The sequence below is a fragment of the Fulvivirga ulvae genome (genome assembly GCF_021389975.1).
Lineage (GTDB): Bacteria > Bacteroidota > Bacteroidia > Cytophagales > Cyclobacteriaceae > Fulvivirga > Fulvivirga ulvae.
This window is the reverse complement of record NZ_CP089981.1, coordinates 6,246,542-6,707,914: the sequence shown is the minus strand read 5'-3', so window position 1 is coordinate 6,707,914 and position 461,373 is coordinate 6,246,542. Positions and strand designations below refer to the sequence as shown.

Sequence of the window (461,373 nt, the reverse complement as noted above, 5' to 3'; positions counted from 1 at the left end):
ATTTGGAACGGGATAGTTTGGTAGATGATTTGTCAAATTGGCACATTTTTATTTTTAAAAAGAAATATCTTAATATTCACTCACAGTTCTTATATATCGGAATATATTTAACTGATTAGTAAATTATATATTGAAGTGTAAAAAATAAGTCGATAAATGTTATTGCTTAAGTTTTAAATGGCCACATACCTCATTTAATATGTCACAAGGATTAACATCGATGGCCAGAGCAATCAGGTAAAGTTCATCAGCTCGTAGTTTTGCCCTTTCCAAAGTTGTTAGCTCGGTTATTCGCGTTTTATTAAGTCCTGTTCTTCTAGCTATCTCAGCCTTATTTACAGACTTTTTATCGAGATACTCTCCTAGTTTGGTCATAACAATTCTGTTTTTAAGGCCATAAATATAAAGAATAAGTTTATTTGATCTTGATATAAGGTGAATTGTTTGCTTTTAATTCTTTCTTGCTTTATTATTGTTCTTAAATAAAGAACTTAAAATCTTAAATAAAGAATTTTATGCTTTGCGTAGCCAATCCAGAACACCTCACCTACAGCTACCCACCTTTGACAATCACCATCCTCGGCGGCATCAAACTCGAAGGCCTTGACCGGATGCGAGCCACCCTGAAAATAAGTGTAGAAGAAAAACCAGCCCTGCGCCATAACCTCGATCTGTACAACAACCTGCAAGTAGAAAAACTCGTGCGGAGAATAGCCGAACGTCTGGAGATCGGCAGCAGCCTCATAGCCGAAGCCCTGAGCGAACTCACCGAAGCGTTGGAAGACTACCGGATGGAAGCCATTGAAAAACAAAACCGAATAGAAGACAAACGCAAATACCTGAGTCCGGAAGAAATCAAAAAAGCCAGACAATACCTGAGTGCCCCCAACCTGATGCAACGCACCCAGGAAGACATTGGCAAAGCCGGAGTTATTGGCGAAGACACCAACCGCCTGTTGATGTACCTCATCTTTACCAGCCGCAAAAGAGACAACCCCCTGCACGTCATCAGCCTGGGCAGCTCCGGCATAGGCAAAACCCACCTACAGGAAAAAGTAAGCGCCCTGATCCCCGAAGAAGATAAACTCGAAATCACCACCCTAAGCGGCAACGCTTTCTACTACTTCGGTCAGCACGAACTCAAAAACAAACTCATCCTGATCGAAGACCTAGACGGTGCCGAAGATGTACTCTACCCCTTAAGAGAGATCCAATCCAAAAAACATATCACCAAAACCATAGTTGTAAAAAACACCAGAGGCGAAACCAAAACCGTGACCCTGAAAGTAGAAGGTCCCGTAAGCGTAGCCGGTTGCACCACCAAAGAAAGCCTCTACGAAGACAACGCCAACCGCTCCTTTTTGATCCACATCGACGAAAGCAAAACCCAGGACCAAAACATTATGAACTACCAAAGAAAACACAGCGCAGGAAAAATAGACCATGCCGAAGAACACCAGATCAGAGAACTCCTGAAAAACACCCAACGCATACTACAACCCGTACAAATCAGGAACCCCTACGCCGAAACCCTGCACATCCCCGAAGAGATACTGAAACCCCGTAGAACCAACGCCCATTATTTAGCCTTTATAGAAGCCGTTACCTTCTACCACCAATACCAGCGCGAGCCCGAAGCAGACAGCCAGACAGGAGAAGTCTATATCAACACCACCCTCGAAGACATCGAAGCTGCCAACCACCTCATGAAAGAAGTACTTTTGAGAAAATCAGACACCCTGAGTGGCGCCTGTCGCAGCTACTTCGAACACCTCAAATACTGGCTCGGGCAAGAGAACAAAACCACCTTCACCAACCGCGAGATCAGAAACCACCTGCGGATCAAAGGCACCACCCTGCGGCGCTACCATAACCAACTCCTCGACAACTTCATGATCACCATAAAATCAGGCAAACAAGCCACCGGTTACACCTACGAAATCACCAACCCCGAAGAATACCAAAACCTGAAAGCCACCATAGACCGCGTACTCGATGAAATACTCACCGTCCAAAAGACAAAGCAAGCCAGTAAACCACCCGTGAGCCACCGCCGCAATGGCTCACCTAAAACCAAGAAAACCAGCTAACTACCTAAAGCGAACCAGCCAAACAGAAAAGATCAACCGAAGCAAAAAAACAAATGAAAAAACTTACCCTTAAAACCACCGCCTACCGCTTCTTAGAACAAAGCTTTGCCGAGTGGCTCGACATCCTCGGCTACGCCCCATCCACCGTACAAGCCTTCCCCATCCACGTAAGAGAATTTTTACACTACCTCGAAACCCACAACCATACCCACATCAACCAGATCGACATTCCCATTATCAAAACCTACTACCGCCACCTGTCCCAAAGAGCCAACCAGCGCTTAGGCGGCGGCCTGTCTAACAACTACCTCAACCAACACCTGAGCGCCATAGAAAAACTCTTAGACTACCTGCGCAAACAAGGCCGCATCCTGCTGCCCCCAACCGGCATACCATTGGAAAGCCCCAACCCGCAACCCATCACCCCACTAACCACCGGACAGATCAAACAACTCTATCAGGCCACCACCACCTACGAAGACCAATATCCCGAACTCGCCTCCCGCGACAGAGCCCTGCTCGCCGTATACTACGACTGTGGCCTTCGAAGAAACGAAGGCGTCAACCTCAACCATACCGACATCCACTTCGATAACCGCCTGCTACACGTACGCCAAGCCAAAGGCGGCAAATCCCGCCTCGTACCCTTCAGCAGAACCACCGGCAAATACCTCGAACACTACCGCTACGATGCCCGCCCCCAACTGCTCAATCCCAACAAAACCCATGAAGAAGCCTTCTTCATCAGCAGGAGAGGAGACAGAGCCAACGGCAACACCCTCAACACCCGCCTGAAATACATGCAAAAACATACCGACTGCCCCATACTGCAACAAAAGCCCCTGCACCTGCACCTGTTGCGGCACAGTATCGCCACCCACCTGCTTTACCAAGGCATGACCATAGAAAAAGTAAGCCAGTTCTTAGGACACCAATCCTTAGAAAGCACCCAAGTCTACACCCACCTTGTCGACCGAAGCTTTAGCGAAGGTTGACTTAAACAGAAAAACAAATGGATAACACCTACACCAATTACCTGAAAAAACAAGGCTACGCCCGCCGTACCATAGCCGCCTACGAGCAAAGCAAAAACCGCTACCAGCAATGGTCAGCAGAGCAGCAGCTAAATCCCGAACAAGCCAGCTACAACGACCTGCTCGACTACCTTGCCCATTTGCGCCGCCACCACGTACGCACCACCACCATGCAAACCTATTTGGCCGCCATCACCCATTACTATGACTCACTGACCACCGCAGGTATCATCGATCAAAACCCCGCCAGATACATCGAACTGAAAACAAGGGACCAGCGCAAACTTTACCCCACCATGAGCAAAGACCAACTCGAAAACCTCTATACCAGCTTCGATGTCAAAGCCCTGCGCAAAACCAAAACCACCTCCCGTCAATCCGCCATCCGCAACAAGATCGCCACCGGCCTGATGGTCTACCAAGGCCTTGACGTCAACACACTGAGCAGCCTGAAAACCGAAAACATAGACGTACTGGGCGGCACCATCCAAGTGCCCGGCAGCCGCAAACACAACCCAAGAACCCTGGCACTACAAGCCCGCCAGATCATAGAACTCGACCGCTACATCAACCAGACCCGGGCAGAACTACAACACCAGTTCAGACAAGAAGAAAGCGACCAGCTATTAATTACCGGCTACACCCACTATTACGATGCCCACCGCAGACTCATGCAACGCCTGAAAAAACAAGAACCCCAACTGCAAAGCGCCCAGCACATCAGATCATCAGTAATCGTTCACTGGCTACGCCAACACAACCTGAGAGAAGTACAATACATGGCAGGCCATAAAAACATCCAAAGCACCGAAGCCTACCAGCAAGACGATACCGAAAGCCTGCAACTCGACATAGACAGATTCCACCCCATGAACGAAACAGAAGACTAAACCATGAACAGCAAAAACCGAAGTCCCTAGAAAAGAAGGATTGAATTAGATAATTTTACTCTTGGAATCACAAAGCGCACAGCAAGTCAAAATTCAAAATATACCCCTGTATGGTTTTGTAGAAGGAAACAACTACAGATGTTTTTGTGAACATCAAGAGGACCTAAGCAGGGGTTCCTTTACTCTTATAAAATCACAAAAATGAAAGAATTACACATTGAAGAGCTTCTGGCTTTAAAGGAGCACATAGAAGACAACTACGCCGGAGACTATGCGGCATTGAACTTAGAACTATCGAGAGCTATTTACCTGCTGCATTACGTTGAAAAAGAAGTAACTGGCATCTATGATGTACAAGATACCTGCTTTGCCCTACAGCGACTAAATGAATGTATCTACCACGCCCATCATAAGCGTTGGCAAAAGCAATTTGAGTAAGTAAATCAGAAGAAAAGCCCCTACAGGAATGTGGGGGCTATAATGAAACTAAAAATAAGGATGAAAATGTTATATTTACAATCACACGATAATCCAATAGCCATGAACACTGTAATCTTACGAAAAGAGCTTCAGGACTACATAAGCCAAGCAGATGAACGTTTTATTCAACTTGTATATGGAATGATGCAGGCAGATAAGTCTAGTGGCCTTTTGCTTAGTGAAGCAGAGCGTGAGGAATTGGATAAGAGAATAGCCCGCCATAAAAAAGGAGAATCCAAATCCTACAGTTGGGATGAAGTAAAGAAGCGCCTTCAGGGATAATGGAATACCATTTTGAGATTAAGGAGGAAGCATCTGATGAGATCAGTGATGCTTTTACATGGTATGAAAGCAAGAAAGAAGGTCTTGGAGCAGAGTTTGTAAGCCTGCTTGAGGGATATTTTAAAAGGATAATAGAAAACCCATTGTTATACCCGATTGGAAGTGGAGAAGAAAGAGTTGCTGTGCTTAAACGTTTTCCTTACAAAATTGTATATGGCATAGAAAAAGAGACGATAATAGTTTATGCAGTCTTTCATACCAGTAGAAACCCCGAAGATTTAGAGCGATAAACCTACCACACAAATCCACCCTCCTGCATGAAGAGTGTTTTTGGTCGGGCATTAAGCCACTCCCAAAAAGCAGCAAGGTAAATCGGTGTTCGTCCGCTGCTCTCTCAGACTGCGTTCCGTAAAAAGCAAATCCACGCGCCTTAAACCGTTACGCCAAAAAAGGCTCCACTATTTAACCACCGCACAAGGCCGATTTGCTTTTTACTCCACTTGCTTCGCTGCGCTGCTCCTCACGGCTGTTCCTATTTTTATTTTTGATTGATTAATGAGCCTCCGGCAGGTAGGCAAAAAATAAAAACCCACAGCCCGTGTTATTGCTCGCCTTCGCTCCTCAGTCAGACACAGCCAAGCCGCTGCGCTCCCTCTTGGCTGGCTTCCTTCGGGCTCGCGGCTACGTTCAGGATGTCTGCCTTCGTACCTCCGGCATCCACCTTCACTTCGCCTAAATGCTCGCAGGGCAGAAGACCTTAGCGGCGCCATGATCAGGGACACCCAGAGGAAAATACGTAGTTGGCTTGCAGCATTTTTTTGAAGACTAAAAGCCTTTAGAGTGACAAGAAACGATAAAATGTTGATTAGGCTTTTACCCTTCAAAAAAACGGGTTTTTATCACGTCCTAATTTAAGTTTAGTTGGCTTTATACCTTGGAGGGATGAAAATAATAATAAACCATTATGGTAAGATCATCGGTACCAGGTACTATGAAAACTTACCCAAAACAATTACATGTCCTCATTGTCACAATGAGCGAAGGTTACAATTTACCCGCTTCAATCAAACAATGTTATGTGATGGTACCGAACCAGGTTTTAGGTATTATCATAAAAGCTGTCTTGTATCATTCGAATTGATAGAAGAGTAGCCGTTTTTGGGGATAATTAAAAAATGCCGCTAAAAGATAAAACACTTTAGGCTGTTGAAAAACCTAGGGGTTTATATAAGGACATGTCATGTGAAGATAGCTTGGGAAAATTGTTAACTTGATTGAATGGAAGAATTAGAAAAAAAAGGACTAGAGAAATTAATGGATAAGGCGTTCGAATTTGTTGATGTAATTATAAAACCACCACTTCAGGAAGTAGGTGGAATATTAACAGATCAGGTAAGATTTTGGAGATATAAAAATCAGATAAATATTTTGCTTAAAGCAAAAGAATACCATGAGAAAAAAGGTATCTCACCAAAGAAAATACCTGTCAAAACATTATTCAATTTATTAGAAGCCAGTTCTTATGAAGAAGATGAAAACCTAAAAACTAAATGGGCGGCACTGCTTGGAAATGCTTCGGACTCAAAAAATAAGTTTGAGTTGCACAGTATTTTTATTGACATACTTAAACAACTCACACCAAAAGAGGCTGATGTATTAGATTTTATGTGGGCAGAAGGTGTTTCTCATAATGGTCGCCGACATAAGCGTAGATACCATTCTAATATTATGCAATATGAAATGTTGGTTAAAGACCGTAAAGGAGAGAATATTAACTTTGATAACTATGATCGAAAAACTGAAAAGATCGTTCTAAACAATCTAATTAGATTGAACTTAGTGGAATATCTTACCCCAAAAATAGAAAATGAAAATGATAGATATTCTTTGGATCGAGGGCCTAATTATGTAATAAAGGAAAAAGAACAAATCCAGTTTACAGAGTTGGGATTTAAGTTTATGGAAGAATGTAATTATGCATAGAATTACTATCTTGAGGGGCTTAAATGAACGGCCTGCAAATCACATATTACCTGAAAGGGGAAGATGGAGTAAAAAACGAGTTTTTTGCAGGGGAGCGGCCTGAAAATTTTGAGAGAGCGCAAAAAAAGTGCGCTAATGACTACCAATACGCCTATACCGATCATTTGGGAAATGTGAGGATGATCTACACGTCAAACCCTGACGTAACCACGTTTATGGCCAACATGGAGGCTGCGCCAAACCAGGCTGACGATGACCTTTTTGAAGGCACCAACAGCACGGCCGATGTACTGGCCACTTCGGGCAGCAGCGTAACACGACTGACCGCAGGGCAGATCTCAGGACCAGCACTGACCTTACCGGTCTACCCCGGCGACACAATCGCCATGCAGGTGCAGGGCTTTTACCGTGGCGGCTCGGGCACTTCGACCGCAGATGTAAGCACACTGATTGCGGCGGTAGCAGGAACCTTTGGGGGAATGAATGGCGGATCAACATCCGAGCAGGCGGTTTTCGATGCTTTTGACCAGGCGATCAATCCTGCTTTGGGAGGCTTCGGATTACAGCAGGCCGCCTCAGGAGAAGTTGCCGCTTACCTGAATTATATCATGTTCGACAAAAACATGCAGGTAGTGCAGCACGGCCATTGGGTAATGGATGACAACGCATTGGCTAACCCGACGCTGATGAAAATGACACCAGCACCAGTAGCTCAAAAAGAAGGGTTCATTTATGTGTATCTGACCAACGAGAGCGATAGTGAAGTATACTTCGATGACTTCGAAGTGACAGTCAAAGAGAGCCTTGTAGTACAGAACACGAACTACTATCCGTTTGGTTTGACAACATCAGATTCCTGGACACGACCAACCGATCTTAAAAATAACTTCTTATTCAATGCGGGAAGTGAGCTGAACGAGGAGACTGGGAATTATGAGACCTTCTATCGCCAGTATGATGCTGCAATCGGCAGGTTTACGGCCGTGGATATTATGGCGGGTGCTTATAGTAGCCAGACGCCTTATCAGTACGCCAACAATGATCCTGTTTACTTCAATGACCCTTTAGGTGATTATGGAAGGGGTGGTTCCATATACGATGAAATGAAGGACAGGATGGGGCATAAAAGCACCGGTCCTGCCAATGATGGGTTTAGCGGGTACTTTTATGGAGAGTCTTTTGCTCAACAGTTCAACACCAGAATGGCCTACAGAAATGAGGTGCTGAGCTGGGCGCAGGCCGGTTATGCACATGCACATCAGGAATATGCACAGATGTATGGTGAAGGTTTCTCCGGTTCGTTGGATGTATTTTCTGCCACTTCAATGAGAACTTACCATTTTGGAGATGGTAGGATGACAGGTTATACAACTTATGCTTACTCCAATCTGGGGGGGCAAGTAAATCATTATCGGTTAGACGGCTCAGATGGTGGTTATGGAAGTGGTTTGTTGGATGGTGTTGTAGGGGGCTTATCTTCTTCATGGGAATTTGTGAAAGGGCTTGCAACGGTTGATGGTTGGATAGGATTAGGGGAAGGGCTTCTGAACCTTGCACATATGGCTTCAAGTAGTCCTGATGCTATGGTTGATAAAGCGATACTTGGTGCTGAGATTGCAGTAGCAGTAAAAAATATTCCTAACATGTCTGCTTATGACTTGGGTTATGCCACTGGCTATGGAGTTGAAAAGGTGGCCGAAGCAGTGTTACTTTCGAAGGGGGCTGGAGTGGCTAAAGGAGCCATGCAGTCTACAAGAGCTGTTAAGGCTGCTGAGAGTATGGGGTCTTTAAAGAATGTAAGTGGAAGTCTTGATGAAGCAGCAGCTTTAGCAAGAAACCAACCGTATGGCCCTAATACAAATGTTTTCAGAAGGTTACCTAGAAATGCTCAAGACGTTCAAGCATTAACTGAGGCTCAAATGGGGATGGGACGTAACTTGAATTTGACGCTGAAAGACCCTAGATATATAGGGTGGGAAAAATGGCATCATAGTGTTGGGCCTAAGGGAGGTAAATCAGTTGTTCATTATTTAAGGAATCCTGAAACAGGTTTTTTAACAGATTTTAAATTTAAGTAATTAATGAAAATACGTTGTATTAGTGATTCTGTCTCACCCGAGAATAGTAGTCCAGCAATAATAAAATGGGCGAATAGCTCTGAGTTGGAGATTACAATTGGAAAGATTTATACTGTCATGGCGATATCAAAGTATTATGATGTTTTATTTTACTATATACTAAGCGATGAATCGGAGGAGTATCCTTTGGCATATCCTTTTAATTTATTTGAAATATGTGATTCTAATCTTTCAAAATATTGGGATACCTCGTTAACCCAACTTAAATCGACGAAGGATATAAATATTGAAAATGGAGATATAATTAGTTTTAATGAATGGAGTACTAAGGGGGATAGGTTTTATGAGAATTTGCTTGAAGAAGTGAATGATGAGGTAAGAATATTCAGACACTATAGAGATAAGATGTTAGTTGAATAGGAGATTCCTATCTAGGCCAAGCGTATAAGCAATGAGACCTTACTGGCTGTAGTTTTTAATCGAGTAGGGCGTCCCCTACCCCATCTGGTCCAAGGCTATAAAACGATGAAACTGGCGCAAGTGTCTCACTTGTGTCTTTCATTGTTTTACGAGAAAGCTTTCGAACTTTAGCTGGTAGTAAGTTTAGTACAGCAATCCTGCAGCCAATAATGAAAAAGGGCGTCCGCCCGGTTTGGTTTTATAGCAGAGGATTCGGAACTAGAGAAATATCAAGGTCTGGGAGTTACCGGGCTTTTTTATTGTACAAATTATTGCTGCGCATCCTTTTGAAAGAGGAAAGAATTTCTTTTCATCTGAGAAAAATAAAACTATATTCGCAGGTGCTTAAAAGCACAAAACGTTCTTTGTGATGTACGCTGCAAGTCTTTTGCATTAAAAAGGTTCGTAGACTTATAAGGTGTATTTCTATAATTTGTCAATACATCTTTCTCTACAATGCCGGAATCGAGTTGAATCAAGAGACGGGGAACTATGAGACCTTCCATCGCCAGTATGATGCCGCTATTGGCAGGTTTACGGCCGTGGATATTATGGCTAGCAGCTTTAGCAATCAGACGCCTTACCAATATGCCAACAATGATCCTGTTTACTTCAATGATCCTTTAGGTGATTATGGAAGGGGTGGTTCCATATACGATGAAATGAAGGACAGAATGGGGCATAAGAGTACCGGTCCTGCCAATGATGGGTTTAGCGGGTACTTTTATGGAGAGTCTTTTGCTGATGGGTTCAATGCGAGGATGGCCTACAGGAATGATGTGCTGGGCTGGGCGCAGGCCGGTTATGCAGATGCACATCAGGAGTATGCGCAGATGTATGGTGCTACAATTGATCCTAGAATTATTGATTATTACACAAATGGTATTGCCACCGAGGAGAATTATATTGATACTGAATACATCTATGATTTAGGTGAGGGTGACCAGAATGGAGGGACGGATCCGAAGGAGCCTATGTACTTTGAAGGTGTTAGAGTGTATGACAGTAAAATGGGTGACCTAGAACATGGGGCAGCTTTTACTTTACCGGGGCGTGGTATTTATGTCAGTTTAGACTACTATAAAGATAATCCTAAAAAGCTGAATGATCTATTGCGCCACGAATATGGGCATGTTTTACAAGCGGAGAGGTATGGGTATGTTTCTTTTTACTTAGTTATTGCCTCTGTTAGTGTAGGGAGTACTCAAGTAGCCCCAAGCCACCAACATACTTGGACAGAAATGGAAGCAAATACACTTTCATATCTACATTTTAATATGCCTGAAGATTGGAATTTTAACAGGTACCCAATTGATCAGGACTATTTGGGTGATGTAATCAAGAATAACCACTTTGATAAATATGGATACTAAGCTGTTAAGAAGGATTAAAGAGTTAAATGTTTTTCTTTTGTTTCTGTTAATTTGTTTCGGGTGTGATCCGGTTGACGATAAGTTAGCAATAGTAAATCAATCTGATGAAGAGCTATTTTTTGTAACAAGTCCGCACTCTGATTTAAGTAAACTTTATCAGGAAGGTTTAGACCAACATGGTGTCGAAGTAAAATATACCAACTACGTTGAAGAAGTTGAGCCGAACGCTACTTACAGGCCTACTCACTTTGGGAGTGGCAATGCATGGGAAAGGTATATTAATCAAGTATGTGAGGGTGGCAAGCTCCGGATCTATACTTTTGATCTGGACACCTTGAAAAAGTATAATTGGAAAGAAGTGATTGAGAATGACCTCTATTTAAAGAAGGTTGAACTAAGTGTAGATGAGCTTGAAAAAATGAACTGGAAAGTAACTCTTCCGTAGATCATTAAATATAATAAAGTGAAAGCCGTTCGAAAGAGCGGCTTTTTTTATGAATTACTTTTTGTCTTTTTTATCTCCCTTATCTCCTTTATCCTTTGAGTTGTCGGAAGTAAAATTAGGATTGGCTTTCATCTCAATCTGGTCTAAGGCTATAAAACGATGAAACTGGCGCAAGTGTCTCACTTGTGTCTTTCATTGTTTTACGGGAAAGCTTTCGAACTTTTGCTGGTAGTAAGTTTAGTACAGCGATCCTGCAGCCAATAATGAAAAAGGACGTCCGCTCGGTGTTGGTTTATTGCAGAGGATTCGGAACTAGAGAAATATCAAAGTCTGGGTTATTCCAGGGCTTTTTTATTGTGCAAGTTGCTGTTGCCTACCTTTTTGAAGAGGAAAGGATTTCTTTTCATCTGAGAAAAATTAAAACTATATTCGCAGGTGCTTAAAAGCACAAAACGTTCTTTGTGATGTACGCTGCAAGTCTTTTGCATTAAAAAGGTTCGTAGACTTATAAGGTGTATTTCTATAATTTGTCAATACATCTTTCTCTACAATGCCGGAATCGAGTTGAATCAAGAGACGAGAAACTATGAGACCTTCCATCGCCAGTATGATGCCGCTATTGGCAGGTTTACGGCAGTGGATATTATGGCTAGCAGCTTTAGCAACCAGACACCTTATCAATATGCCAACAATGATCCTGTTTACTTCAATGATCCTTTAGGTGATTATGGAAGGGGTGGTTCCATATACGATGAAATGAAGGACAGAATGGGGCATAAAAGCACTGGGCCTGCCAATGATGGGTTTAGCGGATTTTCTCATGGGGAGTCTTTTGCTCAGCAGTTCAATGCGAGAATGGCCTACAGAAATGAGGTGTGCTTAGCTGGGCGCAGGCCGGTTATGCACATGCACATCAGGAATATGCGCGGATGTATGGTGCTTCTATTGATCCTAGAATTATTGATTGTTACACAAATGGTGTTGCCGCCGAAGAGAATTATATTGATACCGAATACATCTATGATTTAGGTGATGGTGAATCGAATGGGGGAGATTGGGATTATAGTGCTTTTGCCACTACGGGAGCAACAAGTATGGTTTTAATTGCAGATGATGCGACTGGCTTCGGTGTTGTGGATGATGTATTAATACCGGTTGCCTGGGTAGGTGCCACCGCTTACTTCCTTTATGACAATAAAGAACTTGTGGCTAAGCAAGCAGCGGAAGTTGCTGGGATTATAAAGAAAGCTATGACTGCCAAGAATGGGTTTCAGTATTCTTTGAGAGCTGTTTCCCCTGGTCTATATCCAAATGTACGGGGTGAGCCAGTATGGCTTGAAGCTGGAGAGGTATGGAAATATGGTGAAACAACTAAAGGCTTTGATAGATACACAAAGGCTGAATTAAGTGTTGGAGGTAGTCTTGTAATGGTTCCTGAATTTTTTGGTAATCAAATGGAAATCAAAATAGCAGAAAAGGGTAAAATTTATGGTTATGCAATTGCCAATGGCACTTTGCCTCCTGGAAATAAAATATTTAGATAAAGATGAAGTTTAAAATAACACAGGAGTCTAACCTAGGGACTTCAAAAGTAACTGCTATACATAATTTAGCACTAGGAATTAATGAGTATTTAAGTAATAGGACGTATGGTTCTGATGTGGAAGAATTTCTAATAGGAACTATATGTTTAAAGCCTGAATTTGAACAGTTTTTTAAACCGCGGAAACCCAAATATATAAAAAGAGAAGTTTCTAATAATTTAGGGGTTGAAGTAGTGAGTCAAAATTCGTATGGCTATGATATCAAGTTAGATTATGCAATGTTAGTAGAAGCTAATGAAGAAGTTTTGAGAAGAACTGTGGCAAATGAAATAATGAAGTCATTGACACATCTTGATTCATTACCCAAGAAGATAACAGATTTTGATAAGGAAGCATTTAAGCATGATTTAAAGCAATATTTTGAAGCTCAAGGTTTGTTGTAACTCTTATTGGTAGGTTTTTCGTAGCGACCCTACAATAATAAGGTAGAGATATAGAAGCCTGGGAGTTGATTCCCCCATCTGGTCCAAGCATATAAAACGATGAAACTGGCGCAAGTATCCACTTGTGCCTTTCATTGTTTTACGGGAAAGCTTTCGAACTTTTGCTGGTAGTAAGTTCAGAGCGTCCGCCGGTGTGGTTTTATAGCAGAGGATTTGAAACTAGAGAAATATCAAAGCCTGGGAGTTGTTCCCGGGCTTTTTGTTTTAGGAGGAGTAAGCACGTTGAGTTTTGTAGTCTCTTAACAAGGCGTCTAAAACTTTAAAAACATGCCCCCATCTGGTCCAAGGCTATAAAACGATGAAACTGGCGCAAGTGTCTCACTTGTGTCTTTCATTGTTTTACGAGAAAGCTTTCGAACTTTAGCTGGTAGTAAGTTTAGTACAGCGATCCTGCAGCCAATAATGAAAAAGGACGTCCGCTCGGTGTTGGTTTATTGCAGAGGATTCGGAACTAGAGAAATATCAAAGTCTGGGTTATTCCAGGGCTTTTTTATTGTGCAAGTTGCTGTTGCCTACCTTTTTGAAGAGGAAAGGATTTCTTTTCATCTGAGAAAAATAAAACTATATTCGCAGGTGCTTAAAAGCACAAAACGTTCTTTGTGATGTACGCTGCAAGTCTTTTGCATTAAAAAGGTTCGTAGACTTATAAGGTGTATTTCTATAATTTGCCAATACATCTTTCTCTACAATGCCGGAATCGAGTTGAATCAAGAGACGGGGAACTATGAGACCTTCTATCGCCAGTATGGTGCTGCCATTGGCAGATTTACTTCGGTGGGTATTATGGCGGGTAGGTTTAGTTGTCAGACGCCTTATCAGTGCGGAAATAATAACCCTGTTTATTATAATGATCCTATGGTAGGGGTGGGTCTATCTATGATGAAATGAAGGACAGAATGGGCCATAAAAGCACCGGTCCCGCCAATGATGGGTTTAGCGGGTACTTTTATGGAGAGTCTTTTGCTCAACAGTTCAACACGAGAATGGCCTACAGAAATGAGGTGCTGAGCTGGGCGCAGGCCGGTTATGCACATGCACATCAGGAATGTGCACAGATGTATGGTGAAGGTTTCTCCGGTTCGTTGGATGTATTTTCGGCGACCTCTATGAGAACTTACCATTTTGGCGATGGTTCTTTAACAGGTTATACAACTTATTCCTATTCTGATCAGAGTGGTTATATAAATCATTATAAACTTGGCGGGACAAATAACACCTCATTGGGAGATGCCATTCGAAATTGGGCAGATGGCATTAGGAATTACGTAATAGGTAATACTCAAGGGATAAGAGATAAAACCCAGCAATGGAGTGATGCCCTAACAGAGCATGGAAAGCTAGTTACCAAATTAAGCAGAACTGCCCATGAACATTTAGCCCCTGCCAAAGAAATTATGGAGTTAGGTTTTGCTGGATCTGGTATCGCCTCTGGTATTAGATTGGGAGCAGTTCATGGATCTAAATTATTGGGCAAAACTGTTCAACAGGCAACTACTAGGATGGGGAGAGATGGAAAAGCTGTGACTATCTTATTTGAAGACGGTAGTAAAATAGATATCACAATTGCCCGAGTTGTAGAAAGAGCTGTATTGGGAACTGGAGAATACTTTGAAGTATATGGAGATGGGGCTGATTTCAATGGCAGTAGCAGTAGGATTACTGATATTGAAGCCTTACCTACGCATAAGATTATTATGAAAAATCAAGTAGAAAAGGAAGTAAGAGATGTTTTGAATGATGAATTGATCTATTTGGATAGCAACTTGATATTTGATAGACTCGTCGGTTTTAATGAAGGTTTTTATATAAATCAACCAGAATTTAATTATGTGTTATTGAACGATGAGAATATAGGTATTGAGAGGGTAGTTTGTTTGGATGATGTTGATTTTGAAACAATAAAAGTGTAGTGTGTTGACCAGAATGGAGGGTTAAATGACGGACTCAATGCGTTAGCCCAGTCATTAAGAAATTTGGCCGACCATGATGCCGAAGAAGCTTTTTACAATAAGTATTGGTCAAAGATTCCTGGTGTTAAAAAGAACCTAGTTTCAGGTGAGATATCAGGAAATAGAAAATTTGTAGGCGGAACGGATTTGAAAGATTATAATCTTCCTGTTAATCTTAATGGGTGGATACAAGATGGAAAGGATGGCGTAGCTGTATATCTTAATTTGGCTGGGTCTCCTGATGCAACAATCAGCGGCTACTGGCATACTGATAATCTAAGCTCCACTATTAGTGATATAAGATTTGAGGGTGGGCCGTCAATCATTTTGAGGGCGGGAACGGTAGATGTTTTCTTTGCGGCATTTAAGAGTGTGGCGAGTAAAGATGCGTTCAGAGATAAATACTACACACAAAGATATCATCAACGATTTGAAAGTTTTAAACGTGCATACAAAAATTACATTGGCAATTAACAGGGTACTCATATTACTTTTAGTTATTCTTTTATCTTCCTGTTTTTCAGATAAGAATAAGCCGAATATTACAGGTAAATGGTTAAATACCACACTAACAAATACTGATATGCCCCTAATTTATGAGTTTAAAGAGGGGGGTGACGTATACACGAAGTATTTAAGTAAACTCGTATCTAAGCGAAAGTGGGAATTTTTGGAAAGTGAGTTAATGATCAGTTCGGATACGAATAGTAACTATCTAGAAAAATATTTAGTAGCTACTTCTAGTAGGGATAGTCTGACCTTGTTAGATTCAAAAGGGCGAAAGGTGAAGTTAGTCCCTTTGAAGTCTATATCAGCTAAAAATATTCCTGCTGCCAATCTAAATAAAGAATTGCTAAAGGAGTATTGGCAATTATCATTTAAAGACAGCTCACAAGAGAAAAAGGGGAAAAAGGGGGGAATTGAGTTTTACCGAAACAAGAAGTATTTATTTACTTATGATTCTGGCAATTCTTTTAATAGCTCGGTTTTCGAATGGAATGTTTATAATATTGATTCATTAACAATTATTCTAATTAAAGATTTTAAGCCTAACCTTATCTTTATAGATAGCTTATCACCAGAAGGAATACATGGTAAGTTGCTTAGTATGGATGGGCAACAGCAGCATGTGCTTTTTGAAAGAAGATCACTCCGTGCCAATGTTAAGGAGGAAATGTTAGCGGGTTATTGGGAGCTAACATCAAGCCCGGAGTCAAGCATTAACATTCCGGTTGTTATGGAATATGAATTAGAAGATGGCTACATGGGATATTATATGAATACCCAAGATGGAGACGTTTTATCTATGGGATCTTGGGGTTTAAGCAAGAGCGGAAATGTTATTGTTCTGGATGAGCTTAAAGAAGGAAATAAGAGCAGGTTAAATATACTTGAATTATCGAGGGATAAACTAAAGGTGGTTTATGAAGGAGATGAATTAGAATTTTCTAGGACTCAAATGCCAATTTAGTTTTGCCCCCATCTGGTCCAAGGCTATAAAACGATGAAACTGGCGCAAGTGTCTCACGTGTGTCTTTCATTGTTTTACGGGAAAGCTTTCGATACAATTATCACGCAACTGTATGAGCATGATATTGAGATAGATAAAGAATTTTACGATTTGTTAGAAAGTGCAGCCAAAAAGATGAAAATCTTAGAAGAGGATTATTCTTTTATGAAGGAATTAATCAGAGATGAGAATATTGTTCCGAAACCTGTGAAAGATAGATTGGCTGAAATATTGATGACGTTAGATAGTAAGGATTAGTTTCCTAGCTGGCGTCAGCTTGTAGCTGGTGACCCCGAAAAGCAAGAAATGAAAAGAAGAGCCTGGGTTATTCCCGGGCTTTAGTTTTTAAGAGGAGTAAGCTTGTTTGTATTAGCATAATTATTAATACATACAATCCTCCTTTTCTACGGAGGAGAAATGAAGTATATTCGAGGGTTCATTGAGCATAAAAAGTTCCTAGGCGAGGCCCACTGCAAGTATTTTGCACTAAAAGAGACTATTAAAAAATTTGTATGTCTTGGAGATTTCCTAAACTGCCACTTAGAGAAATAATTGTACTATTAGTAATAGTAATTTTACTGGCATTGCTTTTTTTATATTTAAAATTTGAATATGGATTATTAAAAAATTTTCCATTTGGTATATAGAACCAAACGGATGTAGCCATCCCCCATCTGGTCCAAGCATATAAAACGATGAAACTGGTGCGAGTATCCACTTGTGCCTTTTATTGTTTTACGAGAAAGCTTTCGAGCTTTAGCTGGTTGGGCTTTTTCCGGGAGTTGCTTTTATTGGGAATCGGGTAACTGTAGGTGTAACCGGTAAATCTATATCCGAGCATATTCAGCAAGAAACAATGGGAAAGTGGCAAATGTTGGAAACCTTGGGACTCATGAATGATGAAGATATTTGATTATATATTTTATAGAGTTTATAATTTTTATGCCAGGAAGGATAAAAATCCTGACACCTATGCTTCTGGGATTGTATCAGTGGTTCAATTTTTCACTTTATTAAGCTTGTTGGCAGCAATAAGATTGGTACACGAGTTTCCTATTCCCGGTAAATATATTGTGATACTTGTAATACTGGTTCTTATGGTTGTTAACTGGTTCAGGTATGAGAAGAGCGAAAATTATAAGCAGTTCAGTGAAAGGTGGGAAGGAAAAGAAAGAGCCAAAAGGAGGAAAAGAGGATGGTTTATTATTCTGTACCTGATTGGAGTGATTCTGTTCCCAATCGGAATAGGGATTTTAAAACATAATTTGGGAGTGTTATAAAGATGATGGTGCCCCCCATCTGTTCCAACCCTATAAAACGATAAAACTGGTGCAAGAGTCTTCCTTCCTTTCATTAAAGCATCACCACCCTCCTAAATCCCCTGAAACAACTCAAATGATTCCAGGTATTCGGGGATGATCACATTTTGCCAGCCAAGTTCATCTTTTATAGTTTGGCAGAAAGCCATTGCGCTCTTTTCTTCCCCATGAATAATGAAAGTCATTTTTGGAGATTCTTTAAAATTATGGAGCCATTTAAGCAATTCTGCACGATCCGCATGGGCAGACAGGCCGTTGAGGTGTACTATGTTGCAGTTTACTGGTACATCAATGCCGAATATTCTTGAGGTAAGTTAACCATCCAACAGGCGCCTGCCGCGGGTGCCTTCGGCCTGGTAGCCCACAAATAGTAGGGTATCATTTCTCCTTTGAAGCCGGTGGTACAGGTGGTGAAGTATACGCCCTCCCGTACACATACCACTTGCAGAGATAATTATAGAATTTTTCTCAATATTATTAAGACTTGTAGAGGCTTCCTGACTTTGGTAATACTTTATGTAATTATAATCAAAAATAGAAGGACTGCTAAGTTCTTGGCTTGTGAGCTTGTGGTAGGATGGGTAATCCTGGTATAGCTTCGTGGCGTTGATCGCCATTGGACTATCTACATAAACAGGTACTTTGGGTATTTTGCCGGCCTCCATAAAGGTCTTTATATAGTGAAGCAGCAATTGCGTGCGACCTATAGCAAAGGCAGGTATCAGAAGGCAACCATTTCTATCCAGAGCCTGCTTAATTAATTCAGCGAACTTTTCTTCAATGCCTTTATTTTCATTAAGTCTGTCACCATATGTTGATTCTACAAAAAGCACGTCCGCATGCCCTAGTGCGGCAGGGCTATGTAGAATGGGGCCATCATACCTACCCAGGTCTCCGGAAAACACTATTGTTTTGGTTTGCGTAGTACCCTGTATTTCCAACTCTACGACACAAGACCCTAATATGTGTCCGGCATTATGAAAAGTAGCCGTTACACCAGGCATAATCTCTACTTTTTGATCATAATGATGGCCTTTTAGTAAAGCCAGTGCATTCTCTGCATCTTTTGTATTAAATAGAGGTTGTGGGTCTTCATGTTTCGAGTAGCCTTCCTTTTTGGCAAACTGTGCTTCTTCCTCCTGGAGTTTGGCGGCATCAAGCAGCATTATATCCAATAAGCCTGCTGTTGCCGTTGAGCAATGTACCCTGCCTTGAAAACCTTCTTTAACCATCTTGGGAAGGTAGCCGCTATGATCAATGTGTGCATGGGTAAGTATAATAGCATCTATGGACTTTTCATCTACAGGTAGTTTGTCCCAGTTTCTAATTCTAAGAGATTTTAAGCCCTGGAACAGTCCACAATCAATAAGAAGTTTTTTATTGTCAATTTCGATCAGGTATTTTGAGCCTGTTACTGATTTAGCACCTCCCAGGAATTTTACTCTTACATTCATGGGGTTAATTTACGAGATAATCTGTTTAAAGCAACTGCTGGTGAATGGATTAAACACTAATATAGCTTAGGGAAATTGTTGTTGATAAATTTTAAATAAGGTATTTTTGATTTTAATTGCAAACTATTATACTTATTTGTTTTTTGGCTATACTATTTTGGCTTATTTTTGTTTGGCTGAATAATATTTTTGGCTGATTGGATGTTCAATATTATGAAAAATTATCTTAATCGCATTATCGGTGGGTCAATTTTTAATTGAAATATGGACTGTAACAGCCTGATTACAAGGTTAAACATATATATTTGTATATCCCGGTCTTTTAATGTTGAAAAGACCGGGGAAGTGATAAACTATACACTGAATTTATATTTATGATTTGCCTCGTAAAAATAAATTCTAATATGAGGGAGCTTTGGAATTTAATTTTTGTTTTGGAAACGGAAGTCTTTTTTCATTATGGTCATGAGGATCATATTCTTCACTTAAACGAGAAAAACCTTGAAGGCTATTTTTTTGGTTGCTGGTGACTAATAACCATTTTAGGTCAAGTAGGTTTTGATTGGTATTGTTATTTAAGTGAAGGATTCCAGTGAAAGTGGTAAAGGAAGGTACATCGGAGTGATCCCATTCAATTGAAAAAGTGAAGTTGTATATTTTATTAGTTAGCTGATATACAAGACCATTAAATGTATGAATCAATTCCAGATCATGATTATTAGCTTTAAAACGCCCTGAAATTGAGTGTTGATTTAATGAGTCAATAAAAACAGAAAAACTACGCTTTTCGTAGAAGCAAAGGGGTAACTTCATAAGTGTTGAGTTTGTTAGGTTTAGCATTTAATAGTTTTGCAATGGATTATACCAAGTTATTGATTTAAAGTGTTTTTATCCATTAAGCAATCATAAAGTTATTGTTTTTTTTAATGTTTTATTGTCAATTTTACCATAAAAACTTACATAAGTAAAAGAGTCCAACTGAACTTATACTATGAATAGAATTAAATTTGGAGATGTGGTTGTAAAAAAAGAGCTGGAAAGTTTCATTGTGCCACTTAGCAATGAGGAATATGCTCAATTAGAAGCCAACATAATCAAAGAGGGCTGCAGAGACCCTTTAATTTTTTGGAGAACTGATGAAGGATTGGTTCTCATAGATGGTCATAACAGGCTAAGAATCTGTACAAAACATAACATCCCTTTTAAATCCAATGAACTAGCTTTTGAAAATGAAGAAGAAGCAAGGCTATGGATGCTAAACAACCAGTTAGGAAGAAGAAACCTTACTCCTGATCAATTGAGCTATTACCGGGGCCTGAAATATCACTCTTTGAAACATCAGAGAGGAGGGTATGAAAATGTGCAATCGAAGGGTCAGAAAGAACCTTCGACTTCAGAGAAGCTCGCAGCGGACTTTAAGGTTAGTGAAAGTACAATTAAGAGAGATGCCAAATTCACCCAGGGGCTTGATATCATTGGGAAATCTAATCCATCCCTGAAACTTAAGATACTTAAAGGCGAGATCAAGGTAAATAAATCTGACATTCGCTTATTAAGTGAGGGAGATGAAAACTTGATCTCCAGTATAAAAAATGAGGCAGATCTGTACAATAAGGCAAAAATTATCAAAGATAATCTACTTAATGAAGTAGAAAGTACCTTAAACCAGATTAAAGAAAAGCAGGTTGAGGAGGCGCAGGAATATTTGAAGTCAACCGAACCTATTTTTCAGGAAAAGGATGACCAGGTAAACAGGATCAAAGGAAAAATAATTTCTGCGATTAACAGAGCTATTAATAAACGTGATATTGAGGCTATAGATGAATTGAGAAAGCTGATAGAACGGCTTGAGAATTTGTTGTTTTCCTGATTTAATTCCACGTTTTAAAATTCGCAGATATCATTTTTTACGAGAATGCCCCAATGCAATTTTTGTAATTTGTTTATAAAATTTTGTAACAAAAAGCTATCTATGAGACTTTCACAATGAACCTTTGTTGACAGATGTAATATTTTGAAATACTTTGATAGGTATATCCATATTTGTCAGAAAACGCTGAATAAGTGGTAGACGGATTGCTACATACTTCATGTTGCTTTTTTTATTAATATTTTGTTGTTCTGATTATCTACAGTTATTTTACAGCTAAAATATTCATACTCAGGGCAAGTGGTTAAATATGGCTTATATTAGTGTCTTATTTAGAAGTCGTCAGGAAATGAACAGGAAAAGCAAACAAACTTTCTTGACCCATAAAAGCAGGAATTAATTTATAAAACACCTAGAATGTTATAGTCAATGCCGCATACAACGCTAATAGAAATACTAAAAAAGAGAAGTAGTCAGAAGGAAGCCGGAATTACTTTTATTGATTCAGGAGATAACGAGAGATATCTTTCATATGAAGGGCTTTATGATGCAGCATTAAAAGGTTTGTCACAACTACAAAAGATCGGGATGAAACCCAAAGACGAGCTGGTTTTTCAGGTTGATGACAACCAGACCTTTGTGGTTGTATACTGGGCTTGTTTGCTTGGAGGTATTATCCCTGTACCATTAACGATCGGGCAAAATGATGACCATAAACATAAGTTATTTAATATTTGGAAAGTCCTGAACAATCCCTTTGTGGTGTCATCAACAAGTGGGCTTGAGAGGCTGGAGAGCTTTGCCCAAAAATATGGGCTGGAAGACCTTTACTCTGATATCAAAACCCGGGCAGTAGATCAGGCAGTAATTATGGCTTCGGAAGAAAATGGGGAGGAATATGAGGTAGAAGAAAATGATGTGGCATTCATACAATTTTCGTCAGGCTCTACGGGTAGCCCCAAAGGTGTGGTACTCACCCATAAAAATTTGATCACGAATGTGGCGGCTATCAGCGCAGCCTCAGGTTATACTACCCAAGACTCCATGATCAGTTGGATGCCTTTGACCCATGATATGGGCTTGATTGGCTTTCACATCAATCCCCTATATATAGGTATGAACCATTATATCATGCCGACCAATCTTTTTGTAAGACGGCCTGCACTTTGGCTTGATAAGGCTACTCAGCATAAGGTGACCATTCTATGTTCTCCTAATTTTGGATATAAATATGTGCTGAAGCACTGTAATGTCAATGAAAATGATGGCTGGGCCCTTTCATCAGTAAGGCTTTTGTATAATGGTGCAGAGCCTATCTCAGTACAATTATGCCGTGATTTTATTGATGCATTGTCAAAATTCGGCCTGTCACGCAATGCCATGTGTCCTGTTTATGGTCTTGCAGAGGCCAGCCTTGCTGTTTCAATATCCAACCTTGAGGATGAAGTGATCTCATATAATTTTGACAGACAGCTGTTAAATTTCGGTGACCATGTTGTAGTCACCGAAAAGGATGATAATTCTGTTTCGTTTGTTAATGTTGGTAAGGCAATCAACGACTGCCTGGTCAGGGTCACCAATGACAATAATGAAGAGGTAGGGGATGAGATAATAGGGCATGTGCAGATCAAAGGGGATAATGTAACTTCCGGCTACTATAATAATGAAGAAGCTACGAAAAATGCAATTGTAGAGGATGGATGGCTTAGGACAGGAGATCTGGGCTTTGTGAAGGACGGAAACCTTTATATAACCGGCAGGGTTAAAGACATCATTTTTATTAATGGCCAGAATTTTTATCCCCATGATATTGAGAGGATAGCAGAGCAAGTAGATGGAATTGAACTCAACAAAATAGCTGTGGCCGGATATTTTAATCCTGAGAAACAAAAAGAGGAAGTTGTAGCCTTCGTATTTCACAGAGGAGGTCTGGATAAATTTATTCCCTTATTAAAAGAACTCCGGTCCCATATCAATGCGGGAGCAGGCTTTGAACCCGACCTGATAATACCAGTTAAGGATATACCCAGGACAACGAGCGGTAAGCTGCAAAGGTTTAAATTACTGCAACAGTATAAGAACGGAGAGTTTGTTGAAGTGGAGAAAGAAGTCAATAAGTTACTGGAAGAGGCAGGCTTAAACGAACCGATTGAGGAACCCGGCAATGAAAATGAACAAAAACTGTCGGAGATCTGGAAAAGAATATTAAGACTTGACCAGGTAGGGGTTACACAAAATTTCTTTGAAATAGGTGGTAATTCGCTGAAAGCCGCCGAAATGTCCATGGCTTTTGCCAAAACATTTCAGGCTGACCTGCCTCTGGAAGTCTTGTATGAAAGAACCACTATCCGAGAACTTATTGATACCATTGATGACCTTGAAAAGAAGGAGTATAAAACAATTCCGCAGACCCAGTCTCAGGGAACATATGCTTTATCAAGCCCGCAGAAGCGATTGTTTTATGCATGGCGTATGAACAAGGAGTCTATAGCCTATAACACACCTATTGCTTTTAATGTAGAAGGCAAGGTAGACAGGCAGAAACTAGAAAAGTGTGTAAACCACCTTATCAGGAGGCATGATGCGCTGAGAATAACCTTTGAAATATCTGCTGGAGAACCTGTATTTAAAGTAGCTGACCAGGTATCTTTGGCGCTAACTGCAGAGGCTTGCAGCAGCAACGAAGTTGGCAAAAAACTCAAGGGTATGGTTAAGCCTTTTGACCTTGAGAAAGGACCGCTGTTTAGAGTGGCCATTCTTGAAATTGAGGGGCATGAACCTGTTTTATTCCTGGATTTCCACCATATTATTTCTGATGGCTTGTCAGTATATAACTTTATGGAAGAGCTGGCCCGCTACTATGATGGCACAGAACTTGCCGAACCTGCTATTGGCTACAAAGACTTTGCTTTATGGGAGAAGGAATACCTGACCTCACCCAAAGTAGCAGTTCAGCGTGATTACTGGCTTAATCAGCTGGCTGGGGAATTGCCTGTACTCGACTTGCCAACCGACCATCCCAGACCATTGATGTTTGACAGTGAAGGAGCAAAAATGGAATTTGAGCTCAATGCTGATATAAGCTCCAGGCTCCGACAATTGGCAAAAGATAATAACTGTACCCTCCAAGCACTCATGTATACTATTTATTGTGTATTGCTTACAAAATATACAGGGCAGGAAGATCTGGTTATAGGCATACCTGTGGCAGGCAGGAAACACCCTGATTTACAAAAAATGCAGGGTATGTTTGTAAATAATCTGGGCATAAAGAATACCGTTTCTAAGGGGTTATCATTCAGGCAATTACTTCACATTGAGAAAGACCGTATTGCCGAGGCACTTGGCCATCAGGATTACCCTTTTGAGCAGCTTGTAAATGAAATCATTGACCAAAGGGACGTTAGTAGAAACCCTGTTTTTGATACCATGTTCATCTATCAAAATATGGGGTTCCCGAGTGCAGAAACCTCTGACTTTTCATTGACCAGGCACTTTTTTGATCCGGGGTTCTCAAAGTTTGATATTTCGATGGAAGTTTTCGATTATGAGCAATCCATCAAATACGCTATTGAATATGCCGGCAAACTCTTCGAAAAAGAGAGCATACTGAGGTTAAGAAAACACTTTGATGTTTTGGTTGAGGCCATTGTTCATAATCCTGAAGCAGATGTATCAGAAATATCAATCCTTCCGGAAAGCGAGTATGACTGGTATGTCAGGAATTATAACCAAACCGAAAAAGCCTACCCCAAAAGCAAGGTGATACACCAACTATTCGAGGAGCAGGCTAAAAACAGCCCTGAGGCCATAGCGGTGGAGTTTGAAGGAGCGACGTTAACTTATAAAGAATTAAACAATAGAGCGAACAAACTGGCTCAAATACTCAGGGAAAAGGGTATTAATACTAATGATGTAGTAGGAGTTTTGTTACCCCGAAGTCCCGAATTGATTATTACTATCCTGGGTGTTTTGAAGGCAGGGGGGAGTTATTTGCCTTTAGATACCGAATTGCCTGAGGAAAGGGTAAATTACATCCTTACCCACAGCCAGTGTAATGTGGCAGTTACTACCACACCCTACGAATCCAGGCTGTTAAACTGGCAGTTGGAGGTTGCGGATACTCAGCCGGTAATATTAAATCTTGGCAAGGAGCCTATTGATAGTGATGAGGATAACGAAATAAAGAATATTAATAAGCCGAGTGACCTGGCCTATGTTATCTATACTTCGGGCACCACAGGCAAGCCTAAAGGAGTAATGATTGAACATCATTCACTGGTCAATTATATTTGTTGGGCAGCAGGTCAATATGTTGCAGGTGAGCAGGCCACGTTTGCTCTATACACCTCAATATCTTTTGATTTGACTATAACCTCTATATTTACACCTCTTATTACAGGAAATAAACTTATTATCTACCAGGAAGTCAGCAATGACCTGCTTATAAACAGGATCATAACTGAGAACAAAGTTAATGTTGTAAAGCTTACACCCTCACACTTGAAGCTTATTACTGAGAGCAAAGTTGAGATTCCTGCTGAATGTAGTATAAAAAGGTTTATAGTAGGTGGTGAGGAACTGGAACAACGGCTGGCAGAAGCTATCCACAATAAGTTCTCCGGAAAAATAGATATATGCAATGAGTATGGTCCGACAGAGGCCACGGTGGGTTGCATGATTCATAGATTTGATCTATCGGAAACTACCAGTACGGTGCCCATTGGTATTCCAGCCAGTAACACTCAAATCTACATTCTGGATCGTTTTATGCAGCCTGTGCCCACTGGAGTAAAAGGCGAAATGTATATATCAGGAGATGGACTGGCAAGGGGATATTTATACAACGAGACACTAACCGAAGAGCGTTTTATTGCCCATCCGTTTATAGCGGGACAAAAAATGTATAAAACAGGTGATATAGCCAGAAGGCTGCTCAATGGTACTATTGAATTTATAGGCAGGGCCGACCAGCAGGTTAAAATTAATGGCTATCGCATAGAACTCGCTGAGATTGAAAATTGCCTGACAAGTTTCCCTTCCGTTACCAGGGCGCTGGTCGTTGCAAAGGTAAACCAAAAGGATAAGAAAGTTCTTTATGCTTATTTTATAGCTGATTCAGGGCAGAATATAGAAGCCGCCAGTCTGAGAAACTATCTGGCAGATCAGTTGCCGCACTATATGATTCCTGCCTCTTTTATAAGAATAGAGGCAGTGCCGTTAACCAAAAACGGAAAAGTAGACTACAGTGCATTACCTGAACCTGATCAAATGCAAGCAGTGAAAACCGAAATACTGCCAAAAAATGATATTGAAAAAATTTCGCTAAAGGTATGGTCTGAGATATTTGATGAAGAAGGGTTGTCAGTTACTGACAATTTCTTTGAATTAGGGGGAGACTCTATCAAAGCGGTACAGATTTCTTCAAGGTTAAATGAAGAGGGTATTTCATTGAATGTGAAAGATATACTTACCTATCACACCATTGAGCAGATCAGCCAGCATGCAGAAGTAGCTGGGGAAAGCCAATATGAACAAGGTTTGATTGATGGCAAAAGGGGACTGACGCCTATTGAAGGGTGGTTCTTTTCCCGGGATTTTAAACATCCTGGGTTTTACAATCAGTCTGTGCTGCTTAGGCTAAACCGTAAAGTTAGCCTGGAGAATCTTCACAAGGCATTTATTCAGGTTATCGAACATCATGATGGCCTGAGGCTAAACTACAAGGCAGGTACATTTGCTTATGGTAATAAAGACTTTGCCAGTGTATTTAGCATTTCTGAACATAGCGTGGCAGGTGCTGAGGAACTTACGGAAGTTTGCGAGTCGCTGAAACAAAAAATTGACCTTGAAAAAGGGCTTATGCTGAGAGCAGGTGTAATTCGATATGCAGGTGATGGAGAAAGATTGCTGATTACGGCTCACCATCTGGCTGTCGACGGTATTTCATGGAGGGTGTTGCTTGAAGATTTGTATAGAAGCTATAGTGCTCTGGAGAACAATAATAATATAAAATTACCTTTAAAAACAGCTTCATTGATCGATTGGCATGGTCAGTTGGTTAAATTTTCCGACTCTGAAGAGATTCAAGGTTCCGATGAGTATTGGGATGATTTGGAAGGGCTGGCCTTTACGCTTCCGGTAGATACCGATACTCAGGACTGGACTTGTATTAACCTAAAGAAAGAGACAGGCACTTTTGGTGAGGCCCAAACGTCATATTTACTGAAGGAAGCCCATCAAGCCTACAATACAGATGTTCCTATTCTGCTCAATGTAGCCCTGGCCATTACCTTAAAAGCATGGACAGGAGCCGAAACTTTAATAGTAGAACATGAAAACCATGGTCGTCACCTTTCAAAAGTAAACACTGCGAGAACAGTTGGGTGGTTTACTTCTATGTACCCTGTAAAGCTTGAGCTTTCGCAAGATGATCTTGATGACCAGATAAAATCTATAAAGGAACAGATGCGGACAGTCCCGTTTTACGGTATGGGATATGGTATTAACAGGTATATGAATGGAACTGCTGACAAGCAGCCTAAAGCAGAAGTGAGATTCAACTATCTGGGACAGTTTGACAGAGAAATGGATAATGATCTGTTCTCTCTGAGCCATGAAAGCCATGGCAGAGAAACATCTGCTGAAAATGAGATAACAGCAAAGCTTGAAATCAACCTTATGGTGGTGAACGGTGAATTGACTATGGATATCAACTACAATGGGAAGGCTCACCAAAAAACTACTATAGAATGGTTTAAAAATTGCTACTTCGAAAACCTGGAAATGGTGCTGGAGCATATTGAAGGGCAGAGTGATGTGCATTTTTCTCCTTCTGATTTTGACAGCGCGGAGCTTTCGGAGGAGGATTTGGATATGCTGTTTAGCTAAACATGAAATATAACTGAATACCGTGATTTCTTTTCCAAACGCGATACTTTTCGAGTATTGCGTTTGGACTTTTTCATAAATCCATTTATATTGATTATGATTCTGTTGAATCTAAATGTAACCACTTATTTTGATTTGACGTATCTTACAGTTAATCGAAGGTTCAGAATGAACTTTTGATTTGTGATGGGAAATTCATCTTTATTGGCTTTTATCAAAGTGCCAATTGGCACTCAGGAGGTAAATAATAAATATTATTTGCCCATAGCTATTGTGGTAACATACCAGGTTTAAAAACGCTGTAAAAGGATCTATTTTATTTCATTATAAAATAGGGCATCGATTTATTTATATCCGGCAATACATGTCTGCTTGCTGGCTCGTACTGATATTTTAAATTAAAAGTCATTAGACTGAAATAGAAACCAACTAAACATGCTCAAACATAATCTTCGCTTAATACTACGTAGTTTCAAACGCTTTAAAACTACATTCATCATTAACTTAATAGGCCTTTCCGCCGGTCTTACCAGTGTTTTCTTTATTTATATGTGGGTAAGCGATGAGCTTGCCTTTGATAGATTCCATGACAAAGGTGATAGACTTTATCAGGTCATGGAGCATCAGGAGAATGCTGATCTCATTAAAACTGTAGAAAATACGCCGGACCCTTTAGCAGAAGCTCTGAAAGATGAATTTCCGGAAGTGGAATATTCTACCCTGGCAACTCCATTGTCATGGTTCCAGGAGTTTACAATTACTACGGTGGATGAAAAAAGCGTTAAAGGGGCAGGTCAGTTTGTGGGTAAGGAGTACTTTAATGTTTTTTCTTATAACCTTTTACATGGTGATGAGAACAATGTGCTGGAAGATCAAAATTCTATTGTAATTTCTGAGTCTCTCGCCTTGAGTCTGTTTAATACTGCAGAAGAGGCAATTGGAAAAAGAGTCGAGTGGCAATTGCTGCAGTTTAAAAAAGATGCGGTGATCTCGGGTGTTTTTGAAGATGTACCCAGACACTCATCAGATCAGTTTGATTTTGTATTATCTTTTGAGCTATTCGCAAACATGTTTCATAGGGAGCCTAATTGGGGTAACAATGGCCCTCATACCTATGTAGTGCTAAAGAATAACACCGATGTTGAGCAATTTAACACAAAGATATCCGGCTTAATAAAGGAGAAATATGCTGAGTCGAATGTGACGCTTTTTGCAAGGCAATATGAAGACAGGTACCTGTACGGTAACTATGAAAATGGAGTACAGGCAGGAGGTAGAATTGAGTATGTTAAGATGTTTGCCATCATAGCCATATTTATCCTTTTGATCGCCTGTATAAACTTTATGAACCTGTCAACCGCCAAAGCATCCAGGAAGATTAAGGAAGTAGGAGTGAAAAAGGCTATTGGTGTGAGTCGTCAGTCTTTGGTTGCACAATATTTAGCAGAATCAGTTTTAATGGCATTTATTTCACTGGCCTTTGCCGTGCTGGTGATTTTTTTATTTATGCCTACATTCAACGAAATTACAGGTAAAGACCTAGCTATGCATTTTGATGCTTCCCTGATCATATCCATGGTAGGGATTACTCTGTTTACCGGACTTATTTCGGGTAGCTATCCGGCGATCTACATGTCAGGTTTCAAGCCGGCAATCATTCTCAAAGGCAAGTTCAAAAGCTCACTGGGAGAGCTATGGGCACGTAAAGGACTGGTAGTGTTTCAGTTTACACTCTCGGTGATTTTCATTGTTTCGGTTGTAGTTATTTATAATCAAATGAAATTCATACAATCGAAAAACCTTGGCTATAGTAAAGACAATGTTATTTATTTTGAAAAAGAGGGAAAGGTAGCGGAGAACCTGGAAAGCTTCCTGATAGAAGTGCAGAAAATTCCGGGAGTATCCAGTGCTTCGAGCAGGATGGGAAGTACAATGGGAAGTTTTATGACCACCGGAAGCCTGGAATGGCCGGGAAAAAACACGGAAAGCCAGGTGTCATTTGAGAACGTAGGTGTAAACTACGATTTTATAAAAACCCTGGGTATAGAAATATTAGACGGACGATCCTTTTCCAAGGACTTCATTTCAGACAATGAGGCTATTATTTTTAATGAGGCCGCTATTGAGGTGATGGGAATGGAGAATCCTGTAGGGCAGACAGTTAACCTTTGGGGTGACAACAGACAGATCATTGGCGTAGTGAAGAACTTTCACTTTGAGTCACTTCATGAGCAGGTTAAGCCTTTGTTTTTTATTCTGGCTCCCCACAAAACAAGCGTTGTATTGGCGAAACTGGATGCAGGAAGAACCGTTGAAGCTATTGACGAACTTAAAGATTTTTACATGGAGTTTGCAGGTTCACCTCTGGACTACCAGTTTCTGGATGCAGCTTATGAGGCGCAATATGCTTCCGAGCAGAGAGTTTCAGCGCTTTCTAAATACTTTGCTGCTTTAGCAATAATAATATCATGTCTTGGACTTTTCGGTCTGGCAACTTTCACTGCTGAAAGAAGACTTAAAGAAATTGGGATTAGAAAAGCTCTGGGTGCAAATAATTTTTCTATTATCTACCTCCTGTCACTGGACTTCACCAAAATGGTTATGGCATCTATTTTAGTTGCTATACCGATCAGTTATTTTATGACTAAGCAATGGTTGGACAATTTTGCCTTTAGTATTGAGCTGGAAGTCTGGTATTTTGTTGCAGCCGGAATCATGACCCTGTTAATTGCCTGGCTTACTGTAAGTATGCAAACTATTAAAGCAGCTATGGTAAGCCCCGTAAAATGTTTAAGGACGGAGTGATAGCATAAGGTTCAAAATCTTTAATTCTTATGCTACAATAGAAAAAACTTAGCCGTGAACGAGAAATTAGATAAGTCTAACGTACAGGAAATACTTGAGCTGACGACTGTTCAGCGAGGAATGCTATTTCATTATTTGAATGAAGCTGATAGCAATGTATATAATGTACAACTATCTTTTCGGGTTGAAGGTGAGTTAAATGTAAATACCTTTAGAAAGGCAATAAGTAAAGTTCAGGAGCAAAACGAAGCTTTGAGATCGGTATTCAGGTGGGAGAAACTCAGTAAACCGGTACAGATTGTTCTTAAAGAGTGTTCTGTTGATTTTACTTACAAGGATCTTACGCAGGAGGCATCAGAAACCTTGCAACGGCTGGTTGAGCAATACTCTGACGAAGATCAGCATAGAAGGCTTACACTTACAGAGGTTCCTTTTAGAGTGACCGTCATTAAAACTTCTACTCAGCAATATGTTTTGAATATTACCCACCATCACATTCTCTATGATGGTTGGAGTACCGGGATTTTGCTGGAAGAACTATTTACAGCATACAGGCAGCTGATTAATAATGAATCAGCTGCAGTAACGGTAAAGCCTGCATATAAAGAGATGCAGCTCCGTTTGATAAAGAATGCAAAAAAAGGAGCTGAGGCTTATTGGAAAAACTACCTTGGCGACTACGATACCACGACCTTCTTCTCGGGAGCATTTGACCTTGATAAGAAAAATGAAATCGCCAAGGTTATTGAGCGGGTATCCAATTTGGCCATGGATGAATTTGCCAGTGCAAATAAAGTTACCAAAGCCTCTGTGATATATGCAGCCTATGGTATGCTGCTACAGAAATATCAGGATATTTCAGATGTTGTTTTTGGTACTACCGTATCTAATCGTGATGTAGCTATCAAGGGTAATGATAAAGTGATTGGCAATTTTATCAATACCATACCGCTAAGGCTTAGGCAAGTGGAAAACGCCACCTTGCTGGATGTTGTGGCAGGTATCAGTAAGGATTTGATAGAAAGAAGCCAATACAATAACACTTCGTATTTTGAAATCAAACGCATGCTGGATATTAAGCCCAGTAATGACTTGTTTGATTCTGTTGTTATCATTGAAAATTATCCTCTTGATACCGAAAAAATAAATAGTAATGCTGAATTTAAGCTGCATCTGGAAACCGTTTATGAAAATACAGGAATTCCACTTGTGGTCACGGTCTTCTTTAATGAAGAGGTAGAGATCGAGTTTGCCTATCAAACTGCACAGCTTAGTGAACCTTTTGTGCGCTCACTGGCCACACAGTTTGCTTTGGTCATTAAGAGCATACTTCATGATAGCAGTAAAAAAGTAAAAGAAGTCAGCCTGTTATCGGATAGTGAAAGAGCTGAACTGCTTTACGATTTCAATAAAACAGCCCTGGCATACCCTGTGGAGAAAACACTTGTTCAGCTTTTTGAGGAACAGGCAGCCAGAACCCCGGAGCATACAGCGCTTGTATTTGGCGAGCAGGCATTGAGCTACAAAGAGCTTAATGAAAAAGCCAATAGCCTGGCAGCAGATATACGAGCCCGGGGAGTACGCCCTAACCAAATTGTAGCATTGTACACCAGCCGCTCACTGGAGCTATTCATTAGCCAGCTGGCCGTGCTAAAATCCGGAGGTTGTTATCTTCCCTTAGACCCCACATTCCCCAAAGAGCGTTTAGAGTATATGATGTCAGATGCTAATGCTACAGTACTTCTGACCACGCCAGACCTGGACGGAAAAGTATTTAGCGTTGAGCAGAATCTTGATATTCTGACGGTTGATTGCGAAGAATTGGCGTCAGAGCCTAAAAACTTAACCCATGTCAATAATTCTGATGACCTCGCTTATGTAATCTACACCTCAGGCTCAACAGGAAGGCCTAAGGGTGTAATGCTCCCACATAGAGCAGTACATAACTATATCGTATCGTTGTCGAAAAGCGTTCCTTTCACTGAAGAAACTACTATTGTTTCCGTAACAACTTTTTCCTTTGACATATTTGTCACGGAGTCATTGGTTCCGCTTACTCGCGGTGCCCGGGTGGTTATAGCGGATGAAGCAGCCCAAAAAGACCCCAGGCTTTTGTTTAAAACAATAGCCATGAATGGTGTTACGATGATGCAGACCACACCATCGCGCTACAAACTGCTAACCAGTGATGAAGTTGCCTTCAAAGCAGGTATGGGTGGCTTGGAATACATGCTTGTTGGGGGAGAGGCCTTCCCACCCGAACTTTTGAAGCAACTGAAAGCAGCTGCTAAGGCAAGAATAGTTAATGTATACGGACCTACCGAAACCACGGTATGGTCATCATTGACAGATCTTACTGACGAAGATAAAATAACTATTGGCAAGCCCATTGGCAATACACGGCTTTACGTGCTGAACAGACACAGGCAGTTACAGCCAAAAGGAGTTAGCGGTGAGCTTTACATAGGAGGTGATGGTCTGGCCAAAGGGTACTGGAACAATCCGGAATTAACAGATAAGGTTTTTGTACCTAACCCCTTTAACCCCGAAGAAAAACTTTATAAAACCGGTGACCTTGTTCGTTGGTTGGATAATGGTACCATAGAATACCTCGGTCGTACAGATTTTCAGGTTAAAATTCGAGGCCATAGAATTGAAACCGGTGAAATAGAAAGCCACTTATCCAACTATGGGACTATAGAGGAATGTGTGGTTATAGCTCGCGAGATCCATGGTAACAATCACTTGGTAGCCTATTATGTGTCTGCTGAACAAGAAGATTCAGATCATTTAAAAGGCTGTTTGTCAGCACACCTCCCCAGCTATATGGTACCATCTTATTTTATGAAGATGGAAACTTTGCCCATGACACCGAATGGTAAGCTGGATAAGACCAGATTACCGCAGCCGGAGATCATGCTTAACATGGATCATGTCGTAGCAACCGGTGAAGTAGAAAAACAACTATTCGGCATATGGAAAGAAGTACTGGGGCATGATAAGATCAGTGCGAACCTAAACTTTTTTGATGTAGGTGGAGACTCGCTTCATTTGATCACCGTGAGTTCAAAGATCAAAGTGGTCTTTGATGAGGATGTTTCCGTTACAGAACTTTTCAATTATACAACCATTCGCTCACTTGCTAAATATATAAGCAGCAAAAAGGGTGATACAGCCGAGGAAAAAACAGAGCGGGAAGAAGGTAAACAGAAGACAAGCCTCGAAAGCAGGAGTGGTGCCTTCGATATAGCCATTATAGGTATGGCAGCCAGGTTCCCGGAGGCAAAGAATGTAGACCAGTTCTGGCAAAACCTGCAATCAGGGAAAGAGTCTATTACAAGAAAAGAGAAAGAGGAGAACGATCCTTTGATATACGCCAAAGGCTTTCTTGAGGGATATGAATCCTTTGATGCGGCCTTCTTTAATTATATTCCTTCTGAGGCGGCTAAAATGGACCCTCAGATGCGGATATTCCACGAGTGTACCTGGGAAGCTTTAGAAAATGCAGGCTATGATCCCAGTACCTATAAAGGAGCAATAGGCCTGTACGGAGGAGCATCGGCTAATCCTTATTTCAATATTAATGTAGGGGCTAATGGTGAGGACGACTGGGTAGAAAAGTGGGAAGCCATTACTTATGCGGATAAAGATTTCCTTTGCCCCAGGATCTCATATAAGCTTAACCTGAAAGGTCCCAGTGTTAATATCGCTACAGCCTGTTCTACTTCACTCGTAGCCGTGGATACGGCATGTCAAGAGTTGCTGGCCGGTAAGTGTGATGTTGCCCTGGCCGGAGGGGTATCAGTTTCACTCCATGACAATGAAGGATACACCCATAGAAAGGGAATGATATTATCTGATGATGGAAGTTGCAGAGCATTTGATGCAACATCATCGGGAACAGTAAGTGGCAACGGTGCAGGCATAGTGGTATTGAAGAAGCTTGACGATGCGATACGTGATGGAGATACCATACATGCCGTGATCAAAGGTACAGCCACCAATAACGATGGCCACGAAAAAATTGGATTTACAGCACCAAGCATCGAAGGGCAAAGTGCTGCTATTCGCGACGCCATTAGAAATGCAAATATTGCCCCGGAAAGCATAACCTATGTAGAAGCCCATGGAACGGGAACTTCGCTGGGTGACCCTATTGAAATAGCGGGGCTTACCAAGGCCTTTAATACCGGCAAAAAGCAATTTTGCGCAATAGGTTCTGTCAAGACCAATATTGGCCACCTGGATGCAGCAGCCGGAATAGCAGGGCTGATCAAAGCAGCTCTTTCCCTGAAAAATAGACAGCTGGTCCCCAGCCTGCATTATAAAACGCCTAACGCCAGCATTGATTTTAAAAACAGTCCCTTTTATGTCAATACAAGCCTCAGGGAATGGAAGAATGGCGAATACCCAAGACGTGCCGGAGTGAGCTCGTTTGGTATTGGAGGTACAAACGCACATGTGGTTTTAGAGGAGGCACCATCGATTACCGAATCATCAGTATCCAGAGACTACCAGCTATTGACGCTTTCAGCAAAAACACCAGATGCCCTTCAAAAAAACATCCATAATCTGGCAGATTTTCTACAGGCCAATGGAAATACAAATATTGCCGATGCAGCCTATACACTTCATATTGGCAGAGCACACTTCCCGCATAGAGCAAGCCTGAGTGTCAGAAAATCCGACGATTCTGTAAAGTTCCTGAGAGACCTGGCAGGTGAAGTTGTAGATATACCTGAACTGCAAAGCAGAGAAAACATTGTGTTTATGTTCTCAGGGCAAGGCTCACAATATAGCGGCATGTGTGCAGACCTGTATGCCAGAGAAAAATATTTTAAGGAAACGGTAGACCACTGTTTGAAAATTGCAGAAGAGATATCCGGTAAAGACCTTAAATCCATACTATTTGGAGATAATTTCGAAGACGCTGATCAGGTAAACCAGACAGAATATACCCAGCCTGCACTATTTATTATCGAATATGCCCTGGCACAATTGTTAATTCAATGGGGGGTTAAACCTACTCAGATGATAGGGCATAGCATCGGAGAGTATGTAGCGGCCTGTGTAGGAGGGATATTTACCCTTCATGATGTCATAAGGCTGGTCGTCAGCAGAGGTCAGTTGATGCAGCAGGTAGCGCCGGGAGCAATGCTTAGTATCTCAGCCGGAGAAGAAGAATTACTCCCTTTAATAACTGATAACGACAACATCTCACTGGCCGCAGTAAACAGTTCTGCTCACTGCGTGGTTTCCGGAACTGTAGAGGCCATTGCAGACTTTCAAAACAAAATTCAACAAAGCGGACTAAGCAGCAAGGTAATCCATGCATCCCATGCATTCCATTCCTACATGATGGATGGTATACTGGATCAGTTTAAATCCGCATTTGAAAACATAAAATTCCATAAGCAGCAGATACCCCTGGTATCCAATTTAACCGGAGAGGTAGCCGACGATAAAACCCTCGGATCTCCTGAATATTGGGTAAGGCACCTCAGAGAAACCGTACGCTTCTCAGAAGGGATAAGCAAAATGATGGAGGCTGAGGAGTCGGTGTTTATAGAAGTCGGCCCGGGTAATGTACTGAGTACTTTTGTGCGATCTCACAAAAATCGTTTAAGCAGTCATGAAGTTGTAGGCTTGGTTAGGCACCCCAAACAACACGTTGATGATCAGCAGTATTTATTGGGAAGTTTGGGTAAGCTATGGGAAAAAGGTGTGGACGTAAATTGGGCTAAGTTTTACGAGGAAGAACAAAGAAGAAGAATTCCGCTACCGACCTATTCATTTGAAAAAGTCCAGTACTCTGTACGCATAGATGAAGGTAGTCCTAAACAAAATAGCTCGGAACCAGTAAGAAATCATATCAACGAATGGTTCTATATTCCTGGCTGGCGGAGCTCATTTGCCTTGCCCGAGAAAGTGGATAATGTTGGTAGCTATATTATTTATGGAAAGGATAACAGGCTTCAGACATCGCTGATCAGGAAATTTGATCAGGAGCACGTGCCGTATGTATCTGTAGTTAAAGGAAATGAATATAAGAAAGTATCAGATAACCAATATGTAGTAAACCCCGGTTCACTTGAAGACTTGACAAAATTCTTCAGTGAGCTGAAAGAGAAAAGCTTTAGATACGATCAGATAATTTACAACAGCACTTCAGAGGATCTGACCGACGACCTTAGTGAATACACCGATCATCATCCTGATTTTTATGACCTCATCCATGTGGTAAAATCAGCCCATCATGGGGAGTCGCTTTCGGGAGTGCATTTAACTTTGGTTACCAGTAATTTATATAATGTTTTAGGCGTTGAAAAAGTCAATGCATCAGGAGCTGCATTACCGGCAGCGATTAAAGTAATCGCACAGGAGTACCCTGTAACAACAGGTCATATTGACCTATCGATGCAGGAGATAGAAAGACATGTTGATCAGCTTGCTGGTGAATTAACAAAGCGTAAAAATGGTCTTTCGCTGGCGTTGAGAAATTCCCGACGATGGGAACAATCATTCGAACAGGTTGACTTGCAGAACGAAGGGACAATGCTAAAGAAGGAAGGCGTGTACCTGATCACTGGTGGCCTTGGAAAATTGGGATACACCCTGGCACAATACCTGACCACAAAATATCAGGCCAGTGTTGTGTTGCTGGGTAGAGCAGATCAGGCGCTTAAAGCAGACCAGATCAATCAACTGAATAACGGCCTTGGTAAAGCGAGCTATTTCAAAGCAGATATTTCAAGCCACACAGACCTTGAATTTGTTGTAGATACTGCCGAAAAGCAATACGGCAAAATAAATGGTGTTGTTCATGCCGCAGGCACCCTTCAGGGCAAAAGCATTAACCTGATAGATAACCTCACGGACGATGACTACCGTGAACAATTCAGAACAAAATGTACCGGTATACATAACCTGAAAAAGGTTATGGGTAACAGAGAACTCGATTTTTGCCTGGCCATATCTTCTATTTCATCAATACTTGGTGGACTTCAATTTGGCGCATATGCCTCGGCCAACATGGCTTTGGATCATGAGTTGAATACCATTCATGAAACAGAGTCCCCTAATTGGTTCAGCGTAAACCTGGATGGACTTGCGTTTGAGGATAACCCGGGTGAAGGAATAAGGCCTGATGAATTATTAGAGGTTTTTGAGAGAGTTACTGCGCTGACTCATCAGCCACAAGTAGTGGTTTCTGTTGGTGATCTCAATCAAAGGGTATCTCAATGGGTTAAAAACAAGGTGAATGGTCAGGAAGATAAGGCCTTGGCACCGGTTGCCTCCAGGGATAATATTGAGTTGGAGATGCTTCAGCTCTGGAAAGAATTCTTCGGCATGGAGGATATCAGACCTTTTAATGATTTCTTCGAATTGGGAGGAGATTCTTTGAAAGTTCTTACCATGATTGGCCGTATACATAAGCGGTTTAACATAGAGCTTTCGATAACTGAATTTTTCCAACATGCTTCAGTCAAAGAACTAAGCGCATACTTAAGTACATCGTTAGGAAAGAATGAAGCGAATGAACAGGCTGAATATACAGTGATATCCAGGGCGGAAAGCAGTGCGTATTACCCATTGAGCTCTGTTCAACGAAGGCTATACTTCCTCAATGAATTTGACAATGGCTCCGTAGCCTACAATATGCCCATAGCACTTAAGTTGAGTGGGGCGCTTGATTATCAAAAGATTAGAGAAGTATTTGAAACGCTAATTGATCGGCACGAGCCTCTCAGAACAAAGTTTGAGGTTGTAGATGATCAGCCTTGCCAAGCTATAACTGAGCAGTTTGATTTTGACCTGCAATTTTATACCGCGTCAGATAAAGATATACCCTCAGTAATTAACAGTTTCATTAAGCCATTTGATTTGACCCAGGCTCCTCTGATACGTGTCGGGTTAGTGAAGGTATCTGAGCTTGAACATGTGTTGATGGTAGATTTGCCACATATCATTACAGATGGAGTATCCAAGAGTGTTATGATCAAAGACTTCATGGCGCTTTACAAAGGGCAGCCGTTAGAGAATCTCGAGCTGCATTATAAAGACTATGCCGTGTGGCAGCAGGGAAGTGATTTTCAGCAGGAACTCATGGAGCAAAAAGCCTTCTGGTTAGAAGCATTTGACAGTGAGGCGACCCCACTCAACTTGCCTGCAGATTATGTCAGGCCTGCTATAAAAAGCTTTGAGGGAGACATCAGGAAATTTGAAATCAGCGCAGCTAACACAGAAAAACTAAGAAAGATAGCCGAAGGTGAAGGAACGACACTCTTTACGATACTCCTGTCAGCCTATCATATTCTTCTGAGTAAACTGAGCAATCAGGAAGATATAGTGATAGGGACACCCATTTCAGGAAGACAACATGCTGATCTGGAACAGATGATGGGGATGTTTATCAATACCCTGCCCTTACGAAACCAGGCTGACGGTACACAAAGTTTTAGAGAATTCCTGGATCAGGTGAAGAACAAAACACTTGAGAGCTTTGACCACCAGGCGTACCCTTATGAATATTTAATAGATGACCTGAAGCTGGAGCGAAACATCAGCCGAAACCCTTTGTTTGATGTACTCTTCTCGTATGAGAACTTTGAGCGTTCAGTGCTTGAAATACCCGGACTAAAGATCACACAGTACGATGATAATCATATTGTTTCCAAGTTTGACCTGACGTTGACGGCATATGAAAAGGAAGGAGCACTGGCTCTGTATTTCGAGTACTGCACCGCCTTGTTCAAAGGAGAAACCATGGAGCGATTTATAAGCTATTTTAATCAGATCATCTCTACAATACTGGCCGATGTTAACATCAGGCTGTCGGATATTGATCTGATCACCGAAGAGGAGAGAGGTCTGATATTGAGCGACTTTAACGATACAGCACTTACTTTTGATGAAAGCCGCAGTATCGTTACCGCGTTTGAAGCACAAGTAGCTAAAAATAAGGCAGCCATAGCACTAACCTACGGAGGCAAAAGCCTGACCTATGAAGAACTGAATAGCAGGAGTAACCAGCTGGCACACAAGATGCGGAAACAGAACCTTCCAGTCGAAGCCATTGTGGGGATCATGCTGCCTCGCACCGAAGCCCTTTTCATCAGCATCCTTGGTGCATTGAAAGCCGGTTGTACCTATGTGCCTATAGACCCGGACTACCCGGAAGACCGCATAGACTACATCGTGAAAGACAGCGGCCTGAGTCTGATGCTGACCGATACAGACCTGGAAAAAAGAGCAAACCAATTTGGAGAGCAACTACAAATTATAGACGTTACCTCAGCCTCAATATCAGAAGAAAATACAGCTAACCCCGGTGTATCGATATCACCATCACAACTGGCATATATGATTTACACCTCCGGCTCTACCGGACGGCCAAAAGGCGTGATGATCGAGCACCGCAATGTGATCAACTTTGTAGAGGGTATAGCTGCCCGCATACCAATGGAGCAAGGCTCACGCATGCTCTGTCTGACCACGATCTCATTTGATATTTTCGTACTGGAAAGTCTGTTGCCATTACTTCAAGGGCACGAGGTTGTGCTGGCAGGTAACAGTGACCAGAAAGATCCCGATGCACTTTGTAAACTGATAAGCACAGGTGGCATCAACAAGATGCAAATCACCCCATCGCACCTGAAGATGTTACTATCCTCCAGCCATGCGGCGGAAGCCCTGCAAAATATAGATACTCTGATGGTAGGGGGAGAAGGCTTCCCTGCGGATTTGCTTCAGACCCTGCAAGGCCAATATCAGGGTAGGATTTTTAACATGTACGGTCCCACCGAGACCACGGTATGGTCATCGGTTCAGGAACTAACCGAAGCAGAACGAATAGATATCGGTACACCGATAGCCAATACCACGATGCTGATCGTCGGCGAAGAAGGACACCTCCAGCCTGTCGGCATAGCCGGAGAACTGTACATAGGCGGCAAAGGAGTAGGCCGGGGCTACTGGCAAAATGAGACCTTAACCGAAGAGCGCTTTGTGAGCAACCCTGCCGGAGTAAGCGGGCGCTTCTATCGCACCGGAGATTTGGCAAGATGGTTGCCTAACGGCGCTATCGAATACCTGGGCAGAATGGACAACCAGATGAAGATACGAGGCTATCGTATCGAGCCGGGTGAAATAGAGAGTCAACTACTGACCCATGAAGAGATCAAAGAAGCAGTCGTTTATGCTCATGGGAACTCTGGCGAGCAGATACTGGTAGCCTACTATGTTTCAGCCTCCATGATAGAGCCGGCTGACCTTCGCGACCACCTTTCACAAAGCTTGCCCGATTACATGATCCCTTCCTACTTCATGCATTTGGACAAATTTCCACTTACTCCGAATGGGAAGATAGACCGGAAGTCTTTGCCCGCCCCGGAGCTGGTGAGCAGTACGGAGTATGTAGGGCCATCAAACGAAATAGAAGAACAGCTGGTGAACATCTGGGCAGAAGTACTGAAAGCTGATCCTGAAGCGGTAAGTGTAACTCAAAGCTTTTTCGAACTGGGAGGACATTCTCTGCTGGCGAGCCTGTTGGCCAATAAGATACACAAGCAACTTAGCATAACTATACCCTTGCGCGAGATCTTCCGCCATCAGGATGTTCGCAGTCAGGGACAATACCTCGGCAACCGGGAGCAGACTACTTACAAATCAGTAGAAAAAGCGGCCGAAAAATCGTACTACTCCCTGTCGTCGTCACAACAACGTCTGTATGTACTTCATCAAATAGACAAGAACTCTACGGCGTATAACATGCCTTACACCGTAAGGCTGAACGGCATATTGGACAAAGAAAAACTCAACCAGGCCTTCAGCAGGCTGGTCAGCCGGCACGAAAGTCTCCGAACCTCTTTCCATGTGGAGAATGACCACCCTGTTCAGAAAATAGCAGAGGACCACGATTTTGAAGTGCAGTACTATCAGTCCGATGAACAAGGAGCTGAAGCGCTGATCCGCGACTTTATAACTCCCTTTGACTTGAGCGAGTCACCCTTGATGCGTGCCGGTGTAATAGCCCTGAGTGAGACCGACCATATACTGGTAGTCGACATGCACCATATCATCACCGATGGTATATCGCAAGGCGTACTGATGAAGGACTTCACAAACCTATACAACGGAGATGCGCTGGAGCCGCTTCACCTTCAGTATAAAGACTTTGCCGAATGGCAGCAAGACCCGGTCCAGCAAGAGGCGATTAGTGAACAGAAAGCCTACTGGCTAGGCGAGTTTTCAGAAGAAGTGACCTCCCTGGAGCTTCCCACGGATAAAGCCCGTCCACTGGTAAAAAGTAGCAAAGGTGGCAGCATAGACTTCACACTGAATGAGGCCACTACCCACAAACTCCACGAGCTGTCACAGTCAGAAGGTACTACCTTATATATGCTGTTACTCTCGATCTACAATGTACTGCTGGGTAAGCTGAGTAACCAGGAAGATATTGTGATAGGAACCCCTGTCGCAGGAAGACAGCATGCAGACCTTGAGCGAGTGATCGGTATGTTTGTGAACACCCTGCCACTACGCAACTACCCCGCAGGCGATAAGACTTTCCGGGATTTTCTACATGAGGTAAAAGAGCGTGCACTGCTGAGCATGGAGAACCAAGGCTACCCTTATGAAGCACTGATCGATGAAGTGAAAGCAGACAGAGCTGTAAACAGGAATCCCTTGTTTGATGTGATGTTCGTGTTCCAGAACCAGGAAGAGGCTGAATCAAAAATATCAGGATTGGAGCTGATCCCGTACCAAAGTAGTCGTACAGTGTCGAAGTTTGACCTGACCCTGACAGCGGTTGAAGAGGAGGGTGGCATGCAACTGAGCTTTGAGTACTCATCGGACCTGTTTAACCCTGAAACAATCACCCGTTTTATAGGCTACTTCCAGAGAATAGTAGAGTCAGTAACCGCCAATGCCGATCAGCGCCTGTCAGCGCTGGAGATCATCACTTCAGAAGAGAAGCACCAACTGCTGAATGTGTTTAACAACACAAGTGTAGACTACCCGAAAGAAGAAACTATAGTCACCCTGTTTGAGAAACAGGTGAAACTCCACCCTGATAATATTGCGGTAGTTTATGGTGATCAAAGGATCAGTTTCAAGGACCTTGATGCCATGGCAAATAGTATTGCCCAGATGGCCCTGAACAAGGTGCCGGAAGGGAATAACAAAATAGGTTTGCTGTTCAACCCGTCGGTTGAAATGATCGCCAGTATGCTTGGAGTAATGAAAGCTAGGCACGCTTATGTGCCACTATCTCCAGAAGCTCCGGCAGAGAGAAATGAATATATCCTTGTCGATTGTGATGCTCAATTATTGCTTACGCACGAGGCAGTTGAATTGGAAGACTTCAGATTTGACACGGGGAAGACTGTGATTGTTGACGAAAATCTCATAGCTGACAATGCCGTGGATGCGATAGCCAAAAAAGTTGCACCTCATGATCTCATATATGTGATCTATACCTCCGGCACAACCGGTAACCCTAAAGGGGTGGAGGTAGAGCATGGCGGTATGGTCAACTATCTGTCATGGCGAATTTCAAACTTTGAGTTCACCGCCAGTGATGTTACTATGCAGGTCGTGTCGTATCATTTTGATGGTTACGGTAGTAACTTGTATTCATTGCTGCTGGCCGGAGGAACCACAGTGCTGTTGAGTAATGAGAACCGCTTAAATGCACAATATCTGGTCAATACCATTAACCATGAAAATGTGAGCTATATAGGCATGACGCCTGCCATCTTTGAGGTTATCCTTACGGAATTGAAGCAAGAGGAGGCTGCCAGCCTGAGGCTCGTGGTGCTTGCCGGAGAAAAAGCGAACCCTGAATTATTGCAAAAGAGCAAAAAGTCATTACCCCATACCCAGATCAGCAATGAATATGGGCCTACAGAAACATCCGTTGGGGCAACCTGCAATAACAACCTCATAGAAACCAATATTTCCATTATTGGAAAACCTATGGACAATACCTCCATTTACATTCTGGGGCAAAAGGGAGAGTTGCTGCCGATAGGCATGTACGGGGAGTTATGCATTGCAGGTGTTGGGGTAGCCAGAGGCTATATCAATAACAAAACCCTGACCGAGGAAAAGTTTGTAGAGAATCCATTTAGGGCAGGCGAGCAAATGTATAAAACCGGAGACCTGGCGAGATGGACGTCAGATGGAGAAGTGGAGTTCTTAGGCAGGGTCGACAATCAGGTGAAAATTAGAGGGTTCAGGATAGAGCCTGAAGAGATCGAGGTGCAGTTGAATGAGCATGATCAGATCAAAGATGCTCTGGTTATGGCTAAAGAACGGGGCGGTGATAAGTTTTTGGTAGCCTATTATGTGGCAGAGAGCGAATTGGAAGCGGCCGGCATACGTACTTATTTGTCAGATAAGCTGCCCGATTATATGATCCCTTCATATTACGTGCATATGCAGCGTATGCCCATCAGTACGAACGGAAAGATAGACAGGAAAGCGTTGCCAGAGCCGGATGTAGCTCCAAAGGAATATGTAGCACCTTCCTCTGAAACTGAGAAAAAGCTGGTAGAGATATGGGCAGAGATATTGAAGGTGGACGAAAGGCTGGTCAGTATCAATGTCAGCTTCTTTGAGCTGGGAGGACACTCGTTAAGAGCTACCGTACTTGCGAACAGGATTTTCAGAGAGCTGAATGTGGAAATACCATTACAGGAGATATTTGTCTCCAACACCATTGAAATGATGTCTGAATATATAGATAATGAAAACTGGGCTAAAAATGGAGAGCCTAGTGATGTGGTTATGAGTGACGAGATTATTCTCGATTAGGGAAGGTTAATATTTTATAATGAAAGCAATAATAACAAAACTTAGGAAGCTTAACGTTAATCTCACGCTGGTGGATGGGAAGTTAAAAATAAATGCCCCGCAGGGTGTTTTGACCGGCGACCTGGTGCAGGAGATTAAAGAAAACAAGGAGTATCTGACAAGCTATCTGGAAGAAGTAGCTCGTAAAAACAGTTTTGTGAAAATAGATAAGGTAGAAAATAAGGAACATTACAAATTGTCTTCGGCACAGCGCCGCTTATATTTCCTTTACCAATTCGATAGTACATCCACGGTTTATAATCTGCCGCAAACGGTCAGACTAACCGGGATCATTGATAAAGAAAGATTTAACAAGGCTTTTCAACAACTTTTACAACGACACGAATGCCTGAGAACCTCCTTTGAGTTGATCAATAATGAGCCCCTGCAAAAAGTGCATGACGAGGTAAATTTCGGAATCGAATACTTAGAATGTCAGGAAAGTGAATTGCAGTTAACCACAGAGAAATTTATCAGGCCATTTGATTTACAAAGCGCCCCACTGATTAGGGTGGGTATTGTAAGCACTACTCCGGAAGAACACCTGCTGATTGTCGATATACATCATATTGTAACGGATGGAGTTTCGCAAGCTGTTCTGATTCAGGATTTCATGGCCTTTTATAATCATGAAACATTGCCTCCGATAGCATTAACCTATAAAGATTACGCAGAATGGCAGCAGAGCGAAAAACAACAGGAGGAAATTGCTAAACAAAGAGATTTCTGGAAAGCACAATTCGCCAGCCAGCCGGCTTTATTGGAGTTGCCGCTGGACCATAAAAGGCCACCAGTGAGAAAGCATGGCGGGGCGGCTGTAGATTTTGAAATAAGCAAAGCCGAAGCAGCCAGGCTTCAGGCTATTGCCGATCAGGAAGGAGCCACCCTGTTTATGGTCGTGCTGGCGATTTATAACATATTGCTTGCCAAACTGTGTAACCAGGAAGACATTGTTATAGGCACACCTGTAGCAGGCAGACAACATGCCGACCTGGAGAATCTGATCGGTATGTTTGTCAATACCGTAGCCCTGAGAAACTACCCGGCTTCCAGTCATAGCTTTAAGGATTTTCTTATTTCCGTAAAGGAAAATACACATCAATGCTTTGCGCATCAAACCTATCAATACGAAGAACTGATCGATGACTTACAGGTGACAAGAGATACCAGTCGAAATCCCCTGTTTGATGTGATGTTTGTTTTTCAAAACTTCAGCCAGACTGAACTTGAGATTCCCGGGCTTACCCTAGAGCCTCAAACATGGAAGAGCCAAACCTCAAAATTTGATATTGCACTCTCAACACTGGAGTCAGATGAAGGGTTGTCGTTTAGTTTTGAGTATTCTACAGAGCTGTTTGATAGTGATACTATAGAAAGGTTTGTTACCTACTTCAAACAAATCATTAGCGCTGTTATTGAAGATGTCGATATCCGGATTTCGGATATTGATATCCTCCCAGTGTCGGAAAAACAACAACTGCTACAAGAGTTTAATGATACCAGAGCAGAATACCCGACGGAGAAGGGAATCATTTCCATGTTTGAAAGGCAGGTTGAAACTAACCCCGAAAGTATAGCTGTTCAATATGGAGAAGATCATGTTACCTACAGACAGTTAAATCATAAGGCCAATCAAATTGCCCATCAGATCAATGAGATTCTGGATAAAAATGGCTTGAAAAGGGTCGCTTTACTTTTCGGTCCCTCTGTGGAGTTGATAGCCAGTATGCTGGCGGTATTGAAGACCGGATGTGCTTATGTGCCCCTCTCACCTGATGAAGCTGATGCCCGGAATATCCTCAAATTTTCAGATTGCGAAGCCCAATTGTTGTTGACTCATGAAGCCTTTAAAAAACATCAGTCAGACTTCATATCCCAAATTGAAAAGGAGAGGGTCGTGTATGTTAACGAAGCAGTACTGGAGGTATCCGAAGAAATTAGGGCTGAGGTAAGTCCTGAAGATCCTATCTATATTATTTATACTTCCGGAACCACTGGTAAGCCTAAAGGTGTGGAAGTGCTGAACCAGGGAATATTGAATATGGTTTACCATTTTCAGCAGAAATTTGAGGTAGTGACAGGCACAAAGCTGAGTCAGGTTGCTAATGTCATTTTCGATGCTTCTGCTTTTGAAATATGGCCGGCCTTAGCCTTTGGTGGAGTCCTTAATATAGCCCCTGCTGAAATCAGGTTTGATCCCTCATTGATGAAATCCTGGTTGGCTGATAATAGTATTGAAATTACATACCAGCCTACAGCCATAGCGGAATACCTCCTGAAGGCGGATTGGCCTGACAGTACTGTTGGCTTACGCGTAATGAACATTGCAGGAGACAGACTGAATTATAAGTCTGAAAGAGATTTGCCTTTTGCAGCATTTAATCTTTACGGTCCGACCGAAGATTCTATCTGGACAACTTCATGTGAATACCCTTACCCTGGAGATCATTATAGCATTGGTAAGCCTGTTGCCAATAAAAGAATATTGATTTTGGGTGAAAACGGTGAATTGCTCCCTGTTGGGGTGGCAGGAGAAATATGCGTGTCCGGAGCAGGAGTGGCTAAAGGATATGTAAACAACCCGGATTTAACCCACGAAAAATTCGGTTTTGATCCATACAACGATCAATGGAGAATGTACAAAACCGGTGACTGGGGACGGTGGTTGAAAAATGGTCATATCGAATTCCTGGGCAGGATCGACCGGCAGGTAAAAATCCGGGGCTACAGGATTGAATTGGGTGAGATTGAAAGGCAACTGGCCGTACATCCGGCTATCAATGAAATTGCCGTTATTGATATTGACAAGCGTGGTAACAAATACCTGGTAGCCTATTATGTGGCTAAGGAAACGGTGGAGCCTAAAGTGCTTAGGGAGTACTTAGCTGATGTATTGCCAGACTATATGATCCCCTCGCTGTTTGTTCCGATAGAAGAGCTACCCCTGACCGCCAATGGTAAACTCAACAGAAGTGCCCTTCCTGAACCGGAAATTACAACTTCTGATACCTATCAGGCGGCTTCCAATGAAGTTGAAGCCAAGCTGGTAGAAATATGGTCCGAAATTCTGGGGCTCGACGCGGATAAGATAGGAGTTAACTCCAACTTCTTTGAGTTGGGGGGACATTCAATAAGAATAATAGAGTTGAAAAATAAGGTCAATGAATATTTTAACAGTGACTTTTCAGTGGCTTCCATGTTCAGGCTGACCACCATTTCGAAGATTGCCGATCACATTATCAATGGAGATACCGGAGTTAAAGAGATGGCAGAAAAGCTGGATGAGGAGCTCATGGAAGCAGAAGACAATCTGAGCATATTTAATCAAATGGATGATTATTGATAAGATCGATAGCATCTGTCAGTGAATTAGACTATAGACAATATGGGAAAGTATACAGGATTAGAGATCGCAATCATAGGCATGTCAGGAAGGTTTCCGGGCGCTAATAATATTGACGACTTTTGGGCAAACCTGAGAGATGGGGTGGAGTCTGTAACCTTTTTTACAGATGATGAACTCCGGGAGGCAGGAGAAGATATCGATAATATAAATGACCCCGCATATGTCAAGGCTAGTGCTTACTTGAAAGACAAAGAGTATTTCGATGCGCAATTCTTTAACTACAGACCCGATGAGGCCAGGATCATGGACCCTCAGACCCGGCTATTTCACGAGTGTGTTTGGGAGGCATTAGAAGATGCCGCCTGTAACCCTGAAGACACCAAAAATAAGATAGGCCTGTTTGCCGGATCTTCAGCCAATATTAATTGGCAGGTATACTCTCAGTTAATAAACCAAAAGGGGCTTGTAGATCCTTTTACAGCCACCCAACTGAGCAGTCCGCGATTCATGTCATCACGAGTCTCCTATTGTCTGAACCTGAGAGGTCCCGCCATTTATATGGACACGGCATGCTCCACATCACTGGTGGCCATTCATGAAGCATGCAAAAGTTTGCTGACGATGGATTGTAATGTGGCCGTAGCCGGGGGTATCACCATTACCAACAAATTCAAGAAAGGCTACAAGTATCAGGAGGGAATGATTTACTCCAAAGACGGTCATTGCCGCACTTTTGATGCGGAGGCTTCGGGTACTATAGGAGGAGAAGGTGCAGCGGTTGTGGTATTGAAAACCCTGAAAAATGCCCTTAGAGACAAAGACAATATCTATGCTATCATCAAAGGCAGTGGTATAAACAACGATGGCAGACAAAAGGTCGGTTATACAGCCCCTTCCGTTGACGGCCAGACCGAGGCGATCATGAGAGCACAAAAATGGGCTAAAGTAGAGCCTGAAAGCATTAGCCTGATAGAAGCTCATGGCACGGCAACCGAATTGGGAGATCCCGTTGAAATTGAAGCCTTAAACAGAACCTTCGGAAAAAGTAAAGATCAATACTGTGCCATTGGTTCGGTTAAGTCCAACTTCGGTCATTTAGATGCAGCAGCAGGAGCTTCCGGTCTGATCAAAGTGGCACTTGCTTTGAAAAACAAACAGATTCCTCCTACACTAAATTATAACAAGCCCAACCCTAAAATTGACTTTACTGGCAGCCCCTTTTATATCAACACAGGTTTAAAAGAATGGAAAAGTGAAAAGTATCCCTTAAGAGCAGGAGTGAGTTCGTTTGGGATTGGCGGCACCAATGCTCATGTGATCCTGGAAGAGGCTCCCGAAAGAGAGGAATCATCTCAGAGCAGGAGCCATCAATTGCTTTTGATTTCCGGTAAGACCCCGGAAGCGTTGAATCGTAATATTGAAAATCTGGCAGGTTATATCCGTGAAAATGGAGAAATTAAACTCGCCGACATTGCCTATACTTTACAGACAGGACGTAACTACTTCGAGCACCGGCAGGCATTTGTTTGTGATGGTGCAGAGGATGCGGTAAACCAGCTCACTTCAAATACAGGCACAACCTCATTGATAAATAAGCCTCAAAGCAACCTGGTATTCATGTTTTCAGGGCAGGGGTCACAATATGCCAACATGTGCAAAGGCTTGTATGAAGCTGAAGAGTACTTTAAGACCGAAGCAAATACCTGCTTTGATCTGATCCATAACAAATTCGGAAAAGACCTGAAAGCTATTCTTTTTGGAGCTGATACAGCACAGGAAATCAATAACACAGAATATGCTCAGCCGATACTCTTCATTACGGAATATGCATTAGCTAAATTATTGATCAGGTGGGGAATTAAACCTGATGTAATGATCGGTCATAGCATAGGTGAATATGTGGCAGCCTGCCTCAGCGGAGTATTCACCCTGGAAGATGCCTTGAGTCTGGTCGTAAAGCGAGGAGAGTTGATGCAAAAAATGCAGGCCGGCGTTATGTTGAGTATCTCCATTGATGAGAAAACATTGAAACCGCTCATTGATGAGCACAAAAATATATCACTGGCAGGCGTTAACAGCTCCGAATTATGTGTAGTGTCAGGTACTGCCGATGCTATTGAAAACTTTGCTACCAGACTAAATGCTTTAGGATATAAAAACAGGAGTATCCATACTTCTCATGCATTTCATTCCTACATGATGGACCCAATGCTCGAAGCGTATAGCGTTGAATTGGATAAAGTAGTTATCAGTGAGCCACAAATTCCATTCATATCTAACCTCACAGGAGCGAAAGCCGCACATAAAGAAATTTCGTCCGCACAGTACTGGCTGGACCACCTCAGGTATACCGTGAACTTCTCAATGGGTATCGATGGGTTATTGAAAAGAGAAGATACCTGCTTTCTTGAGATAGGTCCCGGTAACGCCTTGGGTACCTTTGTGCGGTCAAATCAGAACCGTAAGAAACACCATAAGGTGGTTAACCTTGTGCGTTCACCTAAAGAGGATTGCCATGATACGGCATACCTGTTTGAAGGCCTGGGTGAGCTGTGGAAAAATGGTATAGCTCCGGATTGGGGAGTTTTCTATGAAAAGGAATTGAGGCTGAAAGTATCATTGCCTCCTTATGCCTTTGACAAAGTCAAGTACCCGGTGGCCGTTGATGCCTATGAGATGATCACTAAACTGAATCAGGGAGGTGATTTTAGCAGTTTTGACCCTGAGCCGGTAGAAGTTAACAGTGACATTGAACACCATACACTCACACCAACAGAAAAGGAAGTGCTGACTTTGTGGTGTAACTTTTTTGGAAAATCAGATATAGACGTAGAGGATGATTTCTTTGAAATAGGAGGGGACTCGCTTAAAGCTCTGACCATGACAGGTCGCATTCATCAGGTACTGAATGTAGAGATCAGGCTAAACGATTTCTTTCAGCATCCAACCGTAGCCCGGTTGAGCCAATTAATTGATGACACAAGACGCAACCAACCGGAAGGAGGTACGCACAATTACAGACCGATACCTCGTGCCATTGAAAAGGAAGGTTACGCACTTTCCTCTGCGCAAAAACGACTGTACTTCCTTCATAAGTTTGATAGTGAATCGCTGGCGTACAATTTACCCCAGGCATTTGAAGTGCAGGGTGAAGTGGATCGGGATCAGCTCACCTATACGTTTAACAGGTTGGCCTGGAGACATGAAAGCCTGCGCACTTTCGTGGAAGTTGTCAATGGGCAGCCCGTTCAGAAGATAAGTGATAACGTAGATATTGAAGTTGAGTATTTCGAAAGCGATGAAGCAGGTGTTGCATCGATAATCGAAGCGTTTGTTCGTCCGTTTGACCTTGGTCAGGAGCCATTGTTCAGAGTGGGATTGATCAAGACAGGACAGGAGAAACATATTTTGATGGTTGATATCCATCATCTGGTTTCAGATGGTGTGTCCTTTAGCATCCTGATCGAAGATTTCATGAAGCTTTACAATGGAGCTAATCTGCCGCAACCACAGTTACAGTATAAAGACTATGCTGAGTGGCAGCAAAGTGACGAACAACAAGAACAGGCCATGCTTCACAAAGAGTTTTGGCTGAAGCAGTACCAGGAGGAAGTTCACCCTGTCAACTTACCCGAAGATTTTCAAAGGCCGGTGATAAAAAGCTTCGAAGGAGCTGTAGCCAACTTTGAACTTGACCCCCATGTTACAGGACAGTTAAAAACTATTGCCGATCAGTCAGGTACTACCATGTATATGATGTTGTTGGCAGTGTATAATGTGTTGCTGGCCAAACTAAGCAACCAGACCGATGTAGTAGTGGGTACACCAACCGCAGGCAGACAGCACAGTGATGTGGAAAGGGTTATCGGGATGTTCGTCAATACACTTCCGCTTAGGAACACCCCACAGGGAGACCTGAGTTTTAAAGAGTTCCTGACAGCGGTAAGAGATAGAACCTTGGCCAGCTTTGATCATCAGTCCTATCCATATGAGGAGCTAATAGACGAACTGCACCTGACCAGAGATACAAGTCATAACCCACTGTTCGATGTGATGTTCTCCTACCGGACAGATCAGGCCTCGGAACACGAAATATCAGGTTTAGTTCTTCGCCCCTATGATAAAGGACAAGTACTCTCCCAGTTTGACATAACCCTGTTTGCTGTAGACAAAAGAGACTCACTTTTATTAAGTTTCGAGTACTGCACGGCCTTGTTCAAAGAAGAAACCATAGAGCGATTTATAAGCTATTTTAATCAGATCATCTCTACAATTGTGGCCGATGTCAACATCAGGTTGTCGGATATCGATCTGATCACCGAAGAAGAGAGAGGTTTGATATTGACCGACTTTAACGATACTGGACTTACTTTTGATGAAAGCCGCAATATCGTTACCGCTTTTGAAGCACAGGTAGCTGAAAATAAGGAAGCCATAGCGCTGACCTATGGTGGGAAGAGCCTGACCTATGAAGAACTGAACGTCAGGAGTAACCAGCTAGCGAACAGCATATTCAAAAAGGACCTTCCGGCTGAAGCTGTCGTAGGGATTATGCTGCCTCGTACCGAAGCCCTTTTCATCAGTATCCTTGGCGCATTAAAAGCCGGGTGCACCTATGTGCCTATAGACCCGGACTACCCGGAGGACCGCATAGACTACATCGTGAAAGACAGCGGCCTGAGTCTGATGCTGACTGATGCAGATCTGGAAAAAAGAGCCAACCAATTTGGAGAGCAACGACAAACCATAGACGTTACCTCAGCCTCAATATCAGAAGAAAATACAGCTAACCCCGGTGTATCGATATCACCATCACACCTGGCATATATGATTTACACCTCCGGCTCTACCGGACGGCCAAAAGGCGTGATGATCGAGCACCGCAATGTGATCAACTTTGTAGAGGGTATAGCTGCCCGCATCCCAATGGAGGAAGGCTCACGCATGCTCTGTCTGACCACGATCTCATTTGATATTTTCGTACTGGAAAGTTTGTTGCCATTACTTCAAGGGCACGAGGTTGTGCTGGCAGGTAAAAGTGACCAGAAAGATCCCGATGCACTTTGTAAACTGATAAGCACAGGAGGCATCAACAAGATGCAAATCACCCCATCGCACCTGAAGATGTTACTATCTTCCAGCCATGCAGCGGAAGCCCTGCAAAACATAGATACTCTGATGGTAGGAGGAGAAGGCTTCCCTGCGGATTTGCTTCAGACCCTGCACGGCCTATATGAGGGCAGGATTTTTAACATGTACGGTCCCACCGAGACCACGGTATGGTCATCGGTTCAGGAACTAACCGAAGCAGAACGAATAGATATCGGTACACCGATAGCCAATACCACGATGCTGATCGTTGGAGAAGAAGGACAGCTTCAGCCTGTCGGTATTGCCGGAGAACTTTACATCGGTGGCAAAGGAGTAGGGCGGGGCTATTGGCAAAATAAGACCTTAACCGAAGAGCGTTTTGTGAGTGACCCTGCCGGAGTAAGCGGGCGCTTCTACCGCACCGGAGACTCGGCAAGATGGCTGCCCAACGGCGCCATTGAATACCTGGGCAGAATGGACAACCAGATGAAGATACGAGGCTATCGTATCGAGCCGGGTGAAATAGAGAGCCAGCTACTGACCCATGAAGAGGTACAGGAAGCAGTCGTTTACACACATGGAAACACTGGCGAGCAGATACTGGTAGCCTACTATGTTTCGGCTTCGATGATAGAGCCGGCTGATCTTCGTGCCCACCTTTCGCAAAGCCTGCCCGATTACATGATCCCTTCTTACTTCATGCATTTGGACAAATTTCCGCTTACTCCGAATGGGAAGATAGACCGGAAGTCTTTGCCCGCCCCGGAGCTGGTGAGCAGTACGGAGTATGTAGGGCCATCAAACGAAATAGAAGAACAACTGGTTGACATCTGGTCGGAAGTGTTGAAAGCCAATACTGAAACCATCAGCGTAACCCGTAGCTTCTTTGAGTTGGGAGGTAATTCATTAAAAGCAACAGAGCTGGTAGCTGAGATTCAGAAGGTGTTTGATCTGGAGATACCGCTAAAAGAGCTATTTACAAAGCAGGACATTGTAAGCCTGTCTGACTATATCATTACTGCAAAACAGATCAATATAAACACGGATACCTCCGAGGAAATTCTGGAGATGTCCATTTAAGAAAACAAGATAAAAGCTGATGAGTGTACTCATAAAACTGATTTAAGATGAAAATTGACGAATACATAACCAACCTGCGAAAAAACCATAAGATCAGCCTGGTAGTTGAGGGCGACGAGTTGAAAATTCAAGGACAAAAAAAGAACCTGACCCCTGCAATTATTGCGGAGTTGAAGGAACGCAAGACTGAGATCCTTGCTTTTTTCAAGAGCATCAACCAGAAACAGGGCTTCAGCACCATCGAAAAGGCTGTGGAAAAGAGCAGTTACCCACTTTCTCCGGCCCAGAAGCGGTTATATTTTCTTTATGAGTTAGACAGCAACTCCACGGCCTACAATATGCCGCAGGTTGTCAGGTTAGAAGGAGCCTTAGATAAAGTGCGTCTCGAGCGAGCCTTTAACCAACTCGCAGATCGTCATGAAACTCTTCGCACTACATTTGAAGTCGTCAACAAACAGCCTTTCCAGAAAATTGCTCAACACATTGACCTTTCAATGGAGCATTTCAAGGCTACAGAAGAGGAGGCTAAGTCGGTAATATCAAAGTTTATCCGCCCGTTTGATCTGAGCAAAGGACCTTTGATCAGGATCGGACTGATCGAAACAGCTCCTGAAGAACATATCCTTATGGTGGATATTCACCACATCATCACGGATGGAGTGTCGCAGGAAATATTACTCAATGACTTTATGGCTCTGTATAATGAAGAGCAGATCTCGGAGCTTCATTTGCAGTATAAAGATTATGCAGAGTGGCTTTTGGGCGAGGAGCAGCGAGTAGATACTGCCAACCAGAAAGATTTTTGGTTAAAGGAATTTGCCGAAGAAACATCTGCTTTGGACTTGCCTTATGATTTCTCAAGACCAAAGGTCAAAAGCTTTAAAGGAAGCACAGTTCAGTTTGAGCTTACCCCGGAAGAGACCCAAAAGTTAAAGGCTATCGGGGACAAAGAAGGAGCAACCATGTTTATGGTCATCTTATCCATCTTCAAGGTATTCCTCAGCAAAGTAAGCAACCAGGAAGATATCGTGATCGGTACACCCACGGCGGGCAGAAAGCATGCTGAGCTTAGAAATATGATTGGAATATTTCTGAATACCCTAACCTTAAGAAGCTTCCCTAAAGGAACATTGGCCTTCCGAGAATTTCTGAAAGAAGTTAAAGAAAAGACCCTCGAATGCTTTGAAAATCAGGATTACCAATATGAGGAACTGGTTGATGTATTAAAGGTAAAAAGAGATTCAGGGCGTAACCCGCTTTATGATATCCGGTTTGTTTTTCAAAACTATGAAAAGAACGAATTTAAAATCCCAGGCCTAACGCTAAAGCCCTTTGAATTAGAGCGCGAAGTATCGCAGTTTGATCTTACGCTGTATGTTGATGCAGGAGAGCAGGTCAGAATGAGTTTTAACTACTCAACCGATTTGTTCAAAAAAGAGACTGTAGAGCGGTTTGCCAACTACTTCCATCAGGTCGTTGCTGCCATCATTGGCAACGAGGATATCAAACTTAAGGATATAGATGTGCTTTCAGCAGCTGAAAGAGAGCAGATCCTGACAGCATTTAATGATACGGATGTTGAGTATGACCGAAGCAAAACCGTACTTGACCTGTTTGACGAGCAAGTGGCTTCACATCCCGATAAAGTGGCCGTTGCCTTTGATGGAGAGCAACTCACCTATAAGCAACTCGATGAGCGAAGCAATGATCTGGCATCACAGATAGGAGAAGGACAGGAGCTGGTGGCTTTGTATTCAGATCCTTCCTTAGAAATGATCATCGGTATTTTCGGAATACTCAAGTCCGGAGCAGGCTTCTTACCCTTGGATGCCAACCAAAACCCCAATAGACAGAGCCTCATTTTGAAGGAGAGTGGCTGTGGTAAGTTAGTTACCCGTGAGCCCCTGGAAAGTAAACTCGATTTTTCAGGAGAGAAAGTGATCGTGGATAGCAAGGCAGACATGGCAGGGGAAGCAGCAAAACCTGCTCCTCGTAAGCAGGGTCTGACTTATGTGGTTTATACATCAGGAAGTACAGGCAAGCCCAAGGGAGTAAAAATAAGCGACCAAAACCTGGTAAACTATGTCACGTGGTTTAAACAGGCAACGCAGCTGACCGCTAATGATAAATCGTTACTTACATCGTCATATGCTTTTGACTTAGGGTACACCTCAACCTTCCCCGCATTGTTATGCGGAGGCGAATTGCACCTGATACCTGAAACAACCTACCAGTCTCCGGACCAATTGCTGGATTACATTCAAAGCCACCAGATCACCTACCTGAAGGTTACACCATCATTGTTCTCAACCTTTAGCGGAGTAGTGGATAACAAACCGGGTGCCCTCAACAGCTTGAAACATATCCTGCTGGGTGGCGAGGCTATCCGCACGGAGGAGGTTCAAAAAGTGAGCAAAGCCTATGGACAAATACAATTCATTAACCATTACGGACCCACGGAGACTACCATTGGAGCAGTTGCGGAGAAGATAGTTAACTGGCAGGAATTTGCAGGGCAACCCGTAATTGGCAGACCCATTAACAATACAAAACTTTATATACTAGACCAACATGGCAGTGTACTGCCTGTAGGCGTGGCTGGTGAACTTTATATAGCAGGAGATGGAGTGAGCAACGGCTACCTGAACGCGGAAGAACTTACCCAGGAAAGATTTGTCAATAGCCCTCTGACTACTACTACTCTTTACCGCACAGGGGACAAGGCCAGGTGGCTGGCCAATGGCAAAGTTCAGTTTTTGGGAAGGATAGATGATCAGGTTAAAATCAGAGGATACAGAGTAGAGCTGGGTGAGATTGAAAAACAGCTGACATCACATGATAACATATCAGATGTGGTGGTTGTGGCAAGAACCAATAATGATGAAAAGCAATTGGTGGCCTACTATGTATCCGCTGAAACCATAGATCAGGCCACACTAAAAGACCGTTTGTCGGCGGTATTGCCTGACTATATGGTTCCGGTACATTATGTATGGCTCAGCGAATTGCCGCTGACACCTAACGGCAAGCTCAATCGCAAAGCGCTACCTGACCCTGAAGTAAGCACAGGTGGATTGGTAAGGCCTGAAAATGATCAGCAAAGAATCCTGGTTGACATATGGGCCAGCCTGTTGGCCATCGAAGAGAGTCAGATAGGCATCGATAGCGATTTCTTTGACCTGGGAGGTAACTCTATCAATGCCATTAAGCTTAACTACATCATACAGCAGAAGTTTGCTGTACAGTTGCACATGAGGCAGATCTTTGACTGCCCTACAATTGAGAAGCTCTCAGAACTGATAGAAAAAACGCAGGTCAGCCAGGCAGAAGACATCAAAAGAATTGCAGATCAGGAATATTATCCGACATCATCTGCCCAGGAAAGGCTATATATTGAACACTCCCGCGATAAGGAAGACCTGACCTATAATGTGGCCAATGTTTATCGCATCATCGGAGACATCGATGTAGACAAACTCAAGTCTGTTTTCCAGAAGCTGACGGACAGGCATGAAAGTTTAAGAACAGGTTTCTTCCAGACAGATGAAGGAAACATAGTTCAGAAAATCAATGAATCAGTGGCTTTTGAGCTGATCATGCCAGACCCTGCAAAGTACCACAGCATTGAAGAGGTGATGGATGATTTTGTCAGGCCATTTGACCTTTCAACTTGCCCATTAATGCGATGCGGGCTGTTTATGCACCCTGAGCTAGGTAACTTTTTGCTTTTGGATATCCACCATATCATCTGCGATGGTATCTCCAAAAACATATTGATGACAGACTTTAAGAGGCTTTACAAAGGAGAAGAATTATCTCCGCTGAAAATCAGATATGTTGATTATGCTTATTGGCAAAAACATGTCACCAATAGCATTGTGAAGCAAAAAGAATACTGGCTTGATAAGTTATCAGAGAAGGCCCCGGCACTGGAAATGCCTATGCTCAAAGAGCGTGATGCATCCAGCGGTAACGAAGCCACATTTGAAGAAATGTCTTTGTCAGGAGACCTCTATGCTAAAATCAAAAAGTTTACAGCATCGGCCAATACCTCTGATTTTATGTTCATGCTCTCTGTGTACTACCTTCTTTTATCCAAGATATCCGGCAATACCGATATCGTGATCGGTACAGATGTAGTGGGCAGAACACACTCCAAATTAAAGGACATCGTGGGCACTTTTGTAAACCTACTGCCTCTCAGAGTTCAGGTGGATCAGAAGTTGACCTTCAGCCAATTTTTGGACGAGGTGAGAGGCTGTGTGCTGGAGGCCTTTGACAATCAGGATTTCCAGTACGATCAAATGATAGCCGCTCTCAATGAGAAGGGCATTCAGCAGACCAACTTGTTTGATGTGCACTTTGCGCTGGTGAACTACCACGATGAAAGCGTAACGTTAGATGAACTGAAATTTGAACCCGTGGAGGTTAAATGGGCAGAGAGCTCTCATTTCGAATTTAAGATCCATGCCATCGATGAAAAAGACAGGTTCCTGGTGCATTTCATTTACAATACTGAATACTATGACAAGGATACCATTCAACTTCTCATGAAGTATTTCAACAATATACTACAGGTAGTACTCAACGATACCGATATCATGCTTGGAGATGTAGAGATGCAGGATGCACTTGACTATGCCTGAGCAGACGAAAAATATAAAACAGTAAAAAGACCCTAAAACAGAATTATGCAAGATTTGATTAAAAAATTGTTTAGCCTTATGCAGGATGGTGTCTGTCAGACAGCACTTTCCGGCGTATGTGAAGTCACTTTGGACAACAATGGTGATCGCGTTTCCGCATTTATCGAGCTTAATAACAATAAGCTGAAACTAGTAGAAGAAGCATCTCAAAAGCCAGATGTAGTTGTAAGCATGAAGCAGGAAACGCTCGCCGGAGTATTGGAAAACCTGGACAGGTTTGACCTGAGAGACCCGAAATTTTTAATGCAGGTATCAGTTGAAGGAGACCTTGCCCTTGCAGGCTATCTCTTCAATTTGATCAAAAGACCATCTGAAAAAGTTTACGAATTGATCCGTAATACTGAGGAGAAATGTCACGATTATAAAGATAGCGTGACCGAGATCAGGCGAATTCATAAACCTTCAAAAGAGGAAGTACTTAACCTGATTGATGAGTCAATGCCGTTCGTAATGACCGGGGTGCTGGATGACTGGGAGTTTTTGTCATCTACGATGGATGAAATTAAGAAGAAGTTTGGTGATACACGTCTTCGCCCGGTTCTTGAAAAAGGAAAGGAAGGCTTTGAAACTATGGGTGATTTCATCGAAAAGGTAGAGAATACCACCGGAGATATTGTGTATACCGGAGGGTGCGATCTGCCACCGGCTATGTGGTCTAAATTCAGGTTACCATTCTTTAGCCCCGAAACCTTCACCACGCCACAGATCTGGATGGGGTCAAAGTCAGGGGATAACCCTTGTACAGCACTGCACAGAGACTGCTGCAACGGCATGCTGGCCAATATTTTGGGCAGGAAGAAAATGATCCTGTTCTCACCTGAGCAAACAGAATACCTCTATGCATTGAAAGCATTCAATACCTTTCAAACCTGTGAGATCAAGAACGTGATAGGCGTCGATACCAATGAGTTTCCTGCATTTGCCAAAGCCCGTGCACTTGAAGTTATCGTTGGTCCCGGTGAGTTATTAGTCATCCCGGCTTTCTGGTGGCACTGTGTATATGCAGTAGACAATGTTTTCTCTGTCAGCGCAGGTATGCAGTGGGATGCCTGGGAGGAACTCAAGCCAGGAAATGAGACAGTCAGCCTTACTATTTGAGGCATTTGTAGATAACCGGTAAGACAAACCATGTCTTCTTAATTAGTAAACAATATCCAATTAATAACAATATATGTGCGGTATTTGCGGGTTTATTAAGTTTGATCAGAGAGCCTCAGGCGAAGATAAAATGATCGTGGACAAGATGAATGAAAAGCTTATCCACCGGGGACCCGATGCTCAGGACTCCCTGATCTTTGAAAATGTAGCCTTAGGCTTCAGCAGGCTTAGCATTATAGGGCTGGAAAATGGTATGCAGCCATTATACAACGAGGATGAATCCCTTGTGTTAATCTGCAATGGTGAAATTTTTAATTATATAGAGCTTAGAGAGCAACTGAAAAGCAGGGGACACACCTTTAAAACAAGTTCCGATGTGGAGGTGATACTTCATCTTTATGAAGAAAAAGGAACAAGTTTCCTCAATGACCTGAATGGGCAGTTCGCCTTTGCCTTGTATGACAAGCGAAGAAAAGTACTGATCTGCGCTCGTGATCAGATGGGTATCGTACCATTTTTTTATACCAAAGTCGGGCAGACCTTTATTTTCGGATCAGAGATAAAAGCCATTCTTGAACACCCGCTTGTACAACGTGAAGTTGACCTTGTAGGCCTTGATCAGGTCATGACATTTGCCGGACTGATAAGTCCGAGAACGATGTTTAAGAATATCAATAGCCTTGAAAATGGCCACTATATTGAAGTAGACGATAACGGTGAGATCTCCAAGCATGAATACTGGGACCTCATCTACCCGGAAGGAGAAATGAAGATGAATGGGAAGCCAGAGACGTACTATGTTGATAAGCTTGAAGAACTGTTCGAAAACTCTATCAAACTTCGTCTTAGAGCTGATGTACCCTCAGGATTCTATCTGAGTGGCGGACTCGATTCTTCCATGATCGCCATGAAGGTCAATAAACTGGTGCCTGATGTGGAGAAAGAAGCATTTTCGATCGACTTCATTGACTCCCAGCACTCAGAGTCTATCTACCAGAAATTAATAGCCAAAGAGAGTAACTCCAGACTGAACCAAAAAACATTTTTCTATGAAGATATCAGCGAGCGGTTACAGCTTTCAGTTTATCATAGCGAATGCCCCATAAAGGAAACTTACAATACGGCATCGCTGGCTTTATCAGAAAAAGTGAGGTCTAACGGCATCAAAGTGATCCAGTCAGGCGAGGGAGCCGATGAGTTTTTTGCAGGCTATGTGGGTTACAGGTTCGATAAGATGAGACAAATGAACTTTGTCCAAAATGAGTCCAGCCCTGAGGAAGAAAAGCTAAGGTATGACCTCTGGGGAGATGAGTCCTTCTTCTATGAAAGGAACTTTCTGGATTATGACATCACCAAAAGGAGCCTCTACTCGGCTGCCTTGAATGAGTCGTTTGATGAAATTAACTGTCTCAACCATCATGTGATCAACAAAGACCGGGTAAAAAACAGAGACATTCTGAATAAAAGAGCCTACATAGATTATAAGATCCGACTGGTCGATCACCTGGTGTCTGACCATGGCGACAGGATGGCGCTGGCCAATTCCGTAGAGGCCAGGTATCCGTTTCTTGATAAAGAACTGATTGCCTTCTCTACCCAGGTGCCTTCCGAACTTAAACTCAATGATTTTACGGAGAAATACATCTTAAAAACCATGGCCAGAAGATTTATGCCCAAAGAGGTTTTTGAGAGAGAGAAGTTTCACTTCATAGCGCCGGGAAGTCCCTATTTGTTGCAGAAGAATATTGAGTACATCAACGATGTATTGTCCTATGACACCATCAAAAGGCAAGGGTATTTCAACGCTGATGAAATAGAGAAACTTAAAAATACCTATAAACAAGAGGGCTTTACCATTAACGCCCCATACGAAACGGATCTGTTGATCACGGTGATAACCTTCGGGATTTTGCTGGAGCAATTTTTCGAATAATTAAAAAAGGCAAAAGGCCCTGAGGGGACCTCTGTCAGGCCAAATGATGAGCCGCCAGGAATATTTAATGTAAAAGAATTAAGAAAGGAATACATGATTTTTCAAACAGAGTTAATCGAGAAGCTACAAGCCGGTGCTGACCATCAACTACAAGCTATCAAATCGGCTGAGAAGGAAATTGGTTATGCAGAGCTTTTGTCCATGGCCAATAAGATCACAGCATTTTTGCTGAGCAAAGGAGTTACAGATCAAGCCATAGTAGGTGTTTACCTCAAAGACAGGTGTGATATCATTTGTACTATGGTGGGGGTGATGAATGCGCGATGTGTTTTTGTGCCAATTGATGAAAAACTGCCAGCTTCCAGGTTAGAAAAGATGAGCGAAAATCTCAACCTTAAATACCTGATCACCTCTAAAACATCGGCTTCGTTTCAAGGGAGTGATGCACTGGATCAGTACTATCTGGAAGATATATTGGAAGACACTCCTGATGATGAAATTCTGTATCCTGAGTACAATGCTGATGACAGCCTCTATGTTTACTTTACCTCAGGCTCCACCGGCACCCCTAAAGGTGTCGTCGGTAGAAACGATAGTCTGTTACAGTTCCTGAAGTGGGAAATTAGCGAATTTGAAATGCATAAACCCTTTAGGTTCAGTCAATTCGTTAGCCCGTATTTCGATGCTTTTTTACGAGATGTATTCGTGCCGTTGTTAACCGGTGGACTGATATGTATACCTCCCGATCATGATTCATTTTTCACCCCGGAAGATATGGTGCAGTGGATTGATAACAATGCCATTAACTATATCCATTGTGTGCCAAGTGTGCTTCGTGTTTTTAACACCAAAGAACTGAAAGAAGAAAACTTTAAAGATCTCCGCTATGTGCTGCTTTCCGGGGAGAAGATCATTCCATCCGAATTGCTGCACTGGTACGAAGTCTTTGGCTCTCGCATCCAGCTTGTAAACCTCTATGGAGCTACGGAAACTACCATGGTACGCTCCTTTTACAGAATTAAGCCAGAGGATGCCAAACAACAGAAGATATCTATAGGAGCACCTATAGCTGACACAGAACTTTTGGTAGCCAATAATAACCTGGAAAAGTGTAACCCGCTGGTTCCTGGTGACCTCTATATTATCACCAACTACACTGCCAAAGGCTACCTGAACGATGAAGCCCTGACGAAGGAAAAATTCATCAGGATCAGAGTAGGTACTCCTGATGAGACCACCGCTTATAGAACCGGAGACAAAGCGAGGTTGATGCCGGGTGGTAAAATTGATCTTATGGGGCGTGAAGACAGGCAGGTAAAAATGCGCGGCATAAGGGTGGAACTTGATGAGATAGAAACCATACTCTTTCAGGCTGAGCAGGTGAAAAATGCCGTAGTGGTCAAGCATGTGGATGAAAATGTACCGGCAGCGACCAGTGAATCTCTGGTGGCCTTTGTTGTAGCCAGCGATAATGCGCGTGGCAGTGCCGACCTGGATAAGCATATTAACGAACATGTCAGAAGACATTTACCGGAATACATGGTGCCTTCAAGAGTAGTGGAGGTGAAGGAGTTTCCGCTGCTCAGCAATGGGAAAGTTGACTTTAAAGCCTTGACAGAGCTTCTGCATCAGGACAAGACTGCCATTGAGACGCCAACAAATGATGTGGAGACTACTATATTGGGCATTTGGAAAGAGATATTGGGAGATAAGCAGATCTCCATCACAGATACCTTCCATAGCATAGGAGGTAACTCTCTGGGTATTATGCGTTTGATCGGACGACTTTACAAAGAGTTCGGTATCAGAATATCACTGAATGAATTATTCAACAACGCAACCATACAAAAACAGGCAGAACTGATCAATAAAGCGACTAAAGACAGCCTTTATGTGATCAACCCGTCAGAGTCCAAACCGTACTATCATACCTCTTCTGCCCAGGAAAGGATGTACTACAATTATGTTATGAACAGATCTTCCACCACTTACAACCTGCCATTGGCCTGGTGGGTAGAGGGTGCAGCGGATAAAGGAGAAATAGAAAAGGCGCTGAACACCCTGGTGGCAAGACATGAAGGTTTTAGAACAACTTTCCATCTTGAAAATGATGACCTCGTTCAGAAGGTTGAGGACGAAATTCAATTTGAAGTAGAGGAAATCGACGCAGGTGATCAGTCGGCAGACGAGGCTATTGCCAGCTTCATCAGGCCATTTGACCTGAGTAAAGCTCCATTATTGAGATGTGGGATCATTACATTGAAAGACGGGAAGCACATTCTCGTTATGGACACCCACCACATTGTTTGTGATGGTATGTCGCAGGTTATTTTGCTATCCGACTTTATCCGGGTGTACGCAGGCCAGCAGTTGGAACCCCTTAACATTCAGTACAAAGATTACGCAGAGTGGGAACATGCTTTTAAAAGAAATGAAGCCTATGTGTCGTGTCGTGAGTTTTGGCTGAAGCAGTTTGAAGGAGACATCCCGAAACTGGAGCTTCCGGTTACAGCGACCCCCGATGATATGTCTGAAGATGGCGGCAAAGCAATATTCGAGATTGAGCGCGACAAAATCATGCCACTGCTTGATGTGCTCAAGGGAGAGGAGGTCACGCACTTCTCGGTGCTGTTCTCTACATTGTACTTGTATCTATCACAGCTTACAGGTCAGGATGATATCGTTGTTGGTTGTGCAAGCTCGGGAAGAATGCAGCACGAGGTGGAAAGAGTCGTAGGGATGTTTGCTAAAACATTACCCATTCGTCAACAGATAGATATAAATACAAGCTTTAAAGACTTTGTGAGAAATACACATAAACTGCTCGTACAAGCCAACAGCCAGCAGGTTTATGATCTTGCAGACATTGCGAGAGATGTAAATGCCAACCGTACCCAGGCAGTAAGGAGCTTATTTGATGTGATGTTCATCTTCCAGAATTTTGAGAGAGATAACAATGCCACCACTAACGAAAGTTTTAAGCGATATGAAATAGAGGGGGCAACTTCAAAATATCCTCTTACACTTTATGCCAGTGAAGGTCAGGATACCTACAACTTCAGGTTTGAGTATTCTACAGCATATTTCACCCAATCCGATATTGAACTGCTCATTGCTCAGTTCCAGACATTGGTTTACAGGATTGCTGAAAATGCAGATCAGCATATACTGGAATATCTGTCTGAAGAGGATGAATCTTCCGCCATGGAAGAAGAAATATCTTTTAACCTATAGACAAGTACAAGAACGATCAGGACTGCTTAACAGAGAAAATAGATAGAGAAACCTAAAACACTATGATGAAAAACCTTAAGTATTTACTGCTGGCCGCAGTGCTGGCCAGTGGATGTTTTACCGCAAAGGCTCAAAAACGAAAGACTTTTACAGCGAATGGAAACACCATTGAAGTCAAAACTTTTAATGAAAAAATCAGCCACATGATGAGTGAGGTCGGCGTACCCGGTGCGTCGTTAGCTATCATTGACAACAATCAGGTGGTGTTTTCTCATAACTATGGCTATAAACAACTGAAGGACAAAAACAAGGTTGATGAGAACACCCTGTTTGAAGCAGCCTCGCTGTCGAAGAGCTTTCTGGTATTTGCTGCTTTTAAGATGGTAGAAGACGGACAGCTTGATCTGGATAAGCCCATGTATAAGTATATGGAGCATGAAGAGCTGGCGCATGACGAGCGATACAAGTTAATTACCCCTCGCATGATCCTGAGCCATTCATCCGGTATCGAGAACTGGAAATCGAATAATAACCCGGATACCCTTGAGATAATGAGTGATCCCGGAGAAGAGTATGTTTACTCTGGTGAAGGGTATAATTACCTTGCTAAAGTGATGGCTAAGCAGCGCAACGAGTCTATTGAAACACTTTATGATAAGGTGATCTATCAGCCCTTGCAGCTTAAAAATACATATTCTTATTTCATGAGTAGAGGCACGGAGCCTGTCAACTATGCATTAGGACATGATTCTTTCGGAGGCGAAATGGAAAAGTGGAAAAGTGATGAGTTTTTACCGTCCACCACGGTCAACACCACTGCGGCAGACTATGCCAGGCTGATTGTTTCAACATTTAACAAACAACATATAAACCCGGCGAGCTTACAAACCATGCTAGAACCCCTCGTGCCTGTAGGAAAGGATTATCCCGGATTGTATTACGCTGCCGGTTTTGAAGTGTCATATAGTGAGGGTGATACTGTGATATTCCAGGCAGGCAGTAACGATGGCTTTAAGGCCCAGTTATGCTATTCGGTGACCAAAAAGAGGGGAGTTGTACTGCTCACTAATAGCGACAGGGGGACACTGATGACCTCAAAGGTCAATGATTGGACCACAGGCCTTGACCTTGATCCATATTTTGGGCCGGATCCTTTTGTGCAATACCCCAGCAATGCCATTGAGTTACTTAAAGTGTATAACAGGACCAATGCCGATGACATGTTTGTAAGACTTGAAGATCTAAAAGCTGAGTCGAAAGGTGATATAGGGATCAATACCCTGAATGAATTGGCCTGGGTCTTTATGCGCGAGAATATGGAGATATCCAAAAAGCTGGTAGAAGAGAATGTTAAGCTCTACCCTGAGTCGTCGGTATCCTATTATGTACTGGGCAAAATCAATATGGCACAAGAAGAGTATGCTGTAGCATATGAATGCCTGAAAAAGGCCGAAGCTTTGAAATTTGATATGGCCCCACTGGAATTTGATATTAACGACTGTGCTCAAAAACTGGGCAAAAACTGATCTATATTATTTCATCTATATACCAGATTTTTGAATCTGGCTCCTAAACCAAATATTAATGCAAACTTAAAAGTCATGAAAAAACATTTTGATTACATTATTCTTGGAGCAGGCCCTGCTGGCTTACAGCTAGGGTATTATTTACAAAAGAATAATTCCGATTATCTGATACTCGAGGGTGGTGATGCCCCCGGAACTGCTTTTAAAAAATTTCCGAGACATGGCACCCTGATCTCCATTAACAAAGTGCATACCGGCTACGACGATCATGAAATAAACCTGAGATGGGATTGGAATTCTCTGCTAAGCGAGAATGAAGATCTTACCTTTAAAAACTATTCCAGCGCATATTTCCCTAAAGCTACAGCCCTTTTACAGTATCTGGCTGATTATGCCAAAGACGCTGAACTCAATATCATGTTTAAGCAAAAAGTAGATAATATAGCCAGGGAAAATGATACTGAAAAAGGAAACTTTCAGCTTACCACATCTTCAGGCGAAGCTTTCTACTGTAATAAGTTGATCATAGCTACCGGCTTTTCAAAGCCTTACTTGCCCAATATCCCAGGTATTGAGCTTACTGATAATTACGTGGATATGACCCTTGACAAAAAGGAATTTGAAAACAAGAAGGTATTGGTGCTGGGAAAAGGTAACTCAGGTTTTGAAACGGCTGATTATCTCACGGATACGGCAGCGCTTATACATGTTTCAAGCCCCAACTCCGTAAAGCTTGCCTGGCAAACGCATTATGTGGGGCATCTGAGGGCCATAAATAACAACTTCCTGGATACCTACCAGTTAAAATCACAAAATGCTTTGCTGGATGCCGATATTACCAATATTTCCATGAAGGATGGCAAGTATCACGTACATGTGGTTTATGCTCATGCGAATGGTGAGGAAGAAATATTGGAGTATGACAAGATTCTGGTTTGTACAGGATTCAAGTTGGATAGGTCTATCTTCGACGAAAACTGTATGCCGGAAGTAGTAATAAACGACCGGTTACCCGCCCTGAACATGGATTGGGAATCAAAGAACATACCTCACATGTACTTTGCAGGTACTCTTATGCAGTCTAACTCATATAAGAAAACCACTTCTGGATTTATTCATGGATTCAGATATAATGTGAAGACACTTTTTCACATCCTGCAAAACAAGTACGAACAAAAGACACTACCTTCAAAAAAGCTGGATTGCAATTTCCAATCTGTAGCGGACGCAATATTGAACAGGATCAACAGTTCTTCAGCACTTTGGCAACAGTTCGGTTACCTGGTCGACCTGGTGGATATAGGTGATGAAGACGCTACCTACTATTATGAACTGCCCAAGGGGTACAATCCTGTTGAAAATCCACGGCATTATTTTACCATTTCATTAGAGTTCGGCCCAAGCCAGGAAAATGTATTCATGGTAAACAGAAATCCTTCAGCCGAAAAAGCAGAAGAGTCATTCTTCCTACACCCGGTTATCAGACATTACTGTGGAAGTGAAATGGTTTCATGCCTGCATTTGGTAGAGGACCTGTTTGGCGAATGGAAACATGAAGAAAAGCATGTTAGCGTGCTGAAAAAATATGTGGAATCTGAAATGGCCCGGATCAATGCCGATGTTGTAATGAGCTGATCTCATACGCATAAATTCTGAAAAACTAATAACTCAGTCTGTTTAATAATTGATCTAAAAGAGAGAAGACCTATGTCTACAAAATCAATGCTTGATAAGAAGGCGCTGGAAGCCAACAATAATCTAAGAGCTAAAAATCATTGGAAGCACCGTTTTGAAAGCTTTCAGATGCAAACTTATTTTAAAGGTTACCCAAACACCCCCTCGCATCATGAAAATGAACAGACTGAGTTTACTGTAAAAGCAGAACAGGGCTTAAAGGAACTTCTGCACAAAGTTTCTGCCTCAGATAAAGGAAAGCACCTTGTACTTCTTTCTGCTTTAAGTGTTTTTATACAAAAATGCTCCTCATGCGATGATGTATGCATTTTTACTTCCCTTTACAATGACTATTCAGGTGCTCGGCACCTGAATACCATTCTTCCGGTAAGAACAAACCATTTCTCAGATCTGTCTTTTGTCGGATTTCTGATGAAGGTTAAAGACACTGTTGTTGAAGACATGAAATATTGCAACTATCCTGTAGAAAGGATGTTGGATAAATCGCTAAATGAGTTGAGCCTGGGGCCATCAGTAGCCATGGTGCTGGAGGAACTTCAGGATGCTTCCGTTCTGGACGAATTATTACCCGATTTGCTCTTCAAATTTAAGGTCAACAAGGAGTTGTCTGTAAAGATTTGCTACGAAGCAGCTAAGTTTGACAAGGAATACCTGGAAGGGATAGTTAATTTATATTTTAGTTTACTGTATAAGCTGCTCTCCGATGTCAATGCAAACCTCTCAGATGTAGAACTCATTACCCAAAAGGAGAGAGCGCTCATTCTTGGGAATTTTAATAATACCCGGCTATCTTTTGAAGAAAGTCGCAGTATTGTCTCTGCCTTTGAAATGAGGGTGGTGAAATCCGGAGAGGCTCTGGCACTGACGTATAATGGAAAAAGCCTTACCTATGCTGATCTGAACGGCAGAAGCAACCAGTTGGCCCATAATATACTGAAGCTGGATTTGCCCGCGGAAGCTGTTGTAGGTATTATGCTTCCACGTACGGAGTCTCTTTTGATCGGTATTTTGGGAGCGCTGAAAGCAGGCTGCACGTATGTGCCAATAGACCCTGACTACCCTGAAGATCGTATAGACTACATCGTGAAGGACAGCAGGCTTAGCCTGATGCTGACCAGTACTGAGCTATTGGAAAGGGCAAAGCAACATGGAGCGCAATTAAAGGCACTCGATGTCACCGCGGCATCCATATCAGAAGAAAGCACTTATAATCCTGAGGTAGTAATACCACCATCACGGTTGGCTTATATGATCTATACTTCCGGTTCAACCGGGCGCCCTAAGGGAGTGATGATTGAGCACCGGAGCGTTATCAACTTCATGGAAGGGATGGCTGAGCGTATTCCTATGGATGAAAACTCTCGTATACTCTGTCTGACCACTATTTCATTTGATATATTCGTATTGGAAAGTATAGTTCCATTTCTATTGGGACATCAGGTAGTACTGGCCGGCAATAGCGACCAGAAAGATCCGGAGGCACTTTGTGCACTTATAAAATCTGAAGGAATAAACCAGGTGCAGGTTACTCCGTCACATCTTAAGATGTTGTTATCATCCGGTAGTATTGAAGAAGCTTTACAAAGTGTAGGCACATTAATGGTGGGAGGCGAAAGTTTTCCCATGGACTTACTGAACAATCTTCGGAAAAGATACCGGGGTAGGATTTATAATATGTATGGCCCTACGGAAACTACAGTATACTCATCAGCACAGGAACTCACTACTGCAGCGCAGATCGACATAGGTACACCTATAGCGAACACTACAATGCTTATAGTAGGAGGAGATGGCCAATTACAGCCCATAGGTATAGCCGGAGAGTTGTATATCGGCGGTATGGGAGTTGGCAGAGGGTACTGGAATAAAGAGGAGCTTACCAGGGAACGTTTTATAACTGATCCTTCCGGGGTTTCGGGTCGCTTTTATCGTACCGGTGATTTGGCGCGCTGGATGCCAACAGGTGCTATCGAATACCTGGGTCGCATTGACAACCAGGTCAAGATCCGGGGTTATCGCATAGAGCCGGGAGAGATTGAGAACCAATTGCTCACCAAATCAGAAGTTAAAGAAGCTGTAGTCTATGCTCATGGCACCTCCGGTGAGCAGATGCTGGTAGCCTATTACGTATCATCAGCGATGATAGAGCCGGCAGAACTTCGCAACCACCTGTCACAGCGGCTACCCGACTACATGATTCCCTCATACTTCATGTATCTGGACAAGTTCCCGCTGACTCCTAACGGTAAAATAGACAGAAAATCTTTACCAGCTCCCGAGTTAATCAGCAGTACTGAATATGTTGAGGCATCAGATGGAACAGAAGAACAACTGGTAAGCATCTGGGCGGAAATTCTGAAAACCAATCCGGAATCTATCAGTGTAACACGCAGCTTCTTCGAGTTGGGCGGACACTCCTTGCTGGCCAGTTTGCTGGTAAATAAGATTCACCAAAAGCTGGGTATGGTTATGCCGTTGCGACAGATATTTCATCATCAGGATATCCGTAGTCAGGCACAATATCTTAACACTCAGGAACAAACCACCTACAAGGCTGTTGAGAAAGCTGCCGACCGGCCTTACTACTCATTGTCTTCATCACAGAAACGTTTGTATGTACTGCATCAACTCGATAAAGATTCAACGGCCTACAATATGCCTTATACGGTTAGGCTAAAAGGTACGCTTGACAAAGAAAAAATAGTGGATGGTTTCAGGAGTCTTATTAAAAGACATGAAAGCCTTCGCACCTCATTCCATGCTGAGCATGACCACCCGGTACAGAAAGTATCCCCTCATTGCGACTTTGAAGTACAATACTACAGGGCTGTTGAGCAGGAAGCAGAAGCATGGATCCGCAGTTTCATAGCACCCTTTGACCTGAGCCGGGCGCCACTTATGCGTGCCGGAGTGATAGAGCTGGCGGAAGCAGACCACATATTGGTGGTAGATATGCATCACATCATCACTGATGGAATATCCCAGGGCATACTGATGCAAGATTTTACGCACCTCTATAACGGTGATGCCCTTGAACCCCTTGAGCTTCAATATAAAGACTTTGCCGAATGGCAGCAAGACCCCGTCCGGCAGGCATCTTTTCAGGAGCAGAAAAATTTCTGGATCAGCGAGTTTTCTGAAGGAGTTACCTCTATGGATTTGCCAACCGATAAAGTTCGCCCTTTGGTAAAAAGCAGCAAAGGAGGTAGTGTAGATTTTGCGCTAAGTGCAGCAACTACACGCAGGCTGAATGAAATTGCGAAGACGGAGGGCACAACCCTCTTTATGCTAATGCTTTCTATCTACAATGTGATGCTAAGTAAATTAAGCAGCCAGGAAGACATTGTAGTTGGCACCCCTGTAGCAGGCCGGCAACATGCAGACCTTGAACGGGTGATCGGTATATTTGTAAACACCCTTCCTCTTCGCAACTATCCTGCGGGTGATAAGAGTTTCCGGGACTTTCTGCACGAAGTTAAAGAACGTTCTCTGACAGGCTTTGAGCACCAGGGCTATCCTTATGAAGAACTGATTGATGAAGTGAAAGCTGACAGGGCTGTTAACAGGAACCCGTTATTCGATGTGATGTTTGTGTTTCAGAACCAGGAAGACGCCGGGGCGAAGATAAGGGGCCTTGAACTCATACCATACAGTAGCACCCGAACAGTTGCCAAGTTCGATTTGACGTTGACAGCGGCTGAGAACACCTCCGGTATGAAACTGAGTTTTGAGTATTCAGCCGATCTGTTTACTCCTGAAACCATTTCAAGGTTTATCAGCTACTTCCAGCGCATAGTTGAATCAGTAACAGCCAATACTGAGCAGCAGATATCAGAAATAGAGATCATGTCTGATGAGGAGAAGCATCAGCTGCTGAACATGTTCAACCATACAGCCGTCGCCTATCCCGGAGATGAAACTATTATCACCCTGTTCGAAAAACAGGTAGAATTGAACCCTGACAACGTCGCTGTCAAATTTGAAGGCAGGAGCATCACCTATATAGAGCTGGACCAGGCCTCAACCCGTTTGGCAGCCACTTTAAGATATAACGAAGTAAAGCCTGATGATATTATCGGTCTGCTTACGGACAGGTCCATTGAAACAGTGATAGGTATGATGGGTATATTGAAAGCCGGAGGGGCCTACCTGCCTTTAGATATTGAGTATCCCAAAGATCGGCTGGCGTATATCATTGAAGACAGTGGTACAAGAGTGGTTGTATCGTCAAAAAAACTGGAGCATGACATAGAACATAACTTACCCGTTGTGTTTATAGAAGAAGCTCTGGAGAAGGAACAGACTGCAGTCGGTCATATCAACAAGCCTTCCGACCTCTGCTATGTGATTTACACTTCCGGTACAACCGGAAAACCCAAGGGTGTGATGGTGGAGCACCGCAATGTGGTCAGGTTGCTGTTTAATGATAAGTTTCAGTTTGATTTTAATTCCGCTGATGTATGGACCATGTTCCATAGCCATTGCTTTGACTTCAGTGTATGGGAAATATTTGGAGCCCTGCTCTACGGAGGTAAGGTAGTGATCATCCCTAAGCTTACGGCCATGGATACAGCCGCATATCTGGAGATATTGCAAAAGGAAAAAGTTACTGTCTTAAATCAAACCCCCAGTGCATTTTACAACCTGATCCAAAAAGATGCGGATGATGCTGACAGAGCACTTAGTTTGAGATATGTAATCTTTGGTGGAGAGGCACTTAGTCCGGTTAAGCTAAGAAGGTGGTATGCAAAATATCCGCACATTAAGCTGGTCAACATGTTTGGAATAACCGAAACTACCGTGCATGTAACGTATAAAGAAGTTGGAGAGTATGAGATAGAAAATAACATCAGCAATATAGGAAAACCTATCCCCACCTTGTCGGTCTATGTGTTGGATAAATATAAAAGACTTGTGCCCCGTGGAGTGGCAGGCGAGTTATACGTAGGAGGAGAAGGTGTTTCCAGGGGGTATCTGGGTAATAAAACCCTTACAGAGCAGCGTTTCATGGTTAACCCTTACAACCCTGAGGAGAGGCTATACTTCTCCGGGGATATGGCCAGAATACTCAACAGCGGAGATCTGGAATATATTGGCAGAAGTGATCACCAGGTGCAGCTCCGGGGCTTTAGAATAGAACTTGATGAAATAGAAGGCCAGTTGGCAAGGCACGAACTGGTCAAAGACTGCGTGGTGTTGGTCCGTGGTGAGGAGGAAGCAAAATATCTGATCGGCTATTATGTTACCGGGCAGGAAATCAATGCTGCTGAACTAAGGGATTTTCTGTCAATTTCTCTGCCTGATTATATGGTGCCAACATACTTTATGCAGTTAGAGAAGATTCCCTTAACCAATAATGGAAAAGTAGACAGAAGGGCGCTTCCGGCCCCCGAACTAAAACAAAATGAAAACTATGTGGCCCCTGAAAACGAACTGGAAATTCAGTTGGTGGATATTTGGGCCGATGTGCTTGGCATAGAAGCCAAACTTATAGGCGTTGATACCAGTTTCTTTGAACTTGGAGGCCACTCCCTGAGAGCTACCGTTTTGGTCAACAAGATCAGCAGGGAGATGGAAGTGGAAGTACCACTGCGGGAGATATTCCGATGTCAGAACGTACGTCTGCTGGCACAGTATATACATACTCAGGAGCGGGTTTTGCACTCAGCAATAACCCAGGCCCCGAAAAAGGAATACTATGCACTTTCTGCAGCCCAGCGCAGGTTATATTTCCTCTATGAGTTCAGCAAAATATCACTGGCCTATAACATGCCTCAGATCATGAGGTTTAAAGGCGGACTAAATAAAGAGCGATTGCAGGATACTTTTGATCAGCTTATACTAAGACATGAGAGCCTTCGCACTTCATTTGTAGTTGTTAACGATGAGCCTTTGCAGAAAATAAATGATTCTGTTGCCTTCCGGCTTGAGTACTTCCTCGCTTCGGAAAAAGAAGAGGCAGATATCATCAATGGATTTATCCGACCTTTTGATCTTGCCCGGGCACCATTGATCAGGGTTGGTCTGATAGAACGTAGTAGTGAGGAAGGCATTGTTGACCAGGTGCTGATGGTAGATATGCACCACATAATTACGGACGGAGTATCTCAGCAAATACTGGTTAGCGATTTTATGGCAATTTACCACGGAGATATTTTACCCCAGCCAGAACTACAATATAAAGACTATGCCGAATGGCAGCAAAGTGCTACTCAGCAAGAGCAGAAAGCCAGACAAAGGAACTTTTGGATGGAGGCTTTTGCCGATGAGGTTTATACCTTGGAGCTTCCCACCGATTATCCAAGACCGAGGGTTATGGATAACAAAGGAGATACCCTGGGTTTTGAGTTGAGCAGGGAGCAGACCCGGGCTCTGATGGCTATTGCAGAAGACCACGGTGTAACCATGTTCATGGTTGTACTTTCATTGTATAACATTTTGTTAGCTAAGCTTGGAAATCAGGAAGACATCGTTGTAGGAACTCCCGTGGCTGGCAGACAACATGCTGATCTTGAGAGGATGATTGGAATGTTCGTAAATACACTGCCTTTAAGGAACATGCCTAAGGCGGAGGTTCGCTATAATGACTTCTTGTCTGATCTGAAAACAAGAAGCCTCTCGGCTTTTGAGCATCAGGCATACCCATATGAAGAACTGGTTGATGACCTGAAGATTGAGCGGGATACGAGTCGCAATCCCCTGTTTGATGTTATGTTTTCATATCAGAATATCGATACCTCAGATCAGCAGATGCATAATATGGAAGCCGAAGCCATACATGGAGACCATAAAGTATCAAAATTTGATCTAAGTCTATTGGCAGGGGATAATGGAGAGCAAATATTCCTAACATTCGAATATGCTACCTGTCTTTTCACCAGAGAAACTATTCATAGGTTTGCAGACTATTTCGAAAGAGTTGTAAATGCAATAACTGATGATATCAGCATTAGAATTGGAGATATAGAAATTCTCGCTGATACGGAAAAGCAGGAACTTTTAACTGCGTTTAATGACACTGAAAAAAGCTATCCGCACCATGCGACTGTGGTTTCATGCTTCATAGAGCAAGTGAAAAGAACACCAGATGCCATTGCTATCAGGTATGGCGATTCGGTACAGACCTACCAGGAAGTAGAAGAACAGTCTGATAAAATAGCCCGATACCTTAGGTCAGTTCATGGAATTGACCGTGGAGATCTGGTAGGTATCATCCTGCAAAGGGATGAATACCTGATACCGTGCTTGTTTGGGATATTAAAGGCGGGGGCAGCTTATGTACCTGTAGACCCGGTTTACCCCGGCGATAGGAAAGAAGCTATCATTATGGACTCTGGAGTTAAGTTGGTTATAGCCGGAGAGGGCATGTACAAAGGCCCGTCTTTTGAAGGTACGGAAATGGTAACACCGGAGGATACATTGGTTGACATTCCTGCCATTGCCACCGAACTTTTGAATGTAGAAATAGACCCGGAAGATTTGGCTTATGTCATCTATACCTCAGGGTCTACGGGCAAACCAAAAGGAGTGATGATTGAACATGGGGCACTGATGAATATTGTGGCGTGTATGCAGGAAAAGTACCCCTTAGAGTATGAGGATAGTTATTTGATGAAAACATCGCACTCATTTGATGTTTCCTGTGCTGAGATATTTGGCTGGTTTCATCAGGGAGGATCTTTAACGCTTTTAGAGTATGGAGCTGAGGGCAACCCGGGCAAGATCATAGAAGCTATCGACAAATACAATACTACTCACCTCAATTTTGTTCCTTCCATGTTTGCAGTGTTTGTAGACGAGCTTAAAAGGGAAGGCATAGAGAAGGTCAGTAGCGTCAGGTATTTATTTCTGGCAGGCGAGGCATTGAGTACCGAGTTAGTTAAAGCGTTTAAGGCTCTGAATACGAATATAGTGCTGGAAAACATTTACGGTCCTACAGAAGCCACTATTTATAGCTGTGGATATTCCACCGGCAGTGCTGAAATCTCAGGACGTATCCCGATAGGAAAGCCACTAAGCAATGTCACATTGTATATACTGGATAACCAACTGAAACTACAGCCTGTAGGAGTACCCGGAGAGCTGTGCATTGGCGGTGCAGGTCTGGCAAGGGGTTATTTAAACAATGAGACACTTACAAAGGAGAAATTCGTAGACAATCCTTATAAACCAGGTACCCTGATGTACAAAACCGGAGACCTTGTACGGTGGGACAAAACCGGGAATGTGGATTTTTTGGGTAGAATTGATCACCAGGTCAAGATCAGGGGGTTCAGGATAGAGTTGGGCGAAATAGAACACCACCTGGCCACATATAACGGGATCAGTGAAGTATTGGTAATGGCAAGGGATAAGGGAGGCGATAAGTACCTTGTAGCCTATTATGTTTCGGGAGAAGAGATAGCGGCTGCCTTACTAAGCGATTTTCTTAGAGATCTTTTACCAGATTACATGGTGCCTTCCCATTATGTACACATGGAGACCATGCCACTCAATGCCAATGGCAAAGCCGACAGGAAGGCCTTACCCGAGCCGGAAACAGACCAAAGTGACTATGTAGCTCCGGCAACACCAACAGAAGAGTCATTGATTGGCATATGGTCTGGTATTTTAAAGCTTGAACCGGAGCAAATTAGTGTAACGAAAAGCTTCTTTGAGATGGGAGGCCATTCTCTGAAGGCAGCGAGTGTGATCAACAGGATCAGCAGGGAGATGGGAGTGGAGGTACCCCTTCGGGAAATATTCAGATACCAGGATGTCCGTTCATTGGCACAGTATATCGAAACCAGGGGTCGCGGTACACATTTGGAAATCACCAAAGCACCAAAAAAGGAATACTATGCCTTGTCTGCAGCTCAGAGCAGGCTGTATTTCCTTTATGAGTTTAATAAAGCATCATTGGCCTACAACATGCCTCATGTACTCAAAGTTGAAGGGTTAATAGATCAGGAGAAACTGGACAGGACATTCCGTAGTCTTATCGACCGTCATGAAAGCCTGCGTACTTCGTTTATTATGGTGGATGGTGAGCCTGTTCAGAAAATTGCAGAACAGTTTCAATTTGAAATAGAACATTTCAGTATCTCTGATGATGATGAACAAGATGTAATCAAAGCCTTTATACGCCCTTTTGATCTGGAAAAATCACCGTTAATACGGGTAGGATTATTACCAATAAGCCCTGGAAAACATCTTCTAATGGTGGATATGCACCATTTGATATCCGATGGTGTTTCGTTTGGCGTTTTGATCAACGACTTTATGTCGCTCTATAACGACGAAACATTACAGCCATTAGAACTTCAGTACAAAGACTACTCAGAGTGGCTGCAAAAAGATGAACACAAAGCAGCAATACTCCGGCAGCGGCAGTTTTGGCTAACCGAATATTCGGATGAAGTGAATACCCTGGATCTGCCTGCTGATAATCCACGACCATTGTCAAAATCATTTAGAGGAGAATCTGTATCTTTTGAAATAGACAGAGAAGAGACCGGCAGACTAAAACAGATCACTGATACAGAAAGTGCAACTATGTTTATGGCAGTACTTTCCATGTTCAATATCCTTCTGAGTAAGCTTGGTAATCAGGAAGATATTATTGTAGGAACACCTACTGCAGGTCGTAACCACGCAGACCTGGAAAATATGATTGGTGTTTTTGTTAATACACTGCCTCTGCGTAATCAGGTGGCTGGCAACCTGTCGTTTGTGCAATTCTTGTCCCAATTGAAAGTCAAAACGCTGGCAAGCTTTGAAAACCAGGAATACCCTTATGAAGAACTTGTTGATGAACTCAAAGTGCCTAGAGATGCAGGACGTAACCCGCTATTTGATGTTATGTTCGTTTTTCAGAATATTGAAGAATCGGTGCTGGAGCTTCCGGGGTTGTCCTTGAAGCCCTATCACAGCGGCTACTCCATATCAAAATTTGATCTTACCCTTTCCTCGGCAGAGGTTGACGGGAAACTTGTTATGAACTTTCAGTATTCGACAGACTTGTTCAAAGAAAGCACCATTAAAAAGTTCATTCAGTATTTTAAGCAAATAGTATCTGAGGTGACGTCTAATCCGGAGGTCAGGCTCTCTGAAATAGAGATACTTTCTGAAGGAGAGAAAGATCACCTCTTGCAGGCGCTTAACTACCTTAATGTAGACTTCCCGAACGACAAGCTCATACACCAGTTGTTTGAAGAGCAGGTCGCCAGATATCCCGATAACATAGCCTTGGAGTTCGGAGATGAGCAACTGACTTATAAAGAATTAAATGAGAAAAGTAACCAACTGGCGTGGTTGCTTCGAGACAAAGGAGTAGGCCCGGATGCAATAGTTGGACTGTTGACAGACCGGACTATAGAAACTGTCGTGGGTATGCTGGCAACATTAAAAGCCGGAGGAGCATATTTGCCAATAGATGTGGATTACCCCGAAGACAGAATAGAATATACCCTGGCGGATAGTGGTGTCAACATCCTCCTTACCACGGAAAAAGAAGTGAAGTACCCGGTGACCGCTTTAAACATAGCCGTGGCGGATACATTGGCTTATTCGAAAAACAACCTTCCCTGTATTAGCCGGCCTGCTGATATGTGCTACATTATTTACACTTCAGGTACCACCGGTAACCCGAAAGGTGTAATGATTGAGCACCGCAATGTAGTTCGTTTGCTGTTCAACGATGAACTTCAGTTCGATTTCAATAACCATGACGTATGGACTATGTTCCATAGCCATTGCTTTGACTTTAGTGTATGGGAGCTGTATGGAGCCTTGCTTTATGGAGGTAAGCTGATTATTATCCCCAAAGAGATATCCCGGGAGCCATCACGCTTTTTGAAGGTGATACAGGAGAAGAAAGTTACCGTACTTAACCAGACCCCTTCTGCATTTTATAACCTGATTGCTGTGGATAGCATTGATGCTCAAAACCGGCTAAACCTGAGATATGTGATATTTGGAGGTGAGGCATTAAAGCCTTATAAACTGAAGTCATGGAATGAAAAATACCCTGATACCAAGCTGATCAATATGTATGGTATTACCGAGACAACCGTACACGTTACCTATAAAGAAATAGGAGCCTATGAAATTGAGCACAACCTTAGCAATATAGGAAAACCTATACCCACGCTTTCATGCTATGTTTTTGATAATAATCTTAAACTAGTTCCATTGGGAGTGAAAGGTGAATTGTTTGTAGGTGGAGATGGTGTAGGAAGAGGCTACCTCAACAAAGAAAGCCTAACGAACCAACGATTTATTAAAAATCCTTATAACCCTGAAGAGAGGCTATACCGCTCCGGAGATGGTGTGCGGCTTACGTCCTCCGGAGAGATGGAATATTTGGGAAGACTGGACAACCAGGTAAAAATCAGAGGGTTCAGGATTGAGCTGGGGGAAATTGAAAGCCAGGTGCTTAGGTGTGATGATGTAGATGATGCTGTGGTTATAGACCGGAAAGACAGAAATGGTAACGTCGCCCTTCATGCATATATTGTTAGCGAAAAAGGCGTGGAAATTTCCGAATTAAGGTCTTACCTGGCGGGCGTGTTACCTGACTATATGATACCTGCCTATTTTGCTTTAATTGATGAAATACCACAAACCTCTAACGGTAAAGTGAACAGGAGAATGCTTCCGGAAATAGAGATATCCCAGGAAGGCCTTTTTGCCACACCGCAGAATGAGATGGAAGCGCGACTGACGGAAATATGGTCAGGTATACTCAAACTGGAGGCAGTGAGTACCACCAGTAATTTCTTCAGTCTTGGAGGCGACTCTATGGTGGCGATAAGGTTAATTGGTGAAATCAATAAGCACTTTAACACCAAAGTGAGTATTGCAGAACTGTTTACACATCCTACCATTGTAGAATTTACCAAATGCCTGGAAAAGGCCATGACCACCTCCGGTGATGCAGACCAGACAGGTAAAATAAGACAAGAGCTTGAGGAAAGAAAAAGATCAATTTTAGCTCAAAATAAGGAGTTGGATGCTTCGCAGATTGAAGACATATACCCCGCCGCAGATATCCAGAAAGGCATGCTCTTTCATTCGATGAAAGATCCCGGTACCTACCATGATCAGATGGTAAATATTGTGAAGTTTCCGGATATGGATCTTTCAGTGTTGCATCAGGCTTTGCAGTTAATGGTGGAGAAACATCCTATGCTACGAACCGGCTTTTTTCAGGATGAAGATGAGCTTTTTCAAATCCTTTATAAGACAACTGATGCCAAAATATCTCATTATGACCTTTCAGGTCTGAGTGAGACCCGGCAATACCAGTCCGTTAATGACTACCTGTATGATGACAGGGCAGATGCTTTCAAATATGAACAACGTGGCCTTTGGCGATACACAACTTTTGCACTGGGCAATGATAATTATTGTGTATGCTTTATATGCCATCATGCCATCATTGACGGCTGGAGTGATGCCTCGCTGAATACAGAGCTTAACAACCTGGTTGTTGCCCTCAAAAAGAATCCTCAATTCAGGCCTGATGCTTTAAAATTCACCTATAAAGATTTTGTTATTGAACAAATTAATGCCGTTCGCAGTAGCTCCGTTATAGACTACTGGCAAAAAGAATTAGATGGGTACAAGAGGTTTGAGTTTGATATAAACGGGGGACAGGCACCTCAACTGATCACCCGGGCAAAGAAATTTCCGGAAGATCTGAACGCCGGACTGGTCGCTAAGGCGAAAGAACAGCAGATGAGTATTAAAAATATATGCTTTGCGGCTTTTGTGTATTCTTTAAAAATGTTTGCTTACGAAGATGATATCACCATCGGGCTTATCACCCATAACCGTCCGGCCCGTGAGGATGCTGAAAAGGTAATAGGGTGCTTTCTCAATACAGTACCTGTAAGGATCATTGTGCCCCATGAAGCCACGTGGAAGCAATATGCGTTGCAGGTAGATCGCAAACTGAACAAACTGAAGCAGTACGATAAAATCTCACTTTCCAGGATTGTAGAGGTGATCAGGGAGCCGTTTAACGGAGAGAATCCGATCACTGACATTATTTTTAACTATACTGATTTTCATGTTTACAATAGCATGGAAGAGCGTGATATGGGAGAGCTAAAAGCTGAAAATTCCAGACAGAACGAGCAAGGGGTCAGTACAAATATGGGAGGAGCATTTGACAACTCGCTGTTCTCCTTTGCGGTAGATAAAACTGCTGGTGACCTCAGGTGCGTAATGGCCTATTTTACCTCATTTATGGATGAGGAGACTGCTGACAAACTATTTGACTACTTCATAAAAACACTTTCCTGTATAATAGATACACCTGATGAACGGATGGACAGTGATGACATTCTTACAGTTAAGGAGGCTCATGAACTACTTCATGATCTTAATCAAACCAAACTGGATTTCCCTAAGCGATCGCTTACTTCAGTCTTTGAAGAGCAGGTTAAAATATCGAAGCAAAGCATTGCGCTGATCCATAATAACGTTCAGATTACCTATCAGCAGTTAAACGAGAAGGCTAATCAATTAGCAAACCATTTGCGCAGGCAGGGAATAGGAGAAGGAGATATTGTAGGCATAAGCCTGGATAAAACCGTAGAGTTGTTTATAGGCATCATTGGTATCCTCAAGACAGGGGCAGCCTACTTACCTTTAGATCCTGCGCATCCGGAAAGCCGTAATTTGCATATCATTCGCGAAAGCGGGTTGGTAAATCTGATCACGAATAATGCTAATGTTGAAGTTTATCAAAAGCATATCAGTATTACAGACATTGATGGAGAGGCCATAAAACAAGAAGATGAAAAGGATTTGACGCTGTCAATTTCCGAGGAAAGCATGGTCTATACCCTTTACACTTCTGGCTCTACAGGCAACCCCAAAGGGGTAATGATCAGGCACAGTGCTGTAGTAAACCTGGTCACTTCCCAGACGCGGCGGTTTGGCATTAATAAACATGACAGGATACTGCAATTTTCTACTATTATTTTTGATGCCTCTGTTGAGCAGATGTGGTTGGCCCTGCTGAATGGTGCAGCCCTTGTATTGCCAGATAAAAACGCATTGAGTGATAATGTTCGTTTCAACAACTACCTTAACGCACACCAGGTAACACACATCCATGCCACACCATCCTTTTTGGAAACGATAGAGCTTGATAATTCCACAACAGTTAAACGTGTAGTATCGGGAGGAGAGGAATGTCGCAGGCAGATAGCTAATAAATTTTATGGACTGTGTGAATTTTACAATGAATATGGTCCCACTGAAACTACGGTTACCTCCACCATTAAACATATTACGGAGGAAAGCAAAGGCAGGATATCCATTGGAAGGCCTCTAGATAATACCAGCATTTTTATTTTAGATAAAAACAGAAAATTAGTGCCTAAAGGTGTTAAAGGAGAGCTGTACATAGGAGGAGAGGGATTGGCATCAGGTTATCTTAACAATAAAGTACTGACAAGCGCGAAATTTGTAAATAACCCATATCAGCCAGAGACACTGATATACAGTACAGGAGACCTGGTCAGGTGGAACCCGGAAGGTGATTTGGAATTCTTTGGCAGATTGGATCACCAGGTTAAAGTCCGGGGATTCAGGATCGAACTTGGAGAAATAGAACATCAACTTGCGACCCATGAACTTATCAGTGAAGCAGTGGTGATTGCTTTTGAAAAATCGGGAGACCGGCAACTTGTTGCATATTATGTAGCGGAGCAGCCATTGGAACCTGAGACAATGAAAAACTACTTGTCGCATCTGCTTCCGGAGTACATGGTTCCGGTGAAGTACATTCGTCTTGAGGCCATGCCACTTACTGCCAGTGGCAAAGCAGACAGAAAATATTTACCTGACCCCGGTATCGTTACAGAGGCATATACATCTCCGGCCAGTGACCTCGAGCGCAAACTGGTCAGCATTTGGGCAGAAGTACTTAAACTGGATAGCGACCAGATTAGCGTTACCCGCAGCTTTTTCGAATTAGGCGGGCATTCACTACGCGCAATAGCATTGGTTAACAAACTGTTTAAGGAATTGTCTGTAGAAGTGCCGCTAAGGGAAGTATTTCGTCATCAGGCGATCAGGACTCTCGCTCAGTATATTCTGTCGAAAGACCAATCCGTATTCAGCGCCATAGAGAAAGCAGAACCAAGAGCATATTATCCTTTATCAGCAGCACAGAGGCGACTATACTTCCTGTATGAGTTCGATAAAGCATCGCTCGCTTATAATATGCCCCAGGTAGTGAAATTCAAAGGAGGCCTGAACAGAGTGCAGTTGCAGTCAGCGCTTGAGCAGTTGATTGGCAGACATGAAAGCCTGCGGACCTCTTTTGTGATGATCGATGATGAACCCCGGCAAAAGATACATACAGCCGTAGATTTCAGGATAGAATATTACAGGGCTCATGATGAGGATGTGCAGGGCATAGTCCGTGAATTTATCAGGCCGTTTGATTTGGGTGAGGCTCCCCTGTTAAGGGTAGGCTTGATCACCAGTCCTGATAAGGATGTGGATGATCAGGTACTGATGGTAGATATGCACCATATTATAACTGACGGAGTGTCTCAAAACATACTGGTGAATGAGTTGATGGAACTTTACAATGGAAGTTTACTTCCGGAACCTAAATACCAGTATAAAGATTATGCCGTGTGGCAGCAAAGCGCTGATCAGCAAAAGGCAAAGGCTCGTCAAAAAGCCTTCTGGTTAAGCATGTTTGAGGATGAACTGCACCCACTTAACCTGCCATCTGATTTTGTAAGGCCACTGGTCAGGCACGACCATGGAGCATACTTTGCCTTTGAGTTGAATTCAAACGAGACCCAGGGCTTGCGGGCCCTGGCAGCTGCGCAGGGTACTACCATGTTTGTAGTTGTCCTGGGTATATACAATGTGCTTTTGAGTCGGCTGGGCAACCAGCAAGATATCGTAGTAGGCACACCGGTGGCAGGCAGGGAGCATAGTGACTTGGAAAATATGATCGGTATGTTTGTTAACACACTGCCACTTCGTTTCAGAGTCGGTGCAGAGCTTGATTTCAAAAGCTTGTTGGCAGAGATGCAGGCCGTAACCGTTGCTGCTCTTGATCATCAGGCATATCCTTATGAAGAACTTGTTGAAGCCCTTAATATCCATCGCGACACCGGCAGAAACCCGCTCTTCGATGTCATGTTTTCATTTCATCACCAGCAGGAAGCAGATAAGGGGCCGGGTGAATTAAGCGCTGAGCCATACCCTCTGGATACCACGGTTTCGCAGTTTGACCTGACCCTGACAGGCTCTGAGGGGAAAGAGAATATCCGACTTGGGTTTGAATATTCTACCACCCTGTTTCGGGAACAGACTATAAAAAGGTTTGTTGCGTGCTTTAAGTCCATCGTGGCAGCAGTGGTTGGTGATGATCAGATAAAGCTTGAAGACATCAATATCCTTTCTGAAGAAGACCTCGGGCTGATTGCCGGATTTAATGATACGGCTGTGGCTTATCCTTCAGATACCAATGTGGTAGACCTTTTTGAGAAGCAAGCCAATATTTATAGCAACAGACCTTGTATTACTTGCGGAGGACGTACCTTGACTTATCATGAGTTTAATGAACAGGTAAACCGGCTCGCAAATTACCTGATTTACACCAAAGGGGTGCAGGGCGAGGATATCATAGGCATCTATGTAAGTCGCTCACCGGAAATGTTGATAGCCATGATGGCTGTATTGAAATCCGGAGCAGCTTATGTGCCGCTGGACCCTGAATACCCGGCCGGGAGAATAAAAGCGATGATCCATAAGGCAAAGCCCAGGCTGGTTATTACAAATTTATATCAGGAACTGGCTGCTATGGAGAAAAACATAGAAGCCATTGATTTAGTCGATGGTCAGAATACACTCGATGAAATGGCAACGGATAATCCTCCCGCGGCAATAGATAGTCGCAGTGCCGCTTATGTGATCTTTACATCAGGAAGTACGGGTAAGCCCAAAGGCATCATCATCGAACACGAATCCCTGCTGGATTATGCGCTTACCTTTAAAAACTATTTTTCAGTTACAGAAGAAGACAAGGTTATTCAACAGTCCTCCATTTCTTTTGATACGGTAGTGGAAGAGGTATTTCCTGCACTCATTTCCGGGGCATGTGTGTTTATTATGCCTTCCGGCGGTCGTGATATTGACTATATGGCAGAGGCTATTGCAACCTGTAATGCCACCTTGTTAAGCACTACACCGCTTGTGCTCAATGAGCTAAACCATTACGCAGATAGGTTAAGCAGCCTGAGAGCCATCATCAGCGGTGGTGATGTTTTATTGCCGCGTCATATTGATAAGCTGTTTGAAAAATATCCGGTATACAATACCTACGGACCCTCTGAGTCAACCGTTTGTGCAACATATAACCGTATTACGGACATTACCAAAACATCACATATAGGACAGCCCATAGCCAACCGGGAGGTTTATATTATCAACAACAACGGGACCATGTGCCCGGTAATGGTTCCCGGTGAACTTTGTATTGCGGGGAAAGGCCTGGCCCGTGAATATCTGAAAAGGCCACAATTGACTCGGGAAAAGTTTATTAATAATAAACAGGTTTCGGGAAAACGACTTTATAGGACAGGAGACCTGGCCAGATGGATGCCGGATGGTAGCATAGAATTTCTCGGCAGGGCTGATGATCAGGTGAAAATACGGGGCTACAGGATTGAGCCCGGGGAAATAGAGAAGTGGCTCGTACGGCATGAGCGTGTAAGCGAAGCAGCGGTTATGGCAAAGGGAAGTGAAAGCGCCAAGTATCTCGTAGCCTATTATGCAGGCAAGAATATTGAGAGCAGTGACCTGCGCGATCACCTGGCCACAAATTTACCGGCATATATGGTGCCTGCATACTTTGTGGAGATGGAAAAACTGCCTGTTACTCCGAATGGCAAACTGAACAAAAAAGCACTTCCCGATCCTGTGGAAGAACACCAGGTAGAAATTGTGATTCCTGAGACTCCGGAGGAGGGGCGGTTGGCTGCTATCTGGGCTGAAATTCTGGAAATAGAAGTTAATAGGATAGGTGTGAACCAAAACTTCTTCGAATTGGGAGGGCAGTCGCTCAAAGCCACAAAAATGGTTCATCGTATCAATAAAACCTTTGGAAGTGAAATTTCCCTGGTAGATTTATTCACATCGCCTACAATAACAGGCATTATCCCGAAGATCCAAAAGAGCAGAAGGCCACTGGCCGTTGCAGGAGAGCTCCTGACTCTTCTGAAGCAAGGAACCCCTGCTGACCACAAACTCTTTTTTATCCATGATGGCAGTGGTGATGTACAAGGATATGTCGGTTTGAGCAGGCATATCAGTGACCATACATGCTGGGGTTTGAGAAGCCCGTCCCTGAGCAATGTTGCCCCTCTGAATCTGAGTGTTGAGGAACTGGCGTCACTATACATTAACCAGATGAAAATGGTACAGCCGGAGGGCCCATATAAAGTGGCAGGGTGGAGTACAGGTGGCACCATAGCCTACGAAATAACCCGGCAATTGGAAGCTGACGGAGAAAGGGTTGATATCCTGATCATGATAGACACCATTTTGCCATTTGAGTGCAGCGAAGAAGTGACACCATTCAATGCAAAGACAGAAAAGACACTTTTGAAAGAGGTACTTGCCGGAAGGCATGAAGTATTGGAAAGACTGGAAAGTATGCAAGAGGTGTGGGAGCAGGCCATAGAGCTGTTCTCTGGTCTGTCTGATATGGGGCCGGTGAAGGGGATGGTACCTGGAGACATAGTGCCGCTGATACCAGACTTTGACAATATCGATGTGCGACAGATGATACTATATCTCAACACCATCAGAACCCTTGATAATGCTGTATTACGCTACAAAATCAAAGGGAAGCTAAAGGCAGAACCAGTATATGTAAAGGCGGAAGATACAGACTATGGTATAGAACTGCTATCAGAAAACTTTGAAAAGGAAATAAATTATATAGAAGTAGACGGGGACCATTTTTCCATACTCCGGGAGCCCGGAGTTAAAAGGGTTGTGGAACAAATAGACTTCAGCCTTAATAATCGAAACAAGTCAATTCCGGAAGGAGTGTAAAGCAAAGTTCACTCCTTAAAGGTTCAAAATGAACCTTTGAGCATAATTGGAATTTACGGGTGGCACCGCCACATGAATAGAAATTGTATGATGAAAGTAAAAATGATGATCTCCATGTTTATCATGGCATGGAGCTCAAGCCAGCTTTTGGCCCAACATAATGATCCGGATAAGCTGCTGGACAATGCCGAAGTGGAAGCCTTGATGGAAGAGGGTGATATTCCGGGTATGAGTATTGTAATTGTACAAGACGGGCAGACCTTTATCAGGACTTACGGATACGCTGACCTCAATGCTGCAAAGAAGGTGACGCCGTTTACTCTTTTTGAATTGGGGTCGTGCAGTAAGGCTTTTACGGCGTTGGCAGTTACCCAATTGGCAGAGCAGGGAAAAATAGCGTTGGATAATAGCGTTTCCGATTATCTGCCCTGGTTTAAAGTGACCTACGAAGGAACCGCTCAAGCCATTACCATAGAGCAATTGCTGCATCATACTAGCGGCATCCCCTGGAATACTATTGCCAAAATTCCGGAAACAGACAAAGTAGATGCCCTGGAGCGCACGGTTAAATTATTGATAGGGCAGGAGCTGGACGATGTGCCAGGGACCCGCTATGAATACGCCACCATTAACTATGATGTACTGGCTTTAATCGTTCAAAAAGTTTCAGGGCAACCCTTTGAAATTTACCTTCAGTATAACATTATAGAGAAGCTGGGCCTTGGCAGTACATCCATCGGAGAGCCGGAGGATAGCAGTCAAATGGCAGTGGGATATAAAGTAGGCTTCTTTATACCTCAGGAATATGACGCTCCTGTTTACCGGGGCAATTATGCTGCGGGATATGTGATTTCAAATGCCAGCGATATGGCCAAATGGCTTACCTTCCAGATGGGGCTTGGAGACTCTGCTATGTACACCCTGGCGAAAGTGACCCACCGCAGGGACAGAACGGTTCCGCTGCATGGTATGGCCTCCTACGCACGAGGCTGGCATGTGCGGCTTGATGGTAGTGATGAAATATGGCATGAAGGAGTTAACCCCAACTTCTCCTCCTATGTAGCATTCAGGCCGGATGAGAAAACAGGTGTTGCCGTACTTGCCAACTCCAACAGCAAGTTCACGCCGTTGATTGGTCAAAGAGTAATGAAAGCCATGGCCGGAGAAGGTACACAAAGGGAGTTTGACCCGGGCGATGGAAATGATAAGGTTTATTCTTCCATTTCTCTTGCGTTGGTGCTTTACATACTTATCGTTATAGCATTTGCCATTTTGGCAATCAGGGCAATCTTTAAAGGAGAAAGGGCCTACAGTCCCCTTACCTGGAGTAAGTTGGGTAAATTTCTTCAGGCGCTGTTACTGGTCGTTCCATTTTTGTTCGCCTTCTACATATTGCCGGAAGCCATTGCAGGTTTTACCTGGCAGGCCATCCTGGTATGGTCTCCTGTAAGTTTCGCGGCATTGATAATTTTGACTTTGACAGCCATACTGGTCAGCTACATCACCTACTTCTTTACATTATGCTTTCCTCTTAAAAACCAGTATTTGGGCAAAGTCCCGGTGATATTGTTGATGAGTATTTTATCCGGCCTCTCCAACGTTATCCTGATCGTAATGGTAACCTCGGCTATAGGCGCTGACATTGAGCTCAGGTACATTGTGTTTTATTATGCCCTGATCCTGGGTGTATACCTGTTGGGGAGAAGGTTTGTACAGGTTAACCTTATCAGGTTTGCCCGGGGGTTGGTGTATGACCTGAGAATTGAGCTGATCGATAAAATATTCTCCACATCATACCAAAAATTTGAATCTATGGATCGAGGCAGAGTGTATACTGCCCTGAACGACGACGTTAACTATATAGGTGAATCTACCAATGTATTTGCCACCCTGATTACCAGCATAATCACAGCGGCCGGGGCCTTTATTTACCTGGCATCCATAGCTTTTTGGGCTACTTTGCTCACCATCTTTTTGATCATAGCCTTGTCAGGTATCTACTTTTTTGTGGGCAGGAGCACCAATGTCTACTATGAAAAAGCCCGTGATGAGCGTAATGTATTTATGCGTCTGATCAACGGAATGATCGACGGATTCAAGGAGATCAGCTTACATAGAAACAAAAAGCTGGCCTACAAAGAAGATGTGGCTATCAGTGCTGAACAGTATAAAAAGAAGATCTCCATGGCTGATGTCAGGTTTGTTAATGCCTTTCTAGTAGGGGAGTCATTGTTGGTGGTGTTGCTGGGGATGGTAGCCTTCGGCATGCCTGAAATGTTTCCGAATATAGAACTGTATGTTCTCATGAGCTTTGTGGTGATTCTTCTTTACCTGATAGGCCCCATCAATGCTATACTCGGAGCCATGCCCGCCATGATGCAGCTAAAAGTGGCTTGGAACCGCCTCAGGCAGTTCAGGGAAGAGATCCCCGCCAACCTTGACCTTAGCGTACTTCCGGTACCGACGCCCCCGCAAGTGCGTTCTGTCAAGATCAGGCAGGTGCGCTTTAGCTATAAGAAGGAGAATGTGGATGAACAATTCAGTGTTGGCCCCATTGACATGGAAGCCTATGCCGGTGAGATACTGTTCCTTATTGGTGGCAATGGCAGCGGTAAAACCACCTTTGCCAAGCTGCTGACCGGCTTGTACGAGCCCGACCAGGGCGAACTGCTGATCAATGATGAAGTGGTAGACAGTGCTGAAATGAGCGAGTATTTTTCTACCGTATTCAGCCCCGCATACCTTTTTGAAAAACTCTATAGCCATAATGTTGCAGGCCGTGAAGAAGAGGTAATGAGGTTGCTAAAACTCCTTCAACTGGACCATAAGGTGGTGATCAAAGACAACACATACAATACCATCGAACTTTCTGGAGGTCAGCGCAAAAGGCTTGCTTTGTTTCAGTGCTATCTGGAAGACTCGCCGATCTGCCTCTTTGATGAATGGGCCGCCGATCAGGACCCTGAGTACAGGAAGTTCTTCTACAGAACACTGCTCCCGGAAATGAAGAAAATGGGAAAAATAATCATAGCGATTACCCATGATGACCATTATTTCGATGTAGCAGACAGGATATATAAAATGAATCAGGGTAAGCTTGAGCCTTACCAAAAGGAGGAAACATTAACCTTATGAGCTGACTTTGAAATTTAGTAATGAATAAACCTTAAAGTATTCTTAAAGACCTAAAATAAAAGAGAGATGAATGAGACTGTTAAAAAACTGACCTTACCGATGACGGTGCAACTGGATGATATGAGTCCGGAAGAATTTATTACGTACTATAAGAGTAACCAAAGTGAAATTGAGAGGGATCTGCACGAAGTGGGTGCTGTAAAATTCCAGGGGATTCAGATAGAATCCATGGAGGTATTTCAGCACATTGTTAACTCCATAGCCAATAAATTTTTGGCATACATAGATGGTAATTCGCCCAGGACCAAACTGTCAGGCAACGTTTATACTTCTACCGAGTATGATAAAACACAGAGGATCACCATGCATAATGAACTCTCATACTCTGCCAAATGGCCTGCCAAATTATTCTTCAGTTGCATACAACCCTCAGACACCGGTGGCGAAACACTGCTGGCTGACAGCAGGGAAATATTGAACCACATGGATAAAGCCCTTGTGGATGAAATTGAAAGAAAAGGGGTAATATACATTCGTAATTTGCATGGAGGCAGAGGCATAGGGCCGTCATGGCAGGATACCTTTGAGACGGAGAGCAAAGAGCAACTGGAGGCTTATTGTGAGCAATATGATATAGAGCATCAATGGAAGGAAGATGGCAGCCTGAGATTAATCCAGAGAAGCAAAGGCATTATAGCACACCGAGGTAGCGGAGCACGCGTCTGGTTTAACCAGATAGACCAGTTCCATCCCAGCCATCTGGATAGTGAGATCTATGAAATGATGCAGCACATGTACGACTCTACGGAGGACTTTCCCATGTTCGTGAAATTTGGTGATGGCACACAGATCACCGAAGCAATGGTGAGGGAAATACTGGATACCACTGAGAAGCTGACCATAGCTCCGCCATGGGAAATAAACGAACTGCTGATCGTGGACAATGAATTGGCCAGCCATGGACGAAACTCCTTCACCGGCGAGCGGCGTGTATTGGTATCAATGACCGAATAATGGATCTGGAGCAAGATAATGTAATTGGCATCGTAGGGGGCGTTGGCCCCCAGGCCGGGCTGGCCATGTATGACTATATATTGCGCCATACAGAGGCATCTAAAGACCAGGACCATTTATCTGTGATTCTGATGTCATTTCCCCGGCATATACCTGACAGAACTGCCTTTTTGAACGACCCGTTGCACCCTAACCCTGCTTACAGCATTGCCAAGGTTATAGGTAAACTGGAGCAGGCAGGGGCCAGGGTGGTAGGTATTGCATGCAACACCTCATACTCACAGGAAATATATAGTGTGATTTTAGACGAGCTTAACAAAATGAACAGCCAGGTATCACTTTTAAACATGCCTAAAGAAACCTGCAGGTATATCAAAGCAAACCATTTGCATGTACGCAGGGTAGGGGTAATGAGTACTAACGGTACATACAAGTCAGGAGTGTACAAACACTTGCTGGAGTTGCAGGGGTTTGAAGTAGTGTTGCCTGATGAGGATTTTCAACAGAATGTGATCCATCGGATGATCTACGATGAGCATTTCGGTCTTAAAGCCAATCCCGATATGGTTAGTTTTGAAGCCCGGCAGTTGATGAGGAAGGCATTGGATTACTTTGCCGGTGAAGGCGCAGAAGCAGTTGTCCTTGGCTGTACGGAGCTGTCGCTTGTGGCCCCCTACGTGACACCGGATAAAATCATACTGGTAGATTCGTCCGAGGTATTGGCCAAGGCTCTGATCCGCGAATCCCTTGCCACCTGTATGCTGCAAGACAAAGGCAGGGCAGTCTTAACTTAGTATATTGAAGTATAGCCGCTTAAACTAATAACTTATAAAAACCAATCTGTAATATTATTTCTATGAACAACCTCGAATTATTCGTTGCTGTTACCATGGCCGTTATAGTAATTATGATGGCCGCCCAGATCTGCGGTAAGTTGATTACCGCTATTGGTCAACCTCGCGTAGTAGGAGAAATGATCTCAGGTGTACTGCTCGGACCCACCCTGTTTGGTAACTACTTTCCTGAGCTTTCCGCGAACCTTTTTAACAAAGAGGTGATGTCTGTCCTTTTTGTTTTGTGCAACCTGGGATTGTCCATCTACATGTTTCTCGTAGGTGCAGAGATCGATTATAAACTCTTTAAAAAATCTACCATAAAGCAGGCCGGAGCATTGTCGTTTACCGGTACACTTGTTCCCTTTGGACTGGGGGTAGTGGCAGCCGTCCTGTATCATGATACACTGGCTATGGAAGGTATAAGCCTCAGCACTTTTGGTATCTATATGGGTACAGCACTTGCAATCACCGCTTTCCCCATGCTGGCCAGGATACTCCATGAAAAAAAGCTCATAAACACCAAGATAGGGGCCTTATCCTTACTGGCAGCAAGCGTTCAGGATGTGATAAGCTGGATACTCCTGTCATTTGTTACCGCTATGGCTGTCAGCCAGAGCTATAGTGGCGGTTTTGTTACCCTTGGAGGGGCTTTTATATTTGTACTGGTAGTATTTGGCATAATCAAACCCATATTGAAGCAGGTGGCCAAGGCTACGGAAAAAACAGGCGAGCTAAGCCAGGCGCACTTTGCTTTTATACTTGTTTTGCTCCTGGGTGCAGCCTTGGCTACAGATGTTATAGGTCTGTATTCTGTTTTTGGCGGTTTTGTTTTAGGCCTCGCCATTCCCCGGACTTCCGGCATTATAGATACACTAACCGTTAAGCTGAAAGATATCGTTGTAGTGATGTTCCTGCCCGTTTTCTTTGCCTACTCTGGCCTGAGCACCAACCTGCTGGTATTTCAAAATCCCACGATTATAATACCAGGGCTGGTTATCCTGCTGTTTTCAGTTGTTGGGAAATACGGTATCTGCACAGTCACCATGAAAGCCACAGGATACACCTGGAGAGAATCATCAGCAATAGGAGGCCTGATCAATTCCAGGGGATTGATGGAGTTGCTGATCGCTAATATAGGTTTGCTTTACGGGGTAATAACCCAGGACCTGTTCTCGATACTTGTGCTTATGGCCATTGTGACTACCCTTGGAGCCATGCCTGTTTATAACCTGTCTATGAACACCCCGAAGCTCAGAAAACAGCACACCGGACCAAAAGTAGCACCCATGCATCTCCTTAAAAACGCTGAAAACGTAAATAAAGATGAACTTGAACCGGTACCTTGAAAAAAGTTTGTAAAAAAAATCAACGCCCCTATTGTTTTTAAATTACAGCCCATTATATTTGCACCTCCATTAACGAAATGGCCCGTTCGTCTAGGGGTTAGGACGCCAGGTTTTCATCCTGGTAACAGGGGTTCGATTCCCCTACGGGCTACAAATAAAAGGCTTGAATCTTTAGATTCAGGCCTTTTTTGTTTTGCCCCACCTTAACTTATCACGTCTTCCCGGACTTGATCCGGGATCTCCTTAACCTTAGCAGAATCTCTCTTTTACCAGTGAATTCATCCTCAATATACCCAAGGTTAGGTATTGACAAAGGCACTACAGGTTGACTAGATTTAAATTTCGCTCACAAACGTGAAAATGACTTTCGGAAAGTAGATTGTTTAGTTGGGAAAGTTTTATGTGAGATTGCTGAGCGAATTGATTAAATTGAAGTGCTTGTTATACCTGATTTTAGTCGTTTGTAAACGCTTGTGATCGGTTAAGTATTTGCTGTTCAGGTTATAGCGTGTGAATAGCTATATGTGAAATAACAAGCATACCGTTATATAGATGTTATGGGCAATTAAAGATGTACTCAATGATAGAAGAAGAAAGGCTAATTAAACTTATTGAAAAGGGAAATTCTGTTTTAAGTACTCATAGGCCTAATTCTCCTGGAGTTATTGGATTTCCTACATTAGATAGCGGCCAATTTACTGCCTGGAAAACTCAAGTATTAAGTTATCTCACTGCCAATTTGCCAGCTAACAGTCCTTATCTTGAATCATTTAAGTCAGATGTGGATAGAGGATACCAAAGTTCAGTAAAGCAAGGAATAGGCATTTTAGAATCAATCAAGGAGGATTTTAATTTAGGACTTTTGAAAACAGAATCATTTCCTGAGTTTGATCCATCGACTCCCCTTTTCAATATTTTTGACAAGTTCCATCAAGTAGTACGACAACTGCGGCATCGTTATGATTATAGAGAAACATTAAACGTCAATGATGAATATGATGCACAAAATCTATTACATTCTATTCTTCATTTATATTTTGATGACATAAGACCTGAAGAATGGACACCGAGTTATGCTGGGAAGAGTAGCAGAATGGACTTCCTATTAAAGGATTATAAAATTGTGCTTGAAGTCAAGAAAACAAGAGCCGGCTTAAAAGCAAAAGAATTAGGCACTCAATTAATTGATGATATTGCTAGATATGAATCTCATCCTGATTGTGAAACTTTGATATGCTTCACCTATGATCCAGAAGGTTTAATTGGAAATCCAAGAGGAATTGAAAATGATCTGAGTCGAGATAAAAATGGTTTAAAAGTAAAAGTAATTATTAGACCTTAAAAAAGCTCATAACACTAGCTAAAAATCATCGCCACCCTGTGGGATGGCGACGCTTTTTAGCCAAACCGTTATCCCAGATTAAATCAAAAAAAAATGGCAATTTCACAACAGAAGATAAGAAAGTTAAGTTTTACACTCCTAAAGAATCTCAGAGATTTTGAAATAGAATTTAAGGAAGTTGGCCTAACCGGTATATTGGGCCCAAATGGATGTGGAAAATCTACACTCCTTCACACCTTAGCTTGTGTGTATCAACCCAACGATGGTCAAAACTCCATCAACTATAAGTTTAGTCAGTTTTTCACTCCGACCAATCACTCTCCTTGGACAGGAAGTAAGTTTTCAATGATTCACGATTTTAGAGACAATGCTGAATTAAATACGGACGTCACAACAATCTACACTAAACAAGCTGACAGATGGGCACCAAAATATTCAAGAAGGCCCAAGAGATATGTCTCATTCATTGGGATAAGAACTTGTGTTCCTGCTATTGAACTAGAAACACAATTCTCTCGAATCACATTTAATACGACTCCACTTACTGATCAACAATCTCTTCAATTACTAAGATTAGGTGGACAGGTTATGAACAGAAACTACACTTCCATACAAAACCACTTATCAACCAAACAAAAAACCTATTTGGGATTAAGTCATGCCGGAGTGGATTACTCATCCTTGAATATGGGGGCTGGTGAACAAAGAATATTTCAAATAATTGGAGAGGTTATTAAATGTCCTAATTATGGCCTAGTTCTAATTGATGAAATTGACCTACTAATGCATGAAGGCTCGTTGAGTAGATTGTTACCTGTATTGAACGAACTAAGTATCAATAAAAATCTTCAAATCATTTTCACCACTCATAATCACAGCATTCTCGATAATTCTGATGTAGAATTCAAACATCTTCAGCAGACTCCTCCGAAAACAATATGTCACAATAACACCAATACTGAAGCGCTCTTCAGATTAACTGGCCAACAAGTTAAACCTTATGAAATATTCGCTGAAGATATTCTGGCTAGGTTCCTAATAAAACAAGTTGCACACGAGCTTGGAATAGCAAGACAAGTGAAGATTGTCGAATTTGGTGCTGCCTTCAATTGCTTCACTTCAGCAGCAGGAGCTGTGCTTAATCAAATTCCAAATTTGGATAATATGCTCTTCGTTTTAGATGGAGATATTTATAGGACTGAAGAGGAAAAAAGAACGCAAATAAATAAGGTACTAACTGGAAACATTGGGAATGTGCAAGATAGGAGAGAGCAAACTTTGAGCAAGATTAAACAATTCATACTCCCAGAAGACATCAACCCGGAAAGGTATTACAGGAATACAATAGTTGAAATCCCTAATGAAAACCTAAATCCAAAGCAATTAGAATTAAAGCAAATTTTGATTGATTTAGAAAACCCTCCCAATGATCATCTGTTTATCACGGAACTTGCAGAAAGGATAGGGCTAGAAGAAGGAGAAGTCCTGACACTTCTAGCAGATATGATCAGAATTACTCCAATTTGGAATGATTTAACTATTGAGGTGAATGATTGGCTGAGTGAAAAAATAGAAAACCAGGGATAACTAAACCTATAAGCAATAGCGTCCTGCGGGACCCTACTGCTCATAGCCGAACCGTTAAGTGAAAATTATTTAACATTTACCATGCCATTTTTTTGAAAACCTCAATTGCAGCCAAATCAGCTAGTAAAAGGTTCGATATTTGTCCCCGAGGGGCTACAAATAAAAGGCTTGAATCAAGAGGTTCAGGCCTTTTTTGTTTTATGCCCATCTTAATCATGACGTCATCCCGGACTTGATCCGGGATCTCAATCACAGTAGAATTTCTCTTTTGCCACTAAATTTTCTATTAATATACCCTAGGTTGGGTATTGACAAAGTCATTCGGTAATGATTAGTTTTAAATTTCGCTCACAGGTATAAAGATGACTTTCGAAAGGTATATTGTGCCATTGGGAAAGTTTAGAAGGAACTGTTGAGCGAAATGACTATATTAAAGCGCTGTTATATCCGATTACGGTCGTTTGTAAGCGGTTATTGTCGATTAATTGGTTAGTATACAGCTTTATGTAAAAAATATAATGTGTATATATGCAACGTTGCATATATACAATTGTTATCACCAATTTATGTCTCGACTTATTCTCATATTTTTAATTCTTTGTAGTTGTAGCAAGGAGTACAATATTCTGATTCAACGCACTTGGATACCAGTAAAAGTTGAAGATAGTGATGGTCAAAACTATGACTCTGAACTTCAATTATTTGCATTAACTTTTACTGACTCAGCTTTCCTCGTTTCACGAACGCTTGGAACGGCTCATGATAGAGTTTCAAAATACAATCTGAAAGGAGATAAACTCGAACTTACAGATTCTCAGGGTACTGGAGAAGTTGATATTCTGTCTTTAAATGAAGATAAATTAAAAGTACAGTTCGACTCTCTTAATATTGTCACTTACGTACCATTCCCTGTTCAAAAGCATGAAGATCAAACAGAAATGATCGATGATCTACTTTCAAATGAGTCATGGTATTTAGATGATCCTCAATTTGGTGCTAATGTTAAGATTTTAATCGAATTTAAAGATTCACTGGAAGATAGAATTGTACAACCAATTCTAAGAGATCAACTAAATGCCGCAGGTATTCATGCTTTTGAGCATGGTTATTCTGATTTTCATAGACGAGTAATTTGGGGAGTTAATTATTTTAATAACACCAACGTCTTATCAATATCAGAATTAGATGGTGGTGCTCTAAATAATGTGATTATTGTGACTGATATTTCAGATTCACTTATTAGGGGTTTCAAATTTGTTAATGGCGAACGCTTACCTATAAAATTGACATTAGTACAAAGCAATACTGAACAAATAATTGCTTCATTATCAAAAGACTGGACGCTAACTGGGTTTGAGGAAGTGAAAGACGAATATGGTGAATTTTGGAATTCATTCGGAGGGGTTGAAAAAGGAATCAAACTGTCTGATTTAGAAAATAGTAAGATTACATTTCATCTTGGTGAAAAGAATTTATTCGTAATTAAGGTTAATAATGATACTTTAACTCATGGATCATGGAGATTAAGTAGTTCTGGTCGATTAATTGAATTAACTAGTAGATATTTAGAAGATGGGAACAAACTGTTAAGAAATCATTTTTTATCTATCATCAAAATTGACTCGAATCAACTACAAATTTATAGAAGAGAAACTATAGAATCTTCGGAGGGTGAGTTTGCTAGATTGAGATTTATAGAAAATTATGAACCAACAGGTGGTAACATCACCTATGAATGAATGGGGTTTCATCGGTCAGGATACTTTCGTGGGAATTGAAAATCCCTGCTCCCCAGCTCTTCGACATTTGTAATGTCGAAGCTTTATCGTAGCGTTTGCAACGCGACACACAATGTGGCTCGCTAATCTGGCAGTATGGGATATGCATATGTAGTTCGAGATCGGCGGGTGGGTAGATGTATTTACACGTCCTAAGGTATGTAGAGATTTTTGTTGGCCAGTTTAAAGCATTGTCAAAAGGTAAAAGGCCTTGAAATATATGCGTGGGTTGAGTAAGGGCAGGTGTTGTGAGTTGTGAAAAAAGAAGAAGATTATTTGTTGAGTAGTGCCGGATTACAAATCCTACGATATAGTTTCGGGATTACAAATCCCGAATAGCTGGATAAATTTTTACAGTTAGTGTTAAAGTCTTGCAAAGCTGGATGCACTAAGTCTAGTTTATGAAACTACCAATTTTAAACATTCTGCACAAACCGAACATGACAGCCCCTTACTTCATTTTCTATTCCTGAATAATTTATGGGAAAGAACGAAAATGTGCCGTCTTTATTTATTCCCAATGCCATTATAACTCCAGAATCATTTTTCGATGAAGTTAAATAACAGGCTTGCTCTTCACCACTATTAAAAGGATATACACCTGATCGTGAAAATTTCAGAGACATTCCATAACTATCAATGCCATTATATTCGCTTATTAAGTGATTCCCTCTAGTGATTGAAGTATTCATATTTCTGTCAAGCAATATATTCCACTCTTCAATAGAAGGAATGTGCCATTCTGGAGGGGTGCTTTGCAAAAGTTCCTCGATCAATACAATTTTACCATCAAAATAATAGTCTTTACCATTAAATGGATTCTCTAGCAGAGGTTCATTTTCAAAAACAACGATTTTGCCGCCATAATTACCACTGTAATAGTCAGTTGCTGTCCATCTCTGATTATCAATTTTTACCCATGAATATTCTGTACCAGAAATGCTTCCTACTTCAAAAACCTCTTCATGAGGATTTACCTTATACTTTGTAATATTTAATTTAATAGATGTTTCTGGTTCCAAATTGTAATTCAGAATGTCAACTTCCTGATTTGAAATAAACCATAACACAACTTCAGTTTCGGTATCACATTGAATATAGAGATGCTTCTTTTGCATCTCGGAGTGAATCTCTGGCCATAATAATTGGGTAGATGCACTAACTAACACACTATTCATCTCAATATCTTCGTCAAACCAGCACTTACCTGATAAGGGTTTCCCAATGCTATAATCGATATTATCCAAATCAAACTGTAATCCAACTATTGACTTCAGATATTTCTCAGAGCTGGTGCTGAAGCTTACTCTGTAAATAAATGATCCTTCTGTAATTCTATTGATTTGTTTTTCCTGAACTCCATCTTCACTAATTCTATTAGTTAAACTATTATAACTGAGTGAAATTGATTCTATTGCTTTTTTATTTTCAAACTCAGTAGTCATTGGCTCAATATCATCTTTATTTTTGCATGAAACAGCTAAAAATATAAGAAGATATATGCCTTTGATAAATGTTTTCAAAAGTCCTTTTATGTTCGACATGGTAACATAAGGTTTAATTTGGTGTAAAATTAATAAGAATTAGTCGATTGCAGCCAAATCAGCCAGGAAAAAGTTCGATATTGATCCCCTTTCCACTACGAATAAAAGGCTTGAATCGTGAGGTTCAAGCCTTTTCTGTTTTGCGCACCTTAACATATTGCGTCATCCCGGACTTGATCCGGGATCTCCTCAATCTTAGCAGAATTTCTCTTTTACTACCAAATTTCCCCTTACTTCCCAGTAGAGTCTCTCGCAGAGGACGCTACGGCATTCGGAGGCACAATCTTCAATTATGGCAGGAGACCATTGCCGGGAGAGACGACGCTCAGAAAGGTAGCAACCTCTGCTTTAAGGCTATTACCTTCAGCCGGTGTTACCGAACAGTTAAGCTTTACCAAACTTTCAAAGTTTAGTAAAGCCGCAATTTAGCTTTGTAAGCTGTCATTAAATTTATCAACCAAAAAGTGCGTATTTGCCGTGCCCTACCTTCTTAACTTAATAGCATTGGAGGGGACTACAGGGGTGTTTTTAATATCTTATTTTGATCTAAATCTTCCAATATCTCATCATTAACCTCCCCCTCGCGCAAGTGTCCACTTGTGCTCACAAAGAAAATCCCTATCCGGGCAGAGCATCCGTTGGCTTAATATTTTATTAAACTTCCATAATGAATAGTTCATCATCAGCATTTCTAACATAAAGCAGACCATTATGCTCAACTATTTCAGATAAAGGGCTAGTTGGTGATTCATGAAATTCATGAATAAATTCTATCCGCTTATCAGCAATGTTCAAGAAACCCACCTTAACAGCATTTTTCTGTTCTCCTGCATACGAGTCTCGGTTATCAGCAAAATAAAAGCGATCACCAAAAAGCAGGTCTAAATGATGAGGGGTTTGCACATTGTGGAAAAATACTGTATTTGCCGGAACTCCTGATTCAATTTTCCTTTGATCCAAATTAACTATTTGGTAATTGCTCAATTGATTGTTGCTCCATATCGATACAAGAAGCCCCCTGGCCAAACTCAAGGAATAGATAGGGTGAGAAATTTCTTGCTCCCATACTTTCTCTCCAGACAAATAATTGAGAACAGTTAACAAAAACTTTCCTTCCCTGAGAAGAGTAAAGACGATCTTATCCGTCCATTTGAATATGGAAGGTAATATAGTCTCTTGTGGGAGACATTGATATTCGAAGTACGTCCCATTATCAAGAATATTGGAACAACGGAAGTAGTCGATTTCATCGAAGGCCCATGCTTTAAAATTCAATCGGCAATCAAAATCCAGAAACTTGCCCCAAAAATTATCAGTTTCAGAAATAACTCCATCTCGCTCTTCGACATTTGCAATGTCGAAGCCTTATCGTAGCGTTTGCAACGCGACACACACATACATAAAAAAGGATTAGTAGGGTTTTCAACGTGGCTCGCTAAATTAGCAGTTTAGGATATGCATATGTAGTTCGAGATCAGGGGGCTGTACATTATGTGACCTTTACAGTGCATCAGTGGGTAGATGTATTTACACGTCCTGAGTATGTAGAGATTTTTGTTGGTCAGTTTAATGCATTGTCAAAAGGTAAAAAGGCCTTGAAATATATGAGTGGGTTGTGTAAGGGCAGGTGTTGTGGCGAAAGAAGAAGATTATTTGTTGAGTAGTTCCGGAGATTTTTATGGAGTTCGTAAAGGAAGGCTGGAGTTGAGTATTTTTGGTTGAGGGGCGTCGGATTACAAATCCTACGATATAGCTTCGGGATTGCAAATCTCGAATAGCTGGAAAAAAAGGAAAATGAATAACAAAATGACACGCCATTATCGGCTATAGCAAATGTAGGCTGACTATAAAAAGAGCTGTCTATTATAGTTTAGACAGCCCTTTGCGTTTCAGGTTTAAAATATTTCTTATGTTATTCTACAATGATCTTTTTGGTCGTAGTTTTCTTGCCGGAAGTTACATTTACAAAATAAATGCCTGGTGACAGTTTATTTAGTTTTATGCTTTGGTTCACTCTGGCAGAACCTTCCGATACCTGGAGCTTCATAGTTTCTAAAACCCTTCCGTCCATGGTCATAATAGTGATTGTGTAAGACGACGATTGAGGGTTAAACACTTGTAGGTTAATAATGTCATTCGCCGGGTTAGGGAAGGCTACAAAGTTTAACTCTCCCGAAAGTTCTTCCTGGTTAAGGACACGTGAATTTATATTCGCGGTGCAGGGACCAAGATCTTTCCACCAATGTGCTGCGGTGCCTGGAGTAACATTGAAAAGATTATCAGAAAGAGACTCATAATTATGGCCGCTATAACTTACAATGTCACCGTTCATATAGTAGTTTGGATAAGGGCCATAAGCCGGAGCACATCCACCTGTACCGTCATTACAGCTTCCTGTGGAGTTGTAGGTTGCCTGATCGCAGACAATAGTAAAGCTGCTTAATTCATCACCGGAAGTTTTACGGGCTTGCCACTGGCTTCCTACGGTAGCACTTGTAGCGTAAGAACCTCCTGCATTGGCAGATCCTTTTAAATCGTTGTTCTGATAATACTCCAACGCACAATCCGTATTATTGGTAAAAGTAACATTTACAGCATCGCCATCGGAGCATCCGTTATCATCGCATTGTCCTGAAGAGCTGTAGGTGGTCTGATTACAAGCAGTTATAAAGCTGTCGATCAGGTCGCCGGAAGTTTTACGGGCTTGCCACTCGCTTCCTACCGTAGTATTTGTCGGATAAGAACCTCCTGCATTGGCAGACCCTTTTAAATCATTGTTTTGATAATACTGCAATGTGCAATCAGTATTATTAGCAAAGGTCACGTCTATAGGATCGCCGGTATTACACCCAACATCACCGGAAACGAAAATATCACTTACCGAGTAAAATGCCTCATGGCTATGGGTGTAGTCTCTTTGCCAAACGCTTACTAAGGCAGCTCTTTTACCGGCATAAGAATCAGGGATATATGACCTGATTGTAGTAAATGGTTCTGCAGGCCTTTTTCCAACATGGCCAATTTCTATCAGGTCATTCCATCGCAATGGTTTTGTGGGATCCCAGTTTAATTGAGTGATATATACCTTATAATATTGTGTCAGGTGAGGCGCTGTATTTTTCCATTTCACATCGATATAACCATAGTTAACCGTTGTTGCCGGCCAATCGGTGGTTAGCGCATCAAGACAGCTAAAGTCTGCCGGGCCACCGTTACCACCGCTGGCAATTTGGCCGTCAGGAACATAAGCCGGGTGATTTCCATAATTGGTATGGGGTTGTAAAACGCCCATCCAGTTATAAACGGCATCGCCACAGGGTTCGCAAACAGGGCTGGAGTTGGTGTAGCAATTATAGATCCTGCTTGGAGGGTAGATAACTGTACCATGTGAGTATACATATTGAGAAGTACCCAATAAGCAAAGAAATACGAGAATTTTAAGTGTTTTTTTCATGATAGTGAAGGTTTAGTCAGAACGGTTTAATAAAGGTTTTATCTGCATTTACCATTAAGATTGTAAATACAGAAGCCAACAATAGAAACAAGAGACAGATTACGGAGTATCCGTACTTAGACAGGCGTTACAGGGCAAAGGCCCTCTTTTGAGTTGTAAATTTACATGCATGGTCGGTTTAGGTTTTGGTTTTTAGAATTGACAGCCCGTTTTGGCTACCATTGGTCGGTTAATAATGTCGCTTTTTTTAAGCGTTCGTAAAAATAAATTCGCTTAATGGAGGAGTTTTAAAGCTGAAGGGAGTTAACCTATCTCTAATTAATTTTTAAGACCTGCAATAACTTTCCCTATAGACTCCCTTTTCACCTTTCCCGCCCCTCACGCAAGTATCCACTTGTGCCCACAAAGAAAGTCATGTCTGAGCAGGGCGACCGCCCGGTTCTAATCTCACCAAGCTGCTTTGAAATGCCCGAGAAACCAAGCTCAAGCTACCAACCATAAACAAGCTTGAGGAGCAGAGGCGTCTTAAATATCTCCATGCAGACAACGACCCCCGGTTCGAAGACTGGGAAAGTAATAGGTACAAGTAAAGCTACCACTGAACACTTGTCTCATTGCGCATACCTACCTCTAAAGTTATTCCTGTCCATGTTATTTTACGCTCAATATACCCAAGGTTGGGTATTGACTCTATTGTTATATTCTCATAGCTTTAGACATTACTAAGAACCTGGAAAGTCAACGTTCCCTCACCAGATATATTTTGCGTTACTAAAAACTGTGAATAAACAACCTATTCGCAGATATAAATGAATTTGGGCTTACAAATCACTATGTGCTTTGGTTGTCAATAATTTGTTCATTTAAATAGTCTTTAAATGAAATAATATCGAAAAGTAACTATCTCAACTAAATACCTAATACTATGAAAAAGTCTATTAATCACCTTGCCACTGTTTTTATGATTTCCCTGCTTTCAATCTTCATGATCTCCTGCGAGGAAGAGAATGAGGTTTTACAAGATCAACTGGTACAATTTGGTTTTAGCGTTAACGACGACGGCTCCACGAATGGGAGAGTTGAAGATCTAACGTTGACGAACATTCGCATAACCATTAAAGATGCCATGGGCACTGTTTTATATTCTAACAAGAGCATACCGCTCTATAAATTTGGCAACCGATATACTACGGACCCCATTACCTTTAAACCAGGAACCTACACTATTACCAACTATATTGTCGAAGATACTAATTCCGGGATGGTCTATGCTACTCCTTTTGAAGGAAGCAAATATGCCTATTTAGTATCAGATCCTCTACCCATAAACTTCACTGTTGTGAAAGATGAGATCAACAATGTCGCTCCGGAGGTTTTATTAGCTGATAATGCCAATCCGCTTGACTTTGGCTATGCTGCGTTCTCGGTCGAAGAGGTGGAATTTTTCAATATTTACGTCACTGCTTTTGCTTTAAACAATTACAATAAATACCAGCTCACAGATGCTACACTTCAAATATATGCAAGACCAATGTACGGGCCACTTCAGCTTCGCTCGGAATTAAATCTTCAAAAACGCACAAATGTGATTCCTATTTCATTTGCCTATAGATATTATGAACTAAAGATAATAAAACCAGGGTATCAGGATTTCACACTTACCTCCGGCGTATACAATTTAGAAGAATATTCTACAGAGCCTTTAACTGTAATTCTTGAAAAAATATAAGTCATCAAAAAATACTATCCCGATCCGATTCTAAGTTTTTAGGGGTTGAGATCGGGATAGCTTTCCTTGTAAATTCCCTCGCCTCTCGAGCAAGTGTCCACTTGTGCCTGCAAAGTTAGACTCCGTTCACATACTTTTCTGATTGATAAATCAAAATTTTAAAATGTCAGCTTACGGAGCTAAATTGTGCCTTTACTAAACTTCTGAAAGATAGCTAAAGCTTTACTGTTCCGGAGCACAGACTGAGATGATGGTCACCCGGCAAAGGGGTTTTGACTCTGCTACCGCTTCAGTCTATTAAATGCAGGGTTAATTCATTTTCAATCAATCTTAATTGTATTGGAAGGGAGCAAAGCGATAACCAAGCATTCCTGTGGTTATATTACAAATGCTTGGTTATTAAAACTGTAAAACTTCGGCTTACTTAAGGACGATGATATCCCATCAAGCCAGGGAAGGTGCCGGTGGTGGTTCTCCAGCTAAAGTCCTGTCCATTCCAGTTGGTTTCGCTTATATGAATTTGACCGGTACTGGGATCGCGCCATTCTACAAAGGCCATATGTCCCCATTGGGTTCCTGTATTAAATATGGCTACATCCCCATATCTTGGAACATGGCCACTGGAAGTATTAATCATACTCAATTTTGCCGAGTATGTTGAAGCATCAAATCCCCACTGGCTGAAACCTCCCGCAGCTAATCTACAGGATACATAAAGTGTGCAGTTGTCAGGATATGCATACCTGCATTCCCCGGGCAAAAGGCGTGCATCATTTGAGGACTCCTTGCCAGGCTGGGTATTCCGTTCACTGAGTGCAATTTCCTGATCCGGGGTTTTTACTTCAATAGTTTCCTCACTACATGCCAAAAGGGCTAAAAACAAACATGCGAAAAAAAGGTTTAAGGTTGTTTTCATTAGTTTATTTGGTTGATTTAATGTCTACTCTATTTGTAGGATTTTCGACTTACTCCTAAATAAAATTAATAATTACACTTTAATTAATTCAATAAATGATCATTAATTATGGTAAAAAGTATTATAAATATTTTTTAGATTAATTTACTTGTCTGATTGATAATGACTTACGGGCCTGGTCGGTTCTTCAGGTGTTTAATCCTGCCAATTGCCGGAATTTTTATTTTATAGCCTATTATCCCTTTCATTGGATATTCAATATTTGTATCATTCTTGCCCTTTGGACAAAACAAAGTGCAAATTGATGATCAACTTCCGTATTTTAAATGTTAAAACTACCAGGAGTAACCCATAAAAACATATGACAGTAAATATTAGACAAGAAAAAGAGAGCGATTATACTGCAGTTTTTGATCTGATAGAAGAGGCTTTCAGAACGGAACCCATGAGCGATCATGCCGAGCATTTTCTGGTAGAACGTTTAAGAAAGTCGCAGGCCTTTATTCCGGAATTGTCCATAGTGGCCGAAATGGATAAAAGGGTTATTGGACATATTTTGCTTACCAGAGTTACCATAGAAAACGAAATGGATAAATTTGATTCCCTGGCACTAGCACCCGTTTCGGTACTTCCGCAATACCAAAAACAAGGAATTGGAGGTATGCTGATTAGATATGCGCACGGAAAAGCCAGAGAATTGGGATATGGTTCCGTGGTACTTCTCGGACATGAAAAATATTATCCGAAATTTGGATACAGGCCGGCAGAAAGTTTTGGTATTCAATTGCCCTTTGATGCTCCAGGGGAAAACTGTATGATCATAGAACTTATGATAAACAGTTTGGACGGCGTGAAAGGTATAGTAGAATATCCCGAAGAGTTTTACCGGTAAAACTCAGTTTAATTAGGTCAAAGTCACTGTTGATATCCATTCTAAAAAAAACGGAAATATCTGTCACGCATAAGCCATTTTATTTGTCTCAGATATATAACATCCAAAACAAACAAAAATGATAACTGTAAAAGTAACCTACACTGTAAAAGCGGAATTTGTAAATAAGAACCAGGAAAATATCAATCGTTTTATGGTTGATTTCAAAAAAATGAATACCAGAGATTTTCGTTACATGTCTTATATATGCGGAGATGGGAAAACCTTTGTCCATATATCCCATTACAAAAACGAGGAAATACAAAAACAACTACTTCAGGTGCCTTCGTTCCTGTCTTTCCAAAAACAACGGGATGACAGTGGTCTGGAGGGCTCTCCGGAAATTGAGGTAATGAAATTAGTTGCTTGCTCCGAAGAGCTATTTAACCATTAAAATTATATTTAACAGAACTTAACAGAGGCTTTATCAACTGTTAAAAGATTGGTAAAGCCTGCCTTGGCAGGATTTTATGTATGACTAAATTTATCATGTGCTCCTCATACTACTTACTTATAAACCCTCCAAAACCATATCAAAAATTCATTAAGAAACCGAAGGTTCAAAAAGTAAAAATAACCCTGTCTTAAAGTTGACTTAATCGAAAGTTCACAATGAACCTTCGACTTGGTATTTTACTTCTGTTCCGTATTTAGTCAAAAACCGAAACCGTTACCGCAATGGTTTGAAATGAAAATGTTCAAAGGTTCAAAGTGGAAGTTTGGACACAGGTCTAAAGACACTTTTTAGTTGCCCTGAATCACTCCCGTCAAGAGGCTGAAAAAATTACATGTTTAACCATGTAATGTGGATTTTAGCCGAATTTGGGGTGTTTTTTCCCTCACAACACAGGGGTATTCGAGCCCAGGTTGGAGATTTTTCGAGCCTTAAATCCTAATTTTGAATTGATCTAAACAAAAATAAATGCCTGTTTTTCTCTGAAAATATTGCCCGGAAACGAGCCAATTCTAACTTTCAATAAATGGCGGTATCTCTCGGAAAGTCAGAGGAATAACCCTGCAGAAAGTGCTTTTGTCGTACGTCATATGTGCGCAAAACAAGTAAAACAGGCCGAAAAAAACTTAGATAATATTTGTTCTGGGAATTTGGAAAAAAAGGAAATATGATTCATCTTCAAAGCTCATATGCTTAAAGGAAATTTGAAGGAAATGACCCAATCCTGTCAAATTCATCTTCTACGATTTCAGTTTTTTTAGTCAAATGCATGCTTGCTAATTGACCAAGCGAAGCTGTATCAAGTCAACTTTAAAAATTATGCCCCATAGCCCCAAGCAACCATTTCGGATGGATGTCAGTAATGATATGTCCGAACTGAAGCAAAAAACAAGTTGGTATATCTTTTACACCGCCCCACGAGCAGAAAAAGTGGCTCAAAGGGAGTTATTGATCAAAGGCTACGATGTCTTTTTGCCAATAACCAAAACAATGCGGGTCTGGAACAACCGCCAGAAGAAAATAATAGATCAGGTGCTTTTTCCCAGCTACATTTTTGTGAACACACAGGAATGTCAACTGTATAAGATCTGCCAGACCCGTAAAATCACCACCTATATACATTGTGGAGGGAAACCTTCAAAAATCAGCCGTAAGTGCATAGAAGGCATAAAGCGGATGATCAACCTGGACCAGGAACTCTCAGTAGTACCTGATTTTAGTAAAGGTGAAACAGTGGAGATAATCAGTGGCCCGCTGGCAGGCTATGAAGGCGTGCTCCTGGAGCAGCAATCCAAAACCAAGTTTGGCATACGCCTCAATGCTATTAACCAGACAGTGTTCATTGATATCTGTAGAAATATGGTCAAAAGGAAGCACGCATTCGAAAAAGGCACTTTAACATCCTGATTGCCAGTCGCGGCATACTTCATAAATCCGTACTTCCGTACGGTATCATTCTGGTGCTATTTATATACAATATCAGTTTAGTGATAATTGAGTCTAATTAGAAAAATGACAGACAAGGAAATACTATTAGAGTCTACAGATGGCTATCTCAAAAACCTTATAGCTGAGGTTGCTCAAATATCGGTCGGGGATCATGATACGTCCACTCCATTTCAGGAGCTGGGAATAGATTCGTTTCGTGTTTTACAGGTTATCAAAAAATTGGAAGAAGAGTTTGGTACCCTGCCCAAAACCCTGCTTTTTGAAAATTTCAATATTGATGATTTAAGCAACTATTTTGTCAATAAGCATGAGGAGGCACTTGCTAAAAAGTTCGCCAATGGCAATTCTGCGCCGGCTGCCACTACCCAGGCAGCCTCTGAACCCGTGATCCGGACAAATGAAGCTACCGTGTCAAAGCCTGAGCCGGAGAGCTTTTCAGGAGGTCCTGTTCGTATACTGGAAACGGAGGCCTACAAGCATCCCGACCTTGGCAGGTTGGTTAAAACCCTCTTCGATCAGCACAAAAACGAAGGCTCATCCTCGCGAGGTACCAGAAATATCGCCCCCAACCTGTTCATTGGTAGCGAAAAACGAGGCTTTTTTAACTACAGCCGAAGCAAAAACATTATCCTCGTTTATACCTACACGGGCCCGGAAGACTACTTTGCCACACTGGCAGAGGAGATGTACAGGTATTGTACTGAGCGCAAATTCGAACTTAATATGTTCACCTCTGAAGAAATTGATGCCATAGGAGGGGCTTTGTTTACCGCTACACCATTCGGCGTCATATCCAGGGTTGGCATTGAAGGTTTTACCCTTAAAGGGAGCAAAATGAGACGGCTGCGCTACCAGGTATCCAAGTTTGAAGGTACCGGTAAATGCAGGACTGAAGAATACCAAAACGGCTCCAATAAAGAAACCGACCAGAGTATTGCAGATATTATTGATCAGTGGTGCGCACCAAGGACTATGGTGAACCCGCTGATCCATATGGTAAAAGAAGAGATCCTGACAGGCAAATTAAGCTCCGAGCACCGGCTTTTCCTGACTTACCTTGACGATGTACTGCAAAATGTCATCCTCATCTCAAAGCTGTCTTCTGAGGAAAACGGTTATTTGATGGATCTGGAGTTTTACCCTCAGGACATGCCTCTCGGAGGGCTGGAATACGCCATTGTAAACATTATTGATGTTCTTGCCGCTGAAGGATGCAGTACACTTAGCTTGGGAGGCACCTATGGTTGCAAACTTGCCGATTCATCCAACGCCGATCCCGATCTGGAAAAAACACTGGATTACCTGCGCGAACAAAACATCTTCAACGATGAAGGCAACCTGCAATTCAAGAATAAATTCAGGCCCGAACACAACACCGTTTTCCTTTGCCGGGCAGTGGGAAGCAGTGCCGATAATGTAACCGACATCATCATGATGATTGCAGACCCGATCAAAATGCAAACCTCTGATGAAGAAAACCATACTTACACCTCCGCACAGCAGCCAACAGCTACCCCGGAAGCGAAAGCCGGGGAGGCAACCTCAAAAGCTATCGAAGCACCTCAACCGCTTAAGGGAAGCCAGCCTGCTGAAAATGTGGTGATAGCAGGGGAGGAGCGGTCTGTCATGCTATCGGACTATGGCTTCAACCCATTGAATATTCCTGACAAGCAGGTTGAACTTGATTTGAAAACAGACTCCTGGGCGCAACTGGCCCTTCCGGCCATTCAAAGCCAGTTGAGCTACCTTTACACCCAGCTACAGCAACCTGTAAGCATCGAAGACAGTCTGAGGAGCATTTTCCCATTTTCCCATTTTGCACTGACCACCGCAGGCCGTACTGCAGAGCATGCGTTCTGTAAAGCATGGCCCAAAAAAGGCATAGTGCTCCAAAACCTGCTGTTCCCGACTACCATTTTTCATCAGATTGAAAATGGCTTCACCCCAAAAGAATTGCCACACCCCGAGGTTTTTAATCTGGCCTCCGAAGAACTGTATAAAGGGAACCTCAACTGGGAAGCCCTTAAACAGCAGGTAGAAAAAGACCCGAAATCCATAGCCTTTGTCCTGATCGAGACGGACAACAATGCTGCCGGAGGTACACCCGTATCCATGCAGCACCTCAGAGAAGTTAAAGCATTGCTCACGGAACATGCCATCCCTCTGGTTTTTGACAGCACCAGGATTGTAGAAAATGCACTGTTCATCATAGAGCATGAAACAGAATATGCAGGCAAAGATGTATGGGATGTAGTGCGCGAAATGGCATCACATGCCGACGCTATGGTCACTAGCCTGGCCAAGGATTTTTGTGTAGACAAAGGTGGCCTGATCGCTACTAATGATGCTGCACTTTTCCATAAAATTCAGGACCTGATCCAGGCAGAAGGTATTGGGCTTGACGTTATCGACAAAAAGGTAGTGGCTCTTTCTTTCCATAACCGCAGCAAGATTGAAACCGGCGTTAGGAACAGGGCACAAATGGTGCGCAAAATATGGAGTGAATTAAAGCAGCATGGCCTTCCGGTTGTGCAGCCGGCTTTAGGCCACTGCATATTGATTGATGTCAAGCAAATTCCGGAATTCAAAGCCTTTGAGCATCCTGTGCCCTCATTTGTATCCTGGCTGTACCTGAATACAGGTATTCGGGGAGGGGCACACAATGTAGGCATGCAGAAAGATACCACGATCAATAACCTCGTGCGCCTGGCCATTCCCGTAGGCTTAAAGCAGAAGCAGGCTGAGGAGATCATTTATAAACTGGTGCAGGCCTTTAAAAATAAGGTCAATATCCCTGAAATAATGCTGGAAGGCAGCCAGGCAGATACCTTCGGGAATATCCATGCTAGCTTCAGGCTAAAAAAATACCACAATACCTCAGCGCAGGTCACTACCAAAGCGTCTGAAGCAGGCGCTTCTCCGGCGGGTCAGAAAAGTCCGGAGAAACCTGCGGTTGCCGGTGGTGAAGCGAGGCCTTCGGAAAGCGCATCGGGTCAGGAAATGCAGCATGCCCAGCCTCGCAACGCCGGTGACATTGCCATTGTCGGAATAGCAGGCCGCTACCCCAAGGCTAAAAACATGAACGAGTTTTGGGAGAATTTGATCCAGGGGAAAGACTGTATTGAAGATATTCCCGATACCCGTTTCGAACAGCGACTTCGCAATAAATTCTCAGAGAAATATCGCGGCGGTTTCATCGATGATATCGATAAGTTCGATTCACTGTTCTTCAACATTTCCCCACGCGAAGCCGAATATCTCGACCCGCAGGAGAGGCTGTTCCTGGAAGTGGCCTGGGAAGCGCTTGAAGACGCAGGCTACTACCCTGAAACACTTACAGAAGACGATGCCCCAAGAAATATTGGGGTCTATGTTGGTGCAGTATGGACACTCTATCAGGTACTAGGCACGGAGGAGAAACTTAAGGGAACTTTTGCAAGCCCCAGCTCACACTTATGGGGTATTGCCAACAGAGTATCCTATGCATTTAACCTTTCTGGGCCTAGTTTGCCCATAGATACCGCCTGTTCATCAAGCCTTAGTGCTTTGTACCTGGCCTGTGAAGCCATCTATAAAGGAGAATGCTCAAGCGCCATTGTAGGAGGAGTTAACCTGGATGTACACCAGAGCAAAATAGATATCAATAAAAGTGGCGGAGCCCTTTCTGCAGACGGTGTATGCCGTACATTCGGAAAAGGAGCCAATGGCTATGTAGCCGGAGAAGGAGTGGGTGCAGTCCTGATCAAGCCACTGGACAAAGCTGAAAAAGATGGTGACCACATTTATGGTGTGATCAAAGGTATAGCCATTAACCACGGAGGAAAGACCAGTGGTTTCATGGTGCCGAGCCCTAAATCACAGGCACACGTGGTAAGTACGGCCCTTGAAAACGGAAAAGTCGATGCCCGCACCATTGGTTATGTAGAAGCACACGGAACAGGAACAGAACTGGGTGACCCCATCGAAATATCTGGCCTTACCACTGCTTTTCAGGATTATAATGTAGATAAACAAGGCTGCTCTATCGGCTCGGTAAAAACGAATATCGGCCACCTCGAAGCAGCCGCAGGTATTGTAGGGCTCCATAAGGTGCTTCTACAGATGAAACACCGGAAACTCGTTCCGTCGCTGCATTCAGCGGAGTTAAACCCATTCATAGATTTTGAGAATTCACCGTTTTATGTTGAACAAGGAGTAGAAGACTGGAAGCCGAAGGTAATTGATGGTATTGAGTATCCGCTTCGTGCAGGTATCAGCTCCTTTGGGGCAGGGGGTGCCAACGCCCATGTGGTGATTGAAGAGTATAAAGTCCCTGTTACCCAACAGAAGGAAACCCCTGATAAGCCTAAAGACCAGATCATACCGATTTCAGCAAGAAACGAAGACCAGTTGAAGCAGGTAGCACTTCGTTTGCGCGAGTTCCTGGAAAGGGATATCGCCAGTGTAGCACCACTTGATCTTGGAGATATAGCACACACGCTTCGTGTAGGCAGAAAATCTTTTGATCAGCGTCTGGTGATCATCGCCAAAACCAAAAAAGAACTGGTTCAAAAGCTCACCCTGTTCATAGAAGGCAGGAGGGATGACAGCATGATCACCGGTGAGGCGAAAAACAGCGAAGGCATCACCCGCTTATTGAGCAGAAAAGAGAAGGAAGAATTTATAAAAATGCTTTCCCAGAGTGGTGACTTGCGTAAACTGGCGCAACTCTGGAACGACGGTCTGCTGGCAGACTGGCAGGGCATACAGGCCCTGGAAACAGGAAAAAAGGTGCCCTTGCCCACCTATCCTTTTGCAGATAAACGCCATTGGATTTCCGATGTGTCGGAATCGCCCAAGCTGGCCCTGCAATCCACATCTGCCCTTCATCCGCTGATCGACTCCAACGAATCTACCTTCGAAAGGCAGATATTTAAGAAAACCTTCCACGACAAAGACTTCTTTATTTACGATCACCTCGTATCGGAAATTCCTACTTTGCCAGGTGTGGCCTATCTGGATTTTGCCCGTAAAGCCGGAGAGCTTGCAGCAGGCAGGAAAGTACAAAAGATCAAAAATATCCTCTGGCTGAGCCCACTTACCGTGGTCAACTCTATCCCGAGAGAAGTATTTATAGAATTAAAACCCAGTGGTGAATCCGTTCAGTTTGAAGTATTCAGCCAGGAAGAGAGTGGCAGGCAGGTGTACTCACAGGGAAAACTGATATACGCCACCAACCAAGAGATAGAAGCCGGCCCTGAATACATTGAAGGATTTTCCGAAATCAAGGCCAGGTGCTCAAAAGTTACTGATGGAAAAGAAGCCTATCCACTCTTCAAGTCACTTGGGCTCGATCTGGGGCCAAGCTTCCAGGTACTTCAGGACATCTACAAAGACAACGACGAGATACTGGGTGAGCTACAGATACCCGAAGCCCGCAACAGCGACTTCAACGATTACCTGCTGCACCCGTCACTGGTTGACGGTTCATTTCAGGCAGGTATGGCAGCACAGCTTGGGGCGCAAACCGGGGAGATGTTCGTGCCATACTCTATCGGCGAAGTGGAAGTATTGCAACCGCTCAAACCCAAATGTTACAGCTATGTAAGAAAGGTCAATGAGCCTAACTCCAAAGTTTCCAAAGTAAACGTTTTCATTGTGGATGAAGACGGCTTGATCCTCACCAGGATCAAAGAATCGATCGGAGTGCCGCTCGTCAGCGTTCATGAAAAGCCTGGTCAAAAGGGAGATGATAGCGAATATACAAAACTGTATTATGGTCACGAATGGGAGGAAACCCCATTGGAGGTGCAGGTACAGCCTGATAAACTTGGAACTGTTTTGCTTTTTGATGCAGATGACAAACTGCAAAAGGCATACAAAAACAAGTACAAAAACTCAGGAGAAATTATACGGGTACAGCCCGGAAAGGCTTATGCCAATTCAGGCGACCAGGTTTATACTATCAACCCACAAAACCCGGATGATTTCAAGCAGCTTTTTGAGTCCCTCAATAAAGACTCCATAGACAAAATATGCTTTGCATGGCCGGTTGATAACTCTGTTAAGGAAACCGAATACAGCGAAGGTTTTTTGGGTAGACAGTTGGACAAGGGTGTTTATGCATTCCTTACCCTTTGCCAAACCCTGATAGCACAAAAACTCGACAAAGTCCAGTTAGAATACGTGTACCTGGGTCAGGAGGGGACTACACAGCCACACTATGAAGCCATCAACGGGTTTGCCAAAACCTTGCAACTCGAGCAGTCTAAAATGCAATGCAAGATCCTCGAGATCAGGCAATCCAAAGTATCCTATGAAAAAATACTGGATGTTATCCTGGCGGAGTTTGACCCATCTGCTAAAAAAGCTACGACCGTTCGCTATGAGGAAGACGCCCGTTATGTGAGAAAAGTAAAGGAATTCTCTTTACAGGAAGCAGAAAATTCTGCCCCGGCACATGATCTGGGGCTTAAAGAAAAAGGCGTGTACATCATTACCGGTGGAGCCGGAGGCCTGGGGCTGATTTTTGCCCGGTACCTGGCCGGCGAGTGCAAAGCCCGCCTGGTACTTACAGGAAGGTCAAAGCTTTCAGATGAGCGCAAAGCGGAGCTTGATAAACTCACTGAAGCAGGAGCAGAAGTGCTGTATCTGTCTGCAGATGTTTCTAAATACAATGACGTCGAGCGTCTCATAAAGGAAACCAAAGCTAAATTCGGAGCCGTTAACGGTATTATCCATAGTGCGGGAGTCCTCAGGGATTCCTATCTCAGGAACAAGACACGTGAAGAAATGGAGGCGGTTTTTGCCCCGAAAGTTTACGGAACGCGCCACCTGGACGAAGCCACAAAAGCTGAAAACCTCGACTTCTTCGTTACATTCTCATCACTGGCGGCTGTTGGTGGCAATGCCGGGCAGTGCGACTACTCGTTTGCCAACCACTTTATGGACTCCTTTGCTGCCAGACGACAATTCCTCTATGAGCAGGGAGAGCGTTCGGGAGTGACCTTCAGTTTAAACTGGTCTTTATGGGCCGACGGAGGCATGCAGCTCGATGAGCAAACAGAGATATTCTTTAAGAAAAACCTGGGTATCAAGCCCCTGAGCATTGAGACAGGTTTGGAAGCTTTTGAAAAAGGTCTGCATGCAGGTAAGAGTCAGTTTGTGGTACTGGAGGGCGTGCAGGAGAAGATCGAGAAAGCCTGGGGCATCAAAGAAGTGGAAGAGCCTGAACCTGTACAGGCCGAAGATAATACAGTTGCGGCAGGAGAAGCTTCCGGAGATCAACAGTCCGACAAAGAAGTCTTCAACCTGGTACAGGATGCCTTGTCAGAGCTTGTTATGGAGCTGCTGAAGCTGGACCCTGAAGATATTGAGTTGGACAAAATATTGCTGGACCTTGGATTTGACTCCATAGGCCTGACCACCTATGCTAACAGGATCAACGAAAAATATAAGCTGGATGTAACCCCCGTACTTTTCTTCGAATACCCATCGATCAAAGAAATTGCCGGGTTTATTTCCAGAGAACATAAAGCCGAAGTGCTGAGTGTTCACAAGGTTGCAGGAGCTTCTGCCTCTTCAAATGCCGGGGCAGCGGCACCTCAAACCGCACCTAAGAGCGAGCAGCCTTCCGGTGACAACAGCATTTCATTTAGCATCAATAAAGGGTTTGACTCCCGTGCGTTTGATGATCAGACGGTAGTTTCAGGAGGCAAAGGGTTGTCCACCGAGAGCAGGTTCATAGACCAGCCTATTGCCATTGTAGGCATGAGTGGCGTTATGCCCGAGTCCAAAGACCTTGAAGAATTCTGGGACAACCTCGAGAATGAGAGAAACCTCATCACCGTAATCCCAAGAGATCGTTGGAACTGGGAAGATTACGATGGAGACCCTTTCAAAGAGAAAAACAAGACCAACTCCAAATGGGGTGGCTTCATGAAAGACGTGGATAAATTCGATCCGTTGTTTTTCGGAATTTCACCAAGGGAAGCTGAAATGATGGATCCTCAGCAAAGGATCTTTCTCGAAACCGTCTGGAAAGCTATTGAAGATTCAGGACACAAGGTCTCTGACCTTTCAGGCACAAAAACAGGACTGTTTGTGGGAGTTGCCACCCGCGATTATGCCGATTCATTGGTAGACAAGCACATTCCACTTGATGGATATACCGCTTCAGGAAACTCACACTCCGTACTGGTCAACAGGGTTTCGTTCCTGCTTAATCTGAGAGGGCCAAGTGCGCCTCTGGATACCGCCTGTTCCAGCTCCCTGATTGCTGTACACCGGGCTATCGAATCTATCCATACCGGTAGCAGTGACATGGCTATAGTGGGTGGTGTGCAGTTGATGCTCACACCTGCGGCTTATATTTCCTTTGGTATGGCAGGCATGCTGAGTGGCGATGGTAAATGTAAAACCTTCGATAAGAGTGCCAACGGATACGTAAGGGGAGAAGGCTCGGGAGCTATATTCCTGAAACCGCTGGATAAAGCCGAAGCCGATAATGACCACATCTATGCCGTGATCAAAGCCACTACCGAAAACCACGGTGGCCGGGTGACCATGCTTACCGCACCTAACCCGGTGGCACAGACAGATTTATTGGTGGAAGCCTACACCAAAGCACAGGTTGACCCGTCTACGATCGGGTTTATCGAATGCCACGGTACAGGCACCAGTCTTGGAGATCCTATAGAGATCCAGGCCATGAACAAAACCTTCTCGGAACTCTACAAAAGGAACAATAAAACTCCCGGAGATAAACCACATTGCGGGCTCACTACCGTAAAGACCAATATTGGTCACCTGGAAACCGCAGCAGGGATCGCAGGTATGCTCAAGGTATTGCTATCCCTGAAGCATAAGAAGATACCGGCCACATTGCACTTTAAAGAACTTAACCCATACATCAACCTCAAGGATAGCCCACTCTACATTGTAGACAAAACCAAAGACTGGGAGCCTTTTAAAGATGATCTGGGTAACCCAATTCCAAGAAGGGCAGGAGTTAGCTCCTTCGGTTTTGGTGGCGCCAATGCCCATGTGGTACTGGAAGAGTACGTTCCTAAACAGGAGCAGGCCGTGAGATTGGAAGGCCCACATATCATTGTACTTTCAGCAAAAAATGAAGACCGGCTCAAAGCCTATGCAGAGCTGCTGCTCGCCCATGTGGAGAAGTATGATGATGAGCTGACAGACCTTGCCTTTACCCTGCAGGTGGGCAGGGATGAAATGGCAGAGCGCTTAAGCCTGGTGGTGAACTCCCGTGATGAACTGAAAGAAAAACTGACGAGCTATCTCAACGGAGAGGAAAACGCAGAGGAAGTTTATTTCGGGCGTGTTACACAAAAAACGAGTACTGAATTTGTTGAAGGTACCAGCCATCACTCCGCCGAGGCACTTGTAAGCCAGTGTTTTACTGATAAAGACTTTGCTAAACTGGCCCAGGCCTGGGTAAAAGGTATCGAAGTAGACTGGTATCAACTGTATAAATCAGGGAAGCCACGGCGCTTAAGCCTGCCTACATATCCCTTTGCCCGTGAGCGATACTGGTTTAATCTGGAAAACAGCGAAAAACCGAAACAAGGAGAGTTCGAAAAGCTGCATCCGATGCTGCACTACAACTCTTCCGTTTTGAGCCAGCAGAGCTACACCTCAAATTTCAGTGGTAAAGAATTCTTTATTTCCGGTTACAAACTTGGAGACCAGAGCGCGATGCCGCTTACCGCTTTCCTGGAAATGGCCCGCGCGGCCGTAGAAAAGGCACTGCCGGATACCGGTGAGGCCAATACCCTGGAGATGTACAACACTTCATGGGGAGAGCAGTTGAAAATTTCTGAAGACAAACAGGTGAGCATAGCCCTTTTTGAGAATGATCAGGAGGAAATAGACTACGAGATCTACAGCATGGAAGGCGAAGAGGAAATTGTTCACTGCCATGGCCAGGTGACATTAGGAGGAGGCCAGCCCCCTGCAAAGCTGGATATTGAGCAGCTTAAAACCCATTTTGAAACAGAACCATTAGATCAGGGAGTCCTTTATCAGGCCCTGGAGCAAATGGGAATAGGATACGGCCCGGCACTTAGAGCCATCAGTGAGCTTTATCAGGGTGATAACCAGGTGCTTGCCAGCCTAAGCCTGCCCGGATCAGGGGACGATAACCTCGAAGAATATAGCCTGCATCCGGCCATGATGGAAAGCGCCTTGCAGGTGGCCACCGGATTGCTGATGGGTTTCAGTGCGCAGTCAGACAGCCCCGTGCTGCCTTTTGAAGCCGGGGCACTGAGATTGCTCGCCCCCTGCCAGAAAGAAATGTTTGCCTGGGTGCGATATGCCAAAGGAAGCAAACCCGGCGACAGAATATTGAAAGTGGATATTGACCTGACCGATGCTACGGGCAGAGTATGCATTAAAATAAAGTCCCTCGCATTCGATAATGCTTTAAACCATGCTGTTAAAGACACCTACAGAGATTTTGAAATGCTGCTGAACACTATGCATGATCAAAACCCCGAAGGAGCAGAATACGCCGAAGCAGAAGACACAGAGATCAGTTTCGATAAATTATTAAAAGATCTATACTAAAGCCATGACAGCAATTGATGACATATTAGAAAAAATTGTTTCAAAGAAGATTGAGAAGAAAGAAGCTTTAAAACTCTTTGAAGAATTACCCGAGAACGAGAAAAACTACATGGTTTCCAAGCTGAAAATGCACCTCTCCAAAGGTGACAAAGCAGCAGGGAACGGTTCTTCCGGCCAAAAGGGTAATATCATGAAGGCAATGACAGAGCTGCAACTGGAAGAGAGACATAAGCAGTTTATTGAAAAAATGGCCCTGGAGCTGGCAAAAACAGCCCCCAAATCCAAGGAGAATGCATCAAGGCACCAAACACATCTGGTAGATCAGAGGAAGACCGGTGGGCTGAAAAAGGCTTTGAAACCGCTACAGTTTCACCTGACCTACGAAAAAGGTGACGGTGCATACCTGTATGATATCGATGGCAACAAATACATCGATATTGCCAGCGACAATGGTGTCAACCTTTTTGGGCACCAGCCGGCCTTTATCAAAGAAGCCATCGTAAACCGGCTCGATAAAGGATACCCGCTGGTAGGCTATACCGAAGAGCTCACCCAGGTGACCAAACTATTCAGCGAGCTTACAGGGCATGAGCGTGTACTCCTTACACAGTCAGGCACCGAAGCAGTAATGTGGGCCGTTAGGATTGCCCGGGCAGCCACACAAAAGAAGAAAATAGTCATTTTTGAAGGAGCATTTCATGGCTTGTCCGATGCCGTGCTTGCCGCCAAAGACCAGTTTGGCAACAGCATTGCCATGGGGCTGGGTATGCTACAGGAGTTTGCTGATGAGCTGATCGTGCTCGACTATGGCAATATGGACCACCTCAACGTCATTGAAGAGCGGGCCGATGAGATAGCTGGCGTGCTGGTAGAACCCGTGCAATCACGAAACCCTGCCAACCAGCCCATAGAATTTCTGAAAGAAGTGCGCAAGCTGACCCTGGAAAGCGGTATCCTGCTGATCATGGATGAAATGATCACTGGCTTCAGGGCTTGCTGCAATGGTGTACAGGGCCTCTGGAAAATCAAAGGCGACCTGGCCACCTATGGCAAGATCCCCGCAGGAGGCATGCCCTCAGGTATGATCGCCGGCCCGGCCAAATACATGAACTTCGTAGATGGAGGCGTGTTTGATTACGACGACAACTCCATGCCGAGTGTGAAAAAAGCCCTCATGGCAGGTACACACACCAGAAACCCGATCAAGCTGGCCGCTACACTGGCCATACTTACGGAGATTAAGAAAAGGTGCTCGGCCTCAGGAAAGGATGCATGCGAGCCCAATGCCTGTTTTTTACAGGATCTGAACGAAAAGACCATGCTCATGTGCGAAGAACTGAACTCTTTCTTTGTCATGAAAAGAGTACCCATAGTGATTGAATACTTCAGCTCATTATTCAGGTTCAGATTCCTCGACGACCCCAATGGCGTAGTGAAAGAACTGCTGATGATCTTAATGAGAATGAATGGCGTGGAGACCAGTCCGTCAGGTAACTGCTTCCTTACCGTTGCCCATTCCGACAAGGATATAAAGGCCATCATAAAAGCGATTAAGCAAAGCGCAGATACCCTGCTGAAAGAAGGCTTCTTCTATGAGTCTGATACGGCAGAAGAAGACGATACGCAGGAAGAAGTACACGCGGCTACACCTGCCCGTGCAGATAAACCCAACAAACCCGTACAGGAACCGAAAAAAGATGATCAAATAGAAAAACTACGTGATTTGATCGTTTCTGATTTGAAAAATTTCCAGGAGAAAGGAGTGATGATATGACGGTAGCAACCACACACAATGTATTACAGGAGATCACCACGATCTTCGAAACCACTTTAAGGCTTCCTGCCGGTAAGCTGGATGTAAATGCCAATTTTGAAGATTTTGGCATCGACTCGATCATTTCGATGGAGTTGATCAACAAGATCTCCAAGAAATTCAACATTACACTCGCCCCTTCAAAATTCGTCAATGTCAGCAATATAACAGAGCTGGCCGAATTGCTGGAAGAGGAAATAACCGTGGAGGACGAGGACAGCCATGAGCCTGAGACTAACGAAGTGCCTGAGGTTCAGGCAGAAGCAGCGCCTCAAAGTGCTCCCGTCGAAAAGCAAAAGGAGGTCAATCCGGCTCCTTTGAGGCAGACCGGCGCCAACCGGGCATTGCGTGGTAGAAAACTGGTCAGGGAGTCACACCAGAGCCTGCTGCGCTACATTTATCAAAAATATAATGTTGACCTCTCATACAGGTCATTCCGGTCAGTGGATGAAATCGTTGAAACCCTATTGACCCATCATACCGACGATCTGCTGTTCTACTATGACACCGTTCATAAACATCACGGCAATGGCAACGGTCATGAAGTTAAAAAGCATACAATAACCCATACCCCGGCCACACAGCCACGTCAGACCTGCGATGTGGCTATTGTCGGCCTGAGCTGCAACTTTCCGGACGCACCCGATGCACAGGCCTTTTGGGACAACCTGATGAACAGAAAGAACAGCATCAGGGAAATTGAAAAATCAAGATGGAACTGGGAAGATTACTACGAGCCATCTGCCACCCCGGGCAAGACCGTGTCCAAATGGGGCGCACTGCTCAGCAATATAGACCGCTTCGACCCGGAATTCTTCAACCTTGAGCCTGAGGAAGCACTTTTGATCGACCCTCAGGAAAGGCTGCTGATGCAGGAAGTTTACAAAGCGTTTCAGGATGCCGGTATAGCGCCAAAAAGCCTGGCAGGATCAGATACCGGTGTATATGTGGCCTACGAATATTCAGAGTACGAAAACTACCTGAGAAGAAACATAGACAAGATCCCCGTAGGCAAATACGGGCCGGTCTTTACCTCATCAAGCCCGACCTATTACCTGGCCAACAGGCTCTCATTCCTGTTTGACCTTTATGGCCCCAGCGAATCCATCAATGTCAATTGTGCAGGCTCGGCTGTAGCCATCAACCGCGCCTATTACTCGCTGGCCAATCAGGAAAGCAGCGTAGCAGTAGTAGGAGGTGTTTCCTTAAACCTGTTCGCCGATGATTATATTTCATTGTCGCAATACGGCATGCTGTCGCCCACCGGTACATGCGGCGTGTTTGATGACAATGCTGATGGCTTCACCAGGGGAGAAGGCGTGGCAGCCGTGGTTTTGAAAAGGCTGGAAGATGCCGAAAGAGACAATGACAGAATCTATGGTGTGATCAAAGCCAGCCACCAGAGCAACAGAGGCAATGCCCGTTTCTTATCAGAGGTTAAACACGAAGCCATTACCGGAGCCATCACCAACTGCTACAAAAAAGCCCTCATAAACCCGCAATCCGTTAACTACATTGAAGTGGACGGTTACGCTACCAAATGGGGAGATTCATTTGAGTACGAAGGCGTTAAAAACGTATTTAAAGGACACAAAGCCAAAGAGAAAAATTGTGCATTGGGAAGCGTGAAAGGAAATATCGGCAACCTCGAAGCCGTGAGCGGACTGGCCGGTTTCATCAAGCTGGCCCTGTCGCTTTACCATAAGAAATTTCCGGTGACCATTTCAGGAGAGAAGACCAACACCTTCCTGGATATCGACAACCCGTCGCACCCTCTGTATATCGCCAATAAAGAGCTGGCTTTTGACGAACTGCGCAAAGACAATAGCACACCCATCAGGGCAGGACTTAACTCTTTTGCCGATAGCGGTGTCAACCTGCATATTGTGCTGGAAGAGTACATGAACCGCGAAGTAGCTTCGGAGAACGAAGCCACAACATCTTCGCAACTGTTTGTGCTTTCCGCAAAAGATGAACAGCGTCTCGATGAATACATCGATTCATATATCAATTACCTTTCAGGCCATGGAGCAGGCATATCATTTCAAAACATGATCTACACCCTGCAAACAGGGCGTGATGATATGGATGAAAGGCTGGCCATAGTAGCTTCGAACCACACTGAGTTGCTTGAAAAATTAAAGCTGGTTAAAGATTCCGGCAAAGGAACCTCACTCGAAAAGAAAGGGATCTTCTGCGGAAATATCAACGTCACCAAAGAAAACCGCATTGTGAATATCCTGACCAGGGACATGATCAATACCATGGTGGACCAGAGCTTACAGGCAGCACAGTGGCAGCAGCTTGCCCAGTTGTGGATCAGCGGCCTGCCGATCGACTGGAAAGTGGTCTGGGAAAATAAAAAAGCCCGGCCGGTATCCTTACCTGCCTATCCTTTTGCCAAAGAAAGGTACTGGATAGATGTGGATGGTGCAGAGAAACCGGCAGTTGCAGCAAAACAGCCCCGGCAACCTGCTAAACAGGATACAGCCAAAGCCAATGGCGTACCCGCTATGAAAGCAGAGTGGTTCTTTTTTATGTCTGATGAAGAGACCGGAGAAAGCAAAGCCATGCAACCCGTTGATAAACTGGAGCTCTTCCTAAAACATGAAATAGCGCTGCAACTGAACAAGCCCATGGCTGAAATTGCAGAAGATATCAACTTCCTGGACCTGGGCATGAACTCTATCGGCCTGATCACCATGATCGCCCAGATCAACGACCTGTTGGAAATCACCATTTCACCGGCCATTTTGTTTAATTACTCAGAGGTGAAAACACTGTCAGGATACCTGGTGGAGCACTTTGCCCCAAAAATTGAAAAGCTCAACGTCACCCGGGATAATACACGGGCAGGCCAGGCCAGTGACAGGGCGAAGGTGAAAGCAGAAGAAGGTGAAGAGGCACTAAAGCGAAGAATACTGGTACCCATGCAGGCCAAAGGCCGGAAAAGACCAGTTTTTGCCGTTCCGGGTGCTGATGGCAATGTGATCACCCTCCAACACCTGATCTCAGCCCTGGGAACCAGCCAGCCGTTCTACGGCCTGGAAACCGTGGGGGTGATTGGCCAGGTAGAATCACTGGATAGTGTGGAGGCCATAGCCAAAGCCAATATCGAAGCCATTAAGGAAGTACAACCCAAAGGCCCTTACCGTTTGCTGGGCTTCTCCAACGGTGGTACCATAGCGTATGAAATGGCCAGAATGCTGCTGGAGCAGAAAGAAAAAGTGGAGACACTGATCCTGGTTGACTGCATGTCGCCCACATTGCCCGACGGGCATATGATCGAAGACCTCGTAGAGGGGATCAAGTCAATCTTCATCAGCTCATCCGGGCAACACGTAGACCTGGATGCCGAAGCATTAAAGAAAGTGCCTGAAGGCCAGATCGTGGATTACATATACGACAACATCAAAGACCTCGGCTTCAACTTTCCCAAAGAGCAACTCGCTACAAGCATTCATACAACCATAGCCAATGATAAATTTTGCCGTGCATATCAGCCTTCAAAATTGTCAGCAGCCGTGGATGTGCTACTCTTTAAAGCTACCGAAGGTTATCTCGATACCTATAAGAATGCATCGGAAGATTATGGATGGAACGAATTGCTGAGTAAGCCGGTGCAGATTATCCCGGTTGAGGCCAATCATTTTTCGGTGATCGATAAAGACAATAGCAAAAAAATAGCTAAAAAGGTCAGCGCTTTCTTCAATAAAACCAACCCGAAGAAAGCCCCTGTAAGGAAAAAACGAGCTTCAAAAGCATAAACCGATAAAATTTAACATCTAAAACAGGTAACAAGTATTTTCATTTGTTGCCTGTACGCATTTAAAATCCATAGGATCATTAATAAGTGTAATTATGAGTAAAAACCCGAAACCGCATTTTCTGGAAAGTGTTACCGACATGGTTCGGAAAAGAAGACTGATTATCTGGTTGGCTTTTGTCGCTATTACAGTATTCACCTTTTTGGGCATACCCAAAACCAAATTTGATATGACCATTGAAGGGTGGTTTAAGGAAAACGACCCCGTACTGGTAGCCATGGACGAGTTCAAAGCACAGTTTGGCAGCAACGAAGGTGTTTACATTGTTTACAAACCTGAGGATGGTGACGTATTTTCCCCTAAATCCCTGGAAACTGTAAAGGGGATCTATGAAGACATCATTGCCGAAAAATATGCCAGTGACTCCACCCAGTTAAAGCACATTGTGAAGGTCAACACCATCCTCAATGCACAGCTATTGATGGCTGATGGCGATGTACTGGTTTCCCGGCAACTGATCGGTGAGAATATCCCAGGGACCCAGGCAGAGATCGAGGAGCTTCGCAAGCTTGCCCAGACACAAAGGTCTTTCCCGCTGCTCTTCTTCTCCAAAGACATGAAGTACGGTGGCATACTCATAGAAACGGACTTTGGTACTGAGCTTCTCGAAGACGAAGAAGGTGCATCTGATGATCCGGAAGGAGAAGTGCCGGAAGCACCTGAGGAGCTGGCTATGGATGAACTGGAAGCGCTTGATGAACTTGTAGTAGAGGATTTCAGCGAAGCAGAAGTAAAGAAAAGCGAAGAGCGAGTACGCTTCAAACATGCCGATTTGAGCGAGCTGGTTCCATTAATGGAAGAGATCAATGCCATTTTATACAAGCCGGAATACGAAGAGCACTTCGACTACTATGCCGTGGGCAACGCGCCTTTGGCCTATGAGCAGCAGACTATTGCCAGCAGCGAAGCAGGCCCGATCTACATGGGACTTTTGCTGATCATTGCCGTATTGCTATGGTTCTTCGTCCGTTCATTCAGCGCAGTGGTCTGGTCACTCCTGATCGTTATAGTCAGTGCCGTCTGGACCATCGGCCTCGCAGGCTGGATGGAAGTGGAAGTAACGGTATTCCTGATGCTGACCGTAATGCTGATCCTGACCATTGGCGTGTGCGATGCCTCACATATATTCTCCGGCTTCCTGTTTTTCCGCAATCAGGGCTATGACCGTCGCACATCCGTAGAAAAAGTATTCAAATCCACCAATAAGGCCATCACTCTTACAGCGCTGACCAGTATTATAGGTATGCTGGCATGTCTCATTATCCCCATCCCACGTATCCAGGTGTTTGGGATCATGTCCGCCGCAGGTGTTGCCTTTGCCTGTATCCTGACCATTTTCCTGTTGCCCTTGATGCTCGATGCCTGGGCTCCCGGACTACCCGATAAGGCGAAGAAAAAGAAGTTTACCTTCACCAGCGGAAAATACATCCCCAATTTCTCACTCTTCCTGCAAAGAAGGCTCGACAACGTTTTGTCAGTGGTAGGAAAAAATCCTGTTGGTATTATCTTCTTCTTTCTGATCGTATTGGGGCTCACCATCTACGGCACCACCATGCTCAAAGTAGATACTAACATTGCCAACCAGTTTGTAGAGGGCAACCCATACCGAGAGTCGGCCAGAATAATTGATGAAAAAATGATGGGCAGCCTCAACATGGAGATCTACCTGGATCTCGATAAGGCCAATGCTTTTGAAAACCCGTTTGTACTGAAAAAAATCGACGAACTGCAGCGTACCCTGGAGAAAAACTACAGCGAAGTAGTGGTAAGCACCTCATCGCTCGTAGAAGTTGTGAAGAAGGCCAATCAGACGTTGAATGAAGGCAGAGAGGACATGTACGTGATCCCCGATGAACAGAACGTGCTGGCCCAGACCCTCTTCATGTTCAACATGGCCAACCCTGAAGACCGCAGAAAACAGGTTTCGGATAACTACAGCAAATCACACATCTCCGTGCAACTGTACAATGTAGGCTCCCATAAATACATGAAAGTTTATGAGCGCATGCACAAGGACATTGACGCCACCATTGCAGAGCTTAAACAACAATACCCGGATACCAAAGTGTCCATAACCGGTGCACTGCCTATGAACATGAAGTTCGTGCAGATCATAGCAGGTAACGGACTGCAAAATATCATAGTAGTGCTGATAACCATCACCATTGTACTGATGTTCGTATTCGGTTCGCTACAGGGAGGTTTGATCGCCATTATTCCCAACCTCATTCCATCCATGCTTACATTGGGCTTGTTAGGCCTTACCGGCAACTCCGTAGATATTGACATCCTGTTGCTGCTGCCTGTTGTAGTGGGGATCTCTGTAGACGATACCGTCCATTTTATCAGCCGGTATAAAGATAAACTCAAGGCAGAAGATGGTGACATCAAATCAGCATTACACCATACCATTAAAGAAGTAGGCCAGGCCGCTACCTTTACCAGTTTGGTATTAGGGCTGGGGTTTGGCATACTATCCTTTTCAGCCATGCAGGGAACCGCCAACGTAGGTAAGTTCGGCTCCATTGCCATCTTCTCAGCCCTCATGTGCGACCTGTTTTTACTGCCGGCCCTGATCCTCGTTTTCAAACCGAAATTCCAAAAAAAGGCCAAAATGAAACTTCAGGGAGAAATGGTAGTGCAGAAGTAATATTTAATTTTTTTTAACTCTGACAGGGTTCAAAACCCTGTCAGAGTTAAAAAAAATTAGAAAAACATATTTTTTCAATCTAAAAACATAAATAATGAAAAGAAATCAGATTGTTGTGTTGGTAGTCCTGGCAGTTTTGGCATCCTCATTTTCAATAAATACCTGGTCAGGCCAGTCGGCTAAGGATATTATGAAAAAGGTACAGAAGGTTGCTAAAGGATCCTTCTCCTCTTCAATTCAGAAAATAAAGCTCTCTACCTGCAAATACACCATATCCGACAGCAGGATAGTATGCACGGAAGAGCCCAGGAACAAAGTGCTGGAAAGCATAGCTAAAAACTATGGCGACGACCACGAAGACAGCCGCTCAGTCTCCATCATCATAGAGCCTAAAAAAGAGCAGGGGGTAGGCATGCTCACCTATGAGTACGGAGAGCCCGGCAAGGACAACGATAGCTGGATCTACCTGCCTGCTTTGAGCAAAGTAAAGCGCCTGGCCTCAAGCAGCGACAGCAACGACGACAGCGGAAGCTTCTTTGGCTCCGAATTTTCCCTCGAAGACATGGAAGACCTGAAAATCAATGAATACAACTTTGAGATCCTGGGCGAAGAAAACTACAAAGGCCGCGACGTATGGGTGATCGAATACACCCCCACAGCAGAAAGGGCCAAAAAATCAAAATACAGCAAAACCACTTCATGGATAGACAAAGACAGGTTCATCAGCCTGAAAAAGAACCTGTACGTGAGAGGAGAGCTTTACAAGCAGCTAACCGTGTCAGACGTAGAAAAAGTGGATGATGTATGGGTAGCCAGAAAACTCACCATGAACAACGTAGCCACCCGAAGAATAAGCATGATGAACATGGTATCCGTGGCATTTGACCAGGAAGTAGCAGATGAATTCCTGACCACCAGGACCCTCGAAGACTTTGCCTTCAGAGAACAAAACCTGACCAAATACCGCAGCAACCTTAAATAGTAGAATAGTCAGGAGTATTGAGTCGTGAGTATCTCAATACTCAATACTCCTGACTCACGACTAAACCCATGACTCACGACTAAAATCTCAATACTAACAAATGAATTATTCAAATAAAGAAAATTACTTTGATGCCATTATCGTGGGTTCGGGAACCTGCGGCGCTACCATTGCGAAGGAGTTGAGCAGCAAGCACAAGAACGTCCTGATCCTGGAGCGTGGAGGCAATGATCCGCTGAAGGAATCACTGATGGCCTATGCCAAGATCTCTAATGAAGTGCCCGTAGCCGGTAAACTCAAAGACATGCGTGCGTTTACCACCGGAGGCAGCACGGCCATGTACCTCGCTGTAGCCGACCTGCCACCGGTTGATGCATTTAAAAACCTGGGCATCGATCTCACAGAAGATCTGGAAGAGGCACGCAAAGAACTGCCCATTTCCGAAATATCGGACAACTTCATAGGTGCCCAGGCAAAAAAGCTGGGAGAAAGCGCCAGGGCACTAGGCTACGACTGGAAGAAAAAGCTGATGCTCGTAGACCAGTCAAAATTCGACAATAAAAACTTCTACGAAGTAAAGTGGAAGGCCAGGACATTTGTAGACAGCGCCCTGAGGGACGGGGCCACACTGATCACCCAGGCCACCGTGTCAAAAGTGATACACGACAATAAAAAAGCTATTGGCGTGGAGTACACCATTGGCAAGAAAAAAGAAGTATTCAAAGCTTACGGTGAAAAGATAGTCCTCGCTGCTGGCTCCCTGGCCACGCCGGTAATCCTACGCGAAAGCGGCATAAAGAACGTAGTGAGCCACGGCTTCTATATCAACCCCAGCATCGGCCTTATTGGCTCTATCCGTGGCCTTTCGTCAGCAGAGAATTTCTGTGGCTGCATGGGCGCCAAAGTGGATGATGATATCGAACTGATGGATGCTAATTTCCATCGCTTTCTGTTCAATGTAGGTATGCTCGTTTCAGCCAAACCCTTGCGAATAGCTGCCTATCCAAGGCACGTAGGTATTACCGTGAAAGTCAAAGAACCCATAGGCGGTGAACTCACGGCAGACGGTAAGTTCAATAAAAAACTGACAGATAATGACCACCGCAAACTGGACAAAGGACTGGGTGTGGCGCGCCAGATCCTTGAAAACGCCGGGGCCGGAAAGATCTTTAAAACCGAACTCATATCAGGAGGTGCATTGGGCACATTGAAGATCAAGGAACACGTCGATGAAAAACTCCAAACCGAATACGAAGGCCTGTACGTCTGCGATGGCTCCATATTGCCTGAAAACGACAGGGTAACACCAACATTTACACTCGTATGCCTGGCCAAATACCTGTCGAGGCACCTGGCAGCCACCCTTTAAGAACAATAAATTAACCAAACCATAACCACTTGAGATCAAGACTTTTGATTTTCTAGAATAAACACTAAAAACATGGAACATTCAGGAAAAAGTAAAACCAATGGCTTTTTGTTAATGCTGACACTGCTGAGTGTCGCCGCTGCAGTGGCAGCACCTTTCTTTTGGGACCGATTCATGGAAGGGCAAACAGGGATGATCGCATTGATCGCAGTTGAAATACTGCTGGTAATATTCATCATAGCCTCGACCCACTCCCTCTGGAAAAACTCAGGCTCAGGACAATGGAAACTAAAGTCAGACAAAAAAGGTATGAAAGTCTACACCTTGAAAAATCCGGGAGAAACCTGGCTGAAAATTAAGATCATCGGCCGCTTGAAAGGCAGGTTGGCCAGCATCCTTGCCCTCATGAGAAACCCCGATGCCGCCGACGATGTAGGCATGTTCGACTCATACTACATACCCGGCTGGGACCCCGACAAAGACGGCGTAGACCCGAAACTGGTATACTACACCTTCAAGCAAAAACTGTTTCCCCCGTTCAAACACAGAGAGTTTGTGGTAAAGTCAGAATTCTCACAAGACCCCATTACCAAAGAAATGAAATTCAACTTCGTGGCCGCCCCCGAAATGCTGCCCCAGGATAAGCGCTACTTCCGCGTTACCGAAATGCACAACAAATGGAAATACACCCCCCTGGATAATGGCGAAGTACAATACGAATTCATCTACGACGCCGTAGACCCCGGAGGCAACTTCCCATACGCACTGGCCAACTGGCTGATCCCCGCCATGCTGCCATTTGCGTTCGCCAAAATGCCCAAGATCCTCGACAAAGATAAATACCGAAATGCAAGAATGGACTACGTCATGGAAGTAGACCAACCCGCAGAGGTAGTAGCATAATACCTTCTCTACCCCAGGCTGTCCCCCGACAGCCCCGCACTGCAATTAAAACTATGGCAGTAAAAAAGACACACGGCAAAGGTCTGTCAGGGGACAGACCAAGGGAGGAGGCCGAGGGAAGGAAGAAGGAGCACAACAGCAGTCAAAACTAAATAGCGGCTTTACTAAACTTCCGAAAGTTTGGTAAAGCTGGCCTGTTCAGCCGTACTGACCGCAGTAACACTGCAAAGCCGAAGAAATTTCAGCCCATGTTTGCTCTCCACCCCCTTGGCTGTCCCCCGACAGCCCCCGTACTGCAAGTAAAAACCACTGCAGTAAAAAGACACACGGCAAAGGTCTGTCGGGGGACAGACCAAGGGATTGCAAAGTCTGTCAGGGGACAGACAGGGGTAGGGGCAGGAGGCACAATTAACCAATTAATCAGTCATTAATATTTCCGGATAAATTAGATGCTAAAATTATTGAAGTTTTGCTGTCATGGCTATGTAGCTGTACCGGTTATTGAAGCGTGCCATAAGCAAGGGCTTTTTACGCTACTCGATAAAAACAAATACCGTAAACGCACATCGCTGATAAAAGAACTTAAGGCTAACGAAGGTTACTTCTCAATGGCGCTTCAGGCCCTGGAATCACTGGGTTGGCTTGAAAGCAACCCCAACGATGCCTATCGCCTGACCGATCGCGTGGACAAGTACCTGTTAAACCTTGACCTGGCATCGCTCTATACAGCCGATCCGGAAGCACTGCTAAGAAAAACGGCCTACGCCGCGGCGTTTGGTAAAAAGATTGATAAAATACTGCTGAAAGACCTGATTAAGAATACCCTGACCGCCAGCCTGGTGAGGGGTGCCATCCTGACGCCACTGGTTACAGGCCTGAAACAGGCAGGAGCCCAGGCATTGAAAAATGATGAAGACAACTTTGCCGAAGTACTCAGCGGACTCGACAAAAACCTGGCACAGTCCATCGAAAAACTGTTTGTACAGCAGGCATGGATGGATCCGGACACAAAACAGCTCACCCCTGAAGGCAGACAACTGCTGCAGGCAGAAGAGCTAAGTGAAATCGTAGCTTTCAGGCCTGTGCTTCATACCATGAGTGATTTGCTGTTTGGTGACGGCAAGCCCACCTGGGAGAACAAAGAAGCTGCACTCAGAGCAACACTTACCGGAAAACAAAACCATAGCTGTAAGCAAGATCTGCAACAGGAGATCATTAGCATTTTTGATCAGCCGGCTTTGGACCGGCAGCCGAGAGCTATTGCCGGCCTTGGCGATAGTATGTTGCTCAAAGACATTTACCGGATCATACAGGATCATACCCTCCGAGGCCGGAACCTGGAGCAGTACCCGTTACAGATAATAGCCTTTGACCGTGATGATGCCGAACTGGAAAAAGCAAGTCAGGCTTTAAAATCAGCCGGAATTGAGCATCAGGCCCTGTCAGGCGATATCAATAAACCCGAAGACATTTGCAGGGCCCTTAAAGGTGTGGGGTTGGAACCCGCAAAGGAGGTAGTCTACCTGCATACTTTTGCCCACCATGCCCTGACGGTTGATGCAAATAAAAACACTAACGGATCGCTCTCTCCGATGGCGGCCGGCCAGTTGAAGTACTACCTGGATAAGGAAGGACAGCTACTCGATGCCATGACCGTTTTAAGGCACTGGCAGCGACATTTGCAGGCCTGGGCAGACAGCATAGGCCAGTCCCGACTGCTGGTTCAGGAGGCCCATACACTGCCGGCCGACATAACTTTCGAGTATCTCGACCGGTCCGGAAATTTCTATATCGACACCATTCACGGCCTGTCGCACCAATACCTTATCGGTGCAGAAGCCTTTTTGATCCTTGCAGCAAACGCAGGCTTGTTCAACAAATACCAGGTTAAAGGATACCCGGAACTATCAAGCTATAGCCGGATTAGCCTGCACCACCTGACTAGAAGAGATTACAGCATCCGGTTTGCCACCGAAGGCGATATCAAAACCCTGCTGGAACTGGAAGAGCTATGCTGGAAAGAGCCTTTAAGGACTTCTAAGGCCCAGATACTCGCACGCATCAGGCAATACCCCGAAGGACAATTTGTACTGGAAAAAGAGGGAAACGTACTTGGAGTGATCTACAGCCAGCGCATAGCTAATGATGCTGAAATTGAAAAACATGATTCCGGCAACGTTCATGAATTACACGATCCTGCCGGAGCCATTATTCAACTCATCGCTGTAAACATACACCCGGACACACAAAACCTGGGCTACGGAGACCAACTGCTCGAATTCATGCTTCAGCGGTGCAGCCTTGTTCCCGGCGTGAACAGGGTAGTGGCAGTAAGCCTTTGCAAAAACTATAATGCCGGCGAAGACCTGCCGATTGAAAGGTACATTCAGCAAAAAGGCAGCAAGCAAGACCCTATTATGGCATTTCACGATGCACACGGGGCAAGAATTGTAAAGCCCATTGCCAACTATCGCCCGCTGGACTATGCTAACCAGGGCTATGGTGTACTCATAGAATATGATATCCTCAGCCGGGTAGCACAAAATAACAGGAACCGGTCAGCAGGTAACGACCAGCCATTGCCGGTTCAGGAAAAAACTCAGCTCAGCGAATCCCTTATCCGTCAATTTTTGAAGGACGCAGCAACCGGACTGCTGGATGTCGGTACGATCGATTTTGACCGCCCGGTAATGGAGACAGGCCTGAGTTCGGTAGACCTTATGGCACTGCAAAAGCAGATTGAAGAGAAATTTAACCAGCCATTGCAGCCAGGATTCTTCTTTGAATACAACAACCTGAACAAAGTCGTTGACTACCTCTCAACACTGGCGGCAGCTTCGGCTCCATCCGGTGTCCCGGCAAAAGAGAGCAGAGCACAGGCAGTTGATAAACAGCAAATCAGTCAATATTTACTGGAAAAAGTAAATGCCCTGCTGGACATCAGCATTACCCCGGCAGAATTTGACCGTCCGATCATGGAGATAGGCCTGAACTCTGCCGACCTGCTGTTACTTCAAAAGCAGATTGAAGAAAAATTCAATACCGAACTACAAGCCGGGTTTTTCTTCGAATACAACAACCTGAACAAAGTCATAGATTTCTTGTCAACCCAGACCAGTGCATTGACAAGCACATTACATGTGGAGGTCAAAGGACAGGAAAAATCAGACCAAACCGGAGGTGAGGATATGCTGGATACCGACATTGCCGTTGTAGGAGTTTCCTGCAAACTTCCCGGAGGCATTGAGTCTGCAGAGGAACTATGGGAAGCTTTGGCTTCTTCCAAAAGCATGATCAGCCCGTTCCCCAAAGAAAGGGGGCTGTGGCCATCCGGAGCAGAGAGACCGGGAGTAGATAAAGGTGGTTTCCTGCATCAGGGAGATACCTTTGATGCAGCATTCTTCCGCATGTCGCCCAAAGAAGCACAGGCTACCGACCCGCAGCAGCGTATATTGCTGGAGCTGGCCTGGGCATGTCTGGAAGATGCTTCCATTGTACCCGCCGCATTAAAAGGCTCAGATACCGGTGTATTCATCGGTGCCAGCAATTGTGACTATTACCGCCTCATGCAGTCTGCCAACCTGGAAACCCAGGCGCACCATGCCATAGGCAGCTCGCTGGCCGTACTGGCCAACCGGATCTCATATTTCTATGATTTTAATGGGCCAAGCCTGATCATTGATACCGCCTGTTCTGCTTCACTGGTGGCACTGCATACCGCCATCAGATCATTGCAGTCAGCGGAATGCTCGGCTGCACTGGTCGGTGGGGTCAACTTCATTTGCTACCCCGATCTGTCTGTTGCCTACCAGAGTGCAGGCATGCTGTCGCCGGATTCCAAATGTAAAGTATTTGATGCCAGCGCCAACGGCTACGTACGCTCAGAGGGAGCCGTGATGCTCATGCTCAAGCCCCTGCGCAAAGCCATAGAAGATAAAGACCAGATCCGCGCCGTCATTAAAGGCAGTGCCGTTAACCACGGAGGTCTGGGTGGAGGCCTCACGGTCCCTAACCCACAAAAGCAAAGTGAGTTGTACACTGCAGCCTGGAAAAACGCAGGCATATCACCTCAGAAACTGAGCTATATAGAAGCCCATGGTACCGGTACATCCCTGGGCGACCCTATTGAAATTCAGGGCATCAAAACAGCCTACAGCAAACTCGTTCCGGTTGAAGAAGCCAAAGCATGCAGCATTGGTTCAGTCAAAAGTAACGTCGGCCACCTCGAGTCAGCAGCAGGGATTACCGGCTTACTGAAAGTGATCCTGGCCATGCAGCACCGTCAGATACCTGCATCCATCAATTACAAAGACCTTAACCCCAAGATCCAGCTTGAAGGCACCTCTTTCCGCATTCAAAATGCCTTGCAGACCTGGGAAGCAGAAGCCCCACGTCTGGCAGGAGTGAGCAGCTTTGGATCAGGAGGAGCCAATGCCCATGTAGTGGTACAAGAATTTGCCACTGACACTAAAGAAACTATAGAGGTTGACCATAACCTGTTTGTATTGTCCGCAGCCAGTCAGGACAGGCTCAGGGAATATGCTGAAAAAGTTATTCACTGGTCAGAAAATGCAGCCGGATCAACCTCTTTTACCGATGCCATCTACAGCTGGCAGATAGGCCGCATGCCTATGAAACACAGGCTGGCCATCAGCGTAACAGGCTGGGAAGACCTGCGCCAGAAACTTCAGCAATGGCTGACAGGAGAGGAGAGTGCAGCCGTATGGACGGGACAGGTAAACCAGTCTTCCGGAGAAATACAGCAACAAGCCACATTACAGCTTACAGAAAAAGGCCTGGAGAAAATAGCACAACAGTGGATTGCCGGGGCAGATATTGACTGGACTCAATTATACACCAAAGATATTTTTGGAGAAAACCTGCCCAGGCGCATCAGCCTCCCGGGCTATCCGTTTGCCAAGAACCGCCACTGGATAGATATTACAGGTATCACACACCAGACACCTGAAAAGCGATCGGAGCAGGTGACCATAGTACAGCCGCAGGAACAGCAACAACAACCTGTTCAGCCTGTACAAATTCACATAGACAAGCCGGCGGCATCCGGCACACCTACAGCGCAAAAGTTTACACTGCCATCATTAAAAAAGCCGAGCAACGTCTCACTGGCTACACCAGAAACCCTGAAATTCAGCGATATCAAGGTGCAGGCAAAAAAAGTACCTGTCAGCCTGACCAGCACTTCAACGGGTATGGCCAAGGCAGCTCCAACCGGAGACTCCTATGTGAGCCTGTTTGACAACGGCAACGGCATCTACGAGATAAAAATAAATGACGGTAAAGAAAATAACCTCTCACAGGAAGTAGCAGCACAACTGGTGCATGCCCTCAAACATGTAAAAAAGGCATCAGCAAAAGTATTGATGCTGAGTGGCAACGGATCAGTATTCCTGCAAGGAGGGAGAGAAGCATTCAACCTGGCCATAGAAGAAAACCTGTATCACACCCTGGCATCATTTCCCTGTCCTGTTATCGCCATAATCCGGGGAGATGCCAGAGGTGCAGGTTTCATGGCAGGCGCACTATGCGATTTCATGGTTTGCAGTGAAGAAGGCACTTACACTTACCGTGTTGAAGGGTTGCTGCCCACTGTAAATGAAGAACAGTTATTAAAAGAACGGTTTGGGGAAGCCTTTGCCAGGGACTTGCTTTATCAGGCAACTGCACCATCCGGCAAAGACCTGAAAGCCAAAGGCTACAGTTTTCCCATTGTGCCCTCAGCTCAGGTGGAGGCTTATGCTTTAAAACTGGCAGAAGAACTTGCCAGGAAATCCGAAGCCTCTTTGAGCCTGCTCAGGCAGCATTTAGGCCGCCACATATTGGCCTGTACGGAGCAATTAATGGCTGCCGGCGTTTTAAAGGAGGAAAACACACAGGCCAATGGCCAAAAGAAACTTACATCCGGTTCCAAATACCTGAAAATAGAAAACCCTGCGGAGCAGATTCTCACGATAAGGATAAAGCAAGGCAGGAAGAAATACCAGTTAAAAGACCTGACCTCCGGCCTCACCAATATTCTGGGAAGGGTGGAGAAAAGCGAATATTACAAAGCCATTATCCTGACCAGTGACGACCCTGAATTTATATCAGTGGCAGATCAGGCAGGTTCGGCCAACGAGGTATTGCAACTACAGCAGTTGATCACCGGATCACCCGTGCCGGTTTTAGCCGCTATAGAATCAAATGCCAAAGATACAGGCTGGCTGATTGCCCAGTCATGTGATGTATGCATATACAACGAACAGGGCGTTTACATAGCGGCTCACCTGATGGAAGTCCCCGCTCTGGCACAAAGCGCCGCCATGATCTTTGGCCGGCGACTTGGCCACTATGTGTGCAAGGAAATATTACTGGCAGGCAAAGCATATACAGGCGCTGAATTAAAACAGCAAACCGGAGCCATAACCATAGCAGAAGATGCCCTGGCCGAAGCCATTCAACTGGCCGGGCAGTGGACAAAGCTGTCATACGAAGATGTGACAAGCTGGAAAAAGGAGAGGGCCGCAGCAACCGCCAAAGCCATAGAGCAACAGCCGGATTGGTTAGAGAGTGCGGAAGCCTTTGGCAAGCTGCCTGCGGCACCAACAGCTATTGACCTGAAATCACAGGTGATCAAAGCCACTATACATCCCGAAGGAATTGTTGAGGTGAAAATGGAAGACCGGGAAGCCAGGAACATGTTCTCCCCGGCATTTATGGAAGGGATCACTGAGGTATTCGGGCGCATAGCCCAAAAACCGGCCTGCAAAGTGGTGATCCTGACCGGATACGACAGCTACTTCATTTCCGGAGGCACCAAAGAAATGCTATTGGACATCCAGGAAGGAAAGATCAAGTTTACCGACTCCAGGATCTACCACCTGGCCATGGAGTGCAATGTCCCGGTGATTGCTGCCATGCAGGGGCACGGCATCGGAGCAGGGTGGTCCATGGGCATGTTTGCCGACTTCATTCTGTTCAGTGACGAGAGCCACTATGTAAGTCCGTACATGAATTACGGCTTTACCCCCGGAGCGGGCTCTACCATGATCTTCCCGGACAAGACAGGCTATGACCTGGCACGCGAAACCCTGCTCACAGCAGTGGAATACTCAGGCCGGGAGTTGAAAAATAAAGGACTGTTACTTCCTGTATTACCGCGCAAGGAAGTAATGGCAACCGCATTTGATCTGGCGAGACAAATTGCAGCCCACCCACGAGCTGCCCTTGTGGCGCTGAAACATCAGTTGACCGCTCATCTTCAGGCACGCCTGGAAGAAAACTATGCACTCGAACTGGCTATGCATGAGAAGACATTCGTGGGGCAGTCAGAAACACTGAAACAGATCCAAAGCAACTTCCATCAGGAAGGAAAGGTGCAGGCCACGCAACCCGTGGAAGCAGTGGCTCAGCATGCTTCCGTTCATGCCGATGTGCAGCCCGCCATCCTGGCTGCCCTAAAAGCCATGTTGGCGCAGGAGCTACACATGGAGGAAAGCGATATCGATGAAGACAGCCAGTTTGTAGATTTAGGCCTGGACTCCATCATCGGGGTAACCTGGATCCGCAAGATCAATGAAAAATACAAGATCCAGATCAACGCCACCAAAGTATACAGCTATCCGAACCTGAAGCAGTTCAGCAGCTATGTAAAAGAGCTGGCATTGCAGGCAGGTACCATTACACAGGCGCAGGCTCCGGTCGTTCCGCAAAATGCACCTGCTGTAACTGCAGACGTACAGCCCGTCATCCTGGCTACGCTAAAGGCCATGCTGGCACAGGAACTGCACATGGAGGAAAGCGATATCGATGAAGACAGCCAGTTTGTAGATTTAGGCCTGGATTCTATCATCGGGGTAACCTGGATCCGCAAGATCAATGAAAAGTACAAGGTCCAGATCAATGCCACCAAAGTATACAGCTACCCGAACCTGAAACAGTTCAGCAGCTATGTAAAAGAGGAAGCCGAAAAGAGCGGGACCTTACCCGTGGAGGTTAAACCGGCGCAGGAGAGTCAGCCTGTAATGGCACAACAGCATATCAGTGCTGAACCATTGACACAGAGCACCAAAGGTACTTCTGCAAAAGAAGAGGCTCAGGCTATTGCTATAATCGGTATGGCAGGGCAGTTCCCCGAGGCCAGGAACGTAGAGGAATTCTGGCAAAATATAGCCGGGGGCAAAAACTGCATCCGGGAAATACCCAAAAAGCGCTGGGACATTGACCAATACTATCAGGAAGGAGGGGCAACACCCGGAAAAACCTACAGCAGATGGATGGGCGCATTGGAAGAATATGACCTTTTCGATCCGTTGTTCTTCAACATTTCGCCATCAGAAGCGGAAAGCATGGACCCGCAGCAGAGACTGTTTTTACAAGCCTGCTGGCATGCGATAGAAAATGCAGGCTACAACCCCAAAGCACTGGGCAACAGCAAATGTGGTGTTTTTGTAGGTTGCGGACAGGGAGACTATCACCTGCTGTCAAGAGACCTGCAAATAAGTGCTTATGGATTTACCGGAGGTGATAACTCCATTCTGGCAGCACGCATCTCTTACTTCCTGAACTTGCAGGGCCCTTGCTTAACCATTGATACCGCCTGCTCATCATCTCTTGTAGCTATTGCCAATGCCTGCGATTCACTGGCTCTGGGCAAAAGCGATATGGTACTTGCCGGAGGTGTCTACATCGGAGCCGGACCGGATATGCACCTGAAAACATCGCAAATGGGCATGCTTTCACCAGATGGTAAATGCTACACCTTCGATCAGCGCGCCAATGGCTTTGTGCCGGGCGAAGGCGTTGGAGTAGTGATGTTGAAAAGGCTGGAAGATGCGGAAAAAGATAATGACAACATTCTTGGTGTAATTCAGGGATGGGGCGTAAATCAGGATGGTAAGACCAACGGCATTACAGCTCCGAATACAGAAGCACAATCCAGGTTACAACAGGAAGTTTACGATAAATACAAGATCGATCCGGCTTCGATCCAACTGGTAGAAGCACACGGAACAGGCACAAAACTAGGCGACCCCATTGAGGTTGAAGCCCTGGTAGAATCCTTTAAAAAATATACGCAGGAAAAAGAATATTGCGCTTTAGGTTCAGTGAAGAGTAATATCGGTCATTGCCTGATGGCGGCAGGAGTTGCCGGTATGATCAAGCTGGTCATGTCGATGAAGCACAAGCAACTGCCACCAACCATCAATTTTGAAAAGTTAAACGAGCATATCAGTCTGGACAACAGCCCGTTCTACGTGAACACTGAATTGAAAGACTGGAAAGTTGCAGATGCAGAATTGCGCAAAGCGGCTATCAGCTCCTTTGGCTTCAGTGGCACGAATGCTCACATCGTAGTGTCAGAATACCCGTCACCGGTAAGCGTGGCGGCTTCATCAACTTCTCAAAATGTTGATTGCATCATTCCGTTATCAGCCAGAACAGAAGAACAACTGAAACAAAAGGCCATTGACCTGCTGGATTATATCCGTAAGGAAGGGCAGTCGCTCAACCTCGCTGATATAGCCTACACCCTGCAAATTGGCAGAATGGATATGGGCCAGCGCCTTGGATTGGTGGCAAACAGCGTTGATCAACTGGCAGAAAAACTCCAGGCCTTTGTAGAAGGAAAGCCTGCGACCAACCTGTTTGCAGGAACAGCGAAACGCAATGAAGACACCCTTTCCCTGTTTGCCGAAGACATGGATCTTCAGGAAACCATAGACAAGTGGATACAGCAGAAAAAGCTATCAAACCTGGTTAACCTGTGGGTGAAAGGATACGAGCTGGATTGGAACAAAATGTATGGCAACACCAAGCCTAAGCGTACGCACTTACCGCTGTACCCTTTTGCCAAAGAGCGTTACTGGATTGATGCACAGGAAGCATTGTATTTTGCACCTGCTACAGCGGAGGCAGTGATCCATCCTTTGTTGCATAGAAACACCTCAACCCTGAATCAGCAGCGCTTTAGCTCCATTTTCAGCGGAGATGAGCCTTATCTGGATCAGGTGAATGGAGTGAAAGTACTGCCGGAACTGGCTACACTTGAAATGGCAAGAGCAGCCGTAGAACACTCATTGTCATCACCATCAGCAAAGATTGAATTGCGCAACATTGTCTGGGCTGAGCCGATGATTGCCGACACACAAAAGACCTTTAATATCAGCCTGTATGAGAAAGGCAACGGCCTGGTGGCTTATGAGATCAGCAGCGAGGCCGGGAATGAAGAAATCATATATAGCCAGGGAGAAGCCAGCCTGAGTCATTCGGAAACGTCTGGCCCGGTGGTGAACATAGAGCAGCTCAAAGGGCAAATGATACCGGGTGGGACTACCATCACGGATCAGGAACTTACAAACGTCCTTTTCGGAGAAACCCAATTTCTCGCCCGATTGAGTTTACCAGATCACACGGCGAACGGTCAAAGTGGATTTGGGCTCTACCCTGCTATTATGAAGCATACTTTAAGGGCAGCAGACATCTTCCGGAATGACCATCAGCAGTCGACACCGGTTAACTTAAGATCGGTACGCATCCTATCATCATGCACCTCCGCGATGTACGTCTGGGGGCGCTTTTCCCAACAGGCAGGTGAGCAAATCAGTCTGGATGTTGACCTCTGCGATAACCATGGCAATGTCTGCGTAGAGATGAGAGGATTGGCACTTAAGGTGAATGATCAGCAAAGCATACAGGCTTTTGTTGCCTCTGATAAAAGCTTAGGAGGTATCGAATCCTTCAAGGAAGAGGAAACCACACAACCCCTGTTTTTCAATGAAACCTGGGAAGCCCGGCCACATACTGCTACGGCATCTGTACCGGCAGACCAGCAAACCCTTATCTTCACGGATAAAGGTTTCCGCGAAACACTGATGGCCGAAACAAGCCATCCGTTATCCCGGGCAACGATAGTAGAGCAGAGCGGCCTTCCGGCAAATCAGCAAGAAATAGCCCGGATACTGAAACACCATGCAGAAGCAGGGAAAAACCTCCGCATCATCTACATGTGGACAAAAGGTCAGGGAGAGGCAGGCATTCACATGCTGTTTGACCTGTTCAAAGCCATTAAATCATCAGCATCAACCGTAGCACACGTGACCCTGGCCGGGCACTACGACCCTTCAAAGGCCAGCACCTGCTGGGATTATTCATGGATCGGGTTCGAAAGATCATTGAAACTGATCCTGCCCAATATTCAATTATCATTGCTGTATACCGATACCGGCACATGCACCCCGCAGCAACTGCTGGATGCCGCACAACACCAGGGTGTATTATGGTATAGGCACGGAAAAAGATACTTATTGTCGCTCCAAACATGTAAGCCCGGTAACACAACCGGAGAACCTGTACTGAAACAAAGTGGAAGTTATTTGATTACAGGCGGTTGCGGTAACCTGGGCTTGCAGTTTGCACGTTATCTGGCAGAGAATTACCATGCCAACCTCGTATTGACAGGCAGACGCCAGATGAATGCAGACATTGAAGCGCAGATCAATACATTAAAAGCGGCTGGCGCTGGGGAGGTGAGCTACCACACGGTAGACGTGAGCAGCGAAGAAGCTGTACGCACCTTGAAGGCGGAGCTGCCTTTTGAGATCACAGGCATAATCCATGCGGCCGGAGTAGAATCCTCAGAGCCATTTTACAACAGGTCAACTGAGAATATCAATGCCGTGCTGCGCCCCAAATCCATCGGCTCTATGCTGCTGGACGAGGCTTTTGATCAGCCTTCGCTGGATTTTATTTGCTACTTCTCTTCCGTATCAGCCTTCCTGGGCGACTTTGGTTCCTGCGATTATGCAGTAGCCAGCCGCTTCCAAATGGCCTACAGCCATTACCGGGAGCAAAAAGGACACCATGGCAAAACCATAGTGATCAACTGGCCGCTATGGCAGGAGGGAGGCATGGGCACAGCAGACTCGGCACAAACCTCATTTTATCTGAAAAGCAGCGGCCAGGAACCATTGCAAACCGCACAAGGTATCGGGATCTGGCATGACCTTTTGAAATCAGACAGGCTGCAAACCCTCGTTATGCTGGGCAAGCCATCTCGCGTAGAGCAGGTACTGAGAAGATCATATCAGGAAGAGCAGTCAGAAAAGACTGCGGTAGTTCAGGCCACAACCAACAGCATAGCAGGCAAAGGATGGAAACCTCAATACCAGGGGCTTTCACTAAAGGCATGCATCACTACCGATTTGAAACAAGTGGTATCAGCACTGACCAAGATCAGCCAAAACCAGCTCAATATCACAGAAAACCTCACCGATTATGGCTTCGACTCCATCAGCCTGAGCGAATTGGCCAAAAGGCTGACCAACCATTTCGGAGTGGAAATAACACCGGCGGTATTCTTTAGCGCCACTACCATTGATAAACTGAGTGAATACTTCCAGGAAGAGCACGCCGACCACATAGAGGCCTTTTACAGCCAGGCTAAAACCATGGTCAGCAGTGCCCCGGCAAAGATTACAACAAACCGGTTAAAAAGCCTTAAACAGGCTATTGGCCGTCGATATGCATCAGCGCTTAGCTCTGACACCCCAACCGCTGTTACCAATGAACCCATTGCGGTTGTGGGTATGTCGGGGCGATTCCCGCAGGCACGCACCGTGGAAGAACTATGGACATTGCTGGCAGAAGGCAAAGATGCTATAACCGAAATACCGGCCAACCGTTGGGATTGGCGCAAGTACTTCACCACGCCGGGAGATGAAAACAATACAATAACTACGAATAAAGGCGGCTTTATTCACGGTGTTGACGAGTTTGATCCCCTGTTTTTTGAGATCTCACCCCGTGAGGCCGAACAGATGGACCCGGCAGAAAGACTGCTCCTGATGGAAACCTATAAAGCCATTGAAGATGCCAGGGTTTCACCCGGCGAACTCAGAGGTCAGAAAGTAGGTGTGTTTGTTGGTATGGAAGAAGGGCAATACGACCTGATCACCGGAAAGCAAGGCATTACCACTACAGGCAATGCCATGATCAGTTCACGACTGTCATACTTCCTGGACCTGCATGGCCCGGCCATTGCCACAAATACCGCATGTTCATCCGGATTGGTTGCACTGCATCAGGCTGTCACCAGCCTGCGTCAGGGCGAATGTAAGTCGGCCATTGTAGCCGGTGTTTCATTGCTCATTTCACCTGACAGCTACGTGATGATGAGCGAGGCAGGCATGCTTTCACAAGACGGACATTGCCACACCTTCTCAAAAAATGCCGGAGGCATAGGCGTAGGAGAGTCCGTTGTGGTATTGATGTTGAAACCCTTGTCAGCAGCGGTTGCAGACGGCGATTCCATCTACGGTACCATCAAGGCCAGCGGCATCAATTTCGATGGCAAAACCAATGGCGTAACCGCTCCCAACGGAGACAGACAGGCAGAACTGATCGAAAAAGTTTATTCAGATTACCAGATCGACACCCATGACTTGTCATACATTGTAACCCATGGTACAGGCACCAAACTGGGCGATCCCGTAGAGATCAATGCCCTGGCCAAAGCCTTTAAAAAGCTGAACAGCGACAGGCCATCAGAAACAAAGCAGGGATATTGCGCATTGACTAGTTGCAAGAGCAACATAGGTCATACACTGGCGGCATCAGGTCTCGTGAGTGTGGTCAATTTATTGAAAGCCATACAGTACCGTCAGATCCCGGCCAGCCTGAATTGTGAGGAAGAAAATGACTACATCACATGGAATAACAGCCCCTTCTTTATCAATAAAGCAACCCGCGAATGGGACAAGGAGCAGGGCAAGCCATATCTTGGCGCCGTAAGCTCATTTGGCAGAAGCGGTACCAATGCCCACGTGGTAATTGAAGAATACCAGTCAGTGACAGAAGAAGTACAAACAGCACCTGTAACCCATTTGAACGAGAAAGTGGCCATTCTGCTTTCCGCAAGAACGGAAGAACAACTGCAACAAAAAGTCCGTGACCTGTTTGAACTCACCTCTTCAAAAGACAGTATTGACCTGCAGTCACTCGCTTACAGCCTCCAGGTATGCAGGGAAGAATTTGAAGTTCGTCTCGGCTTTCTCGTAAGTTCGGTAGACCAACTGGCTGAAAAGCTCCAGGCTTACCTTGACGGTGCAGAAGACATCGAAGATACCTGTCAGGGCAAAGTAAAGCGCAACCAGGAAGACATGAGCATCATCAATGATGATGAGGACATGAAAGAAGCGATTGATAAATGGATCAACCGCAGGAAACTTTCCAAACTGCTGGAACTTTGGGTTAAAGGCCTTACCCTGGATTGGAAGAAATTCTATGGAGAAAACAAACCAAAACGCATGGCCTTGCCGACCTATCCGTTTGCACAAGACCGCTACTGGATAGACGCCGCATCAAAAGGTCAGTATGAGCTATCGAGAACCCAATTGCATCCGTTGGTACATCGCAATACCTCTGACCTTTTACAGCAGAGCTATAGCTCAACATTCAGAGGCAGCGACCTTTTGGTGGGAGATTATCACTATAAAGAAAATACTATATTACCCGCAGCCGCTTACCTGGAAATGGCAAGAGCGGCAGTGGAAATGGCTATGCCAGCTATGGAAGAGCCTGCGGCCATCACCCTTCATCAATTGGAGTGGGCAGAACCCTGCATCGTCAATCAGGAACACAGCGTAAGGATCACACTGGCCGCTCAGGGCGATGAACTGGTCAGCTATGAGATCTTTAGCACGGAGGCAGGTGAGGAGCTCATCCATTTTACCGGATTTGCAGCCTTTACGCCTCAACCCGAAGCCCTGACCCTGGATGTCACGCAACTGATGAGCCATATGGGAGAAACCGTTGAGGTTTCCGGCTGGTATCATGCCCTCGAAAGTGCAGGTGTCAACTATGGCCGGTCGCTCCGGGCTATCAGTGCCATACATTTGGGAAGTGGAGAAGCATTAGTGAAACTAAAATTGACAGTCGCAGCCGAAGGTAATTTCATCCTGCACCCGGCCATTATGGATAGCGTATTCACGGCAGGTATGGCGTTGATCGCTGATGCGGAGCCTCTGGTACCCGTAGCCCTGGATTCAGTAACGACCATAGCAGCCTGCGCAGAAGAAATGTATGCCTGGGTCCGCTTCTCACCGGGAGCCAAGGCCAGTGACGAACAGATTAAACTGGACATTGACCTTTGCGACCTGCAAGGTAATGTAGCCGTGATCATAGAAGGTCTTGAATTGACCAACTTAAGTGCAGCATCATGGGTTATGAAAGGCACCGAATCAGGTACAGCCCTTTCATGGGATCAAGTGAGCTATCTTACCCACTGGGAAGAGCAGCCTGTACAAGAGAGCAATGTTGCTGTGGCTCAAAAAAATGTATTGATCGTGTGCGGAGATACCACAGGCTTTGAAAAGGACATCCTCGCACACTACAGGCAAGATGCAGAAGCAAAAACGCTGCTCATTCGGGTTGCGGATAAAACAAAACAGCTATCCGATCAGGAGTGGCAGTGCGGGGCAGATGATCCCGATGGTTTCAGAAGCTGTCTGAACGATGTTGAAGGCTTTGATACCTTATATTTCATCTCCATGGCAGAGCCAAAGGCAAAGGCCATTCGCCTGGAAAACCTGATCCATGGACAGGAAAGCAATGAAGTCCAGCTACTGCGTCTGATCAAGTACCTGAAACAAAGCAACAAGATCAGCGACAAAGTAGAGTCTTATGTGCTGACCCAGGATACCCACGCCATTCACCACGAACCTAACCAATTCACCGGTGCAGGTAATACCGGTCTGGCCTACTCACTGGCCCAGAGCAGCTATCAGTTCAGAGTAAGGAACCTTGACCTGTCATCGGAAGACCTGAAAACACCGGAGGGTCGCAAAAATACTCTGGATAGGATACTGCAGGAGCCGCCGGCAGACAGAGGCGAAGTATTCAAACTTCAATCTGGCAAGCGCTACCGACAGGTGCTGTATAAACTTAACTGGAACACGCAGAATCATCCTGCTATCCGTGAGCGCGGAGTCTACCTGATCGTAGGCGGAACAGGCACCGTAGGAAAGATCATGACGCGCAACCTGATAGAAAAGTACGACGCTACAGTAGTGTGGCTGGGACGAAGTGAGGAAACCTCAGAGCGTGTGCAGGCAGCTATGCAGCGATTTGACAATTATGCAGATAACCTGCTGTATGTTCAGGCAGACACTACTGATCCCGAGTCTATGAAGCAGGCCGTAGCTTCCATCAAACAAAAACATCAGACTATACAAGGAGCCATGTTTGCTGGCATGGTCTTCCGTTTTGAAAACTCACTGGACCAAACCACCGAATCAGAATTCAGGTCAATTTTTGATCTTAAAGCGCAGGGAAGCTGGGTATTCTACGATGCCCTGAAAGATGAGCCACTCGATTTTATGTGCTATTTTTCATCGGGACAGGCTTATTCCTTTTCCGGGGCATCCAAGCTTTCCGCCTATGCCTGCGGCATTACATATTCCGACAGCCTGGTGCATGCTATTCGCCAACAGGCAAAATTCCCGGTAGGGATCATCAACTGGGGATTCTGGAAGTCTACAACCGAAAACATCACAGAGACGAAAGACAAGGTGTCCAAAGCCAACTTTGATGCCCTTGAAGACCTCGAAGGTTTCAAATGCTTTGAGCAGTTTGTGGGAGAACTTCAGCAAGGCAGGATCCACCAGGTACTGTGTATGAAGGCATCGCAGCACATCGAAACTTTGATGAACTGCAACCGCGAAGACTACATTTCGCTTACAGGTGCTCCGGCTTCATCTTCGGCAACCCTGGATGAAAGTGAGATCGAGGTCCCTTATGAAAAAATCAAAAAACTAAAGCTTGCTGAAGAGAAGAGTGACCTGGAAGACTGGCTCGTGCAGTTGCTGTTCTGCCAGATCGATCAACTGGTGAAATCTGCCGGTTTGGATAAACCCAGGACCGTGTCAGGCCTTCGGGAGCAATGCGGGGTTTTAGATAAATATACCCCTTGGTGGGAGGCCTGCCTCAACAGGCTTAACCAAAACAAATATATCCAATGGAAAGGGGATACCATCACCCAATGGAAGAAGGTAGATGCTGAAACCACCTGGAAGAAGTGGCAGGTAGAGAAAGAAAAGTATCTGCAAAACCCGGATCGCAAAGCCTGGGTAGGTTTGGTGAACGACTGTCTTGAAAGGATACCTGACATACTTCAGGGCAAAACCCTGGCAACAGATGTCATCTTCCCTAACTCCTCTATGGAGAAAGTGGAAGGGGTGTACAAGAACAACCTGATGTCTGATACCTTCAATGAGATCGTGGCCAATGCCGTTGTAGCTTATGTACAACAAAAGTTGGAGGCAGATCCGAATGCGAGATTGAGGATGTTGGAGATAGGCGCAGGCACGGGAGGCACATCCGCCGTAATTTTTAACAGATTGCAGCCTTACAAAGTATCCATTGAAAAATACTGTTATACTGACCTTTCAAAGGCATTCTTCTTCCATGCAGAGAAAAACTACCTGCCAGATAACCCTTATATAACCTGTCAGCGACTGGATATTGAGCAGCCGGTTGACGATCAGGGTATCGAGGTAGGCACCTATGACCTGGTTATCGCTACCAATGTATTGCACGCGACCAGGGACATCAGACGTACCTTAAGAAATGCCAAAGCCGTACTTCATCAGGAAGGTTATATCCTGATCAATGAACTGAGTACCCCGGCACTGTTTAACCACCTGACTTTTGGCTTGCTGGATGGCTGGTGGCTATTTACCGATGCCGAGCTTCGCATGCCGGGCAGTCCGGGACTATACCCGGCCGGTTGGCAGCGCGTATTGGAAGAAGAAGGGTTCCCGGCAGTACTCTTCCCAGCCGAAGAAGCACACTTGCTCGGGCAGCAAATTATACTGGCACAAAGTGATGGGGCCATCAGAAGAAAAATATCAGTGAAAACAAAGGAGAAAATTGCACCGAAAACCCCGGCAGTGGTGAAAACCAAACCGGTACAGATACCCGTGCAGAAGCAGAAAGCGGTTCAAATGAAAAAGCCGCAGCCCGCTGCAAAACCTTCACTGAACATACAGGATTACATCCGCACCAAAATATTGAGTTGCTTATCAGAAACCTTGAAGATATCTGCCGATGGTATCGATCCCGATATAGCATTTTCAGATTACGGTATCGACTCCATTTTGGGAGTAAGTTTTATTAACCAGATCAATGAAGCACTGAAGATTTCGCTCAATACTGCTATTATTTTTGAACATTCTACAGTAAACCGTTTGAGCAAACACGTGATGAACTCCTACCAGTCGCAGATTGAGCCTGATATTGAAGCTCAGGCCATAGCGACTGTGGAGGAGGAAACGGAAACAGTATCGCAGGTGTTTGAAGAAAGAACTGCCGGCAGGGTAAATGTTTTGCCTCAAAGCAGATTTACCTTTAGAAATAAACAATCATCAAGGTTAGCAGGCACTGCCAACACAAAGGCTAATACCTCAGAGATAGCTGTAGTGGGTATATCAGGCATGTTCCCGAAAGCCGAAAACATTGAAGCCTTCTGGCACAACCTGGAACAGGGAATAGACGGCGTGGACGAACTTCCTGAACGCTACCTGGATCAGAAAAACTTTTTCAGCCCCAAAAAGCAGGCAGGCAAGACCCGTTGCAAATGGGGAGGAATAGTAGAAGACAGAGACTGTTTCGATCCGCTGTTCTTCAACATTTCACCGAAAGAAGCCGAATCTATGAACCCGCACCAGCGCCTCGTACTACAGGAAAGCTGGAATGCCCTTGAAAATGCCGGGTATAATCCCCGCACACTTTCAGGTTCCCAGACAGGTATCTACATAGGAGCCGAGCCTACAGGGTATAGCGGAGACACCTTTACCGGTTATTCCGATGCGATCATAGCCTCCCGATTGTCATACATTCTGAATCTGAATGGCCCGTCATTCGTAGTCAATACAGGCTGTTCTTCATCAGCAGTAGCCCTGCACCTCGCTTGTGAAAGTCTGAGGAACAGGGAATCAGACATGGCATTGGCCGGAGGAGTTAACGCCTGCCTGGAGCAGAACATGCTGATCCGTCTGGATGAAATAGAAATGCTCTCTCCTGGCGGCCGTTGCTTTACCTTTGATGAGTCTGCCAATGGTACCATCATGTCAGAAGGTGTAGGTATCGTGGTGCTGAAACGCCTTGACGACGCCATAGAAGCAGGGGATAAAATCTACGGATTGATTTCCGGATCGGGCATTAATCAGGATGGGGCCAGCAATGGCATAACAGCGCCCAACGGAGAAGCCCAGGAAAAACTCATTGTGGATGTTTATAAAAAATTCAACATCGACCCTGAGAAGATCAGCTACGTAGAAGCGCACGGCACCGGTACCAAACTGGGTGATCCGGTGGAAACCAATGCCCTGGTAAGAGCCTTCCGCACCTTCACGGAAAGCAAAGAGTTTTGTGCCGTAGGCAGTGCCAAGTCATACATTGGCCATACCGCAGCGGCAGCAGGAGTTATCGGATTGATCAAAGTGCTGTTATCTATGCAGCACAACAAAATACCGAAGTTGCTAAATTTCAAGACCTTAAATCCTTTGATCGAATTTAACGGGTCTCCTTTCTACATCAATACAGAGGTGCAGGATTGGGAGCCGTCAAAAGATGGGCCACGCATGGCAGCGATCAACTCTTTTGGGCATAGCGGCACAAATGCGCACCTGGTAGTGAAAGAGTTTATTCAGCCTGAGCGCAAGCCGGTTACGAAGAGCAGTGAGCCTGTAATCGTACCCCTTTCGGCAAAAACACCGGAGCAACTGATGCAAAAAGCTACAGCGCTTCTGAAGTTTGTTCAGGTCAGCCAGGAAGGTACAGCAGAAGTTATTGACCTTGTAGAAATGGCCTATACCTTACAGATTGGCAGGGAAGCCATGGAAGAGCGTTTCGCATGTATTGTGAATTCAGTTGAAGAGCTGGCAGATAAACTGCAAGCCTTTGTTAACGGAGAACGCAACATTCAAAACACCTGGGTAGGACAGGCCAAACGAAACAAAGACATCCATGCCCTGTTCAGTGGTGACCTCGACCTGCAGGAAATCATCGATAAGTGGATCGCTAAAAATAAACTGTCAAGCCTTGCAGACCTTTGGGTTAAAGGCCTTGACCTTGATTGGCTCAAATTGTATCACGAAGTTAAACCTCATAAAGCACATTTGCCATCGTATCCATTTGCCAAAGAGCGTTACTGGTATCAGGCAACCAAGGGAGGAGTACAGACAAAACCAACAGGATTGGTTGGTGCAGTCATTCACCCGCTGTTGCACCAGAATACCTCTGATCTTAACCAGCTAAGCTACACTACCACGTTTAGTGGCGAGGAGTTCTTCCTGGCGGATCATAGGGTAAATGAAAGCAAAATACTTCCTGCAGTAGCTTATCTGGAAATGGCCCGGGTCGCAGCCAACATGGCACTGCCTGTTCATGATGAACCATTCATTCTGGAGCTTCACAATACCGTTTGGCTCAAGCCTGTGGTAGTTGAAGGGCAAAAGCAGGTAACCATAGCCCTCTTTGAGAGTGAGGAAGATGGAGCCTTTGAAAAAATAGACTTCGAAATCTACAGCCTGGACAACGGAACTGATGACCAGGACGGAGAAACCATACACTGCCAGGGACAGGCCATATTCGGAAGACACGAAATACCGGCCAGACTCGACATCGACAGGCTAAGGGCACAAATGCAACACGGCACCATAGAACCTGATACGGTATATGATGCCTTCAGGCAAATGGGAACGGATTATGGCCCCGCACACCAGTGTGTAACCGCCGTATACATCGGAGAAAACCAACTGCTGGCCCACCTTAGCATGCAGCAGGACAGTCAGCATGATTATATTCTGCATCCTGCCATGATGGATTGTGCGCTTCAGGCATGTATAGGTTTAATGTTGGATCTGGATGATCTGCCATCAAGTCCGCTACTTCCTTTTGCATTGGAATCTGTGAGGGTAATTGCAGCCTGCACTGAAGAAATGCATGTATGGGCACGTTACGTTCAGGGAAGCCAGCCAGGGGATAAGCTCATCAAGCTCGACATTGACCTCTGCGATCAGGAAGGAAATGTATGTGTACAAATGCACGGGTTTTCATCTCGGTCACTGGATGGACAAATTGAGCATTCAACCCAAAAATCAATCAGTTCCCGGTCTTATGACGACGGCTTTTATAATAACATCATTGAGAAAATTTTGAACAATGAACTCACCGTGGAGGAAGCGGCTGAACTTGATTAAATGACCCGGTAAGTCGGAAGTGATCGGTGGTCGGTAAATAGGTGCTCGGTAGTTTGGGAAGTGTGTTAGAGAAATGGAATTTTGAATATTTCCACTACTTCCCAGTAGAGTCTCTTACTTCCGAGTAGAGTCTCTCGCAGAGGACTCTACGTCCTTCGGAGGCAAGGACTTATTGGATTGAATTTCAGGTTGTGGGACAATGAAAAATCCCACATCTCACATTTCAAATCGCATTATTAAAAAATGGAATTACTAAAGATATATCAGGACCTCTCCAGGGGGAAACTTACACAGCAAGAGGCATTGGAGAAGATCAAGGCAATAAAGCAGCGGGAGCAAAGCGCAGGCGCGGGCAGGCTGTTGGCCAAGCCGTCCTGGGAGCAGGCTTCGGCGAGCACACCTTCAGGGGCCGGGCCGGAGTATGCTGAGCATCATGTGGTTTTGTGTGAGATGCCTCACCTCAAAAGCAAGTCCCTGAGTACGAGACTTGCCAATAGCCACGTATTACAGTTGTCTGCTGATAGCCAAAAAAACATTGCCGGGCGATACAGTCACTACGCCCTGACATGTTTCGAACTGGTCCGTAAAATACTGAGCAGCAAGCCGGAAGGAAAAGTGCTCATGCAATTGGTAATAGCCAACCACGAAGAGCAGACCATTTTTGCAGGGCTTTCAGGTTTACTAAAAACCGCCGGTTTGGAAAATCCGCAACTGGTTCATCAGGTCATGATCACTGACCCCAAAATTAGTGAAGATGAACTGGTGACTCAACTGAAAGCCAACCAGGCCGAACAGCAAAATACATTAATTAAATATGAGCATGGCACACGGTATGTCATGCAACTGAAAGAGATAAATGCTAATCAGAAGCAGTCTAAAATTGCTTTCAAAGATCAGGGAGTTTACATCATCACCGGCGGACTCGGAGGCTTGGGTGTAGTATTCACCAAAGAACTCCTCAGGCAGACGTCCAGAGCCAGGGTTATCCTGACGGGCCGTTCTGAACTGACCGCAGAAAAGCAAGCCATTTTGGAGGCATTGCCTGTTGGCAAACATACCGTTGAGTATCAGCAAATGGATATGAATGATGCGGCACAGGTTAAAAAGACCATAACATCTATCATCAAAACACATCAGCAGCTCAATGGGATCATTCATAGTGCAGGCGTGGCCTTTGATAATTTTATCCTCAAAAAATCAAACGAAGAGTTTGAGAAAGTACTGGCCCCTAAAGTATCCGGTACATTGAACCTGGACGAAGCTACCAAAGATATTGACCTCGATTTTCTGGTGCTGTTTTCATCCATCACCGCTATGATGGGCAATGTAGGACAGTCAGATTATGCCGTAGCCAATGGATTTATGGATCACTTTGCCACCTATCGCAACCAGCTCGTGGAGGCAGGTCAGCGGAATGGACAGACCCTGTCTATCAACTGGCCACTCTGGCAGGAGGGCGGTATGCAGATGGCTGGTGAAACCCGGGAAGCATTGCGCAAGACTTTTGGTATGCACCCCATGCCCGCCAGCAGTGGCGTATTTACATTTCATTATGGTTTGCAATCAGGCTATAGCCAGACGATGGTGATGCAAGGTGATCTGGCAACGATGCGCAAAGCCCTTCTTGAAAATCAACAAACCAAAGAAAAGGCAGTTCCTGCATCATCACGTATGGAGTGGGACGTTGCAAAAGTCAGCCCTGAAAACCTCACGGAGCAAACACAGGAATATTTACGCAAGCAGTTTGCCGTGGTGCTGGGGCTTTCGGCTGACAAAATTGATCCACAGGCAGCCCTGGAGAAATATGGTATTGATTCCATATTGGCCATGAGCCTGACTGCACAACTGGAAAAGACCTTTGACGCTTTGCCTAAAACCCTCTTTTTCGAATATCAAACCATTCAGGAGCTCACTGAGTACTTTATCAAGTATCACATCGATAAATTATCCGGCCTCTTTGCCACAGGTAAAAGAGCTCAGGAAGTCCCGGTAGAGATACAGCAGGGGCCAATAACCAGAAACATTAGCAAAAGACGATTAAGCCGCAGACGACATACTGCTGCTTCAAAACCTACCAGCAGAAAGACCCATGACGATGATCCGATAGTGATTGTCGGTCTGAGTGGTCGCTACCCCGAAGCTGCCAATATTGAAGCCTACTGGCGCAACCTTCGGGACGGGAAAGACTGTATCACTGAAGTACCTAAAGACCGTTGGGACTGGGAGGAATACTACAGTGAAGACCGCACCAAAACAGGGCAGCATTTCAGCAAATGGGGAGGTTTTATTGAAGGTGTAGACGAGTTTGATCCCCGCTTTTTCAATATTTCACCCAGAGAAGCCGCCTCTATCGACCCACAGGAGCGCCTGTTTTTACAGCACGCCTGGATGGCTGTAGAGGATGCAGGCTACACCAGAGCCAGCCTGCAGATCGCTCATGAGGATGATATGGCTGGTCAGGTAGGTGTTTATGTAGGAGTGATGTACAGCGAGTATCAGCTATTTGGTGCAGAGGAAAGCATGCGAGGCAATCGCATGGGGATTTCCGGCAGCTACGCCAGCGTGGCCAACAGGGTATCCTATTTTCTGAACCTCCATGGCCCCAGCATGACCATCGATACCATGTGTTCCTCATCACTGACAGCCATTCACATCGCCTGTCAGGACCTGAAAGAAGGACGCACCAACCTGGCCATTGCCGGAGGGGTTAATGTAAGCATCCATCCCAACAAATACCTGATGCTCAGTGCCGGGCAGTTCATTTCCAACGATGGCCATTGCCAAAGCTTTGGCGAAGGGGGCGACGGATATATCCCGGGTGAAGGCGTAGGAGCCGTAGTGCTGAAACGCCTGTCAGAAGCTAAAAGAGATGGCAACCACATTTATGGAATTATCAAAGGCAGCTCACTGAACCACGGGGGAAAAACCAATGGTTACAGTGTGCCTAACCCTAAGGCGCAGGCAAGCGCGATTACAAGAGCTTTAAAGGAAGCCGGTACCGACCCGCGCCATATCAGCTACATAGAAGCCCACGGCACAGGTACCAAACTCGGAGACCCGATCGAGATAGCGGCCCTTACCAGGGCCTTTCATCAAAACAATGAAGATAAAGGCTACTGCCTCATAGGCTCAGCCAAGTCCAACATAGGGCATTGCGAATCAGCAGCCGGTATTGCCGGGCTTACCAAAATATTACTACAGATGCAGCACAGGAAGATCGTACCTTCGCTGCATTCCAAACGGTTGAATCCGCATATTGATTTTGAAAAAACGCCATTCACCGTTAACCAGACCTTAACAGATTGGGAGCAACCTCAAATCAACGGTGAGGTATTGCCCCGGATAGCAGGTATATCTTCTTTCGGTGCAGGAGGCTCAAATGCCCACATCATTATAGAAGAGTATCCGGTTACAGAAAAGGCAAGTGTGCTGAATGGTGCTAAAATAATCATTCCGCTATCTGCAAGAACAGCAGACCAGTTGAAGCAGAAGGCCCATGACCTGCTTGAGTTCATCCATTTATCAGAGCAGGAAGACAGGCCGGTGGACCTGGAGGCCATGGCATATACCTTACAGGTTGGTCGTGAAGCCATGGAAGAGCGTTTGGGCCTTGTGGTCAGCTCACCGGACCAACTGGCAGAGAAGCTACAGGCTTACCTCAGCGGTCGGGAAGGTATCGAAGACTTTTATCAGGGACGTGTAAAACGCAGTCAGGACTCCGTACAGATGTTCGCCACAGAGGCAGACATGCAACAAACCGTAGCCAATTGGGTAGCCGATAAAAAGCTGAGCAAACTCCTTGACCTCTGGATCAAAGGAGTGGAACTGGATTGGCAAAAGCTTTATGGGGCATCCCGTCCTAAAATTATCAGTCTGCCGGCTTATCCTTTTGCCAGAGAGCGTTACTGGGTGGATATCTCAGAAACACCGCTGCTATCAGGAGCTACATCTGCAGTGGTTTTGCACCCATTGGTACATACCAATTCATCCGACTTCACCCAGCAAAGCTACAGCTCTGTTTTCAGGGGAGATGAATTCTTTGTGTCTGATTATCAATTGAATATCGGTGGTCTGCAAAAAGCATTTCCGGCAGTGGCAACCCTTGAAATGGCGCGGGCAGCTATTGAGCAGTCGTTGCCAGCGCAAGAAGAGCCATATGTGCTGGAACTGCGCAACATCGTTTGGGCTGACGCTGCCGTAGTCAGCAACAACTGGCAGCTCAACATTGCTTTGTTTGCCCAGACATCAGACACCGTTGATTTTGAAATTTACAGCATTGAGCAAAACGGAGAGGTTGTACATTGTCAGGCACAGGCAATGGCTACCCGTCAACCTTCTCCGGCTGCTCTTAATCTCGCACAGCTCGGAGGCCAGATGAACAGCGCTCAGGTGACTGCACAAAGCCTTTACACGGCCTTTAATAGCATGGGGCTGGCTTATGGAGCATCTTATCAGGCCATCAACACCATCTATAAAGGCAGCGGACAACTGCTGGCACACCTGAACTTGCCTGAAGCCGTAGAGCAAAACCGAGAACAATACATACTGCATCCGTCTATGGCCGAGGGAGCCTTACAGGCGGGTATAGCTTTGCTGACAGACATTCAACAGCCTTTGGCGCGGCCGCTGCTGCCAGACAGCATGGATTCCATAAGCTTGCTCAGTAGCTGTACCGAAGAAATGTATGCCTGGGTACGCCACTCAAATGACAGTCAGAACAAGGTCGATATTGACCTGTGTGATGCGCAGGGCAAAGTATGTGTACAAATGCGCGGAGTTAGCTACTATCAGGAGGCGGTAAGCGTGGCAGAGCAGCCATTGCAGCAACAAGCCGCACCGGTTCAGCAACCTGTATCAGCGCACCAGCCTGCGACAAAGTCGGTAAAATCAGAGCCCAGGCAAATACACATAACACCCCCGGCAGGGAAGAATTCTGCTTCAAAGGGTTTGCCTGTAGCTCAAAAATTTGAGAAAGTATCCCTGAAAAAGCCATCTAATGTATCATTGGTGACCCCGGAGACCCTGAAATTGGACCGGGTATCTACACCAAAGGCAGTGATCAGCCTGTCCAGCACTTCGGCAGGGATGACCAAGGCAACACCATCCACCAACGGAGCTTCTTATATAAGCCTGTTTGATAAGGGTAATGGCATCTACGAGTTGAAAATAAATGCCAAAGACAATACCCTTTCCCGGGAAGTAGCAGCACAATTGGTGCATGCCCTCGGCTACGTCAGGCAACTGGAAGTAGTAAAAGTACTGATGCTGAGCGGAAGCGGTTCTGTGTTCCTGCAAGGAGCCAGAGAAGAATTTAACGTTGCCATAGAAGAAAACCTGTACCAAACCCTGGCATCATTTCCTTGTCCATTGGTAGCAGTCATGCAGGGAGATGCCACGGGGGCAGGTTTTATGGTGGCTGCATTGAGCGACTTTATGGTCGGTAGCGAAGAGCGCAACTACACTTACAAAGCGGAAGGTTTACTGTCCACCGCAAGTGAAGAAAGTGTGCTTACAGAGCGCTTTGGAGAAGCTTTTGCAAAGGACATGCTATACCAGTCCACAGCAAAAACGGGCAGGGAGCTGAAGGCCAATGGCTGGAGTTTTCCTATTGTACCATCAGCAGAAGTGGAGGCTTATGCTGAAAAATTAGCAGAAGACCTGGCCAGCAAATCAGCCACATCCCTGAGCCTGCTTAAGCAGCACTTAGGCCGGCATATACTGGCAGAAGCTGAAAAGCTCAAGGCAGTAGCAAATTTAAAAGCCGAAAAGAAAGCCTCAGCAAGTCATCAAATCACCAGCAAAACCAAACTACTTAAAGTAGAAGTAGGAGAGCAGGTGCTGACTCTGAATATTTCGAAAAGCAAGAAGAAAGATAAGTTAAAAGATATAGCATCAGGCCTGTCCGGTATCTTCGGCCAGATCGAAAAAGGCAAATACTACAACGCCGTTATACTGACCAGCGATGATGCTGAATATATTTCCGGAGGTAATTCAGACCAGGTTATTGAAATTCTGAATATCCTGAATGCATCGCCCGTACCGGTAATCGCTGCTACAGCAGGGGCAATCGATGCGGGCTGGCTGATCAGCCAGTCATGCGATACCTGTATCTATCAGGAGAAAGGCACCTATTCGGCAACCGGCCTTTTACAAGACACTAAGCTGGCTGGCATGGCTACCATGATATTCAGCGACAGACTGAATCACTATCTTGGCAAGGAGATATTGCTTACGGGCAAATCATTGACCGGTGCAGCGCTAAAGCAGACAGGAGGCATAGTGGTCTCGAAAGATGTACAGTCAGAGGCTCAGCAACTGGCTCAGCAGTGGACCCAACTGCCGTGGGAAGCCGTAAACTCCTGGAAGAAGGAGAGAGCAGCAGCCATAACCGCAGCGCAAAAGCAATTACCAGAGTGGGTGGAGATAGAAGGGAAAACCTCAGGCACCTTACCTGAATTAGCAACGGCCATCAAGCTCAGGTCATCCGTGATTAAAGCCACGGTTCATCCTGAAGGTATTGTAGAAGTAAGGATGGAAGACCGGGAGGCGAAGAACATGTTCTCTCCGGCATTCATCGAAGGCATGGTAGAGGTTTTCGAACATATCGATAAGACCCCTGGGTATAAAGTGGTAGTACTCTCCGGGTACGACAGTTACTTTGCATCAGGCGGAACCAAAGAAAGCTTGCTCGCCATTCAGGAAGGCAAGGCCAAATTCACTGATACCAAGATCTTCCAGTTAGCACTGAACTGTAAGCTTCCGGTCATTGCGGCCATGCAGGGCCACGGCATCGGGGCGGGATGGTCTATGGGTATGTTTGCAGACTTTACCCTGTTCAGTGAAGAGAGCCACTATGTAAGCCCATACATGAACTACGGCTTCACTCCCGGAGCAGGAGCCACCATGATATTCCCTGATAGAACAGGGTATGACCTGGCCCGCGAGACCTTAATGACAGCCGTTGAGTACTCAGGCAGTGAGCTAAAAGAGAAAGGCTTATCGTTACCGGTACTGCCCAGAAAACAAATGCTCTCCGCTGCCTTTGAGCTGGCAAAAGAGATTGCAAAACACTCCCGCAGCAGCCTGATAGCCTTCAAGCATCAGGTGACCAGGCATCTATACGATCTGCTCGATGAAACACTGAGCAGTGAACTGGACATGCACGAGAAGACCTTTGTAGGCAAGACGGATACACTGAACCAGATAGAAAGCAACTTTTATAGTGCTTCCGGAGAGGTGCAGCCGCAGGCATTGCCGGTAGAGCAGGCACCTGCTCAGGTTCCGAAAAGTACTGCTTACAGCACCGATGCCTTGCCCGAAATCATCAACAGTCTCAAAAAGCTGCTGGCTAAAGAACTGCACATGCAGGTGGATGAGATCGATGAAGACAGTCAGTTTGTAGACCTTGGGCTGGACTCTATTATCGGCGTAACGTTCATCCGTAAGATCAGCGATAAATATAATATTCCATTACAGGCCACAATCGTGTATAGCTACTCCACGATTGCCAAACTGGCCGGTCATGTGAAGGAAGAAGCTGAAAAACTGGGTACACTGGTCAGTGAGCCTGCTGCTCCTGCGGTGGTTGAAACGCCAGTTGAAACACCACAGGTAAACACCGGTACTACATCTGATGCCGATGTGCTTCCCGAAATCATTAACAGTCTCAAAAAGCTGCTGGCTAAAGAGCTGCACATGCAGGTGGATGAGATTGATGAAGACAGCCAGTTTGTAGACCTCGGGCTGGACTCCATCATTGGAGTAACCTTCATTCGCAAGATCAGTGATCAGTACAATATTCCGCTACAGGCTACTATTGTTTACAGCTACTCCACCATCGCGAAGCTTAGCCGGCATGTGAAAGAGGAAGGAGAACGACTGGGCACGATAGTCAGTAAGCCGGCGACACCTGCGCCAGCCCCGGTAGAAACTCCTGCCGCACAGGCTGCCAGAAAAGTGATCACCAAACTGGCCGGAAAGAAACTGGAGTCATGGCGCAATGGCGCAACCTTAAGAACGACTTCAACAGCCAAAAGGTCTAACCAGTCTCAGACCATCGCAGTGGTGGGTATGGCCGGTCAGTTCCCTGAAGCCAAAAACGTAGAAGAGTTCTGGCAAAATATTGCTCAAGGCAAAAACTGTATCAGCGAAATACCTCAGGAGCGTTGGGATATCCACAAATACTTTCACGAAGGCGATCCCGTACCTGGGAAAACGACCAGCAAATGGATGGGACAATTGGAGGAATATGATCTTTTCGATCCGTTGTTCTTCACCATTTCGCCCATTGAAGCAGAAAGCATGGACCCGCAGCAACGTTTGTTTTTACAGAGCTGCTGGCACGCGATAGAAAATGCAGGCTACAATCCGCATGCATTATCCGGTAGCAAATGTGGAGTCTATGTAGGATGTGCCTATGGCGACTATCAGAACTTATCCCGGGAGCAACAGCTAAGTGCGCAAGGCTTTACCGGAGGTTCTACTTCCATACTGGCAGCGCGTGTATCTTACTTCCTGAACCTGCAAGGGCCCTGTATATCTATGGATACCGCATGTTCATCCTCACTCGTGGCTATAGCCAATGCCTGCGACAGCCTCGTAGCCGGTAGCATTGACTCCGCCCTGGCAGGTGGCGTTTATGTGATGGGTGGCCCCGATATGCACATCAAAACATCCCAGTCAGGCATGCTGTCACCGGACGGTAAATGCTATACCTTCGATCAGCGCGCCAATGGCTTTGTGCCGGGTGAAGGCGTAGGGGTAGTCATGCTCAAAAGGCTTGAAGATGCTGAAAGAGATAATGACAATATCCTGGGCACGATCCGGGGATGGGGTGTAAATCAGGATGGTAAAACTAATGGAATTACTGCTCCTAATACCGAATCACAGATCTTTTTGGAGCAGCAGGTCTATGACCAGTTCAAGATCGACCCGAATGACATTCAACTTGTTGAAGCGCACGGTACCGGCACCAAGCTGGGAGATCCGATTGAGGTAGACGGATTGAAGAGGTCGTTCAAAAAATATACTCAGGAAAAGGAATATTGCGCATTAGGTTCTGTAAAGAGCAACATAGGCCACTGCCTGACCGCAGCAGGTGTAGCAGGCTTCATCAAAGTGCTGCAAGCCATGAAGCACCAACAGTTGCCACCAACGATAAATTTTGAACAATTAAACGAACATATCAGTCTTGATAACAGTCCTTTCTTCGTGAACACTGAGCTGAGAGACTGGAAAGTGAAAGAAACCAAACAACGGCTTGCAGCTATCAGCTCATTTGGTTTTAGTGGTACCAATGCCCATCTGGTTTTGGGAGAATATGTTCCTCAGTCCGTAACCATGAAAAAACCGGTTCAGGTCATCACCCAGAATGATGAGCACATGATCCCGCTTTCGGCCAGGTCTGAAAAGCAACTGAAGCAAAAAGCTTATGACCTGCTGAGATACATTGAAAAAGAGCGTGAATCTATCGACCTGGTAGAAATGGCCTACACCCTGCAAGTGGGCAGGGAAGCTATGGAAGAACGGCTGGGCTTTATGGCAGGCAGCGTAGACCAGTTGGCTCAAAAACTTAGGGCCTATATGGAAGGAGAAGAGGAAATAACCGGCATGTATCAGGGCGAGGTGAAGAAAAATAAAGAAGGCCTGCGCATTATCAGCAACGATGAAGACATGCGCGAAGCCATCATCAAAAACTGGATCGCTCAAAAGAAACTGTCGAAACTTCTGGATTTATGGGTTAAAGGACTCAACCTCGACTGGAGCAAGCTTTATGGTGAGAATAAACCTAAACGCATGAGCCTGCCGGTATATCCGTTTGCCAAAGAGCGGTATTGGATTGAAATGAGTGATGAAGCCCACATGATTGCCAACGGTAAGGCAACCGCAGTACTGCATCCATTACTCCATACTAACACCTCTGACTTTAGCAGGCAGAGCTACAGTGCTACTTTTAACGGCGAAGAGTTCTTCTTAAGAGACCATCAGGTATACAAACAGAAAGTACTTCCCGGAGTGGCATATCTTGAGATGATCCGGGAAGCGATCAGGCGTTCGATGCCTGAGTCAACCGCATCATCTGTGCTGGAATTGCACAATATTGGCTGGATTCAACCTTTCAGTGTGAACGACAGAAAGCAAATCAATGCAGCCCTGTACCTGGATGATTCCGGCCTGGTGGAGGGCGACCTGATATACTATGAAATATTCAGTGATCAGGAAGGCGAAGAAGCCACCCATTTTCAGGGACAGGCCATATTCAGCGATAGGGCGGAGGCCGAAAAACTGGATATAGCGCAACTCAGAGCGCAGATGAAAGCGGGAAAACTGGAGCGCAGCAATATATACTCGGCGTTCACCCAAATGGAACTTTACTATGGCCCGGCACATCAGGGAATAGAGGCTATCTACAAAGGAGAAGGACAGGTAATGGCAGATCTTACGCTTCCGGCAGCAGTTGAAAATGAACAGGAAGGCTACATACTGCACCCGAGCCTGATGGACAGTGCTTTGCAAGCGTCTATTGGTCTGTTCCAGGGATTGGATCAGGTGCCATCGCAGCCTATGCTGCCTTTTGCGCTGGAGTCATTGAGCATTATCTCAGCCTGCACCAAAAAGATGGTTGCCTGGGTGAGGTACTCGCCCGACAGCGACCCGGATGGCAGAGTGACCAAACTGGACATCGACCTTTGTGATGAAGATGGCAACGTATGTGTGCAGATCAAGGGGTTTGCCTTCCGGGTAATGGAGAACAATAATAAACCGATACATACTACCAATGGCTCAACAAGCCAAAGACATGACAGTACAGCACAGTTTGATGATGCGTACTATCAGAAACTTATTCAAAGTGTACTGAATAAGGAGCTTTCAGATGAAGAAGCCATAGAACTGGTTTAGCCCATGGCCTTTTTGTCTCAAGTTTAAACAGACATAGCAATTAACAGAAGTATCCCGTAGGGATAAAACATAGGTAGCCCGGGGTGAAGCCCCGGGATAAAGTTTAAAATATACATTGCGCCACATTCAAGCCATGAAAAAGGAGAAGGCTGTCTTGGCGCACCCGTTTGTCACTGACATCTCTTGGCACTCAATACATGCATGTGTGCCAAAGAGGCAAAAACATAAAACTTTCTTCTGATGAAGAAGCAACAGAATCGGTTTAAAAACCGATTCCCGGGAAAAATTTAAAGGAAAAGATGAAAGAAAACCTAAAAAAGATATTTCAGGATATTTCGAGGGGAAAGCTTACGCAAACAGAAGCATTAGAGCAGATCAAAGCAATTAAGCTACAGGAGCAGGGTAAAGCTACAGGTACAAAGCTTTCCAGCCCCATATGGAAAGCCGGCATGCCATCGCCTGCTGATCAGGTGGAATATGCCCAAAGACATATAATCCTTTGCGAATTGCCCGAAGTTAGTGGTAAAGCACTGGAGACTGCACTTCCCGGAAGTCAGGTTTTGACTTTACAGGCTACATCGCAAACCAACATCGCAGCTAAATATGAAAGCCATGCACTGGCCTGCTTTGAGCATATCAAACAGGTCCTTTCCGGTAAACCTCAGGGGAAAATACTGATTCAGCTAGTCATTGGCGGGGAAGCAGAGCATGCCGTTTTTGCCGGTCTTTCCGCGTTATTGAAAACAGCAGGCCTTGAAAATCCTAAAGTAACCGGACAGGTGATCATCACCCAATCCGGGGTGAAGGCGGAACAATTGGCTGCGCAACTGAAAGAAAACCAGTCCACCCCTCACGATCAGATCATAAAATATGAGCAGAGCACCCGCCATATTCTGAAAAGCGAAGAAGTGGAGGCCGGTGAGATCAGCCCTAAAGTTGTTTTCAAAGACCAGGGAGTATATCTGATCACCGGAGGTATGGGAGGTTTAGGAATCTTATTTGCTAAAGAGATCCTGAAGCAAACAACCCGTTCCAGGATCATCCTCACTGGGCGTAACCCCCTAACTGCGGAAAGGAAGAAAGTACTGGAAGCATTGCCGGCTCTAAAGAATAAAGTGGAGTACCACCAGCTCGACCTCAACAACGCCGATCAGGTCGGTAAGCTTATAGCCAAAATCAATGGAGAAGGTAAACTCCTCTGCGGAATCATCCACTGTGCAGGCATGACCGCTGATAACTTTATCATCAAAAAGTCTGGCAAAGAATTCAGCAAAGTGCTTGCCCCTAAAGTAGCCGGAACCTTCAATCTCGATGAAGCCAGCAAAGATCTTGATCTTGATTTTATAGTACTGTTCTCTTCCGTTGCCTCATTGCTGGGCAATGTAGGACAGGCCGATTACGCTGCGGCTAATGGCTTTATGGACCAGTTTGCCGTATATCGCAACCAACTGGTAAATGCCGGACAGCGACAAGGGCACACCCTCTCTATCAACTGGCCGCTTTGGCAGGAGGGAGGCATGCAGATCGATCAGGCCAACCAGGAAATACTGAAAGAAACTATGGATGTACAGCCCCTGGAGACCAGCGCCGGCATGCATGCATTTTATTGCAGCCTGGAGTTAGCTCAGGATCAGGTGTTGGTTGCGAGAGGCAGGATGCCACAACAACTCAATGGAGATAAAGAAGCCGGTTCAAACGTGGAAAAGCACTCGGCAACAACTCAGTTGACAACAAATACAGGCGATCTTTTTGAACAGACCGAGCAGTATCTGTGTCAGGAATTCTCTTCATTGCTCAAGCTGGCATCCCATAAAATTGACCCCCAGGCACCGCTTGAGAATTACGGTATTGATTCCATACTGGCCATGAAATTTACCGGCCAGTTGGAGAAGACCTTTGGCTCACTGTCCAAAACATTATTCTTTGAATATCAAACCATCAGAGAGCTTACAGAGTATTTTGTGAAATCTCATGCGGTGCAGTTGGCAGCCATATTCAATACGGCTACGGATAACGCAGAAAAACCGGTTGAAGCCAGGTCGCAGCCCGAAAAGCAGATGCCTCAAAAGCTGACATCAGGAAAGCGTTTCACCCGTCCACGTCCTTTGGCAGATCAGACAAAGTCCGCACGCCCGGTCAACGATGATCCTATTGCTATCGTGGGGCTGAGCGGTCGCTATCCGGAAGCAGCCAACATAGAGGCCTTCTGGGACAACCTGCGCGATGGCAAGGACTGTATCATAGAAGTGCCCAAAGAGCGCTGGGACTGGCGCGAATACTATAGCGAAGACCGCACAAAAAGCGGATACCACTACAGCAAATGGGGAGGCTTCATTGAAGGAGTAGACGAATTTGATCCCCGGTTCTTCAACATTGCACCCCGGGAAGCCGCAGCCATAGACCCTCAGGAGCGCCTGTTTTTACAGCACGCCTATATGGCTGTTGAAGATGCAGGATATACCCGTACCAGCCTGCAAATCCCTCACAACAAAGGACTGGCAGGTCAGGTAGGTGTTTATGCTGGGGTGATGTACGGAGAATATAACCTGTCAGGCAGTCTGGCAAGTATTGCCAACAGAGTATCCTATGTATTGAACCTTCACGGTCCGAGCATCACACTGGATACCATGTGTTCATCATCCTTAACCGCAATCCATCTGGCCTGTCAGGACCTGAAAGCGGGTCTGACCGATTTGGCTATTGCAGGAGGAGTAAACGTGAGTGTACACCCCAGCAAGTACCTCATGCTCAGCACAGGGCAGTTTATTTCCAGCGATGGTCATTGTCAGAGCTTTGGAGAAGGAGGCGACGGCTACATACCCGGCGAAGGTGTGGGAGCAGTAGTATTGAAAAGATTGTCGGAAGCCAAAAAAGACGGCAACCACATTTACGGGATCATCAGAGGAAGCTCACTAAACCATGGTGGAAAGACCAACGGATACAGCGTGCCCAACCCTAAAGCACAGGCCGATGTGATCAGCCATGCCCTGGCAGAAGCAGGCGTTAACCCACGCCATATCAGCTATATAGAAGCACATGGCACTGGCACAAAACTGGGAGACCCGATTGAAATATCAGCGCTGACCAAAGCCTTTCATCAGAACGATCAGGATACAGCTTATTGTCAGCTAGGCTCTGCCAAGTCCAACATAGGCCACTGCGAATCCGCAGCAGGTATAGCAGGACTTACCAAGATATTATTGCAGATGAAGCACCGTAAAATCGTGCCTTCACTGCATTCAACCCATTTGAACCCGCACATTGACTTTGATAAAACGCCATTCATTGTCAACCAAACCTTAAAGGACTGGGAGCAGCCTGTAGTTGATGGCAAGGCGTTACCGCGTATCGCAGGCATTTCATCTTTTGGAGCAGGTGGGGCAAATGCCCATATCATCATTCAGGAATACACCGAAGCTGAAAGACCGGTATCCCTGAATGGAGAGACCAAAGACATTATTATTCCGGTATCGGCCAGAACGGCCGGACAATTGAAACAAAAGGCACAGGACCTGCTGAAGTTCATTCGTACCTCAGCATCGCAAAACCTGCCTTCAATAGCCTGCACCCTCCAGACAGGCAGAGAAGCCATGGACGAACGTCTGGCGTTCGCAGTGACTTCGATCAGTCAGCTCGAAGAGAAGCTACAGGCTTACGTCGATGATAAGTCCGTGGATGGCCTGTACCAGGGACAGGTGAAACGTGATGCTGCCTATGATGCCGGCATGCAGCAAAAGGTTGGTGAGTGGATTGCAGGCAAACAATGGCCTCAGCTCATGGAAGCCTGGGTTAAAGGCACTGAGGTAGACTGGAACAAGCTTTACAGCAATACAAAACCTAAACTGGTCAGTCTGCCGGTCTATCCGTTTGCCAGAGAGCGTTATTGGAAAGACATCAACACCACAGTTCAGGCGCCCAACCGGTTGGCTGCAGTAGCACTGCACCCATTATTGCATAGAAATATTTCTAACCTGAATGAGCAGGCCTATAGCTCAACATTCAGTGGTGATGAGTTTTTTATAACCGGTCAGCAGGTACTTCCGGAAGCAGCCTATCTCGAAATGGCGAGAGTAGCCATCAGTCAGGCCATGCCCGTACAGGAAGAGCCGTACATCCTGGAGATGCACAATACCGTATGGGCAGGGCCCGCCAAGATTGCAGAGGGTAAACCCGTAAATATTGCTTTACTGGCACAAACTCAGGAGACCGTAAACTTTGAAATATACAGCCCCGAAGCCAAAGAAGATATCATTTATTGTCAGGGACAGGCCGTTATCAGCAAGGAAGCTGCACCTTCGAAGCTGGATATCACCCAACTCCGAAGACAACTAAATGGCGCACAGCGGGCGTCAGCAGATGTTTATGCAGCATTTGGCAGCATGGGACTGGCCTATTCTCCGGCATATCAGAGCATAGCCGTTATTGAGCAGGGCAATGGACAACTACTGGCAAGCCTCAGCCTGCCCGATGACCTTGAAGAAACGCAAAAGGATTTTCAGCTTCACCCGGCATTCGTAGAGGGTGCATTACAAGCCGGTATGGCTTTAATGACAGATTTTAATCAGCCATCATCCGGTGCCTTGCTGCCAGGCAGTATAGACACATTGCGGGTTATTGGCCATTGTACCGGAGAGATGCTTGCCTGGGTTCGTTATGCAGAGGATAGCGCAAAGGCCGATATTGACCTTTGCGATGCACAGGGAAACATCTGCGTACAAATGCTTGGCGTCCGTTATCAGGAGGAGGCTGTAACACCGGTTAGCGTTGAACAGCAGCAAACTGTTGAAAAACAAATGGTTGCAAAAGCTTCAACATCTGCACCAGAGCCGGTACAAACTGCACCGAAGCAGATCCAAATCACTCCACTGGCGGGCAAACCTTCATCCGGTGAGCCGGTATTTCAAAAGTTTGCACAGGTAGTATTGGAGAAACCAACCAATGTTTCCCTGGTAAAGCCTCAGGCAATCAGCGCAAAAGATATCAACCAACCTGTACCGGGCAAAGGGTCAGTGACCCTGGCAGCTACCACATCATCCTCCCGGCAGCAACAAAATGGTAAGGCCACCACAGCTAATTTTGTGAAGCTGTTTGATCATGGCAATGGCCTGTATTCCATTGACATAGATGCGCTCACAAATTATAATACCCTCTCTCACGATCTCGTAGAGCAAGTTTTGAAAGCCGTCGATTTCGTGAAAAAGATTTCATCAGTCAAAGTGTTGATGTTGAGAGGTACCAGCGCCGTTTTCCTGCATGGAGGGAGAGAAGAATACAATGATGCCATCAGCCAAAAACTATATCAGGCCATAGCCTCATTCCCTTACCCCGTAATTGCAGTTATGCAGGGAGGCGCTACCGGCGCAGGCTTCCTGGTAGGAGCTTTGTGCGATTTCATGGTGTGCAGTCAGGAGAGCAAATACTCTTACACCGACCATGAAGAAGGCCTGTTTCCTACAGCACATGAAGAGATTTTATTTAAAGAAAGATTCGGAGAAGCCCTTGCCAGCGACTTCCTGTATCAATCCACCGTATTAACCGGAAAGGAACTGAAAGCCAAAGGATGGAGCTGCCCGGTATTGCCTACCGATCAGGTGGAGGCATATGCTACGGAACTGGCCTCAGACCTTATTGCCAAATCACAAACCGCCCTGAGCCTGCTCAAGCAGCACCTGGGACGTCATATACAGGCTCTGGTGGAACAACTGACCACAGTGGAGCCTGTTGGAGGAGAAGGAAAGATCACCAAAAAGCATAAGCTAACTTCTGCATCTAAATTATTGAAGCTGGAAGATAGTGCGGAGCATGTGCTGATCATCCGCATAAAGAAAAGCAGGAAAAAAGATAAACTGAAAGATGTCGCATCAGGTCTGGAAGAAATCTTTACCCAGGTCAAAAAAGGTGCCCACTACAAGACCATACTACTTGCCAGTGAAGATCCCGGATACCTCACAGCATCAGGTAAAACAAATATGGCAGAAGATGTATTGGCTATTCAAAAGCTGTTGATAGAAGCACCTGTGCCGGTAGTTGCAGCCGTGGAATCTGAAGCAAAAGGCCCGGCCTGGCTGATCGCTCAGTCTTGCGATGCCTGTGTTTACAGCGAAGAAGGAGCGTATTCACTGGAAAATATTTTACAAATACCCAAGTTGGCTAAGCAGGCTGCATTGATTTTTGCAAACCGTTTAGGAAACTATGCCAGCAAGGAGTTATTACTTGCCGGCAAGACCTATTCAGGAGCAGAGTTAATGCAGCTATCCGGCGCCGTTGCCATATCCAAAACAGAAGAAGTACTGACCAGAGCCTTAGCCCTGGCCGGAACATGGGCCGGACTTTCATTGGCATCGGTAACCACTTGGAAAAAGGAGAGAGCCGCTGCACTGGTTAAAGAGATCAGCCAGCTCCCCGGGTGGCCTGATGTCGAAGAGAAACCTTCAAAAGCATTGTCTGAGTCACCAGTCGCCCTTGATCTCAAATCGGAGGTGATCAAAGCTACCGTTCACCCGGAAGGTGTTGTAGAGGTGAAAATGGAAGACAGAGAAGCCAAAAACATGTTCTCCGAAGCATTTATTGAGGGCATGAAGGAAATCTTTGCCCACATTGATCAGTCGGAGGACTACAAAGCTGTCGTATTCACCGGGTATGATAGCTATTTTGCTTCCGGAGGTACCAAGGAAAGTCTGCTGGCCATTCAGGAAGGCAAAGCCAAATTTACTGATACCACCATATTCCAGTTGGCGATGGAATGTAAAGTTCCCGTAATAGCAGCCATGCAGGGGCATGCCATTGGTGCAGGGTGGTCCATGGGGATGTTTGCAGACTTCATGCTACTGAGCGAAGAGAGCCACTACGTGAGCCCTTACATGAACTACGGGTTCACGCCCGGAGCAGCGGCTACACTGATCTTTCCGGATAAAACAGGTTATGACCTCTCCAGGGATACTTTGCTCACGGCCAATGAATATTCCGGAGACGATCTAAAGCGTAAAGGACTGATCCTGCCTGTATTATCAAGAAAGGATATCCATGAAGCGGCATTGACACTGGCCAAACAAATAGCACAAAACCCAAGAAGTGGTTTGGTCGCTGCAAAACTTCAGCTCACCAGGCATCTTAAGGCCCTGCTGGAAGAAACCTACAGCCGTGAGTTGGCTATGCATGAAAAAACATTTGTTGGTCAGGAAGATACCCTGAAACAAATAGAAAGCAATTTCTATAGTGCAGAAAGAACAGCACCCGTGCAGGCCGTGCCCGTTAAGGAAAATGCTGTGATCCATGAGCCGCAGGCAACATCACAAAACCAGGATGCACTGCCGGGGATCATATCAAGCCTTAAAAAGCTGCTGGCCAAAGAACTGCATCTGGAAGTAGATGAAATAGATGAGAACAGCCAGTTCGTCGATCTCGGATTAGACTCTATTGTAGGGGTTACGTTCATTCGTAAGATCAACGACAAGTATGGCACCTCACTCCAGGCAACTGTGGTTTACAGCTACTCCACACTGGCAAAACTTGCCGGACATGTAAAAGAAGAAGCCGAAAAGCTGGGGACCATTGTGAGCCCGCCGGTTGCACAGGAGGTTCAGGAGACGGCTCCGGTACAAACTCCGCAGAATATTCAACCGGCTGCCAATACATCTTCCGTTTCAGATGCGCTGCCGGGAATTATATCGACGCTTAAAAAACTGTTGGCGAAGGAGCTTCATCTGGAAATAGATGAAATAGACGAAAACAGTCAGTTTGTGGATCTCGGACTAGACTCAATCGTTGGGGTAACATTTATCCGCAAGATCAACGACAAGTATGGCACTTCACTTCAGGCCACCATTGTTTACAGCCATTCCACGATTGCCAAACTCAGCGAGCACGTTAAAGAAGAGGCAGAAAAGCAAGGTACGCTTGTTGCTGCACCTGTTGCTCCTACAGCAACTGCTGTTCCGGTCAACACACCGGCAGAGGCTCCAAAGCAAGTGCCTTCAATGCCTGTGATAAGGAAGAAACTCACTTCATGGCGCAACAAATCGGCATTGAGAACAAGCCAGGCCACAAAGTCTGCTTACCAGTCGCAGCCTATTGCAGTTATTGGTATGGCCGGTCAGTTCCCTGAAGCCAAAAATATAGAAGCCTTCTGGCAGAATATTGCTGAAGGCAAGAACTGTATCAGCGAGATTTCACCGAAACGCTGGAGTATGGAAGGCTTCTTCAAAGAAGGAGAAGCGGTTCCCGGAAAATCATACAGCAAATGGATGGGATCGCTGGAAGAGTTTGATCTCTTTGATCCACTCTTTTTCAACATCTCACCGTCCGAAGCAGAAAGTATGGACCCACAGCAGAGACTGTTCTTACAGGCCTGCTGGCATACCATAGAAAACGCCGGGTATGATCCGCAGGCGTTGTCAGGTAGCAAGTGCGGTGTATTTGTGGGCTGTGCGGCAGGAGATTACCTGCAACAGTCTAAACAGCATCAGCTCAGCGCTCAGGGATTTACAGGTGCGGCCAGCTCTATTTTAGCAGCACGCATTTCATACTTCCTGAACCTTCAGGGGCCTTGTATCTCAATTGATACCGCCTGCTCGTCATCACTGGTGGCTATAGCCAATGCCTGCGACAGCCTGATCTCGGGCAGCAGCAACGTAGCACTGGCCGGTGGTGTTTACGTTATGGCTACCCCATCCATGCATATCATGAGTTCTCAGTCAGGTATGCTATCCCCTGATGGCAGATGCTATACCTTCGATCAGCGGGCTAATGGTTTTGTACCGGGTGAAGGTGTAGGAGCCGTAATGCTGAAGCGGCTTGAAGATGCTGAAAGGGATGATGATAATATTCTCGGCGTGATCCACGGATGGGGTGTGAACCAGGATGGTAAAACCAATGGCATTACAGCACCCAATACGGAGTCACAAACGTTACTGGAGCAGCAGGTTTATGACCAGTTCAACATCGACCCGACCAGTATTCAACTGATCGAGGCCCACGGTACAGGTACCAAGCTGGGAGACCCGATAGAAGTGGAAGGGTTGAGAAGATCATTCAAAAAATATACGCAGGAGCAGGAATACTGCGCCCTGGGCTCAGTGAAAAGCAACATAGGCCACTGCCTGACCGCAGCCGGTGTAGCCGGTACCATCAAGGTTTTGATGGCTATGAAGCACAGGCAATTGCCACCCACCATCAACTACACGCAACTGAATGAACATATCAGCCTGAAAGACAGTCCTTTCTATGTTAATACGCAATTGAAAGACTGGAGTGTTAAAAGTACAGAACGCCGTCAGGCTGCTATCAGTGCCTTTGGCTTTAGCGGTACCAATGCCCACATCGTGATGGGTGAGTACATTCCTCAAACTACAACGACAAGGCCCGTACAGGTAGTCACTCAGAACTCGGAGCAGATGATCCCGCTGTCGGCAAAATCGGAAGAACAACTCAGGCAGAAAGCCATTGACCTGATTGAATATATAGGCAAAGCACCTGAAACCGTTGATATAACAGCATTGGCTTATACCCTGCAAGTGGGCAGAGAGGCCATGGATCATCGTTTGGGACTGATGGCTGCTAATGTCAATCAGTTGACAGAGAGGTTACAGACATGGCTGGATAACGAAGATGACCCGGAAAACATCTATCAGGGTCACATAAAAAGAAGTAAAGAAGGGATCAGCATTATCAGCAACGATGCTGATATGAAAGAAACCATCATTGGAAAATATATCGGGAAAAAGAAACTGTCCAAACTCATGGAACTATGGGTAAAAGGACTGGATCTGGATTGGCACAAGCTCTATGGCGAGTTAAAGCCTAAACGCATAAGCCTGCCGCTATACCCATTTGCCAAAGAGCGTTACTGGATTGAAGAGACTGCTGAAAAGCAAGCCCATGCTACAGGTAAGGTTGCCGGGATGCTCCATCCTTTATTGCATAGAAATACCTCAGACCTGCACCAGCAAAGTTATAGCACTACATTCACCCGTGAGGAAACTTTGGTCAGCGAAAATCAGGTAAGCGGCCATAAGGTCATCCCGGCTATGGCTTATCTGGAAATGACCCGTGCCGCAGTATTGCTGGCTGATTCCCCTGCGGATCAATCGGCAGTTACTGAACTGAACAATATCTCCTGGAACCGGCCCATTGTGGTTGCTGACAGCAAGGAAGTTGGCGTAGCGCTGTTTGTCGCTGACATGAAAGGCAGCAGGGAAGAGCTGATAGATGTTGAGCTGTACAGTGAGGAGAACGGAGAGGAAATAACATACTTTCAGGCTCAGGCGAGGTACAGCTATCAAGCTGAAAATACAAGGCTGGAGCTGACAAAGCTGAAAGGACAAATGAGTCAGGCTGCAGCTAGTCCTAAAGACATCTATACCGGACTGTTTGACATGGGCTTTGCCTATGGCCGTGGCTATCAGGCCATCACCGCCATCTACCCGGGCGAGGACCAGTTATTGGCAGAGCTAAGGTTACCACCTTCCGGCGAAAACAATCAGGATAAGTTTATGCTTCACCCGGCAATCATAGAGGGTGTTTTGCAAGCGTGTATCAGCCTGGTAGCCGATAAAGGTGGGGTAGAGCAACCCCTGTTCCCGGCCACGCTGGATACCTTGCGCATAGTATTGGCCTGCACCGGTGAAATGACCGTTTGGGTGCGTACTCAGGGGCAGGGATCTGCTGCTAAGCTGGATATAGACCTCATGGATCAGGAAGGGAATATTTGCGTTGAAATGAGAGGGCTTACATTACAGGATTTTGCAGCAGATGAAGCTGCAGCAAAGATAACAGAGACCGGCAAGGCCATTCCAAGCCATGCGGAGGAAGCCTCACAGCCATTGTTTTTTACAGAACATTGGGAGGATAAGCCGTTGGCATCCAATGGAGTGCAACCTGAAAACAGGCAGGTAATCATTTTTGCGGATGAAGTACTCCAAAAACAATTGACCACAGGTGATGATGCAGTCCTATGGGCAAGCGCTGTCTTCGTACGTCAGGGTAAGAAGTTCGGCCAGGTAGCCGGCAATATTTACGAATGCCGGTTCAATCATGCCAGCGACATTCAGAAGGTATTAAGTGAAGTGAATGATAAATCCAACACACCAATCTCATTGGTATATACCTGGGCTAAAGGCCAAAAAGAAGCTGGCATACACGCATTGTTCAGCCTTTTCAAAGCCATTAAAATATTTAACCAGCCCGTTAAAGTTATTTTAACAGGTCATTATGACCCTTCGATTGCCGATAGCTGTTGGGATTACTCCTGGATCGGTTTTGAGCGGTCGTTAAAGCTCGTACTTCCTCATGTGAAAGTAGCTTTGCTTTACACGGATGCACAGACATTTACACCGCAGCAGTTAATAGATGCCATACACCATCCGGGCATTACATGGTACAGAGGCCAAAGCAGACTGGCATTATCAATAAAATCAACGGAGCGTATTGTTAAAGATCAGCAACCCGTACTGAAAAAGCATGGCGGCTATCTCATCACCGGTGGCAGCGGCAAACTTGGTTATAGCTTTGCACAATACCTGGCTAAAGAATACCAGGCAAAACTTATATTGATGGGCAGAAGCCCGCTTACTTCCGGCATAGAAGAGCAAATAGAAGAACTTAAAAAGGCAGGAGCCAAAGAAGTATACTACAATGCTGTAGATATCAGTGATGAAAAAGCACTGGCGGCCTGGGAGAAAAACCTTCCTTTTGACCTGTCCGGAGTTATTCATGCGGCAGGCGTGGAAGGCACGCAGATGTTCCATGAAAAAACGACAAAAAGCATCAACGAGGTGCTGCAACCTAAATCCACAGGCACCATTTTAATCGATGGTGCACTTCAACAGCACCCGTTGAGCTTTGTCTGCTATTTTTCATCATCGGCAGCTTTACTGGGTGATTTTGGCTCTTGTGATTATGCCATCGCGAACCGGTTCCAGATGGCGTATGCACAACACCGCTGGCAAAACGAACAGGCTAAAGGTAAAACCGTTGTGATCAACTGGCCATTCTGGAAGGACGGAGGTATGGGCAAAGGCGATGCCGAACAGGCAGCCTTCTACCTGAAAAGCAGCGGGCAGGATGTACTGGAAACGGCTGAAGGCCTTGAGATATGGCATGACATCATCAGGACAGGAGAGACACAGACCCTGGTACTGAAAGGTAAACCAAACCGTCTGGAGCAATTCCTAAACCGCATTTACACTGCAGAAGAGCAAACTATAGCAGCAGCTTCGCAAGCTGAAAACCTCCCGACACACATGGGTAAGGGTTGGAAAGTTCAATACCAGGACTTGTCTATAAAGGAATGTATTTATGCTGACCTCACCAGACTCGTCTCTGCAAGCCTGAAAATACCTGCGGCCAAACTGGATGGCGTCACCAACCTGGCAGACTATGGTTTTGACTCTATCAGCTTAACCACATTTGCAAAGCAGTTAAAGGAGTATTTTTCACTTGAAATAACTCCCGCCTTATTTTACAACTATGCGACCATAGAAAAACTAAGCAGTTATTTTATGGACGAACATCAGATACACATGCAGGAGTTCTATCGCAAACCTCAAAGTGAAGTCAGCGATACCCAAAAACAAACACCGGTGATCCAGCCTGTAGTGAACAGGACATCACTGAGGAAGCGCTTCCTGCAATCTTCGGTCAACGGACGTTCATACACTGCAAGATTGGAGCAGGAGCCAATCGCAATTGTCGGTATGTCCGGTCGGTTCCCTAAAGCAGATACGGTAGATCAGTTGTGGTCGCTGCTGGAAAAAGGGGAGAGTGGGGTCAGTGAAATCCCCTTGTCACGTTGGGACTGGCGCGATTACTTCACCGCTCCGGGGCATTCTGGTAATAAAATCAGCACCAATAAAGGTGGCTTCATCAATAACATTGACGAGTTCGATCCGCTGTTTTTTGAGATTACACCAAGGGAAGCAGAAGCAACGGACCCTGGCCAAAGAATGCTTTTAATGGAAGCTTACAAGGCTATAGAAGATGCACAAATAAACCCATCATCACTACGGGGAACCCCGGTTGGCGTATTCGTGGGCATGGAGGAAAGCCAGTACGATGCACTCATTGCCGATGAGCAGGGCGTAGGCAACAGTGGCAATGCCATGATATCGTCCAGGTTATCATACTTCCTGGATTTGCACGGCCCTACTATTGCCACCAACACGGCATGTTCGTCCGGGTTGGTCGCCCTGCATCAGGCGGTGACCAGCCTGCGCAACGGGGAATGCGAATCCGCTCTGGTAGCAGGTATTTCATCCCTGATCCTGTCACCTAAATTCTACGAGAAGATGAGCCAGGCAGGCATGCTCTCGCAAGACGGACAATGCTTTAGCTTTGCTAAAAAGGCCAATGGAATAGGAGCCAGCGAGGCCGTGGTGGTGCTGATGCTTAAACCTTTATCAGCAGCTATTGAGGATGGAAACCCCATTTACGGTACTATCAAAGCCAGTGGTATCAATTTCGACGGTAAGACCAATGGCGTAACCGCTCCAAATGGAAAAAGTCAGGAGGAACTGATCAAACGGGTTTACACCAATCATAACATCAACCCGCAGGATATCTCCCATATAATAGCCCACGGTACAGGCACCAAGCTGGGAGACCCTATTGAGATCAATGCCCTGAATGATGCCTTCAAAAAGCTCAGTAACGGGCAGGCGCGGTCAGGGAAATGTGCCATAACCAGTTGCAAAAGCAATCTTGGACATACCATGGCCGCTTCCGGCCTGGTGAGTGTAGTGAGCATGCTTAAAGGTTTGCAGCATAATAAAATACCTGCCACTATCAACTGCGAAGATGAGAACGACTATATCTCCTGGAAAGACAGCCCATTCTACATCAACAAGACCACAAAAAAATGGGACAGAGCAGATGACAGGCCACGGATGGGCGGAATAAGCTCCTTTGGCCGTAGTGGCACCAATGCCCATGTGGTAGTAGAAGAATATGTGCCGCAACAACCTGTTCAGCCTGTTGTGGCTACCCATCCCGGAGATGGTACTCAGGTTATCATTGCCCTGTCGGCGAAGTCTGATGAACAACTGCACCAAAAAGCAGGCGACCTGCTGGATTTCATCAGTACCAAAAAGCAGGACATTGACCTGCTCGCACTCGCCTATTCGCTTCAGGTTACCCGTGAAGCCATGGAAGTGCGGTTAGGGCTGATCGTGGGTTCTGTTGAAGAACTGAAAGACAAACTACAAGCTTATCGCAATGCGGAAAAAGGGATTGAAGGTGTCTATCAGGGAGAGGTAAAACATAATGATACATCCGTCTCTATATTCAACGTGGATGCTGACCTGCAAGAGACCATTGAAAAGTGGATAACCCATAAAAAGCTCTCCAAACTGCTGGAACTATGGGTGAAAGGCCTGGAACTGGACTGGAACAAACTCTATGGTGAGGTCAAACCTCAGCGCATCAGCCTTCCCAAATATCCGTTTGCCAAAGAGCGGTACTGGGTCAAAAAGACAACTTCAAGGCAGATCGTTGAAAGCAAGCCAGCTTCCGGAAGTGATAATTTTGAAATCATAGAAGACCTCATCAATCAGATCGAAAGTGAGTCCATTGAAACCGACGAGGCTGTCAGCTTATTAAAAAACATAGCATACACTAAATAAAATACCTTAAGATAAACCAACTATGCAAAGTAATAGCGAAACCATCATACCCTTGCTGGATGAAGAATCATCCATGATCATCAAAGGCGAAAACGGCATAACCACCATTACATTTTATAAAGGAGACAAGGGGCCTGCAACAGATTTTGTAAGGGCAAGATTGAAGGAAATCGTAAAGGTCAATCCCTGGCTGGCCGGAAGGTTGATCAAAAACAAAAAGCACAAAAATGTACAGCTTGCCTACCCGACAGGCACGTTGTCAGACGAGCATATCCATCAGATCCTTCACCCACATCCGGCGACCATTAAGGTTGGTTCGGAAATGGGTTACGAAGAATTGTTCAAAGAGGCCAAATCTGCCATCATTGAAAAAGGAGGTCAGCTTATCAATAAGCCCGGCGTCATCAGCCGCCTTACCATAGTGCCCGATATGCATACTGAAAATGGATTTGCGCTTATTTTCTCTATTTCACACATGGTTGCCGACGGCTATACTTATTACAGGATCTTTAATCAGCTATTTACCAGCGGGCCTGTAGAGCAACTGGAAGTAAAACGTAAGCAGGATGCCGCCAATAAAGTTACCGATGTGGTAGGGCAGAAGTCCTTCAAATTTTTCCATTCCGCACCCTTTGTGATGAACATGATAAAAGGTGCCCTTTTTGGTAAAAAGACAAAATGCTACGGTTTTTATGTAGAGCCCGACAGGATCACCTCTGCCAAAAACCAGGTGAACGGACATTCAGGGGTTGAGTATATCTCTACCAACGACATTATCAGCTCAAGCTTTGCCAAAGTGACCGACTCCCGCATCTGCATTATGGCCGTTAATCTGCGAAGCTGGGTAAAGGACATCAGCCGTGACGATGCCGGAAACTACGCCGGTGGCCTGCTATTTGACAATGACACCAGCCACAACCCGGTAGGGATCAGAAAAGCTTTTCAGGCAGGATTGCCGGTACCAGCCGCGTCCAGGCCCCTTCCCAAATTCGGCGAAGCCCTGCGCTGCAAAGTCAGCCTGATCAGTAGCTGGAGCGATTTCCAGGAAAGCCACGATCTGGAAGGTTGCGAGCAGGTACTACACCTGCCATTATACGACGCCAAACAAGCTTTCCCACTGGACTCAGCCGTAGTATTCCGGGCAAAACCAGATAAACTGGCCGTCATGTATTTTGCCAAAACCGTAGAACGCGAAGACCTTCTATCCACCTGCGAAGTAGGCGAAACACTCTCGGAAAAGACTTTTATGTAAAGTGAATGAACTTTAATCCCGACCCTGAAGGGTCAGATCTTTGTATCCCGGGGCGCCTACGCTAAAGCTTCAGCGACAGCGTAGTACAAGCCCAGGAAATAAACAAACAAGAAAAAATGTGCCATAGGAAAGCCTAATCATAGAAAGCGATCCCTTTTGGCACACAAGCAGTTCTCAGGCTAGAGAGATCATGCACACAGAAAGTAAACCACTGTCTGGAGCTTATTACCTCTGCCAGTGCATGGGAGCAGTTAAGCTTTACCAAACTTACGGAAGTTTAGTAAAGCCGCGATTTAGTTCAGTTTGCTATAGTGATACGTTCAATAATGAGACAAATAACCATAACCCCGACCCTGTAAGGGTCAAATCTTTGTAGCCCTGGGCGCCTATGCTAAAGCTTCAGCGACAGCGTAGTATAAGCCCAGGGAATAAACAAACAAGAAAAAATGTGCCATAGGAAAACCTAACCATAGACAGCAACCCCTTTTGGCACACATAAGCAACCTCTGGCAAGAGCGCCAACGCGCAGACCAGAAACAAAGCAACGATTAACTAACCAACAACCTCATAGATAGTACCGAAATGATTGATTTCATAGAATATGTAGTTTTAGAGTTGAAGAGCAAGAGACTATCAAAAGCCAATGCATTGGACCTGATCAGGCAATTCAGCCACCGGTCAGCCTCCAATGGCAAACCTGCGGTCATACACCCTTTGCTGCACACCAATACCTCAGACCTCAGCCAGCAGAGCTTTACTTCTACCTTTACCGGTAATGAGTTTTTCCTGAAAGACCACGAAGTCAAAGGACAAAAGGTGCTACCCGGAGTGGCCTACCTCGAAATGGCCAGAACAGCTTTCAAAAAAGCCATGCCTGCCCAACAAGGATCAGCGATAGAACTACGCAATATCATCTGGGCCCAACCCGTAATCGTCGGAGAGGCAAAAGAAGTCACCATCGCACTGTTTGCAGACGAAAAAGAAATAGACAACGGCCAGATACAATATGAAGTCTACAGTACTGAGGTGGTTGAAAACGGGGATATCAACGAAACGATCCATTGCCAGGGACAGGCCATTTTGATCAACAAACCCGCTGCAGTTAAGCTTGATCTCGATAAGCTCAAAACACAAATGCAGTCCGGTAAACTGGAATCAGGACCAGTTTATACTGCCTATTCTAAGCTGGGGTTAAATTATGGCCCTACCCATCAGGCAATAAAAACAATTTACCAGGGCAGCGGCCAATTGCTGGTGAAATTGAACCTCCCCGGACTGAACAGCTCCGGCACAGAAGATTTTGTGCTCCACCCAGGCATGATGGACAGCGCCTTGCAGGCATCCATAGGCTTATTTGGTGGCCTCGATCAAATACCTGATCAGCCCTCGTTACCTTTTGCACTCGAGTCGCTGAAGGTCTACGAGGCTTGTAAATCAGAGATGTTTGCCTGGGTGAGATATGCCGAAGGAAACAAGCCCAATGACAAAGTCATCAAGCTGGATATAGACCTTTGCTATAAAGACGGTACCGTAGCCGTGCAGATGAGAGGATTTTCTTCCCGCATACTTCACACAGACATTGCGGTAGCCGGTGAACCCAGAAAAGGAAAAGGCTCCATACTTGCGGCTCCTGCCTGGCATTCCACTGAGGTTAGTGCATCAGACGATGCAGGAGTAAACTATTCACATCGATACGTTCTCATGTGTGAGATGCCGGAAGTGAAGGAAAAGCAACTGGAGGACATACTAACACAAACCAAAGTTGTGCATCTGGAGGCGAAGCAGACCAAAAATATTGCTGAGCGGTTCAATGAATATGCACTGGCCTGCTTTGAGCAGGTAAAAACCATATTAGCAGATAAACCTGCTGAGAAAGTACTTATTCAGGTAGTTACCACCAATGAACAGGATAAAGTCATTTTTTCAGGACTTTCCGGTTTATTGAAAACAGCAGCGCTGGAAAACCCTCAATTGATCGGACAGGTTATCCTTACCTCTCCCAGGGTGGAGGCAGAAGCGTTGGCAGTACAATTGAAAGAAAGCGCCGGCAGACCAAAGGATGCCATCGTCAAATACGAAGAAGACACGCGCAACGTTCTGGGTTGGGAGGAAATAGCCCACAAAGCATCGAGAATAGCCTTTAAGGACAACGGCGTATACCTGATCACTGCCGGCTTGGGAGGTCTGGGTAAAATATTTGTCAGAGAGATCCTGCAACAGACCCAAAATGCTAAAATTATACTAACCGGCAGATCAGCATTAACGCAGGAGAGACAAGCCGGAATCAAAGAATTTGGAGCCGCCGAAGGTCAGGTCACCTATCAGCAGTTGGATGTTACTGACCTGAAAGCAGTAAAGCAAACCATTGCTGCCCTTAAGAAAGCACACGGACAACTTCGCGGCATCATCCACAGCGCCGGAATGGTGGCCGATAACTTCATACTAAAGAAAACCTCCAAAGAATTTAGTGAGGTACTTGCCCCAAAAGTTACTGGCGCCTATAACCTGGATGAAGCCACCCAAGACATTGACCTGGACTTCATGGTTCTGTTCTCATCTATATCATCTATGACAGGCAATAGCGGTCAGGCCGACTATGCTACTGCCAACAGCTTCATGGACCATTTTGCCGCTTATCGCAATCACTTAGCAGATGCCGGGGAGCGAACAGGCAGAACTATATCCATCAACTGGCCGCTATGGCAGGATGGAGGCATGAAGATAGATGCCTCAAAAGAAGAAATTCTTCGTCAGAGCACGGGCATGAGTCCCATGCGTACAGAAACTGGCCTGAGTACCTTCTACAGGAGTCTGGAATTGCCTCAGAGCCAACTGCTGGTGATGGAAGGAGATTTGCAACAACTGCACCAGGCCCTTTTTGCTGAAAAGATTATCAATACGCCTGCCGGCCCAGCTGATACCGAAGGGAATGAGCCGATGGTTGAAATGGATGCCGGAAGCCTTGAGGAGAAAACCCAGGACTACATCAAAAAGCAGCTCTCAGAGTTATTTAAGCTCCCTGCACACAAGATCGACCCACATGCTCCTTTGGAGAAATATGGTATCGACTCTATTCTGGCCATGAACCTGACCAACCAATTGGAGAAAACATTTGGTTCGTTGCCTAAAACGCTCTTTTTTGAGTATCAGACCATACGAGAGCTTACAGATTACTTCATCAAATCTCATTCGGCTAAACTGGCTTCACTCTTTGTTTCAACCAAAAACAGTGAAATCAAAGCGGCTGAAAAATCCGAAGAAACCCCTGTCAAAACTCAGGCTCAAACATTACAAGCCAGATCAATCAGACGTCAGCGTCATATCGAAGTCGGGGCGGATAACTCACGAAAAGTGGATACCGATCCGATCGCCATTATCGGCTTGAGCGGGCGCTATCCTGAGTCCGTTAACATCGAAGCATACTGGAACAACCTGCGCGATGGAAAGGACTGCATCATAGAAGTACCCAAAGACCGCTGGGACTGGCGGGAATATTACAGTGAAGATCGCAGCAAAGGCGGCCATCACTACAGCAAGTGGGGTGGTTTTATCGAAGGCGTTGATGAATTTGACCCTTTGTTCTTCAACATATCACCGCTGGAAGCAGAAATCCTTGACCCTCAGGAAAGGTTGTTTTTACAACACGCCTGGATGGCTATGGAAGATGCCGGATACACCAAAACCAGTCTGCAAATGCCACATGACTTTGGCATGGCCGGGCAGGTTGGTGTTTATGCCGGAGTCATGTATAGTGAATACCAGCTTTTCGGCATTGAAGCCAGCAAGAGCGGGAAAAGAATGGGCGTTCCGGGAAGCTATGCCAGTATTGCCAACAGGGTGTCTTATGTGCTGAACCTGCACGGACCGAGCATGACAGTAGACTCTATGTGCTCGTCATCATTAACCGCCATCCACCTCGCTTGTCAGGACCTGAAAGAAGGAAGGACTAGTCTGGGAATTGCCGGAGGTGTTAATGTAAGCATCCACCCGAATAAATACCTGGTGATCAGCTCAGGACAATACATCTCCAGTGATGGGCATTGCCAGAGTTTTGGAGAAGGAGGAGAGGGCTACATCCCAGGTGAAGGGGTAGGCGTAGTGGTACTGAAAAGACTTTCAGAGGCTGTCCGTGATGGCGATCATATCTATGGAGTGATCAAAGGCAGCGCCCTTAACCACGGCGGCAAGACCAACGGATACAGTGTGCCTAACCCACAGGCGCAGGCCAACCTCATCAGCCATGTGTTGGAAGCAACCCACACAGATCCTCGTCACGTTAGTTATATTGAAGCCCATGGAACAGGAACCAAGTTGGGCGATCCGATTGAGATTGCTGCACTGAGCCAGGCGTTCCAGCGCAAAACATCGGATGTTGGCTTCTGCCAGTTAGGGTCAGCCAAGTCCAATATTGGTCATTGCGAATCCGCAGCAGGCATTGCAGGTCTGACCAAAGTATTGTTGCAGCTTAAGCACAAGCGTATTGTACCCTCATTACATTCGAAAAAATTAAATCCCAATATAGATTTTGACAAGACCCCGTTTGTTGTCAACCAAACCCTGAAGCCCTGGGAGCAACCAGTGATTGATGGTGTTAGCGTGCCTCGTTTGGCCGGTTTGTCATCATTCGGAGCAGGGGGTGCCAATGCACACCTTATTATTGAAGAGTATGTTGCCCCGGCAGAGGAAAATCAGGCAGTGACATTTACCAGCCCGGACTCAAAAGTGATCATCCCGCTGTCGGCGAGAACACCAGAGCAGCTTAAACAAAAAGCACTCGATCTTTACGACTTCTTACAAAATGCCAGAACCAAAGAGCAGGAAGAAGAGGTAGGAGCTATTGACCTGGCTTCTATGGCCTATACACTACAGGTGGGCAGAGAGGCCATGGATGTTCGTCTTGGCTTAATGGTCGGCTCGGTAGATGAGTTAATCGAAAAACTCCAGGCCTACATCGATGGAGAAGAGGATATTGAAGATACCTACCAGGGACGAACGGACCAGGATAGCGATACGCTTTCATTGTTCAATTCAGACAGTGATTTTGAACAAACTGTAGACAAATGGATCTCACGCAGAAAACTGTCCAAACTTCTGGACCTTTGGGCTAAAGGCCTGAATTTGGATTGGGCGAAATTCTACGGTGAAAATAAGCCGAAGCGCATCAGTCTGCCGGTATATCCTTTTGCCAGAGACAGGTATTGGATCGATATCCAGAACAACGGACAGGGGGTTGTCAATGGAAAGCTGACTTCTGCACTTCACCCTTTGCTGCATAGCAACACGTCGGATTTTAGCAGGCAAAGCTATAGCTCCACTTTTAGTGGCGCGGAATTTTTCCTGTCAGACCATCAGGTTAAAATCAGCAATGAACATTCGGCTAAAATACTGCCGGCAGTGGCCTACCTCGAAATGGCACGAGTGGCTGTGGAAAGAGCAGCGGGCGTTGAGCCGGGTTCGGGAGTGCTGGAATTGCACAATACCGCTTGGGCACAACCCTTAGTGGTAGAGGAACACAGGCAGGTAGATATAGCCCTTTTTGTAAAAGGAGGGGAACAAATAAATTTTGAAATCTCCAGTTGGGACAATGAGCAGGAAGTTGTTCATTGCCAGGGAGTAGCCAGATTTTCCAGCCATGCCGAAGGCCAGACGCTGGATATTACTGAGCTCAAAAGCCAATTGACCAGAGGCAAAATTGAGGCAGAGAACTTATACCCGCTCTTTACCTCTATGGGTCTGAACTATGGGCCTGCCTATCAGGGGATCAAAGTGCTTTATCAGGGGGAAAGACAGCTATTGGGACAATTGAAGTTGCCTAAAGCGGTAGCGTCAGACCAGCACGATTACATGTTGCACCCCAGCCTGATGGATAGTGCATTGCAATCAGCTTTTGGTTTGTTAGAAGACCTTACGACACTTCCTTCACAGCCCTCAGTCCCTTTTGCGTTAGACACTATCCGTATCATAGCTCCGGCGACTGAAAACATGTATGCATGGGTTCGCTATGCCAAAGGAAGCCAGCCTACAGATACCATCACCAGGCTGGATATTGACCTGTGTGATCAGGAAGGCAATGTATGTGTCCAAATGAGAGGACTGTCGTCCAGACAACTGAATGTAGATGCTGTTGATGCCCAAAATAAAGGAAGAGGCACTTTAATGGCTAAGCCGGTCTGGGTATCCAGCGACATGCAGTTGCCAGTATCACAGTCGGCATTTGAGCAAAAGCACGTCATACTTTGCGAATTGTCAGCTATCCAGGCCGGAGAGCTTGAGCGTTTGACGAATAACAGTCATTGCTTACAGCTCAAAGTTTCTAAAGGGAACATAGCAGCCCGTTACAGCGAGTATGTTGTGGCCGTATTTGAGCAAATACAAAATATTATAAAAAATAAACCTGAAGGGAAAGTCCTGATTCAGGTGGTGGTACCTGATTACAAAGATCAGACGTTGTTTGCAGGACTTTCAGGATTGCTTAAAACGGCAGCTCAGGAAAATCCTAAACTATTAGGTCAGGTTATACTGACAAAGTCTGATATCAAAGCAGAGGAACTTGCGGAGCAGCTTCATAAAGTACAGCACAGGCCGGAAGCGTCTTTCATTAAATATCAGGGAGATACTGCTCACGTTCTGCAATGGGAGGAAGTATCAGTAAGCCAAGCAGAACCGAAAACGGTACTTAAAGATAATGGTGTATATCTGATCACCGGCGGTCTGGGTGCTTTGGGAATCTTGTTTGCTGAAGAAATTTTGAAGCACACTCAGGAGGCAAAGGTAATACTCACGGGTCGCTCTGAACTGACTAAAGAAAAGCAGGAGATGCTAACCGCTCTGTCTGTGGAATATGGTCAGGTAGCGTATAAAAAGCTTGATCTCAATAACCCGGATCAGGTAAAAACATTGGTCACTGAGATTAAAAAAGAACACAAACAGCTTAACGGCATCATTCACAGTGCCGGAATGATCTCAGATAGCTTTATTCTGAAGAAAACGAGCGAGGAAGTTCGCATGGTACTGGCGCCTAAAGTGATGGGTACGGTTAATCTTGATGAAGCCAGCAAAGACGTCGAACTTGATTTCATGGTCCTTTTCTCCTCACTATCCGGCGCTATGGGTAATGTGGGGCAGGCAGACTATGCCGCGGCTAATGCCTTTATGGATCAGTTCGCAGCTTACCGTAACCAGTTGGCAGAGCAAAAGGTAAGGCATGGGCAAACACTTTCTATCAACTGGCCATTGTGGAAAGATGGTCATCTAAGTATTGATCAGGAAAACATAGACATGCTGGAGCAGGCTACAGGCATCCGGCCATTGCAGGCCTCTTCCGGCGTAGCGGCACTTTACAGTAGCCTGGCATTGCAGAGCAGTCAAATGCTGGTGATGGAAGGAGACCTGAAGAAAATGCGCCGCATCCTTCACATTGACAAAATCAATCATGAAGAAGCCACTCCGGCGCCAAGTGCAATTAACGCTGAGACGACTCCTGCCGTTCAGGCAGAAGCCAGCAATCTGCTGGATAAAACGGCAGCCTATCTGCGCAAGGAATTTGCAGAAGTCCTGAAGATACCGGTCAGCCAGCTTGATGCCAAGGCACCTTTGGAGAACTATGGTATAGACTCCATACTGGCCATGAAGCTGACCAGCATGCTTGAAGAAACCTTTGGATCACTTTCCAAGACACTGTTTTTCGAGTATCAGACCATTAAAAGTCTGGCTGGCTTCCTTGCTAAATCCTATCCTCAGATCATTTTGGAGAAGGTTGGAGGCAACACAGTGGCTCCTGCTCCGGTAGTAGCTCCTCAGGCGGCTGCTAAAAAGCAACCGGTGATACCCACGCTGGCTTCCCGCAACCGCTTCAACGGGAATGAAACCAACGTTAAGGCAAGGGAAGTAGCTATAGTTGGTTTGAGTGGTAAGTATCCATTATCGGAGAATTTGGATGAGTTTTGGGAAAACCTGAAGAATGGCAAAGACTGTATAACCGAAATACCTGAAGATCGCTGGGACACCAAACGTTTCTTTGACCCTAAACGCAATCAGGCTGGCAAAACCTACAGCAAATGGGGAGGATTTATTTCCGATGTAGATAAATTCGATCCTTTATTTTTCAATATATCTCCTAAAGAGGCCGAATTAATAGACCCTCAGGAGCGTCTGTTCATAGAAGCAGCCTGGCAGACTATTGAAGATGCAGGATATAGCAAAAAGGGCATATCGGCTATGGGACGCGTTGGTGTTTATGTAGGCGTCATGTATGGCCAGTACCAGCTTTATGGCGCTGAAGCTATGTTGGCCGGCAATGCTATAGTGCCGGGTTCGTCTTATGCTTCCATAGCGAACAGGGTATCTTATTTCTTAGACCTGCATGGCCCCAGTATTGCCCTGGATACCATGTGTTCTTCATCACTTACCGCCATACATCAGGCTTGCGAAGAAATCAGGAAAGGAGATATTGAGGCGGCCATTGCCGGAGGTGTCAACGTGTCCATTCATCCGCACAAATACCTGGTGTTGAGCCAGGGTAATTTTGCCGCCAGCGATGGCAGGTGCAGAAGTTTTGGTGATGGTGGTGATGGCTATGTTGCCGGTGAAGGTGTAGGAGCCGTATTACTCAAATCCCTGGATAAAGCGATTGAGGATGGTGACCATATCTATGGCGTCATCAAGTCGAGCGTAATCAATCATGGAGGGAAAACCAATGGCTACTCCGTACCTAATCCTGTTGCTCAGGGCGACCTGATCATCGAATCGCTGAAAAAGGCTAACATCGATCCGGCTACGCTGAGTTATATTGAAACTCACGGTACAGGAACGGCTTTGGGCGATCCTATTGAAATTACAGGATTGAATAAAGCTTTTGAGGAGGCTAATGGAAAAAAACAATTCTGCCCTATAGGCTCGGTGAAGTCAAACATCGGGCACCTGGAATCAGCCGCAGGAATTGCAGCCGTAACCAAGGTATTGCTACAGTTAAAGCATCAGCAACTGGTGCCATCGTTGCATGCAGAGACATTAAACCCGAACATCAATTTCGGTGAATCGCCATTCTATGTACAGCGTGAATTGGCAGATTGGGATCAGCCAGACGGGTTCCCGAGAAGGGCTGGGATCAGTTCTTTTGGAGCGGGAGGTTCCAATGCCCATCTTATTATTGAAGAATATAACACGGCAGCCACTCAGGCAAACGAACCCGAAAATAGCATACCGCAGGCCTTTGTGCTTTCTTCGAAAGACCAAAATGGACTTTTGAAGTATGCAGAGAAAATGCTTGCCTTCCTGGTCAAAAACAAAAAGACGTCGCTGACAGACATCGTATACACCGCTCAGGTAGGACGAACCCCTATGAATGAGCGCCTGGTCATAATAGTAGCCAGCACGCAGGAACTGGAAGAAAAACTGCGACAATGGCTGACAGTTCAGCAAGAGACAGGCTCTAAAAAATCAATAAATGAGCTGGAAGGCACTTATCATGGCAATATTAAAAGCGCACCCTCCGATGCCACAGCTCTGCTGGAAGGGGAAGAAGGCCGGGCCTATCTGAAAGTGATCATGGAGACCAGAAATCTGGAAAAGCTGGCTAAGCTATGGATTTCCGGTGCTGACATAGATTGGTCTCTTTTCTATCCACATGCTCAGCCTAAGCGGGTTTCCTTACCTACTTATCCATTTGCCAAAGAGCAGTACTGGATCAAAACCCCGGCATTTTCGCTGTCAACGGATCAGTTTGTTGTTCAGGAGATTGATACTGACGGCGAACCGGAAGAAGAGAAAAAGAGGAGGCTGCACTATCAGCCGCACTGGGTAGAGCAAACATTGAGCATATCAGAAGAAGAAACCCCGGAGAAAAGTCCGATCCTCATGCTGAATGCTACGGATGAACTTTTAGAAGCCATACAGAAAGAATATGGACAAGATAAGCCTGTAATTTTCATCAAGTCAGGCAAGTCATTTCAGGAGGTTGAACCATCAGTATACGCCCTTGACCTTCAGCAGGAAGATCATTTTAAGCAACTGATAGAGAGTCTCGCCAAAAAAGATCAGCTTCCTTACCGGGTTGTTCATCAGACCCTGAATACAGGCAGTCTGGAAAAAACAGATGAGGTAACCCGCCAGCTTAATCACGGCATCGTTGCCCTGTTTAACCTCTGCAAGGCATTGATGGCACAAAAGCATCAGGTACCGGTTCAAATTTTATCGATCTTCAATAGTCAGGATGTTGCGGCTCCGTTTAGCGCCGCATTAGGTGGCTTCTTTAAAACGCTTACTTTGGAGAATCCCCACTACCACGGTAAAACTATTGAGGTTCAGCGCGGTGAGGACGTCAGCGTGCCAACCGAAGAAAAAGCCCGCATCATTGTTGATGAATTCAACGATGGAAACTGGAAGAAAAATGAAGTCCGCTACAAATTCAGGGAAGAAAAGCAGGGCTACACCCGATATGTCAGGGAACTGGCCCAGTATGTCCGCATAGAGGGCATTAAGGACAAATTGCCGTTAAAGCAAAATGGTGTCTACATTGTGTCCGGCGGTTTAGGTGGATTAGGCCTTGTTTTCAGTGAATACCTCGTTAAGAACTATCAGTGCAACCTCGTTATTTTCGGGCGCTCTGAACTAAAAGCAGCTCAGGAGGCAAAACTTGAGCGGCTCAGGGCATACGGAACCGAAATACTTTACCTACAGGCCGATGCATCCAGCCTGGAAGACATGGAAGACGTAGTCAAAACCGCAAAAGGACGTTTTTCGCAAGTAAATGGTGTGCTTCATAGTGCCGGAGTCAACATTGACTCATTCATACTCAGGAAGTCCCGGGAGGAGATGGACAAAGTACTGGCGCCGAAGATTTACGGAACCATTAACCTTGACCTGGCTACCCGTGAGGAGGATCTGGATGTGTTCATCCTGTTTTCTTCCATAGCCGGAGTGATGGGCAATGTGGGGCAGTGCGATTATGCCTATGGCAACCATTTCCTTGATTCATTTGCAGAAAACAGGGAAAGCCTGGTCAAAGCCCAAAAGCGAACCGGCAAAACCCTGTCCGTCAACTGGACTTACTGGGAAGAAGGTGGTATGCACATTGCTGATGAGGAAGTAGCTATGATCGAGCAACAGGCCGGGCTGTGTCCTTTGCCTGTGCAGGAAGGCATCCAGTATCTCGAAGAATTCCTCATGTCTGACCTTGCACAAGGTGTTCCCCTTTACGGGTTTTCATCAAGGATCAAGCCTTACATTGGGCATATGGTTACAGAGGTTGAAAAGAGTAAGCCGGCCCCTGCCAAAGTGATGGATGCTGAGGAACTTCTTGAAAAGACCGAGGCCTACCTCAAGGCTTTGATCGGCGAAGAGATCAACCTGGAGCCCGGGCGCATTGACCCTACCGAACCTTTCGAGACCTTCGGCATTGATTCCATCATGATCAGCAAGCTGAATGCTAATCTGGAAAGGGACCTTGGCGCTCTGCCCAAGACCTTATTCTACGAATACTCGACCATAGAAGAACTGGCTGCCTATATGGTGGCTGATGAAAAAGAGGCTTTGATCAGCTTTATGGGTCTGGATCATGACGTAGAAGAGGAAGCTCAGGAAACTACCCGATACGAGGAAAAAGTGCATGTAGTGGAGCATCACCGGATAGAGATCAGGGAGGAAGCACCATTGCCCACCAGGTACGAAGATACCGAGCCGATTGCCATTATTGGCGTACACGGAAGCTATCCTCAATCGGAAGACCTCAACAAATACTGGGAGAACCTGAAAAAGGGTAAAGACCTCACAGATGTGGTGCCCGCAAGCAGGTGGGACAGCGAGGCCTACTATCATGATGATCCTGAAAAGGCCAGGGAAGGTAAAATTTATTGCAAATGGGGAGGCTTTATCAATGACGTGGATAAATTCGATCCTGAGTTTTTTAATATCACTCCGGATGAAGCCAGGATAATGGATCCGCAGGAGAGGCTGTTCCTGCAATCGGTCTGGTCGTCCATAGAAGATGCCGGATACACCAAAGAAAGCCTGAAAAAGAAACATGCTAAAGCTAAAAGCGCCAATGTAGGGGTTTTTGTAGGTGTTACTACCAATACATACAACCTGCTTGCCGCAGAGGAGTGGAGCAATGGAAACACTACGCCAAGCGCACATCCCTGGTCTATTGCCAACAGGGTTTCTTATTTACTCGATTTTAACGGCCCGAGTATGCCCGTAGATACAGCGTGTTCTTCCTCGTCTGTAGCCATACACCTGGCCTGTGAAAGCCTGAGAAAACAAGAGTGCCAGGTGGCCGTGGCCGGTGGCGTGAATTTATACCTGCATCCGTCGAAGTACCATTCATTCTGCAAAAACCGCATGATCTCCCGCACAGGAAAGTGCTTTAGCTACGGTGCCGGTGATGATGGGTTTGTACCGGGCGAAGGTGTAGGGTCAGTGCTGCTGAAGCCACTCAGCAAAGCCATTGCAGATAACGATCAGATCTATGCAGTGGTTTCGGCAAGTGCTTATGACCACAGCGGAAGGTCTAACGGATACTCTGCGCCCAACCCGAATGCCCAGGCCAATTTAATTGAGCAGACTTTGCGCAAGGCCAACGTTAACCCCGAAACCATAAGCTACATCGAAGGCCACGGCACGGGTACACAGTTGGGTGACAGCCTCGAGATCGTAGCCATGACCAATGCCTTCAGGAAGCAGACCGGGAAAAAGCAGTTTGCCCCGGTGGGATCAGTCAAAGCCAATATCGGGCATCCCGAGTCGGCGGCAGGCATAGCCGGAGTGGCCAAAGTGCTGTTACAAATGAAGCACTGTCAACTGGTACCGACCATTAATTCAGAGGAAGTAAACCCCAATATTGAATTCAAAGAGTCTCCATTCTACCTTCAACATCAACTGTCTCCATGGGACCCGGCCCCTGGTGCCCCGCGAAGAGCACTCATCAATTCGTTCGGAGCCGGTGGTGTGAATGCGTGCCTAATACTCGAAGAATATAAAAAACCTAAACCCATGCAGCATAACCAAGAGAAAATACCCCAACTGGTCGTGCTTTCAGCAAAAGACAACGAGCGCCTGCAAGAGTATGCTGACCGCTTGCTCACCTTTGCAGGCAATGAAAAGCACGTAAGCCTGGCGGACCTGTCGTTCACTCTGCAGGTTGGGCGGGAAGCTATGCCGGAAAGGCTGGCCGTAGTAGCCGCCGACAGGGCAGAGCTTATCGACCGTTTGAAAACCTGGAGAAAGCAGAAAACCGCAGACCACGTATATCAGGCTACCATCGACCCTCGCAAAGGCAGGAAGCGGGCGCCTGATCGCGGAGAAGAGATCCGGGGCCTTTTTGAGGCCGGAGAGCTGGATCAACTGGCCCAAATATGGATTTCCGGTGTAGATGTGGATTGGGAAGGTTTATATGCAGAAAGTAAACCCGGACGTATTTCGCTGCCAACCTATCCGTTTGCCAGACAAAGGCACTGGGTGACAGACCAGCCCACCGGAAGGAAGCAAAAAGCAGAGCCCCAACAGGCCCAACTGCATCCGCTCGTTTCACATAACTCTTCGACCTTAAGGGAAATCAGCTTCAGCTCCCTGCTGTCGGATAGCGAGTTCTATGCCATGGACCACCAGGTGAATGGTGAAAAGATCTTCCCCGGCTCCGGATTCATAGAGATGGCCAATATCTCCGGTAATCTGGCAGGAGAGCAGAAAGTAAGCAAGATCAAAGATATCGTGTGGGCGCACCCGCTAAGTTTCAGGAATGGCGCTCAGTTTGTACAAACCTCGCTAAAGCCTAACGGAAGCGGCACCGAATTCAGGATCACTTCGCTGGATGATGAAAATGAAAGAATATTACACTCTGAAGGGCGGCTCTATTTTCAGAATGGCCATGCAGCCAGCATTGAAAATATTTCCGTGCAACAACTTAAAGCACAGTGCTCCGGGCCTCAGGATGGCGCTTACTACTATGATATTTTCAGTCAGGTAGGCTTTAACTATGGTTCGGCATTCCAAACCATTCAGGAGTTTTATGTCAATGGCTCTTTTGCCTTGTCAAAGCTGAAACTGGCAGATCACCTGAAAGCTGATTTTGACCGCTTCATCCTCCATCCAAGCATCATGGATGGTGCCTTGCAGACGGTGGCAGGCCTGGTAGGGCAGATGGATGCTGCCGTGCCTCATGTACCTTTCGCGATTGACGAAATAGAGATATTCCGCTCATTGCCGCACACCTGCTATGCCTATGTGGAGCAGGTGAATGCCGAAGGTCATGCACACGCCAACATCAAAAAGTTTAACATCAAGATCATCAATGAAGCCGGTGATGTGCTGGCCAGCATCAAAAACTTCTATGTAAGGGCATTCAGTCCGGCAGGAGTAGTGCAGGGCGAACTGCCTGACGATCTGGCTGTAGAGGCGGACGATACCTTCTCTACGGTATGATCATAACCACGCAGAGGGTATCTAAAATGGAATCATATACTATACAAAGAAATCTTTCAACCATACAATTCAGCCCTTTGACGCACACAACGGACGAAATTGTAAACTATACTTAATCAAATAACTCACTAAAAATTTTCATTATGAAAGCTTATAAAGACGGTCTCAAAGTATTATCCAGAGGAACATGCGGTACGGCATTCTGCTCACTGCTCAATGAAGAGTACGGTGTACCTAATGAAGTTGCAGAGGTAGCCGCATCTCCTTTTGCGGGCGGACTACTGAACAGAGGCTACCAATGCGGCCTGATAGGTGGCGCCGTTCTGGCTGCCGGGGCAGAATCTTATCGTAGAAACGAAGACACGGGCACAGCTGTAGCCATGGCCATTACTGCCACCCAGCACCTGATGCAATCATTTACCAAAAGAACGAACACCATAAGCTGCCGCGATATCACCGATATGGACCTCTCAGGCAAACTGGCCCCGTTGAAGGTACTGTTTACCGGTAAAGCCTTCACCTGTATGAAGCTTGCCGGAAAATGGGCACCCGAAGCCATCAAGTCAGCCGATGAAGGGTTGTCTGACGACACGGTCAAGTTCTGCCCGGGATCAGTAAGCTGCGCCTCTGAAGTAGTGAAAAAAATGGGGGGAACAGATGAAGAAATGCTCATGGTGGCCGGGTACGCCGGAGGTCTTGGGCTTAGTGGAAAGGAATGTGGAGCACTCAGTGCCGCCATTTGGTACAAAATGGTTGACTGGCTCAAGAAAAACCCCGGTAAATCTGCCTCGTCATTTGATGCCCAGGAGCAGAAGAAGATGTTGAGAGCATTTTACGTGCAGACTGACTCCGAAGTAATGTGCAGCAAGATCACCGGCAAAGAGTTCAAAGATATAGATGATCACTCCGATTACATCAAAAACGGAGGTTGTAAGAAGATCATCGATGCGCTTGCCGCACTATAATCCATACAAGTATTTTAAAATATAATTGCCATGATAAAACAGCTATTGGGTAAACGTAACGTTTATTTCGATCATAACGCAACAACCCACATTGCACCTCCCGTGAGGAGTGTGATGAACCGGGTGTTGAAAACTTATTGGGGCAACCCTTCATCGGGCTATGCCAAAGGTAAAATGTCAGCACAGATCATTGACAAAGCGCGTGAGCAGGTGGCTTCTGCCATCGGGGCGCATTCACATGAGGTGTATTTTGCCAGTTGTGCCACCGAATCCAATAATGCCATATTGAAAACGGTCAGCAACCATTTCTACCCTGATAAAAACAAGATCATTTCTACGCCCATAGAGCATCCGTCGGTGATGAATACCCTGGAATATTTGAAGGCAAAGGGTATTGATGTGCAATATTGCCCGATAGACAGCTCAGGCCGTGTGATCCTTGATGAGCTGGACGCTATGATCGATGATAAGACCTCACTGGTATGCTGCATGCTGGCCAATAATGAGATAGGTACGATCCAGGATGTGAAAAAGATAGCCGCAATGGCGCGGGCCAAAGGGGCATTGGTATTTTCTGATTGCGTGCAGGCGCTGGGCAAGATCCCGATCAATGTAAAAGATTTGGATGTAGATTATGCCACATTTTCTGCCCACAAACTTTACGGCCCCAAAGGCATTGGAGCCTGGTATGCCAGAATTAGCTGTCCCTTAGAGCCTTACATACATGGCGGACATCAGGAGGAAGGAATGCGTGCAGGAACTGAGTCGATCCATAACATTGCGGGTTTTGGAGAAGCTTGTAAACATGTGAATAAGCTTGTAACATTTTCAATGCAAAATGAGTCTCTTAAGCGTACATTCCTCAATGAATTGAAAGCAATCAAAAGCGATATCATCATTAACTCTCCGGTGGACAATTGTTTGACCAATACCATCAACCTGACCTTCCCGGGTATAGGTAGCGGAGAGTTAATGAAGATGCTTGATTTTCATGGCATTGCCGTTTCGGCAGGTTCTGCCTGTAGCACGTCTTCTAACAAACCCTCACATGTTTTAAAAGCCATTGGGTTGTCAGACGAAGCAGCACAGGAGTCTATCAGGATAAGCTTTGGTACCGCCACGAAACCGAAACACATTAAATACACATTAAAGGTGCTTAAACAGTATATTGAGGATGATAAGCTTTAAAACTAAAATTTAACCAACTCAGGCCGCGATCATGAAAAACCAACCCCATACCTCGCAAGAGACGACAGACAAATCCGAAAAATTCTGGGACAAGAGTGCCGGAGGGTACGATAAGGAAGAAATGAAGGATAAAGCAGTACGCTTGAAAATCCTTGACCGGACCAGGAGGCACCTCAAAAAACAGGACAAAGTCCTGGACTTCGGGTGTGCCACCGGAATACTTGCCAACGAGATTGCCGGAGATGTACAAACCGTCCATGGCATGGATATTTCATCGGAAATGATCCGGCTGGCCCGAAACAACGCCGATGAGCTGGATATTCAAAACATTCAGTACACACACACAACTATATTTGACCCACAATACAAACCGGGGACTTATGATGTGATCTTAGGCGTTTACCTGCTTCACCTGCTGGAAGATATGCCCAAGGCATTGAGAAGGGTTCACGAATTGCTGAAACCGGGAGGGTTGTTCATTTCCGTGACACCCTGCATGGGCAAAAGGTCATTTGCAGGTATTGCCCTTTCCCTGGTCAGCAAGCTCGGACTGATACCCAACCTGAAAACCTACAGCGTCGATGAATTGGTGGACGCAATCACCCGCAGAGGTTTCAGGATAACAGAAAGTGAGTGCCTGCAAAAAACCGGGAGACAATATTTCATTGTTGCAAAGAAAGATTAAGCCTCACAGGCTGAGGCTGATTAAGTATAGAAAGTACAGACCAAAATCAACTAATAATTAAAAAACGAAAGAGATTCAGATGAAAACAATTAAGCAAACTGAGTACGCATCAGCGGATGTAAGCCAACTCGAAGAAAAGCAGAATGGCATGCCTGAAAATAAAGGAGCGGAGAGAGCATTTACCGAGCTCGAACGCGGAGTGTATGCTGCCCTTGAGACTTATTCCAACGTACATCGAGGAAGTGGGCACAACTCATTGGTATCTTCACAACTATATGAGCACGCCAGAGGTGTAGTGCTGGAATACATGGGCCTGAACAAAGACAGGTACATTGTTATTTTCTGTTCACCCAAAAGGACTTCCGAACTGATTTCCCTGCTCAAGCCAGGAAGCTACCAAACCATTACCAGCCGTGAAGTCGGCTTACCATTAGGTATCACTGCTGTTGCCGTAGAGAAAAAAGCCCTTCCCAAAGGTTCACCAACAGAGTGCGGAGGAGGAACAGCCAGACTTGTGGCCGCAGGCTGGATTATCTGGAATACCGGACCAGACAAATTCGAAGCAGGTACACCAGCTATTGTCAATGTTATTGCCTTCAGCAAAGCACTGCTCCTTTTAAAGCGGTACGGAAAAGATATCTTCAAAAAATTGCAGGGCACAGATTTGGGCATAACGGAATTGCTCTACAAAGATGAATTGGAGCAGTACTCAGGTGTGGAACTTATGGAGCAGCTCAGAAAAACCCTGATAGGCCTGGGCATGATCGTACCTACACTGGAAGGGGAGAAGCCCTTTGTTAATCTCGACAACAGTGCCAGTACACCTACATTCCAGCCGATATGGAATACTTTCCGCCAGGCATTGCGCCTGCCCGAGCGAAGAAAGCAGGATGTGGTCAGGGAAGTAAAAGCCATTTGCAGCGAGATCCTTGGAGCTCCCCTGGATAAATACGACATCATCTTCACCAAAAATACTACCGAGTCCATCAACCTTGTGTCCGAAAGCCTTGGCCGTTCCAATGACAGGGACACAGAACCGGCAGTGCTTATTTCATTGCTGGAGCACTCTTCCAACGACCTGCCGTGGCGTATGGCTTCGAAGAAGTCGCTGGTAAGGCTACCTGTAAATGCTGAAGGCTTTGTAGACCTCGTGGAGCTGGAAAACCATCTGAGAGAGTACAACCAGGACCACAAACATGGCAAAAAGCGTATCAAAGTAGTGGCCATAAGTGGTGCTTCCAACGTATTGGGAACCTGCAATGATGTCGATAAAATCAGTCCTATTGTACATAAATATGGTGCACGCCTGTTGGTCGACGGTGCCCAGGTAGTAGCACACCGCAAGGTTGAAATGGAAAAAGACGATATCGACTATATGGCATTCTCAGCCCATAAAGTATATGCGCCATTTGGTACCGGTGTGCTGGTGGCCAAAAAAGGTCTGCTCAACTACAAGCCGGATGAATTGCGACAGATCAGTACATCAGGGGAAGAAAACATCGGTGGTGTGGCATCCTTGGGCAAAGCCCTGGTGATTTTGAGAAGAATTGGTTTCGATGTGATCCATGAGGAAGAGCAGAAGCTGACCAAAATGGCATTAGATGGTTTATCAAAAATACCTAATATCAGGATTTTTGGTATTACCGACCAGAATTCAGGTTCATTCGATAAGAAAATTGGTGTTATTGTATTTGAAACAAAAGACATCCTCCACAACAAGCTGGCCGAAGAGATGTTCCAGAAGGGGGGTATAGGAGTACGGTACGGTTGCCACTGCTCTCACTTACTTATTAAGCACCTGCTTGATATCAGCCCGGTACTTGAGCAGGTTCAGCGAGTTGTGCTTACGGTGTCTCCCAAAACCCAGCTCCCTGGCGTAGTAAGGGTAAGTTTAGGTGTTGAAAATACCAAAGAAGACATCGAAATCCTGATCCAGGTACTGAACAAACTGACCAACGACGCCAAAAGAAAGCCCAATGGCGAACAAAAGAAAGCACTCGCTCAGGCCGAGACCGATTTCCAGAAAGAACTGGAAGAGTTCTCCCAGACGGCTATTCATAAGGTTTATGCTTATGCTGAGTGATTTGCTTCAGGTTTTCGGTGACCGGTGTTTGGTAATCAGTATTCGGTAATTAGTAAACGGTGAGCTGTCGGAAGATCGAAGACCGAAGTCGGAAGGCAGGAGAATCTATAGTTTGACCGGTAACAGTGAACGGGTATAAGAAGAATCTGGATTCTGAACATTTCTATGAGACTACTATCCCCTGAGGGGATTTTAGGGGTGTTTTTTCAGAAACCAGAAACTAGTACCCAGCCACCAGTAACCAGCACCCAGTAAAAATTTTTCAACCATTAACTGTAATAAAAATATATGCGTGTAGCAGGAATTGAAGCTATGAATGTTTTCGCAGGCACTACTTTTTTAGATGTAGAGAAGCTTGCCGAACACAGGAACCTGGATACCTCCAGGTTTAAGAACCTCCTGATGAAGGAGAAGACCGTGGCCTTACCTTATGAAGACCCGGTTACTTATGGAGTAAATGCCGCCAAACCACTTATTGATGCCCTGAGTCCGGAAGAGAAAGACCGCATAGAGCTGGTCATCTCATGTACGGAGTCGTCCTTCGACTTTGGCAAATCAATGAGTACCTATTTTCATGAAATATTGGGCCTGAACCGCAACTGTCGACTGTTTGAGCTCAAGAATGCATGTTACTCCGGAGTGGCCGGCTTTCAGATGGCCGTTAATTTCATTCTTTCGCAGACCTCACCCGGAGCCAAAGCCTTGGTGATTGCCACTGATGTATCCCGCTTCATGATCGAAGAAGGAGGGGATGCACTCACCATGGAATGGTCTTTTGCCGAGCCTAGCGGTGGTGCCGGAGCTGTAGCGATGATCGTGAGTGAAACACCCTATGTGTTCCAGGTAGATATCGGAGCTAATGGCTATTACGGCTACCAGGTTATGGACACTTGCAGGCCTACCACTGATGGTGAGGCGGGAGACTCAGATCTGTCACTGCTTTCTTACCTGGACTGCTGTGAAAATGCATTTTACGAATATCAGAAAAGGGTGCCCGAGGCAGATTACGCCAAAACTTTCAGCTATCTGGCTTTTCATACCCCATTCGGAGGCATGGTCAAGGGAGCACACCGCAATCTGATGCGGAAAACAGTGAAAGCAAAGACTCAGGACATTGAAGCCGATTTCGAGACCCGCGTGGTACCAGGATTGGTCTACTGCCAGCGGATAGGCAATATCATGGGCGCTACCGCTATGATGTCCCTTGCCAGCACCATTGAGAACGGCAACTTTACAGCAGCACAAAGGGTAGGGTGCTTCTCCTACGGTTCTGGCTGTTGTTCCGAGTTTTTCAGCGGTGTGGTGAGCGAAGAAAGCCAGCAAAGCCTGAAAAAATTCAAGATCAAAGAACAGTTCGACAAAAGGTACGAGCTGACCATGGACGAATACGAAAACCTGCTTGTAGGCAGCAATGCGGTGAAATTCGGAACCCGCAATGTAACACTCGATACCAGTTTCATACCTCAGTCCAGGAAAGCCATGGGCAGGGAGACACTGTTTTTGAAAGAGATCAAGGAATTTAAAAGAGAGTACGAATGGGTGTCTTAAGCAATGTAGCAACTTACGAAACCATCAAGGTCCGGTTTGAAGATGACATTTGTTTTATTCAGATCGACCGTCCCGAGGCCAACAACGCCATTAACGACAGCCTCGTGGAAGAGTTTAGTGACGTACTTGACCAATGTGAAGACCAGGCCAAGATCGTGGTAGTGGAAGGCTCCCCAGAAGTATTTTGTTTCGGGGCAGACTTCAAGAGTATTCAGCAAAGCCTTGACAATGGGAATGGCCACCAGGAGCAGAACCCCGAACCGATGTACAACCTGTGGATGAAGCTGGCTTCCGGTCCCTATGTTTCCATTGCCCATGTCAGGGGGAAAGCTAATGCCGGAGGTATTGGCTTTGTGGCAGCCTGCGATATTGTGCTCTGTGAAGAAAGGGCAGTATTCAGCCTGTCAGAGTTACTGTTCGGCCTGATGCCTGCCTGCGTATTACCGTTTTTGATACGAAAGGTAGGTTTTTCAAAGGCACATTACATGACCCTGATGACCCAGCCCGTATCGGCAAAACAAGCCTGCGACTGGGGTTTGGTAGATGCCTATGAAGACAAAAGTGAAAACCTGTTGAGAAAACACCTGTTAAGGTTGCGGTTGCTCTCCAAAGAGGGAGTAGCCCGCTATAAAAATTACATGAACAAGCTCAACGATTTTCCCGAGGCTTCCAAAGCAGAAGCCCTCGCAGCCAACATCGAAGTGTTCTCAGACCAAAACAACCTGGATAAAATTACAAGGTTCGTAAAAACCGGACAATTCCCCTGGGAAGCCGGGTAAATAACGTTTTGGAAGTATGGCTATAGTTGGCTTTGAAAATTATCTATAGTTTTCGGAGGGGTAATCCTTTTTAAGGCAGACTCTGGTTCCGGTAGTTCCCCCTGACCCGGTGGCTGTTCCCAGACAGCCACCCACAAGAGAGCCTCCAAGGGGGAGGGACTGCTTAAAAAGCAGTGCCATTCTGAGCCCTGAAAGGGTGTAATAACCTCTGTCTGGAGATATTACTACTGCCAGGGCTCCTGAGCAGTTAAGCTTTACCAAACTTTCGGAAGTTTAGTAAAGCCGCCGTTTAGTTCTGTCTTTAACCCCGGTGGTTGTCCTCAGACAGCCACCCACAAGAGAAGCTCTAAGGGGGAGGGACCGCTTAAAAAGCAGTGCCATTCTGAGCCCTGAAAGGGAGTAATAACCTCTGCCTGGAGATATTACTACCGCCAGGGCTCCCGGGCAGTTAAGCTTTACCAAACTTTCGGAAGTTTAGTAAAGCCGCCGTTTAGTTCTGTCTTTAACCCCGGTGGCTGTCCCCCGACAGCCACCCACAAGAGAAGCTCTAAGGGGGAGGGACCGCTTAAAAAGCAGTGCCATTCTGAGCCCTGAAAGGGAGTAATAACCTCTGCCTGGAGATATTACTGCCGCCAGGGCTCCCGGGCAGCTAAGCTTTACCAAACTTTCGGAAGTTTAGTAAAGCCGCCGTTTAGTTCTGTATTTAATGAATATGCATAGAGCGGTTTTTGGAACGGGGTTCTATAGATAAGGAAAAAGCAAATTTTAATTAAATCTATCATTTAGAGGAAAGCATGAAGAGTCGCCTCAATACCGTCAATACACTACTTGTTATCATGATCTCAATGATCACTTTTACCACTGTCTACAGCCAGACACCGGTGGAAAGTGACACAACCGAATGGGAAGATTTTGATACCCCCGAACTGGACTTTTCAGAAAGTGAAGCACCCGTTTTTAGTAGTTCACCCGACGAGTTGGTCGTAGAAGAAAAGGAATCCTTTTTAAACTCATACATCCTCGATCCGATGCGTATCGGGCTGAAATACGAGCTGGCCTACAAAGTAACCAAACCAGACAGGGTAATGAACAACAGGCTTTCATACAGACTCGAATATTCACGGTCCTTTTTCGATCATTTTTCACTACAGGTAGACACGAAGATTTTTACCTTCCTGAAAAATGACCATCGGGCCAGGCAGATCTCCTACTGGTTCAATGACAATACAGAAGAAACCGAGTTTTCCTTCGGAGGAAGAACGCGGGAGGCCTTTTTGCAGGCCAGCTTTGGCAAAACAAGCATACGCGCCGGTATCCAGACCCTGGTATGGGGAGAGTCCGATTTTGCCATTGTCACCAACGAAGTAAGCAGGCTCGATTACCGGGAGCCACTAAGCCTGAGCATCGATGAGCTGAGGATAGGCCAGCCCATCATTACAGTAGACCACTATTCGGAATCCGGTGACTGGAGTGCATTTTTTACCCCTGACCCGAAGTTTAACGAGCATCCCAAAGAAGGGACAGGCTACTACTACGAACCCTTTAACGGAACCGTCAAATACCAGCAGGAATCTGATGATGACAACCATTTTGAGTTTGGATTGCGATGGAAGAAAACCTTTGGAAAGAGCGACATCAGTATCATGGCCGCCAGCCTGATCAACAATGAATTTGCCCTGCGGATGGTGAACCCCGAACTGATCACCAGGGGTAAGCATCGCTTCCATATGGCCGGGTTTACCTTCAACAGGGCCATCAGCAATTTCCTTATTAAAGGAGAAACCGCCATAAAATCCAAAAAAGCTTATAACGATGAGTCATTTCAAATTGTGGAGAAGAATGCACTCGATGCCTCACTGGGAGTAGATTATTATATGAACAACAGCTTTACCATAAGCCTCGAAGCCGTAAACTATCACATTATGGACTGGAACGAAAGCATACAAGGGCAGCCCAGAAATAACTACATGCTGCTGGCCGCCCTGAGCAAAGAACTTATGAAAGGTGATCTATCCATTAACCTGGCCTCCATGTACAATGGCCCCTATACCACTTTTTTCAATATACTGTCAACCTCCTACAACTGGAATGACCGTACCACACTGTATTTTGATATGCTAATGCCCTTTACCGATGACCCAAACAGCGGACTTTACATTTACCGAACCCAAAAGCAAGCAGTGCTCAAAATCCAGTACCAGTTTTGATTTGCACGGTGTAAAACACCCCTGAAGTCCCCTCAAGGGGACAGTTAGGGCAGTGCAAGTAATAAATTTGGAGGTAAGCAATATCGTTTACTCATTATTAACACACTTCCAAGCAGAGTCTCTCGCAGAGGACTCTGCGTCTTCCAAGGCCCAAAAGCCCTAATATGCAGGAAATACAACAAAGAATTAATACAAAGAAGAGGTAATTAAGAACATTAATCGCCATATTGAAAAATACACAAATCCAGGTGGCCGTAGGCCGGAGGGCGTTCTCCATTAGGAAGGTTAGGAAGTTAATTACTTTCGAACAGAGTCTCCTACTTTATTTCCGAGCAGAGTCTCTCGTAGAGGACTCTGCGTCGTTCAAAAACAAAGGTTATAACATGCAGGAAACACAACAAAAAAACCACTTAGGTAGATCCTCCCTATCGTCATGAAGACTTTGTGGTAAGGAGAGGTTTGCAGGTACTGATAGTGAAGTGGACTGGTAATATCGGCAAAACACCCCTGCAGTCCCCTCAAGTGGACAGTTAAGGCAGTGCAAGTGATATAATTTGGAGGTTGGCAACATTGTTTACAATTATTAACACTATTTCCCAGCTACTTCTGGGCTGAGTCTCTACATATTTCCCGGCAGAGTTTCTTGCTTACTTCCGAGCAGAGTCTCTCGCAGAGGACTCTGCGTTTTTAAAGCAGAAAAGCCATAAAAGCAGCAATTTCAAAACCAGCATTTAATGAAAAAAAAGATCATATTCATGTATTCCGGGCAAGGGTCCCAATACTACCAGATGGGTAAGGAACTCTATGAGAACCATCCCAAGTTCAGGCAGTGGATGGATCAGTGCGACGAAATCGTTCAACCCATCATTAAAACCTCACTGACCAACATCCTATACAGAGGCAAAGGCAAGGGCGAGCCCTTTGACAACGTACTGCATACCAAGCCAGCCTTGCTATGCATCCAGTACAGCCTGACCAAAGTGCTCAATGAAATGAATATTAAGCCGGATTTCCTTATGGGCTACAGCGTTGGCGAGCTGGTAGCAGCCGTAGCGTCAGAGGCAGTTTCACTGGAAGACGGGATCAGGCTGGCAGTAGATATTGCCAGGCTGACTGATGAAAAGACCCAGCCCGCAGCCATGCTGGCAGTTATGGGGCAGAAATCATTGATGGCAGCCTACCCTGAACTTTTCCACGACTGCTGGCTGACCGCGGAGAATTTCACTGAAAATTTTGTGGTCAGTGGCTTGCCCGGGACAATACAGCAACTGCACGGAGAATTGAACAAGAAAAGTATAATGTCTCAAATCCTGCCGGTTAAATACGGCTTCCATACAGCGCTTATAGACCCGATTGAAGAAGAATGCAAACAGCTTGTTCATAACGTCAGCATCTCAGCACCCAAAGTGCCTATGATTTCTTCCTTGAGTGAAGGAATAGTACAGCAACCGGATGGAGACTACCTGTGGAAGGCTATCCGGCACCCGGTTAATTTTCAACAGACCGTGAGGAGGGTTTTGGATACAGGCGATTATATTTTCATAGATGTGGGGCCGAGCGGTACCCTGGCTACCTTTGTAAAATACATTCTTCCGCCAGATTCAGGCTCTGTCTCTTTGCAGGTGCTCAACCAGTTTGGCAGAGACCTGCTCAATATCGACAGGTTGAAAACCAACCTGCTTAGTCATACATACTGATATATGATATTTCTCCTCCTGGACATCTGGCAGGAAGGAGTTTAAAAAATAAATAATTACGAGAATCTAAAAACCTAAAATAACCATGAAGAAAACATACGTATTCCCCGGACAAGGCTCACAAAGAAAAGGCATGGGAGGCGACCTTTTTGATGAGTTTCCCGAGCTGACTAAAAAAGCAGATAAGATACTGGGATACTCTATCAAAGAGCTTTGCCTGAACGATCCTGACAAACAACTGAACGAAACCCAATTTACCCAGCCTGCGCTTTATGTGGTCAATGCCCTTTCATACCAGAAAAAGCTAAAAGACGGTGAAAAAAAACCGGATTTTTTGGCAGGTCATAGTTTGGGAGAGTACAATGCCCTGGAAGCTGCCGGAGTATTTAGCTTTGAAAACGGTCTTAAGCTGGTGAAAAAGCGGGGCGAACTGATGAGCCAGGCCAAAAATGGAGGAATGGCTGCAGTTTTAAATTCCTCTGAAGCACAGATCATGGAAATCCTGAAGGACGCTAAGCTGACTACCATAGACATTGCAAACCTGAATGCACCCAGCCAGATCGTAGTTTCAGGCTTGCGCGAAGACATCAACAAAGCCCAGTCATTCTTTGAAAATGCCAATACCATGTTCATTCCTTTGAATACCAGCGGAGCGTTTCATTCGCGCTACATGAAAGAACCTGCTGCAGAGTTTGGAAAGCAGGTAAAGAAGACTAAATTTTCGAAACCAAAAATACCCGTGATTGCCAACGTAACCGGCAAGCCCTATGAGTTTAAAAATGTAGCCCAGCACCTGATAGACCAGTTGTCTAACAGCGTAAGATGGTCAGAAAGCATGACCTACCTGCTGGATCAGGGGGTTACAGAATTTGAAGAACTTGGCGTAGGAGATGTGCTGACTAAGCTGATCGGCTATATTAAAAAGGATTACGAGAAAAATGCTTCCGGAAAAACAGAAGCTAAAGCCAGTGAGGAGAAAGTCTCAAAGGAAAGTGAAAAGGCAACGTCCAGGGGCAGGTCGATTACCGAAAGATCAAAGCCAAAGCAGCACACTGATGCAGTAACCCTGGTAGAGCGATGGAACGAGGCACATCCGGTAGGTACTAAAGTGATCTCCGGCTTTTATGAAGACGAGCTGGAAACGCGCACTGAGGCGATGGTACTGTTTGGCCATCGTGCCGCGGTTTACATGAAAGGCTACAATGGATACTTCGATTTAACAGAAATAGAAACTGTAAAGTAAATAATAAAAATTAGTTTGCATTTTATAAAAAATAAGAAGTAAATAAATATTACTTTTTATTATATTGCTATGCAAACTCGGCGCTGTACCCAAGTGGTTTAAGGGGAAGGTCTGCAAAACCTTTATTCGGTGGTTCGAATCCACTCAGCGCCTCTAAAAATTTAATGTCAATAGCTTAATAATGAGTTAGTTCCTGTCATTTTCCGGATGAGCACCCGGAAAATCATTATGAGTCACCAGGGAACTCACTAAGCTTAAGGCAGAAGCCTTCATGTAGAGCAGGCTTTTCCCTGAACGGAAAACCTGTAAGAAGGCCATTTTAAGAAAGCACATGGCGCTGTACCCAAGCGGCTAAGGGAAAGGCCCGCAAAGCCTTTATTCAGTGGTTCGAGTCCACTCGGCGCCTCTAAAATAATGAACTGAAAAAGTTTCAGGAGTCATTGCTTAGGCGGAGTAGTCCTTTCATTGCCCGCATGACCATCAGGAAAGTCATGGGTATGCATCAGGGAACTCACTAAGCTCAAGCCAGAAGCCTTCATGTAAAGCAGGCATTTCCCTCAACGGAAAACCTGCAAGAAGGACATTTAAGAAAGTACAAGGCGCTGTACCCAAGCGGCTAAGGGAAAGGCCCGCAAAGCCTTTATTCAGTGGTTCGAGTCCACTCGGCGCCTCTAAAACATACAGTTTAAACGACTTATTTATATGTCAATGAAGTTTGAAGACTTAGAGAGGGGTATTCATTACATAGACGCAGGATTCAGAGGGGTAATACAAGTTGCTGTACTGAGAATGACTTATGTATCGATGGTCAACTATAGCTATCTGATAGTTGATAACATTACCAACCAATCGGTGATTGTAGATCCGGCGTGGAACATGGAAAAGATCGACCATGCCCTGGAAGATACCGGTACTACATTGAGCGGGATTTTGCTTACCCATGCCCACCCGGACCATACCGATCTGGCCAGACCCCTGGCGGAAAAGCACCATTGCCCGGTCTGGATGTCTAATGAAGAAATTGCTGATTCCGGGTTCTATGCGCCGCAGTTGGTAGGCATCGATCCGAGGCCCTGGTCTGTGGGGCAGATCCAGATACAGCCGATACTGACGCCAGGCCATACCCCAGGGGGCATGTGCTATCTGGTAGGTAATAACCTGTTTACCGGCGACACACTGTTTGCAGAAGGCTGCGGACTTTGCCCGGATATGGAGGCCGCACACAATATGTTTGAAAGCCTTGAACACCTCAAAACCAGGCTCGCACCCGAAACACTTATTTTTCCAGGACATAGCTATGGCAGGCAGCCGGGTCAAAAGTTTTCGCAGGTATTGAAAGACAATATCTACCTGCAGTTCAAAAACAAATATGATTTTACCGCATACCGGTTAAGAAAAGGCCAAAACAGGTTGAGCTTTTTCGATTTTAGGTAAACCAGGAGTGATTGAAAAATAACATTAAAGTAAAACCAATTAAAATAGAAGATCATGTCAAAAGAACACGTATTTGAAGTAGTGAAAAAGATAGTAATGGAAGTACTTCCAGATGTAGGACCAGAGCAGGTTACACTGGATATCAGTTTAAAAGACCTGGGTGCCAACTCAATTGACAGAATGGAAGTTGTGACCATGTCGATGGAAGAGCTGGGCTTGAAAATACCCTTGATGAGCTTTGCACATGTAAGCAATATTGAGGGGCTGGTGGATGTATTAAATATGAATTACGCTACTGTCAGCGAAAGCGATACCCTGTAATTTATCCGCAATTACACCAGGCTGAAACCGGCCTGAGCTACCTATTTACTTTTCTTATTATGTAATGCGCGATAAACAATGCTAAAGACCAATAAAGTAGGAATTACCGGGATGGGGATAGTATCGTCTATAGGAAGAGACCTTTCCTCATTTTGTGATTCCTTAAAGAACGGCAAGTGCGGTATCAGACAAACGACAAATGCCAGAGAACCCAAGGTGTCTGTTGATATTGCTGCTGAAATACATGATTTCGCCTTTTCAGAATCCCTGGGCCGTTTTACAAATATACCGGATGAAAAACTGCAGCATGCCCGGAAACTGGGTCAAAGAGCTCCATTTGTTATTCAAGCCTCCATCATATCAGCTCTGGAGGCATGGCAAAAGGCCGGACTGTTTGATAAAGAAGCTTTACCGGAGCGAACGGGGTTAATTGTGGCCGGACAAAACAGTACCCAGAATTATCAATACGACCTGATCCCGAAATTCAGGGAAAATCCCGAATACCTGTCGCCCAGGTATGCACTTGAGTTTTTGGAGACCAATCAGGTTGGCGTACTGAGCGAACTGTTTGGCATACAGGGTGAAGGGTTTGTAGTGGGAGGGGCCTCGGCCACCGGAAATGTAGGTGTCATTAAAGGATACCGGCAAGTGCTTTCCGGCTTTGCAGATGTATGCGTGGTGGTGGGCACTTTAGCCGATCTTTCACCTATGGATATCCAGGGCTTTATCAATATAGGGGCCATGGGAGGGAAAAAATATGGTGATCAGCCTGCGAAAGCCTGCCGGCCTTTTGATAAGCAGCATGAAGGCTTCATTTACGGGCAGGCCAGTGCATGTGTAATCTTTGAATCAGAAACCAGTGCTGCCAAAAGAGGAGTACCATTTCTGGCAGAGGTCAGGGGCGGTGCTATGAACCTTGACAGTAACAGTTCTGCCAATCCCAATGTGACCGGAGAAGCAAAAGCAATGCAGTCGGCACTTGAACAGGCCGGGTTGTCAGCAGCGGATGTAGATTATATCAATACCCATGGCAGTTCATCATCCCTTGGAGATATTACCGAAGCAGAGGCTATCAGTCAGGTGCTTGGAAAGCGAGAGGCCTGGCTCAATGCTACCAAAGGCCTTACGGGCCACTGTCTGTATTCGGCCGGTATGGTGGAGGTGATCGCTACTGTTTTGCAGATGCAGGAAGGCTTTCTTCACCCTAACCTCAACCTGGAAGATCCGGTGCGTAAAGACCTTAAATTTTGTGGTGCCGAGGCTATCGACCATCAGATCAATGTAGCTATAAGCAACTCCTTTGGCTTTGGCGGTATCAATACCTCTGTTGTTTTAGAACGGGCTAAAAACTGAACTGAAAATTAAGTTAACTATGAAGAAAATATACCTATGTCTCAGGCAAGGCTTGACCTCCGGTTTTTACGAAGCCGAACCTGAAACTTGTACAGAGGTCATGGTACTGTTTGGTCATCGGGCAGCCATCTACATGAAAGACTACAACGGCTATTTGGATCTAAAAGAAGTGCAACCCGTGTAATAGCACTGATGGAGTGGGCAATTGTCCGTTCCTCAGTGCATTACCATTATTCAGCAAAAGCAAAATGAAGAGATGATGGAAAATAAATTGATATTTATTTTTTTGGATGGCATAGGGATAGGTCAGGATGTTGATTTAAATCCTTTGACCAAAGCCTCTATGCCTACACTGATGGGGCTTATGGGAGAACGGCTGACCGGCAACACCCATATTGAGGAACCAAACCTCCTGGTAAAAGGGATAGATGCCTGCCTGGGCGTTGACGGCATACCGCAAAGTGCCACAGGACAAACATCTTTGTTTACAGGTTTTAACGCACAGGCACATCTGGGCTATCACCTGATGGCTTATCCCAATGATCAACTGATATCACTGATCAACAAACGCTCGATATTCAAATTTGCGAAAGAAAACCATATCAAAAGTATCTTTGCCAATTCTTACACGGATGGTTTCTTCAAGTCATTTGACAAAACTTCTCCCAATTATAGCGTAACTACACGATGTGTTTTAGCCTCCAAAACCAATTTTAATACTCTTGACGATCTTATTGAAAACAGAGCGGTACATTGGGACATAACCAACATCACATTACAAGGTAAACCTAATGGCCGAGTGCCTTTGATCGCACCATACAAAGCAGGTGAAAATCTTAAAAACCTGACCAACGATTATGATCTGGTGCTATTTGAGTGCTTTTTGCCCGATCTGATAGGTCATAAGAAAGACATGGAGCAATCCATTAAATTTCTGGAAGTATTCGACGAGTTCCTCGGAGGCGTGCTTAATGACAAGCCCGAAAATGTGAACGTTTTGATATCCAGTGACCATGGCAATATAGAAGACCTGTCTTTTGGCGGTCATAGTAAAAATCCGGTCCCGTTGATCTTTATAGGTAATGAAGCATATCACTTTCAACAGGTAAATGCCATTGACCAGATCTTTAATACCATGTTTACCAGGTTGTTTAACACAGCACCTGTGGCTGAATTTGAAGCGTTTTAGTGATTTGCCAGTGTTGGAGCCGAATTGTCCATATGAAATACGACCTGAAGAATAGCCATGATACCCACAGTACACATATTTTCCACGTCATTTAAGGAGCCTCTCCGGCAGCGTGCCTTCTCCGACTACCTGTCGTTGCTTTCTCAGGAGCTAAGGGAACAGAACATGCGCTACCTGAGGTGGCAGAACCGTCATGCCCATCTGTTTGGGAGATTGTTGTTGATCGAAGCCCTCAGGCATTTTGGTATAGAAGGTGACATCTGGGAAAATATCATGTATAATGATTACAAACGGCCATACCTGACCCTGACCGATTATGATTTTAACATCTCCCATTCCGGCGATTATGTGGTCTGCGCCATAGCTAAGAATATCCGGCTGGGTATAGATATTGAGGAAAACAGAAAAGTGAACCTTACACACTTTCGCAACATCATGACCCGGGATCAATGGGAAGAAATCAATGACGCAGCTACCCCGTTAAAAACCTTCTATAAGTACTGGACCATCAAAGAAAGTGTGATCAAGGCTGATGGCAGAGGGTTTTACATACCATTGGATGAACTCGAGGTAAAGAACAATACCGTACAGTTTGATGACAGGCTGTGGTTTGTGAATGAGCTGGACTATGTCCACGGTTACAGTGCCGCACTCGCCACCAATCAGGTAGCAGCATATAAATTTCACTCCATAAATTTTTACGAAGCGCATATAGCGACCCGGTTAAGTCAGAAATTAGTTCAACTTAAATAAATATGCAAATGACTGAAAATCACATTTACGATCTGATTGCAGCTCACGTGGCAGAAATTACTGCAGATGTAGAGCATGGCCCGATTACACGAGCCTCAATGTTGTCACCCTTAGGCATGGATTCCATAGGCCGTGCAGAGTTAATCGCCAGAATGCAGGAAGAGTTATCCATAACCGTTCCCGCATACGAATTTCACCAGGCCAATGACCTGGGCGAACTTGCGGCCATATTCGCAAGTAAAATAAGCGAGATGCAGAAAAGCGCATAAAAATCAGGCGTGTTATGCACGTAAATTTTCCTAACCCACAATAAGTACAAAGCTCCTTCCCCGAAGGAGCCTGGCATCCCTGTGTCTTCCAAATAACCACCTTAAACCACCAAAGAAGAAGTCTTACATTTTTGTTTCGTTGGCTAGTTTCTCAAAAAGTCGATCAGTACTGGTCGGCTTTTTTTTGTTTATCAACAATTGAAGCTAAAAGATAACAGGCCATTTTAGTGTATATTTGAAGTTTGATGAAACCGCAAAGTCGTAATTTGAGATATATAACCTTAACATCGAAATTTATATACTACCTTGGAATCTCAATCCAGGCAATATTTATAATATTTTATCTAGTTTTATTTGAATTGCTTCAGCGAGAGAATGAATTTCACGGATTAATGGTTTTATTGTTTTTTGGCGTTCTATGGGTAATGCAGGTTGTATTTATAAATTTCAAAACGATTTATCTTAAAATTGATATGAAGCAGAGAAAGGTCTACTTCGGAAATCTTTTTTTTAGAAATGAATGCGGATTAGATAAAATAGATAGCATTAGGTCCTCATGGTTACCAGCATTATATTGGATTAATTTAAGCGGTATCAAGTATAACTTCATAATGGCAAGCCTGGATTTAAAAGAATTAAGAAGAACATTAGGTATTAATGGTTGATTTTTTGTCCGAGCTTTAGGTGATTTGGATTCATTATATAAAGGAGTTTATAGATCTCTGGAATGCCTGCAGTCTGAAAACTGATAAAAGAGGGTACAAGTGGCGCTACGCTAAACACTTGCACCAGCTATTGCTTAAATAGAATTGGCAATTATGGTCATTTCCCACTCCCCACCCAGAAAGTCATCCCGAGGCACGAGGGAACTTACTAAGAGCCGGGCAGAAACCTCCATTGAGCAATTCATTCTCAGGAAGCTCTAAGCCGGTCAGCTTTCCATAACCCACATAGCCCACCCTGAATTTTTCTCTAATTAGCATTTTTCCAGTAAGTTAGCCCCATACATCACACGAAACAGACATCATGATAAAAATAGCTCTATCTGAAAGCGGATTTCAAATCAATGGGGAAACCTTAACGTTTCCGGTAAGGGTTGAACAACTGAAAGATTTATTGGGCGAATGCCGGCACTTTAAAGCCAAATACAATAATATTTTTACCTGGGATGACCTGGGTATTGTGGCATACTCAAAAGAAGGCAAAATGTCAGAAGGCCTGCAAGTAAGCCTGGAGCAACAGGAGTATAAGTTTAGCCCAAAACAAGTTTTTCAGGGACAACTCCTGTTCAAAGGTGAGGAGATCATCAGTGATTACCGCGCTCATAAAGATGAACGTGTAAAACTATTTAAGGGCGACAAGGATGGCGCGCTCGTATCCAATGGTGTCAGCGCCTGGTTTAGTCTGGAGGAAGGCAGTATTGAGACTATTGACTTCAGCGGATACCAGGAAGCAGAAAAGGAAAAGTTCGAACGTCTGCCTGTTGATGATGAATTTCAATATTTCGTACCGCTATGGGAGGCGTGGATTGCAGAAACAACCAGGGTTGTGCCTGATGACAATGAATACTATAACCTTACCCACGGAATCACCAAAGAAGATATAAAAGGGCACTCAAAACTTGATGATGATACGGTAATACCCGAGGCGCTCATTAATTTTTATAAAATACATAATGTAGAATACGATGCCGTTACCTCCGCCTTCAGCTTTTCTGTCAATGGCTGGGGTTATGATCTTATTCCTTTTAAGGATATAGCAGAAGAATGGCAAAGCATACAATATCTGCAATTTGGTGACGACATAGCGAAAGAGGATCTGGAAGACTTTTCTCCAAAAGTGAAGGCAGATGATTATGCCAACCCAAAATGGGTCCCTTTTGCCACTGGTAGAAACGGCGACTACCTGCTTTTTGATACAGATCCAAGTGACGAGGGAACATACGGACAGATCATTGAGCTACAGAATGAGTCCTGGCAGCGTAATGTGGTAGCTGATTCTTTGGCTGATCTTATACAAAAGGAAATTGACCTTATTAAAGGTGAGGGAACTGAGAAGTTTGAGTTTATCCTTAGGAACGGAGTGTAAAGCGTTTTAAATAATCCGGTTCAAACCTAAAGACAGAAAAGGTACAGTGGCCGCTATGCTAACCACTTGTACCCTTTCAGTGATAAATTCGCAAAAATAGCCTTTCTGCCTTGGCTTCCTATTAGCTATTCCCTGTTTTAATTGTATGATTGTGAGTTTTCTACAACCTTTCTTCAAAGGTTAGTTAACAGGAGGGGTATTTAGAATCCTGTCTATACGCCATTCACCATCATGTCCCTTCTCCCATCTTACAGCATAGTTATATCTTATCATAGACTGCACGCCGTTAATCACGGTAGTGAGTTCTGATTTTCCCATGTCATAAACTACATTGCCATGTACAAATCGGTCATACAAATTTATATTATACGATACTATCTCACCCGTCGCAAATAATTGACGATAATACTCATCCAGCCCGTCGCGGTCAACCTCCAGTCCGGGAGAAACATTTCGAAAATCTTTTGTATAAAATTTGTATGCATTATACGCATTACTTGAGATAAGGGCTTCTAAATATGCTTCCTGCCTCTTGGTAATTTCCTTACTGGTTTCATCTTTACTTTCGAGATTTCCACGTTTTTTTTGACATAATACGGGTCCGCTATCAGTGGTCCGGCTAATCTCAACTTCCGGTTCCCGGTCTCCGGCAACAACTCTGTCCACACGCCAAATGCCGTCAGATCCCTTTTCCCAACGCATTAAATAATAACCCTTGATTGCGAACTCTACTCCACTGGCCACCCCTGTATTGTCATAAGCTCCAATGTCGTAAACTACATTATCGTGCACAAACCGGTCATATGATTCGAGATCAAGCGAATACAATCCTCCTTCTCTGACCGTAAAAAGCTGGGTTATTTCTTCAAGTAGCTTATCACGGTCAGCATCGTAATAATGGCCGAGTTGGAAGTAGGTCGGTGTCCATAAGTAGTTGTACATTAGATCCACATCTTTAGCAATAAAAGCTGCTTCGTAAACATTGTTTCGATCAGTAATTTCCTGACCAATCGTCAGGCATTTTTCACTGACAGGCCTGCTTTCTTCCAGGTTCGTCATTGGGTTTGAACTATTTTCCGTACTTACTTTTGATGAGTCAACGTTCAGGTCACTTTCCAATCCTTCACAACCTGTAAGTATTAGCAACATCGTAGCCATGATAATACTAAAAAGTGGAAGAATACGGGTAATTGGAATAGCTCCTGTTTTACAAGATGTCAAATTTGTTTTACAAGTTTTCATTTGCTTAATAGGTTTTGGTTAATAAAAAAAGATAAGATCAGACCCAATACTCTTAAAAATATTTTACTACTTGACCGTTTAAGTCGGGACAAAAAGGGGGACAATATTGCAGGTAATTTGTAATGAATTGGCCTTCAGCAAACTATGATTTTTGTCAAAGTGAACAAAAAAAGGATATGTCCGGTGAGCGGTTGTAATCTAAATATATTTAACGGGAAGGAGTTATACCTGGAAGTGTTCTCGGTAAGGACTTCGTGTCAAAAGATGCTTATGAAAAGCCCGGCAGAGCATCCCAAACCTCGGTTATTACCAGGACCATATCAGGAGTACAAGTGGCGCTAAACTAAACACTTGCACCAGCTATAAGTTCTGTAGGGACAAAACAAGCAGACCTCAGCTGCGAGACTGTGGTGGTGGAAAGCAATATAACCTTACTGTCGGTGGATAAAAATAAAGGCTCTAAAAGCCACTTTTGAAGACGTTGTTTTTGTTTTGCAACATTGTAACCCCCATTTAAATACATTAGCACCCCCTCATTCATGTGGTGAGATTGTATCTTGCAGACAACTATGCAGTAGATGAGCCTGTATTCGTTTTATGATAATCTGTATGTTATCATATAGTTTGATTGACCAATTATTTATAAAATAAAAAGTTAAGACATCAATTCCCATTCTTCAGAAATAGACATATAATAATTAATTAAAGTATAAACTAAAAGTGAATCGTTATTCTTTACTAGCCCTTGCTTGCCTTGTCTCGTGCATGGCTCTGGCCCAACGCAAAGCAAACAAAAAAACACCGCCCCGTGAAAGGACAATCAATGTGGATTATACTGTTGAAGAGGGTCCTTTAAACACCATGTTTAAGGAATGTGTAGGCGCCGGTCGTGCCAATGAAGGACTGCGTGCCGACTGGCAACAGCAGTTGACTTATGTGAAAAATGAGTGTGGTTTCAAATACATCCGCATGCATGGACTGTTCACCGACGACATGGCAGTTTACACGGAAGACCAGAACGGCAACCCTAAGTATAACTACATGTATGTAGATGCCTTGTTCGACTTCCTGCATTCCATTGGAATAAAGCCATTTGTTGAGTTAGGTTTCATGCCCAATGCGCTGGCAAGTGGCGTGCAGACTGTTTTCTGGTGGAAAGGGAACGTAACGCCTCCAAAAGACTATGACAAGTGGGGGGCGCTTGTAAAAAATCTCGTTCAACATTTTACAGAGCGATACGGTGAGGACGAGGTGAAAACCTGGTATTTCGAGGTCTGGAATGAACCCAACCTTACACCGGGATTCTGGACGGGGACTCAGGAAGAATATTTTAGGTTGTATGAATATGCAGCAAGAGCTGTTAAAAGTGTTAATCAGGATTATCGTGTTGGGGGTCCGGCTACTGCCGGCGCTGCCTGGGAGCCGGAATTTATCGAATTTTGTGATAAGAATAAGGCGCCGTTAGATTTTATCAGCACACATGCTTACGGGGTAAACCAGGGATTTCTTGATGAATACGGCCATGCCGGGACTGTGTTGGGCAAAGAAGAATTTGCAGTAAGTGGTGATGTGCTACAATCCCGGAAGGAAATTGCCAGTTCGGTAAAGCCTGACCTGGAGTTACATTATACTGAATGGAGCGCCTCCTATACCCCGGCAGACCCAGTTCACGACAGCTACCACGAAGCGGCCTACGTGCTTCAAAAAATGAAACAAACAGGAGATGCGGCAAACTCTATGTCTTATTGGGTATTCACCGATATTTTTGAAGAGCCGGGGCCGCGTTTCGAAGCTTTTCATGGAGGTTTTGGTATGCTCACGACCCAGGGGATCAACAAGCCGGTTTTCTATGCTTATCAGTTTTTGAACCGGTTGGGAAACATCGAACTGGCCAATAAGGATCCTGAATCCTGGGTTTGTAAAGATCAGGAGGGGAACATCCAGGTACTGGCGTGGGACTATACCTATACACTTCCGGATTCTGTCAACAACCAGCAGTATTTCATCCGCGACCTGCCTGCCAGGGCGAAAGGCAAACTCAAAGTGAACATTGCCGGTGTTCCGGAAGGGAATTATTCGCTTGAAGTTTACAGAGTAGGGTACCGAAGCAATGATGCCCACACAAGCTATGTGGACCTGGGCAGGCCCTCGCAGCTTTCAAGACAACAGGTGGAGCAAATCAAAAATCTAAACGATGGTTCTCCTTTCTTATCTGAAATAGTAAAAGTTAAATCAGGAGAGACATTCTCCAGGGAACTGGATATTCGCGAAAACGATGTTTTCTTATTGAATTTAGTAAAATTATAAGTCGTAGTATTAGTGAAATGAGTTACAAAACACGATACTTTTGATTTGGATCCTCCTGAGTATAAGTGCATGTGGGAGCAGTAGATTATTGCGGGTCAAGCATTACCTGTGGAGTGGGTGAATTAGAAAGAAATTAGGGGTTTGCAACATAAAGCTTGCCAGTGAGATAAGGTAAAGCAGGATCAACTTGAGCCCCTGTGGCCAACTGAAAATCAGTAAACCGCACTTATTGTCATGAAAATAACAGGCTCCAAAGGATAGAAATCCAAAGGAGCCTTAAACCATAACACCATTAACTAAACGGTTTTACCAATTTTATCTTTTAATTACAAGGTGTACCGAAAGCCCTGTACTTGTATAGGAGAAACTGAGTCCCGTCTACATTGAGCTGATAACCCTTGTTTTTGGCCTTCGACCATTTTCTGTAGCTCCAGCCATACTTTTGCCGTGCTTTGTTAGACCAGGATATTCTTGCCCGGCTTCGGCCTAAAGCCTTAAATCTTGAGTGTGTTAACCGGCTTACCACATTCGACTTACAATTACCTTCCATTCTGGCATGTTTGCCATTTGTACTTATCGAAGCATCTATTCCTTTTAGAGCCTCATTTACTTCTTCTTCAAGCAGCGTACGCTCCTCTCTGTCGGTACCTAAATACTCCCGCTCAAAGTCCGAATAACCCATGATGGAATCAGACTCAATGTCCCTCAGCACCCTGACAAAGTTGTTGTAAAGTTCAATAGTATACGTTTGCTCTTCTGTTGCCACATCGGGGTCCGGCTGATTTGCCGGTGCAGGTTCATTCACTGACTCATCCATACAGGCTACCAGACAGCCGGCAGCTAATAGCGAAATAGCATAGATTTTAAAATTGATTAATTTTTTCATAACATATTTAGTTTGGTTTAGCATGGGACAAAGCTATTTCCGGCCATGAAAGGAATAATCAGTCAATTGATATAAAGGCCTTCTCAATTGATAAAAGGGTGATTTCAGTTGAGACGCCATGCTGTTAAGGTAAGTTTTTATGGGTAATAATTGCTCTGCTCTCTGCCAGTTCTACAGCACGGTCAAGCTTTACCAAACTTTGAAAGTTTAGTAAAGCCGCGATTTAATTCTGCAAACCTTATCAAAAATATATACATATATCTCCGTACTTGAATAGTTTATCGGCTAGTGTATTCCGTCAGCTAAGCGATTAATAAACCTTGTGGTTTTATCTAACACCTCTTCAGGCTTTTCCTTATGAGGTGTATGACCGACAGCCGGTATAATATACTTTTCGGATTTTCCACTTACCTGGTTTATGGTTTTCTCGACCTGCTGCAATGAACCATATTCATCTGCCTCGCCCTGGATAAATAAAAGAGGGCAGGTGACTCCGGATAAGCAATACTCTATATTCCAGTCCCGATAGTCACTTCTGGTCCAGGTTTTGGTCCAGGCCTTAAAGAGCGTTTCTACTTTACTGTCGTGGTACTTTTCCAGTCGTATGGGCAGATTGGTGATTTTATACGCCTCCATAGCCTTATAGATGCCCTGGAGCGTGATATCCTCCACAAAAATGTGCGCGGCTTCGCAAATTACTGCTTTGACCTTTTTGGGATATTTGCTGGCAGCTAGCAAGGCAATGGTTCCTCCATCGCTATGTCCGAATAAAATGGCATCATCTATACCTAAAGTGATCAGTAAATCATGGAGTACATCAGCTTCCAGCTCCATGTAATTGACAGGCCTTTTGTGGGTTGGCATGGGATCAGATTTGCCATAGCCCAAACGGTCGTATATCAATACATTACATTCTGTTGCCTTTGCAAGCCTTTTTGGGAAATCCCGCCAGAGCTGTACGCAGCCGAGAGAGTCATGCAGAAAAACCAGTGTAGGACGATTTTTATATTCCTTTTCTGATTCTACATAAAGGTTAGCACCGTTTATTTGAATGAGCTTGTCAGGGCTTTTATGAGGCATGCCAAAGATTACTTTCGTAATAATGATGAATTTTTTAATGCTCTACAATAATAAACAAACCCTGTGAATTCATAGAGAAGTATCACCAGCTTAACATGACTTATCTTTTATTATATTTGGGCTTCCTGTAAACATATGAATATGGATGTACCTTCATGTAATGAGATCAAAGACCTTAATTTCTGGGTGCCCCCGCAGCCAAGCAGTTTGATGCTGTCCATCATCACCCGGGAAGGGAAAAAGGTAAAAATTGATATGCTTCCCGATATGGATGATGCTACCGACGAGTCCATACCTGACCTGAAGCGGAAGCGAACCATATATCTAGATGACAAGGCGGTGCCGCTAAAGTCTGAAGCAGAGGCAGCGGCCATGCGCTTACTATCAGATTTGATAGCTAAACAGCAGTTGGGCCATCCCCAGGGCCTGGCTGTTTATATGGCCAATGAGATGATTGAATACTTTGGATATAAGAAATGAGGTACATAGTAGTACAAAGCCAAAGGTGCGGTTTCAAAAGCCTGAAAAGAACTTTTGAAACCACCTTTGAACTTCTAAAGAGAGCCTAAACCGGCTTCATAGCCATGGCTTTTGCTACAGCAAAGCTGTTTTCGAACAGCCGATATCTGCTGATCAGTCCATTTTCGACAGTGATATGGATACAGAAAAATGATTCGACCACTTTACCGGTTGCTGTCATCAGCGTTTTGAATTCCCCTATAATTACAGCATGGTTTTCATCAGACATAATTTTGTGGATACCGGCCTCCAGAGGTTCGGTATTGAGCCAAAGCAGGTTATAAAAATCCTTAATTTCATCTTTCGATTTTCTCGGCCCAAGCCATGGGATCTCTTTGGTATTGCCCGGAATGTCCCAGTCCACATCATTCGCAAACAATGCCAGTAGCTCGTCAGATTTTCGTTCGTCCATATACTGAAGCAACTTTTGCGGTGTATTTTTTAAAGCATCCATAAGTTAGTATTGAGTAAACAGTGAATAGTAAGCGGTGAATCTTAAACAGTGAACTGAAAACTATGAACGGATCAAGGTAAGTCCTTTCTGTTGCAAAATGGCCATGGCCAGTACCCATAAAGCTACCCCACCAATGAGTGCAATGCCCAGGAATGACACCACGGAGTAAAGCAGGAAAATGGTCAAAACACTTCCCAGCACCCAAAGTCGATCCAGTATAATGATCAGCCGTACCTGAGCGGTTTTTACAGGATTTTGAACGGCATTGTAATAAACAAAGGAGGCAAAAAGCATCAGGAAAATTCCGGTTGCCATAAATGGAGCTGTAGGTTGCACTTCAAATAACGTTGCAGCGGTTTCAGCAAACAATACCAGCCCAAGGCCGGTGATACCGGATGAAAGGGCGTTAATTTTTAAAACTTGAGATAACTTTAGCATAACGATTTTGATTTGATGTTTACACAAATCTCAGGGTTTGGCAGGAGCCTGGATTGTTAATACACGACAACGGATTATCAGAAAACGTCAGGTTCGGGAATTTGAATTAATTTATATCTTTGATATCAGATGGATTTTAAAAAGCAATTTCTGGGATCGCTGCTGGCTTATGCCACTCAACGCGACATGGATGCAGAAGCCTTATGTGGCAGTTCTGGTATTGAGAATCCGGATGCTGATATTTCACCGGCTCAGATGAATGATCTCTGGCATAATGCGGCACAACTTTCGGGAGATCAGTCATTTGGTCTGCATTTTGGAGAGGCCATGCAGCTTTCTGCCTTAGGCGTGGTGGGGCAGGTGGTGCTTACCAGCAGTACTGTTGCGGAAGCGTTGTTACAGGCAGGAAAGCTGATATACCTGATCACGGATATTTTTACCCTTGAAGTAAGCCATGCTGCTGACACATTCACCATCTCACTGATCGCAAACGGGAAAAGTGCCTCTGAATTTCCCTCCACATACCGGCATATGGGCGAGTATCTCCTGGCCTTTGTAATTCATGAGCTGGATGGACTGATCCTCAGGAAAATAAAGCCGGTAAATGTTGAGCTACCATTTGATGTTGCTCATAAGCCTGAGTATATAAGGGTGTTGCGGACATCCAATATTACATTTACCCAATCATTCAAGATAACCTTCGACAGCGGCTACCTTTCATTGCCTGTCATTACAGCAAACCATGCACTTCAGGCATACGCTTTAAAGCAGATCGATATTTTGCTTATAGAAGATAGCTATACAGGGCCATTGAAAGACAAGGTGTTTAACCATTTGCTGGCCAATTCCTATTTGAATACAATCACATTAGACGATGTTGCTTCAAATTTCAATATGGGGGCCAGAACTTTACAGCGAAAGCTGAAGAATGAGGGCATTACCTTTATGGAAATTGTTGAAGAAGTAAGGAAAAATCTTGCCATCAAATACCTGAACAAAGGAGACCACCAGGTAAAAGAAATCGCCTACGCACTTGGTTATCAGGATCCTAGCGGTTTTGTAAGGGCCTTTAAAAGGTGGACGGGTAAGAAGCCGAGTAATTATACTTCGGGAGGCCTTTAATGCTTGTTTAATTCATTTAAGCTTTTTGAATTTAATTAATATTAAATCTTGTTTAATCATTTATCTGTTATATTATTTTTCAATGAAGTTGTCTTTTAGAGAATTTTACTTGGATTTGAAAATTGTTGATAAGTGATGATGTAAGTTATTGGGTCAAAATGACACTTCGATATGGTTATTACTCCATAGATTTAAGAATAAACGCTAATTTTCCTGTTCCCTCGAGAAAACTATTTATTGTAGGAAGTGCAATCTGATACTTATTTTCTTTAGCAAATTTTATCTCAAAAGATACTGTACCGGAGTTGGTTGGAGGGGGTGAATCGGATGTAAGTTTATAGGTTTAAAAATGACACTTCTAAAATAATTTCAGTAAAATATGTACGTTAATAGTTAGTGTTCTAATCCATGGCAATGAAACGGCAAGAATTGATTTACGTTATACTTATGACACAGTAAAGTCTGTTCTAGATTTTAATAAGGCATGTGAAGCCAAAAGGCATTTTGAGCACAAGTTGTGAAGTTTTAATAAATATGATTATTCCAAGATTTTGAAACTTCTTTATTGCTGGCAAAATTTAATTTCGATATAGACAATTTGTTTTTTTGGAATTATAATAAAAAGGTCGATATTCGAGACGAAAATAATTAACTGTCAATATAATATCAATTTAGAACTTAGATGAAGAACCATGCAGATCGCAAGTATGTGTCTGTTTCTTCTGTTTTGCCTCATTAATGATAGTCAACTGTAAACCTACCCTAACCCAACGATTGATTTGGCTGGATCAAAGTATCTCCAGTCCTCATAAGTACAATATTGGTGGGTATGTTACTTTGAAGGGGAACTTAGATTTCGAGCGCTTTGAAGCTGCAATTAAAAAAATATTAATATCTCAAGAAGTTTATTCCGCAATTTTTAAAGAGGTCAATGGTGGAGTGGGTTATAAGCTTGGAGATGCTTCAAAGGATTTTGCACTTGATGTAATAGATTTTTCAAACAATCTTAGTCCTGAAGAGTCGGCGCTATCTGTTATGAAGCAAGACTTTGCCACCCCTTTTAATGTCGAGGGTACTTATCTGTTTAAGTTTTTGTTCTTCAGGCTATCAACCGATAGATTCATTTGGTATTCGAAAATGCACCACCTCATTGCGGACGGATGGACATTTATGCTACTGTTAAATGAGGTGGCTTCATTTTACAATAGCGAAGATACGCCAGATCATTTTCGTTTTAAGTACAGCGATTACGCACTTAAAGAAGAGAATTATTATGGATCCGACAAGTTCAAGCAGGATAAAGAGTTTTGGAAGAACGAATTTGAGACCATTCCGGAGGGGCTTTTTGAGAAGTCTCTGTATAATAATAAAGCTGGTTTACCCTCAAGGGTATTCACCATGCCAGTGAGCCAGGAGGTTAAGAACCGATTGGTCGAGCTTTCAGCATCGCGCAAGGTCTCATTGTTTCATATCGTTATAGGTTTATTTCTGGTGTACTTTTATCGTACGCGTGGTAAAGACGCTATTACATTTGCACTTCCTATATCCAACAGATCCAATAGGAAGTATAAGAATACGGCAGGTGCCTTCATGAATTTAATCTGCCTGCCGTTGGCACCAGACCCGAATCAAAGTATGCTCGATACCATTTCATGGATTAAAAGCAAGGTTTTTGGAGCATTGAAGCATCAGCAGTATCAGTTTGGTAATCTGGTGATGGACCTGGGGGTAAGTAGTCATTCCCCTCTGTATCATTTGAGAGTGTCCTATGAGCAGTTTGAGTTTAGTCAGAAACTGGGAGATGTTGAAAGTAAGGCCTTTGCCTTGGGCAACGAGGCTGAAAATGATCCTCTGTCAGTCTATATCAGAGATTATAACAATGAAGGTCTGGATATCAAATTTGTTTATAACAGTGAATATCTTTCAGAAGATGATATCCGGTCAGCATCATCGGGTGTTGCTGTTTTAATAGATGAACTGTTGGCTGAGAATACTCGTCCAAGCAAAGAGGTTCAACTAATCGGCAGTGAGGAATATTTAACCATAGATAGGTCTTGTCAGGGACCGGTTATTGAGTGGGGTGATGATCATTTTATTCCGCTATGGCAGAAAACAGTTGAGACCTACCCCAATAGAGCAGCGATAAGTACCGATACCCATACTTTTACCTATGCACAGGTTAATAAACAGGCTTTAAAATTAGCATCTTATTTATCTGAGTTTGTGGAAAAGGGGAGTGTAGTGGGATTGGTGTTGCCCAGAAATGAAATGATGGTTATTGGAATGATAGGTTGTATGATGTCAAGAGTGACTTACACTCCTGTTGAACCGGATAACCCAGCACAGAGATCTAAAAGGTTCTTTAAAAATATTGGATGTAATTTATTGTTAGTCAATGATGTAACTAGGGTGGAGGTAGAGGGTGTGAATACCGTGAACCTGCAGGACATTATTGTCGGACGACCGGAAGCTCCGGAATTACCACAAATGCAGTATGACCCGGAAGATATTTGTTATATTTTGCATACTTCTGGTTCTACAGGAAATCCAAAAGGTGTGGCTGTGCATCATAAAGCGGTCGCAAATTATATCCAGTACTTCAAGAGGTTCTATTCTTTAATGCCGGATGACGTGGTTTTACAACAAGCGTCTGTAAGTTTTGATACTTCGGTAGAAGAAATTTTCCCTATACTTATTACCGGAGGCAGAGTGCATATTCTTGAAGAGAGAAGAGATGTGCTGCTCATGAAAAGAACCATTGAAAAGGAAAAGATAACTGTTTTGAGTTCCACACCACTGGTACTAAAAATGCTGGGAGAAAAACCTGATTTTTCAAGCTTGAGGACAGTTATCAGTGGCGGAGATGTATTACATCCGGATCATATCAAAGTATATCTTCAAAAGGGGATAAAAGTCTACAATACTTATGGGCCTACCGAGGCTACCATTTGTTGTACATACCATAAAGTAGTGCCTGCCGGATCGATCATTCCGATAGGAAGACCGATTGCCAATACCAGCGTTTACATTTTGGATAAGTATATGAACAGGCAGCCCATAGGAGTAGAGGGCGATATTTATATTGAAGGTGTTGGCTTGGCCCAAGGGTATATAAATAACTCTGAAGCAACCAGAGCAAGTTTCGTTGAAAATCCTTTTCAGCCAGGAACTGTACTTTACAAAACAGGAGACATCGGAAAGCTTAACAAAAATGGGGAGATTGAGTATACCGGTAGATCAGATAATCAACTGAAGATACGTGGTATGAGAGTTGATGCTAACGAGATCATTGATACGATCAAATCGTATGGCCCTGTTAAAGAAGTAGTGGTAGACCATACGCATGAGGCTGAAAGGAAGGCCTTGGTTTGCTATTATACTTTGATAAATGAGGCCAAACTGGATGTTGAAACCTTAAGGACATTTTTAGAACAGCATCTACCGGAGCATATGATTCCCTCACATTATATAGAATTAGGTGAGATACCTTTAACAATACAAGGGAAAACGGATAAGAAAAAGCTGAAGGAGTATTATTTAAAAAATAAGGTAGCAGAGTCCAGGGTAAGACATCATCCATCTACCAAAAATGAACAATTGATAAAGGATGTATGGGAAGAGTTCCTTCATACGAAGGATATCAGTACTACTGACAATTTCTTTCATATCGGAGGCAATTCATTAGTAGCTACTATGGTGTTGAATAAACTTAATGAGGTTTTGGAGTTGAATGTCAGCTTAAACCAAATCTATTCACACCCAACCATAAAGGGGTTAGCTCAATTTATAACACAATATGAAGATCAGCATTTTGAGTATATAGATCTCGATTAGCTGAAAAATACGAGAAACGTAAATGAAATTACTGGATTTATTTAAATCAAGGTCACGGTATTTTTATGCCATTGTCTATGTAGTTAGTATCATCAGCAGTATTGCCAATATTGGCCTGTTGATTTTGATCAATGATATAATCAGGCAACAATATACAGGTGAGCATTTTAATGTGAATTATATAGCCTCATTTGTTGGGCTCTTGGTCGTTTCTTTTGTTGCTTCTGCGTACTTCCAAAGGTCATTAGTAGGTATCACCAACGAAATTATGTGTGAAATGGAGCTTTCTATCATTCAAAAAGTAAGGAAGGCCACCTATGCGTCTTTTGAGAAGCTTGGCTATGAGAAGTTATATTCTGCTTTTGCTGATACACAAATTGTGAGTAACATACCAGGATCCATTATCAATGTATTTACAGCTGTGATCACCATTGTGTGCGCACTGGTCTATATCTTCTTCACTTCTCCGATGAGTGGAGTGTTTTTATTCATTTTAATGATCCTTTTCCTGGTAATATATGTAGTAAACGATAGTAAGAACGCTCAAAAAATGGAGCAGGTAAGGGATCTTCAGGATGAATACTACGGTCACCTCAGGGAGTTTTTGATGGCATTCAGGCAGATTAAGATCTCAGGCACAAGAAACAACACCATTTACAATAAACATCTGCTTAAGAACAGAAATGATACGAAGCAAATTAAGACCAAACTGTATCAAAAATATGCTATAAATGAGCTTTTTGGTACATATAGCTGGTTTGTACTCTTGGGTGTTGTGATATTTATATTGCCCTGGTTATTAGGTATAAGCATTATTCAGGTGACCACCCTGGTTACTACCATTATCTTTCTGATTGCACCTTTGGCCAAGGTTATGACCTTTATTCCCAGCTATAACCGTTTTAAAATTGCCATCAACAGGATTAACAGAATTGAAAAACTGCTTATTGTCGACGCTAAACCGATATTTGAAAAAACAGTTCACGACAGCTTCCAAACCATACGATTTGAAAATATCTCATATCAGTATGGAGATAACGAACAGGGTGCATTTACGCTGCAAATACCGGAGCTAACACTGAATAGAAATGAGATAACCTTTATTACAGGAGGAAATGGAAGTGGCAAAACCACCTTCATTAATATCCTAACAGGCCTGTACCGACCTGATAGCGGCAGGATATTTATCGATGACAATGAAATTGACTGGCAGCAGTATGCTCAGTTTTGTAACAATATGTCTGTTATTTTTTCAGACCATCACCTATTCAGACATAACTATGACGAGCATGATCTAAGCGAAGCCAATACAGAACTCCAGAGGTTAGTGAAGAAAAAAAACCTGGAGAAGGTTTTTAAAGTTGACAGTAACAAGATAGATGTTAACCTGTCGAAAGGTCAGCAAAAGAGAACAGCGCTGATCCTTAGTTTGCTTGAAGATAAATCAATGGTGATCCTTGATGAATGGGCAGCTGAACAGGACCCTTTTAATAAGAATGAATTTTACAGTCAATGGATCTATGATATCAAATCGAGCGGAAGGATGCTTCTAGCTATTACCCACGATGATGAGCACTATGCCAAAGCTGACAGGATCATCAGGTTTAAGAATGGTAGTGTTGCCGAAGATATCAGGAATCAGGAGTTGAGTTATGACTGCTGATTCTTACGAATAAATTATTTAGAAAATTAACAGTACTTAAAAAATGACAAAGGTTATTTGCCTTCCTTTTGCCGGCGGTAGTAAATATTCGTTTAAGGTGTTTGAAGACTATCACTGTGAAGATATAGATGTTGTAACGCTCGACTATCCTGGCCGTGGAGGCAGGATGAGAGAGCCACTCCTTTCAGAGACCGTTGCAATTGCGCATAATCTTCTATCTCAGGCAAAGGCTCTTATAGGTAATGAAGACTATGTAGTTTATGGGCACAGTATGGGAGCTACAGTAGGTTTTGAATTGGTGCATTTCCTGATGAACGCAGGATTACCACAGCCCACCCATCTCTTTGTTAGCGGTGCAACAGGCCCGGCAGCTTTCAGCAGGACCGTGCGAAACTGGGCTAACTTACCCAAAGACGAGCTTTTAAAAATTCTCAAAGACCTTAACGGTATGCCTGAGGAGATCCTTAATAATGATGAATTCTTTGATTTTTATGAACCGATCATTAGAGCAGATTTTAAAGCAGTGGAAAGCTATGCCTATAAAAAAAGACAACCCTTAAACATTCCTATTACGGTGATGAATGGAACTCGTGAGCCTTTCGATGAGCAGGAAGTAAAGTTATGGGACGATGAAACAGTTTTTCCGGTAGAATATATGAAAATGGAGGGACATCATTTCTTCATTTTTGATCATGTAAGCACAATTATTAATACAATAAGAGAAAGAGTATCGACAAAACAATCAACTAATTATTATGGATAAGAAAAAAGTGTATTTGAAGCCCAATGTTGTATTCGAACCACTTGTGGACAGGTGGTATGCCTGGAGTCATCTGATATCTCCGGCAACAGCGGCAATGAATATCGTAGGGCGACATCTCGAAATTATAGAATCTTATATGGCTGCTCCTGAGCTGCATGCCGAGGCAATAGGTAATCCTAAATTACTTGGAGGTCCGTTTATGGACATACCTGAAAGTAGAATCGAGGATGTAAAGAAACTCAAGCAGGAGACAGAGGAGAAAAGAAGCAACATGATCGCTTTCAGAAATGCCGTGGCAGAGCTGGACAAAATGTTAAATGAGGAAGCGAAAGGTTACGGATTGGAGTCACTGTATGAGAGAGTTCCCGATATTTTGAAAGGTTATGTGGAGTTGTACTATGACCGATATGGAAACCCTGGTTTCAGGTTCTTCGAATCCCTGTTGTATAACAGTGAGTTTTATGATGATTCAGCTCAAAGCCTGGCCTTATGGATCACTAACAACGACCACCGTCCGTTTTGCTTAAGTACTCCAAGACTTGATGACGAAAACATACTTCACCTTGAGACACCTTTTGCTAATAAGGCTATCGACGAACTGGCGAAGATGAAGAGAAACGGAGGAGACCTGGATGAGATCAAAAAATTACTGAACATCAAGCCTGAGCAGGAGGCGTTATTTGAGACTTTCTTCTCTGAAGAGGCACACCCTACTTATCAGAAATATGATGGTGATAAAATCAGAATGCGTTACTTCGGGCACGCCTGTATACTGATTGAAACAAAAGAGATCAGCATTTTGGTAGATCCTTTGATTAGCTATTACGGATACCACTCGGATGTAGAGCACTTTTCTGATGCAGACCTTCCTGATTTTATTGACTATGTGATCATCACCCATAACCATCAGGATCATATCCTCTTTGAAACGTTGCTTCCTCTAAGACACAAAATAGGTAAGCTCATAGTACCTAAAACAAGAGGAGGAAAGCTCGAAGACCCTGAGCTTGGGCTGATGTTTAAGAAAATTGGTTTCGAAGACGTTGTTGAGCTTGATGAAATGGGCACGGTAGACTACGAAGATATTACAGTAACCGGGGTTCCATTCACCGGAGAACATAGTGATATGAATATTAACTGTAAGCTTTGCTACCTCGTTCAAATTGGAGAGTTTAAATTGATGTTCCTCGCGGACTCCCGTATAATGGAGGCCAAACTTTATGAGCACATTCACAAGCAGGTAGGAGATATTGATGTGATGTTCCTCGGTATGGAGTGCGATGGTGCGCCGCTTACCTGGCTATACGGACCCTTACTTACCAGTAAACTGCCAAGAGATCAGGATAATACCAGACGTCTGTCGGGTTCAGATTGCCAGAGAGGTATGTCAGTGGTCGACATCTTTAATCCATCGGAAGTTTATGTATACGCTATGGGACAAGAGCCATGGATCGAGTTTATAACCAGTACCAGCTATACTGCTGAATCTAACCCTATCATACAGTCTGACAGAATGGTAAAGATATGTCAGGAACAGGGTAAAACGGCAGAGAGATTATATGGAGAAAAGGAACTTCTCTACGAACGTGAAATGGTATTTTAAATCGTTGTTGAAATAGAATTTTAGCATTAAAAGCAGGATATCCATCGTCATATGAATAAAAATACCCCAGTTGCCAGCTTAGTAAACGAAGCAGAAGACAACGGATTTAAATTCTTTTTTGATCAGGGTAAGCTTAGGCTCAGAGTGCCTAAAGAAGTAAATGTTGATCGTCAGCTTGTAGATCGGATAAAGTCCAGTCTTGACGAGGTCACGGCTTACTTGAGAGAAAGAGAAAAAGAAGATAATGCATTGTTTCAAGTGGATAGGGAGCCTGGGCTTCCTGTTCCACTGTCATTTGCTCAAAAGAGTCTGTGGTTCATAGACCAGTTGCAGGGGAGCAGACATTACTACATGCACTGGTTGTTTGATATTAACGGAACACTTGATCAGGGTGCATTAGACAAGTCTTTTGAACAAATTATTGCCAGGCATGAGGTATTGCGGACAGCCATAGTTGAAGACGGTGAAACCTGTAGACAAGAGCTCAGGCCCATCAGTGAATGGGCCCTTGAGCATTATAATGAAGATGAGATAGTTGCCAAAGGGCAGGACTTAGACGCCTTTATTGAAGATCAGTTATCAAAGCCAATCAATTTGTATGATGACTGGCTGATAAGAGCGGTACTTATTGAGAGGGCACCTACGAGCTTCAGGCTTATGGTCATCGTTCACCATATGGTTTTTGATGGGCTTTCTGCTTCTATTTTGGTTCAGGAACTTCAAAGTTTTTACCAGCATTACACCAGTGCTGATCCTGGTATTATGCCAGTACCGGAAGCTCAGTATGCTGATTTTGCCATATGGCAAAACCGTAGTGTTGAGGAGGAAGCCTTTGAAGGACAGCTGCAGTTTTGGAAAGAAAACCTAACCGGACTCGCTCCGCTTGAGTTTCCAACTGACTTTGCACGGTCTTCTATGCAAAATGTCAATGGTGCCGTTGAAAAACATACACTTTCACATGATACATTCAATGCTGTAGTATCCTACTGTCGTAATCAACAGGTGACAGCATCAACCATGATGCTGGCTGTATTCAAAGCTTTGATATACAGGTATACAGATAATGGTGATGTATGTGTTGGAAGCCCAATTGATATAAGAAACCGGAAAGGTCTTGACAAACTCATAGGCTTTTTTGTCAATACGCTACCTATACGTACTCAGTTAGACGGTTCCGATAACTTCAGTGCCCTGTTAATGAAGGTTCGCCAAACGATGACCAATGCTTTGGAGAACCGGGATTTACCTTTGGAGAAAATAGTGGAGGCATTTGGCGGTCAGCGTGATGTAAGCAGAAATCCTCTTTTTCAGATCATATTTGTAATGCAGAGTAAACTTGCCAATGGCGAGATGGATCTTGGAGGTATGGCTTTGCAGCAGGTGGAGAGCACTCACCATACAGCTCGTTTTGATCTGGAATTTAACGTTTTCGAAAACGACGAAGAAATAGAGCTTCGGCTGATCTATAATAAAGATCTGTACAAGCAAGAGACTGCTGCAAGTATAGTTGAGAGCTTTCTTACATTGTTGAAAGAGGTACTCAGCGATGATAGCAAAACATTAGATCAGTTAACTATAATTGATGATGCTACCACCGCACACCTGGTGGAGCAAGGGTATTCTCGGTCAGGTTATCCTGAGGGTTGTACCATTATTGATCTGTTCTATAGGCAAGTGCAGGCTTACCCTCAACATATTGCCATTAGCGATCAGGGCAGGGAATTAACATACAGCGATTTGGATGAAAAATCCAGTCAGCTGGGAAGGTATTTGCTGGAAAACGGATTAAAGTCAGAACAACTCGTACCCGTTTGCATGGAGAGCTCTGCTGAGTTTATCATCAGCATTCTTGCCATTTTAAAAGCAGGAGGAGGGTATGTGCCCATAAACCCGACCTACCCTTCAGATAGAATAGATTATATACTTGAAGATACTAAAGCCACTTTGGTTTTAGCTGCTTCGGGTACGAAAGACTTATTTAAACCAGATCGATGTCAGGTCATTGAAGTGGATAGTTTCAATGGTCAACAATACACTAATGAACCACTGGCGAATATTAGTGGTCCGGACACTCTGGCTTATGTTATTTATACTTCAGGGTCAACAGGTAAGCCTAAGGGAGTATTGATAGAACATGTTAATGTAGTAAGGCTGATACAGGTCGATAAACCCTTGTTTGACTTTAATGAAAAAGATAGTTGGACCCTGTTTCATTCTACTGCATTTGACTTTTCCGTTTGGGAGATATTTGGTGCTTTACTAACTGGCGGGAAGCTGGTTATAGTGAACAAAGAACAAACACTTGACCCGGTACTGTTTCTTAAACTGTTGAGAGAGGAACAAGTTACGATTCTCAATCAAACGCCATCTGCATTTTATTCTCTTCAGGAGAACGAACTACAACATCCTGGAGGGCTTAAAGTAAGATATGTAATTTTTGGTGGGGAAGCATTAGACCCGCAAAGGTTGAAGGGTTGGAGTAAGCAGTACCCTGATTGTTCATTGGTAAACATGTATGGCATTACCGAAACCACTGTTCATGTAACCTTCAAAAAACTTACGCAGGAAGACACACTGTCACATAGCAGCAATATTGGTCGAGCTATACCTACTACCTCTATTTATATTCTGAATAAGAATATGAATTTTGTGCCGGATGGAGTTGTAGGAGAGATTTATGTAGGAGGCTACGGCGTGGGCAGGGGATATCTAAACCGCGAAGCCTTAACTCTTGAACGATTTGTAGATAACCCTTTTGGAGACGGTAGACTATACAAATCAGGAGATCTGGGCAGAAGGCTGCATAGCGGAGACATTGAATACATTGGTCGTGCTGATAATCAGGTCAAAATAAGAGGGTATCGCATTGAGATAGGCGAAATTGAGGGCGTTTTAAATGATGCTCCTGGTGTGTCCCAGGCAGTTGTGCTTTTGAAGGAAGATGACCCGGATACCCGGGCGCTTCATGGGTTTGCAGTGGTTACTGATGGCTACAGTAAGGATGGTACCCTAAGTTATCTGGGAAGGAAGCTGCCAGGCTATATGTTACCAGCTGCTGTTCATGTTGTAGAAGAAATGCCCTTAACCACTAATGGCAAAATAGACAAAGCGGTACTTTTAAACTCAATTAAGGAAACAGAGGACACAAAAACAGTTACATCGCCTCGTAACGAGACTGAAGCCGGAATCCTAAACATATGGGAGAGACTTCTTAATAAGGAGAATATTGGTGTTTATGACAACTTTTTCGAGTTAGGCGGACACTCATTACTCGTGACCAGAATGGCTTCATCCCTGAGGAATGAATTGCAGGTAGAAATTAGCGTTAAAGATATTTTTCTGTCGCCGACAATTGCTTCAATAGCCCAATTGATCAAGGGTAGTGAGAAGAAAACAGTGTTGTCGGATATTCAGGCAGTAGAGCGTCAGGACAAAATGCCATTGTCATATGCGCAGGAACGGTTATGGTTTATTCATAAACTCCACGGCAGTGTTCAATACCACATGCCCGCGGTATTCCAGTTGGGAGAGGGCCTTGATACGGAAATACTTGAGTATGCATTCAAAAGTATTCTTAAGAGGCATGAAGTACTTCGGACCAAAATTACCGAAGTAGAAGGTGTTGGCTATCAGCAAGTGATGGACGAAACAGCATGGAGCCTTGCCATAAATATACAACCAGCCGACCAGCCTGTAGAGGAAAGCGTACGATCATTAATTGATGAGCCCTTTGATCTGTCTGGTGATTATATGCTCAGAGCCACACTCATCAGACAGGAAACATCAAAATATATATTGGTTGTGGTTATGCACCACATCGCTTCCGATGGATGGTCACTCTCTGTAATGTTGGATGAACTGATGCGTATCTATAATAGCATGGCAAAAGGGCTACCTCTGGAAAGTGAAGATCTGGAAGTGCAGTATGCAGATTACGCCTGGTGGCAGAGAGAGCTTTTATCCAAAGAAATAGAGGGGCAGTTGAATTACTGGAAGGATCAATTGGCTGATGTAGAACCCGTAATGTTGCTGACAGACTATCCCAGAGGTGAAACCAAAAGCCACAAGGGAGCCATTGTTAAACACACTTTTTCTGAGGCTACAATTCAGGGATTAAGGACAATTTGCAAAGAGGAGCAAGTAACGTTATTCATGGTGCTGATTGCGGCCTTCAAAGTTTTGATTAATAAGTATACCACAGTCAATGATATTTGTGTAGGAATCCCGCTTGCAGGCAGGAGACACAGCAAACTTGAGCATATGATTGGCTTTTTTGTTAATACACTGGCATTGAGAAGCCAGGTGGATGCAAGCCAGTCCTTCAAGTCATTTTTGAAACAGATAGAAAATGTAACTCTTGAAGCGTATGCTAATCAGGATACTCCTTTTGAGAAAGTGGTAGAGGAAGTTGTCGGCTCCCGAAACAGTGATAATACACCGCTTTTCAATATCATGTTTGCTTTGCAAAACACCCCGGACCTGGCCAAAATTGACTTGCAGGGTGTTGAGGTTGAAGAAATTCCTTTGGAGAACAGAACCGCAGTCTTTGATTTTGTTTTTGATCTCAAGGAGATCAATGAGGAATTGAAGCTGGAGTTCCGATATTGTGCAGACCTGTTTAAAGAGGATACAGTCAACCGATTTATAAGCCATTATGAAAAACTGCTGGCTTCCATTATAGAAAACAGAGAGCAGTCTATAGGAATGCTTGATATCATACCGGCAGCGGAGCAAAAGGTATTGGTAGAGCAGTTTAGTAAGGCAGAAAACTACCCTGCTGCGATGGGTAGCACTGTCATAGGCCTGTTTGAAGAGCATGTAGAGAAATACGCTGAAAACCCTGCCTTGAGTTTTGGTGATCAAACGCTTACATACCGGGAGCTCAATGAAAGGGCCAATAAATTAAGTGCATACCTGATTGATCAGGGTGTTTCAAAAGAGATGCCTGTTGCCATTGCCCTCGAGCGTTCAACAGACCTGATCATTGGTATCATTGCCATACTTAAATCAGGAGCAGCTTATGTGCCGATTGATGTCAAGTTACCGGCAGGCAGAGTACACTTCCTTTTAGATGATATACAGGCTAAAATCATCATTACAGACGAGAGTTTTAAAAGTAAACTCAAAGGGTACAACGGCGATATTACCATAGTTGATCAAAGCGAACAAAAGGATGAAATATCAGTCTGCGATAGCAAAAATCCGGGTGTTAATTCGGATGCTGAGCATCTGGCTAATATTATATACACATCAGGAACAACCGGCCGCCCTAAAGGGGTAATGGTGAGTAATCACAACATCGTCAGTCTCGTAAGGGACCAGTCTTATGCGAGGCTTTCTGATAACGATGTCCTCCTATCAACAGGAGCACCATCATTTGATGCTTCAACCTTTGAATATTGGGGCATGCTGCTTAATGGAGGCCATCTGATCATGGCATCAGAAAATAACCTTCTGGTGATTGAGCTGCTCAAGAAGGAAATACAACGTTTTGGTGTAAACAAAATGTGGTTTACCGCAAGTTGGTTTAACTACATTGTTGATACCCAGATTGATGTTCTTGAAGGGCTGGACCTGGTCATGGCCGGGGGAGAGAGGCTTTCAGAAGAGCATATTTATAAAGTGCAATCAACCTACCCTCAGTTGAGCATTGTCAATGGTTACGGCCCTACTGAAAACACTACGTTTTCACTGACCTACGAGATACCGGCAGACTATCAACAGGAGAACATCCCTATTGGCAGGCCTTTGTCAGGCAGAGCTGCTTATGTATTGGACTCCAATCTTAACCTTGTTCCGGTAGGTGTAATTGGCGAGCTATATGTTGGAGGCAGTGGGGTGAGCATGGGCTATCTTAATAAGCCTGAGTTGACCAAAGAGCGCTTTATGGCCAATGAATTTGAGGGAGGAACATCTCAATTATACAAAACCGGGGACCTGGTGCGCTGGCGAGCGGATGGCAACCTGCAATATATAGGTAGGTACGATAGCCAGGTGAAGATCAGAGGCCATCGTATTGAGTTGGGTGAGATAGAGAATACATTAAACCTGCTTGATGAAGTATCGAATAGTTGTGTAGTGACCGTGGAAGGTACCGGAGGAGCACATAGAATCTTGTCGTACATTGTACCGGAGAAAAAGGAAGTGCAACTTCTGGAAAACCAACTTCAGCAAAGTCAGGTAGAAAGTTGGAAAAACCTGTATGACTCAGAGTATGGAAAAACAGAAAATGATTCTGCCGTAGATGAAGAGTTCAACATTATCGGATGGAATGACAGCTTTACAGGAGAGCCCATACCTGCGCATCAGATGAGAGAGTGGCTGGATGATATTTCAGAAGTCATCTTCCATGAGCAGCCTCAAAATGTAATGGAAATAGGCTCAGGTACAGGACTGATCTTTTATGCATTGGCCGGAAAAGTTAACAATTACATCGGTACGGACTTTTCAGGCTCATCGGTTAGACAAATACAGAACAGGATCGATAAGGGACTCAGAGAATATGGTAACAATGAGTTTCATGTTTGCCCGGCTCATGAAGTAGGTGAGGTGCCTGTCAATAACGTTGATACAGTCATTCTGAATTCGATCATACAATATTTCCCGACTGAAAGCTATCTGACCGAGGTTATTGAGAAATCTATAGAAAAGCTCAATGGGCAGGGAAGGCTTATCATAGGAGATATTCGTGATAACAGACTCTTGAAACCGTTTAAAGGAAGGCTAACACTGGGCAACTATCAAGGCGGGATGGATAAGCGCGAGTATTGCTGGTTCCTTGACCAGGCAGTCTGGAATGAAGAAGAGCTTTGTATTTCGCCACAATATTTTGCAGGCCTGAAAGACAGATTCCCAGAGATCCGATTTATTGAAGCATTCTGGAAAAGGGGAGAAGAGGTAAATGAACTTAACCTTTATCGCTATACCGTTATTATTCACCTTCAGGAGAAAGAGGAGATAAAACCAACCTGGCAAAACTGGAGTGAATGGAGTCAAAATGGCGATCTTGAATGGGTGCTCCAACAGCCAATGTTTGCGATCAAAGATGTGCCTAATCCGAGGCTTACCAAAGAAAGGCTGCTTTTAGAGGCTATTGATTCTGACGAGATCCATACGGTAATAGATATTCAGCAATACCTGGAGCAATTCTTATCTGAAGAGGAGCGGCTTGTTGCCGACTTGCTAAGAACTGCGCGATCTAAAGGTCACCATTATAAGTTGCTTTTAAATGAAGACCCGTTAAAAATAGATCTTCTACTATCTGTGCACCCTATAGAGGGTTATGTAGATAATGGTTTGATGTCTTCAGGGGCAAATCAAAAGAAGGATTTATGGAGCTCGCCATTATTTGCGAATATAAACCTGGAGCTTCAGAAAAAAGTAAAAGAACTGCTTCAGGGACAACTGCCTGAGTATATGGTTCCGGCAGAAATTATCACCATTAAGGAAATACCACTTACCCGTCATGGCAAGTCAGATAAACAGTTTCTAAGTACTATAAAAACGGGAGATGAGCTAAGCCCGACACAATATTGTGCTCCGGAAAACAAACTTCAACAAGACTTGGTAACCATATGGAAGGAGCTATTGGTTAAAAGCCATATAGGCATTAATGATAACTTCTTTGAACTTGGAGGACATTCACTCCTGGCCAGTAGGGTGGTTTCAACTATAAGCAGCACCCTTAATATCAACATTAAGGTTCGGGACCTGTTTATGTACCCAACTATTGCAGAGCTCAGTGCCCATATTAAAGATCATCTTTCGGATAATGATTTGCCTGCAATTTCAGTCGAACGGGATAAAGATTTTGTGCCCTTATCTTTTGCGCAGGAGAGGCTGCATTTTATTGATAACCTTCAGGGAAGTGTACAGTACAATATGCCTTGGGTGTTCAATATCAAAGGCTCTTTGAATATCGGCCTGCTTGAATCAGCCTTTAGGCAAATTATTGAAAGGCACAGTGTACTAAGAACAGTATTCAGAGAAGAGGAGGAAGTCGGACAGCATTTTCTGAATAGCGAAGACTGGACGATCAGTACTTCCGAGATCAGCGGAGAGCAAACCCGGGAGGAATATGAAGAGTTCATCAATAAGCAGGTGAATGTTCCGTTTGACCTGGCCCATGATTTTATGGTGCGAGCGGATATTATGAAAAGAGGTGCTGAGGATCATACACTTGTTGTAGTTTTTCATCATATCGCTTTCGATGGCTGGTCTATAGGAATCTTTGTAGATGAACTGGTGAAGATATATGACAGTGGCTATAGCGGGCAACCTGTTGATTTACCTAACCTGCCGATACAATATGCAGACTATTCAATTTGGCAGAACAGGTACTTTAAAGGGGAGTATCTGGATGACCTCCTGGGATATTGGAAAGAGCAATTACACGGTCTAAAGCCTATATACCTGCCAACCGATATGCCAAGGCCTACCGTTCAAAGTACTCGTGGAGATACTCAATATTTCTACTTGGATAAGGAATTAAGTGAGCAATTGAAGAGAGTATCTCTGGAGCAGGGGGCAACTCTCTTTATGACTATGCTGAGTGTATTCAAAGTCATGATGCACAAATATACCAGAGAAACTGATCTGGCCATTGGCGTGGCCATAGCCAACAGAACAAGAAAAGAGGTAGAGCCACTGATAGGCTTCTTTGTAAATGCTATAGTAATACGGACTCAACTGGAGAAAACGCTGACTTTCAGAGACTACATGGAACGTGTTAAGGACAGCACTTTGAAAGCCTATGAATATCAGGATGCCCCTTTTGAAAAAGTGATAGAGACAGTAGTTGGAAAGCGGAAAAGTGTCGGTAATCCTTTGATCCAGACCATGTTTGTTTTGCAAAACACTCCAGACGTACCTGATCTGAAGCTTGCGGACCTATCCCTTACAAGCGAGGTGGCAGCTAATGTGACATCCAAATTTGATATCACTTACGACCTGAGAGATAAGCCTGAGGGAATAGAGTTCAGAGTGGAGTATTGCTCAGACCTGTTCTACCCAGATACTATCAAAAGAATGTTTGACCACTATAAAACACTGCTTACATCAGTAGTAGCTGATATTGACAAACCTATAAAATCCATGAAGATGATGGGGGCACAGGAAGCCCACCAGATGCTAACCGGTTTTAACAGATAATGAAATTTAAAAAATGCAAGAGACTACAAAATATATACACCAGGAAAATATGATTAATCAGTTTGAGAGCGTGGCAGAGCAGTATGCCACATCCTTGGCATTGGTATGCGACCATCTGGAGGTGACCTATGATGAGCTAAACCAGAGGGCTAATCAACTTGCCCACAGATTGGTTTCTTACAGCGTGAAGAAAGGTGATATTATCCCGATCGTTTTGGGACCATCTATTGAAACCGTTGTGAGTATCCTTGGTGTTTTAAAAACAGGGGCAGCATTTTCTCCGGTTGATCCCAGGCACCCAAAAAAGTACCTGAACTTTTTGCTTAATGACCTGGATTCAGAGGTTATAATCAGCAGCAGCGAGCATCGTGAAATGCTGGAGTCAATCCGACGGAACTTCAGGATCATAACCCCGGAGGATAAAGAAAGCATGGAAGGCTTCGAATCCACAAATTTAAGTGCAGGCAGGTCTGCTGACTCACTAACCTATGTAATCTATACCTCAGGAACCTCGGGAGTACCCAAAGGAGTAAAAGTGCTGGATAAGAATTTGTGGCATTATATCAGTAATGTTGCAGCTACATACATGCCTGAAAAGGCGATAAACTCAGGGACTTTGCTATGTCTGTCCTTTTCTTTTGATGCATCTCTGACGGCGATATTCCTTCCGTTGCTTAGCGGCAATCCATTGATCATGTCTAAACAAAAACTAGGAGACCTTTTTAAGACCGATCTGGTTAAAAAGTATGCTCCTTATCAGTTTTTGAAAGTTACTCCGGCGCAGCTGCACTTGCTTGAAGATTTATATATCGATGATGTTAACCCTATTACAAGAAGACTTGTAGTAGGAGGCGAGGCACTGAATTACAGCCACCTGGAATTCCTGACCAAACGGAACATCTCAGTTGATATCATCAATGAATACGGACCTACTGAAGCTACCATCGGTTGTACATGGTATACCTTCAATACCTTACAAGCAGAGAAAACCCCTGATAACAATATTCCGATAGGCAGGCCTTTCGAAGGAGTTAGTGCCTATGTTATGGATGAGGATGAAGAGTTGCTTCCTATCGGTATTGAGGGGGAACTTTATATCGGCGGCGAAGGTGTCACGGCAGGCTACCTCAACAATCCACAGTTGACTGCTGAGCGGTTTATGGATGATGAGTATGCTAATAGGTCAGAGGCTAAAATGTATAGAACCGGTGATCTTGTGAAATGGTTGCCTGATGGGAATATTCAGTTTTTAGGACGTGTGGATGATCAGGTGAAGATCAGGGGACATAGAATAGAACTGAAAGAGGTTGAAAGCAACCTGAACCAGATAAGCCAGGTTCATCAAAGTGCCGTTGTGGCTCAAAAAGATGCGCTGCAAATGAATAAACTTACGGCCTATTTTGTACCCGGGAAGAAGTGTGTTGAAGAACTTGAATCTAAGATTATCTATGAACAGGTGGATAGCTGGCAAGACCTGTACGAATCACAATACGGTGAGTCTGATGAACCGGAAGATGTAGAGTTTAACCTCGTAGGTTGGGGGGATAGCTTTACGGGACAGGACATCCCGAAAGACCAGATGAGAGAATGGCTCAATGACATCATTGATGTTATCAAAGCTCACAAACCGGAAAACCTTCTTGAGATTGGTTGTGGTAGCGGATTGATGTTTTATGAGCTGGCCGGGAACCTGAAGAAATATATTGGTACTGATTTTTCTGCATCGGCCATAGAAAAGATCAAATCCAGAGTAGCCTCAGGAGTAAAAGATTATGGTGCCACAGAGTTTTTCAGAAGTCAGGCGCATGAAGTTAAGCTGCCGGCAGAGCAACCACTGGATACCATATTGATCAACTCTGTTATTCAGTACTTTCCGGGAGAGGAATATCTTTCCAGGGTTATTGACAATTGCGTGAATATGATCTCCGATAAGGGGAGAATAATCATCGGAGACGTTAGAGATAACAGGTTGCTAAAATCCTTCAAAGGCAGGCTCTACCTTAATAATGTAATGGGCTCGTTGGAGAAAAAGGAGTTTGAGTGGGAGCTCAGACAAGCAATACTCGCTGAAGAAGAACTTTGTCTTCATCCTCAATATTTTTACGATTTGCAGACCCAATATCCGCAAATCAGCCATGTAGAAATTGTAGAGAAGCAGGGAGAGGCCATCAATGAATTGTCACTTTACAGATACACGGTCATACTGCATATTGGGCAGGATACCAACCTTGAGAAACCAGATTGGAAAGTATGGTGTGATGATAGTATTGAAAAGACATTACAGGAAGGTCATTCGTTGATTGCCATAAAAGATGCACCCAACCCAAGGCTTAAAACAGATCAGCAGTTCCTGGAAAGTCTTCTGCATAATGATATTGAAACCGTCAATGATATACTGAAGTCACTGGAAAAAGTAAGTGATAGCAGTCCTGCAACATTAGAAATTATAAAGAAAGCTACTGAGTCGGGTTACAGCACCCGTTTCCTTGTCAATGAAGACCCATTCAAGCTGAATGTGGTGCTTTCTAAAGACATGTCCGCAAATGTGGTGAACCATTGGTCTCATCAGGATGCCGGGCGATCAGGTCTGACGAATATCCCTTTGTATGGAGAAATAAAAGCGAAGCTACAAGCTGAGGTAAGAGATGAGCTGGCCTTGATGATACCAGAGTATATGGTGCCAACGGAGATGGTAGCTTTGGATGAACTCCCCACCACGAGCAACGGTAAGGTGGATGTGAAGTTTTTATCGGAAGTTAATAATGACAGTAGCCTCGATAATAAAAATCATATAGACCCAGAAAGTGAGCTGGAGATCAGAGTGAGTGAGATATGGAAAGACCTGTTGGAACTGAACAGAATTGGCTTACACGATGATTTCTTTCAGATTGGAGGGCATTCACTGTTAGCGACCAGAATAGTGTCGATGATCAGAAAAGAGCTCCAGGTAGAATTAAGTCTGAGTGATTTCTTTGAACATACCACGTTGCATGCCCTCTGTAAGTTTATACAAGGGCAGACCAGCAATGTGACTTTACCAGCCGTTAAACCCAGACCTAGAACAGGAGACGTACCGCTTTCTTTCGCACAGGAAAGACTATGGTTTATGGACAACCTCCATGGTACAGTACAATATCATATGCACTGGGTATTCAGGCTTAAAGGAGACCTCGATACCGATGTACTTGAAAAGTCACTGAGAGGCGTGATCAGGAGACATGAAGTAATGAGAACGGTAATCAAAGTTGAAAATGAAGTGCCGGCCCAGGTAGTCTTGCCGGTTGAAGACTGGAACCTGCAACGCCACAACATAGGAGAGATAGAAAAACAGTTTGGATCAATTGATAATTTTGTTGCACAGGAAATAAAGAAGCCCTTTAACCTGTCAGGCGATTTTATGGTCAGGGCACACTTGATCAGCCTTTCAGAGGGAGAACATTTGCTGGTACCTGTTTTACACCATATCTCATTTGACGGTTGGTCCATGGCTACCCTTGTTCATGAGTTAAAAGAGCTTTACAATAGTTTCCTGCGGAAGTCACCCCCTACGTTACAGCCACTTTCACTTCAGTATTCAGACTACGCTGTGTGGCAGAGAAAGTACCTTGCCGGGGATGTATTGAACCAAAAGCTTACTTATTGGACGGATCAATTGCAAGGGCTTACTCCGCTGGATATGCCTACTGATTTTAGAAGACCACCACAGCAAAGCTTCCGTGGAGCTCAGGTATCCGGTACGATCAGCAAAGAATTGAAAAACAAACTGATGAAGCTGAGCCAGAAGGAAGGAGTAACCCTTTATATGACTATGCTGGCCGCATTTAATGTATTGCTTTATCGCTATACGGGTCAGGATGATATAGCTGTAGGTACAGCTACTGCGGGCAGACAGCAAAAAGAAATAGAAGGTCTGATAGGCTTTTTTATCAATACTATTGTACTACGCAATCAGGTTGATGGACAGGGTACATTCAAGGAACTGGTACAACAGATAAAAAGCGTTACGCTGGCTGGTTTTGAAAATCAGGAGGTACCTTTTGAAAAAGTTGTGGAAGCTTTGGGGGTTGAACGGGATATGAGCAGAAACGCCTTATTTCAGATCCAGTTCCTCATGCAAAATACTCCGAAAACAGAGGAGTTGAAGTTTGATAACGTAGAGCTGATCCATGAGAACAATGACACAGTAACTTCCAGGTTTGACCTTAACTTCAGTCTTACGGAAGTTGAGGATGAGATCTACCTTGAAATAGTTTATTGCCTGGATCTTTTCAAGAAGGACACTGTAGAAAGGTTGTTTAAGCACTTCGTAAATGTGCTTACCAGTATTGTGGATCATCCTGAATCACACATTGATACCATAAACCTGCTGGATGAAGAGGAGAAGGCGTTGATCCTGAATAACTTCAGTCAGACGATAACGCTTCCGCAGGAGGAAAAGACATTGATAGACTTGTTTTATCAGCAAGCCGAAAAGACCCCTGATAATGTGGCATTGGCCCTGCGTGATACCACCCTTACTTATAAGGAACTGGATGAAAGGTCCAATAAACTGGCCAGCTATCTGATGGAGCGTGGTATATCTAAAGGAAAAATAGTACCCCTATGTCTCGATCGATCATTTGAAATGATCATCGGTATTCTGGGAGTATTGAAAACCGGAGCAGCATATGCGCCAATTGATCCTGAATATCCTCAGGAGCGTATCACCTACATACTGAGAGATACTGAATCGAAAATAGCGATCAGTAATTCAAGATGCCGTCACTTACTAAGGTATACTGATGTATTTTCTACCATCGTTAGTCTGGATAAAGACTGGGATACCATAGGGCAACAACCGGGAAAAAAACTACTAGTAGAAACCAGACTGAAAGACCTGATGTATATCATCTATACTTCCGGGTCTACCGGGCAGCCTAAAGGTGTGCTTCAGGAGCATGGAGCCCTGACCAACTTTATTTTGCATCAGTCTAATGAATTTAAAATTGCTGAGGACGACAGAGTATTACAGTTTTATAGCTATTGCTTTGACCCTTCTGTAGAGCAAATATTTATGCCATTGATCAATGGTGCAGTGTGCGTGCTCATTCCCGATGATACAAGAAGGGACCATGATCTGGTAGAAAAGTACCTGCAAGACCTTTCCATTACCCACTTGCAGGCTACGCCAGGTTTCCTTAATAACCTTAAACCGGGTAAGTATAATGGATTGAGAAGAGTTGTGGCCGGTGGAGAGGTTTGCGCTCCCAAATTGTACGAAAAGTGGAGAGACTACTGCACTTTTTACAACAAATACGGACCCACGGAAACAGCCATTTCCGCTACTCAGTACAAATGTAACAGCGAACTTGATACAGAACGAGCCTTATCCATACCCATCGGTAGACCAGTGACCAATACCCTGGTAAGGATACTGGATAAGAATATGAATATGGTACCTATTGGTGTAGCAGGTGATATGTACATTGGTGGAGTACAGCTGGCCAGAGGCTATCATCAAATGCCCGAACTGACCAGAGAGAAATTTGTGCCTGACGTATTTTCAGGTGAACAAGGCAACAGACTTTACCATACCGGAGACCTTGCCCGATGGATGCCCGATGGCAATATTGATTTCTTAGGAAGGTCTGATGAGCAAATCAAAATAAGAGGATATAGAGTTGAACCTTCTGAAATAGAAAAAGTACTGCAAAAGGCGTCAGGCATTAAGCAATGTGTGGTAATTGGCAGCCAGGATCATGCAGGGTACAACCGATTGGTAGCTTATGTGCTGACAGATGAAAACTATCAGAAGGAAAAAGCCAAGGAGTATTTGCTGGCTCACCTGCCGGAGTATATGGTGCCTAGCTTCTTTGTAGAGATAGATCATATTCCGCTTACGTCAACCAGTAAAGTAGATAAGAAGGCTCTTCCGGCAGTGGAAGGGATGGCAGTCTCTAATAATAATATTACCAAACCCAGAAATGAGGTTGAGGAAAAGCTCATCGAGATCTATAAAGACATTCTGGAAATTGATCAGGTAGGTATACATGATAATTTCTTCGAAATAGGAGGACATTCACTACTGGCTACCCGTGCCGTTTCGGTGATCAGGAAGAAGCTGGGCACAGGCCTTAGTCTTAACGACTTCTTTATGTATCCCAGAGTGGCAGACCTTTCTTCCAGAATGGATGCATCCACTTCTGAAAGTACCCTGCCCAAAATATATGTACAGCCTAAAAACGGGAATATTCCTTTGTCATTTGCGCAGGAGAGACTCTGGTTTATTGATAAACTCAGAGGAAGTGAGCAATATCATATGCCGTGGGCATTTGAAGTTAAAGGTAACCTGAACCTAAACTATCTTGAGTCCGCGTTTTCAGGAATAGTGAATAGGCATGAAATACTGAGAACGGTAGTTGAAGAAAGCGATGGCAAAGGTTTTCAAAAAGTGCTTCCGGCAGAAGACTGGAAAATGACGGTTACGGATTGGAGTGCGATTGAAAATAAGGATGTAGAAGGCTATATCACAAACTTGATCAAAGCACCTTTTAACCTGGCCCAAGACTTTATGCTGAGGGCAGAGGTTATCAGTAAATCAGATGATGAGCACATTGTTATTGTGGTTTTCCATCATATTGCTTTCGATGGCTGGTCAGTTTCCGTTTTGGTTAAAGAACTGGTGGAATTGTATAACTCGTTATTTTACAAAAGACCTGCTCATGTACCTCACCTGTCGTTGCAGTATGCTGATTTTGCACTTTGGCAAAGGAAGCATCTTGAAGGAAAGGAACTCAATAAGCAAATACAATACTGGAAAGATAAACTGACCGGAGTGCCGGCATTGCAGATGCCAACAGACTACCCCCGACCTAACATACAGGGCGTAGACGGAGGTATGTATCAACATACTTTGGATAAATCACTTGCGGATAAGCTGTATGCCCTCTCCAAACATGAGGAGACTACGCTTTACATGACTATGGTGGCGGCGTTTAAGGTATTGCTTCACAGATATACAGCTCAGCAGGATATATGTATTGGTAGCCCTATTGCCAACAGAACTCAAACAGAGCTGGAAACTATGGTTGGGTTCTTTGTTAACACCCTGGCACTGCGTACGACAGTGAAAGGAGATATGACTTTCAAAGACTATCTGCAGCAAATTAAAAAGACGACACTTGAGGCTTATCAGTATCAGGATGCACCTTTTGAAAGAGTGGTAGAGGCTATAGGAGTGGATAGAAATATGAGCCATAGCCCTATTTTTCAGATACTCTTTGTTATGCAAAATACACCACCGGTAGATAATATCAAGCTCGGTGATGTTAACCTGAAAAACAGAGATTTTGATACGGCACTATCAAGGTTTGATATCGACATCAACGTAACAGAACGTAATGATGAGATGATCATCAACTGGGGATATTGTAAAGACCTCTTCAAAAATGAGACTATAGTAAAGCTGGCTGAACATTATGTGAATTTGCTACAGGCCGTAGTTGATAATAGCCAGGAAAGTATCGAAAAATTAAAACTGCTAAGCAGCGAAGAAGAGTATAAGCTACTGGAAGGATTCAACGACACAGCAAAAACATATTCAGAGAGCCGTTCTATCATCAGAATATTCGAAGAGCAAGTCACGCTGTCGCCAGACGAAACAGCGATTACTTTCTATAATGATAGTCTGACATACTCAGAGCTTAATCAGAAAGCGAATAAGTTGGCCAGACATCTGGTACAGGCCGGTGTTCAGCCTAACAGCATAGTACCCGTGTGTATGGGCAGGTCAATAGACCTGATTACATCCATACTCGCCATACTAAAAGCAGGAGCGGCATACTTGCCACTTGATCCCGAGTACCCTAATGAAAGATTACATTTCATGGTCACTGATTCTGGTGCTGGCATAGTGTTGACAAAGGACGACACTACAGACAAGTTTGACACTATTGAAGGCGAGGTTCAGCTTATAAACCTGGATAAGGATTGGGATCAGATAGCGCTTCTTGAGAAGGGTAATATCGTAAGGCCTGAAGTTGAAGACCAAATGGTCTATGTAATTTATACCTCTGGGTCTACCGGTACTCCTAAAGGTGTAGTAATGGAAGAGGCAGCCTTAATAAACCTGATGCAATGGCATGAGGAACAGGCATGCTCAACAAAAGGGAAAACCGTACTACAGTTTGCCAGCCTTAACTTTGACCCTAGTTTCCAGGAGATTTTCTCGGCACTTTGCTATGGAGGAAAGCTGGTATTGATCGATGAAGTCCGTCGAAGAGATATGCAGGGAATGCTGGCATTGATCAAAGAGAATGGAGTTAACCACTTGTTTATTCCATACATAGTTTTAAAGAACCTTTGTGAGCAGGCGGTAAGAGCAGACATTTACCCGGAGAGTATTCAGGCGATATTTACTGCTGGTGAACAGCTTATACTTAATGAAGACATCAGGCAATTTTTTGATAAGACCAACGCCAGGTTACTTAACTATTATGGTCCGACCGAGACACAAATTGTGGTCAGTTATGAAGTTCAGAAGACAGATTTTGAAGATCGCAAGTACTCGCCGATCGGTAAAGCCATAAGCAACGTAACTCAGTATGTGCTTGATGAGCATTTGAACCTTTGCCCGATTGGGGTGGTAGGTGAGCTTTATATTGGAGGGGTTGCCCTGGCCAAGGAGTATCTCAACCGAGAGCAACTTACCGGAGAGAGGTTTATTCAAAGCCCTTTCCACAAAGGTCAAAGGCTTTATAAAACAGGAGACCTTGCCCGATGGCTACCAGATGGCAATATGGAGTTTATAGGCAGGAACGATGATCAGGTAAAAATAAGAGGTAACAGGGTTGAATTAGGTGAAGTTGAGACCAAGATCAGGCTTAACCCTATGGTGAGACAATGTGTGGTCTTGACTAAAGAGAATGCCTCTGGCTTCAAGTTTTTAGTGGCGCATGTTGTTCCAGGTACAGAGTACAATCAAAAGGAGTTGATGAATACTTTAAAAGCCCAACTCCCATACTATATGATTCCCGATGTAGTCATAGAGCATGAGTCAATACCTGTAACAGTAAATGGTAAAATAGATAAAAAGCAACTTCAGGCGGTTAATATTCAGGCACAGAGCGGACAAGAATATGAAGCACCTCAAGGGAAGGAAGAGCAGGATCTTGCCAATATATGGATGGAGCTGCTGGCTGTTGATCAGGTGGGCAGGTACGACAACTACTTTGATTTGGGAGGTAATTCGATTATTTCCATTCAAATGGTGAGCAGAGCAAATCTGTTGGGGTATGATATGGAGATCAGTGACCTGTTTGAGTATCAGGTTATCGCAGATATAGTACCTGTGCTGAAACAAAGGGATGAAAAAAGAGCTAAAGAGATCAGCTTTGAAACATTGGAAAGCCTTTCGGCAACCCCTAACCAGTTTCAATACCTGGAGTCAGCATCATCAGGTTACCTCTCAGTGGCACTGTCAGTAGACAAAGCTCTGAGTGTAGCTAAACTACAACAAGCACTTAACGAGGTGGCCAAACGACATGCAGCACTAAGAGTAGCCTTTGCAAAAACGGATGATCAATGGACGCAACGCTTTGATGACGCACAAACACCATTAGAGGTTGTTGATTTCTCATCCAGTAAAGAAGTTCATGTGGGACTGCAGGTAGAGATAGCACAGCAAAAGCTTCAGCATCTTCCTGAAGATGTAGCCTTTAGAGCTATACTGGTGCAAACCAATGAAGATGTAGAGCGCAATGCAGTGATCCTTAATGCAAACTACCTACTGGTTGATCTGCCTTCTATGGACATTATTGCAGATGAGTTCATGTCCGTTCTCGACGGTAAATCTCTTGGTGAGCATATAGATACCTATAAAAGCACATTAGGTGCTTTGAATGAATCATATCAGGCCGACCGTTACAAGAAAGAGGCAGATCTGTGGAAAGGATTCATGGCGGAGGATACACCTGTGTTCAATGATTCTTATGAGCACTTTACCGAACAGATTGACCTTTCCGCCTTTGATGCATCTTCAGCCCATGCTGTGTATCAGACCGGTAACCTCGACTTCTTGTTGGGTGCTCTTACCTTGTCACTTAGGCGGAGAGAAGACGCCAGTGCTATTGTAGTAGGTGTCGAAAATAATAGCCGAGCAGATAAAGTTATCGGACATTTTTATCAGACCTATCCATTCAGGCTGCATGCTGAAAAAGAGCTGTCTGTGGATGAACTGATAAAACAAGTTAAAGAGTCAAGAAGTAAGATCTCAGATCATGGACTAGGTTACGGAGTACTGAAGTATATCGTTAAGGAACCTCAGTTTGAGAAGAATCCATGGAATATAAAACTCAGGTTCCATGGCATGACCAGTGTTAGTAATCTATCTGAACATGTTATATCCAACGCTTACTTGCAAAGCAACTTCCCGTTAACCGGTGAAGAAGTGATCATCGATTGTGGGTTTGATCAGGATCAGCTATGGCTGAGGTGGTCGTTTGGTGAGGCAACTGGCAGAGAGCAGACCCAACGCATCAGTGCTGAGTTTGTAAATAGCCTAAAGGAGATCTTCGAACACTGCCTGGAAAAGGAAAAACTGGGGCAAAGACAGTACACCCCGTCCGACTTTGGATTATCCGGAGAGATCAGCTATGAAGAGCTGGATAGTTTCCTCAATGACGAGGACTCCGAAAAAGAATCTGATGATATTATTAAATTTTAATTGAGCGCAAATACCACTATGAATATAAAAGAATGCATTGACCTGCTTGATAAAAACAACTTCTTTCTGGAAGCTAATGGGGATAAACTCGTTTTAAAGGCCAGAAAGAATAAAGTAAGCGAGGAGCAGGCTAAAGCCATTAAACAGAATACCGAAGTACTTAAATTCATTAAGGAAAATAAGCAGGAATTGATCGACCACCTCAATTCAAAAAGTGAGGAATCGAAGAAGGATATAGAGTCGATGTACAAGTTGAGTCCCTTGCAGGCGGGCATGATGTTTCATGACTTGTACGATCAACAGGTTGGAGCATATCGAAACCAGCTTAAATGTAACCTTAAACGAGTTGATCTCAACCTTTTTAAGCAGGCATGGGATCACTTAATAAAGAGTCATACCATCCTTCGTTCCAGTTTTCATTACGATGCCTTCAAAATTCCCGTACAATGCGTGCATCGCCATGTAGAAATGCCCCTGGAAATAGTTGACCTGAGTCAACTGAACGGGCATGATCTTGATACCGCTTTGGATAAATATGAGCGAGAGGACCGATCTAAACCTTTTGATTTTAAAAAGGCACCACTGATGCGGGTAATGCTGCTTAAACTGGGAGATGATAGCTATAAAATGTTGTGGAGTACCCACCACATCCTGTTAGACGGTTGGTCAAGACCCATACTCATGGAAGAGTTTCTTCAGGTCTATGATAAGCTATCAGCCAGTGAAGACATTAAAGACGGGGAGGTTGACAGGTTCGAAGATTACATCAGGTTTATTGATAGCCAGGACAAAGAAAAAGCACAGGCTTACTGGTCAGAGTACCTCAAACCTGTAACCGGAAGCACTTTACTTCCGTTCATCCCGGTTTCAGCCGAACGTACCAGAACAGTTTCTGATTTTAATGAAGAAATACTCGTTTTTGATGAGAATGTAACTCAAAAAGTCGAGTTGTTTACCAAGCGTAACCGAATTACAGTGAATACCCTGATGCAGGGAGTGTGGTCGTACCTGTTGCACCAGTATACCGGAGAAGAAACCATTTCATTTGGTGTGGTAGTGTCCGGTAGACCTGAAAACCTGCAAAATGTAGAAAGAAGAGTAGGGATGTATATCAACACCTTGCCCCTTGTTTCTGTATATGATAAAAGCTGTGATGTTCAAACCTGGTTAAAAGGCATTCAAAATGATCAGATAGCGTCAAGAAAGTTTCAGTATAACGCTTTGGCCGATATTCAGAAGTGGTCAGGTGTGCATGGGGATCTGTTTGACAGCATTATGGTATTCCAAAACTTTCCGCTTTCCGAATTGACCTCATCTACGCAGTGGAAACTGGAAGTGAGTAACTTCAAAGGGTTAGAACAGTCGTCCAATTATCCCCTTTTGATCCGTTTCTCCGTAAGCAGGGAGATCAATGTAGAGATTATATATAAAGAAGAACTTCTACCCAAAACGTTTATAAACCTGATCAAATTACACCTTGAGCAGGTTCTGTTAAGCATTGTAGAGGAAGGAGATACTTCATTGAATAATCTCCATTTGCTTCAGGCACACCCTATTGCTGAGAAGTCTGATGAGGCTCAACCGCAACCTGATTTGGTAGCACTTTTCGAGGCAGCAGCCATGAATTTCCCTGATAAGGTTGCCCTGGAATACCTGGACACAAAACTGACCTATAAGGAACTGAACGAATATGCCAACAGGCTGGCAAATCACCTGGTAGGAAAGGGAGTTGAGAAAGGTACTTTGGTGCCTATACATTTTGATAAGTCACCACAAATGATCATTGCGATACTTTCAGTTATGAAAGCAGGCGGTGCCTATGTGCCGCTAGGGCACAATGATCCTGAAGAAAGGCTCAGGAAAATTGTTGGTATGGCAGATATGCCCATTGGCTTATGTGAGGTAGAACCGTCAGTTGAAGCTGTAGAATGGATCAGTATAGGTCAATTAAGCGATATTTTTCCTAACGAGAGTATCTCTAACCCTGATGTACAACTCGCAGGTCAGGATCTGGCGTATGTCATCTTCACATCCGGATCTACCGGGGAGCCTAAAGGTGTGATGGTAGAACATTCAGGCATATCCAACTATATTCATAATCAGACAGATTTCTTCAAAATAGATGATAGCGAACGGATACTTCAGTTTAGTGATTACACATTTGACGCCTCTATTGAGCAGATTTTTCTGGCGCTGACCACAGGTGCTACGCTGGTATTAATCCCTGGTGCTTACCGTTTGGACAAAGAGCTTTTTGAGCAATTCCTTAAACAGAAAAACCTGACTCATTTGCATGTGACCCCAAGCTTTTTAAAAGTATTGAGTCCCGGTAAATACGGTGGTTTGAGGAGAGTGGTTTGTGGAGGGGAGATCTGTGACAAACAGCTTGCCGAAGAATGGGTGAATTACTGTCAGTTTTATAATAAATACGGCCCTGCCGAGGCCACCATTACCGTTTGTGAATACCAATGCAGTGCTAATGATCTTCAAAAGGGAGTGAACTCAGTGCCAATAGGCAAGCCGGTGGCCAATACTAATCTTTATGTACTCAATGAGTTGGGGCAACAGGTACCGACAGGGGTTTTAGGAGAGTTGCACATTGGAGGTATCCAGGTGGCAAGAGGTTACCTGAACAACGAAGACCTCACAGCCTCTCATTTCGTTCAAAACCCTTATAACTCTGCTGGAAAACTTTATAAAACAGGAGACCTGGTCAGGTTCCTGCCAGATGGGAATCTGGAGTTTGTAGGAAGACACGATGAACAGCTCAAAGTAAGAGGATATAGGATTGAGATTGCAGAAATAGAAAGAGCCTTGCGGGATGCTCCAGGTGTACTGGAAGGCGTTGTGTTGGTGGTGGAAGAGGCGTCGAACACTCAGCTTGCGGCATATGTCGTCATGGAGAGGGTTTTTGATCCTGCAGCTATTAAAGAAGCATTAAAAAGCGAGCTTCCTGAATATATGATCCCAGGTATTATAGTGGAGTTAGAGTCCATACCGCTGTTGCCAAGTGGTAAAGTAGATAAGAAGCAGCTGAAAGAATTAGGGATTGCAGACATACGAGAAGTAGAATATGAGGCTCCGGTAGGAGCGATGGAGGAAGCCCTTGCCACGGTATGGCAGGAACTGCTCTCCGTGGATCAGGTAGGCCGTCAGCATAACTACTTTGAGCTGGGAGGAGATTCAATCATATCTATTCAGGTAGTGAGCAGAATCCGAAAATTAGGATTTGAGCTACAAGTGGGTGATCTGTTTACTTACCAGACCATAGCACGTATTTCACAGGCAGTAAGCAAGCGGATTGAAGATGAAAAAATAATCAGGAAAGAGGCCGGTGAGGTCGATACAATGCCATTGACACTTTCCCAAAAGCGATTGATCAACAACACTTCATTTGCCGGTTACCCTGACTTTACGCTGGCCTTGAATAAAATGATCAGCAGAGAGCAGGCCAGCCAATGTCTGAATCAAATGATTGCAAGATACCAGGGGCTTCAGGCAACATTCATCAGACATAATGGGCAGTGGAAACAGAAACTTATGTCAAAGCAGTTGGAACTATCAGCCGTAACCGTGCCTTCGGATATTTCTGACTTGTCAGCATTTTTGGAGAGTGAGCGTAAGAAACTTTATAACCTGATCGATCTTAATAATAATGAATTGATCAGTTCCACATGGATAGAAACCCCGGAAGAACAACAACATAACAGGCTTATACTGGTTGTGCATCACCTCTTGATGGACACCATAAACTGGAGAGACTTTATTAACGATTTGAACCGTGTTTTTGACGGACAGGAGCTAAGTGAGGTTAAAAGTTATAAAGAAATCCTAACGGGTATTGAAGAGCAAACACAAAAGCCATTGTTTGGAAAGTGGGTGGAGCAATGGGAGAGTCAGATCCCGGGCAAGGAAGCCAGTCAGGCGAAAAGTGAAAAAAACTATCAGGTATATAAACAATCTATCGCTGATGAAAATCTGTCAACATCCTTAAACCTTTATCGAGAGGTATACCATGCCAACGACACAGAGATACTATTATCAGCTATCTATGGTACACTGGGCCAATGGAAAGGTGATGAGCAGTTGGTTATCGGTGTTGAGAGCGACTCAGGAGCAACGGGACAACTTCATTCAGCGTACCCATTTATGCTGAAAACCACAGCTAATGATGCTGGACATGCTCTTAAGTTGGTGAAGTCGTTTAATAGACAGAACCCGGAAATGGCACTTACCTACTCAGCTTATGCTGACAAAAAAGTTAGTGGGAATAATCCGTGGGATATCAGGGTTAAACTTTATGGAGCATGCCAACAGGAGGAGGGGCCTGTAAGCTTGGCGCCTGAAAGAGCCTGTTTTGATGCCGCACCTGGAAGCTATGGTCATGAGCAGCTTATCATTGCATGCAGAATTGAAGGCGAAAAGCTACAGCTTGAACTGCTATACGATCCTGCAAAATATGGAGAGGTTGACATGGCTTCTTTGACTGATAAGCTGACAGCAAGCATCGAACATTTCTTGACAAATGCTGCTGCCCTGAAAGGAGCAGACCCTCAGTTTAGCCCGACAGATTTCGGACTATCTAAAGAGGTTAGCATCGATGACTTTGATGAATTCCTGGATGGCCATCTCGACAATGGAGCTACCAGAAGATCGTCAATACAAAGCTGTTATAGACTAAGTGCATTACAATCAGGTATGCTGTTTCATAGCCTTTATGATGAGAATGCAGCCACTTACCGTAACCAGTTGAAATGCGACATCGTCAATCTGGATGAACAGGCACACAAGCAGACCTGGGAGTACCTGTTGCAAAAGCATACTATTTTCCGTAGCACCTTCCATCACGATGTGTTCAGTATACCGGTACAGTGTGTACATAAAACAGCTTCTCTACCTATTGAGGTGATAGACCTTACCTCACTTGAGCAGGATGAACTGATTGGTAGAGTTGAGAAGATTGAGGAGGCAGATTTGCAGCAAGGTTTTCGCTTCGATAAAGCTCCACTGATGAGGGTGACACTAATAAGACTAAATGAAACCCATACGCGCATGCTGTGGACATCTCACCACTTGCTGCATGATGGTTGGTCTCTACCCATTCTGATGGAGGAGTTTTTGACTTATTATGACATCTCGGTTAACGGAGCAAACCATCAGATCAAAGAGGAGGATAAGTATGAAGATTATATAAGATTCATAGAGTCGCAGGATAACTCAGGTGCCGCCGAATATTGGCAAAGCTATCTGCAAGAGATAGAAGTAGGTACACTGTTGCCGTTTATTGAATCATCTTCATTGCGTAACAAGGGAGCAGGAACCTACAAGGAGATAAACCTGAACATTGATAAACAGACCACTGAGGCTATCAGGTCATTTGCAAGACGTCACAGACTTACGGTTAATACATTGATGCAGGGAACCTGGGCCTATTTGTTGCATCAATTTACAGGTCAGCGCGATGTTACATTTGGTGTGGTTGTTTCGGGTAGGCCGGAAGATATTCCTTCCGTTGAAAAAAGAGTAGGTATGTACATCAATACATTACCATTGCGTTCATCATTGCAAAAGTCAGATGAAATTCTGCCCTGGTTGACAGGTATTCAGAATGATCAGGTTAACTCAAGGAATTATCAATACCAGTCTTTGAATGAGATCCAGGGGCTGGTAGGGGTTCAGGGCGACCTGTTTGATAGTATCATGGCATTCCAAAACTTCCCGTTGTCCAAAGTATTAGATGCGCAGGACTGGAAGCTGAAGGTAGAAGAAGTTTATGTACAGGAGCAGTCTAACTATCCACTGTATATTACCATAGGTGCTTTTGAAGAGATCAATGCCCACTTCTTTTACAATACTAATTTACTTGACCCGGCAACGGTGAAGCTGATCACCGAAAAGTTCCATCAGGTATTGACGCAAATCATAAACAGGGACAGCAGCAAGATCAATGAACTAAAGCTGCTTACTCCGGCCGAGAGAAATCAGCTGTTATTTGACTTTAATCAAATTTCAGCAGATTATCCGTTGGACAAAACCATACCGGACTTATTTAGGGAGCAGGCAGGCTTACATCCTCAGGAGCAGGCAGTTGTTTATAATGAACATACGTTGACCTATGCTGAGCTTGATAAAAAGTCGGACGAGCTGGCGCATAATCTCTTGAGTTATTTGGGAGGTGCCGAAAACTCTCCCGTGCCGGTATTGATGGATAGGAGCTCGAACCTCGTGATATCCATATTGGCAATCATGAAGGCAGGGTTGGTATATGTGCCGATAGACCCTGAGCAGCCCGAAGAGCGAATTACTTATATTCTTGAAGACCTGTCAGCTAAAGCCATTATTGCAGACCCTGCTTATGATCATCTTATAAAGCGTACGGATTTACGTGTGATCTATCTGGGTGAAAGTGAAATAACAGATCATTCAGGAGAACTTCCAGGGGCAAAGTCTGATCAATTGGCTTACATCATTTACACTTCAGGTTCTACCGGAAAGCCAAAAGGAGTAATGGTCGAACACAGAAGCCTTACAAACTATGTTTTAAATAGTAAGGAACTCTATATGACTGATGATGCCACCAGTGGTAGCTATAGCTTCATGTCAAGTGTATTTGATGCATCGCTGACAGCGGTATTTACTCCGTTGGTATGTGGTAAAAGCATCGTAATATCACCGAAGGAGGCTGAAGTTTTTGATCGGGAGCTTACCAGGCAGAATAATCCGTTTGGCTTTATTAAGCTCACGCCGGCACACCTGCTGTTATTGGAGCAGGATCCGTCAGTATTTGCAGGTACCCGTAATTATGTAGTAGGAGGTGAGCAATTGACCAACAGGCATTTGAAAGTGCTTAAAGATGCAGGGCAGGATATTCGGGTATACAATGAATATGGTCCGACCGAAGCTACAGTAGGGTGTGCTGTGTTTAGCCTTCAAAATGAAAGCTTTGATGACTATACCAACATTCCCATTGGTAAACCTATGGCTAATGTTCATCTGTACGTACTGAATGAAAGCATGGAGCCGGTGATGCAGGGTGCGGTTGGAGAGTTGTACATCGGCGGAGTTCAGGTGGCAAGGGGTTACTGGAATAACGCTGCGCTGACCCAGGAAAGGTTTGTAGACAATCCTTTCGCAGAAGGTCAACTGTTTAAGTCTGGCGATTTGGTGAAAATGAGAGGCAATGGGAACCTGGAATTTTTAGGAAGAAAAGACCATCAGGTGAAAGTCAGAGGCTACAGGGTTGAACTGGGTGAAGTAGAGAAAGTAATGAATAGCGCTGAAGGAGTTAACCAGGCTGTTGTTTTAACTGCAATAAACAAGAGCACTGATAGCACATATCTTTCTGGTTATGTCGTTACACAAGGCCAATACTCAAGAGAAAAGTTAATGACTTACCTGAGAGATAATCTACCGGCCTATATGATCCCTGACAGGTTAATAGAAGTAAAAGAGATACCATTGACCATTAATGGAAAAGTGGATAGAAAAACGCTGCTGGAATTAGAAAAGCATAGTATTTCTACCAATGACTATCAAGCGGCTGAAAATGAATTGCAACAGGAACTGATAGATATATGGAAAGAATTTCTTGAGCTGGAAACGGTAGGAGTCAATGATGAGTTCTTCAGTATTGGAGGTAATTCGTTGTTGGCGATAAGCATCATTTCAGTGATCAGGAAGCGCCTTAAAGTAGATGTGTCAGTAACAGCATTTTTTGAATTGACTACTGTAGCGAAACTGTCGCAATTCATTGAGCTTAACAGACAAAACGAGTCGGTTGACCAAGAGGAGTATGAAACCATAAAGCTTTAATATGATCATTTCCCACAAGCATAGATTCATATTTATCAAAACTCAGAAAACAGCAAGTACGAGCATTGAGATTGCCTTGTCTAAGTTTTGTGGCGAGCATGATATCATTTCCTCAGTTCATACTGATGAAAAGATCAGAAAACAGCTGGGTTATAGAGGACCGCAAAATATCAGGGTGCCATTCAGTAAATATTCTAAACTTGACTGGCTGGACTTTATTTATACCCGGAAACGTGCGGTCTTCTATGATCACATGCCGGCATCAGACATTATGAGGTTTGTAGATGCAGAGGTGTGGAATAATTACTATAAATTTTGCTTTGAAAGGAATCCATATGATAAGATCATATCATGGTACTACTGGACGAGACATTTACATAAACAAAATACAGTTAAAGAATTTATTGAAAAGGGTATGGGATCGAAAATAAGAGGATTCAATCTCTATACGATTGACTCAATACCTGTAGTAGATAAAATTTATAAATACGAAGAAATGGAGGAGTCGCTAAAGCACATTGGAGATGTTTTAGGTCTCGATTCACCCATTGAGCTGCCTTTGGAAAGGGCTAAATCCCATACCCGGAAAGATCGAAGGAGGTACACTGACGTGTTGTCTGAAGGTGAAGCAGACTGGATTTCCAAAATCTTTGCAAGAGAGATCAAATATTTAAACTACGACTACTAAAGAGATATTATTTATCATAACTATATGAACTGGATCGATTATCGAACTGCCGTCCCTTTTAATTATTCAAGAGAGAATATTAAGGACTTACCCGAACAAGCCATTGTTACCATTTTTGCCGACGAGAGGGAGAGGCTTTTCGAGGCTGCCCTGAAGATACCTTATAACCCTTACAGGACGGATGAGCAGGAAAAGTTCATCGCTGAGGCAAAAGGGCTATCTGACTTACTCTCCTCAGAGAGCAGAAAGCTTATTGACCATGAGCTTTACGAGGGGTATGGAGCCGTACTGATTAGTGGATTGCCTATGGATCCTGATTTGCCCGATACCCCTGAGAAGGGGGGATCTCTTTCTCCGGACTATAAGAAAACCTTTGTTACTGAAGCCATGCTTATGGCATTTGGAAACCTGACGAATACAGAGCCATTTAATTTTCGTCAGGAAGGTTGGGGAATGGCTCCATTAATTGACAATATTGTACCCGTTTTAAAGCTTAAGGATCAGCGTGGTGCGGGAGGATACTCCAATGATTTTCCCTTCCATTGCGAAAGTACCTGGCACCGGAAAAGACCTGACTTCCTAATTCTAGCAGGTATTAGAAGTGCAGAAAATGCGAAAACATTAGTGTTCTCTGCGGATCAGCTGAAAGGGACGAAATGGTACGAAGAAGCTGGCATGATGGAAGGTAGATTCAGGTTAAAAGCACCTGACCTTTACCTGAAGATGGAGGCTGCAGGTATTCCTATGGGCACTCCGCATCATTCGTCTATGTCACCTTTGGCTATTAAAGAGGAAAAGGTCGAGCTAAATCTGAATTTTAACGGTATTGATTGTATTGATCAGGAGGCTGTAGACTGGATGCATAGTTTGGAACAGTTTATAGAAGATAATTCTGTGGGTACCATACTACAACCGGGAAGCCTTTTGATACTTAACAATAGCAGGACGTGCCATACCAGAACAGGTTATATTCCCAGTTTTAACAAGAAAGACAGGTGGTTTATCCGGGGATATTTCAAAAGAGATCTCTGGGCAGGAGTGAATTTGGATATGAATCATGCCGATAAGCAGTTGTTTAATGAATTACTGGCTTGCGGTTGGACAGATGCTGAAGGTAAGCTGACCAAAGAGTTTTTGAGGTATGTATTTGAGTATAAAGAGCTGGAGAAGCTTGATGGAAAAATGCAGCAACTGGCACAAAATGCTTTTGGTTATACGCCTGTGGCAGGATCAAGAATAGTTTAAATAACGTTAAGTATGGGGAAAAAGAAAAGTGAACTTGTTTTGGTTTCATGGGGAGGCATTGGTGATGCTATAGTCTGCACACCAACTTTGAGAGCGCTTAAGAAGCAGGATCCTCAAAGAAAGATCACCTTATATCACCTTGGCCCAAAACATTATAGTGTATTTAAACATAATCCTTATATCGATTCATTGAGGAGCTTAAAGACAGCTACCTTATTGAAGCATCCTGCTCACTTTTATAAGTATTTGCATAAGAGGAAGCATAGGGAGACATACAACTACCTTTTCTTTCAGCCGGTGGCACCTACCCATATTTATCAGAAGAGTGTGAAGAATATTGTGGCAGATATTTTTGACCTGAAGCTTGCAGATGATAAGGTGGAGATTTTCCTTACTGAAGAGGAAGAGAAAAGTGCAAAAGAAAGACTTAGCCCATTTAAAACTCCGGTGATCATGCATGTCCACTCAAGATCGTCGCAAAATCACCATTGGGAGTTGGAAAAATGGAATACTCTGGTGGAGAGTTTACCGGAATATAACTTTATCCAGGTGGGAAACACTGATGAGCAGAAGGTAGAAGGGGCAATTGACTGGAGAGGGAAAAGCACACTTAGAGAGGCGTTTGCTTTGCTTAAATACGCATCTTCTTTTGTTGGGGTTGACTCCAGCCTTTCACATGCCACCAATGCTTTTGGGACTAAAGGAGTGGTACTATTTGGAGATTCCAGCCCAGTTTTCTGGGGACATGACAATAACCTGAATATTTACAAAGAGGTCTCATGCTCACCGTGTTTTTACTATCTGTTCAAAAACAAATGCATTTATAACCATGAGTGCATGGATAGTATAAGTGTGGAAGAAGTAAAGCAGGCACTTATCAAACAAGTGGAGAGTAGAGATCAATCAGAAATTAAAACAGTGCATTTAGACTATGCAAAATCATAAAGACACCGAAGACATTAAAGCAAGGATAGCCCATTTTCAGCAAAGGCTGGATAAGATCAACGAAGGGATCAATGATCAACTCAATAAACCTTTTTTTCAGAGAAATGAAAGAATTTGTCGATTTCTGGATGTTGAAAAAAGGGTTAACAGTATGGTAATAGATCAATTAAAATGGGTGATCAATGAGGAATGAATTGGTACTGATTTCCTGGGGAGGCATCGGAGATGTTCTGGTGTGTACACCTACCATCAGAGCTCTGAAAGAACAGGATCAGGAAAGAGATATAGTAGTATATTGTATGAAAAAGAATCATATGGACGTGTTGGCCAATAATCCGTATATTGATTCTTTGCGTTACCTGCATTGGAAATCTATGTGGAGGTACCCATACCATTTGTATGCCTACTTGTTTAATAAGAAACTGGTTAATTATACCGTATTTTCTTTTCAGCATGTAGACCCTCCAAACCTATACTCGAAAAGCATTAAACATATAGCTGCGGATATATTTGATATTACCCTCGAAAAGGATAATAATGAAATTTATCTGCTGGACGAAGAGCAGGCCTGGGCAAAAGAAAAACTCAGAGAGTATAAGAAGGTAGTGTTAATGCACGTTCATTCCAGAGTAGCACCAAACCACCTTTGGGAAATTGAAAAGTGGAACGAACTGGTAAAATCCCTGCCTGAATATACGTTTATACAAATTGGTTTTAAGGATGAAGCAAAAGTGGAGGGGGCTATGGACTGGAGAGGCAAGACAACTCTGAGAGAAGCATTTTCACTGATGAGTCAGGCAGATGGATTTATTGGTGTAGATGCGGGAATGTCTCACGTCTCTAATGCTTTCGGTACACCCGGAGTTGTATTGTTTGGAGATTCCAGTCCGGTGTTTTGGGGCCATAGCAACAACATCAATATTTATAAGAATGTGCCATGCTCGCCTTGCTACTATTACCTTTGGAAATACCGGTGTGTTTACAACCATGAATGCATGAAACTCATTACGGTAGAAGAAGTAAGGGAGGCCCTGGTCTCTCAGATGGAGAAAAATAACTTAAACCTTTATAAAACTCAAAAATATGCTGTTTAGCTATTTCAAATCGTCTTTAAAGTTTATTAAAAATAATATTGGCTTTTCAATCATTAACCTGATAGGACTGGTCGTAGGGATATGCGTATGCTTTTTTGCATTTATTTTTATCGATTTTGAGCTTAACTATGATCGATACCATGACAATGCTGATCGCATATACCGACTGGTAACAGATATAGAGAACCCCACCGGAGTGACCAACGAGAGCAGTTCAGCTCCGATGGGACCAATGATAACGGATGAATTCCCTGAGGTAGAGTCATTTGCGAGAGTGTTTCTTGATTATCTGATCCTGAAAAATGAATCAAGTGATCAATATACAGAAGAGAATATTGCCTACGCAGACTCTTCCATGTTCTCTGTATTTACCTTTTCATTTGTTCATGGAAACCCTAAAACTGCCCTGACCAAGCCCTTCAGCCTGGCCATATCCAGGTCTGCGGCCATGAGAAATTTCGGAACAACTGACTGTATGGGTAAAACATTGATGCTGGATGGAACTGAGCCTGCCCAGGTTACCGCTGTCTTTGAGGATATGCCGGAAAACTCACATTTCAAAGTCGATATTTTGTTATCAATGACCACCCTGTTACAGGAGTGGAACCCCCGAATGAATGATAACTGGACACGTTTTGGGTTTTACACCTACCTGTTATTCAATCAGCAGGTAGATGCTGAAGCTTTTAATGCAAAGCTAAAAGGGTATCCCGAAAAGTATATTCAAAAAGAGGATGTAACTTATACTTATCTTATTGAACCCTTAAAAGACCTTTATCTGCATGCACTTCCAAGAGGCAGCCGTTATGGTTCAGCTGTAACGGGTGATATTGACAAGATATACATATTTTCCATCGTAGCGGGCTTAGTACTGTTTATTGCGTGCTTCAATTTCATTAATCTTTCAACTGCCATGTCAGTAAAAAGAGCCAAAGAAATAGGAGTGAGAAAAGCTTTGGGAGCACAGAAGGAGCAACTGGTTTTTCAATTCCTTTCAGATGCACTGTATTTTTCAATAATAGCCTTCTTGCTGGCACTTGTAATAGCTGCACTTCTGTTGCCCACTTTCAATCAAATCATAGGCAAAGAGATCAGTACCAATATCTTTGATAACTACCAGCAGGTGCTTATGCTGTTTTTCATTGCCGTACTCAGTGGTGTAATTTCAGCCATATACCCCGCCATAGTGTTGTCGCGCTTTAACCCGATCAGTAGCCTGAAAGGTACCCAGGTTTCAGGTGCAAAAGGCAGTGGTCTTCGAAAGGCTCTTGTGATCATGCAGTTTGCTATTTCTATCATCCTCATCATTTCTACGGTTGTGGTTTATTCACAGCTTGATTACATGAAAAATCAGGATTTGGGATTTAATAAGAACAGGAAACTGGTTGTGGATTTTCACTTTGATAAAAGCGTTATTGAACATGAAGAGTCTCTTAAACAAAAGTTTAGTACCGTTCAGGGAGTAGAGCAGGTGTCTATATCGTCAGCCATACCGGGTAGAGTCAATCGAAAATTCGATACAGAGATACCTGATATTAATAACCAGACAGAAAGCTTCTTGTCAGACGTTTATTTTGTTGATTATAATTTTTTACAACAGTACGGTATAGAAGTTATAGCAGGCCGAGGGTTCTCCAAAGACTTTGCTACAGACTTACGCGAGGCTATGATCCTTAATGAGTCGGCGGTAGAAAGCCTGGGTTATGATAACCCCGAAGATGTAATAGGAAAAGAATTTAACCAGGGACGTGATACCGGGCTGATCATAGGAGTGGTTAAAAACTTCCACTTTGAGTCGTTCCATAACAAGGTACAGCCGCTGACCATCAGAATATTACCCGGGCTGTTTACATTTATGTCTTTTGATCTTCAGGGAAGCGACATTGCCGGCACCATGAAAGCTCTTGAAAAAGAGTGGCGCGAGCTTATTCCCAATAAGCCTTTCCTTTACTTTTTCTTTGATGATGACTACAACGCTCAATATGTTGCAGAAGAGAGATTCGGAAAGCTGTTTATCAGTTTAGCCCTGATCGCAATTATCATTTCTTGTCTGGGGCTACTGGGTCTTTCTGCCTTCAGTATGGCACAAAGAACCAAGGAGATTGGGATAAGAAAAGTGCTGGGCTCTTCCACTACCAGCGTACTTGGGTTATTGACCAAAGAGATCGTGATACTGGTAATACTTGCATTCATACTTGCTTCACCTTTAGCGTGGTATGCCGCTGATACCTGGTTACAAGGATTTGTCTATAAAATAAACATCCCCTGGTGGGCTTTTTTGCTGGGAGGAATATTTACACTCTTAATAGCTCTGCTTACCGTAAGCTTTCACACCGTTAAGTCAGCCAGACAAAATCCGGTTATCAGTTTGAAGCATGAGTAATGGTCTCTTTTTGAGAGGCCCTTTGATAAAAGTTGTGAGTTGTTGAGCATAAGCTTGACAGGTTTAGTCATTGAATAAAAAATAGTCAAAGTATAAAATGTCAGAATTTAACTTTTCTACTGTAATAGATATTCTCCGGGAAGCTAACGAGTTGGGTGTGAAGATACTATATGAGAATGACGAGCTATCTATTAAAGTGCCTAAGGGGGAGAAACTAAACGAAAGTTTTATACAACGACTTAAAGCAGAGCAATCATTGCTTAAAAGGTACTTTCAAGAATATACTACCGAAAAGCCCGTACCTGAAATAACAGAAGTTATCAATTCCGGAGGCTATAATCCTTCGCAGGCTCCCTTGTCCTTTGCCCAGGAAAGAATTTGGTTTATTGATCAACTGGAAGGTTCATCGCAGTACCACGTATCATCCGTGTTTAAGCTTAATGGAAAGGTAAGTTATGAGTATCTGGAAAAATCCTTTAAAGTACTTCTTGACAGGCAGAGAGCTCTCCGTACTTACCTGATTGTAAATGATGAAACGGCATACCAGGCAACTCAGCCATCAGACACCTGGAGTATTAACCTGCATCAGGGGCAGCAGTTTGATGAACAGAAGTTAAAACAGGAAATTGAGCGACTGAAAAAGCAGCCTTTTGATCTTACACGGGATTTTATGTTACGGGTAGATCTGCTGGAACGCACCGGTTCGGAAGTGTACCTTATCATGACAGTGCACCATATTGCCTGCGATGGCATGTCTATGGCTATACTTTTCAGGGAGTTTCAGGAGATATACAATGCCATTGTTTTAAACAAAACCGTCAGATTGCCTGAACTGACAGTGCAGTATGCTGATTATGCATTTTGGCAGCGTAAGACCTTTGATGAAGGTTACTTTGATAAAAAAATAGCCTATTGGAAGAGGCAATTGTCAGAGTCAAAGCCATTGAACCTTCCTCTTGATTTTGATAGAACAAAAGCAGCACTTAACCCCAAAGGTGACAGCTATCAGTTTGAACTTGAGAAAGAGACTACAGATAAAGTGAAAAGTCTCATTGCTACCCATCAGGGAGTAACACTATTTTCATTTTTGTTGGCGGTGTACAATGTTGTTTTAGCACGTTGGAGCAGACAAAGTGATGTTATTGTTGGGTCTCCGGTAGTTAACCGTCAGCGTGAAGGCCTTCAAAATGTAGTAGGCCTCTTCTTAAATACATTGGCTTTAAGGAATAAGCCCGGTTATGACAAGCCGTTCATGCAGTTTCTTCATGAAGTTCGCGATAACACCGTAGAAGCGTTCCAAAATCAGGATTATCAGTTCGAAAACCTGTTGGGACAACTGAATATTAAAAGAGATCTGAACAGGAACCCTCTTTTTGATGTATTCTTTAACCTGATCAATTTTAAGCAAGACACTTACGGGCACCTTGAAGGGATAGAGATCAACTCATACCAGGATAATGATTTGCTGACTGCCAAGTTTGATCTTAATCTCTATGCCAGGGAATACGAGGGAAAACTATACCTGAATTGTGTCTATAATGGAGGGTTATTCAAAAGACAAACCATTGAATACGTATTCAGTCAGTTTGCACAGCTGGTAAATCAGATTGCATCCTCACCCGAAACCCACATTGGTGAATTTGACATTTTTAGTCAGTCCGCACTGCCGGAGGTTACTAATTCAGTTCAGGTTAAGAAAAGTTTTGATCCGTTCGAAGAGATCGATCAGACGATACATGGAAGATTTTCTGAAATTGCCGGGAAGTATGGAGACCATATTGCTATTTGTACACAAGAAGATGCTATAAGCTATAAAGAATTAGACAGGCTTTCACATCAACTGGCGGATGGTCTGGTACAGGACGATCAGGTGCCTGCGGCACTGTTGTTTGACCATGGAGCCAATATGATCGTTGGTATGTTGGGAGTGCTTAAGGCTGGGCGACCCTATGTTCCTATTGATACTTCCTATCCGGTAGACCGAATTATTGAGATACTTGATGACAGCAAAGCAGATGTCATAGTCACTAATGGTGAAAATGAAGCACTGGCTCAGGAGGTTATATCGCAGATGGATAGAAGCATCCGGGTGATAAACCTCGATAAGCTGCCGGCGCCAATATCGTCTCATGCCCAAGATGTGGAGGTAAAACCGACAGATCTGGCTTATATACTTTATACCTCGGGCTCAACAGGCAAGCCGAAAGGTGTAATGCAGTCTCACTGCAATACATTACACTTTTGCAGAACATACACCAATGCCCTGCATATAAGCCCTGATGATAAGTTGACCGGATTGTCGAACTATTGCTCGGATGCGTCCAAAATGAGCATTTATGGGGCCTTGCTCAACGGAGCAACACTTTTTCCTTTTGATATAAGAAATGACGATTTCTCCAGGTTTAGCGAACTTATCGATCAGCATGGAATCACCATTTACCATTCCACACCGTCAGTTTACCGTTTTTTTACAGATACACTTAAGGCAAAACCGTCATGTACAAGCCTGCGATTGGTCGTATTGGGTGGTGAACCAGTATTGGTGGAAGATGTAGAGAGGTACAAAAGCTATTTTTCTGATAGCTGTCTGATGATTAACGGACTTGGGCCAACAGAGTCAACATTGGCGTTACAATATTTTATAGATAAAAATACAAAGACAGGAAAGGGGTATGTACCTGTGGGTTATCCGGTTGCTCATACCAGAGTAGACATCAGAAGGCCTGATCTGGAGTTGGCAGATGTATATGAAGAAGGAGAGCTTGTGTTCCATAGCAAGTATCTCGCTCTGGGATATTGGGGTGATCTTGAAAAGACGGCAAAGGCCTTTTTAGAGCCCGAGGGTAAATCGGCTGTAAGAAGCTACAGGTCAGGAGATATGGGAAGGGTTTTGCCCGATGGCACCATAGAGTTTATAGGCAGAGCGGATAATCAGGTTAAATTAAGAGGCTACCGGGTAGAATTGGGAGAGGTTGAAAACGCCATAGCCCAAATTTCCGGAGTGGAGAAGTGTAGTGTAATTTTAAAAGACCTTCATGGGGAGCCACACCTGGTGGCCTATCATGTTTCTAAGTCAGGTATTACCAGCGATCAGATTAGGAACAATCTGGCCAAACGCTTGCCAGGGTATATGATACCCACTGCTTACGTAAGTATGGCAGATATTCCTCTCAATGCAAACGGAAAACTTGACAGAAGCAAACTTCCGGAGCCGGAAAGTACCATTGAATCTGAGCGATATGTAACTCCGGCCGGTGAAACGGAGTTGAAATTGCTGAAGATATGGGCTGAACTACTCCGACAGGACGCAAACCTGATAAGTGCGGAAAGTAATTTCTTTGACCTGGGAGGGCATTCACTTATAGCTACAAAAATGGTGTCAGCCATTAGGAAAGGGGTGAGTAGCCATATTACGATAAGAGATATATTTCTATACCCAACCATTTCACAATTAGCTGAATATATAGATAATTCAGAAAGTCAGCGATATACCCAGGTACTCAGGAAACAGAACAACAAAGGGCCTGTGCCGCTTTCATTTGAGCAGGAGGGGCTCTGGTTTATTCATAACCTTCAGGGAAGTTTGCATTACCATATGCCTTGGGTGTTTAAGCTTACAGGTAAGGTAGATACCACAATTCTGGAAGAGAGTTTTAGACATGTGATTGAAAGGCACCAGGTGCTGAGAACCTGTATCGCTCACCATGACGGTCAGGGTGTTCAGGAGGTATTGCCTTCAGAGCAGTGGCATATCAGTCATATGGAAGAGCGTGATATTGTGTTAAGTGGAGACACCCTGGAAAGCTATACTCAGGAGTTCATTTCGCGTCCATTTGATATGGAAAACGACTTTATGGTCAAGGCAAGCCTCGTGAGAAAGAATGAGAACGAGCACACCCTTATCCTGTTGATCCACCACATTGCATTTGATGCCTGGTCACTCCCCATTATGGTTAGTGAGTTGTCAGAATTGTATAATGCCATCACTTCAGGGAGAAAACCCTCACTAAAAGAGTTACCTGTTCAATATTCTGATTATGCCCTATGGCAACGTACTCACCTGACACCGGAAGTATTAGAGAAAAGAATGAGCTTCTGGGCCGAAAAACTGTCAGGAGTGCAACCCCTGAGCCTGGCACCTGACTTCCGGCGCGATACAGCATCCGGTGTGAATGGAGCAGTACATTCCAGAAAAATAAACACAGAAATTTATAACGAGTTAAAAGAAGTTTCTTCAGCCAGAGGAGTGACTTTATTTATGACCCTTTTAAGTGTTTATAAGGTATTGCTATACAAGTTTACAGGGACCACTGACCTTTGCATAGGTACGCCACTTGCAGGCAGGCAAAGCCCTGAACTTGAGCTTTTGATTGGCTATTTCGTCAATACATTACCCCTGCGTACACAAATTGATGGAGACAGTACTTTTGCTCAATTACTGAAAGAAGTGAAAGATTCCGTTTTGGAAGTTTACGAAAATCAGGATGTTCCTTTTGACCAGATTCTTAAAAATATAGAAGCTGAACGGGACCAGGGCAGGAGTTCAGTTTTTCAAGTTACGTTTGCCCTTCAAAATGCTGTCAGGGCTGGTAGTGAGCAGTTTGGAGATGAACTGAAGCTTACCAGTGTAGGTACAACCAGGCATACTGCAAAGTTTGATTTCAGTCTTAATATTGTTGAGTATAATGATGGCTTGCAGCTAAACTTAAATTACCGCTCCGATCTATATTCAGCGCATACGGCAAACCAATTACTGGTTCACTATGAAGTGCTGTTGCAAAGCCTGCTAAAGGCAATGGACACCCCTTTAAAAAGGGTAAGTAGTCTTCCAGAAAGCGAAAAAACTAAAATCGCTTCATTCAGTGGAAATTACGCTGTACTCAATCAAGATGATACTATTCTGACTAAATTCCAGGAGCAGGTTGACAGTGTGCCCAATCATGTTGCAGTAATATTTGAAGGTTCCCAATTGACCTATACTGATCTTGATACTCAGTCTGATAGAGTTGCTGGTTGGCTTAGGAGCCTGGGTATTGGCAGAGAGACCATTGTACCGGTCTGCATGGATAGAACTCATCAGATGATTGTAGCTTATCTGGGTATATTAAAAGCCGGAGGAGCATACCTTCCCCTTGACCCTAAATACCCTCAGGAAAGAATCTCCCTGATGTTGGCAGATGCAGCCAGCAATCACGTTATCGTAGACCGCAAGTATATTGATAAGGTAAATAGTTTATCTGTTAAGCCGTTGGTGCTGGATGATCTGGAGATCGGAAAGCATCAGGGTTCAGAGGTTGATTATGCCAAGGTATCCTTCTCCAGTCTGGCCAATGTTATTTATACCTCAGGCTCTACAGGAAGGCCCAAAGGGGTTATGGTGGAGCATGGGAATATCGTAAGTCTGGTTAAAGCCGTAGAATATGTTACCCTTACTCCTGATGACAGGTTGCTGGCAACAGGTTCCCCGTCCTTCGATGCTTCAACCTTTGAGTATTGGAGCATGCTTCTAAACGGAGGCACACTTGTACTGGGCAAAGAGGATGAGCTACTGGATACCGATAAATTAAGGAGCCTGGTCAGAAGGAATAAGATCACTCAAATGTGGTTTACATCCGGGTGGTTCAATGAATTGGTCGAGACCGATATCACCATATTTGAGTCCCTCAATGCTATATTAGTAGGTGGGGAAAAGCTATCTGAAACTCATGTTTTTAAGGTAAAGGAACAATTTCCGCATCTTCAGATCATCAATGGATATGGCCCCACTGAAAATACAACATTCTCGCTTACCCATAACATAAGCATTGATAAGCGTGCTGCAAGTATTCCAATAGGAAGACCGCTCAACAACAGAACGGCTCATATTCTGGATGCACATCGTAATCTCGTACCAATTGGAGGCGTAGGTGAGCTTTTTCTGGGAGGAGCCGGACTGTCCCGTGAATATCTGAAAGCCCCGGAAACAACAAATGATAAATACTTTGCTTATATCCTGGATAATGGAGAAACTACAAGGATCTATAAGACCGGAGACCTTGCCAGATGGCTTCCCGATGGAGCCGTGCAATACATGGGAAGAAATGACCATCAGGTAAAAATACGAGGTCATAGAATTGAGCCGGGAGAGATAGAAAGTATTATACTTCAATCAGGGCTGGTGAAGCAGTGCGTGGTGGCCGTGTTGGAGAATAATAATGAAAGCAAGAAGCTGGTAGGCTATGTAGTACTTTCTGAAGGTGCGGCCGTAGATGAGGTTTGGGATCTTGTTAAGGGGAATCTTCCAGAATATATGGTGCCTCAGAATCTCTTTGAACTGGCGAGTATGCCACTCACGAGCAATGGAAAAGTAGATAAGCGAGCTCTTCAGGATAGTGTGACCCAGACCGATGCAGAATTTGTGGCACCTAAAGACGATCTGGAAGCTGGTATAGCTGAAATATGGAAAGACCTTCTTGGAGTAGAGGAAGTAAGTGCACATGACGATTTCTTTGATCTGGGAGGACACTCACTCCTGGCCACGAGAGTGGTATCGGCCATTCGTAAAACGCTTTCTATTAAAGTACCCATTGGTGATGTTTTTGAATACCCCAGGCTTAATGATCTGGCAGAACACTTAAGATCACTGGAAAAGGGTGATACAGATGAAGTGAGTGTCCCTCAAAAAATTGATGGTCCTGTTCCTTTGTCGTTTGCTCAGGAACGCCTTTGGTTTATAGACAGGCTTCAGGGAAGCGTGGATTATCACATGCCCTGGGTATTTCAAGTCAAGGGACAGCTTGATACCGATGTTTTGCAAAAGGCCTTTGTCAGCATCATAGAGCGTCATAATGTGCTGCGCACCGTGATCAAAGAAGAAGAGGGCATAGGGTATCAGTATACAAAAGAAGCATCTGGCTGGTCAATTAATAAAGTTGATGAGTCTGAGCTGAACGGACAGGATAAAGATGCCTATATCAATTCCCTCATTAAAGCCCCATTTGATCTCACTAAAGATTATACACTTAAGGTCACATTGATCAGGTCATCGGAACAAAATCATACGCTGCTGCTTTTGCTGCATCATATAGCCTTTGATGGATGGTCAATATCTATAATGGTCAATGAGCTGGTAGAAATATACAACAGTCTGAAAAAAGGACAGAAACCGGAACTGAAGCCCTTGCCGTGTACCTATGCCCATTATGCCCTTTGGCAAAGGTCGCATTTATCCGGGGACAACCTGAAAGCAAAAATGGGATATTGGAAGTCGAAACTTGAAGATGTTTCTACACTTCATTTACCCACCGACTTTGAGCGTTCCCGTCACCACGGGGCTATCGGTGCGGTGGCTTCTAAAAAGCTGCCTCTGCAAATACTTAAAGGCCTAAATGAAATATCGAAACAACATGATGCTACCCTTTTCATGTCTCTGCTGGCAGCTTTCAAGGTATTACTTTATAAGTACACAAACCAGACAGATATATGTGTTGGTACGCCAATAGCGGGAAGGCTGCAACAAGAATTTGAAGAGCTGATAGGCTTTTTTGTTAACACCCTTCCACTTAGGACACAAATAGCTGAAGAACACTCATTTTCGGAGTTTCTTCAGCAGGTTAGGAGAACAACATTGGAGGCTTATGAAAACCAGGAGGTGCCCTTTGAGAAGATAGTTGATGCTTTGGAAGTCGAGCGGGACATCAATCAGAACGCGATTTTTCAGGTTATGTTTTCGTTACAAAATACACCACAGGCAGAAGCTATAGCCTTGGAGGGACTGACCCTGGAGCGTGCGGGTACAGATAGGAGCCGGGCCAAGTTTGATCTTAATCTTGTAGTGAACGAAGGCGATGATGGTCTTCAATTGGGCATGGTCTATAGAAAAGATCTCTTCACAGGGGATACCATAAACCAATTACTGAATCACTATGAAAAACTTCTGTATGATATCGTTACCCAATGTAATACTCCGGTACGTCAGGCTGAACTGCTAAGTGATGAAGAAAAATCAACCCTGATATCGGGTTTTAATAACACTGACAGCAGTGTGGATTATGAAACTGTTGTTGAGGCGTTCAGGTTGACAACAACTCATGAGCCGCATAATATAGCCGTTGTAGGTAATGACAAACACACTATTACCTATCAGCAACTGGATGAACGATCTGACCAGGTTGCGCATTACCTGACAGAGTCAGGCTTGAAGCAAGGATCAGTGGTGGCAGTGTACTTCGAGAAGAGTATTGATATGATTGCAGCCATTTTGGGCGTGATCAAATCAGGTTGTATTTACTTGCCGCTGTCGTCAAAATATCCAAAGCAAAGAATACAATACATATTACAAGATTCAGGTGCTGTAGGTATCATTAGTAATAAACAGAGTAATGAGGGGCTTGATATTGATGGAGCAAAAGTGATTCTTTTAGATGATATTGTTTCGTCTACAGGTATGGGAGCATCCATGCCGGTTAAAATTAAAATCAGGCCGGAGCAGCCGGTATATATTACCTACACATCAGGTTCTACAGGGCAGCCTAAAGGAGTGACGATTGAGCATGGAAGCCTTAGCAACTATATATCACACCAGGTAAAATACTATGGACTGGAGAGTCAGGAACGGATACTGCAATTCAGTGACCCTACGTTTGATGCTTCTATCGAACAGATATTCATTGCATTTACATCAGGTTCAGCTTTGGTGTTGCTTCCGGAAGAGGACCGGTTGAATAGTTTGAAATTTAAATCTTTTCTGAGACAACATAGCATTACACACCTTCATACCACACCGAGCTACCTGAAGACCATTTCGCCGGATAACTATGACAGCCTAAGGAGGGTAATAGTAGGAGGAGAGCTTTGTGAGTATGATTTAGCAAAAGCCTGGAGTAGATATTGCCGTTTCTTCAACAAGTATGGTCCCACTGAGACCACCATTACGGTTTGTGCCTATGAGTTTAAGTCTGACCTATCCCCCCGGTTAAAATCGGTGCCTATAGGTAAGCCTGTACCTAACACACAGTTTTATGTGCTTGATGACCGGATGGAGTTGGTACCGGTAGGTGTTTCAGGTCAGCTATATATTGGAGGTAAGCAACTGGCCAAAGGTTATTTGAACAGAGATGAGCTCAATAACGAGAAGTTTGTACAAAACCCTTTTGATAAGATTAAAAATAGTAAGCTATATGCTACAGGTGACATTGTAAAATGGCTGCCTGATGGTAATCTTATATTTATTGGCAGAGATGATGATCAGGTAAAGGTCAGAGGCTTGAGAATTGAGCTGGGTGAGATAGAGTATCACCTTGGACAACATACTCAGATTAAGCATTGTAAGGTATTAATAACCGGACATCACGGAGAAAAAATTATAACAGCTTATTATGTCTCGGGGAGTGAATTAATGCCCGTGGATATAAGAAGCTTTCTACTGGAACGTCTGCCAGCCTATATGCTGCCTTCCAGCTATGTGCATCTGGGCCAGATGCCTTTGACACAGACAGGGAAGATAGATACAAAAGCATTAATATCTGTTTCCATTGTTAATGCAGAGGGTCAGCAACAGCCAATAGATGATCTGGAGAGACAACTGGTGGCTGTATGGGCAGAGGTGTTGAAGGTTGACCCCAAAAAGATAAGTACCGATCAAAGCTTCTTTGAGTTGGGTGGACATTCCCTGAAGATGATGGTTATGGTCAATGCCATTCAGAAGTTGCTTCAGGTTGACGTGCCATTGGTTGAAATATTCAAGCGCCAGGATATCAGGGGGATTAGCCAGTACATCCGTGAGTCAGAAGGTAGAATTTATAAACCTATTCCTGCACTTGAAAGGCAGCCTTACTACAAATTGTCTTCCGCTCAGCAGCGAATGTACTTTCTGCAGCAGTTCGACAAAAGTGCAGTGACTTATAATATGCCTCAGATGTACAGGCTACAGGGAGAACTGGATAGAGCAAGGATGGAACAGGCCTTCCAGGCTTTGATTAGCAGGCATGATGCATTCAGAACCTCATTTGTTGAGGTAGATGAAGAGATTGTACAGCAAGTTCATGATAGCGTTGATTTGAATATTAAGTATAAGACATGTCTGTATGATGAAGCTGCCGGAGCGATAAAGGGGTTCATTCGACCATTTGATTTGAGTGAGCGATCACTGCTCAAGGTGGGTTTGGTTTCATTTACTGATAGAGATAATGAACACCTCCTTATGGTTGATATTCATCACATTATAAGTGATGGTATCTCACAAAAAATTCTGCTCAGAGATTTTGTATCCCTTTATAATGGAGAAGACTTACCCGGGGTGAAGCTAACTTATAAAGATTATGCTGAATGGAGACAGCAGAAGGAGCAAAAAGTATCTCAGGCAGCCCAACAAGAGTTTTGGCTCAATATATTTTCCGATGAAGTACCGGTGCTGGAACTTCCTGCGGACCATCAACGACCAAAGTATAAAAGTTCTCGTGGAGGGGTAGTAGGGTTCAACCTGTCCGAAGAAGCTACACATAAGCTTCGGGAGATCTCACAGTCGGAGGGGAGTACCATGTTTATGACCCTGCTATCGACGTACTATGTGCTTTTAAGCAAATTGAGCAATCAGGAGGATCTGGTTGTAGGTACTCCGGTAGCGGGTAGAGAGCATGCTGATATCGAGCAGGTTGTTGGTCTGTTTGTAAATACATTGCCATTACGTAGTTTCCCTAAGAGGGAGTTGACTTACAGAGATTTTCTCAGTGAAATGAGGGATCAGGTGGTTTCTTATTTTGATAATCAGCAATACCCTTATGAAGAGCTGGTGGATAAACTCAGGATTGAGAGAGACCCGGGAAGAAACCCGTTATTCGAAGTTATGTTCTCTTATCAGAGCTTTGAACAAACCGAAGTGGAGATGTCAGGTATTAAGATTGGTCCATTTAGGGCAGGGAATCCATTGGCTAAGTTTGACCTGAATTTATCTGCCACCGAATCCGACGACCAGATAAACCTTAACTTCATATATAATGCAGATCTTTTTGAAGAAGATACGGTAGGCCGTTTTGCAAAATATATGAAAAGTATCATCGAGGTTATTTGTAGCAATCCGGAAATCAGATTGGGCAATATTGATTTCATGGAGCAGGCTGAACAGGATCAGTTACTCAACGAGTTTAGCGGTATACAGCAAAAGCCAGCGGCAAAGTTGATCTTTAATCATGTTATAGAGGCATTTTTAGCAAGAGTGCAAGAGGCCCCGGATAGCATTGCTCTGGTGTATGACAATTCAAGAATGACTTATCGCCAACTTGATGAACGTTCAAGCCAGGTGGCGTATACCCTGAGCGAACTGGGGATAGAGCCAGGAACGATTGTCCCTATTTGTCATGAGAAAAATATGGATATGATCGTGGCGATGCTTGGGGTACTGAAAGCAGGCTGCGCTTATCTTCCCGTATCTCCCATGTATCCTGCGTCGAGGATAGAATATATTATCACAGATGTGCAGGCTAAATATGTGATCGGAGGTGGTGATCTAGCTGGTTTTGAAGGTTCTGGTATTGAAATTATACAGATGAATAACCTGGCTGATCAATCAGCTTTAGTTGATTTCAAAGGGGTAGAAATATCTGCCAGTCAGACAGCCTATGTATTATACACGTCAGGTTCTACGGGACAACCAAAAGGTGTAGTTATCGCGCACGATAGCCTGAATAAGTTTATCGAAAGCCAGGTCAAAGCTTACCCTTTGGAGGAGGGCGAGAAAATTTTACAGTTCAGCGACTTTACTTTTGACGCTTCGGTTGAGCAAATATTTATGGCCATAACTACAGGAGCTACACTGGTGTTGCTCCCGGATCAATACAGGCTGGATCATGAGCTGTTTGAATCATACCTGCAAAGCAATGAAATCACCCATATGCATACTACACCTAGCTTCCTGAAAACTATTACTCCAGGGGCACATGGCAGCCTGAAAAGAGTGGTGGTAGGAGGAGAAGTTTGTGATTACCATTTGGCTGATGAATGGAGCAAACATTGCAGGTTCTTCAACACCTATGGGCCTACAGAGGCCACAGTAACTGTTTCCATGTTTGAGTTTAAAAGAGGGGACAATCAGGAGCTAAAATCAGTGCCCATAGGGAAGCCGGTTGCTAATGCTCAGTTGTACATACTTAATGATGATTTGAAACCTGTGCCCGTTGGTGTTGCCGGAGAACTGTACGTTGGAGGCGACCAATTGGCAGTAGGATATCTCAACAACAAAACACTAACAGCAGAAAAATTCTTAACCAACACCCTTTCGGCTCAGGGAGGCCGACTTTATAAGACAGGCGATATTACAAAGTGGCTTCCGGACGGAAACATCTTATTCATGGGAAGAAACGATGATCAGGTTAAGATCAGAGGGTTAAGGATTGAGTTGGGAGAAATTGAATACTGTCTGGGAGAACATAGTGATATTATAAATACAAAGATAATCCTTGCGGATCATCATGGTGAAAAGGTGCTTGTGGCTTATTACACGGCCCGGCAGGAAGTAAGCACTGCTGACATACGAGAATTTTTGCTGGCGTCTTTACCAGTTTACATGTTACCATCATACTATGTGTATCTGGAAGAGATGCCATTGACGCAGACAGGAAAAATAGATAAAAAAGCACTGCCACATCCTGAGTTTGCCATTTCAGGCGACATTGAGGAGGCCTCAAATCATATTGAGGAAAGCCTGATAACTATATGGTCCGGTCTATTGGGGCTACCTGAACATAAGATAAGCGTGACGAGAAGCTTTTTTGAATTAGGGGGACATTCTCTGCTTGCTACTATGATGGTAAACAAGGTGTATAGGGAGTTGAAGGTGCAGGTGCCCGTGAGGGAGGTTTTTAACAAACAGACTATAAAGGACCTTTCGGATTACATCATTACGGCTAACCAGATTGAAATACACTCTGAAAGCCAGGACGATATTATCGAATTTACACTATGAGAATTGATCAGTTTATTACGTCCTTAAGGAATAATCACAACATTATTCTTTCTGTTGATCAGGGAAGCCTGAAGATCAAATCATCTAAAAAGGATCTTTCGGATGAAATATTAAATGAGATTAAAGAAAAGAAAAGTGAAATCATGGACTTCTTCAATCAGGTGCGTAAGCCTGAGCATACAATAAGTCCGGTTGAGCAGCAGGATCACTACCCTATTTCCTTCGCACAGCGCAGGCTTTGGATACTGGATCAGGTAGTAGAGGCAGACGGCGTTTATAATGTGCCGATGGTATATTCGTTTCCCTCATTAAATATAGATGCGTTTGAGCACGCTTTTGATAGACTATTGGATAGACATGAGATCTTACGCACCACCATCCATACTATTGAAGGTGAACCTCGTCAAAAAGTACATAAGGCAAAAGATTTCCATTTTGCTATTGAAAGGTCAAAAAGGTCTGAAACAGGTATTGATGAGCTGGTAAAGCAAGAGATGTTTCAACCTTTGAATCTGAGTGTTTCGCCCATCAGAGCAACATTGGTAGAGCGACCTGATAATAGTTATGTCTTAATATTGGTTCTGCATCATATCGTTACAGATGAGTGGTCCATGAAGGTCCTTTTGAATGATTTTCTGGAGTATTACAATCATTTTAAGGATGGAAAACCACTTTCTCTGCTTCCACTGGCATTTCAATACAAGGATTATACATCCTGGCAACACAAGCAATTGAAGGAAGGTAAACTTGGAGAATCTCGTGATTACTGGCTGAAAAACCTTTCAGGAGAGATTCCTGAAATTGAGTTGCCAGTGGATAATAAAAGGGAGAATGATAAAAACTATCAGGGAGGAGCAGTTTCATTTGATGTTGGAAATGCTCATATCAGGAAATTAACAGCGCTGGCCAATCAGTATGATACAACCTTGTTTACTGTACTGGTAGGTATAGTTAATGTTTTAATACATAAGTACACCAATCAAAAAGATATCCTTATCGGGACTCCGGTGACAGGTAGAGACATCCCTGAATTGGAAAATCAGGTAGGCTACTATGGCAATACCATAGTTTTAAGGAATCATATCAAAGAAAGCGAATGTTTTACTGAATTTCTGAAAAGCGTACGTGATGTAGTACTTACAGGCTTTGAACACCAGTATTACCCATTTGATCTTTTGGTTGACGAGCTTAATGTAAAAAGGAATCTTAATCAGAATCCCTTGTTTGATGTGATGCTCTCCTATGTCGACTCCTCGAGATACATTAGTTCTGCAGATAAAAAAACGTCGGACACCATAGAAAGTGTTGATAACGGAGTTAATAAATTTGACCTTACTTTCTCTTTCATCAGAGACAAAAATCAGTCGCTGGGAGTAATCATAAACTACAACAAAGGACTGTTCAAAAAAGAGAAAATGATGCGGATGGCCGGTCATCTTCGCTTGCTTTTACAAAACATTGCAACTAACCCTGATTTGCCGATTCAGAAGATTGGTATGCTAACAGAGGGTGAAGTACAGCAGATAACGAAGCAATTTAACTATCAGGATAGCAGCATACAATATGAAACAAGCATTAAAGACCTGATCGAGGCACAGGCAAAGAGGCAACCCGATCATGTAGCCGTGGTTTCTGAGTACAAGAGTTACACTTTCAGGGAAATAAATCAGGCCGCAAATCGATTTGTCCAAAGGGTAAGAGACAACTATTCACTGCGTAAACATGACCATGTGGTGGTAGTTATGCGCCCTGATGTTGACAGGCTTATATGTTTAGTCGGGCTTATTAAATTAGGAATAGTATATGTGCCTGTTGATCCGGATTACCCACAGGAAAGGATGCAGTACATTGTAGATGATGCAAAACCCAAATTGATCATTTGTGATGAACAGATTGAGCAGTGTATGCAGAAAATGGATACTGATGTTAAGGGCATTGATTTTACAACGATCTGCTCTGGTGTTGGTGAGCACGAGCCGGCTAATCCTGATGTCCAGGTTCTTCCGGATGATATATTTGCTATACTCTACACATCAGGTTCCACCGGACAACCGAAAGGTGTTCTTATTAAGAACAGGGGCCTGATCAATAGAATGAGCTGGCTTTGGAATGCTTATGACTTTTCTGAGGCAGACCTGATCTATCAAAAAACACCCTATGTTTTTGATGTTTCCATTGGGGAGCTGTATATGCCTCTTTGCTATGGGGCTAAGTTGTTTGTTGCCGATAATAACTCTTCAGAACATGTTTATAATAACATACTGAAGTATAGAGTTACCTATGTACACTTTTCTCCAACCCTTTTAAATCAGTTTCTCGGCCTGGATAATTTGGAGGCGCTCAATAGCTCATCCTTAAGGTTTGTATTCTCCAGCGGGGAAGCTCTGTTAAAAGAAACAGTGAAAAGATATTACACAGTAATGAACATTCCTTTGATTAACCTCTATGGACCTACAGAAGCTTCAATAGAAGTTTCCTTTTATGAGGCCAAAGCAGATGATGATATTATACCGATTGGTAAACCCTTGCCAAACGTGAAGCTATATATTATAGATGAAAATGCTCAGCTTCTTCCTGTAGGTGTGGCAGGAGAAATAGCCATTGGTGGGGTTGCTCTTGCCGAAGGGTATTTAAACAGTATTGAAAAAACAAATGAAAGGTTCATTGCGGATGAACATTCGGGAGTGGCTAATGCAAGACTTTATAAAACAGGAGATCGCGGCAGGTGGAATGAAAGCGGGATGATAGAATACCTGGGAAGGTTTGATAATCAGCTAAGTTTATGGGGGGCACGTATTGAACCAGGAGAAATAGAAACAGCACTGTTGCAGCACCCCGCAATACAAGAAGTTGCTGTTGTTCCAAAAAAGGATGATTACGATAATGATCACCTTGTGGCCTTTTATGTTGAGAAAAGCGCCAAGGTGGATACTCCTTGCCCCACATCTTTACTGGTAGGGATAAAAGACGTTGAAGGTTTTAAAGACGAGATACAACCTGTTGAACATGGCTCAGGCATGATGCAGATGTTTGATGAGGCCGTACAACGTTACCCCAATCGAATTGCTGTAATCTCAGAAGGTGAACAATTAACCTACGAACAACTCCATATAGAGATTAGCAAGCTTGCAAAATATCTAGCCACTGAACTACAAGTAGGTAAAGGAGATCTGGTAAGTATACTAATGAACAGATCAGAGAAAACCATAATAGTTATACTTGCTTTGATCAAAGTGGGAGCTGTATATGTTCCTGTTGATCCGTCAACCCCTGACGCTCAACTCAACTACATACTTGCTGATACAGAGGCCAAATTATTAATTACTGACTCAGAAAATAGAAATAGAGGCATGGGAGGTGTGCCGGGGTTAGTGTATGAAGGGACAGTGCCTGAAACTGATGAGGAAGATCACTCATTTAATACTGCTAATGACGGAGACCTCTGCTATGTGTGTTATACATCAGGTACTACGGGTAAGCCTAAAGGAGTAATGGTGGAGCATCGTTCCGTTGTTGACTATATTAATACCTTTAAAGCTTACTTTAAGCTTGAAGTTAAAAATAGTGTGCTCCAACAATCATCGCTTGCCTTTGATACCGCTGTAGAAGAGATATTTCCTACCTTATGTACAGGGGCAACCCTTGTAGTACTGCCCAATGGAGGACGTGATATTGATGCCATCATAGATGCTATCAATACTTACCCCCATGCTGTTTTAAGTACCACTCCTCTAGTAGTTAATGAAATCAACAATAGAGTAGGTGAGTTGACCGTGCTCCCTGAAATTATTATAAGTGGAGGCGATGAACTCAGGCCATCCTTTATAGATCAGCTTATTGATAAAGTGAAGCTGTATAACACCTATGGCCCAACCGAAACTACCGTATGTGCCTCTTTTGCCCAGATAGTACATACTTCAATGAGTAACGTAATAGGAAAGAGTATTCCCAATCATCAAATATATCTTTTGAACGATCAAACGGAGCCAGTTGCTCATGGTGAAGTTGGAGAAATGTATATTGCTGGTGTGGGGGTAGCCCGGGGGTACAGGAATAGAGAACAGGAAACTCATGAAAACTTCCTTCCTAACCTTTTTGGTGAAGGTAGAATGTACCGTACCGGAGATTTGGCACGTGAAAATGATCAAGGATTGCTGGTATTTTGTGGGAGGAAAGACAGGCAGGCAAAAGTTAGAGGGTACAGGGTGGAACCTATGGCCGTTGATCATGCATTGAAAGAACTGGGCTTCACGGCAAATACCTATACCACTACAAAAGTTGATGGGGATGATATAAAGCAGCTGGTGACTTACTTTATTTCTTCTGAAAATGAGCCGGATACAGGTGAATTAAGAGAAGCTCTATCAGGTAAATTGCCTGCATATATGGTTCCTTCTTATTTTATCAAGGTGGATGATTTCCCAAAAACTATCAATGGAAAAATAGACGAAGAGGCGCTTCCATTACCTCCTATGATGTCAGAAAAGACAGGCAGAGGCTATGAGCTTAAAAACTACCTGAAAGGTAAATTGCCGACTTATATGATTCCTACGTACTTTTTTAAGCTTTACGAATTGCCGCTGTTACCTTCTGGTAAAGTAGACAGGAAGCTACTCCAAAAAGAAAAGATAGCATCTCATAAAAGCAAACAGGTAAAGGAGCCAAGAAATGAGCTTGAAAGGAGCTTGTTAACAATTTGGCAAAATATTTTAAAAACGTCAGTGAGTACTGACGATAACTTCTTTGAAAGTGGAGGAAACTCAATCAAAGCCACACAGATCATCTCTGCCGTGTATAAGGAGTTGGGTTATGATCTCACACTTAAAGACTTGTTTAATAATGCTTCGATTAGTGAGTTAGCGCTTGTACTTGAGCATAATAATCAGTCAAAAGATCTGCTGTGCAAACTCGGAAGCATTATTGATTATCGCCCGGAGCTCTTTTTCGTGCCACCGATTATTGGTTCTTCTACTGTATTTATGAGTCTTGCCAGGCATCTTGAGCAGCAATTCAACATCTATGGCCTGCAATATAAAGGTTTTGATCATGAAGCCACCTTTGATATGAGCATAGAGCAGGTGGCAAACTCCATGGTAGATGAGATAGTACGTGTCAACAGAAACCCAAGGCATGTAACCGTAGCCGGTTATTCTATGGGGGTGCCGGTAGCATACGAAATGACCAAGATTCTGGAGAGCCTTAGTTACACGGTTGACTTGTTTATCATTGACCGTGGAACGGGACGCGGGAACAGCCAGTTACAGCAAGGTGAAATAGATAAAATCCTGGAAAGAGAGCTTCAGGCATGGCTTGAACAAATAAAGCTGCCTGATATGGAAAGAATTAAGAAGCTGGTATACCACAATTACCAGTTGCTGAATAAATATAGCCCTTCAGGAAGTGTTGCGGCAGACATAATTGCCATTGAAGCTTCTGATAATATCAATAGCACTGAGATGGAAAAATGGAAACCCTTCACTTCCGGGGACTTTCATTGCCACTACATTGGAACTACACACCATAGGCTTTTACAGCCGGAGAATGTTGAAGAGGTTACAGGCTTTATACTAAGAAAATCTCCAGAGTTTCGCTCAAAGTCACATAGTATTATTTAAAAAAAACCTATTACTTTAATAAAACCATGAAAATTCAACTCGTTGCTTTAGTTTTTTCGGCCTTGTTTTTGGGATGCAATACCATGCCGTTTATTAAATACCACACGACTTTTAAAGATGGTAAATTCCCCAAGTCAGATGCAAAGTATATCAGTAAGGTAAATGACATTCATTGGGCAGGTTATGATGTAAATTATTATGATCTGAAACTTGATATTAATCCTGATAAAAAGTTTATAGATGGAAGCATGACCATCCGTTTCAAAGCCAATGAAGATATCGACAATATCCTTGTAGATCTGCACCGTGAGCTTAAAGTCAAAAAAATCATTTATAACCAGTCCAAAGAGGTGAAATGGAAGCATAAGAAAGATATTCTGACAGTGCTGTTAAACGAGAAGCCGGCAATTAACTCAATGTCAGAGTTGGAGATTTTCTATAATGGCAAGCCTCCCAAACTATTAGATAAGGGGCCAGTTCACTGGAAAAAAGATTCTCTGGATAACCATTGGATCACTTCCATTACGCAGGGTATAGGCACTCACTGGATCATGCCCTGTAAGTATGATCTGGAGGATGAGGCTGACAGCGCTAAAATTTCGATCACTGTACCTCAGGGCCTTGTAGCAGTGTCTAATGGCAAACTCATAGCACAGCGAGCTTCAAGTGGAAAGGAAACTTTTGAATGGAAGGTGACCAGCCCAATCAATGTCTATAACCTGTCATTCAATGTGGGTAAATTCCAGCATCTTGAGCTGCCTTATGAAAGTGAAGGGAAAAGTCAAAGGCTACATTTTTATGTGTTAGACTATCATTATAAGAAAGCACAGACATACTTCAACCAATGCAAAGATATCCTTCAGTACTTTGAAGGTCTTTACGGCCCATACCCGTATTGGAATGATGAGTTTAAAATTGTTGAATCACCGCTACCCAAAGGTGTAGGTATGGAACATCAATCAGCTATAGTGGTTGGACTCTCTTACAAAAACAGTTTTGTAGATTATTCCAGTGTATTGATCCATGAAATCGCTCATGAGTGGTGGGGTAACAGTTTGAGTGTCAATGACTATGGAGATATATGGTTGCATGAAGGGTTTGCGACTTACAATGAGGCACTTTTTATGGAGCATATTTACGGAAGGGATATGTACTTTAAGATCCTTAATTTTCAAAAAAGAGGTATTCATAATCAAAGACCTGTATTAAAACCATCAGGAGTGAATTACAATTCCTTTGTGAGTTCGAAAGACGGAGATATTTATAGTAAAGGCTCTATGCTATTGCACACATTACGATTTCAGATGTCTGATGATACTCTGTTTTTTGGAATGCTGGCATCTTTCTATAAAAAGAATAAATATACAGGAGTACGGACTAAGGATTTTTTAACTCATGTAAAGACATATACAGGCTCAGATTATACATGGCTTTTTGATACTTACCTTAAAGATTATAGAATCCCGGAATTATATTATAATATTGATCATAAAAGCGATAACAGCAATGAAGTTGTTTTAAATTATAAATGGCTGGGTGTTAATGATGAATTTAAACTTGACTTGAATGTCATATATAATTCCGATACACTCAGGCTAAATCCTACAACTTCTCTTCAATCTGTTGTATTGAAAGGCAACAACACATTCGAGTTTGATAGAAACAACGGCTATATTAATTTTTTAAACGGCTCATTATGATGCCTCTCAACAATATCTGTCTGAGTAATAACCTGTAAAAGTGTTATAAATAGGAGGGAATATTTATTAAATGAGAAGTGCTTCCTACAGAATATACGCTAATGGTATGTTCGCCTTGGCTGGTCATTGTATATTATTATTTTTAAATATATTAATATCATATAAATTGAAAAATATTGATAAAACAATATATTATAAAGTATGGAGTTAATATTTTTTATTCATGATTTGTTTTTTCTTCATAAACAGGGAGTTTATGCACATTGTTTTAATCGAAGGTAACCTTCATGCGAATTGTCGAAAGTTCTATTTGATACTTCGACGCATTTTTGGGAGACAAAAAATGTTAAATTTTTGGAATTTTCTTACATGGGTTTTCTTGAAAATAGTTTATGATGTTAGGTGAATTTAGCGGCAATATCTCCTGGATGAAGTCATTAGCTAATAGTAAGCTATCTGCCTGTTTTCTATTAATAATGAGAGAGCAAATTTTAGAGATAACTATACGGTTCTACATATATTTTGGCTGTGGAATGAATTACTCAAATACCTGAAAGTCAAATATTTTAATGTAAAATTTTTTGTTTTTTGTCTCGTGGTATAACTTTGGACAGTAATCGACCTTAACAACCTAAAAAAAACTACAATTGGAACCTACTGCGTGGAATGTTGCATACGTTCGGACGAAGTTTGAAAATAAGATATATGAGAGGCTCAAATCCAAAGGCATCATTTCTTATTTACCAAAGAAGACCGAACTTAGACAGTGGCATGATCGAAAAAAGAAAATTGAAACTCCAGTTTTTCCTGGTTATTTATTTGTGTCACTTAAGCGGGCAGAAGACTTGATAAGGCTCTATGAAGTGCCCGGTTTTATCAGGTTGGTAACCACTGATGGTGAGCCTGATACAGTGTCTGCTGAACAAGTGGAACTTATTAAGAAATTAGTCAGAGGAGATTTTGCTGTTTCTCATAAAAGCTTTATCATTGGAGAAACTTTGACAGTCATCAATGGACCGCTTAAAGGAGTCAAAGGGGTGCTGGTTGGAGACAGAGGAGATGGAAAGTTAGCGGTCAAAATTAGTTCTGTAAATTCCTATATTATTGCGTCCGTACCTGCTGGGTGTTTGAGGAACATAAACTACAAAAATGGAGTACTTCCTAAAGGAACGTCCATTTTGAAATAGGATAATTCATGGAACTTAAATAAATTTTTATTTAATAATGAGTCCGAATGTTACTCAATGAGCGAAGCTGTGCTTGATAGAGTAAAAAATAGTGTCGGTGTTTTTTAAATAAATGCTGATCGGAGCCCCTTTTGAGAGAGGCATGGAACTGTGATAGATCTTTTTAATAATTAAAGGAAAATGACATTTAGCAAAGAAGTAAAATGCATTGTATGGGATCTGGATAATACTATATGGGATGGTGTATTAACTGAGCCGGGAGATGTGCAGCTTAAACCAGGTCTTATAGAAGTTATAAAGGAGCTTGACAGGCGTGGTATATTACACTCAATCGCCAGTAAAAATAATTATGAGGATGCCTGGAAGCAACTAAAAGCCTTTGGTATCGGTGAATACTTTTTGTACCCTGAAATACATTGGGATACCAAGTCTGGGTCTATTTCAAAAATCAGGGAAAACCTCAATATAGGTATGGATACAATTGTATTTATAGACGATCAGCCATTTGAGCGTGATGAGGTGAGCAGTGTACATACCGAAGTTGAAACCTTTGATGCTGTAGATTTCCAGTCTTTTATTGAAAACCCGAGGTTCATGCCTCGCTTCATAACTGAAGATTCGGGAAGAAGAAGGCTGATGTATCAGGAAGAATTGGTAAGAAAGAAGGATGAAGAAGTATATAAGGGGCCTCAGGAGGGATTTCTGTCTACGTTGAATATGGAGTTTGCCATAAGCGAGGCAAAGGAAGAGGACTTGCAACGAGCTGTAGAGCTTACTGAAAGGACCAATCAACTTAATGCCACTGGAAGGACTTACAGTTACGAGGAGTTACAATCTTACATGACATCGGATGATCATAAGCTATATATCTGTGAGTTAACAGACAAATATGGCTCTTATGGTAAGATAGGTCTGGCGCTTGTTGAAATTACTGAAGGGCATTGGCACTTAAAGATGATGTTAATGTCATGCAGGGTGCTTTCCAGGAGTGTTGGTACAGTACTGATGACGTACATTATGAACCAGGCAAAGTCGGAGGGAAAAAAGCTTCGGGCCGATTTTAAACAAACTGACAGGAATAAGATGATGTATGTGACTTATCGTTTTTCCAATTTCTCTGAGTTGGAGAATGATGGTCAGGGTAATATCGTTTTTGAGAATGACCTTACACAGATTCAGCCATTTCCACATTACATCAAGGTAGAACTACCAGAAGATATTACAGATAATTCAACACTTATGGTCAAGTAACTACGTTATTTGGATCAGCTAAAAGAGAAAAATTTAAATACAATATGAACCAAAAAGAACAAGTTCGACAGTTTATCGAGTCAAACCTCATTGTATTTGAGGATGAAGCAGACCTTAAGGATGATGATAACATATTTCAACTAGGATATGTAAATTCTTTATTTGCTATGAAGCTGCTTAACTATATTGAATCAGAATTTAATGTGAAGATAGAAACAGACGAGATGGATATTAAAAACTTCAGTTCTATTAACAATATAATAGCGTTACTTGACCGAAAATTAGGCGTAACTGAATAATATTCTATGTCAGAGACAGTTGCACAGACAATAAGCTCTGCTGAAGAGGCTGCTTTTCAGATAGACAGAGTTAGACAGTTTGTAGATAAAGAAATAAGGCCTTATACTTCTGAGTTTGATAAGGAGCAGCTTATTCCTGAAACCTTAATTAAAAAACTTGCTAATAACGGGTACCTTGCCGGAAACTTTCCAAAAGTCTATGGCGGCCTGGAGCTTGGCCCTTTAGATTACGGAAGGTTAACAGAGGAAATAGGCCGGGTAAGCCCTGCAGTGAGATCGGTACTTACTGTGCATTGTTCTTTGGTGGGTGAGAGTTTATTGCGATGGGGAAATACAGAACAAAAGGAGAAGTTTCTGCCAGGGATGGCCTCAGGGGATACTTTAGCTGCTTTCGCTCTTTCTGAACCTTCAGTTGGATCAGACGCCAGAAATGTAGAGACGAGTTACACCAAAGCTGATAAAGGGTACCTGATCAATGGAAAGAAAAAGTGGATAACTATGGGAGCAAGGGCTGACCTACTGTTGGTTATAGCATCCTGCGAGGATCAGGTTTCAGCTTTTTTGGTAGATAGTAATACTGAAGGCATAAAGAGAAGTCAAATAATGGATTTAATGGCTGGAAGAGCAGCTTATACCGCGGAGATAGAATTTGATAATGTTTTTGTGCCCGAAAATCATTTGTTGGGCAATGAAGGAGGAGGGTTTACCTACATTGTAAATACTGCTTTGGATCATGGCAGATACAGTATAGCGTGGGCGGGATTGGCAGTGGCTCAGGAGGCTTTACATGCTATGGTAAAATATGCCAGGAAACGAAAGCAGTTTGGGACAGGCATATATAACCACCAACTGGTGCAGGAAATGATTTCTAACGCTGTAGTCAATGTAGAAGCTGCTAGAGCACTTTGTACAAAGGCTGCTACTCTTAGAGAGGAACAGCATGAAGATGCCACTATTCAAACAACTATAGCCAAACAATTTGCCTCTAAAATAGCCAATAGCGTGGCTAATGATGCCCTTCAGGTACACGGAGCCAATGGTTTTTCGGCAGAATTCATTGTAGAACAACTCTATAGGGAAGCTAAAGTTTTTGAAGTAATTGAAGGTTCTACCCAGATCTTGCAGCAGGTAATTGCCAGACATGGTCTGACAAGGTTTCATAAATAACTTTATAATTCAGCAATGCTTATATCTCATTCACATAAATTCATTTTCGTACATATACCCAAAGTGGCGGGGTCCAGTATTTCTCATGCCTTAATACCTTACGTTCATTACAACCTTTGTATTGATGGTGAGTTGAAGGAGCTTGTGGCTTCTTTCTTTGAAAAAATCAAGGAAAAAACCTCGCATGAAAGCTTGTCGGAAGGTGAGGCATGTGTTGTTAACGAACTTATAGGTCATATTGGAAAGGTAAGCGACAGGCAGTTTGCAGATATGTATAATGATGCAGACCCAGGCATTTTTGCTAAATTATTGCCATCATATCTCAACGAAACTTATCCTAAAGTATACTCTGAATTTTTGCTTCATGATACAGCCAAAGCCGTACGAGAGAAAATACCTACATCGATATTTAATGATTACTTTAAATTTGCTGTAGTAAGAAACCCTTTAGAGTGGCTGGTTTCTTTATATTACTACTGCCTGCAAAAGAAGGGGACCTATCTGCACAAGTACATAGTGAGGTTGGGATCTTTTGAAGGCTACATTGATTATTTGTATCAATGCAAGAATGATAGCAAGACTCAGAATATTTTTGGAGAGATATATTGGGAGACTTTATCCGATTACCTGTTTGATGATAGCGATAATTGCATGGTTGACTACATCATCAAAATGGAGAGTATCCATGAAGACTTTTCCAAGGTAGGGAAAATCCTTGGGTTCGAAGCGAGTCTACCTCATAAGAACAGCTCTAAACATGATCATTATTTGAATCACTATACTGATGAAACTTATGAGAAAGCCAAATTTATTATGAGCAGGGACTTAAAGCTTTTAAAGTATACAGAGAATCTAAGCCTACAACAAAAAAGAGAACAAGTAAATGCTGATCTCACACTCTCATAAATTTATGTTTTTTCATGTCCCTAAAGCTGCTGGCATCAGCCTGTCATATGCGCTATTGCCGTATATACATTACGACCTTAACCTGCAGGGATGGTCGAGAAAACCTATGCTGTGGCTGTTTAGGAAACTGAAAAAAAAATGCAAACATGAAGATCTGAATTACTTAGAGAAGCAAAGTCTTATATGGGTGTTGAACACCTTGTCAAAAAGAGGTACCGAGAAGCTCAATTATATTTATATGGGAGGTAAGGCAGCAATTTTTAATAAACTGGCTTTGTCGTACCTCAATAAAGAATACCCCAGAATATACTCCAGGCTTATGTATCACGATACTGCTCAGGAAGTAAAGCATCAATTGTCATCAGAGGTTTTTTCCGGCTATTACAAGTTTGCAGTAGTCAGGCATCCACATGATTGGCTGGTGAGCATGTACTTCTTTTTAAAGCAGCGAAAAGATATAATGCTGAGTAAATACTTTGAAAAATTTCATTCTTTTGAATCTTTCATCAATTACCTGTACGAGTTTCGAATGAGTAATCAAAAGCTCAATCTCTTTGGTGATGTATATTTTCAAACTGTATCTGATTTTCTATACGATGAAGAAGGGTGCTGCCTTGTCGATAAAATTGTGAGGTTTGAGAATTTGCCGGAAGATGTTGATGAAGTTTGCGAGCAGCTGGACCTGGAGATTACGCTGCCGCATAGAAATAAGTCAAAACATGATCATTTTACACAATACTATAACGAAGATCTGTGGAATAAGGCAAAACATATTCTGAAGCGTGATTTTGAACTGTTGGAATATGAAAGTGCCTATCAAGATTCATTAATTAACCAAGAATAATATAAAATAACACAATGCTAAAAGAGGTGAAAACAATCGGAGTAATTGGAGCTGGCAACATCGGTCTTGGTGTGGTTTGTGACCTGTTGTTTCATGGGTTCAATGTAGTGCTTGTTGATAATAGTGACGTGGCTTTAAAAAAGGCCACTCAGGAAATATCGCAGACACTGAGATTTGCTCCTATCATAGATAAAAGGCTGAAAGCTATATCAGATGAAAGCGAAATTGCTTCCAGACTCAATGTCACCAGTGAGTTACAAGATGTTAAGGATTGCGATTTTATTATTGAGAATATTACTGAAAAGAGAGAACTAAAGAAAGCACTTTATCAGCGGCTAGATACTATTTGCCGTGATGAGATATGCTTTGCGGCAAATACTTCATGTATCTCGATAACAGAAATCGGAGGATATACTAACCGGGCGGATCAGGTTATTGGTATCCATTTTATGAACCCATCATATCTAAAACTTACAGTTGAGGTTATTCGTGGAGATTATACTTCGGAGCATACTATTGGCGTTACCAGAGCATTGCTGGAAGCAATGAATAAAGATCTTGTTCTGGTAAATGATCTCCCTGGTTTTGTGTCCAACAGGATATCTCATCTGTTCATGAACGAAGCGGCCTTTGTGGTGCAGGATCAGTTAGCCAAGCCGGCAGATGTTGATAAAATATTTAAAGAATGCTTTGGCCATAAAATGGGGCCATTGGAGACGGCGGACCTGATAGGTCTGGATACAGTGATGTACTCACTAGAGGTGCTTTATGAGAGTTTCCAGGATCCAAAGTACAGATGTTGTCCACTTTTGAAAAAGATGGTAGCAGGTGGAAAACTGGGTAAAAAAGTGAAAAAAGGTTTTTATGAATATAACTGAAAATAAAAAATGACAGAAGTTAATCCAGAGATCAATAATCAGGTTGTGGCTTTTATATCAGCTCATACAGGTATTGATGAAATTGATGAGCATGAAAATATTTTTGAATCAGGATTGGTTAATTCCCTATTTGCCATTGAACTGATGACTTTTATTGAAAAGCAGTTCAATATCAAAGTTACTATTCAGGACCTAAGCCTTGATACTTTCAGCACAATTTCAAAAATAAATGAATTTGTCACTGCAAAGATGACCAGTAATGTATGAGTATTTAGACGCTTCTCAGCGTGAACAGGTATCATGTTTTAGCAGTTTGCTCAAAAACCTGAGTGAGCGATCCGGAGAATGGGAAATAAACGAAGGAGTAGACCAGCAGTCTATTGATCTGCTGGCTTCTGAGGGTATTCTGGGAGGGTACGTTTCGCAGGAGTATGGAGGTGCCGGATGGGACGCTCTGACCTATGGAATACTTAACTTAATGGCCGGGCAATTTTCTCCGTCTCTTACCGGGTTATTCAATGTTCACTTCATGGTTACCAAAACCATTGAAAAGTGGGGAACGGAATCTCAAAAAGCAAAGTGGTTACCCCGGTTAGCCTCCGGTGAAATAATAGGTGCCTTTGCTCTTACCGAGCCTGAGGTAGGAAGTGATATCCAGTCAGTTAACACTACCTATACCATTAGCGACCAGGGAGTTAAGCTAACAGGCACCAAAAAGTGGATTACCTTCGGAGCCGTTGCTGATGTATTTCTGGTTTTTGGTAAGCAGGAAGAAGCGGGGACTGTATATCTGGTAGAGAAGGGAACTGAGGGCTTTGAAGTTGAACCTATCAAATCAATGCTTGGGTTCAGAGGGGCACATCTTGCCAGGCTAAAGTTTGATAACTGCTTGCTCCATGAAGATCAACTTATAGGTAAGCCCGGTATGGCGCTGAGTTTCATCGCTCCTTACGCTTTACGTTATGGAAGGTTGAGTGTGGCATTTGCATCTCTGGGAATTTTGAAGGGAGGTATGGAGGAGGCAAGTGCTTATGCCAATGAGCGCATAACCTTTGGAAAAAAGCTTGTAGATCAGCCCATAATTCAAGAGCTATTGGCCAACATGGGAATGGCCTATGAGTCTGCTAAATTCTTTTGTAATAAGGCGGCAGAGTCAATTGAGCACGATCTTCCCAAATCGATGGAAGCGGTGATGACAGCAAAGTATTATGCCAGTAAAATGGCAGCAAAACATATTCCTGAAGCTATTCAGGTTATGGGGGCTGCCGGCTGCTTTGAAGATAATATTCTCCCAAGGCTATACCGGGACGCGAAGATTATGGAAGTAGTTGAAGGTAGTAACCCCGTATTGGTTCAGTTTCTTGGTAAGCATTACGCAATTAAGTCTAGACAGGAAAAATTAAATGATTTCAACAAAAAACATAGCGTCTCTCAATACCACCTTACACCGGGTGTTTGAAGACACTGCAATCGAGTTTCCGGAAAAAATAGCCATTAGCGATGCCCTTGGCATTACAATGACCTATGGAGAGTTGCTTGTGCGAGCAAAAAGGTTGGGCAGTAGCCTAAGGCTAAGAGGGGCTGAAAGAAATAAACCCGTGGGCATTGTAATGGAGAGATCAGTTGATATGCTCGTGGGTATATTGGGTATATTGTTTTCGGGAGCTCCATATTTACCTTTGGATCCTTCTGCTCCAAATTCAAGAAATTCCAGGATATTATCATTGGCAGGAGCTAACCTGGTATTGACTAACAAGTCGTCAAGCATCCTTGAGCCAACGGAAGCATGCGTTCAGGTGATATTGGAGGAGGTTGAATCTAATGATAATATTAAAAATACTGACCTTGAATATATCAGCAATCCGGATGATCTCGCTTACGTAATTTTTACTTCAGGCTCAACGGGAGACCCTAAAGGAGTAATGATTGAACACAAGTCGGCAATTAACAGACTACAATGGATGAAAGAGGAATATGACCTGGTGCCGGAGGATGTGCTTATTCAAAAGACGCCATACATATTTGATGTTTCGGTATGGGAGATCTTTCTTTGGTACTTTGGCGGAGCCAGCCTTTTCATTCTGGAGCATGGGTATGAGAAATTTCCGCAGGCCATTGTAAGTGCAGTGCAGGAAAATAAAGTAAGTTTCATGCACTTCATTCCTTCTCTGCTCAATGTTTTTCTCAATTACATAGGCACACCTGAGCTTGAAAGTCTTTCCAGTCTGAAATATGTGTTTTGCAGTGGAGAGTCGCTGGGAGCTGCACTTGCAGAGAAGTTTTATAGCCTGTTTACTTATGAAAATACCAGATTGGTCAACTTTTATGGACCTACAGAAGCTACAGTAGATGTCACTTACTTCAATGTACCGTCTCATGATCTGGAACAGAACATTCCAATAGGGAGATCTATTGCCAATACAGGATTACATATTATAGACGGGGATGAGGTTTTGAACGCGGGACAGACAGGAGAAATAGCTATTTCAGGAATTAACCTGGCGAAAGGGTATATAAATCAACCTGCTCTAACCAATCAACACTTTGTTTATCACTCTGGTATAGGAAAAAGAATTTATAGAACAGGTGATCTCGGGACTATGACTTCTGATGGACTTGTGTACTTTTACGGAAGAAATGATGATCAGGTAAAAGTTAGAGGAATAAGAATAGAACTTGGTGAAATTGAGAACCTCTTGTTGAGACACCCGAAAGTTAAAGAGTGTGCGGTGGTGTTGGATAAGAAGAGTGAAAATGTAGTGTTTATAGTGGCTTATATAATTACCAACGAAAATTTTGATCTGGATGAAATTAAGCATTATGCAAAGTCCAGCCTGCCGGTATATATGATCCCTAATCGCTATTTGGAGGTAACCGAATTGCCAAGACTGGCAAGTGGAAAGATTGATAGAAAACAATTGAGGTCCGGTACTCTGATAAGCTGACTGATAAATTTTAAAAAGATAATTAAAAACTAATATGAGGCATATGCTGTCATTTTTTAGAAGTATTAAAAAAAGATGGGTACTTACTTTATTGAATATTGTAGGTTACGGAGTGGGAGTAGCCGCTTGTCTTCTGGTTTTGCATAACATTTTATATGAAACCAGTTACGATAAGTTCAACAAGGGCCATGAAAACATTTATAGGGTCCAGTTGGATCATTTTTACAGCGATGTATATCAAAACTCTACAGCAATATCTTTTTACCCTATAGGTCCCGAGTTGCAAAAAAGATACCCGGAAGTACTTGATTTTACACGGGTTCAAATTGTAAACAATGCGACAGTAGAATATGAAGAAAATCGTTTTCTGGAAGAGAATGTATTTACTACTGACAGTTCATTTTTCAGGATGTTTTCACTGGACCTTGTCAAGGGCAGTTTTTCGAACCTCAACAGGCTTGATATATTTATGTCAGAGTCTCTGGCAAGGAAATATTTTGGTGAGGAAGACCCTATCAATAAAATGATTACCGTTCTGGGCCGGTCGTGTGAAGTTAAAGGTGTTTACAAAGATCTGCCTCCGACCACGCATTTGCAGCATGACATGCTTGTTGTGAGACCTAATTTTGAACGACTGGCTGAAAACTGGGCAGGTTATGCCTACCATACATATTTATTACTTGAGCCTGGAGTTGATATCGAGAATTTCGAAGGTAAGTTGCAAGCTTTTAGCGATGAATTCTCTCAGGTGTCTGATGAGCAAAGCAGCGTTGAGTATTCATGGAAAATGGACCTGATGAAACTCAGCGATATCCACTTGAAGTCTGATGTGGATTTTGAACATCAGACCAATGGGAATATGACTAATATTTATATTTTAATTATCGTTGCTGCTTTTGTACTTCTTATCTCAGGCTTTAACTACGTTAGCCTTACCAATTCAATAAATGCTGAGCGAATAGGAGACGTGTTTGTTCGCAAGCTACATGGAGCCTCCAGGTTCAACGTATTGAGGAAGTACGCCATTGAATCGCTTATTCTTAACTTTTCAGGAATAGCACTTGCAATAATTCTCACACTGATATTTTCAAGATTTGCAGAGACCCAGGCATTGGATTTTAATTTTTCCATAGACTGGACAAACCCTAACTATTATTTGCTGTTGGGTGGAGTGATATTACTTTCATTTATCTTTTCAGGGCTAATACCAGCGTTGGTTTTCACTTCCCTCAACCCACTTAAATATTTAAAAGGCGAGTATTTCAGAAGTAAAAAGAATAAGAATTTCGGCAAAGTACTATCCATGCTTCAATTCGCAATTTCTTTTGTTTTGATATCTGGTGCCTTAACCATCAATAGGCAACTCAATTATATCAATCAGGTTGATCTTGGTTTCGAAAATGAAGATGTGGTTGTCCTCAACACACCCAGAATGGGATATGAAGATAGCAGGAGTTCTCTAAATAAATTCAGAGCTGATCTCATGTCCAGTTCACTGATAGAGAATGTCGGCTTTTCCGAATTTATTCCTGGCGTTAAATACACCCGTGACGTATCCGTAAGATTACAGGATGATCCTGCTGAAAATGCAATTTTTTGCTATGCACAAACTATTACTGCACCGTACCTGAATGTATATGGTGTTAAACTTAAAGCAGGGCGCACTTTTGACGATGATAGAGATGCGGATATCGAAAGTATCATGATCAATGAAACTCTGGCTAAAGAACTTTACAATGGTGATTATAACAACCTGCTTAATAAAACCGTTGTTTTGCCATGGCATGAAGAGTATAGAACTTTCAAAATCGTTGGAATCGTTGGAGACTACCATCATGAGTCAATAAAAAATGCCGTACAACCATGTGTTTTTGTGTCATTACGCAATGACGGTCTTGCTTATAATACTTCAATTAAAGCATCACCAGGCAAGAATGTAAGAGAGGTTGCTGAGCTGATAGAGAGTACATATAAAGCCAATTTCCCAGATAGAGTTCTTGATCTGTTCTACGCAGATACTTTCTATAAACAGCAATTTGAATCAGACATTCAGTTTGCCAATCTAATTGAGTTATTCGCATTGCTTGCTATACTCATGTCTGGTGTTGGGTTGCTCGGGTTAGCTTCAAATGAAACCAGAAAGCGCACACGAGAGGTGGCCATTAGAAAAGTTAATGGTGCAGGTATGAGGGAAATAACAAAGCTCTTTGTATTGCATTTTCTAAAGCAAATTGGAGTGACCATGCTTATTGCTTTACCGGTAAGTTTGTATATCGCGGATAGCTGGTTGGACAATTTTGCCACCCGTGTTGACATTGGTATTTGGTTTTTTATGTACCCGATACTAATTACTATTTTGATATCAGCACTATCTATGGGGCATCATGTATTCAAAGTGGCCTTGGTTAATCCTGTAAGGATATTAAAGGACGAAAGATAACCTTTGCCGATATATCACAATTCTTTTATTAGCCTGCACTGTGCGTTTTCGACTTAGTTTTCGAATGCAAGGTGCAAGTCGCGATTGGATTATGTCCACAAATATGTAATTATTCATCAGAGTAAATACTGCTTAAAACATTAAAACGAGCAACTAGTAATGAAATTAGATAAACAAAACATTGAAGACCTTTTAGAAGTTACACCGTTTCAAGAAGGACTGCTGGTGCATTATTTGAGTAACCCCAGGGAATCTCGCCAGTATGCAGAACAGCTTTACCTGAAAGTTGAAGGAGAAACTTTAAGCCCCGAAATATTCAAGAAGGCCTGGTACGAAATCCAGCAATCCAATGAAATTCTCAGGACAGTATTTAGATGGGAAGGTCTGAAAAAACCCGTGATGGCGGTTCTCAAGCAAACCGAACTGAAACTCGATGTAGTTGACCTTTCAGGAACCGGTGAAGAGTTAGATACTAAAATTGCAGTTTTAAGAAAGGACGACCTCAATCAGGGGTTTAATCTCAATGAAGTACCATTTAGAGTCAAGCTTATCAAGGTAAAACCTGATGAATATAGAATACTGGTAAGCAACCATCACATTTTATATGATGGATGGAGTACAGGAGTGATACTCCGAGAGTTCTTTGAAGCATACCAGGCCTTGAGCAAAGGTGAACAAGTTCAATTTGAGTCTAAGTCCAAGTTTAAAGAATACATTCAATGGTGGAAAAAATTAGATTCTTCAAATGAAGAGTCGTTTTGGAAGGATTATTTAAAAACTTTTGCTGGCAAACCTGAAATTCCATTTGCAAATCATAACACAGCGGTTAGTAAATCTGGAGAATCACTGACCAGAAAGCACATTTTTGACTTTGATGATAATATTGTTGAGAGACTGAAAGAGTTTTCAAGGCAAGAGAAGGTTACCAGTGCCACGGTATTGTACTCTGCGTGGGCTTTATTACTGGCTCAGTTTAACAATGAGGATGTAACAATAGGAACGACTGTGTCTACCAGGCCTAACACAATAAAGGGTATAGAAAACACGGTAGGACTATACATTAATACATTACCGTTAGTTGTTGAAAATAACAGTAATAAGTCCATTGCTCAGGTTCTTGGCGATGTACAGGCTTCGTTAAACCAGCGAGCTCCTTACGAGATGTCTTCACTTACAGGTATAGGTGAATACGTGCAAGGAGCAAAGCAGGGATTCTTCGACTCTATTGTAGTAATAGAAAATTACCCGCTCGATCAGTCACTTACTGAAAATACCAGTGCATTAAAAATCACTGATCATTATATGGATTATCAGACGCATTACCTGCTTTCTGTTGTAATATCCATGTTTAAGAATATTCAGGTAACTTTTACCTATAATGAGCACTCATTTACCGAGGAATCTCTGCAACGAATTGAAGCATACTTCATTTCAATAATTGACTTTATCATTAAAAACCCTGACAAGAAAGTAGCCGAAATCTATCAGGTTTTGAGCAACATCCAACAGGTCGATGGTGATAAGGTACAAAAGGAGTGGGAACCTGCATCTTTGATCAGAAAGTATGAAGAACAGGTCAGTAGCAGAGCTATAAAACCCGCTATTAAAGGTGATAGTGGCATGATCAGCTACTCTGAGCTGGATGGTAAAGTCGGGGCATTGGCTGAAATGCTGCAGGAGAAAGGCATTAAACCTCAGGATACTGTTGTTTTATATTTTGATACCTCTGTTGAAGTGGTGACAGCCATGCTCGCCTGCCTGAAACTAAACGCTACTTTCTTACCTATCGCTCCAAATACGCCAGACGATCGTGTTAAGTACATTATTGCCAATAGCGGAGCCGGGATGGTATTGACTGATTTGAAAAATCTATCCAAAGCCAATTATTTACAACTTAATCTGGAAGTAGTATGCGTGTCTCTTAAAGCAATGGAGTCTTCCACATTTAAAGCAGTAGAAAGCAACCCTGATGATATTGCTTATATAATTTATACCTCAGGTACTACCGGGCAGCCCAAAGGAGTTAAAGTTAAGAGCAGCGGTTTTAAAAACTATATACTAGGTTCGATCCAAAATTATGTAAAGGAAGAATCTGTAAGTTTCCCGTTATTTACATCACCAGCATTTGACCTTACACTTACATCGATATTTGTACCATTGGTTTCAGGCAATTCGATAGTGGTATACCATGCAGAGAATAATGATTTTCTTATCGAAAGGGTTTACGAAGAGAACCAGTGCGATGTGATAAAATTAACACCTTCACATCTAAGGCTGCTCAAGGAAAAAATGGAGCAGAAAAAAGAGCAAAATGGAAAATCATCCAGGATAAAGAGATTTATAGTAGGAGGAGAAGACTTCAAAACAAGCCTTGCAAGGCAAATCCATGACCTGTTTCATGGTGAGATTGAAATGTATAATGAGTACGGACCTACGGAAGGTACTGTAGGTTGTATGATTCATAAATATGATCCTGAAACCGATGTGAGAAAATCTGTTTCGATCGGTGCTGCATCTGTAAATAATCAAATCTATGTACTGAATGAGCAGATGGAACCTGTGGTTTGTGGGCAGACAGGAGAGATTTATATCGGAGGAGCCGGAGTCGCTGATGGATATGTGAACAACGAGGAGATGACCGCTTCCCGTTTTGTGTCTAATCCATTTGGAGAAGGTAATCTTTACAAAACAGGAGACCTTGCCCGACAAATGTCTGATGGAAAACTTGAGTTTTTGGGTAGAGATGATAAACAGATCAAATTAAACGGCTATAGAATAGAACTTGGTGAGATTGAAAATAAGCTTTTGCAATATGGTCAAAACACTGAAGAGAAGGAGGGTGATTTTAGTATAGCCAGTGCTACAGAGAAGTTGAGAGAGTTGCATAGATGCACAAGCTGCTTATTGCCGGAAAATTATCCGGGGATAGAATATGACGACAAAGGTGTCTGCAACATCTGTAATGAATTTGATCACTACAGAACGCAAATAGAGAGCTACTTCAGAAAAGAGGACGACTTTGAGGCAGTAGCAGCAGAGATGAAAAGCAATAGTCAGGAGTATGACTGCCTGCTGCTATATAGTGGTGGTAAGGATAGTACCTATGTTCTGTATAAGCTTATAGACTACGGTCTGAAAGTGATGACCTATACCTTTGATAATGGTTATATTTCACAAACTGCTTTTAAAAATATAGAGAAGACTACAGAGAAATTGGGCATCAAGCATTTTACTATTTCTTCTGATAATATGAAGAAAGTATTTGCAGAAAGCTTGAGGCAAAGCTGTAGTTCTTGCCATGGATGCTGGCATGCCATCAATACTTTTGGAGTACAGTTAGCAAATGAGTATGGCATTAAGTACATAATATCTGGTCTGTCAAGGGGGCAGATATACGACATGAGGCTTGAGGGGATATTTGAGGCAAGGGTATTTGAGGAGGATGATATCGAAAAGCAATTGACAATATTTAGAAATCAATTCCACTCAAAAGACAACAAATACTCTAGATTACTCAACGTGAGTGTGAATGATAAACTGGAAGGAGTACAGTTTGTAGACTTTTTCCGGTATTATAATACACCGATCAGCGACATCAGAAGCTACTTGCTAAGTAAGGGCTGGATACAGCCAAAAGATACCGGCTTCTGCTCTTCTAATTGTCTCATTAACGATATAGGCATATACACCCACATAAAGGAGAGAGGTTTTAACTTCTATACCGCACCATTGAGCTGGGATGTTCGTCTGGGCCAGGCCACGCGTGAAGAATGTATGGAAGAGATTACAGCATTCGGGTCTACCGAAAAGCATGTGAGAAAGGTTCTTGAAGAAATTGAGTATGCCAAAGCATTTGAAATTGATGAGGCCATTGTAGTGAAAGAAGAGACAGAGGAAGGAGGCGAAACGCTCACTGCATATCTGGTATCCAATATAGAACCTAATGTTTCTGAACTCAGAACATTCCTGAGAAGAGAGTTGCCGGAATACATGATCCCGTCTCACTTTGTGCAGATTGACAGCATTCCGCTTACCAGTAATGGAAAAGTTGATGTACTGGCATTACCAAAGACTTCCTACAACAGACCTAAGCTGGGTAGTAACTTTGTACAACCCACTTCAGCAATTGAGCTTAAAGTTACCGAAATATGCCGAGAAGCACTGAAGATCGACGAAATCGGCATTTATGACAATCTGTTTGATCTCGGAGCAAAGTCATTTGACCTTACCAGAATAGCTAATAAGTTAAGTGATGCCTTTGGTTCCAAGGTCAATGTGATCACCCTTTTCGAGAAGTCTACCGTTCATGAACTTGCTAAAATGTTGAATGGTTTGGCCAAAAAAGAAGCAGAAAAACCTCAGGCGAATGAAAGAACTGCGCCCAACAAGTTAAGACAAAGAAGAGCATTACTGAACAAGAAATAACAGAAGGAGCAATTAATTCTTACCTATCGAATTCAGAACATTAAATGGATAATAAAGAAAACTATACAGGTTTAGAAATAGCAGTAGTGGGTATGTCAGGTCGTTTTCCTGGCTCAAAAGATCTGAATGAATTGTGGACCAACCTCCGTGAGGGTAAGGAGCTGATTAGCTTCTTTTCAGATGAAGAACTCAGAGCCAATGGCATAAGTGAGGATTTGATCAACGATCCTAAATATGTGAAGGCGAAAGGTGTATTAGAAGATGTAGAGCTGTTTGATGCATCGTTTTTTGATTATACCGACAGAGAGGCAAACTTCATGGATCCACAATTGAGGTTGTTTCATGAATGTGTATACCATGCACTCGAAGACGCCGGGTATGGGGGGACTAACAAGCCGATTACCGGACTATTTGCAGGAGCTGGATTTAATCCCTTCTGGGTTGCTAACTTTCTGCCTGAGTTCAAAAATTTTTCTGAAATATTTGAAATTTCTGGTCTCAATGCCCGTGAATACCTCGCAACACGCGTGGCATATAAGCTTGACCTGAAAGGTCCTGCTATGACCGTGCAGACTGCCTGCTCTACCTCTCTTGTAGCCATTCACATGGCCGTTCAGTCATTATTGGCTGGTGAATGTGATATGGCACTGGCCGGAGGTGTTAGTACTTTATTTCCATCTTTAGAATTGCCCCGTAAATATGGTATGCTTGCCCAGGAAGGGATGATTATTTCCCCTGATGGACATTGCAGGCCCTTTGATCAAAATGGTACTGGTTTTATGGGAAGCGATGGGGTAGGCGTGGTTGTACTGAAGCGTCTTGATGATGCCATTAGCGACGGAGATCAGATCATGGCGGTCATTAAAGGGTCTGCCATTAATAATGACGGTAATGCCAAGGCGGGTTATTCTGCACCTAGTGTAGAAGGTCAGTCTGCTGTAATTCAAAGTGCTTTGGCTATTTCCGAAGTAGACCCAACCACAATTAATTATATCGAGACGCATGGCTCGGGTACGCAGCTTGGAGACCCTGTAGAGGTAGAAAGTTTGAAGAAGGCTTATCACTTTAATGGGGAGAAATATTGTGGTATAGGTTCTATTAAATCAAATGCAGGACATCTGGATGCTGCTGCCGGAGTAGCCGGTTTCATTAAAACCGTGTTGTCTTTGAAAAACAGAGAGATACCACCCAGCATTAATTTTAGTGAGCCAAACGAAAAGATAGATTTTGAAAATAGCCCTTTCCGGGTAAATGATAAACTTATCGCCTGGGAGGCTGGTGAAGGGCCGAGGAGAGCAGCAGTTAGCTCATTTGGTATTGGGGGTACCAATGCCCACATCATATTGGAAGAATATGAAAATCAAAAAACAGAGCTTCAGGAAGAGGAAGAGTCCGTAGTTTTATTATCTGCTAAATCGGAGCAGTCATTGATCAAACAAACCGATCACCTTCGTCAGTTTATCAAAGAACGTAATGGCAGCCTCTCCCTTTCAGATCTGGCATACACTACTCAGGTTGGGCGTGGGTCATATGAGTACAGGCGTGCTGTGGTAAGTAAAGACCTGGATGAGCTTTTCAGTGCATTAGCCCCAGAATTGACGGAGAAAAAAATTGTAAGAGCAAAAGGCAATGTGTCAAGGTCTGTTGTATTCGTCTTTCAAGGGTTGGGAGGCCAGTATGTCAATATGGGACTGGACCTTTACCTTAAACATGATATTTTCAGGCAAGCGATGGATGAAGGCTTTGCTCAGGTGAATAAATACCTGGATGTAGACCTAAAGTCAATTGTTTACCCTCAAAAAGGAAATGAGCCAGAGGCCAAAGAGAAAATCAACACCTTTGAAATTGCTCAGGTCGCTACTTTTGTATTTGAGCGGGCACTGGCCAAACTATTGGTTGCGTTTGGTGTAGAGCCTGATGCGCTTCTTGGCTATAGTTTCGGTGAACTGGTAGCTGCCTCCATAGGCGGCAGTATTTTATTTGAAGAGGCAACACGCCTTATCGTAGCCAGAGGAAAACTGGTGGAGAAAAGTATGCCGGGCGGTATGCTTAGTGTTCCTTTAAGTGCAGAGAAAATTGAGGAATACCTGATACCACAAATAGAAGTAGCTATTGACAATGGGGATTCGTGTGTGCTTTCGGGACCTAAAGAGGAAATTATAAGGTTGGAAAGCAAGCTTAAAGAAGACAGGATTCTTTCATTAATGCTTCCGGGGCAATTTGCTCTTCATAGCTCTATGATGTCGCCATTGCTTCCTGAACTTCGAGGTGTTCTTGAAAGCATTTCAATTCAGCCGACAGAGATTCCTTTGATCTCCAATAATACCGGAGATTGGGCAGGACAGGAAATTACTAATACAACTTATTGGGAGAAGCAGTTATGTGAAAAAGTAAGGTTCTCCGATAGTTTGAGTAAAGCTTTGGAACTCCCAAATGCTGTTATGATAGAGGTAGGTCCGGGAGCTGACCTGACATCAACCATTCAGCGCTACCTGGATTTAGATAAGGGACATTATGCTACAAACCTCATCAGACCGGAAGCTATGGCTGTCACTGACCATAGATTCTTACTGAATAAGCTGCAACGTCTATGGTTACAAGGGCTCGAAATTAACTGGAGCCTGCTACATAAAAAGGGAGAGAAGCAACGTATATCTATGCCAGGGTATGCCTTCGATAGAAAAAGATATTGGTTTAAGGATCATCAGAAGAAAACACCTGAGTTGGCTCCTGTACCAGTTACTGCCATAGGGCTCTCAAAAAATATAAATGCAGACGAATGGTTTTACCTACCGACATGGGAGAAAGTTTATACCTCAGGCAAACAGGCGTTTGACGGAATATACAGCTGGCTGGTATTTAGTGATGGGTCTGCCCACGCTGAAAAACTGATTAGTTCTCTCGAAGTACAAAATCAACAGGTTATCAAAGTTACCGAAGGTAGAAAATTTGAACGAGTAGGGAAAAATCACTATCAGGTCAACCCTGCGATAGAAAAACAGTATGATTTTCTATTGAAGGAACTGAAAGGGGATAACTCTGTACCCGAGAAAGTTGTTCACCTTTGGAGTATCAGTACCAGTGGTGTAGAAACAGCTTCGGTTGACTCTCATATAACAACAGGATTCCAGTGCCTGACCTCTTTTGCAAAATCCTTCTACCGACATGCAGGTAAAGAACAAAAGGTTGTAATCTATACACTGACCCAAAATGTACATCAGATTAGTGGAGCAGAACCACTAAACCCCATAGCGGCTTCTATATATGGAGCTAGTAGAGTAATTCCGATCGAATTCGATGCCATAAAATGCATTAATATTGATGTCGATAATGAAGCGGCGATTGGCACGGATGTTCTTCTCGAAGAACTAAAAACATCGCAACCCAAAGACCTTACTATTGGTTTCAGGGGCACTGGAAAATGGAGATTGCAATACAGAAAGCAGCCAGTGATTAAACGAAAGAAAGCACTGGGCCAACTTTTTGAGGAAAAGAAGGTGATAGTGATCCTGGGAGGTCTTTGTAACAGAAGCAATATAGGCTATTTGTATGCAAAATATCTTTCAGAGCAAAATCAGGCCGATATTGTATTAGTGAGCAGAACGCAATATCCGTCAAGGGCTGATTGGGATAAAGTAGAAGAAATCGCACCCGGCCTGGCCTCAAAAATTCAACAGATCAGAGAGATTGAAGATAAAGGAGGGAGAATACATACCTACTCTGCTGATATCACAGAGCAATCTTCTTTAGAAGAAGTTGTAAAAATGATCGAAAAGGAAGTAGGACAGATCAACGGAGTTATCAACGTAGCAGGTACGATGACCGGAGATTCTATGGGCTTGATCATTAATGAAGTACCTGCTTCATCTCTTCAGGTACAGTTCGATATCAAGATCAAAGGAACTATCAACCTGTATGAGGTCTTTAAGGAGCACGAACTGGATTTCTGCATCTTTAGCTCGTCCCTAACCTCACTCATGGGACCTTTCTCAGCCTATGCGGCAGGTAATAACTTTATGGATGCCTTCAGTTATTGGGTAAAAGATAAGGTTAAAGGAAGGTGGCTGTCTATCAATTGGGATCACCTTTTGGGCTTTGAAGATAAGCAGGCTGACCAGCCTTTAGCCATAGACCATAATGAAATACTGGATGCTTTTGAACGCATAATTTCAGATAGCGAACATAATCAGGTAATACTGTCTACCGCTGATATTCAGGAGCGAATTGATAAAACTTACCGACTGAATAAAGGTGTACAGCGCTTCAAAAAGAATGGCCTTGAGGAGTGGTACTATAAGCCTGTTTGGAAACAGACAAAGACAGAAGTTCAGCAAAATACTGAAGCGCCTGCTGCTATAGTATTTGTAGATGAGGTTGTGTATTCAGAAGCCATTGAAAAGGCTATATATTCAAATGTAGAACAAGTTGTATGGGTGAAAAAGGGAGATAGCTTTGCTCATAACAACAATACCTTTACTATAAACCCTGATGAACCAGAGCATTTTGATCACCTGGTACAATATGTTAAAGAACAGGGTGTTGATATTGATACAGTACATCACTACTGGAGTTCCTACGCACCAGATGCCGGTAAAGATTTATATATAGGTTACAATTCATTGTTGAATTTTTCGCAGGCATGGTCTAAGCATTTTTCCGGAAAGTTGTTGATCAGAGTGATTACAACAGATATACACCAGGTGTTGGAGGGACAAAAGGTACAGCCAGAAAAAGCTATTATACTTGGCCCTGTTAAGGTGATACCTGTGGAGTACCCTAATATTAATGTACAGGTTATAGACTTTGCAGGGGTAGACCTCAGCGCCTCCAACGAACAGGAGAAGGTTAGATTATTGGAGATGGGACTCAACATGTCTTTTGCCAAAGGTAAAGAGGTATTGAGTTATAGAAATGAGCACATCTACGCTCAGAAATATGTTCCTGTAGCACTCAAAGATACGGGGAACCAGATGTCAGTAAAGAGTCAGGGTTTTTATCTGCTAACTGGCGGACTGGGAGGAATGTCTCTGCAAATTGTTGAAGCATTTTCTCAGATGACTCCGGCTAATTTCTTATTGATCGATAAAAGGGATTTTCCTAAAAGCGAACAGTGGGATGAACTTCTCGAGTCAGGAGATACCTGCGAGGAAATAAAACAGAAGATCAGGCAGCTTCAGGAGGCAGAGATGAATGGTGCCAGGCTGTTAATAAAGCAAGCCGATGTCTGTGATCAGGAGTTGATGAAACAGGCTTATGCAGAAGCACAACAGTTGTTTGGAGCGTTGAACGGTTTGTTCCATATTGCTGGAAGCATTGACAATGGAGGAATAATTCAGGGTAGAAATGCGATAGATTCAGCTCAATACCTGGACCCTAAAGTGCTGGGTGCACTGATGCTGGAACGACTGATCGAAGGTGAAAACCCGGATTTTGCTTTATACTTTTCATCCACAGGTAATATATTCTCACGCCTGAAGTTTGGTCAGGTAGCTTATAATGCAGGTCATGAGTTTTTAGATGCCTATGTTCATTCATTGCGATCTAAAAACATTAATGCATATACCGTAAACTGGAACGACTGGAAGGGAACGGGAATAGCTGCAGAGGCTTCCAAAAATCACCAGTTCTCCATAAAAGGACAAGAAATAGGCTTTGAAGAGTTGCTTTCTGTGAAGCCCGCAGAAGGTTTACATGCCTTGTTCACAATTTTATCGAATGATGAACAAAGGGTAGCTATTTCCGCTTACGACCTTGCTGAAGTACGCCAGTTTATCGATGAACTCAATTTTTCGGATGTTACTGAAACACGGGAAGATAGTTTGCTTAACTCAGGGCAACGTCCTGAAATTGATACGGCCTATGTAGCACCATCCAATGATGTAGAAGCTAATGTGATAGCTACTTTTGAGACTACCTTTGGTATGTCAGGAATTGGGGTGGAAGACGACTTCTTTGAATTGGGAGGTGATTCCATAAAGGCAATTTCGTCCATATCCCTGATGCAACAAAAGTTTGGTTACGATGTTCCTGTTACAACATTTTTTGAGCTGAGAACAGCGAGAAAGATAGCTGAATTATTGGGTGGAGGTGTGCCGATAGAGACGGAAAAGTCTGCTGCCATAGAGTTGGAAGTAGCAGATGACTTTTATGATCCATTTCCTATTTCTCCTATCCAAATGGCCTATCTTATGGGGCGAAGCGATCATTTTGAAATGGGAGGTATTTCCACCAACGTCTATCAGGAAAGTGAATTGAGTGTAGATGTTAAGCTGTTAAATGACACCTTCAATCGCATATTAAACAGGCATGCGATGCTGAAAGTAGTTATGCTTCCGGATGGAACACAGAAATTCCATAACACTGATCACTACGATATACAAGTGAAAGATCTAAGATCTCTTACAGGTGAGGAACAGACTAAGCACATAGAAGCTGAACGCCAAAGGCTCGGTAACCGGTTGTTTGATGAAACCGTTTGGCCGCTATTTGAAATTTCGGTGTTCAAACTTTCAGATGAAAGAAACTATCTTTTCTTCTGTTTTGATCACCTGATCTGCGATGCTGCCAGCATCATGATCTTTGTGAAAGAGTGGGGCATGTTACTGAAAGACCCTTCAGTGGAGCTTCCCAAATTAAGCTATACTTACAGGGATTATATGAACAATTTCCATGAGCTACGCTCAGGAGAGAAGTTTGTAAAGTCTAAAAAATATTGGTTGGATCAATTGGATGATTTTCCAACTGCACCTGAGTTGCCCTATAAATGCAACCCTTCAGAGATAGCACGGCCGAGGTTCAACAGAAAGAGGAAACTCTTCACCAGTGCCGAGTGGGATAAGCTAAAAGCCGTTTCTAAGGCCTACCACAGTACGCCATCGGTGTTGTTATGTACGGCTTATGCCAGAGTACTTTCATTCTGGAGTAATTCTCCCGATCTGGCTATTAACCTGACATTGTTTAATCGCTACCCTTTCCATGAAGAAATAGATCGTGTGGTTGGCGATTTCACTACACTGGTAATATTGGGTTTAAACATTGATCCCAATGAGCAATTTGGCAATCAGGTAGGAAGTGTTAGAAACAAGCTGCTGGAGTCATTGGATAATCGTTTCTATGATGGAATTGATTTCATCAGAGAGCTGAGAAGGCACAGAAAAATGGGGACAAGCGCTATCATGCCTTACGTGTTTACCAGTGCACTGTTTGGAGGGGATATTGTTGCTACGGAAGAAGACGCTATCCTGGGATTCTGGGGAGATCAGCGCGATGCGGGTATGGCAGTGTCTCAAACTTCTCAGGTTTTTATTGACTGTACAGCAGCTGAGCTTAGCGGGGGACTTGAGCTGGTTTGGGATTATGTTGAGGATCTTTTTGATGAAGATACCATCCAGGCCATGTTTGATCAGTTTATAGCTTCATTAGAATCCGTTATTAATGATAAAGAAGTACCGGCTTTAAAAGCTCCTGAAACGCATCTGGAGATATTCAGAGAACTTAACGCCACGCAGGCAGCATTGCCAGATGTGCAGTCAGTGATTACAGTTTTTGAAAAACAGGTGAGACAATCACCTGATCAGGTTGCGCTATCATTTAATGGCTCTAACCTGACTTATGGAGAACTAAATAATAAGGCAAACCAACTCGCTCGAAAGCTTAAAAGTGAAGGAGTTGGGAAAGGCGATATTGTAGGGGTTCACATGGGTAGATCTCTGGAGATGATGGTCGGCATCTATGCAATCATGAAGATGGGAGCGGTTTACCTTCCCATACCTTTGAGTACACCGGCTGAACGTATGCTTTACATACTGGAAGACTCGAAAGCCAAAAAAGTGTTGGTGGTGGATAATCTGCCGTCAGCTTTGAAGGCTGTGGACATTATTTTAATTGAAGAGGAGACTTACAGCCAATATGAAGCGACTGATCTCAATGAGAAGATAGAAGGAAGTGACCTGGCTTATATGATTTATACTTCAGGTTCTACAGGTAGACCTAAGGGTGTTATGGTGGAGCATCTTCCTTTAGTGAACAGGTTGCACTGGATGCAAAAATCCTACCCATTGAACAGCACTGATCAATTAGTACAAAAAACACCTATTGGGTTTGATGTATCACTTTGGGAGTTGTTTTGGTGGCCATTTGGAGGCGCAAGCCTTTCACTTATGGCACAGGATGAAGAGAAGTCGCCTTCTGATGTTTGTGAGCACCTGATTTCACAACAGGTCTCTGTGGTTCACTTTGTACCCTCTATGTTTGAGATGTTCCTCAATCATGTTGAAAAAGAAGGTCTCGTAGCAGCGCTGCACTTGAAGTATATTTTCTGCAGTGGAGAAGCACTGCTTCCTTCACATGTAAAAGCTTTTAATACCCTGTTTAAGGATCACAAATGTCAATTGATCAATCTATATGGTCCCACAGAGGCTACGGTAGATGTGTCTTACTATGACTGTACAGGTCAGCCAGTAGAGCTTTCAGTGCCCATAGGCAGGCCAATAGATAATATTGAGCTTCATGTGTTGAATGAGGCACTACAGCCTGTACCCTATGGAGTCCCCGGACAACTACATATTGGAGGGATGGGACTGGCTCGAGGATATGTAAATAATGAGCTTACTGAGGAGAAATTCATCTATAACGAATCTGTTACCTCTTCGAGGTTGTATAAAACCGGTGATCTGGTAAGGCTAAACAAAGACAGCCAATTGGAATTTATCGGGCGTATCGATGATCAGGTGAAGATTAAAGGGAACCGAATAGAGTTGGGAGAAATATCGCAAGTACTCTCAACTATTGAGGGCATAGATAGCGCGGCCGTAGTAGTTCGAAAGTCTGATGATGGAGAACCATACCTTTGCGCTTATCTGGTAGGCAGCGAAATGCCGGTGCAGGATATACGTAAGCAATTGAGTACCAATCTTCCCGAGTACATGTTACCTGCTTATTACATATTTCTTGATGATATTCCTTTAACGCCAAATGGTAAGCTGAATCGTAACCTGTTGCCAGAGCCAGGTAAAGTGATCAATACAGGCAATGTATATGAAGAACCTTCAACAGAGATGGAAAAGGTTTTGATGCCTGTTTGGTGCACAAACCTCAAGATTGATAAAGCAAGCATTAACGACAATTACTTTGACTTGGGAGGTGATTCTTTTAGAGCAACCTTCCTGATAACTGAAATAGAAAAGGTAGCAGATCACAAAGTGCCACTTGCCCAACTCTTTAAAACACCAACCCTAAAGGAGCTGGCTGCACATTTGGAAACCCTGACTGAGAGACAAGCTGGTATTAAAAAAGCACCTCAGCAAACAAATTACCCGTTGTCAGCTCAGCAGGAACGCATGTACGTATTGAATAAGCTGTCCCCGAATTCTACCAATTACAATATATCCACTGCTAAAGAGATCAGCGGTGTTTTGAATATTGAACAGGTGGATAAGGCATTTAAGCAAATTATTGACAAACACGAAATTCTGCGTACAACTTTCCACGAACAAAATGGTAACTATTATCAGCGTATTGAGAAACAAACAAAGTTTGTTGTAGAAGTTGTAAAATGCGGACAGGAAAGTGTCGATGAAAAGATCAATGAGTTTATTAAGCCCTATAATCTGAGTGAAGGATCTTTAATGCGAGTAGCGGTTATATCAGTAGATGAAGATCGTCACTATCTGGTGCTGGATATGCATCATGTCATTACAGACCTGATGTCACTGGGTTTACTTATTAATCAGTTCATATCAGCATATCAGGGAGATGAAATCGCATCCAGTGAGTTCCAATACAAGGATTATGCGTTTTGGCAGACCAATGAACCCGCCAAAGAAGAGAGCATGCAGTATTGGATGGAGCAGTTTGAAGGAGAAATTCCGACATTGAATTTACCTCTGGACTATCCAAGACCGACTGCTCCAACTTATGAAGGGAGCAGGTACACGGGCATCATGGATGAGAGTCTGGTAAAAGCACTGGAAACCATGAGCAGGAAACATGAGGCTACTTTGCAGATGACCCTAATGGCTTCCTTCTTGATTTTCCTTCATAAAGTTAGCGGACAGAAAGACTTGATAGTGGGCTCTCCCGTACTGGACTCAAGACCTGCTGAACTGTCGGAGTCCATGGGTATTTTTGTGAATACAGTGGTGCTGCGAAGTGAAGTCGATGTGAAGTCAACATTTGCTGAATTCCTTCAATACATCAAGGAAAGAATACTTAAAAACTATGAACATCTGGATGTTCAGTTTGAAGATCTGGTGGATGCACTTGATATACCAAGAGATATAACCCGCAATCCGTTATTTGATGTGCTTTTTGATTTTCAAAATACGGATACAAAAAGTGTTGATTTGCCGGGATTAAAAGTTTCTGATTATCAAATAAGTAGGAATAATGCCAATTTTGATCTTTCATTGGTCTTTATTAAAAATGATAATCAGCTTGAGCTGACGATCGACTATAAGTCTCAACTGTTTTCTGAGCAGACCATTCAAAGCTACTTTAGCTGTATAGAGCACATCATCAGGCAAGTGGTAGCTCATGATGAGACTTCGGTTTCGGAGGTGTCCATACTTACCGATAAAGAAAAGAGCAGGGTAGCGGAGCAGTTTAACCAAACGGCAGTAGATATACCTGATGAATTAATTCTGAATCCGTTCAAAAAATCTGTACAGCAATATCCGGACAATCAGGCGGTACGTTATCTTAACGAATCGCTGACCTATGCAGAACTTGATACACTTTCTGATAAAATAGCTGCTTACCTTCAGCATGAGTTTGATGTTAAGAAAGGCGATTTTGTAGGGTATCTGGCAAATAAGAATCTTTGGACTATTCCGGTGATCTATGGAATTATCAAGACAGGGGCAGTTTATGTACCTATGTCGCTGGATAACCCATTGGAAAGAAGCAGGAGAATTGTAGGTGAAGCCAGGTTAAAGATGCTTGTTTCTGACCATCCGGAGGCGGATCAACTGGTTGATATGGTAAGCGTACTCGACTTAACCACAATAGCTGACCATATAACTGATTATGAAGGAATTTTCGAGCCAGTTGCATTGTCAGGAACAGACCTTGCCTACGTGATATTTACTTCTGGCTCTACCGGAACGCCCAAAGGAGTAATGATAGACCATAAGGCCTTGTACAATAGGATTTTCTGGATGCAAAAAGCCTACTCGATTGATAGTAGCGATACACTCATCCAGAAAACACCTTTAGCATTTGACGTGTCTGTTTGGGAGCTCTTCTGGTGGTCATTTACAGGGGCTGCGCTGGTTGTATTACCACTTGGCGATGAAAAGCAACCAGAGAAAATACTCAATACGATTGAAGAGTATGGCATTACCACGATCCATTTTGTTCCATCAATGTTACAAGCATTTTTGAATACAATAAAGAGTATTCCGGAACAAAACAGGCTGAAATCAATAAGGCAAATTTTTGTAAGCGGGGAAGCACTATCCGTTAATCATGTAGAGCTTTTTAAACAAACTGTTTATAATAAGCAGGCAGCATGCCGATTAATCAATCTCTATGGCCCTACTGAAGCTACAGTTGATGTTACTCATTTTGAGTGTCCATTAGATACTCCGTTCAGCAATATTCCCATAGGTAAGCCCATTGATAATATCAAATGCTATATAATCAATGAAGTTGGGCAGCTAAACCCTGTAGGAGTACCCGGAGAGTTGTGCCTGGCAGGTGTCGGTTTAGCTCAGGGGTACCTCAACAATAAAGAACTTACTGAGGCTGCATTTATAAATTTGGATGCTGTGGGTGAAAGAGTTTATAAAACAGGGGATTTGGCCAGGTGGCTGCCTGATGGTAATATTGAATACCTTGGCAGAATTGACCATCAGGTGAAACTAAGAGGCTATCGAATAGAGCTGGGAGAGATAGAGGCGCAGCTGAGTAAAAAGCTGGAAATTGAGCAATGTGTAGTCACAAGTCAGGGCGTAGGAGAGCAGCAAACACTGTCTGCATACTATAAGAGTACCAGAGAACTCACCGAAAAAGAACTGGTTGAGTTCCTGATGACAAAGATTCCTGCTTACATGCTGCCGCAGCACTATATTGCCCTAAGCGAAATACCATTAACGAGCAATGGTAAAGTGGATAGAAAAGCGTTACCTGCTCCTGATATCAGAGACTGGAGTTATGTAAAGCCTGAGAGTGATATAGAGGAAAAACTTTGCGAGTTATGGGGAGAAATTTTGGTTGTTGATCCTGCGGAAATTAGTACGGACAGGAGTTTCTTTGCCCTTGGAGGGAATTCATTGAGAGCATTGACCCTTATTAGTAAGATCAATAAAGAGTTTGAAATAGAGATACCATTCCTGGAGTTGTTTAACCACCAGACTGTTCAGGCTCTGGCCGCTTTTATAGAATTGTCGAAATGGGCAGACATCAATGATCAGGGAAATAATGACAAGAAAACGGAGATGGTGATTTGATATGGGCGTAGTAGAGCTATTACTGACGTTAAAGAAAAATAACATAGGTCTGACGGTTGAAAGGGGTAATCTGAAACTGAGTATTCCTGAGGGCGGTACTGATGAGTCCCTGATCCGGCAGATCAGAGAGCATAAAGCTGATATTATAAACTACCTAAGCAGCCTTTCAAAATCTGCTTCGGTGGAGCATATTGAGCATGCAGGAGTGTGTAGTCATTACCCACTTACCTCAGCTCAAAAAAGGCTTTATTTCCTCTTTGAACTGGAGCCATCTTCTTTGGCGTACAATCAACTACAAATTCTTAAAATTGAAGGAGATCTGGATCAAGTCCGGCTGAAACAGGCCTTCCTGAAGCTTATTGAAAATCACGATTCTCTTAAAACAAAGTTCAAGGTTGTTGATGGAGAGCCCGTTCAATACATTGATGAGCAGGTGTCATTTGGTATAGACCATTATGAGAGTGATGATCTGGACGAGTGTGTTCAGCGCTTTCAAAGACCCTTTGATCTAAAGAATGAGCTACTGGTAAGAGGAGGGTTAGTCAGGATAGATGAAACTAGTTATTGGCTGTTAATAGATACTCATCACATCATATGCGATGGTATTTCCCAGGGTATACTTATTCAAGGGCTGATGGATGCTTATCATCAGCAAGCCATCAGTCAGTCAGACCTGAGGTACGTGGATTTTGCTGTTTACGAACAAAGTGAGTACTGGCAAAACAAACTAAAAGCGCAGGAGAATTTCTGGTTGAATGAGTTTAGAGAAGGAGTTACCCCTCTTAACCTAAGGACAGACTACCCTAAATCCATAGGGCGTGACAGAAAGGGACAGGTGCTACGTTTTGTGACAGACAGGTCAGCCAGTCTGAATAAACTGGTGGAGGATGAGGGGGCTACTTTGTACATGTTGTTGTTGAGTGCCGTTGAAATACTGCTGTATAAATTGACCGGATGTACTGATATAACTGTAGGAACACCAGTTTCGGGGCGAAATAATGAGCAACTGGACAAATTAGTTGGAATGTTTGTCAATACGTTGGTTATCAGAGGGGAAATAGATTCAAACGAAAGTTTCAGATCCCTTTTGAAAAGAACCAAAAATAAGGTGTTACAATGTTTTTCGAATCAGCAGTATCCATATGAAGCCTTGGTTGAAAAACTTGATATAGAAAGGGATCAACGCAAAAATCCACTTTTTGATGTGATGTTTGCTTACAGAAATTATGATCTTCCTGAAGTAACAATGGAAGGTGTGAGGGTAAGCTCGTTGTCAACCGATCAATATGTTACCGCACAGTTTGATCTTACTATAACCGTAACAGAACGTGAAGAAAGACTCGATTGGCAAATGGAATATGATGCCTCCCTTTTTAAACCGACTACCATTGAACGCTGGGCTCAATATATACAACAAATTGGTGATGTAGCCCTTCAGTGCCCTGATGAGGCTATAAAGAGTCTCAATATATTACCTGAAAGTGAAAACAAGGTTATTGAAGAGGTCAACCTTACAGAGATTGACAGAGCGGATCAGACTATTCTGGATCTTTTCACCAGGCAGGTTGAACGTACCCCCGATCATGTTGCCGTCAAGTTTGAAGACCAGTCACTATCCTATCAGGAAGTGGAGGACCTTTCAAATCAAATAGCAACATTTCTTCATAATGAACTTCAAGTCACTCAGGGCACGCGCATTGGATTTCTATTAGAGAGAGAACTATGGCTAATACCTGCTATCTATGGTATTATGAAAGCTGGAGCAGTCTATATCCCTTTAGGGGTGGATCAGCCCGAAAGCAGATTATCTCAAATTGTTTCAGAGGGGGATATTGATCTTGTGGTATCCAGAGACAGGTTTAAAATAGATTTGCCGGAGGGGTGTCGATGGGTGGATCTGGATTTTGCAGCGAACGATATTGTCAAATGCAGCACAAAGCAACCGCAGATAAAGATCAATAGTAGCGATGTGGCATATACCATTTTCACATCAGGCTCAACAGGTAAGCCCAAAGGAGTAATGGTAGACCATCATGCATTGATGAACAACATGCTGTGGAACCAAAAAGATTACCCATTAACAGGAGCCGATGTTTTAGTGCAGAAAACTCCGCTAGTGTTTGACGTGTCCCTTCAGGAGTTGTTTTGGTGGTCCATTTCGGGAGCCTCGCTTATCATTATGCCCCCCGGAATGGAAAGAGATCCTGAGTTGATAGCTGACCTTGTGAAAAAAGAAAGCATCACGGTTATTCATTTCGTGCCCTCCATGATGGAGATCTTTCTTAACCTGTTGAAAGATACTGCGGCTTTTAAGGCACTTAATTCCTTAAGACTGGTAATTGCAAGTGGCGAGGCGTTGCTCCCCGGTTTGGTTGAGTATTTTAGAACGAAATTTAAGGAGGTACCTGGCATTCGGTTGGTAAATATGTACGGACCTACGGAAGGTACCATTCATGTTACCCATTATGAATGTCCGTTAGATCAACCTTTGAACACAGTTCCCATAGGGAAACCAATAGATAATCTTAGGTGTCATATTCTTGACCCCGATGGAAATAAAGTGCCTTTAGGCGTGATAGGTGAGCTTTATCTTGCAGGTGAAGGGTTAGCCATAGGTTACTATAAGCAGGATGGTCTGACAGCCGCCAGTTTCATAGAAAGTAATCTTGGGGGCGAATCCCGCATCTATCGCACCGGAGATCTCGCTTATTGGAGGGAAGATGGTAATATCGAGTATTTGGGTAGAGTTGATCACCAGGTTAAGCTATTTGGCAATAGGATAGAGCTATTGGAAATAGAAAATCAGATCAGAAGGATTGAAGGGGTAGGGCGAGCTGTGGTAAGTATATATGGCGATGGAGCCAATAAAAGACTTGTGGCCTATTATGAGGCAGATACCCCACTGGATTATCAGTATATAAGTGAAGCGCTAAAGGCTACATTGCCTCCGTATATGGTTCCCGGTCAATATATTTGGATGGAGTCGCTCCCACTAATAGCCAGTGGTAAAGTCGATAGAAAAAGTTTGCCGGCCCCGATTGACAAAGCCTATGAAGAAATAAAACTGCCGAAGACGGCCCTTGAGAGGACAATTATAAAAGCATGGTCTCAGGTTTTGCCATTAAAAGAGGATGAAATTGGAGTCAATTTCAACTTTTTTCAATCAGGAGGCACTTCGTTGATGCTTATTAAACTCAGCACTTTATTAACCGAATCTCTTGAACGTAGAATTTCGGTACCCATGCTTTTTAATCATCCTACTATAACATCTCTCGTTGCTCACCTTCAGACGGAGGAAGAGCAATCTGCCAGAGATATTGAGGAAGTAAACGAGGAGGTTGATGCAATGCACAACATATTGGGTGAAATGGAAGACTGATACAGTCTCAAAAAGAATTTAAAAAGATATGAAATGGTCATCAGGCAACAAAAAATGATTTAGCCAAAATGACTATCCGTGTGATCATAGAGAATTAAATATAAATGAAAGATTATAGTGGTATAGAAATAGCTGTTATTGGTATGTCAGGTAGGTTTCCTGGCGCTAAGAACCTTAACGAATTCTGGAATAACCTGAAAAATGGCTATGAATCTGTAACCTATTTTTCGGATGAAGAATTGGCAGAGGCGGGTGTTCCTGAAACTGAATACAAGCATCCTAACTATGTTAAAGCCAATTCTTTCGTTGAAAGTAAGGGAAACTTTGACGCTGACTTTTTTGGTTATCGTCCTGAAGAGGCGCAACTGATGGACCCTCAGATCAGGCTTTTTCATGAAGAATGCTGGAAAGCGCTGGAAGATGCAGGGATAGATATCCGAAAGAATCAGGATAAGATAGGGCTTTTTGCCGGAGGGTCGCCCAGTTTAAATTGGGAGACCTATGCTATGTTTGCTAATGAGCAAAACTATGTAGACAGTTTTACAGCTTCCCAGCTGAAAGACATAACCTACCTATGTGCCCGGGTATCCTATTTGTTGAACCTTCAGGGGCCGGCTTTTTTTCTAAATACAGCCTGTTCCACTTCACTAGTTGCCATTCAACGCGCAGTGATGAGTTTGCTTTTGAGGGAATGTAAGGTAGCCCTTGCCGGTGGCGTTTCGCTGAGTCATAGCACCAAGAGAGGTTATTTTTACGAAGAAGGTATGGTAAGCTCTAATGATGGACATTGCCGTGCGTTCGATGAAAAGGCAATCGGAACAATCAGAGGAGAGGGAGTGGGAGTTGTTGCCCTGAAACGTTACAAGGATGCTCTTAAGGATGGAGACCATATTTATGCCGTTATCAGGGGAGCAGCTGTTAACAATGATGGGTCTGAGAAAATGTCTTTTACAGCTCCAAGCGAGCATGGGCAGTATAAAGCTATTCTTAAAGCCTATAATATGGCTAAAGTTAACCCTGCAACCATAAACATGGTAGAAGCACATGGGTCGGGTACACCATTGGGTGATCCTATCGAAATTGAGGCGCTGAATAAAGTCTTTGGAAAAAACGGAACGGCCTGTGCAATCGGTTCGGTAAAAACGAACATAGGCCATCTTGATGCAGCTGCCGGAGTAGCAGGCTTTATCAAAACGGTGCTTTCCTTAAAAAATAAGAGTATTCCAGCCAGCTTGCATTATAAAAAACCAAACCCAAAGATCGATTTTAATCAGGGACCGTTTTTTGTCAATACCAGTTTAAAGCCATGGGAAAAAGGAGCAAGCCCCAGAAGAGCAGGAGTGAGCTCTTTTGGAATGGGAGGTACCAATGCCCATATAGTATTGGAAGAGTGCCCTGAAGTGTCAGACAACATCGCCTGCAACACTATTGATTGGGTCAAACTTTCTGCCCATTCTGTAGACGCGTTAAAGCGTAATGTATCCGAACTGATACAATATCTGGAGGGTAACCCGCAGACCAACCTATCTGACCTTGCCTATACCTACAATCAAGGGCGGGCAGATCTCAGATATCGCAAATCAGTGGTGTTTCATGATAAAGCATCACTACTCGAAGCTCTTTCATCAGAAAAGTTGCTGAAGCATCCGTCGCTGTTCAACGGACATAAATCAGTACCAGCTGTTTTTATGTTTGCTGGTCAGGGGGCTGAGTATGTAAACATGTGTAAAAGCCTTTATCAGGAGCTGCCTGTCTTTAGGGAAACTTTGGATAACTGTTTCGAGATCGCGCAAAAACATGTGGATGTAGACCTGAAAAATATTCTTTTTTCTGAATCAAAAAATGATTCAGACCTGATCCACCAAACTAACTATACTCACCCAATATTGTTTGCCGTGGAATATGCCCTGGCAAAATCGGTGATGAGTTGGGGCGTTCAGCCGGACATGGTTATTGGCCACAGTCTGGGAGAGTATGTAGCGGCTTGCATTGCAGGTGCATTTGACCTGGAAGCCGCTATACAACTGATCATCAAAAGGGGAAATTTGATGAAAACAGTAGCTCCCGGTGCTATGATGGCCGTATCTGTAACCGAAGAGAAACTGAACAAGTACCTGAAAGATCATGCAGGGGTGTCGCTGGCAACCGCCAATAGTAGTGAGCTTCAGGTGGTGGCCGGAGAGCATGAAGCAGTGGAGCAGCTAATGAAAGTTCTTGAGCATGAAAAAATATCATGCAGGATTATACCCGGAGCCTCAGCGTACCATTCTCATCATATGAACCATATAGCGGATGACTACCGCAAGGTTTTAGAGACAATAGACATGCAACCGCTCACTCTGCCATTGATCTCCAATGTAGACGGGCAAAAAAAGGAAGCAGGAACTGTATTATCAACTGAATATTGGATACAGCATTTGGTCAGCACAGTGAAGTTCAAGACCGGGATTGATACGGTAATGTCAGAAGGAGATGCCAATTTTGTGGAAATTGGTCCGGGTATAGAATTGAGCGTATTTGTGAGGTCTAATGCGTCGCGTCATAAGGGGCATAAAGTGGTTACTGTGAGCAAGCATCAGGACCATGATTCTACAGACCTGGATCATCTATATGCTGGTTTGGGTAAACTATGGGAGTATGGTGCGGATATCAACTGGCAGGCCTTCTATAAGGATCAGGAAAGACGTAAAATATCACTTCCAGTCTATTCTTTTGATCAGCAGCAGTTCCCTGCAGAAGTAGATGCCTACAGACTGATTACTGAAAGGATGAACCAAAATGTTCACACAGTAGAAAATGATCTTGGGAAATGCTTTTATACACCAGCCTGGGAAACAGCAGATGCTTACAGACCTGATGCATTGCAGCAAGAATATGACTATCTGATCATATTTGAGGGAGAGGTGTCTGTTGACTTGTTAACTGATAAACTGAGAGCAAGTGGGACAAAGGTTGTTGCTGTTTCGAAAGGAGAAGAATTTAAAAAAACGGACGATTTACATTTTACCATAAAAGCTAATAACCAGGATGACTATAAAGCACTTTTTAGTCACTTTAAGGATGCGTCCATAAGAGTATTATTCATGTGGTCTATGGATGAGACCATTGTGGAATTAACAGGGAAGGAGTCTTTTGTTTCCCAGTTAGATGCTCACTATTATCCGCTGCTCAATATTGCCAAGTCAATAGACGAATTAAATAATCAAGAGCAAATTACCCTCATCTCTTTAACCAACAGGCTTCATCAGGTTTTTGCAACCGAGCAAGCTGCTCCGGAAAAAACACTTCATTTGGCTGCCATAAGGATTATTTCCAAGGAATTTCAAAAACTGGCTTGCAGAAATGTTGATGTAACAACACTGGATGATACTCTGGTAGAGAAACTTCTGAGCGAGTTTAAATCCGACAGTCGCGATGTAGTTGTAGCCTATCGCCATCAGACCCGGTTTGTGCAGCGTATGAAACCGGTCACTTTACCAGTAACCTCAACAGCAGATGCAAGTTTTAAAGACGGAAAGACCTACCTGATCACCGGAGGTACCGGAGGTATGGGAATCAATTTTGCACGACACATCTCATCACGGGTTAGTGGTGTAAAACTTATCCTTACCGGACGGAGCGAATTATTGCCTAAAGAAGATTGGAGAGACTCGCAAAAAAGGGCAAGTCATCCCAAGGCTAAAGTTATGGAGTCTTTACTGGCTATAGAGGAGGCTGGTTCAGAAGTGTTTTATTACCAGGCTGAAGTTGCCGATAGTCAGCAAATGGAGGAGGTCATTGGAGACGCCCAAAAGAAGGTAGGGTCGATCAGTGGAGTAATACATGCGGCAGGAGGAGCCGATTTTGGAGGGATCATTTATAACAGATCAAAAGAAGATGATTTGAAAGTAATGTTGCCAAAAGCAGTAGGAGCTATTACCCTGAACCGCTTATTGCAAAAAAATCAACTGGACTTCTTTATCTTTTGTTCATCTACCGCCTCTGTTGCTGCTCCTGAAGGTGAAGTTGGGTATGTGGCTGCCAACCTGTTCTTGAATGCATACGCAAAACAGATCTCAGGCCAGTTTGGAAATAATGTGGTAAGCATTAACTGGAACCACGTACGAAATGTGGGAATGGCCAATGAGGCTGCTAATGTACTCAGAGCAAAAGGATTTGATGAGATAGTAGACAGTATCTCGGCCGAAGAAGCCGGGGAGGTGCTGCAAAGATCAATAAATACCGGAGTTGCAGAGTTGATGTTGTCAAGGCATAAACTGTCAGACTTCTACGAGCAGTTGCCAGATAGGCAAGCCGATGATTACGACGCTCTTATGGAAGAGGTAGAATTGTCAACAGAGCACTTAGGAAGTGTAAGCGAGGTACTCCTTCAACTATGGCATTCCTTTTTTGGAAAGCCTGATATTAGTGTGGATGATGATTTCTTTGATCTTGGCGGAGATTCTCTTAAAGCCCTGACTCTGATCGGCAGGATCAATAAGGCCCTTCATGTCAAAGTTTCCATTAAGGACTTTCTTAATCATAGTGATATATCCGGTCTTAGTACCTTGATCGAGCAAAGACTGGAAGCAGATAAATCGGAATATATACCTATTCCGAAGGCACAAAACAAAGAGTTGTTCGCACTTTCGGCAGTGCAGCGAAGACTTTATTTTGTATACCAACTCGATAAGAACTCGCTTGCCTACAATAGCCCTAAGCTGGTAAAGCTGGAAGGAAAACTGGATAAAGACAGGCTTCTGAATGCATCAAGACAGTTGTTTGAAAGACACAGTAGCTTGAGAACAACGTTTGTGCTTCATGATAAAGAGCCATACCAAAAGGTTAACAACTCAGATACTTTCCAGTTGGAAGTTGTTTCAGGGGCTGATACTACCGTTGAAGAGGTGCTTAAAGCATTCGTGAGACCATTTGATTTGGAACAAGGTCCACTTTTGAGGATCACTCTTTTTGAGGAATCACCGGAAGTCAACTATTTGTTGGTAGACATGCATCACATCATAACCGATGGTTCTTCGCAAAATATCCTGATCAGTGATTTCCTTCACTTTTACAATGATGATCAATTGCCAGAGCTTCCGGTACAGTATGTTGACTTTGCCGAATGGCAACAGCAGGAAGAACAGCAGGAGGCCATAGCAAGACAAAAGGAGTTTTGGTTGGAACAATATGCTAACGAACCCTCTATGCTTGACCTGCCTATAGATAATGCCAGGCCGGAAGAGAGAAGCTATGAAGGAGCCACCAGTGATTTTGTTCTGAGCAAAGAAGATTCGTCTAGACTAAGAAAGCTGGCAGAACAGGAAGGGGTAACATTGTATGTGCTTTTACTTGCTGCTTACAAAGTTTTTCTGAGCAAACTGTGTAATCAGGAAGATATTATTATAGGCTCTCCGAGTGCAGGAAGAAGTCATCCCGATTTAGAAAATGTAATTGGCATGTTTATCAATACCTTGCCAATTAGAAGTGAAGTGAAGCCGCAATGGACATTTCAGGCATTTTTAAAGGAGCTCAACAAAATTGCAATCTCATGCTTTGATAACCAGGATTTCCCCCTCGATGAGCTGATTGATGAGCTGAAACTGGAAAGAGAGACTGGGAGAAACCCTCTGTTTGATGTGGAGTTTGTCTTTAAGAATTATGAGGAAACCACTTTTGAGCTTAATGACCTGAAGCAAACAAATATACCACTGGAACATCGTGCAGCCTTTGAGCTGATCCTTTCTACTTATGAAATGGATGGCATGTTCCATTTTAGGTGGGAATATACCAAAGAGCTTTTTAAAGAAGCCACTATAGATAAATTTACAGATTATTTTAAGAAAATTGTTGAGGGTATACTGGCCGATGCTACTCTGGAGATCAGTAGTTACGAATTATTGGGAGAAGAGGAAAAGACCAGAATAATCGAGAATGCAAGTGGACCTGTTCAAAAATATCCGAACTCAACAGTGATCTCTTATTTTGAGTCTGTTGCAGAACAGCATCCCGATCATGTTGCTGTACAATTTGAAGATACTCCAATAACCTACAGGGAGTTAAATGATAAAGCCAACAGCTTAGCAGTACGGATTGCAGAAACTTGTAAAACGTCTAAGCCAAGAGTTGCATTACTGTTTGATCCCTCTCTTGAAATGGTCATAGGAATGCTTGCGGCATTAAAGACAGGTGGATCATACCTGCCTTTATCTCCTGCAGCTCCTCAGACTCGGAACGAACAGATTATAAAAGATAGTGGTTGCCAATTATTACTTAAGCAACCAGACCTTTCACTAGATGGTCCTGGTAGCACACTAACTGTGCAGGTGGCTGAACTGGAAAGCCTGCCGGAGAACCCTGAAAGAAATGAGACTCCTGAAGATCCGGTATATATTATTTATACCTCCGGTACAACAGGTGAGCCTAAAGGAGTGGAGGTTCCAAACAAGGGAGTGATGAACTTTATATACTGGAGGATTCAGACCTATGCATTTGGTAAAGATGATAACACACTGCAACTGTTGTCTTATCATTTTGATGGATTTGCTTCCAATTTATATGCTTCTCTGCTTTCAGGAGGTAAGTTGATCCTGGTGTCTGACGATAAGCGTCTGGATGCAGCGCAACTCTTCAAACATGCGGATTTGGCCTCAGTTACCAATATGGTTGCAACACCGGGGTTATATGGAGCTTTGCTGGAGGGTATAGCTAATCAGCAAGATGCTAAGTTGGATATGAGATTTGTAGTATTGGCAGGTGAAAAAGCTAGTCCCGCACTTATTAACAGAAGCAAGGAATTGCTTCCGTCGGTGAAGCTGCATAATGAATATGGCCCGACAGAGGCATCTATTGGAGCTACTTACAATCTCGATATGAATGCTGCCAATGTTTCAGTTATCGGAAGAGCAGTGGCTAATACCTCATGCTACATACTGGGTGCATTGGGCGAACTGCTGCCCTGGGGAATCAAAGGTGAACTATGTATTGGTGGTGACGGGCTGGCCATAGGTTATATTAACCAACCGGCACTTAATGCAGAGAAATTCGTGAAGCCACAACACCTCAATGGACAACGTGTCTACAGAACAGGAGATCTGGCCAGATATAACAGCGACGGAACTATAGAGTATTTGGGAAGGGTCGACAACCAAATCAAAATAAGAGGTTTCCGTGTCGAACTAGAGGAAATCAGTAAGCATATCTTACAACTACCTGGAATAAATGAAGTTTATCTCGACGTTTTTGAAAAAAACAACGACAAGTACATTTCAGCTTATTGTGCTTCGGCAGATAGTGCCAACGTTCTGTCAGTAAGAGAAAAACTGGAAGAGAGCTTACCTCCTTATATGGTACCTTCTTACTATGCTCATGTGGCTGTTTTACCACTGACCAATAATGGTAAGGTTGATATAGAAGCCCTTAAGGAAGTCCCCTTTCTGAATGAACAGGCGAAAGTCAATGGTAAAATGGCAAAAACTACCCTTGAAAAGCAAATAGCAAACATTTGGAAAGAGGTGCTCAAAATAGAAGAAGTGCGTGTAGAAGATCGCTTTTTTGATATCGGAGGTACTTCATTAAATGTCATTAAGCTTAAACCCCGGATCGAGGAAGTTGTAGGAAAAGAGATAGATATAATGGCCTTGTTCAAATACCCAACCATAGAAAAGTTCATTGCGAACGTTTTCCCCGAGGAGTTGGCCGTTGAAGAGGAGCCATTGGATCGTGCGGAAACCATTCGTCAGGGTAAGGCCAACAGGCTGAAGCGATTAAACAGAAAGAATTAACTTTTTAAAGCGGAATATTTAATAGAATGAATAAAATCAGCTTTGTGTTTCCCGGAGTTGGGTCACAGTTTACAGGGATGGGTAAGGAATTATATAATGAATTTCCTGTATTTAAAGAAACTATTGAGGAAGCCAGTGACCTGGCCGGCACAGACATATTTAAAGTTTGGCAGGATGCCGATCAAAAGCAAAGGCTTAATGAGCTTAACTTTGCACAGATTTCCCTGCTTACTATTTCTTATGCTTCATACAGAGTACTACAGGCTGAACTAGGGATCGAGCCGGATATGATGATAGGGCATAGCCTGGGCGAATATTCAGCACTATGCTGTGATGGGATTATGAGTTTTTCAGAAGCCATTCCTCTGGTGCAAAAGCGCGGTGAATGCATTATTTCGGCTGCCGAACAGCTCAAAGGCACAATGCTATGGGTTATCAATGTGGATACACAAATAGTGGAGCAAGTGTGCGATCAGCTAAGACAGGGAGGCATTGAGGTTTACCCTTCTGCTTATGATACTTCGACGCAGTGTAGTATTTCATGCTTTAAGGATGATATATTCACCATAGCCAAAGCATTGGAAGATAAGGGCGCTCTGGTTTACCCATTAAATCTTAGTGGCCCTTTCCATAGTCCGTTAATGCAACAGGCTGCAATGGATTTTGAAAAGGTACTGGACGGTTGCACCTTTCAACCTCAAACATCCAGAGTGATTGCCAATGAAACAGCAAAACTGTATAGCAGTGATGTTAAAGGGCACCTGACCAGACAATTGGTATCACCCGTAAAGTGGTTCCAGTCACTGGATTTATTGGAGGCTTCCGGCGTTTCTACCATCGTTGAAGTCGGGCCAAAAGAAGTGCTTACATACCTTACACAAAAAAGCGAGAAGCCCTTCAAAGCCTATACCTTCAATACCATTCAGCATTTGAACACACTGAAAAATGATCTGGTAGTGGCTGAAGATGAATACCTTATGAAGATCAGTGCTTGTAAAGGGGTAGCAGTGGCAACCAGAAATTATTATACTAAAAACAGTAATTATCAGCAGGATGTAGTGGCTCCATATCGGGAGATAGCCAAAATTGAAGAAAGTATAAGGGAAGGGAGAGAGGTTGCTTCAGAGCAACATTTGAAACAGGCCCTGGTACACCTGAATACCATACTAAACAACAAACGCGTACCGGCAGATATTCAGCAGGCAAGCCTTACACATTTGCTCAGCGATAAATTTAAGCATCTGGTATAAAGTCAAACCGATAAAAAACATTTTATGTCATCAATTATAAATGAAAACGGACTGGAAATAGCTGTTATTGGTATGGCCGGCAGGTTTCCAAAGTCCGCGAACCTAAGGGAGTTTTGGGAAAATTTAACAGAAGGGGTTGAGGGGATAACTTTTTTTGATGGACAAAAACCATCGGAAGATTATGTGCCTGCTTATGGAGTTCTTTCTGAAAAAGAGAACTTTGACCCTGCCTTCTTCGGGTATTCCAAACGAGAAGCAGAAGTCATGGATCCTCAAATGAGAGTAATGCACGAGGAAGTTTGGCGAGGCCTTGAAGATGCTGGCTATACACCAGGTATGCACAAAGAAAAAACAGGCCTCTTTTTATGCGGATCTGCTAACCCCTTTTGGGAGTATCTGTTTTTTAATTCCCCTCAGTATGAAGTGTACGGAAGTTTTGCAGGGTCTCAGTTGGTAGATAAAGATTATATGGCCACAAGGATCTCCTATAACCTGAACCTGACCGGACCAAGCATTACACTAAGTTCTGCCTGTTCATCATCCCTTGTGGCCATTCATATGGCAGCCCAGAGTTTGCTGAATGGCGAATGTGATGTAGCAATAGCAGGGGGCGTTTCCATCACCAATTACAAAAACGAAGGGTATCTCTACCAGGAAGGGATGATCAGTTCTCCTGATGGGCATTGCAAGCCTTTCGCACACGATGCTCAGGGTACTGTCGGAGGAGAAGGAGCCGGAGTTGTGGTGCTTAGAAGGTATTCGGATGCTGTAGAATCAAAAAATAATATCTACGCAGTTATCAAAGGGTCTGCAGTTAACAATGATGGGAATGATAAAATTGGCTACACGGCCCCTAGTGTATCAGGACAAAGCGATTGCATCCGCACTGCGCACCAGATGAGTGAGATATCGCCGGAGACCATTGCCTTTGTGGAAGCACATGGCACCGCAACAGAACTTGGAGACCCGATAGAACTGGAAGCGCTACAAAAAGCTTTTGGTCAACTGCCTGATGGTTACAAATGTGCTGTTACTTCTGCTAAATCCAATTTTGGACACCTTGATGCCGCCGCCGGAGTTACTGGCTTTATCAAGGCAGTACTGAGCTTAAAGCATAATGTGTTGCCTCCAAGTTTGCATTTTAATGAACCCAATCCGGCATTGAAGCTGGAAGAGACAAACTTTTATGTTAACAACCGACTACTTTCGCTGGAGGCCAATGGTACACCCCTTAGAGCAGGGGTGAGTTCATTCGGGATAGGAGGAACCAACGCACATGTGGTCCTGGAGCAGTATATGAACACAGTAAAAACAGAGAGCAATGATGAAGGGTTCTGTGTGCTGCCTTTGAGCGCCAAGTCACAAGAAAGTCTGGAGCAACTTGAAAAGTCCCTGGCGTCGTTCTTAAAAGAAGATGACTCCCCTGCAATTGGTGATGTGGCATACACGCTGCAGCATAAGCGCGAGCACTTTCCACATCGGGTGGTATATGCCGGAAGCGGTAAAAATAGTATTAAGCAGAGTATTCTCGATCAAAACTTTGTAGCGAGAGAAGAGGCCACTCGTCAAGGTGAAGTTGTCTTTATGTTTCCCGGACAAGGCAGCCAATATATCAAAATGGCTTATGGACTTTTTAGTCAGGATGAGATTTTCAGGCAGAACCTGACACAATCATTTACCATCCTGGAAGGCCTTTTGGGAACCGATGTGAAGAACATCATCATGGGAGCTACCGAAGAGGACGTATTGAGGCTAACAGAGACTGCTTATCTTCAGCCAATCCTATTCTGTCTGGAATATCATTTGGCTCAAAAACTTATGGAATATGGAGTAAGGCCATCTTACATGATAGGGCATAGCCTGGGAGAATATGTTGCAGCCTGTATTTCAGGGGTATTTAATTTCGAGCAAGCCTTAAGGATTGTTGTAGAAAGAGGTAAGGCCATGCAAGCTGCCCATGAGGGAAGTATGCTGAGTGTAATGATGCCCGAAAACGTAGCAGAAGGCTACACCAATGAGTTTGTAAATATTGCTGCGGTCAACACACCTTCACAGGTCGTTTTTACAGGTGCAAACGAGGCTATTGAGCAATTACGTAAAGCATTGGAAGCTGAAGGTTACGAAGGAAGAAAACTGGCTGTCTCCCACGCTTTTCACTCCTATTTGATGGAAGAAGTAAAAGACAGTTTTTTATCAGCCTTTGAAAATGTCAAACTTAAAACTCCGGAGATACCATTCATCTCCAACTTTACAGGAGATTTCATAACAAATGAAGACGCAACCAGTCCTGAATACTGGTGGAAACAATTAAGAAATAAAGTCAACTTTGCTTCAGGGGTTCAAAAGCTGATGGACTTGGGCAACATAGTGTTTGCTGAAGTAGGACCTGGCAATACACTTTCAGGTTTTGCAAAAAAGTGTGGAGCAAAGAATATAGTGCCTACCATGAGACCCTCGTCATTTGATGTAGATGATCAAGAATATTTCATGCAGGCACTGGGTAAGCTATGGGTAAATGGTGTCAATATCAAATGGTCTGTTAAGGCAGGTGCCTCAATGGTATCGCTTCCCGCTTATCCGTTCGACAAAGTTCAGTTTGACTATAAAAAACTGATATCAGGCGAACCAGAAATGCAAAATCAATTAGTGCCGCAAGTTAATAATCGTGGAGAGATCAGAGACTGGCTATACGCACCAACATGGAAATTAGCACCGAAGCTGGGTAAGACCCACATATCAAACCAGGTACTGGCGTTTATAGATGAACGCGTTGAAATACAAAGGTTTGTTTTAGAGGAGTTGGCAAAGCACACCAAGGTGATACAGGTGAAATTCGGAACGGCAAATGATTTTACTAACCCGGAGCGAATTACCATTGACCCCGTACAAAATCAGAACTTTATAGGGCTGATCAAGTTCCTGCAAGAAAATAATGCACTTCCCGAGTCTATAATATTTGGCAGAGGACTTGGCGAGTTGGATCAGGTCAATGAAGAAGAAATACTAGGTACGGCTATGGATCTTGGCTTTTTGAGCCTAAGCAAACTGGCTCAGGCACTTACACCTCTCAAAAGGCCATTTAAGCTTACAGTGCTGGGCAGTGGTACTTTTAAAGTACTGGCAAAGGATAACACTAACCCTTATACCAGTTTGTTTCATGGCCCAGCTAAACTCATAGAGGTAGAAACAGATCACATCAAAACGCAACTGATTGATCTGGAGGCCAGTAATGGGAAAGTAAGTGATATCGATGCCGTAATCGCGGAGATCAATAATGATCATTTTCACCCGGCGGTGGCATTTCGTATGGGAGACAGATGGGTACCTTCTTTTAACAAATTATCAGAAAGTTTGGCGGAAAGAAGAGCAGAGGACTTGCTTAAGAAAGATGGCGTTTACGTAATGGTAGGAGGTCTTGGAGGTATAGGTTTAGAAATGGCTAAATACTTTGGGCAAGTGGAAAATACCAGTCTGATTCTGACAGGTAAGAATGCCTTGCCGGAACGGGAAGAATGGGAAGATATACTTGAAGGCAAACTCAAGACTGAGGAAAAAGGTGAGCAGATAAAAGGGCTTAGTGATGAGTCGCAGTCACTTATTCTGAGAAAGGAACAGGAGCTGGAACAGAAGCTGGGTATACTCAAAATCGAAGAGCATGGCACCGTGTTGCAAGATCTGAATACGTTTTGTGCCAGCAATACAATGGCTTATTTACAGCGAAATGCTGCTATTAACAAAGGAGATACTCTGGACAAGGAACAACTGTCTAAAACTTTGAAAGTTGAGCCTAAGTATGACAAGTTATTAGGATACTTATTCCATCTGCTGGAGTCGGAACAATGGATAAGCGTACAGGGTAATAACATTAAAGTTCTCAGAGTTAGTGAAGGTAATGAGGAGTCTCTGCTTGAAAAAATTGTCATCCAACATAAGGTGTTTGCTGGGTTATTCGAGCTGGTATACGAGTGTACCCGAGCCTATGATCAAATACTGACAGGTCAAAAAGAGCCGGTATCATTTTTATATAAGGAATCACCACAAGGTATTATAGCAGAAAAAATGCAGGGCATCCCCGCATTTACAGATGATGAACTTTACCTTAAGCTATGTGGAGAGAATTTACTGCCAGAACTAATTAATACTTTGCCTCAAAACAGGAAGTTGAGGATACTGGAAGTTGGAGCAGGTTCTGGCTCGTTAACTAGTCATATCCTTCCTCTCCTCGACCCGGAAAAAGTTGAATACTACTTTACTGATGTGGCTAAGGCTAACCTTATCAAGGCAGAGGCTGAAGCACAGAAAAGAGGCATTGACTTCATTAATTATCAGGTACTTGACATCGCAACAGACCCGGTATCTCAGGGCTTCCGTGAAGATAGTTTTGATATAATACTTGGTTATAACGTTGTGCATGTACCCAAACAGGTCTCCGGAGCACTGGATAACCTCAAGAGATTGCTGAGATCAGGAGGCTATCTCGGGCTGGTTGAGTCAACCTACATCTATAGCTGGACAAATCTCATTTGGGGGCTTGTAGAAGGGTGGCTTGAGTTTGAGGATGATAGGGTAAAGAACCATTCACCGCTAATGAGTGCTCAGCAATGGAAAGATAAACTGAAGAAGTGTCAGTATGAAAATATAGTAAGCTTTCCGGGGGAAGGTACAGAGAGAAATACAAGCGTAATACTTGCCCAAAAAGGAGCGGTTTCTCAGTCAGCAGGAAACCACAATAACGAGCTGCTGAAACAGAGGTTGAAAAAACTGATAGACCTTGAGAAGAATGGTATAAAGTATGAACTGGCCTATTTTGATGTAACAGATAAAGTAGCTGTACATCAGCAAATGCAGTACGTTTATAAGAAATACGGACGCATAGACGGTGTTATGCACCTGGCTGCCACTCCTGATGATTGTACCATCCAGAATGTTAATGAAAGTCTGGCTTACAAGTTACTAAGCCCTAAAATAAAAGGTGCAGTTAACCTGGTCAATGCGCTCCGGGATATCCCTACGGATTTTGTGATGTTAAGCTCAGCACTTACATCATTTGTTTCCGCTGTAGGGCAGGTCCATTATTGTACATCTAATCTGTTTGTAGATGCATTTGCCAACTATATACAGACCAAAAACCCTTCACAAAAGGTTATTGCGGTCAACTGGGATCGCTGGGAGAGTATAGGCCTTGCCGTTGAGGTGGAGAAGCATCACAAGCGGGTAACAGATGATGACCTGGTTGGTGGCTTCAGTGGAGAAGAAGGCCTCAAAAGCCTTAACTACCTGCTTCAGTTGGTTGAGCAGCCGCAAGTGGTAATTTCTACCCGAATGGATGTAGACTACCTGAGCAGACTTATCATCATGGACAGGGGCAGTAATGGTAAACAGGAAGGTGAAGGCAAGGTACAGGATAAAGAAGAGGTTAGAGAAGTGATCAGAGAAGAGTTTAACAAATTCCTGGATGTTGATACTAACCCCAATAGCAACTTCTTTGAAGTTGGACTTACTTCGCTGGATATAGTAATGATCAATGGTAAGATCAAGAAAAGACTTGACCTCGACGTACAGATCACGGATTACTATACCTATCCTACCATCACATCTTTCATAGACCATTTCACTAATAAAGGTGATGGAGAACCTGAATTAGAGGAAAAGAAAAGTGCAAAAGAGGTCAACAGTAAGTTGATGATGCTCAGGAAGAGAAAAAGCAAATCAGACATATAAATAAGTTTCGTAATCAACAAATTAAATATTCCAAACCAAGATATGGATAAAGTATATCTAAAACCGAATGTAGTAATTGAACCATTAATTGATAACTGGTATGCATGGTCGCATCTGATTTCACCGGCCACTGCAGCTATGAACATTAAAAATCGTCACATGGAGATTATGGAGTCTTATGCCGAATCTCCGGAGTTGCATGAGATGGCTGTAGCCAACCCAGCGCTTTTGGGAGGCCCTTTTATCGATTATCCTGAAAGAAGAGTTGAGGATATAAAAAACCTGATTACACAAACTAAAAAAGAGAGAGCAAAGATGTTTGAGCTGGCGAATGCGTTGGTGGAGCTCGATAAAATGTTGCTATCTTCTGCAAAGGGGTTCTCCTTGCAAGACCTTTATAAACAAGTTCCCGAAATACTGAAAGGCTATGTAGAGTTGGTGTATGATCTCAACAATCAGCCATCTTACAGGTTAATAGAGCCGCTGTTATTCAAGAGTGAGTTTTATGATGATTCAGCACAAAGCCTGATGATGTCACTTATTGATAAAGATGACAGACCTTTTGTGATGAGTACTCCAAGACTTGAAGATGATAAGAGCGTTGAGTTGAAGATGCCCTTTAACTCGGCATTGATTGATGAGTTGTTTGAAATGAAAACCACACCTCGTCCCCTTCAGGAGATTTTAGATAAAATCGGTATGCAAAACGGTAAAGCGGAACTGTTTAAAAGCTTTTTTACCACTGAGAAACCTCCCGTATATGAGAGTTATAAAGGAGATAGCATACGTTGGAGGTATTTTGGACATGCGTGTATACTCATAGAAGCAAATGGCTTTAATGTACTTTTCGACCCTGTATTAAGCTATACCTATGAAAGTGACATCTCAAGATATACCTATGAGGACTTACCTGACCAGATTGATTATGTAGTTATTACTCACAATCACCAGGATCATATTCTTATAGAAACTTTGTTACAGATCAGACACAAGGTGAAAAATATAGTAGTTCCCAAAAGTGGTGGTGGAGCCCTTCAAGATCCGTCATTGAAACTTACGCTTAGTTATTTGGGCTTTAACAATACCATTGAACTGGATGAATTGGAGAGCATTAGTACCCCAACAGGAACTTTAACAGCTATACCTTTCTTTGGTGAGCATGCAGATTTAAACATCCGGACAAAAGCAGCATGGTTGATAGAGATCAACAAAAAGAAAATTATGCTTGCAGCAGACTCATGCAATCTTGAGCCGGCACTTTATGAGCACGTACAAAAGATCTACGGACATATTGATGTACTGTTTTTAGGTATGGAGTGCGATGGAGCACCTTTAAGCTGGTTGTATGGCCCGTTACTTTCTAAGTCATTGCCAAGTGATATGGATAAGTCAAGAAGGCTGGCAGGCTCTAACTACGAGCGGGGAATAGATATTGTAGATCGCTTCGACTGCAAAGAAGTATATGTTTATGCTATGGGACAGGAGCCTTGGCTCAACCACGTAATGGCTGTAAAATATACTGAAGACTCAAACCCTATCATAGCTTCTAATAAGCTGCTGGAGGTTTGTAAAGAGAAAGGAAGAGTAGCAGAACGATTATTCGGAGAAAAAGAACTGGAGTTAAAATAAAATAACAATTCGCTCACCGTAGCGGAAACAGCAATATATCTATCATGGAAAGAACAGGAATGGAGGTCGCTATCATAGGGATGGCAGGTAGATTTCCAATGTCAAAGAACATAGATGAGTTTTGGAATAACCTGATCAATAGTAAAAACTGTATTACCCATTTTTCAAAGGAAGATCTGCTTAAAGCAGGCATAGGTAGAGAATTATTGGATAATCCACTATACGCCAGGGCAAAGGGCTATCTCGAGGGTATAGAATATTTTGATGCGAACTATTTTGGTTTGTCTGCCCAGGATGTTGTGTTTATGGATCCGCAGGTGAGACTGTTTATTGAGCTGATCAATGAGGTATTGGAAAATGCCGGCATCAACCCTCAAAAGTTTAAAGGGCCAATTGGATTGTACGGTGGAGCTATTGACAATTTTGACTGGAAATTGAAGACCCATTTGCAGCCAAAAGATAATATTGACCCGTTTTCGGCGGGGATGAATTCAACCAAGGATCTGATGACAACCCTGGCGTCTTATTTATTCGATTTCAGAGGTCCAAGTTATAGTATTCAGACTGCCTGCTCTACTTCCATGGTTGCCATACACGCGGCCTGCAGGAGTGTGCTCAGTGGAGAGTGTCAGGTGGCTCTAGCTGGTGGTGTATCTGTAAGCCCATATCAGAAAAGTGGTCATTTATACAGCGACGGCATGTTTTTCTCGCCGGATGGTAAGATAAAGTCATTTGATGCCAATGCCTCAGGTTTTGTGTTTGGCTATGGAGGAGGCGTCGTTGCACTTAAACCCCTGGAAGATGCCATTGAAGATGGAGACTATATACATGGAGTAGTAAAAAGCTCGGCCATTAATAATGATGGCCGACAGAAAGTAGGGTATGCAGCACCCAGTGTACAAGGGCAGGCCGACGTGATAAAAGAGGCAATTGAAATTTCTGGAATAGACAAGTCCGATATTCGCTACCTGGAAACACATGGAGCTGCTACACCTTTAGGAGATTCCGTAGAGGTGCGGGCACTTAAAAATGTATTTGGAGATCAGCCTGCGGGCAGCATAGGAACAGGATCGGTGAAATCCAACATCGGCCACCTGGATGCAGCGGCAGGAGTTGCGGGTTTTATTAAAACTGTTCTATCTGTTAAGCACAGGGTATTACCGGCTACAATCAACTTTGAAATACCTAATGAAAATCTTGACCTGATCAACAGTCCGTTTTTTATCCCTCAGCAGCCAGTGTCATTGGCTGAAGACGAGTTTCCTGTATATGCAGGAGTAAGCTCGATGGGTATAGGAGGTACCAACGTGCATGTTATACTTGAAGAATATGTGCAGGAAAAGAAACAAAATACTGCCGGAGAACAGGTAATTGTTTTGAGTGCAAAAACTCAAACCGCTTTGGCTCAGCAGGGGCGTCAGCTACGTGAACATTTGAATAAAAATCAGAACCTTGCCTTATCTGATGTTGCATACACATTACAGGAAGGTAGAAAAGAGTTGACTTTCAGAAGATCAATAGCCGTTAATAACCTTGAGGAGTTACTAGGGCAACTGGCTTTGGAAGAGTATCGCTATGCCAGGGTTACCACCAAACCTGAGAAGTTAATGCTGGATTATACCGCGTTTGACTTTAACAGCGACTCTGCAATAAAGCTATATGAGAATTCTGACATTGTTCGTAAATACATAGACAAAACCTATCAGGAGCTTCAAGGGGTAATACAGTCTTCTGCTTCAGTTAAAGAATTCATCAGTCAAAGTGAGGCCTCATGCTTGTTCTGGCACTTAAGTATTGCCAGATTCCTGAAGGACGCAGGAGTGAATGTAAGTGTTGTTAAAGCTACTTACATGCAGGCTATGATGTACGCAATAGCAGGCAATAATAATGCTGAAGCTACATGTCTGAAATGGATTGCCCAAAATAATGATCAGGAAATTACGGCTAATACAATGGTTACCCTTATCCAGGATCTGGGGAAAGGAGAGCAGGAGTTAGCAAGTAGTGGGGATATAAAATGTTATAGCATTGGTAGTCTGAATCTGGTAAGCGAAGAAGACCTGAAGAGCGATAAGGGATGCCTGATATTTAAAGTAGAGCAAAACAGTTTTGCAGCTTTGCTTGGACAACTTTGGGAGAATGGGATCACTGTTAACTGGGAAGCTCTGGCTGATCAGACAGCGTTATCAAAAGTGCCGTTACCAACCTATCCGTTTGAAAGAAGCAGGTATTGGATTGATAAGGATATAAAAGAGCTCACACAACAACATTTAGGAAATGATTTATATAAAAAGGAGAAGGTAGAAGACTGGTTCTATCATGCTTCCTGGAGTAGAACACCATTGAAAAAGACCCATGTAAATCCGAAAAAGGGAGAGACGTGGATCGTGTTGGCAAATGATTCGGAGTTATGCAGTGAGTTTCTGGCTGTCTGTGAGAGGGAGTCAGTAGAAGTAATCCGGGTGAAGAAAGACGAGGGACTGACAGGTCTCCATCAGGTGTTTGATAAAACTGACGTAAAAGAACCTAATAGAATAGTGAGTTTTTGGCATATCGGAGATGCAGCCAAAGACTTTAATGTTGATGAATTACTATTTGATAATGGCTACAATACAGCTATTGCCTTGGCAAAAGCTATTCATAAAAAAGGTATAAGCCAACCAGTTTCCCTTCACTGGGTTTCTACAGGTTTGTTCGATGTAACCGGTGGAGAACGTATAAATCCATCAGCAACTACCGTGCTGGGACCTTTAAGATCTATACCTCAGGAGCAGCCCATAGTTACATGCCAGGTACTTGATGTGAGTACTGTTGAGCGGAACATCCAAGTACTGGTAAGTCAGATATGGAATGAACTTTGCCAGGCGAACACGGTTCCTCAAGTAGCTTTTCGCAATAGCTATAGGTGGGAGATGGACTATCACTTAATGGCTTCACAGCCAGCACCGGTTAAGTCAAAGTTTGAAAAGAATGGTCTGTATATAGTGTCAGGTGGTCTTGGTAATATTGGTTTGACCATAGCGGAATACCTCACCCGTACCTATAATGCTCACGTGGTATTGCTTTCAAGAAATGCTCTGCCAGCTGAAGAACAATGGGAGAGTATTTTGGAGCAGGGCCAGGCTTCAGGCATTGGAAAAAGAATTACTTTCCTTAAAAAATTGAAGCAACAAAATGCTAAGGTCACAATAGCAGTATGCGATGTTACTGACAGCGCTCAGGTAAAGGCCGTGATTGAAAACTTATCGGCTGAGTATGGGAAGATCAATGGTGTTTTCCATGCAGCAGGGTCTATTGGAGAAGATGCTTTTACACCTGCTATCGAGACCGCAGATTTGCATGCTTCGGGAGCTAACTATAATGCGAAGGTTTTAGGTACCATTAATTTATGGGAGGCCCTTAAGGGTAAGGACCTGGATTTTTGTTTGTTAATGTCTTCGATCAGTTCGACCCTTGGAGGACTTGGCTTCTCAGAGTATGCAGCAACGAGTCATTTTCTTGAAAACTTTGCTCTTTGGGCAAATAAGCAGAGTGATTGTACATGGAGTAGCGTAGGTTGGGATAGCTGGCCGGTAACAGGAGGTAAGGAGGATAATGATATGCTCGTGGATCAACTCAGGATGTCGCCGGAAGAGGCTGGGGTTGCCTTGGAATATGCGATTAACCTGGATCAGGATGGTTTTGCGGTTATTCATTCGCCTGCTGACCTGAACAAACGAGTAGAGCAATGGGTGACAGGAAGCGAAGAAGAAGATGAAGAAAAAGAAATAGCTCGTGCTCCAAGACCTGAGGTAAGTACCGAATATATAGAACCGGTAACAGAACTGGAAAAAGAGATAGCGTCTATATGGATGAATGTATTAGGTCTGGATAGAGTAGGTTTGGATGACAGCTTTTTTGAGTTGGGAGGAAACTCACTGAAAATGATCGCTGTAGCCTCAAACATTCATAAAAAGCTAAAGCGCAAGGTTGAAATCAAAAGACTGTTTAAAGCACTGACTATCCGTGCTGTAAGAGCATACCTGGAGTCTTTGGATGAGGATCACTCATATCAGGCTATTGAAAAGGTACCTGCGGCCGAGTACCATGCATTGACCCCGGCAATGACCAATATTTTTATGCAGTGCCAGTTCAGGAATATCGGAACGGTATACAACATTGCCAATGGATTATTACTGCAAGGGAAAGCTGATGTTGATCAGATCAGAAAATGTGCACAGGCTCTGGTCGCCAGGCATGAGCCATTGCGGACCTCGTTTCACAATGTAGAAGGGGTGCCTATGCAGAAGATACATGAGGACTGTGAAGTGAACCTAGAAGTTTTCGAATCAAAAGATGATCGAAATGAAATTGAACAACTGATAGGTAAGCTGATCAGACCATTTGACCTCGCTGAGAAGAGTCTTTTCCGTGTGGGGCTGATTCATGTGGCTGACGAAAAATCAATTCTGATTTTTGATTTACATCATATCATTTGTGATGGCGTAACCATTAGTGTTTTGGCCGATGAATTTACCCAACTGTATGCAGGAGAGCAGCTTGAGGCATTGCCAGTACAGTTGAAAGACTATATTGCTTATCTTCAAAGGAATGAAAAAGACGGGGCGGAGAAGTTTTGGCTCGAACATCTTGCTCCGGAATTACCGCTATTAGAACTTCCTACCGATTTTGACCGAGGTGCAGGAAGGGAATTTGAGGGGGCTCAATATAGTTTTGAAATAGATAAAAGTATCATTCATAAGCTTAATGAGTCGCACAATGATAGATCAGTAACACTATTTGTGAAATTGATGTCTATCACCTATATCCTGCTTTCTAAATATTCAACTCAGGAAGATATCATTATTGGTAGTGGTGTGGCAGGCAGAAACCACCCCGATGTAAGCAGAACTACCGGCTTGTTTTTTAATGCATTTCCTGTTCGAATAAAACAGTCATCAGACATAACTTATGAAGAGCTGATAGAAGCCGTCAAAGAATTGATGCTTAATATTTACGAATACGAAAGCTGCGATATGGAGAAGGTTTATAAACAACTTCAATTACAGAGAAAACCTGACAGGAACTTTCTGTATGATGTGGTTTTTCTTCTGCAAAACTATCAGGCTTCAGGTATTGGTATCGACAATGTAGATATTAGTCATTACCCACTTCCTGTAAAATATTCGCAAAACGATATTACATTTCACGCCTATCAGCTGGAAGAGTCGGGACTGAAAATGGTGCTTACCTATAGTTCAAAGCTCTTCAAAGAAGACACCATACAGAGGATGGGGGCAAACTTTGAAATGATAGCTAAACAGGTGGCAGAAAACTCAGCGATAAAGGTTTCGAATATTGAAATCGGTGATATCTATGAAAAAGCAGAGGTAGATGTGTCTGGAATGGACTTCGACTTCTAAAACAAAGATTACTATACAAAGCTACAGAGACGCTTAAATTACATTTTTGAATATGAACACACTAACCGAAAATAAAGTCAATGCAAAGTATTGGCAGGAAAAACGGAATATAGATATAGTTACCTCTCCCTTGCTTTATGATGGAGGTGAGGTTAACTCAAATGATAACATAGAAGGTAGTCTGGAGATCAACCAGGAAGTAGCTGCAGCACTTCTTGAGATCAGCAATGAGAATGAAAAAGCATTATATGTTATCTTATTGTCATCACTATTCGTCATAGCTAAAAAGTATAATCAAGAGGCATCGGCATTTTCTTTAGGGATACCCAAGGAGCAGAATGATAAAAAAGAAGGGCCGGCTGAGTGGCTTCCATTAATTATCGGTGTTGAAGACGGCGCTTCATTCAGAGAACTTTTAAATCTGGTTAAAAGTGAATGGATAAATGCCCTCATGCATCAAAACATACCGGTCGGGCAGGTCTCTAACGAGTCACTGCACGATTGGATAATAGCCATGAAGGGTTTGCATGGGCATTGTAACCAATTACCTTCAGAGGCAAGCGTATACTTCAATGTAGATGTCTCAGGTGGGAAATTACGAATTGATTGGGTTGCAGATAGCTCAAAGTATAGTAAGGATCTTGTCTGTCAGTTGCTTACACACTGGCATCATCTGTTGGGACAAGTGGTTAGCGATATCAAACAAGATATATCATCTTTAACCGTAATATCAGCAGAAGAGAACAGAATATTGCTCTCTAACTTCAGTGGCGCCAAAACTGATAATGGTGATCATACACTAAAATCTCTTTTTGAAGAGAAGGTAAGACAATGTCCGGACCAGAATGCCTTGATTTTCGGAGATGGAGTGATGACCTATGCAGAGCTTGATCAAAAGGCTAATGATATAGCATCCGTGCTTATTGATCAGATGGATGGAGAAAAACAGGCAGTTGCACTTTACTTCCGTCCCTCTTTTGAAATGATCTGTGCCATGTTTGGCTGTATTAAAGCCGGACTTCCTTATTTGCCGTTATCACCCGAAGATCCGGGTTCCAGGATCGATTTCATTCTTAAAGATTCAGGAGCCAGGATTGTTCTGACCCAGTCTGAAACAAGAAAAATATTAACCAGCAAACTGGAAGCAGATGTAAAAATAATAGAAGCGGATACAGTTAAAGGAGATGGTAAGTCACCACATGTTGTAAGTAAAGAAGATACCGTCTACTATATATATACTTCAGGTACTACGGGTACACCCAAAGGAGTAGATGTGCTTCATCAGGGTGTTGTAAACTATACTACCTGGCGAATCGATAATTACAATCTGACTCAGCAAGATGTTACATTACAGGTATTTCCTTACCATTTTGATGGGTTTGGGTGTAACCTCTATTCTACTTTACTGTCCGGAGCCACTTTGCTGCTTATGCCAGATGTCAAAGAGGTTGGGGCATCAGAAATGTTGCAGGCTCTTAAAAAGCATAAAGTGACCAATGGTTGTTTTACTTCAGGAGTATATGATTTGATACTTTCCGAGCTGGACGGGTCAGATATGATAGACCATTTGAGGTTTGTTGCACTTGCCGGAGACAAGCCTTCAAAAAGCCTGATTAAAAGGAGCAAACAACTATTACCTGAACTTAAACTAACTAATGAGTATGGGCTGACGGAGACTTCAATCGGTGGTACCTGTAACAACCAGCTTAATGAGAGAAATCCGGGAGTGATAGGTAAACCTAATGCAAATACCTACATCCGTATCCTTAACGAACAGGGGGAACTTCAGCCCATAGGTGTTACGGGTGAATTGTATTTTTCAGGAGACAGCGTGGCAAAGCGCTACCTCAACAGGGAGGAGCTAACTACTGACAAGTTTATTGCCGATCCTTTTGAAGAGGGCGTAAATATGTATAAAACAGGAGATATGGCTCGCTGGTTGCCAGGCGGCAATATTGAGTTTATAGGACGTCAGGACGATCAGGTGAAAATTCGTGGTTACAGGGTTGAGCTTGACGAAATTGCACATTACATTAAAGAAGCTACTGAAGTAACCGATGCTATAGTAGTGGTAGAGAAAGAAGGTCAGGATCAGGACCCTTATTTGATTGGATACTTTGTGGGTGAAGAAGGTGCAGATGCTCAAAGTGTAAACGAATATCTTAAGGAAGCTCTACCTGAATATATGATTCCTGCTTATCTGGTGCAGATTCCATCTATACCGCTTACAGCTACAGGTAAAGTCAATAAAAAAGAACTCCCTAAACCTGAAAAAGAGGTAGCAGGCCAGGAAGATGACCAGCCAATGTCAGCTGTGGAACTGGAACTGGCAGAAATGTGGGTAACAGTAATCGATGTTGACACCAAAGATATTAACAGGTCAAGTGACTTCTTTAAGCTTGGAGGTCACTCAATAAAAGTATTAAAACTTATCAGTCAGCTTCAAAAGAAGTTTGGAGTGACCATAGAGCTACAGGAGTTTTTTGAGAACCCTACTATCGGAGCCCTATCGGACAAAATAGGGAAACAGGAGGGACAGGATGACGTACCGGAATTGATCGTGGATGAAGATAACCGACATGAACCATTCCCATTGACAGATGTCCAGTATGCTTACTGGATTGGTCGAAAAGATACTTTCAATTTTGGACAGGTTGGAGCTCATGGCTACTTTGAAACTTTTGTTCCGGAGTTGGATATTGATCAGTTTCAGCAGGTTTTAAGAAAGCTGATTGACAATCATGAAGTGCTTAGAATGGTAGTGACCGGGAATGGTGAGCAACGAATATTGAAGGATGTTCCGCCTTATGAAGTACGTGTTTTGGATCTGAGAAAGTATGATAAAAAGGAGGGAGAGGAACTGTTCTACAAATGGAGGGAGGAAATGGCACATCATGTGTTCTCTGGTGAAGAATGGCCGCTTTTTGATGTAAGGGTCACTGTTTTTGAAGATGAAACCTACAAGATTCATTACGGTACGGACGGGCTGGTTATGGACGCAGAGAGTTTAACCAAATTCGTATCGGAATACGAATATTTATATGCTAACCCTAAAGCTGAGCCTGCAAGAGTAGATATTTCTTTTAGAGACTACATGATGAGCGAGGGTAACTTTAGAAAAGGTCCCCTTTACCTGAAATCAAAAGAATACTGGAAGGCACGTATTACCGACCTGCCCATGGCGCCCGAACTGCCGGTGAAGCCTATAACAAGCTTACCACAGAAACCAAAGTTTGCACGTAGAGCAGGTCATTTAGATAAAAAAGCGTGGGATTATCTACAAGAGAAATCAAATGCTCTTGGAATAACACCTACTGTATTCTTAATTGGTTGCTTTGCTAAGGTGCTTGACTATTGGAGTAAATCCAGTCATTTTATACTTAACCTTACGCTATATAATCGGATACTATTCCATGAAGATGTCGACAGATTACTGGGAGACTTTACATCGCTTACATTACTTGAGATAGATTACAGGGGTAACGCCACGTTTGCTGAAAATCTTAAAAAGCTCCAAAACAGGATGTGGTCAGATTTGGAGCATAAATATTTCGGAGGCATCGAGGTATTAAGAGAGATGTCTCAATATCATGGCAACTCGGTTATGATGCCTGTTGTACTGACCAGTACCCTGGGTATCCAAAGAGATGAAATTGCTGAAGAGGAGACCATTATTAGTGAGATTAATGATCCGATGAAAGAGAATTATGCCATTTCTCAGACACCTCAGGTATGGATTGATTTTCAAATTGGAGAGAATAGTAAAGGGCTCTGGTATAACTGGGATTGTGTGGAGGAAGTTTTTCCTCAGGGCATGTTGCAGGATATGTTCGAAGCCTTTGGTAAGTTACTCAACAAGCTTTCTGAGGATGAGAAATGCTGGGAAAAAGTATCTCTTATCGACCTGCCTCAGGAGCAGGAACAAAGAAAGGTGGCTGTGAATGATACATGGGCAGAAGAACCGGGCTGTTTACTTCACGATAACTTCAAACTTAAAGTGAAGGAAAGAGCCCATTCCGAGGCTATTATATCTGATGAAATAACACTGACCTATGCTCAGGTGGAGCACCTGGTAAATCATGTTGCTCATCGATTGATTTCTCTGGATGCTAAGGCGAATCAACTTGTGGCTATAGTGATGCACAAAGGTTGGGAGCAGGTGGTGGCTTCTTTGGGTATTTTATCTGCTGGAGCAGCATATCTTCCTATAGATGCTTCACTACCTCATGAGCGTATCCGTTTGCTTTTAGAGCAAGGCGAAGCTTCGCTCATAATTACTACGGATGCCGTAGCTGATGAAATAGACTTTAATGATGGATATAAGGTATTGCATGTCAACAAAAGTCTGTTGAATGAACAGTACCAGGATGCTCCAAAAGTGAGCAATCAAGCTGAAGATCTGGCTTATGTTATTTTCACATCAGGATCTACAGGCATGCCCAAAGGTGTAGTTATCGACCATCGCGGAGCTACCAATACAGTCTGCGATATGAATCAGCGTTTTGGTATAACAGATCAGGATAGGGTATTGGCCATTTCATCACTCAGCTTTGACTTATCAGTTTATGATATTTTCGGAGTACTGGGAGCTGGGGGTGCACTGGTTATACCTGCACCGGATGAACTCAAAGATCCCGAAGCATGGTACAGATATATTCATCAATATGGTGTTACACTATGGAATACAGTGCCTACACTGATGCAAATGCTTGTAGACTATGCAGAAAGAAGAGATGATGGTCTGCCATCGATAAGAAATGTATGGATGAGTGGAGACTGGATACCAGTGAACCTTCCGGATCGCATCAAAAAATTAAGCCCTCAAGTCAAAGTCACCAGCCTGGGAGGAGCAACAGAAGCTTCGATATGGTCTATTTACTACCCGGTTGAGCAAGTAGTTGAAAGCTGGAAAAGTATTCCATATGGCAAACCATTGCTAAATCAGCAATTCTACGTGCTGAATGAGGCACTCGCCATATGCCCTGACCTGGTGCCAGGTGATTTATATATTGGAGGTATTGGTTTGGCTAAAGGATATTGGAAAGACGAACAAAAGACGGCTAACAGTTTTATCATTCACCCTGAGTCCGGCGAGCGGCTTTACAAGACTGGTGATTTGGGCAGATACCTGCCGGATGGCAATATTGAGTTTCTTGGTCGTGAAGATACTCAGGTGAAAATACAAGGGTATCGAATTGAGTTAGGAGAGATCGAGGCGGCAATCAATGAGCATCCTCAAGTGAGCGAATCCCTGACTATCGCAAGAGGAGAAGCTGGCAAGTCCAGAGAACTAATAGCCTATATAGTGCCAGGCGAAGTGCAATCTTCTCAGCAGGTTGATCATGTGGGTTTAGTTACTGATCCTTCAGTTACCATCAATGACGAAAAAGAGAGGTCAGTATTTAAACTGGAAAAACATAATCTCAGGGATATAAAGACAGAGGTTAACTATGCTTTACCCTATCAAACAGAATTGAAACTGTCAGGAAAGAAAAAATTAGGCGGCAAGGCTGCCGGTAAAGAAGCCATTACAAAAGATACTTTGGGACAATTACTGTCAGCTGTAAGAGGTCAGGTTTATAATGAAATGCCGTTACCCAAGTACTTCTACCCTTCAGCGGGAAGTTTGTACCCTGTACAAACCTGGATTGAGGTTGCAGAAGCAGCCATAGACGGTGTCGAAAAAGGATGTTATTATTTGCACCCGGAGCATTTTGAGCTGAGGCAGGCAAGTTCCCAGGTTAATATAACTGAAGGGGTTAATATCCATCTGATCGCAGATCTGGATGCTATTGAACCTTTGTATGGCAGATTAGCAAAAGATTTCGCCCGTATTGAGGCTGGCTATATGGCCAATTTATTGATGACTTCCATGGTAGCTGTAGACCTACAGACTACGGATGTAGAACAGCAGGAACTGACAGTTTTATTCGGATTGACAGCTTCTCAAATGCCTGCTATTTCTCTGCACGTCACCGGCGTTGCAGAAGGTTCGGCGGATGATGACTATATACCTTTGACTTACAACGAAAGAAAGAGTTATAGGGATTTTCAGAAAGAAGAAATCAGTTTGGCAAACATGGAAGTGCTAACAGACAGCCTCGTACAGGCAAAGGCATTATTGGGTGACGTTTGTAAAACAGATGTTTTCATGGTAGTGAAAGCACAGGCAGTACATGAGATGCAGTCAGGAGTGTTTCAACTCGATTATATAGGTGGGGTTTGGAACAGACTTGGAGATATCGATGGCGAACAACTATTTGCCGGAAACGAAAAGCTTCATAATGCAGCAGGAGTATCATTACATTTTGTGTCCCCTGAGCAAGCTATAAACGGCGATTTTTATGCGGGATTCATGGCTCAGTCAGTTATGAACAGGAGTATAAAAGAGCAGGTTGGCTGGTGTGCCATAGGTGTAGTGGATAAAGTTGTAGCAAAGTCAGCTTTTGATTTGCATAATGATCAACGTATAACACATAGCATAATAGGTGGTAAGGTTAGTGCGGCACAAATTGAAGATATCCAGTCAACGGAGGAGGCACTGAGTGAATCACCTGAAGAACAAATGAGGCAACACCTTCAGTCAAGGTTACCAAAGTATATGATCCCTTCATATTTTGTAGTGCTTGAGAAAATGCCTCTTACATCAAATGGTAAAATAGACCGTAAATCATTACCAGATCCGGCAACCAGGATCGACCACCAGTTTAGAAAACCAGAGACTGAAACGGAGAAAACATTGGTGGAAATTTGGTCAGAACTTCTTGACTTGGAAGCTTCTCAGATCAGCACCAACAAAAGCTTCTTTGAACTTGGAGGACACTCTTTAAAAGCGAGCCTGATGATGAATAAGATCTTTAAGGTTTTGAATGTTGAAGTGCCTCTGCGTGAAATATTCAAGGAAGATACTATTCTCAGCATAGCCGATTACATCGAAAATGAACTTTGGCTAAAAAGTAAAGAGGGCCAGGAAGTCACGGAAGGGGACGAATTTATACTGGATTAATATTAGTATTTAAAAATTTTATAAACAGGGAGTGAAGAATCTTTTAACGAAACTAAGGAATAAGCGCATTGAATTAACTGTGGTTGATGGCAAGCTCAAGGTTAATGCCCCCACCGGGGTGATGACCAAAGAGTTGCTTGAAGAGATCAAGGGCAGGAAGGAAGAATTGGTTGAGTATATTCAAAAAGCCAATCAACTGAAATATACTAATATCCCTATTGCAGATGAAAGGGATTTTTACCTGCTTTCATCTGCTCAAAGACGACTTTACTTTTTATATTCCTATGATACTTCATCATTGGTTTATAATATCCCGAAGGTGATGAAGCTGGATAAGGATGTTGATGTAAACCGACTGACAAATGCTTTTAATAGTTTAATAAAAAGGCATGAAAGTCTTCGGACATCCTTTAAATTGGATAAGGGAGAACCTGTACAAGTAGTACATAATACGGTAAAGTTTAATATTGAAGTTGTTGATGCTGCTGCAGACAAGAACATAGCTGAACTTATTCCAAAGCTGATCAAACCATTTGATCTGGCTCAGGCACCAATACTTAAGGCCACTCTTATAAGGGATAATGATAGTGCCTGGTTGGTCATGGATATTCATCATATCATAGCGGATGGTACTTCTGTTATGATCATGGAAAAGGAGCTGAAAGAAATCTATGAGGGACATGAATTAAAACCTCTGGAGGTACAGTATAAGGACTTTTCAGAGTGGCAGTTAAAAAGACATGCCAGCGAAGCCTATAAAAGTCAGGAGCGTTACTGGCTAAGTGAGCTCGGAGGAGAGTTACCTGTATTGAACCTGCCTTTTGATTATCCAAGGCCAGACACCCAGAGTTTTAGAGGAGGTTTTATGAACTTTCAATTCTCTGCTGATAAAACAAAGGCACTGAGACTATTATGTGAAAAACATAATATCACGACGTTTACATTGATCCTGTCCATTTACCAGATTATGCTGTCTAAGGCATGTAATCAGGAGCAGGTTTTGGTGGGAAGTCAGGTAGCCAGCAGAAATCATGATGAAATACAGGGAGTGATTGGCAATTTTGTTAACACACTGGTTTTTCAAGGTTTTCCTGAAGGGCACAAATCGTTCCTGGAGTATATTGATGAAGTAAAAGAAAAAGTCTCCGAAGGCCTGGCTCACCAGGAATACAAGTTTGATGAACTTGTTGAAAAAGTCTCCTCTAAAAGAGAACCAGGGAGAAATCCAGTCTACGATGCAGCTTTTGTATTCCAGAATTACTTCAACGAGTACATGGATAATAGAGAGGAGAACTGGAAGCACGAGTCCTCAGAAAATACCATTTCGAAGTTTGATATTGACTTGGAGTGTTTTGAAACGAAAGACCACTTCGACTTTACCATCCATTATTGCACTGACCTGTTTAGAAAAGAGACCATTAGTGCCTTTATAGAGTATATAGAGATTATTTCTGATACACTGGTAAAATCACCTGACCTTAGACTTCAGGATGTTGAACTGTTAACCACGGCTCAAAAAGAACAGATGATCAAGATCAGTGAGGCCGAAAAGTGCGGGTTTGTTCAAAAAACAGTCAATGAGCTGTTTGAACAAAAAGTTAAGCAGTATCCGGATAAAATAGCATTGATCAACGCCGATCAGACATGGACATTTAAGCAACTGAACCAAAAAGCCAATAGAATAGCCCAAAAGCTATTAGTATCATCCAAGGCAGAAAAACGGATTGCAGTGTTTGGACGAAGAGACTTTAACATGATCGCTGCAATTATTGGAGTACTTAAGTCCGGTAAAACCTATTTGGCAATTGATGAAAATTACCCTCCGGAGCGGATTCAGTATATGTTGCAATCCAGCCAGATTCAGGTGGTGGTAAACACTGGAGATAAATCCTTGCCGGAAGCAGTGCAGAGTGCTGTTGATATTATTACAGTCGATGAAGCATCTTTGGAAGGTTTTGATTCAACGAACCCTGATGGAGTTAGTACACCGGATGAGGCTTACATAATTTACACCTCTGGCACCTCTGGTCAGCCTAAAGGTGTCGTATGTTTACATGAAGGACTTGGTCACTATGTCCAGTCTCTGTACCATAGTCTCAGGTTACAGTCCGAAGATGTGTTCTTACACACAGCAACTTTTTCTTTCTCCTCATCAGTTCGCCAGCTTTTTATGCCGTTATGCCACGGACATACCCTTGTACTGGCTCAAAAAGAGGAAATTGAAAACCCACTACATTTATTTGAAACCATAAGCAGAAAATCAGTAAGTGTAATAGACCTTGTACCATCATACCTCAGAAACTGCCTTACGGTGCTTAATTCGCAACCTGCAGAAATGGTGGATGGCATTTTAAACAATAAGTTGAGGCTGATCCTGACCGCAAGCGAGCCTTTGCCAGTATCATTGGTAAATAAGTTGTACGAGTTTTTTCAAGGCAGTCTACAGCTGATCAACATGTACGGTCAGACGGAGACTACAGGTATCGCAACAACTTTTCCCGTAGACCGGGATATAGTGCTGAATGGTAAAATTGTTCCTATTGGCCGCCCGGTTGCCAATACGAAATGCTATGTTTTGGATAAATACCAAAATTTGGTTCCCAATGGGCTTGAAGGCGAATTGTACATTGCCGGACCACATCTGGCAAAAGGATATATTGAGGAGCAAAATATTAATGAGGATAGTTTTAGTCATTCGGCCTTCTTTAATGAACGCATATATAAGACAGGAGATGTTGTTAAGTATAATGCTGATGGGATACTGGAATATAAGGGAAGAAAAGACAACCAGATTAAGATAAGGGGGTTCAGAATAGAACCGGAAGAGATCGCTGCCCAAATACAAAGCATGTCCCTGATTAATGATGCCTTAGTTGTGGTTTTGCCAGAGGATACTCTTGTTGCTTATTATGTTGCTGAAGAAGATATTAATAACAGGCAGTTTATTCAATATTTAGTTGATAAGATGCCCGATTATATGATCCCGGTACATTTTATCAGGATTGAACATATACCACTAACACCGAACGGAAAAGTAGATAAAAAGGCATTACCTCTGCCCTCATTTAGTCAGGGCGAAAATTACGTGGCACCCGCAGATAGTATAGAACAAGGGCTTGTTGCTATATGGGGAGAGATTCTGAATGTTGATGCTGCTGTAATCAGTACAGATACAAGTTTCTTTGAACTAGGCGGGCACTCCTTAAAAGCTATTGTTCTGTCTAATAGCATTCACCAAAAATTCGGTGTGGAGGTATCGTTAAGAGAAATATTCAGAAGACAGAATATCATACAACTAGCCGGGTTTATAAGAGATGCTGAAAAGAGTGCATTTCAGGAAATTCCAAAAGCATCTCCCAAGGAGTATTATGCCCTGAGTCCGGCGCAGAAAAGATTATATTTCTTAAATCAAATGAACTCCGGGACGCTGGCATACAATATGCCTCAATTCCTGGTTGTAAAGGGGGAGCTGGATTTTGAGAAGTTCGAATCTGCGTTTAAGAAACTGATAGCCAGGCATGCAAGTCTGAGAACTTCATTTCATTTGATTGATGGAGTGCCTATGCAGAAGGTTCATGACTCAGTGGATTTTGAAATTAACTATTCATCAGATAAGCATATAGAAGGAGGAGACCTGCATACTCGTCTTCGTCCATTTGACCTTGCAAAGGCACCATTGCTTAAGGTTGATCTGATAAGAAAGACTAATGAAGAATATTTCCTTATTGTAGATATCCATCATTTGGTAACCGATGGTGCATCGCAGGGAATCCTGATCAATGACCTGAAGACCTTATATGATGAAGAGCTTCCACCGCTGAAAACTGACTATAAAGATTATGCGGAATGGCAGCATACCGAGGAATACAGCGAAATGGTCAGAGTTCAGCAGCAATACTGGAAAAGACAATTTGCTAAAACCCCTCAGAAATTGGCATTGCCAACTGATTTTGCAAGACAGGGGCTTAATGATAGTGGTGATTTTGTTACAATTAGCCTGGAAGAGGATATTGTAAAGCAGATCACTGAAATGACTAAAGGGTACGGTACTACCAACTTTGTTATGGTGTTGACTGTACTCAACGTGTTCTTGTCGAGGTTATGTAATCAGGATGATATAGTTATCGGGGTACCATCCATCAATAGGAATCATGCAGATGTGCAGAATATGGTCGGGCTGTTTCTCAATACACTTGCTTTGCGAAACTTCCCTCAACTGAAGCAAAGGTTCAGTGATTTTCTGGAAGATGTGAAGACAAATATGCTTGAGGCACAGGAAAATCAGAATTTTCAGTTTGAAGATCTTCTGGAACTCCTAGATATAGATAGAGACATCAACAGGAACCCATTGTTTGATGTGTTTGTGAACTACCTGAATTTTGACAGGGCAGCAGTAACGAAAATAGGCGAATTACAATTTGAACCTCTTCAGGAATTAGATACGGAGGTTGATGCAAATCAATCTGCAGCGGTATCTCCAAGAATACACAGCAGGTTTGATCTTACCTTTTATGTTTCTGAGGGCGAGGGGAAAATGAATATTTCCATGGTTTACAAAACCAGCATTTTTGCGGCCCAAACGATAGCTTATCTGGCTGAAGAGTTAAAAGAGCTGATAGTACAAATTGCCAATAAACCGGATACACCTATTGGTGATTACCAACTGATGTCTTCCAAGGCACTCGAAACTAATGCAACGAAACCAGTTATAGCTCAGAATTTTGAGCCATTTACTCAGGAAAGTGTTGAGTCAACTATAGACCGTAGATTCGAAGAGCAGGTAGAGAAGTTTGGTGATCATACAGCCATTAATGTGGGAGGGGTAGCACTGACCTATGATCAACTAAATAACCGTGCTAATCAGATTGCTCATAGCATTAATCAACTAACCAATAAAAATGAAGGCATTGCACTGCTTTTTAATATGGGCGCTAATATGATAGTTTCCATGATCGGAGTAGTAAAAACAAATGCTTTCTATATTCCTGTAGACCCGGCTTACCCTCAAGAAAGAATAGGTTACATGCTGGAAGACAGTGCGGCGGAGGTGTTATTGGTAGATAATGAAACCTTGCCTGTAGGAGAGCAAATTAAAGCTGCGAATAAGCAGGTTAGGGTTATCAATATTGATGAGATTGTTGATGATGAGAAGCAGACTGATAACCTGAGGCTTGATAAGGATAAAAGGTCAAAGGCATACTTGCTTTACACTTCAGGCACTACGGGTAGACCTAAAGCAGTTGTGCAAATACATCGCAATGTGCTGCATTTTGCCAGAGTATATACCAATGCTCTCCATATTAGTGAGCAGGATAGATTGACTTTACTGTCCACTTACTGTTTTGATGCCTCTGTAATGGATATTTATGGGGCACTCCTCAATGGAGCCACACTGTACCCGTACAATTTGAAAACAAATGGAATTTCAGCATTTCGCGATCTGGTGTATGGAGAAGACATTACCATATATCATTCTACCCCATCAGTTTTCAGGTCTGTTTTTGATAGCATAGAGAATGGGAAATCTGTACCTCAATCGGTTAGACTGGTTGTTATGGGGGGAGAAGCTGTTGTGCCAAAGGACCTTGAGATCTTCATCAATAATTTTAATGATGATTGTATTTTTATCAATGGCTTGGGACCTACCGAATCAACTATTACGATTCAAAACTTCATTTCAAAAGATATGGCCAAAGCGTCTGGCAGAAGGGGAGTCCCGGTAGGGTATCCCGTAGAGCAGACGGAAGTACTTATTCTTAACCCTCAAGGCAAAGAAGCGGCTGTATTTGAAACCGGTGAGATTGTTTATAAAAGCGAATACCTCGCCCTGGGTTATTGGAATAACAAAGAGGCAACAGAAAAGGCATTTATAGAAGATATTAATGGCAAAGGAGGTAGATATTACAAGTCTGGAGATCAGGGAAGAAGAAGACCAGATGGAACTATCGAATTTTTAGGACGGAATGATAGACAGGTAAAAGTAAATGGCTATAGGGTAGAGCTTGAGGAGATAGAAAGCCAAATGCTAAGGCATGAGCATATCAGCCAGGCCGTGGTTCAGGTGGATGAACAGGGAGGGGGCAGTTGTTTGGTCGCCTATTATACAACTTACAGCAGGCAGCCTTTTGAAGAGAAGGACATAAAGAGCTTTATGTCACACAAGGTAGCTTCGTTTATGCTACCCAGGTTCTTCATTTTTATGGACAAACTGCCACTGACACCTAATGGAAAACTGGACAGAAAAGCACTACCTAAACCTACCCTTACCTCAGAGAAAAAGTGGGCTCCGTCTACAGAAATAGAGAGTAGACTGGCATCTCTGTGGGCAGATATGCTTCAGGTATCAAGAGAGTCTATACCCAATGATCAAAGCTTTTTTGAGGTTGGAGGAGATTCTCTCAAATTACTTCAGCTCAATGACAGAATAAACAGGGAGTTTTCGGTGAAATTGGATATCGTGGATCTCTTTAGATATCCAACGTTGGAAGGAATGGCTAACCTGACAGAGGGGGTAAGCACTAAGAATGACGTTGACCAGGCCACTGATGAAGAAGTGGAAGGACTGTCAGACATTATGAATCTATTGAATTAACCTAAGCACTAAACTATAGTATGCAAAAGTATAACGGAATGGAAATTGCGATTGTGGGTATGTCATGTCAATTTCCTGGAGCGAAAGATGTATTAGAATTTTGGCAGAACTTAAAAGATGGAAAGGAGTCTATAAAACAGTTTTCGAAAGAAGAACTCCTGGCGGCAGGTGTGCCAAAAGAAGTGATTGATAATCCCAGGTATATCGGGGCACGGGGAGACCTTTCAGAAGCGGAATATTTTGATTCAGAATTTTTTGGATACCGGGCTGCAGAGGCTAAGCTAATGGACCCCCAGCTCAGACTCTTTTATCAGCATTGCTGGAAAGCTGTGGAGGATGCTGCCTACGACCTGCATACATATGATGAGAAAATAGGCTTGTTTGCCGGAGGTGGACCTAACAATAACTGGGAAAACGCAGCTATTTTATCTAATACAGAAGGAGAGGTAGAGGAGGTTACAGCATCTCAGTTGCGCAATATATCCTATCTAAGCACCCGGGTTTCTTATAAGCTTAACCTTAAAGGGCCTTCACTCTATGTGAATACTACTTGCTCTACGTCGCTGGTGGCCATACAGCGTGCATGTATGAGTTTACTATTGAGAGAGTGTAAAATGAGTCTTGCCGGAGGTGTATTTATTACCAATTACCCGGATCGTGGTTACCGATACGAAGAGGGTATGATTTACTCCAAAGATGGTCATTGCCGTGCTTTTGATCATCAGTCCAGCGGTACAGTAGCGGGAGAGGGTATTGGCGTATTGCTCTTAAAAAGATTGGATGATGCCCTGAAAGATGGGGACACTATTCATGCCGTGATCAAGGGGAGTGGAATCAATAATGATGGAGCGCAGAAAGTATCTTATACTGCTCCAAGTGCTGATGGACAGCAGGAAGCCATAATGAAGGCTTTGAAAATGGCCAAGGTGCCTAAGGAAAGCGTTACTTACATTGAAACCCATGGTACAGGTACAGCTTTGGGTGATGTGATTGAAGTGGATGCACTTAACCGCGTTTATGGCGAGAGTGATCAGCCCTATTGTGCATTAGGGTCTGTTAAAACCAATATCGGGCACCTCGTTGCAGCATCAGGCGTGGCAGGGATTATCAAGACTATAATGGCCCTAAAGCATGAACAGATACCACCTTCACTTAACTTTGAAGTACCCAATCCTAAAATCAATTTTCACAGATCTCCATTCTACGTTAATACTGCACTTAGGAAATGGGATGGAGGTAAGTACCCACTTCGAGCAGGTGTGAGTTCTTTTGGTATAGGGGGTACAAATGTTCACATGATATTGGAGCAGGCACCTCGAAAAGAGGAGACACCAGCCCCGGCAAGAAACCTGCAATTACTTCAGTTTTCTGCGAAATCAGAGAAAGCGCTTGATAATAACATGGCCAACTTCAGGGATTTTTTATTGGAGTATCCTGAAACCAACCTGGCCGATGCCGCCTATACTTTACAAACAGGAAGGTCTGAGTTTTCATATCGTAAGACATTAGTTGCCGATTCTGTACGAGAGGCCATTACCAGGTTGAGAATTCCCGCAGATTTGAAAGTAACAAAAGCATCAAAATCAGCTAAGAAACTGACGTTTATGTTTAGCGGACAAGGAGGTCAGTATCAGGGTATGGGAATGAAACTCATGCAGGAAAAAGTGTTTAGACAGTATGCCACCCAAAGTTTTGAAATCGCTAAAAGGCTCACCGGTAAGGATTTTTATAAGATACTTGAGTCTTCACCTGAAGAGGTGGATCAGACCATGAACAGCCAGCCTCTCATATTTATTATCCAGTATGCGCTGGCAAAGCAACTCATGCATTTGGGGTATCAGCCTGATGTACTGTTAGGCCACAGCATTGGAGAGTATGCTGCTGCGTGCATCTCAGGAATACTTGATCTGGAGGATGCTCTTAAGTTGGTTATTGCCAGAGGTGAGCTTATGCAGCAGCAGGAAAAAGGTCAGATGCTGAGTGTGGCAATGGGAAGAGATGAGCTCATATCATGGCTTTCTGGTAGGGAAAATATTTCAATTGCTGCCTCTAACAGCTCGGCACACGCTGTGGCTTCAGGTAGTATAGAGGCCATAGAAGATTTGAGGCTAAGTCTCGAAGAAAAAGGAATACATTCCAGAGTACTGCATACATCCCATGCTTTTCATTCGTACATGATGGAACCTGTCTTAGAGCCATTTAGGAAGACATTGGACGAAATATCTTTTCACAGACAGGAAATACCGGTAATTTCCAGTGTGACAGGACTCTTGGTTGATGGTGAGATGCAGGACAAAAGCTATTGGAGCAATCAAATTGTAGAAGAGGTGCAATTCTCCAGGGCATTAGAAAGCCTGCTTACAGAAAGCTCACTAGCCTGCATTGAAATTGGCCCGGGAGATTCCTTATCAACCTTTGTCAGGTCACATGACCACAAGACGGATGATCATGATGTGTTTAATACTATAAGTAAACCCGATCAGGTCATTAATGATAACAGATACCTGCTGCAAACCATCGGAAAGCTATGGTCAACGGGACTGAGACCAGACTGGAACAAATTCTATGAGCATGAAAATCGTAGCCGTATTAATCTACCGACATACGAGTTTGACAAAGTAGAATACCCACTTTATGTGGACTCTTACAAAATGATATCGGACCTTATCGCTAAAGGCGGTGGGGCATCTCCTAATCCCGCAGAGTGGACACATAAACTTATTTGGGAAATAGATGCAATGTCTACTGCTGGCAAGACTGATGAAAAGCCTGTGTGGATCTTTAGCTACAATGAAGATTTACAGCAGACTTCCCATGTTGAGGGTAATTACAATGTCCGGCTGGGAGCTAATTACCAACAAATTACCGACAGACAGTTTGAGATTAACCCGGCTGATCCATCGCATTTTACCCGTCTCTTTGAAGAGACCAATATGGGGGATGTTCGTATAGTTTATGCTTTGGATAATCGTACAGAGAGTAATACCAATAGCCAGGTAGAAACATGCTATTATGGTTTGATCAATCTGGCTAAGGCATTAGGGGATAGAAAATCACAAACAGAGGTTGACCTGTTAACAGTTACTTTTGGAGGATATAAAGTGCTCGCGGAAGACAGTGTCAATCCATTTTATGCTCTGGCAGCAGGAGTAACTAAAATGATCACTAAAGAATATGCCACTATTAAGGGGATGCAGTTAGATCTTCCGGAAGAAAAAGAGTGGTTGTCTATTGCCTCAAAAGAGCCTATAGCTTTGAGTGAAGTAGTTGCCTATAGAAAAGGTATGAGGTTTAAGCAGGGAGTGAAACCATTTGCCTTAAAGGCTGAGAATAAAATGCCGGTATTTAAGGATAAAGGTGTATATCTGATATCAGGAGGTACAGGAGGAATAGGTCTGGCACTTGCCCGGCAAATGGCCGAAGAAACAAATGATGCTCACTTTATACTCATTGGTAGAAAGGAGTTGCCTGAACCGAAACATTGGGTACAAAGTGATAGTGATACGGTAAAAAGGATCAGGGAGATTGAGACTGCCGGGGGACAAGTTCATTATATAGCCATGGATATAGCTGATAGAACGTCTTATTCATCACTTAGGGAAAAGATTAGTCAAATAGGTCAGGTAAATGGAATAATTCATGCGGCAGGAAGTATTGACAAGGGAGGAATTATTCAAAACCGGGACAGAGCGGCAGATAGTGCATTGATCAATACAAAGGTTTTTGGAGCACTTAACTTGCTTGAAGAGTTTGCACATGATCAGTTGGATTTTTTCTTGAATTGTAGCTCGGCTGCAGCCTTTAAAGCACCCGTGGGAGAAGTGGGGTATGTGTCAGTCAATTTGTTTTTAGATGCCCTTGCATATCAATACCCTGCAGTGAGGAGTATAGGTTGGAATGCCTGGTCAGAAAGTGGAATGGCTGTAAAAGCTGGAAATGGAATGGTAGGGGTTAATAGCGTAAGCAATAAGGAGGGCTTCTTGCTTTTCAGGAATATGCTTAAGAGCCAGGAATCTCATGTTATAATATCCAGAAGCATGCTGACGGCATTTCAGAAAGCAGATGATGTTAATGAAAAAGGGGAGGAGCAAGCTAACCATACCAATGAAAACTCAACTAATCAGGCAGCGACGGTTGAGGAGAGGTTAATAGCATTGTGGGAAAGGTTTTTTGGCAAAGAGACCATTAAACCATTTGATGACTTTTTCGAGCTGGGTGGAGATTCGTTAAAGGCATTAACCATGATCAACTGGATCAAGAAGGAGTTTTCCGTGGATGTATTGATCACCGATTTCTTCAAGAGATCCTCAGTGAGACAGTTAGGTGAGTTTATTGAAGATACTTTAGGTTCTGCAAGGGAAAATGTGATCCCTAAGGCAAAACTGGCCCCAAAATATCCGGTAAGTGCGGCTCAAAACAGGCTATATTTCTTATGGAATTATGATAAAGACTCATTGGGTTATAACCTGCCGCAGTTTGTAAAGGTAGAGGGCGAGCTGGATAAGGAAAAACTGTCAAAGGCTTTTTCGCAGCTGGTAGAAAGGCATGAAATTTTGCGCACCTCTTTTGTCCATGAAGGAGATCAGGTATATCAAAAAGTGCAAAACGTAAATTTTGAAGTGGAACATGCCATAATTCATGAAAATGAGCTGGAAGTATATTTTGATGAGTTTTGTAAACCTTTCGATCTGTCAAAAGCCCCATTACTCAGGGTTAAACTGCTCAAGATAGAAGATGCCCTACATTATTTGTTAGTGGATATCCATCATATTGCTACAGATGGTATTTCTCAGGGAATCTTACTCAATGAATTTGCCGCATTATATGCAGGTGAAGCGCTGGAAAAACCACAAATCCAGTACAAAGACTTTGCAGTATGGCAAAAGGAGCAAACAGGAGAAACGAGTTGGAAAACTCAGAAGTCCTTTTGGGTGGAGCAGTTTGAAGGAGAGCTCCCTGTGTTGGATTTACCTGCCGACTATAAGAGACCGGTGGAGCGTCAAAAACCAGGAGGGAAAGTTAGCTTCGAAATAGAATCTGAATTACAATCACAGATAGCTTCATTTAATGAAGAGCAGCATATAACTTCATTTATGTTCCTATTCTCGGTATACAGTTTGCTGCTTGGCAAATTGGCTAGAACAACCGATGTGGTTATTGGAACACCAACTGCCGGAAGGCCACATCATGATGTGGAAGGCTTGGTTGGTATGTTTGTAAATACATTGCCTATCCGTAGCCGTTTTGAGGATAAGATGACTTTCAGTGAGTTTGTCCAAAACGTTAAAAATATTTCACTTCAGGCCTTTGAGAATCAGCAGTACCCTTTTGAGGAACTACTTAACGATTTAAAAGTTCGCAGAGAAAGCAATAGACATCCACTATTTGATGTCATGTTCTCCCTTCAGAATTTTGGTGGAGCTGCTATTCAAATCCCTGGTATTACACTGAGGAGACAAGAAAGAAAATTAGGCCATAATAAGTTTGATTTGAGTCTTACTGGTTACGAAGGAAAAGACAGATTGCTTTTTAATTTCGAATACTCAGGTGATCTTTTTGATGGATCAACTATTGAGCGCTTTGCCAAATGCTTCCGACAAATATTGGGACAGGTTGCGGGTAATCCGGATATTCTCATTTCCGATATTAAACTGGTAGATGAAAAAGAGTATGAATTGGTAGTAAATGAGTTTAATCAGACCGGAAAGCTTTACCCTGATAATACTACCATTCTGGATCTTTTTGAGAAGCAGGTTGAGGAAACACCTGATGCCAACGCTGTTTATCATGAAGATGTCGTTTTGAATTACAGACAATTAAACAGAAAAGCCAATACGCTGGCCAATAACCTACAGAGCTATGCTATTGGTGAAGGAAGTATTGTGCCTGTTGTTATGTCAAGAGGCATTGATTTTCTGGTGTCTGCAATTGCTATATGGAAGCTGAAGGCAGCACCGGCTCCGCTCAGTATTTATTGGCCGGAAGCCAGGATAAAAAATGCCATAGCAAAGTTAAATGCACCAGTAACCCTTGTAAACAATATGGGTGTTGATGAGAGCGGGCTAAGTATTGAAGAAGGATTTCATTTAGTGGAATCAGGTTTGTTGGAAGAAACCGAAAGTAACCTGCCGGAAAAGCCAGGAACAGAGCTCCCGATGTATATATTTCATACATCGGGAACTACAGGTATGCCGAAGGCGGTGGTAGTACCTCACAAAGGAGTTTATAACAGGTTTATGTGGATGAATGACTACTTCGGTAAAGCATCGGCGCAATCTGTGTTAAGAACAACAAAGCACATCTTTGATAGTGCTATCTGGCAATTAATGTGGCCATTGGTTAATGGAGGGCAGACTGTTATCCCATCGGAAGAGAGGATGCTGGATCTGAGGTATTTCAATGAGCTCATAGAAGAATATGGGGTTACCATGACTGATTTTGTTCCCTCACTATTTAACGAAATGGTAAGGCAAATGAAGGCTGGAACTAATGAGTTTAACCCTTTTAAATTGAAGGATATCGTTATAGGGGGAGAGGCCATTACACCAGAGACCACGAATTTCTTCATTCGGAAATATCCTCAAATAAGACTCACAAACTTGTATGGGCCAACTGAGGCAAGTATAGGCTGTGTTTACTATCCTGTGGAAGAAGAGAAGGAGATTATACCCATTGGTAAACCTATTAGCAATACTAAGATCTACATTTTGGATCAAAACAAGCAGGTAGTTCCTGTTGGAGTTCCCGGTGAGTTGTGTATTGCAGGAGTCTGTCTGGCTACAGGATATTTTGGAGATAATGTACTAACAGACGACAAGTTTGTTGCAGATACATTAGATTCGCAGCCCGGCAAAATGTACAAGACCGGAGATCTGGCTAAATGGCTTCCTGACGGAAATATAGCTTTCCTGGGTAGAATTGATGATCAGGTAAAAATAAGGGGCTACAGGATAGAGCTTGGTGAAATACAGTCAATATTAAATAAGGCCAATGGAGTAAATGAATCGGTGGTACTTGTTCATGATAATGATCTTGGAAATAAAATCCTAATAGCTTACTTGGTAGTATCTGATGCTTATGATGAAGCCGATACAAGGGAGTACCTTAAGGCGCAGTTACCTAACTACATGGTTCCGTCTCGATTGATAACCATGGAAAAGTTACCTGTACATGAAAGTGGAAAAATAGATAAAGCAAAGCTGCCTAAGCCTGATTTTAAGCAAGAGAGAAAGGCTCCTAAGAATGAAGTAGAACAGCAACTGGTCAACATATGGTCAGGCCTTTTGGGCATTGGTACCGAAGAACTCAGTGTGGATGCAAATTTTTTCGAAATGGGAGGTCACTCACTCATGGCAATCCGTGTGGTAAGTGCAGTAAGGGAAGTGTTGGGTGTTAACCTTACCATCAAGTCAATTTTTGTCTACCCAACCATAGAAGAGTTGGCAGATTATTTAGGTGTATTTGCACCTGCAGAAGAAGGTGAAGATGAATATGAGTCGTTTGAGATCTGACGTTAAACGATAAGTTACATTTAGTTATATCATATAAGTCCTGATAAAAAAATGGATGCATTAAATATTATAACCGAAGCTCACGAAAGTGGAATATCATTGTTTTTAAATGAAGAGGGTGAGCTCAAGGTTAACGTACCTAAAGGTACACAGCTAAGTCCCGCACTGCTTGAAAAAATCAAGGCAGGGAAAGAAGAGTTAAAATCGTTTCTGAAAAAGAATCTGGCAGTAGCCAAGTCTGTGAAAAAGGGTTTGACTATAAAAAAAGTTAATAGAGGGGAACTGGACAAAATACCATTGTCGAGTTCTCAGGAATCGCTATGGTTTATAGATCAAATAGAAGGAGGATTGGCCTATCATATTCCTTTTTCTATTGAAATAACTGAAGACTTCGAAAAGGAATATTTGGCCAGAGCATATAGTGAGCTTATCAACCGTCATGAACCGTTAAGGACGGTAATTAAAGAAAAAGGAGGGATTCCTTACCAATTGGTGCTTGACAAAGGAGAGTGGAAATTTGAAGAGATTGAAGGGGGTGAGTTCTCTAAAGAATCATTTGATGAGCTACTAAAGGAACAATTGCTGGAGCCATTCAACTTATCTGAGGGACCTTTATTAAGAGCAAAACTAGTAAAATACAGCGATAGGTATATTTTTCTTATAGTTGTACATCATATTATTTTTGATGGATGGTCGACTGCAATTTTTGGCAATGAATTGAGTCAGTTATACTTTGGAGCATCACAGAATAGTTCATCTGCCCTTAAGCCATTAGAGATCGAATATGCTGACTACGCAGTTTGGGAGAAGGCTCGGCTTACTGATGATTTTCTTAAAAAGTATCTCAGTTTTTGGGAAGAAGAACTTGAGAACACTGAGCCCACCACATTGCAGGGAGACTTTAGCAGACCCCAGGTTTTATCTGGAAGTGGTGATATTATTGAACAATATATTGATCGTCAGTTGTCTGAGGGCCTTAAAGATTTGGCGGCTAAGCAGAATACTTCATTATACATACTCCTACTGTCGGTATTTAATTTACTAATCGCCAGATATGCCCGAAAAGATGATGTTGTTGTAGGTTCACCTATTGCCAACCGTAATCTTCCTGAACTTGAGCCGCTTATTGGTTTCTTTACGAATACTTTGGTGCTTAGAAACCGAATCCAAAATGACCTTCCATTCAATCAATGGTTGAAGGATGTTTCAGGTCATGTATTTGATGCCTTCGAACATCAGGATATACCATTGATTAAAATTGTGGAACACATGAAAAGCGACAGGGATGCCACATCAATGGTATTGTTTAATATCATGTTTTCGTTAGCTAATTATCCTGAACCCGGCAAAAAGCAAATTGGAGAGTTAAAAGAGCTTGAAGAGATTACTTCACAGTTTGACATTACGCTTCGGGCAAAGGAAGAACCTCAGGGTTTCAATCTGTCTGTTAACTATAGCACTGATCTGTTTTTACGAGAGACAGTAGAGCAGTTTTTAGGTCAGTATATTACCCTTTTGGAGCAGATAGTAGCTGATCCGGAAGCGAAGTTGAGCTCACTGAGCCTGATGAATTCGGGAGAGCAGCAGGCGTTACAATCCATTCATTATAATGCAGAACCATTACCAAAGATCCATGAAACGGTAATGGAGAAGTTTGACCGTCAGGTCTTACTTACACCGGATCATGTTGCCCTTTACGAAAGAGATGAAGAAGTCACCTATAAGGAACTGCAAGCACGATCCAATGCCTTGAGTCATCGGCTTCATGCCAAAGGTGTCCGTCCTGGTGATATAGTGGGTGTAAGTATGGAGCGTTCATCAGACCTGATCACCACCATTTTCGGAATACTCAAAGCAGGATGTGCCTACCTTCCTATAGATTGGACCCAGCCGGATTCACGCCGGGAGTACATCCTTGATCATACCGGGGCTCAATACCTTGTGGCTGATAAAACCACCGGCAGTTTCTATAAAAGTTTTGAGGCAGTTACGGTAGTTGATTACGAGCACTTAATAACAGAGTCTTCAACATCCGAAGAGGAAAACCCGGCGCATGAGTCAGGAATAGAAGATTTGGCATATATCATTTACACCTCAGGATCAACAGGTACCCCTAAGGGAGTGATGGTTGAGCACCGGTCTCTTACAAACCTGATAGAAACCATGCAGGCTCAATACCCTCTGGAGGGCGGAGATAGTTATCTGCTTAAGACCAATGTGGTGTTTGATGTGAGCTGTTCTGAACTATTCGGGTGGTTTGTATCCGGAGGATCGTTGGCCATACTACCTCAGGGCGAAGAATCAGATCCTATAGCTATAAAAGATGCACTTGTTCGATACGGGGTGAGCCATGTAAACTTTGTGCCCTCCATGTTGGGGCTGTTTTTGGAAGAGATAGGAAGAAAAGGAGGTTCAGGTCTTGAGTCGTTGCGTTATATCATTTCAGCCGGAGAGCCACTGGCACGTAATACAGTTGATTATTTTAATAGACTGGGCTTATCTGCACGTTTGGAGAATCTGTATGGTCCAACGGAGGCTACGATCTATGCTACAGGTTATTCAACATCTTCGCATAAAGGCCTGAGAAGTGTTTCGATAGGGAAACCCTTGCGAGGTGTAAAAGCCTATGTTTTAGACAGTGCCAACCAACTGGCAGGTTTAGGAGTACCTGGAGAGCTATGCCTGGGAGGGATAGCCCTGGCTCGAGGGTATTATAACAACCCCGAACTGACCTCAGAGAAGTTTGTAAATAATCCATACGATGGAGAATCAGGAAGCAGGCTATACAAGACGGGCGATTTGGTTCGTTGGCTTCCTGATGGGAACCTGGAATATTTAGGTCGTATAGATGAACAGGTTAAGCTACGAGGCTATCGTATTGAGTTGGGAGAGATCACGCACTGGTTAAAGGAGTTGGAAGGTGTTGCAGAAGGAATAGTGCAGCTTAGAGGAGAGGGTGAAAATCAGTATCTGGTCGGTTACTATGTAAGTGAAGAGGAATTGCTTACTAAGGACATCCGTGAATACCTGCAAGCACACCTGCCATCATATATGGTTCCGGAGTACTATGTACGGATCGAAGAGCTTCCCTTACTGCCAAGTGGCAAAATTGATAAGAAAAAATTACCTGAACCGAACAAAGTTAATCAGGACGTATACATTGCTCCTGCTGATGAAATTGAGGAGGAACTTGTTCAAGCCTGGTCTATACTGCTTGGCACTGATAGTCAACAAATAAGCACTACTGCCAACTTTTTCAAAAATGGAGGACACAGCCTGCTGGCTACCCGAATGATATCGATGATACAAGACAAGTTTGAGGTATCATTCCCGGTTAGGGTCGTTTTTCAATACCCTACTATACAAAGCCTTGCCAAGTACATTCGCATTATAAACAAGGAAGCGGCTCCTGCTGATGAATACGATACAATAGATATTTAATATGGACGATAAAGTACTAAATATTCTTAACGAGCTGAAAAACAGTGGCTCATATGCATATATTGAAGCAGGAAAGCTGCAAATTAAAAAGCCTAAACAGAAAACCATAAGTCCTGAACTAATAGCCGAAATAAAGGACAACAAGCAGGCTATCATTGATTTTCTGAGTTTGTCAGAATCGTCAGCACCAAGCGAAAAAATTAGCCTTGAGAGTCGTAATGGTTTCGATAGGTTACCATTATCCTGTTCTCAGGAAAGAATCTGGTTTATCGATCGGTTTGAGGGATCTACACCCTATCATATGCCAACTTTACGTAAGATTCAGGGGAAACTGGATGTTGATGCACTTCAATATGCCTTTACTTCAGTGATCAACAGGCACGAAATTTTAAGGACCGTGTACAAAGAGGAGGAAGGGAATCCATACCAGGTGATCCTTGACCAATTGCCGGAATGGCCGGTAACCCGGTTGAGTTTGCCAGATAAGTCCCATGAAGAGATTATGAGTCTGGCAGCAGAAGAAACCAGGAAGCCCTTTGACCTGTCAGAAGATATTTCCTTGCGAGCGACCCTGATCAGGGTAACAGAAGAAAGTTACTACTTCATCATGGTAATGCATCACATTTCATCTGATGGGTGGTCTATCCCTATTTTTTATGAAGAGTTGATGGAGCTTTATCAATCAAGAATTGAAAAACGGCAATCCAATTTGAAGGATTTGGGGCTGCAATATGCAGACTATGCCTGCTGGCAAAGAAAACAACTTGAAAACAATACCCTTGATAGTAAATTAAGCTATTGGGAAAATAAACTAACCGGCTACGAACCCCTTAATTTACCCACTGATTTCCCACGACCAACCGTAAAAAGTTCAAGCGGAGCTTTGTATAGTGGTATGGTTCCGGTAGAAATAAGCCAATCTATCAATGACCTTTGTGCCAGAAGTGAAACCACACAGTATATGTTTTTACTGGCGGCGCTAAGTGTATTATTACATAAATATACCGGACAGTATGATATTGTAATTGGAAGTCCTATTGCTAACAGGCTGCATAAGGAGACGGAGCCCCTGATTGGCTTTTTCCTTAATACAGTTGCGCTCAGAAGCAAGTTTAAAGGTACTGAGACCTTTCAGGAACTATTGAAACAAGTTAGAAATACCTCTCTCGAGGCATTTCAACGTCAGGATGTGCCTATTGAGAAAATTATTGAACGAGTAGAGAGCAAGAGAGATATAAGTAGGAGTACCCTTATTCAAACCCTATTCGTTTTTCAAAACACCCCGGAAGGCGAATCTAAAGAACTATCGGATATTCAATTGGCCTGGGAATCCGTCGGACAGCATACTTCTAAATTCGATCTGACCTTTACGATTACCAGTACCGCTCATGGCCTGAGAGTCTATATCACCTATTGTGATGACCTCTTTAAGGAGGAGACCATGAAGAGAATGATGAGTCACTATAAAAACATTCTCAAGAATGTCGTGAAGGAACCGACTTTGTCTATAGATCAAATCAATATGCTGAGTCAGGAAGAGCAAAATGCTTTGTTCAGGTATGAGATAAGTGAGTATGGTTTTGAAAATGTGCATGAAATAGTAAGAGCTACCGCCAGGCAGTTTCCGGAGAAGATTGCTGCATGTTATAAAGATCAGCAACTAAGCTATGGTGAGTTGAATAGCAAGGCTAATACACTGGCTAAGCAGCTGTTGGAACAGGGGGTTGAGCAGAATGATTATGTTCCCGTGGTTATGTCCAGAGGTCTGGATTATGTGGTATCAACTCTGGCAGTATTGAAGTGTGGAGCTGCCTTTGCGCCATTGAGTATTTATTGGCCTTCAACCAGGCTGGATGAAATTATAGGATCTTTACAGGCTAAAGTTATACTGACTAATGCCAAGGGATTATCGGAAAGTGGGTTAGTATCAGATCATTTGCTTTTGGTTGATGCAAACCAGTTGAATGACAGTGAAAAAGATATATCTATAGCGGCAAAATCAGAGGACGCAATGTATGTGTTTCATACTTCCGGAACTACAGGCAGGCCTAAAGGAGTAGTTGTTCCACATGGAGGGGTAATGAACAGGCTTTACTGGATGAATGAGTATTTTGGTAAGGAAGCTGCCAGGTCTGTATTGCGTACCACACAACATATCTTTGATAGTTCAGTATGGCAGATTTTCTGGCCATTAATGAACGAGGGGCAAACAGTGATCCCCTCAGAAGATCAACTGCTTTCAGCAAAATATTTCAAAGAGATCGTATCAGGGTTTAATATTACCATGACGGATTTTGTACCGGCATTATTCAGCGAGATAGTGCATGAAATGATGGAACAAGGAGCTGGTGATGATCTGAATAGCTTGAAGGAAATCGTAATAGGAGGAGAAGAGATACAGGTAGACGCAGTTAACCAGTTTAAGAAGATTTACCCTGATGTGAGGGTAACCAACCTTTATGGGCCGACAGAGGCAAGTATTGGTTGTGTATTCCATGAAGTTAAAGAAACAAATAATAAAATCATTCCAATCGGAAAGCCGATAACCAACGCCAGAGTCATGGTGGTGAGTGAAGGAAGGCAGCTTGTACCGGTAGGGGTTTCAGGAGAGTTGTTTATCGGTGGCATCCCTGTGGCCAAGGGTTATTTACAGGAAGATAAAACTAGAGAAAGCTTTGTTAGCAATCCCATAACAGGAAATAAAGAGGAGACCTGGTATAAAACAGGCGATTTGGTAAAATGGACTTCGCAGGGAGATCTGATCTTTATGGGAAGAAAAGATGATCAGATTAAACTCAGAGGTTACCGCATAGAGCCTGGCGAAATTGAGTCACATATCATGGGGACAGAACAGGTGATCACCTGTAAGGTTATTTTGCAGGAAGTAGCATCACAAAAGAATCTGGTTGCCTATGTAGTACCTTCACCTCATTTTAATGAGAATCAACTGCTCATATCGCTAAGGAAAAGCCTGCCGGACTATATGGTACCCGCATTCATTGTGCCATTGGAAAAGCTTCCTTTGGACAGCAATGGGAAAATCAACAAAAAAGAACTTACCACAGCAACACTCGATTCGGTAGTAGCCTTGAACAGACCTGCCAATGAAACAGAAGAAAAGCTGGTGGAGATCTGGCATAGTTTGCTCGGAATACCCAAGGAAAATATTGATGTAAAAAAGACCTTTTTCGAGCTTGGAGGTCATTCTCTTTTGGTAATCAGGCTAGCCTATCAAATTGAAAAAGCATTTGGTATACAGTTATCATTACAACAACTTTTTAACTTTTCATCCATAGTGGAGCTGGGCAAGTTGATAAGTATTTCAACATCATCACAAGATCATAAATCAGAAGAAAAAGTATACGACTTATAATAAGTTAAATGAGTAGGAAAGAAATTGTAGGGCTTCTGATTGAAGCCAATGAGAAGAATATCGCACTATTTCTTGAAGGGGATAAACTAAAATACACGCTAAAAAATGATACGGTAGCAGATGAATCTTTTTTAGCGCAGTTAAGGTCACATAAAGAAGAGATCAAGGAGTTTTTAAAAAAGCAATCTGCTGATATTGTTAAGCCTCAGGATAACTCCATCATCCCTTTTGACAGGCGGGAAGTATTAAGAGTGCCTCTGTCATTTTCTCAGGAGAGACTGTGGTTTATTGACCGCTTGGAGGGGAGCTCACATTATCATATCCCTACTATTTTAAAATTAGCCCCGGGGATTGAGGAGGAAGGCGTGAAATACGCTGTTAATGAGCTAATCAATAGGCATGAAACCCTTCGCACAATTTATAAGGAGGACGGGCAGGGGCCATACCAGGAAATCTTACCGAAGGGCAAATGGCCTTTTACAGTTAGTGAGTCATCAGAGGAGGATCTTCAAAAGCATATACACCATGTTAGTAAGAAGCCCTTTGAGCTTTCCAATGACTGCATGCTGAGAGCAGAGTTGATCAAGTTACCATCTGACCATAAGGTACTTGTGTTGGTTGTACACCATATCGCGTTTGATGGATGGTCGCAACCGATATTTATTCAAGAGTTAAAAACATATTATGGGAAATGGGTTAGTGGAGATGTAACAGGACTTCCACCATTGCCGGTTCAGTATGCAGACTATGCCATGTGGCAGAGGACCTTTATGCAGGGCGATGTATTAGAAAATACCATGCTTTTTTGGGAGAAGCAATTAAAGGGATTATCACCCCTCAGTCTGAAAACAGATTACCCCCGGCCTCCCGTTCAAAGTACAAGAGGTAAAACTGTAACCTTCCCTATGCCGGATAAATACAGGGGCGCATTAAAGTTGTTTTCAGCTAAAGAAGGAGTAACACAGTTTATGGTACTTTTTGCTGCATTCAATGTGTTGTTAAGCAGGTATACGGGAAAAACTGATATCTGCATAGGAACACCTGTAGCTAACCGCTCTAAAGAGGAACTTTCGTCACTTATTGGCTTTTTTGTAAATACGCTGGCTATAAGATGTAATCTTGATGAGGATATGAGCTTTTTGCAATTGCTTACCCATGTCAAGGCCACTTTATTGGAAGCATACGAACATCAGGAGTTACCATTTGAAAAGATCATAGACCGGCTGGGTGTTTCGCGCGATATCAGTCGAAATCCGCTTGTCCAAATATTATTTGTTTTCCAGGAGGCTAATAAGGGTAACTTTAGTCGTGAGCAGGTTCAGGGATCAGGACCTATACAGATCATCTCACAATCATCAGATAGCAGCAAGTTCGATCTGACTATGTCGGTAGCTAATGATGAAAAAGGTCTGAGATTAAGTGTTAATTACTGCACTGACCTGTTTAGTGAGAAAACAATGAAGAGCTTGCTGGCACATTTCGCACAACTCATTATCTCTGCATTGGAGCATCCCGAAGCGCCTGTTCACAGGCTCAGGATGGTAGGAGAAGCCGAAGAACATAAGTTGATGAAGTGGTCGACAGGGCCAACTCAAGCGTTAGATGGAGCAGGGCTTTTGGAAATGTTTGTGAAACAGGTAAAAAAGCACCCTGATAAAGTTGCGATTGTCTACGAAAAGGAATCGATGACATACCGTGAGGTGGATGTTGCTTCAGACTATCTGGCCAAGTTGTTAAGTGAGGCAGGAGTAAACAGCAATGATTATGTAGTCATTTGTCAGAGTAGGTCTTTAGCTCTTATTGTAAGTATACTGGCAGTTACCAAAGCCGGAGGAACATATGTTCCCCTTGATCCTAACCACCCGGCCAGTCGTATGGAATGGGTGCTTAGCGATCTGGGAGCTAAATTTGCTATTGTTAATGACAGTACCACAAAGTTTTTTGAGTCGTTTGATATAGAGCTTTTTCAGGCAGATTTGAGACCTGCACCATGTAGCTATTCTGCGGCATTACGGGCACCTGATCAATTGGCTTATGTAATTTATACTTCAGGTTCTACAGGCAGGCCGAAAGGTGTGATGGTCAGGGAAAAGTCTCTGCTAAATCTTATTCATTGGCATAAGGAAAGATTCGGAGTTGATGAACACAGTCACTCAACCGTGGTGGCGGGTGTTGGTTTTGATGCATCTGCCTGGGAGATTTGGCCATACCTGCTTACAGGAGGCACATTACATGTTATAGATGATAATACAACACTGTCAGTGATTGACTTGGTTAATGTGTTTGAGTCTAAACAAATTACACACAGCTTTCTTCCCACGGCTCTGGTGCCTGATTTTGTGAAGTATACAAAAGAAAGGTCCATGAGCTTGAAGCATATGCTAACGGGTGGGGATGCTTTACCTGTCCTTGATGTATCAGGGCTGACTTATGCGGTACATAATAATTATGGCCCCACAGAAAATACGGTGGTGTCGACCGCACATCTACTCACTCAGGGTAATGAAAAGCAGGCCCCTGCAATTGGTAAACCGATTAACAACACCTATGCTATTATTCTTGATCGGCATATGAATGTTGTTCCAGGAGGAGTTGAAGGAGATCTCTATCTGGGAGGAGAGCAACTGGCCTCTGGCTATTTAAATAATAAAGAACTCACTGAAAAAGCATTTCTGGATAATCCACTGGCATGGGGTGGAAGTAAAATATATAAAACCGGAGATCGGGCCTCATGGGATGAAAACGGGGATATATTCTTTGCCGGAAGACAGGACGATCAGGTAAGTATAAGAGGTTTTCGTGTTGAGCTTGGAGAGGTGCAGGGAGTGTTTCAGACCGCTCCTGGAGTCGATCAATGTCTGGTGATGGTAAGGGAAGATAACCCGGGAGACAAAAGAATAGTGTCATATATAGTACCCACCCAACATTATAACGAGGATGAGACCCGTGATTATCTTATGGAAAGGTTGCCTAGATATATGGTACCATCAGCAATTGTTAAGATTGACCGTTTCCCATTAACGGAGAATGGGAAAATTGATAAGTCGAAACTTCCGGTACCCAAAATATCAGGAGCAGAGGCATATGCAGCACCTGTTTCGATCACGGAAAAAGCCTTGGTACCTATCTGGGCAGAGCTTTTGAAGGTCGAAGAATATAGTATAGGTATTGACGATGACTTCTTTGTAATGGGGGGACATTCATTGCTTGCGACACGTTTGGTGTCTCAAATTGTCCATAACCTGTCTATTGAACTTACAGTAAAGGATGTTTTTTTAAATCCTAATATACGAGATCTTGCAGCGCATATTGATCTCCTGGAGAAGAAGGAGACCGTGGGTATAGAACCTGCGGAACGAAATGGGATATTGCCTCTTTCCTTCGCTCAGGAAAGACTATGGTTTATTGATAAACTGGAAGGTAGTACACAATATCATATTTCCTCAACTTTCCCTTTGGGAAGTAAGGTGGATGTGGATGGTGTCGCGCATGCATATCGCTCAGTGATTAACCGCCATGAGGTATTACGTACCATTTATAAAGAACAGGATGGTGTGCCGTTTCAGTATGTATTACCAGAGCAAGACTGGAAGCTTGATAAAGTTAATTTATCGGGTGAAGAGTTATCCACTTATATGGATGGCTTTAAAAAGAGGCCTTTCGATCTTGCCGTGGATATTCCGATTAGAGGAGAATTGCTGGAAACAGATAAGGGATTCTTGTTGCTTGTTGTAACCCATCATATAGCTTCAGATGGTTGGTCTCACCCGATCTTTGAAGATGAAATGCAGACATTTTACCAGTCATGGGTTCATAGTACAGAACCAGAATTAAGCCATCTTACCATCCAGTATGCCGACTATGCAGTTTGGCAGCAATCCTATTTTAAAGGACAGTTGCTGTCAGCCAAATTACAGTATTGGAAGGAGAGGCTTACAGGGGCTCAGACACTTGCTTTACCAACAGACTTCCCAAGGCCCGCAGCCATAAGCACTGCAGGAAGGTCAATATTGAGGAGTTTGCCTAAAGAGCGTTTGTCTGAAATTAAATCTTTGTCCGAAAAGAACGGAGCGACATTGTTTATGACTATGTTAAGTGCTTTTCAGCTATTGCTTAGCCGCTATGCCGGGCAGGATGACATTGTTGTTGGTACACCCGTTGCCAACAGGGGACATAAAGAAATAGAGCCGCTAATCGGTTTTTTTGTCAATACACTCGTACTTAGAAATAAAATAGATGATGAAGTAACATTTGTAGAGCTTCTTCAACATATCAAGAGCACAACCCTGTCAGCCTACGAGCATCAGGATGTGCCCTTTGAAAAAATAGTGGAGCGTGTCGAGAAGTCGCGTGACATGAGCAGGAATCCTGTTTTTCAGGTAATGTTCCTGCATCAGATCAATAAACAAAATTCAGTTACACCTGACCATGAAGTTTCCTTTATAACTGAATCAAAATTTGATATTACCCTTTCCATAGTCGAAAACCCAGATCAAGGTTTGAAAGTAGGGCTAACCTACTGTACCGATCTGTTTTTACGGGAGACCATGGAACAGTTTTTAGGTCAGTATATTACCCTTTTGGAGCAGATAGTAGCTGATCCGGAAGTGAAGTTGAGCTCACTGAGCCTGATGAATTCGGGAGAGCAGCAGGCGTTACAATCCATTCATTATAATGCAGAACCATTACCAGAGATCCATGAAACGGTAATGGAGAAGTTTGACCGTCAGGTCTTACTTACACCGGATCATGTTGCCCTTTACGAAAGAGATGAAGAAGTCACCTATAAGGAACTGCAAGCACGATCCAATGCCTTGAGTCATCGGCTTCATGCCAAAGGTGTCCGTCCTGGTGATATAGTGGGTGTAAGTATGGAGCGTTCATCAGACCTGATCACCACCATTTTCGGAATACTCAAAGCAGGATGTGCCTACCTTCCTATAGATTGGACCCAGCCGGATTCACGCCGGGAGTACATCCTTGATCATACCGGGGCTCAATACCTTGTGGCTGATAAAACCACCGGCAGTTTCTATAAAAGTTTTGAGGCAGTTACGGTAGTTGATTACGAGCACTTAATAACAGAGTCTTCAACATCCGAAGAGGAAAACCCGGCGCATGAGTCAGGAATAGAAGATTTGGCATATATCATTTACACCTCAGGATCAACAGGTACCCCTAAGGGAGTGATGGTTGAGCACCGGTCTCTTACAAACCTGATAGAAACCATGCAGGCTCAATACCCTCTGGAGGGCGGAGATAGTTATCTGCTTAAGACCAATGTGGTGTTTGATGTGAGCTGTTCTGAACTATTCGGGTGGTTTGTATCCGGAGGATCGTTGGCCATACTACCTCAGGGCGAAGAATCAGATCCTATAGCTATAAAAGATGCGCTTGTTCGATACGGGGTGAGCCATGTAAACTTTGTGCCCTCCATGTTGGGGCTGTTTTTGGAAGAGGTAGGAAGAAAAGGAGGTTCAGGTCTTGAGTCGTTGCGTTATATCATTTCAGCCGGAGAGCCACTGGCACGTAATACAGTTGATTATTTTAATAGACTGGGCTTATCTGCACGTTTGGAGAATCTGTATGGTCCAACGGAGGCTACGATCTATGCTACAGGTTATTCAACATCTTCGTATAAAGGCCTGAGAAGTGTTTCGATAGGGAAACCCTTGCGAGGTGTCAAGGCCTATGTTTTAGACAGTGCCAACCAACTGGCAGGTTTAGGAGTACCTGGAGAGCTATGCCTGGGAGGGATAGCCCTGGCTCGAGGGTATTATAACAACCCCGAACTGACCTCAGAGAAGTTTGTAAATAATCCATACGATGGAGAATCAGGAAGCAGGCTATACAAGACGGGCGATTTGGTTCGTTGGCTTCCTGATGGGAACCTGGAATATTTAGGTCGTATAGATGAACAGGTTAAGCTACGAGGCTATCGTATTGAGTTGGGAGAGATCACGCACTGGTTAAAGGAGTTGGAAGGTGTTGCAGAAGGAATAGTGCAGCTTAGAGGAGAGGGTGAAAATCAGTATCTTGTCGGTTACTATGTAAGTGAAGAGGGATTGCTTACTAAGGACATCCGTGAATACCTGCAAGTACACCTGCCATCATATATGGTTCCGGAGTACTATGTACGGATCGAAGAACTACCCTTACTGCCAAGTGGCAAAATTGATAAGAAAAAATTACCTGAACCTCAGAGGATATCTGAAAATACCTTTCAGGCTGTGGAAAATGAGATCCAGGAGCTATTAGCAAAAATCTGGTCTGAACTGTTGAAAATAGATGAAAAGTCTATTAGTACAAATGCTAATTTCTTTGAACTTGGAGGACATTCTCTTTTGGCTATCAGGTTAATTTCAAGGATAAAAACACAGCTGAAAGTTACTGTCGCGGTAAAAGATATCTTCCTAAGGCCTACAATAAAAGAGCAGGAAAGCCATATTAATTCTCTTGAAAAGATCGAGAGGGAAGCCGTTGCAGGCCAGATCAAAAGACCGGAAAAGATACCGCTATCGTTTTCTCAGGAGCGACTTTGGTTTATTGATAAGCTTGAGGGAAGTACCCAGTATCATATACCCATAGTTATGAAGCTGGATAAGGGCACTTCTACAGAGGGAATTGCCCACGCCTACAGCGAATTGATCAACCGGCACGAAGTGTTAAGAACAGTTTTTAGAGAAGATCAAGGCGAACCTTATCAAAAAATTCTTGAGCACCAAGCATGGGCATTAAGTTATGGAGAAGCCAACGAAGACGTACTCAATGAGGTAATCCATGAGGAAGTGAGAAAACCGTTTGATCTCGCACATGATCTTATGCTTAGAGCCAAATTGATTAGTCTGGATACTGGGGAGCATGTTCTGATACTCGTTGTACACCATATTTCTTTCGATGGCTGGTCTCAGCCCATTTTTATGAAAGAGCTTGTACATTTCTATCAATCATGGAAGGAAGATAAAGCGCCAGATTTAAAGCCTTTGCCCATGCAATATGCTGACTATGCCATTAAGCAGCGGGAGAGACTAAAAGGTGCTGTACTTGAATCGAAATTGGGATTTTGGGAGCAAGTTTTAAAAGGGGTATCACCTCTTAACCTGCCAACTGATTTTAAGAGGCCGGCGATGCAAAGTACAAAGGGCGGTTTTGTGTCAAAACGACTTTCAGCCGTATTAAGTGATCAAATTTCGAATATTGGGCAGCAGCATAATGTTACCCTTTTTATGACTTTGATAGCTGCTTTTAAAGTATTTCTTTATAGATATACTAGGCAGGACGATATATGTATCGGAAGCCCTGTGGCCAATAGGCAGGATGAAGAGATTGAGCCCTTGATCGGCTTTTTTGTTAATACACTAGCAATTAGAACCGAGGTAAATGGTCAGGCCGGTTTTCTTGATCTCTTGACTAAGGTGAGGGACACTACACTATTAGCATATGATCATCAGGATATTCCTTTTGAAAAAATTGTAGAGAGGGTAGAAAAGCATAGAGATACCAGCAGACACCCTGTATTTCAGGTAATGTTTAGCTTGATTAATTCTGCTACAGATCAGTCTGTGAAGAAAAACAGTGCCATTCAGAGTATTGGAGTGTCACGAGAAAATGCGCTCTTTGATTTAAGCCTGATTGCAGCAGAGAGTCCGGAAGGTTTACAGCTGACACTGGAATATTGCTCGGATCTTTTTGAAGAAGGGACAGCTTTGAGAATGCTGGAGCAGTTTGAAACTTTATTAGAGTCAATTAGCAATACACCGGAAAAACCTGTGGGTGAGCTATCCCTGCTGCCACACAAAGAACAAGACAGAATCCTCAATGAGTTTAACCCCCGTTCGATCAGAGAGAATCAGGGCCATACTTTCCTGGAAATGTTTGACCGGCAAGCCAAAAATTATCCAGAAAGCATAGCGTGTCGTTTTGAATCCGAAGGAATTAACTATAGGTCTGTAGATAATGCTTCCTCAAACCTGGCATCAGAGTTAAAAAACAGGGGTGTTATTTCAGGTGACATGGTGGTTATTTCTATGCAACGCTCTGTTGATATGATCATAGGTATTTTAGGTATATTGAAAGCAGGTGCTGTTTATGTGCCTGTAGATCAGAAGTATCCCGATGAGCGCGTTCAGTATATTCTGAAAGATACACAGGCCAAAATCTTTTTGACCGACCAATATCGTGAAGCAGCTGATGAAGCTGATCAAATTATCATTGGAGAGTTAAACCTGTCCGAAAAGGAAACTGTGTGGGGACATCTCACAGATGTTACCCCTGAAGATACAGCGTATGTCATCTATACTTCAGGAACAACAGGTAATCCAAAGGGGGTAATGATAACTCATGCCAGTCTGGTTTCCAGGCTTGAGGAGGAGGTGAAATTACTTTCGTTTTCTAAAGATGATGTGGCATGTTTGTCTACAAATTTTGTTTTTGATGTTTCTGTACTCGAAATATTTCTAACCCTTTATGCCGGGGGTACTTTAGTGATACCCAGCGAAGAGCAGGTGCAGGATTTTGCTCTGCTGGCATCTTTGATTGGTCAGGAGGGAGTGACAGTACTTCAAGGTACTCCCAGCCAGCTGGCAGGGCTTACTGAGTACTTTGCAGATGATCAGGATTTATCTCAATTGCGATTGATCTGTATTGGAGGTGAATCATTGAATTCAACGATCATCAGGCAGATTAAAAGTGTTTTGCCAAATGTGCAGATCAATAACCATTACGGGCCAACGGAAACCACAATAGACGCTGTTTGTCTGCAAAATGTGGAGACCTTTAGGCGTAATGTTATTGGCTTTCCTTTACCCGGTGTGTATGCCTATGTAATGGGTGACAATATGGATCTAATGCCAGTTGGCATTTCCGGGGAATTATATCTTGGTGGAGCAGGTGTTGCTCTGGGGTATTTAAACCAACCTGGTCTTACGCGAGAGAAGTTTGTTGATAATCCCTTTGTAGATGGTGACAGGCTATATAAAACAGGTGACATTGTAAGGTGGTTGGCCAATGGTTCATTAGAATATCTGGGCAGGGCAGATACCCAGGTGAAGATAAGAGGCTTTAGAATTGAATTAGGAGAGATAGAAGCCGCTCTACAGGATATGCAAGGCATATCACAATGTGTAATTGATGTATACGAGAAAGTGGAGGGCGACCCATCCCTGATTGCCTATGTCGTACCTTCTCAACATTATGATGAAAGAGAAGTACTGCTTCAGCTAAAAAAGCAATTGCCAGCATATATGCTACCTGCCCATTTCATTACACTGGACCATATTCCACTTACTATTAATGGAAAAGTGGACAGGAAGGCATTGCCAGAACCTGAGCTAACAGATAAAAATGATTATGTTCCGCCGCAAAATAAGCTACAGCAGCTTTTGGTGGATGTTTGGGCGGAGTTACTCAGTATTGATAGTGAAAAAGTTAGCATTGATGATAACTTTTTCCAACTGGGAGGACACTCGCTGTTGGCTGTAAGGTTAATGGCCAGATTGAAGAAAGTCCTCTATGTACAAATGCCCATAGCTGCTTTATTTGAGTGTCCGGATATACGTTCATTAGCTCTTAAAATAGAAATGGTGATGGAGGGGCAGTCTCAGGAACAAGCGTCTACACTTATACCCATAAATAAGTCTGGTACGAAAAGACCAGTATACCTCGTTCACGGTGGAGGAGGTAGTCCAATGGTCTTTTATCCATTAGCCAGTAAACTTGGAAAAGATCAGCCGGTTTATGCATTTCAGGCTCAGGGGTTTGAAGGTTTAGACAATCCGCTTGAAACGATAGAGGAAATGGCTACTCAGTATTTAGATGAGCTATTGAAACAGCCTCATGATGGATCATTCATCATTGGTGGTTACTCCTTTGGTGGTAGCATTGCTTATGAAATGGCGCTAAGGTTGGTGCAAATGGGATATAAAGTGGAACACCTCATTTTATTTGATGCTATGGTGCCTTATGTAAAGCAACAGAACCCTTTCCAAAGCGAAGATGAACTGTTACATGGCATTGCAGAAGTGTTTTGCCTTATGTACGGAAAATCCATTAGTCTGAAGGTTGAGGATATAGCAGATCTTGATCATCATCGTAAGTTTGATAAAATACATTCAAGTGTTCTGGACTGCGGAATTGAAGTTTCGATTAATCAATTGAAAGGTTTCATTACAGTATACAGGACTAATCTTTTTTGTGAATACCATCCGGATATTAATACCAAACCGAAATTCCCTATCACTCATTTTAGAGCGAAGCAGATGACTTTCTGGCAAAAGGATAATGAGTCGGAGTTTGATTGGAAAGGCTTTACTACAGGGAAAGTAGTGGAGCATACTTTGGAAACAAACCACTGGACACTGCTTAATGTAGCTGGAGCTGCAAGGATTGGAGAAGAGCTTGATAAAACCCTTTAATAAAATAGAAGTGAAAAATTGTTTTAAATTATTTATCTGCCTGGTTATATTCTTAAGCCAGTTTATGACTTTAACCGTTGATGCTCAGGATATCACGGGCCGGTTAAGAGTAATGGCGGAGGAGCAAAGAGAGAAAGCTCATATACCGGGAATGGTCATGATAGTGGTCAACAAAAGTGAGACTTTCGTTGAATCATTTGGGTATGCAGACCTTCAGGCTGGTAAAAAAGTTGATAGTCAGAGTCTTTTTCAGCTTGGATCGTTAAGTAAGGCGTTCACCTCTCTTGGAGTATTAAAGTTAGTGGATCAGGAAAAACTTAGTTTAGATGATAAGGTTAGTGAATATCTGCCATGGCTCCAATTTTATTATGAAGATAACCCTGTTAGTGTAACCATGCGGGATTTGCTTCATCATACAAGTGGTATCCCATGGGAGACAATAGCCGATATACCGGAGGCCAATGATGAAAATGCATTGCTTCGAACCGTAGAGGCTCTCAAAGGCCAGGAACTGAGATTTGAGCCAGGAGAGGAATTTGAGTATGCTACTATCAACTATGATGTGCTGGCATTGGTTATACAAACTATAACGGGACGTGCCTTTGAAGACTTTTTGCAAAAAGAAGTTATTGATCCCTTAAGCCTACAACACACCAGTATAGGGGCACCAAACGATTCATCAGAAATGACAGTTGGGTATAAAAACTCATTTTTTCAGCCTAAAGCCTACAATGCACCTGTTTATCGTGGCAATAATGCAGCAGGGTATGTCATATCTAATGCTGATGATATGGCCAGATGGTTAAAAATTCAATTGGGACAGGAGCCAAATGCATTGTCCGGACTAATTGCTAGATCTCACGTGGCAGATGACAGGGTTGCCCCTGTACATCTTTCATACTACGCTATGGGCTGGGAAGTATCACTAAGAGGGGATAAGAGGGTGTTTCATCATGGGCAAAATCCAAATTACAGTAGCCATATATCATTATTGCCGGAAGAGGGCATTGGTGTTGCTATACTGAGCAATTCAAGTAATGAATTGATGAGCGAGATTGCCTATAGGGCAATACATATACTCAAAGGTGAAGAACCAGATGAAGACAGAGTAGTGTCAGAGGGAGATGGCAATGATAAAGCCTTCTCAGTTGTATCGATCATTCTATGTGTTTACCTGCTTATCCTTTTAGTGTTTTTCGGGAAAATGCTTCTGGATATAAGTAAAGGCAGAAGAACATTTAAAGTTCCGGGTATAAGCCAGGTATTGGCCAGTATGGCTTCTGTAGGCTTCTGCATCCCCTTACTGATTGCTATCTACTTGCTACCCAAAGCACTGGGAAACCTTAACTGGGATACAATAAACGTTTGGATGCCTTTTAGCTTTGGTACCATGGTCACTTTGCTTGTTTCATCCATGATATCCAGTTACCTGGTATTCTTTATTGCCCAGCTTTTTCCAGAGCCAAATGAAGTAAAGAGAGAATTACCTAAAATAGTACTTTTTAGTATTATCACAGGCATCTCCAACATGGTGGTGATATTTATTATAACCTCTTCTCTCCGGAATGTAATGGACTTGGAATATCTCATATTCTATTTTCTCATCGCCATGAGCATTTACGTCTTTGGTAGAAAACATGTACAGACCCGTATTGTAAAGGTAACACAGAACCTGATTTACGAAATCAGGTTAAAAATGATCTCGAAGATATTTTCAACCTCGTACCAAAGCTTTGAAAAACTTAAGAAAGGGAGAGTTTATGCTACATTAAATGACGACGTTTCGGTGGTTGGTAATTCTACTGGCATGATAGTGACGATAATCAGAAATACCATTACCATAGGAGGGGCTTTTTTTTATATGGCGACGGTTGCCTTTTGGGCTACCATGCTGACACTCACATTGATCATTTCGATTACCACTTTTTATTACTTTGTAAGCAGAAGGGCACAAGGGCACCTGGAAATAGCCAGAGATACACGAGATGAGTTCATGTGGCAGATCACCGGACTGGTAGAAGGTTTTAAAGAACTGTCTCTGCATTATGGTAAAAAGAAAGGGTATAACGCCGATGTTGAGAAAACTATAGGGGATTTTAAAACCAAGATATACACAGCCCAGATTAATTTTATTAATGCTTTTCTGATCGGAGAGTCGTCACTTATCCTGGTGTTGGGTGTTGTTGCAATAGTGTTACCTAACCTGATGCCTGGAATTGAAAATTACGTAATCACCAATTTTGTGATTATCCTGCTGTACTTAATTGGGCCTATCAACGAGTTGCTAAGTGCGGCACCTTCAGTTGTCCAGCTTAAGATTGCCTGGACAAGAATTCAAAAGTTCCTTCTTGAAATTCCTGCAAATCATGACTGGCAAGCTTCTCAACTTACCGATCGTACTGCTTTCGTGGAAGAGTTGAAAATCGAGTCGTTATCATTTGAGTATCAGGTGGCGGCTGATTCCAAGCCATTCAAAGTAGGCCCGATTGACTTAACTGTTAAGAAAGGAGAAGTGCTGTTTATAATTGGAGGAAATGGAAGTGGTAAAACAACATTTGCAAAGCTATTGACAGGCTTGTATTTAGGGAATTCCGGACGAATATTAGTAGACGGAAAGGAGATCAAAAATATAGGGGAGTATTATTCTGCGGTATTCAGCCCTATGTATTTGTTTGAGAAAATATATAATGTGGATCTCACTGATAAAAAAGATGAGATAGATCGGTACCTGCGGTTGTTGGGCTTGTCAGATAAGGTGACCATTGAGAATGGACATTTCAGTACAACTAAACTTTCTGCCGGACAGCGAAAAAGATTAGGGCTTTTACAATGTTACCTTGAGGATCATCCGATCTACCTATTCGACGAATGGGCCGCTGACCAGGATCCGGAATATAGAAACTTCTTTTATAAGCAACTGATCCCGGAAATGAAAAGGAGCAACAAAATTGTGATAGCAATTACCCATGATGACCACTACTTCAGTGTAGCTGATAAAGTTCTGAAGCTTGATACTGGTAAACCATCATTTGTATCTAATCACTATAAAGTAGAGGATGTTTTGATCCAAAACCTTAGCTAGAGAATAAATTAAAATTTAATTATGGCAGATGTAAGAATTAACCCATACGGGTATGTATCCAAAAAAGGATTCTGACCTCTGCAGTTGTATAGTTTTTTAAATAGTAATTTTTATATGAGTAAGTTAAAATTGTTTGCTTTTCCATATGCGGGAGGTTCATCAAGTATTTATCACGGGTTAAAGCCTCTTCTACGAGATCATATAGAATTTATACCCGTAGAGCTGGCAGGCAGGGGAAGACGGATAGGCGATGGATTGTATTCCGGTCTGGCTGAGGCCGTTGATGATATCTACAAAATTGTATCTCCTCAAATTAAATTCTCACCATTTGCATTTTTCGGTCATAGTATGGGGAGTTTATTAGCCCACGAGCTAACGGTAAGGCTCCAATATGAATTGGGACTGTCTCCAAGTCATCTGTTTTTTTCGGGCAGAGGGGCCATTCAGGTAAAAAGAAAGGATGAAAAAATGTATCATAAAATGGATGAAAAGCGGTTTAAGGAAGAGATACTTTTACTTGGAGGTACACCGCCGGAATTTTTCGAACACCCCGAGCTTCTGGAACTCTTTTTACCATTGTTAAAAAATGATTTCAGAATAGCAGAGACTACACCGGATATTGAAGGGTTTAAGCAATCAAAAGTAGATATTACCGTTTTTACAGGGAAGGAAGATGACCTCACAAAAGAACAGGTGCAAGGATGGAAAGAGTACACAAATGGTACTTGTGAAATTCATGAATATAGTGGGGGACATTTCTTTATTCACCAGGAGATGAGCTCTATTGCAAAGGTAATTAATGATACTATTACCCAACTTGTTACACACTGAAATCCAGGGCTAAGTTCCTATAGAAGCTTGTTTTGGTAACTATCAGATTTATAGGCAATTACAAATAGTAAATTTGCTTTTAACGTGAATTAATAAAAAAATATATTATAATTTTTGTTTTAATATTGTTATACTTCGTCTAGTTATTTAATTTTAGCCTATTGCTAACTAAAAACAATTATTATTATGAGCAAGAAGAAAATGGATATCCAGAAAGTAAAGGATATGATGCTTTCTAAAATGGGACAAGCTAACCTTAAAGGTGGCTTCAAAAGTAATGACTACATTATCGCAGGATGCTGCACGCAAGGATGTTGCGAGTACGAAGTACTGAGATAATTAGTTATTAAGTCTCAAAGATACAGGTGGCACTGCCACCTGTATTAATTTTATAGGGGCACTCACTATAAAAATTAGCTTAAGTGGCAACAATCAGTGGTAGAATTCTGCAATCTTCTGCTTAAATAAAATAAAACTATACCCGGAAATATTACTTAACATATATGAGCAAGTTTTGGTGGCCATTAGACCTTTCGGAAAAGGCACAACAAGTTTTTGAAGATACAATAAAACATTTTGAGCAGGAACGGCAGGAATTGGATTGCGAGAAAGCGCAATCTGTCAGCGAACTTTCTTCCCGATTAATGAAGGCCAATCTTAACGAAATCCTCGAGCGTGACAGCTTGCCTAACCTATGCCACATCATCAATGGATGGGGAAATGCAGCAGTAAATGATCATCATCTTTTGGATTACTTTGAAGACTTTGTTCATTACAATGAAGATAATAAGCCCTATATATTGCAATGCCTTCCTGAAGGAGATTTTCACCCATGGCAAAGCTTTGCCTATGCGGTAATGGCTGGTATAAAGGGTGATGAAAAATTTGGAAAAAGCGGACACACACTGTCTGAAGTTTCAGGAAACAGTCGGTATGTTAATCATCACGAAGGAGAGGAGTTAGGACATTTGCTGTTTGCGCTATCATTTCTTGAAAACAAAGGTACTCCGGAACCTTTTATGTTCAGGGATCGCCAGGCTGACTTGGAAGAACTTATGGAGTGGGCTACTACTACCCATGTAACAGGTACTTTTCGCGTTTGCCGTAAATTCCATCTTACAGAAGGACTTTGTGCAGTATCAACGAGATTTAATGGTTTTGAGCCTTACAAGGAGATCGCTCCTTATTTCCTGGAAGGCCAATTGAATATGATTTTCCTGTTATCGATAATCCTTGATGAGGCTTTAGATGCTATAGCGAGTGAAAAAGTTATGGAAAAAGGAAGTGTAGCCAGCGAGCTGAGGGAAGTAATAGCGGTTAAAGAGTATTTTGAAAATCATCTGTACTATGCAGGGCATATCATTGAACTTGCAACTTTTGCACACTTACTTGGCTTCAAAATGTCTGATGCACATCGCAATGCCATGATAAAAGTAATTAATCAGTTGAATAGCATATTTCCAAAGTACATTCCCGCTCTTTGTTTTAGTGAGGCATTTCTCGGAATAGGCCATTACAGGCGTTCGGTTACATTGCTTATGGAAATTTTAGAACGTGAAGAAAAAAAGGAGGCGATGGACTGGGAAATGCTCAAAAATTTCACTGTTGATTTCAACCAGATTGAGCCTCTTACTTTTACCAGCGATGAAATAAAAGAAAGTGAGCAGTTGGTGGCACTGGAAATTTTTAAATTGGCTGAGCCTTCTGAAAAAACCAATGATTACCTTCAGCAGATTATTACAGCATATGAAGCTCTTTCACCAGCCAAGCAATTTTCTCTTCGAAGTAAATTCCCTCACTTTCGCCGAGTATTGCCGGAAGGCTGGCCTCGTTCTGTCCATTTTGAACTTTTGGATTATGAAACAAAATCAGAGAAAATAGGAATTGAATTTCACCTTGAAAGTGAAGAGGTAAAATTCTTACAATCATCACTCGGAGAATTACGTGATTTATTAGCCGAGGCTTTTCCGGAGTATGAAGTTGTTGATGACCTCGAATGGTATCATGGAAAGGGACGTGTTAAGATTACTCTTCCCTATAATATGGGAGCTGATAATACAGCCAAAGCTTTTCTGAAATTTATTGAAGTGAGTCACCCGTTTATACATGAGAAATTGGAAAAGCATTTTAGTCATCTTCAACCGGTCAAAGTGCTATAATCATAATTATCGAAAAAGATATAGTTTATATTAGAGCGAGGGCATTCTAATGAATTGGGAGGATGTAAAAAGAGATTGTCTATACTATAAAGGACACATTCCATGTTTGCCTAATAAGCAAGATGGATACGTATGTGCTAATTGTAAAGCTTATAGCAAGATATCCAAAAAGATCCTCATTATTAAACTGGGCGCAATCGGAGATGTTATAAGAACAACTCCACTTCTTAGAAAATATAAAGACCTTTACCCCGGATGTCACATTACATGGATAAGTGACTATACAGAGGTTCTCCCAAAATCATGGATTGACCATATTATTCCAATGACCTCCAGGAAAATGATGGAGGTATCCCATACCCAGTATGACATTGCTATAAATCTGGATAAAGAACCAGAGGCTTGTATACTATTAAAACAAGTTGCTGCCCATGAAAAGTATGGCTATACTTGGGAAGATGGTATAGTTCCCGCTACACCGGCTGCCGAAGCTAAATTACTTACAGGTTTGTTCGACGAGTTGTCAAAGCAAAATAAAGCTTCTTACATTCATGAGATATTCTCCATATGCCATCTTGAATATTCTGATGAAAGGTACATTCTGGATATTGATCAGAAATACTTAGGTCAGTGGAAAGAGAAACTGGGAAAAGAAACAACATTACCCATTATTGGCCTGAATACCGGAGCAGGACAACGCTGGCCGACACGGCAATGGCCACTTGAATATTGGGAATTCCTAATTGAGGCCCTTCAGGGCAAGGGATATTTTTGTGTGTTATTGGGAGGGAAAGATGAACATGAGAATAACATAAAGCTTAATGAGAAAACAGGGGCCTGGTACCCTGGTCATTTCTCAGTACAACAGTTTATTGCTTTAATTGCTAAATGTGACCTAATTGTCAGTCAGGTTACAATGGCTATGCATTTATGCCTGGCCTTAAATAGAAAGTTGGTTTTAATGAATAATATATTTAATCCCTATGAGTTTGACCTGTTTGATCTGGGAGAAATTATACAGCCGGAAAAAGAGTGTGACTGTTACTTTGGATCTTCATGCGTGCATGGCGAGAGCTGTATGAAATATATTTCTCCTACATCCGTTGCCGTTGCAGTTGAGAGACAACTCTCTCCGAAGCAGGAAAAACTGGAATCTAACTATTCTTTAAAATATGACTTTTGAAATGATAAAGAGGCTATATACCGTATTAATCTGTTTTATTATTTATAGTTCTGCAGTTGGGCAAAGCAAAACTGTAGCCATTACATTGGATGATTTGCTTGTAGCTGGAGCATCAGGGTATACCATAGAGGAAATAGAAGATGTTAATGATCGTCTGCTGGGACACCTGGATAAACTTGATATCCCGGTAACAGGCTTCGTGAATGAAAAGAGCCTTTACATAAAAGGAGAAATTGATCGAAGATCTGAGGTTTTAAGTGCATGGGCCAGGCGTGATAAGTTGACTTTGGGAAACCACACTTTTAGTCATCCGTCTTTCCATGATACAAAACTTGAAGATTTTAAATCTGAAGTATTAAAAGGAGAAATTATAACTCGAATGATACTGGATGAGGTAGGAAAACCGTTGCGATACTTTCGTTTTCCATTTAACTCTGCGGGGTCAGACTCCACTTCCAAAGCCTCTTTTGAGAAGTTTTTGGAAGAAAAGGGATATGTTATTGCGCCAATGACTGTTGAAAGTTCTGATTATATTTTTAATACTTTATATAAGAAAGCTAAAAAAGAAGGGGATAAAAAGCAAATGAATAAGGTAAGCCAGGCTTACCTGCATCATACAGATACCTTGTTTGAATTCTTTGAAAATATGGCACTTGAAACCCAGGGGAGATCTATTCCTCATATCTTTCTGGGACATGTAAATGAGCTACATGCCGATATTATGCCCCAGTTGGTAGGATTGCTTAAAAAGAGAGGATACACAATTATTAGCCTTGATGAGGCTATGAAAGATGAGGTATATCAGCAAAAAGATCCTTATGTTGGTAAGTGGGGTTTTTCCTGGATGCATAGATGGAATGTGGAGAATAGAATTGACTGGCTAAGAAAAGAACCAGAGCCAAATCAAAAGATTTTAGAAGATTTTAAAATGTTGAACAAGTAGCCTATGACCGGAAGTGTGGCGCCCAGCTTTTCATTCATAATTCCATATCGCGATCACTCCGGCCACTATAAAAATCTGCTTACCGTACTTAGCTGGATAAAAGATCTACAAGCTGAAGTGATAGTAGTAGAAGAGGGCAATAAAGAGCGCTTGCAACTTCAATTACCCTGGGTAAAAAAGGTGTTCATATATAGCCTGCACCCCTTCAACAAGAGTTGGGCACTTAATGTAGGCGCTGAGAAAGCTACTACAGATCGTCTCATTTTTGCAGATGCAGATTTATTGTTAAAGCAAAGCGATATCCTTCAGGCCGTTGCCCTCCTTGAAGACTACGATGCTGTTTCTCCTTACTCCACAGTTGTTGATCTTACCGAAGAAGAGTCGGAACAGGTAATGGAAAAGCTCCCTGAATGCATGCAGAGAGAAGGCAGGCCCTTCATTAACTTTGCAGGAGGCGTATTGATGATGAAACGTGAAGCCTTTGAAACCATAGGCGGATGGTGTGAAGAGTTTTTTGGGTGGGGTGGTGAAGATAATTTCATGACATGGAAGATCTATAAATGGCTCGATTGGAAGGAATTGTCGGGCACAGCGTACCATCTTTGGCATAAGAGGAATGAGCCTGATAATCGTTTGTATGATTTGAATATACAAGTATTCAACAGGGTAGACACATATGGAGATGAAGAGCTGATCAATTGGATCTGTTATAGCGGTGTATGGAAAGGGGATGAGAATAGATTTTGTAAAGTACCACTTAAAGAGGTGAAAACCCTGGTGATCGAAGTGGATAACTCAAATTCTGAGCGGGTTATGTCTATTCTGAACCTGAATAACAACGAAGAGCTGTGTGAGATTAATAGGGATGTCCTGCTGGACAGTATTAAAGAAGGACTTGTAAAAAATATAGTGTTTGTACAGAAAGGATGTTTTTTCCATAACTCCCAATGGCACAACGCTATTGAAAAAACTATCAGAGACGGTGGTCCTGTAGTATTATTTGATCATGATATTATCAGTGTTCACAATGATTTTCATGAACAGATCATAAGTACGGAACCAGTTCCTCTAGGTAAAAATATCACCTGTGATTACATATGGGGGGCTGTAGCGATAGGCTATGAAATGTTTGATAGCGAACTCCTTGCACTGTTTGAAGATGGAAATCCATTGAAGATTAAAGAATACTTTGAGAATAGCGATTCTGTTTCAGGGGTTTGTCTGATTAAAGATGAAGTGTTTTTTCGAGGATCTACAATAGAAAATTTGCCTTTAGAGTACAAAGAATAAATAATACAGACTATTGAAAAAGAAGATAGGAGTTACCGGTGGGGGTAAACATGCGTGGGTAAGTGTCGATCGTACACGTAGGTTTTATATAGACGCTCTCAAACAAGAGTTTGATCTGGTTTTCATAGAAAATGCCAGTCAACTTGAAGAAAATGATATAGATCTTCTGTTAAATTTTGCAGGGAATATTGGTTGGAATGTTGCCGGGAAAGTCTCGTGTCCTATAATATACTGTGCACATGGTGGAGCTATACTCAATCAGGATTTTCTTTATAAACAGCTGCCAAACCTTAGAGAATGCGATGGCATCATAGTGAATTGTCATTCTGATGTTGCAATTTTTGAGAGTATGTGTGGAGAAGTTCGACCTAATTTCTATTATTTGCCGCTTCCAGTCAATGAAGACCTGTTCAACCCAATGGATCAATCATTGGCTAAAGATGTACTAGGCATCCCGGAAGATACTGTTTTGATAGGACATATCAGCCGTTTGTTACCTCAGAAAAATTTACACCGGTTCTTACATTTATTTGCTGCTATATCAAAAAGGCTTGATAACAAGCAAGTTAAGGCTTTAGTGGTAGGTAATTTCTGGATCGATTATCCAATTCTGGATTTTGTTACAGATACATACCCACAGTATATCGAAGACCTTATATCCAAACTTGGTATTGATGATCAGGTTATTATGCTTCCTGCTAAGCTCAGTGATGAAGAGTTGCTTTGTTGTTATAATGCATTGGATCTTTTGATTCACCCCACCCATTCTCTGGATGAAAACTTTGGGTATGTTCCGGTAGAAGCTATGGCCTGTGGCATACCGGTAATCGGAAGTGCTTATGGAGGCCTGAAAGATACAATAAAGGACGGAGTGACAGGCTTTGTAATGCCTACATGGGTTACTTCTAATGGTATCCGTATGGATGAAGCATACGGTATCAGTAAAGCATTGGAGGTACTTCAGACATCGCCTGAAGAAAAACAGAGCGTTAGGCAGGCATGTATCCAACATGCAGAGGACAAATTTACGTATGAGCAATGTGCTAATATCCTGGTGAAGTTTGCACTGGAGAGTATTCATCATTATCAGGATTCGGAAGCCAGGAGAATATTAACGAATCCCGGTGAAACACCAAAACTATCAAGTGTGTCCTTACCCTCTACACGGAGTGGCACTCATTGGGGAATGTACTATAATGTAGTCTCGCATTATGTAAGTAAAAAATGTCCTGATTTTACTCCGGGCACCAAAGTAAACCCGGCTTATCCATGGACCTATACCGACGATAATCTTATAAAATTGGATGATCCTGCCTGGCCTGCTACTTATAACCTTAATGGAGAGAAAGATTTGTTTGAGAGAATTAGTAAAGAAGGCCTGGTTTACGAAGAGGCCATTCAGGAAGAGTTGCCAATAGAGCTTATAAACGATTGGCTTAAGCATGGTCTGTTATCTTTAACCACGAATCAATAAATGTTTAAACTGGATATACTAATACCATGGAAGAATAGGAAAGAGCTTTCACGGTGTCTGAAAGAGAATGGTGCTTTTTTTGAAGAAGAAGATGTAAAGGCTAATTTTATAATTATCAATTGCGGAGGAGATAGGCAGCAGGTTAGCGACTTGGTAAATGAGGCTGATATAAGTTTCCCCATTCGCATCGTTCACTTTGAATACCCTGGTTTTAATAAATCACTGGCGTTGAATTTGGGGATACTCAACTCAACCGAGGCTACAATTATGGTGCTTGATACCGATGTTATTTTTCAAGATCTCGACATTGAGCAGCTAAAAACCATTATTGATAGAGATGCCTTTGCCACAATAGCAAAGGTGTTGGAGGAAAAACCTGAACCTGAGGAATTCCCTGAAGCCGCTGAATTGTTGGAAATAGGTCAATTCATAGAGTTTAAGGCGGCCAATGGGAATAAAGCTTTGGTAGAGATGAACAGGCAGGGAGTATTGGATAAAAGCAGAAGTGGTCCTGGCATAATAATCACCACAAAAAGAGCACTAACTGAGGTAGGAGGATATAATTCCGAGTTGGAAGGTTGGGGATGGGAGGATCTTGATTTAATAACACGGTTACAGTTAAAACAGGGGATGGAAAGGGTCGCATTAGGTACTGTGTTACATATGACCCATAATGATGATGTGCGATATATAACGCCGGAGTTTAATTTTAAAAAGCAGAATGAGCAAAGAAACTTTCAAATTTGCCTGATCAACTATAGGCTGGGAATCGTTGAAGGCAGTCTGGAAGAAGATAAAAAATATATTGACCTGATTGAAGAAGAGCACTTTAATGACAGAAAATAAACCGTATTACAATAAAGAGATTGTCAGTCAACAAATCAGGCAAGCCAATGAAACTCAGGCTTCGCTATATTTGATATTCATAGGTACAAAGCCATGTTATATCAAGCTGGCCAGTTTAATACATGGTATGAGTAAACATAATGTGCCTTTTTTAGCCATAGATGTAGGACAGCATTATGACCGGAACCTTGTCAGTGCTCAGCATGAGCTGGGTTTTGCAAATCATATATCTGTTTATCTAAAAGTGCAGGGAAGCCTTACCGCAAGGACTCCACTTTTGGCGGACAGGATAAATTGGTTATTTGATCTGCTTAAAAAGGAACATAGGTTAAACGGACAGGCCATACCAGTGGTATCAGGGGATACTTCAACTGCCGGGCTGGTTCCTGTCTTCTGGTATTTACAGGAGGGAGGTACCAGCATTCACGTGGAAGCAGGTTTGCGTTCATACTATCCTGATGTTGATTGGAGTAGTGATGTAGAAGAAGTCCTTGCTATGCAAAGCACATGTGAATGGAAAATGATCAAAGACGCTCCCTTTCCTGAAGGGTTCGACACGCGTATAGCTTCGGTAGGTTGCCAGTTATTATTTGCCCCGGAGGAAGTTAATAGGCAAAATCTTATCAATGAAGGATATTGCACGTCATCCATACAGTTAAGTGGTTCTCTAAGTAGTGACGCAGTACAAGCGATTAAATCCGTAAAGCCGGAAAGGTCAGTATTTGAAGAATATCCTTTTTTGAGTGAAGGAAAGTGGCTGAGAGTCGATTTCCATAGAAGAGAAAACATGCGTCCTGCTCAGTTGAAGGTACTGTTGGAAGGATTGATCATGTATATGAAAGAAGGGGGCAAAATTGTATTTGTTATGACTAATGCAGTTAAAGCTGCGCTGGCCCAATATGAGTTTGAGAGTCTCTTTTCGACGGCAATAAATGAGGGCATGCAAGTGACTCCGCTTTGGCCAGAGTATGCCCAGGTAATAGAGTTTATTAATTCAGATAGATGTATAGGTATTTATACAGACAGTGGAGGGCTACAGGAAGAAAGTCATATTATGAATGTTAAGTGTGCTACTTACAGATGGAATACTGACAGGCCCGAAACAATAAACGCTATCCCTTCAAATGTGCTGGTACCACCTGTAAGTGCTAAATTTATTAAAACTAGTTTGCAGCTAATATTTCATGAACAAAAAATATTGACTCATATAGGCAAAGAAAGACTATATGGAGATCAGGTAGGGCTAAACATTGCTGCTTATCTAAAGCAGTTTTCTCCCATCAAGCCTGTTTTGGAAAATGCTTTAAGCTATTAATAACCCAATAGTTATTGACTTTGGATTTCGAACACTTTTTAATCACGCGGTTTAATGTAAAAAATGCTGACTGGAAAGTTGATAAGAGCGGAGTAACCGTGAGAGATGATCTGTGGACTTACAAAAGGTTACAGTTGTTTGAGTCTGTTTGTCTGCCATCAATTCAACATCAGTCAGTTAAAGGCTTTAAATGGCTTATCTATTTGGATTGTGATACCAATGATGAAGTGCGAAAACGCATGCTTCATATACAATTGACAAACTCCTTCATTCATACTAAATATATTAATGGCATGAGTGGCTTTGTAGAGACAGTAAGGGAAGACATCAGACGGTTGCTTCAGGCACATACCAGTTACCTGATTACTACAAGAATAGATAATGACGATGCATTTCATGAGTGTGCCATTGCCAATATTCAGAGCGCTTTTGAAAGACAAAAACTGGAAGTGATCAATTTGTTGGAAGGTATACAATGGGATTTGAACAACAACAACTTCTATTATGCATTTAATGAAAGCAATCCCTTCATAACGTTGATTGAGCGACTGGAAGACAATACCCATATAAAAAGTGTCTTTTACAAAGAACACAGGCACTATGCGGAAAAGCCCGATAAGGATCTTAAAATGAGGCAGTTTTGCGGAGAGCCAATGTGGTTACAAGTAATACATGACTCAAATATCTCCAATAAAATAGAAGGCCAACCCATACTTAAAGAGGGGGTGCTTGATCTGTTTAATGTTAAAAGTTGATGGTCATTAGTTCATGAGTATCGAATATATAATCGAAAATGGTTTTGCCTTTATTGGAGTAGAGACAGACTGCAAGGAAGCACAAAACCCTCTTCAGAGTATCTCACAGCTGGTAAATTTTGATTATGTCATTATACTGGAAGGGCCTTTACTTCCCTATGTAGATCAGGTACTGGAGAGTGAATGGTTAGAATCTGACACAGATTTTATCGTTTTTCTTGTAGACAGAAAAGTGGCCCCCGCTATTAGCGGACAGGATCATGGGCCGGTGAGAAGCTTCATTTGTTCAGCTCAGATATTCGATATTCATTACAGCAATTTTAAAGACGAAGAAATAGATTCATGGGCTTATTACTTAATGCAGTTGGTTTATGAAACTAAGGTTAATCCCGATCAATTGGTGGTGAAACAGCTTCCTTTTAGCAAGTGTAGCAACACCAATGCTGTCGCTAATAGGTTGGTCAATGTGGTTATACCGCATAAAGGAAAATGGCAGGATCTTAATTCCTGTTTAAACTATCAACTTAAGTGCGAATATAATAATCGGAACATTGCGGTTGCATTTGATGAATATAATGAAGAAACAGACAGACAACTCATGTCCCGTTGGGGGCACGGAGTATCATTTTATTATGCAAAGCCTGACAATGTGGGACCCTATGTTATAAGAGAACTACTAATTAACCAATGTGATGGAGGAATCATAACCTTTGTAGATTCGGATGATATTTCCTGCACTGATAGGCTGAAGATTCTTGCAGAAGCCCTTAACGACGAGGTTCGGATGGTTGGGTCGCATGAGCTGAGGTTTGATGCTATTGACAAAAGGCTTCGGGCCATAAGGTACCCTTTAAATGTGTCTAAAGCACTGGAGACACATCCAGGGTTTCCTCTCTTACATTCAACGGCAGCTATGTTCCGGGAAGATTTTGATATGGTTGGAGGCTATTCTACCAACAGAAAGTTTGCAAACGATACACAATTCCTATTAAGAAGTTACTTTTTTATGAAAATTATGAATGTGGATGAATTTCTCTATATTCGAAAAACCCATACAGATTCTCTAACATCCGGAAAGGCTCACCCCCTTAACGATGAAGTAAGAACTCAATTAGCCAATCAGTGGAATGCTGATTTCGAGCATATAAAAAGCGGTAGTATGAATATTCAGGAATCATCTTTGTACCCTGAAAAACGTAACGGTACGGGATTAGTGGCCGCACAAAAATGGAAGAATAAAAAATAATTAAAGGATTTGATAAACAGGAAACGGGAAGGTGGGCGAAATATGCCGATATTTTTAGCAGTTGCTTTAATGCTGTTCACTGTTATTAGTTGTAAAAAAGAGCCGCAATCAACCTCGCTGATAGCCAGTAAAGAAAATCGAGGTAGTGTTCAACAGCACGGATTGTCAAAAAATGTTCAACAATACATAGCTCATAGCGAGCGTATAATAGCATTTAAGAATGCAGGTATTTACGATGGAATGCACGACAAGCTCAACATTAACCAGACACTGGTTATTGCCGACGGGTATATTCAGGCCGTAGGCCCGGCTGCTGAAGTAGAAGTTCCTTCAGGAGCTACTGTACTGGATATGAAGGGCAATACCATTATTCCTGGAATTGTAGGAGTTCATAATCACTTACATATGCCAGATCATCCATTTATAGGAGAGTTTGGAGCTATGTTATATTTGGCTTCAGGAGTAACTACCATTCAGACCTGTGGAGCTGCCTCTCCGTTTAAAGAGTTGGAGTTAGCAGAAAAAATAAAACAAGGAGAAATTGCAGGGCCAGATGTTGTAACCAGCGCCCCTTATATTACCGGCCCGGGAGGAAGCAGTAGTATGATTATTCCTCGCAACGATCAGGAAATTAAAGACACCATAAAGTATTGGGCCGACCGGGGGGTCAGATGGTTTAAAGTGTACAGGCATATTACGCCCCATGACCTTGAGGTAGTAATTAACGAAGCACACCGACATAATGCAAAAGTGACTGGTCATTTGTGCTCGGTAACCTTTGCACAGGCATCAGAGATGGGCGTAGATGGTATAGAACACGGGTTGAATAGTGCCAGTGATTTTAGAAAAAATAAGACTTATGGTAAATGTAGTGGATCCAGGGAGTATTTGGATAACCTTGATATCTCCAGTGAAAACGTTATTAGACTACAACAACTCATGATTGAAAAAGGTGTGTTTCTAACTTCAACCTTGGCCATTTATGAAGCCAGTATACCTCAACGCGCTTTTTCAGATGAAAGATCTTTAGAAATAATGTCTCCATATATGCAATCGGAGTATTATGAAAGAAGAAAACAGTATGATAAGTCTGACCCAGGTGATAGTATTAGGCTACAAAGGTTAAAAAGAATTATGCAGTTTGAGTACCAGTTTTTTAAAATGGGAGGAACACTCACTGCTGGTGTCGATGCAGGAAGACATATACTGCCAGGCTATGGGGATCAGCGCAACTTTGAGTTGCTCATTGAAGCAGGATTCACTTCAGGACAGGCCATTCAAATAATGACAAGTAACGGAGCCAAAGTCCTTTCAAATCAACAGGTAGGATCAATAGAAAAGGGAAAACGTGCTGATCTTGTTATTGTTGATGGAGATCTAAGCAAGAATCCGGAAAATATTAAGAAAGTAGTACTAGTGTTTAAAAATGGGTATGGCTATGACCCTAAACTCATGCTAGACAAAATAAAAAGTAAATTCGGTCTCTGATATTTGATTTTTACAAATCATGGATTGATATCAATAAACCATTTCAGACGCTGTTGTCGGAGCTTTGTATCATTCAAAAAACAAAAATCAAACATCATGAATTTATCCAACAACAAAATTCTTATTACCGGCGGAGGTTCAGGTATTGGTCTGGGGCTCACAGAAAGGTTTATTAGTGAAAACAATACTGTTATTATTTGTGGCAGAAGAGAGGAAGCATTGAAAGAGGCAGCGGATCGCTTTGATAATGTCATAACCTACACCTGTGACCTGTCAACTGAATCAGGTAGGGAAGCCCTGTATAACTGGGTGGCCTCGGAGCACCCGGATTTGAATGTACTCGTCAATAATGCCGGTATTCAAAACTGGATGCATATTGAGGATGATGGGTTTTATGAAAAAGGCAAGCTCGAAATTGAGACAAACGTATTAGCCCCTTTACATCTGACAAGTATGTTTATCAAACTTAAAAAGCTGGATACAGTTATTAATGTTTCCTCAGGGTTGGCCTTTGTGCAAATAGCCAAAGTGCCGGTTTATTGTGCCACCAAGGCGTTTTTTCACTCATTTACACGTTCACTCAGGCATATGCTTAAAGAGCGTAACATAGAAGCTATTGAGGTCATTCCTCCCGCATTGAATACTGACCTGGGAGGTGAAGGCATACACGATCAGTATCCACCTGTGAGTGAGTTCGTAAAGGCAGTTTTCCAACAACTTCGAGAGGGCAAACAGGAAGTTACGTGGGGCTTTAGCGAAGCCATGCATAAAGCATCTCCTGCAGAAATAGCAGAGACGTTTGAAAAAATGAATGCCTGATATAACTATCGACAACTTATTCAGGATATACATAAGAGGCTGCGATGAGATTTCCTTTCTCTTATCGCAGTTTCTGTTTTTATAAAGTTCTATCTTTATATACTTTGATACTTACAAGAGGTTATGCAAGTACTTTCCATAAAAGGGTTTTATCGCGATCTGTTGCCGGACGTTGATCTGGATCAGTACTTTGGTGATAATAACACCAGCGATATAGGACATTTCAATGTGTTCGATATTGCAGAAATGTGGAGAAACAGCCCCTCAAAACCTAAAATGCCTTATAACAGGAGGACTTATTATAAGATCAGCCTTGTCAATGGCCGGAATAAAGTTGAGTATGCGGATAAGGTGATCGATGTTGAGGATTATGCCTTGATCTTTGCTACTCCTAAAGTGCCATACAGATATTATCCGGTAAATTCTGATCAGAAAGGATATTTCTGTGTATTCACCGGTGAATTTTTGTCTAAGTCAAAAACAGGCACGCTTATAGACGAACTGCCGATCTTTAACCCTGCTTCCGACTTTGTTTATCACCTCGACCGGGAATTGTACGACCGTGTAGATGACATTTTTAAAAAAATGCAGCAGGAATTATTGTCTGACTATATCTATAAATATGACTTGCTTCGTACTTATCTTTTGGAGCTTGTTCATTTTGGACAAAAACTTCAGCCGGTTGGCCCATCAATCCTGCCGCATAATGCCTCAAGTAGAATTTCCTCTTTATTTATAGAGCTACTGGAACGGCAGTTTCCCATAGAATCCACCTCTCAAAGGGTCAGGATAAGGTCTGCCAATGAATTTGCAGCATCACTTAATATACATGTTAACCACTTAAATAAAGTACTTAAAGAGGTGACCGGAAAGACAACCTCAGACATTATCAAAAGCAGGTTGGCCCAGGAAGCTAAAATTCTTCTCCGTCAAACGCAATGGAACATTTCAGAAATAGCTTTCAGTTTAGGCTTTGAGGAGATAGCCCATTTTTCCAATTTTTTCAAGACACTGACCTCTTACTCTCCTTCAGCGTTCAGGAATGGAATAAAAAGCTAAAGTAATCTTGTGGTTTTTCTAATTTAACGGAGCGATTTCAATTTGCCCGGGATACCCTCCAAAGGTAAAATGTATTGTGCCGCTCCCAGCTTCACGGCTTCCCTGGGCATACCATATACCACACAGGTAGATTCATCCTGTGCAATGGTTGTCGCTCCGTTGTTGCGCATTTGCAGAAGGCCCAATGCCCCGTCATTCCCCATGCCGGTCATAATAATACCTATCGCCAGTTTCCCTGCACTTTTGGCGACGGATTCGAATAGCACGTCTACTGAGGGTCTGTGCCGGTTTACAAGGTCACCATTTCTGATCCTTATCCTGTATTTGGCCAGGCTGTATTCCAGGGTCATATGGAATCCTCCCGGGCAAATGTAAGCATGTCCGTTTTGTATTACCTCGCCGTCTGCGGCTTCTTTGACTACAATGGTGCAGCGTGAGTCCAGATTTTTGGCAAAGGACTGGGTGAAGCCAGCGGGCATATGCTGAACGATAAGAAAAGGAGGACAAGTGGCCGGCTGATGTTGCAAAAGTTGCCTGATAGCCTCTGTACCGCCTGTCGAAGCTCCAACAGCTATAATTTTACGTATGGGTTCCGGAGATGTGTTTATTTCTGGGGCAATGTCAGCTATAAGTTGGCGGGGGCCGGTTTCCTGTACCCGTTCAGTCCTTGCAAAAAGCCCTTTTCTTACAGGAGCCATGTTTGCAGCTTTTATGGCATCAGTTATCAGTATTTTTGATTCTTCAAGATGATCTTTGATATTTCTTATTTCTGACTTTGCTAAAATTTCTACAGCACCTAGTTCCAGCGCTCTTAAAGCCTGTCCGCTGCCCTTTTGGGTGAAGCTTGATATAATTACCACGGGAATGGGGTACTGTGCCATCAGGGTTTTGAGAAAGGTAAGCCCATTCATTCGCGGCATTTCCAGGTCAAGTGTAATCACATCAGGTACCTCGTTGCGGATTTTCTTCGCTGCAAAATAAGGGTCGGCAGCAGAGCCGCTCACTACAAGTTGCGGATCTGAGTTTATAATATTGGTCAGCGTCTGCCTTACCAGAGCCGAATCATCAATAACTAAAACTTTGATATGTCTCATACTTTATTGAGTAACCTCATTTTAACTTTTCCTGTTGTTGTGTTGAATATTATCTTCCTGCCAAAGCGCCCACCGGTGTGCCTGGCGAGTATTTTTATTCCGAATTGAAGCAGGAGGGCATTGGCTACCTCTATATTTCGTGTTCCCATAGCATACTGGTCATTTGGAACCATAGTATTGGCACCTCCAAATACTTTAGCCTCCATATTTTTTATTAAGCATCCTCTTTTTAGCATAGACCTAACAAGAATAGCTGTGGAAAAATAGCCTTGATTAGGGTTTCCAGTTTTTATATCAGGAGCCCCGGGAACCATAAAGTGATTTATTCCGGCTATCGAGGTTATTTTATCGCGAAGGCAGACTGAAACGCAAGAGCCAAGAATAGTATGTATTTCAGCAGCGACCGATGTAACGATAAATTCACCATTTGACAGGTAATAAATTTTAGTGTTACTCATGTAAATACCTGTAAATAGTCGGATTCACTTGTTTGAAAGGCACTTTCATACCCATAGTGGATTCGCTGTGTCCAAGGAATAACAGCCCGCCTGGTCTCAAATGCTTTGCTAGTTGGTTGATCACCTTTTCCTGAGTTACCTTGTCAAAGTAGATCAGTACATTTCTACAAAATATAACATCAAAATTTATCGGATCAGGTATGCCGAAATCATGAATAAGGTTAATCCTTTTATAAGTAATCTTTTTTCGGTATTCGGGTTTGATGCGTACAAGTGGATTTTCCGGGTCCCGGCTCTTGAGAAAATATGAGCGTTTAACGTGATCAGGTAGCATACTGATACGATCAGAACTATAAATGCCCTCATACGCCGCCTGCAAAGTCCTTGTACTGATATCACTTGCCAGTATAGAATAAGCAAACGGACCGTTAGTCTTTCGGAATTCCTCCAGAGTTATAAGTATAGTATAAGGTTCTTCTCCTGAAGAGCAGGCTGCAGACCACACCTTCAAAGGTTTGTGTTTACTACTACACATATAGTCAGGAAGAAACTTTTTGGTTAAGTGGTCAAAATGGACACTTTCCCTGAAAAAATCAGTTTTATTGGTGGTTATCAGGTCTACAATGTGAGGTAGTTCCCTCACCTTACCTTCTTTGCCAAAAAGATAGGTCAGGAATGGTTCGTAACTGTCATATCCCAGGCTTTTTACTTTTTTGTTAAGCCTGCTTTCCAGCATACTTTTTTTTACCGGAGGCAGTTTAATGCCATATTGCCTCGTAATGAAGGTACTAAGCTTTTCAAAGCTCAGATCATCCATTTTAATAAAACCAGATGAATACATATAGGTAACTTTGCGAGCAAAAGGGTTGTAAGAAATAAAGCATGCGTCCTTTTACGAACCTAACAAAACTACTTTCCGTGAAAAAGAAAGCGGACGCATGCAATGATCTGATTTACTTTATTTTATATCAATTGCTTCTGTGCCAGTGCATTATCAATTTGGGCAAAAAAGGCATCTGCATTATAAGGCTTCCGTATCCATGCAAATAATCCAGCCTCCTTTGCAGCCTGCATTTTTTCCACTTTAGTTTCAGTAGTGAGAAATATTACTGGTATATGTGCCAGTTTCTCATTGGCTTTTATTTTGTTAAGTAATTCCATCCCTGTACAGTTTGGCATATTGTAATCTGAAAGTACCAGATCAACAACCTTGTTTTCAGAGAGTAGCTTATACGCCTCAATTCCATCAGACGCACCCAGCGTCTTATACCCTTTTTTTTCAAGCGTCTCACATAGAAACTTTTGAATGCTGCTAAAATCATCTACTACAAGTATGGTCTTCATATCATTAGTTTTTCAATTGTAAAATATTTGTGCTTGCATGAGTTAATACCATGATTTGGGATTGACCATGCGCACCTTTTTAGCTCTAATCTTAAAATTCCGTAAAGTCATCATCTGCAGGTCCTTCCTCAAGTTTGATTTCAGCTCCATTTTCTTTAGCTTTTGATTCTTGTTTTAAACCATGCTTTTTATTGTCCTTTACAAGTGTATTTCCTTTTTTGTTTGATGTAGTAACACCTGACTGGCTGTTAGCCACTTTAAAATAACTGATGGCAATTTTAAGCTCTTCGGCCTGTGTGCTAAGCTCTTCGGCGTTAGATGACATTTCTTCCGAAGAGGAGGCATTGTTCTGCGTAATCTGGGAAAGCTGCTGAATAGCTCGATTAACCTGATTCGCTCCTGAGTTTTGCTCAACGCTCGCTGCAGCTACCTCCTGCACCAGTTCTGCTGTTCTGTTGATGTCAGGCAGGGTTTTAATCAACATTTCTTTTGAATCTTCCGCCAGTTTTACCGTACGAGATGATATTTCATTGATCTCAGCCGCAGCCTGCTGGCTTCTTTCTGCCAGTTTACGAACCTCTGCAGCTACTACAGCAAACCCTTTTCCATGCTCACCGGCCCGGGCGGCTTCTACTGCAGCATTCAGGGCCAATAGATCAGTTTTTGAAGCAATTTCTTCAATAATTACGATCTTTTCTGCTATGTTGTTTATTGCCTTAGCCGTTTCGGATACCGACAAACTAGTGGCTTCAATATCCTGTGAAGCCTTATTGGCAATCTTTTCTGTCTCTCGGGAGCTTTCAGTATTTTGCTGTATGTTAGCTGACATTTGCTCCATGGATGATGACACTTCTTCCGCTGAGCTTGCCTGCTCCTGAGATCCCTGGGATAGCTGCTGCGAAACAGAGGCTACCTGCTGGCTGGCAGCCAGTACATTATCTGCACCATTGGTGATGGTGAGTACAATGTTGCGAAGATTGTTAACCATCTGCTCTAAAGCTTCGTCGAGCTCGCCCCCATGATTTTCCATAGTATTAAAATTAATAATCAGGTCACCGAGAGCAACTTGCTTGGCAAGATTTACCGAAGCTCTCAGTTTGATAATCATTAACTGGAGTTCTTTAAGCATGCTGCCTATCTCGTCTTCAGAAACAATCTTTACATCTGTTGAGAAATTTCCGGCGGCAATTTTCTTTACTGCATCAGTAGCAACGCTTAGAGAGCTGGTGATGCCCCGAAGTAACCACATAGACATGAGTATACTTAGGATAATAGTTATCGCAATTATACCAACCATGCTTCTTATGGTGCTATTGTACATGTCATTGTTGGCAACACGGTCATTTTCCAGCAGAAGTTTTACCTGATCATAATACTGCTTGATAATATTGTTAATTTCATCAGCAATTAAATCGGCCTGCCCGTTAGATATTTTCAGAGCTTTTTCATTGGTAGCCCGGAAAGCCAGGTTCATTATATCTTTATGTATTTCATAGAAAGGGCCATATTGTCTTTCAAATTTTTCAAGCAATGTTTTTCCCTGACCAGATAGTTCACTGCTAAGTTGAGTCAGGTAGTACTCAAGGTTCTTCTCCACTTCGGCTGCCTTTTTTAATACTGATTCGCGAGCGCTTTCAGAGAAATAGAGGATTAGCTCCATTTCCATATCACGAAGCTGATAAAGTTGCTCATTTAGGTTGGCAGTGGTACTAAGTTGCTCTTTGGTACCATTAGTAAGTAAGTACTTTTCAAGCTCATTTAGTGTGGATTGGGCTTTTATGTATTCGTTATAGCCTTCATTAAATAACCGCTCCTGGGCTACATTCTCACTATTGGCCATGGATAGTTGTACCACGTCCATATTGATTTTGATAAGCTCATCAACCTTGTCATCAATCTCCTGTGCCAGGTTTAACAGTTCACCTGAACTTATGGATATCAATATTTCAATACGTTCGTCTATTGACAGGGCATTGTTGTCAATTTGTCGTTTCAGGTCGTTCATTTCCTGATCCTGGGTAGTTATAGCCAGTTTTTTTTGATTCCTGATCATAGCTATAATTTCATATCGTAATTGTGCAATATTTCTTTGCTGCTCTACCGTACCATTCAAAACCTCATTGAAGCTCTCATTTATGGCACTTATCCTGGTATAGGAGATGGTAAAAATCAAGCCTACGAATAAAACGAGTATGGCTAATGTTAGAATCAGTTTGTTGCGGATAGTAAGTTTGTTCATTATGATTAATTATTCATTAAATTTCAATTAGTGTCTGGTCTCACTGATCTGGTTCAGCTCATTGATTGAGAATACTCGGTGGATATCCATGATTATGGTTATGTCGCCATTGTTATTTACGATTCCGGAGACAGGGGTTGAGTTTTTGAAGCCCTCTATATCATCAGGTTTTTGGATACTTTGTTCCTGAATTTCTACTACATCTCTGGCAACGTCCACAACGGCACCAATGGAGGTTGATGAGTCATCAGACTCCTGAATATTCAGGATGAGTACCCTGGTTTTATGGTTGGTTTCTTTTTTAGGAAGTCCAAGTTTCACCCTGGTATCCAGCAATGGCAGAATGGTGCCTCTCAGGTTAAAAATCCCCAACATATAGTCGGGAGCGTCAGGTACTTTGGTATAGCTGTCAAACTCAACAATTTCATGGACATGATTTACATGTATGGCAAATTTTTCATCCCCAAGGAGAAATGTGAGATATGCCTCAAATCTTTTTTCTGTATTCATATGCTGTCTTGTTTCATGTGTCTGGTAAAAAGTCTTTCGGGGTCCAGAACCAGCGCCACTGCACCGTCGCCGAGTATTGCGCTTCCCGAAATGAAATCCTGATCATTATACATATCACCCATCGGTTTTAGGATCACCTGCATCATTCCTTCAATTATATCGACCGCCACTCCTTTGATCTGGCCGTTTACATTGACGGATATAATATCAGATGTTTTAGGAGTATCTTTTGCAGCATGATATTGCTCGCGCAAGGAGAGTACAGACAACGGTTTTTCATTGATCATAACGTCCGTTTGTATGCGGTCTTTCCGGCTTAGCAGTGAGAACGGAATACGGTCTATCCGTTCAATGACACCGATAGGTATGATATACTTTGTGTCAGCGACTTTTACGAGGAGGCCGTCAATGATTGATCTTGAAAGTGGTAATTTTATATGGAACTGTGTGCCTGAACCCTCCGAACTGGATACTTTAATGCTGCCTCTTAATTCGGTTATCTTTTGTTTCACTACATCCATGCCTACACCTCTTCCGGAAATATCCGAAACCATGTCAGCTGTAGTAAGTCCCGGATGAAAAACCAGGTTCAAAACTTCTTCCTCACTTAATGGTGCATCGGGACTTACTAAGTTATGTTCAATGGCTTTGTTAATAATTTTGCCTTTATCAATCCCTTTGCCATCGTCACTAATAACGAGGTTGATAAAGGCGCTGGACCGAAAGGCATGAAGTTTTATAGTGCCATGTTCGGATTTACCCTTCAATTTGCGTTCTTCAGGATACTCTATGCCATGGTCTACTGCGTTGCGGATAATATGAAGAAGTGGTTGCGTCATGGTTTCGATAATATCCTTGTCCATTTCGGTATCCACCCCCTTTGAAATAAAATTGACCTTTTTGCCCAGTGACCTGGAAAGGTCGCGTACCAGCCGTTTGAACTGGGTAACCAGCGTTTCAATTTGTATGAGGCTAATGTCAAGTGAAACGCCTAATAACTGACCGACTACAGTTTCAACACGTTCGGCTACTTCATGCAGTGCTGTGTTGTGAGTCTGGTTGGCAACATTGAGTAATTGTGATTTTAAAATCGCCAGCTCACTGATCTTATTGAGCAGATCATCTATCTTGTGTTTTTTTACTTTAATAATGGCCTGCTGATACCTGGAATGCAGGGGCTCATCTTTGTTTTCATATATTTCAGGCTTCTCGGCCTCGTTTCTTATCCCTTCACATAAGGCATTCAACTGTATTTTTGTAATCTTTCCATCCAGAAACTCCTCTATCGTGGCTGATGAAACAGGTATTTCCAGCAAATTACCGTGTGCCAAAAGAGTAATGACCACCTTACATTCCTGCTCTACAAAAAGGAAGTAGCTTTCAATTTCCTCCTTCGAAGAAACTGTTGCGAGCACAAGGTTCCAGTGATTTATGGTTTTACCTTCTCTGAACTGAATGGCTGTTTTAGATGTACCCAGTGCTTCAATATCCTTGATAATGTATAGTATGGGGTGGTTTCCATCACTGGTAATCTCAATATCCGGAGAAATTTCTATGAGATAGGTGGTAAAGGCGCTTTGGGTTGATAGTACACTTACCAGGTCTGTGTTATGGTCAGTAACCTGATTATGCTTCAGGAAAAGTTCTACCTTGTCCATATGGGCCTGAAGCTCACGAGGATCCATTATCCTATCCAGGCTCCTTTTTTGGAGTAGATCCCGCACCTTATCAAAAGCGTGCAGTGTGATGCTGATCAGGTCGTCTGATACTTGCATATGTCCTTCCCTGATGTGGTCAAAGAGCGTTTCGAGATGATGTGCCAATGCTCCGATATGCTCAAAGCCAAACATGTTGGCGGCACCTTTAACGGTATGCATAACACGGAAGACCTGCTCCAGTGGTGCTGAGGCATGGGGGTTAGCTTCCAATTGCATCAGGCCTTCATCAAGTTGGTTGAGAAGGTCAAGCATGTCTTCTATGAATTGCTTCTGATTATCGTCCATTGATATTGAAAATATTACCTGATCGAACCCTGCCGATATCCGTGCACCAAGCCGGAAAACACGGTGTGCTTTTCACCATATCCGGCAGTATTACTATCTGATAATCAGACTCTAAATTCATTTTAATAAGGGGCTTGATATCAGTGCGAAGGTATCTGTTCGGTACGAGTTGCGAATGAGGTAACCACAGACAAAAAGGTGGATATTTTGAGGGACAAAAAGGTGGACAATGTAGTTAAGTTGCTGATTATCAAATTTTTGAATATTATTTTGATGATGTGCTTTCCCCGGATTTGGTTGGATTATATATGTTGGAAATAAAACTCTAAGTCACTCGCTGGAATTAAAAGTACCGGCAAAAGCAGGAAAAGCATTAGGGATAGCGACATTAATCATACAGCCAGGTGACTTTTGTTATCGAATTTACAGGTAAGGCCTGATTTTGTGATTGAGGTAAAAAATGATCATGCCGATATCATGCCTTGTATAACCATATATAAAGGCCGGGTCGAAGTTGGGGGAATAGGTATAGCGGGGAAAAATTGTAAGAGGGCTTATTCCCCTTCTGCTGAGGCTGCCTTTTGGGAGCTCAAGAATTTCCTGATTTTGCAACGTGGGGTAAAGACAAACGGCACAATCATCCTGTAAACTGAAACATAATACTTGAAAGGCGCGTAGCTGTACTCTATGAACCATACAATGGCGGTAATAATCCTTGCATGTATTAGCAGTGCCAATGTTTATAGTCAGGGCAAATACAAGTACAGCCAACCCCGGGAACTCAGCGATGGATGGAATACAGGAAGCCTGAAGTTACAAAATCCCGATTCCATAAAACTTTATAGATTGTTTAACCAGCTTTTAGAAGGAGGTCATAGAATTCACAGCATGCTGGTAGTAAAGGATGGAGAAATTGTTATTGAAGAGTATTTCGGAGATAATTCCGTCAATATTCAGCATGATCTGCGCTCGGCAACTAAAAGTATTACCTCTGTTTTGATGGGTATAGCGATCAGCAAGGGATTTGTCAGCGATATTGATGATCCTGTTTCCCGGTATGTGAGTTACACTAATGTAAAGAATCCTGATCAGAGAAAGGACGAAATTACTATTCGTCACCTGCTTACAATGTCCACCGGGCTGGATTGTAATGATTGGGATATGGGTTCGAAAGGCCGGGAGGATAAGGTTTACAGAAAGAAGGATTGGCTGCAGTATTTTATGGACCTGCCTATGATCAATGACCCGGGAGCTGTTTCAGACTATTGTACGATGGCCCAGGTTCTGGCAGCAGAAGTTATTTCTCGTGCATCAGGAATGACGATCGATCAGTTTGCCCGGGAATATTTGTTCGATCCGTTACAGGTTAAAAATGTAAGCTGGGGGCATACGTCAGATAAAGATGTTATTCCCGCGGCCAAAAGGTTATATATGACCCCCAGAGATATGGCTAAAATAGGACAATTGATACTCAGGAACGGGGAGTGGAACGGGAAACAAATTGTGGCCAAAGCCTGGGTGGAAGAGTCTACAACAGCAAAAACAAAAATCACCGGGATCGACTATGGTTTTTTATGGTGGAATGTCCCGTTTCAGATAAACGGGAATATAACTGTGGCTAAGTTGGCCACGGGCAATGGAGGGCAATATATCTTCATCTTCCCGGAACTTAACCTGGTGGCAGTATTTACAGGAGGTGCCTACAATTCTCCTGATGATAAACTGCCTTTTGCTATTGTGAAAGATGTTCTTTTGCCTGTTTTCACAGCGAGGGATAACTAACGAAGGAGTGACGGGTACCTTGTCTGGGGGTAAATTAAAAGATGACTACCATCTGAATATGCAAGGCGCTTCCAACCCTCAAACCAGTTAATTTCTTGAATTTAGCATTTTCAGGAAGCCGTACAGGCCTTGGCTCATAAGCCTCGCCAGTAATTGGGCGTAAGCAAAACCAGTATAGTAAATAGCTCCAGACGACCCAGTATCATTATAATAGATAATGTCCATTTACTGACATCATTGAGGTGGGCGAAGTTGTTGACAGGTCCCACCGTACCCAAGCCTGGGCCTATATTGCCCTGACAGGTTGCGACAGCGCCTAATGATGTGATAATATCATTACCGGTAAAAGTTAAAATAAAAACTCCAAATACAAATATGGTAAGATATAGAATGACAAAGGCCATAACGTTAAACATAGTCTCTTCCTCTACCGCATTTCCATTGATCCGTACAGGGATCACCGCTGATGGGTGCAGCTGACGCTTAACTGCTAAAAAGCTGTTTTTGAGCAGTAGTGTAAAACGTATTACTTTTATACCTCCGGAAGTTGATCCGGCAGATGCTCCCGAAAGCATCAACAGCAAGAAGATAAATGATACCAGTGATGTCCACTTTGTATAGTCAGCCGTAACAAATCCCGTTGATGATAATACTGACACCACCTGAAACAATGCATCCCTGAATGCTTTTTCGAAACCCTGCCAGCTTTCGGAGAACACAATAACTGTTGAAATAATGGTCACAGTGATGATGGTAATACAATAAACCCTGAATTCCTCATTATCAATCAACCTTCTTATTTTGCCTTTAAAAAAGAAATATAGCAAGGAAAAATTTGTGCCAGCAAGGATCATAAAAAAGATGATCGTATATTGTATAAATGCGGAATTGTAGTAAGCCACGCTTGCATTTTTCGGAGAAAAACCCCCACTTGCCATCGTAGTAAATGAATGGCTCAGTGCATCATAAAAGGACATGCCTCCAAACATTAGAAAAATGGTTTCGAGTAGTGTGAGCCCCAGATATATAGTCCAAAGCCGCCTGGCGGTATCTTTAATTTTGGGTTTAAGTTTATCGTGGGTTATGCCAGAAGCTTCGGCAGTAAATAATTGCATACCACCGATCCCTAGTGTTGGTAATATGGCTACTGCGAGTACAATAATTCCCATTCCCCCGACCCATTGGGTAGTACTTCGCCAGAACAATAAGCCGTAGGGTAAGGCCTCAATATTATTTAAAATGGAAGCTCCGGTAGTTGTGTAGCCAGATGCAGTTTCGAAAAAAGCATCTGTGAAACTGGTTACATGGCCGGAAAGCAAAAATGGTATGGTACCAAATATAGACATCAAAATCCACCCGAGTGAAACAACCAGAAAACCGTCGCGCTTTTTTAATTCCTTGTTTTTACTGTTTCTCGTACTTAACCAGGCCATTGAACCAACGCCCGCTGTTATGATGCCTGAAATAAGGATTGGAAATATATCTTCTTTATAGTATAAAGAAAATGGCAGGCAGAGCCACATGAATGCGCCATTAAAAATCAATAAGAGTCCTAAAAGATTAAAAACAGCTTTATAGTTAAGCCTCATAAGTCTACGTCTATACTATTCCTGCTTCACTGATGCAACATTTGCAAAGTACGCTGATAAGGTATAAGGAAGACATAAAGAAAATGAGACAGATATAAAGATTTTATAAAGATTTAGTTGAAGCGGTAACCTACACCACTTTCAGTAACTATATGTTCAGGGTTGTGAGGGTTTTCTTCTATCTTTTTTCTCAACTGGGCAACGAATACTCTGAGATACTGCGTTTCTGTTTGGTATCCGACTCCCCATACCTGTTTTAGGATGTATTGATGTGTTAGTACTTTTCCCTCATTCTTTGCAAAGAGTGCCAGCAGGTTATATTCGGTGGAGGTAAGCCTAATAATTTCCTCACCTCGCTTTACGATACGGTAAACCAGGTCGATACTTAGGTTGCCCGAGTTAATTACGCTTTCATTAGGGTTGGTATTTTGATCTCTTCGTATAGCGGAGCGGATACGGGCCAACAATTCCCCTGACCGGAAGGGTTTGGTTATGTAATCAGTAGCTCCTGAATCCAATGCTGAAATAATGTCGGCCTCACCATCACTGACAGATAATACAATTATTGGCTTGTTATACCACTCTCTCAACTGCTGTAATACCTCATGGCCACTCTGGTCTGGCAAACCGATGTCTAAAAGTATTAACTGAGGAGGGTGATTAGCCGCAGTAATTATCCCTTCTTTTCCCGTTGCAGCTTGAAATACTTTATACTGATTGCTCTCCAAAGAGATTTGCAATAGCCTGCGTATTTGAGGTTCATCATCTATAATCAGGATTTCCGGCTTATTCATTTATTTAGTTGATTATCAGTTACAGACATACTTTCTGCGGGGATTTCAATGATAAACCCAGCACCCCCGGTTTCATTATTCTTAATGGTTATATTTCCGTTATGGGCCTCGGTAAAGCCTTTTGCAATTGAAAGGCCCAAACCGGAACCTCCGATAGAAAATTTAGAGCCGCGATAAAATTTATTGAATATAAACTGAATATCTTCATTCTGTATGCCTTCGCCGTTATCTGAAATTATGAAAACACAATGGTTTTGTTTCTCTAGTATATTGATCTCAATCAGAGAACCTTTCGGTGTGTACCGCAGGGCATTATGGAGTACATTGTTCAACACCTGTGCTATTAAGCCGCTATCTAGTTTAAATAGCGGAAGATTTTCATTAAGTTTAAAATCTATTTTGTGCTCTGTGGCGTGCTCACTGTTGTTTCGGATTACAGTATACATCAATTCATTTACATCACACCAATCAAGTTTCGGTTGCAGCACACCAGCTTCAAGCCGACTCATACTCAGTAGGTTATTTACTTCTCTGTTTAGCCTCAAACCCGCTATTTCTATTTCGTTAATAAGTTCATGCTTGTCCTTCTCAGTGAGCTTATTGTTATTTTCTTTAATAGTGTCAACGGCTCCAACTATAGTGGATATAGGAGTACGTAATTCGTGTGAGAGAGAATTGAGAAGCGTATTGTACAATTTAATTGAATGCTCACGCTCCTCTTTTTTACGCTCCTTTCTTTCATAGTTCCTGATTTTGGAAGTAAATACGATATTGATCAGAGCAATGATGAAATACATCAGAAAAAGGAGAACATCTTCGGAGGTTCCGACATGGAAAGTTTTTGTAGGAGGTATGAAAAAAAAATTCCATATCAAGGCACTTAAAATTGCAGCAGTCAATACAGGTAGGATGTCAAACAACATGGCCTGAATAGAAACAACTAAAAGAAGTATTAAGGCCACTTCCCGATAGCCAATTAATTTTGTTAACATATAACAAGTTACAGTCACAAATACAATCAGTATCAGGCTTATTAGATATTGCGTGCTTAACTTATATTTCTTAGCTCTCAGGTACACGAGGATTTTTGATACAAATCTACACAATCCCGGATCACATTCCTTATTTTAAAGGTTTATGGCCTGATAGTACCAGTCAGGTCCAAAATCTACAACAAGAATAATGGACTTGTAAACTTTATGGCACTGAAAGACTCCCAAATTGCAAAGGCGGCCAGTAGGGGAGATGAAGGAAAAAAAGGTGCTCCTTAAAAGAGACACCTTCTTAATGCTGAACTGGCAATGGTACCAGGCCTTGCAGTTACTTTTTAACTATTGTCCGAGTGAAGCTGCCGATGTCTGTTACTACCTTTAAAAGAAATTGTTTGCCATATTCTGTAATATCAATACTTGCAAATTGACCGGATATTTCAGGATTGTCAATGGATTTAACAAGTTTGCCCTGCATATCATAAACCTCAATGCGTAGCGGTTTTCCAACCTCACCTGTTTTGATAGCTAACTTATCATCAAATGGGTTAGGATAGACAAGAAGACTGGTTTTATTCATCTTTTCAGGAGAGGCCAAGCGGTTAGCGTTGTCCATCCTGGCGTTTGAAGTGCTATTAACAGGTACCAAAACCCACTGGGCATTGATGTGACCGGTGTTGGCATATAGTCTGCAATCAGCTCCATTCGCACTTTGTCCATATCCATCTAAAAACATCCCGGTAGACCGGTTTTGAACCCTGTAATAATCACCGTCATATTGCTGTAGTGACCAATGCGAATTTCTGTGGGTAGTATTGGCCCACTGGCTGCAAACAGCTCCGTTAGTGGTTGAACCCATACCATCCAGGATCATTCCTGTACCACGGTTTACAAACTGGTAATAACCGCTGCCGACATCCACAAGCTCCCAATGAGCGTTAACATGGGTTGTGTTGGCATATTGCCCGCAGGCATCACCATTTCCTGTTCTGCCCATCCCGTCCAGAAGCAAGCCGGTAGACCTGTTTTTTAGTTGGTAATAAGTTACACCAGTATTATTGACAGTGATCTGTCCGCTGAGAGATGCAGTGGTGAGGCCTCCTATGGTAGACACAGTGTAACTAAATACTCCTGCCTGTGTAGGTGCACCACTGAAGGTTACTGTCTGAGCTGTATTATTGATCGATGTATTGATGCCCGATGGAAGGCCGGATACTGTTACAGAAGTCGCATTGGTCCAGGAATAATAAAAGCCTTCAATGGCACTCCCCAGATCCACGGTCTGTATGGATGAACCTGCCCCGTGTTTTCTAATTGTAGCTGCCGGTGCAGGGTTCCAGTTGTCACTTCCAGCTAAAACGACAGCCCTTTCATATAATGGGGCTTCGGCATCCGTAAGTGCCCTTATCCCTGCCCAGTTGGCTCTGCTGCTCATATCAGCACCGCCGCCGGTATTTTTGTACTCATATAGCTCCAGCTTATCAGAAGAAGCCGCATAGTCCATGTTCCAGATGGTAGGCCAGCCGACAGGATTGATCATGGATGTCATGTCACAGTACAGCCAGGTTACTTTGGGGTAATTATGCCATGGCCTTCCAAGGGCTATTTTGTTACCATCGTCACCGTCTCTGGGGCTGTTGTCGGCATAGGTTACATTGCATTTGTAGAAAACAAACCCATACTTCTGGCTCTCGGCGGTAGATGGAGCAGTGATCCAGCCACCTCCCCAGCTCCTGATTTCACAAGCTTCAAAAAAGGCGACGCCACCGCCGTATATGTAGTCCGTTCTGCCAACGATCAGGCATCCGTTAAAATATGCCCTTTTGCCAACATTCCAGAAATAGATGGTATCCTGGTAGCCTTTGAGGTCACAATTGACAAAGACCACTTTGTCTGACTGAATGGTAAGTGCCTGGGCTTGCCCAACCGGGCCTGCAGTGTTTTGGACAGTGAGGTTCTCTGCCTTGAAACCATCTCCTTTGATGGTGAGCGTAGCAGAGGTCCTGATGATCTCGGCAGACCATAGGGAAGCATCATTCACCGGGCATTTGCCATCCCCCTGATTACAGTCGTAGATATGATAGCTGATGATGGTTTCCGTTCGGCTTTCGCCCAGCAATGTCACATTTTTCCTGTCGCTGGGAATGAGGAGTTTTTCGGTATTATACAGACCTGCCTTAATAAAAATAACTGTCCTGGCCGAGCTGTTGGCAGGTACTGCATTAATGGCAGCCTGAATGGAGGTAAAATCCCCGGAGCCGTCTTTGGCTACGACAATGTCTGCATCCTGGGCAACGGTATGTCCCGAATAAAAAAACAGCCCCATGCAGATGAAGGCAATAACAAATTTCATTGATTTTTTTAAAATCATCATAGGTAAAAGGGTTAGGTTGAACAAAGTATTTAAGCAGGGGATGCTTTTAAGAACTTTTTGGGTTTGAAAAGTTGGTGAATATAGTAGAGTAATCGATTAAATAAAAGAATTATATGCAAATCTATGCATGCGCCCTTATCATGATTAAACCTTAAACAACTTTGAATATGAATAGAAACCGGGCGCATGCAATGACCTACGCTGTTTTACTCTTTTTATCAGGTAAAACAGGTCAATATTTTGGGGTCTGGCCTTTACCGGCATACTCTTTTTTCATAGCCAACCATAGGAAAAAGGCAAACCCGCCTATGATGATACTGACTATGGTGAACATGGATATAATGGCTGAGATACTCATAAGGCATTAGCAGTTACAAATTTTTTATATAAATATTTATTTAGAAGAAGACCGGCGATGGCTATTATGCTCCATTGGGTAATGATGGATGCGTTGCTATAGACATCAAAAACATTCCAGTTACCACGGGCATCAAACCATGGATATGCCGAGTAACCTTGCGACATCCACCAATAAATTAAAATCACACCCAGCACGGCGTTGAATGACAAGCAATAGGTGAAATACTTCACGGGTACATTAAAGTCAGAATCTTCGCTGATGTAGTCATCCAGGAATCTGGCGGCACCATAGCGCAACACCGCAAGCAAAACAAGCAGGCCGGTAACAATAAGCCCTATGCCCCAAACCCAGTCCTGGTTATTGAAAAAATCAAGTGACCACGCTGAGGGAAAGCCAAAAATGATACAAAACGCTGCTGCCCTGATGGCCGCTGATTTTCGGGTCAGGCCCAGGTCTTTTAGGTTGCAGATAAACAGCTCCAGCATCGGTAGCAATGAACTGAAACCTGCCAGGAAAAAAGCCAGGAAGAACACCGCTGAGAGTATTGGCCCTCCTGTAAAAGAGGAGAAAAGCTTGGGAATGATGGTAAAGGTCAGGGCCTGATTACCACTTTGCAGATAGGCGATAGCTTCGCCCTCAGTAGGAGAGAGGGCAAAAACGGCCGGTAAAATAGCCATACCTGCCATGAGGGAGGCCGTGTTATTACCAAAGCCTCCTATGAAAGTGTTGAGCACCACATCCTCTTTTTTTCTTGAGTAAGATGAGATGGTCATGATCAACCCCCAGCCTGCGCCGGTAGACCAGGCCGATTGTGACAGGGCTTCGATCCAGATAGTGGGGTCTGAAAATTTGCTCACATCTATATAGAACATATACTCGAGGCCTCTAAAGCCGTTTTTCATGTTCAGAGCCATAACGGTAATGATAATGAGTAAACCGAAAAGCATGGGAATGAGCACTTTGTTGGCCTTTTCAAGCCCTTTTTGGATACCCTTGATAAGCACGAATGTGCCCACGATCACAGCTAAAATATAAAGCGCGATGGTCCAGGGGTCGCCATTGGCAATTTGATCCCAGAAATTGTTAAGATACTCCGGGTCTCTTTTTAACGTGTCTCCAATAGTAGGTCCTCCTGATGCAAACTGGTAAAGGTTATTCAATGCCAGGCCTAAATACCTCAACGCCCAGCCTGTAACCACTGAGTAATAAAAAGCTATGCCTAAGGTAACTGCGGTAATGAAAAAGCCGCCCCACGTAAAGCCCTTGCCTGCTACCTGGCTATAAGAGCCTATAACTCCCTGCTTATGTTTTTTGCCAATTGAAAATTCTGCCATGAGCAGTGGCATGGACCAAATGAATAAAAATAAGATCCATAAGAGGAGAAATGCACCGCCATACTGACCGGCAAGTCGCGGAAACCTCCACAAATTACCGGCACCAATGGCCATGCCCAGTGAGGCCATCACTATGCCCCAGCGGTTGCTGAACTCTTCCGTTTTCTTTATCATTTTTTACAGTTTGAAAATTAGTTTACAATACTTCTGCAGTGCGTCCGGGTTAGCTACTGCTGGTTTGAATGTGACCCTTATGTGGAGATGAAGATATCCCGGATTTTCTCCTGTTCAGCTCCTCGGTTACCCACTGAAGCTCCTGATGGGTACTTCCGGTAAGTCCTGAATTCTCTTCAGCACGGCGGATCATGTAAGGGTATGTATCTTCTATTTTTCCGAAAGGCACATATTTCATAGCGAAGAACCCTTCCTTTGCCAGGGCAAATGTAATAGGATCACTCATGCCATAGAGTTGGCAAAAATGGATGTGATCCGTGGGGGTGCGATCTTCCTTAATGGTATTGACCATTTTCCATGAACTTTCTGTGTTGTGTGTTGCGAGGCAGAAAAAAGTATCTTTATGATGTAAGAGGCAGTACATCATGGCATCATTGTAGGCCATGTCAGTCATGATTTTAGCCGGCTGCACGGGTGTTTCATAACCAAGTTTTCGTGCCCTTAGGTTTTCTTTTTCCATATATGCGCCCCGCACCAGTTTGGCTGCAAAGAAGCTTCCCTGTGCTATGCAGAGCTCACGGTGGGTTTTGAGCCGGTCAAAAGAGCTTTTCAAATAAAGCTGATAAGTATTGAATAGCACCGCCCGTTGTTTGTTGAACTTAACCATCATTTCCAAAGCCAGATCATCAAGCGCAGGCTGTATCCAGCTTTCTTCTGCATCAAGATAAATGGTTTTGTTTGCCCGCATTGCCGTAGTACATATTAGGTCGAGGCGTTCCCTTAAGCGTTGAATTTGCGCTTTCTCTTCTGATGACAGTGTTGTTTTATCATGGCTGTACTTTTCCAAAAGCTCAAAACTGGCAATAGCGGTCAGTTTGATAGGGATTACAGGAACTTCAGGCTCTTCCCTGACGTGTATAATGGTTTCAACGATCTCATTGACCATCATTAGATGCTCCTGTGCCGTATTTTTACCTTCTACGCCAAAATCCAGCGCAGTGGCTACATTATACAGAGAGAGCTTCCGGATCACCGGAGCACAGCCCTCAATGGTTTCTCCTCCGCAGAAATGTTCAAAAAAGATGTTTCTGATCAGAGACCGGGTAAAGGGTAATCTTCCCTTTAAGGCGTAGTAGCCAAGCCATGCCAGAGCTATGGAGGTCCGGGGAAAGTGTTTTAGTGCCAAAAACAGGAAGCGGGCTTTCTTCAGCTGGCTAACGGATTTGTAGTCAAATCCAACAGCGGTATTTTGAAATGGTCTTTGCATGATGTGATTTTATCCAAAATAGGTTTTAATAGGTATGAAGACCTGAAAGTGAGGCTGCCGGAGAGCATCGCAAAAGATTGCAATATACCCGGCAACCCTACCGGTGGATCAGTCTTTGATTCTTAGAATTTAATGGCGGCTTTGGCAAATACGCGTGTGCCATCTATACCAAACTGGGTAGTTTGCCACGGGTATTTGAACCTGCCAACAAAATCAAGGTTTCTGTCAGATGGATGTCCCTCCCTGTCTGAATAAGCTTCAGCAAAGGTTTCGGGATAGACATTAAATATGTTGTTGGCTCCCAGTGTTAGTTTGATATTATCAGTAATGCCGTAAGAGAAACTGATATCAGTCAGGAATTTACCATCGTATGTGGCGTCATCTACCTCACTATTGGATAAGTATGTAACAGCTCCATAATACAAGCCTGACAGGGTTGCGGAAAATTTGTTGAGCTGGTAGGTGGCCGTTCCAATTACTTTTTGTCTTGGTCTCCAGGTTTCCATTCTGGATACATCCTCTCTTGAGAATATGTTGTCCTCAAGTCCGTTATCTACAATGAATTGAGGCAGATTGATATCCTCAACAGTAGTTTTGTTAAAGTTAGCTGACAAGTTACCCTGGATGGTACCTGATCCGACAGAAATATTATCAAAACTGATCACTACATCAAGTCCCTGGGTTTTTGTGTCGACGGCATTTAGAAAGAAGCCAGCTGAACCTACACCAACATTATCAAGTACCTGATCAATAGGTGACTGAGGGTCACCGGTAGCAGTTACCTGGCCGGAGAGTACAATACGGTCGTCAATAGTGATCTGATATACATCGGCAGTAATACCTATATTTTCATTGACCCTGTAAGTTACTCCGGCGCCGATATTAAAAGAGGTTTCAGGCTGCAGCTCCGGAATGCCAAGGGCACGAAGAGCAGGATTTTGGTTGTCGAGGATGCCGTTTTGTACCACTCCGTTTTGGGTCAATGTAGTGGTTACTGCTGTGTAGTAGATCTGGTGCAGTGCAGGAGCCCGGAAGCCATTGCTCAATGAGCCTCTGATGCTGGCTTTACCGGCTTTTAATCTCGTATTGACTTTCCATGAAACGTTTTCTCCAAAGTCACTATAGTCTTCGTAACGGACAGCACCGCCAAGCAGGAAGAAATCAGTAAAATCGGCTGTTAATTCCGAATAAACACCCAGATTGTTCCTGTAATTATTGGATTCGTTTTCCGGTGTAAATCCGGGAAAGGACTCAGATCCCGTTCTGTTTCCCTGTGCATCTGGAGACTGACCGTCGCCGTATGAGGCAAATTCACCGGCTTCAGTTACGAAGTTTTCAGTCCGGTGCTCAGCACCGAAGGCTACGGTAAGTGCTTTAATAGCGGCGGGCTCAAAAGACCTGGCAATATTTACGTTGTTAACCACGTGGCTGAATTCATGTGCCCCATTGTAGAAATCCGAAGGGCTGGCACCCGCAAATGATTGGTTAAACGAATTGATAATGAAATAGTCAATGCGGTTTCTGCCTAATGTAGAGCTGATGTCAAAATTCCAGTCATTGTAGTTGGTAGTTAAGCCCAGACAGAACGTGTTGTCCTTGATTTCAGGCGCCATTTCTGCAAGAAAGAAGTCCTGACCGGGATATATGGCCTCGAACCCTGGCACCCAGTAAGGTACCCTGGCAAACTGAGGAGCTGCCCCTGACCTGTTGGTGATAGTACCGAACGTATAAAGCTCTGTTTCACTTTCTTCGTCAAGGGTGTACCCCGAATTGAATGAAAAGCTGGTAATTGTCATATCCGGTAAGCCTACCTGGAAGCCGGCCGATGGGTTTCTTTGCAGGAACGCATCCAGATCGCTCAGCGAGAAGTCGGTATCATCAGTTACACCCCAGTAGCCGGCCTCGTCTGCCAGGCTGGTGATAGTACCCGCACGCTGGCTTCGCTGCTGGTCGAAATAGTTGAAAGTGAAATTTGCATACCCCTTTTCATGTATATTTAGCCCGAAACCAGTTTCCATCTGGAACTGGTCACCGTCGCCTTCTGAAGTAACGCTATAACCAAGGTTAATAAAAGGATCCGATTTCTTCTTTAATACCAGGTTGATCACCCCGGCTACTGCATCTGAACCATATTGGGCAGCAGCACCATCTCTAAGTATCTCCACCCGCTCTATGGCAGATGTGGGAATGGCTTTCATGTCTACACCTACCTCACCTCTGCCGGGTGTTACATAGCTGTAAACAAGGGCCGAACTGTTTTTTCTTTTGCCATTTACCAGCACAAGCGTTCGGCTCGGAAGTAGGCCTCTAAGATCAGCAGGGCTAAAGTGGGCTGCGGCATCAGAAATAGGTTGCTGCGTAGAGTTGTAAGACGGAACCCTGAACATCAGCTGCTGGTCCAGCACGCCTTTACCTGAAGATTCCAGTTGAGCTGTAGAAACATTGTCAATCGGTACAGGAGAATCCAGTGTGGTACGAGGTATGGTCCGGCTTCCTACCACAACTACCACATCCAGCAAGGATTCAATGCTTTGTTCAAGTTTTATTGTCAATTTGTTGTTTTGACCGGGGACCACTTCGATGGTCTGTTCTTTAGAGTCATAACCAATATAACTAATGACCAATGTATGGCTGCCAGGCTCGAGGTCCAGAGTAAAGTTGCCACTGGGGTCGGTCACTGTACCGGAAGTGGTTCCTTTAAGCTGCACCGTTGCACCAATAAGTGGTTCACCGGAAGTATCGTCAACCACCTTACCACTTATTGTTACATTCATGGGTAACTTTGCTTCGGTTACAGCTTTTCTGAGCACTATAATATTGTCTTTGATATGGTACTCCAGATGGGTTTTGGATACCAGCTCCTTCAGAAAATCTGTAATGGTAACATTTTCAATATTCATGTCAATCATACCGATCTCATCTTCCAGCCCGGCATTATAGAAAAAACGGTATTGGCTTTGGGATTCTACGGCTTCTAATAATTGGCGAAGCGTAACCTGCTCTCTTTTAACAGAGATACTTCCCTGAGAATATACTCCGGCCGAAACCTTGAGCATAGAAAGGCAGATTAAGAATACGGTTAGTTTCATTATAATGATAACCCTCTCAGGTACCCGCCAGGGACCTTTTACTTCTGTAGTAAAATGCATAGTTTTGTATAGTTTAAATGGAACATTTGGTGATCTCACTGAATGGGAAGGGAATGTTGCCGCATTCCCTTTTTTTGTCAGTTTAGATGACTGATGTCACTCAATATTGACCACATTTTCTTTTATCCTGAATTTCACATCCTGTGTCATTTCTATAAGATCAATTACATTTTCAAAAGTGTCGTACCTTTTCAATGTACCTGTAAATCGTTTTTGCTTTTGACCAGGGTTGGCATAAACAACCTCTATGTCATACCATCGCGATAGTGTCGTCATGATCTTTTCCAATGGTTCGTTCTCAAAATAAAACAGACCGTTTTTCCAGGCGATGCATTTTTCTACATTTACCTTACGTCTGGTTATAGCATTGTCTGATTTATTGTAAACTGCCTGCTCTCCGGGAGATAGGGTAGTTTTTGAGCCACCTGTAGTATTCACTCTTACTTTACCTTCCACCAGTGTGGATACTATTTCCTTATCTTCAGGGTAGTGACTCACATTAAATGAGGTGCCTAAGACGGTTATTGTCTGGTTAGCTGTTACTACTTCAAATGGTTGAGCTTTTATGTGTGCGACTTCAAAGTAAGCCTCTCCGGTGAGCTCTACAATGCGCTTATCGCCGTTGAATGCCGCAGGATACCTGAGGCTGGATTGAGAGTTTAACCAGATTTTAGTGCCATCAGCGAGAACGAGGGTAAACTCGCCCCCTCTTGGAATTATTATTTCATGCATGGCCACCGCTGCCTTGCCTACCTGTGCCTTATGGTTATATCGCACTGATGCGTCGGTAATATCGATAGCGGAACCATCCACCATACTGCCTGTATGTTTTTTGTCTCCAAGCTCGATAGTTTGTCCGTTGCTCAACCGCAGTATTGCTTTCTTTTTGCCCGGTAAGCCGGGTGTCCCATTTTGTTGTGCAATAAGGGTGGTTTCCGGTTCGCTGTTCGGAGGATCAAGGAAAATAAATAGTGCCGCAATAAGCAAGGCTGCAGATGCAGCTACAGAGAATAGTAACCGTCTTCTACCTGTATTTATGCCCCTTTCGGCCTGTTCAACTTCTTTCCAAAGTGAAGTAGTGTCTGGTTTTTCCAACTCTCGCTGTGGTTGGCTGAAATGCTTTACAGCCTGTTCGTAATATTTTCGATGCTTTTCGTTTTCAGCCAGCCATTTATCAAGAAGGGCTTTCTCATCTTCAGTTAATGAAGTGTGGATGCTCTTCCAGATAATTTCAAAATCAATCGATAAAATTTTATTCTTCATATTTGATCAATGTCGTAAGTATGACACCGTGATATGAAAAATGGGTGACAGAAAATTTTGAAAATTTTATTTATGTCAAAATAATTACCTGAAAATTGATTTGGAAATGCAGTAAAGCGAGAGGATTACGGCTATTAACTTTGCTGCAATGCTGAGGATAATTTAAGCTTACCCCGTGATAACTGTGTTTTTACAGTGTTTTCCGTGACGCCCAGCACCGTGGCAATTTCTTTCTGTTTTTTGCCTTTATAATATTTGAGTATTATGATCTTTCTGATCTGTTCGGGAAGTTTTTGTATTTCTTCCCTCAACTTCTTTTCTAAATGTTGGAGGCTGTTACTGTTCTCTTCGGTTCGGGCGCCTGCTAGCGTTGCTTCTATATAGAGCAGCTTGTTCCGATCCTTTATTTTGATATTGCGGATATGATTCAGACATTTATTCCTTACAGCAGAAAACAGGTATCCCTTAAGAGATGTATCAATTTTAAGGTCCTTACGCCCCAGCCAGAGATGCACAAATAGTTTCTGAACAATTTCCTTACTCTCTTCAATGTCAAACAGATAACCTTCGGCAAATGCAACAAGTTGCGGATAATATTCCTCATACAGTTGCTCAAAAACAATTCTGTTGCCATGATTGAGCTGTCTTACTAAGAGATTGTCAGTATAAGTCAATGTACTAACGGGTTAATGATCAAGATTAAAGGTACTAAAAAATAATGATACATGTCATTTGGTGTAACCGGATCGCAATTGAAGCCTGTCAAGCCGGTTAAAAGCCAGGGAGAATGGGGTTGCTCCTTCAGACATCACCTGTAAAAATAAGGCTTTAAATCCAAGATAAAAAGATTTTTCTTGCCATTTGTCTGTAAGGATTTTTCTTTCCGGAGTATCATATACATTGATCCCGGCCTGTTTTTATTCTGTTAAATCTGAATTTCGCCCACTACTTTTTTATTAAATCTTGAAAACCTAAGAAATTATTTTATATATTTGAGTAATCGATTACACTAACATTTTATTATGACTAACTCAGATTTTAGATACGCTACGAATCCGGTTGATGCGAGACGGTATGGAACCAGCGAGCTAAGAGAACATTTTCTGATTGATAACCTGTTTGCTCCCGGACAGATCAACCTTACGTACTCTATGTACGACAGGTATATTGTAGGAGGCGCCATGCCTGCCGGGGAAAAGGTGAAACTGGAAACTATTCCTCATTTGAAATCTGATTACTTCCTGGAGAGAAGGGAGTTGGGGATCATTAATGTAGGCGATAAAGGAATCGTAACAGTTGATGGCGTAGAGTATGTGCTGGAGAAAAAAGAGGCATTGTACGTAGGTAGAGGGAGTAAAGAAGTGGCATTTTCAAAGGCAGGAGATGGGCAACCCTTGTTTTACCTGAATTCTGCCCCTGCCCACAAAGAATACCCTACCAAAAAAACAGGTAAGGAAGATGCGGAAGTAGTACATCTGGGAGACGATCTCAATTCCAACAAGCGGATAATTAACAAACTCATAGTTAACAGTGTAGTGGAAACCTGCCAGTTGCAGATGGGACTTACAGAGCTTTTGCCTGGCAACGTATGGAACACCATGCCGGCACACACGCATACCCGAAGAATGGAAGCATACTTCTATTTTGACCTGGCAGAAGGGCAAACCATTTCACATTTTATGGGAGAGCCTCAAAATACCAGGCATATTTTTATTCATAACAATCAGGCCGTACTCTCGCCGGAATGGTCTATACACTCAGGAGTGGGAACATCAAATTACTCCTTCATATGGGGAATGGCAGGTGAAAACCTGGACTATGGTGATATGGATACCTGCGGACCTCATGAACTAAGATAAAAATGACGAACTTATTTGACCTTACTAATAAAATAGCCCTGGTGACAGGAGGTACACACGGTCTGGGCATGGCTATGGCAGAAGGCCTGGCATCAGCCGGAGCCGAACTTGTGATTAGCAGTACCACTCCTGAAAAGCTGGAAAGTGCTCTTAATCACTACAGAAGCAAGGGATACAAAGCCGCCGGCTATCTGTTTGATATTACCGATGAAAAACTGGCTTCCGGTCAGGTGGAGGATATGGAAAAGGAAGTAGGCCCAATCGATATTCTGGTCAACAATGCTGGCATTATCAAGCGGGAACTGGCGGTGGATATGGCCATAGCTGATTTCAGAAGGGTGATAGATGTTGACCTTGTCGGGTCATTTATCATGTCTCAGCTTGTAGGCAGCAGGATGATCGCCCGTGGTGGAGGCAAGATCATCAACATATGCTCCATGATGAGTGAACTCGGCAGAAATAGTGTGTCTGCCTATGCAGCAGCCAAAGGAGGCTTAAAAATGCTGACCAGGAACCTGGCTACTGAATGGGCCAAATACAACATACAAGTGAATGGGATAGGTCCCGGTTATTTCGCAACCTCACAAACCGAACCGATCCGTGTGGACGGTCATCCCTTCAACGACTTTATTATTAACAGAACACCAGCCGGGCGATGGGGAGACCCTTCCGACCTTGCAGGTACAGCCATATTTCTGGCATCAGAGGCGAGTAACTTCGTCAATGGCCAGATCATTTATGTGGATGGAGGAATTTTAGCAACTATAGGCAAACCGGCAAATGAAAAATAATACAATACAGACAGTTAATGGCAGAAAAGTACTTATTCATTCCGGTTTCCTTCTGGAAAACCGTTATGCTGAAGAACTGTATCACGACTATGCCAGTAAAATGCCCATCATCGATTACCATTGTCACCTGCCGCCGGCGGATATAGCCAATGACAAGGTGTTTGGTAATATCACCGAAGCCTGGATTTACGGAGATCACTACAAATGGAGAGCCATGCGTACTCTGGGCATTGATGAAAAATACATCACTGGTGATGCCACCGATGCAGAGAAGTTCAGGAAGTGGGCAAAAGTAGTTCCCTACACATTGCGTAACCCACTTTACCACTGGACTCACCTGGAGCTTGCCAGGTATTTTGACCAGTATAACCTGCTCAACGAAGATACGGCTGATGAAATATTTGATGCTGCATCAGGGCTGTTGAATTCACCTCAGTATAGCTGCCAAAACCTGCTGGGCAAAATGAATGTGGAGCTGGTGTGTACTACGGAAGATCCTACGGATACTTTGGGGTACCACCAAAAGATAAAACAAAGTGGGAATGCCATTAAAATGAGTACGGCATTCAGGCCTGATAAAGCCGTTTTGATCAACAATGAGACTTACAATGACTATATAGATAAACTGGAAGAAGTAGCAGGAATTTCCATTATTTCTTACAGGGATGTTTGCGATGCCTTGAAAAAGCGCATGCAGTACTTCCATGATAACGGCTGCAGGTTATCTGACCATGGGCTTAACCACCTGAGCTTTGAGGTCTTTACAGATGAGGAGGTTGACACCCTGTTTAAAAAGCGTAGATCAGGTAAACTATTGTCAGAAACCGAAGCGTCTAAATTTCATACAGCCATTCTTTTATTCCTGGCGGAAAGCTATCACGACCTGGGCTGGGTGCAGCAATTTCACCTGGGAGCGCTTAGGAACAACAACAGCAGAATGAATAGGGTTTTGGGCCCTGACACAGGTTGGGATTCCATTGGAGATTTTCCACAGGCATATACACTTTCCAGGTTCCTCGATGCCCTGGATATAAAAGACAAACTTGCCAAAACGATCATTTATAACCTCAATCCGGCCGATAATGAGGTGATGGCCAGCATGATCGGTAACTTTAATGATGGGAAAATAAAAGGCAAGATCCAGTTCGGATCAGGCTGGTGGTTCCTCGATCAAAAAGATGGCATTACCAAGCAGTTGAATGCACTTTCCAACATGGGTTTACTCAGTTGTTTTATTGGCATGCTTACCGATTCAAGAAGCTTTCTGTCATTCCCGAGACATGAGTACTTCCGTAGGGTGTTGTGCAACCTGCTGGGCGATGAGATCAGTAGAGGAGAGCTGCCTGATGACATTGAATGGATAGGAAAAATAGTTCAGGATATCTCTTATTATAACGCAAAAGAGTATTTTGAATTCTTATAACAAAATAATTGGAAAAACATAAACTGTCATATCGTTTGAAAAAAGTAGTTGCTTTGGGCGAGGTGTTGCTGAGGTTATCCACTAAAGAATATTTGAGATTTTCTCAGGCTAATGATTTAAATGCCGATTACGGAGGTAGCGAGCTAAACGTGATTTCCACCCTGACCAATTTTGGGATGGAATCGGCTTTTGTAACGCGACTGCCTGAAAACGATATCGGAGATTGTGCCCTGGCACAAATACACCGGCATAATATTTCCACTGAATATATTGCAAGGGGAGGAGACCGGTTGGGAATTTATTTCCTGGAAAAGGGAGCTTCTCTCAGAAGCAGTAAGGTGGTGTACGACCGGGCTTATTCTTCATTCTGTAGCTTCGAAAAGGGCATGGTAGACTGGGAAGAAATTTTTAAGGACGCGGGTTGGTTTCATTGGTCAGGGATAACTGCCGGTGTTTCCCAGAGCGCAGCAGACCTTTGCATGGAAGCCATTGAAAAGGCCAATGAAATGGGACTAACCATTTCAACTGACTTTAACTACAGGGCCAACCTGTGGAAATATGGCAAATCGCCCAGTGAAGTGATGGAAAAGATGGTTTCTATGTGTGATGTTGTGCTGGCAGGCGATTATGCCTCAAAGCAGTATTTTGGCATTGAACCCTCAGGAAGCACTGAGCAGGCAAAGCAGATTTCCCTTTGTCAGGAATTGATCAAGCGGTTTCCCAAAGTAAAAAAAGTAGCCGTAACTAACCGTGGCAATATCAACGCATTGCACAATACATGGTCGGCGGTGTTGTATAGTGGCAAGCAACTCTATATCTCAAAACCCTATGATATCACCTACATTGTAGACAGGATAGGTGCCGGTGACAGCTTCATGGGTGCCCTCATATACGGTCTTTGCAATTTTGATGACCAGAAAGCCCTTGATTTTGCAGTTGCAGCTTCGTGTTTAAAACATACCATATACGGAGACACCAACCTGGTTTCTAAAGAAGAAGTGTTTGGACTGATGGAGGGTAACAATTCGGGTCACGTAAAAAGATAAAAACATTATGAGCAGATTTTCAAGGATACAAGTGTTCTCAAAAATGGAAGAAACAGGCTTGGTGCCATTGTTTTTCCATGACAATGCTGACGTGGTGCAACAGGTGGTGAAGGCATGTTACCTTGGAGGTGCACGGCTGTTTGAGTTTACGAGCAGGGGAGACTTTGCTCATGAAATTTATGCCGATCTGGCGAAGTTTTGTACAAAAGAGTGCCCGGAACTTATCCTTGGAGTAGGTTCTGTAACTGATGCCGCTGCTGCATCACTGTACATGCAAATGGGGGCCAATTTTATTGTTACCCCTGTGCTTAGGGAAGATATAGCTCTTGTGTGCAACAGAAGGAAAGTGCTCTGGTCACCAGGATGTGGTTCACTGACTGAGATTGCAAGGGCGGAAGAGTTGGGCTGCGAAGTCGTTAAACTTTTTCCCGGAGATGTGTACGGAGCTGAGTTCGTGAAAGGGATCAAAGGTCCTTGTCCGTGGACGAATATAATGCCTACAGGTGGCGTAACACCCACCGAAGAAAACCTTAAATACTGGTTTGATTCCGGGGTAAGCTGCGTTGGAATGGGATCACAACTTGTTACAAAGAACATTATCAACAATGGAGACTATGGTGCACTGGAGCGTAAAGTAAGGGAAACCTTAGATATCATTCAAAGCGTGAAAAGCCACTGATATGGGACGTATTTTCACTATACTGACCCTTATAGCTTTGATCTGTGCAACCGGTTGCAATCAGCAAAAACAGACCAGGACTATTAAACTAGCCCATACTCTGGATGTAAGCCACTCGGTACACAAAGCCATGGTTAAGATGGGAGAAGATCTGGAGCAGCTTTCCGGAGGTAAGATGAAAATTGAAATATACCCCAACCAGCAATTAGGCAGCGAGCGTGAATGCCTGGAGTTACTGCAAATTGGCAGTCTGGGCATGACTAAGGTATCAGTAGGTACGTTAGAAAACTTTGCTCCGGGTATGAGAGTGCTGGGTCTGCCTTTTTTGTTTCGGGACAGGGAGCATGCTTTCAAAGTACTTGACGGCCCCATAGGGCAGGAGTTGCTCAATGAAGGGGAGCAATACTGGCTGAAGGGATTGGGCTATTATGATGCAGGCTGCAGGAGTTTTTATACCAAAGAGCGCCCTGTTAACAAGCCGGGTGACCTCGAAGGGCTAAAAATCAGGGTGATGGAGAGCGTTACAGCCATGGACATGGTTAGAAGCCTTGGAGGCTCGCCTACACCTATATCCTGGGGCGAGCTTTATACTTCACTGCAACAAGGGGTAGTTGATGGTGCGGAAAACAATCCTCCGAGTTTCTACCTCTCACGTCACTATGAAGTTTGTAAATATTACTCTCTGGATGAACATACACTGCTACCGGATGTGCTGGTCATAGGCACAAATCTATGGGATAGACTAACACCACAGGAGCAGGCATGGCTGAAACAGGCGGTTGATAACTCAGTGAAATACCAAAGGAAATTATGGGCTGTGTCTGAAGCTGAAGCGCTGGAAATGGTGCAAAAGGCTGGTGTGGAGATCATCAGGCCTGACAAGGAGCCTTTCTCGAAAAAGGTAGAGGGTATTTATGAAGCCTACAAGAATTACCCTGAGCTCTACAAAATTATTCAGGAAATCCAGGAAACACGATAAACTATGGGATTAAGGGCCAAAATAGATAAAATACTTGCCAACATTTTAATATTCATCATGGCTTTGATGGTGATCAATGTACTATGGCAGGTCTTTAGCCGGTACCTGATGGGCTCACCCAGCTCTTTTACCGACGAACTCGCCAGGTATTTGATGATTTGGGTGGGGATCCTTGGTGCTGCTTATGTTTCTGGTAAGAAAGGGCATGTAGCCATAGATGTATTGCTTCGAAAGCTTAGTCCTGCGCCACGGAAGCGGTTGAGACTTTTTATTGACCTGCTGATCAGTCTGTTCAGTTTAAGTGCTTTGGTAGTTGGAGGAGGGAGGCTTGTTTATATTACCTACGTGCTGGAGCAATACTCTCCTGCTATGCAGATGCCATTGGCAGTGGTGTATGCCGTGATACCTGTCAGCGGCATACTGATCATCTATTACAAAATATACGATATGATAAACAACTAATTGCCCATGGAATATTTACCCGTACTAGTACTTGTTAGTAGTTTTCTGGCCTTGCTGGCCATGGGCGCTCCGGTAGCGTGGAGTATAGCCATTTCGGCACTTCTCACCATGTTAGTCAGTATTCCCGCATTGCCTGCCTTTACCACGGTTTCCCAGCGTATCGGTACAGGCTTGGACAGCTTTGCGCTGCTGGCCATACCGTTCTTTATACTATCCGGCGAACTAATGAACAAAGGAGGTATAGCACACCGCCTGATTGCCTTTGCCAAAACACTTGTTGGCAGCCTGCCGGGCGGGCTGGCACTGATCAATATTATATCTGCGATGCTTATGGGCGCCATAGCCGGTTCTGCAATGGCCTCTGCATCTGCAATGGGAAGTATTTTAGGCCCGGAAATGGAAAAAGAGGGCTATTCAAAGGAATTTGGTGCTGCAGTAAATATAACATCAGCTACTACGGGGCTGATCATACCACCCAGTAATATCCTCATTGTTTATTCACTGGCCAGCGGGGGTGCTTCTATAGCCGCATTATTTCTGGCAGGCTACATTCCCGGCATACTTACAGGCTTGTTTCTGATGATAGTGGCATTGGTCTGGGCAAGGAAAAAGAATTACAATGTAGGCAAGCGCAGCTCCCTCAAGGAAGTATTCAGCACATTTGTTGATGCACTGCCCAGCCTGCTTTTATTGATCATTGTAATAGGAGGTATTGTAGCCGGTATTTTTACGGCTACGGAGGCATCGGCAATTGCCGTACTCTATACTCTGCTGTTAGGCGCATTTTATAAGGAGCTTACCCTGGCCGGCTTGCCTGAGATTTTGCTTAAGTCGGCCTCTACTACTGCGGTGGTTATGCTTTTGATCGGCGCATCTATGTGTATGTCATGGGTGATGTCATACGAAAATATTCCGCAGGATATCAGCTCAGGACTTCTGAGTATAAGCGATAATAAAATTGTCATACTCCTAATCATCAACCTGTTGCTGCTTTTTGTTGGCGTATTTATGGACATGACACCTGCAGTACTGATTTTCACCCCGATATTTTTACCGGTAGTTACCAAGCTCGGGATTGACCCGGTGCATTTTGGCATTATCATGATCCTCAACCTGTGTATCGGACTTTGTACGCCACCGGTGGGGTCTGTACTTTTTGTGGGAGTTGGAATAGCTAAAACTACTATTGAAAAGGTCATTAAACCACTAATGCCATTGTTTCTGGCCATGATACTGGCATTGTTGCTGATCACATACTTTCCGCAACTGAGCCTTTGGCTGCCCGGGTTATTTGATTTATAACATTTCAATTTATAAGACATGAAGAAATTAAGCAGAAAGGAACTGGGAATCGAGGATAAATTACCGGTTAAAGTGCTCCAGTTCGGAGAAGGCAACTTCCTGAGGGCATTTGTGGATTATGCTTTTCAAAACCTAAATGATGAGGCAAATTTTAACGCCGGAGTAGCCGTTGTGCAACCACTGGACAAGGGCCTTGTTAAGCTTCTTAGCGATCAGGATGGTCTTTATACTCTCTTCTTAAAAGGATTTCAAAAAGGAGTAGAAATCCAGAAACACGAGTTGATCAGGAATGTTGTTAAAGCCATTGATCCCTATGCTTCCTTTGATCGGTACCTGGCCCTGGCCCGGGAAGAATCACTGGAATTTGTGGTATCCAATACTACAGAGGCCGGTATTGCTTACCTGGCATCTGACGAACCGGATATGCGTCCTCCAGCCTCTTTTCCCGGAAAGCTGACGGTATTCCTTTATGAACGCTTCCGGTATTTTCAGGGAGCAGCAGATAAAGGACTTTGCATTATTCCTTGTGAACTGATCAATTACAATGCTGATGTTTTAAAGGACATTATATTGCAATATGTGTCAGACTGGAACCTGGGCGAAGATTTTAAGAGATGGATCACTCAGCATAACAGCTTCCACAATACACTGGTTGACAGAATTGTACCCGGTTATCCTAAAGATGAAATCGAGGATTATAACCAACAGTTGGATTATGCAGACCAATTGATCGTAACGGCAGAGACCTTCTTTCTTTGGGTAATTGAGGGAGATGCTACGCTCAGAAAAAAGCTGCCCTTTGAGCGCACAAGCCTGGATGTGAAGATAGTGGACAATATGCAGCCTTACCGTACCAGAAAGGTACGTATCCTGAATGGTGCACATACAGCGGTAGTGCCATTCTCCATTTTATATGGCAATACACTCGTTAAGGAAACCGTGGAGGACGAGTTTACCGGAGAGTTTATCAGGGAAGCAGTGTTTAATGAAATTTTGCAAACCTTGGAGATGGACAAAGCAGAACTTAGAAAGTTTGCTGAGGAAGTTTTTGACCGCTTCCGCAATCCTTTTATCAAACATCAGTTGTCCAGTATAGCCCTTAATTCCATTTCCAAATTCAAAGTAAGGGTACTGCCGAGCCTATTAGAGTACAACAAGCTCAATAATGCATTGCCCGTAAACCTTACCTTTTCTTTTGCTTGCCTGCTGTGCTTCTACCAGGGCACCTGGATGGATAAGAAGCTTCCCGTACAGGATGACCGGGATATACTCGATTTCTTTACGAAAGTGTGGCTGGCTGATAATATTAAGGAGGTTGTACATAAGAGCCTTAAAAACGAAGCACTATGGGGCCAGGACCTGTCTAAAGTAGAAGGCCTGGAGTACATGCTGACCATGGCACTGGAGGAGATCATGTCAAATGGTATTGAAGAAGGATTCTCCAATTATAAAAACAGAGTAAATAAAGCTCAAACTGACCATGCAGAAAAAATTAATTAAGGTTCACCCATCGGATAATGTAGCAGTAGCTTTAGTAGACCTGTTACGGGGCGAAACGATTGCCGTGGATGGAGAAGAACTGACTATACAAAGTCCTACTCAGGCAAAGCATAAAGTCGCATTGGCAGATTTTCAGGAAGGTGACAGTATTATCATGTACGGTGTACTGGTAGGCAAGTCCGGAGAATTTGTTGATAAAGGGCAAGTACTTACAACCGCCAATGTAAAACATGATACTGCAAGAGTGACGCAAAAAACGGGCAGCATCGAATGGACCCCACCGAAGGTTGATGGTTGGAAAGACAAAACATTTATGGGGTACCACCGTGCAGACGGGCAGGTAGGTACGCAGAATGTCTGGTTGTTTTTCCCACTCGTATTTTGCGAAAACAGAAATATCGAGATCTTAAAAGAAGTATTCGAAAAAGAGCTTTTAAATAAAAAAGAGGATAAATACAGGCTGTTGCTGCGTTCACTGATCCATGCTGATGGTGAGCAGGATGTACTGGTAAAAGAGCCAAAACAGGAAAGGGTATTTGAGAATGTAGATGTACGGTTCATCTCCCATCAGGGAGGTTGCGGAGGCATCAGGCAGGATTCGGAGTCCCTGGCCAGGCTATTGGCAGGCTACCTTAACAACCCCAACGTGGCTGGCGCGACTGTGCTCAGCCTGGGATGTCAAAACCTGCAGATTCAGATCTTTAAAGATGCCCTGGCTTCCATTAATCCTGATTTTAAAAAGCCATTGCTCATTTATGAGCAGCAAAAAATGGGTACGGTTGATGACATGCTCAGTACCGTGATCAGGGAATCATACGAGGCTATAGCAGCCGCCAATGAAATTGAGCGTAAACCGGCACCGCTGTCCAAGCTTTCCATAGGTCTGGAATGCGGAGGCTCGGATGGCTTTTCCGGTATTTCGGCAAACCCTACCCTGGGGCATACATCAGATCTCTTGGTAGCCCTCGGTGGTAAAGCAGTACTGTCGGAGTTTCCTGAACTCTGTGGTGTAGAGCAGGAGTTGACCAACAGGTGTGTAGATGATGAACAAGCGGGGAAATTCCTTTCACTGATGCAGGCTTTCGAAAAATCGGCAATCAATGCAGGGTCGGGCTTTGACATGAACCCTTCACCCGGTAACATCAAAGATGGCCTGATCACGGATGCTATGAAGTCGGCAGGTGCTGCGAAGAAAGGAGGGACTTCTCCCATTGTGGACGTGCTGGATTATGGCGAGTATATTTCCAAGCCGGGGCTTACGTTGCTGTGTACGCCTGGCAATGACGTAGAAAGCACTACCGCCATGGCTGGATCGGGAGTAAATATTATTTTATTTACTACCGGCCTGGGTACACCAACGGGAAATCCTGTAGTGCCTGTTATTAAAGTGTCATCCAACCGGGAGCTGGCAGAAAGAATGCCTGACATCATAGATATTGATACAGGTGCTATAATCAGAGGCGAAAAATCGATCGAAGAAATGGCTGAAGAGCTTATGGAGATGATCATAGAGGTGGCAAGCGGCCGGGTGAAAACCAAGGCGATGCAACTTGATCAAAATGACTTCATACCCTGGAAAAGGGGAGTCTCCCTATAAGCTGGTCATTTAGCCAGTTCGCTGACCGCCGATTTTGATGACGACTTGCGGATGATCAGGTGTGGGGTAAGCTCAACTTTTTGCTCAATTTTGACTTTGCCGACACTTGAAACATGGTCAAGAAAAACCTTGGCGGCCATCTTACCCATTTCGTGCGGAGCCTGATCTACCGAAGATATTGATAGCTCCATAAGTTGCGTAAAAGGTTCATTACTGAAGCCCACCACACAAAAATCGTCGGGCAAACTAAATCCAAGCTCCTGAAGCCTCTGGATCGTACCCAAAGCGACAAAATCACTGGATGAAAATATTGCATCTGGTTTTTCATCCAGCTTCATTAATGTATCCACTGCAGCTCTTCCGGCTGCTGTATCACTTTTTACATGAAGCAGGTATTTATCATCAAACTCAAGGCCATGATCCAGCAAAGCGTGCTTGTAGCCTTCAAAACGCTTCTTGTATATTTCAAGTGACCAGTCTCCGGATAGATGTGCGATTTTTTTGCAGCCCTGCTCAATGAGATGTTTTGTCGCCTCATACCCGCCTTCAAAGTCATCAATAGTCACACTGCTTACACCTTTTACATTTTTTCTCCTGTCAAAGAAAACCAGCGGTATCTTTTTATTAAGGATATGGTCGAAGTGCGTGGTATCCTTTGATGATTTTGAAACCGACATCAATATACCATCAACCTGGGCGTTTAAAAGTGTATTTACCGTTTCGACTTCCCTTTCCTGCGTTTCATGGGTTTGGCAGATAATCACATTGTAACCTTCAGGGTATAGTGCCTCTTCTATACCTCTGATAATAGAAGCAAAAAAGCTCGTGTCTATATATGGAACAATTACTCCTACCAGGTTGCTCTTTCCGCTTTTCAGAGCGAGGGCCAGTTTGTTTTGCGTATAACCCATACTGGCGGCAGTTTCCATTACCAGTTTACGTGTAGCATCACTTATACGTGGGTTGTTGTTTAAAGCCCTGGAAACTGTTGCCGCAGTAATGTTCAGCTTCTTGGCTATATCGTAAATCGTTATCTTCTCACTCATCAGGTTAAATTAAAAGCGGTTACAATTTAAGTAATTTATGTGTAAACGCGTTGAAAATGTGCATGTTATCGATTGCATTAACAATGTTGACAAGCTTTTTTGATTATTAAAGTGCAATTGTATAGCAATTAAATGTAAAATCCATTAACTATCCGGACTGTATGAGTTTACAGGTCTGTTTGATTTTCCTCAATTTGCCCTATTTTATTAATAATTTCCGCAAGTTTTTTAAATTTTTCATGTCAGATGAATTTATTAGTGTAATCGTTTGCATAAATCCATGAGCCTTACTAAATTGACCTTAATTAACGATTATTACTTCGTCAGAGTGGCCTGTCATTAGTTTAGGGGAATTATGCGGGCTATCAATTCAAATATTGAATAATGACCCGTTTGGGTTTGGGTCTTTAGGCTCTGAGATAGTAAGTAGTTAGAATAGGTGGTATTCTATTTGGTGATCTGTATTAACATTCGGATCACCGAATGAATGCCTGAGTTAGAGAGGTAGGTAAAGGGTTAACGAAGTAATGATCAACACCGCTTCTGCCGGCAATTCTGTGGCAAAACGCCGTAAGCTTTTAAGTGGTCGATATTCCTGCAAAATTTGATATTGATCAAAAGGATGATGAATGCGTAATAACCTGAAATAAAACAACTTAACCTATGAAAACCAACTTTCTAATGATGAAGCCCGGTAACTGGCTCGCATCATTTATTATCCTTCTGACCCTATTTACAGGAAGTCAGATATTTGCACAAAAAGGACTCACGGTAAAAGGCACCGTGATTGACGCGGAAACCCAGGCCCCTTTGCCAGGTGTCAACATTGTGGAACTCTCCACTATAAGTGGCTCTGTCAACGGTACCATTACTAATTATGATGGTACTTATACGCTACAGTTAACTACTGAGAATGCCAGCCTATTGATGACTTATATTGGCTTTGCTGATAAAGAGGTAGCTGTCAACGGCAGGTCTTCCATTGATGTATCTATGGAAGTGGACTCCGAGACGCTCAATGAGGTGGTGGTGATTGGTTACAGCGAACAGAAGAAATCAGATGTTACCGGTTCAGTGGGCAGTATCGAGGGCGGGAGCATTACCGAACGGAATTTTACCAATCCGGTAGAAGCTATTCAGGGGAATGTAGCCGGAGTGCAGATATCTTACTCTACAGGCCGGATAGGAGATGGCTTCGATATTGTCATAAGAGGAAAAAACTCAATGAGTTCGGATGCCGACCCATTATATGTTGTGGATGGTGTTCCTACAGATGGAATTGATTTTCTGAACCCGCAGGATATTGACAGGATTGATATATTGAAAGATGCTTCGTCTACTGCGATTTATGGCTCCAGGGGGTCGAACGGAGTAATTATTGTTACTACTAAAAGCGGTGCAACAGCCAAACCTGGTGTTAATTTTTCTTTTGACAGCTTTGTAGGAATAAAGGACCCGGCACGCTTACCTGAAATGATGAGCGGGGAAAAGTGGTGGTATTATCACCAGTCTGCTTACCTGGCTACAGCCAAGGAAGATCCGGATACCGGTACGGTTACGGAGCAGACCCTCTACGATGCTGTAATTGGTACTGGTAACAGCTTGTTGGAGGAAAGAGCCAACAACAATGATGCATTTGACTGGTATGACGCTGTGCTCAAAACCGGCATTCAGCAAAACCATTACCTGTCAGCTTCCGGAACTTCCGGCAATGGTATCTCTTACAATCTTGGACTTGGCTTTCAAAATGAAACGGGTAATATCGAGAACGAATCACTGGACAAGTACACGTTTAAGTTTGGACTGACCAATAACATCAACGAGAAGTTTTCAACCGGTGCAAACTTCACTGTTGCCTTAACAGAACAGGCTCTGGGAAGTGATCTGGCTATGAGAGAAGCTTTCAGGCTTAATCCTTTTCTTACGCCTTATGGATTAGATGGTGAATTATTCCCTCTGCCCGGAAAGCTGGTTGATGCTGAAGGAAACTTTCTGATCAACAAAACAAGTACATACAATCCCATTTTAGAAATTGAGAATTCTGTTGATAATATAAGAAGGTGGAACGGTGTGGGAAGTATATTCGTACAATATTATCCTTTGGAGTGGCTTAGTTTTAAGTCCACACTGTCAGGCGGTGCCGACCTTTCCAGAAGGGGTAAATCATGGGGTGCTGAAACTAATACCGGGGTAAATAACCGTGATCTTGCATCTGCTGAAGTTTCAAAAGCAGAGAATTTCAATTACACCTGGGACAACCAGTTCAACATAAATCGTAATTTTGGTGAAGATCACACGGTCAGTGTGCTTGGATTACAAAGTATATTTTATAGCAGTACCGAGACTTCACTGGCAAGTTCCAGGTATATGCCATTTAATACCAGTTTCTACAACCTGGGGTCCGGAGATCAGGGAACGTACGCTCTGGGGTCAGGTTTTTCAAAGCAAACATTAAGCTCATACGCTATTCGTGTGAACTATTCTTTCAGGGAAAGGTACCTGCTGACGCTATCGAATCGATGGGATGGCTCTTCGCTTTTATCAGAGTCTAACCGGTGGGATAGCTTCCCGTCGGGTGCAGTAGCATGGAGGATCAGCGAGGAAGCTTTTATGACCGATCTCACGGTAGTAACTAATCTGAAATTAAGGGTGAGTTATGGCTTTACGGGAAACAACATCATAGCACCATATTCTACGCAAAACGGCCTGGACCTTCAAACTTACTACGACTTTAACGGCACTAATGCCAATGGCTGGCTGCCGGCATCGCTTGCTAATAAAGCACTGGGATGGGAGAAAACCAAAGAGCTTAACGTAGGGTTCGATTTCGGCTTGCTTGGAAACAGAATTACCGGTAGCCTGGATGTCTATGACCGTTTGTCTGATGAGTTGCTGTTGGAGCAGCAGTTGCCCCGTGAGTCCGGCTGGGAAACGATCAGGGCTAATGTCGGTTCTGTAAGCAATAAAGGAGTGGAGGTAGCGCTAACCACAACCAATATTAAAAGTCAAAAGATTTCGTGGGAGACCACTTTTACTTTTACAAAAAACACCAATGAGATCAAATCCATCTATGGACAGGATGAAGCTGATGATGTAGGGAATGGCCTTTTCATAGGTGAATCCATTGATGCACATTACAACTATAAATTCATAGGGATATGGCAGGCCAATGAAGCCACCCAAGCCGCTGAATATGGAATGAAGGAAGGTCAGGAGAAGCTGCTGGACGTAGATGACAACGGCGAGTATGACCCGGATATAGACCGGGTTATCCTAGGCTCATCCAATCCAGACTGGACAGGGAGTGTATTCTCGCGCTTAACAGTAGGTAATTTTGATCTGTCGGCCTCGCTGATCACCAATCAGGGGGTATTTGTGTACAGCCCTTTTCACGCAAATTTTACTGATACCCGGGACAGAGGAAGACAAAAACTTGATATAGACTGGTATGTGCCAGCCAACGATGCAGGACTGCAGGCACAATACTCAAACAGCTATCCGCAGCCCAGAAATGAAGGTTCATATTGGATAAATGACGGTGTGGGTTACTATAGAGACGCATCTTTTGTAAAAGTCAAAAACATAGCTTTAGGTTACACCTTGTCGAATAGCCTGACCAACAAGCTGGGACTACAAAGTTGTCGTGTCTACACCAATATTTTAAATCCATTTGTATTTACAGATTACGATGGATATGACCCTGAATGGGCTGCGGCTGATTTTAACATCGGGCGTGTAAGCTCAATCACCTATCAGTTTGGCGTAAGTGTAAAATTTTAAAATGAGAGAGATGAAAAACTTAATAATAATACTTGGGCTCCTCACTATAATTTTATCGTCATGCAGCGATTTTCTTGAGGAGGAAAATAAGTCAAACGTAACCGCTGAGGACTTTTATGTAACAGAGGAGGGTTTTGAGTCGCTGGTAAACGCCAATTATTCCCAGTTGCGGGAGATTTATGGTGGCGAAGCTTATATTTTCTGTTCAGGAACGGACCTCTACGCAGAGGGTAGAGATCAGGAACCTCCCGGCCTGAGTCAATATACTCAACTGACAGCGTCGTCCGAGGGAGTGGCAGACCTGTACAACGCATGTTATAAAGCAATACAAGTAGCTAATATGGCACTGTACTATGGCGACCTGACAGAGCAAACCAGTACCTTTAACCAACGGCTGGCTGAGGTCAGGTATCTGCGAGCCAATGCATACTTCCTGCTTGTCCAAACCTATGGTGGTGTAAGCCTTATTGAAGACTACATTTCAAGTCCTGAGCTCTCTTTTGATCGCAATGGTGCTGAGGAGATATATGTGTTTATAATCTCAGAGCTTGAAGCTTCGCTTCAGGCTATTGGTTCCGGTGCGTATGACGGAAGAGTAACCAGGCGTGCCGTAGAGCACCTTCTGGCCAAGGTACACCTTACCAGAGGCTATGAGACCTTTGGCGCTTCAGATGACTTTTCAAAAGCTGCTACTTATGCTGACAATGCCATAGCAGGCCAGGGGCTGACCATTCCCTTCGGAGAACTTTGGGCTCCAGGCAATGAAATGAATGAAGAGGTGATCTTTTCAGTTCAGTTTGACCAGGCATCCATTAGCGCAGACCCCACTGAGCTTGGCCATATGCAGGCCAGCTTTTTCAGCTCTTATCTTGGCGGTTCTGAGGTCGCCGGGGATGCTCCTTACAGAACCTATACCTTATGTCCGACTCAATTTGCCATAGATCTTTTCGAGGAAGGCGATCAACGATGGGAAGGTACGTTTATGACCGAGGTCTATGCCCGTTATTATGACTTCTATGATGTGGAAGATCATAGTTCACTTACAGTTACCGAGTATTATGCTCCCAAATGGGCCAGCAGTGCTGATGATCAGGCAGCTTATGAAGCAGCTCATCCGGAGGCAGAGTTCCACCCATATGGTATCTATGTGCCCTCGGTCAGCAGAAACTTTGATTACGAAACCATTCCGGTTAGAAAGTTTGATGATCCCAAAGCACTGTTTGGTGATGGCAGGGTAAGCTCCAGGGATATTATTCTGTCACGATTGGCAGATACTTATTTAATAGCAGCTGAAGCTTATTTGCAGGGTGGCGATCCTGGCACCGGGCTACTCAGGTTAAATGAAGTGAGACGGAGAGCCGGAGTAACTGATGCCATACTTGCAGAATTTGACATCGATTACATTCTTGATGAAAGAGGACGCGAATTGCTGGGAGAGTATCATCGCTGGTTTGACCTTAAACGTACCGGGAAACTGGTAGAGCGCGCTTCGAAGCATCACTACCTCATAGAAGAAAGCAACTTCATCGGCTCAAACGGAGAGTTGAAGATCTTAAGGCCAATTCCCCAGGAAGCTCTCGATTTAAATCAAAACAGGGATTTTCCCCAGAATCCGGCGTATCAGTAATATCTGTTAATAGTTGATAGGTTTTTCGGGCAGATGGATCATGAAGATGCTGCTAGCACCAGGTTCATTTGCCCGGATATAACACTCCCGGAAAAAATAATGCTTGATAATGATATATAAAGTGAAATTAACCTGGATATGGTGTTGGCTGAGCTTTTGTTTCATAGCTGTAGCGACTGCCGGAGCAAATGGGATACCCAAAATCCTGGCATCTGATTATTATAAGGTAGTTGCCCTGGATAGTAGCGGAGACTATACCAGCATACAAGAGGCCATAAACAGCTCAAAGGCATTTCCATACCAGAGAGTAATTATCAAAATCAAGAATGGTATTTACCGGGAAAAAGTCAGGATATATGCCTGGAACCCTCATGTGTCATTGATCGGTGAAGACAAGGAGAAAACCATCATTGCCTACGATGACCATTTTAAGCGGATAGACCAGGGAAGAAACAGTACCTTCCATACGGCAACTCTGGCTGTAGAGGGGAATAACTTTTATGCCTCTAACCTTACTATTCAAAATACCGCCGGTAATGTAGGGCAGGCCATAGCACTCTCTGTAAATGCGAACAAGGTGGTAATTGAAAACTGTAATATTGAAGGTAATCAGGATACCCTGTATACCTCCGGAGAAGGTTTTCGTCAGTATTTTGATCGCTGCCATATCGAGGGAACGACCGATTTTATATTTGGCAATGCCACCGTCTTATTCACCAATTGCACCATCCATAGCAAAGCCGATTCTTATATAACCGCTGCTTCAACACCACAAAATGAACCCTTCGGGTACGTCTTTATGCACTGCACCCTTACTGCAGATGAACAGGTAAACAAGGTCTACCTGGGGCGGCCATGGAGGAAATATGCCAAAACTGTTTTTGTGGAAACAGCCATTGGAGATCATGTGGTCGCTGAGGGATGGAGCAGCTGGTCAGGAGAGGAGGCCAATGATGCATTTTATGCTGAATATAACTGTACCGGGCCAGGGTATAAACCTGAGGCCAGGGTTTCATGGTCTCATCAGCTTACTGCTGCTGAAGCAACGAAATACAACCTTGACAATATACTCGGAACCGGAACCGCCATGTCGGAAGAGCCATGGTATTTATTAACTAAAACCAAAACCAAATAAACTGTCTATGTGGCTATAGAATAATTATTTCATTTTACCTAAACCCCATATCCTATGAAAAACAAGACGCTAATAGTAGCACTCTTATTGGCTCTCTCATGGACCACCTCCACGGGAACCGACTACTACGTGGCCACCAATGGAAGTGATTCCAACTCGGGAACATCAGTTTCAAGTCCGTTCGCAACCCTTCAAAAGGCTGTAGGTGAAGCTTCGGCAGGAGATTATATTTACCTGCGAGGAGGCGTGCATGTAATGTCCGCATCACCTTTTGTGATAACCAAGAACGGAAGCTCAAGCGCAAGAATTTATGTTTTTGCCTATTCGGGAGAGAACCCCATTTTACAGTTTAACAATTCGGTAAGCTCCTCTAACCGTGGAGTTGTGCTGGATGGTGATTACTGGCACTGGAAAGGTATAACCATAGAAAGGGCAGGTGACAATGGTATGCTGTTATCAGGGAATAACAATATCATTGAAAACTGTATCTTCAGGAGAAACAATGATACCGGCCTTCAACTGAGCCGGTACAATACCAGCGCTACAAGTATCAGCCAATGGCCCTCCAACAACCTTATCATTGGCTGTGAGGCTTATGACAATAAGGACCCTGATAATGAAGATGCAGACGGGTTTGCAGCAAAACTAACTTCGGGTACAGGAAATGTCTTCCGCAATTGTGTATCACATCATAACATTGATGATGGCTGGGATCTTTACACCAAGTCCGACACCGGACCGATTGGCAAAATATTATTTGAAAATTGTATTGCTCATAACAACGGTACACTTACCGATGGCACCACCTCAGGTGGTGGTGATAAGAATGGCTTCAAACTGGGATCTTCCGCCCATAATATCGACCATGAACTGCGCAGATGTATTGCTTACAATAATGGCAAGCATGGCTTTACCGACAATGGTAACGTAGGGAATATTAAATTCTACAACCTTACCTCTTACAACAACGTCGGATATAACTATCACACAAGAGACAATGCCTCCCATACATTCAGAAATTGTGTCACCCTAAACGGTGGACACACGGATAGAATCGTAGGGGATGCGTCGCTGTCATGTAATGCATTGGACGATACTGATACCAACTGGACTATTACTGCCGGCTCTTCCGATTTTCAGACCCTGAACCCGGGGCCAAACTCCAATCCAACTTCAAATGGCTTTTTGAATCTTGCTTCTTCAAGTGCACTTATCGATAACGGGTGCAGCGTGTCCGGTGTAAGTTCCAATGGTTCTGCGCCTGACCTGGGAGCTATTGAATACGGAGGGTCAACTCCTCCGCCATCTGGAGATACCTATACCCTGACTACCAGTGTATCCGGCTCTGGTTCTGTTTCAGGTGCAGGCACTTATGATGAAGGTACCACAGCTACAGTGACTGCTACACCTGCCCAGGGCTGGTCTTTCAGTAACTGGACGGGCGATGCCAGTGGAAGCAATACAACGGTTTCCATTGTCATGAACTCTGATAAATCAGTTACTGCCGTGTTTACCCAGAATGTGCCTCCTCCAACAGGCGATGGCGATCGCATTGAAGATACTGATTCGCGTTTGATATCTTTTGACGGTTCAATAAAGTCATATGCTAATGCTGACAATGGACAGGCCATTAATTTAAGCAATGACCCCGACAAGCGGATTGTCTGGAATTATTCATCCACATCTTCATCGCAATACACTATTACTGTGAGATACACCAGAAAGGCGTCTATGAATCCATCCGTGGATATAGATGTGAATGGTAATCGTCAGACAGTGTCTTTGCCGGAAACTGCTGGGAGTGAGTTCGCAACTACTGCCTTCACCGCCAGTCTGGCATCAGGAAATAATACCATAACACTAATCACTAATGCAGATGGTGAGAGTGCCGACATCGACTGGATAGAATTCGGAGGCGGGGATAGTACCCCCCCGCAGGACAATGATGACGTTATAGCTTTACAAGAAAATGAAACAGGCTTCTGTGCCGTCGACGGGATGGTAGACAACATACATAGCGGATACACCGGGTCAGGTTTCGCTGATACTGAGAATGTTTCCGGTAGCGGTGTCCAGTATAAAGTTAATGCTTCTGCCGGACAGGCTGGTATAGAGATACGGTATGCCAATGGTTCAACTTCTGACAGATCGGCCAATATACTGGTCAATGGAAGCATAGTGATTTCGGGCCTGAGTATGCCGGCTACAGGTGCCTGGACTTCATGGGCAACTACTTCCGCCAACATCAACCTGGCGAGCGGAACCAATGACATCACTATAGTATCAACTACGAGTGGTGGCCTGGGAAATATTGACTATTTACAGATTACAGGACCTTCTGTTTCGGCAGCCTCATGTACCAGCTCGGCAGCTTCCGTCAACCTGACAGCATCGGCAGGTGACGGGCAGGTTTCCCTGTCATGGGCTTCTAACGATTTGGGCAGTGGCTATGGTCAGGAGGTCTACCGTGATACAGACAGCGACCCTTCAGGTCGTGTTCGAATTGCCGTGGTAAATGCCGGTGTTAACAGCTACAACGATGAGGCAGTCAGCAATGGTACCCAATACTATTACTGGATCAAAGGCAGAGACGCTAATGGAGATTTTGTGAACTCAAATGCCGCAGGGGCCAGACCTGCCGGGGCAGGAAATGTAGATAACAGTACCATGACAGGCTTTGCGACTGTACCCGGCGATGGGATATCCACAACTACAGGTGGCGAAGGAGGCAACGTAATAACCATCAGCAACCTGGCAGAGTTAGAGGCATGGGCGGCTTCCCGTGAGGATAACTACAATGCCGAAATTGTATATATCAATGGCAGGATAAGCTCGTCATCCAGTACTTTGATTACTATCAAAAGAGGCGCAAACATCTCGATCCTCGGACTGGGAAGCACGGCAGAGTTGCAAAATATAGGGCTCAATATCAGGGATTATAATAATGTGATCGTCAGAAATCTCAAGATCAGAGAGGTGCTTTACCCTAACGATGCACTTACCATTGATGGTTGCAGCCATGTTTGGATTGATCACTGTGAACTTCATAGTCAGATTGGCGATGGTATAGGTGTAGATACATATGATGGCCTTTTGGATATCAAGAAAGGATCCAGGTACGTGACAGTGTCGTGGTGCTACCTGCATGACCATATGAAATGTTCACTGATAGGGCATACCAATAATTCAGGTCAGCAGGCCACTGACAGCCAGATGAAGATCACCTATCACCATAACTATTTCCAAAATACTGATGGCCGGAACCCAAGTATCAGGTACGGAGCTATTCATATGTACAATAACTACTTCGATGGCATTGGTGATTATGGCATTGCTGCCCGCATAGGGGCTCACGTACTGGTGGAGGGCTGTCACTACAACAACGTAAAGTTGCCCATGACCACTGATAAGTTCCCCGTTGATGGCATGCCGAACGGATATATCTGCGAAAGCGGCAACCTGTTTACCGGCTCAACCGGTGATGTGGAAATTTCTCAGACAGGTTGTGACTGGTGGAATTCATCAACACTGCCATACCAGTATTCGGTGGATGATGTCAGCACCGTTGCGTCGGTTGTTCCTGCCAATGTGGGAGTCGGGAAGATTTCCGTCCTTTCTTCCGAAGTTGCCAGGGCAGGTAGCCAGTCCTCCAAATCTGATGCTAGTGCTTTAACTCGTTTTGAAGCTTACCCTAATCCTTTCAGAGGTGCCGTATCTATAACTTTTAGTACGCAGAATGATGAATATCTGTCATTTAAACTTTATGATATGAGAGGAAGGATAGTGGGCGAGTTTGGAGATGCCCGTTACAGCAAGGGGATTAACACGATCACCTATGAAAATGATAAATTGAAAAATGGTATTTACATATTGAGTATGCAAAATGCAAAACGTAGTTTGAAAAAAATAAGATTGATTGTTCAGTAGAAATAATTTTATGGATGAGTGAGGTATGTCTCAGGAGCTTTTTAAAGGTTCCTGAGACGACTTCATTTATGGACTTGTATTAAAATGATTTTAGAAAGTATGACGCGGATAAGCCTTAGCAACATTGGAAAAATTGATCAGGTATTTTTACTATGCGCACTTTTTCTTGGGAGTATTCTGGCCGGATGTAACAACGAAAGACAGAAGACCAACGAAGAGCAGCCTGAAAACAATGAGCAGCCAATGGCTGATCCGTTTGCAGAGGCAGATAAGATTATCAGTAGTATTCCTGCCCCCCACTTTGCCGACACCTCATTCAATATAATGGACTACGGTGCCATAGGGGACGGTTCTTTTGATAATTCTGAAGTTTTGGCGAAGGTTATAAAAAGCTGTTTTGAGGCAGGTGGAGGAAAAGTTGTAGTACCTGAAGGTAAATTTCTCACTGGCCCGATCCATCTGAGAAGTAATGTAAACCTGCATCTGGAAAGTGGAGCAGTAATTCTCTTTACCACTGATCAAAAAGCCTATTTACCCGTGGTGCATACCTCTTACGAAGGGATTGAACTCATGAATTATTCTCCCCTTATTTATGCATATAAGCAAAAAAATATAGCCATTACAGGTCAGGGCACATTCGATGGGCAAGCTGGCAACAACAACTGGTGGCGGTGGTGTGGAAAGGATGTTTATGGATATAGAGAAGGAACCCCTAAGCAGCAGGACGAACATAATTTGCCCCGGTTGTGGAAAATGAGTGAAGATAACGTTCCTGTTGCGTTGCGGGTCTTTGGTGAAGGGCACCAACTCAGACCTTCATTCTTTCAACCCTTTGAGTGCGAGCGTATACAGGTACAAGGTGTAACCTTCACGAATGCTCCGTTTTGGGTATTGCACCCGATCAAGTCCAGGGATATAATCATTGATGGAGTAACCATTATAAGTCACGGGCCTAACAATGACGGCTGCGACCCGGAATATTCCAAAAACGTATACATTGCCAACTGCACTTTTGATACGGGCGATGACTGCATAGCTATAAAATCAGGAAGAAACTGGGAGGGCAGAAGGGTCAATATACCCAGTGAAAATATAGTCATTGAAAATTGTAAAATGAAAGACGGGCATGGCGGCGTGGTAATGGGTAGCGAAATGTCGGCGGGAATAAAAAATGTATATGTAAGAAATTGCAGCATGGACAGTCCTAACCTTGACAGGGCTTTTAGAATAAAAACAAACACCCTTAGAGGTGGATTTGTCGAAAATGTTTACTTCAGGAATATCAAAATAGGCCAGGTGAAAGAAGCTGTTTTGAAAATTAACACCCACTACGGTACTTATGCCAATCAGGAAGGTGAATTTATGCCTTACATTAAGGGTATTCATCTGGAAGATATCTACGTAGAGGATGGTGGAAAATATGGCGTATTGATTAACGGAAGGGAAGCAAACCCGGTAAAGGATGTTTCGCTTACAAATGTGCATATCCAAAAGGTTACTGAACCGGTTTCAGTAGAGAATTCTGACCCGGTTCAATTTATAAATACAACAATAAATGGTACCAAATATGAATAACGTGATGATAAACAAACTTTTGATTGCTGTAATACCAGTATGTGGTTTTCTGTCTTGCAAGACGGATAAGACCGAAAATAAAATGAACATCTCCGCTGAAACTTCAACTTCCGGAGTATCTGCTTCCGGGACTTATGCGGAGCTTTCCGTAAAAGAGGGCGGAGCATGGAAGGAGGGTAGCTATGAAGGCGGACAATTCAAAAACATAACCGAATTTGAGTGGCCCGAAGGACTTGCTGATCATTCCTATTATCTCAGGTATGAAGGCCCCGGATGGGAAAATAGCCGGGTAGGTTACCGGTTATACCTCGACTGGAGAAATGCCATCGATATCTTTGGTAAGAAGGTGGATACTGTGGTACTAAGCCATGTAGGCCAGGACGGCTTTGATTCGTACCATGAAAGTGCTGATTGGGGGCAGGATATCCTGAAGGTAGGAAAATCCCTGGGCATTGGTTCGTACGGGCGACTTTTGGATGACTCCGTGGTCCATTTTCAAAAAGTGTCTAAAACAATGGCTAAAATCAGCAATACAGCGAGTAGCTCTTCCGTGGAAATCGACTATAAGGACTGGCAGTCCGGTGCTGATACTGTTGACCTGGCCACCCGGCTGACTATCTATCCGGAGGGCAGGTATACAGAGGTATCCCTTGATCCTTCCAAAGCCATTCCGGGTATTTGTACGGGTATCGTTAAGTTTGACGACATTCCACTGATGAAAAAAGAAGGACAGGAGTGGGGTTATATTGCCACCTATGGAGCCCAAACCCTTGTCCGTGATCAGGATCAGCTTGGGATGGCCATTTTCTACAAAAAGTCTGATGCCAGGGAGGTTACCGAAGGTGATCATGACCATTTGGTAGTGTTTAATCCTACCGATGGGCCGGTTACATATTATTTTATGGGAGCGTGGAGTCAGGAAAAAGACGCAATTAAAAATGAGAAGGAATTTGTTAGGCACCTTGATAATAATCTTGATCAATTGGATAAAAACGGTAAGCTTTAAATTAAAGAAGGACTTTTTTGTATTATCATAATTGCATATATTACTGCATTCAAAAATGTTGTTTAAACAACAAGCCATAACTAACTAAAACATTATCAACGCTTATCAACTAAAATTCCGTGAAACATATGAAGAAACTATGCCGCTCTATGCTTGCGGCGGTATCTATACTTGCCTTTACATGTATAGGTGGCAAAGGGCATGCCCAATGCACAGCAGGTTATTCATCCGGTGACCTGGCCGTGACAGGCGCATGTACTATCAGTACTGATATCACTATTACCGGAAACTTATCTTTATTGAGTGCAGCATCCTTGGTGATCAACCCCGGAGTGACCGTTACTGTACTTGGAGATCTGCAAACCGGGTATATGGTAGGTACACTTAGTGTATCGGGTGGTGGCACCCTTGATGTTGCCGGGAGATTTTACAATAATGTCAGGACTTCAACATCTTTTACTTTTTCAAATGTTACTGTTACCGTGGGCAACAATGGAGGTGCCAGTACCAGCCTGAACAATTTTACGTCCACTTTGAGCCTCCTGAACGGCACCTCATTCACCGTGACCGCCGGAAACTTCGAAAATGACAATGGCACGAGCCTTACTATTGACAACTCATCGCTTGATATTTCCTCAGGCAATTTTATTAATGATTTCGAGGCAGAGACCATCGTTCAAAATGGAGGCTCGCTCACGTTATCCAATGGCAATCTTATTACTGAAGATCAGTCTCACCTTATGGTAGACAACAGTACGGTAATTGTGTCCGGTGATTTTAACAATGACTATCATGCCTTGCTGGATGTGCAAAATAACTCTACTTTCATCATAGGAGGTGACTTTAATAACGGGTATAGCTCCGGTGGAGAAGTTACAGCAGGTTATGTTAACATTGACGGGTCAAATGTGAGCGTTGGAGGTAGCTTAAATAATGATTATGGCAGTGACATTAATATTGATGGAGGAGGAACGCTTGCCATCACCAATGACCTGACCAATGATCAGGCGGCCACCATAGATATACCCAATGGCTCGCTCATTGTAGGAGGGACGATTACCGATGATTTTGGAGGTATAGGTGCTCCATGCTCTGATGGGTGCTGTGGAAACGGATGTGTATTGCCGGTTACCCTGGTGGAGTTCGACTACGACCTTGTGGATGGCCATGTGATACTGAACTGGATGACTGCCTCTGAACTTAACAACGATTACTTTACTATAGAAATATCTTTAGACGGGCAACTCTTTGAATACGCAGGTAAGGTGTCCGGATCGGGAACCACAGATGATTTAAGGAGGTATCATTGGGTTGATGAAGTGCCCTTGAACAGTACTACCTATTACAGGCTCAGGCAGACTGATTTAGATGGTACGTTCGAATACAAAGGTTTAATAACGGTAGATTATAATAATCCGGAAGTGTATCTGGCTGTATCACCAAATCCTGTAAGGTCGGGTGACTCGTTCACTGTACTTGGGCAGGACCTGAGCAATAAAGTTTGGGAGATACAGACAGCAAACGGGCTGGTTGTGGCGAAAGGAAATTTTGAACAGGCGGCAACAGTGGGCACCACAGGGATGGAGAGCGGGATTTATCTGCTGAACATAAGCTCTAATACTTACCTGAAAACTGTTAAGATAGTAATTAAGTAATGCGCCTGCCGGCCGGGTAGTTATTAAAATACAAAAGGGCCGTCTCTTAAATTTAAGAGAGCGGCCCTTTACCTGCGAAAAAATCCTTCTCCTTACTTCAGTTTGATCTGTGTACTGCCCAGGTAAGTGCTCTGATGGTAGATGTCTATCTTGTAAACACCTTTTTTAAACTTCTCAGCAGGCTTATAGGAGAGTGCGACTCGTTTAGAGTTTGTGCCCGCATCCGCCATCATGTTAGTAGAAGCCAGTAAAAGGGGTTCAGCTTTATCTATAATCGTATAGCTGACCTCTTTGGAGTTCGCACTGCTTGCTTTTTTACCATCGGGAGTAATGATGGTTAATGTCAGGTTATGGGCGAGAGAAGCAGGAACATCGAAACCAAGTACGATCTCTTTGGTTTTCTTTGAGTTGATGGTGAGTTTTTGGTTTTTCTTCAAGGCTTCAACTCCATAATTGTCACCTGCACTCTCATTCAAAAAGCTGTTCCTTTTACTCAGCTCGCCATTGTTTTTTTCCAGGGTGGCAACCGTGTTTTGCAGGTATGAATTTTTAAATTTCATATCCGCCAGCGATTCATTAAGTGCAGTAATCTCCTCTTCCATTTGCTTTTTATAGTTGGCAAGCTCTGCGGCCTGCTTTTTATATTTAGAGTCACTCAATGCTTTTTGCTTCAAAAGAGAGCTTAATTCACTTTCCTTTTGAGTCAGCTTTTTCTGCATATCCGCCAATTTACCATCAATCTGCTTGTTTTTGCCCTGATAGTTGCTGATATCTGCTTTTAGTTTGGATATGTCCTTATCAAGGGCCAGCTTTTGAGAGAGCATTTTCTCAGATTTTAATTTCTCCGTTTTCAGATTCCTGCTCAACGTTTTGTTGTCAGAAGAGTAAAAGAGCGCAAACCCCAAGGCAGTGAAAAACATAACTGTAACCACGCCGGCAATAATTTTTTCTTTTGAAGTTTTCATTTTGTAAATAATTATACCTTCTATAACGCTGCCGGCATTAAGGAGAGATCAAAATGAAATTAAAAAGAGATTAAAAAATGCTGGTTGGAAGTGTAATGGCCACTGTGGTTCCGCTGCCGGCCACCGAGGTTATCCGCAGGGAGCCTTCGTGGATATCGATGATCCTTTTTGCCAGAGAGAGGCCTATACCATGGCCTTTTATGGATACAGCATTGGTTGCCCGGAAAAAGGGTTGCATGATCTGGTCAATTTCATGTTGTGGTATGCCGATTCCGGTGTCGTGAAATTTTATTTCAAGCATGCCTGTTTCCAGGGCCGATAACCTTACCTGTACCTCATGATCGGGAGAAAATTTGCAGGCATTATCTATCAGGTTAGAGAATACACTTCTGAGCATTTGCTCATTGCCTTTCACGGTAAGCTGCTTTTCATCATCTATTTTTTCAGATAACGATATTTTTATCTTGTAATCGGAGTGAGCCCCGTTTATTTCTGATGCCAGTTGCCACATGATAGAATCTACCCTTACCATGGAAAAACTCTCCGTGAATGATTCTGTCCGGGCCAGCAGCAACAGTTTATTGGTCAGCTCCGCCAGATTCTGGATGTCATCGCGAACAGATGTCATGGTTTTAATATAAAATGCCTGCTCGCGTTCTTTAAGGAGTGTAACGTCGATCTGGGAGAGCATGGAAGTAAGCGGAGTCCTCAGTTCATGAGAGGCGTTTGATATAAAAGCTTTTTGACTTTTAAATGCATCCTGAAGCCTGCTTAGCATTTTGTTAAAAGTGATGGCCAATACAGCTACCTCATCCCTGCCATTGCCTTCGCTGATCCGTGTACCCAGATTCCCGGCACCTATGGTGTTCACCTCATCCACTACTTTGGAAATGGGCTGCAACGCAATGCGTGCGTAGATCAGGCCGACGGCAGCTACTGCAATGATCGAAAGGAAGAAAACAATGATCAGTATATTTCTTAAATTCTCAAGCTTACTTTTACCGAAGATATCATGTGCAGCCGCGATGACTACAAAACGTTCGAATTTATCTGAGTAAAGCATCCCAAGAATCTCAACCTCTTCCTGTCTCCATTGCACCTGACCTTCCAGTCTGATCTTATCCAGAGTTTCGGGAGTTATGATTACCAGATTATCTTCGTCCGTACTGAAAATTTCATTGTTATTATAGTCGTAAATGGAGATTCGCTCACTTGGTAGCTTAATAGGGTTTGCCGATTCAATTTTTCGGAGGAGCTCTGCATCCACCTCTTCAAATTCAATCAGAAGCCTGGCGGCTGTAGTGGCTCTCGATTCCAGTCGCCGGTAAAACTCTTCTTGCCTGTAACCGGCAGAAGAAAGGTATATGGAGATTGAAGCTACCAGCCAGATGCTGCTTACCATCATAAGCAGACGATAGGTTAGTTTTGACTTGATATTCATTCCCGGTCATCAATAAAGTAGCCCATACCTACCCGGGTGTGAATAAGTTTATGATCAAAGTCCTTGTCGATTTTCTTTCGCAGTATATTGACATAGACATCAACTACATTAGTACCTGTATCAAAATCAAGCTCCCAGACCTTTTCAATGATCTCCAGCCTTGAAAGCACCCGCCCCTTGTTGCGCATGAGAAACTCAAGAAGCATATATTCTTTTGCGGTAAGGTCTATTTGCCTGCCATTCCGGATGGCAACCTTTTTTGTGAGGTTCAGCTCCAGCTCACCTACTTTTATTGAGGAGGTAGGATTGTCTACAGATGATCTGCGTTTGCTTACGGCCTTAATTCGGGCAAGGAGTTCCCGAAAGTCAAAAGGTTTAACCATATAATCATCAGCACCGGATTCGAGCCCTTCTATCTTATCGTCAGTCGTTCCCAGTGCGGTGAGCATAATGATTTTAATGTCGTTATCCTTGTTGCGTATTTCACGGCAAATTTCAAATCCGCTCTTTCCTGGTAAAATTGCATCAACGATCAGTAAGTCGTAGCTATACTGGTGTAAAAGTTTTAAACCCATAGAGCCGTCGTAGGCAATATCCACTTCGTACTCATTCTCTTCAAGGCCTTGCTTCAAATGATTGGCGACCTTCACCTCATCTTCCACTACCAGTATTTTCACTTCTTATGTGTTTATTCTTTTAAAAACTGAATTGGGATTGCTACCCTGGTCTGGTCCCACATGATCATGAGGTCAGCAGTATCGTTTTTTTGCTCGAAAGTAATGGTGAACGGTTCCCATACCGTACCTTGTATGTGCTGAGTGGGCACATCAAACCTCATAACATCAGCTTCCTTGTTATAATTATAAGCACCCCATTGCCCTAGTTCTGCATTGATAATTAGCGTCCATTGGTTCTTTTGCGGAATGGTAAAGATCGAGTAAGTGCCCGTCTTTAATGTATCACCATTCATAAGTATATCTCCTGTAAGCGTTATTTCAGTTGCCTCATTGGCGCCTGTTCTCCATACATGGCCATAAGGTACAAGGCCCCCGAAAATATCTCTGCCTCTTTTATGAGGCTGGCTATAAGTTAGCTTTACATAGGTCTCATCGTATTTCATGGTAACAATTGCTGCGGGACTAGGGCGGGGTGTTACCGCCTCCTGTGCAAAAACATTAGACTGGAAGGCTGAAAATAAGATAATTAAAAAAGTGAGGTATCGGAATCTGGAATTCATAACTTTGCGTTGATTTTGATCTGCGGTTAAATATACGCAACTTCTGAACAAATATTGTACCGCACAAAGTAAACGATAGACCCACATGGAGCGTCCGGAATTCGATGATATTTTTATGGAACTGGCTGTTAATCTGGCCAAAAAGTCTCATTGCATAAAAAGACATGTTGGAGCCGTTTTGGCCAAAGACACGCGCATTATTTCCATTGGTTACAACGGGCCACCGGCCGGCACACATAATTGCGATGAGCAGTGGCCGGATCAGGGCTGCCCGCGAGACTCAAAGGGCGGCTGCTCGCTGGCTATACATGCCGAGCAAAATGCATTGCTTTATGCCGTTAAGAATAAGACTGAAGTAAACGGAGCCACCTTGTACGTTACACTCGCACCTTGCCTGGCATGTGCGAGAATAATATTCACCATGGGAGTGAGCAAAGTGATTTACCTCAATTCATATGCAGAATATAAGGGCATAGCAAGTGATGAAGGGGTTGACTTCCTGACAAAATTTGGCGTTCAGGTGGAGAGATATCATGGCAATATTGCTCACGCTACCGCCCTTACCTGATCATGCCGATGATTTGGAGGAGTCAGATAATATTCACTTCAGCATTAAGCTCAATACCAAATTTTTTGATAACTGATAACCTGATCTCTTCAGCAAGTTGCCTGAGCTCGTCCCCTTTACCTCCACCATAATTGACCAGTACCAGGGCCTGGTTTTTATGTACCCCTATATTGCCACGGGTTACCCCTTTCCAACCGCAGTGTTCAATAAGCCAACCGGCGGGCACTTTCACGCAGTTGTCAGGCAGATCGTATCCGGGTATTTCCGGATATTCTGTTTTTAGTTCTTCGTACTGAATACGATCGACACTCGGGTTTTTAAAGAAGCTGCCGGCATTACCAATTTTTGCAGGGTCGGGTAGCTTACTTTGTCTTATTTTAATTACTGCACGGCTGACATCCTGAATGGAAGGCTTTTTCACCTTAATTTCTTCCAGAGTTTCTGAAATAGCGCCGTAAGAAGTGTTGATTTGATGGTTTTTCTTAGTCAACCTCAGGGTAACATGTGTTATGATGTACTGCCCTTTAACTTTATTTTTAAAGATACTTTCACGATATCCAAAACGGCAGGCTTCTTTATTGAACTTTTCAACCTCGCCGGAACTGATGTTTACCGCCTGCAAATTTTCAAATACCTCTTTTATTTCTACACCGTACGCACCTATATTTTGCATGGGAGCTGCACCTACGGTTCCGGGTATAAGAGAAAGATTTTCTATGCCACCCCAATCGTTTTCCAGTGCATATAGTACAAAGCTATGCCAGTTTTCCCCGGCACCAACTTTTACAAGTACGAAATCATCCGTTTCGTGAACCACCTCCTTGCCATCAATACTGTTTTTAATCACCAGGCCATTAAAATCTTTGGATAGCAATACGTTACTACCACCGCCAAGAACAAGCAGGTCATTGTCTCGGGCAGTTTCAGACCGGAGAGTTTCCTGCAATTCGTCGATGGACTTTACTTCAACAAATACTCTCGCATTGGCTTCCAGTCCGAAAGTATTCAAAGATTTAAGGGATACGTTTTTTTGGATGTGCATACTTCTTGCGAAATAAAGAAATCTCAAGCTAAAGTAGGTATGAAAAATATATTTAAAATACATTAATTATGTATTCTCGATATAAACAAAGTAATATAAATTCTGTGCCTGGGGGGGGTACATGCATCAGAGGCCCGATTGTTTGATATTTAAAGGCAAAATTCCTTAACTTTTAAGTATATTGAGCATCAAAATCGTTAACATGTTAAAGCTTATAACCTCATTGCTCTTGTTGTTTATGGTTCGACCAGTAGCATCTCAGTTATATCTCCAAAAGGAGCCGTTTGCACATACATATTCTATCGTAGCCCGCGACCCTGATACCGGTGAAATGGCCGTTGGTGTCCAAAGCCACTGGTTTTCGGTAGGTACTGCGGTAAGCTGGGGCGAGGCTGGTGTGGGTGTGATAGCTACACAATCCTTTGTGAATAAATCATTTGGAATAAGAGGACTTGAGCTTCTGAAGAACGGCAAAACTGCTGAACAGGCACTCAAAATTTTGCTGAAATCAGATGAAGGCCGGGAGGTAAGGCAAGTGGCCATTATGGATGCCAGAGGCAATGTTGCCACGCATACAGGAGAAAACTGTATTAAATATGCCGGGCATCAGCAGGGGGACAACTATTCTGTACAAGCCAATATGATGCTGAATAAGGATGTATGGCCGGCCATGGCTGCTGCATTTGAGAAGAGCAGAAAACTGCCGTTAGCTGAACGGGTGCTGATAGCACTTGAAGCAGGAGAGGAGGCAGGTGGTGATATCCGGGGAAGGCAGTCGGCAGCATTGCTGGTAGTGAAAGGAAAGCCGGAAGAAAATCCCTGGAATGACCCCATGATCGACCTGAGAGTGGATGATAATGAGGAACCGCTTGTTGAGCTCAAAAGATTGCTCAAGATATACAGGGCCTATGAGCACATGAATAAAGGAGATCTGGCTGTAGAAGTAGGGGATATGTCGCTTGCCTTGCAGGAGTATGGCAAAGCCGAATCTATGTTTCCCGAAAACCTCGAAATGCAATACTGGAAAGCCGTGGCCCTTGCCAACAACGACAGACTGGAGGAGGCCTTACCCATATTTAAGCGCATTTTCAGAGAAAATGAAAACTGGCGAGAACTAACAGAGCGCTTACCGGAAGCCGGCCTGCTTGATTTGAAGAAACGTGAGCTTAAGAAGGTATTGAAGCTGAAGTAATATTGAAGCTAACTATGATTCAATATGCACGTTTTAATCCATGCACTTGATGTCTGAGTATGCTAAGAAATACTAAAGATATCCGATTACTGTTTAAGACTATGGCAGTATTTACTGTCATAGCAATGGTACTACTGGTTTTTGGTAGCCATTCCAAAGAAACAAAATATCCTCTTATAGGTAAAAGATCATCCTTACAAGGCAGGGTAATAGCTACCGGAGCGAGTCAATCCGTCGCATATGTGGAGATTGATAATGGTTATGAATTCAAACTTCCTTATGCTCGAAATAATCTTTATACTCCATTTTATTTGAATAGATTTATTCAAGTAGGGGACTCTCTTTTTAAAAATCAGGATAGTGACACATTAGCCATAATCAGAAATGGAGACAAGTTTATCTTTGTTTTGGGAGAAGAACTTAATGATATATTCAGGCCTTGAATGTATGAGTATTGCAAAATGTCTGGCACTGTTGCAGCTTCTAGCCATCTTCTTCCCAGCGGATATCTCTCGAAGATAACACCACGATTTGAGCTGCATACCTTTGATATTATGCGGGTCAGGCTTAGCGGGCACCTTAACTTCTAACTTCTGGATCCCATAATTAAGTGTGTAGTCCATGGTTATATACTGCCCCTGCTTCGAGAGATTCTGAATATTTTCTATGCAGTTCGGCAGTGATAATCTATTTATAGAAAGAAAGTTTCAGAATGACGATCTATAGTCTTTTCCTTTCTCCTTTCTTTTCGAGGTTAAAGATAATCTAATTTAACCTTTCTAATTTCCTCCTTCAAACATAGGACGAAATGTTTTTTGTTCTAAAAACCACCGATCACCGGTCACTCTTTTACGAATTTCCCCTTCACCTTTTACCAATCACTCCTCAACCAATACCAATATTTACCAATACTACTCCCGGTAAATCAACCAGTTAACCGGCTCATCACCTGCCCTGAAATGACTTGATTGAAAACCTCAATATCGCTATCAATAAAATCGATCTTTTTCGCTTATCTGAGAGGTGACAAGCTGTTAAACTTGTATAAATTTTAACAAACTTATTTCAACCTTGAAGCATATGAAAAAGACACTTACATTTTATGTGTTGTTTGCACTGGGAGCAGTAATGACGGCTTGCCAGGAAAAACCCACACAGGAGGTGGAAAAGGTGGCTGAAGTCGACGGAAAATCCGGAGCCACTAAAAAGAGCAGGTCAAACATGAACGCCAACAGCAATAGCGACTGGTGGCCGAATCAACTGAACCTGAGCATACTTCGCCAAAACTCTTCCCTGTCCGACCCGATGGAAGAAGATTTTAACTACATTGAAGCATTCAACAGCCTGCCTTATGACTCAGTAAAAAGCGACATCAGAAAAGTATTGACTGATTCTCAGGATTGGTGGCCTGCCGATTTTGGTCATTATGGCGGTTTATTCATCAGAATGGCGTGGCATAGCGCCGGTACTTACCGCTCTGCCGATGGCCGTGGAGGTTCGCGTGCAGGTCAGCAACGCTTTGCCCCGCTTAACAGTTGGCCCGATAATGCTAACCTGGATAAAGCCAGGCGCCTGATCTGGCCTGTTAAGCAAAAGTATGGCAACAAAATCTCATGGGCCGATTTGATGGTGCTGACAGGGAATGTGGCGCTTGAAGACATGGGATTCAAAACGTTCGGTTTTGCCGGAGGAAGAGAAGATGTATGGGAACCTGAAATAGATGTATATTGGGGTGCCGAAGGAAAATGGCTGGCCGACAGCGAGAGGTATTCAGGGGACAGAGAACTGGAAAACCCTCTGGCTGCAGTACAGATGGGATTGATCTACGTAAATCCTGAAGGCCCTAACGGCAACCCTGACCCGCTACTTGCTGCTGAAGACATTCGGGCAACTTTTGGCAGAATGGGAATGAATGATGAAGAAACCGTAGCTTTAATAGCAGGAGGGCACACTCTGGGCAAGGCACACGGAGCAGGACCAGCTTCTAATGTTGGGGCAGAGCCAGAAGCCGCAGGTATTGAAGAACAGGGATTTGGATGGAAGAGCAAATACAAATCAGGAAAAGGTGCCGATGCTATAACTTCTGGTTTGGAAGTAACCTGGACAGCCACTCCTACCAAATGGAGCCACATGTTCTTCTTTAGCTTGTTTGAAAACGAATGGGAACTTACAAAAAGCCCTGCCGGCGGACATCAGTGGGTAGCCAAGGGTGAGCCTAAAATGATGGTACCTGATGCTTATGAGCAAGGAAAAACCCATAAGCCTACCATGTTCACCACCGATTTGTCCTTAAGGATGGATCCAGGTTTTGAAAAGATATCCAGGAAATTTTACGAAAACCCAGAACTGTTTAATGATGCTTTTGCCAGGGCATGGTTCAAACTCACTCATAGGGACATGGGGCCTAAAACCACTTATTTAGGACCGGAATCCCCTACAGAAGATCTGATCTGGCAAGACCCGATACCTGCGGTTAATCATGAATTGATAAACTCAAAAGATATTGCAAATTTAAAGTCGCAGATACTAAACTCAGATTTATCGATCAGTGAAATGGTTACTACAGCATGGGCCTCGGCTTCTACCTACAGAGGGTCAGACAGAAGAGGTGGTGCCAATGGTGCACGAATTCGTTTGGCTCCTCAGAAAGACTGGGAAGTGAACAACCCTGAGCAACTGGCTAAAGTGCTGGGTGTATTGGAAAATATTCAGAAGGATTTTAATGCAAAGTCAGGCAGCAAGAAAGTTTCCATGGCTGACCTCATCGTATTGGCAGGTACTGCAGGTGTGGAAAAAGCCGCTGCAAATGCGGGATACTCAGTTAAGGTACCCTTTATCCCCGGACGTATGGATGCCACTCAGGAGCAAACCGATATAGAGTCATTCAATCTGCTTGAGCCTATGGCCGACGGTTTCCGCAATTACCTGAAAACAAGGTATACCATCTCTACGGAAGAGTTACTGATTGACAAAGCGCAGTTATTGACCCTGACAGCTCCTGAAATGACTGTACTGGTAGGGGGAATGCGAGCAATGGGTGCTAATTATGATGGTTCAAAGCATGGAATATTCTCTGAAAAGAAAGAGGCGCTCACCAATGATTTCTTTGTTAATCTTTTGGATATGAGTACTGAATGGAGTGCAGTAGATGACACAAAAGAAAAGTTTGAAGGCAAAGACAGAAAAACAGGCGAGGTGAAGTACACTGCAACCCGTGCGGATTTGATCTTCGGTTCTAATTCAGAGCTTAGAGCATTGGCTGAAGTGTATGCAAGCACTGATGCCAAAGAAAAATTCGTTCACGATTTCGTTGCTGCCTGGGACAAAGTAATGAAACTTGACAGGTTTGATTTGATCTATCCGCAGAACTAAAACTGATAGATTTTAAAGTCAGGTTAAAGGCCGGTTCGCAAGGACTGGCCTTTTTTGCATTTTAGACTCTTATAGAGAAGTCAGATTTGTAGAAGCTTAACAGTAGGAATCGTGGACGCTTTGTGCTTAAAATTAAAATTGAAAAATTATTTAAGAAATAGAAAGGTTAATCAAGAGGTGAAAACTTTGTTCATAAATAAGTAATACCCATGAGATGAGATAAAAAATAAATAGAAATTGTTGTTTTGTAAAAAATAGATTATCCATGGACCTACGAGCTGAGAAACTTAATTTATTAGAATGGTTGGCGGGATTGAATGACCCCAAGATATTAAAAGAGTTTATTATTTTAAAAAAGTCTAGAGAAATGCATTGGTGGGATGAAATCAGTAAAGAGGAACAGTTAGCTATTGATGAAGGACTGGATCAACTGAACCGAGGAGAAGGCATTCCTCATGAGCAGGTAATGAAAGAGATTCGGGAAAAATTCAAGTTATGAGTAAACCGATCGAGTGGTCGCCCGCTCCAAGCAAGACTATCTTAATTTACTTAACTACTTAGCAGACAAATGGGGAAATAAAACCATAAAGAAGTTTAATGATCGTTTACAATCAATACTTGAACTTATCTCAATAAGACCCTACATCAGGTAAAAGGAAACAAGTAAGAAGGTGTGTAATAAATAAACAGATTAATCTTTATTATCAGGTAAAGAAAGATAAAATAGAGCTTATCACTTCGTTTGACAATAGGAGAGACCCTGCAAAATGGAAAGCATAATTCCATGCCTTTTACACAAAATACAAACTTTTTAGTCCCTTCATTTAGTACTCTGGAAATATCAGAGAAGCCTCCATTTATCACTAATTCACTCGGTACGGTCAGAAAAAATATGCACCTTCCCTGCGGCAAATCTTAGTACTAAAAGAGAAACCACAAATACCCCTGTATACATCAGCCCTTCATTCCAGGCTTTGAAAATGAAACTTCCTGTTAGGAATAATGCGCTATAAGCCATCACGATAGCGCTGAACCAGCAGATGCCAAGTTTTATGAGCCTGCTTCTGTTAACAGATTCGCGGAAGGGAGCCCAGTTGCCATCAGGCCGGATCTTATCGAAGAATTTTCGCAAATGAGTTTCATCCGTAGGTTTAGTGGTGTAGGTGGCGATGATCCATGCTACCGTGGTAAAAGCAATAGTGAAAAAAAAGCTTCTGGGGTCTTCGCCAATACCTTTTCCCCAGGCTTCATCAAACTGCACAAAAACGAATTTTGCCAGCCCATAAGCAACAAATGGTGCTACTGTAGCTACAATTTCGCTCCATGCATTGATGCGCCACCAGTACCAGCGCAATATCATGACTAGCCCCAGGCCTGCTCCGCACTCAATGATAAATGCCCACACACCCGAAATAGTGCCGATAAGTGACGTAACGAATAAGGCGATGAGCATCAATAGTAGCGTACCTAAGCGTGAGGCCTGTACAAATTGTTTCTGCTGAGCTTCAGGGTTAATAAACCTTTTATAAAAATCATTGATCAGATAGCTGGTGCCCCAGTTCAGTTGGGTTGAGATGGTACTCATATAAGCTGCAAAAAAGGCCACCAGAAGAAGTCCTTTAAGACCTGTTGGCAAAAACTCTTTCATAGCCATAACATAGCCCAGCTTACTGTCGGCAGCGCTAAGCTCCGGGTATAGCAACATGGCACAAAGCGCCACGATTATCCAGGGCCAGGGACGAATGCAGTAATGTGCAATTTGGAAAAACAGGGTAGAATAAACAGCGTCCTTTTCGGTTTTTGTACTCATCATGCGTTGGGCAATATAGCCACCACCACCAGGTTCAGCCCCGGGGTACCAGCTTGCCCACCACTGAAAGCCGATGAAGGCCAGAAAGCTTCCCAGTCCAAGCGCCAGCATGCTTCCGCTACCCTGGCTTCCCACATGAGGAAAGAAATCCAATGTACCTTCCGGTAGATTGGCTTTTAAGCCATCCATGCCACCGATCCGGTCAGAATTCAGCACCAGGAAAGCCAGAATTATACTGCCAGTCATAGCAATAACAAACTGAATAACATCTGTAAAAGCCACACCAAGTAAGCCGGACATGGCTGAGTAGATAACTACAATCACCATAGCGCCGGCAACATACCATAAAAGCTGGTTTTCTGGTATATCAAAAAAAACCTTCAATAACGACATCAGGGCAACATTTACCCAGCCGATAATAAGCACGTTCATAAATACACCAAAATATAAAGCCCTGAAGCCCCGGAGGAAGCTGGCAGGTTTGCCACTGTATCGCATTTCGATGAACTCGATATCAGTTAAAACTTCTGCCCGTCTCCAGTATTTGGCAAAGAAGAAAGTGGTCAGCATACCGCCCGCAAGCATATTCCACCAGAGCCAGTTACCGGCAATTCCATTCTGCGCCACCAGCTCAGTTACTGCCAGGGGAGTATCTGCGGCAAAGGTGGTGGCCACCATGGAAATACCGGCAATGTACCACGGCAGGTTACGCCCTCCTAAAAAGAAGGAGCTGATATCTTTACCAGCCTGCTTTCTGAATTTCAGACCAACAGCAAGTGAGAGCAGGAAAAATGCGGCAATAATGATGTAATCCAGAAGGGCTAATTCCATATGTTGATTTTATTTGGCCGGAAAATAGTATTTAATTTTTTATATTCTATGGATTACCCGATCAATTACAGTTTCCAACAGGTCGGTTTAGCTTAAAATATCTTTACTCCCGCCCCAATATAAGGCTTTAGTTTCGGCTCATCCGGCTGGTTGGTTATGATGGTACCTATATCGTCAGTCGGGCAGATGTAGTACGGTTCCACGGTTTCCAGTTTTTCAATGGAAGAGAGCGCTATTACTTCCTGTGAGTTGTTGATCATAACCTTCTTTACCTCGCTTTCTTCAAAGTCAGGAGTAGTAACTCCCAGCGACGAATGAATACTGCAAATGCCCAGCAGGCACAGGTCAGCTCTTATGTTTTTGAAAAAACGCAGGGTTTCGTGGCCGGTAGTAACAAACGAGCGCTTAAACAGTCTTCCCCCGGCAAACAGTACCTCTGCATTTTTGTGATCCTCCAGCATAGTCACTATTGGGAAGCTGTTGGTGATTACCGTAATTTTCAAATCTTCGGGTAATATACTGGCTACGGCCAGGGCCGAGGTCCCTCCATCAAAGATCACTACCTGGCCGTTGTGGAGCAGGGGCAGGGCCTTTTGAGCTATGATCTGCTTCGATTCGCTGTTATAGCCGATACGGTCCCTGAAATTATGCGGGACCGGTGAATGAGGTATAGCCCCGCCACGGACCGCCTTAAGCAACCCCTGGTCGTCCAGCTCCTTAATGTCCCTGCGGATAGTGTCCGTGGAAACGTTCAACTCATCACTAAGCTGGTTGAGTAGTACCTTGTTCTCCGTATTAAGCCTGTTGAGGATATACTTGAAACGCTCTTCTTTTAACATATTTTTTGCAATTTTATGCTGTATGTTTTGCAATAATATGCAATAATTAAAATACTTTTGAAGTAAAAGATTGCATAAACAAAATTACTATGCCTGAAATAAAAAAATCAATAGCCATAGATATGGATCATGTCATCGCAGATATTGAGCATCAAATGATCGAATGGTATCATAAAAAACATGGGGTATTGGTGCAAAGAGAATCGATGAAAGGCGTGCCTGAGGGTGAAGCTTTTCCTGAACGTGATAAGTTGAGGCAGTTGCTTTTTGAGCCGGGGTTTTTCCGTACAGCCCGGGTCATTCCCGGTGCGCAGGAGGCAGTTGAAAAGTTATGGAATGATTTTGATGTCTACATAGTTTCCGCAGCCATGGAGTTTCCCCAGTCGCTGTATGAGAAATACGAATGGCTGAAGGAGCACTTCCCTTTTATAGGTTGGAAGAATATTATTTTTTGTGGTGATAAAAGTGTGGTGGATACAGACTTTATGATTGATGACCACCTTAAGAACCTGAACTATTGTAAAGGCAGGGGTATACTCTATACCTCAGGTCATAATATGACAGTCGATTACGATGTGAGAGTAAATGACTGGGACGAGGCAGTTCAATACCTATACGCAAATAGTTATTAAGTATGCCACCTATCAGACGCTCCCGTATTGCCATTAGCCTGATTTTCTTTTGTTACGGCCTATGTTTTGCAAGCTGGGCCTCGAGAATACCAACTATACAGCATGTATTGAATCTTTCGGAGGCCGAGCTTGGAGGTATTTTGTTTGCGTTGCCAGTAGGCTCTTTGGTTTCGTTACCGCTTTCAGGGTTTCTTGTAGCTAGGTTTGGCAGCCGCCGGGTGGTAATGGCTGCTGCCCTGACTTATGGGTTATCGCTTATCTGTATTGGATTATCATACAACGTTGTGCTTCTTATTGCCGCTTTGTTCATTTTTGGATTAATAGGTAACATGCTGAATATCTCGGTTAATACCCAGGCAGTTGGTGTAGAGTCAGCTTACAACCGCAATATAATGGCTAAATTCCATGGGATGTGGAGTCTGGCAGGCTTTGCGGGGGCCGGAACGGGGGCTTTGATGATTGCACTTTCCATCCCGCCTGCTATACATTACATAATCATAGCTGCCGCTATTGTCGGGGTACTGTTATACAGTTTCAGGTACCTTCTTCATGCAGATGTAAATACTGATACAGATAAACCTCTTTTCTCGCTTCCTGACCGGTCTTTAATGGTACTTGGCGTAATTGCATTTTTTTCTATGATGTGCGAAGGAGCTATGTTTGACTGGAGTGGAGTGTATTTTAAGAAAATAATTGCTGTTGAAGAAAATTGGATTGGAATAGGGTACACGGCTTTTATGATTTCAATGGCTGGTACCCGTTTTGTAGCTGATACCCTCGTTCATCGCCACGGTTTAAAAAAGGTACTTGTGGTAAGTGGTTCCTTAACGGCTTTCGGTTTGCTCGTTGTAGTATTTCTTCCATACTTTATTTCCGCGATAATCGGATTTTTCATAGTAGGAATAGGTGTATCTTCTGTTGTTCCTCTTGTATTCAGTGTGGCAGGTAAATCCAGAACACAATCTCCCGGAGTAGCATTAGCCTCGGTCTCCACACTCGGCTTCTTCGGATTTTTGATTGGTCCGCCCATCATCGGGCTGATTGCCGGCGCATCCGACCTGAGGATATCTTTTGTTTTTCTTGCCGTTATTGGTGCAACGGTAGCTATACTCTCTGCCAGAGGAGTTAGATAACCTGGCTGTAGCCATGTCTATGGTATGAAATATGCACTTTACTTTATATCTCCACCAGGACAACGATATGAAAGCTTCAGGATATTTATTTGTACGGATAACGGTATTACTTTTTTTAGTTTTTGCCTTGTTCGTTCCGGAGGTGCTTCTGGAAAGCAATTATGAATATGCGTATGCCTGGGCCTTTAGAATTATGCTTGCAGGGGTTATTGTAGGAGTAGGGTTGTTACTTGTCGATTGGAATGTAAGGAGACAGAAATAATGCGAAAGCTAGGGTGAGAGTTGTTGACCTGATCACACTATGAGGAAAAAAATTCACAGGATAGTATGAGAAAGTATTTAATGTTAGTAATTGGATTGTTACATATTTATGCATGTGATGTGGCTACTCAGCAAACCAACTCTGAGCAGTCTGGTTTAAACGCTCCGGATTCACAAACACTAAAATTATCAGAAGGAGGGCAGGTGGTGGATCGTACATATGACTGGCAATCGTATAAAAATAATCATTACCGGATCAGTGTAGAATACCCTGAACAGTGGAGGGTGATAGAGAGTACTCAAAATCCTGATATACCGGTAATTAACATTTATAGTAAGGAATTTGATAATGGATTTAAGCTCCCCCTTATGATTCATGAAGACGCTCGGGTCTCGCACCTTTCATTTTACCCCAAAGGGCTGGGTGTGGATGGGCCGGCCGGAGCTACCATTAGTCTTAGTGATGCTGAAAACAACCTTCCAATTCCCTTTCAGTTAGACTCTTCTGAGACGAAAGCTTATCAGCTCAACGATGGCGAAGTATGGGGGTACTATCTCAAACCTGAAAAGATGCCGAAAAAGAACTGGACAGCTGACGGCTTTATTTTTGTTCAGGTACAGATAAGCGACCATCAACTAAAATGTTTCGATAAGTCTGGCAGAGAGAAACCAATTAACCAGTGCAATACCCTGGGAGGAAATGATAGAATGGTACGCTATGGAAAGGTAGACGAGGGTGATTTGCAATTGATAAAACAGATGCTCAGGACCCTTAAGTTTGTGGATACAGGCAAGCCCGTAAAACCACTGGCCGATTTGATAAAAGTTGAGAATATAAGTAAAAACGATACTGTAAGACCTCCTGTAGTAATAAAAGGTAAAGCCAGAGGCCCATGGTTTTTTGAGGGACAGTTTCCTGTAGAGGTAGCTAATGCAAATCATAAAACAATTGCAAAAGACATTGCAAAAGCGGAAGGCAAATGGATGACTTCAGAATGGGTGAATTTTGAAGTTACCCTTGATTTCGCAGTTAACACAGAGAGTCAGCAGGGCTATATTACTTTGCGGCGATCCAATGCCTCCGGCAAAGCAGAACTTGATCGGTCATTTACACTGCCCGTCATTATCGACGGACAGTAATTTTACTTTTAGTTTCAAGGAGTTACCAGAAATTTTATTTCGTGGGGTAATTGCTCCTCAATATGCTTCAATTGTCCTTCATCCAGGTACTTACTCAGTTTTTCAATAGTTTTTGCAAAAATATCTTCGGTTGAAAGCTCCCAATCAAACCTGTTTTCGCCATATTTTTCCTGTCGTTGTTTGATGTCATTTTTTAAACCTTCCAGGGTATCGAATTTATTGGGCTTCTCCTGATACTTCCATTGCTCTACATAAAGTGCTTTGAGCATCATCGGTAGTTGGGATATCAGGTCCAGAGATTCACTGATGGTAATCCTGTCACGAATGGTGTGAAGTACTGCTCTGAGTACGATTAGAACCTGTTGTTCATCCT

201 protein-coding genes and 4 tRNA genes (1 of these 205 running past the window's edge) are annotated in these 461,373 nt (G+C 43.4%); 164 read left to right on the top strand and 41 right to left on the bottom strand.

Annotation, left to right across the window (positions count from 1 at the left end; all coding sequences use genetic code 11):
* Positions 1-159 precede the first annotated feature (159 nt).
* The gene (locus LVD17_RS27240) at positions 160-375 is read right to left on the bottom strand and encodes a helix-turn-helix domain-containing protein (protein ID WP_233763442.1); all 216 of its coding nucleotides are present in this window, start codon (positions 373-375) and stop codon (positions 160-162) included.
* A 140-nt stretch (positions 376-515) separates the two neighbouring features.
* Between LVD17_RS27240 and LVD17_RS27235 the strand changes: the two genes are divergently transcribed.
* From LVD17_RS27235 to LVD17_RS27185, 11 genes are all read left to right on the top strand, one after another.
* A complete protein-coding gene (locus tag LVD17_RS27235; protein WP_233763440.1) occupies positions 516-2,090 on the top strand; it encodes an MTBMA_p00010-related P-loop-containing protein in 1,575 nt (524 codons plus the stop codon).
* A gap of 53 nt (positions 2,091-2,143) precedes the next feature.
* Entirely contained in the window at positions 2,144-3,085 is a 942-nt protein-coding gene (locus LVD17_RS27230; RefSeq protein WP_233763438.1) for a tyrosine-type recombinase/integrase, read from the top strand.
* A 17-nt stretch (positions 3,086-3,102) separates the two neighbouring features.
* Entirely contained in the window at positions 3,103-4,014 is a 912-nt protein-coding gene (locus tag LVD17_RS27225) for a tyrosine-type recombinase/integrase (RefSeq protein ID WP_233763436.1), read from the top strand.
* 201 nt (positions 4,015-4,215) lie between these two features.
* A complete protein-coding gene (locus LVD17_RS27220; protein ID WP_233763434.1) occupies positions 4,216-4,452 on the top strand; it encodes a hypothetical protein in 237 nt (78 codons plus the stop codon).
* 66 nt (positions 4,453-4,518) lie between these two features.
* Positions 4,519-4,776, top strand: coding sequence for an addiction module protein (locus tag LVD17_RS27215; protein ID WP_233763432.1), 258 nt, complete (start codon positions 4,519-4,521; stop codon positions 4,774-4,776).
* Entirely contained in the window at positions 4,776-5,066 is a 291-nt protein-coding gene (locus LVD17_RS27210) for a type II toxin-antitoxin system RelE/ParE family toxin (protein ID WP_233763430.1), read from the top strand. Before LVD17_RS27215 ends, LVD17_RS27210 begins: the two co-directional genes overlap by 1 nt.
* A gap of 988 nt (positions 5,067-6,054) precedes the next feature.
* Positions 6,055-6,759 (top strand): Abi-alpha family protein, encoded by a 705-nt coding sequence (locus tag LVD17_RS27205; RefSeq protein ID WP_233763427.1) that lies wholly within the window; start codon positions 6,055-6,057, stop codon positions 6,757-6,759.
* A gap of 23 nt (positions 6,760-6,782) precedes the next feature.
* Positions 6,783-8,837, top strand: coding sequence for an RHS repeat-associated core domain-containing protein (locus LVD17_RS27200; RefSeq protein ID WP_233763425.1), 2,055 nt, complete (start codon positions 6,783-6,785; stop codon positions 8,835-8,837).
* Positions 8,838-8,840: 3 nt separating this feature from the next.
* A complete protein-coding gene (locus LVD17_RS27195; RefSeq protein WP_233763423.1) occupies positions 8,841-9,257 on the top strand; it encodes a hypothetical protein in 417 nt (138 codons plus the stop codon).
* Positions 9,258-9,766: 509 nt separating this feature from the next.
* Complete coding sequence (locus tag LVD17_RS27190) at positions 9,767-10,669, top strand: RHS repeat-associated core domain-containing protein (protein ID WP_233763421.1); 903 nt, start codon at positions 9,767-9,769, stop codon at positions 10,667-10,669.
* The gene (locus LVD17_RS27185; protein WP_233763419.1) at positions 10,659-11,114 is read left to right on the top strand and encodes a hypothetical protein; all 456 of its coding nucleotides are present in this window, start codon (positions 10,659-10,661) and stop codon (positions 11,112-11,114) included. Before LVD17_RS27190 ends, LVD17_RS27185 begins: the two co-directional genes overlap by 11 nt.
* Positions 11,115-11,168: 54 nt before the next feature.
* Here the strand turns inward: LVD17_RS27185 and LVD17_RS28545 are convergent, their stop codons facing one another.
* On the bottom strand, positions 11,169-11,297 hold the full coding sequence (locus tag LVD17_RS28545) for a hypothetical protein (protein ID WP_255702543.1): 129 nt from the start codon (positions 11,295-11,297) through the stop codon (positions 11,169-11,171).
* A 381-nt stretch (positions 11,298-11,678) separates the two neighbouring features.
* On the opposite strand from LVD17_RS28545, the gene LVD17_RS27180 reads away from it, so the two are divergent.
* The 8 genes from LVD17_RS27180 to LVD17_RS27145 all read left to right on the top strand — a co-directional run bounded on the left by LVD17_RS27180 (position 11,679) and on the right by LVD17_RS27145 (position 17,900).
* Complete coding sequence (locus LVD17_RS27180) at positions 11,679-12,143, top strand: RHS repeat-associated core domain-containing protein (protein ID WP_233763417.1); 465 nt, start codon at positions 11,679-11,681, stop codon at positions 12,141-12,143.
* Entirely contained in the window at positions 12,044-12,658 is a 615-nt protein-coding gene (locus LVD17_RS27175; RefSeq protein ID WP_233763415.1) for a hypothetical protein, read from the top strand. Before LVD17_RS27180 ends, LVD17_RS27175 begins: the two co-directional genes overlap by 100 nt.
* Positions 12,659-12,660: 2 nt before the next feature.
* Positions 12,661-13,101: an Imm44 family immunity protein gene (locus tag LVD17_RS27170; protein WP_233763410.1), complete on the top strand. Its 441-nt coding sequence runs from the start codon at positions 12,661-12,663 to the stop codon at positions 13,099-13,101.
* Between the two features lie 944 nt (positions 13,102-14,045).
* Positions 14,046-15,071: a hypothetical protein gene (locus tag LVD17_RS27165; RefSeq protein WP_233763408.1), complete on the top strand. Its 1,026-nt coding sequence runs from the start codon at positions 14,046-14,048 to the stop codon at positions 15,069-15,071.
* A gap of 63 nt (positions 15,072-15,134) precedes the next feature.
* Positions 15,135-15,584 carry a hypothetical protein gene (locus LVD17_RS27160; RefSeq protein ID WP_233763406.1) on the top strand — a complete coding sequence of 150 codons (450 nt, stop codon included), beginning with the start codon at positions 15,135-15,137 and terminating at the stop codon, positions 15,582-15,584.
* Positions 15,556-16,581: a hypothetical protein gene (locus tag LVD17_RS27155; RefSeq protein ID WP_233763404.1), complete on the top strand. Its 1,026-nt coding sequence runs from the start codon at positions 15,556-15,558 to the stop codon at positions 16,579-16,581. The genes LVD17_RS27160 and LVD17_RS27155 overlap by 29 nt, the downstream gene beginning before the upstream one ends.
* 33 nt (positions 16,582-16,614) lie before the next feature.
* The gene (locus LVD17_RS27150) at positions 16,615-16,878 is read left to right on the top strand and encodes a MafI family immunity protein (RefSeq protein ID WP_233763393.1); all 264 of its coding nucleotides are present in this window, start codon (positions 16,615-16,617) and stop codon (positions 16,876-16,878) included.
* Between the two features lie 638 nt (positions 16,879-17,516).
* Positions 17,517-17,900, top strand: a complete 384-nt coding sequence (locus tag LVD17_RS27145) for a hypothetical protein (protein WP_233763391.1) — start codon at positions 17,517-17,519, stop codon at positions 17,898-17,900.
* A gap of 92 nt (positions 17,901-17,992) precedes the next feature.
* On the opposite strand, the gene LVD17_RS28630 is transcribed toward LVD17_RS27145, so the two are convergent.
* From LVD17_RS28630 to LVD17_RS27135, 3 genes are all read right to left on the bottom strand, one after another.
* The gene (locus tag LVD17_RS28630) at positions 17,993-18,190 is read right to left on the bottom strand and encodes an MBL fold metallo-hydrolase RNA specificity domain-containing protein (RefSeq protein ID WP_306416012.1); all 198 of its coding nucleotides are present in this window, start codon (positions 18,188-18,190) and stop codon (positions 17,993-17,995) included.
* A gap of 63 nt (positions 18,191-18,253) precedes the next feature.
* Positions 18,254-19,393 carry an MBL fold metallo-hydrolase gene (locus LVD17_RS27140; protein ID WP_306415967.1) on the bottom strand — a complete coding sequence of 380 codons (1,140 nt, stop codon included), beginning with the start codon at positions 19,391-19,393 and terminating at the stop codon, positions 18,254-18,256.
* A 399-nt stretch (positions 19,394-19,792) separates the two neighbouring features.
* The gene (locus LVD17_RS27135; RefSeq protein WP_233763389.1) at positions 19,793-20,206 is read right to left on the bottom strand and encodes an avidin/streptavidin family protein; all 414 of its coding nucleotides are present in this window, start codon (positions 20,204-20,206) and stop codon (positions 19,793-19,795) included.
* Between the two features lie 178 nt (positions 20,207-20,384).
* On the opposite strand from LVD17_RS27135, the gene LVD17_RS27130 reads away from it, so the two are divergent.
* The 21 genes from LVD17_RS27130 (at position 20,385) to LVD17_RS27030 (ending at position 98,613) form a co-directional block, all read left to right on the top strand.
* Positions 20,385-21,263, top strand: coding sequence for a ParB N-terminal domain-containing protein (locus tag LVD17_RS27130; protein WP_233763388.1), 879 nt, complete (start codon positions 20,385-20,387; stop codon positions 21,261-21,263).
* 429 nt (positions 21,264-21,692) lie between these two features.
* A complete protein-coding gene (locus LVD17_RS27125) occupies positions 21,693-28,154 on the top strand; it encodes a non-ribosomal peptide synthetase (RefSeq protein WP_233763386.1) in 6,462 nt (2,153 codons plus the stop codon).
* 435 nt (positions 28,155-28,589) lie between these two features.
* On the top strand, positions 28,590-30,959 hold the full coding sequence (locus LVD17_RS27120) for an ABC transporter permease (RefSeq protein ID WP_233763384.1): 2,370 nt from the start codon (positions 28,590-28,592) through the stop codon (positions 30,957-30,959).
* A gap of 54 nt (positions 30,960-31,013) precedes the next feature.
* Positions 31,014-44,780, top strand: a complete 13,767-nt coding sequence (locus tag LVD17_RS27115) for a non-ribosomal peptide synthetase/type I polyketide synthase (protein ID WP_233763383.1) — start codon at positions 31,014-31,016, stop codon at positions 44,778-44,780.
* A gap of 19 nt (positions 44,781-44,799) precedes the next feature.
* Positions 44,800-48,162, top strand: coding sequence for a non-ribosomal peptide synthetase (locus LVD17_RS27110; RefSeq protein WP_233763380.1), 3,363 nt, complete (start codon positions 44,800-44,802; stop codon positions 48,160-48,162).
* Between the two features lie 42 nt (positions 48,163-48,204).
* Entirely contained in the window at positions 48,205-54,336 is a 6,132-nt protein-coding gene (locus tag LVD17_RS27105) for a non-ribosomal peptide synthetase/type I polyketide synthase (RefSeq protein ID WP_233763379.1), read from the top strand.
* 47 nt (positions 54,337-54,383) lie between these two features.
* Positions 54,384-58,982, top strand: a complete 4,599-nt coding sequence (locus LVD17_RS27100; RefSeq protein ID WP_233763369.1) for a non-ribosomal peptide synthetase — start codon at positions 54,384-54,386, stop codon at positions 58,980-58,982.
* A 45-nt stretch (positions 58,983-59,027) separates the two neighbouring features.
* Entirely contained in the window at positions 59,028-60,140 is a 1,113-nt protein-coding gene (locus LVD17_RS27095) for a cupin-like domain-containing protein (RefSeq protein WP_233763360.1), read from the top strand.
* Positions 60,141-60,213: 73 nt separating this feature from the next.
* On the top strand, positions 60,214-62,073 hold the full coding sequence (asnB, locus tag LVD17_RS27090) for an asparagine synthase (glutamine-hydrolyzing) (RefSeq protein ID WP_233763358.1): 1,860 nt from the start codon (positions 60,214-60,216) through the stop codon (positions 62,071-62,073).
* 93 nt (positions 62,074-62,166) lie between these two features.
* Positions 62,167-65,307: a non-ribosomal peptide synthetase gene (locus LVD17_RS27085; RefSeq protein WP_233763356.1), complete on the top strand. Its 3,141-nt coding sequence runs from the start codon at positions 62,167-62,169 to the stop codon at positions 65,305-65,307.
* Positions 65,308-65,369: 62 nt separating this feature from the next.
* Positions 65,370-66,833, top strand: a complete 1,464-nt coding sequence (locus LVD17_RS27080) for a serine hydrolase domain-containing protein (RefSeq protein WP_233763350.1) — start codon at positions 65,370-65,372, stop codon at positions 66,831-66,833.
* A gap of 75 nt (positions 66,834-66,908) precedes the next feature.
* The gene (locus tag LVD17_RS27075; protein ID WP_233763348.1) at positions 66,909-68,468 is read left to right on the top strand and encodes an NAD(P)-binding domain-containing protein; all 1,560 of its coding nucleotides are present in this window, start codon (positions 66,909-66,911) and stop codon (positions 68,466-68,468) included.
* Between the two features lie 72 nt (positions 68,469-68,540).
* The gene (locus LVD17_RS27070; protein WP_233763345.1) at positions 68,541-87,614 is read left to right on the top strand and encodes a non-ribosomal peptide synthase/polyketide synthase; all 19,074 of its coding nucleotides are present in this window, start codon (positions 68,541-68,543) and stop codon (positions 87,612-87,614) included.
* 87 nt (positions 87,615-87,701) lie between these two features.
* A complete protein-coding gene (locus LVD17_RS27065) occupies positions 87,702-90,749 on the top strand; it encodes a cyclic peptide export ABC transporter (protein ID WP_233763342.1) in 3,048 nt (1,015 codons plus the stop codon).
* Positions 90,750-90,815: 66 nt separating this feature from the next.
* Positions 90,816-91,763 carry a TauD/TfdA family dioxygenase gene (locus LVD17_RS27060; protein WP_233763340.1) on the top strand — a complete coding sequence of 316 codons (948 nt, stop codon included), beginning with the start codon at positions 90,816-90,818 and terminating at the stop codon, positions 91,761-91,763.
* The gene (locus LVD17_RS27055; RefSeq protein ID WP_233763337.1) at positions 91,763-92,557 is read left to right on the top strand and encodes an aspartate/glutamate racemase family protein; all 795 of its coding nucleotides are present in this window, start codon (positions 91,763-91,765) and stop codon (positions 92,555-92,557) included. Before LVD17_RS27060 ends, LVD17_RS27055 begins: the two co-directional genes overlap by 1 nt.
* A 62-nt stretch (positions 92,558-92,619) precedes the next feature.
* Complete coding sequence (locus LVD17_RS27050; RefSeq protein ID WP_233763335.1) at positions 92,620-93,945, top strand: cation:proton antiporter domain-containing protein; 1,326 nt, start codon at positions 92,620-92,622, stop codon at positions 93,943-93,945.
* A gap of 79 nt (positions 93,946-94,024) precedes the next feature.
* Positions 94,025-94,096: transfer RNA gene (locus tag LVD17_RS27045), tRNA-Glu, on the top strand.
* Between the two features lie 429 nt (positions 94,097-94,525).
* Positions 94,526-95,287 carry a PD-(D/E)XK nuclease domain-containing protein gene (locus LVD17_RS27040; protein WP_233763320.1) on the top strand — a complete coding sequence of 254 codons (762 nt, stop codon included), beginning with the start codon at positions 94,526-94,528 and terminating at the stop codon, positions 95,285-95,287.
* Positions 95,288-95,380: 93 nt separating this feature from the next.
* Positions 95,381-96,874: an AAA family ATPase gene (locus tag LVD17_RS27035; RefSeq protein WP_233763318.1), complete on the top strand. Its 1,494-nt coding sequence runs from the start codon at positions 95,381-95,383 to the stop codon at positions 96,872-96,874.
* Between the two features lie 566 nt (positions 96,875-97,440).
* Positions 97,441-98,613, top strand: coding sequence for a hypothetical protein (locus tag LVD17_RS27030; RefSeq protein ID WP_233763316.1), 1,173 nt, complete (start codon positions 97,441-97,443; stop codon positions 98,611-98,613).
* A 455-nt stretch (positions 98,614-99,068) separates the two neighbouring features.
* Here LVD17_RS27030 and LVD17_RS27025 read toward each other — a convergent pair whose 3' ends face one another.
* The 3 genes from LVD17_RS27025 to LVD17_RS27015 all read right to left on the bottom strand — a co-directional run bounded on the left by LVD17_RS27025 (position 99,069) and on the right by LVD17_RS27015 (position 103,650).
* On the bottom strand, positions 99,069-100,196 hold the full coding sequence (locus LVD17_RS27025; RefSeq protein WP_233763314.1) for a fibrobacter succinogenes major paralogous domain-containing protein: 1,128 nt from the start codon (positions 100,194-100,196) through the stop codon (positions 99,069-99,071).
* 654 nt (positions 100,197-100,850) lie between these two features.
* Positions 100,851-101,471: a hypothetical protein gene (locus LVD17_RS27020; protein WP_233763312.1), complete on the bottom strand. Its 621-nt coding sequence runs from the start codon at positions 101,469-101,471 to the stop codon at positions 100,851-100,853.
* A gap of 637 nt (positions 101,472-102,108) precedes the next feature.
* Positions 102,109-103,650, bottom strand: a complete 1,542-nt coding sequence (locus LVD17_RS27015; RefSeq protein WP_233763310.1) for a lytic polysaccharide monooxygenase — start codon at positions 103,648-103,650, stop codon at positions 102,109-102,111.
* Between the two features lie 925 nt (positions 103,651-104,575).
* On the opposite strand from LVD17_RS27015, the gene LVD17_RS27010 reads away from it, so the two are divergent.
* Positions 104,576-105,379 (top strand): hypothetical protein, encoded by an 804-nt coding sequence (locus LVD17_RS27010; RefSeq protein ID WP_233763308.1) that lies wholly within the window; start codon positions 104,576-104,578, stop codon positions 105,377-105,379.
* Positions 105,380-105,803: 424 nt separating this feature from the next.
* Here the strand turns inward: LVD17_RS27010 and LVD17_RS27005 are convergent, their stop codons facing one another.
* Positions 105,804-106,295 carry a CHAP domain-containing protein gene (locus LVD17_RS27005; RefSeq protein ID WP_233763305.1) on the bottom strand — a complete coding sequence of 164 codons (492 nt, stop codon included), beginning with the start codon at positions 106,293-106,295 and terminating at the stop codon, positions 105,804-105,806.
* 361 nt (positions 106,296-106,656) lie between these two features.
* Here LVD17_RS27005 and LVD17_RS27000 point away from each other — a divergent pair, with 361 nt between their 5' ends.
* The 21 genes from LVD17_RS27000 to LVD17_RS26900 all read left to right on the top strand — a co-directional run bounded on the left by LVD17_RS27000 (position 106,657) and on the right by LVD17_RS26900 (position 200,928).
* Positions 106,657-107,187 carry a GNAT family N-acetyltransferase gene (locus LVD17_RS27000; protein WP_233763299.1) on the top strand — a complete coding sequence of 177 codons (531 nt, stop codon included), beginning with the start codon at positions 106,657-106,659 and terminating at the stop codon, positions 107,185-107,187.
* A gap of 118 nt (positions 107,188-107,305) precedes the next feature.
* Positions 107,306-107,620 (top strand): hypothetical protein, encoded by a 315-nt coding sequence (locus tag LVD17_RS26995; protein WP_233763297.1) that lies wholly within the window; start codon positions 107,306-107,308, stop codon positions 107,618-107,620.
* 879 nt (positions 107,621-108,499) lie between these two features.
* Complete coding sequence (locus tag LVD17_RS26990; protein WP_233763288.1) at positions 108,500-109,087, top strand: UpxY family transcription antiterminator; 588 nt, start codon at positions 108,500-108,502, stop codon at positions 109,085-109,087.
* A gap of 105 nt (positions 109,088-109,192) precedes the next feature.
* Positions 109,193-119,695 (top strand): SDR family NAD(P)-dependent oxidoreductase, encoded by a 10,503-nt coding sequence (locus LVD17_RS26985; protein ID WP_233763286.1) that lies wholly within the window; start codon positions 109,193-109,195, stop codon positions 119,693-119,695.
* A 4-nt stretch (positions 119,696-119,699) separates the two neighbouring features.
* Entirely contained in the window at positions 119,700-121,469 is a 1,770-nt protein-coding gene (locus LVD17_RS26980; protein WP_233763283.1) for an aminotransferase class III-fold pyridoxal phosphate-dependent enzyme, read from the top strand.
* Positions 121,466-125,275, top strand: coding sequence for a beta-ketoacyl synthase N-terminal-like domain-containing protein (locus LVD17_RS26975; RefSeq protein ID WP_233763281.1), 3,810 nt, complete (start codon positions 121,466-121,468; stop codon positions 125,273-125,275). Before LVD17_RS26980 ends, LVD17_RS26975 begins: the two co-directional genes overlap by 4 nt.
* A gap of 94 nt (positions 125,276-125,369) precedes the next feature.
* Complete coding sequence (locus tag LVD17_RS26970) at positions 125,370-127,985, top strand: efflux RND transporter permease subunit (protein WP_233763279.1); 2,616 nt, start codon at positions 125,370-125,372, stop codon at positions 127,983-127,985.
* A gap of 94 nt (positions 127,986-128,079) precedes the next feature.
* A complete protein-coding gene (locus LVD17_RS26965) occupies positions 128,080-128,967 on the top strand; it encodes an outer membrane lipoprotein-sorting protein (RefSeq protein WP_233763277.1) in 888 nt (295 codons plus the stop codon).
* A 100-nt stretch (positions 128,968-129,067) separates the two neighbouring features.
* Positions 129,068-130,336: a GMC family oxidoreductase N-terminal domain-containing protein gene (locus LVD17_RS26960; protein WP_233763275.1), complete on the top strand. Its 1,269-nt coding sequence runs from the start codon at positions 129,068-129,070 to the stop codon at positions 130,334-130,336.
* Positions 130,337-130,408: 72 nt separating this feature from the next.
* Positions 130,409-131,239 carry an SRPBCC family protein gene (locus tag LVD17_RS26955; protein ID WP_233763272.1) on the top strand — a complete coding sequence of 277 codons (831 nt, stop codon included), beginning with the start codon at positions 130,409-130,411 and terminating at the stop codon, positions 131,237-131,239.
* A gap of 449 nt (positions 131,240-131,688) precedes the next feature.
* Positions 131,689-152,499 carry an SDR family NAD(P)-dependent oxidoreductase gene (locus LVD17_RS26950; RefSeq protein ID WP_233763270.1) on the top strand — a complete coding sequence of 6,937 codons (20,811 nt, stop codon included), beginning with the start codon at positions 131,689-131,691 and terminating at the stop codon, positions 152,497-152,499.
* 243 nt (positions 152,500-152,742) lie between these two features.
* A complete protein-coding gene (locus LVD17_RS26945) occupies positions 152,743-163,398 on the top strand; it encodes an SDR family NAD(P)-dependent oxidoreductase (protein ID WP_233763268.1) in 10,656 nt (3,551 codons plus the stop codon).
* A 299-nt stretch (positions 163,399-163,697) separates the two neighbouring features.
* On the top strand, positions 163,698-178,013 hold the full coding sequence (locus tag LVD17_RS26940) for an SDR family NAD(P)-dependent oxidoreductase (RefSeq protein ID WP_233763266.1): 14,316 nt from the start codon (positions 163,698-163,700) through the stop codon (positions 178,011-178,013).
* A 22-nt stretch (positions 178,014-178,035) separates the two neighbouring features.
* Positions 178,036-179,265, top strand: a complete 1,230-nt coding sequence (locus LVD17_RS26935) for a hypothetical protein (RefSeq protein WP_233763264.1) — start codon at positions 178,036-178,038, stop codon at positions 179,263-179,265.
* A gap of 582 nt (positions 179,266-179,847) precedes the next feature.
* Positions 179,848-193,680, top strand: a complete 13,833-nt coding sequence (locus tag LVD17_RS26930) for an SDR family NAD(P)-dependent oxidoreductase (RefSeq protein ID WP_233763262.1) — start codon at positions 179,848-179,850, stop codon at positions 193,678-193,680.
* A 143-nt stretch (positions 193,681-193,823) separates the two neighbouring features.
* On the top strand, positions 193,824-194,645 hold the full coding sequence (locus LVD17_RS26925) for a C-GCAxxG-C-C family protein (protein ID WP_233763260.1): 822 nt from the start codon (positions 193,824-193,826) through the stop codon (positions 194,643-194,645).
* A gap of 30 nt (positions 194,646-194,675) precedes the next feature.
* A complete protein-coding gene (locus LVD17_RS26920; RefSeq protein WP_233763258.1) occupies positions 194,676-195,833 on the top strand; it encodes a cysteine desulfurase family protein in 1,158 nt (385 codons plus the stop codon).
* A 31-nt stretch (positions 195,834-195,864) separates the two neighbouring features.
* A complete protein-coding gene (locus LVD17_RS26915) occupies positions 195,865-196,518 on the top strand; it encodes a class I SAM-dependent methyltransferase (RefSeq protein ID WP_233763256.1) in 654 nt (217 codons plus the stop codon).
* 79 nt (positions 196,519-196,597) lie between these two features.
* Positions 196,598-198,601, top strand: coding sequence for an aminotransferase class V-fold PLP-dependent enzyme (locus LVD17_RS26910; protein ID WP_233763254.1), 2,004 nt, complete (start codon positions 196,598-196,600; stop codon positions 198,599-198,601).
* 288 nt (positions 198,602-198,889) lie between these two features.
* Positions 198,890-200,149, top strand: coding sequence for a hydroxymethylglutaryl-CoA synthase family protein (locus LVD17_RS26905; protein ID WP_233763252.1), 1,260 nt, complete (start codon positions 198,890-198,892; stop codon positions 200,147-200,149).
* Complete coding sequence (locus LVD17_RS26900) at positions 200,137-200,928, top strand: enoyl-CoA hydratase/isomerase (RefSeq protein ID WP_233763250.1); 792 nt, start codon at positions 200,137-200,139, stop codon at positions 200,926-200,928. The genes LVD17_RS26905 and LVD17_RS26900 overlap by 13 nt, the downstream gene beginning before the upstream one ends.
* A gap of 39 nt (positions 200,929-200,967) precedes the next feature.
* Here the strand turns inward: LVD17_RS26900 and LVD17_RS26895 are convergent, their stop codons facing one another.
* Entirely contained in the window at positions 200,968-201,189 is a 222-nt protein-coding gene (locus LVD17_RS26895; protein ID WP_233763248.1) for a hypothetical protein, read from the bottom strand.
* A gap of 533 nt (positions 201,190-201,722) precedes the next feature.
* Between LVD17_RS26895 and LVD17_RS26890 the strand changes: the two genes are divergently transcribed.
* The 14 genes from LVD17_RS26890 to LVD17_RS26825 all read left to right on the top strand — a co-directional run bounded on the left by LVD17_RS26890 (position 201,723) and on the right by LVD17_RS26825 (position 212,059).
* Positions 201,723-203,135 (top strand): DUF1302 family protein, encoded by a 1,413-nt coding sequence (locus tag LVD17_RS26890; RefSeq protein ID WP_233763245.1) that lies wholly within the window; start codon positions 201,723-201,725, stop codon positions 203,133-203,135.
* A 734-nt stretch (positions 203,136-203,869) separates the two neighbouring features.
* Complete coding sequence (locus LVD17_RS26885) at positions 203,870-204,832, top strand: acyltransferase domain-containing protein (protein WP_233763243.1); 963 nt, start codon at positions 203,870-203,872, stop codon at positions 204,830-204,832.
* Positions 204,833-204,917: 85 nt separating this feature from the next.
* The gene (gene fabD / locus LVD17_RS26880; protein WP_233763240.1) at positions 204,918-206,075 is read left to right on the top strand and encodes an ACP S-malonyltransferase; all 1,158 of its coding nucleotides are present in this window, start codon (positions 204,918-204,920) and stop codon (positions 206,073-206,075) included.
* Between the two features lie 79 nt (positions 206,076-206,154).
* Positions 206,155-206,228, top strand: a tRNA-Cys gene (locus LVD17_RS26875).
* A gap of 180 nt (positions 206,229-206,408) precedes the next feature.
* Positions 206,409-206,481, top strand: a tRNA-Cys gene (locus LVD17_RS26870).
* Between the two features lie 192 nt (positions 206,482-206,673).
* Positions 206,674-206,746, top strand: a tRNA-Cys gene (locus tag LVD17_RS26865).
* A gap of 31 nt (positions 206,747-206,777) precedes the next feature.
* Positions 206,778-207,509: an MBL fold metallo-hydrolase gene (locus LVD17_RS26860; RefSeq protein WP_233763238.1), complete on the top strand. Its 732-nt coding sequence runs from the start codon at positions 206,778-206,780 to the stop codon at positions 207,507-207,509.
* A 54-nt stretch (positions 207,510-207,563) separates the two neighbouring features.
* Complete coding sequence (locus tag LVD17_RS26855) at positions 207,564-207,830, top strand: acyl carrier protein (protein ID WP_155173908.1); 267 nt, start codon at positions 207,564-207,566, stop codon at positions 207,828-207,830.
* Between the two features lie 78 nt (positions 207,831-207,908).
* Positions 207,909-209,183: a beta-ketoacyl synthase N-terminal-like domain-containing protein gene (locus LVD17_RS26850; protein WP_233763236.1), complete on the top strand. Its 1,275-nt coding sequence runs from the start codon at positions 207,909-207,911 to the stop codon at positions 209,181-209,183.
* A 19-nt stretch (positions 209,184-209,202) separates the two neighbouring features.
* A complete protein-coding gene (locus LVD17_RS26845) occupies positions 209,203-209,367 on the top strand; it encodes a hypothetical protein (protein WP_233763234.1) in 165 nt (54 codons plus the stop codon).
* Between the two features lie 72 nt (positions 209,368-209,439).
* Positions 209,440-210,372 carry an alkaline phosphatase family protein gene (locus LVD17_RS26840; RefSeq protein ID WP_233763232.1) on the top strand — a complete coding sequence of 311 codons (933 nt, stop codon included), beginning with the start codon at positions 209,440-209,442 and terminating at the stop codon, positions 210,370-210,372.
* A gap of 57 nt (positions 210,373-210,429) precedes the next feature.
* Complete coding sequence (locus tag LVD17_RS26835) at positions 210,430-211,125, top strand: 4'-phosphopantetheinyl transferase family protein (protein WP_233763230.1); 696 nt, start codon at positions 210,430-210,432, stop codon at positions 211,123-211,125.
* A gap of 8 nt (positions 211,126-211,133) precedes the next feature.
* Positions 211,134-211,394 carry a phosphopantetheine-binding protein gene (locus tag LVD17_RS26830; RefSeq protein WP_233763228.1) on the top strand — a complete coding sequence of 87 codons (261 nt, stop codon included), beginning with the start codon at positions 211,134-211,136 and terminating at the stop codon, positions 211,392-211,394.
* Positions 211,395-211,660: 266 nt separating this feature from the next.
* A complete protein-coding gene (locus tag LVD17_RS26825) occupies positions 211,661-212,059 on the top strand; it encodes a hypothetical protein (RefSeq protein ID WP_233763226.1) in 399 nt (132 codons plus the stop codon).
* A 183-nt stretch (positions 212,060-212,242) separates the two neighbouring features.
* Here the strand turns inward: LVD17_RS26825 and LVD17_RS28540 are convergent, their stop codons facing one another.
* Positions 212,243-212,377 (bottom strand): hypothetical protein, encoded by a 135-nt coding sequence (locus tag LVD17_RS28540; RefSeq protein WP_255702541.1) that lies wholly within the window; start codon positions 212,375-212,377, stop codon positions 212,243-212,245.
* Positions 212,378-212,420: 43 nt separating this feature from the next.
* On the opposite strand from LVD17_RS28540, the gene LVD17_RS26820 reads away from it, so the two are divergent.
* On the top strand, positions 212,421-213,482 hold the full coding sequence (locus tag LVD17_RS26820) for an SMI1/KNR4 family protein (protein WP_233763224.1): 1,062 nt from the start codon (positions 212,421-212,423) through the stop codon (positions 213,480-213,482).
* Between the two features lie 180 nt (positions 213,483-213,662).
* Here the strand turns inward: LVD17_RS26820 and LVD17_RS26815 are convergent, their stop codons facing one another.
* Positions 213,663-214,724 (bottom strand): Cif family virulence factor, encoded by a 1,062-nt coding sequence (locus LVD17_RS26815; protein WP_233763213.1) that lies wholly within the window; start codon positions 214,722-214,724, stop codon positions 213,663-213,665.
* Between the two features lie 765 nt (positions 214,725-215,489).
* Here LVD17_RS26815 and LVD17_RS26810 point away from each other — a divergent pair.
* A complete protein-coding gene (locus LVD17_RS26810; RefSeq protein WP_255702540.1) occupies positions 215,490-217,031 on the top strand; it encodes a GH39 family glycosyl hydrolase in 1,542 nt (513 codons plus the stop codon).
* Between the two features lie 322 nt (positions 217,032-217,353).
* Here LVD17_RS26810 and LVD17_RS26805 read toward each other — a convergent pair whose 3' ends face one another.
* Together LVD17_RS26805 and LVD17_RS26800 are read right to left on the bottom strand one after the other, a co-directional pair.
* The gene (locus tag LVD17_RS26805) at positions 217,354-217,917 is read right to left on the bottom strand and encodes a hypothetical protein (protein ID WP_233763209.1); all 564 of its coding nucleotides are present in this window, start codon (positions 217,915-217,917) and stop codon (positions 217,354-217,356) included.
* Between the two features lie 285 nt (positions 217,918-218,202).
* On the bottom strand, positions 218,203-218,997 hold the full coding sequence (locus tag LVD17_RS26800; RefSeq protein WP_233763207.1) for an alpha/beta fold hydrolase: 795 nt from the start codon (positions 218,995-218,997) through the stop codon (positions 218,203-218,205).
* A 135-nt stretch (positions 218,998-219,132) separates the two neighbouring features.
* On the opposite strand from LVD17_RS26800, the gene LVD17_RS26795 reads away from it, so the two are divergent.
* A complete protein-coding gene (locus tag LVD17_RS26795; protein WP_233763205.1) occupies positions 219,133-219,477 on the top strand; it encodes a hypothetical protein in 345 nt (114 codons plus the stop codon).
* Positions 219,478-219,562: 85 nt separating this feature from the next.
* Here the strand turns inward: LVD17_RS26795 and LVD17_RS26790 are convergent, their stop codons facing one another.
* Both LVD17_RS26790 and LVD17_RS26785 read right to left on the bottom strand, forming a co-directional pair.
* Positions 219,563-219,970: a nuclear transport factor 2 family protein gene (locus LVD17_RS26790; RefSeq protein WP_233763203.1), complete on the bottom strand. Its 408-nt coding sequence runs from the start codon at positions 219,968-219,970 to the stop codon at positions 219,563-219,565.
* A 60-nt stretch (positions 219,971-220,030) separates the two neighbouring features.
* The gene (locus LVD17_RS26785; RefSeq protein ID WP_233763201.1) at positions 220,031-220,408 is read right to left on the bottom strand and encodes a hypothetical protein; all 378 of its coding nucleotides are present in this window, start codon (positions 220,406-220,408) and stop codon (positions 220,031-220,033) included.
* Between the two features lie 129 nt (positions 220,409-220,537).
* Here LVD17_RS26785 and LVD17_RS26780 point away from each other — a divergent pair, with 129 nt between their 5' ends.
* The 57 genes from LVD17_RS26780 (at position 220,538) to LVD17_RS26500 (ending at position 394,424) form a co-directional block, all read left to right on the top strand.
* Entirely contained in the window at positions 220,538-221,530 is a 993-nt protein-coding gene (locus tag LVD17_RS26780) for an AraC family transcriptional regulator (RefSeq protein ID WP_233763199.1), read from the top strand.
* A 774-nt stretch (positions 221,531-222,304) separates the two neighbouring features.
* Positions 222,305-225,364: a non-ribosomal peptide synthetase gene (locus LVD17_RS26775; protein ID WP_233763197.1), complete on the top strand. Its 3,060-nt coding sequence runs from the start codon at positions 222,305-222,307 to the stop codon at positions 225,362-225,364.
* Positions 225,365-225,386: 22 nt separating this feature from the next.
* Positions 225,387-227,027 (top strand): ATP-binding cassette domain-containing protein, encoded by a 1,641-nt coding sequence (locus LVD17_RS26770; protein WP_233763194.1) that lies wholly within the window; start codon positions 225,387-225,389, stop codon positions 227,025-227,027.
* 43 nt (positions 227,028-227,070) lie between these two features.
* Complete coding sequence (locus tag LVD17_RS26765) at positions 227,071-227,790, top strand: thioesterase II family protein (RefSeq protein WP_233763192.1); 720 nt, start codon at positions 227,071-227,073, stop codon at positions 227,788-227,790.
* Positions 227,783-229,393 (top strand): MBL fold metallo-hydrolase, encoded by a 1,611-nt coding sequence (locus LVD17_RS26760; protein WP_233763190.1) that lies wholly within the window; start codon positions 227,783-227,785, stop codon positions 229,391-229,393. The genes LVD17_RS26765 and LVD17_RS26760 overlap by 8 nt, the downstream gene beginning before the upstream one ends.
* A gap of 51 nt (positions 229,394-229,444) precedes the next feature.
* On the top strand, positions 229,445-238,543 hold the full coding sequence (locus tag LVD17_RS26755; RefSeq protein WP_233763187.1) for a non-ribosomal peptide synthetase: 9,099 nt from the start codon (positions 229,445-229,447) through the stop codon (positions 238,541-238,543).
* A gap of 13 nt (positions 238,544-238,556) precedes the next feature.
* On the top strand, positions 238,557-249,245 hold the full coding sequence (locus LVD17_RS26750; RefSeq protein ID WP_233763185.1) for a non-ribosomal peptide synthetase: 10,689 nt from the start codon (positions 238,557-238,559) through the stop codon (positions 249,243-249,245).
* Positions 249,246-249,263: 18 nt separating this feature from the next.
* Positions 249,264-257,057: a non-ribosomal peptide synthetase gene (locus LVD17_RS26745; RefSeq protein ID WP_233763182.1), complete on the top strand. Its 7,794-nt coding sequence runs from the start codon at positions 249,264-249,266 to the stop codon at positions 257,055-257,057.
* Position 257,058: 1 nt separating this feature from the next.
* A complete protein-coding gene (locus LVD17_RS26740) occupies positions 257,059-257,745 on the top strand; it encodes a sulfotransferase family 2 domain-containing protein (protein ID WP_233763180.1) in 687 nt (228 codons plus the stop codon).
* A gap of 24 nt (positions 257,746-257,769) precedes the next feature.
* Positions 257,770-258,990, top strand: coding sequence for a Fe(II)-2OG oxygenase family protein (locus LVD17_RS26735; RefSeq protein WP_233763178.1), 1,221 nt, complete (start codon positions 257,770-257,772; stop codon positions 258,988-258,990).
* 12 nt (positions 258,991-259,002) lie between these two features.
* Positions 259,003-259,935 (top strand): glycosyltransferase family 9 protein, encoded by a 933-nt coding sequence (locus tag LVD17_RS26730; protein ID WP_233763176.1) that lies wholly within the window; start codon positions 259,003-259,005, stop codon positions 259,933-259,935.
* Positions 259,922-260,128, top strand: coding sequence for a hypothetical protein (locus tag LVD17_RS26725; RefSeq protein WP_233763174.1), 207 nt, complete (start codon positions 259,922-259,924; stop codon positions 260,126-260,128). The genes LVD17_RS26730 and LVD17_RS26725 overlap by 14 nt, the downstream gene beginning before the upstream one ends.
* Complete coding sequence (locus tag LVD17_RS26720) at positions 260,118-261,029, top strand: glycosyltransferase family 9 protein (protein WP_233763172.1); 912 nt, start codon at positions 260,118-260,120, stop codon at positions 261,027-261,029. Before LVD17_RS26725 ends, LVD17_RS26720 begins: the two co-directional genes overlap by 11 nt.
* The gene (locus LVD17_RS26715) at positions 261,019-263,412 is read left to right on the top strand and encodes an ABC transporter permease (RefSeq protein ID WP_233763169.1); all 2,394 of its coding nucleotides are present in this window, start codon (positions 261,019-261,021) and stop codon (positions 263,410-263,412) included. Before LVD17_RS26720 ends, LVD17_RS26715 begins: the two co-directional genes overlap by 11 nt.
* A 97-nt stretch (positions 263,413-263,509) precedes the next feature.
* Complete coding sequence (locus LVD17_RS26710; protein ID WP_233763166.1) at positions 263,510-276,349, top strand: non-ribosomal peptide synthetase; 12,840 nt, start codon at positions 263,510-263,512, stop codon at positions 276,347-276,349.
* Entirely contained in the window at positions 276,346-281,964 is a 5,619-nt protein-coding gene (locus LVD17_RS26705) for a non-ribosomal peptide synthetase (RefSeq protein WP_233763164.1), read from the top strand. The genes LVD17_RS26710 and LVD17_RS26705 overlap by 4 nt, the downstream gene beginning before the upstream one ends.
* A 26-nt stretch (positions 281,965-281,990) precedes the next feature.
* Entirely contained in the window at positions 281,991-283,664 is a 1,674-nt protein-coding gene (locus tag LVD17_RS26700; RefSeq protein ID WP_233763162.1) for a M1 family metallopeptidase, read from the top strand.
* A 647-nt stretch (positions 283,665-284,311) separates the two neighbouring features.
* A complete protein-coding gene (locus LVD17_RS26695) occupies positions 284,312-284,851 on the top strand; it encodes a UpxY family transcription antiterminator (RefSeq protein ID WP_233763160.1) in 540 nt (179 codons plus the stop codon).
* A 180-nt stretch (positions 284,852-285,031) separates the two neighbouring features.
* Positions 285,032-286,102, top strand: coding sequence for an HAD-IIIC family phosphatase (locus tag LVD17_RS26690; protein ID WP_233763158.1), 1,071 nt, complete (start codon positions 285,032-285,034; stop codon positions 286,100-286,102).
* A 44-nt stretch (positions 286,103-286,146) separates the two neighbouring features.
* Positions 286,147-286,401: an acyl carrier protein gene (locus tag LVD17_RS26685; RefSeq protein ID WP_233763156.1), complete on the top strand. Its 255-nt coding sequence runs from the start codon at positions 286,147-286,149 to the stop codon at positions 286,399-286,401.
* Positions 286,402-286,407: 6 nt separating this feature from the next.
* Complete coding sequence (locus LVD17_RS26680) at positions 286,408-287,568, top strand: acyl-CoA dehydrogenase family protein (protein WP_233763154.1); 1,161 nt, start codon at positions 286,408-286,410, stop codon at positions 287,566-287,568.
* Between the two features lie 15 nt (positions 287,569-287,583).
* On the top strand, positions 287,584-288,474 hold the full coding sequence (locus LVD17_RS26675; RefSeq protein ID WP_233763152.1) for a sulfotransferase family 2 domain-containing protein: 891 nt from the start codon (positions 287,584-287,586) through the stop codon (positions 288,472-288,474).
* 4 nt (positions 288,475-288,478) lie between these two features.
* On the top strand, positions 288,479-289,318 hold the full coding sequence (locus LVD17_RS26670; RefSeq protein ID WP_233763150.1) for a sulfotransferase family 2 domain-containing protein: 840 nt from the start codon (positions 288,479-288,481) through the stop codon (positions 289,316-289,318).
* 26 nt (positions 289,319-289,344) lie between these two features.
* On the top strand, positions 289,345-290,196 hold the full coding sequence (locus LVD17_RS26665) for a 3-hydroxyacyl-CoA dehydrogenase family protein (RefSeq protein ID WP_233763147.1): 852 nt from the start codon (positions 289,345-289,347) through the stop codon (positions 290,194-290,196).
* Between the two features lie 9 nt (positions 290,197-290,205).
* Positions 290,206-290,463, top strand: a complete 258-nt coding sequence (locus LVD17_RS26660; RefSeq protein WP_233763145.1) for an acyl carrier protein — start codon at positions 290,206-290,208, stop codon at positions 290,461-290,463.
* Positions 290,456-291,655: an acyl-CoA dehydrogenase family protein gene (locus tag LVD17_RS26655; protein ID WP_233763143.1), complete on the top strand. Its 1,200-nt coding sequence runs from the start codon at positions 290,456-290,458 to the stop codon at positions 291,653-291,655. Before LVD17_RS26660 ends, LVD17_RS26655 begins: the two co-directional genes overlap by 8 nt.
* Entirely contained in the window at positions 291,600-293,141 is a 1,542-nt protein-coding gene (locus LVD17_RS26650) for an amino acid adenylation domain-containing protein (protein ID WP_233763142.1), read from the top strand. Before LVD17_RS26655 ends, LVD17_RS26650 begins: the two co-directional genes overlap by 56 nt.
* Positions 293,142-293,184: 43 nt before the next feature.
* A complete protein-coding gene (locus tag LVD17_RS26645; protein ID WP_233763140.1) occupies positions 293,185-295,581 on the top strand; it encodes an ABC transporter permease in 2,397 nt (798 codons plus the stop codon).
* A 159-nt stretch (positions 295,582-295,740) separates the two neighbouring features.
* A complete protein-coding gene (locus tag LVD17_RS26640; protein WP_233763138.1) occupies positions 295,741-300,006 on the top strand; it encodes a non-ribosomal peptide synthetase in 4,266 nt (1,421 codons plus the stop codon).
* 44 nt (positions 300,007-300,050) lie between these two features.
* Entirely contained in the window at positions 300,051-312,455 is a 12,405-nt protein-coding gene (locus tag LVD17_RS26635) for a non-ribosomal peptide synthetase/type I polyketide synthase (RefSeq protein ID WP_233763136.1), read from the top strand.
* A 1-nt stretch (position 312,456) separates the two neighbouring features.
* A complete protein-coding gene (locus LVD17_RS26630; protein WP_233763134.1) occupies positions 312,457-315,834 on the top strand; it encodes a non-ribosomal peptide synthetase in 3,378 nt (1,125 codons plus the stop codon).
* A 104-nt stretch (positions 315,835-315,938) separates the two neighbouring features.
* Positions 315,939-323,597, top strand: coding sequence for a non-ribosomal peptide synthetase/type I polyketide synthase (locus tag LVD17_RS26625; protein ID WP_233763132.1), 7,659 nt, complete (start codon positions 315,939-315,941; stop codon positions 323,595-323,597).
* Positions 323,598-323,623: 26 nt separating this feature from the next.
* On the top strand, positions 323,624-324,847 hold the full coding sequence (locus tag LVD17_RS26620) for an ACP S-malonyltransferase (protein ID WP_233763130.1): 1,224 nt from the start codon (positions 323,624-323,626) through the stop codon (positions 324,845-324,847).
* Positions 324,848-324,871: 24 nt separating this feature from the next.
* Positions 324,872-330,568, top strand: coding sequence for a type I polyketide synthase (locus LVD17_RS26615; protein WP_233763128.1), 5,697 nt, complete (start codon positions 324,872-324,874; stop codon positions 330,566-330,568).
* A 42-nt stretch (positions 330,569-330,610) separates the two neighbouring features.
* Positions 330,611-332,197: an MBL fold metallo-hydrolase gene (locus tag LVD17_RS26610; RefSeq protein WP_233763126.1), complete on the top strand. Its 1,587-nt coding sequence runs from the start codon at positions 330,611-330,613 to the stop codon at positions 332,195-332,197.
* A gap of 44 nt (positions 332,198-332,241) precedes the next feature.
* Positions 332,242-337,599, top strand: coding sequence for an SDR family NAD(P)-dependent oxidoreductase (locus LVD17_RS26605; RefSeq protein ID WP_233763124.1), 5,358 nt, complete (start codon positions 332,242-332,244; stop codon positions 337,597-337,599).
* A 52-nt stretch (positions 337,600-337,651) separates the two neighbouring features.
* Positions 337,652-344,605, top strand: coding sequence for a non-ribosomal peptide synthetase (locus LVD17_RS26600; RefSeq protein WP_233763122.1), 6,954 nt, complete (start codon positions 337,652-337,654; stop codon positions 344,603-344,605).
* Positions 344,606-344,636: 31 nt separating this feature from the next.
* Positions 344,637-351,197, top strand: coding sequence for a non-ribosomal peptide synthetase (locus LVD17_RS26595; RefSeq protein WP_233763120.1), 6,561 nt, complete (start codon positions 344,637-344,639; stop codon positions 351,195-351,197).
* 20 nt (positions 351,198-351,217) lie between these two features.
* Complete coding sequence (locus LVD17_RS26590) at positions 351,218-358,708, top strand: non-ribosomal peptide synthetase/type I polyketide synthase (protein WP_233763118.1); 7,491 nt, start codon at positions 351,218-351,220, stop codon at positions 358,706-358,708.
* Between the two features lie 51 nt (positions 358,709-358,759).
* A complete protein-coding gene (locus tag LVD17_RS26585; protein WP_233763116.1) occupies positions 358,760-362,149 on the top strand; it encodes a non-ribosomal peptide synthetase in 3,390 nt (1,129 codons plus the stop codon).
* Between the two features lies 1 nt (position 362,150).
* Complete coding sequence (locus LVD17_RS26580) at positions 362,151-365,522, top strand: non-ribosomal peptide synthetase (RefSeq protein ID WP_233763114.1); 3,372 nt, start codon at positions 362,151-362,153, stop codon at positions 365,520-365,522.
* An 8-nt stretch (positions 365,523-365,530) separates the two neighbouring features.
* Positions 365,531-375,934 carry a non-ribosomal peptide synthetase gene (locus LVD17_RS26575; protein WP_233763112.1) on the top strand — a complete coding sequence of 3,468 codons (10,404 nt, stop codon included), beginning with the start codon at positions 365,531-365,533 and terminating at the stop codon, positions 375,932-375,934.
* A 64-nt stretch (positions 375,935-375,998) separates the two neighbouring features.
* The gene (locus LVD17_RS26570) at positions 375,999-379,016 is read left to right on the top strand and encodes a cyclic peptide export ABC transporter (protein ID WP_233763110.1); all 3,018 of its coding nucleotides are present in this window, start codon (positions 375,999-376,001) and stop codon (positions 379,014-379,016) included.
* A 114-nt stretch (positions 379,017-379,130) separates the two neighbouring features.
* Positions 379,131-379,847, top strand: a complete 717-nt coding sequence (locus LVD17_RS26565) for a thioesterase II family protein (RefSeq protein WP_233763108.1) — start codon at positions 379,131-379,133, stop codon at positions 379,845-379,847.
* A gap of 186 nt (positions 379,848-380,033) precedes the next feature.
* Positions 380,034-380,186 (top strand): hypothetical protein, encoded by a 153-nt coding sequence (locus tag LVD17_RS26560; RefSeq protein ID WP_233763106.1) that lies wholly within the window; start codon positions 380,034-380,036, stop codon positions 380,184-380,186.
* A gap of 164 nt (positions 380,187-380,350) precedes the next feature.
* The gene (locus tag LVD17_RS26555; protein WP_233763104.1) at positions 380,351-382,006 is read left to right on the top strand and encodes a hypothetical protein; all 1,656 of its coding nucleotides are present in this window, start codon (positions 380,351-380,353) and stop codon (positions 382,004-382,006) included.
* A gap of 106 nt (positions 382,007-382,112) precedes the next feature.
* Positions 382,113-383,189, top strand: coding sequence for a glycosyltransferase family 9 protein (locus tag LVD17_RS26550; RefSeq protein WP_233763102.1), 1,077 nt, complete (start codon positions 382,113-382,115; stop codon positions 383,187-383,189).
* Positions 383,179-384,132, top strand: coding sequence for a polysaccharide deacetylase family protein (locus tag LVD17_RS26545; RefSeq protein ID WP_233763100.1), 954 nt, complete (start codon positions 383,179-383,181; stop codon positions 384,130-384,132). Before LVD17_RS26550 ends, LVD17_RS26545 begins: the two co-directional genes overlap by 11 nt.
* 3 nt (positions 384,133-384,135) lie before the next feature.
* A complete protein-coding gene (locus tag LVD17_RS26540; protein WP_233763098.1) occupies positions 384,136-385,422 on the top strand; it encodes a glycosyltransferase family 2 protein in 1,287 nt (428 codons plus the stop codon).
* A 13-nt stretch (positions 385,423-385,435) separates the two neighbouring features.
* A complete protein-coding gene (locus LVD17_RS26535) occupies positions 385,436-386,896 on the top strand; it encodes a glycosyltransferase family 4 protein (protein ID WP_233763096.1) in 1,461 nt (486 codons plus the stop codon).
* Positions 386,897-387,742 carry a glycosyltransferase family 2 protein gene (locus LVD17_RS26530; RefSeq protein ID WP_233763094.1) on the top strand — a complete coding sequence of 282 codons (846 nt, stop codon included), beginning with the start codon at positions 386,897-386,899 and terminating at the stop codon, positions 387,740-387,742. It begins immediately after the preceding gene.
* Positions 387,729-389,057, top strand: coding sequence for a UDP-N-acetylglucosamine 2-epimerase (locus LVD17_RS26525; protein ID WP_233763092.1), 1,329 nt, complete (start codon positions 387,729-387,731; stop codon positions 389,055-389,057). Before LVD17_RS26530 ends, LVD17_RS26525 begins: the two co-directional genes overlap by 14 nt.
* Positions 389,058-389,071: 14 nt before the next feature.
* Positions 389,072-389,812, top strand: a complete 741-nt coding sequence (locus LVD17_RS26520; protein WP_233763090.1) for a glycosyltransferase — start codon at positions 389,072-389,074, stop codon at positions 389,810-389,812.
* Positions 389,813-389,825: 13 nt separating this feature from the next.
* Positions 389,826-391,058 carry a glycosyltransferase family A protein gene (locus LVD17_RS26515; RefSeq protein ID WP_233763088.1) on the top strand — a complete coding sequence of 411 codons (1,233 nt, stop codon included), beginning with the start codon at positions 389,826-389,828 and terminating at the stop codon, positions 391,056-391,058.
* Between the two features lie 69 nt (positions 391,059-391,127).
* The gene (locus LVD17_RS26510) at positions 391,128-392,546 is read left to right on the top strand and encodes an amidohydrolase family protein (RefSeq protein WP_233763086.1); all 1,419 of its coding nucleotides are present in this window, start codon (positions 391,128-391,130) and stop codon (positions 392,544-392,546) included.
* Between the two features lie 96 nt (positions 392,547-392,642).
* Complete coding sequence (locus tag LVD17_RS26505; RefSeq protein ID WP_233763084.1) at positions 392,643-393,365, top strand: SDR family oxidoreductase; 723 nt, start codon at positions 392,643-392,645, stop codon at positions 393,363-393,365.
* 123 nt (positions 393,366-393,488) lie between these two features.
* Positions 393,489-394,424 (top strand): helix-turn-helix domain-containing protein, encoded by a 936-nt coding sequence (locus tag LVD17_RS26500; protein WP_233763082.1) that lies wholly within the window; start codon positions 393,489-393,491, stop codon positions 394,422-394,424.
* Between the two features lie 23 nt (positions 394,425-394,447).
* Here the strand turns inward: LVD17_RS26500 and LVD17_RS26495 are convergent, their stop codons facing one another.
* The 7 genes from LVD17_RS26495 to LVD17_RS26465 form a co-directional block, all read right to left on the bottom strand.
* Entirely contained in the window at positions 394,448-395,518 is a 1,071-nt protein-coding gene (locus tag LVD17_RS26495; protein ID WP_233763080.1) for a protein-glutamate methylesterase/protein-glutamine glutaminase, read from the bottom strand.
* Positions 395,515-395,976 (bottom strand): chemotaxis protein CheD, encoded by a 462-nt coding sequence (locus LVD17_RS26490; protein WP_233763078.1) that lies wholly within the window; start codon positions 395,974-395,976, stop codon positions 395,515-395,517. The genes LVD17_RS26495 and LVD17_RS26490 overlap by 4 nt, the downstream gene beginning before the upstream one ends.
* A complete protein-coding gene (locus LVD17_RS26485; RefSeq protein ID WP_233763076.1) occupies positions 395,969-396,817 on the bottom strand; it encodes a CheR family methyltransferase in 849 nt (282 codons plus the stop codon). The genes LVD17_RS26490 and LVD17_RS26485 overlap by 8 nt, the downstream gene beginning before the upstream one ends.
* Positions 396,818-396,939: 122 nt before the next feature.
* On the bottom strand, positions 396,940-397,320 hold the full coding sequence (locus LVD17_RS26480; RefSeq protein ID WP_233763074.1) for a response regulator: 381 nt from the start codon (positions 397,318-397,320) through the stop codon (positions 396,940-396,942).
* A gap of 91 nt (positions 397,321-397,411) precedes the next feature.
* On the bottom strand, positions 397,412-399,559 hold the full coding sequence (locus LVD17_RS26475; protein WP_233763072.1) for a HAMP domain-containing methyl-accepting chemotaxis protein: 2,148 nt from the start codon (positions 399,557-399,559) through the stop codon (positions 397,412-397,414).
* A 27-nt stretch (positions 399,560-399,586) separates the two neighbouring features.
* On the bottom strand, positions 399,587-400,069 hold the full coding sequence (locus LVD17_RS26470) for a chemotaxis protein CheW (RefSeq protein ID WP_233763069.1): 483 nt from the start codon (positions 400,067-400,069) through the stop codon (positions 399,587-399,589).
* Entirely contained in the window at positions 400,066-402,072 is a 2,007-nt protein-coding gene (locus tag LVD17_RS26465) for a chemotaxis protein CheA (protein WP_233763067.1), read from the bottom strand. The genes LVD17_RS26470 and LVD17_RS26465 overlap by 4 nt, the downstream gene beginning before the upstream one ends.
* A 699-nt stretch (positions 402,073-402,771) precedes the next feature.
* On the opposite strand from LVD17_RS26465, the gene LVD17_RS26460 reads away from it, so the two are divergent.
* Positions 402,772-403,854 (top strand): serine hydrolase domain-containing protein, encoded by a 1,083-nt coding sequence (locus LVD17_RS26460; protein ID WP_233763065.1) that lies wholly within the window; start codon positions 402,772-402,774, stop codon positions 403,852-403,854.
* A gap of 134 nt (positions 403,855-403,988) precedes the next feature.
* Here LVD17_RS26460 and LVD17_RS26455 read toward each other — a convergent pair whose 3' ends face one another.
* The 4 genes from LVD17_RS26455 to LVD17_RS26440 form a co-directional block, all read right to left on the bottom strand.
* Positions 403,989-405,443, bottom strand: a complete 1,455-nt coding sequence (locus LVD17_RS26455; RefSeq protein WP_233763063.1) for a TrkH family potassium uptake protein — start codon at positions 405,441-405,443, stop codon at positions 403,989-403,991.
* A gap of 113 nt (positions 405,444-405,556) precedes the next feature.
* Positions 405,557-406,237 carry a response regulator gene (locus LVD17_RS26450; protein ID WP_233763061.1) on the bottom strand — a complete coding sequence of 227 codons (681 nt, stop codon included), beginning with the start codon at positions 406,235-406,237 and terminating at the stop codon, positions 405,557-405,559.
* Entirely contained in the window at positions 406,234-407,316 is a 1,083-nt protein-coding gene (locus tag LVD17_RS26445) for a sensor histidine kinase (protein WP_255702537.1), read from the bottom strand. Before LVD17_RS26445 ends, LVD17_RS26450 begins: the two co-directional genes overlap by 4 nt.
* A gap of 241 nt (positions 407,317-407,557) precedes the next feature.
* Positions 407,558-409,600: a pectinesterase family protein gene (locus LVD17_RS26440; RefSeq protein WP_233763057.1), complete on the bottom strand. Its 2,043-nt coding sequence runs from the start codon at positions 409,598-409,600 to the stop codon at positions 407,558-407,560.
* A gap of 167 nt (positions 409,601-409,767) precedes the next feature.
* On the opposite strand from LVD17_RS26440, the gene LVD17_RS26435 reads away from it, so the two are divergent.
* Positions 409,768-409,968 (top strand): hypothetical protein, encoded by a 201-nt coding sequence (locus LVD17_RS26435; RefSeq protein ID WP_233763055.1) that lies wholly within the window; start codon positions 409,768-409,770, stop codon positions 409,966-409,968.
* Here LVD17_RS26435 and LVD17_RS26430 read toward each other — a convergent pair.
* From LVD17_RS26430 to LVD17_RS26410, 5 genes are all read right to left on the bottom strand, one after another.
* Positions 409,955-411,469, bottom strand: coding sequence for a sodium-dependent transporter (locus LVD17_RS26430; protein WP_233763053.1), 1,515 nt, complete (start codon positions 411,467-411,469; stop codon positions 409,955-409,957). The two genes, LVD17_RS26435 and LVD17_RS26430, sit on opposite strands and share 14 nt — an antisense overlap.
* A gap of 49 nt (positions 411,470-411,518) precedes the next feature.
* Entirely contained in the window at positions 411,519-412,736 is a 1,218-nt protein-coding gene (locus tag LVD17_RS26425; protein ID WP_233763051.1) for a proline dehydrogenase family protein, read from the bottom strand.
* 122 nt (positions 412,737-412,858) lie between these two features.
* Positions 412,859-415,885, bottom strand: coding sequence for a TonB-dependent receptor (locus tag LVD17_RS26420; RefSeq protein ID WP_233763049.1), 3,027 nt, complete (start codon positions 415,883-415,885; stop codon positions 412,859-412,861).
* Positions 415,886-415,981: 96 nt separating this feature from the next.
* A complete protein-coding gene (locus LVD17_RS26415) occupies positions 415,982-417,148 on the bottom strand; it encodes a FecR family protein (RefSeq protein ID WP_233763047.1) in 1,167 nt (388 codons plus the stop codon).
* Positions 417,149-417,282: 134 nt separating this feature from the next.
* Positions 417,283-417,822: an RNA polymerase sigma-70 factor gene (locus LVD17_RS26410; protein ID WP_233763044.1), complete on the bottom strand. Its 540-nt coding sequence runs from the start codon at positions 417,820-417,822 to the stop codon at positions 417,283-417,285.
* Positions 417,823-418,170: 348 nt separating this feature from the next.
* Between LVD17_RS26410 and kduI the strand changes: the two genes are divergently transcribed.
* From kduI to LVD17_RS26360, 10 genes are read left to right on the top strand one after another with little or no spacing between them, the layout of a single operon-like run.
* Positions 418,171-419,007, top strand: a complete 837-nt coding sequence (gene kduI / locus LVD17_RS26405; RefSeq protein ID WP_233763042.1) for a 5-dehydro-4-deoxy-D-glucuronate isomerase — start codon at positions 418,171-418,173, stop codon at positions 419,005-419,007.
* Between the two features lie 2 nt (positions 419,008-419,009).
* Positions 419,010-419,798 carry a gluconate 5-dehydrogenase gene (locus tag LVD17_RS26400; RefSeq protein WP_233763040.1) on the top strand — a complete coding sequence of 263 codons (789 nt, stop codon included), beginning with the start codon at positions 419,010-419,012 and terminating at the stop codon, positions 419,796-419,798.
* A complete protein-coding gene (uxaC, locus tag LVD17_RS26395; RefSeq protein WP_233763038.1) occupies positions 419,788-421,221 on the top strand; it encodes a glucuronate isomerase in 1,434 nt (477 codons plus the stop codon). Before LVD17_RS26400 ends, uxaC begins: the two co-directional genes overlap by 11 nt.
* 35 nt (positions 421,222-421,256) lie before the next feature.
* Positions 421,257-422,267 (top strand): sugar kinase, encoded by a 1,011-nt coding sequence (locus LVD17_RS26390; protein WP_233763036.1) that lies wholly within the window; start codon positions 421,257-421,259, stop codon positions 422,265-422,267.
* Between the two features lie 7 nt (positions 422,268-422,274).
* Positions 422,275-422,946 (top strand): bifunctional 4-hydroxy-2-oxoglutarate aldolase/2-dehydro-3-deoxy-phosphogluconate aldolase, encoded by a 672-nt coding sequence (locus LVD17_RS26385; protein ID WP_233763034.1) that lies wholly within the window; start codon positions 422,275-422,277, stop codon positions 422,944-422,946.
* 1 nt (position 422,947) lies between these two features.
* Entirely contained in the window at positions 422,948-423,925 is a 978-nt protein-coding gene (locus LVD17_RS26380) for a TRAP transporter substrate-binding protein (protein WP_233763032.1), read from the top strand.
* Positions 423,926-423,928: 3 nt separating this feature from the next.
* Positions 423,929-424,387 carry a TRAP transporter small permease gene (locus tag LVD17_RS26375; RefSeq protein WP_233763029.1) on the top strand — a complete coding sequence of 153 codons (459 nt, stop codon included), beginning with the start codon at positions 423,929-423,931 and terminating at the stop codon, positions 424,385-424,387.
* Positions 424,388-424,393: 6 nt separating this feature from the next.
* Positions 424,394-425,689 (top strand): TRAP transporter large permease, encoded by a 1,296-nt coding sequence (locus LVD17_RS26370; RefSeq protein ID WP_233763027.1) that lies wholly within the window; start codon positions 424,394-424,396, stop codon positions 425,687-425,689.
* A gap of 18 nt (positions 425,690-425,707) precedes the next feature.
* Entirely contained in the window at positions 425,708-427,189 is a 1,482-nt protein-coding gene (locus tag LVD17_RS26365) for a tagaturonate reductase (RefSeq protein ID WP_233763024.1), read from the top strand.
* Complete coding sequence (locus LVD17_RS26360) at positions 427,170-428,786, top strand: UxaA family hydrolase (RefSeq protein WP_233763022.1); 1,617 nt, start codon at positions 427,170-427,172, stop codon at positions 428,784-428,786. Before LVD17_RS26365 ends, LVD17_RS26360 begins: the two co-directional genes overlap by 20 nt.
* Positions 428,787-428,791: 5 nt before the next feature.
* On the opposite strand, the gene LVD17_RS26355 is transcribed toward LVD17_RS26360, so the two are convergent.
* Entirely contained in the window at positions 428,792-429,832 is a 1,041-nt protein-coding gene (locus LVD17_RS26355) for a LacI family DNA-binding transcriptional regulator (RefSeq protein WP_233763020.1), read from the bottom strand.
* 663 nt (positions 429,833-430,495) lie between these two features.
* Between LVD17_RS26355 and LVD17_RS26350 the strand changes: the two genes are divergently transcribed.
* The 7 genes from LVD17_RS26350 (at position 430,496) to LVD17_RS26320 (ending at position 444,537) form a co-directional block, all read left to right on the top strand.
* Positions 430,496-433,612 (top strand): SusC/RagA family TonB-linked outer membrane protein, encoded by a 3,117-nt coding sequence (locus LVD17_RS26350; protein ID WP_233763018.1) that lies wholly within the window; start codon positions 430,496-430,498, stop codon positions 433,610-433,612.
* 10 nt (positions 433,613-433,622) lie between these two features.
* Positions 433,623-435,239 carry a RagB/SusD family nutrient uptake outer membrane protein gene (locus LVD17_RS26345; protein WP_233763017.1) on the top strand — a complete coding sequence of 539 codons (1,617 nt, stop codon included), beginning with the start codon at positions 433,623-433,625 and terminating at the stop codon, positions 435,237-435,239.
* Between the two features lie 109 nt (positions 435,240-435,348).
* Positions 435,349-436,374, top strand: a complete 1,026-nt coding sequence (locus tag LVD17_RS26340; protein WP_233763015.1) for a pectinesterase family protein — start codon at positions 435,349-435,351, stop codon at positions 436,372-436,374.
* A gap of 54 nt (positions 436,375-436,428) precedes the next feature.
* Complete coding sequence (locus LVD17_RS26335) at positions 436,429-440,301, top strand: right-handed parallel beta-helix repeat-containing protein (protein ID WP_233763013.1); 3,873 nt, start codon at positions 436,429-436,431, stop codon at positions 440,299-440,301.
* A 99-nt stretch (positions 440,302-440,400) separates the two neighbouring features.
* A complete protein-coding gene (locus LVD17_RS26330) occupies positions 440,401-441,876 on the top strand; it encodes a glycoside hydrolase family 28 protein (RefSeq protein ID WP_233763011.1) in 1,476 nt (491 codons plus the stop codon).
* Between the two features lie 82 nt (positions 441,877-441,958).
* A complete protein-coding gene (locus LVD17_RS26325; RefSeq protein WP_233763009.1) occupies positions 441,959-442,882 on the top strand; it encodes a DUF4861 family protein in 924 nt (307 codons plus the stop codon).
* 128 nt (positions 442,883-443,010) lie between these two features.
* On the top strand, positions 443,011-444,537 hold the full coding sequence (locus tag LVD17_RS26320) for a T9SS type A sorting domain-containing protein (RefSeq protein WP_233763007.1): 1,527 nt from the start codon (positions 443,011-443,013) through the stop codon (positions 444,535-444,537).
* A gap of 92 nt (positions 444,538-444,629) precedes the next feature.
* On the opposite strand, the gene LVD17_RS26315 is transcribed toward LVD17_RS26320, so the two are convergent.
* From LVD17_RS26315 to LVD17_RS26300, 4 genes are all read right to left on the bottom strand, one after another.
* Positions 444,630-445,502, bottom strand: coding sequence for a DUF8428 domain-containing protein (locus LVD17_RS26315; protein ID WP_233763005.1), 873 nt, complete (start codon positions 445,500-445,502; stop codon positions 444,630-444,632).
* A gap of 70 nt (positions 445,503-445,572) precedes the next feature.
* Complete coding sequence (locus LVD17_RS26310; protein ID WP_233763003.1) at positions 445,573-446,943, bottom strand: sensor histidine kinase; 1,371 nt, start codon at positions 446,941-446,943, stop codon at positions 445,573-445,575.
* The gene (locus LVD17_RS26305) at positions 446,940-447,620 is read right to left on the bottom strand and encodes a response regulator transcription factor (protein ID WP_233763001.1); all 681 of its coding nucleotides are present in this window, start codon (positions 447,618-447,620) and stop codon (positions 446,940-446,942) included. Before LVD17_RS26305 ends, LVD17_RS26310 begins: the two co-directional genes overlap by 4 nt.
* A gap of 11 nt (positions 447,621-447,631) precedes the next feature.
* Positions 447,632-448,180 (bottom strand): DUF2911 domain-containing protein, encoded by a 549-nt coding sequence (locus LVD17_RS26300; RefSeq protein WP_233762999.1) that lies wholly within the window; start codon positions 448,178-448,180, stop codon positions 447,632-447,634.
* Between the two features lie 85 nt (positions 448,181-448,265).
* Here LVD17_RS26300 and LVD17_RS26295 point away from each other — a divergent pair, with 85 nt between their 5' ends.
* On the top strand, positions 448,266-448,748 hold the full coding sequence (locus LVD17_RS26295; RefSeq protein WP_233762998.1) for a deoxycytidylate deaminase: 483 nt from the start codon (positions 448,266-448,268) through the stop codon (positions 448,746-448,748).
* A gap of 22 nt (positions 448,749-448,770) precedes the next feature.
* On the opposite strand, the gene murB is transcribed toward LVD17_RS26295, so the two are convergent.
* Positions 448,771-449,790: a UDP-N-acetylmuramate dehydrogenase gene (gene murB, locus LVD17_RS26290; RefSeq protein ID WP_233762997.1), complete on the bottom strand. Its 1,020-nt coding sequence runs from the start codon at positions 449,788-449,790 to the stop codon at positions 448,771-448,773.
* 202 nt (positions 449,791-449,992) lie between these two features.
* Here murB and LVD17_RS26285 point away from each other — a divergent pair, with 202 nt between their 5' ends.
* From LVD17_RS26285 to LVD17_RS26270, 4 genes are all read left to right on the top strand, one after another.
* Complete coding sequence (locus LVD17_RS26285) at positions 449,993-450,982, top strand: DUF1028 domain-containing protein (protein WP_233762996.1); 990 nt, start codon at positions 449,993-449,995, stop codon at positions 450,980-450,982.
* Between the two features lie 101 nt (positions 450,983-451,083).
* Positions 451,084-451,425 (top strand): hypothetical protein, encoded by a 342-nt coding sequence (locus LVD17_RS26280; RefSeq protein ID WP_233762995.1) that lies wholly within the window; start codon positions 451,084-451,086, stop codon positions 451,423-451,425.
* Positions 451,426-452,110: 685 nt separating this feature from the next.
* A complete protein-coding gene (gene katG, locus LVD17_RS26275; RefSeq protein WP_233767992.1) occupies positions 452,111-454,354 on the top strand; it encodes a catalase/peroxidase HPI in 2,244 nt (747 codons plus the stop codon).
* Between the two features lie 265 nt (positions 454,355-454,619).
* Positions 454,620-454,853, top strand: a complete 234-nt coding sequence (locus LVD17_RS26270; RefSeq protein WP_233762993.1) for a hypothetical protein — start codon at positions 454,620-454,622, stop codon at positions 454,851-454,853.
* A 369-nt stretch (positions 454,854-455,222) separates the two neighbouring features.
* Here the strand turns inward: LVD17_RS26270 and LVD17_RS26265 are convergent, their stop codons facing one another.
* Together LVD17_RS26265 and LVD17_RS26260 are read right to left on the bottom strand one after the other, a co-directional pair.
* Positions 455,223-456,995: a sodium:solute symporter family protein gene (locus LVD17_RS26265; RefSeq protein ID WP_233762991.1), complete on the bottom strand. Its 1,773-nt coding sequence runs from the start codon at positions 456,993-456,995 to the stop codon at positions 455,223-455,225.
* Positions 456,996-457,087: 92 nt separating this feature from the next.
* The gene (locus LVD17_RS26260; protein WP_233762989.1) at positions 457,088-457,834 is read right to left on the bottom strand and encodes a DeoR/GlpR family DNA-binding transcription regulator; all 747 of its coding nucleotides are present in this window, start codon (positions 457,832-457,834) and stop codon (positions 457,088-457,090) included.
* A gap of 89 nt (positions 457,835-457,923) precedes the next feature.
* Here LVD17_RS26260 and LVD17_RS26255 point away from each other — a divergent pair, with 89 nt between their 5' ends.
* The 4 genes from LVD17_RS26255 to LVD17_RS26240 all read left to right on the top strand — a co-directional run bounded on the left by LVD17_RS26255 (position 457,924) and on the right by LVD17_RS26240 (position 461,000).
* Positions 457,924-458,466: a 5' nucleotidase, NT5C type gene (locus LVD17_RS26255; protein WP_233762987.1), complete on the top strand. Its 543-nt coding sequence runs from the start codon at positions 457,924-457,926 to the stop codon at positions 458,464-458,466.
* A 2-nt stretch (positions 458,467-458,468) separates the two neighbouring features.
* Positions 458,469-459,599 (top strand): MFS transporter, encoded by a 1,131-nt coding sequence (locus tag LVD17_RS26250; RefSeq protein ID WP_233762985.1) that lies wholly within the window; start codon positions 458,469-458,471, stop codon positions 459,597-459,599.
* Between the two features lie 31 nt (positions 459,600-459,630).
* A complete protein-coding gene (locus LVD17_RS26245) occupies positions 459,631-459,861 on the top strand; it encodes a hypothetical protein (protein WP_233762983.1) in 231 nt (76 codons plus the stop codon).
* A gap of 65 nt (positions 459,862-459,926) precedes the next feature.
* Positions 459,927-461,000 carry a Gmad2 immunoglobulin-like domain-containing protein gene (locus LVD17_RS26240; RefSeq protein ID WP_233762981.1) on the top strand — a complete coding sequence of 358 codons (1,074 nt, stop codon included), beginning with the start codon at positions 459,927-459,929 and terminating at the stop codon, positions 460,998-461,000.
* A gap of 14 nt (positions 461,001-461,014) precedes the next feature.
* Here LVD17_RS26240 and LVD17_RS26235 read toward each other — a convergent pair whose 3' ends face one another.
* Positions 461,015-461,373, bottom strand: the 3' portion of a protein-coding gene (locus LVD17_RS26235) for a DUF2267 domain-containing protein (protein WP_233762979.1). Its footprint extends 82 nt past the window's final position; the window shows 359 of its 441 coding nt (coding positions 83-441); its start codon lies off the right edge, out of view — the gene reads right to left on this strand; it ends in the stop codon at positions 461,015-461,017.

Bases quoted from the DNA above. Each gene is read 5' to 3' on its own strand.
- LVD17_RS27240 (WP_233763442.1), bottom strand. From the start codon at position 375: ATGACCAAACTAGGAGAGTATCTCGATAAAAAGTCTGTAAATAAGGCT.
- LVD17_RS27235 (WP_233763440.1), top strand. From the start codon at position 516: ATGCTTTGCGTAGCCAATCCAGAACACCTCACCTACAGCTACCCACCT.
- LVD17_RS27230 (WP_233763438.1), top strand. From the start codon at position 2,144: ATGAAAAAACTTACCCTTAAAACCACCGCCTACCGCTTCTTAGAACAA.
- LVD17_RS27225 (WP_233763436.1), top strand. From the start codon at position 3,103: ATGGATAACACCTACACCAATTACCTGAAAAAACAAGGCTACGCCCGC.
- LVD17_RS27220 (WP_233763434.1), top strand. From the start codon at position 4,216: ATGAAAGAATTACACATTGAAGAGCTTCTGGCTTTAAAGGAGCACATA.
- LVD17_RS27215 (WP_233763432.1), top strand. From the start codon at position 4,519: ATGTTATATTTACAATCACACGATAATCCAATAGCCATGAACACTGTA.
- LVD17_RS27210 (WP_233763430.1), top strand. From the start codon at position 4,776: ATGGAATACCATTTTGAGATTAAGGAGGAAGCATCTGATGAGATCAGT.
- LVD17_RS27205 (WP_233763427.1), top strand. From the start codon at position 6,055: ATGGAAGAATTAGAAAAAAAAGGACTAGAGAAATTAATGGATAAGGCG.
- LVD17_RS27200 (WP_233763425.1), top strand. From the start codon at position 6,783: ATGAACGGCCTGCAAATCACATATTACCTGAAAGGGGAAGATGGAGTA.
- LVD17_RS27195 (WP_233763423.1), top strand. From the start codon at position 8,841: ATGAAAATACGTTGTATTAGTGATTCTGTCTCACCCGAGAATAGTAGT.
- LVD17_RS27185 (WP_233763419.1), top strand. From the start codon at position 10,659: ATGGATACTAAGCTGTTAAGAAGGATTAAAGAGTTAAATGTTTTTCTT.
- LVD17_RS27175 (WP_233763415.1), top strand. From the start codon at position 12,044: ATGTATGGTGCTTCTATTGATCCTAGAATTATTGATTGTTACACAAAT.
- LVD17_RS27170 (WP_233763410.1), top strand. From the start codon at position 12,661: ATGAAGTTTAAAATAACACAGGAGTCTAACCTAGGGACTTCAAAAGTA.
- LVD17_RS27165 (WP_233763408.1), top strand. From the start codon at position 14,046: ATGAAGGACAGAATGGGCCATAAAAGCACCGGTCCCGCCAATGATGGG.
- LVD17_RS27150 (WP_233763393.1), top strand. From the start codon at position 16,615: ATGAAACTGGCGCAAGTGTCTCACGTGTGTCTTTCATTGTTTTACGGG.
- LVD17_RS27145 (WP_233763391.1), top strand. From the start codon at position 17,517: ATGATGAAGATATTTGATTATATATTTTATAGAGTTTATAATTTTTAT.
- LVD17_RS27140 (WP_306415967.1), bottom strand. From the start codon at position 19,393: ATGAATGTAAGAGTAAAATTCCTGGGAGGTGCTAAATCAGTAACAGGC.
- LVD17_RS27135 (WP_233763389.1), bottom strand. From the start codon at position 20,206: ATGAAGTTACCCCTTTGCTTCTACGAAAAGCGTAGTTTTTCTGTTTTT.
- LVD17_RS27130 (WP_233763388.1), top strand. From the start codon at position 20,385: ATGAATAGAATTAAATTTGGAGATGTGGTTGTAAAAAAAGAGCTGGAA.
- LVD17_RS27125 (WP_233763386.1), top strand. From the start codon at position 21,693: ATGCCGCATACAACGCTAATAGAAATACTAAAAAAGAGAAGTAGTCAG.
- LVD17_RS27120 (WP_233763384.1), top strand. From the start codon at position 28,590: ATGCTCAAACATAATCTTCGCTTAATACTACGTAGTTTCAAACGCTTT.
- LVD17_RS27110 (WP_233763380.1), top strand. From the start codon at position 44,800: ATGAAAGCAATAATAACAAAACTTAGGAAGCTTAACGTTAATCTCACG.
- LVD17_RS27105 (WP_233763379.1), top strand. From the start codon at position 48,205: ATGGGAAAGTATACAGGATTAGAGATCGCAATCATAGGCATGTCAGGA.
- LVD17_RS27100 (WP_233763369.1), top strand. From the start codon at position 54,384: ATGAAAATTGACGAATACATAACCAACCTGCGAAAAAACCATAAGATC.
- LVD17_RS27095 (WP_233763360.1), top strand. From the start codon at position 59,028: ATGCAAGATTTGATTAAAAAATTGTTTAGCCTTATGCAGGATGGTGTC.
- asnB (WP_233763358.1), top strand. From the start codon at position 60,214: ATGTGCGGTATTTGCGGGTTTATTAAGTTTGATCAGAGAGCCTCAGGC.
- LVD17_RS27085 (WP_233763356.1), top strand. From the start codon at position 62,167: ATGATTTTTCAAACAGAGTTAATCGAGAAGCTACAAGCCGGTGCTGAC.
- LVD17_RS27080 (WP_233763350.1), top strand. From the start codon at position 65,370: ATGATGAAAAACCTTAAGTATTTACTGCTGGCCGCAGTGCTGGCCAGT.
- LVD17_RS27075 (WP_233763348.1), top strand. From the start codon at position 66,909: ATGAAAAAACATTTTGATTACATTATTCTTGGAGCAGGCCCTGCTGGC.
- LVD17_RS27070 (WP_233763345.1), top strand. From the start codon at position 68,541: ATGTCTACAAAATCAATGCTTGATAAGAAGGCGCTGGAAGCCAACAAT.
- LVD17_RS27065 (WP_233763342.1), top strand. From the start codon at position 87,702: ATGATGAAAGTAAAAATGATGATCTCCATGTTTATCATGGCATGGAGC.
- LVD17_RS27060 (WP_233763340.1), top strand. From the start codon at position 90,816: ATGAATGAGACTGTTAAAAAACTGACCTTACCGATGACGGTGCAACTG.
- LVD17_RS27055 (WP_233763337.1), top strand. From the start codon at position 91,763: ATGGATCTGGAGCAAGATAATGTAATTGGCATCGTAGGGGGCGTTGGC.
- LVD17_RS27050 (WP_233763335.1), top strand. From the start codon at position 92,620: ATGAACAACCTCGAATTATTCGTTGCTGTTACCATGGCCGTTATAGTA.
- LVD17_RS27040 (WP_233763320.1), top strand. From the start codon at position 94,526: ATGATAGAAGAAGAAAGGCTAATTAAACTTATTGAAAAGGGAAATTCT.
- LVD17_RS27035 (WP_233763318.1), top strand. From the start codon at position 95,381: ATGGCAATTTCACAACAGAAGATAAGAAAGTTAAGTTTTACACTCCTA.
- LVD17_RS27030 (WP_233763316.1), top strand. From the start codon at position 97,441: ATGTCTCGACTTATTCTCATATTTTTAATTCTTTGTAGTTGTAGCAAG.
- LVD17_RS27025 (WP_233763314.1), bottom strand. From the start codon at position 100,196: ATGTCGAACATAAAAGGACTTTTGAAAACATTTATCAAAGGCATATAT.
- LVD17_RS27015 (WP_233763310.1), bottom strand. From the start codon at position 103,650: ATGAAAAAAACACTTAAAATTCTCGTATTTCTTTGCTTATTGGGTACT.
- LVD17_RS27010 (WP_233763308.1), top strand. From the start codon at position 104,576: ATGAAAAAGTCTATTAATCACCTTGCCACTGTTTTTATGATTTCCCTG.
- LVD17_RS27005 (WP_233763305.1), bottom strand. From the start codon at position 106,295: ATGAAAACAACCTTAAACCTTTTTTTCGCATGTTTGTTTTTAGCCCTT.
- LVD17_RS27000 (WP_233763299.1), top strand. From the start codon at position 106,657: ATGACAGTAAATATTAGACAAGAAAAAGAGAGCGATTATACTGCAGTT.
- LVD17_RS26995 (WP_233763297.1), top strand. From the start codon at position 107,306: ATGATAACTGTAAAAGTAACCTACACTGTAAAAGCGGAATTTGTAAAT.
- LVD17_RS26990 (WP_233763288.1), top strand. From the start codon at position 108,500: ATGCCCCATAGCCCCAAGCAACCATTTCGGATGGATGTCAGTAATGAT.
- LVD17_RS26985 (WP_233763286.1), top strand. From the start codon at position 109,193: ATGACAGACAAGGAAATACTATTAGAGTCTACAGATGGCTATCTCAAA.
- LVD17_RS26980 (WP_233763283.1), top strand. From the start codon at position 119,700: ATGACAGCAATTGATGACATATTAGAAAAAATTGTTTCAAAGAAGATT.
- LVD17_RS26975 (WP_233763281.1), top strand. From the start codon at position 121,466: ATGACGGTAGCAACCACACACAATGTATTACAGGAGATCACCACGATC.
- LVD17_RS26970 (WP_233763279.1), top strand. From the start codon at position 125,370: ATGAGTAAAAACCCGAAACCGCATTTTCTGGAAAGTGTTACCGACATG.
- LVD17_RS26965 (WP_233763277.1), top strand. From the start codon at position 128,080: ATGAAAAGAAATCAGATTGTTGTGTTGGTAGTCCTGGCAGTTTTGGCA.
- LVD17_RS26960 (WP_233763275.1), top strand. From the start codon at position 129,068: ATGAATTATTCAAATAAAGAAAATTACTTTGATGCCATTATCGTGGGT.
- LVD17_RS26955 (WP_233763272.1), top strand. From the start codon at position 130,409: ATGGAACATTCAGGAAAAAGTAAAACCAATGGCTTTTTGTTAATGCTG.
- LVD17_RS26950 (WP_233763270.1), top strand. From the start codon at position 131,689: ATGCTAAAATTATTGAAGTTTTGCTGTCATGGCTATGTAGCTGTACCG.
- LVD17_RS26945 (WP_233763268.1), top strand. From the start codon at position 152,743: ATGGAATTACTAAAGATATATCAGGACCTCTCCAGGGGGAAACTTACA.
- LVD17_RS26940 (WP_233763266.1), top strand. From the start codon at position 163,698: ATGAAAGAAAACCTAAAAAAGATATTTCAGGATATTTCGAGGGGAAAG.
- LVD17_RS26935 (WP_233763264.1), top strand. From the start codon at position 178,036: ATGCAAAGTAATAGCGAAACCATCATACCCTTGCTGGATGAAGAATCA.
- LVD17_RS26930 (WP_233763262.1), top strand. From the start codon at position 179,848: ATGATTGATTTCATAGAATATGTAGTTTTAGAGTTGAAGAGCAAGAGA.
- LVD17_RS26925 (WP_233763260.1), top strand. From the start codon at position 193,824: ATGAAAGCTTATAAAGACGGTCTCAAAGTATTATCCAGAGGAACATGC.
- LVD17_RS26920 (WP_233763258.1), top strand. From the start codon at position 194,676: ATGATAAAACAGCTATTGGGTAAACGTAACGTTTATTTCGATCATAAC.
- LVD17_RS26915 (WP_233763256.1), top strand. From the start codon at position 195,865: ATGAAAAACCAACCCCATACCTCGCAAGAGACGACAGACAAATCCGAA.
- LVD17_RS26910 (WP_233763254.1), top strand. From the start codon at position 196,598: ATGAAAACAATTAAGCAAACTGAGTACGCATCAGCGGATGTAAGCCAA.
- LVD17_RS26905 (WP_233763252.1), top strand. From the start codon at position 198,890: ATGCGTGTAGCAGGAATTGAAGCTATGAATGTTTTCGCAGGCACTACT.
- LVD17_RS26900 (WP_233763250.1), top strand. From the start codon at position 200,137: ATGGGTGTCTTAAGCAATGTAGCAACTTACGAAACCATCAAGGTCCGG.
- LVD17_RS26890 (WP_233763245.1), top strand. From the start codon at position 201,723: ATGAAGAGTCGCCTCAATACCGTCAATACACTACTTGTTATCATGATC.
- LVD17_RS26885 (WP_233763243.1), top strand. From the start codon at position 203,870: ATGAAAAAAAAGATCATATTCATGTATTCCGGGCAAGGGTCCCAATAC.
- fabD (WP_233763240.1), top strand. From the start codon at position 204,918: ATGAAGAAAACATACGTATTCCCCGGACAAGGCTCACAAAGAAAAGGC.
- LVD17_RS26860 (WP_233763238.1), top strand. From the start codon at position 206,778: ATGTCAATGAAGTTTGAAGACTTAGAGAGGGGTATTCATTACATAGAC.
- LVD17_RS26855 (WP_155173908.1), top strand. From the start codon at position 207,564: ATGTCAAAAGAACACGTATTTGAAGTAGTGAAAAAGATAGTAATGGAA.
- LVD17_RS26850 (WP_233763236.1), top strand. From the start codon at position 207,909: ATGCTAAAGACCAATAAAGTAGGAATTACCGGGATGGGGATAGTATCG.
- LVD17_RS26845 (WP_233763234.1), top strand. From the start codon at position 209,203: ATGAAGAAAATATACCTATGTCTCAGGCAAGGCTTGACCTCCGGTTTT.
- LVD17_RS26840 (WP_233763232.1), top strand. From the start codon at position 209,440: ATGATGGAAAATAAATTGATATTTATTTTTTTGGATGGCATAGGGATA.
- LVD17_RS26835 (WP_233763230.1), top strand. From the start codon at position 210,430: ATGATACCCACAGTACACATATTTTCCACGTCATTTAAGGAGCCTCTC.
- LVD17_RS26830 (WP_233763228.1), top strand. From the start codon at position 211,134: ATGACTGAAAATCACATTTACGATCTGATTGCAGCTCACGTGGCAGAA.
- LVD17_RS28540 (WP_255702541.1), bottom strand. From the start codon at position 212,377: ATGCTAATTAGAGAAAAATTCAGGGTGGGCTATGTGGGTTATGGAAAG.
- LVD17_RS26820 (WP_233763224.1), top strand. From the start codon at position 212,421: ATGATAAAAATAGCTCTATCTGAAAGCGGATTTCAAATCAATGGGGAA.
- LVD17_RS26815 (WP_233763213.1), bottom strand. From the start codon at position 214,724: ATGAAAACTTGTAAAACAAATTTGACATCTTGTAAAACAGGAGCTATT.
- LVD17_RS26810 (WP_255702540.1), top strand. From the start codon at position 215,490: ATGGCTCTGGCCCAACGCAAAGCAAACAAAAAAACACCGCCCCGTGAA.
- LVD17_RS26805 (WP_233763209.1), bottom strand. From the start codon at position 217,917: ATGAAAAAATTAATCAATTTTAAAATCTATGCTATTTCGCTATTAGCT.
- LVD17_RS26800 (WP_233763207.1), bottom strand. From the start codon at position 218,997: ATGCCTCATAAAAGCCCTGACAAGCTCATTCAAATAAACGGTGCTAAC.
- LVD17_RS26795 (WP_233763205.1), top strand. From the start codon at position 219,133: ATGAATATGGATGTACCTTCATGTAATGAGATCAAAGACCTTAATTTC.
- LVD17_RS26790 (WP_233763203.1), bottom strand. From the start codon at position 219,970: ATGGATGCTTTAAAAAATACACCGCAAAAGTTGCTTCAGTATATGGAC.
- LVD17_RS26785 (WP_233763201.1), bottom strand. From the start codon at position 220,408: ATGCTAAAGTTATCTCAAGTTTTAAAAATTAACGCCCTTTCATCCGGT.
- LVD17_RS26780 (WP_233763199.1), top strand. From the start codon at position 220,538: ATGGATTTTAAAAAGCAATTTCTGGGATCGCTGCTGGCTTATGCCACT.
- LVD17_RS26770 (WP_233763194.1), top strand. From the start codon at position 225,387: ATGAAATTACTGGATTTATTTAAATCAAGGTCACGGTATTTTTATGCC.
- LVD17_RS26765 (WP_233763192.1), top strand. From the start codon at position 227,071: ATGACAAAGGTTATTTGCCTTCCTTTTGCCGGCGGTAGTAAATATTCG.
- LVD17_RS26760 (WP_233763190.1), top strand. From the start codon at position 227,783: ATGGATAAGAAAAAAGTGTATTTGAAGCCCAATGTTGTATTCGAACCA.
- LVD17_RS26755 (WP_233763187.1), top strand. From the start codon at position 229,445: ATGAATAAAAATACCCCAGTTGCCAGCTTAGTAAACGAAGCAGAAGAC.
- LVD17_RS26750 (WP_233763185.1), top strand. From the start codon at position 238,557: ATGCAAGAGACTACAAAATATATACACCAGGAAAATATGATTAATCAG.
- LVD17_RS26745 (WP_233763182.1), top strand. From the start codon at position 249,264: ATGAATATAAAAGAATGCATTGACCTGCTTGATAAAAACAACTTCTTT.
- LVD17_RS26740 (WP_233763180.1), top strand. From the start codon at position 257,059: ATGATCATTTCCCACAAGCATAGATTCATATTTATCAAAACTCAGAAA.
- LVD17_RS26735 (WP_233763178.1), top strand. From the start codon at position 257,770: ATGAACTGGATCGATTATCGAACTGCCGTCCCTTTTAATTATTCAAGA.
- LVD17_RS26730 (WP_233763176.1), top strand. From the start codon at position 259,003: ATGGGGAAAAAGAAAAGTGAACTTGTTTTGGTTTCATGGGGAGGCATT.
- LVD17_RS26725 (WP_233763174.1), top strand. From the start codon at position 259,922: ATGCAAAATCATAAAGACACCGAAGACATTAAAGCAAGGATAGCCCAT.
- LVD17_RS26720 (WP_233763172.1), top strand. From the start codon at position 260,118: ATGAGGAATGAATTGGTACTGATTTCCTGGGGAGGCATCGGAGATGTT.
- LVD17_RS26715 (WP_233763169.1), top strand. From the start codon at position 261,019: ATGCTGTTTAGCTATTTCAAATCGTCTTTAAAGTTTATTAAAAATAAT.
- LVD17_RS26710 (WP_233763166.1), top strand. From the start codon at position 263,510: ATGTCAGAATTTAACTTTTCTACTGTAATAGATATTCTCCGGGAAGCT.
- LVD17_RS26705 (WP_233763164.1), top strand. From the start codon at position 276,346: ATGAGAATTGATCAGTTTATTACGTCCTTAAGGAATAATCACAACATT.
- LVD17_RS26700 (WP_233763162.1), top strand. From the start codon at position 281,991: ATGAAAATTCAACTCGTTGCTTTAGTTTTTTCGGCCTTGTTTTTGGGA.
- LVD17_RS26690 (WP_233763158.1), top strand. From the start codon at position 285,032: ATGACATTTAGCAAAGAAGTAAAATGCATTGTATGGGATCTGGATAAT.
- LVD17_RS26685 (WP_233763156.1), top strand. From the start codon at position 286,147: ATGAACCAAAAAGAACAAGTTCGACAGTTTATCGAGTCAAACCTCATT.
- LVD17_RS26680 (WP_233763154.1), top strand. From the start codon at position 286,408: ATGTCAGAGACAGTTGCACAGACAATAAGCTCTGCTGAAGAGGCTGCT.
- LVD17_RS26675 (WP_233763152.1), top strand. From the start codon at position 287,584: ATGCTTATATCTCATTCACATAAATTCATTTTCGTACATATACCCAAA.
- LVD17_RS26670 (WP_233763150.1), top strand. From the start codon at position 288,479: ATGTTTTTTCATGTCCCTAAAGCTGCTGGCATCAGCCTGTCATATGCG.
- LVD17_RS26660 (WP_233763145.1), top strand. From the start codon at position 290,206: ATGACAGAAGTTAATCCAGAGATCAATAATCAGGTTGTGGCTTTTATA.
- LVD17_RS26655 (WP_233763143.1), top strand. From the start codon at position 290,456: ATGTATGAGTATTTAGACGCTTCTCAGCGTGAACAGGTATCATGTTTT.
- LVD17_RS26650 (WP_233763142.1), top strand. From the start codon at position 291,600: ATGATTTCAACAAAAAACATAGCGTCTCTCAATACCACCTTACACCGG.
- LVD17_RS26645 (WP_233763140.1), top strand. From the start codon at position 293,185: ATGCTGTCATTTTTTAGAAGTATTAAAAAAAGATGGGTACTTACTTTA.
- LVD17_RS26640 (WP_233763138.1), top strand. From the start codon at position 295,741: ATGAAATTAGATAAACAAAACATTGAAGACCTTTTAGAAGTTACACCG.
- LVD17_RS26635 (WP_233763136.1), top strand. From the start codon at position 300,051: ATGGATAATAAAGAAAACTATACAGGTTTAGAAATAGCAGTAGTGGGT.
- LVD17_RS26630 (WP_233763134.1), top strand. From the start codon at position 312,457: ATGGGCGTAGTAGAGCTATTACTGACGTTAAAGAAAAATAACATAGGT.
- LVD17_RS26625 (WP_233763132.1), top strand. From the start codon at position 315,939: ATGAAAGATTATAGTGGTATAGAAATAGCTGTTATTGGTATGTCAGGT.
- LVD17_RS26620 (WP_233763130.1), top strand. From the start codon at position 323,624: ATGAATAAAATCAGCTTTGTGTTTCCCGGAGTTGGGTCACAGTTTACA.
- LVD17_RS26615 (WP_233763128.1), top strand. From the start codon at position 324,872: ATGTCATCAATTATAAATGAAAACGGACTGGAAATAGCTGTTATTGGT.
- LVD17_RS26610 (WP_233763126.1), top strand. From the start codon at position 330,611: ATGGATAAAGTATATCTAAAACCGAATGTAGTAATTGAACCATTAATT.
- LVD17_RS26605 (WP_233763124.1), top strand. From the start codon at position 332,242: ATGGAAAGAACAGGAATGGAGGTCGCTATCATAGGGATGGCAGGTAGA.
- LVD17_RS26600 (WP_233763122.1), top strand. From the start codon at position 337,652: ATGAACACACTAACCGAAAATAAAGTCAATGCAAAGTATTGGCAGGAA.
- LVD17_RS26590 (WP_233763118.1), top strand. From the start codon at position 351,218: ATGCAAAAGTATAACGGAATGGAAATTGCGATTGTGGGTATGTCATGT.
- LVD17_RS26585 (WP_233763116.1), top strand. From the start codon at position 358,760: ATGGATGCATTAAATATTATAACCGAAGCTCACGAAAGTGGAATATCA.
- LVD17_RS26580 (WP_233763114.1), top strand. From the start codon at position 362,151: ATGGACGATAAAGTACTAAATATTCTTAACGAGCTGAAAAACAGTGGC.
- LVD17_RS26575 (WP_233763112.1), top strand. From the start codon at position 365,531: ATGAGTAGGAAAGAAATTGTAGGGCTTCTGATTGAAGCCAATGAGAAG.
- LVD17_RS26570 (WP_233763110.1), top strand. From the start codon at position 375,999: ATGACTTTAACCGTTGATGCTCAGGATATCACGGGCCGGTTAAGAGTA.
- LVD17_RS26565 (WP_233763108.1), top strand. From the start codon at position 379,131: ATGAGTAAGTTAAAATTGTTTGCTTTTCCATATGCGGGAGGTTCATCA.
- LVD17_RS26560 (WP_233763106.1), top strand. From the start codon at position 380,034: ATGAGCAAGAAGAAAATGGATATCCAGAAAGTAAAGGATATGATGCTT.
- LVD17_RS26555 (WP_233763104.1), top strand. From the start codon at position 380,351: ATGAGCAAGTTTTGGTGGCCATTAGACCTTTCGGAAAAGGCACAACAA.
- LVD17_RS26545 (WP_233763100.1), top strand. From the start codon at position 383,179: ATGACTTTTGAAATGATAAAGAGGCTATATACCGTATTAATCTGTTTT.
- LVD17_RS26540 (WP_233763098.1), top strand. From the start codon at position 384,136: ATGACCGGAAGTGTGGCGCCCAGCTTTTCATTCATAATTCCATATCGC.
- LVD17_RS26530 (WP_233763094.1), top strand. From the start codon at position 386,897: ATGTTTAAACTGGATATACTAATACCATGGAAGAATAGGAAAGAGCTT.
- LVD17_RS26525 (WP_233763092.1), top strand. From the start codon at position 387,729: ATGACAGAAAATAAACCGTATTACAATAAAGAGATTGTCAGTCAACAA.
- LVD17_RS26515 (WP_233763088.1), top strand. From the start codon at position 389,826: ATGAGTATCGAATATATAATCGAAAATGGTTTTGCCTTTATTGGAGTA.
- LVD17_RS26510 (WP_233763086.1), top strand. From the start codon at position 391,128: ATGCTGTTCACTGTTATTAGTTGTAAAAAAGAGCCGCAATCAACCTCG.
- LVD17_RS26505 (WP_233763084.1), top strand. From the start codon at position 392,643: ATGAATTTATCCAACAACAAAATTCTTATTACCGGCGGAGGTTCAGGT.
- LVD17_RS26500 (WP_233763082.1), top strand. From the start codon at position 393,489: ATGCAAGTACTTTCCATAAAAGGGTTTTATCGCGATCTGTTGCCGGAC.
- LVD17_RS26495 (WP_233763080.1), bottom strand. From the start codon at position 395,518: ATGAGACATATCAAAGTTTTAGTTATTGATGATTCGGCTCTGGTAAGG.
- LVD17_RS26490 (WP_233763078.1), bottom strand. From the start codon at position 395,976: ATGAGTAACACTAAAATTTATTACCTGTCAAATGGTGAATTTATCGTT.
- LVD17_RS26485 (WP_233763076.1), bottom strand. From the start codon at position 396,817: ATGTATTCATCTGGTTTTATTAAAATGGATGATCTGAGCTTTGAAAAG.
- LVD17_RS26480 (WP_233763074.1), bottom strand. From the start codon at position 397,320: ATGAAGACCATACTTGTAGTAGATGATTTTAGCAGCATTCAAAAGTTT.
- LVD17_RS26475 (WP_233763072.1), bottom strand. From the start codon at position 399,559: ATGAACAAACTTACTATCCGCAACAAACTGATTCTAACATTAGCCATA.
- LVD17_RS26470 (WP_233763069.1), bottom strand. From the start codon at position 400,069: ATGAATACAGAAAAAAGATTTGAGGCATATCTCACATTTCTCCTTGGG.
- LVD17_RS26465 (WP_233763067.1), bottom strand. From the start codon at position 402,072: ATGGACGATAATCAGAAGCAATTCATAGAAGACATGCTTGACCTTCTC.
- LVD17_RS26460 (WP_233763065.1), top strand. From the start codon at position 402,772: ATGGCGGTAATAATCCTTGCATGTATTAGCAGTGCCAATGTTTATAGT.
- LVD17_RS26455 (WP_233763063.1), bottom strand. From the start codon at position 405,443: ATGAGGCTTAACTATAAAGCTGTTTTTAATCTTTTAGGACTCTTATTG.
- LVD17_RS26450 (WP_233763061.1), bottom strand. From the start codon at position 406,237: ATGAATAAGCCGGAAATCCTGATTATAGATGATGAACCTCAAATACGC.
- LVD17_RS26440 (WP_233763057.1), bottom strand. From the start codon at position 409,600: ATGATGATTTTAAAAAAATCAATGAAATTTGTTATTGCCTTCATCTGC.
- LVD17_RS26435 (WP_233763055.1), top strand. From the start codon at position 409,768: ATGAATAGAAACCGGGCGCATGCAATGACCTACGCTGTTTTACTCTTT.
- LVD17_RS26430 (WP_233763053.1), bottom strand. From the start codon at position 411,469: ATGATAAAGAAAACGGAAGAGTTCAGCAACCGCTGGGGCATAGTGATG.
- LVD17_RS26425 (WP_233763051.1), bottom strand. From the start codon at position 412,736: ATGCAAAGACCATTTCAAAATACCGCTGTTGGATTTGACTACAAATCC.
- LVD17_RS26420 (WP_233763049.1), bottom strand. From the start codon at position 415,885: ATGCATTTTACTACAGAAGTAAAAGGTCCCTGGCGGGTACCTGAGAGG.
- LVD17_RS26415 (WP_233763047.1), bottom strand. From the start codon at position 417,148: ATGAAGAATAAAATTTTATCGATTGATTTTGAAATTATCTGGAAGAGC.
- kduI (WP_233763042.1), top strand. From the start codon at position 418,171: ATGACTAACTCAGATTTTAGATACGCTACGAATCCGGTTGATGCGAGA.
- LVD17_RS26400 (WP_233763040.1), top strand. From the start codon at position 419,010: ATGACGAACTTATTTGACCTTACTAATAAAATAGCCCTGGTGACAGGA.
- uxaC (WP_233763038.1), top strand. From the start codon at position 419,788: ATGAAAAATAATACAATACAGACAGTTAATGGCAGAAAAGTACTTATT.
- LVD17_RS26385 (WP_233763034.1), top strand. From the start codon at position 422,275: ATGAGCAGATTTTCAAGGATACAAGTGTTCTCAAAAATGGAAGAAACA.
- LVD17_RS26380 (WP_233763032.1), top strand. From the start codon at position 422,948: ATGGGACGTATTTTCACTATACTGACCCTTATAGCTTTGATCTGTGCA.
- LVD17_RS26375 (WP_233763029.1), top strand. From the start codon at position 423,929: ATGGGATTAAGGGCCAAAATAGATAAAATACTTGCCAACATTTTAATA.
- LVD17_RS26370 (WP_233763027.1), top strand. From the start codon at position 424,394: ATGGAATATTTACCCGTACTAGTACTTGTTAGTAGTTTTCTGGCCTTG.
- LVD17_RS26365 (WP_233763024.1), top strand. From the start codon at position 425,708: ATGAAGAAATTAAGCAGAAAGGAACTGGGAATCGAGGATAAATTACCG.
- LVD17_RS26360 (WP_233763022.1), top strand. From the start codon at position 427,170: ATGCAGAAAAAATTAATTAAGGTTCACCCATCGGATAATGTAGCAGTA.
- LVD17_RS26355 (WP_233763020.1), bottom strand. From the start codon at position 429,832: ATGAGTGAGAAGATAACGATTTACGATATAGCCAAGAAGCTGAACATT.
- LVD17_RS26350 (WP_233763018.1), top strand. From the start codon at position 430,496: ATGAAAACCAACTTTCTAATGATGAAGCCCGGTAACTGGCTCGCATCA.
- LVD17_RS26345 (WP_233763017.1), top strand. From the start codon at position 433,623: ATGAAAAACTTAATAATAATACTTGGGCTCCTCACTATAATTTTATCG.
- LVD17_RS26340 (WP_233763015.1), top strand. From the start codon at position 435,349: ATGATATATAAAGTGAAATTAACCTGGATATGGTGTTGGCTGAGCTTT.
- LVD17_RS26335 (WP_233763013.1), top strand. From the start codon at position 436,429: ATGAAAAACAAGACGCTAATAGTAGCACTCTTATTGGCTCTCTCATGG.
- LVD17_RS26330 (WP_233763011.1), top strand. From the start codon at position 440,401: ATGACGCGGATAAGCCTTAGCAACATTGGAAAAATTGATCAGGTATTT.
- LVD17_RS26325 (WP_233763009.1), top strand. From the start codon at position 441,959: ATGAACATCTCCGCTGAAACTTCAACTTCCGGAGTATCTGCTTCCGGG.
- LVD17_RS26320 (WP_233763007.1), top strand. From the start codon at position 443,011: ATGAAGAAACTATGCCGCTCTATGCTTGCGGCGGTATCTATACTTGCC.
- LVD17_RS26315 (WP_233763005.1), bottom strand. From the start codon at position 445,502: ATGAAAACTTCAAAAGAAAAAATTATTGCCGGCGTGGTTACAGTTATG.
- LVD17_RS26310 (WP_233763003.1), bottom strand. From the start codon at position 446,943: ATGAATATCAAGTCAAAACTAACCTATCGTCTGCTTATGATGGTAAGC.
- LVD17_RS26300 (WP_233762999.1), bottom strand. From the start codon at position 448,180: ATGAATTCCAGATTCCGATACCTCACTTTTTTAATTATCTTATTTTCA.
- LVD17_RS26295 (WP_233762998.1), top strand. From the start codon at position 448,266: ATGGAGCGTCCGGAATTCGATGATATTTTTATGGAACTGGCTGTTAAT.
- murB (WP_233762997.1), bottom strand. From the start codon at position 449,790: ATGCACATCCAAAAAAACGTATCCCTTAAATCTTTGAATACTTTCGGA.
- LVD17_RS26285 (WP_233762996.1), top strand. From the start codon at position 449,993: ATGTTAAAGCTTATAACCTCATTGCTCTTGTTGTTTATGGTTCGACCA.
- LVD17_RS26280 (WP_233762995.1), top strand. From the start codon at position 451,084: ATGGCAGTATTTACTGTCATAGCAATGGTACTACTGGTTTTTGGTAGC.
- katG (WP_233767992.1), top strand. From the start codon at position 452,111: ATGACGGCTTGCCAGGAAAAACCCACACAGGAGGTGGAAAAGGTGGCT.
- LVD17_RS26270 (WP_233762993.1), top strand. From the start codon at position 454,620: ATGGACCTACGAGCTGAGAAACTTAATTTATTAGAATGGTTGGCGGGA.
- LVD17_RS26265 (WP_233762991.1), bottom strand. From the start codon at position 456,995: ATGGAATTAGCCCTTCTGGATTACATCATTATTGCCGCATTTTTCCTG.
- LVD17_RS26260 (WP_233762989.1), bottom strand. From the start codon at position 457,834: ATGTTAAAAGAAGAGCGTTTCAAGTATATCCTCAACAGGCTTAATACG.
- LVD17_RS26255 (WP_233762987.1), top strand. From the start codon at position 457,924: ATGCCTGAAATAAAAAAATCAATAGCCATAGATATGGATCATGTCATC.
- LVD17_RS26250 (WP_233762985.1), top strand. From the start codon at position 458,469: ATGCCACCTATCAGACGCTCCCGTATTGCCATTAGCCTGATTTTCTTT.
- LVD17_RS26245 (WP_233762983.1), top strand. From the start codon at position 459,631: ATGCACTTTACTTTATATCTCCACCAGGACAACGATATGAAAGCTTCA.
- LVD17_RS26240 (WP_233762981.1), top strand. From the start codon at position 459,927: ATGAGAAAGTATTTAATGTTAGTAATTGGATTGTTACATATTTATGCA.